Source organism: Rhizobium sp. AB2/73 (genome assembly GCF_020871915.1).
Lineage (GTDB): Bacteria > Pseudomonadota > Alphaproteobacteria > Rhizobiales > Rhizobiaceae > Rhizobium > Rhizobium dioscoreae.
Genome location: NZ_CP067072.1, coordinates 284,163 through 745,535 on the forward strand (window position 1 = coordinate 284,163; position 461,373 = coordinate 745,535).

At 59.8% G+C, this 461,373-nt stretch carries 408 protein-coding genes, 9 pseudogenes and 2 riboswitches (2 of these 419 running past the window's edge); of the genes and pseudogenes, 190 read left to right on the top strand and 227 right to left on the bottom strand.

Translation table 11 applies throughout. The features are described from left to right. The 4 genes from adhP to I8E17_RS21010 form a co-directional block, all read right to left on the bottom strand. A protein-coding gene (gene adhP, locus I8E17_RS20995; RefSeq protein WP_069614834.1) for an alcohol dehydrogenase AdhP crosses the window boundary here: on the bottom strand, positions 1–358 show its 5' portion. The gene continues 716 nt to the left of window position 1, outside the view; 358 of the gene's 1,074 nt are visible here — the first part of the coding sequence; it begins with the start codon at positions 356–358; its stop codon lies beyond the left edge, outside the window. Positions 359–453: 95 nt separating this feature from the next. Continuing rightward, a complete protein-coding gene (locus tag I8E17_RS21000) occupies positions 454–969 on the bottom strand; it encodes a GNAT family N-acetyltransferase (RefSeq protein ID WP_069614833.1) in 516 nt (171 codons plus the stop codon). A gap of 210 nt (positions 970–1,179) precedes the next feature. Then, a complete protein-coding gene (locus I8E17_RS21005; RefSeq protein ID WP_069614832.1) occupies positions 1,180–1,395 on the bottom strand; it encodes a hypothetical protein in 216 nt (71 codons plus the stop codon). Further along, the gene (locus I8E17_RS21010) at positions 1,392–2,576 is read right to left on the bottom strand and encodes an acetate/propionate family kinase (protein ID WP_069614831.1); all 1,185 of its coding nucleotides are present in this window, start codon (positions 2,574–2,576) and stop codon (positions 1,392–1,394) included. The genes I8E17_RS21005 and I8E17_RS21010 overlap by 4 nt, the downstream gene beginning before the upstream one ends. A 274-nt stretch (positions 2,577–2,850) precedes the next feature. Here I8E17_RS21010 and I8E17_RS21015 point away from each other — a divergent pair, with 274 nt between their 5' ends. Next, positions 2,851–3,684, top strand: a complete 834-nt coding sequence (locus I8E17_RS21015; protein ID WP_069614830.1) for a universal stress protein — start codon at positions 2,851–2,853, stop codon at positions 3,682–3,684. Between the two features lie 66 nt (positions 3,685–3,750). Next, positions 3,751–4,191 carry a hypothetical protein gene (locus I8E17_RS21020; protein ID WP_069614829.1) on the top strand — a complete coding sequence of 147 codons (441 nt, stop codon included), beginning with the start codon at positions 3,751–3,753 and terminating at the stop codon, positions 4,189–4,191. A 24-nt stretch (positions 4,192–4,215) separates the two neighbouring features. Here I8E17_RS21020 and I8E17_RS21025 read toward each other — a convergent pair whose 3' ends face one another. Continuing rightward, entirely contained in the window at positions 4,216–4,941 is a 726-nt protein-coding gene (locus tag I8E17_RS21025) for a response regulator (RefSeq protein WP_069614828.1), read from the bottom strand. A 142-nt stretch (positions 4,942–5,083) separates the two neighbouring features. Between I8E17_RS21025 and I8E17_RS21030 the strand changes: the two genes are divergently transcribed. Next, positions 5,084–5,842 (top strand): helix-turn-helix domain-containing protein, encoded by a 759-nt coding sequence (locus I8E17_RS21030; protein ID WP_083258284.1) that lies wholly within the window; start codon positions 5,084–5,086, stop codon positions 5,840–5,842. 21 nt (positions 5,843–5,863) lie between these two features. Then, positions 5,864–7,783, top strand: coding sequence for a PAS domain-containing sensor histidine kinase (locus tag I8E17_RS21035; protein ID WP_069614827.1), 1,920 nt, complete (start codon positions 5,864–5,866; stop codon positions 7,781–7,783). Positions 7,784–7,792: 9 nt separating this feature from the next. Here I8E17_RS21035 and hemN read toward each other — a convergent pair whose 3' ends face one another. The 12 genes from hemN to I8E17_RS21095 form a co-directional block, all read right to left on the bottom strand. Beyond that, positions 7,793–9,139, bottom strand: a complete 1,347-nt coding sequence (hemN, locus tag I8E17_RS21040; RefSeq protein WP_069614826.1) for an oxygen-independent coproporphyrinogen III oxidase — start codon at positions 9,137–9,139, stop codon at positions 7,793–7,795. A 79-nt stretch (positions 9,140–9,218) separates the two neighbouring features. Beyond that, positions 9,219–9,332: a cytochrome bd-I oxidase subunit CydX gene (gene cydX, locus I8E17_RS21045; protein ID WP_113343867.1), complete on the bottom strand. Its 114-nt coding sequence runs from the start codon at positions 9,330–9,332 to the stop codon at positions 9,219–9,221. An 18-nt stretch (positions 9,333–9,350) separates the two neighbouring features. Beyond that, on the bottom strand, positions 9,351–10,505 hold the full coding sequence (gene cydB / locus I8E17_RS21050; RefSeq protein WP_069615719.1) for a cytochrome d ubiquinol oxidase subunit II: 1,155 nt from the start codon (positions 10,503–10,505) through the stop codon (positions 9,351–9,353). 6 nt (positions 10,506–10,511) lie between these two features. Continuing rightward, on the bottom strand, positions 10,512–12,107 hold the full coding sequence (locus I8E17_RS21055; protein WP_112759676.1) for a cytochrome ubiquinol oxidase subunit I: 1,596 nt from the start codon (positions 12,105–12,107) through the stop codon (positions 10,512–10,514). A 79-nt stretch (positions 12,108–12,186) separates the two neighbouring features. Next, positions 12,187–13,875, bottom strand: a complete 1,689-nt coding sequence (gene cydC / locus I8E17_RS21060) for a thiol reductant ABC exporter subunit CydC (protein ID WP_229002176.1) — start codon at positions 13,873–13,875, stop codon at positions 12,187–12,189. Next, positions 13,872–15,632 carry a thiol reductant ABC exporter subunit CydD gene (gene cydD / locus I8E17_RS21065; RefSeq protein WP_069614728.1) on the bottom strand — a complete coding sequence of 587 codons (1,761 nt, stop codon included), beginning with the start codon at positions 15,630–15,632 and terminating at the stop codon, positions 13,872–13,874. Before cydD (I8E17_RS21065) ends, cydC (I8E17_RS21060) begins: the two co-directional genes overlap by 4 nt. Positions 15,633–16,086: 454 nt before the next feature. Continuing rightward, positions 16,087–16,788: a CBS domain-containing protein gene (locus I8E17_RS21070; protein ID WP_069614727.1), complete on the bottom strand. Its 702-nt coding sequence runs from the start codon at positions 16,786–16,788 to the stop codon at positions 16,087–16,089. 219 nt (positions 16,789–17,007) lie between these two features. Further along, positions 17,008–18,324, bottom strand: coding sequence for a divalent metal cation transporter (locus I8E17_RS21075; protein ID WP_069614726.1), 1,317 nt, complete (start codon positions 18,322–18,324; stop codon positions 17,008–17,010). Continuing rightward, a complete protein-coding gene (locus I8E17_RS21080; protein ID WP_069614725.1) occupies positions 18,321–19,025 on the bottom strand; it encodes a CBS domain-containing protein in 705 nt (234 codons plus the stop codon). Before I8E17_RS21080 ends, I8E17_RS21075 begins: the two co-directional genes overlap by 4 nt. Positions 19,026–19,116: 91 nt before the next feature. After that, the gene (locus I8E17_RS21085; protein ID WP_069614724.1) at positions 19,117–19,428 is read right to left on the bottom strand and encodes a hypothetical protein; all 312 of its coding nucleotides are present in this window, start codon (positions 19,426–19,428) and stop codon (positions 19,117–19,119) included. A 141-nt stretch (positions 19,429–19,569) separates the two neighbouring features. Beyond that, positions 19,570–21,504, bottom strand: coding sequence for a heavy metal translocating P-type ATPase (locus I8E17_RS21090; RefSeq protein ID WP_069614723.1), 1,935 nt, complete (start codon positions 21,502–21,504; stop codon positions 19,570–19,572). A 249-nt stretch (positions 21,505–21,753) separates the two neighbouring features. Beyond that, positions 21,754–22,140 (bottom strand): hypothetical protein, encoded by a 387-nt coding sequence (locus tag I8E17_RS21095; RefSeq protein WP_162751812.1) that lies wholly within the window; start codon positions 22,138–22,140, stop codon positions 21,754–21,756. Positions 22,141–22,191: 51 nt separating this feature from the next. On the opposite strand from I8E17_RS21095, the gene I8E17_RS21100 reads away from it, so the two are divergent. Genes I8E17_RS21100 through I8E17_RS21110 form a run of 3 tightly spaced genes read left to right on the top strand, consistent with a single transcriptional unit; the run spans position 22,192 to position 23,621 of the window. Next, a complete protein-coding gene (locus I8E17_RS21100) occupies positions 22,192–22,839 on the top strand; it encodes a BON domain-containing protein (RefSeq protein WP_069614721.1) in 648 nt (215 codons plus the stop codon). A 41-nt stretch (positions 22,840–22,880) separates the two neighbouring features. After that, entirely contained in the window at positions 22,881–23,180 is a 300-nt protein-coding gene (locus I8E17_RS21105; protein ID WP_069614720.1) for a hypothetical protein, read from the top strand. 12 nt (positions 23,181–23,192) lie between these two features. Next, complete coding sequence (locus I8E17_RS21110; RefSeq protein WP_069614719.1) at positions 23,193–23,621, top strand: universal stress protein; 429 nt, start codon at positions 23,193–23,195, stop codon at positions 23,619–23,621. 7 nt (positions 23,622–23,628) lie between these two features. On the opposite strand, the gene I8E17_RS21115 is transcribed toward I8E17_RS21110, so the two are convergent. Together I8E17_RS21115 and I8E17_RS21120 are read right to left on the bottom strand one after the other, a co-directional pair. Further along, positions 23,629–24,039, bottom strand: coding sequence for a hypothetical protein (locus I8E17_RS21115; RefSeq protein WP_069614718.1), 411 nt, complete (start codon positions 24,037–24,039; stop codon positions 23,629–23,631). Next, positions 24,032–24,250, bottom strand: coding sequence for a winged helix-turn-helix domain-containing protein (locus tag I8E17_RS21120; protein ID WP_229002177.1), 219 nt, complete (start codon positions 24,248–24,250; stop codon positions 24,032–24,034). The genes I8E17_RS21115 and I8E17_RS21120 overlap by 8 nt, the downstream gene beginning before the upstream one ends. Before the next feature lie 161 nt (positions 24,251–24,411). Between I8E17_RS21120 and I8E17_RS21125 the strand changes: the two genes are divergently transcribed. After that, the gene (locus tag I8E17_RS21125; protein ID WP_069614716.1) at positions 24,412–24,675 is read left to right on the top strand and encodes a DUF982 domain-containing protein; all 264 of its coding nucleotides are present in this window, start codon (positions 24,412–24,414) and stop codon (positions 24,673–24,675) included. Positions 24,676–24,833: 158 nt separating this feature from the next. After that, positions 24,834–25,025, top strand: coding sequence for a hypothetical protein (locus I8E17_RS21130; RefSeq protein ID WP_069614715.1), 192 nt, complete (start codon positions 24,834–24,836; stop codon positions 25,023–25,025). Between the two features lie 490 nt (positions 25,026–25,515). On the opposite strand, the gene I8E17_RS21135 is transcribed toward I8E17_RS21130, so the two are convergent. Both I8E17_RS21135 and I8E17_RS35300 read right to left on the bottom strand, forming a co-directional pair. Further along, positions 25,516–26,490: an ABC transporter transmembrane domain-containing protein gene (locus tag I8E17_RS21135; RefSeq protein WP_069614761.1), complete on the bottom strand. Its 975-nt coding sequence runs from the start codon at positions 26,488–26,490 to the stop codon at positions 25,516–25,518. A gap of 62 nt (positions 26,491–26,552) precedes the next feature. Next, a complete protein-coding gene (locus tag I8E17_RS35300) occupies positions 26,553–26,675 on the bottom strand; it encodes a hypothetical protein (protein ID WP_257714009.1) in 123 nt (40 codons plus the stop codon). Positions 26,676–26,929: 254 nt separating this feature from the next. Between I8E17_RS35300 and I8E17_RS21140 the strand changes: the two genes are divergently transcribed. Continuing rightward, a complete protein-coding gene (locus I8E17_RS21140; RefSeq protein WP_069614714.1) occupies positions 26,930–27,922 on the top strand; it encodes a zinc-dependent alcohol dehydrogenase family protein in 993 nt (330 codons plus the stop codon). A 38-nt stretch (positions 27,923–27,960) separates the two neighbouring features. Here the strand turns inward: I8E17_RS21140 and mgtA are convergent, their stop codons facing one another. Next, positions 27,961–30,444, bottom strand: a complete 2,484-nt coding sequence (mgtA, locus tag I8E17_RS21145; RefSeq protein ID WP_229002196.1) for a magnesium-translocating P-type ATPase — start codon at positions 30,442–30,444, stop codon at positions 27,961–27,963. Between the two features lie 376 nt (positions 30,445–30,820). Then, positions 30,821–31,813 carry a universal stress protein gene (locus tag I8E17_RS21150; protein WP_229002178.1) on the bottom strand — a complete coding sequence of 331 codons (993 nt, stop codon included), beginning with the start codon at positions 31,811–31,813 and terminating at the stop codon, positions 30,821–30,823. A gap of 114 nt (positions 31,814–31,927) precedes the next feature. Here I8E17_RS21150 and I8E17_RS21155 point away from each other — a divergent pair, with 114 nt between their 5' ends. Then, entirely contained in the window at positions 31,928–32,434 is a 507-nt protein-coding gene (locus tag I8E17_RS21155; protein WP_069614713.1) for an Hsp20/alpha crystallin family protein, read from the top strand. Positions 32,435–32,531: 97 nt separating this feature from the next. Here I8E17_RS21155 and I8E17_RS21160 read toward each other — a convergent pair whose 3' ends face one another. Beyond that, positions 32,532–33,179, bottom strand: a complete 648-nt coding sequence (locus I8E17_RS21160) for a BON domain-containing protein (protein ID WP_069614712.1) — start codon at positions 33,177–33,179, stop codon at positions 32,532–32,534. 326 nt (positions 33,180–33,505) lie between these two features. Then, positions 33,506–34,339 (bottom strand): universal stress protein, encoded by an 834-nt coding sequence (locus tag I8E17_RS21165; RefSeq protein ID WP_069614711.1) that lies wholly within the window; start codon positions 34,337–34,339, stop codon positions 33,506–33,508. A 126-nt stretch (positions 34,340–34,465) separates the two neighbouring features. On the opposite strand from I8E17_RS21165, the gene I8E17_RS21170 reads away from it, so the two are divergent. From I8E17_RS21170 to I8E17_RS21200, 7 genes are all read left to right on the top strand, one after another. After that, on the top strand, positions 34,466–36,067 hold the full coding sequence (locus tag I8E17_RS21170; protein ID WP_069614710.1) for an MBL fold metallo-hydrolase: 1,602 nt from the start codon (positions 34,466–34,468) through the stop codon (positions 36,065–36,067). An 18-nt stretch (positions 36,068–36,085) separates the two neighbouring features. Then, positions 36,086–36,445: a hypothetical protein gene (locus tag I8E17_RS21175; RefSeq protein WP_069614709.1), complete on the top strand. Its 360-nt coding sequence runs from the start codon at positions 36,086–36,088 to the stop codon at positions 36,443–36,445. Between the two features lie 1,140 nt (positions 36,446–37,585). Beyond that, complete coding sequence (locus I8E17_RS21180) at positions 37,586–38,620, top strand: HlyD family efflux transporter periplasmic adaptor subunit (RefSeq protein ID WP_069614707.1); 1,035 nt, start codon at positions 37,586–37,588, stop codon at positions 38,618–38,620. Continuing rightward, positions 38,617–41,334, top strand: coding sequence for a ribosome-associated ATPase/putative transporter RbbA (gene rbbA / locus I8E17_RS21185; protein ID WP_069614706.1), 2,718 nt, complete (start codon positions 38,617–38,619; stop codon positions 41,332–41,334). Before I8E17_RS21180 ends, rbbA begins: the two co-directional genes overlap by 4 nt. A gap of 1 nt (position 41,335) precedes the next feature. Next, entirely contained in the window at positions 41,336–42,457 is a 1,122-nt protein-coding gene (locus I8E17_RS21190) for an ABC transporter permease (RefSeq protein ID WP_069614705.1), read from the top strand. 72 nt (positions 42,458–42,529) lie between these two features. Beyond that, positions 42,530–43,789, top strand: coding sequence for an MgtC/SapB family protein (locus tag I8E17_RS21195; protein WP_307777815.1), 1,260 nt, complete (start codon positions 42,530–42,532; stop codon positions 43,787–43,789). A 205-nt stretch (positions 43,790–43,994) separates the two neighbouring features. Further along, on the top strand, positions 43,995–45,485 hold the full coding sequence (locus tag I8E17_RS21200; protein WP_069614703.1) for an acetyl-CoA hydrolase/transferase family protein: 1,491 nt from the start codon (positions 43,995–43,997) through the stop codon (positions 45,483–45,485). Between the two features lie 212 nt (positions 45,486–45,697). On the opposite strand, the gene arcC is transcribed toward I8E17_RS21200, so the two are convergent. From arcC to I8E17_RS21225, 5 genes and pseudogenes are all read right to left on the bottom strand, one after another. After that, positions 45,698–46,636 (bottom strand): carbamate kinase, encoded by a 939-nt coding sequence (arcC, locus tag I8E17_RS21205; protein ID WP_069614702.1) that lies wholly within the window; start codon positions 46,634–46,636, stop codon positions 45,698–45,700. 1 nt (position 46,637) lies between these two features. After that, positions 46,638–47,639, bottom strand: a pseudogene (argF, locus tag I8E17_RS21210) (ornithine carbamoyltransferase). Between the two features lie 17 nt (positions 47,640–47,656). After that, on the bottom strand, positions 47,657–48,874 hold the full coding sequence (locus tag I8E17_RS21215; RefSeq protein WP_069614700.1) for an arginine deiminase: 1,218 nt from the start codon (positions 48,872–48,874) through the stop codon (positions 47,657–47,659). Between the two features lie 14 nt (positions 48,875–48,888). Continuing rightward, positions 48,889–50,255 (bottom strand): annotated as a pseudogene (locus I8E17_RS21220) (basic amino acid/polyamine antiporter). A 266-nt stretch (positions 50,256–50,521) separates the two neighbouring features. Continuing rightward, a complete protein-coding gene (locus I8E17_RS21225; RefSeq protein WP_069614699.1) occupies positions 50,522–51,016 on the bottom strand; it encodes an NUDIX domain-containing protein in 495 nt (164 codons plus the stop codon). 171 nt (positions 51,017–51,187) lie between these two features. Here I8E17_RS21225 and I8E17_RS21230 point away from each other — a divergent pair. Further along, positions 51,188–51,679, top strand: a pseudogene (locus I8E17_RS21230) (DDE-type integrase/transposase/recombinase); the annotation flags it as partial. Positions 51,680–51,688: 9 nt separating this feature from the next. Here the strand turns inward: I8E17_RS21230 and I8E17_RS21235 are convergent. From I8E17_RS21235 to I8E17_RS21260, 6 genes are read right to left on the bottom strand one after another with little or no spacing between them, the layout of a single operon-like run. Beyond that, positions 51,689–52,945 carry an FAD-dependent oxidoreductase gene (locus I8E17_RS21235; protein WP_069614698.1) on the bottom strand — a complete coding sequence of 419 codons (1,257 nt, stop codon included), beginning with the start codon at positions 52,943–52,945 and terminating at the stop codon, positions 51,689–51,691. Between the two features lie 18 nt (positions 52,946–52,963). Then, positions 52,964–53,758: an amino acid ABC transporter ATP-binding protein gene (locus tag I8E17_RS21240; RefSeq protein ID WP_275950142.1), complete on the bottom strand. Its 795-nt coding sequence runs from the start codon at positions 53,756–53,758 to the stop codon at positions 52,964–52,966. Further along, complete coding sequence (locus I8E17_RS21245) at positions 53,755–54,411, bottom strand: amino acid ABC transporter permease (protein WP_069614697.1); 657 nt, start codon at positions 54,409–54,411, stop codon at positions 53,755–53,757. Before I8E17_RS21245 ends, I8E17_RS21240 begins: the two co-directional genes overlap by 4 nt. Further along, a complete protein-coding gene (locus tag I8E17_RS21250) occupies positions 54,411–55,124 on the bottom strand; it encodes an aspartate/glutamate racemase family protein (protein WP_069614696.1) in 714 nt (237 codons plus the stop codon). The genes I8E17_RS21245 and I8E17_RS21250 overlap by 1 nt, the downstream gene beginning before the upstream one ends. An 11-nt stretch (positions 55,125–55,135) precedes the next feature. Continuing rightward, positions 55,136–55,969, bottom strand: a complete 834-nt coding sequence (locus I8E17_RS21255) for a transporter substrate-binding domain-containing protein (protein ID WP_069614695.1) — start codon at positions 55,967–55,969, stop codon at positions 55,136–55,138. Between the two features lie 28 nt (positions 55,970–55,997). Beyond that, entirely contained in the window at positions 55,998–56,576 is a 579-nt protein-coding gene (locus I8E17_RS21260) for an Lrp/AsnC family transcriptional regulator (RefSeq protein ID WP_229002179.1), read from the bottom strand. On the opposite strand from I8E17_RS21260, the gene I8E17_RS21265 reads away from it, so the two are divergent. Continuing rightward, a complete protein-coding gene (locus I8E17_RS21265; protein ID WP_069614756.1) occupies positions 56,575–57,504 on the top strand; it encodes a LysR substrate-binding domain-containing protein in 930 nt (309 codons plus the stop codon). The two genes, I8E17_RS21260 and I8E17_RS21265, sit on opposite strands and share 2 nt — an antisense overlap. On the opposite strand, the gene I8E17_RS21270 is transcribed toward I8E17_RS21265, so the two are convergent. Both I8E17_RS21270 and I8E17_RS21275 read right to left on the bottom strand, forming a co-directional pair. Then, complete coding sequence (locus I8E17_RS21270) at positions 57,495–59,246, bottom strand: thiamine pyrophosphate-binding protein (protein WP_069614693.1); 1,752 nt, start codon at positions 59,244–59,246, stop codon at positions 57,495–57,497. The two genes, I8E17_RS21265 and I8E17_RS21270, sit on opposite strands and share 10 nt — an antisense overlap. Positions 59,247–59,433: 187 nt before the next feature. Further along, the gene (locus I8E17_RS21275; protein ID WP_069614692.1) at positions 59,434–60,516 is read right to left on the bottom strand and encodes a LacI family DNA-binding transcriptional regulator; all 1,083 of its coding nucleotides are present in this window, start codon (positions 60,514–60,516) and stop codon (positions 59,434–59,436) included. 187 nt (positions 60,517–60,703) lie between these two features. Between I8E17_RS21275 and I8E17_RS21280 the strand changes: the two genes are divergently transcribed. The 3 genes from I8E17_RS21280 (at position 60,704) to I8E17_RS21295 (ending at position 64,325) form a co-directional block, all read left to right on the top strand. Then, positions 60,704–61,531 carry an ABC transporter substrate-binding protein gene (locus I8E17_RS21280; RefSeq protein ID WP_069614691.1) on the top strand — a complete coding sequence of 276 codons (828 nt, stop codon included), beginning with the start codon at positions 60,704–60,706 and terminating at the stop codon, positions 61,529–61,531. 68 nt (positions 61,532–61,599) lie between these two features. Beyond that, entirely contained in the window at positions 61,600–63,129 is a 1,530-nt protein-coding gene (locus I8E17_RS35360; protein ID WP_069614690.1) for an amino acid ABC transporter permease/ATP-binding protein, read from the top strand. A gap of 68 nt (positions 63,130–63,197) precedes the next feature. Then, positions 63,198–64,325, top strand: coding sequence for an FAD-binding oxidoreductase (locus I8E17_RS21295; RefSeq protein WP_069614689.1), 1,128 nt, complete (start codon positions 63,198–63,200; stop codon positions 64,323–64,325). A 127-nt stretch (positions 64,326–64,452) separates the two neighbouring features. Here I8E17_RS21295 and I8E17_RS21300 read toward each other — a convergent pair whose 3' ends face one another. The 22 genes from I8E17_RS21300 to I8E17_RS21405 form a co-directional block, all read right to left on the bottom strand. Next, complete coding sequence (locus I8E17_RS21300; RefSeq protein ID WP_069614688.1) at positions 64,453–65,775, bottom strand: FAD-binding oxidoreductase; 1,323 nt, start codon at positions 65,773–65,775, stop codon at positions 64,453–64,455. A 9-nt stretch (positions 65,776–65,784) separates the two neighbouring features. Beyond that, entirely contained in the window at positions 65,785–66,684 is a 900-nt protein-coding gene (locus tag I8E17_RS21305) for an ABC transporter permease (protein ID WP_069614687.1), read from the bottom strand. Between the two features lie 10 nt (positions 66,685–66,694). After that, entirely contained in the window at positions 66,695–67,645 is a 951-nt protein-coding gene (locus I8E17_RS21310; protein WP_069614686.1) for an ABC transporter permease, read from the bottom strand. A gap of 78 nt (positions 67,646–67,723) precedes the next feature. After that, a complete protein-coding gene (locus I8E17_RS21315; protein WP_069614685.1) occupies positions 67,724–69,397 on the bottom strand; it encodes a peptide ABC transporter substrate-binding protein in 1,674 nt (557 codons plus the stop codon). Between the two features lie 88 nt (positions 69,398–69,485). Then, positions 69,486–70,817 (bottom strand): FAD-binding oxidoreductase, encoded by a 1,332-nt coding sequence (locus tag I8E17_RS21320; protein ID WP_069614684.1) that lies wholly within the window; start codon positions 70,815–70,817, stop codon positions 69,486–69,488. A 2-nt stretch (positions 70,818–70,819) separates the two neighbouring features. Further along, on the bottom strand, positions 70,820–71,518 hold the full coding sequence (locus I8E17_RS21325; protein ID WP_069614755.1) for an SDR family NAD(P)-dependent oxidoreductase: 699 nt from the start codon (positions 71,516–71,518) through the stop codon (positions 70,820–70,822). Positions 71,519–71,549: 31 nt separating this feature from the next. Continuing rightward, entirely contained in the window at positions 71,550–72,032 is a 483-nt protein-coding gene (locus I8E17_RS21330; RefSeq protein ID WP_069614683.1) for a MarR family winged helix-turn-helix transcriptional regulator, read from the bottom strand. Between the two features lie 285 nt (positions 72,033–72,317). Beyond that, a complete protein-coding gene (locus I8E17_RS21335) occupies positions 72,318–73,964 on the bottom strand; it encodes an ABC transporter ATP-binding protein (protein WP_069614682.1) in 1,647 nt (548 codons plus the stop codon). Between the two features lie 201 nt (positions 73,965–74,165). Beyond that, positions 74,166–75,077, bottom strand: a complete 912-nt coding sequence (locus I8E17_RS21340; RefSeq protein WP_069614681.1) for an ABC transporter permease — start codon at positions 75,075–75,077, stop codon at positions 74,166–74,168. Continuing rightward, positions 75,074–76,174: an ABC transporter permease gene (locus I8E17_RS21345; RefSeq protein WP_069614680.1), complete on the bottom strand. Its 1,101-nt coding sequence runs from the start codon at positions 76,172–76,174 to the stop codon at positions 75,074–75,076. The genes I8E17_RS21340 and I8E17_RS21345 overlap by 4 nt, the downstream gene beginning before the upstream one ends. Further along, positions 76,171–77,694 carry an ABC transporter ATP-binding protein gene (locus I8E17_RS21350; RefSeq protein WP_069614679.1) on the bottom strand — a complete coding sequence of 508 codons (1,524 nt, stop codon included), beginning with the start codon at positions 77,692–77,694 and terminating at the stop codon, positions 76,171–76,173. The genes I8E17_RS21345 and I8E17_RS21350 overlap by 4 nt, the downstream gene beginning before the upstream one ends. 6 nt (positions 77,695–77,700) lie before the next feature. Continuing rightward, positions 77,701–78,801, bottom strand: coding sequence for a BMP family ABC transporter substrate-binding protein (locus tag I8E17_RS21355; RefSeq protein WP_069614678.1), 1,101 nt, complete (start codon positions 78,799–78,801; stop codon positions 77,701–77,703). Positions 78,802–78,823: 22 nt separating this feature from the next. After that, positions 78,824–80,203 (bottom strand): amidohydrolase, encoded by a 1,380-nt coding sequence (locus I8E17_RS21360; protein WP_069614677.1) that lies wholly within the window; start codon positions 80,201–80,203, stop codon positions 78,824–78,826. Between the two features lie 4 nt (positions 80,204–80,207). Continuing rightward, complete coding sequence (locus tag I8E17_RS21365; RefSeq protein WP_069614676.1) at positions 80,208–80,864, bottom strand: glutathione S-transferase family protein; 657 nt, start codon at positions 80,862–80,864, stop codon at positions 80,208–80,210. Continuing rightward, positions 80,861–81,706 carry an aromatic ring-hydroxylating dioxygenase subunit alpha gene (locus tag I8E17_RS21370; RefSeq protein ID WP_069614754.1) on the bottom strand — a complete coding sequence of 282 codons (846 nt, stop codon included), beginning with the start codon at positions 81,704–81,706 and terminating at the stop codon, positions 80,861–80,863. Before I8E17_RS21370 ends, I8E17_RS21365 begins: the two co-directional genes overlap by 4 nt. Further along, positions 81,706–82,347, bottom strand: coding sequence for a Rieske 2Fe-2S domain-containing protein (locus I8E17_RS21375; RefSeq protein ID WP_069614675.1), 642 nt, complete (start codon positions 82,345–82,347; stop codon positions 81,706–81,708). The genes I8E17_RS21370 and I8E17_RS21375 overlap by 1 nt, the downstream gene beginning before the upstream one ends. A 138-nt stretch (positions 82,348–82,485) precedes the next feature. Then, the gene (locus tag I8E17_RS21380; RefSeq protein WP_113366330.1) at positions 82,486–82,770 is read right to left on the bottom strand and encodes an acylphosphatase; all 285 of its coding nucleotides are present in this window, start codon (positions 82,768–82,770) and stop codon (positions 82,486–82,488) included. A gap of 121 nt (positions 82,771–82,891) precedes the next feature. Further along, a complete protein-coding gene (locus tag I8E17_RS21385; RefSeq protein WP_069614673.1) occupies positions 82,892–84,406 on the bottom strand; it encodes an ABC transporter substrate-binding protein in 1,515 nt (504 codons plus the stop codon). Between the two features lie 19 nt (positions 84,407–84,425). Next, on the bottom strand, positions 84,426–86,129 hold the full coding sequence (locus I8E17_RS21390; protein ID WP_069614672.1) for an ABC transporter ATP-binding protein: 1,704 nt from the start codon (positions 86,127–86,129) through the stop codon (positions 84,426–84,428). Next, positions 86,126–86,977, bottom strand: coding sequence for an ABC transporter permease (locus I8E17_RS21395; protein ID WP_069614671.1), 852 nt, complete (start codon positions 86,975–86,977; stop codon positions 86,126–86,128). The genes I8E17_RS21390 and I8E17_RS21395 overlap by 4 nt, the downstream gene beginning before the upstream one ends. Beyond that, positions 86,974–87,912 carry an ABC transporter permease gene (locus tag I8E17_RS21400; RefSeq protein WP_113366329.1) on the bottom strand — a complete coding sequence of 313 codons (939 nt, stop codon included), beginning with the start codon at positions 87,910–87,912 and terminating at the stop codon, positions 86,974–86,976. Before I8E17_RS21400 ends, I8E17_RS21395 begins: the two co-directional genes overlap by 4 nt. A 51-nt stretch (positions 87,913–87,963) precedes the next feature. Then, positions 87,964–88,854, bottom strand: coding sequence for a proline iminopeptidase-family hydrolase (locus I8E17_RS21405; RefSeq protein ID WP_069614669.1), 891 nt, complete (start codon positions 88,852–88,854; stop codon positions 87,964–87,966). A 131-nt stretch (positions 88,855–88,985) separates the two neighbouring features. Here I8E17_RS21405 and I8E17_RS21410 point away from each other — a divergent pair, with 131 nt between their 5' ends. Both I8E17_RS21410 and I8E17_RS21415 read left to right on the top strand, forming a co-directional pair. Further along, a complete protein-coding gene (locus tag I8E17_RS21410) occupies positions 88,986–89,768 on the top strand; it encodes a LuxR family transcriptional regulator (RefSeq protein WP_069614668.1) in 783 nt (260 codons plus the stop codon). A 54-nt stretch (positions 89,769–89,822) separates the two neighbouring features. After that, positions 89,823–90,737 (top strand): proline iminopeptidase-family hydrolase, encoded by a 915-nt coding sequence (locus I8E17_RS21415; protein WP_069614667.1) that lies wholly within the window; start codon positions 89,823–89,825, stop codon positions 90,735–90,737. 93 nt (positions 90,738–90,830) lie between these two features. Here the strand turns inward: I8E17_RS21415 and I8E17_RS21420 are convergent, their stop codons facing one another. After that, positions 90,831–92,075 carry an amidohydrolase family protein gene (locus I8E17_RS21420; RefSeq protein ID WP_069614666.1) on the bottom strand — a complete coding sequence of 415 codons (1,245 nt, stop codon included), beginning with the start codon at positions 92,073–92,075 and terminating at the stop codon, positions 90,831–90,833. Beyond that, positions 92,072–93,646 (bottom strand): gamma-glutamyltransferase family protein, encoded by a 1,575-nt coding sequence (locus I8E17_RS21425; protein ID WP_069614753.1) that lies wholly within the window; start codon positions 93,644–93,646, stop codon positions 92,072–92,074. The genes I8E17_RS21420 and I8E17_RS21425 overlap by 4 nt, the downstream gene beginning before the upstream one ends. Before the next feature lie 549 nt (positions 93,647–94,195). On the opposite strand from I8E17_RS21425, the gene I8E17_RS21430 reads away from it, so the two are divergent. Next, positions 94,196–95,149 (top strand): NAD(P)-dependent oxidoreductase, encoded by a 954-nt coding sequence (locus I8E17_RS21430; protein ID WP_069614665.1) that lies wholly within the window; start codon positions 94,196–94,198, stop codon positions 95,147–95,149. A gap of 11 nt (positions 95,150–95,160) precedes the next feature. On the opposite strand, the gene I8E17_RS21435 is transcribed toward I8E17_RS21430, so the two are convergent. Continuing rightward, positions 95,161–96,381: a TIGR03862 family flavoprotein gene (locus I8E17_RS21435; protein WP_069614752.1), complete on the bottom strand. Its 1,221-nt coding sequence runs from the start codon at positions 96,379–96,381 to the stop codon at positions 95,161–95,163. A gap of 287 nt (positions 96,382–96,668) precedes the next feature. On the opposite strand from I8E17_RS21435, the gene I8E17_RS21440 reads away from it, so the two are divergent. From I8E17_RS21440 to I8E17_RS21455, 4 genes are all read left to right on the top strand, one after another. Beyond that, positions 96,669–97,376, top strand: coding sequence for a TetR/AcrR family transcriptional regulator (locus tag I8E17_RS21440; protein ID WP_083258280.1), 708 nt, complete (start codon positions 96,669–96,671; stop codon positions 97,374–97,376). A 129-nt stretch (positions 97,377–97,505) separates the two neighbouring features. After that, positions 97,506–98,663, top strand: a complete 1,158-nt coding sequence (locus I8E17_RS21445) for a Gfo/Idh/MocA family oxidoreductase (RefSeq protein ID WP_069614664.1) — start codon at positions 97,506–97,508, stop codon at positions 98,661–98,663. 12 nt (positions 98,664–98,675) lie between these two features. Further along, positions 98,676–99,851 (top strand): dihydrodipicolinate synthase family protein, encoded by a 1,176-nt coding sequence (locus tag I8E17_RS21450; RefSeq protein WP_069614663.1) that lies wholly within the window; start codon positions 98,676–98,678, stop codon positions 99,849–99,851. Positions 99,852–99,876: 25 nt separating this feature from the next. After that, positions 99,877–100,701, top strand: a complete 825-nt coding sequence (locus I8E17_RS21455) for a sugar phosphate isomerase/epimerase (protein ID WP_069614662.1) — start codon at positions 99,877–99,879, stop codon at positions 100,699–100,701. A gap of 86 nt (positions 100,702–100,787) precedes the next feature. Here I8E17_RS21455 and I8E17_RS21460 read toward each other — a convergent pair whose 3' ends face one another. After that, entirely contained in the window at positions 100,788–101,894 is a 1,107-nt protein-coding gene (locus I8E17_RS21460; RefSeq protein WP_069614661.1) for a branched-chain amino acid ABC transporter substrate-binding protein, read from the bottom strand. A 1-nt stretch (position 101,895) separates the two neighbouring features. Next, positions 101,896–102,273 (bottom strand): hypothetical protein, encoded by a 378-nt coding sequence (locus I8E17_RS21465; RefSeq protein ID WP_141720091.1) that lies wholly within the window; start codon positions 102,271–102,273, stop codon positions 101,896–101,898. Between the two features lie 15 nt (positions 102,274–102,288). On the opposite strand from I8E17_RS21465, the gene I8E17_RS21470 reads away from it, so the two are divergent. Beyond that, the gene (locus tag I8E17_RS21470) at positions 102,289–103,113 is read left to right on the top strand and encodes an aminoglycoside phosphotransferase family protein (RefSeq protein WP_069614660.1); all 825 of its coding nucleotides are present in this window, start codon (positions 102,289–102,291) and stop codon (positions 103,111–103,113) included. Here I8E17_RS21470 and I8E17_RS21475 read toward each other — a convergent pair. The 7 genes from I8E17_RS21475 to I8E17_RS21505 all read right to left on the bottom strand — a co-directional run bounded on the left by I8E17_RS21475 (position 103,110) and on the right by I8E17_RS21505 (position 110,313). Next, positions 103,110–104,495: an FGGY-family carbohydrate kinase gene (locus tag I8E17_RS21475; RefSeq protein ID WP_069614659.1), complete on the bottom strand. Its 1,386-nt coding sequence runs from the start codon at positions 104,493–104,495 to the stop codon at positions 103,110–103,112. The genes I8E17_RS21470 and I8E17_RS21475 overlap by 4 nt on opposite strands. Next, positions 104,492–104,818, bottom strand: coding sequence for an L-rhamnose mutarotase (gene rhaM / locus I8E17_RS21480; RefSeq protein WP_069614658.1), 327 nt, complete (start codon positions 104,816–104,818; stop codon positions 104,492–104,494). The genes I8E17_RS21475 and rhaM overlap by 4 nt, the downstream gene beginning before the upstream one ends. After that, positions 104,815–105,831 carry an ABC transporter permease gene (locus I8E17_RS21485; RefSeq protein ID WP_069614657.1) on the bottom strand — a complete coding sequence of 339 codons (1,017 nt, stop codon included), beginning with the start codon at positions 105,829–105,831 and terminating at the stop codon, positions 104,815–104,817. Before I8E17_RS21485 ends, rhaM begins: the two co-directional genes overlap by 4 nt. Continuing rightward, positions 105,828–106,832, bottom strand: coding sequence for an ABC transporter permease (locus I8E17_RS21490; RefSeq protein ID WP_069614656.1), 1,005 nt, complete (start codon positions 106,830–106,832; stop codon positions 105,828–105,830). The genes I8E17_RS21485 and I8E17_RS21490 overlap by 4 nt, the downstream gene beginning before the upstream one ends. A 10-nt stretch (positions 106,833–106,842) precedes the next feature. Beyond that, a complete protein-coding gene (locus I8E17_RS21495; RefSeq protein ID WP_069614750.1) occupies positions 106,843–108,378 on the bottom strand; it encodes a sugar ABC transporter ATP-binding protein in 1,536 nt (511 codons plus the stop codon). Between the two features lie 73 nt (positions 108,379–108,451). Next, on the bottom strand, positions 108,452–109,447 hold the full coding sequence (gene rhaS, locus I8E17_RS21500) for a rhamnose ABC transporter substrate-binding protein (RefSeq protein ID WP_069614655.1): 996 nt from the start codon (positions 109,445–109,447) through the stop codon (positions 108,452–108,454). Positions 109,448–109,500: 53 nt separating this feature from the next. Continuing rightward, the gene (locus I8E17_RS21505; RefSeq protein WP_113366326.1) at positions 109,501–110,313 is read right to left on the bottom strand and encodes a DeoR/GlpR family DNA-binding transcription regulator; all 813 of its coding nucleotides are present in this window, start codon (positions 110,311–110,313) and stop codon (positions 109,501–109,503) included. A gap of 207 nt (positions 110,314–110,520) precedes the next feature. Between I8E17_RS21505 and I8E17_RS21510 the strand changes: the two genes are divergently transcribed. Next, positions 110,521–112,617, top strand: coding sequence for a bifunctional rhamnulose-1-phosphate aldolase/short-chain dehydrogenase (locus tag I8E17_RS21510; RefSeq protein ID WP_069614653.1), 2,097 nt, complete (start codon positions 110,521–110,523; stop codon positions 112,615–112,617). Between the two features lie 220 nt (positions 112,618–112,837). Continuing rightward, positions 112,838–114,130, top strand: coding sequence for an L-rhamnose catabolism isomerase (rhaI, locus tag I8E17_RS21515; RefSeq protein ID WP_069614652.1), 1,293 nt, complete (start codon positions 112,838–112,840; stop codon positions 114,128–114,130). A gap of 42 nt (positions 114,131–114,172) precedes the next feature. Here rhaI and I8E17_RS21520 read toward each other — a convergent pair whose 3' ends face one another. Next, entirely contained in the window at positions 114,173–114,883 is a 711-nt protein-coding gene (locus tag I8E17_RS21520) for a YafY family protein (protein WP_113366325.1), read from the bottom strand. Positions 114,884–114,985: 102 nt separating this feature from the next. Between I8E17_RS21520 and I8E17_RS21525 the strand changes: the two genes are divergently transcribed. Next, positions 114,986–115,384 (top strand): VOC family protein, encoded by a 399-nt coding sequence (locus tag I8E17_RS21525; protein ID WP_069614650.1) that lies wholly within the window; start codon positions 114,986–114,988, stop codon positions 115,382–115,384. Positions 115,385–115,709: 325 nt separating this feature from the next. Then, on the top strand, positions 115,710–116,501 hold the full coding sequence (locus I8E17_RS21530) for an aldolase/citrate lyase family protein (RefSeq protein WP_069614649.1): 792 nt from the start codon (positions 115,710–115,712) through the stop codon (positions 116,499–116,501). 51 nt (positions 116,502–116,552) lie between these two features. On the opposite strand, the gene I8E17_RS21535 is transcribed toward I8E17_RS21530, so the two are convergent. Continuing rightward, positions 116,553–116,702, bottom strand: a complete 150-nt coding sequence (locus tag I8E17_RS21535) for a hypothetical protein (protein WP_015342612.1) — start codon at positions 116,700–116,702, stop codon at positions 116,553–116,555. Positions 116,703–116,933: 231 nt separating this feature from the next. Between I8E17_RS21535 and I8E17_RS21540 the strand changes: the two genes are divergently transcribed. The 7 genes from I8E17_RS21540 (at position 116,934) to I8E17_RS21570 (ending at position 124,770) form a co-directional block, all read left to right on the top strand. Further along, entirely contained in the window at positions 116,934–117,995 is a 1,062-nt protein-coding gene (locus tag I8E17_RS21540; RefSeq protein ID WP_229002198.1) for a LacI family transcriptional regulator, read from the top strand. A 245-nt stretch (positions 117,996–118,240) separates the two neighbouring features. Then, the gene (locus I8E17_RS21545) at positions 118,241–119,170 is read left to right on the top strand and encodes a sugar phosphate isomerase/epimerase family protein (RefSeq protein ID WP_069614647.1); all 930 of its coding nucleotides are present in this window, start codon (positions 118,241–118,243) and stop codon (positions 119,168–119,170) included. A gap of 10 nt (positions 119,171–119,180) precedes the next feature. Continuing rightward, positions 119,181–120,314, top strand: a complete 1,134-nt coding sequence (locus tag I8E17_RS21550) for a Gfo/Idh/MocA family oxidoreductase (RefSeq protein WP_069614646.1) — start codon at positions 119,181–119,183, stop codon at positions 120,312–120,314. A 198-nt stretch (positions 120,315–120,512) separates the two neighbouring features. After that, positions 120,513–121,760: an ABC transporter substrate-binding protein gene (locus tag I8E17_RS21555; RefSeq protein WP_083258275.1), complete on the top strand. Its 1,248-nt coding sequence runs from the start codon at positions 120,513–120,515 to the stop codon at positions 121,758–121,760. A 74-nt stretch (positions 121,761–121,834) separates the two neighbouring features. Further along, on the top strand, positions 121,835–122,773 hold the full coding sequence (locus I8E17_RS21560; RefSeq protein ID WP_083258274.1) for a sugar ABC transporter permease: 939 nt from the start codon (positions 121,835–121,837) through the stop codon (positions 122,771–122,773). Positions 122,774–122,802: 29 nt separating this feature from the next. Beyond that, positions 122,803–123,681, top strand: a complete 879-nt coding sequence (locus I8E17_RS21565; RefSeq protein WP_229002199.1) for a carbohydrate ABC transporter permease — start codon at positions 122,803–122,805, stop codon at positions 123,679–123,681. Positions 123,682–123,684: 3 nt separating this feature from the next. After that, positions 123,685–124,770 (top strand): ATP-binding cassette domain-containing protein, encoded by a 1,086-nt coding sequence (locus tag I8E17_RS21570; protein ID WP_069614644.1) that lies wholly within the window; start codon positions 123,685–123,687, stop codon positions 124,768–124,770. Between the two features lie 41 nt (positions 124,771–124,811). Here the strand turns inward: I8E17_RS21570 and I8E17_RS21575 are convergent, their stop codons facing one another. From I8E17_RS21575 to I8E17_RS21625, 11 genes are all read right to left on the bottom strand, one after another. Further along, a complete protein-coding gene (locus I8E17_RS21575; RefSeq protein ID WP_069614643.1) occupies positions 124,812–125,873 on the bottom strand; it encodes a class I SAM-dependent methyltransferase in 1,062 nt (353 codons plus the stop codon). Positions 125,874–126,058: 185 nt separating this feature from the next. Further along, positions 126,059–126,610, bottom strand: coding sequence for a glutathione peroxidase (locus tag I8E17_RS21580; RefSeq protein ID WP_069614642.1), 552 nt, complete (start codon positions 126,608–126,610; stop codon positions 126,059–126,061). Between the two features lie 79 nt (positions 126,611–126,689). Then, complete coding sequence (locus I8E17_RS21585; RefSeq protein WP_219511622.1) at positions 126,690–128,540, bottom strand: ABC transporter ATP-binding protein; 1,851 nt, start codon at positions 128,538–128,540, stop codon at positions 126,690–126,692. A gap of 50 nt (positions 128,541–128,590) precedes the next feature. Next, positions 128,591–129,349 (bottom strand): DUF1028 domain-containing protein, encoded by a 759-nt coding sequence (locus I8E17_RS21590; protein WP_069614640.1) that lies wholly within the window; start codon positions 129,347–129,349, stop codon positions 128,591–128,593. Positions 129,350–129,354: 5 nt separating this feature from the next. Then, positions 129,355–131,142, bottom strand: coding sequence for a gamma-glutamyltransferase family protein (locus I8E17_RS21595; protein ID WP_069614639.1), 1,788 nt, complete (start codon positions 131,140–131,142; stop codon positions 129,355–129,357). A gap of 23 nt (positions 131,143–131,165) precedes the next feature. Next, positions 131,166–132,044 (bottom strand): ABC transporter permease, encoded by an 879-nt coding sequence (locus I8E17_RS21600; protein ID WP_069614638.1) that lies wholly within the window; start codon positions 132,042–132,044, stop codon positions 131,166–131,168. Then, the gene (locus I8E17_RS21605; RefSeq protein ID WP_069614637.1) at positions 132,041–132,988 is read right to left on the bottom strand and encodes an ABC transporter permease; all 948 of its coding nucleotides are present in this window, start codon (positions 132,986–132,988) and stop codon (positions 132,041–132,043) included. Before I8E17_RS21605 ends, I8E17_RS21600 begins: the two co-directional genes overlap by 4 nt. Before the next feature lie 70 nt (positions 132,989–133,058). Continuing rightward, positions 133,059–134,567, bottom strand: a complete 1,509-nt coding sequence (locus I8E17_RS21610; protein ID WP_069614636.1) for an ABC transporter substrate-binding protein — start codon at positions 134,565–134,567, stop codon at positions 133,059–133,061. 83 nt (positions 134,568–134,650) lie between these two features. Continuing rightward, positions 134,651–135,388 (bottom strand): FadR/GntR family transcriptional regulator, encoded by a 738-nt coding sequence (locus I8E17_RS21615; protein ID WP_069614747.1) that lies wholly within the window; start codon positions 135,386–135,388, stop codon positions 134,651–134,653. 179 nt (positions 135,389–135,567) lie between these two features. Beyond that, positions 135,568–137,010 carry a M81 family metallopeptidase gene (locus tag I8E17_RS21620; RefSeq protein ID WP_069614635.1) on the bottom strand — a complete coding sequence of 481 codons (1,443 nt, stop codon included), beginning with the start codon at positions 137,008–137,010 and terminating at the stop codon, positions 135,568–135,570. 7 nt (positions 137,011–137,017) lie between these two features. Beyond that, positions 137,018–138,151: an ROK family protein gene (locus tag I8E17_RS21625; protein ID WP_069614634.1), complete on the bottom strand. Its 1,134-nt coding sequence runs from the start codon at positions 138,149–138,151 to the stop codon at positions 137,018–137,020. 379 nt (positions 138,152–138,530) lie between these two features. Between I8E17_RS21625 and I8E17_RS21630 the strand changes: the two genes are divergently transcribed. Then, entirely contained in the window at positions 138,531–140,030 is a 1,500-nt protein-coding gene (locus I8E17_RS21630; RefSeq protein ID WP_113366324.1) for an MDR family MFS transporter, read from the top strand. Between the two features lie 35 nt (positions 140,031–140,065). On the opposite strand, the gene I8E17_RS21635 is transcribed toward I8E17_RS21630, so the two are convergent. Beyond that, positions 140,066–140,860, bottom strand: coding sequence for a FadR/GntR family transcriptional regulator (locus I8E17_RS21635; RefSeq protein ID WP_069614632.1), 795 nt, complete (start codon positions 140,858–140,860; stop codon positions 140,066–140,068). Between the two features lie 169 nt (positions 140,861–141,029). Here I8E17_RS21635 and I8E17_RS35305 point away from each other — a divergent pair, with 169 nt between their 5' ends. From I8E17_RS35305 to I8E17_RS21650, 4 genes are all read left to right on the top strand, one after another. Then, the gene (locus tag I8E17_RS35305) at positions 141,030–141,161 is read left to right on the top strand and encodes a hypothetical protein (protein ID WP_257714008.1); all 132 of its coding nucleotides are present in this window, start codon (positions 141,030–141,032) and stop codon (positions 141,159–141,161) included. A 118-nt stretch (positions 141,162–141,279) separates the two neighbouring features. Further along, positions 141,280–142,734 (top strand): DHA2 family efflux MFS transporter permease subunit, encoded by a 1,455-nt coding sequence (locus I8E17_RS21640; RefSeq protein ID WP_069614746.1) that lies wholly within the window; start codon positions 141,280–141,282, stop codon positions 142,732–142,734. 418 nt (positions 142,735–143,152) lie between these two features. After that, positions 143,153–144,199 carry an NAD(P)-dependent alcohol dehydrogenase gene (locus I8E17_RS21645; RefSeq protein ID WP_069614631.1) on the top strand — a complete coding sequence of 349 codons (1,047 nt, stop codon included), beginning with the start codon at positions 143,153–143,155 and terminating at the stop codon, positions 144,197–144,199. A gap of 172 nt (positions 144,200–144,371) precedes the next feature. Beyond that, positions 144,372–146,114, top strand: coding sequence for a cation:proton antiporter (locus I8E17_RS21650; protein WP_069614630.1), 1,743 nt, complete (start codon positions 144,372–144,374; stop codon positions 146,112–146,114). Positions 146,115–146,129: 15 nt separating this feature from the next. On the opposite strand, the gene I8E17_RS21655 is transcribed toward I8E17_RS21650, so the two are convergent. Continuing rightward, the gene (locus I8E17_RS21655) at positions 146,130–147,041 is read right to left on the bottom strand and encodes an acetamidase/formamidase family protein (protein ID WP_069614629.1); all 912 of its coding nucleotides are present in this window, start codon (positions 147,039–147,041) and stop codon (positions 146,130–146,132) included. A gap of 141 nt (positions 147,042–147,182) precedes the next feature. Next, positions 147,183–148,133, bottom strand: a complete 951-nt coding sequence (locus tag I8E17_RS21660) for a GlxA family transcriptional regulator (RefSeq protein ID WP_069614628.1) — start codon at positions 148,131–148,133, stop codon at positions 147,183–147,185. A gap of 85 nt (positions 148,134–148,218) precedes the next feature. Between I8E17_RS21660 and I8E17_RS21665 the strand changes: the two genes are divergently transcribed. The 3 genes from I8E17_RS21665 to I8E17_RS21675 all read left to right on the top strand — a co-directional run bounded on the left by I8E17_RS21665 (position 148,219) and on the right by I8E17_RS21675 (position 151,355). After that, the gene (locus I8E17_RS21665) at positions 148,219–148,908 is read left to right on the top strand and encodes a DJ-1/PfpI family protein (protein ID WP_069614627.1); all 690 of its coding nucleotides are present in this window, start codon (positions 148,219–148,221) and stop codon (positions 148,906–148,908) included. A gap of 251 nt (positions 148,909–149,159) precedes the next feature. Then, on the top strand, positions 149,160–150,164 hold the full coding sequence (locus I8E17_RS21670; protein ID WP_069614745.1) for an alpha/beta hydrolase: 1,005 nt from the start codon (positions 149,160–149,162) through the stop codon (positions 150,162–150,164). A 357-nt stretch (positions 150,165–150,521) separates the two neighbouring features. After that, on the top strand, positions 150,522–151,355 hold the full coding sequence (locus tag I8E17_RS21675) for an alpha/beta hydrolase (RefSeq protein WP_112722301.1): 834 nt from the start codon (positions 150,522–150,524) through the stop codon (positions 151,353–151,355). A gap of 78 nt (positions 151,356–151,433) precedes the next feature. Here I8E17_RS21675 and I8E17_RS21680 read toward each other — a convergent pair whose 3' ends face one another. Further along, entirely contained in the window at positions 151,434–151,607 is a 174-nt protein-coding gene (locus I8E17_RS21680; protein ID WP_015342656.1) for a hypothetical protein, read from the bottom strand. A 350-nt stretch (positions 151,608–151,957) separates the two neighbouring features. Here I8E17_RS21680 and I8E17_RS21685 point away from each other — a divergent pair, with 350 nt between their 5' ends. The 4 genes and pseudogenes from I8E17_RS21685 to I8E17_RS21700 all read left to right on the top strand — a co-directional run bounded on the left by I8E17_RS21685 (position 151,958) and on the right by I8E17_RS21700 (position 153,137). Beyond that, positions 151,958–152,167 (top strand): cold-shock protein, encoded by a 210-nt coding sequence (locus I8E17_RS21685; protein WP_069614624.1) that lies wholly within the window; start codon positions 151,958–151,960, stop codon positions 152,165–152,167. 115 nt (positions 152,168–152,282) lie between these two features. After that, entirely contained in the window at positions 152,283–152,582 is a 300-nt protein-coding gene (locus I8E17_RS21690) for a cold-shock protein (protein WP_141720090.1), read from the top strand. Between the two features lie 35 nt (positions 152,583–152,617). Beyond that, positions 152,618–152,850 (top strand): annotated as a pseudogene (rpsU, locus tag I8E17_RS21695) (30S ribosomal protein S21). Between the two features lie 56 nt (positions 152,851–152,906). After that, positions 152,907–153,137, top strand: coding sequence for a hypothetical protein (locus tag I8E17_RS21700; protein WP_069614623.1), 231 nt, complete (start codon positions 152,907–152,909; stop codon positions 153,135–153,137). A 979-nt stretch (positions 153,138–154,116) separates the two neighbouring features. On the opposite strand, the gene I8E17_RS21705 is transcribed toward I8E17_RS21700, so the two are convergent. The 16 genes from I8E17_RS21705 to I8E17_RS21780 form a co-directional block, all read right to left on the bottom strand. After that, on the bottom strand, positions 154,117–154,623 hold the full coding sequence (locus I8E17_RS21705; protein ID WP_069614620.1) for a hypothetical protein: 507 nt from the start codon (positions 154,621–154,623) through the stop codon (positions 154,117–154,119). 62 nt (positions 154,624–154,685) lie between these two features. Continuing rightward, entirely contained in the window at positions 154,686–155,717 is a 1,032-nt protein-coding gene (locus I8E17_RS21710) for a CorA family divalent cation transporter (RefSeq protein ID WP_069614619.1), read from the bottom strand. A gap of 129 nt (positions 155,718–155,846) precedes the next feature. Continuing rightward, on the bottom strand, positions 155,847–158,504 hold the full coding sequence (locus I8E17_RS21715; RefSeq protein WP_069614618.1) for a nitrate reductase: 2,658 nt from the start codon (positions 158,502–158,504) through the stop codon (positions 155,847–155,849). Positions 158,505–158,723: 219 nt separating this feature from the next. Continuing rightward, positions 158,724–159,059 (bottom strand): nitrite reductase small subunit NirD, encoded by a 336-nt coding sequence (gene nirD / locus I8E17_RS21720; RefSeq protein ID WP_069614617.1) that lies wholly within the window; start codon positions 159,057–159,059, stop codon positions 158,724–158,726. Positions 159,060–159,063: 4 nt separating this feature from the next. Next, on the bottom strand, positions 159,064–161,514 hold the full coding sequence (nirB, locus tag I8E17_RS21725; protein ID WP_069614616.1) for a nitrite reductase large subunit NirB: 2,451 nt from the start codon (positions 161,512–161,514) through the stop codon (positions 159,064–159,066). A 4-nt stretch (positions 161,515–161,518) separates the two neighbouring features. Beyond that, entirely contained in the window at positions 161,519–162,316 is a 798-nt protein-coding gene (locus I8E17_RS21730; protein WP_069614615.1) for an ABC transporter ATP-binding protein, read from the bottom strand. A 10-nt stretch (positions 162,317–162,326) separates the two neighbouring features. Further along, positions 162,327–163,223 (bottom strand): nitrate ABC transporter permease, encoded by an 897-nt coding sequence (gene ntrB / locus I8E17_RS21735; RefSeq protein ID WP_069614614.1) that lies wholly within the window; start codon positions 163,221–163,223, stop codon positions 162,327–162,329. Between the two features lie 34 nt (positions 163,224–163,257). Beyond that, positions 163,258–164,556, bottom strand: coding sequence for a CmpA/NrtA family ABC transporter substrate-binding protein (locus I8E17_RS21740; RefSeq protein WP_069614613.1), 1,299 nt, complete (start codon positions 164,554–164,556; stop codon positions 163,258–163,260). A 369-nt stretch (positions 164,557–164,925) separates the two neighbouring features. Then, positions 164,926–166,224 carry a CmpA/NrtA family ABC transporter substrate-binding protein gene (locus I8E17_RS21745; protein WP_069614612.1) on the bottom strand — a complete coding sequence of 433 codons (1,299 nt, stop codon included), beginning with the start codon at positions 166,222–166,224 and terminating at the stop codon, positions 164,926–164,928. 55 nt (positions 166,225–166,279) lie between these two features. Further along, complete coding sequence (locus I8E17_RS21750; RefSeq protein ID WP_069614611.1) at positions 166,280–166,867, bottom strand: ANTAR domain-containing response regulator; 588 nt, start codon at positions 166,865–166,867, stop codon at positions 166,280–166,282. A 116-nt stretch (positions 166,868–166,983) separates the two neighbouring features. Beyond that, positions 166,984–168,036, bottom strand: a complete 1,053-nt coding sequence (locus I8E17_RS21755; protein WP_069614610.1) for a siderophore-interacting protein — start codon at positions 168,034–168,036, stop codon at positions 166,984–166,986. Further along, the gene (gene fhuB, locus I8E17_RS21760; RefSeq protein ID WP_069614609.1) at positions 168,033–170,024 is read right to left on the bottom strand and encodes a Fe(3+)-hydroxamate ABC transporter permease FhuB; all 1,992 of its coding nucleotides are present in this window, start codon (positions 170,022–170,024) and stop codon (positions 168,033–168,035) included. The genes I8E17_RS21755 and fhuB overlap by 4 nt, the downstream gene beginning before the upstream one ends. After that, the gene (locus tag I8E17_RS21765; protein WP_229002180.1) at positions 170,017–170,862 is read right to left on the bottom strand and encodes an ABC transporter substrate-binding protein; all 846 of its coding nucleotides are present in this window, start codon (positions 170,860–170,862) and stop codon (positions 170,017–170,019) included. Before I8E17_RS21765 ends, fhuB begins: the two co-directional genes overlap by 8 nt. Before the next feature lie 237 nt (positions 170,863–171,099). Further along, complete coding sequence (locus I8E17_RS21770; RefSeq protein ID WP_069614607.1) at positions 171,100–173,286, bottom strand: TonB-dependent siderophore receptor; 2,187 nt, start codon at positions 173,284–173,286, stop codon at positions 171,100–171,102. A 168-nt stretch (positions 173,287–173,454) separates the two neighbouring features. After that, complete coding sequence (locus I8E17_RS21775; protein ID WP_113366322.1) at positions 173,455–174,339, bottom strand: AraC family transcriptional regulator; 885 nt, start codon at positions 174,337–174,339, stop codon at positions 173,455–173,457. A gap of 205 nt (positions 174,340–174,544) precedes the next feature. Beyond that, entirely contained in the window at positions 174,545–175,183 is a 639-nt protein-coding gene (locus tag I8E17_RS21780; protein ID WP_069614605.1) for a hypothetical protein, read from the bottom strand. Between the two features lie 323 nt (positions 175,184–175,506). On the opposite strand from I8E17_RS21780, the gene htpG reads away from it, so the two are divergent. The 5 genes and pseudogenes from htpG (at position 175,507) to I8E17_RS21805 (ending at position 182,271) form a co-directional block, all read left to right on the top strand. Beyond that, positions 175,507–177,396, top strand: coding sequence for a molecular chaperone HtpG (gene htpG / locus I8E17_RS21785; protein WP_069614604.1), 1,890 nt, complete (start codon positions 175,507–175,509; stop codon positions 177,394–177,396). A gap of 273 nt (positions 177,397–177,669) precedes the next feature. Continuing rightward, a complete protein-coding gene (locus I8E17_RS21790; protein ID WP_069614603.1) occupies positions 177,670–178,443 on the top strand; it encodes a siderophore-interacting protein in 774 nt (257 codons plus the stop codon). Positions 178,444–178,777: 334 nt separating this feature from the next. Beyond that, the gene (locus tag I8E17_RS21795) at positions 178,778–180,517 is read left to right on the top strand and encodes a type I secretion system permease/ATPase (protein WP_069614602.1); all 1,740 of its coding nucleotides are present in this window, start codon (positions 178,778–178,780) and stop codon (positions 180,515–180,517) included. Further along, positions 180,514–181,824, top strand: a complete 1,311-nt coding sequence (locus tag I8E17_RS21800; RefSeq protein ID WP_069614601.1) for an HlyD family type I secretion periplasmic adaptor subunit — start codon at positions 180,514–180,516, stop codon at positions 181,822–181,824. The genes I8E17_RS21795 and I8E17_RS21800 overlap by 4 nt, the downstream gene beginning before the upstream one ends. A gap of 109 nt (positions 181,825–181,933) precedes the next feature. Next, a pseudogene (locus tag I8E17_RS21805) lies at positions 181,934–182,271 on the top strand (GFA family protein). A gap of 75 nt (positions 182,272–182,346) precedes the next feature. Here I8E17_RS21805 and I8E17_RS21810 read toward each other — a convergent pair. From I8E17_RS21810 to I8E17_RS21820, 3 genes are all read right to left on the bottom strand, one after another. Beyond that, complete coding sequence (locus I8E17_RS21810) at positions 182,347–183,783, bottom strand: family 16 glycosylhydrolase (RefSeq protein WP_069614600.1); 1,437 nt, start codon at positions 183,781–183,783, stop codon at positions 182,347–182,349. 209 nt (positions 183,784–183,992) lie between these two features. Further along, positions 183,993–184,988: an ABC transporter substrate-binding protein gene (locus I8E17_RS21815; RefSeq protein ID WP_113366321.1), complete on the bottom strand. Its 996-nt coding sequence runs from the start codon at positions 184,986–184,988 to the stop codon at positions 183,993–183,995. A gap of 302 nt (positions 184,989–185,290) precedes the next feature. Then, complete coding sequence (locus tag I8E17_RS21820) at positions 185,291–185,482, bottom strand: hypothetical protein (protein ID WP_069614598.1); 192 nt, start codon at positions 185,480–185,482, stop codon at positions 185,291–185,293. Positions 185,483–185,883: 401 nt separating this feature from the next. On the opposite strand from I8E17_RS21820, the gene I8E17_RS21825 reads away from it, so the two are divergent. Then, entirely contained in the window at positions 185,884–186,405 is a 522-nt protein-coding gene (locus tag I8E17_RS21825; RefSeq protein WP_069614597.1) for an invasion associated locus B family protein, read from the top strand. A gap of 94 nt (positions 186,406–186,499) precedes the next feature. Here I8E17_RS21825 and I8E17_RS21830 read toward each other — a convergent pair whose 3' ends face one another. Then, positions 186,500–187,384, bottom strand: a complete 885-nt coding sequence (locus tag I8E17_RS21830) for a GntR family transcriptional regulator (RefSeq protein WP_113366320.1) — start codon at positions 187,382–187,384, stop codon at positions 186,500–186,502. Positions 187,385–187,538: 154 nt separating this feature from the next. On the opposite strand from I8E17_RS21830, the gene I8E17_RS21835 reads away from it, so the two are divergent. The 9 genes and pseudogenes from I8E17_RS21835 to I8E17_RS21875 all read left to right on the top strand — a co-directional run bounded on the left by I8E17_RS21835 (position 187,539) and on the right by I8E17_RS21875 (position 193,299). Next, entirely contained in the window at positions 187,539–187,757 is a 219-nt protein-coding gene (locus I8E17_RS21835) for a hypothetical protein (RefSeq protein ID WP_069614595.1), read from the top strand. Positions 187,758–187,822: 65 nt separating this feature from the next. Next, on the top strand, positions 187,823–188,836 hold the full coding sequence (locus tag I8E17_RS21840; RefSeq protein ID WP_069614594.1) for a zinc-binding alcohol dehydrogenase family protein: 1,014 nt from the start codon (positions 187,823–187,825) through the stop codon (positions 188,834–188,836). Between the two features lie 14 nt (positions 188,837–188,850). Beyond that, the gene (locus tag I8E17_RS21845; RefSeq protein WP_113366335.1) at positions 188,851–189,636 is read left to right on the top strand and encodes an SDR family oxidoreductase; all 786 of its coding nucleotides are present in this window, start codon (positions 188,851–188,853) and stop codon (positions 189,634–189,636) included. Between the two features lie 26 nt (positions 189,637–189,662). Then, a pseudogene (locus tag I8E17_RS21850) lies at positions 189,663–189,857 on the top strand (RraA family protein); the annotation flags it as partial. Positions 189,858–189,897: 40 nt separating this feature from the next. Continuing rightward, positions 189,898–190,623, top strand: a pseudogene (locus I8E17_RS21855) (hydrolase); the annotation flags it as partial. A 469-nt stretch (positions 190,624–191,092) separates the two neighbouring features. After that, positions 191,093–191,653, top strand: coding sequence for an FMN reductase (gene msuE, locus I8E17_RS21860; RefSeq protein WP_219511619.1), 561 nt, complete (start codon positions 191,093–191,095; stop codon positions 191,651–191,653). Between the two features lie 59 nt (positions 191,654–191,712). Continuing rightward, positions 191,713–191,883 (top strand): hypothetical protein, encoded by a 171-nt coding sequence (locus I8E17_RS21865; protein ID WP_162750890.1) that lies wholly within the window; start codon positions 191,713–191,715, stop codon positions 191,881–191,883. Between the two features lie 63 nt (positions 191,884–191,946). Next, positions 191,947–192,531 carry an alpha/beta hydrolase gene (locus I8E17_RS21870; RefSeq protein WP_069614743.1) on the top strand — a complete coding sequence of 195 codons (585 nt, stop codon included), beginning with the start codon at positions 191,947–191,949 and terminating at the stop codon, positions 192,529–192,531. A 108-nt stretch (positions 192,532–192,639) separates the two neighbouring features. Continuing rightward, positions 192,640–193,299 carry a peroxiredoxin gene (locus tag I8E17_RS21875; protein WP_069614590.1) on the top strand — a complete coding sequence of 220 codons (660 nt, stop codon included), beginning with the start codon at positions 192,640–192,642 and terminating at the stop codon, positions 193,297–193,299. Between the two features lie 60 nt (positions 193,300–193,359). On the opposite strand, the gene I8E17_RS21880 is transcribed toward I8E17_RS21875, so the two are convergent. After that, positions 193,360–194,262, bottom strand: a complete 903-nt coding sequence (locus I8E17_RS21880) for a LysR family transcriptional regulator (protein WP_069614589.1) — start codon at positions 194,260–194,262, stop codon at positions 193,360–193,362. Between the two features lie 94 nt (positions 194,263–194,356). On the opposite strand from I8E17_RS21880, the gene I8E17_RS21885 reads away from it, so the two are divergent. Continuing rightward, a complete protein-coding gene (locus I8E17_RS21885; protein ID WP_069614588.1) occupies positions 194,357–195,391 on the top strand; it encodes an aldo/keto reductase in 1,035 nt (344 codons plus the stop codon). A gap of 59 nt (positions 195,392–195,450) precedes the next feature. On the opposite strand, the gene I8E17_RS21890 is transcribed toward I8E17_RS21885, so the two are convergent. Then, positions 195,451–196,482: an aldo/keto reductase gene (locus tag I8E17_RS21890; RefSeq protein WP_069614742.1), complete on the bottom strand. Its 1,032-nt coding sequence runs from the start codon at positions 196,480–196,482 to the stop codon at positions 195,451–195,453. 259 nt (positions 196,483–196,741) lie between these two features. Here I8E17_RS21890 and recX point away from each other — a divergent pair, with 259 nt between their 5' ends. Both recX and I8E17_RS21900 read left to right on the top strand, forming a co-directional pair. Further along, positions 196,742–197,278, top strand: a complete 537-nt coding sequence (gene recX / locus I8E17_RS21895; RefSeq protein WP_069614587.1) for a recombination regulator RecX — start codon at positions 196,742–196,744, stop codon at positions 197,276–197,278. Between the two features lie 61 nt (positions 197,279–197,339). Continuing rightward, positions 197,340–197,957: a DUF922 domain-containing protein gene (locus I8E17_RS21900; RefSeq protein WP_069614586.1), complete on the top strand. Its 618-nt coding sequence runs from the start codon at positions 197,340–197,342 to the stop codon at positions 197,955–197,957. A gap of 51 nt (positions 197,958–198,008) precedes the next feature. On the opposite strand, the gene I8E17_RS21905 is transcribed toward I8E17_RS21900, so the two are convergent. Genes I8E17_RS21905 through I8E17_RS21925 form a run of 5 tightly spaced genes read right to left on the bottom strand, consistent with a single transcriptional unit; the run spans position 198,009 to position 203,284 of the window. Continuing rightward, positions 198,009–198,734 (bottom strand): ribonuclease activity regulator RraA, encoded by a 726-nt coding sequence (locus I8E17_RS21905; protein WP_069614585.1) that lies wholly within the window; start codon positions 198,732–198,734, stop codon positions 198,009–198,011. A gap of 18 nt (positions 198,735–198,752) precedes the next feature. Further along, positions 198,753–200,489: an L-arabinonate dehydratase gene (araD, locus tag I8E17_RS21910; RefSeq protein ID WP_069614584.1), complete on the bottom strand. Its 1,737-nt coding sequence runs from the start codon at positions 200,487–200,489 to the stop codon at positions 198,753–198,755. Between the two features lie 55 nt (positions 200,490–200,544). Continuing rightward, positions 200,545–201,408 carry an ABC transporter permease gene (locus I8E17_RS21915; RefSeq protein WP_069614583.1) on the bottom strand — a complete coding sequence of 288 codons (864 nt, stop codon included), beginning with the start codon at positions 201,406–201,408 and terminating at the stop codon, positions 200,545–200,547. A 3-nt stretch (positions 201,409–201,411) separates the two neighbouring features. Next, complete coding sequence (locus I8E17_RS21920) at positions 201,412–202,227, bottom strand: ABC transporter ATP-binding protein (protein WP_113366318.1); 816 nt, start codon at positions 202,225–202,227, stop codon at positions 201,412–201,414. A 52-nt stretch (positions 202,228–202,279) separates the two neighbouring features. Continuing rightward, entirely contained in the window at positions 202,280–203,284 is a 1,005-nt protein-coding gene (locus I8E17_RS21925) for an ABC transporter substrate-binding protein (RefSeq protein ID WP_069614581.1), read from the bottom strand. 131 nt (positions 203,285–203,415) lie between these two features. Between I8E17_RS21925 and I8E17_RS21930 the strand changes: the two genes are divergently transcribed. The 5 genes from I8E17_RS21930 (at position 203,416) to nadC (ending at position 208,559) form a co-directional block, all read left to right on the top strand. After that, a complete protein-coding gene (locus I8E17_RS21930) occupies positions 203,416–204,108 on the top strand; it encodes a GntR family transcriptional regulator (RefSeq protein ID WP_069614580.1) in 693 nt (230 codons plus the stop codon). A gap of 109 nt (positions 204,109–204,217) precedes the next feature. Beyond that, a complete protein-coding gene (locus I8E17_RS21935) occupies positions 204,218–205,120 on the top strand; it encodes a hypothetical protein (protein ID WP_069614579.1) in 903 nt (300 codons plus the stop codon). Between the two features lie 70 nt (positions 205,121–205,190). After that, on the top strand, positions 205,191–206,162 hold the full coding sequence (nadA, locus tag I8E17_RS21940) for a quinolinate synthase NadA (RefSeq protein WP_069614578.1): 972 nt from the start codon (positions 205,191–205,193) through the stop codon (positions 206,160–206,162). Next, positions 206,159–207,700 carry an L-aspartate oxidase gene (locus I8E17_RS21945; RefSeq protein WP_069614577.1) on the top strand — a complete coding sequence of 514 codons (1,542 nt, stop codon included), beginning with the start codon at positions 206,159–206,161 and terminating at the stop codon, positions 207,698–207,700. The genes nadA and I8E17_RS21945 overlap by 4 nt, the downstream gene beginning before the upstream one ends. A gap of 1 nt (position 207,701) precedes the next feature. After that, positions 207,702–208,559 (top strand): carboxylating nicotinate-nucleotide diphosphorylase, encoded by an 858-nt coding sequence (gene nadC / locus I8E17_RS21950; protein WP_069614576.1) that lies wholly within the window; start codon positions 207,702–207,704, stop codon positions 208,557–208,559. A 72-nt stretch (positions 208,560–208,631) separates the two neighbouring features. On the opposite strand, the gene I8E17_RS21955 is transcribed toward nadC, so the two are convergent. From I8E17_RS21955 to I8E17_RS21970, 4 genes are all read right to left on the bottom strand, one after another. Continuing rightward, a complete protein-coding gene (locus I8E17_RS21955) occupies positions 208,632–209,045 on the bottom strand; it encodes a type II toxin-antitoxin system VapC family toxin (protein ID WP_069614575.1) in 414 nt (137 codons plus the stop codon). Next, positions 209,032–209,313, bottom strand: a complete 282-nt coding sequence (locus tag I8E17_RS21960) for a type II toxin-antitoxin system VapB family antitoxin (RefSeq protein WP_069614574.1) — start codon at positions 209,311–209,313, stop codon at positions 209,032–209,034. Before I8E17_RS21960 ends, I8E17_RS21955 begins: the two co-directional genes overlap by 14 nt. A gap of 145 nt (positions 209,314–209,458) precedes the next feature. Next, positions 209,459–210,235 carry an SDR family oxidoreductase gene (locus tag I8E17_RS21965; RefSeq protein WP_069614573.1) on the bottom strand — a complete coding sequence of 259 codons (777 nt, stop codon included), beginning with the start codon at positions 210,233–210,235 and terminating at the stop codon, positions 209,459–209,461. Positions 210,236–210,341: 106 nt separating this feature from the next. Then, positions 210,342–211,202: a MurR/RpiR family transcriptional regulator gene (locus I8E17_RS21970; protein WP_069614572.1), complete on the bottom strand. Its 861-nt coding sequence runs from the start codon at positions 211,200–211,202 to the stop codon at positions 210,342–210,344. Between the two features lie 227 nt (positions 211,203–211,429). Here I8E17_RS21970 and murA point away from each other — a divergent pair, with 227 nt between their 5' ends. The 13 genes from murA to I8E17_RS22035 all read left to right on the top strand — a co-directional run bounded on the left by murA (position 211,430) and on the right by I8E17_RS22035 (position 226,613). Further along, the gene (gene murA / locus I8E17_RS21975) at positions 211,430–212,686 is read left to right on the top strand and encodes a UDP-N-acetylglucosamine 1-carboxyvinyltransferase (RefSeq protein ID WP_069614571.1); all 1,257 of its coding nucleotides are present in this window, start codon (positions 211,430–211,432) and stop codon (positions 212,684–212,686) included. Then, the gene (locus I8E17_RS21980) at positions 212,683–213,579 is read left to right on the top strand and encodes an N-acetylglucosamine kinase (protein ID WP_069614570.1); all 897 of its coding nucleotides are present in this window, start codon (positions 212,683–212,685) and stop codon (positions 213,577–213,579) included. Before murA ends, I8E17_RS21980 begins: the two co-directional genes overlap by 4 nt. A gap of 98 nt (positions 213,580–213,677) precedes the next feature. Further along, the gene (locus I8E17_RS21985; RefSeq protein ID WP_069614569.1) at positions 213,678–213,929 is read left to right on the top strand and encodes a type II toxin-antitoxin system Phd/YefM family antitoxin; all 252 of its coding nucleotides are present in this window, start codon (positions 213,678–213,680) and stop codon (positions 213,927–213,929) included. Then, positions 213,926–214,375 (top strand): type II toxin-antitoxin system VapC family toxin, encoded by a 450-nt coding sequence (locus I8E17_RS21990; protein ID WP_069614568.1) that lies wholly within the window; start codon positions 213,926–213,928, stop codon positions 214,373–214,375. The genes I8E17_RS21985 and I8E17_RS21990 overlap by 4 nt, the downstream gene beginning before the upstream one ends. A 397-nt stretch (positions 214,376–214,772) precedes the next feature. Continuing rightward, positions 214,773–215,696 carry an N-acetylmuramic acid 6-phosphate etherase gene (gene murQ / locus I8E17_RS21995; RefSeq protein WP_069614567.1) on the top strand — a complete coding sequence of 308 codons (924 nt, stop codon included), beginning with the start codon at positions 214,773–214,775 and terminating at the stop codon, positions 215,694–215,696. A 155-nt stretch (positions 215,697–215,851) separates the two neighbouring features. Then, positions 215,852–217,297 carry an ABC transporter substrate-binding protein gene (locus I8E17_RS22000; protein WP_229002200.1) on the top strand — a complete coding sequence of 482 codons (1,446 nt, stop codon included), beginning with the start codon at positions 215,852–215,854 and terminating at the stop codon, positions 217,295–217,297. Between the two features lie 129 nt (positions 217,298–217,426). Further along, positions 217,427–218,386, top strand: a complete 960-nt coding sequence (locus I8E17_RS22005; protein ID WP_069614565.1) for an ABC transporter permease — start codon at positions 217,427–217,429, stop codon at positions 218,384–218,386. Next, positions 218,386–219,225, top strand: a complete 840-nt coding sequence (locus tag I8E17_RS22010; protein ID WP_069614564.1) for an ABC transporter permease — start codon at positions 218,386–218,388, stop codon at positions 219,223–219,225. Before I8E17_RS22005 ends, I8E17_RS22010 begins: the two co-directional genes overlap by 1 nt. Further along, complete coding sequence (locus tag I8E17_RS22015) at positions 219,222–220,961, top strand: ABC transporter ATP-binding protein (protein ID WP_069614563.1); 1,740 nt, start codon at positions 219,222–219,224, stop codon at positions 220,959–220,961. The genes I8E17_RS22010 and I8E17_RS22015 overlap by 4 nt, the downstream gene beginning before the upstream one ends. Positions 220,962–220,981: 20 nt before the next feature. After that, positions 220,982–222,001, top strand: a complete 1,020-nt coding sequence (locus I8E17_RS22020) for a serine hydrolase (protein WP_069614562.1) — start codon at positions 220,982–220,984, stop codon at positions 221,999–222,001. A 10-nt stretch (positions 222,002–222,011) separates the two neighbouring features. After that, the gene (locus I8E17_RS22025) at positions 222,012–223,127 is read left to right on the top strand and encodes an anhydro-N-acetylmuramic acid kinase (RefSeq protein ID WP_069614561.1); all 1,116 of its coding nucleotides are present in this window, start codon (positions 222,012–222,014) and stop codon (positions 223,125–223,127) included. Between the two features lie 106 nt (positions 223,128–223,233). Further along, positions 223,234–224,184, top strand: a complete 951-nt coding sequence (locus I8E17_RS22030; protein ID WP_069614560.1) for a lytic transglycosylase domain-containing protein — start codon at positions 223,234–223,236, stop codon at positions 224,182–224,184. A gap of 158 nt (positions 224,185–224,342) precedes the next feature. Further along, complete coding sequence (locus I8E17_RS22035; protein ID WP_113366334.1) at positions 224,343–226,613, top strand: FdhF/YdeP family oxidoreductase; 2,271 nt, start codon at positions 224,343–224,345, stop codon at positions 226,611–226,613. A 77-nt stretch (positions 226,614–226,690) separates the two neighbouring features. Here I8E17_RS22035 and ugpC (I8E17_RS22040) read toward each other — a convergent pair whose 3' ends face one another. From ugpC (I8E17_RS22040) to putA, 7 genes are all read right to left on the bottom strand, one after another. Beyond that, on the bottom strand, positions 226,691–227,764 hold the full coding sequence (gene ugpC / locus I8E17_RS22040) for a sn-glycerol-3-phosphate ABC transporter ATP-binding protein UgpC (RefSeq protein ID WP_069614559.1): 1,074 nt from the start codon (positions 227,762–227,764) through the stop codon (positions 226,691–226,693). 1 nt (position 227,765) lies between these two features. Continuing rightward, on the bottom strand, positions 227,766–229,697 hold the full coding sequence (locus tag I8E17_RS22045; RefSeq protein WP_219511616.1) for a glycoside hydrolase family 127 protein: 1,932 nt from the start codon (positions 229,695–229,697) through the stop codon (positions 227,766–227,768). A 24-nt stretch (positions 229,698–229,721) separates the two neighbouring features. Further along, positions 229,722–230,585: a carbohydrate ABC transporter permease gene (locus I8E17_RS22050; protein ID WP_069614557.1), complete on the bottom strand. Its 864-nt coding sequence runs from the start codon at positions 230,583–230,585 to the stop codon at positions 229,722–229,724. After that, the gene (locus I8E17_RS22055) at positions 230,582–231,499 is read right to left on the bottom strand and encodes a sugar ABC transporter permease (protein ID WP_069614556.1); all 918 of its coding nucleotides are present in this window, start codon (positions 231,497–231,499) and stop codon (positions 230,582–230,584) included. The genes I8E17_RS22050 and I8E17_RS22055 overlap by 4 nt, the downstream gene beginning before the upstream one ends. 67 nt (positions 231,500–231,566) lie before the next feature. Further along, positions 231,567–232,805, bottom strand: coding sequence for a sugar ABC transporter substrate-binding protein (locus I8E17_RS22060; protein WP_069614555.1), 1,239 nt, complete (start codon positions 232,803–232,805; stop codon positions 231,567–231,569). Between the two features lie 45 nt (positions 232,806–232,850). After that, positions 232,851–233,807, bottom strand: coding sequence for a LacI family DNA-binding transcriptional regulator (locus tag I8E17_RS22065; RefSeq protein ID WP_245300467.1), 957 nt, complete (start codon positions 233,805–233,807; stop codon positions 232,851–232,853). A gap of 293 nt (positions 233,808–234,100) precedes the next feature. Continuing rightward, on the bottom strand, positions 234,101–237,805 hold the full coding sequence (putA, locus tag I8E17_RS22070) for a trifunctional transcriptional regulator/proline dehydrogenase/L-glutamate gamma-semialdehyde dehydrogenase (RefSeq protein WP_069614553.1): 3,705 nt from the start codon (positions 237,803–237,805) through the stop codon (positions 234,101–234,103). Between the two features lie 185 nt (positions 237,806–237,990). Between putA and I8E17_RS22075 the strand changes: the two genes are divergently transcribed. Further along, positions 237,991–238,452 carry an Lrp/AsnC ligand binding domain-containing protein gene (locus I8E17_RS22075; protein WP_015342703.1) on the top strand — a complete coding sequence of 154 codons (462 nt, stop codon included), beginning with the start codon at positions 237,991–237,993 and terminating at the stop codon, positions 238,450–238,452. Positions 238,453–238,584: 132 nt separating this feature from the next. Continuing rightward, complete coding sequence (locus tag I8E17_RS22080) at positions 238,585–238,851, top strand: hypothetical protein (RefSeq protein ID WP_069614552.1); 267 nt, start codon at positions 238,585–238,587, stop codon at positions 238,849–238,851. A 46-nt stretch (positions 238,852–238,897) separates the two neighbouring features. Here I8E17_RS22080 and I8E17_RS22085 read toward each other — a convergent pair whose 3' ends face one another. Beyond that, complete coding sequence (locus I8E17_RS22085) at positions 238,898–239,101, bottom strand: 4-oxalocrotonate tautomerase (RefSeq protein WP_229002202.1); 204 nt, start codon at positions 239,099–239,101, stop codon at positions 238,898–238,900. A gap of 108 nt (positions 239,102–239,209) precedes the next feature. Between I8E17_RS22085 and I8E17_RS22090 the strand changes: the two genes are divergently transcribed. Both I8E17_RS22090 and I8E17_RS22095 read left to right on the top strand, forming a co-directional pair. Next, the gene (locus I8E17_RS22090) at positions 239,210–240,094 is read left to right on the top strand and encodes a LysR family transcriptional regulator (RefSeq protein ID WP_069614551.1); all 885 of its coding nucleotides are present in this window, start codon (positions 239,210–239,212) and stop codon (positions 240,092–240,094) included. Between the two features lie 53 nt (positions 240,095–240,147). Beyond that, positions 240,148–240,361, top strand: a pseudogene (locus I8E17_RS22095) (LacI family DNA-binding transcriptional regulator); the annotation flags it as partial. Between the two features lie 9 nt (positions 240,362–240,370). On the opposite strand, the gene I8E17_RS22100 reads toward I8E17_RS22095, so the two are convergent. Then, complete coding sequence (locus I8E17_RS22100) at positions 240,371–241,240, bottom strand: LysR substrate-binding domain-containing protein (protein ID WP_069614550.1); 870 nt, start codon at positions 241,238–241,240, stop codon at positions 240,371–240,373. A gap of 126 nt (positions 241,241–241,366) precedes the next feature. Here I8E17_RS22100 and I8E17_RS22105 point away from each other — a divergent pair, with 126 nt between their 5' ends. Then, positions 241,367–242,227, top strand: a complete 861-nt coding sequence (locus I8E17_RS22105) for a DUF1989 domain-containing protein (protein WP_069614549.1) — start codon at positions 241,367–241,369, stop codon at positions 242,225–242,227. Between the two features lie 102 nt (positions 242,228–242,329). On the opposite strand, the gene I8E17_RS22110 is transcribed toward I8E17_RS22105, so the two are convergent. From I8E17_RS22110 to I8E17_RS22140, 7 genes are all read right to left on the bottom strand, one after another. Further along, on the bottom strand, positions 242,330–242,674 hold the full coding sequence (locus tag I8E17_RS22110; RefSeq protein WP_069614548.1) for a hypothetical protein: 345 nt from the start codon (positions 242,672–242,674) through the stop codon (positions 242,330–242,332). Positions 242,675–242,835: 161 nt separating this feature from the next. Further along, positions 242,836–243,447 (bottom strand): thiamine phosphate synthase, encoded by a 612-nt coding sequence (locus I8E17_RS22115; protein WP_069614547.1) that lies wholly within the window; start codon positions 243,445–243,447, stop codon positions 242,836–242,838. Further along, positions 243,444–244,217 carry a thiazole synthase gene (locus I8E17_RS22120; protein ID WP_113366317.1) on the bottom strand — a complete coding sequence of 258 codons (774 nt, stop codon included), beginning with the start codon at positions 244,215–244,217 and terminating at the stop codon, positions 243,444–243,446. The genes I8E17_RS22115 and I8E17_RS22120 overlap by 4 nt, the downstream gene beginning before the upstream one ends. Before the next feature lie 2 nt (positions 244,218–244,219). Next, complete coding sequence (gene thiS, locus I8E17_RS22125) at positions 244,220–244,417, bottom strand: sulfur carrier protein ThiS (RefSeq protein ID WP_069614545.1); 198 nt, start codon at positions 244,415–244,417, stop codon at positions 244,220–244,222. Then, positions 244,408–245,385 (bottom strand): glycine oxidase ThiO, encoded by a 978-nt coding sequence (thiO, locus tag I8E17_RS22130; RefSeq protein WP_069614544.1) that lies wholly within the window; start codon positions 245,383–245,385, stop codon positions 244,408–244,410. Before thiO ends, thiS begins: the two co-directional genes overlap by 10 nt. A gap of 1 nt (position 245,386) precedes the next feature. Then, positions 245,387–247,213, bottom strand: coding sequence for a phosphomethylpyrimidine synthase ThiC (gene thiC / locus I8E17_RS22135; protein ID WP_069614740.1), 1,827 nt, complete (start codon positions 247,211–247,213; stop codon positions 245,387–245,389). Between the two features lie 92 nt (positions 247,214–247,305). After that, a riboswitch (TPP riboswitch) is annotated at positions 247,306–247,437 on the bottom strand. Positions 247,438–247,545: 108 nt separating this feature from the next. Continuing rightward, on the bottom strand, positions 247,546–247,842 hold the full coding sequence (locus tag I8E17_RS22140) for a hypothetical protein (protein WP_069614543.1): 297 nt from the start codon (positions 247,840–247,842) through the stop codon (positions 247,546–247,548). A 417-nt stretch (positions 247,843–248,259) separates the two neighbouring features. Between I8E17_RS22140 and I8E17_RS22145 the strand changes: the two genes are divergently transcribed. Then, on the top strand, positions 248,260–249,351 hold the full coding sequence (locus tag I8E17_RS22145) for a porin (RefSeq protein ID WP_069614542.1): 1,092 nt from the start codon (positions 248,260–248,262) through the stop codon (positions 249,349–249,351). Between the two features lie 230 nt (positions 249,352–249,581). Here I8E17_RS22145 and I8E17_RS22150 read toward each other — a convergent pair whose 3' ends face one another. Then, positions 249,582–250,160 carry a TetR family transcriptional regulator gene (locus I8E17_RS22150; RefSeq protein ID WP_229002181.1) on the bottom strand — a complete coding sequence of 193 codons (579 nt, stop codon included), beginning with the start codon at positions 250,158–250,160 and terminating at the stop codon, positions 249,582–249,584. Between the two features lie 728 nt (positions 250,161–250,888). Between I8E17_RS22150 and I8E17_RS22155 the strand changes: the two genes are divergently transcribed. The 5 genes from I8E17_RS22155 (at position 250,889) to I8E17_RS22175 (ending at position 255,171) form a co-directional block, all read left to right on the top strand. Further along, complete coding sequence (locus I8E17_RS22155) at positions 250,889–251,461, top strand: RNA polymerase sigma factor (protein ID WP_069614540.1); 573 nt, start codon at positions 250,889–250,891, stop codon at positions 251,459–251,461. Further along, positions 251,454–251,906, top strand: coding sequence for a hypothetical protein (locus I8E17_RS22160; RefSeq protein ID WP_069614539.1), 453 nt, complete (start codon positions 251,454–251,456; stop codon positions 251,904–251,906). Before I8E17_RS22155 ends, I8E17_RS22160 begins: the two co-directional genes overlap by 8 nt. After that, positions 251,903–252,352, top strand: a complete 450-nt coding sequence (locus tag I8E17_RS22165) for a periplasmic heavy metal sensor (RefSeq protein WP_069614538.1) — start codon at positions 251,903–251,905, stop codon at positions 252,350–252,352. The genes I8E17_RS22160 and I8E17_RS22165 overlap by 4 nt, the downstream gene beginning before the upstream one ends. A 75-nt stretch (positions 252,353–252,427) precedes the next feature. Further along, a complete protein-coding gene (locus I8E17_RS22170; RefSeq protein ID WP_113366333.1) occupies positions 252,428–253,948 on the top strand; it encodes a DUF1800 family protein in 1,521 nt (506 codons plus the stop codon). A gap of 2 nt (positions 253,949–253,950) precedes the next feature. Next, positions 253,951–255,171 carry a DUF1501 domain-containing protein gene (locus tag I8E17_RS22175; protein ID WP_069614537.1) on the top strand — a complete coding sequence of 407 codons (1,221 nt, stop codon included), beginning with the start codon at positions 253,951–253,953 and terminating at the stop codon, positions 255,169–255,171. Between the two features lie 40 nt (positions 255,172–255,211). Here I8E17_RS22175 and I8E17_RS22180 read toward each other — a convergent pair whose 3' ends face one another. Beyond that, positions 255,212–256,393, bottom strand: a complete 1,182-nt coding sequence (locus I8E17_RS22180; RefSeq protein WP_069614536.1) for an MFS transporter — start codon at positions 256,391–256,393, stop codon at positions 255,212–255,214. A gap of 190 nt (positions 256,394–256,583) precedes the next feature. Here I8E17_RS22180 and I8E17_RS22185 point away from each other — a divergent pair, with 190 nt between their 5' ends. Next, positions 256,584–257,297, top strand: a complete 714-nt coding sequence (locus I8E17_RS22185; RefSeq protein WP_069614535.1) for a FadR/GntR family transcriptional regulator — start codon at positions 256,584–256,586, stop codon at positions 257,295–257,297. On the opposite strand, the gene I8E17_RS22190 is transcribed toward I8E17_RS22185, so the two are convergent. Further along, positions 257,269–258,696, bottom strand: coding sequence for an aspartate ammonia-lyase (locus I8E17_RS22190; protein WP_069614534.1), 1,428 nt, complete (start codon positions 258,694–258,696; stop codon positions 257,269–257,271). The genes I8E17_RS22185 and I8E17_RS22190 overlap by 29 nt on opposite strands. 274 nt (positions 258,697–258,970) lie before the next feature. Here I8E17_RS22190 and I8E17_RS22195 point away from each other — a divergent pair, with 274 nt between their 5' ends. The 4 genes from I8E17_RS22195 to I8E17_RS22210 all read left to right on the top strand — a co-directional run bounded on the left by I8E17_RS22195 (position 258,971) and on the right by I8E17_RS22210 (position 262,213). After that, entirely contained in the window at positions 258,971–260,422 is a 1,452-nt protein-coding gene (locus I8E17_RS22195) for an amino acid permease (RefSeq protein ID WP_069614533.1), read from the top strand. Then, positions 260,419–261,378: an asparaginase gene (locus tag I8E17_RS22200; RefSeq protein WP_069614532.1), complete on the top strand. Its 960-nt coding sequence runs from the start codon at positions 260,419–260,421 to the stop codon at positions 261,376–261,378. Before I8E17_RS22195 ends, I8E17_RS22200 begins: the two co-directional genes overlap by 4 nt. Before the next feature lie 164 nt (positions 261,379–261,542). Then, positions 261,543–261,812, top strand: a complete 270-nt coding sequence (locus tag I8E17_RS22205; protein ID WP_069614531.1) for an antitoxin — start codon at positions 261,543–261,545, stop codon at positions 261,810–261,812. Then, on the top strand, positions 261,809–262,213 hold the full coding sequence (locus I8E17_RS22210) for a type II toxin-antitoxin system VapC family toxin (protein WP_069614530.1): 405 nt from the start codon (positions 261,809–261,811) through the stop codon (positions 262,211–262,213). The genes I8E17_RS22205 and I8E17_RS22210 overlap by 4 nt, the downstream gene beginning before the upstream one ends. Positions 262,214–262,269: 56 nt before the next feature. Here the strand turns inward: I8E17_RS22210 and I8E17_RS22215 are convergent, their stop codons facing one another. Further along, positions 262,270–262,515 (bottom strand): hypothetical protein, encoded by a 246-nt coding sequence (locus I8E17_RS22215; RefSeq protein WP_069614529.1) that lies wholly within the window; start codon positions 262,513–262,515, stop codon positions 262,270–262,272. Between the two features lie 26 nt (positions 262,516–262,541). Beyond that, complete coding sequence (aceA, locus tag I8E17_RS22220) at positions 262,542–263,831, bottom strand: isocitrate lyase (protein ID WP_069614528.1); 1,290 nt, start codon at positions 263,829–263,831, stop codon at positions 262,542–262,544. 205 nt (positions 263,832–264,036) lie between these two features. Here aceA and I8E17_RS22225 point away from each other — a divergent pair, with 205 nt between their 5' ends. Continuing rightward, the gene (locus I8E17_RS22225) at positions 264,037–265,449 is read left to right on the top strand and encodes an XRE family transcriptional regulator (RefSeq protein WP_069614527.1); all 1,413 of its coding nucleotides are present in this window, start codon (positions 264,037–264,039) and stop codon (positions 265,447–265,449) included. Positions 265,450–265,526: 77 nt separating this feature from the next. Here I8E17_RS22225 and I8E17_RS22230 read toward each other — a convergent pair whose 3' ends face one another. The 15 genes from I8E17_RS22230 to I8E17_RS22300 form a co-directional block, all read right to left on the bottom strand. Further along, entirely contained in the window at positions 265,527–267,248 is a 1,722-nt protein-coding gene (locus I8E17_RS22230) for an ABC transporter ATP-binding protein (protein WP_069614526.1), read from the bottom strand. Between the two features lie 309 nt (positions 267,249–267,557). Continuing rightward, positions 267,558–268,511, bottom strand: coding sequence for a sugar kinase (locus I8E17_RS22235; RefSeq protein WP_069614525.1), 954 nt, complete (start codon positions 268,509–268,511; stop codon positions 267,558–267,560). Continuing rightward, positions 268,508–269,566 (bottom strand): sn-glycerol-3-phosphate ABC transporter ATP-binding protein UgpC, encoded by a 1,059-nt coding sequence (ugpC, locus tag I8E17_RS22240; protein WP_069614524.1) that lies wholly within the window; start codon positions 269,564–269,566, stop codon positions 268,508–268,510. The genes I8E17_RS22235 and ugpC (I8E17_RS22240) overlap by 4 nt, the downstream gene beginning before the upstream one ends. 33 nt (positions 269,567–269,599) lie before the next feature. Then, a complete protein-coding gene (locus I8E17_RS22245) occupies positions 269,600–270,415 on the bottom strand; it encodes a carbohydrate ABC transporter permease (protein ID WP_069614523.1) in 816 nt (271 codons plus the stop codon). 1 nt (position 270,416) lies between these two features. Further along, positions 270,417–271,352, bottom strand: a complete 936-nt coding sequence (locus tag I8E17_RS22250; protein WP_069614738.1) for a sugar ABC transporter permease — start codon at positions 271,350–271,352, stop codon at positions 270,417–270,419. Continuing rightward, entirely contained in the window at positions 271,352–272,683 is a 1,332-nt protein-coding gene (locus I8E17_RS22255; protein ID WP_069614522.1) for a sugar ABC transporter substrate-binding protein, read from the bottom strand. Before I8E17_RS22255 ends, I8E17_RS22250 begins: the two co-directional genes overlap by 1 nt. 60 nt (positions 272,684–272,743) lie before the next feature. Next, entirely contained in the window at positions 272,744–273,403 is a 660-nt protein-coding gene (locus I8E17_RS22260) for a GntR family transcriptional regulator (RefSeq protein WP_069614521.1), read from the bottom strand. 21 nt (positions 273,404–273,424) lie between these two features. Further along, positions 273,425–274,309, bottom strand: a complete 885-nt coding sequence (locus I8E17_RS22265) for a dihydrodipicolinate synthase family protein (protein ID WP_069614520.1) — start codon at positions 274,307–274,309, stop codon at positions 273,425–273,427. A gap of 156 nt (positions 274,310–274,465) precedes the next feature. Further along, positions 274,466–275,758, bottom strand: a complete 1,293-nt coding sequence (locus I8E17_RS22270) for an amidohydrolase family protein (protein ID WP_069614519.1) — start codon at positions 275,756–275,758, stop codon at positions 274,466–274,468. A gap of 15 nt (positions 275,759–275,773) precedes the next feature. Beyond that, positions 275,774–276,715: an ABC transporter permease gene (locus I8E17_RS22275; RefSeq protein WP_069614518.1), complete on the bottom strand. Its 942-nt coding sequence runs from the start codon at positions 276,713–276,715 to the stop codon at positions 275,774–275,776. Further along, complete coding sequence (locus I8E17_RS22280; protein WP_069614517.1) at positions 276,712–277,761, bottom strand: ABC transporter permease; 1,050 nt, start codon at positions 277,759–277,761, stop codon at positions 276,712–276,714. Before I8E17_RS22280 ends, I8E17_RS22275 begins: the two co-directional genes overlap by 4 nt. After that, the gene (locus I8E17_RS22285) at positions 277,751–279,277 is read right to left on the bottom strand and encodes an ABC transporter ATP-binding protein (RefSeq protein ID WP_113366316.1); all 1,527 of its coding nucleotides are present in this window, start codon (positions 279,275–279,277) and stop codon (positions 277,751–277,753) included. The genes I8E17_RS22280 and I8E17_RS22285 overlap by 11 nt, the downstream gene beginning before the upstream one ends. Continuing rightward, positions 279,274–280,698: an amidase gene (locus tag I8E17_RS22290; RefSeq protein WP_069614515.1), complete on the bottom strand. Its 1,425-nt coding sequence runs from the start codon at positions 280,696–280,698 to the stop codon at positions 279,274–279,276. Before I8E17_RS22290 ends, I8E17_RS22285 begins: the two co-directional genes overlap by 4 nt. A gap of 15 nt (positions 280,699–280,713) precedes the next feature. Further along, the gene (locus I8E17_RS22295) at positions 280,714–281,700 is read right to left on the bottom strand and encodes a BMP family protein (protein WP_069614514.1); all 987 of its coding nucleotides are present in this window, start codon (positions 281,698–281,700) and stop codon (positions 280,714–280,716) included. A 198-nt stretch (positions 281,701–281,898) separates the two neighbouring features. Next, entirely contained in the window at positions 281,899–282,480 is a 582-nt protein-coding gene (locus tag I8E17_RS22300) for a TetR/AcrR family transcriptional regulator (protein WP_069614513.1), read from the bottom strand. A 69-nt stretch (positions 282,481–282,549) separates the two neighbouring features. On the opposite strand from I8E17_RS22300, the gene I8E17_RS22305 reads away from it, so the two are divergent. The 3 genes from I8E17_RS22305 to I8E17_RS22315 all read left to right on the top strand — a co-directional run bounded on the left by I8E17_RS22305 (position 282,550) and on the right by I8E17_RS22315 (position 284,772). Further along, positions 282,550–282,981: a VOC family protein gene (locus tag I8E17_RS22305; protein ID WP_069614512.1), complete on the top strand. Its 432-nt coding sequence runs from the start codon at positions 282,550–282,552 to the stop codon at positions 282,979–282,981. A gap of 116 nt (positions 282,982–283,097) precedes the next feature. After that, the gene (locus tag I8E17_RS22310; RefSeq protein ID WP_069614511.1) at positions 283,098–283,304 is read left to right on the top strand and encodes a KTSC domain-containing protein; all 207 of its coding nucleotides are present in this window, start codon (positions 283,098–283,100) and stop codon (positions 283,302–283,304) included. A 157-nt stretch (positions 283,305–283,461) separates the two neighbouring features. Further along, positions 283,462–284,772 (top strand): MFS transporter, encoded by a 1,311-nt coding sequence (locus I8E17_RS22315; protein WP_069614510.1) that lies wholly within the window; start codon positions 283,462–283,464, stop codon positions 284,770–284,772. Between the two features lie 84 nt (positions 284,773–284,856). On the opposite strand, the gene I8E17_RS22320 is transcribed toward I8E17_RS22315, so the two are convergent. The 5 genes from I8E17_RS22320 to I8E17_RS22340 form a co-directional block, all read right to left on the bottom strand. Beyond that, the gene (locus tag I8E17_RS22320) at positions 284,857–286,044 is read right to left on the bottom strand and encodes a galactarate dehydratase (protein ID WP_069614509.1); all 1,188 of its coding nucleotides are present in this window, start codon (positions 286,042–286,044) and stop codon (positions 284,857–284,859) included. 129 nt (positions 286,045–286,173) lie between these two features. Next, positions 286,174–287,895 (bottom strand): ABC transporter ATP-binding protein, encoded by a 1,722-nt coding sequence (locus I8E17_RS22325; protein ID WP_069614508.1) that lies wholly within the window; start codon positions 287,893–287,895, stop codon positions 286,174–286,176. Positions 287,896–287,902: 7 nt separating this feature from the next. Further along, positions 287,903–289,024: an ABC transporter permease gene (locus I8E17_RS22330; protein WP_069614507.1), complete on the bottom strand. Its 1,122-nt coding sequence runs from the start codon at positions 289,022–289,024 to the stop codon at positions 287,903–287,905. A gap of 9 nt (positions 289,025–289,033) precedes the next feature. Beyond that, positions 289,034–290,020, bottom strand: coding sequence for an ABC transporter permease (locus tag I8E17_RS22335; RefSeq protein ID WP_069614506.1), 987 nt, complete (start codon positions 290,018–290,020; stop codon positions 289,034–289,036). A gap of 86 nt (positions 290,021–290,106) precedes the next feature. Beyond that, complete coding sequence (locus I8E17_RS22340; protein WP_069614505.1) at positions 290,107–292,053, bottom strand: ABC transporter substrate-binding protein; 1,947 nt, start codon at positions 292,051–292,053, stop codon at positions 290,107–290,109. 212 nt (positions 292,054–292,265) lie between these two features. Here I8E17_RS22340 and I8E17_RS22345 point away from each other — a divergent pair, with 212 nt between their 5' ends. Together I8E17_RS22345 and I8E17_RS22350 are read left to right on the top strand one after the other, a co-directional pair. Next, the gene (locus I8E17_RS22345; RefSeq protein WP_069614737.1) at positions 292,266–292,979 is read left to right on the top strand and encodes a FadR/GntR family transcriptional regulator; all 714 of its coding nucleotides are present in this window, start codon (positions 292,266–292,268) and stop codon (positions 292,977–292,979) included. Positions 292,980–293,066: 87 nt separating this feature from the next. Beyond that, a complete protein-coding gene (locus tag I8E17_RS22350) occupies positions 293,067–293,987 on the top strand; it encodes a dihydrodipicolinate synthase family protein (protein WP_069614504.1) in 921 nt (306 codons plus the stop codon). Between the two features lie 181 nt (positions 293,988–294,168). On the opposite strand, the gene ampC is transcribed toward I8E17_RS22350, so the two are convergent. Both ampC and bla read right to left on the bottom strand, forming a co-directional pair. Further along, positions 294,169–295,362, bottom strand: coding sequence for a class C beta-lactamase (gene ampC / locus I8E17_RS22355; protein ID WP_083258279.1), 1,194 nt, complete (start codon positions 295,360–295,362; stop codon positions 294,169–294,171). A gap of 90 nt (positions 295,363–295,452) precedes the next feature. Beyond that, positions 295,453–296,346, bottom strand: coding sequence for a class A beta-lactamase (gene bla / locus I8E17_RS22360; RefSeq protein WP_083258272.1), 894 nt, complete (start codon positions 296,344–296,346; stop codon positions 295,453–295,455). Positions 296,347–296,516: 170 nt separating this feature from the next. Between bla and I8E17_RS22365 the strand changes: the two genes are divergently transcribed. Further along, complete coding sequence (locus tag I8E17_RS22365) at positions 296,517–297,395, top strand: LysR family transcriptional regulator (RefSeq protein ID WP_069614503.1); 879 nt, start codon at positions 296,517–296,519, stop codon at positions 297,393–297,395. A gap of 74 nt (positions 297,396–297,469) precedes the next feature. Here the strand turns inward: I8E17_RS22365 and I8E17_RS22370 are convergent, their stop codons facing one another. Beyond that, positions 297,470–298,969 (bottom strand): globin-coupled sensor protein, encoded by a 1,500-nt coding sequence (locus I8E17_RS22370; RefSeq protein ID WP_069614502.1) that lies wholly within the window; start codon positions 298,967–298,969, stop codon positions 297,470–297,472. A 331-nt stretch (positions 298,970–299,300) separates the two neighbouring features. Here I8E17_RS22370 and cml point away from each other — a divergent pair, with 331 nt between their 5' ends. Further along, positions 299,301–300,497 (top strand): CmlA/FloR family chloramphenicol efflux MFS transporter, encoded by a 1,197-nt coding sequence (cml, locus tag I8E17_RS22375; RefSeq protein WP_069614501.1) that lies wholly within the window; start codon positions 299,301–299,303, stop codon positions 300,495–300,497. Positions 300,498–300,647: 150 nt separating this feature from the next. On the opposite strand, the pseudogene I8E17_RS22380 reads toward cml, so the two are convergent. After that, a pseudogene (locus I8E17_RS22380) lies at positions 300,648–301,670 on the bottom strand (LLM class flavin-dependent oxidoreductase). 358 nt (positions 301,671–302,028) lie between these two features. Between I8E17_RS22380 and I8E17_RS22385 the strand changes: the two are divergent. The 8 genes from I8E17_RS22385 (at position 302,029) to I8E17_RS22420 (ending at position 311,259) form a co-directional block, all read left to right on the top strand. Then, complete coding sequence (locus I8E17_RS22385) at positions 302,029–302,529, top strand: invasion associated locus B family protein (RefSeq protein ID WP_069614499.1); 501 nt, start codon at positions 302,029–302,031, stop codon at positions 302,527–302,529. Between the two features lie 180 nt (positions 302,530–302,709). Then, on the top strand, positions 302,710–303,639 hold the full coding sequence (locus I8E17_RS22390) for an ArsR family transcriptional regulator (protein WP_069614498.1): 930 nt from the start codon (positions 302,710–302,712) through the stop codon (positions 303,637–303,639). A 218-nt stretch (positions 303,640–303,857) separates the two neighbouring features. Continuing rightward, positions 303,858–305,366 (top strand): alpha-N-arabinofuranosidase, encoded by a 1,509-nt coding sequence (locus I8E17_RS22395; RefSeq protein WP_069614497.1) that lies wholly within the window; start codon positions 303,858–303,860, stop codon positions 305,364–305,366. A gap of 197 nt (positions 305,367–305,563) precedes the next feature. Continuing rightward, the gene (locus I8E17_RS22400) at positions 305,564–307,465 is read left to right on the top strand and encodes an ABC transporter substrate-binding protein (protein WP_069614496.1); all 1,902 of its coding nucleotides are present in this window, start codon (positions 305,564–305,566) and stop codon (positions 307,463–307,465) included. 117 nt (positions 307,466–307,582) lie between these two features. Then, the gene (locus tag I8E17_RS22405; protein ID WP_069614495.1) at positions 307,583–308,587 is read left to right on the top strand and encodes an ABC transporter permease; all 1,005 of its coding nucleotides are present in this window, start codon (positions 307,583–307,585) and stop codon (positions 308,585–308,587) included. 3 nt (positions 308,588–308,590) lie between these two features. Further along, positions 308,591–309,448 (top strand): ABC transporter permease, encoded by an 858-nt coding sequence (locus I8E17_RS22410; RefSeq protein WP_069614494.1) that lies wholly within the window; start codon positions 308,591–308,593, stop codon positions 309,446–309,448. Between the two features lie 3 nt (positions 309,449–309,451). Further along, the gene (locus tag I8E17_RS22415; RefSeq protein ID WP_069614493.1) at positions 309,452–310,441 is read left to right on the top strand and encodes an ABC transporter ATP-binding protein; all 990 of its coding nucleotides are present in this window, start codon (positions 309,452–309,454) and stop codon (positions 310,439–310,441) included. After that, entirely contained in the window at positions 310,438–311,259 is an 822-nt protein-coding gene (locus I8E17_RS22420; RefSeq protein ID WP_069614492.1) for an ABC transporter ATP-binding protein, read from the top strand. Before I8E17_RS22415 ends, I8E17_RS22420 begins: the two co-directional genes overlap by 4 nt. Positions 311,260–311,268: 9 nt before the next feature. On the opposite strand, the gene I8E17_RS22425 is transcribed toward I8E17_RS22420, so the two are convergent. Next, complete coding sequence (locus tag I8E17_RS22425; RefSeq protein WP_069614491.1) at positions 311,269–311,700, bottom strand: Lrp/AsnC family transcriptional regulator; 432 nt, start codon at positions 311,698–311,700, stop codon at positions 311,269–311,271. Positions 311,701–311,838: 138 nt separating this feature from the next. Between I8E17_RS22425 and I8E17_RS22430 the strand changes: the two genes are divergently transcribed. Next, positions 311,839–312,942 (top strand): saccharopine dehydrogenase family protein, encoded by a 1,104-nt coding sequence (locus I8E17_RS22430; RefSeq protein WP_069614490.1) that lies wholly within the window; start codon positions 311,839–311,841, stop codon positions 312,940–312,942. Between the two features lie 84 nt (positions 312,943–313,026). Here the strand turns inward: I8E17_RS22430 and I8E17_RS22435 are convergent, their stop codons facing one another. The 4 genes from I8E17_RS22435 to I8E17_RS22450 all read right to left on the bottom strand — a co-directional run bounded on the left by I8E17_RS22435 (position 313,027) and on the right by I8E17_RS22450 (position 320,425). Then, positions 313,027–316,062: an FAD-binding and (Fe-S)-binding domain-containing protein gene (locus I8E17_RS22435; protein ID WP_069614489.1), complete on the bottom strand. Its 3,036-nt coding sequence runs from the start codon at positions 316,060–316,062 to the stop codon at positions 313,027–313,029. Between the two features lie 135 nt (positions 316,063–316,197). Next, positions 316,198–317,433, bottom strand: a complete 1,236-nt coding sequence (locus I8E17_RS22440) for a pyridoxal phosphate-dependent aminotransferase (RefSeq protein ID WP_069614488.1) — start codon at positions 317,431–317,433, stop codon at positions 316,198–316,200. A gap of 5 nt (positions 317,434–317,438) precedes the next feature. Further along, complete coding sequence (locus I8E17_RS22445; RefSeq protein WP_113366315.1) at positions 317,439–318,971, bottom strand: aldehyde dehydrogenase family protein; 1,533 nt, start codon at positions 318,969–318,971, stop codon at positions 317,439–317,441. Positions 318,972–319,030: 59 nt separating this feature from the next. After that, entirely contained in the window at positions 319,031–320,425 is a 1,395-nt protein-coding gene (locus I8E17_RS22450) for a VOC family protein (protein ID WP_069614486.1), read from the bottom strand. Positions 320,426–320,529: 104 nt separating this feature from the next. Here I8E17_RS22450 and I8E17_RS22455 point away from each other — a divergent pair, with 104 nt between their 5' ends. The 3 genes from I8E17_RS22455 (at position 320,530) to I8E17_RS22465 (ending at position 322,900) form a co-directional block, all read left to right on the top strand. Continuing rightward, positions 320,530–321,450, top strand: a complete 921-nt coding sequence (locus I8E17_RS22455) for a LysR family transcriptional regulator (protein ID WP_069614485.1) — start codon at positions 320,530–320,532, stop codon at positions 321,448–321,450. 183 nt (positions 321,451–321,633) lie between these two features. Beyond that, positions 321,634–322,203 (top strand): AAA family ATPase, encoded by a 570-nt coding sequence (locus I8E17_RS22460; protein ID WP_069614484.1) that lies wholly within the window; start codon positions 321,634–321,636, stop codon positions 322,201–322,203. Positions 322,204–322,318: 115 nt separating this feature from the next. Then, positions 322,319–322,900, top strand: a complete 582-nt coding sequence (locus I8E17_RS22465) for a nucleotidyltransferase family protein (protein ID WP_219511614.1) — start codon at positions 322,319–322,321, stop codon at positions 322,898–322,900. A gap of 39 nt (positions 322,901–322,939) precedes the next feature. On the opposite strand, the gene I8E17_RS22470 is transcribed toward I8E17_RS22465, so the two are convergent. Then, the gene (locus I8E17_RS22470; RefSeq protein ID WP_219511612.1) at positions 322,940–323,857 is read right to left on the bottom strand and encodes an ornithine cyclodeaminase family protein; all 918 of its coding nucleotides are present in this window, start codon (positions 323,855–323,857) and stop codon (positions 322,940–322,942) included. A gap of 37 nt (positions 323,858–323,894) precedes the next feature. Beyond that, positions 323,895–325,142 carry an argininosuccinate synthase gene (locus tag I8E17_RS22475; RefSeq protein WP_069614481.1) on the bottom strand — a complete coding sequence of 416 codons (1,248 nt, stop codon included), beginning with the start codon at positions 325,140–325,142 and terminating at the stop codon, positions 323,895–323,897. Between the two features lie 127 nt (positions 325,143–325,269). Here I8E17_RS22475 and I8E17_RS22480 point away from each other — a divergent pair, with 127 nt between their 5' ends. From I8E17_RS22480 to I8E17_RS22495, 4 genes are all read left to right on the top strand, one after another. Continuing rightward, positions 325,270–325,740, top strand: a complete 471-nt coding sequence (locus I8E17_RS22480; protein WP_069614480.1) for an Lrp/AsnC family transcriptional regulator — start codon at positions 325,270–325,272, stop codon at positions 325,738–325,740. Between the two features lie 129 nt (positions 325,741–325,869). Then, complete coding sequence (locus tag I8E17_RS22485) at positions 325,870–326,619, top strand: nucleotidyltransferase domain-containing protein (RefSeq protein ID WP_069614479.1); 750 nt, start codon at positions 325,870–325,872, stop codon at positions 326,617–326,619. A 124-nt stretch (positions 326,620–326,743) separates the two neighbouring features. After that, positions 326,744–327,835 (top strand): LLM class flavin-dependent oxidoreductase, encoded by a 1,092-nt coding sequence (locus tag I8E17_RS22490; protein ID WP_069614478.1) that lies wholly within the window; start codon positions 326,744–326,746, stop codon positions 327,833–327,835. Positions 327,836–328,255: 420 nt separating this feature from the next. Further along, a complete protein-coding gene (locus I8E17_RS22495) occupies positions 328,256–328,918 on the top strand; it encodes a hypothetical protein (RefSeq protein ID WP_069614477.1) in 663 nt (220 codons plus the stop codon). Positions 328,919–329,088: 170 nt separating this feature from the next. Here the strand turns inward: I8E17_RS22495 and I8E17_RS22500 are convergent, their stop codons facing one another. The 8 genes from I8E17_RS22500 to I8E17_RS22535 all read right to left on the bottom strand — a co-directional run bounded on the left by I8E17_RS22500 (position 329,089) and on the right by I8E17_RS22535 (position 336,831). Next, complete coding sequence (locus tag I8E17_RS22500; RefSeq protein ID WP_069614476.1) at positions 329,089–329,928, bottom strand: mechanosensitive ion channel domain-containing protein; 840 nt, start codon at positions 329,926–329,928, stop codon at positions 329,089–329,091. 121 nt (positions 329,929–330,049) lie between these two features. Next, entirely contained in the window at positions 330,050–331,519 is a 1,470-nt protein-coding gene (locus I8E17_RS22505) for a sensor domain-containing diguanylate cyclase (protein WP_229002182.1), read from the bottom strand. A 221-nt stretch (positions 331,520–331,740) separates the two neighbouring features. Continuing rightward, positions 331,741–332,190 (bottom strand): manganese-binding transcriptional regulator MntR, encoded by a 450-nt coding sequence (mntR, locus tag I8E17_RS22510; protein WP_069614474.1) that lies wholly within the window; start codon positions 332,188–332,190, stop codon positions 331,741–331,743. Positions 332,191–332,342: 152 nt separating this feature from the next. Beyond that, entirely contained in the window at positions 332,343–333,413 is a 1,071-nt protein-coding gene (locus I8E17_RS22515; RefSeq protein WP_069614473.1) for an LLM class flavin-dependent oxidoreductase, read from the bottom strand. A gap of 85 nt (positions 333,414–333,498) precedes the next feature. After that, entirely contained in the window at positions 333,499–334,353 is an 855-nt protein-coding gene (locus tag I8E17_RS22520; protein WP_069614472.1) for an ABC transporter permease subunit, read from the bottom strand. Beyond that, positions 334,350–335,138 carry an ABC transporter ATP-binding protein gene (locus tag I8E17_RS22525; protein ID WP_069614471.1) on the bottom strand — a complete coding sequence of 263 codons (789 nt, stop codon included), beginning with the start codon at positions 335,136–335,138 and terminating at the stop codon, positions 334,350–334,352. The genes I8E17_RS22520 and I8E17_RS22525 overlap by 4 nt, the downstream gene beginning before the upstream one ends. 55 nt (positions 335,139–335,193) lie before the next feature. After that, entirely contained in the window at positions 335,194–336,207 is a 1,014-nt protein-coding gene (gene tauA / locus I8E17_RS22530; protein ID WP_069614470.1) for a taurine ABC transporter substrate-binding protein, read from the bottom strand. 270 nt (positions 336,208–336,477) lie between these two features. Continuing rightward, positions 336,478–336,831, bottom strand: a complete 354-nt coding sequence (locus I8E17_RS22535) for a hypothetical protein (protein ID WP_069614469.1) — start codon at positions 336,829–336,831, stop codon at positions 336,478–336,480. 142 nt (positions 336,832–336,973) lie between these two features. Between I8E17_RS22535 and I8E17_RS22540 the strand changes: the two genes are divergently transcribed. The 3 genes from I8E17_RS22540 to I8E17_RS22550 are packed head-to-tail and all read left to right on the top strand — an operon-like array spanning position 336,974 to position 340,431. After that, on the top strand, positions 336,974–337,624 hold the full coding sequence (locus tag I8E17_RS22540; protein ID WP_069614468.1) for a UdgX family uracil-DNA binding protein: 651 nt from the start codon (positions 336,974–336,976) through the stop codon (positions 337,622–337,624). Positions 337,625–337,672: 48 nt separating this feature from the next. Next, positions 337,673–338,815 (top strand): HlyD family secretion protein, encoded by a 1,143-nt coding sequence (locus tag I8E17_RS22545; RefSeq protein ID WP_083258271.1) that lies wholly within the window; start codon positions 337,673–337,675, stop codon positions 338,813–338,815. A gap of 5 nt (positions 338,816–338,820) precedes the next feature. Further along, complete coding sequence (locus I8E17_RS22550; RefSeq protein WP_069614467.1) at positions 338,821–340,431, top strand: DHA2 family efflux MFS transporter permease subunit; 1,611 nt, start codon at positions 338,821–338,823, stop codon at positions 340,429–340,431. Positions 340,432–340,470: 39 nt separating this feature from the next. Here I8E17_RS22550 and I8E17_RS22555 read toward each other — a convergent pair whose 3' ends face one another. Further along, positions 340,471–340,680: a hypothetical protein gene (locus I8E17_RS22555; protein ID WP_229002183.1), complete on the bottom strand. Its 210-nt coding sequence runs from the start codon at positions 340,678–340,680 to the stop codon at positions 340,471–340,473. A 378-nt stretch (positions 340,681–341,058) separates the two neighbouring features. Between I8E17_RS22555 and I8E17_RS22560 the strand changes: the two genes are divergently transcribed. The 8 genes from I8E17_RS22560 to I8E17_RS22600 all read left to right on the top strand — a co-directional run bounded on the left by I8E17_RS22560 (position 341,059) and on the right by I8E17_RS22600 (position 350,122). Next, on the top strand, positions 341,059–342,051 hold the full coding sequence (locus tag I8E17_RS22560) for an LLM class flavin-dependent oxidoreductase (protein ID WP_069614733.1): 993 nt from the start codon (positions 341,059–341,061) through the stop codon (positions 342,049–342,051). Positions 342,052–342,075: 24 nt separating this feature from the next. After that, the gene (locus I8E17_RS22565; RefSeq protein ID WP_069614465.1) at positions 342,076–343,425 is read left to right on the top strand and encodes an LLM class flavin-dependent oxidoreductase; all 1,350 of its coding nucleotides are present in this window, start codon (positions 342,076–342,078) and stop codon (positions 343,423–343,425) included. Between the two features lie 15 nt (positions 343,426–343,440). Further along, positions 343,441–344,640, top strand: coding sequence for a M20 aminoacylase family protein (locus I8E17_RS22570; protein ID WP_069614464.1), 1,200 nt, complete (start codon positions 343,441–343,443; stop codon positions 344,638–344,640). Beyond that, complete coding sequence (locus I8E17_RS22575) at positions 344,637–345,197, top strand: GNAT family N-acetyltransferase (RefSeq protein WP_069614463.1); 561 nt, start codon at positions 344,637–344,639, stop codon at positions 345,195–345,197. The genes I8E17_RS22570 and I8E17_RS22575 overlap by 4 nt, the downstream gene beginning before the upstream one ends. A 39-nt stretch (positions 345,198–345,236) precedes the next feature. After that, positions 345,237–347,018, top strand: a complete 1,782-nt coding sequence (locus I8E17_RS35365; RefSeq protein WP_083258270.1) for an amino acid ABC transporter permease/ATP-binding protein — start codon at positions 345,237–345,239, stop codon at positions 347,016–347,018. A gap of 91 nt (positions 347,019–347,109) precedes the next feature. Next, the gene (locus tag I8E17_RS22590) at positions 347,110–348,054 is read left to right on the top strand and encodes an ABC transporter substrate-binding protein (RefSeq protein ID WP_113366314.1); all 945 of its coding nucleotides are present in this window, start codon (positions 347,110–347,112) and stop codon (positions 348,052–348,054) included. A gap of 103 nt (positions 348,055–348,157) precedes the next feature. Beyond that, positions 348,158–349,069: an ABC transporter substrate-binding protein gene (locus I8E17_RS22595; RefSeq protein WP_069614461.1), complete on the top strand. Its 912-nt coding sequence runs from the start codon at positions 348,158–348,160 to the stop codon at positions 349,067–349,069. 12 nt (positions 349,070–349,081) lie between these two features. Beyond that, the gene (locus I8E17_RS22600; RefSeq protein ID WP_069614460.1) at positions 349,082–350,122 is read left to right on the top strand and encodes an LLM class flavin-dependent oxidoreductase; all 1,041 of its coding nucleotides are present in this window, start codon (positions 349,082–349,084) and stop codon (positions 350,120–350,122) included. Positions 350,123–350,222: 100 nt separating this feature from the next. On the opposite strand, the gene I8E17_RS22605 is transcribed toward I8E17_RS22600, so the two are convergent. Genes I8E17_RS22605 through I8E17_RS22615 form a run of 3 tightly spaced genes read right to left on the bottom strand, consistent with a single transcriptional unit; the run spans position 350,223 to position 351,850 of the window. Next, positions 350,223–350,648, bottom strand: a complete 426-nt coding sequence (locus tag I8E17_RS22605) for a hypothetical protein (protein WP_219511610.1) — start codon at positions 350,646–350,648, stop codon at positions 350,223–350,225. A gap of 10 nt (positions 350,649–350,658) precedes the next feature. Continuing rightward, positions 350,659–351,036, bottom strand: a complete 378-nt coding sequence (locus tag I8E17_RS22610; RefSeq protein WP_229002184.1) for an FAD-dependent monooxygenase — start codon at positions 351,034–351,036, stop codon at positions 350,659–350,661. Beyond that, on the bottom strand, positions 350,999–351,850 hold the full coding sequence (locus tag I8E17_RS22615) for an NAD(P)-binding protein (RefSeq protein WP_229002185.1): 852 nt from the start codon (positions 351,848–351,850) through the stop codon (positions 350,999–351,001). The genes I8E17_RS22610 and I8E17_RS22615 overlap by 38 nt, the downstream gene beginning before the upstream one ends. A 118-nt stretch (positions 351,851–351,968) precedes the next feature. On the opposite strand from I8E17_RS22615, the gene I8E17_RS22620 reads away from it, so the two are divergent. Further along, entirely contained in the window at positions 351,969–352,763 is a 795-nt protein-coding gene (locus I8E17_RS22620; RefSeq protein WP_069614457.1) for a helix-turn-helix transcriptional regulator, read from the top strand. Between the two features lie 59 nt (positions 352,764–352,822). On the opposite strand, the gene I8E17_RS22625 is transcribed toward I8E17_RS22620, so the two are convergent. From I8E17_RS22625 to I8E17_RS22645, 5 genes are all read right to left on the bottom strand, one after another. After that, positions 352,823–355,165, bottom strand: coding sequence for a heavy metal translocating P-type ATPase (locus I8E17_RS22625; protein WP_069614456.1), 2,343 nt, complete (start codon positions 355,163–355,165; stop codon positions 352,823–352,825). Between the two features lie 176 nt (positions 355,166–355,341). Beyond that, positions 355,342–356,322, bottom strand: coding sequence for a zinc-binding dehydrogenase (locus tag I8E17_RS22630; RefSeq protein WP_069614455.1), 981 nt, complete (start codon positions 356,320–356,322; stop codon positions 355,342–355,344). 41 nt (positions 356,323–356,363) lie between these two features. Next, positions 356,364–356,966, bottom strand: a complete 603-nt coding sequence (locus I8E17_RS22635) for a TetR/AcrR family transcriptional regulator (protein WP_069614454.1) — start codon at positions 356,964–356,966, stop codon at positions 356,364–356,366. A 56-nt stretch (positions 356,967–357,022) separates the two neighbouring features. Then, complete coding sequence (locus I8E17_RS22640) at positions 357,023–358,279, bottom strand: arsenic transporter (protein ID WP_069614453.1); 1,257 nt, start codon at positions 358,277–358,279, stop codon at positions 357,023–357,025. 117 nt (positions 358,280–358,396) lie between these two features. After that, entirely contained in the window at positions 358,397–358,837 is a 441-nt protein-coding gene (locus I8E17_RS22645) for a universal stress protein (RefSeq protein ID WP_069614731.1), read from the bottom strand. Between the two features lie 825 nt (positions 358,838–359,662). Here I8E17_RS22645 and cydD (I8E17_RS22650) point away from each other — a divergent pair. The 22 genes from cydD (I8E17_RS22650) (at position 359,663) to I8E17_RS22755 (ending at position 384,413) form a co-directional block, all read left to right on the top strand. After that, the gene (gene cydD, locus I8E17_RS22650; protein WP_229002186.1) at positions 359,663–361,312 is read left to right on the top strand and encodes a thiol reductant ABC exporter subunit CydD; all 1,650 of its coding nucleotides are present in this window, start codon (positions 359,663–359,665) and stop codon (positions 361,310–361,312) included. Beyond that, complete coding sequence (gene cydC / locus I8E17_RS22655; RefSeq protein ID WP_219511608.1) at positions 361,309–363,000, top strand: thiol reductant ABC exporter subunit CydC; 1,692 nt, start codon at positions 361,309–361,311, stop codon at positions 362,998–363,000. The genes cydD (I8E17_RS22650) and cydC (I8E17_RS22655) overlap by 4 nt, the downstream gene beginning before the upstream one ends. 79 nt (positions 363,001–363,079) lie before the next feature. Beyond that, complete coding sequence (locus I8E17_RS22660; RefSeq protein ID WP_112759676.1) at positions 363,080–364,675, top strand: cytochrome ubiquinol oxidase subunit I; 1,596 nt, start codon at positions 363,080–363,082, stop codon at positions 364,673–364,675. A 6-nt stretch (positions 364,676–364,681) separates the two neighbouring features. After that, the gene (cydB, locus tag I8E17_RS22665; RefSeq protein WP_069615719.1) at positions 364,682–365,836 is read left to right on the top strand and encodes a cytochrome d ubiquinol oxidase subunit II; all 1,155 of its coding nucleotides are present in this window, start codon (positions 364,682–364,684) and stop codon (positions 365,834–365,836) included. Between the two features lie 18 nt (positions 365,837–365,854). Further along, positions 365,855–365,998 carry a cytochrome bd-I oxidase subunit CydX gene (cydX, locus tag I8E17_RS22670; RefSeq protein WP_219511606.1) on the top strand — a complete coding sequence of 48 codons (144 nt, stop codon included), beginning with the start codon at positions 365,855–365,857 and terminating at the stop codon, positions 365,996–365,998. A gap of 313 nt (positions 365,999–366,311) precedes the next feature. After that, positions 366,312–367,715, top strand: a complete 1,404-nt coding sequence (locus tag I8E17_RS22675; RefSeq protein ID WP_069615452.1) for a PLP-dependent aminotransferase family protein — start codon at positions 366,312–366,314, stop codon at positions 367,713–367,715. Positions 367,716–367,912: 197 nt separating this feature from the next. Beyond that, positions 367,913–368,317 carry a DUF983 domain-containing protein gene (locus tag I8E17_RS22680; RefSeq protein WP_069615453.1) on the top strand — a complete coding sequence of 135 codons (405 nt, stop codon included), beginning with the start codon at positions 367,913–367,915 and terminating at the stop codon, positions 368,315–368,317. Positions 368,318–368,454: 137 nt separating this feature from the next. Next, the gene (locus I8E17_RS22685; RefSeq protein WP_069615454.1) at positions 368,455–369,165 is read left to right on the top strand and encodes a FadR/GntR family transcriptional regulator; all 711 of its coding nucleotides are present in this window, start codon (positions 368,455–368,457) and stop codon (positions 369,163–369,165) included. A gap of 55 nt (positions 369,166–369,220) precedes the next feature. Continuing rightward, the gene (locus tag I8E17_RS22690) at positions 369,221–370,786 is read left to right on the top strand and encodes an ABC transporter substrate-binding protein (RefSeq protein WP_229002188.1); all 1,566 of its coding nucleotides are present in this window, start codon (positions 369,221–369,223) and stop codon (positions 370,784–370,786) included. A 57-nt stretch (positions 370,787–370,843) separates the two neighbouring features. Then, positions 370,844–371,803 (top strand): ABC transporter permease, encoded by a 960-nt coding sequence (locus I8E17_RS22695; protein WP_069615682.1) that lies wholly within the window; start codon positions 370,844–370,846, stop codon positions 371,801–371,803. A 3-nt stretch (positions 371,804–371,806) separates the two neighbouring features. Then, complete coding sequence (locus tag I8E17_RS22700; RefSeq protein WP_069615456.1) at positions 371,807–372,682, top strand: ABC transporter permease; 876 nt, start codon at positions 371,807–371,809, stop codon at positions 372,680–372,682. Positions 372,683–372,702: 20 nt separating this feature from the next. Beyond that, positions 372,703–373,617: a dihydrodipicolinate synthase family protein gene (locus I8E17_RS22705; RefSeq protein ID WP_069615457.1), complete on the top strand. Its 915-nt coding sequence runs from the start codon at positions 372,703–372,705 to the stop codon at positions 373,615–373,617. Positions 373,618–373,622: 5 nt separating this feature from the next. After that, complete coding sequence (locus tag I8E17_RS22710; protein ID WP_112724458.1) at positions 373,623–374,639, top strand: ABC transporter ATP-binding protein; 1,017 nt, start codon at positions 373,623–373,625, stop codon at positions 374,637–374,639. After that, entirely contained in the window at positions 374,640–375,593 is a 954-nt protein-coding gene (locus I8E17_RS22715) for an ABC transporter ATP-binding protein (RefSeq protein WP_069615459.1), read from the top strand. A 226-nt stretch (positions 375,594–375,819) separates the two neighbouring features. After that, positions 375,820–376,704 (top strand): AraC family transcriptional regulator, encoded by an 885-nt coding sequence (locus tag I8E17_RS22720; RefSeq protein WP_069615460.1) that lies wholly within the window; start codon positions 375,820–375,822, stop codon positions 376,702–376,704. Positions 376,705–376,906: 202 nt separating this feature from the next. Next, positions 376,907–377,992, top strand: coding sequence for a sugar ABC transporter substrate-binding protein (locus I8E17_RS22725; RefSeq protein ID WP_069615461.1), 1,086 nt, complete (start codon positions 376,907–376,909; stop codon positions 377,990–377,992). A gap of 85 nt (positions 377,993–378,077) precedes the next feature. Next, positions 378,078–378,899: an ATP-binding cassette domain-containing protein gene (locus I8E17_RS22730; RefSeq protein WP_069615462.1), complete on the top strand. Its 822-nt coding sequence runs from the start codon at positions 378,078–378,080 to the stop codon at positions 378,897–378,899. Further along, positions 378,896–380,146: an ABC transporter permease gene (locus tag I8E17_RS22735; protein ID WP_069615463.1), complete on the top strand. Its 1,251-nt coding sequence runs from the start codon at positions 378,896–378,898 to the stop codon at positions 380,144–380,146. Before I8E17_RS22730 ends, I8E17_RS22735 begins: the two co-directional genes overlap by 4 nt. A gap of 25 nt (positions 380,147–380,171) precedes the next feature. Then, complete coding sequence (locus I8E17_RS22740) at positions 380,172–380,900, top strand: SDR family oxidoreductase (protein WP_069615683.1); 729 nt, start codon at positions 380,172–380,174, stop codon at positions 380,898–380,900. Next, positions 380,900–382,531, top strand: coding sequence for an FGGY-family carbohydrate kinase (locus tag I8E17_RS22745; RefSeq protein WP_113367292.1), 1,632 nt, complete (start codon positions 380,900–380,902; stop codon positions 382,529–382,531). The genes I8E17_RS22740 and I8E17_RS22745 overlap by 1 nt, the downstream gene beginning before the upstream one ends. 133 nt (positions 382,532–382,664) lie before the next feature. Further along, positions 382,665–383,066, top strand: coding sequence for a cupin domain-containing protein (locus I8E17_RS22750; protein ID WP_069615684.1), 402 nt, complete (start codon positions 382,665–382,667; stop codon positions 383,064–383,066). Positions 383,067–383,492: 426 nt separating this feature from the next. Next, entirely contained in the window at positions 383,493–384,413 is a 921-nt protein-coding gene (locus I8E17_RS22755) for an alpha/beta hydrolase (protein WP_069615465.1), read from the top strand. A 1-nt stretch (position 384,414) separates the two neighbouring features. On the opposite strand, the gene I8E17_RS22760 is transcribed toward I8E17_RS22755, so the two are convergent. Next, positions 384,415–386,418 (bottom strand): CocE/NonD family hydrolase, encoded by a 2,004-nt coding sequence (locus tag I8E17_RS22760; RefSeq protein WP_069615466.1) that lies wholly within the window; start codon positions 386,416–386,418, stop codon positions 384,415–384,417. A gap of 21 nt (positions 386,419–386,439) precedes the next feature. Then, positions 386,440–388,017, bottom strand: coding sequence for an ABC transporter substrate-binding protein (locus I8E17_RS22765; RefSeq protein ID WP_069615467.1), 1,578 nt, complete (start codon positions 388,015–388,017; stop codon positions 386,440–386,442). 122 nt (positions 388,018–388,139) lie between these two features. Here I8E17_RS22765 and I8E17_RS22770 point away from each other — a divergent pair, with 122 nt between their 5' ends. Both I8E17_RS22770 and I8E17_RS22775 read left to right on the top strand, forming a co-directional pair. Beyond that, on the top strand, positions 388,140–388,925 hold the full coding sequence (locus tag I8E17_RS22770; RefSeq protein ID WP_069615468.1) for a helix-turn-helix transcriptional regulator: 786 nt from the start codon (positions 388,140–388,142) through the stop codon (positions 388,923–388,925). A 269-nt stretch (positions 388,926–389,194) separates the two neighbouring features. After that, the gene (locus tag I8E17_RS22775) at positions 389,195–390,220 is read left to right on the top strand and encodes a thioesterase domain-containing protein (RefSeq protein ID WP_229002139.1); all 1,026 of its coding nucleotides are present in this window, start codon (positions 389,195–389,197) and stop codon (positions 390,218–390,220) included. A 59-nt stretch (positions 390,221–390,279) separates the two neighbouring features. Here the strand turns inward: I8E17_RS22775 and I8E17_RS22780 are convergent, their stop codons facing one another. From I8E17_RS22780 to I8E17_RS22820, 9 genes are all read right to left on the bottom strand, one after another. Further along, entirely contained in the window at positions 390,280–391,911 is a 1,632-nt protein-coding gene (locus I8E17_RS22780) for an ABC transporter ATP-binding protein (RefSeq protein ID WP_069615470.1), read from the bottom strand. Then, positions 391,904–392,731, bottom strand: a complete 828-nt coding sequence (locus I8E17_RS22785; protein ID WP_069615471.1) for an ABC transporter permease — start codon at positions 392,729–392,731, stop codon at positions 391,904–391,906. The genes I8E17_RS22780 and I8E17_RS22785 overlap by 8 nt, the downstream gene beginning before the upstream one ends. Continuing rightward, positions 392,728–393,735 (bottom strand): ABC transporter permease, encoded by a 1,008-nt coding sequence (locus tag I8E17_RS22790; protein WP_069615472.1) that lies wholly within the window; start codon positions 393,733–393,735, stop codon positions 392,728–392,730. The genes I8E17_RS22785 and I8E17_RS22790 overlap by 4 nt, the downstream gene beginning before the upstream one ends. A gap of 197 nt (positions 393,736–393,932) precedes the next feature. Continuing rightward, on the bottom strand, positions 393,933–395,522 hold the full coding sequence (locus tag I8E17_RS22795; protein WP_069615473.1) for an ABC transporter substrate-binding protein: 1,590 nt from the start codon (positions 395,520–395,522) through the stop codon (positions 393,933–393,935). Between the two features lie 127 nt (positions 395,523–395,649). Next, positions 395,650–396,432, bottom strand: coding sequence for a carnitinyl-CoA dehydratase (locus tag I8E17_RS22800; RefSeq protein WP_069615474.1), 783 nt, complete (start codon positions 396,430–396,432; stop codon positions 395,650–395,652). Positions 396,433–396,438: 6 nt separating this feature from the next. Then, the gene (locus tag I8E17_RS22805) at positions 396,439–398,496 is read right to left on the bottom strand and encodes an acetate--CoA ligase family protein (RefSeq protein WP_069615475.1); all 2,058 of its coding nucleotides are present in this window, start codon (positions 398,494–398,496) and stop codon (positions 396,439–396,441) included. 4 nt (positions 398,497–398,500) lie between these two features. After that, complete coding sequence (locus tag I8E17_RS22810; RefSeq protein ID WP_069615476.1) at positions 398,501–399,661, bottom strand: acyl-CoA dehydrogenase family protein; 1,161 nt, start codon at positions 399,659–399,661, stop codon at positions 398,501–398,503. Positions 399,662–399,673: 12 nt separating this feature from the next. Continuing rightward, complete coding sequence (locus tag I8E17_RS22815; protein WP_069615477.1) at positions 399,674–401,164, bottom strand: carnitine 3-dehydrogenase; 1,491 nt, start codon at positions 401,162–401,164, stop codon at positions 399,674–399,676. A gap of 7 nt (positions 401,165–401,171) precedes the next feature. Beyond that, positions 401,172–402,074 (bottom strand): 3-keto-5-aminohexanoate cleavage protein, encoded by a 903-nt coding sequence (locus tag I8E17_RS22820; RefSeq protein ID WP_069615478.1) that lies wholly within the window; start codon positions 402,072–402,074, stop codon positions 401,172–401,174. A gap of 106 nt (positions 402,075–402,180) precedes the next feature. Between I8E17_RS22820 and I8E17_RS22825 the strand changes: the two genes are divergently transcribed. Then, positions 402,181–403,173, top strand: a complete 993-nt coding sequence (locus I8E17_RS22825) for a GlxA family transcriptional regulator (RefSeq protein ID WP_069615479.1) — start codon at positions 402,181–402,183, stop codon at positions 403,171–403,173. On the opposite strand, the gene I8E17_RS22830 is transcribed toward I8E17_RS22825, so the two are convergent. After that, positions 403,148–404,023 carry a LysR substrate-binding domain-containing protein gene (locus tag I8E17_RS22830; RefSeq protein ID WP_069615480.1) on the bottom strand — a complete coding sequence of 292 codons (876 nt, stop codon included), beginning with the start codon at positions 404,021–404,023 and terminating at the stop codon, positions 403,148–403,150. The genes I8E17_RS22825 and I8E17_RS22830 overlap by 26 nt on opposite strands. Positions 404,024–404,126: 103 nt before the next feature. Here I8E17_RS22830 and I8E17_RS22835 point away from each other — a divergent pair, with 103 nt between their 5' ends. From I8E17_RS22835 to I8E17_RS22845, 3 genes are all read left to right on the top strand, one after another. Then, on the top strand, positions 404,127–405,047 hold the full coding sequence (locus I8E17_RS22835) for a DMT family transporter (RefSeq protein ID WP_069615481.1): 921 nt from the start codon (positions 404,127–404,129) through the stop codon (positions 405,045–405,047). Between the two features lie 67 nt (positions 405,048–405,114). Beyond that, positions 405,115–407,157 (top strand): NADH:flavin oxidoreductase, encoded by a 2,043-nt coding sequence (locus I8E17_RS22840; RefSeq protein WP_069615482.1) that lies wholly within the window; start codon positions 405,115–405,117, stop codon positions 407,155–407,157. 213 nt (positions 407,158–407,370) lie between these two features. Next, positions 407,371–407,733, top strand: a complete 363-nt coding sequence (locus I8E17_RS22845; RefSeq protein ID WP_069615483.1) for a hypothetical protein — start codon at positions 407,371–407,373, stop codon at positions 407,731–407,733. A 23-nt stretch (positions 407,734–407,756) separates the two neighbouring features. Here I8E17_RS22845 and ugpC (I8E17_RS22850) read toward each other — a convergent pair whose 3' ends face one another. The 16 genes from ugpC (I8E17_RS22850) to oiaX form a co-directional block, all read right to left on the bottom strand. After that, a complete protein-coding gene (ugpC, locus tag I8E17_RS22850; protein ID WP_069615685.1) occupies positions 407,757–408,821 on the bottom strand; it encodes a sn-glycerol-3-phosphate ABC transporter ATP-binding protein UgpC in 1,065 nt (354 codons plus the stop codon). Positions 408,822–408,844: 23 nt separating this feature from the next. Next, the gene (locus I8E17_RS22855; protein WP_069615484.1) at positions 408,845–410,359 is read right to left on the bottom strand and encodes a DUF5060 domain-containing protein; all 1,515 of its coding nucleotides are present in this window, start codon (positions 410,357–410,359) and stop codon (positions 408,845–408,847) included. 38 nt (positions 410,360–410,397) lie between these two features. Further along, on the bottom strand, positions 410,398–411,285 hold the full coding sequence (locus tag I8E17_RS22860) for a carbohydrate ABC transporter permease (protein WP_069615485.1): 888 nt from the start codon (positions 411,283–411,285) through the stop codon (positions 410,398–410,400). Continuing rightward, a complete protein-coding gene (locus tag I8E17_RS22865; protein ID WP_069615486.1) occupies positions 411,282–412,181 on the bottom strand; it encodes a sugar ABC transporter permease in 900 nt (299 codons plus the stop codon). The genes I8E17_RS22860 and I8E17_RS22865 overlap by 4 nt, the downstream gene beginning before the upstream one ends. A gap of 96 nt (positions 412,182–412,277) precedes the next feature. Next, entirely contained in the window at positions 412,278–413,531 is a 1,254-nt protein-coding gene (locus tag I8E17_RS22870) for an extracellular solute-binding protein (RefSeq protein ID WP_069615487.1), read from the bottom strand. A 78-nt stretch (positions 413,532–413,609) separates the two neighbouring features. Further along, positions 413,610–414,257 (bottom strand): dihydroxyacetone kinase subunit DhaL, encoded by a 648-nt coding sequence (gene dhaL / locus I8E17_RS22875; RefSeq protein ID WP_069615488.1) that lies wholly within the window; start codon positions 414,255–414,257, stop codon positions 413,610–413,612. Continuing rightward, positions 414,254–415,273 carry a dihydroxyacetone kinase subunit DhaK gene (locus tag I8E17_RS22880; RefSeq protein ID WP_069615489.1) on the bottom strand — a complete coding sequence of 340 codons (1,020 nt, stop codon included), beginning with the start codon at positions 415,271–415,273 and terminating at the stop codon, positions 414,254–414,256. Before I8E17_RS22880 ends, dhaL begins: the two co-directional genes overlap by 4 nt. A gap of 59 nt (positions 415,274–415,332) precedes the next feature. Continuing rightward, a complete protein-coding gene (locus I8E17_RS22885) occupies positions 415,333–417,210 on the bottom strand; it encodes a hypothetical protein (RefSeq protein ID WP_069615490.1) in 1,878 nt (625 codons plus the stop codon). After that, positions 417,207–418,241 (bottom strand): Gfo/Idh/MocA family oxidoreductase, encoded by a 1,035-nt coding sequence (locus I8E17_RS22890; protein WP_069615491.1) that lies wholly within the window; start codon positions 418,239–418,241, stop codon positions 417,207–417,209. Before I8E17_RS22890 ends, I8E17_RS22885 begins: the two co-directional genes overlap by 4 nt. A gap of 1 nt (position 418,242) precedes the next feature. Then, positions 418,243–419,307 (bottom strand): ABC transporter permease, encoded by a 1,065-nt coding sequence (locus tag I8E17_RS22895; RefSeq protein WP_069615492.1) that lies wholly within the window; start codon positions 419,305–419,307, stop codon positions 418,243–418,245. Further along, the gene (locus I8E17_RS22900; protein WP_069615493.1) at positions 419,304–420,857 is read right to left on the bottom strand and encodes a sugar ABC transporter ATP-binding protein; all 1,554 of its coding nucleotides are present in this window, start codon (positions 420,855–420,857) and stop codon (positions 419,304–419,306) included. Before I8E17_RS22900 ends, I8E17_RS22895 begins: the two co-directional genes overlap by 4 nt. Next, positions 420,854–421,498: a DUF2291 domain-containing protein gene (locus I8E17_RS22905; RefSeq protein ID WP_069615494.1), complete on the bottom strand. Its 645-nt coding sequence runs from the start codon at positions 421,496–421,498 to the stop codon at positions 420,854–420,856. The genes I8E17_RS22900 and I8E17_RS22905 overlap by 4 nt, the downstream gene beginning before the upstream one ends. A gap of 74 nt (positions 421,499–421,572) precedes the next feature. Then, on the bottom strand, positions 421,573–422,526 hold the full coding sequence (locus I8E17_RS22910; protein ID WP_069615495.1) for a D-ribose ABC transporter substrate-binding protein: 954 nt from the start codon (positions 422,524–422,526) through the stop codon (positions 421,573–421,575). An 81-nt stretch (positions 422,527–422,607) separates the two neighbouring features. Beyond that, positions 422,608–423,435 (bottom strand): phosphogluconate dehydrogenase C-terminal domain-containing protein, encoded by an 828-nt coding sequence (locus tag I8E17_RS22915; RefSeq protein ID WP_069615496.1) that lies wholly within the window; start codon positions 423,433–423,435, stop codon positions 422,608–422,610. A gap of 90 nt (positions 423,436–423,525) precedes the next feature. Further along, a complete protein-coding gene (locus tag I8E17_RS22920) occupies positions 423,526–424,860 on the bottom strand; it encodes a four-carbon acid sugar kinase family protein (RefSeq protein WP_069615497.1) in 1,335 nt (444 codons plus the stop codon). A 5-nt stretch (positions 424,861–424,865) separates the two neighbouring features. After that, complete coding sequence (gene oiaX / locus I8E17_RS22925; protein WP_112724422.1) at positions 424,866–426,125, bottom strand: 3-oxo-isoapionate-4-phosphate decarboxylase OiaX; 1,260 nt, start codon at positions 426,123–426,125, stop codon at positions 424,866–424,868. Between the two features lie 185 nt (positions 426,126–426,310). Here oiaX and I8E17_RS22930 point away from each other — a divergent pair, with 185 nt between their 5' ends. The 3 genes from I8E17_RS22930 (at position 426,311) to I8E17_RS22940 (ending at position 428,405) form a co-directional block, all read left to right on the top strand. After that, positions 426,311–427,015, top strand: a complete 705-nt coding sequence (locus I8E17_RS22930) for a transcriptional regulator NanR (RefSeq protein WP_069615499.1) — start codon at positions 426,311–426,313, stop codon at positions 427,013–427,015. Positions 427,016–427,118: 103 nt separating this feature from the next. Then, positions 427,119–427,331 carry a hypothetical protein gene (locus I8E17_RS22935; RefSeq protein ID WP_069615500.1) on the top strand — a complete coding sequence of 71 codons (213 nt, stop codon included), beginning with the start codon at positions 427,119–427,121 and terminating at the stop codon, positions 427,329–427,331. A 201-nt stretch (positions 427,332–427,532) separates the two neighbouring features. Further along, the gene (locus tag I8E17_RS22940; RefSeq protein ID WP_069615501.1) at positions 427,533–428,405 is read left to right on the top strand and encodes an undecaprenyl-diphosphate phosphatase; all 873 of its coding nucleotides are present in this window, start codon (positions 427,533–427,535) and stop codon (positions 428,403–428,405) included. A gap of 77 nt (positions 428,406–428,482) precedes the next feature. Here the strand turns inward: I8E17_RS22940 and I8E17_RS22945 are convergent, their stop codons facing one another. The 4 genes from I8E17_RS22945 to thiM are packed head-to-tail and all read right to left on the bottom strand — an operon-like array spanning position 428,483 to position 431,497. Then, positions 428,483–429,247, bottom strand: a complete 765-nt coding sequence (locus I8E17_RS22945; RefSeq protein ID WP_069615502.1) for a 3-oxoacyl-ACP reductase — start codon at positions 429,245–429,247, stop codon at positions 428,483–428,485. Beyond that, positions 429,244–430,065: a bifunctional hydroxymethylpyrimidine kinase/phosphomethylpyrimidine kinase gene (gene thiD, locus I8E17_RS22950; RefSeq protein WP_069615503.1), complete on the bottom strand. Its 822-nt coding sequence runs from the start codon at positions 430,063–430,065 to the stop codon at positions 429,244–429,246. Before thiD ends, I8E17_RS22945 begins: the two co-directional genes overlap by 4 nt. Next, positions 430,062–430,697 carry a thiamine phosphate synthase gene (gene thiE / locus I8E17_RS22955; protein ID WP_069615504.1) on the bottom strand — a complete coding sequence of 212 codons (636 nt, stop codon included), beginning with the start codon at positions 430,695–430,697 and terminating at the stop codon, positions 430,062–430,064. The genes thiD and thiE overlap by 4 nt, the downstream gene beginning before the upstream one ends. After that, entirely contained in the window at positions 430,694–431,497 is an 804-nt protein-coding gene (gene thiM / locus I8E17_RS22960) for a hydroxyethylthiazole kinase (RefSeq protein ID WP_069615505.1), read from the bottom strand. Before thiM ends, thiE begins: the two co-directional genes overlap by 4 nt. Positions 431,498–431,548: 51 nt before the next feature. After that, a riboswitch (TPP riboswitch) is annotated at positions 431,549–431,645 on the bottom strand. Between the two features lie 228 nt (positions 431,646–431,873). On the opposite strand from thiM, the gene I8E17_RS22965 reads away from it, so the two are divergent. The 3 genes from I8E17_RS22965 (at position 431,874) to I8E17_RS22975 (ending at position 435,273) form a co-directional block, all read left to right on the top strand. Next, entirely contained in the window at positions 431,874–432,020 is a 147-nt protein-coding gene (locus I8E17_RS22965; protein WP_015342994.1) for a DUF1127 domain-containing protein, read from the top strand. 552 nt (positions 432,021–432,572) lie between these two features. Beyond that, positions 432,573–433,448 carry a glutathione-dependent disulfide-bond oxidoreductase gene (yghU, locus tag I8E17_RS22970; protein ID WP_069615506.1) on the top strand — a complete coding sequence of 292 codons (876 nt, stop codon included), beginning with the start codon at positions 432,573–432,575 and terminating at the stop codon, positions 433,446–433,448. 211 nt (positions 433,449–433,659) lie between these two features. Further along, entirely contained in the window at positions 433,660–435,273 is a 1,614-nt protein-coding gene (locus I8E17_RS22975) for a hypothetical protein (protein ID WP_069615686.1), read from the top strand. A 49-nt stretch (positions 435,274–435,322) separates the two neighbouring features. Here I8E17_RS22975 and I8E17_RS22980 read toward each other — a convergent pair whose 3' ends face one another. Beyond that, positions 435,323–436,699 (bottom strand): sigma-54 dependent transcriptional regulator, encoded by a 1,377-nt coding sequence (locus I8E17_RS22980; RefSeq protein WP_069615507.1) that lies wholly within the window; start codon positions 436,697–436,699, stop codon positions 435,323–435,325. Next, the gene (locus tag I8E17_RS22985) at positions 436,696–438,573 is read right to left on the bottom strand and encodes an ATP-binding protein (RefSeq protein ID WP_069615508.1); all 1,878 of its coding nucleotides are present in this window, start codon (positions 438,571–438,573) and stop codon (positions 436,696–436,698) included. The genes I8E17_RS22980 and I8E17_RS22985 overlap by 4 nt, the downstream gene beginning before the upstream one ends. Positions 438,574–438,791: 218 nt before the next feature. Here I8E17_RS22985 and I8E17_RS22990 point away from each other — a divergent pair, with 218 nt between their 5' ends. The 12 genes from I8E17_RS22990 (at position 438,792) to I8E17_RS23045 (ending at position 455,769) form a co-directional block, all read left to right on the top strand. Next, complete coding sequence (locus tag I8E17_RS22990) at positions 438,792–440,120, top strand: dicarboxylate/amino acid:cation symporter (RefSeq protein ID WP_112724414.1); 1,329 nt, start codon at positions 438,792–438,794, stop codon at positions 440,118–440,120. A gap of 294 nt (positions 440,121–440,414) precedes the next feature. After that, positions 440,415–440,948, top strand: coding sequence for an NUDIX hydrolase (locus I8E17_RS22995; protein ID WP_069615510.1), 534 nt, complete (start codon positions 440,415–440,417; stop codon positions 440,946–440,948). Positions 440,949–441,252: 304 nt separating this feature from the next. Further along, positions 441,253–441,498 carry a helix-turn-helix transcriptional regulator gene (locus I8E17_RS23000; RefSeq protein WP_069615511.1) on the top strand — a complete coding sequence of 82 codons (246 nt, stop codon included), beginning with the start codon at positions 441,253–441,255 and terminating at the stop codon, positions 441,496–441,498. A 700-nt stretch (positions 441,499–442,198) separates the two neighbouring features. After that, a protein-coding gene (locus I8E17_RS23005) for an IS3 family transposase (protein WP_219510925.1) occupies positions 442,199–443,418 on the top strand; the annotation gives its coding sequence in 2 pieces (ribosomal slippage) (positions 442,199–442,535 and positions 442,535–443,418; 1,221 coding nt in all). A gap of 93 nt (positions 443,419–443,511) precedes the next feature. Then, positions 443,512–443,856, top strand: a complete 345-nt coding sequence (locus I8E17_RS23010; protein ID WP_083258332.1) for a DUF982 domain-containing protein — start codon at positions 443,512–443,514, stop codon at positions 443,854–443,856. Between the two features lie 943 nt (positions 443,857–444,799). Next, positions 444,800–445,492 carry an outer membrane protein gene (locus I8E17_RS23015; RefSeq protein ID WP_069615688.1) on the top strand — a complete coding sequence of 231 codons (693 nt, stop codon included), beginning with the start codon at positions 444,800–444,802 and terminating at the stop codon, positions 445,490–445,492. A gap of 52 nt (positions 445,493–445,544) precedes the next feature. Further along, the gene (locus I8E17_RS23020; protein ID WP_069615512.1) at positions 445,545–446,735 is read left to right on the top strand and encodes a Hint domain-containing protein; all 1,191 of its coding nucleotides are present in this window, start codon (positions 445,545–445,547) and stop codon (positions 446,733–446,735) included. A 789-nt stretch (positions 446,736–447,524) separates the two neighbouring features. Continuing rightward, complete coding sequence (locus I8E17_RS23025) at positions 447,525–449,324, top strand: Hint domain-containing protein (RefSeq protein WP_069615513.1); 1,800 nt, start codon at positions 447,525–447,527, stop codon at positions 449,322–449,324. Between the two features lie 192 nt (positions 449,325–449,516). Further along, positions 449,517–451,667 (top strand): tetratricopeptide repeat protein, encoded by a 2,151-nt coding sequence (locus I8E17_RS23030; RefSeq protein WP_141720122.1) that lies wholly within the window; start codon positions 449,517–449,519, stop codon positions 451,665–451,667. A 93-nt stretch (positions 451,668–451,760) separates the two neighbouring features. Further along, a complete protein-coding gene (locus tag I8E17_RS23035; protein WP_083258333.1) occupies positions 451,761–452,723 on the top strand; it encodes an FkbM family methyltransferase in 963 nt (320 codons plus the stop codon). Positions 452,724–452,833: 110 nt separating this feature from the next. After that, positions 452,834–454,759, top strand: coding sequence for a hypothetical protein (locus tag I8E17_RS23040; RefSeq protein WP_141720123.1), 1,926 nt, complete (start codon positions 452,834–452,836; stop codon positions 454,757–454,759). A gap of 65 nt (positions 454,760–454,824) precedes the next feature. Next, positions 454,825–455,769 (top strand): class I SAM-dependent methyltransferase, encoded by a 945-nt coding sequence (locus I8E17_RS23045; protein ID WP_162750968.1) that lies wholly within the window; start codon positions 454,825–454,827, stop codon positions 455,767–455,769. A gap of 129 nt (positions 455,770–455,898) precedes the next feature. Here I8E17_RS23045 and I8E17_RS23050 read toward each other — a convergent pair whose 3' ends face one another. Both I8E17_RS23050 and I8E17_RS23055 read right to left on the bottom strand, forming a co-directional pair. Further along, entirely contained in the window at positions 455,899–457,122 is a 1,224-nt protein-coding gene (locus I8E17_RS23050) for a DUF4214 domain-containing protein (protein ID WP_083258334.1), read from the bottom strand. Further along, positions 457,109–458,320: a capsule biosynthesis protein gene (locus I8E17_RS23055; protein WP_069615689.1), complete on the bottom strand. Its 1,212-nt coding sequence runs from the start codon at positions 458,318–458,320 to the stop codon at positions 457,109–457,111. The genes I8E17_RS23050 and I8E17_RS23055 overlap by 14 nt, the downstream gene beginning before the upstream one ends. 164 nt (positions 458,321–458,484) lie before the next feature. Here I8E17_RS23055 and I8E17_RS23060 point away from each other — a divergent pair, with 164 nt between their 5' ends. Beyond that, a complete protein-coding gene (locus I8E17_RS23060; RefSeq protein ID WP_069615518.1) occupies positions 458,485–459,294 on the top strand; it encodes an ABC transporter permease in 810 nt (269 codons plus the stop codon). Between the two features lie 36 nt (positions 459,295–459,330). Here the strand turns inward: I8E17_RS23060 and I8E17_RS23065 are convergent, their stop codons facing one another. Further along, positions 459,331–460,131, bottom strand: a complete 801-nt coding sequence (locus tag I8E17_RS23065) for an FkbM family methyltransferase (RefSeq protein ID WP_229002140.1) — start codon at positions 460,129–460,131, stop codon at positions 459,331–459,333. On the opposite strand from I8E17_RS23065, the gene I8E17_RS23070 reads away from it, so the two are divergent. Next, the gene (locus I8E17_RS23070; protein ID WP_229002141.1) at positions 460,111–460,488 is read left to right on the top strand and encodes a hypothetical protein; all 378 of its coding nucleotides are present in this window, start codon (positions 460,111–460,113) and stop codon (positions 460,486–460,488) included. The two genes, I8E17_RS23065 and I8E17_RS23070, sit on opposite strands and share 21 nt — an antisense overlap. Here the strand turns inward: I8E17_RS23070 and I8E17_RS23075 are convergent. Beyond that, positions 460,434–461,373: the 3' portion of a glycosyltransferase family 1 protein gene (locus I8E17_RS23075; protein WP_229002142.1), read on the bottom strand. It continues 428 nt past the right edge of the window; 940 of the gene's 1,368 nt are visible here — the last part of the coding sequence; its start codon lies beyond the right edge, outside the window; its stop codon occupies positions 460,434–460,436. The genes I8E17_RS23070 and I8E17_RS23075 overlap by 55 nt on opposite strands.

A 461,373-nucleotide genomic window follows, 5' to 3' on the forward strand; every position in this document is an offset into this window, starting at 1 on the left:
AGCTATAGCCGGTATTGTGCTGATGGTCGCACAGGGTTTCCCATCCCGTCTCGCAATATTCGCATTTCAGACAGGTGTCATGCAGCCAGGCAATACCGACGCGATCCCCCTCCTTGAGATCGGTGACGCCAGCGCCGACAGCCGCGACTATGCCTGCTACCTCGTGTCCCGGCGTAAATGGAAGCGAGGGGCGGACGGGCCAATCGCCGTCGGCTGCATGCAGATCGGTATGGCAGACACCGCAGGCCTTGACCCTCACCAGGATCTTGCCTGGTTCGGGCCGTGGGACCGGCCTGTATTCGATCGACAAGGGCTTGCCAAATTCCGTGACAATGGCAGCCCGCATCATCTTGTCCATTTGGACCTCCTGTTGATATCGGCACTCGTGTGGTGATTAAGGTGGCCTATGCGCGGGGGCAGACGGTGATCCGAGGCATCATCGCCACGGCCTCCCTAGGCGACCAATGACTTCGATAGCAGCACAAGCCTTGGATCATCGGGATAGGGTTTGACCCTGAAGCCCATGTTCTGTTCGATCTCAACAGCGTCATAATTGTTTCTGTCTTCGATGGATTCGATGGTTTGCAGACCCCGGTTCTTGGCTTCCCGAACCATCAGGCTCAGAAGCTCCCAGCCGAGACCATGACCCTTGAGGTCGCTCCGCACGGAAATGGCGACTTCGGCTCGCTTCTTGTCCCGGTCGCAGGCGAGCACCGCGGTTGCGATCGGTGTCGCGGTATCCCTCGCGAAAGCAATATAGCTTTCCACGGCGCTATGATCGACGCCGATCAATTCCGCGATCTGCTTGCGGGAAACATGCTTGATCGCCGAGAAAAAACGGAAACGAAGATCCTGCGGGCTGACGTGATCGAAAAGCTCGGTGAGGAGTCCTTCGTCGCCATTTGTGGCCGGTCTGACCGAGACCCGCAAACCATCACGGGTCACTATATTCCACTGCTGTTCCGGCATGACCGCTTCTCCATTCGTGCGATATTTCGCTTGCTTGGACTGGTTGGTAATTGACGTTGATCTTAGATCTGCGAAGGAAGTCCGCATTGACGGGGATCAAATCCGCGAAGGTTCTGTCAAGAATAATGAGGGAACATTTTCAGGCGCCTCGCAGCATCTCGATCGCCTCGATAGCAAGATGATAGCGATCAAGTTAGCGAGCGTCCGCTCTCAACGGTTCGCGTAGCAGCGGATTGTCGAGGAGATAGATTGCCCGACCGAAAGATCATCGGCAGCGCGCCGATAGCGGTCGATGAGACGGAGCTCATTGGTGTCGAGCGAATGCGCAAGAAGGGCACTTGGCTGGTTTTCCATATCGCTACTCCAATTCGAAATAGTCAAATGCAGGCTATTCGATTGAAGCGGTGAGCCATCGATCTCGATCATTTGCTTGTCAGGAGCGAAAAGGCCTCGTCGGCAATGATCTGTTCCTCGTCGGTCGGAATGACGAAGGTTCTAATCTTGCTCGAAAAGGTGCTGATGATTGGGCCGTTGGCGATGTTTTTATCAAGGTCGCGATCCACTCCCAGCCATCGTAGGCGATCACAGACTGCGGCTCGGATCTCTGGCTGATGCTCTCCGATCCCGGCGGTGAAAATGAGGCCATCGAGGCCGCCGAGAGTTGCCGTCATGCGACCGATTTCCCCGGCTATGCGCAAGGTAAAAAGGTCTATCGCCTCGCGTGCCTCCCCGCGCATCTCTTTCAGGAGATCGCGGGTGTCGCCGCTGATCCCCGATATGCCGAGCAAGCCAGACCGATAATAGAGCATCTCTTCAAGGTTTCGAAGTGTCCTGCCACTCGTTCCGAGAAGGTACAGCAGAGCACCTGGGTCGAGGGTACCGCAGCGTGTCGCCATCGGAATACCGTCGAGCGTTGAAAATCCCATGCTGCAATCACGGCTTTCCCCATTGTCGAGGGCACATAGGCTGGCACCGTTACCGAGATGGGCAACTATGATCTTGCCAGCAGCAATCTCGGGAGCGCGACTGCGCAATTCGCCGATGATGAATTTGTAGGAGAGCCCGTGAAAGCCGTAGCGCTTAATGCCACGATCGTGCAAAGCCCTTGGTAGGGCAAATCGGCGAACCAGGTCGCTTTGGGTTGCATGGAAAGCCGTGTCGAAGGAAGCGGTTTGCTTGAGCATCGGTCGCAAATGTTTCACCGCGCGGATCACGCGGAGCGCCTGCGGCTGATGTAAAGGCGCGAGCGCCACCAACTTGTCCAATTCGCCGATGGTGGTCTCGTCGAGGATGACGGGGCCTGCGAATCGATCACCCCCATGAACCACGCGATGGCCCGCAAAGCGAACAGCCGACATGTCAAAATGCGCAGCCAGCGCCTCGAATACCTCCGCGACGACATCCCGCAGATCCTCTCCTCCCTCCGCGTGTAGCTGGACATCAAAGGATGCGGGTCCTTCGGTCAGATGAAAGGTGAGGGGTCTTCTGCCGAAATCCACCAGTCCTTTGCCAACGCGACGCGCACCGTGGACGTCGCACTGAAACAGACCGATCTTCAATGTCGAAGAGCCCATGTTGAATGTGAGAAGCAGGGTCGTGTCCGCCATGACTTTTCAATCTGTTCAAAAGTCCGCCTTTTCAAGAGCTTGCCGAAAGCAGTTGTCTACGGTGGACGCTCTATCAGAGATGTCCGCTGCGCATATCGTCCAGCGATTATCGTTTCTTTTGACACAAGTTGGCAGGGTTGGCTTTGACCCATGTCAAGCCGACGAATGCCCGCGATTTCTGTCCGCTCCCTCATCTTGACGAAGATCAAGGCGGACTTCCTTTGGTTGCTTAAGCTCGCCTCAATCGACCAACGTTCCAACAGGAGGTGTGACCATGCAAGCCAAGACTATCCTGAGCGTCATCGGAGTTGATCAAAACGACGATGACCTGCATTCCGCAATCGAATTGTGCCGGGCATCCAAGGCCCACCTGTCAGTGCTGGTGACGGCACTTGCTGCTCCGCCGATTGGCGGACATGGTGAAGTGATGTCCACAGTATGGCTCGAGGAGCGTGAGCGCCAGACGGAAGGTCTGCGCCGGAAGGTCGCTGCCGCCAATGCCATTCTCAAGGCTGATGATGTTTCGTTCGACGTGACCAGCCTCTTCACGGAATACGGATGGGCGGAGAATGAAATCGGACAACGGGCGCGTTATGTCGACCTGACGCTGATCGGCGGCGGATTTCTGGCCCAGGACGATATGCGGCAGGAAATTCTGAACGGAGCCCTGTTTCGGTCGCCGGCGCCGATCCTTCTTGTGCCCAAAGGGCATGCCGCTTCTCTTCGGCCGAAAACGGTTCTGGTTGCCTGGGACTCCCGCAACGAAGCAAGCATGGCCGTGCGAGCCACGATGGAGCAGCTGATCGCGGCCGATAGCGTGTGTGTCGCCATGGTCGATCCATCCGCGACCATCGGCAGCAACGGCGAAGAGCCTGGAGCCGACGTAGCGACCTTCCTCGCAAGACATGGGATCCGGGTCTCGGTGGATGTCTTGCCCAGCGGTGGTCGCGCTGTTGCGGACGTTCTACGTCAGCATGCGATCGACATCGGCGCCGAGCTGATTGTCATGGGTGCTTACGGGCATTCGCGGGTGCGTGAGTGGATCTTCGGAGGGACGACGCGCTCCATGCTCGAGCACACGCCTGTTCCATTGATGATGACACGCTGACGCCAATTGGCGCATGGCCCCGCCGACAGGCGGGGCCGATTGTTCTATTCTTGGAAAGGAAGAAGCATGGCTGGCACTTATGTTATTGCCGCGCTACGGCCGGATCAGATCGTGCAAGCCTATCCTCTTGTCCAGGCAGCAGTTCCAAACCTTGGTATGGCGGCATGGCGCCGGATGGCATCCGACGCCAACCGCCACGACGAAATCCTCGCCGCGGTCAACCCTCGAGGTTACATACAGGGCCTAAGCATCTACAGGCTCTGCGATCATCCCGCCGTCGGGCGACTGCTTGACGTCACCTTTCTGATTGTGGCGAGCACGGCCGATGAACGTGGCATTGCGCAAACCCTGTTTGCGAGCATTCGATCGCGGGCCAGGGAGCTCAAGTGCAACCAAATTAGATTCTGGAATCAAAATCCGGGCAATTGGGAGCAGATGCACAACGAAGAGCGAGTCTACCCATTGGATCACGGGCTTATGATGTTCTGCAACGAAAGGGATCCGTGAGGATTCGTTTGCCGCGACAGACTGTCATCGCTTGGCGGTGAAGACATAGCCTACACCGCGTATCGATTTGATCAACTGTGGATGCGTGGGGTTGGTCTCGATCTTCTTGCGCAGTCGCGCAATCTGGGCATCGATCGTTCGATCATAGACTTCCAGATTACGGCCGCGCGTCAGTTCCATCAGGAACTCGCGACTGAGGACCCGTCCGGCGTGGCGTGCGAATACAACCAGCATGTCGAATTCACCGGTGGTCAATTCGATTTCCTTTTTGTCCGGTGATAGAAGCTGCCGTTTGCCGATATCGAGCTGCCAGCCTTCAAAACCAATTATGTCCGTTGGCTCGTTTTCTCGAGCTTTCGTCATAGGCTGGCGGCGGCGAAGAATGGACTTCAGTCGAGCATGCACTTCCCTGAGATGAAAGGGCTTGGCGATATAGTCGTCGGCGCCGACTTCAATTCCGACGATTCTGTCGACCACATCGTCGCGACCGGTCAGCATGATGATCGGAATGTCCGACTGTGCGCGGATTTCGCGGGCAAGGTCCAATCCGTCCTCACCGCCGGGCAGGACCCAATCCAATAGAATGATATCAAAATTCGCTTGCTGCAGAGACGCCCGCATCTCAGGGCCGTTCGATGCCGCGCTAACAACATACCCTTCGTCCTCGAAGTAGCGTGTCAGCATCTGACGGATTCTGGGGTCGTCATCCACGACCAGAAGATGTTCACGCCGTTGCTGATCGATGGCCATTGCAAGGTTTCCAGTAAAGACGGGCTGCGACCTGTGACAATCCGTTACAAAATTGCACGATCTCTAACACGCGTGGCATTCGGCTGTCACTCGGAAGGCATCAATCTACCCGGCATCGGAACAACATTTGAGAGGGATTGTCATGTTGTCGGCAAATAGCGCTGAGCGGGCTCAGAGTTACAATGAGGTTGTTGCTGCCTTCGATGCCGAACCGGTCTGTCTTCAATCATTATTCTCGAAGCAACCACTGGAGCAATTGGATGCCGGCGCAACGTTGTTCTTCGAAGGCGACCAGTCAAAACATCTCTTTGAGCTGGTGGAGGGGGTTTTACGCATTTTCAAGATCATGGCGGATGGCAGGCGCGTCATCACAGGCTTCCTCTATCCTGGCGATCTTGTCGGCGTTTCGCTCAGAAATCACTATCTCTATAGCGCCGAAGCCGTAACCCCTGTCAGATTGCGCCGTTTCTCCCGGAGAGCCTTCGAGGATACGGTTGGCAGTTCGCCGGAACTGAGGCCGCAGCTCCTTGCCCGTCTTTGCGACGAAATGGCGGCGGCCCAGGATCAAATGGTGTTGCTGTCCTGCAAGAATGCCGAAGAGCGGCTTTGCAGCTTCTTGCTGCGGCAGCTACAGCGGAAACGAGAACAGGATCGCTCGTGCGGTGTCGTTGATCTTCCGATGACTCGTCTCGATATCGCCGACTATCTGGGCCTAACGATCGAAACGGTTTCCCGAACCATGACGAGGTTGACAAACAAGGGTATCGTCAGCCCTGTGGGTCGCCATTCCATCCGCGTTTTAAAAGCCAGGATGCTTGCACATCTGGCGGGAGAGGGTGATGAATGCGACGATCGCTATTCGCCCGTCATTTCCTTGGATAATGCCCGGCGGCGCCACTAACCGAATGCAAATGGAAATTCGATGAACGACCGGTCGTCAGGACAGCAAGCCACGGAAACGAGGTTGGACGAAATCGCCCAGATCCTCGATAGCGCGAATATTGTCGTGCACACCTTCGACGGAATCATCCGGAGGTGGACGTCGGGATGCGAGCGGCTCTACGGCTGGACCCAACAGGAGGCTATTGGCCAGGTGGTTCATGAGTTGCTGTCGACTATTTTCCCGGAGCCTATCGAGGAAATCCGCAGCAAGGTCGCACGGCAGATTGCCTGGCAGGGGGAGCTTGTGCATCTGCACAAGGATGGCAGGCCCATCGTCGTGACGAGCCGTTGGGTCGCGGCATCCTCTGCCGATCCAGACGAACACGTCATTGTTCAAACCAATAATGACATCAGTCACTTAAAACAGATTCAGGCGGATTTGGCCGAGCGTGAGGCTCATTTGCGGTCAATTCTCGCGACCGTCCCCGAATCGATGATTGTGATCGACGAGTTAGGAGTGATCGCGTCCTTCAGCACCGCCGCGGAAAAGCTGTTTGGATATTCGGCAGAGGACGTCCATGGAAAAAACGTTTCGATGCTGATGCCTTCGCCGGACCGCGAGGCCCATGATGGATATCTCTCGCACTATCTGACAACCGGCGAGCGCCGCATCATTGGTTATGGTCGCGTCGTCAGCGGGCAGCGCAAAGACGGCACGGTCTTTCCGATGGAATTGTCGGTTGGCGAGGCGGTCACCAACGGCAAGCGGATATTTACCGGCTTCATCCGGGATCTTACGAGCCGCCACAAGATCGAAGAGGAACTTCGACAATCACAGAAGATGGAAGCCATAGGCCAACTGACTGGCGGCCTCGCCCATGACTTCAACAATCTGCTGACCGTCATCAGCGGCAATCTGGAAATGATCGAGGCGCGACTGCAGGATACGAAGCTGCTGTCGCTGGTTTCCGAGGCACAGGCAGCGGCCGAGGACGGAGCCAGGCTGACCGCTCAACTTCTTGCCTTTGGCCGTCGCCAGCCCCTCAATCCCAAGCTTATGGACATCGGTAGGTTCGTATCCGGCTTTTCCGATCTCTTGCGCCGCACATTGGGCGAGGCGATCGAATTGCGAACCGTCATTACCGGTTCCGCGAACGAAGCACTCGTTGATGGCTCGCAATTGCAAAATGCTCTCCTCAACCTTGCAATCAATGCACGGGACGCGATGCCCCGCGGCGGGCTTTTATCGATCGAGATTTCCCGCCTGCGGCTCGATGCCGACTACGCACGCATGTATCCGGAGGTCCGGACCGGTGAATACGTGTTGATCGCGGTGACCGACACCGGTGTTGGCATGTCAAGCGAGACAAAGGAGCGTGCCTTCGAGCCGTTCTTTACGACGAAAGGGATGGGAGCTGGCACTGGGCTTGGCCTCAGCATGGTCTATGGCTTTGCCAAGCAGTCAGGTGGCCTTGTCCAGCTCTATAGCGAGATCGGCCAAGGGACGAGCGTCCGTATCTTCCTGCCTGCCCAAAAGGCACGAACGGAAATGGAGCCAGTTCATGCAGACGACAGGAAGCCTGACCTTATTCCAAAAGGCTTCGAGCGTATCCTCGTCGTGGAGGACGATGCTCGTGTTCGTCGCGTCACAGTCTCCCGTCTTCTCGACGCCGGATACAGTGTCATCGAGGCAAGCAATGGAACCGAGGCTCTCGCTCTTTTCCAGGAAAATCATGATATTGCACTGCTGTTTACCGATGTGGTGATGCCCGGCGGCATGGCTGGGGATGAACTCGCACATAAAATCCGGGCCATGCGCCCTGAAATCAAGGTGCTGTTCACATCAGGATATGCAGAGCCCACGATCGCCGGTCGCGAATTGGCGGAGGCTGGCAGTTGGTTGAAAAAACCCTACACCGCCCGCCAGCTCGCCGTCCGTCTGCGCGAGCTCCTTGATTGACTGTCTGCCTCACACGGCGGCGCTGTGGCGCGCCATGTCACGTGTCAGGTAGCGATCGAAGCGGGAGGCGATCGTGCGAATGAAAGGTTTTCCTTCCGGCTTCACCGAGAACGTATCTCCGTCGAAGGAAACCATAGCGCCTTCCAAAGCGGCAATTCCCGCCGCCTCGACGAGCAGCGAGTCGATCTCGGCTCCGAAAGCTCGCTTCAGATCGGAGATGGAGAAGGAGAAATTGCACATGAGGCTCTCGATCAACCTGCCGATGATGCGGTCGGTAGGCGAAAGTGCGAAGCCGCGCATGGTAGGAAGCTCGCCGGCTCTGACCTTGCGGATATAATCCGCTGCAGAAACTGTGTTCTGGACATAGCCTTGTGGCAGCCTACCGATCGAAGATGCTCCGAATCCGATCAGCGTCTCGGCATCGTCCGTCGTGTATCCCTGGAAATTGCGTCTCATCCTTCCATCGCTGGCCGCGGCGGCAAGATTGTCGTGCCGGTCGGCGAAATGATCGAGACCGAGTGCGATATAGCCGGCTTCCGCCAATTGAGTGGCACCATTGCTTGCCATGTCGAACCGCTCGGCCGGACCGGGAAGGGTATCTTGATCGATAAGGCTTTGGTGTTTTTTCACCCAGGGAACATGCGCATAGCCGAAGAGCGCGATACGATTTGGCCGCATGGACACCGCAAGATCGATCGTCCGTCGCAGCGTCTCCGTCGTCTGCAGCGGCAGACCGTAGAGAATATCGAGATTAATCGAGCCGATGCCGACGTTGCGCAAGGCTCCCACGACGGCTTGTGTCTGCTCGAAACTTTGTGGCCGATTGATTGCCCTTTGAACGTCGGGATCGAAATCCTGGACGCCGAGGCTCGCACGCGTGATGCCAAAGCGGTGCCAAGCTTCGAGTTTGTCATGGTCCGCATTGCGCGGGTCGATCTCGACGCTGATCTCACAATCCGCGTCAAGGTCGAAAGCACCGTCGAGTTTCGCACGAAGATTGTCGATGCCGTCAGGCTCGATCACGGTCGGTGAGCCGCCACCGAAATGAATGGCACTAATCCGTCGCCGATCGGAAAGGGCGGACGCGGTAAGCACGATCTCGTCCCCAAGCGCCTCGAGATAATCGGCAACGGGATCGTAGCGTCGTACCTGCTTGGTATGACAGCCGCAAAACCAGCAGAGCTGATCGCAAAAGGGCACATGCAAGTAGAGCGAAACGGGTTTATGCGGATCCGTCTCGCCAAGCCATCTGGCATAGCACGCGCCGTCAATGCCTTCGTGAAAATGCGGCGCCGTGGGATAGCTGGTGTAACGCGGCACGGGTTGAGCGTAGCGGGCAAGCGAGCTGGTGAACACGGGAGGGGTCTTTCAATAGATTGGGCAGAGGGATCGGTCGGCGGGCATGGGCCGGGCGACGTGCCCGGCCGCCGGGGCGCTATCCACGATTGTTCGTCTCGGTATTGTCATCCACGATTTCGTACCACATGGCGTTGAGGACAGCGAATGCTGCGGCGAGAGGGAAGCCGAGAAGCCAGGCAAAGTACCACATGCGAAATCTCCTTTCAGATCAGTAGGCGTGGCCGCCCTTGTCGTTGACCGTCGCCTCGTCAACCTTGCCCCACAGCACGCGATAGACCCATGCGGTGTAGGCAAGCACGATCGGCAGAAAGATGACGGCGACGACGAGCATGATGAAGAGCGTCAGATGACTGGACGAAGCGTCCCAGACCGTGAGGCTGGAGCGCGGATCAAGCGAGGACGGCAAGATGAAGGGAAACATCGACAGTCCGACCGTCGAGATGATGCCGAAGATGGCAAGCTTGCTGAACAGCAGCACGGTCACTTCACGCCGCCCGAGCATGGCAAGCAAGGCAGCCGCCGCGCCCAGGAATCCGAGAACCGGCGCGATCGTCATCCATGGATGGCTGCCATAATTGGCAAACCATGCGCCCGCGCTGTGTTCGACCGTCTTCAGAAGCGGATTGGACGGGCCTTCGACATCGATTGCGCTGGCGATGCGATAGCCGTCTATGCCGATCCAAAGGAACAGGCCGCCGAGCGCGAAGAGCACGATCACGACCAGAGCCGCCACCATGCCGAAGCGACGCGCGCGTTCGGCGACAACTCCATCTGTCTTCACGAGAAGCCAGGCGGCTCCGTGCATGACAAGCATGGCAACCGACAGCAGACCACAGAGGAGTGCATATGGATTCAGAAGCGCGAAGAAGGAGCCTTCGTAGAAGATGCGCATATCGCCGTCGAACCGGAACGGCACGCCCTGGAGCACGTTACCGACCGCCACGCCGAAGATCAGCGATGGAACGAAACCGCCAACGAACAAGGCCCAGTCCCAACCCGCCTTCCAGCCGGCGCCATTGCGCTTCGAGCGGTATTTGAACGCAACCGGCCGCAGGATCAGCGCCAACAGGATGGCGAACATGGCGAGATAGAAGCCGGAGAAGGACACGGCGTAAAGCGGCGGCCAGGCGGCGAAGATGGCGCCGCCGCCGAGGATCAGCCAGACCTGATTTCCCTCCCAGGTCGCGCCGATCGAATTGATGGCGATGCGCCGCTCCGTATCCGTCTTTGCGACGAAGGGAAGGAGCGTGCCGACGCCGAGGTCGAAGCCGTCGGTGACGGCAAAACCGATCAAAAGCACGCCGAGAAGCAGCCACCAGATGATGCGCAGGGTCTCATAATCGATCAATTCATGCAGGATCATGGCAGGTCACTCCGCAGCGGTAACGAGGTTTTCGGAAATCAGCTTGGCCTCCGGCTCGTCGTCCGCTTCGGGGCCATTGCGGATCGCCTTGATCATCAGCGTCATCTCGATGACGATGAGGACGGTGTAGAGCGCGGCAAAGCCGAGGATGGTGAGAAGCACCGTGCCGGCGCCAAGATTGGAGACGGCCGCAGCCGTTGGCAGCACGCCTTCGATGATCCATGGCTGACGGCCGAATTCCGCAACGACCCAGCCAAGTTCGATGGCGACCCAGGGCAGCGGAATGGCGAAGACCGCGATCCTCAGCAACAGCGGATAGCGATCCAGTTTCCGCCGAGCCGAGAGCCAGAAGAAGACCGTCGTCAGCAGGATGAAGAACATCCCAAGGCCGACCATGATGCGGAATGACCAGAAGAGCGTCGGCACATTCGGAATGGTGTCGCGGGCAGCTTGCGCGATCTGCTCTTCCGTCGCCTGGCGGGGATCGTCGACATAGCGCTTGAGCAGCAGTGCATAACCGAGCTCGTGGCCGATATCCTCGAAGGAGGTGCGCGCAGTGGCAACATCCTGCGGGACTTCGCCGGGCGTTGCCGGCTTGGCTGCGCGGATCTTCATCAGCGCGTCATAAGCCTTGATACCCTCGCGAATATGGTCCTTGGCCTGTTCCTCGAGCTTGTCGATGCCAGGGATTTCCGTCGTCAGCGACCGCGTCCCGATCAGGCCCATGGCCCAGGGAATGTGAATGGCATAATGGGTCTCGCGGGCCTCCTGATCCGGGAAGCCGAAGGCGGTGAAGGCGGCCGGCGCCGGTTCGGTCTCCCACATGGCTTCGATTGCCGCGAGCTTCATCTTCTGATGTTCGGTCGTCAGATAGCCGCTTTCATCGCCAAGCACGACGACCGAAAGCGCCGAAGCCAGGCCGAAGGATGCGGCAACCGTCATCGAACGCTTCGCAAGCTCGACGCTGCGGCCCTTCAGGAGATACCAGGCCGAGACACCAAGCACGAAGACCGAGGCGCAGACATAGCCGGCCGAGACGGTGTGAACGAACTTCGCCTGCGCCACCGGATTGAAGACGACATCGAAGAAACTGACGATCTCCATGCGCATGGTCTGCGGGTTGAGCGCCGAGCCTGCCGGGTTCTGCATCCAGCCATTGGCAATCAGGATCCACAGCGCCGAGAAGTTCGATCCCAGCGCCACCGCCCAGGTGGCGACCAGGTGGCCAACCTTCGACAGCTTGTCCCAGCCAAAAAAGAACAGACCGACGAAAGTCGCCTCCAGGAAGAAGGCCATCAACCCTTCGATCGCCAGCGGCGCGCCGAAAATATCGCCGACATAATAGCTGTAGTAGCTCCAGTTCATGCCGAACTGGAATTCCATCACGATGCCGGTTGCAACGCCGAGCACGAAGTTGATGCCGAAGAGCGTCCCCCAGAACTTCGTCATTTGCCGCCAGATCTGGCGGCCGGTCATGACATAGGTCGTCTCCATGATGGCAAGCAGCACGGAAAGGCCGAGCGTCAGCGGCACGAACAGAAAGTGATACAGCGCCGTCATGGCAAACTGCAGGCGCGACAGCGCCACGATATCGAGTTCCATAGTCTTTCTCCCACCCCCTACGGTGTGTCTGACAGGAATGCGACGCCATTCGACGCGTCGCGGGCATGTTGATTGCCCCTCAATCCGGCCGCAGCCGATCGAGAAGCATTTCGAATTCCGGTGTGCCGGCCACAGCCATGGCGACGATGCGGCCGTCGTCCAGAGCGACGATCCGGTCGGCGATCTCGGCTTCACGGCGAATATGCGTGGCGATCATCAGTGAACGGCCGCGGCTGCGGTCGGCGATGCGGTGCATGACATCACGTCCGGTGTCGCGGTCCAGGCCTTCCGTCGGCTCATCGAGAAGCCAGAGCGGCGTATCGCGCAACAGGAGCCTTGCGAGCGCCAGCCGGCGAAGCTGGCCGCCGGAGAGGCCGCTGCCGCCTTCGCCGAGGCGCGTGGAAAGGCCTTTGGGCAGGGCCTGTACGTCTGGCAGGAGGCCGGCATCCGCAAGCGCCGCGTAGAGCATCTCATCGTCCGCATCCGGGGCAGCAAGGCGCAAATTATCCCGCAGACTGTCTTGGAACAGCTCCGTGCGTTGGGTGAGCCTTGTCGCCGGAACGGTTTCGACCACGCCGCGTTCGATGGCGAGTTCGCCGGCTAGGATGGCAAGCAGGGTCGACTTTCCGGCTCCGCTTGGGCCTATCACCGCGAGATGCTTGCCCAGTGTCAGGGAAAGCGCGAGGTCTTCAAGCGAAGCCACCACCGCTGCGTCATACCGTGCGGATATGCCGGAGAGCCGAACGGCCAAGCCCGCCGGCGGCATCTGATGTGCGGGGGCCTGGGCAACTTGTTCCAGACGCGGTGAAATGCGACGGGCAGCAAGCATGGTGCGGCCGAGTTCGAGCGCCCCACGGCGCAGCGCTGCAAAGGGTTCGAGCGCTGCAAGGGCCACCAGCAGGCCGAGAGCGGCAACCGGCGCACCGATAAGGCCGCGTTCTGCCAGGGCGGTGACCGCCAGCAAAGTGCCGGACAGCAACGCGGCCGAGACGAAGCCGAAGCCGGCGACAACACCGCTTTCGATCCGGTTCAGCGTATTATCTGCCTCTCGCAAACGATAATCGGCGACAGCGAGCGCCGCGCGTTGTGCCTGCAATCTCCCGGCCATGAGGAGTTCGGTCTGTCCGGCGACGAGATCGATGGCACGCGAGCGCAGTGCTTCCATCGCGTGCGCCCGCCGCCGCGCCGGTTTCAGCGCCAGGCGTCCCGCAAGAGACGGAATGCCAAGACCGGCAGCGACAAGCCATAGGCCAACAAGCAGGCCGAACGGGACCGAAAGCAGCATCAGCGCGGTGCTGACCGCCAGGGCCGAGATGATGGCGACAACGGCCGGCACCAGAACGCGCAGATAGAGGGAATCGAGCGCATCGACATCATTCGTCAGCCGGAAAAGCAGCTTGGCAGGCCTGTGCATCAAAATCGTTGCCGCGCCGGGTGCGGCCCAACCGCGAAACAACCTCTCGCGCAAGGCGGCAAGAACGCCGAGGGTCGCATCATGGGTCGTCAGCCGCTCGCCGTAGCGCGCGCCAGTGCGAAGGATCGCCAACAGCCTGATGCCGGCAGACGGGGCAAAGACATCGAAGGTAATGGCCGTCGCCGTCAGGCCGGCAAGCGAAGTCGCTGTAATGAACCAACCCGAGAGCCCGAGCAGAGCGATGCCGGCAAGCACGGTGAGGGCCGACAGCAGCGCACCGAGCAACAATACGCGTCCCCGCGCCGCCAGGAAAAGCCGACAGATGGGATAAAGAGTGGAGAATGTCGACGTCATGCGGCTTCCTCCCGGACCGATGCGTCGATATGGATTACCCGACCCATTCTTGCGGCCAGAACGGGGTCATGTGTGGCGACAACGAGTGTCCGTCCGCGAGCAATTGCCAACAACGCATCGGTGACTTCACGTGCGGTTTCGGTGTCGAGATGCGCGGTCGGCTCGTCCGCGAGGATGATGTCAACATGCGGGGCCGCGGCGGCACGGGCAATCGCTAGTCGGAGGGCCTCGCCGCCGGACAGACCCGCCCCGCCTTCGCCGATGGATGTGGCGCCGCGCTGGGTTACAATTCGCCGTAGGTGGGCAAGGTCAATCGCTTGTTGTACCGCGTGCGGGCTGACTTCGGGGCGGCCGAGCGTGATGTTGCCGGTCATCGTGCCGGCAAAAATATGCGGCCGCTGCCCGATCCAGGCCATTCGCTGTCGGAGTGCGGACGCGGAAATATCATCAAGCCGCCGTCCGCCGACATGGATCGTGCCGCGCTCTGAACGAACAAGGCCGGCAATCAACGACAACATGGTCGTCTTGCCCGCACCGCTTTCTCCCACGAGAGCCACATGCTCACCGGCTGCGATCGCTAGGCTGAAATCATGGAAAACAGGCATTTGTTCGGGCCGGTGCCTGAAACGGAGCCGACCGACATTGATTGATGCCAACGTATGATCACGGCTGGTTTCCGCCACCCTTTCATCGCGCCGGCCCGGCAACGTCGTGCCAGCGCTGGATAGGGCGTCTAGAGCTTCCAGGGCTGCCTCTCCGGCCGCCCGGTCGTGCCAGACCGCCGACAGCTCTCTCAGAGGCTCGAAGAAGCTCGGAGCCAGCAGGAGAATGAACAGGCCCTGCGTCAGGCTCAATCTGCCGGACCACGTGCCGACATCGAGCGCGCCGAGCATATTGAAGCCGACATAGACGGCCATTGCGGCAACGCCCAGCGCGGCGAACAACTCGAGCACCGCGGAGGATAGGAAGGCGATCCTCAGCACCGCCATGGTACGCATCTTGAGCTGTTCTACATCGGCTCGCAGTCGCAAGGCGGTGCGGTCGACGGCGTCGAGCGCGCGAATAGTGGCAAGGCCGCGCAGCCTGTCGAGGAGAAAAGCATTGAGCCCGCCGGTCTCGGCCAGTTGCTTTTCGCTTGCGGCCTTGGCTCGCCACCCGATCAAGGCCATGAACACGGGAATCAGTGGTGCCGTAAGGAGCAGAACGAGGGCCGCTATCCAGGAGACCGACGCAACACAGATGAGGATGGCCGGTGGGATGACACTCGCTTTCAGCCGCGCCGGGTGGAAACGAGCAAGATAGGGCACGATGGCTTCAGCCTGCTCGGCGATCAGGCTGGCTGCAAAACCGGACGCTGGACGATCGCTGTCCAGTGGCGATCGGGCGGCGAGCGCCGCAACGGCAATCTCGCGCCGCCGGCTCAGTTCCGCGCGCGCGGCTCGAAAAGCCAAACATCCGCCCAAGGCATCCAGTCCGGCACGCAAGGCGCCAAGAAGAAAGACGAGCAGCGCCAGTACCGCCGTTGCCATCATGCTATGTGTGTCAGCGATCACGCCTATTCCACTGGCAAGCAAGGCTGCTTGAGGAATCCAGAGGAGTGACGCCAGCGTTTGCACGAGAGCGGCCAGCGACAATTTGGCGCGCATTGTTCTTGGCGACCCGTCTTTTGTGGAAGACGGTGGGATTGAGCTGTCGGTGCCGTCGGTCTCCGCCTCCCGTCTGACTTCCGATCCCGTATCGAAGAATGCCGTGGTCATCGTGCCTGCCTCTTGTCGATGGGGTTGGCGCTCATGCGCTTGCCGTCGAGCAAACGGCGCGCGTCTTCGCCGCCTCGACAAGCCCGAGATGAATGGATTGGACGAGAGGCGTAAGGCTCATGGTGATTTCCGTCGCTTCAGTACCTTTAGACAATTCTAAATGCACTTCATTCGGTGCGAGATTTTTGGGTTGATCCGGACCGTCTGCACGGTGAACTCGACGTTTAGTAACCTGCCCGTGACGCTTCAGCTTTGACCTAGGTCAACTTTGGGAAACTTTGAGAGACGGGTGTTGCCAGGCAGGGTCTCCGCCAGTGCGGGGAAACGTTTGGTCGTCACCAACAGCCGGTTTTGGCTGACTGAGGAATCCAGATGGCGGCCAAGGCGAGGCGTCGAGCCATTCGTTCGCCGCCCCTCCATGTCGTCTTTCTTGCGCCTGTAGAGATTACGTTGTTCAGACCGCCGGCATGGCAACGCCGAGATAGGGATCGATCCATGTGATCTGGTCGGTAACGGACTGGACGCCTGGCACGTTCTCCGCTGCCACCTTGGCGGCCAGTCGCTCTCTTTCGTCGAAGATGGTGCCGGACAATTCGACGACGCCGTTCTGAACACTGACTTTTATGAAGCCATTCTGGCTCCAGTTCTGATGGGACAGCTCGGCAATGACGGCCTCGGCGATCTGATCATCGCTGGCTCGGACCTTCTCCTTTGGCAGCATGTTGGCCAGCGCGCGCAAGAGGTCTGATCGGCAGGCCATTCCGATCACTTTGCCTTGTACGACGACGGGCAAGCGCTTGACCCCATGCTTTTCCATCAGGTCGACGGCAACGGCGAGCGTGGCATTGGGAGCAATAGTGACAACCTCTGACGTCATCACTTCTTCAACGCTGCGGCCATGCGAAAGAACATATTCATCAGCAAGCTTGCCGGGGCTGGTCAGAAACTCGAGCAGCCAGGATCGCTTGCGCTCCGTCTGCAATTCCGAGCGGCGAAGGAAATCGCCCTCGCTGACAATGCCGACAATATTTCCGCCGGCATCAACGACTGGAAGACCGCTGATGTGACGGTCGAGCATAATCGTCGCCGCATCCACAACGGATGTTTTGGGGCTTACGGTGATAGCTGGTGCGTTCATGATTTCTTGAATGAGCATGGTCTTCTCCGGCGATGGATTTGGTTTGCGGTGCCGATAGGGGTTGGATTGTTCCATGCCGACAAGGTTACAGAGCGCACGATTGCCACGCTTTGATCGACATCAAACAAGCGACGCTAATAGCGATCATGGGCAAGACGTCTTGTGCGACATTGAAGCGCCTGTTTGAGAGATACCCGACAACTTCGATTGGCCAAGGCTGGAGAGTCCACTAGAAGCCTACTGTGGAACGAGCATCATCACGGCTGCGACCGCCATCAAGGCGACCGTGGCCCAGCCGATGCATACGGCCCCTTTCCCGATAGTGTATGGGCCCATGATCTTGCGGTTTGCCGCCAACAGCAGAATGACGGCAATCAGCGGGACGGCGAGCAGACCATTGATCACAGCGCTCCAGAACAACGCGTTCATCGGGGTGATCGGCGAATACTGAATGATCAGCGCCAGCAGCACACTTATGGCGATCACGCCGTAAAAGCCCCGAGCGTCATTGGGACTGCGTTCCAGACCGAATTTCCATCCCATGGCCTCGGCAAGTGCATAGCCGGCGGAGCCCGCGAGAACGGGCACGCCGATGAGACCGACGCCTAGAATTCCGAGCGCGAAGATAAGCGCGGCAAAGGGTCCGGCCAGCGGCCGCAGCGCGCTTGCTGCTTGCGCGGCCGTGTCGATCTGCGTGATGCCGGCGACATTGAGCGTCACGGCGGTCGCCAATATGATGAAGAAAGCCGTGAGATTGGAGTAGAGCATGCCACTCCATGTATCCCAGCCAATACGACGAAGTTCCTTGGGGGCTGCCGCACTGTCTCTGGACAAAGGCACTGAACCGGGAGCGGCATTCATCTCCTCCACCTCTTCCGATGCCTGCCAGAAGAAGAGGTAAGGACTGATCGTCGTACCGAAGACGCCGATGACGACCGCGGCATAGGTCGACGTCGGAGTGATCCTTGGCCAAATCGTGCTCAAGGCGACTTGCTGCCAGTCGATGTGGACGGTGAAAAGGACCGCCGCATAGGCCAGGAGCGAAATTGTCAGCCACTTCAAGAACGCGACATAGCGGTGATATGGGATGAAGACCTGAAGCGCGAGCGTTCCGAAAACGAAGAACACTGTCATCAGGTGCCGGTTGAAGCCTGTCACCAGCTCCGCGACCTCGCCCATGGCGGCAACATCGGCGGCGATATTCAGAATATTGGCAATCAGAAGCGAGAAAACGACAGCATAGAGGACCATCGGTGGAAATGCGGTCTTTATGTTCGCCGCCAGGCCCTGCCCGGTCACACGACCGATCCTTGCGCACGTCGCCTGGACGACCGCCATCATCGGAAATGACACCGGCATGGTCCACAGCATGTTCAGACCGAATTGCGCTCCCGCTTGGGAGTACGTGGCGATGCCGCTCGGATCATCGTCGGCGACGCCGGTGATCAGGCCTGGACCCACACTCGCGAGTGGGTGCTCTCGCAGGCGAGCAAGGCGACCCGATAATCGCGATCGCCACGAGGATCGTCCAATGGTGACGAGTTCCTGACTCATTGGCCGCTATCTCGCGTCGTTGAAACGCTGACGGCGTCCGAAGGCAGGAGCGTTGTGCGATCGACATATCCATTGATTCCTCGAATTCCCTCAATAAGCGTTCGGATCGCCTTTTGTTGGATATTGGATTCGAGGATTCCCTGTACTTGTACCTGGCCGTCTTTGACGGCGACGTCGATCTTGTTGCCATCAATACCAAGATCCGCGGCCAGCCTGGTCTTGATGGCGAGCTTTATGGCGTCATCGCCCTTAGCGATGTGTCGACCAGGCGCGTCGATGATTAGATTGATCAAATCGCATCGACTGACGATACCAACAAGACGATGATTGCTAATGACCGGAACCCGCTTGATTTTGTGGGACAGCATCAGGTTGCCGATCCGCCCGACATCCGTCTCGGGGGTTACGCTGATAACCTCACGGTTCATCGCCTCGCCAACCGACCAGCCGTAGATTTGAATGTAACTGTTCAAACCATGCCGATCGTCTTGCTGTGGTACGTCTTTGGCCGACGACGCCCAATTGTCGCCGACGCGTCTCATGAGATCCCCTTCGGTCAGGATGCCGCAGACCTCGCCATTGTCGTCAATCACGGGAAGACCGCTGATGTCATTGGCGCGCAAGAGCAGCGCCGCGTTTCGGACGCTCATCGTTGGAGTGGTTGTGATGACATTCCGTGTCATGATGTCTTTGGCTTGCACGACGACTCTCCATCTTCACTTACGTTAGGGATTCCCGCTATAGTGACGCCCACGGAATCGCAGGCACGCCAGAAGCCGCTCGATGCCATCCTCAGGTATCGTTTCGGATTGATTCCAGAACGATCGCCTGCTCTTGGGCCGAGGCCAGCAATTCTTCCGCATATTCCTCAGCGGATTTCGTGTCGGTTCCGCACAGTCTGGCGTCATGGCATTTGCGATCGATGGCGTGCCGCATTGCTTTGATGAGATCCGCTCTCTCGCCCATATCGTGAAGACGTATCAGACGGGTGAGCGCCGTCTGCGCGATGAGTTCAAGAACCATCATGCGGCCTTCCACCTCGCCGAGGGAGGGAATGGCTTTAGAGGCTGCACCGCCCAGGCTGTCGCGTTTGGCTCTCAGCATTGGTTTGTTCCTTCATGGGTTTGGTTGCAGAAAGCAGTCTGCGGATATTCGCCGCCGCGGCATTGATCAGAATCAATGAGGGGAAGGATCTTCCCGACGAGACGCAGAGCGGCGTGGTGATGTGATCCGGCGATCTGTGCTTCAGGATAGTTGCGTCTTGGAGGCAGGTCTGGTCGCTATATTCGCGAACTGGCTGTATGGGCCGTCCTCCGATTTGAACGGGCCAAGGGCACGCAATGCATTCAGGATAACTCCGACATCGATGACTTCCTGAAGCAAAGCGCCGTGCAGCGGCGGTAAGTAGCCGAATGCTGCGGCGATCATGCCGGCAACTGAAAGACCAAGTCCCGCAACCACGCTCTGGCGGGCGATCGCAACGGTCCGGCGGGCGACAACCAGGGCGGCTGCCAAAGGGTCGAGCCGGTCCACGAGCAGTACGATGCTTGCCGCCTCCGAAGAGGCCGCCGCCCCGCGCGCGCCTAATGCAACACCTACGTCGGCTGCCGCAAGTGCCGGCGCATCGTTGACGCCGTCACCCACCATCATCACCGGACCAAAGCTTTTAGCCGCGATAACGGCCTCCACTTTTGAAGCCGGCGTCTGTTCGCCGAGCACCTGTTCGATGCCGAGGGTGTTGCCGACATGCGAGGCAACATCCAGGCGATCGCCGGAAGCAAGAACGATTTTCGCGATTCCGGCGCTGCGCAATCGCTGCAGAACGCTGATAGCCTCGGCGCGCACCGGATCGGCCATGATGATATTTCCCGCGACAACGCCGTCGATTGCGACTGTCACCGCCGCTTCACCGGATCGATGATGATCTTCAAGGTCTTGGGAAGTGCCCCGAAAACTTCGGCTTTTCACAAAGCGGCTACCACCGATCACGACGCGGCGTCCGTCGACCATCCCTTCAAGTCCCATTCCACCGACTTCCTCGACATTGGTCGGCGGCGAGAGCCGCAGATTGCGCTCCTGCGCTCCCGTGATCAAAGCGGCAGCCATGACGTGGCTCGATGCTTGATCCAAGGAGGCGGCAAGACGCAACAACTCGTCCTTATCGATCCAAGCGTTGCAGCCGACCGCCACGATTTGCGCCTTGCCGTGCGTGAGTGTGCCGGTCTTGTCGAGGACAGCAACCCTTACGCGGCTTAAGGCTTCAAGGGCGCCACCGTCTTTTACCAGGCAGCCTGTCGTGGCACAGCGCGATATACCCGCCATGAGCGCGACCGGTACGGCCAGGATAAGCGGGCAGGGCGTGGCGATGACGAGAACGGCAAGACCACGTCGCGGATCGTCGGACAGCAGCCAGGCCGTCAACGCTATCGCTACCGTCATGAGCAAAAATGCCAAGCCATAACGGTCCGCAAGGCGCGCCATCGGCGCCTTGCTTTTCTGTGCCGTCTCGACGAGGCGCACAACCGCGGCATATGTGCTTTCAGAGGCGGGGCGGAGTGCCCTGAGGGTAAAGACAGGACCTACCGATGCGCTGCCGCTTAGAACCTCTTCACCAGCCCGATGATCCACAGGGAGTGGCTCTCCCGTTAACGCAGACTCGTCAAGAATGGCGCGGGGAGACAGAAGAATACCATCGACGGGCAGCACCTCGCCTTGGCGGATCATGATGTGATCGCCAGCTACTATCTTCTCGATAGGAGTTGGTTCCAGCCGATCGCCAACATAACGAAATGCAGTTCGTGCCACTCGTCCCATCAGTAACGTCATCTCACGGGCAGCGCGGCCGGACGCATATCCCTCCAGCATCTGTCCACCTGCATACATCAGCGCGACGACGTTGGCTGCGAGGCTTTCGCCAAAGGAGAGGGCGAACGCCATTGACAGGGCGGCGACGATATCCAACCCGAAATCGCCGTGATGCAAGGAGCGGAAGGTCTGCAGCAACAACGCGCCCAGGATCGGCAAGGTGGCGACTGCCCAGACAAGGGAGGCAAGCGCGACGTTACCGATCAATACGAAGGTAAGGCCTGCCAAAAGCCCAGATGCCGCAATCAGCACCAACCATGATCCACTGGTTTTTCTCAGGAAAACTACCGTGCTGGTCACCCTGGAGAATGTCATGCTTGGCTCCGGTGGCTGAGTTTGTATCCGATATGACGTTGCACTCGATCGGCCGATTAGAACCGTTTCCATCGAACACACATTGATCCGCCTCAATGCGACCCGTACGAGAGATGCGAATTTTAAGAAACGTCGCGAATGGATCGCTTCTTCCGCTCCGCAATGCGATTCATGGTGTGTTCGTCAAATCTCGAGCGCATATTTAATCCGTCGCGAATAGTCGAGCGCACGTAGAACATGCGTGGCATTTCAATGCAGCTTGATGGCACTAATCCGGTGCATTTCGTGCAAATCGCCTTCCCGCGGGAGCACGTCATTTTCGATACCGTATTGGAGGAGTTCGTCACTGACATCGCGTGGATATGGATCCCATTCGCTTGTCTTCTTCTCCTGGTCAACATCCTCGTGCTGAATCGCGCTGAAGCCATTGAGCCAGGCGGCGGAGGAGGCACGGCAAATCGGGCCTTCCAGCATAGCCGCGCGACTGACGGAAACCGGGATGCCGGAGGATGTGCTGGCATTGGTGAGCGCGGTCAACGAGGCGCTTGATCGCTTGCAGGCGGGTTTTCTGTCACTTGAGCAGTTGGCCTTCTTTGGAATGGCCACCAGTTCCTTGACCTCGATCAATGCTGCCACCTTTGGCTAGTCCTATCCTTTTCCCGCTAACGGAATTTCAAGGAGACGGTCATGGACGACATTACTCTCAGACAGAATATTCTGGATGAACTGGAATTTGAGCCGAAAGTGGATGCGGCCGAAATTGGTGTGACCGCACGCGACGGCGTCATCACTCTCACCGGACATGTTGGCACATATGCGGAGAAGGACGCTGCCGAGAAAGCCGCGAGACGCGTTAAAGGCGTCCGCGCCATAGCCCAGGAAATAGACGTTCGAATCCTTGGCCCGCGGCGGACAGACGACGACGACATCGCCCGACGGGCAGTCAAGATATTGGACTGGAATATCTCCATTCCAAAGCAGATGGTGCAGATCCGCGTATGCAAGGGCGTCGTTACGCTGACCGGCGAGGTGGAATGGCAGTACCAAAAGAATGCCGCCGCCGCCGCTGTCAGGGATCTCGCCGGTGTCGTTGGCGTCTCCAATCTCATAGAGGTCGTTCCCGGCATCAGCGCCGATGACGTCAAGAAGCGCATCGAAAATGCACTGGAACGGGATGCGGAACTGGAGGCGCAGGCGATTCAGGTCGATGTCTCCGGCGGCAAGGTCACCCTGAAGGGCAAGGTCAGAACATGGTCCGAGCGGCGCGCGGCGGAACGTGCCGCATGGTCGGCACCGGGCGTCTGCGCGCTCGACGATCAGCTGGCCATAACCTGATCTGTCATCTCTGCCGATGACATAAGAGAGGATGCAAAATCATGAGCACGGATTGCACACGAACGGAAGAGGCGCTGCTTGCCGGTGCCGGATATCCACTCCCGCACCATCAGGACTGCGACTTTCGCCTCGACCGAACTGACAGCGATGAATGGGAAATTACGGTTGTGTCTTCCCGTGCTCAGGCATGGGTTCATGAAGAGTTCTGCAATCCTCTCGCCCAGTGTCTGAGTGACAGATTCAAGGTGGATGTGCTTAGCGCCGATCAGTTCCTGAAGCAGGTGCACGTCCTTGGCTTTCGAACCGAATTCATCGGCGCGGGCGGCAGGGATCTCTTTTGAAGGGGTGGAGCTATGTATAAGTCGATTGTCTGTGCGGTTGGCCTCGGCTCAAAGGAGAAAGCCGAGCATCTGGTACACATAGCTTCGCAGCTTCTCGATGCCGATGGAACCCTGCATGTCGCTCATACCGTCGAGCGCTTTCCCTCCCTTGTCCGCCAGGGGCCGGATGAGTGGGCGGTCTCCGTAATCGACGAGGCGGAGGAAAAGCTGTCGTTGCTTTGCAGGGAGCTTTCAACGCCGGCGCTTGTTCATGTCCGTACCGGCCGCGCCGCCGATACGATCCTGGCCATTGCCGCCGAAACAAAGGCCGATCTCATCATCGTGGCGGCCCATGCGACCGATATATTCGATAGGGTTTTCGGATCCACCGTCGATCACATTGTCCACCATGCAAAGTGCTCCGTTCACATTGACCGGATTCCAACTGGGCCGAAATCGTAAATCCGATCTATCCAGCACTCGGCTCAGTCGTCCGCGGTGACCGCCTGATTGTACAGGCATGGAACTGAGAATGGGTGTGGCGGCTGGTCACGGCGCTCGATATCAAGCCATGCAATTTGGTGTCAGGTCGTCCAATCAATGAAGTCGGGATGCGGGTGATGTAGAAGCCACCCTGGATGCCGTAACGGACGAGGTCGTGCGGTAACTTGTAGGGCGCTTCGTCATGGCGGCGTTCGAAACCCTTCGACAGCTTTCCGGTTTCACGTTCGATCATCAACGTCGCCAACTGCTCGTTGTCGAAATAATAATCGGCAAAGACGAGTGCGGCCTGCACAGTCATGGCCAGCGCTGCAAAGAGCGCGATGCGCAGCGTGATGATGCGGATCAGCGTTGGCGGACGAACAGATCGATCAACCATTTTGCCGCTTTTCCCGCAGCAGATAGCCAATGCCGCGTATTGTTTCGATGCTGATGGGCAAATCAAACGGGGCGAGGCGGCGGCGCAGGCGTGAGATCGCCAATTCCACGGCGTTGGTCGAGATATCGTCGCCAAATTCGGAGAGCTTGCTTTCGATCAATTGCTTGGGAGTGACCCGGCCCGCGTTGCGAATAAGCAGGCGGATACCCATGAAAGTTGTCATGCCGTGATGCCGTTACTGGCCCGTAACCTCAATTGAGGCATGTCAAAGTAGCCCTCCAAGTGCCTTGATAAACGTAGTATTCGCAACCTTTTCAGCGAAGTTTGCCTGTGCGGGTTGCCGATATTCTCGCGCCCGGGGGATCATGCGCTATGAAATGGCATACATCGCATCAGTTTCCTGCCCTGTGGCTCGTCGTGCGCTCCGGCGAGAGGTATCGGGTCATCAAGACCGTCCGGGATGCGGCAGTAACATTGATCTCGGATTGGCCGAGCGACGACGGCGAGGAATATGTCATGGCGATCAGGGCATGCCTTGATGCTCTGAACGACGTCATCCCCGCGGAAGCAGCCAGAGAGGCCCTTATCCGTGCCGCTGCGGAAGAGCGTATCCTGTATATTTCAGTCATCGGATGATGTTGGGTTCGCACGGGCATGCGCTCCCACCTCGGCTATTGATGTAGATCAAGGTCCAAAATCGCCAGAGAGCCTACCAATTGATCACGAATGCAAAGCGGACATTTTTGTTGTTCCCTTTGACTTCGGAACCGCAGATCCGTGACAAGGAGAAGAACATGCGTGTAGCTTTGCTGGCCGTCGCAATAGCCGGCGTTATCTTCGGTGCCTATGCTTACCAATCCAGCGGCTCCGACAAGTCAAAAGAACCAAGGCAGCAGTCGTCGACGAATACGGATAGCACAACCGCCAAACCTAAGCTCGGTTATCCAGATCCCTATATTCCCCCGACAAAGGGCAACGGCTTTTGAGTTATGGCGACAATCAGAGGATGAAATAATGTCGAGATGTAACCCGACCGTCGTGGTCAAACGTCGGCGCCCGCGTGCACCGCTATTGGCCTCCAGCCCATCGAAGACTTCGGGCTCTCTTGCAGCAGTCGGTTCTCCTTCGGATATGCAAAATCCGCCAACTCGCCGCGTACTGCATCTGCCTGCGGCTTCGTCCAATGTGCACGGATGAAAAATGCCGGTGGTTCTGACATCCGCGATCAGGCATGCTGTCGCTGCTCATCATTGAGTTTTCTCTCAATACCTATGCAAAGATGCTCCTGCGCGGTTGTCTCATACGTCTCAGCAAAGCTGGCCGGATGGACGATCCAGGATCACCACCGGCGCGAATGCCGTCGGCGGCACGATTGCCATTCGACGCGACAAATCGAAAGATAAAGTTTGCCGCTTTCCGCAATATCCCGACGCCGGTGGCCGAGATCGTCAGCGGAGCTTTACACATCTTCACATTTCAGGAGCGGGTCTCCAGGCAATGGGGAGGGCCTGGCAATTCACCCGCTGACGCGGTACCAATCTGGGCGGAGTTGTATATGAGGCCGTACTTAACCTGTGTCACGCGCAGATCGCGGTACCAGTTGACGAGATCGCCCCAAGGGTCGTTTATTTTTGAGAGACCAGACACGAAGGCGACGACTGTTCCGATTTCGGTCTTCCCGGTGACCACGAAATAGCCGCCCAGCGCGAAGATGCCTGCGTAACCCATTTGTGTCATCAGATTCATCATGAAATTCATCGTGAACTTGATTTTGTAAATGCTCATGTTGATCCGGAAGACATCTCCGATACGCGATGCCTGATGGCCGTCTGTGTCGATTGCGTGGCCCTTTTGGACGATGTCCTCGCTAACATTGCGCATGATGCTGATCTTTTTTCCGACGCGACGGTTGATCGCTGCCTGCATGATCGGGACGAAACCACTTTGCGGAAGGAAGATCGTGACGACGACGATCGTGATAAGTGGCTGCAGATAGACCAGATAGCCACAAACAGCCGTCAATATGCCGATCTGCAACAGAGGTTCCGAGATACTCGTGCCGACGAAGCCACCGACGGGTTCGGCTTCGGCCAGGATGATCGAGAGCTGGACACCTTCGCTGGTCATCATGGAGTCGCCTGTCTCCGATGTTCGCGATGCCTCGAATACTTGCAAACGCAGCCATCGGACGGCCGCTTCTCCGATCCAACTGCTGTAGATTTTCAGTACGAGTTTCACGGCTCCCTCGGTCACGGCCAAAAGGACGTATATCAACACCAGAAAGGCGATCGTTCGATAGGAGCCGTTCTCCGTTGCCGCATTCACGATCCGTCGCTGTACCTCCAGCGGAATGGTTCCCGCTGTAAAGAGCACGATGGATAGGATCGCGGTGGCCAGCTGATGCCATCCCGATGCCCGAAAAACGAAACCATATAGCGTTCGAGGAAGCATGATTTCCTTTGGGACCGGGCGCGATAGAGCAGCCTTCGGATGGCGAAATGTTTTCAGGATGGTCATCGCGTTGCCGACTTCTCAAGCGGCGTCTGTCGCCCGGTGCCGGTAATCGGCTTCACCCATAAAATGCCGATGATCGTGGCGATCATGACGATCAATATGATCAGCAATAGCTTTTGCACCGATGCCCTCCTGACGTGTCACACAAGTCGCCACGCCCTTGGACGTTTTCACGTTTTTGCTGCGCGCGCGTTGATTCGGGTCAAGGCCGAACCACCATTTGTGTGGAAGGAGAAGGGTGGTAAATAACACCGCTCGCCGAAGTGGTTCAGTTGGCGGAAAAGGTTGCTTGAAACGCAGATGGACGTGCCGTTTCCCGGCTTTTTCTTCCGACATTTAGCTTCGAAACGAGCCCCAATTTGGATGGGTTTCAGCCATGAAAGCTATGGTTCTTCAACAAATCGGGAAACCGCTCATATTTGTCGAACGTGATGATCCAAAGCCCGGCCCAGGCGAGCTGAGGATCAAGGTCGAGGCCTGTGCCGTCTGTCGAACTGATCTTCACGTCGTGGACGGTGATCTCGACAATCCAAAGCTCCCGCTCGTGCCGGGTCATGAGATCGTGGGTATTGTCGATGCCGTAGGCCCCGGGATCGAAATCGCCAGGCTCGGTCGCCGCGTCGGCGTCCCCTGGCTCGGTCATGCATGCGGAACATGTTCTTTCTGTCAAATGAAGGCTGAAAACCTATGTGACAGGCCGCAATTCACCGGCTACACGCGTGACGGCGGTTTCGCGACGCATGTTGTGGCCGACGCAGCCTTTGCATTCGATCTCGATGCGGACGCCGATCCAATATCCCTCGCGCCTCTTTTGTGTGCCGGATTGATTGGCTGGCGTTCGCTCGGGAAGGCCGGCGACGGCCAGCGCATCGGTCTTTTCGGCTTCGGAGCCGCCGCGCACATCCTGACCCAGATCTGCATCTGGCAAGGGCGCGACGTTTATGCGTTCACGCGCAGCGGCGACCGTGCGGCGCAGAAGTTTGCGCTGGAGCTTGGCGCGGTATGGGCCGGTTCGTCGGAAGAAAGCGCACCGGTTCCGCTCGACGCAGCCATCATCTTTGCACCGTCTGGCGATCTTGTGCCGATTGCGCTCAAGGCGGTTCGCAAGGGCGGATTGGTTGTGTGCGGCGGAATTCACATGAGCGACATACCGGCGATGCCTTACGCCGTTCTATGGGGGGAACGCGAGCTTGTCTCAGTGGCCAATTTGACACGTGCGGACGCAGCTGAGTTTTTCCCGATTGCCCGGATCGCCGGCGTGCGAACCCACACCACCGTCTATCCGCTCGCGAGGGCCAATGAGGCGCTCGCCGACCTGCGCGCCGGGCGTCTCGTCGGCGCAGCGGTATTGGTGCCCGAGGCAAGTTAGCTCGATATAAGCTGCCCTTGCCAATATTGCCGGCGCAGTCATCGCGGACGAAAATAGAAGCGTTTCACCAGCTCGAGCGCAGCCGCGTAAATCGCCGAGATTACGATCAGACCTCCCATCAACGGCGCGGGGAGCGGCGTGAAATCGAATATGCTCGCAGCCATTGGAATGTAAGGCAGGACAAGCGCAATGAGTATAATGACTACGGTCGAGCATAGGAGCAAAGGACCCGGCTTGTCTTTCCATGCCGTCATGGTCGTACGAACGATCAGCATGGTCGCAAGCTGTGTAATGAGCGACTCCACAAACCAAGCCGTGCGGAACTGGTTCGTTGATACATGCACGACGAAAAGCAGAAATCCGAATGTCGCGAAATCGAAAAGCGAACTGATCGGACCGAAGAAGATCATAAAGCGTTGGATGCTGCGGATGTCCCAGCGCCTTGGGTGCTGCACTTGCTGTCGATCAACCCGATCCGTGGCAATGGCCATGGCTGGAATGTCGGCAAGGAGGTTGTTAAGCAGAATTTGCTTGGCGAGCAGCGGTAGGAAGGGGAGGAACAGAGAGGCGATCGCCATGCTGATCATATTGCCGAAGTTCGCGCTGGTTGCGATCGATATGTATTTCATGGTGTTGGCGAAGGTTCGCCGACCGTCGTCTACACCGCGATTCAGCACATTGAGGTCCTGCTGCAACAGGACGAGATCCGCAGCCTCCCGGGCGACATCGACCGCACCCTCGACAGAAATGCCGACATCGGCCTCATGAAGGGCTGGAGCGTCATTGATGCCGTCACCCATATAGCCGACGACATGGCCGGAACGCCGCAGCGCTTTGATAATGAGCTCTTTTTGGTTGGGATCGATCTCGACAAACAGATCTGTCTTTGGCGCACGGGCAAACAGGGCATCACTGCTCATCGACGCCAGCTCCGCGCCGGTCAAAATTTGTTTCGTTTTCAGCCCGATCGTGTCAGCCAGATGTTTGACGACGTAGCGGTTGTCGCCGGATATGATCTTGATGCCGATGCCGCGATGTCTCAGCCCCGCCAGTGCGTTCTTGATGCCTGCCTTCGGCGGATCAAGAAACAATAGAAAGCCCTCGAGGCATAGCTCGCACTCGTCGTCCGTGTCATAAGATCTCTCGTCCTGGGTGAAACGCCTGGTGGCGATTGCGATTGCTCGAATGCCGTCCTCGCCCCATTTGCGATAACGCGCGTCGATGTCCGCACGCCACCGGTCATCAAGGGGCGCGATAGCATTGCCCGTCCTGACAGAGGTACAGACGGAAAGGATGTTGGCGACCGCGCCCTTGCAGACCATCATCGTACCTTGACCGACCTCACCAACGATGACCGACAACCGCTTGCGCATGAAATCGTATGGAATCTCGTCTTTCTTCACGAAGCCTTTCAGATCCGCGTCAGTCTCGCCGGATGCCAGTATGGCATCGTCGAGCGGGTTTTTGAGTCCGGCCTGCAACGAAGCATTCAAAACGGCGAGCAAGCGGACCCGTTGCGAGTGCATGCCGCCCGGATCGACGCAATCGTCGAGTTTTATAATGCCTTCCGTCAGTGTGCCGGTCTTGTCGGTACATAGAAGATTCATGCTGCCGAGATTTTCAATCGCGTCCAGCCGGCGAATTATGACGCCGCCAGCGGCCATGGCGTGGGCGCCGCGGGCGAGCGTCATACTGATAATCGCCGGCAAGAGCTCTGGAGTGAGCCCGACCGCCAGCGCCAGAGAAAATAGCAACGAGTCGATCAACGGCCGATGCAGCAGCAAGTTGGCAACAAAGACCGTAATGACGATCATCAACATGATCCGTGTCATCAGATAACCGAAGCGCCGTATGCCTCGCGAAAAATCCGTTTCGGGTATCTGTCTCGCGACTGCGCCGGCGATGGTCGCATATTCGGTGCGTGCACCCGTATCGACGGCGATAACAGTTGCCGTGCCGCTGCGAACGGATGTGCCCGTGAAGACGCAATTGGTCCTGGCGGCGATCGGGGCGTCGGGAGGACAGACGCCCGCCATCTTGCCAACCGGGAAGGTCTCGCCCGTCAGAGCGGCCTCACTGACGTTCAAGTCACGTGACGAAAGGATCATGCCATCGGCCGGCACAAGACTGCCGGCAGCAAGCTTGACGATATCCCCTGGGACGACGGTGCTTGCGGGGACAAGGGATTCCATCCCGCCCCTTACGACCGTCGCCGATAATGAAATGCTTTTCTTCAGCGCCTCCAGCGCCTTGGTTGCCCCGTATTCCTGAGAAAAGCCAAGCAAGCAACTCGCGAGGACAATGAGGCTTATGATGATGGCATCATGCATCTCCCCGACCAGCGAAGATACCGTCGCGGCAAAGATAAGAATGAGAACGAGGGGATTCAGAAATTGCCGCACCAAAATATGAAGTGCATTCGTGTGCGTCATCGCCACGACCGTGTTCGGACCGTAGCTTTTTAACCGCGAAATTGCCTCTTGAGGCGAAAGGCCTTTTGTCCGCGAGCCGAGATCATGCAGCAGAACGTCCCCGCTCTTCGACCAAAAAGGCGACGGCGACACCGTCGTATCTCGGTTTGAGGAAGCCGGTCTTTTAGGCGGAGCGTTCTTGGTGGTTTCGTCAATTTCAATAGCCATCGGCGGTCACCTCTGATGGCTTAATAGTCATTGCATACGGCGCGCGCCTTGACCTTTGTCAACAGGCGATCATCGGCCGGCAATCCGCCCGCTGAAGCCGTCATGCCGTGATTATCTACTGAGATGCGCCACCGCTGCGACGGTATGAGAAACGCGCTGATCGAAATGTAAAGATTGGCCTGAGCCGGAACGATAGATATCCGGCATCCGAAGTTCGGGGGCGGGGAGTAAACGTTGATATCAATCTTCCGCTGCTTGATCAGTGAGCAACAAGAACGGGCATTTCAAGATCGACCAGCAGTGATCGAGTGACCCCTCCAAGGGCAAATTCGCGAATTCGGGAGTGCCCGTAGGCTCCGGCGACAATCAGATCTGCGTGCAAGGCTCTCGCCGTCGATTGGATAGCGACGGCTACCTCTTCGCCATTTGCGCCGGCCACGATAATCTCCACATCCAAGCCGCTGTTGCGTAGCACCTCCGCGTATCGGGCCCGGCTCCTCTCATTCATTGAGCCATCATCGGTGATCGATATCAAAATGATCTTCGACGCGCCTTCCAGGAATAATCTGGCGCCTGTCAATGCTGTCGACAGCGGCGCGCTTCCATCCCATGCGATTGCCACCGTGTCGATCCGCCCGCACACGTGGTTCGCAGGGAACAGGACCAGAGGTCGGCCGCTTTCGAACAGAAGCTTCTCAAGCAATGGCATCATGGTCTCGGACGCCTCGATAATTGACAGGTCATAAGCACGCGAGATTTCTACCAGAGTCTCACGGATTTGCGGCTCTGATGCTTCGAATGCCTGAATAACGGCGCGTATGCCCGCGCCGTGGGCGTAGTCGCAGAATGCTTCGCTCAATGTGACACCGCTGTCGCGGCTGAAGCGTTTTGCCTCCGAGCCCAATCTTTCGATGTCGTCGACCCATGGGGACGATTGACCGACGAGCGGCATCTTGATCTGCGGGAGGCTGGCGATGAGATCCGCTTTTTGATGTCGCGCCAAGTCGATCGCGTTTTGAACGACGGAAAGCGAACTGGCTGTGGGATAGGTGATCAACGGCAGATGAAATTGCGGTTTCATGTCAGTCTCCTCCAAGGGGCGGCCGTAATGATCGCGTCGGCGCCCCGCCTTCGCCTTGATGAAGATCAAGGTGTCCGGCCCGCAGATGGCGCCGATCGATTTCATGATCGTCAAAATGACGATTCCAATCGCCTCGGACGCGCGATTGCACGTCATTTTGATGCTGATCAATGAACAGTCTCGCGACACCGTCTTTGATGACACCACGTCTTATAAAGACGGTTTGGAAAGGGGCCGAGGCAAAGTCGTCCTCCAATGGTCCCCGTAACGAAGAGGAGAAAAGATATGGCCGATATGGCAAGAAAGCTTCCTGTGAGCACGGAGAAGAAGACGGCGCCCGCTATGGAGCGCTGGGCGCCATTCGAGAGCCTGCGATCGGAAATTGATCGCGTCTTCAATGACTTTACTCCGGGTTTCTTCGACCGGACGTTTGCTCGTTTCCCGAATGCCTTCACGCGCGGCGTGCCGGCTGCTGACTTCATCGAGTCCGACAAGACCTATGAGCTCACAGTTGAGCTTCCGGGGATCGACGCGAAGGAGCTGGATCTGACGCTCGCGAACGGTATCCTGACGGTCAAAGGCGAAAAGCACGAACGCAAGGAGGAAAAGGAGAAGGAATACTATCTCAGCGAACGACGCTATGGGTCGTTCCAGCGCAGTCTCCAACTTCCCAACGGTGTCGATGCAGACAGTATCAACGCGTCCTTCGAAAATGGCGTATTGAAGGTCGTTTTACCGAAGACAGCCAATGCTCACAAGAACGACCGGAAAATTGCAATCAAGGCAGGCTAGCCCACAAACGCTCTACACTTGTCCGTCGCGGCTCAGCTGTAGGTTGCCAAGGGGGCCGGCGGCAGAAGAAGGGAGGGGCTCACCCCTCCCTTTGGCGTCAGCCGACATGGAGATGATTTTCAACAATGGCGACGCCGGGGACGGACCATGCGGCTTGCTCTGCCGCATGACGCTCGCTCCAGGCATGAACGTCGCCTTCAAGAACGACTTTGCTGTCGGCGACGCGAACTCTGATTCCGTCCGCCTCGATCTCAGCGTTCCGCCGTAGCGCCTGCTCGATCCGTTCCTTGATATCCGATGCGCCGACAAGTTGGCGGATGGTTAGGATATTCGTCACGCCAACAACGCCGCCAAGCTTTTTGACGGCATTTTCCGCCGCCATGCGCTGGAAGTGCCAGCGTACTTCGCCAGAGAGTGTTACCCACCCGCGCTGGACCTTGACGCCAATGGCGCCATCCGGCAACGCAGTGTCCCAGGTAATGATATCAAGTGCGCGAGCTGCGATTTCATCGTCGGCATGCCTTTTCTGCTCGGGCCAACGCACATCGATCTCATCGGCAATCGCCCGGACGCCTTTCACCCGCCGAGTAACTGCCTCCGCCGCCATTTTCTCGGCACAGCTCTTCACATGGCCAGATAGTGTCGCGACGCCATTCTGCACCGAAACGCCGATCGCGGCGGCGTCAATGCTAGGATCAAATTCCAGTTCGTCGAGAATATCCCGACGTATCTTCAGATCACTCATGATGTCCTCCTTGAAGACAATTGATCGAGGCTCGCGCCTCAAATCAAATCTCGTCAATCCGGCGTCCAGTGTCATTGCGTTGGGTCAAAGACGAAACCGTGTCTTGGCGAGCTCCGTCGGGTCGGTCGGGACCGGTGGGTAGACCCGGGGTCGTCTGGAACTGGGTCCCCTGGTGCGCGGATTCAGGGGCTATCAAGTTTCGTCTTCAGTCGATGGCTGACTGGCCGCGCTTGCTCTCTTATCGGGCTACCTGTTGATCATGCGACGTCTACAATGCCGGCAAGCATCAAGGAGGCATGCCAGGAAAACAGCATTGGCGCTTGCTGTCAGTGGGCAAGAAACAACGGTATGGCCGAGTCTTTCAGCATCGATCGTGTCACTCCACCGAACAGGCGTTCCTGCAAGCGTGGATGACTATAGGCTCCCATGACGATCATGTCGGCTGCGATGTCTGCTGCGTGTTGTCGCAACGTTTCATCGACCAATCGACCGCCGCTCGCAACGCAATCGACATCGACCTTGACTCCATGTCGCGTGAGGAAAGCAGCGATATCTGCGCCAGGCTCTTCGCCATTGACGGAGCGCGCAGCAAGGGGATCGACAAGCGTGACATGAACCGTTCCGGCGGCTTGCAAGAAGTCGATCGACTGGCGCGCGGCGCGCGCGGCCTCCTCGCCAGAGTCCCAGGCCAGCAAAATTGTTTTCGGCGGGAGCCGAACCATCTTGTCGCTCGGGGTGACAAGGACTGGTGTGGGCGACTGAAATAACGCCCCGTCGATCACTCTTCGCCGAAGTTCCTCGTTGCGGGCGGCCTCCGGACCGATGAGGACGAGATCGGCATAAAGAGCTCGCTCGGCTATATCATCGTCTGCCCAGGCAAATTCCGTGTAGATCTCCTGCACGTCATAGGAGGACGCGCTCCCGCTGAGCAGCGTTGTGATATCGGCCGCTTTTTCGGCCAATCTATCTATTTCACGTTGCTGCTCACCGAGCCTGATCGTGGAGAGAGCATCATATCCGGTGAGCGGAGGCGTGGCGCACATCGAAACCACCAATACGGTAAGATGGGCACCGTGCGTTTGGCAAAAGTCGACGGCGCCCTTCAGGTCATCCTTGAATTGATTGACGTCGAGGATACTCAAGACGGTTTTGATGGACATGGTCGGATCGCCTTTCCTGTTTGAAGGAAAGGACAGCAAACCTCACTTTCAACCTCATTTCCTTGATCTTCCGCAAAGCGAACCTGATCCGCCGCGCATAAGGTTGAATGCATGCGAGGGAACCAGATGACGGATTCAGTTTTACATTTCCACGGTGCGGCCGGATCGGTAACCGGCTCGTGCTTTGTCCTTGAGCACCGCGGCACCCGCACAATGGTCGATTGTGGCATGTTCCAGGGCTCCAAGACCGAGAAGGAACTAAATTACAGGCCGTTCCCATTCGATGCGTCTCTGATTGACGCCGTCATTCTGACCCATGCGCATATCGATCATTCGGGACTTATCCCGAAGCTGGTGAAAGCCGGTTTCGAAGGGCCGATCCACTGTACGCCGGCCACCTTGGATCTGTGCTCGATCATGCTGCAAGACTCCGGACATATTCAGGAATCAGAAGTCGAGCAGCTGAATCGCCGCTACCGGCATAGATCGCGCGACATGTTGCAACCCATTTACACCGCAGAAGACGCGCGCGCCGCGATGATGCAGTTTCGAGCGGTCGACTATAAAGAATGGCAGAGATTGGAGGGCGGACTTGGATTTCGGCTTTGGGACGCCGGACATCTGCTCGGTTCGGCTTCGGTCGAAATCGAGCTCGCGACCGAAAATGGCCCCATCCGCATACTGTTTTCCGGTGACGTTGGTCCGCAACACAAGCTTTTGGAGGCCCGGCCGGATGCTCCCAAGGATTTCGATTACGTCATCTGCGAAAGCACGTATGGGGATCGTGAACGAGACGAAGTTTCCGACGTTGCTCGCCGCGGGCAACTTCGCGAGATCCTTCTCAAGGCCTATCATCCCAACGGCGCTCTGCTGATTCCATCATTTGCGGTCGAACGCACACAGGAATTGGTTGCTGATATCAATGCGCTGATGGATGCTGGTGAGATATCCCGCTGTCCCATCATCATCGACTCTCCATTGGCTTCGCGCGCGACCGCAATCTTCAAGCAGCATGCGCATTCCATCCCTAACGGCGGCCTACTGATCAAAGCACTGAATGCCAAAAATGTACGCTTTACGGAAACGGCCGAGCAATCAAAAGCAATCGACCTCATTCGCGGCTTCCATATCATCATCGCTGCCAGCGGCATGTGTGAGGCCGGCCGCATTCGTCACCGTCTCAAGAACTGGCTTTGGCGCGATGAAGGCACGGTGTTGCTCGTCGGATTCCAGGCAGCCGGCACCCTCGGGAGAATTCTTGAAGACGGCGCGCGCACCGTAAAAATCCAGGGTGAGGAGATCATTGTCCGCGCGACTGTGCGATCACTGGATGCCTATAGCGGTCACGCCGACGCCAGCGAATTGAGAGCTTGGATAGGAGCCAGGGAGCCAATTCGCTCGGGGCTGTTTCTGGTTCATGGCGAGCCTGCCGCGCGCGACAGTCTGAAATCTCGTCTGTTGGTCGAGAAGCCGGAAGCGACCATTATCGTGCCATCGCTTGACGACAGCTACAGTCTGACGAAAACAGCAGCCGTACCGCTCGCACGCGGTACGCCGCCTCCGCGCCTAGCACCCCAGGATGTCGGCCATTCGGATTGGCATAATGATTATCAATCGATCGTCCTCGATCTCGAGGAGCGGTTGCGTCAAACCGCCGACCGGAAAGCGCGCGCCGTTATTCTTCGGCGCGTCAAAAGAGCTATTGAGGATGACGGGCGTTCAAGCTAGCCACAACGGAGTAAGACCATGCTGATGACGGATCGCGATTGCAGAAGGGGAGGGCAGCGATTTGCCATTCCGAGACTCGGAGAGGTCGAGGGCAAGCTCATCGCGTCGGAGATTGTCGCCTCAATTTGCCTGCATGAGCTTTCGGCCTATTCCGGCAGCAAGGGAATGCTCTCCATCAGAAATAGGATCAGACAAGCCCTTGATGCGCGCTGCACAAACGCAAGCCTTTGTCCCGAGGACACCGATGCGGCGGTAGTATATGCCTTGGAGCTACTTGATGCGGCAGCCGAAGTCGCGGGCAACCAGGCTGGTACCACCGCGAAGTCCGGTGGTTGCGAGACCGTCCGCCGATTGCGGCGCATAGCGAGCATGAAATGACAGCGCACGGCAGCAACCGGCCGGAATAAAGGCAGCGCGGCAAGCCCACGCGTTTCTCACATCGCGGTTTGCCGGTGTTCGCCTTGTTAAGCTACGCGGCGCTATTTGATTGCCGTGGGCGCTCGGGCCAGAGCGACCCAAGGGACGGATTCATCGCGAGCTTGACTTTCTTGATCGCAGGTGGGCTCAAGCGATGATCCAGCAACTTGAAGACATTCTGTGTTGCCTGCTCGACGCCTATGTCATTCAGCCTCACTGATCGCGTGCCTACGCTCGCAAGGAAAGCCATTCTATTTGAGCACGGTTGGGTGTGCTCAGGCCGCCAGTTTTCGTAGAATAATCCGCGGATCAATGGCGGCAGATGCGCTGAGAAGTCAGCCATCGCCTTCTGGCTCATTGAATCTCGAAGCGCGTGCAGGACGGAGCGCAGGCACTCATAGGCCTCATTCCGTTCACAATGGAGATATTCGGACAATTCTACGACCCATGTTTCGGCTTGGTGCGCAGAATCCGAGAAGGTCTGGGAAGGGATAAAGTTCATAATAAGCCTCCTTGATCGAGACTATCGTCACCGAATTCCCGATGATGCGCGTTGTCCTGGATCAACATCGCGGTTCTATTTGCATGGGATGTTGAGGCGACGTCTTGCCGGGCTTTGACGATCACAGAACTATCTCCCCCGAGTTGAACGGTCTCCATGGATTACTTATGAAGAGCGACCTTCGGCGTGATAGTCCCGCCACGGATCAGCGGGATACTCGTGGATGACGACCTCAATCTCGGTAAGTCCACCGTCCGTCTGTTCGATCACAGGGATGCCTCCGCCGCCCGTGCAGGTGGCGGTCACGCCGTGATCGACCAGTAGGGACGAAGCGGGACATGTCTATCAGGCCGAAAGAATGGCAGAGGGATGTGAGATCCCGTGGCCTTTTGCTGCGTCTGGCCAGCCGAAGTCTCTTCTCAAAGGACGGAAGATCTCCCTTCACGGATCGGATCGAACAATGAGTGACCGCGACGCTTGCACTGAGCAGATGATCTACATCAATGACGAGGAATCCCACCCGCGAATAATGAACGCAGCGCCTGAGTGGTTCGCCACGCCGGCAGCACCCATTCAGTTCGTTCTTCGGGAGCCGTTTCTTGCACAAATCCCATGTCCCTTTTCTTTTTGCCGTTGTTGCGATCCTGAGCCTGAATGCAGGAAGCCACGACGCCGTGGCGCGTGATGCAGCAACGTTGAGCGACCAGGTGCAAGAGCTCTGGAACAAGCTGCGCGGCAGCGAGCCGCTGCCCGGCATAGCGACGTCCAACGGCCGCATCGAGGCGCAACAGGTTCTGGTTTCCGCGAAATTCGCTGGCCGTGTCGCCGACGTTCTTGTCGAGGAGGGACAGATAGTCGATGCCGGCGCTGTCATTGCGCGGATGGACACGTCCGAGCTTGATGCGCAGCTTTCGGGCGCGGAGGCGGAAGTTCGGCGTTCCGAAACCGGCGTGGCAACTGCCGAGGCGACCATCGCGCAGCGTGGTAGCGAACTCACACTTGCGCGCCTGGAACTTGAACGAGCCTCCGATCTCAGTGCCACCGGCAGCGGTACGCGGCAACAACTCGACCTGCGTCGCAGCCAGCTCGCCGTTGCCGAGGCGGTCTCTCGTTCCGCGCTCGCAAGCCGCGATGAGGCTCAGGCTGGGCTGGACGCCGCCCGCGCCGAGGTTGCGCGCGTTCGCTCGCAGCTCGACGATGCGATCCTAAAGGCGCCTAGACGAGGGCGCGTGGAATATAAGTTGGTGCAGTCGGGCGAAGTGGTGGCAGCCGGTGCGCCGATCGCGACACTCCTGGATTTGACTGACGTCTATATGACCGTTTTTCTGCCAGCGAGGGCCGCTGGGCGCCTCGCTTTTGGTGATGAGGCGCGAATCATTCTCGATCCAGCGCCCGGTTATGTCGTACCTGCGACCATCTCCTTCGTTGCCGCGGAGGCGCAGTTCACGCCGAAAACGGTCGAGACAGAGGACGAGCGCGAGAAGCTGATGTTCCGCGTAAAGCTTCGTATCGCCTCCGGTTTGCTCAAGCAGTACGAAACGCGGGTGAAGACGGGGGTTCGCGGCGTGGGTTACGTGCGCACCGATCCTGCCGCTGCATGGCCGCCGCAACTCGCCGTGAAGTTACCCCAATGACGGGCGAAGTTATCAGCCTCGCCGGCGTTACGCATCGCTATGGGAAGAAAGTGGCACTCGACGGGGTCGATCTCGTTGTTCCGGCGGGCTGCATGGCAGGCGTGATTGGCCCGGACGGCGTTGGAAAGTCGACGCTGCTCGCGCTCGCTGCCGGGGTGACAAGGCAGCAACAGGGGAACATCCACGTCCTCGACGGCAATATGTCCGACGCGCATCAGCGCCGTCTCGCCAGTGCCCGCATTGCCTATATGCCCCAGGGTCTTGGCCGCAATCTCTATCCGACGCTGAGCGTTGCGGAAAATCTCGATTTCTTCGGTCGCCTCTTCGCGATGGATCGCAACGAGCGCCGGGAACACATGGACGAACTGCTCAAAATCACTGGGCTCGCTCCGTTTCGGGATCGCCCCGCCGGTGAGCTGTCAGGTGGCATGAAACAGAAACTCGGCATCTGTGCCGCTCTGAGCCATGATCCGGACATTCTTATTCTCGACGAACCGACGACGGGCATCGACCCGCTGTCGCGTCGGCAATTTTGGGAATTGATCGCACGCATGCGGGCGAGACGGCCGGGAATGAGCGTCATCGTTGCCACTGCTTACATGGAGGAAGCCGAACGTTTTGATTGGCTTGTCGCCATGTATGGCGGCCGGGTCATCGCGACGGGGAGCCCTGCTGAGATCAAGCGAAGCACGGGACAATCCTCCCTGGAGGGCGCCTTTGTTGCACTCTTGCCGGAGGAACTGCGTAGAGCCCATGCGCCGCTTCTCGGGGCCCCGCGCCCGGCGGGAGATGGTATCCCCGCCATAGAAGCTGAGGGACTTACCAGACGTTTTGGTGACTTCACGGCCGTCGATCACGTAAGCTTTCGCATCGAAAGGGGCGAGATTTTTGGCTTTCTCGGCTCGAATGGCAGCGGCAAAAGTACGACGATGAAGATGCTGACGGGTTTGCTTCCCGCAAGCGAAGGCGAGGCGCGCCTCTTCGGTCAACCGCTCAAGGCCTGGGATTTGGAAACGCGTCGCCGCGTCGGCTACATGTCTCAGGCATTTTCTCTTTATAGCGAACTCTCGGTCCGCCAGAACCTGGTGTTGCATGCACAGTTGTTCGGCCTTCAGGCCGAGCAGCTGACGGTTCGCATCAAGGAAATGCTTGCCGATTTCGAGCTGACACCCGTTGCTGATCGTCGCCCGGAGAGCCTGCCGCTCGGCATGCGACAGCGCCTGCAACTGGCGGCGGCGGTTATCCATCGCCCGGAGGTACTGATCCTGGACGAGCCGACATCCGGGGTCGATCCGGTCGCCCGCGACAGTTTCTGGCGTTCGCTCGTGAGCTTGTCACGCAAAGATGGGGTGACGATCTTTCTCTCCACGCATTTCATGAACGAAGCCGAACGTTGCGATCGTATTTCCATGATGCACGAGGGCAAGGTGCTCGCCGTCGGCAGTCCAGCGGAGTTGAAAAAGCAGCGTGGTCGCGAGGCGCTGGAGGATGTCTTCATCGACGTGCTCACCGAGGCGGGGATGGGACGGGACGACACGCCGCCAATCGCAACTGGGGCGAAGGCTGCCGACGTCTCGAAGCCGGGCATCTTCGACCTTCGCCGCTTATGGGCCTACGCATGGCGCGAGAACCTGGAAATACGCCGCGACCCCACGCGGTTGATCTTCGCATTTCTAGGTCCGGTAATCCTCCTCCTGGCCTTCGGCTACGGCATCTCCTTCGACGTGGAGCGGCTGCCCTTTGCTGTCTTCGATCAGGACCAATCGGTTCAGAGCAGGCAACTTCTGGAGAGCTTTCAGGGTTCGCGCTACTTTGATGAGCAACCGGCGGTGTCCTCCATCGATGACCTGGAGACCCGTCTTAAAAGCGGCGAGCTGAAGCTGGCGATCGAGATTCCGACCGATTTCGGCAGGGATCTGCTGCGTCAGACCCATCCGGAAGTCTCGGTCTGGCTGGATGGCGCCATGCCTTTCCGGGCGGAGACGGCGCGCGGCTATGTCTCAGGGCTTGCCACGAGCTACATGACGGATAACTCCGCCCGTCAAAGCGGTCGCGCCACATCCGCCTATCCCATTGAAATTGAAAGTCGTTTTCGTTACAATCAGGCTTTCAAAAGCGCCAATGCCATTGTGCCAAGTGTCATCGTGCTGATGCTGGTGCTCATTCCCGCCATCATGACCGCGCTTGGCGTCGTCAAGGAGAAAGAGACCGGATCCATCGCCAACTTCCAGTCGACGCCCGTCACGAAGATCGAATTCCTTCTTGGCAAGCAGTTGCCCTACGTCGCAATCGCGTTCCTGAGTTTCATTCTTCTTGTGCTGATGACTCGTTTTGTCTTCGCAGTGCCGGTCAAAGGCTCCCTCCTGACTTTTGCTGCCGGATCGCTGCTTTATGTTTTCGCGACGACCGGCTTCGGGCTGTTCATATCGAGCTTTGTCCGCAGTCAGGTCGCCGCCATTTTCGCGACAGCCATCATCGCCATTATCCCGGCGGTGAATTTTTCCGGACTGCTCGTCCCGGTCTCGTCCCTTTCAGGGGGCGGACGGCTCATGGGACTTGCCTTCCCATCGGCATGGTATCAGCCGGTCAGCGTCGGTGTCGTAGCAAAGGGGCTGGGTTTTGCCGATCTCTGGCCCGATATGTTGGTGATCGGCCTCTTTGGACTCGGGTTCATCGCGGCCGCGATCATTTCACTGCGAAAGAGGGGGGCGTGACATGGTTGCCCGCCTTTTCCGGATCCTTCGCCTCGGCATTAAGGAGCTCTACAGCCTCCAGGCCGATCCTGTCCTGGTCGTGCTGATCGTCTATACTTTTACCTTCGCCATCTATGCCGTGGCGACGGGCGCGAAATTCGAGGTTGAGAATGCTGCGGTGGCGATCGTCGATGAAGATCGTTCGATGCTGTCCGCACGATTGCGCGATGCCCTGCTACAGCCATTTTTCAAGCCTCCGGAACTGATCGACGCCGACGAGATCGATGCCGTGATGAACGCCGGCCGCTTCGTTTTTGTCGTCGAGATTCCACCAAAATTCGAGCAGGACGTGATCGCCCGGCGCCATCCATCGGTCCAGATTGATATCGACGCGACCGCGATGTCGCAGGCCGGCAATGGGGCCTCCTATATCCAGAATATCATCCTGCAGGAGGTGCTGACGGCAATGCCTGGAGCTGATCGGAAACAACCGATCAATCTGGTCGTACGGGCGAAATTCAACCCCAACCTCAAATCCGAATGGTTCACGGCCGTGATGCAGGTGATCAACAATATCACCATGCTCTCGGTTATCTTGACGGGCGCGGCACTGATCCGCGAGCGCGAACATGGAACGATCGAGCACCTGCTCGTCATGCCGGTCACCCCGATCGAAATCATGCTCGCGAAAATATGGGCGAATGGCCTCGTCATCGTCGTTGCTGCGATCTTCTCGCTTATCGTCGTCGTCGAGCGCCTGCTCGGTGTGCCCGTCGCTGGATCTGTGAGCCTCTTTGTAGCCGCGGCCGTCCTCTATCAGTTTTCGGTGACGTCACTCGGCATCTTGATTGCCACCGTTTCCACTTCGATGGCGCAGTTCGGACTGATTGTGATGCCGGTTCTTATCATCATGAACCTCTTGTCCGGAAGCACGACACCCATGGAGAGCATGCCCGGCTGGTTGCAGAATGTGATGCAGCTTTCGCCATCGACACATTTTGTCGCCTTATCCCAGGCCGTGCTTTATCGGGGAGCCGGATTTGCGATCATATGGCCGCAAATGCTGGCGCTCTTCGGCATCGGAGCGGCATTCTTTGCCACGGCTACGCTGCGTTTTCGCAAGTCGCTTCTCAGCGGTCAGTGAGGTGCCTCCCGGTGGAATTTGGTAGTCCAGATTGCTTGTGCATTCGCTCGTCACTATTGTCATGAAATGGATATGATCGAAGCGTTTCAGCGTCTCAGCCTCGCTCTTGCCATCGGTATTCTGGTCGGGGTTGAGCGCGGCTGGCAGGAGCGCGAGACGGAGCCCGGTAAAAGAACGGCCGGTATTCGCACCTTCGGCCTGTCCGGCTTTCTGGGCGGCTTGGCAGGTTTCCTGCAGGTCAAGCTCGGACCGATCCTGCCGGCCGCCGTTTTCGTTGTTTTCGGCATCGCATTCGTCGTCTTCAGCAGATATGAGGCCGAGCAGGAAGAAGACTACAGCGTCACCAGCGTCATAGCGGCTCTCGCCGTCTTCGTCCTCGGGGTCATAGCGACCGTTTCCGACATGACCGTCGCTGCGGCCGGAGGCGTCGCGGTGACTGCGTTGCTGGCTGCTCGCCATAGTCTGCATGGATTCCTGCGAAACCTGACCTGGCTGGAATTTAGAGCTGCACTCGTGCTGCTTGCCATGACACTCGTTGCGCTGCCCCTCCTTCCCGACAGAACAATCGATCCCTGGAATGCCATCAATCCATTCCAGCTATGGCTGCTGACAATCATGATTGCCGCCATCTCCTATGTCGGCTATCTGGCGGTCCGCATCGCCGGACCAAAACATGGAATCCTTTTTAGTGGCGCTGCAGGCGGGTTCATTTCGTCAACTGCTGTCACCTTGTCCTTTGCGCGTCTATCGTCCCGCAGCACTCAGGCGACCCACAGCCTCGCTGCCGGCGCGTCGATCGCCGGAGCAATGTCCATCGGACGGGCACTGGTCATCAGTGGCATATTGGCGCCTGTACTCGTTCCCAAGCTGGCTGTCGCGTTCGTTCCCGTCATTCTTGTCTTTCTTTCGGCGAGCTTCCTGATGCTCAGGGGAGCGAAGGCCGACGATAAGGCAACCGGCATCAATCCAGATAATCCGTTCGAATTGCTCACGGTTCTCCGTTTTGGAGCATTTCTCGGCGTCATAAGCTTCCTATCGAAACTCACGGTCGACCAGATCGGGTCATCGATGATCTTTGTCGTTGCGCTGCTTTCGGGACTTGCCGATCTTGATGCCATCACCCTGTCGACGGCACGCATGGCGGGCTCGGTGCTGACGACGGAGGTTGCGACGATAGCGATCTCTCTGGCCGCGGCCGCCAATCTGATAGTGAAGATGGTGCTGGCCATCATGTTCGGAAGTCGCGCCTACGCCACAGCATTGAGTGCGACAACGTTGATGGCGCTCGTCGTCGCCGTTGCTGCTTATTTCGGGTTTAGCACCTTGGCGTGACCGCGGCCGGGGGCCAGGACATAGCGATCCCCCATGAAATCATGGCCGGCACCCAGCTCGATTGACGGAAATCAATGCAGCATTGCGCACTCGGCTTAGAAGATGTCCCGACTTCTCGTCGCATTTACCCCGAAAGACCGAGATGCAGCGCATGTCGCAATCTCGGCTCTTGTTCCTGATATCCATGATCTGAGGAAGGATCGCCATGTTTCGCGGGCGCATAAGAAACAGGGAGCTGCTCGAACGCATTGTAAGCGCGGACGATGCCGCCCGGCTGATCAAGGACGGAATGACCATCGGCATGAGCGGTTTTACGCGCGCGGGCGAGGCAAAAGCCGTGCCCATGGCGCTTGCCAAGCGCGCCAAGGACGATCCGCTGAAGATCACGCTGATGACCGGTGCGTCACTGGGCAACAATCTCGATAAGGCCCTGGTCGAGGCGCACGTGCTTGCCCGTCGTATGCCTTTTCAGTCCGATCCGGTTCTGCGAAACGCGATCAATGCCGGCGAAGTCATGTTCATCGATCAGCATCTGTCCGAGACGGTGGAACTTCTTCGCAGCCGCCAGATCTCGCCGGTCGATATTGCCGTGATCGAGGCGACGGCCATCACCGAAGACGGCGGGATCATTCCGACAACATCGGTCGGCAATTCGGCAAGCTTCGCGATCCTAGCCGATAAGGTCATCGTCGAAATCAACCAGTCGCAGCCACAGGAGTTGGAGGGGCTGCACGATATCTATATCCCGACGCGCCGGCCAAGCCGCGAGGCAATTCCCGTCATGTCACCAGACAGCCGGATTGGCGTTCCTTTCATTCCGGTTCTCCCGGAGAAGATCGCCGCTGTTGTCGTCACGCAAAACAGCGATAGTTCTTCTACCATTCAGCCGCCGGATGCCGAAACGCGGGCGATTGCCGGGCATCTGGCTGAATTCCTGATGCATGAGGTCAAACTCGGACGCTTGAGCCAAAGCCTGCTGCCGCTTCAGGCCGGCATCGGCACGATCGCAAACGCCGTACTCCACGGTTTCATCGATACGCCGTTTCACGATCTGACCATGTATTCCGAGGTCCTTCAGGATTCGACCTTCGATCTGATCGACGCCGGAAAGCTCACATTTGCATCCGGTTCCTCAATGACCTTGTCCGCCGACATGTCTCGCAAGGTCATTCCAAATATCGCAGCATATAAATCGCGGCTGATCCTGCGCCCGCAGGAAATCAGCAATCATCCGGAAGTCATTCGTCGCCTTGGGATCATCGGAATCAACACCGCGTTGGAGTTCGACATCTACGGCAATGTCAATTCGACCCATGTCGGTGGAACACATATGATGAATGGTATTGGCGGCTCGGGCGATTTTGCCCGTAACGCCTACATGTCCATCTTCGTTACGAAATCGACGGCAAAGAACGGTGCGATTTCAAGGGTCGTGCCCATGGTCAGCCATGTGGACCATACCGAACACGACGTCGATATATTGGTGACCGAAACCGGGCTGGCTGACCTTCGCGGTCTTGCGCCGCGGGAACGCGCTACCACCATCATCGCCAATTGCGTCCATCCGGCCTATCGCGAAGCCTTGTCCGACTACCACAAAAGAGGCCTTGCGCGGGGCGGACAAACGCCGCACGTCATCGAAGAGGCACTCAAATGGCACAGCTCACTGCGCGAAATCGGTCGGATGCTGGCTTAGCTCGGATATCGAGGATCATTTAATCACGATCGGCCTCTGATGGACGCTCCCGACGGCATCTGTGTGCCAGAATGGAAACGTTCATCACTGTCCGGAGGAAGCCTCCAGACATGCCTGCGGAAACAGGAAGTTTTTGAAATCGGAGTGTCGACGCACGCGATATTGAACGTTGCTACGAGGGAGATCGAATCTCGCATACGGAATGAATCGGCTTACGCCTGCTGCCTATAGCAACCTTTTGCCGACAGACGCGGGTCAAGAAAGGTTCCTTTCTCGCCGCGGGCGATGGCGCCCGCGTCCTCCAGCCTGCCGATGCCGGCCGGTCTATCCATTTCCTTTGCGAACTGGATCGCGGCGGCGACCTTTGGCGCCATCGAGCCTGGTGGGAACCTCACGTCAGATAACATCTCCGGATCAATGCGACCCAAGCTTTGAGCCTTTGGTGTCCCGTAGTCCAGATAGACCGCATCGACATCTGTCAGAAGGAGCAACATGTCGGCATTCAGCTGCCTTGCCAGCAGCGCACTGGCGGCATCCTTGTCGATCACGGCTTCTATCCCGGTAAGTCTGCCATCAGCCTGCTCAATCACGGGGATGCCTCCGCCGCCGGTGCAAATGACGGTCACGCCGTGATTGACCAGCAAGGCGATGGTTTTTGCCTCGACGATTGCCAAGGGTTTTGGCGAGGCGACGACGCGCCGCCAGTTTTCACCGTCTGGCGCAACTCTCCAACCGCGCTCTCTGGCGAGCCGTCGCGCGGTTGCTGCATCGTAAACCGGCCCGATGAACTTCGTCGGATGTGAAAAGGCGGGGTCGGCCGCCTTCACCCGCGCCATGGTCAGCAAGGTTGCGATTGGATTGTTCTCCAGGAGATTTCCTAGCTCCTGTTCGATCATGTAGCCGATCATCCCCTCTGTTTCGGCGCCCAGAATATCCAAGGGGAAACCATTGCCGTTGGAGGCTTCCGCCTGCAGAGCAAGGAGCCCGACCTGGGGACCGTTGCCATGGGTGATGACCAAAGAGTGACCGGCATGAATGAGATCAGCCAAGGCGGCAACAGCGACCCGGATATTGGCGCGCTGATGTTCAGCGGTCATCGGCTCGCCGCGGCGCAGAAGTGCGTTCCCGCCGAGCGCAGCGACGATCAGCATGTCAGCCTCCAATCGTCGCGACGAGTAAGGCCTTGATCGTATGCATGCGATTTTCGGCCTGATCGAAAACAATGGAGGCATGAGACTCGAAAACCTCGTTCGTCACCTCCATGCAATCAATGCCATATTCCTTAGCGATGCGGGCGCCGACTTCCGTCTCGGTGTCGTGAAACGCTGGAAGACAATGCATGAATTTCGCATAGGGGTTTTCGGTCGCCTCGATCACCTGGGCGGTAACCCGGAATGGGGAAAGAAGCCCGATGCGCTCTTTCCAAGCCGATTCACTCTCGCCCATTGAAAGCCAGACGTCCGTATAGACAAAATCGACCCCCAGTACCCCTGAACCGACATGTTCCATCAAAGCAAACTTGCCGCCGCTCTTCCATGCCTCCGATTTCACATGATCGACAAACGCTTGGTCCGGCCACAGGGCCGTCGGCGAGACGAGGCGAAAATCGATCCCGACCTTGGCGGCGCCTAGCGCCAGCGACATCGCCACATTGTCGCGCCCGTCGCCGAGGAAGGCCACGACCATGTCAGACAGATGCTTGTGGGTGAATTCGCGCATGGTCATGAGATCGGCGAGAACTTGCGTCGGATGAGAAACGTCGGTCAGCCCATTATAGACCGGCACGCCGGAATAGGTTTTCAGCGTCTCGACTGCACTCTGCGCGAACCCGCGATATTCGATGGCGTCATAAATGCGGCCGAGAACGCGCGCAGTATCCTTCATCGATTCCTTGTGGCCGATATGGCTGCCGGTAGGACCCATGTAGGTGACGTGGGCGCCCTGGTCATAAGCTGCCACCTCGAACCCGGTTCGGGTGCGTGTCGAGTCCTTTTCGAAGATAAGTGCGATGTTCTTTCGCGTCAGGCGCGGCACTTCGTAACCGCCCAGTTTTGCGGCCTTGAGATCGGCGGCAAGGCGCAGCAGCTACCGAATCTCCTCGGCATCCAGATCATCGAGGGACAGAACGCTGCGACCATGAAGATTGATAGGCATGACAAGTTCCTTCGCAACTAAAGTGGGGCGCGAGCAATCGGGCACGTCATGCAATGACCGCCGCCGCGGCCACGGCTGAGTTCCGCCCCTTCGATGGTGATAACCTCGACACCTGCACGACGCAGCAGCGTATTGGTATAGACGTTGCGGTCGTAGGCGATGACAACGCCGGGCTCGATGGCGATCACATTGTTGCCGTCATCCCACTGCTCGCGCTCGGCTTCATAGCGGTCGCCGCCGGTCGCAACGACACGCAAGCTCTTCAATCCAAGCGCTTGCGCAACCACGTCGGTAAACGGAGATGTCTCCTCCCGGGTATCCACCGAACCTTCGGCATCGCCCGGCCGCAGCGAGAAACTCCGCAAGCGATCGACGACGGGAGGATACATGGTCGCCAGATCCCGGTCGCAGAAGGTGAAGACGGTATCGAGATGCATGAAGCTGCGATCGCGCGGCATAAGGGCCGCAATGACGCGTTTTGCGATACCGCTTGCAAAGAGACTTCGAGCAAGCGTGCCGACCGCCTGCGGAGTGCTGCGCTCACCCATGCCGACCAGGACGACACCATCACCAATCGGCATCACGTCACCACCTTCAAGACTGGTTCCGGTAACCGGGCTCTCGGGTGAGATGAATGTGAAGTCGGCTGCGTTGAACCGGGGATGAAAACGATAGATCGCCTCGACATTTGCAGCCTCTGGCCGCCGCGCCTGCCAATACATGGCATTGACCGAGACGCCACCATAGATCCAGCAGGAACTGTCACGGGTAAAGAGCTGGTTCGGCAGCGGTGGTAGCACGAAATCCTGCGGCGCCAGTGTCCGTCCAGTCAGCCCAAGCGGTTCAAATGGCAATTCGGCACGCGCGATGCCGCCGACGAGGCAGGTCGCCAGCTGATCCGCTGGCATCTCATTGAGCCAGCCGCGCAGTTCGTCGACCATGTCACGTCCGACAACCGCGGACTCGACCCGGCGATCGAGCAGCCAGCGGCGCGCCTTTGGCAAAGCCATCGTTTCCGTGAGCAATTCGCCCAATGACTGCACAATCACGCCGCGTTCGCGCAAAGCATCGACGAAGACGTCATGCTCCTGGCGTGCACGCTTGACCCAAAGCACGTCGTCGAAAAGCAGGGCCTTGCAATTGTCAGGTGTCAGGCGCCGAAGGCTCAGATCAGGGCGGTGAACCATGACTTCGCGGAGACGACCGACTTCCGAATGAACCCCGGGAACATTCATGACGCTGCTCCTTGTCAAAACGGGCTGACGAGGCCGGCCCACATTTCGTAGGCAGCAAGGAGGGCCACCGCCACAAGCGCGACGGCAAGCACGGCTTCGAATAGACGGAAGGGCCTTTGACCTGACTCTCGGCAGGCAAGAACATAGAAGAGAATGCCCGGCGCATAGAGGATCGCACACATGAACAGGTAGGCCGGGCCGGCCGCATAGACGAGCCATAACCCGTAAAACGTTGCCAGAAGGCCGACGAGCATCGGAGCGGTACGCTGTTCACCGGGTGCGTAGCCTTCGCCTGATATGGCAAGTTTCGCAGCATAGGCGCCCGAGAAGATGTAGGGCACGAGGATCGCGGTTGATGCGATGGAAACAACGCCTGATAGGTGCTGTGAGCAAAGAGCGTAACGACCAGGAACGCCTGGACAAGAAGATTGGTGATCAGCAGTGAAGCCCATGGGACGCCGCGGTCACTTTCCGAGGCGAGGAATTTCGGCATGGTCCCGTCCTTGGCCGCCGCGAAGGGAATCTCGGCTGCGAGAAGCGTCCAGCTCAGAAAGGCACCGATCACCGAGATGATAAGCGCGATATTGATGAGAGCCGCGCCCCAGGGGCCGACCACCGCCTCAAGTACCCCGGCCATGCTCGGATTTTTCAGCGCAGCAAGCGCAGGTTGGTTGAGGATGCCGAGCGAAAGAAGGGATACGAGTGCGTAGAATGCGAGGCAGGTGAAAAAACCGAGCACCGTTGCTGTCGCAATATCGCTCCGTCGCTCTGCCCTGGCCGAGAAGACGCTGGCACCTTCTATGCCGATGAACACCCAGAGGGTGACCAACATGGTGCTCTTGACCTGGGTGGTGATCGAGCCGAGGCTAGCATTGCCCAGACCGGTGAAATCGAGCGAGAAGACATTCAGCTTGAAGGCGACGACGCTGACCCCGACGAACAATGCAATCGGCGCGATCTTTGCGATGGTGACGATAAGATTCACGACCGCCGCCTGGCGGATGCCCGCAAGGACAAGCGTGTGGATCAACCACAGCAGGATGGACGCACCGAGCACCGCCTGCCAAGTGTTTCCATCGCCGAAGGACGGGAAGAAATAGGATAGGGCGCTGAAAACGATAACCGCATAGGATACATTGCCGATCCATGCGCTCAGCCAGTAGCCCCAGGCACTGTTGAAGCCAATAAATGGTCCGAAGCCGGCTTTTGCATAAGCATAGGGACCAGCGTTGAGGTTTGGTTTGCGAGTGGCGAGCGACTGATATACGAAGACCAGGGCCAGCATGCCAATCGCCGTAATCCCCCAGCCGATTGCGATGGCCAACGGGCCGGCGCCTGCCGCCATGTTCTGTGGCAAGCTGAAGACACCGGAGCCGATCATCGAACCGATGACCAACGCCGTTAATGAACCCAGTCGCAATTTCCCATTAACCGCGACCGGCTCGGTCGAGGTGACAAGTTTTATGCCGATCGAAGTCATGATCTTCTCCCAAGGATCGAAAATATCCATGGGAGACACTGGACACTGGGTGGCGGCGATAAACCTTGATCCTGGTCAAGTAAATTGTCATTTTTCGCGGATGTCGACGCCCTGTCGTTAGAATGTCAGCCGGCGATCTCGGAGTTCGCCACAGCTATGATACAGCATTACTTTTTGCCCGTCTGGTCGACGACGCGTTGCGCGGCTGCCATATGGAGCTCCTCCAGACGTTCCAGGAAGGGGGCCTGACCGCTGACGATCTTCTGGCGCGCCTCGGCCAGGGCGAACCACTCGGCACGATCGACTTCGGGGAATGCTTGCATGCGTCCGCTTCGCGGCGGCCACTCTATTTCGAACATATTGCTGCGCAGGCTGGAGGTGTCGAATTCCCCCTCCAGCGCAAAAGCAATGACATGCTTACCGCTCTTCTGGCGTAATTGGCCAAGCGGCTGCAGCTTGCCTTCAGGCACGTGCCCCGTTTCTTCGGCAAATTCCCGCCGGGCCGCGGCCTCAGCTTCCTCATCCTCCCTATACTCGCCCTTGGGAATGGACCACGCGCCCTCATCTCGCTTGTGCCAGAAGGGGCCGCCTGGGTGGACAAGCAGGATCAAAAAACCGCTTTCCGCCTCTTTATACATTAAGATGCCAGCGCTTTTCTTCATGGCTGATCATTTCCGCCAGCACGCGAGATTGGCCCTTATGCAGACTCGGATTTGTTGACAGCCAGAATCGCGTTCGAATGTGCGAATAAAGTGGTTAACCTCACCCAGACTATCCTGATCAGCACGATATTCACAGGCGTCCAACAAAGGTACGAACAACGGCAGAGAATTGTGCACGCGATGCTCGACGGTAACGGGCTGGTCCAGCACCGCAAGCGACGCCGCAACAGGGCACAGGGAACACCTCTCTCCCAACCTCGCCAGCCCAACGACCTGTGGTGCGCCGATTACAAGGGCGAGTTCATGCTCGCCGACAAGCGCTACTGCTATCCATTGACGATCACCGATTTCGCTAGCCGCTATCTCCTGGCTTGCGAGGCGCTGCACACGACGAAGGAGGCCTACGCCTTCACCGTTTTCGAGAGCGTCTTCAAGGAGTTCGGTCTGCCCAAGGCGATCGGAACCGATAATGGCGTGCCCTTCGCCAGCCCTAACGGCTTGTTCAATCTGTCGCGGTTGGCGGTCTGGTGGCTGAGGCTCGGCATCGACATCGAGCGCATCAAGCCAGGCAATCCGCAGCAGAACGGCCGCCACGAACGCATGCATCTCACACTCAAGCTGGAGACCACCAAGCCAGCCGACGCCAATTTCCTGCAGCAGCAGGGCGATTGGTCATTGCCCAAAGCGACTGGGTAGGAAAGGGCATGCGTTGTCGCTGATGCGACTTTCCAATGCGTCGAGTACCAGATCCGCCGTTTTGGGAGCCGCCGCGATGCCGACATGCCCGTGGCCGAATGCGGCGATCAGGCTGGGATGGCGTGACAGTGGGCCGATCACAGGAAGCCCGTCGGGCGTGGATGGCCGATGTCCCATCCAGAGGCGAAGGTGGGGTGTCTTGTCGGCAGCCAGATAGGGGTAACTCGCCAGAGCATGACGTTGCAGCACCTGCGCGCGCTTCCAATTCGGAGGCTTGTTCACGGTTGCAAGCTCGACCTGGCCGGAAAGGCGCAGGCCCATATTGGTCGGCGTATTGGCCATCCGGCCGGTACTCGGCATTACGGGAATTTCGAAGGGTGCCTGCCCTGATGTCACAGTCACATGATAGCCCCGTTCGCTCTGCATCGGAATGCGCACGCCGAGCGGGCGAAGCAGGCGGCCGGAATGTATGCCCGCGGCCACGACGATGCGGTCGGCAGATAGCGTCTCGCCACCCTCCAGCACCGCCTGCGGCATCACACCGTCGAGGATAGCTGTCACGGCGGACGGGTGGAATTGTACGCCCTTGCGTCGAGCGGCTTCCACGATGCCGGCTACATAGCTGCCGGTGTCGCGGCAATGGGCGCCGTTCACCACATGGATGGCGAAGCGATAGGGGGGGCCGAGAGCCGGAAGCCTTCTCCGGATTTCGGTCTCGTCCCACTCCACATATGCTACGCCGTTTTCCCGGCGCAGTTCCCAGCTCAGCGCTTCCGCCTCGAAGGAGGCCCGGTCGGGATAGGCGTAGAGCAGCCCTTTCTGAAGAACGAGCTGTTCCTGTCCGGTCTTTCGCGCGAGTTCCAGATGTCGCTCAGGGCCGTCATGCAGCAGGAAGTTCAGCAATTTCGCCGTCCGGCGTACGCGGGTCTTACTGGCACCAGCCCACAAGAACCGCAGGAGCCAAGGCGTCAGCTGCGGCAGCGACCTCCAATCGATCGTCAGCGGCCCGTTTCGATCGAGAAGGAAACCGGGGACCTTCCGCCACAGACCGGGCATGCTCATCGGTATGATCGACGCCGGGCTGATCCAGCCGCCATTGCCGTAGCTTGCTCCGGCTTCGCTGCCCGGGGCGTTGCCGTCGCAAAGCGCGACATCCCAGCCTGCTTCTGCCAATCTCAATGCCGCGGTGGCACCGATGATGCCAGCGCCAACAACGATTACCTTGCCTGTCATTGCCTTTTCGTCCTGCTCTCAGGAAAGTCCGCCATGGAAATGGCTGAGGAATTCTCGCGTTCTCGTCTCGCGAGGCTCGTTGATGACCTGGCGCGCATCACCCGACTCGACGACGAAGCCGTCCTGCATGAAGATGACCGTATCTGCGACATCGCGGGCAAAGGCCATCTCATGAGTGACGAGGATCATCGTCATGCCCTGCTCGGCTAGCTGACGAATGACCGCCAGAACTTCGCCGACCAGTGCAGGGTCGAGTGCCGAGGTGGCCTCATCAAACAGCATGACTTCCGGTTTCATGGCGAGCGCGCGCGCGATCGCCACGCGCTGCTTCTGCCCGCCCGAAAGCTGCTCCGGGCGCGCGTCGGCTTTCGCGACCAGGCCGACCTTGGCGAGAAGCTCCATCGCGACGGTTCGCGCGGAATTCCTGTCCTGCTTCAGCACGCTCACCGGCCCGACCATCACGTTGTCGATGACGCTCATATGCGGGAACAGATTGAAGTTCTGAAACACCATCCCGGTATTGGCACGGAAGGCCGCAAGGTCCCGGTCGCGCATGGCAACCCGGCCCGCGGAAAAATCCATTCGCCTACCGCCGATGGTAATGCAGCCCGCATCCGGCAATGACAGCAGATTGAGGCTGCGCAATAGGGTCGACTTTCCCGAGCCGCTTGGCCCGATCATCGCCACCACATGACCGCGCGGCACCGAAAGGTTGATGTCCTTCAAGACGTCCAGAGGACCGAAGGATTTCTTCAGGCCCACGACCTCGATCATCGGCTCTTCTGCGCCCATTCTCTCTACCTTGCCATTCATGCCTTACGACCCTCCAGCCAGTGCGCCAGGCGTGTCATGGGGAAGAGGACCGCCAGATAGACGAATGCAATCAAAGTGTAGGTTTCAAGCGGCCGGTAGGTGGCCGAGGTTACGAGCTGACCTTGATACAGCAGGTCGGGCACGGCGAGCACGGAGAGAAGCGAGGTGTTCTTGAGCTGCAGGACAGACTGGTTGACCAGCGGCGGCACCATGCGGCGCAACGCCTGCGGCAGAATGATCTTGGCCATCAACTGGCCTCGACGCATGCCGATCGCGCGGCCGGCATCCCATTGCCCGGCATCGATCGAGACGATGCCGCCCCGAATGATCTCCGCATAGAACGCGGCGCCGTACATGGTCAGCGTGATGAAGGCTGCCATCGCAGGGGAGATCTGAATTCCGACCAGCATGGGCAAGGCATAGTAACACCAGACCAATTGTACGAGCACGGGCGTACAGCGAAAGAGCTCCACAATCGTCATGATTGGAACGGTGACGATTTTCACACCCGAAAGCCGGGCAAGAGCGAAGAGCGTGCCGACAAGAATTCCGGAGACGATGGTCAGAACGGTAAAGCCGACCGTGTAGCTCAAGCCCTGAAGAAAAAGGCCGCGGTACTGCCAAAGGCTGGAAAAGTCCCATTGATATTGCATCACAGCGCGCTTTGTTCGGCCCGGCTGAAAGTCCGGGGAGAGGTTGATGTAAAAAGCCAGTCGCCCAATGTCAGGATGTCGAAGACGGGAAGGCGGAGAGCCGTCGCGATCGCCTGCGCAAAGGGTGGCATGTTGGTGCATTCCAGCACGATGGCGCCGACTGACGGATGTTCGGCGACGAGCTTGCGTGCAGCATCGACCACTTCGGCCTCCAGCGCCGCGTGATCGTATGTGGCAGAGCCTTCGATGAGCGCGTGAAATGCCCCGTTGGCGGGCACGCCGCGCACGGGCACGGATGGATCTGCTCCGCAGGCTTCGAACACCTCGGGAACGAGGCTGGCTGCGTCATAGGTTATCACGCCGGGGCGCAGGCCTGCGCCGAGCGCCATCTCGACCATGGGCAGCTGCATGAGACTGGAGGCAGCCACCGGCACGCCCAGCGCCTCGGCCAGCTTCCGTTGGTGTCGCGCCATGAAGCCGCAGGACGTGATAATCGCGCTGCAGCCCTCCGAGATCAGCTCCCGTCCGGCGGCGACGAAATCGTCGACGAGACCCTCGCCGCCCGCACGGACGACGAGGGAAACGGATGCACCGCGCACCCGACGGAACCGGACCGGAAAGCGCCATGATCCAGCATGGCCGACATCGCCGGGCGGGCGTTCGAACGTCGTATCCAGCATGATGATGCCCAAGGCACCCGAAGAGATGGGCATGGTCGTGCCTGTCAGAAGGTCAGGCTTGCAGGCAGTGTAGCCTTGTCGACACCCACGAGCGCGAGGCTATCGACAATCCAGCCCGAGACCTTGCCTTGTCCGCGGCGTTCCGCCAGCCAGGCATCGACATAGTCGCGGAATTCGCCATTCGGATCGCGGCGCACGCCGATCGTGGTCGGCTGGCTTCCGTGAGGGTCGGGAATGATGAGTTTGACGTTTGGAGCGAGGTGTTTCGTCGTCACGACGGCAAGGAGCGCGACCTGGATGATGGCGTCGGCGCGACCCGACTGAAGCGCCAGAATGGTCTCATCGGCAGATTTGAGCGCAACCAGCGTGCAGTTTGGCAGGTTCTTGCGAGCAAAGTTGTCCTGCGTCGAGCCGAGGTCGACGGCCACCCGCATCTCCGGTCTGTTCATTTCCTCCCACTTCGTCACCTCCAGATCCTTGCGAGCAACGAGTGTGAAGGTATTGTCCATCAGTGCCTTAGTGAAATCGACAACTTTGGCGCGCTCCGGATTGTTGCTGAGCCCGAACATGATATCGATCTTGTTGCTTTGGAGATCGATCACGGAGTTGCCCCAGGTCGTCTCGACCAGTTCCAGATTGACGCCGATATATTGCGCGAGGTCGTGTCCCATCGCGACGCAGAAACCTTCCCATTCTCCGGTTGCGAGATTCTTGTGATAGTAAGGCTCGGTGCCTGCAAACACGCCGATCCGCAGCGCCCCCCGCGCCCGGATCGCTTCGAGCGTCGGACCTTCGGTCGCTGCAAGAAGTGCGGAGGATGGAAGTAGCGCAGCAGCGCCTGCGAGCAGCACTGCCCTTCCGAAATCACGTCTGTTCATGGTCATATCCCAGTTGATTGCTCGTTCCCTATTGCGCCTTGCGGGCGATCAATGCGTTTTCGCGATTGATTTTGTTGGAAAGGACGACCGAATAGGTCACGCTTTCGATTTCTTCGATCCGCGCAAGCTCGTCGATGAGCGCTTCCAGATCTTCTAAAAAATTGACGTTCACGCGGCAGAGAATGTTGGCCGGGCCGCTGATCGCGTCGGCGGTCAGGATCTCGGGATAGCCGCGCAATACCGCAAACAGCCTTTGCGTCGCGCGCAGGGCGGTGGTGATGAAGATATAGGCTGAAACGCTTTGATCAATCTCGCGACGGCCCACGATCGCACGATAGCCAAGGATGACGCCGCGACGTTCCAGCCGCTCGATACGCTCCTGGACACTTGAGCGCGCGAGGCCGACACGTCGCGCCAGTTCACTGGCCGTTACGCGTGCGTTTTCCTCCAGGATGCTAAGCAGATTGCGGTCAATGCTGTCGCCGTAGTCCATGTCGTTCCCACTTTCTTTTGTAGGAAGACTGGGGCCAAATTTTCCCAAAGAAAAGCATTGAAAAATGGGTTCTTCATGACTTTTATTCATGATATTCAACAGGAGCTTCGTCATGCGCCGTTTTCTGCCATCCTTGAGCGCCCTGCATGCCTTCGATGCATCCGTGCGTCACTTGAGCTTTACCAAGGCAGCCGAGGACATGGGGATCACGCAGAGCGGCATCAGCCGGCAGATAAAAAACCTTGAGGATTTTCTTGGACTTACCCTGTTCGAGCGCGCCGGCCCGAAGCTGGTGCTGACGGAGGAGGGCGCGCGCTATTACGATGAGATTTCGCGCCTGCTCGACAAGTTGGAAGATGTCTCCATCGATGCTGTCCGCGGTCGAAAGGCGCAGAGCATGCTGAAGATCGGCTTTCCGCCGACATTGATGCGGCGCTGGGGTGCTGCGATGCTGACTGCCTTTGCAGCCGCGCATCCTCAAACATGGTTCGAGGTCTATCCCTGTCGTCACGATCTCGATTTCGCGGCATCCGAGCTGGATCTTGCGTTCGTTCGCGGTACGGGCAATTGGAGCGGGGCGCGCAGTCAGTTGCTCTTCGATGAGGAGTTGATCGTTGTGGGAGCGCCGAATCTGGTGCCATTGCAAGGCCTGCCAAATGACGAGGCGCTGCTGGAATACCCGCTGATCCAGAATTCCAGCCGGCCGAGCCTGTGGCTGCATTGGCTGCGGGGAGCAGGCGTGCACTACAAGAGCCGCATCTACGGTCCGCGTTTGCCGAACTTCGATATGATCCTCGAATGTGCCATCAGCGGCATGGGGCTGGCCGTCGTTCCCGAGCTCCATGTGCGCACCGAACTTGCCGCAGGAATTCTGAAGCCCGCCTTAAGCAGGCTCCAGACGTCGGGGGAAGGCTTTTATCTCTGTTTCCCCCAGGCGCGGATGAACTCGGCCAATGTGCGGATCTTCCGCGATTGGTTCGCCACCGAATTCACGCGCCGGCGGCAATTCCTGCCTCTGGCGTATCCCTTGGATCAAAAATAGGCCTTCTCCACCGGCTTTAGCTCGAGCGGATCCTCTCCCCGCTTCAATAGCCATGAATAGACCGGCGGTACCCGGTCTGCGATGGATTCGACATGAACGTCGATGAAGCACGGCCCATCGTCGTGAGCAAAGGCGGACGCCAACGCGGTATCGAGTTCCGAAGCCGTTTTGGCCGTCCATGCCTTGAGACCATAGGCCTCCGCGATTGCCTGACCGCGCGGCGCCAGAAAATCCACGCCGAAGCAATGATTATGGCCTTTGAGCCGGTGGAGGCCCTTGATCCAGCCGAATGTCCCGTTGTTGAAGAGGATAAGGATCGCCGGCACCTGCAGGCGCACCAGCGTTTCCAGTTCGCCGACCGTCATGCCGAACGATCCGTCACCGAAGAGGCCGATTGGCCTCTTCGATGGATCGGCCCGCCAGGCGCCGACTGTTGCGGGAAGCGCTGAACCGAGGCCACCAAAGGCACGTGGTATGGCAAAGCGGGTCTCGCGGTCATTGATTTTGAGGAAGCGCGTCATGTATGGGGTCGGCGTTCCTGCATCGGAGTAGATGAGCGCGGGCTTGCCGGAAGATTGCAAAGCTTGATTGAAAGCACGCACCGCGCGCTCGGGCCGCAACGGAACCCGCTCGTCGGAAAGCGCCTCCTCCGCATGCTCCCAAAAGACTTGCCGACGCCGGTTGAGCTCGCCGACCCAGGCTTCGTGCAATGCGGACTCGATACTTGCTTTCAGCTCCAGCAACTCCGTGAGGACAAGCAAGGCATCTCCCTGGATGGACAGCAGATTCTCGTAGTTGTTCGCCATGATCTCGGGCGAGATATCGATCTGCGCCAGGCGTTTATTGAGCGTGATCCGCGGAAAGGTCCAGCCGATGGTGACGACCGAACCGATGCGCGAGCCTACGAACAGCGTGAAATCGGAATGTTCAAGCGCCCAGTTCGCATGCGGATGATATCCGTTGTCGCCGATGACGCCGATTGCGAGGCGATGGTCGTCATCGATTGCACCCTGGCCAGTCATCGTCGTGCACATCGGCACATTGAATTTTTCGGCAAGCCGGGTGATCTCGTTGCCTGCACGGGCGCGGTTCACCCCACCTCCAGCCACGATCAGCGGTCGCTCGGCCCTGGAAAGAAGCTCCAGCAGCTCTTCGAGCTTCGAGCGCGGCGGCAGCGTGGGATAAGCAGGGAAGGTACGGCATTCCTCCTCGACATGCAGAGATATTTGCGTCAGGTCTATCTCGGCCAGCAGCATATCCTCGGGAATCTGCAGATGCACGGCGCCAGGTTTGCCTGAGCAGGCGACGCGAAAGGCGCGGCGGATGATTTCAGGCAGCTTTTCCGGCGTCTTTACCTGCACGGACAGCTTTGTGACCGGTTCGAACAGTTTCGCGCAATCCAATTCCGTCAGGACGCCGCGTCCTTCGCCGGGCAGTGGAATGTCGATGGTCAGCAGGATTACCGGCACCGACGATCCGTTCGATTCAGCAACCGGCGGCAAGGAATACATCGCGCCGGCGCCCGATGGGCATTCAAACACGCCGGGCTTGTTGGTGAACCGCCCGTAAGCATCCGCCATGAAGCCGGCAGAGCGCTCGTCGCGGGCCATCACATGCCGTATTTCGCCTTCGCGGTGCTGGAGTGCTTCATAGAGCGGCACATTGGTATCTCCGGGGACACCAAAGATCGTATCAACCCCGTATCCGATGAGCATGTCTACCAGAATGTCAGCACCGCGCATTCGTCTCTCCTGTATCTCGCTGTGCTGATCAGGATAATGAAGCAGAGGTTTGCCGGGGACCGGCAAACCGGCGGCTTGAAGCGGCAGTCGCCGGCAATCTGCCGGCTCTGTCCTTGAGATTGCATGGGGCTGGCGTGCACCAAGCGCATCGCGATCATATCCGCGCTGTGACTTACCAAGCGAGGCGTTATCGATTGCCGCCCTGAGGTGGTGAGGCGACCGATCCACGCTCGATCAGGCGTGTTTTGATGGCGGTTCTACCGACGGGCAGATCCTTGCCGTTCAGCCGCGAGATCAGGCGCTCGGCCGCCTTCTTTCCCATTTCGTAGACGGGCTGGTCGACGACGGTAATCGGCGGTGCCGTGACGGTCGTCCAGTCCGCATCAAGGAAGGAGATCATCGATATATCGCGCGGCATGGACAATCCCAGTTTTTGCAAGGTCTTGAAGACCCTGAGCCCGACGAGACTGTCCGACGCTATGATGGCGGTGGGAGGCGCCGCATCGTGCAGCAGGCTCTTGACGACCTCATCCGTCCTCGGCTGGTCGGTCGCGCCGAGCCGCACGTAATATAGCGCGTTCTCGATGCCCGCATCGGCCTGCTCCTTCAACATGCCATCCACCCGTTCGCGCACGGCGGAATTGGAAATGCTGCTGATATCGCCAAGGGGTTCGCTTCCGGCATCCATCGCCGATATATAGGCGATCCGTCTATGCCCCACGTCGAGAAGATGACGGGTGGCGATCACGGCGGCATCGAAATCATCGCCCGTCACGGCGTCGACGCCGAGCTCCGGAATGTTTCGGTCAAAGAGGACAAGAGGCACGCCGACGCGCCGTATGTCGTGAAGATGCTCCATCCGATCGCAGCGTGCCGGCGTCACGATCAATCCATCGACGCGCTTGCCGATGAGCAAGTCGACCGCCGACTTTTCCGCATCGAGTTCTTCGCCGGAATTGGCAATGATCACATTGAAGCCGGCCATGCGCGCGGCATCGCTGATGCCCCGGACGGCAAGGCTGAAGAAGGCATTTTCGATATCGCCGACCACGACCCCGATGATGCCGGATTTACCCGTCGTCATGCTGCGGGCAAGTTCGTTCGGCCGGTATTCGAGTGCGGCGGCAGCGGCAAGCACCTGCTCGCGAACCTTGTCGCTGACGACGCCATAGCCGCCGAGCACACGGGCAGCGGTCGCCTTCGAGACTTTAGCGACCCTGGCAACATCGGCGACGGTTACGGAGCGTTTCGAGGTGAGGGGCTCTTCCATGGGATGACGATTACAAGAGTTGTTGACGGGCGGTCAATCTGAAGTTAACAAATAGCGCTGAGACCGGTCTCTTTCTATATGATACCGGTCTCTTGTCCAGAAAATCTCTTGCTGCCGCAAGGAGTGGAGATGCGGACGCGCATGCATGAATGCCGATAAGAGCATCCTTCAGAGCGGAGAACGAACAATGAAATTATCCAGCATTTTCTCGGCCATCGCCGCGCCTCTGCGCGCTGGCGTGCTCGCCTATATCGTCGCGGCAAGCGTCGGCCCGGCGGTCGCCGCCGACAACCCCTATAACCTGATCGATCCGAACGTCATCAGCGTCGGCACGATGGGAGATTCCAAGCCCTACACCTTCACGACGGCCGATGGGCAATTCACCGGCTTCGATATCGAGCTCTTTCTGAACGTCGTTTCCCGCATGGGCTTTCCCAAGGACAAGGTGACGTTTACCGGCCAGGAGTTCTCGGCCTTACTGCCCTCCGTTGCCAACCAGCGTTTCGACGTCGCCGTTGCCGCAATCGGAACGACCGAAGCACGCAAGAAGACGGTCGATTTCTCCGATGGCTATCTCGCCGGCTATCTCTCGGTTCTGACATCGGATGCCTCGATGAAGGATGCAGCCGGGCTCAAGGGCAAGCGCCTCGGCGTCGTGCAGGGCACGCTGCAGGAGGTCTATGCCACGAAGAATTTCACCGGCACGGATCTCGTCAAATTTCCGGACAACAATTCTGCCGTGGCGGCGCTGAACAACGGCACCATCGACGCGCATTTCCTCGATTATGAAGCAGCCAAACAATATGGCGAGCGCTATCCGGCACTGAAGATTGCCGTGAATATACCATCCTTCGACGCACCGGCGGGCTTCGTCGTCCACAAGGGCAACGACGCCTTCCGGCTGGCGCTCAACAAGGCGCTGCACGAAGCGATGCAGGATGGCACCTGGAAGACGCTCTATGAGAAGTGGTTCCCCGGCTCGCCGATGCCCGATCAATATCTTCCCAAGAAGTAAGGCCGCGCCGCCGCCCGGCCTGCCGGGCGGCGGCATTAACCTGCCTCACGAACTTCATGGGGAATTGAATGGATTGGCTTGAAAATCTCCGTCGCAGCTTCCTCGATTGGGATGCGATGGCAGAAGTCCTGCCGAGCATGATCACGGTCGGACTGAAGAACACACTCATCTTGGCGGCAGCCTCCACCGTGCTCGGCGTCATCATCGGCATGGTGCTCGCCGTTATGGGCATTTCGCAGTCACGTTGGCTGCGCCTGCCGGCGCGCATCTATACCGATATTTTTCGCGGCCTGCCGGCGATCGTGACGATCCTCATCATTGGCCAGGGCTTTGCCCGCATCGGCCGCGAGATCTTCGGGCCGTCGCCTTTTCCGCTTGGCATCATCGCGCTCAGCCTGATCGCCGGCGCCTATATCGGCGAAATCTTTCGATCCGGCATTCAGAGCGTCGAGCGGGGGCAGATGGAAGCCTGCCGCGCGCTGAGCATGAGCTACGGACAGGGCATGCGGCTGATCGTCATTCCGCAAGGGGTCCGGCGTGTCCTGCCCGCCCTCGTCAACCAGTTCATAGGCAACGTCAAGGATTCGAGCCTCGTCTACTTCCTGGGGCTGCTGGCCTCTGAGCGCGAAATCTTTCGCGTCGGCCAGGATCAGGCCGTGGTGACGGGCAATCTCTCGCCTCTGCTGCTGGCCGGCATCTTCTATCTGGTCATCACCGTGCCGCTGACGCATCTCGTCAACTACATCGACGCGCGTTTGCGCCTTGGACGGCAGGGGCGCGGCTCCGGTGGCACGAGCGGCCTTGTTGAGGTCGGCGAACTGGAGGCTGCCTCGGGTACCGGGATGCCTACAGACGCCGCTACTCCGCGCTTCAAAGGTGGGGCCGTTCAAATCCGCGATCTCAGCATGTCCTATGGCGATCTCGAAGTGCTGAAAGGCATCGATCTCGACATAGCCAGAGGCACGGTGACCTGCATCATCGGGCCGTCGGGATCGGGCAAGTCGACGCTGCTCCGGTGCTTGAACAGGCTCGTTGAGCCGAAGCGCGGCGACATCGCGCTCGATGGCGAAAGCATCCTGTCCATGAAGCCGGAAAGCCTGCGCCGCCGCGTCGGCATGGTATTCCAGCACTTCAATCTCTTTCCCGATCACACCGCGCTTGAAAACGTCATGCTGTCGCTGACGAAGATCAAGAGGATGCCGAAAGCTGAGGCGCGGCGGATTGCCGAGACCCGCCTGGCGGAAGTGGGGCTTGGTGGCCGCAAGGACCATCGCCCAGCCGGTCTTTCCGGCGGCCAGCAGCAGCGCGTCGCCATTGCCCGGGCGCTCGCCATGGATCCGGAAGTCATCCTTTTCGACGAGGTCACGAGCGCGCTCGATCCGGAATTGGTGAAGGGGGTGCTCGACCTGATGGCCAATCTCGGGCGCCAGGGCATGACCATGGCAGTTGTTACTCACGAAATGGGATTTGCCCGCAGGGTCGCCGATCAGGTCGTCTTCATGGATGAAGGCCGCATCGTTGAAGCCGGCCCGCCGCAACAGATCTTCGACAATCCGCAAAGCGAACGGCTGAAACGCTTCCTCGCCGAGGTCCTCTGACAAAGGGGCCGGCGAGAAATCAGACGGCCCTTCGATCGTAACATTCCCTACTGACAAGGTTTTCCAACATGCATGCTCCCACTCGTTCTTCAAAAGTCGTCGTTGTCGGCGGCGGTATTTTCGGGGTTTCCACGGCCGTTCATCTGGCGCGACTAGGCATTCAGACAACGCTGATCAACGACGGCCCGCTGGCGAATGGCGCATCGGGCCGCTCGCTCGCCTGGCTCAATTCCGCAAGGCGCCGCTCCGATGCCTATCATCGGCTGCGTCTCGCCGGCATCGACCGCTATCGCACGCTTTCCGCACGATATCCGGACGCGGCATGGCTACGTTTCGACGGCGGCCTGACCTGGGATGCCGACGAAGCCGATAACGACATTGCCGCCGTCTTCGATTACGAGCGTGACCTTGGCTACCATGCCCAATTGCTGACGCCGGGCCAGATTGCGAAAGTGACGCCGGGCGTCAATGCAAGCGCCGTCACGCAGCAGGGCGCAATCTTCAATCCGGGCGAGGGGTGGGTCGATCTGCCGTCCCTGATCGGCGTTCTTGCCGAAGAGTTCCGGGCATTGGGCGGCGAAATCGTCACCGATGCCGGCCGGGCGACTATCAAGGTGGAGGATGGCTGCGCCCGTGGCGTCACGACTGCGAATGGCGCCCGTTGGGCCGCCGATGCCGTATTGTTGGCGGCCGGCGGCGAGGTGCCGGCGATCGTTGCGGAAGCCGGTCAGCATATTGGCGACGATACGCCGATCGCTCTCCTCGTTCGGACGAAGCCGGTCAGGCATCCCCTGAAGGCCGTGCTGAATACGCCAAGGGTTGCCATCAGGCCCACTCCTGACGGCGCCTTTGCGCTCGATTCAGCCTGGTCGGAAGAAGAGGTTATCGTAAAGGACGATGGCAGCTACGCAATCAAGCCTTCGACCCTTGAAGGGCTCCTGCAGGAAGCCTCAAAAGTGTTGGAAGGGAACCCGAAGCTCGAAATCGGCGACTACGGCGTTGGCCCCAAACCCATTCCGGGGGATGGCGAGCCGGTTTTCGGCGAATTGCAGGCCATACCGGGCTATTTCGTCGCCTTCAGCCATAGCGGTGCCACTCTCGGCCTGATCGCCGGCGAACTGCTTGCCGACGAGATCGCCACCGGCAAGCGTCATCCGCTTCTGGCCTCTTTCCGGCCGGAACGCTTCGCCAGATAGCTTGATCGGAACAGCAGCAGACAGGTTCAAGAGTGTCCGTGAGCGCACGCAAGCGGTCTTCACGGTCAAACCTGTCGCGCCTGCCGGCATTTCGGCCTTCTCCTGATATTGAGGATGTTGGCGGCGATCAGGCATGCGGCGGCAAGGGAACGCCCGCCAGTTTGGCCTTGATCCAATCCGAAACACGATAATAGCGCAGCGTCAGCTTCGGACCGTAATTCATATAGAAGGGAGCCGCCGAAAGCGGCTCCAGCTTCAGCGACAGGTCTTTTTCCGGCACACCTCTGGCCCATTCCGAGAGGATGCCGCCGAGCATGCTGCCTGTTGGCACGCCTCGGCCGGACAGGCCCGTCAGCGCCACGACGCCTGGCGCCAGATCGTAAAGGCGGGGGATGGTGCGGTATTGCATGTCCAGCTCGCCAAACCAGAAATATTCCCAGCGGATCTCCTGTTTGATCTGCGGATGCAGCCATTTCAGCCGGTCGCTCATGACCTGCCGCGTATAGTCCATGTCGCGGCCGCGCCGTCCCATCGGGAACATGGAGGCGACGATCCGGCCTTCGGCATTGTATTTGTAGACATAGATATCGCCACGTCCATCATGGATGGTGGTGTTGCGCGGCAGCACCGACAGCCGCTCGTCGTCGGAAAGCGGCTGGGTAGCGGCGACGAAGACCCTCTGGATCTTGAAGGTCCGATCGAGTTTCGGCCAGCCGCCGACGGTATAGGCGCCCGTCGCGAAGATCACCTTGTCGGCAATGACCTTCCCCTTCGGCGTGCTGACCGCCCAGCCGCCCGCCACGCGCTCGCAGCCGGTCACCGGCGAATCGGTGTGAATGACGCCGCCTTCCTGGATGACAGCACGTGCGAGACCACGAGAATAGCCGAGGGGATTAAGATGGCCGGCCTCTTCATGCAGCCAGCCGCCGTGAAAGCGCGGGCTGCCGGTGATCGCTGCAACTTCGTCCCTGCCGATGGCCCGCGTTTTCGCGCCGACAGCATTGTAGGTGCGAACCTTCTCCTCGATTGTCTTCATCAAGCCGGGGTAAAGCGCGCCCATGACATAGCCATTCCGCTGCCATTCGCATTGGATCTGGTACTGCCGGATCATGCTGGAGACACGGTCGTTGGCGCGCGTCTGCCGGGCGATCAATCGCTCGGCCCAGGGCTCGCCCAGCATGGAGCGCAGTTCCGGCAGGCTGTAATGGGTGAAAGTCGGCGTGCAGTGCCCGGCGTTACGGCCGGAGCCGCCGAAGCCGATTTCCTCCTTTTCGAGAAGCACGACGCTTGTGCCGCTCTTCGCAAGCTCAAGAGCGGTGGTCAGGCCCGTATAGCCGCCACCGACAATGCAGACATCGACCTTGATCGTGCCTTCCAGCTCCGCTGTATCGGGTGCGGGGGCCGCAGTGGCATACCACAGGGTTGTTTTGAACGGCGAAAATTTCGTCATCCTGCATCCTCAGTGCAGATCGCTGCGGGCATCGAGCGCATCGCGCAGGCCGTCGCCGATGAAGTTGAAGCTGGTGACGGCGAGCGTGATAGCGACGCCCGGGACGATGGCCAGCCATGGTGCGCTGGCGAGATATTGCTGGGCGCCGTTCAGCATATTGCCCCAGCTCGGGAGCGGCGGCTGGATACCATAGCCGAGGAAGCTGACATAGGCTTCGAGCAGGATGGCGCGGGCGACCGTCAGCGTAGCGGCGACGATGATCGGGCCGATCGCGTTCGGCAGCAGTTCGCGAAACATGATCCATCTGTTGGAGAGGCCGAGCATGCGCGCCGCGAGCACAAAATCGCGTTCGCGCAGCGATCGTACTTCCGCCTCGACGATGCGCGCGGTCTCCATCCAGCTCGTCACCGCGATGATGACGGTGATCATGAAGGGGCTCGGCTTGATGAAGGCGGCCAGCGCCAGCAGCAGGAAGATGCTGGGAAAGGACAGAAAGGCATCAACGAAGCGCATGAGCAATATCCCGATGCGCCCACCGTAATAGCCCGCCACCACGCCGATCACCGTGCCGATCAGTGTGCTGAGCACCATCGCGAAGAAGCCGACGAGGAGCGAAATCCGGCCCGCCATGAACAGGCGTGCGGCAACGTCGCGCCCAAGCGGGTCAGTGCCGAAAATATGGTAGCCGGCCGTAAAGGGCGGTGCGAAACGAGCACGCAGGTCGATATAAAGCTCGTCATAGGGAAGCAGTGACGGCCCGAGCAGGCAGGCAAGGACTATGAGCGTGATCATGGCCACGCCGAGGAGCGCGAGCCTGTGGCGAACGAAACGGCGCAAGGTCCGATTTTGCCACCAGCGCCAATGGGCGAATAATGATTGCGAAAGGGTTGCGGGGGAGGAGGAAGACATGGCGTTTCTCCTAACCAAGCCGGACGCGCGGATCGACGAAGGCGACGAGCAGATCCGCGAGCAGATTGCCGATCAGCACGAAGATTGCCGAGAACATCAGGAGGCCCATGACGACCGGATAGTCGCTGTAGCCAAGGCTATCGAGAAAAAGCCGGCCCATTCCCGGCCACGTGAAGACGGTCTCCGCCACTAGAGCACCGCCGAGAATGGTCGGCAATTGCAGGCCGGCGAGCGTGATCATCGGCAATAGCGCGTTGCCGACGACATGGCGCATCAGGACGCGCCGGGGCGAGAGGCCCTTGGCCCTGGCGGTGCGTACGAAATCCTGGTTGATGACCTCGAGCGTGGCTGTGCGCATGTAACGGCTCCAGACCGCGATGTTGACAAGCGCAAGCACGAGGCTCGGCATGATCAAGTGAATCGCATAGTCACCGAGCGAGCCGTTGCCGACTGTGTACATGTTGCCGGCCGGCAGCCATTTCAGCTTTAGCGAGAAGATATAGATGGCGACGAGACCGAACCAGAAGGTCGGTATCGACAGCGCCACCATGGCGCCGACGGTGGCGCTGTAATCGAAGATCGAATAGCGGCGGGTTGCCCCCTTGATGCCGATCCAGGTGCCGATCGCGATCGAGATCACCATCGATGTGCCCATCAGCAGCAGCGTGGCGAAGAGATGGCCGAAAATGATCGACAGTACCGGCTGGTTGTCGCGGTAGGAGCGGCCCCAGTCGCCCATCAGCAGATGCCTCAGCCAGTCGAGATATTGGATCGGCAGCGGCCGGTCGAGACCCATCTGGGCAGCGATCCTGTCGAGCGCTTCCTTGGTCATGCCTGGCGTCAGCGTATATTGCGACAGCGGACCGCCGGGAGCGAGGGTAAGGACGGCAAAGCCGATCATCGACACGAGGAGCAGCAGCACCAGGCTCTGCCACAGGCGGCTCAGGAGATAGCGCAACATGGCATTCGTCTCCGATGGTTGCGGAATGTGAAGCGATCAGCCCTTCGGCGCCTCGGCCGAAGGGCTGGAACGAGCAGCCTATGCCTTGGCCCAATACCAGGTGCCTACATTCCAGCTGTCGATGCGCACGTTGATGTTGGGAGTGACGTTTTCGACCCCCACTTTATGGCCGCGCACGGTCGCATACTGGAATAGCGGCAGGAAGGGCAGGTCGTGGCGCATGATCGCCTGGATCTTTTGGTAGACCTTCTTGCGTTCCTCCGGCACGAAGATCTGACCGCCTTCCGCCAGGAGCTTGTCGACCTCCGGATTGGCATATTGCCAGGAGTTCTGGCCGGCTCCGCCCTTGGCGGTAATCGCCGAGGAGCGGAAATAATCGGAGGTGTCGGGATCGGAGCCGGTCTGGAAGTTGATGCCGACGATGACGGAATCGAACTTCGACATTGTCCAATAATCGCCCCACATGACCGCCGGCGGCAGGTTGGAGATGGTGAGTTCCACGCCGATATCCTTGAACGTCTGCTGCATGAACTGCTGCACCTGTTCGCGGATATGATTGCCGGCGGTGGTGGAGTTGGTGAAGGAAAGCTTGACGCCGTCTTTCACGCGAATGCCGTCGGGACCGGGCTTCCAGCCGGCGTCATCAAGGATCTTCTTGGCCTTGTCGGTGCTGAATTCCTGCTTCGGCAGGTCCGGATTGTAATAGAAGGACTGCTGCGGGATGTAGCTCTCGGTCGGTGTCGGCAGGCCGTAGTAGAGCGCATCGATGATCGTCTGCTTGTCGATCGCGTAGTAGAGCGCCTCGCGCACCGCCGGGTCCTTGAATTGCGGCTTCTCCATGTTGAAGCCGACGGATTCGACCGTGGCGGCCGGAACGACGGCAACAGCCTTGCCATCTAGCCCCTTGGCCTCGTCATAGTGATCCGGGGTGATCCATTGCAGGCCGACGACGTCGATATCGCCGGTCTTGAACTGCGTATACAGCACCGTCAGGTCGGGAACATATTTGTAGACCAGGGTTTCGAGATAAGGGCCGGTACCGAAATAGTCGGTATTGGCCGCGAGCGTGATGTGATCGCCGGGGACGCGCTCGACCCATTTGAACGGGCCGGTGCCGATGGGGGCATTGTTGAAGGGGGCGGTGTTCTTGTCCTTCTCCGCACCAAGGATATGCTTTGGCACGATGAAGGTCATGGCGAGGATCGACGGGTAGGGCGCAAATGGCTTTTCCATCCGCCAGGTGATTTCCGTCGGCGAGACGACCGTCAGGTCGCGTACCAGTTCATGGCCGGTCTTGCGCCAGCTGCGGAAGTTCGGATCGACCATGAGTTCGAGGGTGAACTTGACGTCTTCGGCGGTAAACGGCGTGCCGTCATGCCACTTCACGCCATCGCGCAGCTTGATCTTCCAATGAAGGCCGTCAGCCGAGATGCCGCCGTTTTCGACCGTCGGGACTTCGGTTGCAAGCGAAGGGGAAAATTTGCCCTCTGGCGTGACAGTAAAGAGCGGATCGAAAACACTGAAATGGATGCCCTCATCGACTTCGATGTGGATCAGATGCGGATTGAAGACGGTCGGTTCCTGCGAGAAGCCGATGACAAGCTGGCCGGTCGGCTTGGCGGGCGGTGCCGCGAAAGCTTCGCCGCGACCGAGGATATTGGGCATGATCAGCCCGGAGGCGCCGAGCGCCATCATGGTCAACGCCTGGCGGCGGGTTGGTTTCAGGAGGATGGTGTCGTTTGCATCGGTCATGATCGTTCCCCTTTTTTGTTGGTAGGATTTCGGCTGCTTTTCTCTTTCGGCTCTTTCGTCTTTGTACTGTCTGCTTGGTTTGGAGAGGTCAGAAACCACTGATCAGTTCGATCTTCGAACCGTCGTGGAAGCGGGAAAAGCGGAAGTTCTTGCGATCCACCACTGGCGGCTTGCCGGTGACGATGTCGGCCATCAATCGTCCGGCCGCGGGCCCGATGCCGAAGCCATGGCCGGAAAAGCCGGTGGCGATATGAAAGCCCGGAATGCTGTCGATCGCATCGATCACCGGCACGGCATCCGGCGTCACGTCGATATAACCCGCCCAGCGCTGAGCGATCTCGGCCTTCTCGAAAACCGGAAAGGCTTTCTTGAGGTTGGCGAGCGCCGCATTCGAAAGCTTGGTGGAGGGTTTGGGGTCGAGGACGCGGCAATATTCGAAGGGGCTTGCCTCGTCCATCGCCCACCGATTGGGAATGCGCGCTTCGTCGAAGAACCGGCCGGAAACGCGGAAGTTCAGCGAGCGCCACTCCTTTTTCAGCGCCGGCAGGAACTTGCCGGCGTAGCGGAAGGAGCTCGGCACGATGTCCACGATGTTCTCATGGCCCGATGCGATGGTGTAGCCGCCATCCTGACGCTTGCGCAGCGCAAAGCCGCTCGCCCAGATGGCTTGCTCGGGACCGCCTTCCAGCGGCTTGGTGCGCAAGACGGAATTCATCACCTTCAACTGCGGCAGATCGAGCCCGAACATGCCGGCAAACAGACTTGACCAGGCGCCGCCGGCAAGCACGACGGCCTTGCAGGCGATGGGGCCGCGTTCGGTGATGACGCCGGAGACGCGGCCACCGGCTGTCTCGATGCCGCGCACGGCGCATTCGGTCAGAATGGAAGCTCCCTTGTTGCGGGCGGCCTCGGCAATGGCGGGGGCGGCTCGCTGCGGCTCGGCACGGCCGTCGGCGGCGGTAAAGAGCGCCCCCTTGAGCTCCATCTGCGTGCCGGGAAAGAGGTTCTTGAATTCGGCGCCGCTGATCATGCGGCTTTCCAGCTGGTAGCCTTCCAGATTGCGGTTCCAGCGCTCATGATCGGCATACTGCTTGTCATCCGCACAGGTGAAGATGATGCCCGCGCGCTTGTAGCCCGTGTCGCGGCCGGTACGTTTGTCGAGCGTGCTCCAGATGCGCAGGGCCTCGGCCATGAGCGGCACTTCGCGCGGATCGCGCCTGGAAATGCGCACCCAACCCCAGTTGCGGCTCGATTGCTCCTGGCCGATGCCACCCTTCTCGCAAAGCGCGACCCGCAGACCCCGTTCGGCAAGTTCCAGCGTCGTCGAGGTGCCGATGATGCCACCGCCGATGACGACGACGTCGACTTCCTTGGGCAGTTCCGCATCCCCGTGAACGGGAATAACATAGGGGCCGGGCATGGTCAGAAGGACTCCTCTAACTGGCAATTGACGGTAAATTCGGCAACGCTTGCCTCGTTCGGCAGCTCCATCAGCATGGAAATGATGCGGGCGAGATCGCGCGGATCGGTCATCTCGCTATCGGGCTTGCTCGTAAGCCCGCGCGCCATGTCGGTCGCGACGAAGCCGGGGCAGACGGCGGTAGCGCGGATGCCAAGCTCAAAGCCGGTGTGGCGTATGGCATGGGCCAGCGCGACCGCCGCGAATTTCGAGACGGCATAAAGGCCGGAATTCGCGGATTTCACCCGCTTTCCCGAAAGCGAAGCGACGACGATGACCCGGCCGCGACCGCTTGATGCAAGGGCGCTCCATGCGGATTTCGCAAGTCTTCGCGGTGCCTTGACGTTCACCTCGAGCAGACCGTCGAGGTCGGCATCATCGGCTTCGATCACGGTCTTCGCGATGCCAATGCCGGCATTGGCGACGACCGCATCGATACGCCCGAAGGTGCGAAACGTCTCTTCCACCCAGCGATCGGATGCGTCCGCATCGGTGGCATCATAGGCAAAGGCGCCGACGCGCGCAGGGTCCGCCCAGGCAGGCATTTCAGGGCGGCGCATGCCGAGCGAGAGCCGCCATCCCTTGGCGGCAAGTTCCTCGGCGAGTGCGGCGCCGATCCCCCGGCTGGCACCGGATATCATTGCGACCCGCTCCTCACTCATGCCCATGTCTGCTCTCCCATGGTTTGCCGGCTCACGATTGCGCGACGATGCGCCGGTAGGTCCGGCGCAGTATGTCGATCAGGAGCCTGTGTTCTTCGTCGGTGATGTCGGAAAAGAATTCGCGTGATTGCTTGGTGACGATGGCACGCACGCGTTTTGCCAGTTCGTGACCTTTTTCCGTGATGTAGAGTTCCTGCGCGCGGCTGTCGTCCGCCGACGTCTCGTGCGTGAGGAGATCATGTGCCTCCATCTGTTCGATCAGCCTGCCGGTCGCCGAGCGGTCTTTCAGGATGATTTGCGCGATGGTGGAAGGCCGGATTCCCGGATTGCCGTCGACCAGGAACAGGGTAGTGATCTTTCCCGTTCCGCGGGCGACGTCCAGACCCTCCAGCTTCTCGTCCAGATCGCGCGAGACGGCAAGATTGATGCTGCGGATATAAAAGCTCAGCGTATCCTCCAGGACGTCGATATCGATGTCCTTCACGGAAGTTGGCGGGGCCTTGGTCGGCGGCATGGCTCGGAACCTTTGAAAGGCAACGAAACACCGTTCCCGCCACCATCAATGCGTGGCAGGTTCATGATCGTCTGCGGCGGATCGTCGCTGGAAATTTCATGCTCATGAAAGGATAGATAGTGGATAAATGCAACTATTTTTTCGCCCAATCAGATAAAAATAATCGGTGCGGAAGACTGCCCGTTTCTCAGGCATCGATCGCCGCCCGCGCGTGCACGAATGGTGGCAATTAAGCAGAAGCGCGCCGCATTCGGCGCTGCTGCCATGCCTCGTTCGATGGACGTTTTAGCCGACGGCTTCCCAGTCGCTGCCGGGGATGGCAGCCAGCAGGCTTTGGGTATAGGCATGCGACGGCGCGCGGAAGATCCGCGAAGGCGGCCCACATTCGACGATCTCACCCTTGTACATGACGGCGACTTCGTCACAGATCTGGCTGGCGACGCGCAGATCGTGGGTAATGAAGATCATTGCGACCTTGGTATCCTGCTGGATTTCGGCAAGAAGCTTGAGAATTTGCGCCTGGATCGAGACGTCGAGAGCGGAAACTGCCTCGTCGGCCACCAACAGCACGGGGTCGAACATCAAGGCGCGAGCGATGCCGATGCGCTGGCGTTGGCCACCGGAGAATTCATGGGGAAAACGGTCAAAGGCACCTTCGTCGAGGCCGACGCGCTTGAGAAGACGCAGTGCCTTCGCCTTGGCCTCAGGCATCGACAGGCCGTGCGCTATCGGTCCAACGGTGAGAATGCGGCCGACCGTATGGCGCGGGTTCAGCGAGGCGAATGGGTCTTGAAAGATCATCTGTATATAAGGACGCAATGGCCGGAACTCGTCGTCTGACAACGGAGCGATATCGCGGCCATCGAAGAGAATCCGACCGCTGTCCGAGCTCAAAAGCTTCAACAGGACGCGGCCGAGCGAGGATTTTCCGGAGCCGGATTCACCGACCACTCCCAATGTGCGTCCCTTGCGGATCGAGAAGCTGACGTCGTTGACCGCCTGCACCGTCCGCGATTTCGACAGGAAGCCGCTTCCCGCTCGATAGGTCTTGTTGAGCTTATCGACTTCCAGCACCACGGGCGCTTCGGCAGTGGCTTCGCGGCCGGCGGTCGTCATGCGGGGAACGGCCGCGATAAGACGCTGCGTATAGGGATGAACAGGCGCATTCAGCACCTGCGCCGCCGGTCCCTGTTCGACAAGATGGCCCTTCTCCATGACGATCACCCTGTCGGCAATCTCGGCGACCACCCCGAAATCATGGGTGATGAACATGACGCTCATCTTCTTGCGCGCCTGTATCTTGCGGATCAATTCGAGGATCTGGGCCTGCGTCGTCACGTCCAATGCAGTGGTCGGCTCGTCGGCGATCAGCACATCCGGATCGAGCGCCAGCGCCATGGCGATCATCACGCGCTGCCGCTGCCCGCCGGACAGCCGGAAGGGATATTGATGCTGGAGAAGATCCGGATCTGGCAGGCCGACTTCGCCGAGCAGTTCCTTCACCTTCTGCCGCCGGTTTTCCGGCGTGCCGATCTTGTGAGCATCGAGAACCTCGATGATCTGATCGCCGATCGTCATCAGTGGATTGAGTGCCGAGAGCGGGTCCTGGAAAATGATCGAAACGGCTCGTCCCCTCAGGCTTCGAAGGGTGGCAGCGTCGGCGCTTACGAGGTCCGCGCCCTTGAAGCGGATCGTACCCGCCGTTACCCTTATGATGGATGGCAGCAGGCCCATGATCGCATTCGCGGTCACCGATTTCCCTGAACCGGATTCACCGATGATGCAAAGGATCTCGCCTTGCATTAGATCGAAGGTGATATCCTGCACCGCATGCACGCGTTCCATGTTCTTAGGGAGGCTGACCGTCAGACCGCGCACGGAAAGTACCGGCTCGTTCGGCAGGACTCTATCTTGAGTATCGGATGGGATCATGGAAGGCCTCCTTGCTCTGAACCAGCGAACACGCCCTCTCAGGGAGAGCTCACGAATTGCCTGAAGCAAGAAGAATGCCGGTATTGCTGTCAGTAAGGCAAGCGAAGGAAATTAATCGGCGGATTTTTGTCGTCCCCCCGCGCTTCAAGCGATCAATCGCTGCAACCTGCGGATATGGAAATCTCCGCCTATGCACATTTGCTATCGTTCAAACGGTTCGCCAAGTGAGGCGACACCGTTGAGCTTCAGGAGCCGGCGGTCTACGGAGATGATGCCAAGGACGATGATCGTCACGAGATAGGGCAGGCATGCGAGCAATTGCGAGGAAATTGCGAGCCCGCTGGCCTGCGCCGCAAGACCCATCAGCGACACCGCACCGAACAGGCAGGCGCCCAGGAAAATCCTGGATGTCAGCCAGGTTCCAAAGACAACAAGGGCAATGGCAATCCAGCCCCGCCCGGCGATCATGCCGTCCGCCCAGAGCGGCGTATAGATCGTGGAGGCGTAAGCGCCGGCAAAGCCTGCCATCATGCCGCCAAACGTAACTGCCGCGAAGCGGATCGAGACAATGGGATAGCCGATAGCATGAGCAGCTTTCGGATTTTCACCGACGGCGCGAAGGATAAGACCGACCTTGCCATAGGCAAACATCGCCCATATGCCGACCGTCACGACAAGCGAGATCCAGACGACGATATCCTGACTGAATAGGCCCCCGACGACTGGAATTTGTGAAAGCCCGGGAATTGCGATCTTTGGCAAGGTGGTGACGGTCAGGCTCTCGTAACTCTTGCCGAACAGTGCCGAGAGACCCTGACCGAGAATGCCGAGGGCAAGACCGGCAGCAACCTGGTTTGCGTTGAAGCCCAGTGTGATAGCGGCAAAAATCATGGAGAGGAGCGCACTTCCGAGACCGGCCGCAAGGAAGGCAAGAAGATGACCGCCGCCATGATAAACGACAATGAACGCGATGACGGCGCCCACGGCCATCAAGCCCTCTACGCCGAGGTTCAAGACGCCGGAGCGCTCGGCAACAAGCTCGCCCAGGGCTGCCAGCAGAAACGGAGTTGCGGCTGCCAGCATGCCGGCTAGAATGAACTCGACGGCGCTCATGATGCGCTCCGGATGGGCACGGGGCGCCAGACGATGCGATAACGCACGAAAGCCACCGCGATGAGATAGATGAGGAGCAGACTGCCCTGGAATACGCGGACGGCTGCAATCGGCAGATTGGCGGAGACCATGGCGTTATCGCCACCGATATAGAGCGCTGCCATGATGATCGCGGAGATGACGATGCCGATTGGATTGAGGCCGCCAAGATAGGCAACGATAATTGCCGCGTATCCATATCCGGTCGAGATCGAACGCTGCAGCTGGCCAAGCGGTCCGGCAACTTCAGCGGCGCCCGCAAGTCCGGCGGCCGCTCCGCCAATGATCAGCGACAGCCAGATTGCCCAGCTCTCCTTGAAACCGGAATAGCTTGCCGCCCGGGGAGCCAGTCCGCCGACCTGCAATTTATACCCGGCGAAGCTCTTCTGCATGAAGATCCACGCTGCGATCGACAGACCGGCAGCAAAGATAAGCGAGACATTGACGCGGGTTCCCTCGAACAGGATCGGCACCATTGCGTCGTACTGGAACATGACCGACTGCGGGAAATTGAAGCCGCCGGGATCTTTCCATGGGCCGAGAAGAAGATAGTTGAGCAATTGCGCGGCAACGAAGCTCAGCATCAATGAGACGAGGATTTCGTTGGCGTTGAGCCTGACGCGCCAGAAGGCGGTGAGAGACGCCCATAGAGCACCGCCGAGAGTGCCGAGCAGCAGCATTGCGGGCCATATCCATTGGCCCGTTGCCTGCGGCATCCAGACGGGTATCGCGGAGGCGAAGATTGCGCCAAGAATGAATTGGCCCTCAGCGCCGATATTGAAGACCTTCGCGCGAAAGCCGATTGCGAGACCCTGCGCAATCAGAAGCAGGGGCCCAGTCTTGAGCAATACTTCCGAGAAGGAGGCCCAGGAGACGAATGGTTCGATCAGCATGGCATAGATCACCGCCATCGGATCACGGCCCATCGCGACATAGAGGCCGAGATTGAGTGCGATGGTGACGATGAGGGCGATCGGCGGCGCGAGCAGCTTTGCGGCGAAGGAGGCTCGATCGCGACGGATCAAGCTGGGAAGGATTGCAGAAAAGGAACGGCTCATGCGAATGCCTTTTCGCCTTGGGGCTGTGCGCCGATCATGTATCGACCGATATCTTCAGCTTTTGTATCGCGGGTCACGAGTGGCGGGCTCAGCGTGCCGTGGTAAAGGACCTGAATGACGTCGCTAAGCTCGAACAATTCCTCGAGCTCTTCCGATATGACGAGAATTGCCATGCCTTGATTGCGCAGCTCGATCAGCCGCTTGCGAATGGCGGAAGCCGCGCCGACATCGACGCCCCAAGTTGGTTGCGCAAGAAACAGCAGTTTCGGGGCGAGCATGATTTCGCGGCCGACGATGAACTTCTGCAGGTTCCCCCCAGAAAGCGACCCGGCTTCAGCCTCCGGACCGCGCGTGCGCACGTCATAATCCCGGATGCACTCGCTTGCGAAATCCGTTGCCTTCGCTTTGTCGATGAGACCATGCTTGACGAGCTTCAAGGGATGGGCCGTCAGCAGACTATTGAGCGTTAAGGACATTTCGGGAACAGCGCCATGCCCGAGTCGATCCTCCGGGACAAAGGCAAAGCCAAGCTTCCGACGGCTGGCGGCGTCGAGGCTGCCGACATCCTGTCCCATCATAAAGATCTGATCGCGTTTGTCCCGGGGCAGGGGCGTTTCCCCCGAAATCAGGGCGGCAAGCTCCCTTTGCCCATTCCCGGAAATGCCGGCGATGCCCAGAATCTCGCCGCTGCGCACCGTCAGGCTGATGGTGGAGAGCGGCATGCCAAAGGGATCGTCCGGCCGGTAATCGAGGCCGATGATTTCCAGGCGCTTTTCACCCTCGGCCAAAGCCAAGGCTGGCATCGCTTCGGGCATGTCGCGGCCGATCATCATGCGGGCGAGATCATGGGCGTCGTGTTCGCGCGGATCCACATGTCCGGTCACGCGTCCGCCGCGCAGGATCGTAGCCCGGTTGCACAGGGATTGGATTTCTTCCAGCTTATGCGAGATGAAGAGGATCGACACGCCGCGATCGCGCAGCCGGCGCAGCGTGTTGAACAGCTTCTCGACGGCTTGCGGCGGCAGGACCGATGTCGGCTCGTCGAGGATCAGCAGCTTCGGATCGGTCATCAGGCACCGAATGATTTCCACCCGCTGCCGCTCGCCGACGGAGAGTTCGTGCACATGGGCGAGCGGATCGACTTCGAGACCGAATTCATCTCCCAGAGCGCGGATGCGCTGCGCAAGCTCGGCCCTGCCGCCGGAGACGATCAGGCGAATATTCTCGACTACCGTCAGGCTCTCGAACAGCGAGAAATGCTGAAAGACCATCCCGACGCCGGTGCGCCTCGCCTCCGCGGGAGAGGCAAGGTTCAAGGGCTTTCCATGCCAGGCAATGGTGCCTTCGTCCGGCTGTTCGACGCCGTAGATCAGCTTCATCAGCGTCGATTTGCCGGCGCCATTCTCTCCGAGGATGGCATGGATGGAGCCCGGCGCTACGTCCAGATCGATATGCTTGTTGGCATGGACCTGGCCGTAGCTTTTGGAGATGCCGCGCAGCGACAGCAGCGGAATGGTCATTTGGATTTACTTCGGCAAAGGCGTCTTCACACCTTTGACATGCCAGTCCATCGCGACGATCTGCGCATCCGTGAGTGTCGCGCCCGAAGCCGCGCCTTCGCTGCCATCGGCCTTGGTGATCGGACCGGTGAACGGCGAAAAGCCGCCGCTGGCGATCTTCGATTCGATTTCCTTGATCTTCGCCATGGTGTCGGCCGGAATTGCAGGGCTCCAGTCGACGACTTCGACAACCTTGTCCGCGACGCCGAGGAAAGCATTGGCACCCTTGAAGGTGCCCGCGAGATGGGCATCGACCGATGCCTTGAAGAAGGGCGACCAGTCGGTGGACACGCAGCCGAGATAGGTTTTCGGCGCATATTTCTTCATTGAGGAATTCAAGTTGAAGGCGTAGACGCCGGCTTCCTCGCAGGCTGAGATGACCGAGGGCGTATCCTGGGCGTTCGAGAAGATCACGTCGCAGCCCTGCGAAATCAATGCCTTGGCGGCCTCCTGCTCCTTGGCCGGATCGAACCAGGAATTGACCCAGACGACCGATACTTCGATATCCGGCTTAACCGCCTGTGCACCTAACGTGAAGGCGTTGATCGACGTGATCAATTCGGGAATGGCGAAGGCGGAGACGGAGCCGAGCTTGCCCGTCTTGGAAACGGCGGCCGCCGCCATGCCGAGCAGATACGTCCCCTGGAAATACTTGGCGGCGAAGGGCGAGAAGTTCGGGGCAACCTGGAAGCCGGAGGCATGCAGGACGGTCACCTTGGGATTGCGGCGGGCAATCTGAAGCGCGCCGTTCTGATAGCCGAACGAGCCGGCGATGAGGAAATGGTTCCCATCGGCGACCGTCTTGTTCATGATACGGTCGGCATCCGGGCCTTCGGCGATGTTCTCAATCACGGTGACCTTGACCTTGTCGCCATAGGCGGTCTTGATCGGATCGAGGCCGGCAGCCAGCGCATGGCCCCAGCCGACATCGCCGATCGGCGAGGGCACGACGAGCGTGATGCCGAGCGGTTCCCCGGCTGCAAAGGCGGAGCGGCCGGTAAAGGCCGTTGCGAGGCCTGCGACGGTCGCGCTCTTCATCAATGTTCTGCGGGTCAGATTCTTCTGCATCCCAGTTCCCCTTTTTGGCTTTTCAGAATTCTACTGTTGCAAGAGCAGCTTCGGCCGCCGCAAACAGCGCGGCCTCATCCAGTCCGGTGAATTCACCCTTTTGCCAGACGATGCGTCCGTTGATCATGGTCAGATCGGTGGGCATGCCGATCCCGACCTTGGCAATCAGGCTCAGCGGGTCATGCCGTGTGCCGACATAGTCCATCCGCCGCGTATCGATGGCGAAGAGATCGGCCGCCATACCCGGCGCGAGACGCCCGATATCCGTGCGCCCCAACAGGCTTGCGCCTCCGCTTGTCGCATATCGCAGGAAGTCGAGCGGGGCTGGAACGGCATGCGCGCGCGTCGACGCCATCAGACACTGCAGCATGTATGCGGAATGGATGCAGTGCATGAGATTCGAGTTGTCGTTCGATGCGGCTCCGTCGCAGCCGAGACCGATGCGCAGGCCGAAAGCGTGCATAGCCGGGATATCGGTCACTTCGGCGCCGACTAGGTAAACCGGCTCGGGGCAATGGGAAACGCCGGTGCCGCTTGCCGCAATCTTGCGCAATTCGTCATGCGTCAGTTCCCAGCAATGGGCGTAGAAGGTGTCGGGGCCGGCAAAGCCCAATTCGGCGCAGTAGTCGACCGTGCGCATGCCATGCCGCGCCTCGATGACTGGGCTTTCGCCTTCGCCGACATGGGTGTGCATCTGCACACCGCGATCGCGCGCCAGCGCGACCGATTCGACGAAGGTTTCGCGATAGCAATTGACCGGCTGGCAAGGCGCGACAACCACCTGGCGCATGCTGAAGGGGCTGGCATCGTGATAGCTATCGATCAGCCGCGCGCAGTCGGCAATGAATTCGTCGGTGGTTTCGAGCATGGCATCCGGGATCGTCGACCCCTCGGACTTCGGCAGGGTGTTGCCGCCACGGCCTGCGTGAAAGCGCATGCCTAAAAGTTCGGCTGCCTCGAACTGGCGATCGATCAGGCGCTTTCCGGCATGGCGGGGAAAGCAATATTGATGGTCGAAGGCGGTCGTGCATCCGTGCTTGATCATCTCGGCCATGGCGGTGACCGAAGAATGATAGAAGCAGTCTTCCGTCAGCCGTGAGAAGATCGGATAGATCCGGTCGAGCCATTCGATGACCGAAAGCTTGGTCCAGTCGAGGTCGGCACGATTGCGCACAAAGCACTGAAAGAAGTGGTGATGGGTGTTGACGAGCCCCGGATAGACGAACCAGCCGGATGCGTCCTGGACTGCCGTTCCTTCGGGTAGGCCGTTCAACGACAGATTTTCGCCAATCGCCTGGATCGCCGAGCCCTTGGTGAGCAGGTCGACGTTCCGGCGCACGCTCGGCCCATTGCCCTCATCGACGATAACTGCAGCGCAATTCTTCAGGAGATAACCGGTCATTCCATCATGCCTCTGCTGCCGGATGCGGATCGGGTTTCAACTCATGCAGGCGGTGAATGCCGGGCATCTCGATGAAACCGGGCAGGCTGCGGATGGCGCGCATCCAGAGGCGGATCAAGGGATAGGGATCAAGCGGGATGCCGCCGTCGGGCGCAAGCGCGACATAGGGAAAGCAGGCGATATCGGCGATCGTCGGCTCACTTGCCGCAAGAAACCGCATGCCGCGCTCGCGTTGTTCGAAGATGCCCGCTTCGAGCTCGCGCAGGGCAGCAATCCCTTGAGCCTGTAGAAGCTTGATATTGCCCGGGCGCAGAAGCATTTCGTGGAGCCGCGCGCCGCCAAGATTGGCGGTCAGACGATGCGAGAAGGAAAGCCATTGCTGCACGCGTGCCGCCTCCTGCGGCGAGCCCCGCCCCAGCCATTCCGGCGCAGCACTGGCAGCGAGGTAGGCAAGCATCGCCGAGGATTCGGTGAGCACGAGATCGCCATCTTCGAGGATCGGGATTGAGCCTGCCGGATTGAGTGCCAGAAGTTCCGGCCCGCGATGCTCCGCGCCGGGATGGAAGTCGACCGGCCGGATTTCGAGTTTGATGCCGAGGATCGCGGCCATCAGCCGGATCTTGTAGCAACTCGGCGATAGAACATAATCGTAGAGCTTCATTGTGCGACCAACTGTGCGCCGTAGGTATAGTTATGGCGCTTGAGCCATCGCCGGTAGGCGACCGAGGTGAGGTCCGCCCTTGTCGGAATTTCCATGCCGGGATCGAGCGGAAGAAGCGCGGGTATCTGGTTTTCGAGGATCGAACGATCCTGCAGGAAGATCGTCTGTTGAAAGTGGATGAGGTCCGTCATGGGCGTTTCATCATCGAAGAGCGCCATCCAGGGCCATACGTCGCATAAGTCTTCGGCAAGAGGCTGGACGAACAAGGTGATGACGTCCCATTCGCTGGGGCGCGGAGGGCACGTCTTGTAGAGCACGGAACAGGTCGGGGCCGGCACGCGGTACATATACTCTGTCGTAATGCCGCCAGTCGCGGATTTTGCAGCCTGCGGCTGGTAGAACTTCACCTGCGTTGCCCAGACTTCATCCACACCCTCGCGGATCTCGACCTTGTAATTTTCGACCTCCGTATGCGGTTCCGCACCGAGGATGTCGGTGTGAACGAAGGGAAAATGCGCGATGTCGAGAAAGTTCTCCACGGCGCGAAGCGGCGAGCAGCGCACGCGGACGACGCCGACATCGACGAAGCGCCGGCCCGGCTGATCGGCCTCAGGAATGGCAAAAAGTTCTTTCTTCGGGTTTCCGACGGAGGACCAGACATGGCCATACCGGATACGTATGGGAAGGGCTCTACCCTCGGCGGTCGTTACCCGCGCATTGCCATCCTGATCGCGCGCGACCTCGATCGCCTCGCCCATCAGCCAAGACTTGCTTCCCTTCTCGCTGAGCTGGCTGAAAAGGCCGACCGGATACCATTCATCGATCATTGCGCCGCCATTCATCATGCATTCTCCCTTTGGCGCTCTTCCGCGGCGCGGCGGATGGATTCGACAATCCTGGACGCCGCAACGCGGTCTGCCGGGCTGCGGTCCCTATCGATCAAGAGAAGAAGGAGCGTGTGTTTTCCCTGGGGTGCCAGCAGCAGCCCGATCCAGGGAAATCGAGGTAGGCGAACCAGCCCCCTTGCATCAGTCTTTGCCCCTGCCGCAGCCTCGATCTCCGCAAAACCCGTTTCCACGATCATCGATCGCAGCGGAATGAACTTGTCGAGCTGAGGAGGCGGTGCTGCCGGTTGTCCGACTGCCACCCATAGAACACCATCCGCTTCTTCCACTTGCTGGACGGCGACCCGGATGGTTTCTGGCGGAACGAGATCGGGATGGGCGGGAATGCGAATGCATGCGCCCGATGGCGAATAGCTCCATCCATGATAAATACAGGACAGTGCCTCGCCGCGAACGAAGCCGTGCGACAAGCTCATTCCGCGATGCGGGCAGCGATCGGATGATGCGGTTGCGCGACCCGACTGACTGCGCCATAGGGCGATCGGGCCAACCGATGTCCAGGCCGGCATGACGGTTCCTGGTGGCAGATCGGAGGAAAGGGCGACTGGCGCCCAGGATCCGGCCCCATCAAATGGCATGGTCTCAACTCTCTAATTTCACCAATGGCTTAACGCCGCTGGTCATAGGCAGGCACTGATGCCTGCATCCCCGTAGCGCTCAAAGACTTTGCATAAATAATTCGCATTGGCAACAATGATTAAATAAAAGGCAATAGATCAGGAATTCCTAAGATGCGATGTTTCCGGTCCAGTCATGACCCTGCGTTGAATCTCCTCGACCCAAACGTCGATCGGGCCGAGTGAGCAGCCCATTTCCAGCATGTCGATCAGTTCCACAGGTCCGGTGACCTCCAGTTCGATCCGGTCCGCACCGGAATGGAAGAATGTCTGCGAAAGTCCGAGCTTGTTGGCGTGACGCCGGATCCACGGGACGAATGAGGCTGTGTTAAGGTCGCCCAGTATTGTCATGCGCTCCCGAAATTCACCTTGCGGCACGTGCATTCGCCAATGATCCCTGCCTTGCATCAAGATGACAGAATAGCCGCTTCATGGGTTTGTGAAAGGGGTCATCTCCCAAAACAATGCTCCGCCGTCCCCGTGGGCAGCGGAGCTTGAGCCTGTGTCAATTCTTGACGGTGTCTTCCAGGAAGAAGCGGCCAAGCGGGTTTTGATGGAAATTATCGATATTCTTGCGCGCAACGTTGATATACGGGCTGTAATAGAGGTCGATCCAGTTGACGTCGTCCTTCGCCATCTTCTGCAGATCGATATACATCTGCTCGCGCTTCTTCGGATCCAGCTCCAGCCGCGCCTTGGCGACGAGATCCTTTACCGCATCATTCTTGTAGTTGGTCATGTAGTTGTTGTTGGAATCGTGGCCCAGAACGAATGTCGTCTTCTGATCCGGGTCGAGAATATCGTTGGTCCAGTAGTTGACGGAAATGTCGTAGTCGCCAGCGATGGTCATGTCCCACTCCTGGCTGGGGTCGACCTTTTGCAGGTCGGCAGTAATGCCGGCCTTGGCGAGTTGCTGCTGGACCAGCACGGCCGTCTGTTCATCCACTTCATCGCCGGCGCGAATGAGGTATTTTAACGTGAGATTGGAGACGCCGGCCGCCGAAAGCATCTGCTTGGCCTTTTCCGGATCGTAGGGGCGTTGCGGATTATCCGCATAGTAATACAAGGCGCCCTTGGGAATGTAGGAATTGGCGACGGTGCCCTGATGGAAGGTAACGGCGTCGACGATCGCCTTCTTGTCGATCGCCATGTCGAGAGCCTGGCGGACCTCCTTCCTGCCGAGGTCGCCATGGGCGTGGTTGATCAGCAGGTGATCCTCACGTGTGGAAGGATCGATCAGCACGTTGAGGTTTGGGTCCTTTTTCAGCTCTTCGACACGCGAGAACGGAACGAAAATGGCGGTATCGAGCTGGCCGGCCTGCACGTTCAGCATCCGGGTGTTGTCGTCCGGTACCGAGATCCATTCGACGCCGTCGAGTTTCACGCGGTCGGCCTGCCAGAAATTCGGGTTCTTCTTCAGGATGATGCGATCGCCGCGGCGCCATTCCTCGACGGAGAAGGCGCCTGAGGCGATCGGCTTTTCCGCATAGGCATCCGGTCCCATCGATTCCATCCCGGCCTTCGAGATGACCGATGCGTTCGGCAAGGCGAGCGTCGAAAGGAAAGGCGCTGAGGCGTGCTTGAGCTTGATCGTCAGCGTGTGCGGATCGGTCGCGACCGCCGTATCGATCACCTTATAGGAATCGCTCCAAAGCGAAGCCTTGTCGTCGCGTATGCGCAGCAGACTGAAGGCTGCGTCATCAGCCGTCAGCGGCGAGCCATCGGAAAATTTCGCATCGCGAATCTTGAAGACATAGGTCAAGCCGTCATCCGAGGTCGTCCAGCTTTCCGCGAGACCCGGCTCCAGCTTCGTGCCCGTCTTGTCGACGCGCACCAGCACGTCGTAAACGTTGGAGAACACCCAGTTGTCGATATTCTGCGCCGTCTTGATCGGATCGAACGTCGTCGAGTCCTCACGGCGGCCGATAGTCAGCACGCCGGCGGCTTCCGCATAGCTCGCGCTCAGCGTCAGGCCGGCGAGGATGGCGGCAAGCCCGATTGTCTTCCATTTGTTGGTCATGAATTCGTTCCCTTCGTTGTTATCGCATGCGTTTGGCTGATGGGGTCTGCCCGGCGGGTGCCGCGTCGCGCTCGCCATGCAAGGGCTTGTCCGGATCGATATCGGGAATGGCTGCGATGAGCGCTGCGGTATAGGCATGCTTCGGGCGAGAGAAGATCTCCTGCGAGCGGCCTTCCTCGACGATCCCGCCGCGATACATCACGACAGTCCGCTCACAGAGATTGCGCACAATGGCGAGATCGTGGGCGATGAATATCAGCGTCAGGTTCATCCGGCGCGTCAGTTCACGGAAGAGATCGATGATCTGCGCCTGGATGGTGACATCGAGCGCTGCCACGCATTCGTCGGCAATGATGAGCTTCGGATTGACTGCAAGTGCCCTTGCAATGCCGGCGCGCTGGCATTGGCCGCCGCTCATGCTGCGCGGCTTGCGGTCGGCGAATTCGCGTTCCAGGCCGACGAGATCGAGCAATTCGCCGATGCGAGCGTGTATATCGGCCTTTGCGACCTTGCCCTGGACTTTCAGTACCTCGGCAAGCGTCTGGCCGATCGTCAGGCGCGGGTTAAGCGCGTTGAACGGGTCCTGGAAGACCATGGCGGTTTCGCGCCGGAGCCTTGCGAGGCCGGCGCTCTTCTGCTGGGTCAGATCGACACCATCGAACGTGACGTGACCGGAGGAAATCGGGGTAAGGCCGAGAACGGCGCGCGCAAGCGTGCTCTTGCCGCTGCCGGATTCTCCGACGATGCCGATGGTTTCGCCCGGCATGACCTGCAGGCTGACGCCGGAAACGGCGCTGACCGTCTTTGCGTCGCTGCCCCTATAGAAACCGCCGCCGACCCTGAAGTCGACACGCAGGTCATCGATTTCGAGCAGCGGCTTGGCTGACGTTCTCGGCCGGGTTGGTTCCGGCTGCGCCGTTGCAGCTTCGTCGGGCAGGGAAGGGTGGCTGTTGATCAGATCGATCGTATACGGATTTTCAGGCCGGCTGAGGATCGTCCTTTTGGGACCCTGTTCGAGCAGCCGGCCATTGCGCATGACGGCGATCCTGTCGCAGGTCTGGGCGACGATGCCGAGATCATGGGTTATGAGGATGATCGAAAGCCCGCGCTTGTCGCGAATGTCGATCAGCAGCCGCAGGATCTGAGCCTGAATGGTGACGTCGAGCGCTGTCGTTGGCTCATCGGCGACAAGGAGCTTTGGATTGCAGGAGAGTGCGACGCCGATCATGGCGCGCTGCCGCATCCCGCCGGAAAACTCGTGCGGATAGCTGTCATACTGTCTTTTGGGATCGGGAAAGCCGACCTGCTCAAGGATTTCGGTCGCCGCTGCACGGGCCTCGCGCGCCTTGAGACCCTGATGGTAGCGGATGCCTTCGGCAATCTGGTCGCCGATGCGCATGACGGGATCGAGATGGCTTGTCGGATTCTGGAAGATCATGCCGATTTCGCCGCCGCGTACATCAAGCATCTCGGCATCGCTGATTTTCGTGAGTTCCCGTCCTTCAAGACGGATCGAGCCACTGTCGATCTTTAGAAGTGACGACGGCAAGAGCCGCACCAGCGAACGGCACAGGAGGCTCTTGCCCGAGCCGCTCTCGCCGACGAGGCCAAGGATCTCACCCTTGCCGAGATCGAGCGAAACGCCGTCGATCAGCGTGCGTGCACCACCGTCGAGGCGGGCCTTGACCACGAGGTCGCGGACGGAAAGGACGGGCGCGCTCATTCATGCACCCCCAGCAGTTCGCCGAGCGCATCGCCCAGCATGCTGAAGCCGAAGGCGAGGCAGACGATGGAAAGGCCGGGAAACAGCGTGATCCACCAGGCCGTCGTGATGAAGCTTTGGCCTTCCGCCACCATGACGCCCCATTCGGCAAGCGGCGGCTGAACGCCGAGGCCGAGATAGCTGACGGCCGCACCGCTTAGGAGCACGAGCACGGCATCCGACATGGAAAAGACGATCGAGCCGGCAATGGCGTTCGGCAGGAGGTGGCGGAACATGATCCTGGGTCGGCTGAAGCCGAGACTGACGGCGGCAACGGCATAGTCGCTGCTCTTCAGTACCAGCATCTGCGCGCGGATGAGACGTGCATAGGAGACCCAGCCGACCAGGGCCATGGCGATATAGAAGCTGCTGAGCCCCGGTCCCAGAATGGCGATGATCGACAGCATCAGCACCAGGAAGGGGAAGGCGAGGATGATATCGACGATGCGCATGAAGAGCGCATCGACAATGCCACCGAAGAAGCCGGCAATGGTGCCGACCGTCGTGCCGATCAGAAATGGGAAGAGCACGCCGATGACGGCGATCTGCAGGTCGATGCGCGCGCCCCAGACGACGCGCGAAAGAATGTCTCGTCCGAAATTGTCCGTGCCGAACGGATGCAGGAACGACGGCGCCTGCAGGCGCATGTCGGCATTCTGGAAGATCGGGTCATACGGCGCGACGATTGGCGCCAAGATTGCCAGAAGGAGGAAGAATAGAAGGATGCCGCCGCCGAGCGTCAGCGTCAGGTGCTTCCCCAAAAACCTGTTCCAGCCGAGGGAGGCGGTTGCTGTTGTGTCGATGGTCATAGCTTCACCCGAGGATCGACGGCGACCGTGACGATATCGGCGAGGAAATTGACCAACACTGTGGCGCAGGCAAACACCATCGCCACGCCCTGGACGACCATGTAGTCGCGCGAGAAGATGGCGCGCACCAACAACTGGCCCATGCCGGGCAGGGCAAAGACGCTCTCGACGACCACCGTGCCGCCGATCAGCCAGCCGATGTTGACCGCAAGCAGGTTGATCGTCGGCACCAGCGAGTTCGGCACGACATGCCGCCAGAAGACGATGCCTTCCGGCATGCCGCGGGCACGGGCCGCAGTCGCCACGTCCGACTTCAAGGATTCGATCATCGCTGCCCGCAGGCTGCGCGTCAGCACGGTCGAAAGCGACAGCGCGACCGTCAAGGCCGGCAGGATGAGATGGGCGATCTTCTCGCCGATCGTCGAGCCGTAGCCCGAGACCGGCAGGACGCCAAGTTGGACGCTGAACAGGATGATCAGCATCAGTCCCAGCCAGAAGGGCGGAAAGCCGATGCCGAAGGTCGAGACGACGCGCACGATATGGTCCGGTGCGCGGCCGACATTGCGTGCGGCAATCGCCGACATCGGCACCGCAATCAGGATCGACAGTATGACGCTCGAGACGACCAGCGCGACGGTCGGCTCGATCCGCGTCGAAATCAGCGGCAGCACGTCGATCTTGTAGAGGATCGATTTGCCCATTTCGCCATTGCCGAGATTCTTGATGAAATAGAAATATTGCAGCCACATCGGCTGATCGAGGCCGTATTGGGCGCGAATGCTGGCAAGCGCTGCCGGGGTGGCGCGCGTGCCGAGAATATTGCGCGCGGGATCGCCGGGAATGAGGCGGACCAGAACGAAGGTGATGACGCTGATGCCGAAGAGGACAGGCAGGAACTGCAGCGGTCGCGTCAATACGAATCTATAGCGATGCATGGCGGCGATCGCCCCCTTGTCGTCGGTGGGATTGGATCACCTTAGCTTGCATCAGCTTGCCCTATGCCGCGATAGGAAGTCGAGGAGTGCTGGATAGTAATCCCACGGGTTCTCATAGAAAGGCATGTGGCTGGCATTGGCGAAGACCTTGAGTTCGGCATCCTTCAAGGCAAGCTTCATCCGGAGCGCACAGGCCGGCGTCAACTCGTCATGTTCGCCCGCCGTGATCAGCACCGGCATGGCAAGTTGCGGAAGGTCCGGAATGCGGTTCCAGTCCTTGAGATTGCCGATATAGAGAAATTCGTTTGGTCCCTGCATCGTCTCGTAGGGACCCATGTTCCAATCGTCGAGCGAGCGGCGGACAGGTGCCGGCCATTCCGGCAGACGGCAGACATGGCGATAATTGAGGATGGTGACGGCGGCGAGATATTCGGGGTGATTATAGGTGCCCTGCGCCTCGTGCTTCTGCATCATGGCGACCGTTTCCGGGCCGAGTGCCGCGCGCAGCCGTTCCAGCTCGGAAATCAGATGCGGCATGTCGGCGACGGTATCTTCGAGGATCAGCGTCTTGAGGTTCTCGGGATAGGTCAGGGCATAGTCGATTGCCAGCCAGCCGCCCCAGGAGTGGCCGAGCATGTGGACCTTGCCGAGGCCGAGCGCCTTGCGGACGGTCTCGGTCTCCTCCACATAACGGCCAATGGTCCATAAACCCTTGTCGGTCGGGCGGTCTGAGGCGCCGGTGCCGAGCTGGTCGAAGGCGACGACTCTATACCCCTTGTCGACCAGGCAAGAGTGTGCCTCGCGCAGATAGTCGCAGGGCAGACCCGGACCGCCATTCAGGCAGAAAACCGTCTCGGGCCCGCTGCCAAAGCTGTAGGCGACCACCTTGTAGCCATCGACCCCGACGACATGCCGCGCCTCCGGCTCAATTTCACGCCACATTGACCACTCCGACGAAAGATTCTGCTTGCTCAATATTTGAGCATGGCTAAATTTTTACCTTAAACCGCGCTCGGCACCAGCTATAAGAAGTGATAGGTTGCGAGGTCGCAGGCACAGACGGGAACCGCTGCATGTTCGATCAAATCGGAACCATCAGGCGCCAATTCACGGCGCATCAGACGCTGGACGGCCGCATCGATCATATCTTCGAGAGCATGAAGGCAATCGGTTTCGAGGCTTTGATCTATGATTATTCGCCGGTGCCTTACGACCTAGACGGCAAGATCATGATCCCTTCGCTTTTGAAGCTAAGGAACATCTCCGACGACATGTATGAATACTGGTTCGATCGCGGTTATTTCCGCATCGATCCCGTGCAACAGGTGGCGCTACGGACTTCGGCGCCGTTCTTCTGGAATTACGATCCCAATGCCGATACGCTGATCAAGCGTTTCATGAGCGAGGATACGGTTCCCGTTGCGCGATATTTGAGCGAGCGTGACATGTCGACGGGTGTCACAGTGCCGGTGCACATGCCGCGCGGCGATTATGCGACGGTCACCGGAATTCGATTTGGTGCCAACAAGGAGTTCGAGCGTGACGCTCTGCGCTATATCGCCGATTTCAATCTGCTTGCGCATGTTTTTCATGAGACGGCCTATTCGCTCTTCGATACCGCAGCGCTGAGTGTCGGCAAGATCCGGCTGACGGAGCGCGAGAGGGAATGCCTGCGCTATTCCGCCGAGGGTTATTCCGCCAAGGAGATCTCGCGCATCATCGATCGCTCGGTGCCGACCGTCGTCATGCACTTGAATGCCGCGGCAAAGAAGCTCGGCGCCAAGAACCGCACCCAGGCGGTCGTCCGGGCCACGCATTATCGGCTGCTGGACGCGCAGCCACCCTATAACTTGTGATAGCTGCCGTACCCGTTTCGGCCGCGTTATGGTCTGGTCCATCGAAGCCTGGAGATGGAGAGACACGTGGCCGCAATCCCGACGCAGGAAGCCTTTCTGCCCTTTCGTGAATATCGGACGTGGTACCGCATCACCGGATCGCTCGATTCCGGCAAGCTGCCGCTCGTCATCGCCCATGGCGGGCCGGGTTGCACTCATGACTACGTCGACAGTTTCAAGGGCATTGCCGAAATCGATGGCCGCGCCGTCATCCACTACGATCAACTCGGCAATGGCAAGTCCACGCGCCTGCCTGATAAGGGTCCTGATTTCTGGACGCCGGCGCTGTTTCTCGATGAGCTGGATACGTTATTAAGGCATCTCGGCATTCAGGAGCGCTACGCTTTTCTCGGGCAGTCCTGGGGCGGCATGCTGGGCGCCGAACATGCGGTGCGTCGACCGAAGGGTCTGAAGGCACTGGTGATCGCCAATTCGCCGGCCAACATGCACACCTGGGTGGCGGAAGCGAACCGCCTTCGCGAGGAGCTGCCGCAGGAGGTGCAGGACACGCTGCTGAAGCACGAACGGGCCGGCACGATCACCGATCCGGAATATATCGCAGCTTCCCGCGTCTTCTACGATCGCCATGTCTGCCGCGTCGTGCCCTGGCCGGAGGAGGTTGCCCGCACCTTCGCCACCATGGACGAGGACAATACCGTCTACCGCAACATGAACGGTCCGACCGAGTTTCACGTCATCGGCACGATGAAGGATTGGACGATCGAAGACAGACTTCCCCTGATCGAGGCGCCGACCTTGCTGATCTCGGGCAAATATGACGAGGCGACGCCGCTTGTGGTCAGGCCTTATGTCGATGGCGTCAAAGGTTGCGAGTGGGTGCTCTTTGAAAATTCCAGCCATATGCCACATGTCGAAGAAAAGGATCTTTGCCTGAAGACGGTTTCAAGTTTCCTGGAGCGACATGACTGATCTTTCGGCCTTAACGGCGTGTCGAGTTGCGATGCCCGCCTCGCTTCTTCCGGCGTGGATCAACTCTGCTCGCTAATGGAATAGCGCAGTGTTCTAGATCGGTTTGTGGAGCATGGGGCGGCCGTTATCGAAGCTCTTGCGCCCCTTTTTCCAGCCGGCAATCACTCGGGCAATCTCGCGCACGGCCGCACCGGGGCCGGCACTGTCGAGGAGCACGATCGTCGCTTCGTCGCCGGCTTGCAGATATGTGCTGCCGTCGCGTTGGCCCGCTGTCATTCCGGTCACCATGTCGAAAACCAGGCTCATATCTTCGTCACGCGAAAGCTGGGCGATATTGGCGTAAAGATTGGCCATGCGAATGAGCGAGGCATCGCCATAGGGCGTGAAGGGATTGAGAATATTGTTGGTCGCGATTGAGGTGACGACTCCTCTTTCTGCAAGCAGATGGGCCGGCGCTACGCCACGCGGAACCAAGCGGTCTTGACCTCGGCCCATGAGAAACAGATCGGTTGCCGGAAGCACCGATAAAGCGATCCCTGCTTTTGCCAGGTCATCGGCAATAGCAAGAATCTGCGCCTGCCGCATGGCCGACAGATTAGTGACGTGGCCGATCGATACGCGACCCTGCCAGCCATGACGGAGCGTCGCGTCAATCACGTCGGGCAGATCGGTTCGATCCGGATCGAGACTGAAATCGAGATGAAAGTCCACCGCGACATTGTGCTTTACGGCAAGGGCAAAAATCATGTCCACGTGCCGGCCGGGGGAAGGATCTGTATAGGGGCAGCCACCCACCAGATCCGCACCATCGGCAAGTGCTGCGTCGAGCATGTCGTATGTTTCGGGTTCATTCGTGAGCCCGTCCTGGGCAAAGGCACAGATTTCAATATCGATCGCGAAGGCATAATCCCCCCGGATGCGCTTGATCGCTTCAAAGGAGCGGAAGCCCGCGCGCGGATCGATTTCAACGAAGGTGCGCATCCGCGTCGTGCCATGGGATATCGCTTTCTCCACGACGCGTGCGGCGCGCGAATAAACATCGGCTTCTTCGAAGCCTGCCTTCGCTTTGGCGACTTCCCGCACGGCCTCGGCAAGCGTTCCCTCGCAAACCGCGCAGCGGTCGAGAATGCAGGCCTTGTCGAGATGAATGTGGGTATCGACAAATCCGCCAAAGGCGAAGCTTCCCCCGCCGTCTACGTCCGATATTGCGTCACATCGAATGCGGGCTTCGATGGTTGAAATCCGGTCACCCCGCACGCCGATGTCGACGAAATCGCCATCTTCTACGACACGGACATTTCGAATGATGAGATCGAACGGTTGGCCGTTGGCGCTCACAGCAGGATCGCGCCTCCGTCGCTCCGCGGATCGTGCGCGCCGTCGATCGCCCCGTCTTCACCGATGCGGATCACGCCGGCTTGGCCCCCAAGTGGACTGAAGGCGTCGATGGTTGAGATCTCATGTCCCATGGCGGCGAGGACGGAAACCGTTTCGGCGCCAATATTTTCCTCGATCTTCAGGCTATCCCGACTGTCGGAAAATGTGCGGCCGAGCAAGAAGCGCGGGCGTGCGAGTGCCGCAGCGGGATCAAGGCCGTGATCGATCAGCAGGCTGAGCAGCAGCGACAGCGTCTGCGGCTGACCGTCCGCGCCCTGTGTGCCGTAGACCAGATGCGGACGTCCGTTCTTCAGCGCAAGACCTGGATTGAGCGTATAGAAAGGACGCTTTCCAGGCTGGATATAGTTGGGATTTACCGGATCGGTGCTGAAGGCCGCCCCTCTGTTTTGCCAGAGGAGGCCAGTGTCGCCGACCACTACGCCGCTGCCCCAGTCGAAATAGAGGCTTTGCAGCAGCGACGCACATCTTCCGTCTGCATCCACGGCGGCAAGCAGCGCCGTGTCGCCGTGTCGATAATCTTGTGGCCAAGGCAGGGCTCGTGCCGGATCGATCGCCGCAGCCTTGGCGGCAAGGCGCGTCGGATCGAGGAGGTATTTCGACACGTCCTCGGCGAAACGAGGGTCGGCGATCGCATGCCGATCGAGGAACGCCTGTTTCACGGCTTCGACCAGCGCATGATAATAGGCTGGACCGTCGGGCCGGAAATTCGCCATCGGCAAATGGTCGAGCACACCCATGATGCCGAGGGTGGTTATTCCTTGCGTCGGTGGGGGTGGAGCAAGAAGTATGGTGTCGCGATACGCCTGCTGGAGAGGAGCCGCGACATCAGTCCGCGTGGCAGCAAGATCTGCGGCCGAAAGAGGAGAGCCGGCCTCTGCAAGCCCGTTCGCAATTCGACGGGCGAGAGCCCCCTCATAGAATTCGCGGGTACCGTGACGCGCTATGGCTTTGAGCGTCTGCGCCAAAGCGGGCTGGTGCTGGATGCTGCCGGACCGGAAGAGCCCCGTGAAGCCCGGCCAGCCCTCCAGCTCATCGCGTCGGAATTCGTACCAGAAGGCTTGCGACCTGCTGACTTCGAAGCCGGCCTCCGCCAGTGCGATGGCGTCGTCGAGGAGGGCCGGCAATCGCTCCGTGCCGCCCCATGTGTCGGCGGAATAGGCAAGCACTTTCCCCCAACTATCCACGAGGCAGGCCGTCGTCAGTGTAGAGGCCGCGCCCCGCAAAGGTATGTCTCCACGCGGAATGGCCGCAGCCGCCTGCCCGATGCCGAGGAAAGTCTGTGCATTGCCTGTTTCGTCCGCCACCAGCCAGACAGCGTCCCCGCCCAGCCCGCAGAAATGGGGGTAGGTTACCGATAGAGCAGCTCCGGCCGCGACCAATGCCTCAATCGCATTGCCGCCGCGTCTGAGCACTTTTGCGCCTGCTTCGCTGGCCTGCCAATGCGGTGTCGCAATCATGGCATGGGACGATGGCGAATTGGTTTGAGCGGTCTGTCTGGCGGAGGGGGTCATGAAATCAGCGGTCGCACGGATGGCGATGATGTCTTGTTCGGCATTGGTAAATCCTGGCGGCATGGTCTGGAAAGCCAGACATGCAATCCCGATGCCATAAGGCGCCCCAGCTGGACGATCATGATTCAAGCCATTGTATCTATTCAGAATAAATCAGTTCCTTGTTGCCAAGGCTGCAAAGATGCCAAGGGCCGATCTTGCGTTCCTGCCTCAGCGAGTGCCCAGGAATTCGCATGTTCGTGTATGGGTGATGGAAAAAGTGGCGGTTCAGTCCCGATGCGGTCTGGAAGACGCCGCTGCCATTGAATGACGCGCTGGGCTGTCTGCGGGTGCTATCCGCAATCTCGATCGCAGCGCATTACACCATTGTCCACGCTAAAGTGATGCTCGGGATGCCTCCGTCACCGCCTCCTGCAATGAAGACGGTGGTGAATGACTTTTCAGCCACGAGAGGGATGACAAAGCCGTCCGCTCTCCTATTCTCACGGAGCAGATCATTTCTTTCATATCGGCAGCCGCCGATTTCGATCTTGACCTTGGGAGAACATCATGACGCGCACGGTGATTATCGGTGCAACGGGCCATATCGGCACCTATCTCGTGCCGCGGCTTGTGGAAGCAGGGCATGAGGTCGTGGCGATCAGCCGCGGCCACGCCAAACCCTATTCGCCGAACAAAGCGTGGAATGATGTGGAGATGCAGGCGATGGATCGCTCCGCCATGGAGAAGGAGGGCAGCTTCGGTCCAGCCATTCGCGCCTTGAAACCGGATATCGTCATCGACATGATCTGCTTCACGCTCGATAGCGCAAGGCATCTGACCGAGGCGCTCACCGATCATGTCGGCCATTTCCTGCATACGGGTACGATCTGGACGCATGGATTTTCGACCGTGGTTCCGACGCCGGAAGAGGCGCCGAAGCGGCCCTTCGGCGACTATGGCACCCAGAAGGCGGCGATTGAAGCGCATCTGCTCGAGGAGGCGCGGCGCAGGGGATTTCCCGCTACCCTGATCCATCCCGGCCATATTGTCGGTCCAGGCTGGGAGCCTCTCAACCCGGCCGGGCATTTCAACCTGTCGGCATTTTCGACATTGGCGCGCGGTGAAACCCTCGTCCTGCCGAATTTCGGCTTGGAGACGGTCCACCACGTTCATGCTGACGATGTCGCGCAAATGTTCATGGGCGCTATCGCCAATTGGCAGGCCTCGACAGGCGAGGCTTTCCATGCGGTTTCAGCCGGTGCGCTAACGCTCAGAGGCTATGCCGAAGCGATGTCGCGCTGGTTCGGACATGAACCTAAGCTGGAATTTCTGCCCTATGAGGCATGGGCCGAAGGCCAGCCGGCGGAAGATGCGCAGGCGACCTGGGAGCACATTGCCAGAAGCCCGAATTGCTCGATTGCGAAGGCCGAGAGGCTGCTTGGATACCGGCCGCGCTATACGTCGCTGCAGGCCGTTCAGGAGGCGGTTGCCTGGCTGATGGAGAATGGTCGGATCGGTTGAAAGGCCAGTTTTTAAGCCTGGTCAGTGGTTTTGAGCCAGGCATCCATGCCTTTTGCTGCCGCATGACCAGTTGCAAAGCAGGCCGTCAGAAGATAGCCGCCGGTCGGCGCTTCCCAATCGATCATCTCTCCGGCCGCGAACAGGCCGGGAAGTTTCTTCAGCATGTATCTCTCGTCGAGCTCATCCCAGCGAATGCCGCCGGCAGACGAGATGGCTTCGGCAATGGGCCTTGGTCTCAGCAACGGAATCGGCAGAGCTTTGATCCGGCGGGCAAGCGCTTCCGGATGCGAGAGAACTGCGGGCTCGGCAAGCTCGCGCAAAAGGCCTGCCTTGACGCCCTCGATGCCGGCGCCCTTGCGCAGGCGATTGGAGAAGCTGGCCTTTGGGTCTTGCCGCGTCAGATCGCGCGCCAAGCGCACCTCATCGCGTCCCGGGGCCAGATCGACGACGAGCGAGGCCTCACCCTTTTTTGCCAACCGGTCGCGCAGCGAAGCGGCATGCGCGTAGACCAGACTGCCCTCGATCCCTGTTTTCGAGATGACGAATTCGCCGGGAAAAGTCCCGGCTTCCGATGTTGCCGTCACGGCTTTGAGGGGTTCGCCGGCAAAGCGCTCGCTGAAGGTCGCACTCCAGGTGACATCGAAACCGCAATTGGCCGGCTGCAAGGCGGCGGTATCGATCCCTTTATCGCGAAGCCAGCTGACCCATGCCGCATCCGATCCGAGCCGGGCATAGCTTGCCCCGCCGAGTGCCAGCAAAACGACGTCATGACGCACGAGCTCGCGCCCGTTCGGTGTTTCGAAGACTAGACTGTCGTCCTCGAAGCCGCACCAGCGATGCCGCGTCATGATGCTGACATTACCCGCCTGCAGCCTGGCCAGCCAGGCACGCAGCAGCGGCGAGGCCTTCATGACTTTCGGGAAGACGCGGCCGGACGAGCCGATGAAGGTTTCCGTTCCCAGGCCTTTTGCCCAGGCTCTGATCTCGTCAGGTTGGAAATCGTCAAGCGCTGCGCGCAATCGGGACGAAGCCGCGCCGAAGCGGGTGGCAAAGACATCGTAATCTTCCGAATGCGTGATGTTGAGACCGGATTTTCCGGCCAGCAGAAACTTGCGCGCGACCGTCGGCATGGCGTCGTAGATCACGACGCGATGGCCAAGCCGCGATAAGGTCTCTGCCGCCATCAACCCGGCAGGGCCGCCGCCAATGATTGCGATTTGTGTTTTTGTCATGCTCACCCGGTGCCGCTTGCTATTGTTCTCTAAGGCCGGATAGGAACCGAACGCAAGATCGTCGCCAGCCCAGTCCAATCTCACTGTCGTTCAGACGGGTTACGGCAGCGCCGGAAATCCCACGTTTCCTCTCGTATCCTTTGCCATATCCACGTTTAAATCGATATAACCATATGGTTACTATTGCTTCTGATTCACCGGGGGCTGTCAACTTATGCGATGATCGGTTACTTATCGGCGTGAGGGTGGGCCGCATAAGCCCCCACGAAATGCCGCCGGGAGCCATGATGTCAGAAGCCAAGACCGTGAAGCGCAGCGCAAGGAATGCAGGCCTTGCGAATGCAGAGAAAGCCCCCTCGCGCGCAGCTTCGGAACGGCCCCGTCTCAGGGATGCGGAACGCACCAGCAAGGCTATTCTGGCTGCCGCGACCAAGGAATTTGCCGAGCGCGGCTATGGCGGCGCCCGCGTCGATGCCATCGCCGAACGGGCGAAAATCAATAAGCGGATGCTCTATCACTATTTCGGCGGCAAGGATGCGCTCTACGTCGCCGTTCTCGAAGGCAGTTATATCGCCATCCGTTCGGCGGAAGCTCGGCTCGACCTCTCACATCGCTCCCCTGCGGACGGCTTGCGGGAGCTCGTCGTCTTCACCTGGCAATATTTTCTGGATCACCCTGAATTCCTGGGAATCCTCAGCACGGAAAACATGCATAAGGCCCGCTTCCTGAAGCGTTCGGCGCGCATTTTCGAGCTGCACTCGCCGCTGGTCTCCGAAATCTCCGGCCTGCTCGATCGTGGCGCGGCCGCGGGCGTATTCCGCGGCGGCTGCGATCCGGTGAAAATCTATATGAGCATTGCGGCCCTCGGCTCGTTCTTCCTGACGAACCGTTGGACGCTCTCGACGATCTTCCGTCGCAATCTCTCGGACAAGAGCGAAATCGACGCCTGGGGGGAGCATATCGTCGACGTGATTTTCGCCTATCTGCGTCCCTGAAATCTCCCGCGCAACAGGCCCGGCAACGATAGACGATTGCCGCTGCGGCCATTGACGATGGCCGTTGACAGTATGGCTTTGCCATGTCAGTTATGTAACTATATAGTTATTTACGGGAGGAAGAAACTCATGGCAACGAAGCCGATCGGCATCATCATGCACGGCATTACCGGCCGCATGGGCTATAACCAGCATCTCGTGCGTTCGATCCTGGCGATCCGCGAACAGGGCGGCGTTCTTCTATCGAACGGCGATAGGCTGATGCCGGAGCCGCTGCTTGTCGGACGCAATGCCGAAAAGATCGAGGCGATTGCCCGCAAGCACGGTCTGTCCAAGACGACGACCGATCTCGAGGCCGCTCTTGCCGATCCCAGCAATACGATCTTCTTCGATGCCGGTTCGACGCAGATGCGCGTCGAGCTTCTTGAGAAGGCGATTGCGGCCGGCAAGCATGTCTATTGCGAGAAGCCGATCTCGGAGACGCTGGAGGAGGCGCTCTCGGTTGCGGCTTCGGCAGAGCGTCGCGGCGTCAAGAACGGTGTCGTCCAGGACAAGCTCTTCCTGCCTGGGCTGCGCAAGATCGCCATGCTGCGCGATAGCGGCTTCTTCGGCAAGATCCTCTCCGTGCGCGGTGAGTTCGGTTACTGGGTCTTCGAAGGCGATTGGGGCGTGAAGGCACAGCGCCCCTCCTGGAACTACCGCAAAAAAGACGGCGGCGGCATGATCCTCGATATGCTGCCGCATTGGCGTTATGTGCTCGACAATCTCTTCGGCGAGGTGAAATCGGTCAGCTGCCTTGGCGCCACGCATATTCCAAGCCGCGTCGACGAGAACGGCAACACCTATGTCGCCGATGCCGACGATGCCGCCTATGCAACCTTCGAGCTCGAAGGCGGCGTTATCGCGCATATCAACTCCTCCTGGGCAGTCAGGGTTCGCCGCGACGATCTCGTCACCTTCCAGGTCGACGGCACTCATGGCTCGGCCGTCTGCGGGCTGATGCGTTGCTGGACACAGCATCGCGTCAACACGCCGAAGCCGGTGTGGAACCCGGATCAGCCGCAGCCGATCAATTTCTTCGACACCTGGGAAGAGGTGCCGGACACACAGGCCTTCGACAATGGCTTCAAGGCGCAATGGGAGCAGTTCCTGTGCCATGTGGCCGAGGACGCGCCGTGGAAGTTCACACTTCGCGAGGGCGCCAAGGGCGTGCAGCTGGCGGAGCTGGCACAGAAGAGCTGGGCGGAACGTCGCTGGGTCGACGTTCCCTCCCTTTCGGCCCGCTAGGAGGCTGGCCTCATGGAGAGAAGCCTTCACCTGCCAAGGGCAGACGGCACGATCGCCGTCTTTACCCCCGCCAACGATCCGCTGATCGCGCCTGTGAAGCCGGCGGGCGGTCATCATTTCAATCGTGTCGCCTATGCCGCCGCGCATGTTGTCGTAGATGCGCTTGCCGACAACGATCCCTGGCTTGACCGCAACATCGACTGGGAGCGCACCATCGCCTTCCGCGAATATCTCTGGGGCCTCGGTCTCGGCGTCGCGGAAGCGATGGATACCGCGCAGCGCGGCATGGGGCTCGACTGGGCCGGAGCGAAAGAACTGATCGCGCATGCGCAGTCGGCGGCTCGCGGTCGGCCGGATGCCGTGATCGCCTATGGCGCCGGCACCGATCATCTGCAGCCCCGTCCCGATGTCACGATCGATGATGTCATCCGCGCCTATGAGGAACAGATCGCCTATGTGGAAGGGCAGGGTGGTCGCGTCATTTTGATGGCCAGCCGGGCACTTGCCGCCGCCGCAAAGAGTCCGGACGATTACGTTCGGGTCTATGACCGCATTCTTGGACAGGTCAAAGAGCCTGTCATCATTCACTGGCTTGGCTCAATGTTCGATCCGGCCCTGGCGGGCTATTGGGGCTCTGCCGATGATATGCAGGCCATGGAGACCGCGACCGCGATCATCAATCAGAATGCGGCCAAGGTCGATGGCGTGAAGATTTCGCTGCTTTCGGCGGAGAAAGAAATCGTCATGCGCCGCCGGCTCGATCCGTCGGTCAAGATGTATACCGGCGACGATTTCAACTACGCAGAACTGATCGCCGGTGACGAGCAGGGTTACTCGCATGCCCTGCTCGGCATCTTCGATGCCATCGCGCCGGCCGCGAGTGCGGCCCTTGCGAAGCTTGCCCGGAACGATCTCGACGCCTTCCACGCGATCCTGGCGCCGACCGTCCCGCTATCGCGCCATATCTTCAAGGCGCCGACGCGCTTCTACAAGACTGGCGTCGTGTTCCTCGCCTATCTCAACGGCTTCCAGGACCATTTCCAGATGCTCGGCGGCCAGCAGAGCGCCCGCTCGATCCAGCATCTTTCGGAGCTGTTCCGTCTGGCGGACACGGCGCGCGTACTGCGTGATCCGGATCTCGCAGTCTATCGCATGAAAGCAATCCTTGCCACCATCGGCATCGACTAGCGGATAGGAATGGGGGAGGATCACGATGGCCGTAGAGGGTCTGTCCATCAACCTGGCGACGGTGCGCCAGCAATATGACATGCGCCAGGCGGTCGAAGCCTGCCTGAAGCAGGATATCGTCGCGATTGCGCCCTGGCGCGATCAGGTGCACAAGATCGGGCTTTCGGAGGCTGCTCGCATCGTCGCCGACAACAAGCTCAAGGTGACCGGGCTTTGCCGCGGCGGCATGTTTCCCGCGGCAAGCGCCGAGGGTAGGGCGGCTGCAATCGACGACAACAAGCGGGCGATCGACGAAGCGGCGGCGCTGAATGCCGATTGCCTCGTTCTCGTCGTCGGCGGCTTGCCGGAGGGATCGAGGGATATCACTCAGGCCCGCGAGATGGTGGCGGACGGTATCGCGGCGATCCTGCCGCATGCGCGCAGCGCCGGCGTTCCGATCGCGATTGAGCCGCTGCATCCTATGTACGCGGCTGACCGCGCCTGCGTGAACACGCTGGAGCAGGCGCTCGACATCTGCGATTTCCTGGGCGAAGGCATCGGCGTCGCGATCGATGTCTACCACGTCTGGTGGGACCCGAAGCTTTATCAGCAGATCGCGCGTGCTGGCGCCGATGGCCGCATCCTGGCGCATCATATCTGCGATTGGCTGGTGCCGACCACGGACCTGCTGCTCGATCGCGGCATGATGGGCGACGGCGTCATCGACTTGAAGCGCATCCGCGCCGAGATTGAAAAGGCCGGCTTTTTCGGCCTGCAGGAAGTCGAAATCTTCTCTCAGAACAATTGGTGGAAGCGACCGGGCGAGGAGGTTCTCTCCACCTGCATCGAGCGTTTCCGTAGCGTCTGCTGATTTGCGGCGGCTGAGGCAGCATCGCCAATAAAAAAGCCGGACCACCAATTGGCCCGGCTCCTATTTCAAACCATCGACGTAACGGCTTACTCGGCCGAAACGATCTTGCCGCCTTCCCACTTGTAGAGCGAGAAGCTCTGCGAGGTCAGGTCGCCGGTTTCGCCGTAGGTGACCTTGCCGATGGCGGTGTCGATCGGTTCGCCCTTCTTCAGAGCGGTACCGACTGCTTCGGCATCATCTGCCTTGCCGGCCTTCTCGATGCCGGCCTTCAACACCTGCACGGCAGCATAGGCGTTCAGCGTGAAGGCTTCGGCCGGGATGTTGCGTGCCTTGAGGGCGGTAACGGCGCTCTGCGAATCCGGGTTCTTCAGCGCGTCAGACGCGTTGGTGAAGAGCGTGCCGGCAGCCGAATCGTTGGCGATCGCCCAATATTCGGTATTGGAAAGGCCGTCGCCGCCGATGATCTGCGCCTTGACGGAGATGTCGTGCAGCTGGCGGGCCAGCAGACCTGCTTCCGGATGATAGCCGCCGAAATAGATCACTTCGACGCCAGCCTGCTTCAACTTCGTCGTCAGCGCGCTGTAATCCTTTTCGCCCGGGGTCAGCGAGTCGTTGACGACTTCGGTGATACCGCCCTTGTTGATCGCTGCCTTGAAGGCGTCCGCCAGGCCCTTGCCGTAGGCGCCCTTGTCGTTGAGGATGGCGATCTTCTTGTCCTTGAAGTTCTTCACGACATATTCGCCGGCGACGACGGCCTGCTGGTCATCTCGGCCGCAGGTGCGGAAGATGTTCGTGAGACCGCGATTGGTCAGGTCCGGAGCGGTTGCGGTCGGCGTGACCATCAGGATGCCGTTTTCGGCCAGCGCGTCCGAAACCGGAATGGCAACACCCGAAGTGACCGGGCCGACGACGAAGCGGATGCTGTCGCCGACAAAGCCGTTGGCGACGGATACGCCCTGCTTCGGATCGCCGGCATCGTCGCCGAGCTTCAGGACGAGCTTCTGGCCGAGAACGCCGCCGCTCTTGTTGATTTCGTCGATAGCGGTCTGCGCGCCATTCTTGACCTGCTCGCCGTAAGCTGCGACCGGGCCGGTCAGCGGCGCGATGAGGCCGATGGTGATGTCCGCATGTGCGAGAGGTGCGAAGGCCAGCGAAGCGACGAAGGTCGCGGCCGTCAATGTCTTCAGACTCATGTTAGCTCTCCTTGGATGGGCGCGGCAGCACCCTTTGAACCCGCCCGCAATCGCCTGTCTCGACGCGCAAACTGCCGTGAGGCGTTCTTTTTAAAGAGACAAAGCTGATATCGAAGCCGATGATCGCCTTCGGACATTTTTTGATCTCGAAAGCGCTCATGAGGGTATTTTGTGTAGGAATATTGCGACGATTCCGCAAGAAAATAACCGTCGCGAAGACAATTTTAGCGTTTTTTCGAAAATTTTGACGAGGGATGGTTGTTGCCTGCTTGCCGCGAGGATCGAGGTCATATGGCAGGAAGGTTAGGTGAGACGGGAGGTGGAAATCTACAGACCGCTGATCCACATAAGCCGCAGCGCCGGTCGCAACGCATGCCAAGGAGACTGATCTCGCGTGAATGAGAGTAACGATTTCAAAGTCTATTTTGACCTCTGGCGGCTGATTCCCGACGGTACGCCGATCGTGACGCATTCCAGCCGGCTTTTTCCCGTGCGTCGTGATGGCGAGCCGGCGATGCTGAAGATCGCCGACGCGCCGGAGGAGAAATCAGGGGCTGAGCTTATGGTCCGGTGGAATGGCATTGGTGCTGCGCGCGTTCTTGAACATCAGGACGATGCTATCCTGCTCGAACGGGCGACGGGCACCCGCTCACTTTCCGAGATGGCAAGGAATGGCGAGGACGACGAGGCAAGCCGGATCATCTGCAAGGCCGTCGCCGGGCTCCACGCCTCGCGCGCCGGCGCCTTGCCGCAATTGATACCGCTTGTCCACCGGTTTCGTTCGCTGGAAACCATGGCTCACTGTGAAGGCGGTGTCTTCGTCCAGTCCGCAGTTGTCGCCCGCGCGCTGTTGTCGAAGCCCCGCGATGTCGTAGCGCTGCATGGCGACATTCATCACGGCAATATCCTCGATTTCGCGGAGCGCGGCTGGCTCGCGATCGATCCTAAGGGCCTGGTGGGCGAGCGCGGCTTTGATTACGCCAATCTCTTCTGCAATCCCGATAATGCAGTCGCCACATCTCCCGGCCGTCTTGCCCGGCAAGTGACGATCGCTGCCGAGGCGGCGGGAATGGAGCGCGGACGCCTGTTGCGATGGATCATTGCCTGGGCCGGCCTTTCGGCAAGCTGGTTGATCGAAGATGGCGAGGATGAACATGTCGAACCAACGCTGCGCGTCGCCGAAATCGCGGCGGCGGAGCTCGCCAGAACCGAAGGCTAGGAGATCAGGGCCTCGCGCCAGGACTGCCGATAGCGCGCCAACCCGGGCAGTTCGGTGCGAATAGGCGGGTTGCCTGTCGCACCGATGGTTCTGATCCCCGCCAGCAAGGCGGCACCCTGGCTGGTGCCCGTCGAGCCTGCTAGTGCGATGACATCCGTGCTCGTCATGGCGGAGAGGGCGATGAGGTAGGCGCGATTGAACGCAAAGGGACCTTCGACGAAGATCGGTCCTTTAGCGCCGATCAGACCGAGGCAGGCTTCCGTCATCAGCGCGAGATAGAGGCTGACGGCTGCAAGCCGTTCGGCCTTGCTCACGGAGGTATCCCCGATCCAGCGTCGCGTCCGCCCGGGAAAGGGTCCCGATCCGTCAACGACGTTGGGTAAAAGCATGAGGCCCTTGACGATTGCCGGTTCCAATGCGGCCTCGATTGCTTCACTGGACACAGCGCCGATTTCCGCTGCCAGAATCTCGAACTCGCGGCCACCCATGAAGCGGGAAGACGGCACGGCGCGGCCATAGGCATCGATATTGGCAAGGGTATCGCGGGCGGGATCGAGATGGCCGAGATCGCCGCCGACGCCGAAACTAATCACCCAGGTTCCCGTCGAGACGACGGCAAAAGGCGCTTCATTCTCGACCAGATGCGGTAGCAGCGAGGCGTTGGAATCATGAATGCCGCAATAGACGGGCACCGACTTTGTCAGTCCGATCTCTTCGCTGAGTGTCGGCAACACCGGGCCGAGGGCGTCGAATGCCGAGCGCACGGGCGCCATCAGCGTGCGGATGCCGAGCCTGTCGACGAGCGACGAATAGGTTCCAGCCGTCGGGTTCCAGAGATCGGTATGGCAGCCAAGAGACGTCACCTCGTTGGCGGCAACGCCGGTCAGGCGAAACGCCCAATATTGCGGATAGGTCAGAATCGTCGCGACGCGAGCGAAATCAGCCGGGAAGGCGCTTTGCTGATAGTGGATCTGCGCGCCGACATTCAGGCCACCGGATAGCCGCGGCGAAAAGGTTTCGGCAAAAGCCGGGCGCACTTGCGCATAGTCATCCTGAACGGCTTGGGGATAGATGTGTTCGTAATCGAGAACCGGCAAGGCAAGATCGCCTCCGGCGTCCAACAAAACCGCCGAAGCACCGTGCGTCGTGATTGATATGGCATCGAAGCCGGGCGTGGCTGCAAAGCCCTTCAGCGCGTCGATGATGAAGCGCCATAGGCTTTCGATATCGTAATGCGGATAAGGCCCCGACTTCAGAACGCTGTTTGCAGTTCTGACGGCGGCGATCTCGGCACCGGTCCCGGCGTCCAGCACAACAACCTTGGCGTTGGTCTTGCCGATGTCGATCACGGCGATGTGGCGGTAGGCTGTCTCGCTGTTCATGGCAGATGGAAGACCGTGACGAGATCGCTTTGGATGGGCGAGTTATCGGGATTGGTCGCCATGATGTCGGCCATATGCGCCCACCATTTCTTCATGACGGGATGTTCGGGCAGGCTCGCCATGGTGTGATCTTTCGGCCGGGTCAGCACCCCGAAAAGCGTATTCGTCTCGCGATCGAGATGGATGGAATAGTCGCTGACACCGGTCTGATGCAGCAGATCCACCAGCTCGGGCCAGATTTCATCATGCCTCTTGCGGTATTCCGCTTCCATGCCTGGATTGAGCGTCATCTTGAAGGCGTGGCGTTCGAGAGCAGCGGTCATTTGGAGCTCATGGTCCTGATGCGCTTTGCCACGATCGGCAGCGCGATGGTGATGATGAGGAGGAGGCCGATGAAAATCGACATGACAATGCCGGGAACATTCAGCAGGCCAAGGCCGAAGGTGACCAAGCCCATGACGAAAGCGGCGATGACGACGCCGCCGATCGTCCCCGAGCCGCCGAGGATCGATACGCCGCCGAGCACGACCATGGTGACCACCTCCAGCTCCCATCCCAGCGCGATCGAGGGGCGCGTCGAGCCGAGGCGCGAGGTGAGGCAGACGGCGGCGATACCGCTCATGATGCCGGTCAGGAGAAACAGGATGAATTTGATCCGCTCGACTGGAATGCCCGAGAAGCGCGCGGCGAAATCATTGTTGCCGATGGTATAGACCTGCCGGCCGAAATTCGTCGCATGCAGCAGGATGGCAAAGGCGATCGCCAGCGCGATGAAGAGCACGAATTCGAACGAGAAGACCCAGACGACATAGCCTTGGCCGAAATAGGCGAAACTATCCGGATAGTTGCCATAGGCCTGGTCGCCCAGCACAATATAGGAGATGCCGCGAAACAGGCTCATCGTGCCAATGGTGACGACGATCGACGGCAGCTTCAGCACGGAAACGAGGAAGCCGTTGAAGATGCCGCAGACGAGGCCGACGCCGATACCGATCGCGACGAGGCCGGGCGTGTCGACGCCCAGTTGCGCGGCAGCGCCCATCGCCGTCGACGCCAGCGCGATGATGGCCGCGACCGAGAGGTCGATTTCGCCAGCAATCACCAGCAGCGCCATGGCAAAGGCGATCATCGCCTTTTCGGTAAAGTTGAAGGTCGCGTCCGAGAGATTGAAGGGATCGAGAAAATAGGGCGAGGCCAGCGAATTGAAGATGAAGATCGCGACCGCGACGCCGAAGAGCAGCGTTTCCCAGCTTGCCATGACGCGCTTGAAGGGCGTGCCGAGGCGATCAGGAATGGCGCGCTTTTCCGCGGTTGCCGCTTGCGAACCGTTGCTCATGCGTGTGCTCCCTGGCTGACGGTGTCCCTCGCGGCCTGGTCGCGCAGGATGATGCGGCCGCGGTTGCGTTCGCGCCGGGCGTTGAAGACGACTGCAAGGATGATGACGGTTCCCGAGATCGCCATTTGCGTGAACGGCGAGATGCCGATGACCGGAAGCGCGTTCTTGATGACGCCGAGGAAGAGGGCGCCCAAGACCGCGCCGGCGACAGAACCAACACCACCGGCGATCGATATGCCGCCGATGACGCAGGCGGCCACGCTATCAAGTTCGAAGCCGTTGGCGATATCGACATAGGCGACGGCATAGCGCGAAACCCAAAGGTAGCCGCTCAGCCCCGCGAGCGCGCCGGAGAGGACGAAGGCGAGGAAGCGCGTCCAGCCGACATCGATACCGGCGTAAACCGCTGCCACCGGATTCCCGCCGCTCGCATAGGCCGAGCGGCCGAACTGCGTATAGCGCAGCACCAGATACATCATCAGAACGATGGCGATGCCGATCCAGGCAAGCACAGGCAGGCCGAGAAGCGGCGTGCGCGGCACGTTCAGGAAAATCGGCGTGAACTGGTGCGCATTGACCCAGGCGCCGCCCGACAGCACGAAGGCCATGCCGCGATAGATCGTCAGAGTGCCGAGCGTGACGACGATCGGCGGGATTTCCAAAGCCCAGACGAGATAGCCGTTGATGGCGCCGAGAACCGCACCCATCAGGATCGCCGTGATGACGAGGGCGATCAGCGGAATATCGGGATAGGCGGCGTTCAGCATCGCGACCGCCATGCCCGTCAGCGCCAGATTGGCGGCGACGGAGAGATCGATCGATTTCGTCAGGATGACGGTCATCTGGGCAAGCGCCAGGATGATGAGGATCGAGGTGTCGTTGAAGATATTGGCGAGATTGGCGGGCTCGGCAAAGCCGGCCGCGCGTGTCGCGAAGCCGGCGATCATCACGACGATGATAATGGCGAGCAGAGTTTCGCGCTTTTTGAGGATGCGTGGCATCCCGTCCTCCCTATGCATTTCCAGTGGCGGCGCGCACCAAGATTTCCGGCGTCAGCCCCTCGCGCTCGAAAAGGCCAGCGGACAGGCCCTCCTTCATGACCAGCACGCGATCCGACATGCCGAGGATCTCGGGCAGTTCGGAGGAGATCATGATGATGCTGAGACCTTCGGCCGCCAGCTCGCTGATGAAGCCGTGGACGGCGGCCTTCGAGCCGATATCGATCCCTTTGGTGGGCTCGTCGAGAATGATGATCTTCGGCTGCGTCGCAAGCCACTTGCCGATAACCACCTTCTGCTGGTTGCCGCCGGAGAGCGTTCCAACCGGCACCGAAAGAGCGGCTGCGCGCAGATCGAGCCGTTCGGCATATTTGCGCGCGAGAGCGAATTCGTTGGCTGCCTTCAGGAAGCCCTTGCGCGACGTGCGCCCGAGGGAAGGCAGCGACATGTTCTGATAGATTGGCATCGGCAGCGCCAGGCCGTGGCGGCCACGCTCCTCCGGCACATAGACGATGCCGGCTGCTATCGCGTCCTGCGGCGAACGCACCTGGATTTCTCGACCATCAAGCGTCAAACGCCCGGAAAGCGGTTTGGTGATGCCGAAGAGCGATTGGCAAAGCTCGGATCGCCCGGCACCGATCAGGCCGTAGACGCCAAGAATTTCGCCGCGCCGTAGCTTGAAGGAAATATCGCGGAACTCGGTGCGGTGACAGTATTTGTCGACTTCGAGAACGGTGTCGCCGATTGTCACGGGCATTTTCGGGAAGGCGTCCTTGACGTCGCGGCCGACCATCATGCGAACGATCTCGTCCTGGGGCGTCGACTTCAATTCGCCGTGGCCCACGGCGCGGCCGTCACGGAAGACGACGAAATTGTCGGCGATCTCGTAGAGTTCGTCGAACTTGTGGCTGATGAAGAGGATGGCCTTGCCCTTGGCTTTCAAGCCTTCGACGATGCGGAAGAGATCGTCGATCTCCTTGCGGGAAAGGGCGGCGGTGGGCTCGTCCATGATGACGATGCGGGCCTCGATCGACAAGGCGCGCGCGATTGCCACAAGATGGCGCTGCGCGATGGAGAGGTCCTTCAATCGGGTCGTGGGATCGATCGCACTTTCCAGAGATTGCAGAAGCTCTTTCGATCGGCTGTTCATCCTCTTCCAGTCAATGGTGCGCCAGGATGTGCGCGGCGCATGGCCGAGGAAGATGTTTTCGGCAACAGTCAGCTCGTCGAAGAGTACGGTTTCCTGATGAATGGCGGTGACGCCGGCATCGATGGCCGCCTGCGCATTCGCAAAGGCCGTCGGCTTGCCATCGACGAGGATCTCGCCCTCATTCGGGCGGTAGATTCCCGTAAGAATCTTGACGAGTGTCGATTTGCCCGCGCCGTTCTCACCGATCAGGGCGGTCACCTTGCCGGGATAGAGCGAAATGCTGACGCCATCCAGCGCCTTGACGCCGGGAAAGATCTGGGAAATGCCGCGCATTTCCAGAATGGCCTGATTGTTCGCGGCTGGTGCGTCCGCGATGGAGCGTTGAAGGACTGTGGTCATCAGCAATGTACCGGATCAATGAAACCAGGTCCGGCGGCTGACGCCGCCGGAGAGTTGCGAGTTCGATTTTCGATCAGAAAACCTTGGAGAACTGATCGATGTTCGAAGCGTTGTAGACGAAGGGATCGGCCATGGCGGCTTCGCCGTTTTCGCCAACCTTGATCTTGCCCATGCGGCCAGCATTGATCTCGCTGCCGGGCTTGCCGTCGGTCTCACCCTTGACCAGGCGATAGGCGATCTGCGTTGCGGAATAGCCGAGATCGATCGGATTCCAGATCGCAAATTCCTTAGTCGCGCCGGACTTGATGGCGCCGGCCATTTCGGACGGCAGGCCGAGACCTGTCACGTAGACCTGGCCGATCTTGCCGGCATCCTTGACGGCCTGCGAAGCAGCGAGCACGCCGACCGTCGTCGGAGCGACGATGACCTTGACTTCCGGATGCGAGGTCAGGAGGCCCTGGGCTTCACGATAGCTCTTGTCCGAGAGGTCGTCGCCATAGACTGTTGTCACGAGATTGAGGCCTGGGAAATCCTTCAGCTGCTTCTTCATCTCGCCGATCCAGATGTTCTGGTTGGTCGAGGTGGTCGTTGCCGAAAGAATGGCGAAGTTGCCCTTGCCGCCGTCGAGGTGATCCTTGGCGAGCGTCAGGCACATTTTGCCGATCAGTTCGTTGGACGAGGGGTTCAGCTGCAGGATGCGACCGGCCTTTGCGACGCCGGAATCCCAGGAGATCACCTTGATGCCGCGCTGTGTGGCCTTCTTCAGGGCAGGCACGACGGCATCGGGATCGTTCGCTGAAATTGCGATGGCATCGACGCCCTGCGCGATCAGCGAGTTGATCACTTCGATCTGGCCTTCGGCCGTGGTCGAGGTCGGGCCGGTGTAGATCACCTGCACGCCGCCGAGATCCTTTGCGGCTTCCTGTGCGCCCTTGTTGGCGGCTTCAAAGAAGCCGTTGCCCAGCGACTTCACCACGAGACCGATCTTGATGTCTTTTGCACTGGCCGCGCTGGCGAAAAGCGTTGCGGCGAGCGCGACGCCGATCGCCAGTTTCTTTGCAATATTCATGTCACTTCCTCCCAAAGTTAATAGGCATGCTCACCCCACCTGAGCCGCGCGTCTCATGCGACCGACGGGGAATCTTCCTCCTCGGCCTCAGCCGAAACATTTGCAATAATGAGCGAAATGCCCGCATCCTCGATCATGCGCACGGTTTCGGCGGTAACACCGTCATCGGTAATGATGGTCGAGACCTGCTCGAGCGGGCAAAGGATCAGGCTGGAGCGCTGGCGGAATTTGCTTGAATCCACCATGACGACGAGTTCGTCAGCCTGGCGCATGAGCTTCTGCTCGCTCTGGATGACCAGCGCGTCGGCTTCCATGACGCCGAGCGGACCGACGCCCTGCGCGCCGATGAACATGCGCTGCGCATAGAAATTGCGGATTGTATCGTTGTCGAAGGGCGAGAGGATCAGGCTTTGTTCGCGATAGATCGCGCCGCCCGGCACCGTCACCGTGTTCTTCGAATGCTTGACCAGGTGTTCGGCGATCGCGAAGGAATTGGTCATCACCTGCAGCCGGAAGGCCGAGATATAGTGAACCAGTTGGAATGTGGTCGTGCCGCCATTGATGATGATGGCGTCGCCGGGATTGCAGAGTTCGGCGGCCTTGCGCGCAATTGCGCGTTTCCTATCGATGTTGACGGCTTCGGATACACGAAACGGCCGCGCGGCCAGATTGCCGAGTTGAGGCGGGTGGATGGATTCCGCGCCGCCACGCACACGCCTGATCTTTCCCTGTACGTGCAGGGCAGCGATATCACGGCGTATCGTCGCTTCCGAAGCCTCGGTCAGCTCGGAAATATCCTGAATCGTCACGACGGACTTTTCCTGTACGGCGCTCAGAATAATGCGATGGCGTTCGCGTTCGTGCATTGGCTCCTCCTTGTCGGCGGTTATTTCGCAAATATGACAATGTGTCAATCATAAACGATCATAAACTTTCATAGTGCATCGCAACATTATCGAATTTGATCGTTTTCGATTGACAAGGCGACTATACGTGAGCGATACCCTGCTCACAAAGGGCGGTTCCATCATGATCCGATCTGCCCGAAAGACTTGATTTCAAGGGAGGATTACATGGCGGCTGGCGTTCAGCTTCTGGAAAACCGTTGGGATGATGCATATGCTGATGGGCTCGATGAGCCCGGCAAGCTGCTTTATCGGTCGAATCTGCTCGGTGCCGATAAGCGTATCACCAACTATGGCGGCGGCAACACGTCGGCCAAGGTCATGGAAACCGATCCGCTCTCCGGCGAGAAGGTTAAGGTGCTCTGGGTCAAAGGCTCTGGCGGCGATGTCGGCACCATCAGGCTCGATGGTTTCGCCACGCTTTATCAGGACAAGCTGGACAGCCTGAAGAACATCTATCAGGGCGTTGCCGACGAGGACCGCATGGTCGGCTTCCTGCCGCATTGCACTTTCAACCTCAACGCCCGCGCCGCTTCGATCGATACGCCGCTGCATGGCTTCGTGCCGTTCACCCATGTCGACCACATGCATCCGGATGCCATCATCGCCATCGCTGCCTCAAAGAATTCGCGCGAACTGACACGCGAAATCTTCGGCGACGAGATCGGCTGGCTGCCCTGGCGCCGTCCCGGCTTCCAACTCGGCCTCGATCTCGAAGCCTTCGTCAAGGCGCATCCGAATGCCAAGGGCGTTGTTCTCGAAAGCCATGGCCTCTTCACCTGGGCCAACGACGCCAAGGAATGCTACGAGCTGACGCTCGCGATCATCAACAAGGCGATCGAATGGTTCGCCGCCAAGACCGAAGGCAAGACGATTTTCGGCGGTGCGGTCACTGAGAGCCTGCCGCAGGCGCAGCGCCGTGCGATCGCCGCCCGGCTGATGCCGGAAATCCGCGGCCGCATCGGCAAGGCGGAGCGTAAGCTCGGCCATTTCGACGACCAGGATGCCGTGCTCGAATTCGTCAATTCGAAGAACCTTCGCCCGCTCGGCGCGCTCGGCACGAGCTGCCCGGATCACTTCCTGCGCACCAAGATCCGCCCGTTGATCGTCGATCTCGATCCGGCCAAGCCCGATGTCGATGCCGTCATCGCCGGTCTCGACAAAACATTGGAAGATTACCGCGCCGATTACGCGCGCTATTACAATGATTGCAAGCATGACAATTCGCCTGCCATGCGCGATCCGAACCCGGTGATCTTTCTCGTGCCCGGTGTCGGCATGCTGTCCTTTGCCCGCGACAAGGCGACTGCCCGTATTGCTGGCGAGTTCTACGTCAACGCCATCAACGTCATGCGTGGCGCCTCCACGGTTTCCGAATATCAGGGCCTGCCTGAGCAGGAAGCCTTCGATATCGAATATTGGCTGCTGGAAGAGGCAAAACTGCAGCGTATGCCGAAGCCGAAAAGCCTCGCCGGCCGCGTTGCCTTCGTGACCGGCGGTGCCGGTGGCATCGGTCGCGCCACGGCGGCGCGCCTGGTCGGCGAGGGCGCCTGCGTCGTTTTGGCTGATATCGACCAGGCGGCGCTGGAGAGCACACAAGCCGATTTTGCCAAGAGATACGGTGCGGATGCGGTGCGCAGCGTCAAGCTCGACGTGACGAAGGAGGATGCCGTTATATCCTCCTTCGCTGAGGCTTGCGTCGAATTCGGCGGTATCGACATTCTGGTCTCGAATGCCGGCATTGCTTCGTCCGCGCCGATCGAGAGCACCGAACTTTCAATGTGGAACCGCAATATCGATATCCTTGCGACCGGTTATTTCCTCGTCTCGCGCGAAGCCTTCCGGCTGTTCCGCCGCCAGAACCTCGGCGGCAACGTCGTCTTCGTCGCGTCGAAGAACGGCCTTGCATCCTCGCCGAATGCCGCCGCCTACTGCACGGCAAAGGCTGCCGAGATTCATCTCGCCCGCTGCCTGGCTCTGGAAGGTGCGGAAGCTGGCATTCGTGTGAACACGGTCAATCCCGACGCCGTGCTGCGCGGCTCGAAGATCTGGAACGGCGAGTGGCGCGAGCAGCGCGCTGCTTCCTCGAAGATCGAGGTGGACGAGCTGGAGGAACACTACCGCAAGCGCTCGATGCTGAAGCTCAACGTCTTCCCAGAGGACATTGCCGAGGCGATCTACTTCCTGGCATCGGACCTTTCCGCCAAGTCGACGGGCAATATCATCAACGTCGACGCCGGTAACGCGCAGAGCTTTACTCGGTAGTTGGCCGCACTTCCTTCTCCCCAGCGGGGAGAGGTGGCCCAAAGGGCCGGATGAGGGGGCGCGGCAGACGCAGTTCTATCTTTCGCTCACGCTCAAGATGGTCGTCGCTCCGCTTCTTGCCCCCTCATCTGCCCGTTGGGTATCTTCTCCCCGCGGGGGAGAAGAGGGAATAAGCTGATCGAGACGCCGATATTTCGAATGACGTACATGGGAGGAAAGAATGGCCGAATACAGGATCGCGCCCGATCTGGTCGCCGCAGAAAACGACAAGCGCGCCGCCGCATTGAAATCCGATTATGAGGCGCTGGGCGCCACGCTCGCCCGCCGCGGCGTCGATATCGAAGCCGTTACAAAAAAAGTTTCGGAATTCTTCGTCGCGGTCCCATCCTGGGGCGTCGGAACCGGCGGCACGCGCTTCGCCCGTTTCCCCGGAACTGGCGAGCCACGCGGCATCTTCGACAAGCTCGACGATTGCGCTGTCATTCAGCAGCTGACGCGGGCAACACCAAGGGTTTCGCTGCATATTCCCTGGGACAAGGCGGATGCGAAGGAATTGAAGGCGAAAGGCGATGCACTCGGCCTCGGCTTCGACGCCATGAATTCCAACACTTTCTCCGATGCACCCGGCCAGGCTCATTCCTACAAGTTCGGTTCGCTCAGCCATGTCGATGCGGCAACACGCGCCCAGGCCGTCGAGCACAACATCGAGTGCATCGAGATCGGCAAGGCGATCGGCTCGAAGGCGCTGACGGTATGGATCGGCGACGGCTCGAACTTCCCTGGCCAGACCAATTTCACCAAGGCTTTCGAGCGCTATCTCGCTGCCATGGCCGATATCTACAAGGCACTCCCGGACGACTGGCGGCTGTTTTCCGAGCACAAGATGTATGAGCCGGCCTTCTATTCGACTGTCGTGCAGGACTGGGGCACCAACTACCTGATCGCGCAGACGCTCGGCCCCAAGGCGCATTGCCTTGTCGATCTTGGCCATCACGCGCCGAATACGAACATTGAAATGATCGTCGCGCGCCTGATCCAGTTCGGCAAGCTCGGCGGTTTCCACTTCAACGATTCGAAATACGGCGACGACGATCTCGATGCCGGTGCCATCGAGCCCTACCGCCTGTTCCTCGTCTTTAACGAACTGGTCGATGCGGAACGGCGTGGGGTCAACGACTTCAATCCGGCGCATATGATCGATCAGTCGCATAACGTGACCGACCCGATCGAAAGCCTGATTTCCAGCGCCAACGAGATCCGCCGCGCCTACGCGCAGGCGCTGATCGTCGATCGCGACGCACTTAGCGAATATCAGGACGCGAACGACGCGCTGATGGCATCGGAAACGCTGAAGCGTGCCTATCGTGCTGACGTCGAGCCGATCCTGGCCGAAGCTCGCCGTCGTGCAGGCGGCGCGATCGACCCGGTCGCGACCTATAGGACGAGCGGTTATCGCCGCAAGGTTGCCGCCGAGCGGCCAGTCTCTGTCGCCGGCGGCGGCGGGATCATCTGAGATTATCTGGTGCCGGCACAAAATGGCGCCGGCACCAGATGCCTATCGCGCTTGCCCTGATTGCTGGAGTTCGGCCTCTCGCCAGGCGGACCAGCGACGCCGCAATTCGCCTGGTCGCAGGCCATAGTTTTCGTCGAGCACCTCGACCGCGAGAATTCGCTCCGTGCGGAAATGGCGGAAGCCTCCACGTAGCTCGCACCACGCCACCAGAATGCGGCTCGTGTCGGAATAACCAAGGATGACGGGCCAGACGATCCTTGTGCTTTCCGCGCTCGCATCGGACCGATAACGCAGGCGAAGTTTTCGTCCTTCGCGGATTGCCGCCCGCAGCATTGGCAGGTCGATGTTTTCCTCTTCGGATTCCTGAAGAAGCGGTTTGGCGCCGACGCTCGGCTCGAGGATGAAGGGGCGCAGGTGCTCGGGCACGATGGCAGTGATCTTGGCAACCACATCGCGTGCGGCATTGGCAAGGGTTTTGTCGGCACGGCTTGCAACCCATTGCGCTCCGAGGACGACAGCCTCGATCTCCTCCGGTGTCAGCATCAACGGCGGCATTTCGTAGCCGGGCGAGAGAAGATATCCGAAGCCGGCCTCACCCTCGATCGGAACGCGCTGGCTCATCAGATCGGCGACGTCGCGATAGATCGTGCGCTTGGAGACTTCGAGCTCATCCGCCAGCGCGGCAGCGGTCACCGGCCGGCTCGACCGGCGCAATATCTGTATGATCTGAAACAAACGGTCGGCGCGACGCATTCCTGCTGACTCCTGCTGCCAGTATGGTGGCAACAGCCTTATGCAACAAGAGCCTTCGAGCCGCCAACGATATGTTTGGTCGGCGGTTTGAAGGAGTATGTGATGAAACTGGCATCCACGCGTCTGATCGCTTCAGACATCAGCAAAATGGTCGTTTTTTATGAAATGGTCACGGGTCAGGCAGCGGAGTGGCTAGCGCCGGTCTTTGCCGAGATCGTCACTCCCGCGGCAACGCTTGCGATCGGAAGCGTCGAGACCGTCGCCCTATTCAAGGAGGGCAGCGCCGAGCCTTGCGCCAATCGCTCTATCATCATCGAATTCCAGGTTGACGATGTCGATGCCGAATTCGCGAGGTTGAAGGACATGGTGGACGTCGTGCACGAACCGAAGCTGATGCCATGGGGCAACCGGGCAGGGCAAATCCGCGATCCCGAGGGTACGCTCATCAGCCTCTACACGCCTGTTACGGACTTTGCGAAGCAGCGTTTTGCCGGGCGTTGAGCGGTACCGCCGAAGTCTTGTGATCGGGCGATGCCGTCTGCCTGGCGGTATCGCTCGCCCTAAGTTACGCCTTGATCGCCTGGTGAGCGCTAACCGATCCGGATAGCTGCAAATTTGTCATGGTCCTCTGGCAGATTGAAATCATCTTCCTGCACGGTAACCGACCAAGGTCGAAGCGAGCTCTGTCCATTTGCATCAGTCGCATGTGCACTTTCGAGTGGTCCGACAATGAGAATTGGGTATTGTCGCTTGCAACGGCTCGCCGTGATTTGGCGTCGAGACGGGTAAAAGACAGAGTGCTGCTGTTGATAGGTGAGGAAAGACGATGACGACTGATATGAACGGTTTTGCCGGACGGCTTAAACGCCGCGAGAATGGCGGCATGATCTCCGGCTGGGTCGGCATACCCGATCCGATGCTCGTCAATCATCTGGCGCAGGAAGACTTCGACACGATCGTGCTCGATATGCAGCATGGCATGTGGAACATGGAGTCTGCCGCCAACGGGATCGCCTATGTGCGCCTGGCCGGCAAGCCGGCGATTGCCCGCATTCCGGTCGGAGATTTTGCCTCTGCCTCGCGCCTTCTCGATGCGGGCGCCTCCGCCATCATCGCGCCGATGATCAATTCTGCCGATGATGCGCGCGCCTTGGTGCAAGCGACGAAATATCCGCCGCTCGGTGAGCGGAGCTGGGGGCCATCGCTGGCACTCAATCATTTCGGCCTGCCAGCTGAAGATTATCTGCAGAGCGCCAATAGCCTGACCGCTACCATCGCCATGGTGGAAACCCGCATGGCACTCGATGCGATCGACGAGATTCTCGCAGTCGACGGCATTGACGGCATCTTTGTCGGCCCGTCCGATCTTTCGATCGCCCTTTCGAACGGCGCCCGGCTTGCGCCCGATAGCGCCGCGATCGATCAGGCGCTTGCAACCGTGCTGGCACGCTGCCGCGCCCATGGCAAGGTGATCTGCGCTTTTGGCGGCGATGGCGCCCGCGCCGGGGAATACCTGAAGCTTGGCCTCGATCTGGTTATCGCCGGCACGGAAACGGCGCAGCTGCGCGCCGGCGCCCGCACGGCCATTCAGGCTGCGCGAAAAGGCGCTGATTCATAATCGACTGGGATAAAAGCTGCCCGAGGTATCCCACGGGCAGCGGTGGTTGCGCTAGTTCACCAGCTTTACATAGCAGGGCCGATAGGTTTCCGTACCGCAGCCGCCTCCGACGGCTTGTGCCGGCGTGATTGTGTTTTGGATGGCGATTGCCGCGAGCGCGACGGCGATGATTGTCAAAACAGTTTTGGTATATTTGTCCATGAGTTTCCCCTAATAATAGAATGATTAACGATATGCATCTTAAAATTGCCTTTCTGAATGCCGGCTGAATACAGATGCTCAAGGTTGTGCCCCGATGTCGGGTGATACTATCGGATAACAGCCAAACACGACCTTCCCGCTTGTCGACTTTGATCGCAGCCTGCGCTTGCATCGTCACCCGCCTGCGGGCATTCTCGCCCTGACATGGCGGAGCGGAATGATTTGTCGAAGGTGCAGGGATTGGCGGCGGGGCGCGGCTTGCGTCGCGAAGTAGGTCAGCGCGTGACCTTGCGGACCGTTGCTACGGCTCTCGGTCTTTCGGTCACGACGGTCAGCCGTGCCCTCAAGGAAGGCCCAGAGGTCAATCGCGAGACCATCGAATTGGTCAAGCGCGTTGCGGGCGAGCTTGGCTATCGTCCCAACCTCGGCGGCATCAATCTGCGCACCGGCAAAACCCACGCCATCGGCATCGTGCTGCCTTTCGGGCGTGAGGGCGAGATGAACATTGTCGTTGCCTCGCTGATCGAAGGCGCTTCGCGCTATATGAAGTCGCGAGGGTACCGAACGACAATCGTCCCGCAGCTCCAGGCAGATGATCCGCTCGCGACGGTGCGCGATATCGTCGAGGAGGGATCGGTCGACGGCATCATCATCACGCATACGACACCACAGGACGATCGCGTTAAATACCTGCTTGAAGCCGGCATGCCTTTTGTCACCTTCGGGCGGACGGAGCTCTTGAGCGTTCATCCGAGCATCGATCTCGATCATGAAGTGATCGGCGCAGAGGCTGCGCGTCTTCTGCTTGATGCCGGCCATCATATGCCGCTGCTGATCGCGCCCAACCAGCAATTCACCTACAGCCTGCAATTCGTAAGAGGGTGGCGCAGGACTTTTGCCGAGTATCATCTCGATGTGCCTGATGATGGCATCCATTTCACTACGGCGACACCCGACAATGGTCGGGAGATGGCAAAGCACATAGCAGCGCAGAATCCCGCAGCGACCGCCGCTTTCGTTGCCAGCGAGGAGGCAGCTCTCGGTTTCCTCGCTGGCCTGCGCGATGCCGGGCGGCAGGCCGGCAGGGATTTCGCGCTGATTACCTATGGCGGCACCGCCCTGCCAGATTTCTTCAACCCGCCTTTGAGTACCTTTCACTATTCGAACCATGCCATAGGCGAGCGATTGGCGGCCTTCCTGCATCGGGCAATCGCCGGCGAAAATCCGGCCGATCTGCGCGAAATCGTCCGAGCCGCCTTTGTCGATCATCAAAGCCAGTCACGTCACGCTTGAAAAATATTGCTGCTTGCAGGATGAGCAGGCGGCGAGAAGACATTCGTAACGTTACGAATTTGCAGATTGAACAATATTGAAATGATAATCGGCCGGAAAATTGCTGATTGACAGTCTTTCTCTTTTGCCTAATCGTAACGTTACGAATTGTCGATTTCCGAGCGAGGAGGCTCATCGGCAAGGCACATTGTTCAGGCGTGGAGGCCTTGTCGCGAGCGGCTTCACGCATTGCAAGGGAGGATGACGTGAGCGACGGATCGCTTTTTTTCGGATCACCTATTTGGACCTTCAATTGGAACCCGCCGTATCAGGCGCCGTTGCGGCGGCTCGCTGCGACAGGCTGCAAGGGATTTGAGCTCACCGCCTGGTCGGTGGACATGTTGAGCTACTACACGCCCGAAACCATCCGCGAGTTGAAGCAGATTGCTGATGGAGAGGGGCTGGTGCTCACCAACTTCTTCTTCAATCTACCCTTCAGCCGCGCCGCAAATGCTGCCGTTTCGACAGTCGACCTGGATGGCTACCAGCGCGGCATGGAAGTCGCGGCCGCGATCGGCACGCCGATCGTCACCAGCATGACACCCTATCCGTTTCAGTCCGAGGTCAGGCCGATCCTGCAGCGCCCGATCTCGCAAGAGTGGGGCGCGGCGGTCGAACCGCAATGGGATTGGACGGGTGAATATGAAGCCGTGGTCGAGGGTTTCATCCGGGCGTGCGAGGTTGCCGCCGGCGCGGGTCTCAAGGTCGCGATCGAGCCGCATCCGTATCGCTGGGTCAGCTCCGGTCAGGGCATGCTGCGGCTGATCGAGCGCACCGGTGCCGCCAATCTCGGCCTGAACTTCGACCCGAGCCATCTCTTTCCGGCCGGCGACATGCCGCATTACGTCGTGCTGGCGCTCGGCGATCGGATCTTCAACACGCATTTTTCCGATAATGAAGGGCACACCAACGCCCATTGGCGCCCGGGACGCGGCAAGATCGATTGGAAGGCGATTTTCGCGGCACTCAAGACCATCGGCTATTCCGGCCCGATCACGCTGGAGCTGGAAGACGCGCCGGGTGCATCGCATTGGACCCATTTCCGCGAAGCGACGACGGAATTCGATGACGAGATGCGCCGTGGGATGAGCTATCTGCGCGCCGCCGCCGCCGAACTCGATATCACCATTTCCTAGAGGCAAGCCAATGAGCAACGAACCCATGAAAGTCGGCATTGTCGGCGCCGGCAATATCAGCGCCACCTATGTTGCGACCCTGCATATGTTTGATTTCATTCGCGTGAAGTCTGTCTACGATCTTTATCACGAGCCTGCCCGCAAGCTCGCCGAGCAGTTCGGCATCGAGGCCGTTGCGCTCGATGCGATGCTTTCCGATCCGGAAATCGGTCTCATCATCAACCTGACGACGCCGGTCTCGCATTATGCCATCAGCAAGAAAGCGCTGCTTGCTGGCAAGCATGTCTATTCGGAGAAGCCGCTTGGCGTTTCTATGGCCGAGGCGGAGGAGTTGATGGCCATCGCGCGGGCAGGAGACCTGCGGCTCGGTTGCGCTCCCGACACATTTCTCGGCGGCGGTCACCAGTTGACGCGCCGCTTGCTCGATGAAGGGCGCATCGGCAAGACGAATTCGGCCACCGCCATGCTGCTGTTGCCGGGTCATGAGCATTGGCATCCCAACCCAGCCTTCTTCTACGGCCGCGGCGGCGGGCCGATGCTCGATGTCGGTCCGTACTACGTGACGAACCTCATCGCCTTGCTCGGCCCCGTGCGTGAGGTCTTTGGCACTGCGAAGATTACCCGCATCGAACGCACGGTGAAGACCGATCCGCGTCGCGGCGAGACGATCAAGGTACTGGTGCCGACCCATCTGACGGGCGTTATGGAGTTCCATAGCGGTGCGACCGTCACCATTGCCACCAGCTTCGATGTCATCAAGCACAAGCACAATCAGATCGAGCTTTACGGCTCGGAAGGTACTATGGTGACGCCGGATCCGAACAATTTCAGCGGCAAGGTCGAGATATTTCGCGATGGCGATGATGCGTGGAGGGAGATCCCCGTCGATCACCCCTATACGGAAGGTGTGCCAGGTCATCTCGGTCTGCGCGGATTGGGCGCGGCGGAGATGGTGGATTCCCTTCGCTCGGGACGCCAGCATCGGGTATCGTCGGAACTGGCTTTCCACGCCCTTGAGGTGATGACGGCATTCGAGCGTTCGGCGCAATCGCGTTCTGTGGTTGCAATCCACAGTGGTTGCGGTCGGCCCGATCCAATACCGCGCGCAATAAATGAGGGACGTTTCTCATTGAGTGCGCTATAGAGTTGGGAAAATGCGGTCCTTTTGGACTGCGGGCTTGACGAAGGGGCAATGCCTGAGTGAAGCATTGCTCACTTGCTGCGGGGAACGGAGGCCCTGCCGCACAGTTTTGGAGGATCAGGAGATTCGGCATCCGGTGTCTGGAGACGGCGGCGGCTGAGGAAAGGCGTTTGAAGAACGCCCTCAAAGGAGGAGGAACGCATGCGCAAATTGATGATGGCATTGGTCGGCGCCACGGCGCTGGTCGCGGCGAGCGTGACCGGCGCTCTGGCCGAAGGCAAGAAGGCCGAAGTTCTGCATTGGTGGACTTCGGGCGGTGAAGCCGCAGCCGTGAAGGAGCTGGCCAAGGCCTTCAACGCTGCGGGCGGCGAATGGGTGGATACCGCAATTGCCGGCTCCGGCTCGACTGCTCGTCCGATCGGCATCAACCGCATCATCGGCGGCAATCCGCCGACGGCCATGCAGTTCAACACCGGCACGCAGATGAACGAACTGGCTCAGCAGGGCCTGCTGCGGCCGCTCGACGATCTCGCCAAGGAGCAGGATTGGAAATCGGTTCTGACACCGTCTTTCTATCAGGCCATCCAGTTCCAGGATCATATCTATGGCGCTCCCATCAACGACCACGGCCAGAACTGGGTCTTCTATTCCAAGGCCGTCTTCACCAAGGCCGGCGTGACGGAAGAGCCGAAGACCTGGGATGAAATGTTTGCCGCGCTCGACAAGATCAAGGCTGCCGGCCTGATCCCGGTTGCCGTCGGCGGTCAACCCTGGCAGCTGCAGTCGATGTTCAACGCCATCCTGCTCGGCGAGGGCGGGAAGGATCTCTATGCCAAGGTCTGGAAGGATCTCGACACGGATGCCGTCAAGTCCGACAAGTTCAAGCATGTGGCGGAAGTCTTCGCCAAGCTCCGCAACTATCAGGACCCTGGCAGCCCGAACCGCGACTGGAACGTCGCGACCGGCATGCTGATCGACGGCAAGGCCGGCATCCAGTTCATGGGCGACTGGGCCAAGGGTGAATTCATCCATGCCGGCCTCGTCGCCGACAAGGATTTCGGCTGCATCCTAGGACCTGGCGAATCCAACTTCATGATGGGCGGCGACATCTTCGTCTTCCCCGTTCTCAAGGATAAGACGGCGACCGACGCCCAGACCCTGCTCGCTACCGTCATCATGTCGAAGGAAGGCCAGCTTGCCTTCAACTCCAAGAAGGGTTCGGTACCTGTGCGTCTCGACGTCGATACGTCGAAGCTCGACGCTTGCGCCCAGAAAGGCCTGAACGCACTCAAGGATCCGAGCCGCCAGATCCTGGCGCCCGATGTGCTGACTCCTCAGGATATCGTCCAGACCGAAGGCGATCTCATTGCTCAATACTGGACCACGCCCAGCATGACGGCGGACCAGTTCGCCACGCAGTTTGCGCAGGTCATCGAACAGGCCAAGTAAGCTTCGATCGACATCCATGCGGCGGCAGGTGAGCCTGCCGCCGGTTTCCATGAATGCTGAGGAGGAGCGCGCCCATGAGCAGTCCAAATACGACCGCCACTGCCGCAAAGGCGGCTGTCGCACCTGCGAGCGTAAGCCGCAGGAGGATACATTTTTCGCCCTACGTGGCCCTGTTTCCGGCCTTCGCCATCGTGCTTCTCGCCTATGTCGTCACGGTCGTCTGGAACATCTGGATATCGTTCACGGACAGCAAGGTGCTGCCGGTCAACATTTTCGTCGGTACCAAGCAGTATGAGCGGTTGTTTTCGACGGCGCGCTGGCTGCTGTCGCTGCAGAACGTCCTCGTCTTCGGCATTCTCTTCATTGCCGGCTGTCTGATCCTCGGTTTTCTTCTCGCCGTCGCGCTTGATCAGAAGGTTCGTTTCGAAAATACGTTCCGAACGATATTCCTCTATCCCTTTGCCATGTCCTTCATCGTGACCGGGCTGGTCTGGCAGTGGATCATGAATCCGACACTCGGCCTGCAGAAGGTTGCCGACAGTGTCGGCTTCACCTGGTTCCGCTTCGACTGGATTGTCCAGAGCGATCTCGCGCTCTACGTCATCGTGCTTGCCGGTGTCTGGCAATCTTCCGGCCTCGTCATGGCGATCATGCTCGCGGGCCTGCGCGGCGTCGACCGGGAATTATGGAAGGCGACGCGCATCGACGGCATACCGAGCTGGCGCGTTTATCTGCATATCGTCATCCCGATTCTGAGACCGACCATCATCACCGCCAGCGTTCTTCTGGCGATTGCGGTTGTGAGGGTTTACGAACTGGTTCTGGCGACGACCGGCGGCGGTCCGGGTATCGCGACCGAGGTGCCTGGGAAATTCATCATGGATTATCTCTTCGGGCGCGGCAATATCGGCCTCGCAACCGGAGCATCGACCGTGATGTTCATCACGGTGGTCATCCTGGTGACGCCCTGGCTCTATTATGAATATTTCCGTGAAAAGCCGAGGGGGAACTGATGACGACGCCATCTTCCGTCACTGGTGCCATGCAGGGTCCGACCGGCCGCAAGCCGCAGCATCTGACCCCAGGACGCATCGGCCTTTATCTCTTTCTTGTCATCGCGGCCCTGTTCTTCCTGCTGCCGCTTTATGTGATGCTTGTCACCTCATTCAAATCCATGCCGGAGATCCGTCAGGGCAATATCTTCGCCTTTCCGCAAATGTGGACGGCGGATGCCTGGATACAGGCGTGGAGCACGGCCTGCACCGGACTTGAATGCGGCGGCATCAGCGTCGGCTTCTGGAATTCGGTGAAGATCCTGATCCCGAGCATGATTTTGTCGATCCTGATCTCGTCGCTGACCGGCTATGCGCTATCCTTCTGGCGGGTCAAAGGGGCAAACGTGCTCTTTGCCATCCTGCTGCTCGGCGCCTTCATACCATACCAGGTGTTCATCTATCCGCTGGTTCTGATCTATCGCGACGTGGGCATCTATTCGACGCTGCCCTGCATCATCATCACCCACACGGTCTTCGGTCTGCCGGTGCTGACGCTGCTTTTCCGCAACTATTATTCGAGCCTGCCGATGGAGCTCTTCAAGGCAGCTCGCATCGACGGCGCCGGGCTGTGGCAGATATTCTTCCGGCTGATGATCCCGATGTCGATCCCGATCCTGGTGGTCGCGGCGATCCTGCAGGTGACCGGCATCTGGAACGACTTCCTCTTCGGTGTCGTCTTCGCCGGCCGGGAAAACTTCCCCATGACCGTGCAGCTCAACAACATCGTCAACTCGACCCAGGGTGAGAAGCTCTACAACGTCAACATGGCGGCGACCATCCTCACCGCGCTGGTTCCGTTGATCGTCTATTTCGGCTCGGGCCGCTGGTTCGTGCGCGGTATCACCGCCGGCGCAGTCAAGGGATAGTCCATGGCCAATGTTTCCATTCGCGAACTTGCAATCGATTTCGGCAGCGTCAGCGTCCTGAAATCGCTCAACCTCGAGATACAATCCGGCGAGTTCATCGTACTCCTCGGCCCCTCCGGCTGCGGCAAGTCGACCTTACTCAACGCCATTGCTGGGCTGACCGATATCACCGACGGCCAGATCTGGATCGGCGACAGGAACGTCACCTGGGAGGAACCGAAGGACCGCGGCATCGGCATGGTGTTCCAGTCCTATGCGCTTTATCCGACGATGACCGTCGAAGGAAATCTCTCCTTCGGGCTGCGCATTGCCGGCATGGCGAAGGAGGAGATTGCCCAGCGTGTCGACCGCGCCGTGCAGATCCTGCAGATCGACCCCTTGCGCAAACGGCGACCGGGGGAGCTTTCCGGCGGCCAGCGCCAGCGTGTCGCCATCGGCCGTGCGCTGGTGCGTGACGTCGACGTCTTCCTGTTCGACGAGCCGCTCTCCAACCTTGACGCCAAGCTCAGAACCGAGCTGCGTGTCGAGCTGAAGCGCCTGCATAGCGGCCTCGGCTCCACCATGATCTACGTGACGCATGACCAGATCGAGGCGCTGACGCTCGCCGATCGCATCGCCGTCATGAGCGGCGGCGTCATCCAGCAATTCGCCACGCCGAAGGAGATCTATCGCCGTCCGGTCAATCGCTTCGTGGCAGGCTTCGTCGGCTCGCCATCGATGAACTTCCTGTCGGGGCAGGTGGCGAGCAATGGCGGCATGCCGGCGTTCATATTGCCGGATGGCCGCGCGATCGACCTCAACGGCTACGAGTTTTCCGGCACGCCCGGCGAGGGCCGCAAGGCGACGCTTGGCGTTCGGCCCGAGCAAATGCAGTTCCAGCCCGCGAGCGGGCGGGCTGCCAGCCTGCCGGCAACCTTCACCATCGTCGAGCCCATGGGCTCGGACAATCTGATCTGGGGTCAGGTCGGCAGCGAGACGCTGTCGGTGCGTATCGATGCCGATGAGGATGTCGCACTCGACACCGAGCAACCGGTTTATTTCCAGCCGGCGCTCGCGTCGCTGTTCGGGGAAGACGGGCAGCGTCTATAAGATGCGATGCCGCGCGTTGGACGAAGCGTGCGGCATAATCTTCATGCCCTGACTTCGAAGATCATGTTGAACGGCGTTTCAGTCGCCTTGCGGAAATGCGAATAACCCGCATCCATGGCAACCTTGCGCAGTTTCAGCTCGCCAGCCTGCGCGCCCAGACCCAGCCCGACCTCCTGCGACAGCGAGGCTGGCGTGCAGATCATCGTTGAAGCCCCGTAGTAGACGCGGCCGACCGGGTTGAGATTGTCCTTCAGGCAATCATGGGCGAAGGGCTCGACGATCATCCAGGTGCCGTCATCGGCGAGGGTTTCCTTAATATGTTTGCCGGCACCGACGGGATCGCCCATGTCATGCAGGCAATCGAACATCGCCACAAGGTCGTAGTCGGCAGCCGGGAAGTCCTTGGCGGTCGCCTGTTCGAACGTGATACGGCCCGCAACGCCCGCTTCCTGCGCCGCAGCTTTCGCCCGTTCGATGGACGGGAGATGGTAGTCGAAGCCGAAGAAAGTCGAGTTCGGATAGGCTTCTGCCATCAGGATGGTCGAGGCGCCGTGGCCGCAGCCGACATCGGCGACGATCGCGCCGGCCTCGAGCTTTTCCTGCACGCCGTCGAGCGCCGGTATCCATTCCGAAACGAGATGGCTGTTGTAGCCCGTTCGGAAGAAACGTTCCGTGCCGCGAAACAGGCAGGCGCTGTGTTCATGCCAACCAAGGCCGCTGCCGGTCTTGAAGGCGTTGACGACCTTCGGCTCGTCGATCCACATGGATTGAACGACATCGAAAGCGCCCGCGAAGAAGGCAGGGCTGTTTTCCTCCGCAAATACCATTGCCTGTTCCGGCGTCAGGTAGAAACGCTCGGTCTTATCATCATAACTGACATAGTCGGCTGCTGCCTGAGCTGACAGCCATTCGCGCACATAGCGTTCTTTCACACCGACTTTGTCGGCCAAATCCGACGAAGTCCTTGGCGTTCCGTCAGCCATGGCCTTGAACAGGCCCAAATGGTCTCCGAGCGTTACCAAGACACCTGAGACCGCCGCGCCGAGATCGCCGACCAAGCGCCCGACAAGGGTATCGAGTTTCTGCATATCAGGTTCGCGCATGACATCCTCCCATCAGAATTGATGCAGCGTTCCGTCACGATGTATTCGGATAGGGAAAGATACTCCCAGGCTGGAGGGCAGGCAATTACGCCATCCGGCTGAACACGCCAGGCCCTCGCTCTGAAAAGTAGCGCAACCTATTGATGTAATGTGTTATTTTGGAAGTCCAAAAGAGAGCTCACGCCTCAGCTGGCGCGCGCCAGCTCCTTTTCCAGAACCGAGAGCAGGCGCGGATCGTCGGCGGTTACGTCGGGCGCAAAGCGGGCGGCAACCTTGCCGTCGCGGCCAATCAGGAATTTCTCGAAGTTCCAGACGATGCCGCCATTGTCGCCGGTGTGCAGGCCACGATCGGCGAGGCGGGCACGCATCGGACCGTCGCCGATCGTCTCGACGCCGGATGCGATCAGGTTGTCGTATAGCGGATGACGCTCGTCGCCAGTCACCGCGATCTTGGAGAACATCGGGAATTGCACGTCGTAGGTCAGCGTGCAGAAGTCCAAAATCTCTTTGTCGGTGCCTGGCTCCTGGCCCTTGAAATCATTGGCCGGGAAGCCGGCGATAACAAGACCTTCGCCGCGCTTTTCCTCATAGAGCTTTTCCAGCCCTTCGTACTGTACCGTCAGGCCGCATTTGGACGCGACATTGACGACCATGATGACCTTGCCGCGATAGTCGGCAAGCGTCGTATCGCTGCCGTCGATCCTCTTTACCGGAATATCGAGCACGCTATCGGTCATATCATTCACTCCAGATGAGATGGAAAACAGGATGCCGATATTTGCCCGGAATTCGGTGGCGTCAAGGTCAGAATGCGCCTCAGGCAGCCTCTTCCATTCGAACCAGATGGCCCTGCGAGACTTCGCGGTAGTGCCGCGCGGGTGGCTGATAGCCGACGGGGCGCACCGGGCTCTTCAATTCGTCGACGGCGAGGTTGCGCCGGATGTCGCGCCGTGATGGATCCGGCACCGGGACGGCCGCCATCAGCTTCCTCGTGTAGGGATGCTGTGGATTCTCGAAAACCGACGCGCGCGGGCCGATCTCGACGATCTCGCCGAGATACATGACCGCGACGCGATGGCTGACGCGCTCGACCACGGCCATGTCGTGTGAGATGAAGAGATAGGAGAGTTTGAGGCTCTGCTGCAGATCCATCAGCAGATTGCAAACCTGCGCCTTGATCGACACGTCGAGCGCCGACACGCTTTCGTCCGCGACAATCACTTTCGGATCAAGGGCGAGCGCGCGGGCAATACAGATGCGCTGGCGCTGTCCGCCCGAGAATTCATGCGGATAACGGCTCATCATGTCGGCTTTCAGCCCGACCCGCTCCAGAAGATCGGCGGCCTTTTCCCGGGCTTCGGAGCGTGTGCCCAAGCGATGCTCGATGAAGGGTTCGGCAACCGCAGCGCCGACCGTCATGCGCGGATTGAGGCTCGCGAACGGGTCCTGGAAGATCATCTGGATGCTGCGGCGCATCCGGCGCAGATCGAGCGTATTGAGCTTCATCACGTCATAGCCGTCGAGGCGAACCTCGCCGGATTTGGGATTGATGAGGCGCATGATGGAGCGCCCCGTCGTCGACTTACCGCAGCCGGATTCGCCGACCAGCGACAGCGTTTCCCCTTGTGCAAGATCGAAGGAGACGTTCTCGACCGCATGGATCGAGCCCGTCGGGCGGGCCAGCAGGCCGCCGCGAAGATCGAAGCGCGTGACGAGGTTCTTCACCTCGAGCACCGGTGTCTTGCCGTGATCGACGGTATCCGCGAGCGCCTTCGGTTCGCTGCGCTCGCCGGTGCTTGCGTCGACGACCGGGAAGCGCAATGGCTGCGGCTGATCTTTCATGGAACCGAGGCGCGGCACGGCTGACAGCAGGGCGCGGGTGTAAGGATGCTGGCCGCGATGAAAGATATCGTCGGTCTTGCCGGTCTCCACCGCTTCGCCGCGATACATGACGATGGTGCGGTCGGAGATTTCGGCGACGACGCCCATGTCGTGGGTGATGAAGAGGACGGACATGCCTTCCTCTTCCTGCAGCACCTTGATGAGATCGAGGATCTGGCCCTGGATTGTCACGTCGAGCGCCGTCGTCGGTTCGTCGGCGATCAGGAGTTTCGGGCGACTGGCAAGCGCCATCGCGATCATCACGCGCTGGCGCATGCCGCCGGAAAACTGGTGCGGATATTCGTCGAAGCGCGAGGACGCGTTGGGGATGCGCACTTTTTCCAGAAGGCGGATCGTTTCCGCCTTCGCTTCAGCCTTGGAAATATTGCCATGGCAGGTCAGCGCCTCGGAAATCTGCCGGCCGATGGTGAAGATCGGATTGAGTGAAGTCATCGGCTCCTGGAAGATCATTGCGACGTCCTTGCCGCGCACCTTGCGCATCTCGGCCTCCGGCAATGCCAGGAGATCGCGGCCGTTGAGCCTGACTTCGCCCTCGATGCGACTGCTGGCCCTGGCGAGCAGCCGCATGATCGAAAGCGACGTCACGCTCTTGCCGGAACCGCTTTCGCCGACGATGGCGACCGTCTCTCCCGGCATGACATCGAAGGAAATGTCCTTCACGACCTTGCGCCACTCGCCATCGACGAGAAACGACGTGGTGAGATTGGAGATGGAAAGAACAGGCTGGGTGGCTGGATTGGTCATCTGCGCTGCAACGGTCGGCATGAAGTTCCCTTTTATGATTTTACCATTGGTCAGGCTTCAACTGAGTTTACTCACGATGGGACTGCTATCGTGGCACGGGAGGCTGAAGGGCGACCTTCGGCAATCCTCTTGGCCTCGAGCGCGGCAATCTTTTCGTCGATCTCGCGGCGGTCGGTCATCCCGCTGGGGTTCTGCCGCGTCGGCATGGTTTCTGCGACATGCAAATAGCGTTCCTGCGCAACCGCGTAGAGCCGCTCGAGTTCGGTCAGCGGATCGGCGCTGTCGTCGACTCGGATGTTCAACCAAGCGTAATCCTGGTCACGGTGAATGACGAGTGCTGCCGATTGCTTGCCACGCTTATCCCCGCCTGCATCTTCGCCCGCTCGCATGGCTTCGAGCAACCGCTCCGCAAGCGGTTTGCCTGCGGCCTTCTTGAAGGTCGCAAGCGTTTCCGCAATCACCTGCGGTCCAGCCAGCATGTTGCCGGCCACCGATACATTGTCGTCGACCAGATGCCCCGCCCAATCGATACACCTGGCGCCGGTAAAGGCGGCATTGTTGCCCTTGTTGTCGATCAGGTGAAACTGCCGCTGCTCGCGGCCTTCGTCGCGGGCGCTCAGCGTTTCCAGAATTTCATGGGGCGCATGACCGGATGCCAGCATCGCAAGTCCGTCGATGCCGTAAAGCGGGCTGGCAAAGGCCTGCGTCGCAACCGCGCCGATGCCGCCGCGAATATGCGGCACGATGCTGCCGACGGCAAAGAAGCGCGTGGCGGCGGCGATGGCGAGATTTCCGGTTTCAGGTTCTCGGGCAACGATCGACCAGGTCACCGGCTCTATCTCCCAACGGCGTAGGCTTGCATCAAACGAGGTGTTGCCGCTGCGCGCAAGAGGCCATCGGCGTCGCGCCGTGCGGCGGTCAGCCGACCCACGGTCCACTCCGGTGCGACGGTCAGCTGGTGGCCCTTCTTGCGGAGCGTATCGAGCACGTCAGCGTCGAAATTCGCCTCCGCCGTCAGGCCGCCCGGTTCGCGGGTGCGCGGATAGAAGGAGCTCGGGAAATGCGTGCTGTGGAACAGCGGTTTATCGATCGCTTCCTGCAAGTTCAGCCCATGATGGACATAGCGCAGGAAGAAGGACAGCTGCCACTGCTCCTGCTGATCGCCGCCGGGCGTGCCGAAGGCCAGCGTCGGGCGTCCCTCATGCAGTGCCATTGTCGGGGTCAGCGTCGTGCGCGGCCGCTTGCCTGGTGCCAGCGAGGAGGGCAGGCCCGGCCGCAGCCAGAACATCTGAGCGCGAGAATTGAGGCAGAAGCCGAGGCCTGGAATGATCGGCGAGGATTGCAGCCAGCCGCCCGATGGCGTGACCGAGACCATGTTGCCTTCGCGGTCGATGACATCGATATGCACGGTATCGCCGCGCTTTTCGGTGAGATGCGACATTGTCGGCTCATAGACCGCGCCGCTCTTGGCTTCCGGCGCATCGAGCATCTGCATGGTGAGATCATACTGGCTTTCAAAACCGGACAGCTTGCCGGGGCGCAGGGCAAGCGATGCCTCGGACGAAATCAGCCGGCGGCGCTCGCCGGCATAGGCGTCCGACAGCAGGGTTTCGAGCGGTACGCGCGTGAAATTGGGGTCGCCGTAATAGACCTCGCGATCGGCAAAGGCGAGCTTCATCGCTTCTGTGACCGTATGGACGAAATCGGCGCCGGTGGGGTCCATGCCGGCGAGATCGAAACCCTTGAGCAGCGACAGCGTCTGGAGGAAGACGGGGCCTTGACCCCAGGGGCCGATTTTGGCGACCGTCCAGCCGTGATAATCATAGGTCAGTGGCGCCTCGACCGTCGCGCGCCAGTTGGCCAGGTCGTCGGCGGTCAGCACGCCCTTGTGGCGCCCGCCGCTTGCATCCATAACCTCCGTCTTGCTGACATAGCTGTCGATGGCTTCTGCGACGAAGCCGCGGTAATAGGCATCGCGTGCGGCTTCGATCTGCGCTTCGCGATCGCTCTTGCTTTCCGCCTCGGCAACGACCCGCTTCCAGGTTTCGGCAAGAACCGGGTTCCTGAAATTGGACCAGGGTTCGGGGGCGGCACCGCCAGGAAGCCAGGTCTCGTAGGAGGTCGGCCATTCCTTGCGGTAGAAATCGGCAAGACCTGCGATGGTGGCGGAGACGCGCGGCAGGACGGGATGGCCTTTCTCCGCATAATGGATCGCCGGTTCCAGCACGTCGCGGACGGTCAGCTGCCCATAATCGCGCAGCATCAGCATCCAGCCGTCGAAGGCGCCGGGGATGACGGTGGCGAGCAGGCCATCGCCGGGGATGAGTTTCAGCCCCTCGCGCGTGTAATGCTCGATCGTCGCGCCGGCCGGTGCCGAGCCCTGGGCACAGATGACCTCGACCTTGTCCTTCTTCTTCGAATAGAGGATGGCTGGCATGTCGCCGCCCGGCCCGCAGAGATGCGGTTCGACGATCTGCAGCACGAAGCCTGTCGCAACGGCCGCGTCGAAGGCGTTGCCGCCCTTTTCGAGAATGCTAATGCCGACGGCGGATGCGATCCAGTGCGTCGACGTGACGACGCCGAAGGTGCCGAGGATTTCAGGGCGGGTGGTGAATGCGGTCATTGGGGGCATCCTTTTGAGTTTATTCATGCTTCGCGCGGGTCGAGCGCATCGCGCAGGCCGTCGCCGAGGAGATTGAAGCCGATCACGACGAGAAAAATGGCGGCGCCCGGCCACATGGCCATCCAGGGCGCCTGTTCGAGATAGTTCTTGGCGACATTGAGCATCGAGCCCCAGCTAGGGGCGGGCGGCTGCTGGCCGAGGCCTAGGAAGGACAGGCTCGCCTCGGCGATGATGGCGGTCGCGATGGTGAGTGTTGCCTGCACGAGGATCGGAGCGAAGACGTTGGGCAGGATATAGCGGGAGATGATGCTGAAATGGGTGAGACCGATAGAGCGGGCGCCCTCGACATAATCCTCGGTCTTGACCGCCAGCACCTGGCCGCGCGTCAACCGCACGAAGACCGGCGTTGCGGACAATCCGATCGCGATCATCGCATTGGTGAGGCTCGGGCCGAGGAAGGCGGCAAGCGCAATGGCGGTAATCAGGAACGGCATCGCCAGGAAGGCCTCGGTGATGCGCGAGATGATCTGGTCTATCCAGCCGCCATAGTAGCCCGAGATGAGACCGAAGGGCACGCCGATCGCGACCGCGATGGCAACCGAGAAGACGCCGGCCATCAGCGATGCCCGCGCCCCCCAAATCATTCGGGAGAGAATGTCCCGGCCGAGATCGTCGGTGCCGAGCCAATGGGCGGACGATGGCGCCTTGCGGATTGCCGACCAGCTGGTTGCGACCGGATCCGGGATCGGCAGGAGCGCTGCAAGCGCGGCAAGTGCGGTAAAGAAAAGAATGATGGCAAGCCCGACCAAGGCCCCCTTGTTGGCCCTCAGCTTCCGCCAAGCCCGATTGGGAGCGCGCTTGGCGGAAGGGGTTGCCGCGGCCGCCTGAACGATGGTGCTCATAGGGCTGCCCTCATGCGCGGATTGAGAAGGACATAGAGAATATCGGCAATAAGGTTCATGGCGATGAAACCTATGGCCGTGCAAAGCACCACGCCCTGGACGACGGCGTAATCCCGGTTGAAGACGGCGTCGACGATCAACTTGCCGAAGCCGGGGATGGTGAAGATTTGCTCGGTCAGAACGGCCCCGGCCAGGAGCTCCCCGAACAGCAGAGCGCTGACGGTGACGACAGGCAGGATGGCGTTGCGGAAGCTGTGCTGCAGCACGACGGCCGTTTCCGGCAGGCCCTTGGCGCGAGCAGTGCGGATATAGTCGGCGCTGAGTACGCTCAGCATCGACGAGCGCGTGTGGCGCATCAAGGTGGCAGCAAGCGCATTGCCGAGCACGAAGGATGGCATCAGCATCGTCTGGATCGAGCGCCACGGATCTTCGAAGAAGGGTTGGTATCCCGACGCCGGCAGCCAATGCAGCTTCACCGAGACCAGCAGGATCAGCATGATGCCGAGCCAGAAATTCGGCACGGACAAGCCGCACAAGGCGACGATGTTGGCGAGAAAATCGACGAAGCTATTCTTCTTCACCGCCGCCAATATGCCCATGGGAATGCCGATGGCGAAGGCGAAGATCATCGACATGACGGCGAGCTGAATGGTGACCGGCAGCTTTTCGGCAACGAGCGTCAGCACCGGTTGGTTGGTGCGCAGTGAAACGCCGAGATCGCCCTTGGCGACCCCCTGCAGCCAGTAGCCATATTGGTAGATCACAGGGTCGTTCAGGCGATATTTCTCGCGCAACAGCTCCAGCACCTGGGGATCGCGCTCCTCGCCCGCCATGGCAAGCACCGGATCGCCGGGCAGAAGCTTCTGCAGCGAGAAGACGAAGATCGAAATGATCAGAAGCGTCGGTATGGCGACGAGCAGCCTCTTTCCGATATAGCTATACATGGGCAGATCCTTGCCGCGATGTCGAATGTGAAAGCGCCATCCGGAAAGAAGCCCGCATGGCGCTCATAGCTCAGCCGCCTTTCTTCACGCCTACGAGGCGGATCATGCCGTCCGGGGAGGGCACGAAGCCGGATACCTTCTTGTTGTAGGCCCAGATCCAGGCCTGATGCCCGAGAAAGATGATCGGCAGATCCTGGCTGAGGATTGCCTCGGCCGCATCGTATTTCTGCTTGCGTACGGCGTTGTCCTGGGACTGGCGCGCTTCAAGCAGCAGCTTGTCGACCTCCGGATTGCTGTATTTGGAATCGTTAAGGCCGGCGCCTGTCGTCACGAATTGCTGGATGTTGCCGTCCGGATCGGAGCGGCCGGACCAGTCGGATCGGCTGAGCTGGTAGCTGCCGCTCGACTGCGCGTCGAGGAGGGTCGCGAATTCGGTCGTCTTCAGCGTCACGTCGAAGCCGGCTTCGGCAACCATCGACTGGATGATCTGCATCATCTGCATCGAAACCGGATTGTTGGCGACTGCGAGCTCGACCGGGATGCGGTCGAAACCGGCTTCCTTGACGAGAGCCTTAGCCTTGTCGACATCGCGAGCGGGCACCGGAATATCCTTGTCGAACCAGGGGCTGTTCGGTGCAAAAGGCTGATTGCCGGCAAGCCCGGTCCCATCGAAGACGATCTGCATGGCGGCTTCGCGGTCGATTGCCAGCGAGAAGGCCTGGCGCAGGCGCTTGTCCTTGCCCATCGGATTGTCGGCGCGAGCGCCGTTGCCGACATTGGCGTAGACGCCGAGCCAGCCGGTGCCGACGGCATCGGCATAGACGAGATTGGGATCGCTCTTGACCGTGCCGGCATCGGAGGCGGCGACACGCTCGATCATGTCGAGATCGCCGGAGCGCAGGTTTGCAAGGCGCACCGTCGTGTCGGGGATCGGCAGATAGGTCACCTTATCGATGAAGATGTTGTCCTTGTTCCAGTAATCCTGGAATTTCTCCAGCACGATGCGGTCCTGCTGCACGCGCTCGACGAATTTGAATGGGCCGGAGCAGACGGGATGGTCGCCGAATTTGGCACCGGCCGCCTTTGCAGCCGTTGGCGAAACCATCATGCCGGAGCGATCGGAAAGCTGGGCAAGCAGCGTGACGTCAGGCGCCTTCAGGGTGAAGGTGGCTTCGTATTCGCCTGATGCTTCGACCTTGGCGACAGAGGAAAGCTCGCTCTTGCGGCGTGATTCCGGCATGGTCTGATAGCGCTGGATATTGTCGACAACAGCTTGCGCATTGAACGGCGTGCCATCCTGGAATTTCACGCCCTGGCGCAGCTCCATGACGAGCTGCTTGCCATCGGCGGACCATTTCCAGGATGTGGCGAGCTGCGGCACGAACTTCAGGTCCGGTGTCACGTCGACGAGCTTATCGCAGAGCGCGGTATAGACGATGCGGCCGACGAAGGTGCGGGATTGCGCAGGGTCCAGCGTATCGGCATCGTCCTGCAGGCCTATCTTGAGCTCGACGGCGAAAGACGGCAGCGCGATCAGGGCGCCGGCGGCAAGCGATGCCACGAATTTGGCGATCTTCATTTCGTTCTCCTGTTTATCGTTTTCGTTCTTTGCAGTTTCGACCGGTTTCCTCTCCGGTCGTGGCGGGCAGGCCGGCTTTTGGGTCAGCCCACCTCCTCGGTCAGTGGCTCCTCAGCTTGCTGCGCATCCAGCGACGTGATGCGGATAAGGCTTTCCTGCAGCATCAGCAGATGTTCGCGCATGGCTTCGGCCGCCTTCATCGGGTTGCGTACAGCAATCGCGTCGATGATCGTCCTGTGCTGGGCGTAGGAGACCGGGCGGGTCTTGTTGACGCTGCGGGCCAATTCGCGAATGGTTTGCCAGGCTTCGTCCTGGCGGACATGGTTGATGACGTCGAAAATGGTCAAAAAGAACTGGTTGCCGGCGCTTTGCGCGATCAGCCGATGCAACGCGCCATCCCAGAGTTCGCGGCTGTCGGCATCGTCGCTGGCGGTGATTTTCTTTGCCAGTTCGTACATGCGGTCGATGTCGTCGGGCTTGGCGCGCATGGCGGCAAGCTGGGCGAGTTGCGGCTCGATACGCAGGCGAACTTCCATGACTTCCATCAGATCGGTGCCAGCGACGAGCGTGCTGACATGCTGGCTCCAATCGTCCGGGCGCTGCCCGACATAGGTTCCGGACCCCTGGCGCCGCCAGACGCGGCCTTCCGCCTCCAGCACCTCGAGCGCCCGCCGGATCGCGCGCCTGCTAACGCCTAGGTTCTCCGATAGAGCCCGCTCCGTCGGCAGTTTTCCATCCGCCGGGAGATCGGCCGAATTCAAGAGCCCGCGGAGCCTTTCCAGGGCATGAACCGAATTTTCCGGAAGGCTGTTGATTGCCATATTGAAAGGTGAACCAATTTTGAATTGGTCCAATAGAAGTTCAACTCGGTCGTCTCGTCAAGCGCTTTTTTGTGCAATTTCGGCAATGCACAATGTTTGTGCGCAATGCAGAAAGGCGACCCGCAAAGACGAGTCGCCTCTTAAGATGATGCCGCTCTTGCGGTTTTGTGACTCGAGCTTCAGCGACCGATGGCACGCGCCGAAATGGCTGTCTCGGGCGTAAAGTCGAAATCCTTGTCGAAAGGATAGGTCGGCTTGGTCTTGCGCAGGCGCGGCAGGCGTTCGACAAACTGGTCGACGACTCCCGGGGAGAGAGCCATCAAGTTCGGGTTGGCGATCGGCGCCAGTTCCGGCGAAAGATAGCCGGATTTGACGACGATGATCTTTGCCTTGCGCGGATCAAGGCCGAGGCGGGTGAAATCGGCGATATTATGATAGGGGCGGCGCTTGGCCGACAGCACGAGATCGATGCCGCCGATGGAGACGACGGCCTGTCTGTCGCTGGCTTCCGCAGTGTCCAGCAGGTACTTGATCGTAAAATTGCCCTTGACCGGTTTGCTGCCCTTGGTGTCGAGCGATGCGCCTACGGAGAGATCGAGAGTGGCGCCGATGCCAGCGGTATAGCATGCTTCCGTAGCAGTCTTGTCGGCGATGCCGGCGAAGATGACGCCTTCTGCACCCTTGGCAATCAGTTCCGCCAGCACATCGGCGCGGTCGCCGACACCGCCGCCCGTCGGGTTATCGCCGGATTCCGCCAGAACCACGGGCGCGGTCGTGCTGGCGATTGCCTTCGCGACGCATTCCTCGATCGAGCCGGTCTCCGAGCCGAAAACGAACTCCTTGCGAACGTCCCAATAGGCCTGCGCCAGTCGTTTCGCCTCGCGTTCGAGTACGCTGCGATCCGTGCCGGTCATGATGGCGGCGGCCGTTGCGCGCGGCTCATCGGCCCAGACATAGCCGACCATGAGCGATGTATCCCAGACACCTTCGATGGCGTCGATGCCAGGCAGCATGTCGTAGAGGCTCTTGGCCGGTTCATCGACGGTACTGGTGCGTTCACCCGGCAGGACCACGGGGATCGGCGCCCAGAGCAGGATCGGCTTTACGCCGGTCTTCAGGCTTTCCGTCAGCATCTTGACGGCGCGGCGCATGGTCTCCTCGACATCTATATGCGGCGCGGTGCGATAGGTGGAGTACATGTCGAGCGCATCGATGATGCGCTGGGTGACATTGCCGTGCAGGTCGTAGCTTGCCGAGACCATGCAATCCTCGCCGACGACGGCGCGAGCCGCACTGATCCAGTCACCCTCGGCGTCTTCCATGCCTTCGACATACATGGCGCCGTGCATGGCGAGATAGAGCCCATCCAGCGGCAGCAGGGCCTTCAGCCCTTCCAGAAACTCCGCCTTGAAGGCTTCGTATGTATGACGGGCGACCGGGCCGCCGGCGATCGCTCTGGCATGGATGGTTGGCAGGAATTCGCCGTCATAATCCCCAAGGAAGGCGAAGTAGGGCGAGGCAGTCAGCTCCGCGCCGCGCAGAACGCGAAAATCCTTCTCTTCGTTCAGGACGGGATTGTAGGTGCTGCATTCGATGTGAATGCCTCCAACGGCAATGCGCATGGGAACCTCAATAGGGGTTGGGACCAATCAGGAAATTATGGGCGGCAATGCTGGCAGCGCCCCGCGCCCAGACATCGCCATCGACACGCTGCGTGCGGATCGGCGTCTGGCCGGCATAGCGCGGCAATACGTTCGCCTCGACGGCCTGCCGCATGACGGTGCCGAAGAGGCGATCAAACCGGCCTTCGACATGGGTAATCAGGATCAGGCCGGGATCGTTGAACTGGATGAGATGCGCGATCGCAAGCCCAAGTGCGCTGCCGGCGCGATGCAGGATGCGGATTGCGGTGGCATTGCCGAGTGATGCCTCCGTCTCCAAGTCGTCGAGGGATTGACAGGCGAGACCTTCCGCCTTTGCCATTTCCTTGATCGCCTTCAGCGAGGCCACGGTATCGAGACAGCCGCGCTTGCCGCAGCGGCAGGGCGCACCATTGGACTCGATCGTGCAATGAGCGATTTCGCCGGCGCCGCCATGATTGCCGCGGTAGAGCTTGCCGCCGACGAAATGGGCGCACCCGATGCCGTCATCGAAGGAAACGACGCTGAAATTCTGCACGTCACGGGCGCCGCCGAACAGCTTTTCGCTGACGGCGACCGCCTTGGCGTCGTTTTCGATAAAAGTGGCGATGCCGGTTTTCTGCCTGATGATACCGGCAAGCGGTACATCCTGCCAGCCGAGTAAAGTGGATTTGACGCAACTCGCCTGCTTTTCATCGACGAAACCGGGGAGCGCAATACCAAGACCTGAAAGCTTTCGTCCGGCATCTCTACGTTCGGAAAGCAATTTTGGCAGCGTGTCGGCGATCATCGCGGCGATGACGTCAGGATCGCGCGACAGTGGCATCGTCTGACGTGCGACGATATTGCCGTTGAAATCGCAGAGAACCAGCGGCGCCGGGTCTTCGAGGAGCGAGATGCCGCCGAAGAAGGCGCCTTCCGGATGCAGGTCCAGCAGGATCGAGGGGCGGCCCTGTCCGTAGATCGTTTCCGTTTCCCGCAAGACGCCGAGGGAAATCAGATCGCGCGCAATCCCGCTCATCGCAGCCTTGCTCAGCCCCATGGAGGCTGCCAGAACCGTGCGGCTGGAAGGGCCTGATTGGCTGATGACCCGTAAAAGCTGCTGCTGCGAGGATGTTAGCAATTCGACGTTCCGCCCGGATTTGCTTGTTTTGCCGAGAATAAGTTCAGAAAATAAACAAAGCAACCCTATTTGGTTTCGTTGCGGATCTAACCATGCCGCGGCGCAATGGATCGGAAGAACGCACCGATTGCTCGACCTGCTTTGTGAAAGGCGGCAGTCCAGGCGCCGTCTTCCGGCGGTTTCACAAAGCATGTTCGCGTTTAAATGGTTGACATCGACCTGCATCACTATGCAAAGCTTATCATAACGATTCAGCCGGCGCTCGCCCGCAATCGTCTCGTCCCTAGACTTTGATCCCACAAGCTAAGCGCTCGACCATGGCCGTTATCGCGGCATGTGCATGTTTCGATCCCGGGTGCAGCAGTCAGAAAGGAATGCCATGTCCAGCACGGTCGATCGTTCAAGACGCCCGTTGGTCATCGTCTCGATCATGCTTGCGACCTTCATGGTCGCCATCGAAGCGACCATCGTTGCGACCGCCATGCCGCGCATCGTCGGTCAGCTCGGCGGCTTCACCTATTATAGCTGGGTCTTCTCCGCCTTTCTGCTGGCGCAATCGACCACCACCGTCATCTATGGCAAGCTCTCCGATATTTTCGGCCGCAAGCCGATGCTGATCGGCGGCATCATCATCTTTCTCATAGGCTCGACGCTCGCCGGTTTCGCCTGGTCGATGGCGTCCCTTATCGTCTTCAGGCTGCTGCAGGGCCTCGGCGCGGGTGCCATTCAGCCTGTGACCATGACCGTCGTCGGCGATCTCTACAAGCTCGAAGAGCGCGCCAAGGTGCAGGGCGCGCTCGCCAGCGTCTGGGCGATCTCCGCCGTCATCGGCCCGCTTGCCGGCGGCATCATCGTCGACAATCTCTCCTGGGCCTGGATTTTCTGGATCAACCTGCCGCTTGGCGTGCTCGCCATCGCCGGGTTCATCCTCTTCCTGCACGAGTCGGTTATGCCGCGCGAGGCGAAGATCGATTATCTCGGCACGATTCTGTTTTCGATATCGATCGTGTCGCTTCTCGTCATCCTGACGGAAACCGATGCGGGCTTCGCCGTTCTCTGTCCCCTGGCGATCGTCTTTATCGTTACCGGCATTCTGTTCCTGCGGCAGGAGAGGCGAGCGCCGGAGCCGATCATTTCGATCGCTCTCTGGAGCCGGCGGCTGATTGCCACCAGCAATGCCGCGACGCTGCTTGCGGGTATGGCGCTGATCGGCCTGACGACCGTTCTGCCGATCTATGTTCAGGGTGTTCTTGGTCGTTCGCCGCTAGAGGCAGGCTTTACGCTGACAATGCTGATCGTCGGCTGGCCACTGGCCGTGATGCTGGCGAGCCGGTTCTTCCGCGCCTTCGGCATCCGCAACACCCTGCGCGCCGGCAGTCTCATGTTTCCCTTCGGGTCACTTTTCCTGCTGTTCCTGACGCCGGAGAGCAGCCCGATGATTGCCGGCATCGGCTCGTTCCTGATGGGCTTCGGCATGGGTCTCATCAGCCTGACGAGCGTCGTGCTGGTGCAGGAAAGCGTGGAGTGGTCGATGCGTGGCAGCGCCACCGCCTCGATCATCTTCTCGCGCAGCCTCGGCAACACGCTTGGCGCAACCGCGCTCGGCGCGATCATGAATGTCGGCATCGCCCATTATGGCAACGGCGAGCTCGCAACCAGGCTGCACGATATCCTCAATCAGCCCAGCGGCCTTTCCGATCTTGTCACCGATCCCGCGATCAGAAGCGTCTTCGATGCGGCTCTGCACTGGAGCTTCTGGGGTGTCGTCATCGTCGCTCTGACGACCTGCGTGACCATCTGGCTGATCCCGGTCACCCGAGACGCCGGCCGTGGGTCGTCGGCACCCAAGGCGGATGCTCAGGAAGCCATGACTCATTAGCGCAAGGCCAGGGCGGTCGGGCAGGGCTTGATCTGTCAGAAGCCGTAGTCGCGCGCGAGCCAGGCGTCCAGCAGGTTTCGCGATGCCCTGATTGCGGCGTCCGTATCCTGCGCTACGATGGCGTCGAGGATCGCCTTGTGGAGGGGCAGGGCGCGCTTTTGCCCTTCGGCGATATCCTCATGGCCGGAAAGCGTGCGATTGGCGTAGATTCCGACGGCGATGAGATCGATCAGCTGCGCATAGATCATATTGTGCGTGGCGGCGAAGATCGCCGTATGAAAGCGCAGATCGGCATCGGCATTGCTGTTGACGTCGCCGATGGTGGACGCCATCTCTTCGTAGGCGGAACTGATCGCGGCAATGTCGCTCTCGGTGCGGCGCAGTGCTGCGCGTGCCGTCGCCTCCGGCTCGAGTGCCAATCGCAGGTCTTTGATCGATCGCATGATTTCGACCGACGGGCCGGTCTCGTAGTACCAGACCATGACATCCGTATCGAGATGATGCCAGTTGGAGCGTTCCTTGACGCGCGTGCCGACGCGGGTCTTGATCTCGACCAGTCCCTTGCCGGCCAGGCACTTCATCGCTTCGCGAATGACCGTGCGGCTGATGCCGAATTGTTCGACCAAATCGGGCTCGTTTGGCAGCGTTGCGCCGACTGGATAGTCTCCGCCGACGATGCGGCGGCCGAGCTCGTGGACGAAATAGCCGAAGACGCCGCGCCGCGGGATCGTACCGTATTTTCGCACAAAGGCATCGAAGGGCGACTGCGTTACGATCAGTTTCGACTCCGGGGTAGCCCTGGAGGTTATTGCGTCCTGGCCATGTTTCATTATGCGGGACTCTCGTTCCTTTTTGATGCACCGTTCGTGAGAACAATCACCAGCCTACGTCGATTTGCGAGGCTTCTTGCTGGTATCTCGGCCAGTCTGGGCTGTTCCATATTGATGTTGTATCGATCCCATTGTTCTTCCCGCGGCATTTTCCAGTGGAAACCCTAGCATGTCTTACGCATGCATGCCTACTGGCACCGAGTTGATCGATCTGTTCACCAATTTGAAGATGCTGATGCGTTTCGCCCCGAGCCTCTATCGGGGATCGGCCGCGGTGATCAAATTGCGCACCATCCGTTAAGCGAAACGTGATCGCTTAATCGATTGATGGGACGATTTCGACTATCGTAAACGTTACCGAACCGGTTAAATGCAGGCGGGATGCGAGGCGGATTCGGAGTTGCAGATCCATGAATGACATGTCCACGCCTGGGCAAAGGGAGGATGCGCAGGAAGCGGGCTCGCGCTCGCTGTTGATTGCATTGCTGGTGGCCGGTGCCTTCTTCATGGAAAATCTCGACGGTACGGTCATCGCGACCGCCTTGCCGCAGATGGCCGTTTCGTTCGGTGCTCGCCCGGTCGACCTCAATATAGGCATGAGTGCCTATCTTCTGACCCTCGGCGTCTTCATTCCGATCAGCGGCTGGATCAGCGACCGCTTCGGTGCGCGTCTGGTCTTCACGACCGCCGTCGTTATTTTCACGCTCGCCTCCGTTCTCTGCGGCTTTGCCAATGGGGTCGGCTCCTTCGTTGCCATGCGCATTCTGCAAGGCATCGGCGGGGCGATGATGGTGCCGGTGGGCCGGCTTGTCGTCTTGAACAATACACCGAAGGACAAGCTGATCTCGGCCATTGCGACGATCACCTGGCCGGCGCTGGTGGCGCCGATCCTCGGGCCGCCGCTCGGCGGCTTTATCACCGACCATGCGAGCTGGCGCTGGATCTTCTTCCTTAACCTGCCGCTTGGCATTCTGGCCTTCATCTTCGCGCTCATGCTCATTCCGGAGACGAAAAGCGCGGCGCGCCCGCCTTTCGACTGGATCGGCTTCGTCGTCAGCGGCATCGGACTTGCCGGCCTCATGTATGGGCTGGAATTGATCGGGCGCCCCGATCCCGTCTGGCTGGAAGCCTGGACCTATGTGATCGTCGGCTTTGTCCTGCTGGCGATCGCCGTTTTCCATTTTCTCCGCACGGAGCATCCGCTCATCGATCTCTCGGGGCTGAAGCTGCCGACGTTCGCCATAACCATCTCAGGCGGATCGCTGTTCCGCACCGCCATCGGCGCGGTGCCCTTCCTGCTGCCGCTGATGTTCCAGGTCGGCTTCGGGCTCAGCGCCTTTCATGCCGGCATGCTGACGCTCGCCGTTTTTGCCGGCAATCTGGCGATGAAGCCGGCAACGACGCCCATCCTGCGCCGCTTCGGCTTCAAGCCGGTGCTGATCGTCAATGGTCTTCTGAATGCCGTCTTCATCGCTGCCTGTGCGCTGTTTTCGCCCGACACGCCACTCTGGTTCATCGTGCCGGTACTGTTCATTGGCGGCATGTGCCGGTCGATGCATTTTACCGCACTGAATACAATCGCTTTCGCAGATATCCCGCCCGGACAGATGACCGGTGCCAATACGCTGTTCAGCACCGTCTTTCAGCTTACGATGGGCATGGGCATTGCGGTCGGCGCGATCGGCATTCGCATCGGCCAGGCAATCAGTGTGCCATTGGGCGTCGACGGTGTCGTTGCCATCGAGTTTCGTCTGGCCTTCGTGCTGCTCGGCATCATCGCGCTTCTGACCGTGCTGGATTGCTTGCCGCTTGACCGCAAGGCAGGCGACAACGTCGCGCGCAAGCCAAAGCAGAACACGAGGAAGGCGGCTTAGCGATGTCTTTGAGAAGAAGTTAGTAGGGATATTGGATGATATTATAATGCAGCAATATCGCTGGAATCGCCATCAGGATGATTAGAACTATTGCGACGCTTGCAGCTCGCATCATCTTCCTCCGGCGGGCGTGCTGACCGGTCCAATCATATACTGTCATAATGAGCCCTCCTTCTCATTAGTGATTAGAAAGACAAGAAATAGAACGTCAGTCAATATCGGCAATAGCGAGCTAAATAATAAGAGTTATCTAATATTTGGAAGGCGAAACATACCTCGATGGCTGAAGAGAGCCGTCGAACTTCATCTGCAAGAGCCTAAAGATCGTTTTATGATGCCGGCTCACACGATATAACGGACAAGGATTTCGTCCCTGTGTCAGCGGGACGCCGGCTGCTTTGGAAAAGAGGAAAAGGCAATGAGCAAGATGCGCGCCCTGGTTTTGGAACGTCAGCATGAACTGGCGATCCGTGATATCGATCTACCCCAGGAGGTCGGGCCGGGCCAGGTGAAGATCAAGATTCATACGGTCGGTGTCTGCGGGTCGGATGTGCACTATTACACGCACGGCAAGATCGGCCCCTTCATCGTCAACGAGCCGATGGTGCTCGGGCACGAAGCGGCGGGAACGGTAGTCGAAGTCGGCGCAGGTGTGACGCATCTGAAGGTCGGTGACCGGGTCTGCATGGAGCCAGGCATTCCCGATGCCAATTCCAAAGCGAGCCGTCTCGGCATGTACAATGTCGATCCTGCGGTCACTTTCTGGGCGACGCCCCCGATCCATGGGGTGCTGACGCCATTCGTCGTGCATCCGGCCAACTACACCTTCAAGCTGCCTGACAATGTCAGCTTTGCGGAAGGGGCGATGGTCGAGCCTTTCGCCGTCGGTATGCAGGCGGCCACCAAGGCGCGCATCACGCCCGGCGATACCGCCGTCGTGCTTGGTGCCGGTCCGATCGGCATCATGGTTGCGGTTGCAGCCCTTGCCGGTGGTTGCGCACGGGCGATCGTCGCCGATCTCGCCCAGCCGAAGCTCGATATCGCCGCGCAGTATCAAGGCGTCATTCCGGTCAATATCCGCGAGAAGAACCTGGTCGAGGAAGTCGATCGCCTGACCGATGGCTGGGGTGCGGATGTTATTTTCGAATGCTCGGGCTCGCCGAAGGCCTGGGAGACGGTCATGGCGCTGCCGCGTCCTGGCGGCGTCATCGTAGCCGTCGGCTTGCCGGTCAATCCGGTCGGCTTCGATGTTTCCACGGCGTCGACCAAGGAGATCCGCATCGAAACGGTCTTCCGCTATGCGCATCAGTATGAGCGCTCGATCGCGCTGATCGCGTCCGGGCGCGTCGATCTCAAGCCCCTGATCTCCGAGACATTCGACTTCGAGGACTCGATCAAGGCTTTCGATCGCGCCGTCGAAGCCCGTCCGACCGACGTCAAATTGCAGATCGTCCTCGACCAATAGTCGCTCGCTGTCCCATCGCCTTGCCTCAAGTCTTCTTCTGGCTTCACGCACTGGCAAGGCGATGTTTTCCCTTAGGTTTCATATCTCCCGTAGACGGCCTGGCAAAAGCGATGCTAGGTAGCCTTTCACAGAGGGAAACAGGCTTTGACGCCGTGAAACGGGAAGGACCGCCGTGCCGCACGACGTTGCATTGATCGCATTGATTGCCGCCGGCTTCGTGTTCGCGGCCATTTTCGGCTATCTGGCCGACAGGCTGCATTTGCCGCCGCTGGTCGGCTATCTGGTGGCCGGCGTCATCATAGGCTCGTCCACGCCGGGTTTTGTTGCCGACGTTTCCCTGGCATCGCAGTTGGCCGAGATCGGCGTCATCCTTCTGATGTTCGGCGTCGGTCTGCATTTCTCGGCCGCCGACTTGTTGGCCGTGCGCGGCGTCGCCATTCCCGGCGCCATCGGTCAGATTGCAATCGCGACGCTGCTCGGCGTAGGCTTGACGTCGCTATGGGGCTGGAGTGTCGGCGCCGGTGTGGTCTTCGGCCTCAGCCTTGCGGTTGCCAGTACGGTCGTGCTTTTGAAGGCGCTGGAAGAGCGCAATCTCGTGAGTTCGACGAATGGCCGCGTCGCCGTCGGCTGGCTGATCGTCGAAGATCTGGCCATGGTGCTTGCGCTCGTGCTCTTGCCGGCCTTTGCCGGTATTCTGGGCGGTCATGCGGATGCCGGCGGCCATGCCGCTTCTGGCTCGATCTGGCTGACGATCGGCATGACACTGCTCAAGGTCGCAGCCTTTGCAGCTGTTGCGATCTTCATCGGCCCGCGTGTGGTGCCATGGCTTCTGACTTCGGTTGCGCGTACCGGTTCGCGTGAACTGTTCACGCTGTCGGTTCTGGCGATCGCGCTCGGTATCGCCTTCGGTGCGGCAGAAATCTTCGGTGTGTCCTTTGCGCTCGGCGCCTTCTTTGCCGGCCTTGTGATGAGTGAATCCCATCTCAGCCACAGGGCGGCGGCCGACTCCCTGCCATTGCAGAACGCCTTTTCGGTTCTGTTCTTTGTGTCCGTCGGGATGCTCTTCGATCCGACCGTTCTGATCCGCGAACCGCTGATGATTATTGGCGTGCTTGCCCTGATCATGCTCGGCAAGGCATTGATCGCCTTCTGTGTCGTGCTACTGCTGCGCTATCCCGCCAGCATCGGTTTTGCTGTTGCGGCCGGCCTTGCGCAGATCGGCGAATTCTCCTTCATTCTCGCGGGGCTCGGCGTCTCGCTTGGATTGCTGACGCGGGAAGGGCAGGATCTCATTCTCGCCGGTGCGATCCTGTCGATCACGCTCAATCCGCTGGCTTTCTACGCCACGGAAAAGCTGGAAAACTGGGCCTTTGCGCGCTGGCCGTTACTGGCGAACAAATATGGCATGGCCAAGCAGGAGGCTCTTCGCCGCCAGCTGGCCGTCATCAACAAGCAGCGCGAGGAGCGGGATCGCCAGCATCATCTCGAGATCGAGCAGCTCATCGAAACCTTCCCGATGTTCGCCGAACTTGATGATAACGAGCATGAGGAACTTCTGCTGCTCTTCCGCCCGAGATCGGCGTCGCCCGGCGACCGGGTGATCAGAACCGGCGATCGCGGCGACAGCATGTTCTTCATCGCTTCCGGTGCGGTCGAGGTGCAGCTGGAGAATGACGAGATCCGGCTCGGCGCGGGCGCCTTCTTCGGTGAAATGGCGCTGCTGACGGGGGCACGCCGCACGGCCGATGTCGTTGCCGTCGATTTCTGTCAGCTCTTCGTGCTGGATCGCCGAGACTTCAATCTGTTCATGTCGCGCCATCCACAGCTGCGTGCCGCCGTCAGCCGCATGGCGCGGGAGCGGCAGGAAAGCAACGTGTCGCGCCAGCGGCGCGACCTTTCGCAGGATGCCAGCTGATATCAGGCTGATGTTTTATCGGCGTTTCAGCCAGCTTTTCGAAACACGGCAGGCCATGGTGTAGGCAGGGTCGAAGACGTTGCCGACATCATAGCGCACGACCTGACCGAGCAGGTGGCTGGCTGCGGTCTTGTCGAGACCATAATCGGAGCCGAGCCAGCGCAGCATCTCGCTGGTGGCATGCTGCAGGGCCTGATCGAGCGGCCGGGCATTGCCGATGGTGAAAATATCCTCCGCCGTCTCGCCGCGCGGCCAGATGATCGTCCTTTTCTTTTCGACGCTGAGGCGCACCGTAACTTCGAAAGTGGTCTCGATCCCAGTGCCGACGATCTCGCCGTCTCCTTGTACTGCATGGCAATCGCCGAGGAAAAAGAGCGCGCCAGGGGTCGAAACCGGAAACCAGATGGTCGTGCCAGGACCCAGCAGCCGATAATCCATGTTGCCACCGAATTCGCCGCTGGTGGCGGTCGATATGGCTTGACCGAGAGACGGCGCAACCCCGAAGCAGCCGATCATCGGAGCCAGCGGCAGGGTAAGGGTTTCGAGACCCGCCACCGGTTCGACCAATCGCGCCGTCAAATTCTGGCGGTCGATCTGCCAGATGACCTTCTCGCGTGCCGGTAGCGCCCGGACATCCTGCGGATCGACGACATTGGCGGCGACCACGCTGCCGGTGAAACCCGTATCGCGCGTCGGCACCATTGCGACGATCTCAACCTTGAGAGAATCTCCCGGCTCAGCGCCCTCGACGAAGATCGGCCCGTTCATCGGATTGGGGCCGGATATCTGGCGGACATCATGCTTGTCGTAGCCGGCGGCATCGAGCGTTTCGGTAACAACCGTATCGCCATCGGCAACATGCAAGGCCGGGGGCAGCGAGCCGATGACATTGTGATAATGGGTAGGGGCGAAACGGTGTATTGCCATTTTGCTTAAGCCTCGTGTGGAATCCGGTCGCGTCAGCCTATGACGACTCCGAACCTCTGGGAAAGAGCGCAACGACCATATTTACGCATAAAGGCCACTTCGTTTGGTGTGCGGGTAAATGCCTGCCGCCGCAGACAGGCCTCAAGCAAAATGATCGCGAAATGCCTGCGGCGTCGTCCCGAATTTCCGCATGAAGTTGCGTCGCATGGTCTCTTCCGATGTGAAGCCGCAGCGTATGCGTACCTGATGCACGCTCAGGCCTTCCTCCAGAAGGCGGCGGGCTGCCTCGATGCGGATTTCCTCCACGGCGCGTGCAGGCGTGCGCCCAGTTGCCTTCAAATAATGGCGCGAGAAGCTGCGTGCGCTCATATTGGCCTGCTCGGCAAGCGTAGGCAGTGAAAGATCGGCGCGCAGATTGTCCATGATCCAGCCATGCAGACGGTCGAAGCGTTCGCCGCCCTCCTGAAGTCTCAGCGCCGCGCTGAACTGCGCCTGGCCGCCGGGACGCTTGAGGAAGACGACGAGTTCGCGAGCCACGGAAAGCGCCAGCGGGCGGCCGAGATCGGCTTCAACCAAAGCAAGCGAGAGATCGATGCCGGCAGTCACGCCGGCGGAACTCCAGATCTGCCCGTCCTGGACGAAGATCGGATCGGGCTCAAGCTTCACTTGCGGGAAGCGCTTTGCAAATTCTTCGCAACGATTCCAATGGGTCGCTGCCCGCCGCCCGTCCAGAAGACCGGCTTCCGCGAGCAGAAAGGCGCCGCTGCAGACCGAGGCTATCCGTCGGGCATTCGCGGCTCGCCGGCGCACCCATTCGATCAGGTCGAGGTTCTCGCAGGCTTTGTTGACGCCCCAACCGCCGGCGATGATCAAGGTGTCGAGCGGTGTATCGATATTGCCGAGCGGGGCGGTCATGAGGGCGAGACCCGAGCTCGTTTGCGTCTGCGGATTTTCCGCGACCACGATGGCCTCGTATGGTTTCGGCCGATCGAGCTCATGCGCCGCCTCGTTGGCGCTGGTGAAAACCTGCAGCGGACCGGTAATGTCGAGCAACTGGGCATTGTCGAACGCGAGAATTTCGATGCGGCGCATGATTGGCAAGAAATGACGGTGGTTTGGCAAATATGCCAGATCGTTGTCGCATAGGTTTGGAAAAGTCAATCATCGGAGACATGTCATGACCATTCGCTTCGGCCTGCTTGCCTTTCCCGGCGTCCAGCAACTCGATCTGACCGCACCTTATGAGGTATTCGCCTCGATGGATGATGCGGAGGTGCATCTGGTGTGGAAGGACACGTCACCCGTCGTATCGGCAACGAAGCTGGTGCTGCGGCCGACGACGACGTTTGCCGAATGCCCGCCGTTCGATGTGATCTGCGTGCCCGGCGGTATCGGCGTCAATGCATTGCTCGAGGATATGGCCGTCCTGAGCTTCATCCGGGAACAGGCGACCCGAGCGCGCTTCGTAACATCGGTGTGCACCGGTTCTCTCGTCCTTGGAGCGGCCGGCCTGCTCAAGGGCAAAAAGGCCACAACGCATTGGAATGCGCTTGATTTCCTCGAGAGTTTCGGAGCCGTTGTCACGCCGGGGCGCGTGGTGCGGGATGGCAATCTCTTCACCGCAGGCGGTGTGACCGCCGGCATCGATTTCGGACTGACGATTGCTGCCGCCTTGTGCGGTCGCGAGGACGCCGAAGCGATCCAACTGTCGCTGGAATACGCGCCAGAGCCGCCATTTCATTCCGGATTGCCCGAGAAGGCCAGCGCTGAGGTGTTGGCGAGAACCAGGCAACGCCTTGCCGGCTCGAGAATGGCGCGGCAGGAGATCGTCGCTCGCCTCACGGCGGCCAGACATGAGCCTGGATGAACATCGGCTTGTCCACCAGTACTGTCATCTCGATCAAACGGAGCACCGATAGGGGAGCGATCAGCGGTTGATCGTGTCGAGGCAATGACGGGCAGTGGATGAATGGAAATTCCAGTCTCAGGTCGCCCATCATACTTGACACAAATAGCTTTTCTGCGACCGTGGCATCACAATAGCGTCCACGGCCTTGCGGGGAAAAGGCTTATTTGATGAACGCGTTCCGACCGTTGCGCTGCATTTTCCGTTTCGTCATGACAGTGACCGTTCTGATATGTGCAGGCCTGGGGTCGATATCGCACGCTGCGGCCGCCGAGACATCCGAGATCGCTCCGCAGACAAAGGCTTCGAGCGAGCAGATCGAGAAGCTGATCGGCACCTTGCGTGACAGCGGCGCGGTGTCCGGAGCCGACCTGTTGCAACGCCGCTCCGGTTTCGAAAAGCTCATGGCATCGACGCCAGGCCCGGCGCGTGTCCAGATACGTCATGTCGACGCCAACGGGGTGGATGGCGATCTGATTTGGCCGGCACGATTGCATCATCCGATCGGGCGACGTGCCATCCTTTATCTGCATGGCGGCGGGTTCTATAGCGGCTCCCTTCGCACGCACGCCAACATAGCGGGTTCGCTCGCCAAAGCCGCCTCGGCTGATGTGCTGTTGATCGATTATCGCCTGGCGCCCGAAAATCGCTTTCCCGCGCAGAAGGACGATGCCATTGCGGCCTATCGCTGGCTTCTGACATCGGGATACAAGGCCGGCAACATCGTTATCGTGGGCGAGTCGGTTGGCGCAACTCTGGCCATCGAAGTTATCTTGAACCAGCTTAGGCTAAGCGGTCCGCTTCCCGCTGCCGTGGTCGCGATGAGCCCGATTACCGATTTCGCTGCAACGGGCGCTTCGCTGGCCGCCAACGCCACGAGCGATCCGTTCATGAACAAGGCCGAGTTGACCCTTATCCACGATGCGTTCGCGCGTGATCGCCCTCTCGCCGATCCCGATATATCGCCGCTCTATGGCAATGTCTCCGGGTTTCCTCCGCTGCTGATCCAGGTCGGCGCTCGCGAGGTGCTACTTGATGACGCCTCGCGGTTCGCAGACAAAGTACGCCAGGCGGGTGGCAATGTGAGCTTGGAAGTCTGGCCGGGGATGATCCATCAATGGCAGATTTTCCCGTTCTGGCTCGATGATGCAAGGAAATCGAACGAACGTGTCGCGCAGTTCGCGATTGCGCATTTTGTCGATAAGCCCATGCAATAATCATCATGAGCATTTAAGCAGCCCCTGATTTCGAAACTCTCGTTTGAAAGACCGACGTGACTTCGCAGGTTACGCAAAGTCAAATCACGGTCTTTCAATTATTTATCGCAATAAACAATCGCCAGATAATTTTTATATGGACACGGCAGTCGAAAAGCGTTACGCATATAGATGTCGCGATAATAAATCGCACGATAAATTTAAGCGGAGATTGAAATGAGCCAGTCTATCCCTCAAGCTACTCGTCGGGGCGTTATGACAGCCGGGCTGGGCCTTGCCGCTGCTGCAGCTGCCAGCCCCTTCGCTCAACCTGCACAAGCCTCTACAAAGCAATCAACTTCGAAAGGTAAGGACACAATGAGCAGCAGCACGATCACCACCAAAGACGGCACCCAGATCTTCTATAAGGATTGGGGAACGGGCCAGCCGATCGTCTTCCATCACGGATGGCCCCTGAGCTCCGACGATTGGGACGCCCAGATGCTATTCTTCCTTCATCAGGGCTACCGCGTCATTGCACACGACCGCCGCGGCCATGGCCGCTCCAGCCAGACGGCGACCGGAAATGAAATGGATACCTACGCCGCCGATGTGGCGGCTCTTGCCGAGCATCTCGATCTCAAGGGTGCCATCCATGTCGGCCATTCGACAGGCGGCGGCGAAGTTGCGCGCTATGTCGCCCAGTATGGCGGCCATGGCCGCGTCTCGAAGGCCGTACTGATCGGCGCCGTACCGCCGATCATGGTCAAGTCCGACAAGAATCCCGGCGGCCTGCCGCTCGAAGTCTTTGATGGCTTCCGTGCAGCGCTTGCTGCCAACCGCGCTCAGTTCTTCCGCGATATTCCGACGGGGCCGTTCTACGGTTTCAATCGTCCCGGGGCAGCTGTTTCGCAGGGCGTTATCGATAATTGGTGGCGCCAGGGCATGATGGGCGGCACCAAGGCCCATTACGATTGCATCAAGGCCTTTTCGGAAACGGACTTCACCGAAGACTTGAAGAAGATCGAAGTCCCGACCCTCGTCATGCATGGCGACGACGACCAGATCGTGCCGATCGCCGATTCCGCTGAGCTCTCCATCAAGCTTCTGAAGAAGGGCACGCTGAAAGTCTATAAGGGCTTCCCGCACGGTATGGCCACCACGCATGCGGACGTGATCAATGCTGACCTGCTCGCCTTCTTCAAGGCCTAAGCATTAAAATGGTCATGCGCCCGCCAAAAAGGCGGGCGCTTCGCAGCCTGCCGGGTGCTGGTTACCACCCTCACCATTTCAGCTGTCGAGTTTCAACGAGAGCTGAACGGCGCGGGGCAAGGGCGGTAGCGGCCGGCTGATTTCAACGCGGCGCGTCCATGTGGCGCGCCGTTCCTGTTCGCGCTCCCGAAGGGCCTTCGAAACAGCGACAAAGGTCATTGCACGTTCGATGACTTGTTCTGCCTTGGTCATGGAAATCTCCATTTGTTCACTATATGTTCTCATATAGCGGTCTGAAAGTCAAGCAAGACAGCGTTCGGGCCGCAGCCGCCGATAGGCACAGCGGCATTCCAATGAAAACGCTAACCGGCGATCCTAATTCCCTTGTAATTTATGGGTGATGTTCGGCCAAACTCATCAACCAGAAAATGTAGCCTTGCCTTTGCCCTATTTCATGCCTATGTTCACGTTGTCGATCTTGCTTGATGATCTTTGTTTGCCCGGAAGCGTGGCGCGAATTTTCTTTCAATTTCGGTTTGTAATACTGCCGAAAACGGTTTTCGGCGGAACGAAATCCCATGTCTAATTGAAAGGAAACCGCTATGAATTCAGGAACAGTAAAATGGTTCAATAGCGCCAAGGGCTTCGGCTTCATTCAGCCTGAAGATGGCGCAACCGATGTGTTCGTTCACATTTCCGCTGTTGAGCGCGCGGGTATGAATGCTCTCGCAGAGGGTCAGAAGATCAGCTACGAGCTGGTGCGCGATCGTAAGACCGGCAAGAGTTCCGCTGATAATCTGAGAGCAATCTAATTGTCACTCATCTTGCTGACCACGGATGTACTGGCAGCAATGATTTGATTGACGGAGAAGGTCGGGTTATGGCCCGGCCTTTTATATTTCTGCGACCCATCTGCAAGGGGATGCGATGAGCAGAATGAAATATTCAGTTGGAGACATCGTGGCCCTGAAGGCTGATCTCACCCGGCTGAAAGCGGCTCCGAGACTATGTCGGATCATGAATACACTGCCCTCAGATTTCGACGAGATCCATTATCAAGTGCGCTTTTTGGACGAGAATTTCGAGCGGCGCATCTTGTCGACCGAAATCGAGAAATTGAGCACGGATCCAGCTGCCGATCAGCAAGGATCAATTCCTTCTAAACAGGAGTCATGGCTCAAACCTCTCGCGATAGGTGGCAAAGGCAAGCATTCCGTTAAGACATAAAGCATCACAGAAACACGCCCGGTAAAGAGTATGTTTTGCAAGTTTTTGTAAGAGATAACGATATTGATCAAGCTTTGCGCGTGCTCAAGAAGAAGATGATCCGAGATGGTGTATTCCGCGAGATAAAGATGCGCTCGGCCTATATAAAGCCATCCGAGCGTCGTGCTCTGGAAAAGGCGCAAGAGCAATTCGGCGGCAGCGCAAGTTGCTGCGAAAAAAGATGCAAGGGGTGGTTTGCTGCCCAAAAGTCATCGCAGCAGGGGCCTAAGTCGTTAATGTCTGGGTATTCAATCCCCATTCGGTACTCCGCAGGAAGGAGCGATCATGTCAGCTACCAAGGAACAGTTCTTTAGGAAGACCGCGTCTCTCGGCAATGATAAAGCCACGATTACCGACAATGCGGCAAAGACCATTGTCGCGGCAGAGAACTCCGCACGGGAAAAGAAAACGGAGGCTTTACGAGCCCTTCGCCTGCAACGAGAAGCAATGGTGGAACCGAAGGCAGAAAAATCGGTCAAAGCACGGAAAAAGCCTATAGGGCGTGGTAAAGCATGAACTTGCTTTTGTTTATCCCGCGCGATGAATAATACGCGGAAAATTCGGCTGCGGAAGCCGACAGTGATAGTCTAAAGCCCCAATCGCTCTCGTCGCTCGACATCTTTGACGTTGAGAATGGTGCAATAAGCCTTCGCCTCTTTCTCAGTCAGAATACTCAAGATCCAATGTGTAGGCTGAGCAGCTCTTCCTGTGAAAATATCGTACACAGTCCAAGTGCGGTCACGCTCCTGGCGAACCGCGTATCTGAGCGTAACCCTCGACATGTGCCACCTATGAAGGATGGCGGCGGAACGATTTCCGTGTCGCATCGATCGGCTTCAATCTATCAGTTATCCGATGTCCCGAGAAGCTGAATGAATGGCTGTGCTTCCGTTTCGCGAAAATTCATTTTATCCACGCGATCAAAACGACGCCTCTATAGAAATAAATTTTTAAGCGCTTGATTTCTACGAAATAATGAACTATGTAAGCGAAATGGCATTGCTGGTGAGCATCAATCAAATTTGGAGGCTCGCAATGTCTTAGTCGCTTTCCCCTTCTGACCACGGATGTACTGGCATTGGTGTGAAGGCGATGTCGGGAAGGTCGGCGCGATTTCGCTCCGGCCTTTTTTGTTGCCGGCTGCTCAAGGAGGCAACATGAGTGCATATAGGATCAACCGGCAAAACAAGCCTTTGTCCAAAGCCGAGAAGGCTGCGATTGTCACGAATGAATCTGCGTGGACCATCATTCACAACGAAGAGGCCGCGCGTGAAAGCAAGACTGAGCGGCTTCGCAGGGAAAGGCTGGCCAAGGAAAGGTCTGAGCCATTGATTGAGAAGCCAGTGGGTAAGCGGCCCCGCAGAAGCAGAGGCTGACCGATCGCCAAAATCCAATTCGACACGCATCTGTCATGCCGACAGATCTGATCTCGACGAATGTCGGGCCGACGACCGGCTTTGGTTGACGAAGAAGCAACGGGCTTTCGTTTTCAGCCTCATTGGCGATGCAGATTGATTTCGCTGGTTACGACCGATTTGCCGGAGCTCAGATCCTTGTCGATGGTCCGGAGCGTCAGCTGGCCGTCGCCCTGCCTGCGAATGGTCATACTGGCATCGCGATCGCCGTTGACGAGACGTGCCCAGCGCACCGCCAGATTGATGATATCGCCCTGCCTGCTGCCCGACAGCTGCGATATCGCACCGGAAGGACCGGTGTAGGTACCTGAGTATCTGTTTCCGCGCGCCGTGAGCTGGGCCAAGATCGCGCGGCTGATGATGAGAAGGCCGCGGCAGTTTCCCCTCATCGAAATCGAGGAACCCGGTGCGCTGATGGTGAATCTGCAGAATACATTGATCGGCGCGTCGCCGATCTTTCGAAGCACCTTGCCGGTTCCCGTCCAGCTGCCGTTCAGCGGCTTCAAAAATCCGATTTCATCGGCGGCGACAGGTGTCACCAGGCAAACAGCGGCAAGGAGGGCAAGAAGGCACGCTTGATAACGCATGATATCAATCCCTTCGTCACACTAACTAGGAACGCCGCAGGCTATGCTCGGTTCCCAGGCAGTCAGAGCCAGCTGATGCGCTTCAGAATATAGAGGGTGATGATGGAGGTGACGGCGACCAATACGACGATAATGATGAAGGCCCAGGTATCGTTGACGCCTGGAATGCCGCCGACATTCATGCCGAACAGGCCGGCAACGACGCTCGGCGGCAGCAGCAACGCGGCAAGCGCCGCAAGCCTGTTGGAGTTGCGGGCGATGCGCTCGCTGATGACAGTCGAAAGGTCATCGTGCAGGATGCCTGTCCGGTCGCGGATTGCATCCAGGTACTCGATGCAGCGCATCAGCTTGTCGATCACCTCACGCATGCGAAGCTTGTCGCGTTCGGCAAGCCAGGGAGCGTCGTCATGTTCGATGCGATTGAGGGCATCGCGTTGCGGCGAAAGATAGCGTCTTAGTTGCACGGCGCGTCTGCGAAGCAGCTTCAGTCGCTCGCGGACTTCGGCGGCCTCGCCATGGAAGATCAGCTCATCCAGCTCGTCAACTTCCTCATCCATCTGATCAAGAACGGGCTCCAGGTCCCTCACGAGCTTGTCGCTGACGAGGGCAAGCAGTTCGCCGGTGCGCTTCGGCCCCTTGCCCTTTTCGAGCGCCTGGCGAATGTCGCGAAGGGCGGTGATGTAATGGCCGCTGTCGCGAAGCGTCACGACGCGGTTCTCGTCCACCCAGGCATGCAGGGGAACGAGATCCAGATCCTCGACCGCCATATCCGCCGCGTCGGGCGGCGCAGCGCAGACGCCGCGAAGAATGATCAGCAGTCCGTCGTCAACCGGCTCGACACGGGGACGCGATTCATCCTCGAGCAGCGCGTCGGCGACGAGCGGATCGAAACCGCCATTTCGTGTTATCCAAGCGGCCGCTGCATCATGGTCACGCTCGAGATGAACCCAGAGAATTCCGTCTGCCGGCTTCCAACTCTGCAGGTCGGCGGCACCGATCTCGCGACAGCTGCCATTGCCGTCGAGAAGGACGGCGAAGCGTATGCCCGGCTCGGCGCCGTAGCTAAGTTGAACCTTCCGGCCCTCGATCTCCATCCGCTCCCGTGCTCCCCCGAGTGTAAAAGGAAAGCGAAATCATGCAGCTATTTTCAATAGTTCTAGCACTGGGAACGTTAAGGTGAAACTGCAGTTTAACGCGAATGATCGGTTATGATGCCAGACCGTTCATTCTGCCGCCGCGGCAAGACAGCTATCGATGATGGTGCGGATTTCGGCGCGGCAGGAGCCGCAATTGGTTCCGGCATTAAGCTCCTTGCCGACGGCTTCGACACTGCGACAGCCGCCGCGAATAGCCGCGACGATTTGATTGACGCCGACGCTGAAGCAGGAGCAGACCGTCGCACCGGCATCAATCGTATCGGCTCCCGGCCTGCCTGCGATCAGCGCAAACCGCTTGTGGAGATTGCCGTGCGATGCCGAAAGCTGGGTGATCGCCCAGTTTCGAGCCACGGCTACAGGCTGCCGCGCGACGAAGAGAGCGGCAAGCAGCCGTTCGCCATCGAAGAATGCAAGGCGCAGGTCTCCGGAGGCCCGATCGGCATAGCCGAGCGGCTCGAGATCCGCAGGTATATCGAATGTCGCGCGACACCAGCCGACCCAGTCGTCCGGTACCAGATCGAACGCAAGTTCCGTCCGCCATCCGCCATCCGCTTTGGCGAGCGCCCAATAGGCACTGTCGAGACCGCGCGGCTTTGCTGAGGAGACTGCGAAGCAATAATGCGAGGCCTGGAAGCGGCGAGCGCGGACTGCGACATTCTTCGACGCGGGCTGGCCGGAAATTGGGTCCGTAAGGGGAGCGACCACGGCATCGATGCGGGCTTTGGCGGCGAAGCCGTCGTTCCAGTGCATCGGCACGAAGAGACTGCCGCGCGCCTGCCGCTCTGTCACCAAGGCGCGGACGATCACCTTGCCATGCGAGCTCTCGATCTCCACTAGGCCCGCTTCGGCAACGCCGATTTCGATTGCGTCGCGTGGATGAATCTCGACAAAAGGCTCGGCGATGTGGCCAGACAGGCGGGCGCTCTTGCCGGTCCGTGTCATCGTATGCCAGTGATCGCGAACGCGTCCGGTATTGAGCGTTAGGGGGAAGCGGCTGTCTGTTCGGTCGGTTGCCGGCGGCTCTATGGCGACGAAGCGCGCCTTGCGATCGGGATGATAGAAACCACCATTCGCAAAGAAGCGGGTGATCCGTGGTGCCGCCCCGGCTGGCTGTGGCCATTGGAACGGCGTGAGCGCGTCGTATTCTTCTGTGGCGATCGCTTGATAAGCGCCGATGTCGAAGTCACGGCTTCCCTCGTTTTCGAAACCGGAAAGGCCTGCATGTTCGGCGAAGATCTCCGCATTTGTGCGAAAGGAGAAGGCTTGCGAAAATCCCATGCGGCGGCCGATTTCGGCCATTTGCCACCAGTCGGGCATGGCTTCGCCGGGCGCTGCGAGAAACTGGCGCTGCCTCGAAATCCGCCGTTCGGAATTGGTGACGGTGCCGTCCTTTTCGCCCCAGCCGAGCGAGGGTAGCAGCACATGCGCGTGCCGCGTCGTATCCGTCTCGCGCAGGATGTCGGAGACGACGACGAAGGGGCAGGCCTTGATGGCCGCCTCGACGGCATCAGCGTCCGGCATGGAGACGACGGGGTTGGTCGCCATGATCCACAACGCCTTGATACGGCCGTCGGCGACGGCGCGAAACATGTCGACCGCCTTCAATCCCGGCTTTCCGGCAATCCGCGGCGACTGCCAGAAGCGTTGAACGCGGTCGCGATCCCCGGCACTCTCGATCGCCATGTGAGCGGCAAGCATGTTGGCGAGGCCGCCGACCTCGCGGCCGCCCATGGCATTCGGCTGGCCGGTCAGTGAGAAGGGTCCCATGCCGGGCCGGCCGATGCGGCCGGTCGCGAGGTGACAGTTGATGATGGCGTTGACCTTATCGGTGCCGGATGAGGATTGGTTGACACCCTGGCTGTAGCAGGTAACGACCTTCTCGGTCTGCGCAAACAGCCGGTAGAAATCGCGAAGCTGCATGGCGGGCAGGCCGGTCAGCTCAAGCACACGGTTGAACGACAGGGCGCCGGCGGCTGCAAAGGCTTCGGCAAAGCCGCCGGTATGCTCTGCAATATAATTCTGATCGATGGTGTTGCTTGTGATCAGATGCTCGAACAGACCCAGGAAAAGGGCAACGTCGCCATCCGGCCGGATCGCCAGATGCAGATCGGCGATATCGCAGGTCATGGTCCGGCGCGGATCGATGACGACGATCTTCATCGTCGGCCGTGCCGCCTTTGCCGCCGCCAGCCGCTGGTAGATGACCGGATGGCACCAGGCGAGATTGGAGCCGGTGAGGATGACGAGGTCGGCAAGCTCGAGATCCTCGTAGGTGCCAGGCACCGTATCCGAACCGAAGGCGCGGCGATGACCGGCGACCGAGGATGACATGCAGAGCCGCGAATTCGTGTCGATATTGCCCGAGCCGATGAAGCCCTTCATCAGCTTGTTGGCGACGTAATAATCCTCCGTCAGCAGCTGGCCGGAGACGTAGAAGCCAACGGAATCAGGTCCATGCTCGGCAATCGTCTCACTGAGGCGTCTCGCGACCAGATCAAGCGCCTCGTCCCAGCTTGCCCTCTGGCCGGCAATTTCCGGATGGAGCAGACGGCCGTCGAGATCGATAGTTTCGCCGAGCGCCGAGCCCTTCGAGCATAGCCGTCCGAAGTTGGAGGGGTGGTCGGGATCGCCTTTGACGGAGACCTTGCCGTCGTCATCGACCCTGGCAATGACACCGCAGCCGACGCCGCAATAGGGGCAGGTGGTTTTGGTTTCAATGGACATGGATGGGGTCCATGAAACTCAAAGGACGTGGCGAAAGACCCCCCTCTGTCAGCTTTGCTGACATCTCCCCCACAAGGGGGGAGATCAGTGGGAGCGTGAGATTGCCTCCGCGCTGCGAAAATGATGGCTCCGCTTGCAGGAGCACCATATGATCTCCCCCTTTGTGGGGGAGATGTCCCGAAGGGACAGAGGGGGGTATTCTCCCGCGCATCGTCATCCTCACTCCGCCGCCATCATCAGGCTTTCGAGCGCGATGAAGAGCGCCCCATCCTCGTTTCGGACCGGAATAGTCCGCACTTCGCCCTGATCGGCGCCAAGCGCCTTGCCGGTTTCGAGCGAGATCACCCAGTTGTGCAGCGGACAGGTCACGGCTTTACCGTGAACGATGCCCTGGGAGAGAGGCCCGCCTTTGTGCGGGCAATGATCCTCGATGGCGAAGACCTCGTTTTCGGCCGTGCGGAACACGGCGATCTTGCCCTGCGGGGTTTTCACGCAGCGTGCGCCGCGAGGCGGGATGTCGGAGATGTCGCCAATTTCGATCCAGTTCATATTCATCTCCTCACTCGGCGGCCTGCGGGAAGCCGACCGTCGCCATCGGCTTGAACTCATGTTTGTCCTTGCCGGAGACGCGCTCCGACCAGGGATCGACCTGGGCGAACTTCTGGCTGAAAACAAAGCGCTCGTAATAAGCCTTGCGCTTTTCGGCATCACCCATGATCTGGCGGCGGATCTCGTCGAGGCCGATGCGCTTGGCCCATTTGTAGATGCGCTCGAGATAGCGGGCCTGCTCGCGATACATCTGTGTCAGCGCCACGATATGCTCCAGCGCCTCATCCTCGGTCTTGACGAGGCCCAGAACTTCCGTGCCCTTGATGTCGAGGCCGGCGGCACCGGCGAAATGGATTTCGAAGCCGCTGTCGACGCAGATGACGCCGACATCCTTGCAGGTCGCCTCGGCGCAATTGCGCGGACAACCGGAGACGGCCATCTTCACCTTCGCCGGCGTCCATGAGCCCCACATGAATTTCTCGATGCGGATGCCGAGACCGGTCGAATCCTGCGTGCCGAAGCGGCACCAGTCGGAGCCGACGCAGGTCTTCACCGTGCGCAGGCCCTTGGCATAGGCTTGCCCCGAGATGAAGCCAGCCTTGCCGAGATCGGCCCAGACGGCGGGCAGATCCTCCTTCTGCACGCCGAGAAGGTCGATACGCTGGCCGCCGGTCACTTTCACCATCGGGATCTCGAACTTGTCGACGACGTCGGCAATCGCGCGCAGCTCGTTCGAGCTGGTGACGCCGCCCCACATGCGTGGCACCACGGAATAGGTGCCGTCCTTCTGGATGTTGGCATGCACGCGTTCATTGATGAAGCGCGACTGGTAGTCATCGGCATATTCGTCCGGCCAGTCGCAGACGAGGTAGTAGTTCAGGGCCGGGCGGCACTTGGCGCAGCCGCAGGAGGTCTTCCATTCAAGCTCCTGCATAACGGCAGGAATGGTCTTCAATCCCTTGGCTTTTATGAGCCTTCTGACATCGTCGTGGCCGAGCTCGGTGCAGGTGCACATTGGCTGCACGGCGGCGGGGTTGTAGCTGTCACCAAGCGTGATCGACATCAATTGTTCGACAAGGCCCGTGCAGGATCCGCAGGAGGCCGAAGCCTTCGTGTGGGCGCGCACGTCGTCGAGCGATGTCAGGCCCTTGGCCGTGATGGTCGAGGTGATCTTGCCCTTGCAGACGCCGTTGCAGCCGCAGATTTCCGCATCATCCGGCAAGGCTGCAACGGCCGCCATAGGGTCCAGCGGCGATCCTCCCTGGTAGGCCTGGCCGAAGATCAGGGTATCGCGCATCTCAGAGATATCCACCGCCTTCTTCTTCAGGTCGTTGAACCAGGCGCCGTCGGTCGTCTCGCCGTAAAGCACGGTGCCGATGATCCTGTTGTCTTTCAGCACGAGACGCTTGTAGACCCCGGCCGCCGCGTCGCGCAGAACGATCTCTTCGCGGTCGTCGCCATCGGCGAAGTCGCCGAGCGAGAACAGGTCGATGCCCGTCACTTTGAGCTTCGTCGGCGTGTCCGAGTGCACGAAGGCGGCGCTCGTATCGCCGGCCAGATGCGAGGCGGCCACACGCGCCATCTCGTAGAGCGGGGCGACGAGGCCATAGACCGTGCCGCCGACTTCGGCGCATTCGCCGAGCGCCATGATCGAGCCATCCGAGGTCTGCATGCCGTCATCGACGACGATGCCGCGGTTGACGGCGATGCCGGCCTCTTTGGCAAGGCCGACATTGGGACGAATGCCGACGGCCATGACGACGAGCGTGGCCGGGATCACCCGTCCATCGTCGAGTTCGATCCCTTCGACCTTGCCGTCGCCGATGATCGCCTTGGTATTGGCCTTGGTGATGACCTTGATGCCGCGCTCCTCGACGGCCTTTTGCAGGAGATAGCCGGCGGCGGGATCGAGCTGACGTTCCATCAGCGTCGGCTGCACATGGAGAACGGTGACATCCATACCACGCAGGCTGAGACCGGCGGCGGCTTCGAGACCGAGCAAGCCGCCGCCGATGACAACGGCCTTTTCGCGTGACTGAGCCGCAAGCAGCATGGCCTGCACGTCGTCCAGATCACGATAGGTGATGACACCGCGAAGATTGTTGCCTGGAACGGGGATGATGAAGGGAACGGAGCCTGTCGCGATGACAAGCTTGTCGTAGCTCTCCGTCACGCCGTGATCGGAGGTGACCGTCTTTGCCGCCCGGTCGATGGCGACGATCTTATGCCCCTTGTAGAGGGTGATGCCGTGCTTGATGTACCAGCCGTCGCCGTGGATGATGATCTGCTCGAAGTCCTTTTCGCCGGAGAGAACCGGCGACAGCATGATGCGGTCGTAATTGACGCGCGGCTCGGCGTTGAAGATCGTGACCTGATAGCGATCCGGCGCTTTTTCCAATAGGTGCTCCAGCATGCGCCCCGGCGCCATGCCATTGCCGATGATGACGAGTTTCTGGGTCATGGTATCACTCCGCGGCTTCAACGAAGCGGTGGCGTTCGTAGAGGAACTTCAGCACGGCCTCGCGGCATTTGAGGTAGGTTCTGTCGGACGCAAGCTCGATGCGGTTGCGCGGCCGCGGGATCGGCACTTCAAGGATATCGCCGATATGAGCGGCCGGGCCGTTGGTCATCATGACGATGCGGTCGGACAAGAGTACCGCCTCGTCGACGTCATGGGTGATCATCACCATGGTGCTGCCGAGGCGGGCATGGATTTCCATGACGGCATCCTGCAGATGGGCGCGGGTGAGGGCGTCCAGCGCCCCGAAGGGCTCGTCGAGCAACAGGATTTTGGGCTCCATCGCGAGTGCGCGGGCAATGCCGACACGCTGCTTCATGCCCCCCGATATTTCCGAGGGACGCTTGTCCTTGGCATGTGCCATCTGCACAAGATCGAGGTTGCGCATGACCCAGTCATGGCGCTCGGCCTTCGTCTTCGTGCCGCGAAACACCTTCGAGACGGCGAGATTGACGTTCTCGTACACGCTGAGCCAGGGCAGCAGGCTATGGTTCTGGAAGACCACGGCCCGATCCGGACCCGGTGAGTTCACCTCGCGGTTCTCAAGCAGCACCGCGCCGGCGGAGACCGGCGTCAGGCCGGCAATGAGGTTCAAAAGGGTCGACTTGCCGCAGCCGGAATGGCCGATGATCGACACGAACTCACCCTTGTCGATGACGAGTTCGATGCCCTTCAGAACTTCGGCGCGCTGGCCGCCGCGGTCGAAATATTTGTCGATATGATCGAGCTTCAGATAGGCGTTCATCCTGTTCTCCTCAATTGCCGGTCATGCCGCGGGTCACGACGCCGCCAAGGCCTGCGACCAGACGGTCGAGGACGAAGCCGGTGATGCCGATGTAGGCGAGTGCGACGATGATGTCGGGCAGGCGCGAGGAGTTCCACGCGTCCCAGATGAAGAAGCCGATGCCGACACCGCCGGTCAGCATCTCGGCGGCAACGATTGCAAGCCAGGAAAGCCCTGCACCGATGCGCAGTCCGGTGAAGATGTAGGGAGCGGCCGCCGGCACCATGATGCGGAAGAAGAATTCGATCTGGTTCAGCCGCAGCACCTTGGCGACGTTGCGATAATCCTGTGGAATGTTGCGAACGCCGACCGCCGTGTTGATGATAACAGGCCAGATGGAGGTGATGAAGATCACGAAAATCGCCGAGGGATTGGAGTTCTGAAAGGCCGCGAGCGACAGCGGCAACCATGCCAGCGGCGGCACGGTACGCAGCACCTGGAAGATCGGATCGAGCCCACGCATCGCCCAGACCGATTGTCCGATCACCGCACCGATCAGCACGCCGGCAACGGCGGCAAGGCCGAAGCCATAGGCGACGCGCTGCAGCGAGACGAGCACGCGCCACGCAAGCCCGATATCCTGCGGTCCGTTATAGAAAAAGGGGTAGACGATGAGGTCGTAACTGTCCTGCCAGACCTGGGAAGGCGGCGGCAGGCTGGCGCCCGGCTGCTCACAGAGCAGTTGCCAGATAGCGAGCAGAAGCACCAGGACTACCAGGGGCGGCAGGACGCTACGCAAGACCGAGACAGCGATACGATCCGGATTGATGCGCCGAGCCGGGCGGGCCGCCAATGTCACGACATCGCTCTTTGCGGGAGCAGGTGCTTGCGCAACGGCAGCTTGCTGTTTACGGGCGGTTACGGACATTGAACGAATCCTTTTTGGAAGAAAGTGCCGAGCATCATGACGCCACCTTGATCGAGAGGCTTTCGAGGTAGGCAGCGGGATTTTCAGGATCGAAAACCTTGCCGTCGAAGAAGGTTTCCTTGCCGCGAGAGGTCGATGCCGGAATGTCCGATGCCGCAACGCCGAGATCCTTGGCGGCATCGCGCCAGATGTCCTGGCGGTTCACCTGACCGACCAGCGTCTTGATATCGGTATCGGGCGCGAACTTGCCCCAGCGGATGTTCTCGGCGATGAACCAGGCGTCGTGGCTCTGATAGGGATAGGAAACGCCGCCCTTCCAGAACTTCATGTAAAAATCGGTACCTTTGGCGATCCGGCCGTTGCCGTAGTTGATGTCGCCCTTGAGGCGGCCGAGCACGTCCTTGGGCGGCACGTTGAACCATTGCCGCTTGCCGAGAATGGCCGCCATCTCCTCCTTGTTGTCCATGCTGTCGCACCATTGCTGTGCTTCCATGACCGCCATCAGCAGGGCCTTGGCCGCATTCGGATTCTTTTCGATCCAGTCGGCGCGCATGCCGAGCGCTTTTTCCGGATGGCCTTTCCAGATCTCGCCGGTCGTACAGGCGGTGAAGCCGATCCCCTGATTGACGAGCTGCTCGTTCCAGGGCTCGCCGACACAGAAGACGTCCATATTGCCGACCTTCATGTTCGCCACCATCTGCGGCGGCGGTACGACGATGGTCGAGACGTCCTTGTCGGGATGGATGCCGCCGGCCGCCAGCCAATAGCGGATCCAAAGATCATGCGTGCCGCCGGGGAAGGTCATGGCCGCCTTGATCTCCTTGCCCGCGGCTCTTTTCGCGTCGAAGGCGGCTTTCAGCTTGGATGCGTCAAGCTGCACACCGGTTTCCGCATATTCCTTTGCAACCGAAATGCCCTGGCTGTCGTAATTGAGGCGGGCGAGGATCGCCATCGGCACGGGTTGGTTGTTCTGCGTCACCTTGCCCGTGTGCATGAGGTAGGGGAGCGGCGAGAGGATGTGGGCGCCGTCGATGCCGTTTGCCGCCCCGCCGAGCACGAGATTGTCGCGGGTTGCACCCCAGGACGCCTGCTTGGCCACATCGACGTTGGAAAGGCCATGCTTTTCGAACAGGCCTTTTTCCTTGGCAATCACCAGCGGTGCGGCATCCGTCAGCGCGATGTAACCAAGTTTCACATCCGACACTTCAGGTCCGGCGGTTGCTGCAAAGGCGCCGGAGGGGAAAGCGGTCCTGACAGCGCCGATCAGGGCTGCCGTGGCGGATGTCTTCAAAAGGTTTCGGCGCGTAATACCACCGGAAAGGATCTTCTTCACTTGCAGTTTCCCCTTGTTTTGCTCGTGACGCGTGGATTTTGGACATAAAAAAACGCCGCTCGGTTGATGCAGCCCGGGACAGGAAAGGAATCCTCGGGGCAAGAACCTTGCGACGTCGATGTCTTTGCGAGCGCGTTTTCCGCGCATTGCGTGCTTCGATCGCCGTTGATCGAAGCGAAATTAAATAAGCAAGTCGCGTGCCAGTTTTTCACGGCGCGATCACGGCATTGTAATTGCTCGATTATTCAGGGATATGGTTCGAAGATGCGCTGTGCGGGCAGTTGCGATTTCTGCAAATATTTTCAGCGAATGCCGCTCGCCCGGCTTTTGATCCTGCGCTTATTCTGTGCAGCGCAGCATACTTGGAGGCTAGATGTCGTCGCTCAAAGACTGCATTGCGCTTGTCTTTTTCACGGCAAATTCGGCGACATAGGCGGCGATTTCCGCTGGATCGAAAATATGGCCGTCCATGAAGCGGTCGCCATCCCTGCCGCCCTCGATACGGATATCGGCATCATCGGGCGACGCCTCGCTGCCGAGTGCCAGCCGATAGAGATCGGAACGGTAGGCCGAGGCTGCCATCTTCATGTTCTGCTCGGAAAATGCGCTTTGCCCCCAGCGTATCATCTGGCTGAAGATCCAAAGCGCCTGGCTCGGGCGCGGATAGTTGGCAAAGCCGCCATGGAAACTGAAATACCTGTCTATAACGCGGCGATGGCCTCTGGCATCAAGGTTGAATTCGCCTGCCAGCACATGGCGGATGATGTGCACAGGTGCCGCAATATAGCGCTGATCGGCAAGCGCTTCGGCAAGTGAATCGTGATTTTCCGGCCGATCACACCAGCGCGCTGCTGCGTCCAGCGCGACGATAAGGCGCGACACGGTTTCCGGATGGCTTTCGGCCCATTCCGGGCGCATGCCGATCACCTTTTCGGGTGCGGAGGGCCAGATATCCTGCTTGGCTGCGACGATGCGGCCGACGCCTCGTTCGGATGCGACCATGTTCCAGGGTGCGCCGACGCAGAAGCCATCGATTGCGCCGGCGGCGAGCGCATCGGATGTGAGGGGCGGGGGCACGACGACGAGCTTCACGTCCCGGTCCGGATCGATGCCGCCGGCGGCCAGCCAATAGCGGAATTCGTAATTATGCGACGAGAAGGGATAGGTCATGCCAAGCGTCGGCGGCTGCTCCCCGCGCGCCTTCATGGTGTCGACCACCTTCGCAAGCGCCTGCGAATTTTCCAGTGCGCTTGCCTGATCGGACAGGCCTGTTTCTTCGCACATGCGGTCGAACAGCCGCGTCGATAGCGTGATGGCATTGCCGCCGCAGCCGAGAGAGAATGGCGTAATCGTGGGCGAGGGGTTCGAGCCGAGCCCAAGCATCGCCGCGACCGGCATCGGCGAGAGCATATGGGCGATGTCGAACTGGCGAAAGGCAAGACGGTCGCGGACATTGGCCCAGGAGACGTCCTTGACGAGATCGAGGGCGATCCCCTCCTTGCGGGCGAAACCGAATTCCGCCGCCGCAATCAGGACAGAAGCATCGACGAGCGGGATGAAGCCGGCGCGCAGTGTGCGCGGCCCTTCGCCGGTAATCCGGGCAGGCGCCGAAGGATTGCTGTCGCCTGCCTGTTGGGCTTTGGCGGAACGGGTTGCTTGCGCTCTCATATTCACTCCGATGCCTCCCCTCTCAAGGCGACGGACAAGATGGGGCTCGGTACGCTCACATCAGCAACCCCGCTGCCGTCACAACGCTTTGCGCGATCTCGGACATCTTCTTCTTCTCGTTCATGGCCGTCTGTCGCAGCAGCGCGAAGGCTTCCTCTTCCGAAAGGCCGCGCATCTTCATCAAGATTCCCTTGGCCCGCTCGACGATCTTGCGCTCTTCAAGCGCAGACTTGGCGTCCGCCAGTTCCCGCTGTAGCCGGCTGAAGGCATTGAAGCGGCTGACGGCCATATCGAGGATCGGCTTGACCCGTTCCTTCTTGAGGCCGTCGACGATATAGGCTGATACACCGGCCTCGACAGCCGCTTCGATCGAGGCGGTGTCGGAACGATCGACAAACATGGCGATCGGCCGCCCTACCGTCCGCGTCAGCTGAAACAGATGCTCCATCATGTCGCGGTTTGGATTTTCGAGATCGATGATGATGACGTCGGGACGTAGCGTCTCGATCGTGCGTGCGACGCCCTGCACTTCGTGGATGACCGTCACCCGCGCATGACCAGCCTCCCGCAGCCCCTCTTCGATGATCGAGGCGCGGATCGTGTTTTCATCGATCACAAGAATGGTCAGATCGAGACGGCTCATTGCATCTTTATGACGCAATGCAACAAAGCGAACAAGTGCTGTTCGCTGAAATATTGTGCGATTCTAAAAATAGCCTAAATATTAGGCTATTTTGGCCTGTTCTGGCTATTTCCTCATCAACGCTGCCAATAGGCCGCGATGCTGAAGGTGCCGGGATCCCTGGCGATCTCGCTCTTGACGAAAGCGCGAACGGCACGTGCCTGCTTCTGTTCGCAGGCGACCCAGACAAAGGTTTCCGGATCGGCCGCAGGCACGATGTCGCGCAGGATGCGTTCAAGACTATCCGTCGTCCCGGCAGCGGCACCGTTGCGATGCAGCCAGGTGACGTCCATCGATGCGCTTGATGTCAGCGGCTGTTCTTCTTGTTTGTCGGCGACCTCAAGAAGGATCCGCAACTCGGCATCGGCAGGCACGGAGGCTGCAATGCGGGCGATGGCCGGCAGCGCGGTTTCGTCGCCAGCAAGAATGAGCTTGCGCGCTGCTGGCACGCCGCCGCCGCCGGGGCCGATCAGGCCGGCAGGATCGCCGGGGCGAGCAGTCAACGCCCAGGTCGCTCCCGGCACATCGTCGCCTTCATGTACGACGAAATCGATATTCATCTCGCCGCGGTCAAGATTGATGCTACGGATCGTATAGGCGCGGATAGTCAGCGCATCATTGCCCTTCGGCCAATGGAGGCGGCCGTCCGGCTCCGTATGCGGCCAGACCGGCTCGCGGCCTTTCGGCGGAATAAGCAGGCGCGCATGCAGGCCGCCCTCGACGAAATGCCTGGCATCATCGGTCGCGACGACGACGCGGCGCATGTGCGGAGTGATGTCGTAGGCATCGACGACCCTGATTTCGCGGAAGTTCGGTATGGCTGATGGTTGCGGGCCGTCGGCCCAATCGAGGACGAGCGTGTTGCTTGTGGAGAGTTCGAACAGGTTTTCGGCGACCATGCTGCGGATCGTGAAGAGCATGGCTGCCGTCGGGCAACGTAGCTTGATGTCTAGACGATCATTGCTGACGGCGATGTCGGCGCTGCCGATGACGGTATCGAGGCGGGCTCCGGCCTCGCTTCGCGTGATGGTGACATGTTCGGCAAAACGCGCGCAGAACTGATCCAGCAATTGACCGGCATCCTTGTGGGTCGCCACGCCGGAAGCGGTGAAATCCCTTGCATGCATCATTTTTTCGTCTCCTTGCGGGTCAGGAACCAGATGAGATAGGGCCCGCCGATCAGCGCCGCGAACAGACCGACGGGAACCTCATAGGGAAAGATCACAATGCGCGACAGCCAGTCGGCCAGCACGAGCAGCATGGCGCCAAGCAGCAAGCTCGCGCCCAACTGTTTGAGGGTGCTACGAAAGCCTACGAGGCGCCCAAGATGCGGTGCGATCAGCCCCGTCAGGCTGAGCGGGCCGACGAGGAAAGAGGGGATCGCAGTCAAGATGGCCGCAAGAACCGCCAGAGTGAGGCGGCTTGCCGCAACCGAGAGGCCGACGGAGCGCGAAACATCGCCGCCGAGCGGCAGCACATCCAACCATCGCCTCAGGATCGGCAGGATCGGAACGAGAAGCACAAGCGAAATGGCGCCGGTCCAGGCTTCGAAGGAGCCGGCCCGATTGGTGGAGCCCGACAGCCAGGTCAACAGGAGATAGGCGCGCAGATCGCCGCGTGAGAGAACGACAGTGACGATTGCCATGCAGAGGGCGCCAATGGCGACGCCCGAAAGCAGCAGTCGCTCGGGGTCGAAGCCGCCGCGCGCGCTGAATGCCATCATGGCGAGGAATGCAATCAGCGCGCCGATCGTCATTGCGGTGATCGTGACGACGGGCGAGGGGAATGCAAAGAGAAAGAGTGCAATCGTCAGGCCCGCACCGCCGCCGGCGCTCACTCCCAGGATCTCGGGGCTTGCGAGCGGATTGGCGGTGAGGCGCTGCATGATGAAGCCGGCTGCGGCGAGCATCGCGCCGGCAGTTGCAGCAACGACGGTGCGCGGCAGGCGGAAAGGCAGAAGTTCCCGAAACTGGCTGCCGATCGCCACATGCCAGCCATCGAAGCTGCGCCCGACCGATAGAACAAAAAGGGTGAGGAAAACGAAGCCGAGCGCGAGCAAAGCGAGTGCTCGTCCCTGTGCTGCAATAGTCCGCCGCGTCCGAGGACCGTCATCGGCGCGCAGCGCTTTGCCGGAATGCAGGCGCCGCAGAAGCAGCAATAGGAGGGGGCCGCCAAGGAGCGCGGTCGCTGCTCCCGTCGGGGCAAGGTCGGTGAACCCCGGCGAGAGGAGCTGCACCAGGCAATCCGTCAGGAACAGCAAGCCGGCGCCGGCGATAGGGGCGGCGATCAGCAGCTGCCGGGTGCGCCGCGCGCCGCAGAATCTGGCGATGTGAGGTGCGGCAAGCCCAAGAAAGCCGACGATGCCGACCTGTGCCGTCACCGAAGCTGCCAGCCAGACGGCAAGCGCCAGAATGGCGAGGCGCATGCTGTGCAATGCAAGGCCGAGGTTCTTGGCGCTGCTGTCGTCCAGGCTCATCACCGTCAGAGGACGGACCAGTACCAATGCGGCTGTAAAGCCGACGACCAGGCGCGGCGCAAGCGTGATGACGCCATCCCAGTTTTGCTGGTTCAGCGCGCCGGCGCCCCAGATGAAGACGGACATGGCATATTCGCCGCGCGCGAGAATGATGGTGACGCTAAGTGCGGTTGCAACCAGCGTCACCATCATGCCGCATAGCGCCACCGTCACCGGGTCGAGACCACGCCTCCAGCTCAATGCCAGAACGATCAGAACCGCAGCAAACCCGCCGACAAAGGCAGAGATCTCCCGCGGCAGGCCAATCAGCAAGGGAAAGAGCCCGACGGCGATCGTCATCGCCAGCTGCGACCCGGCGGCGATCCCGAGCGTCGAGGCGTCGGCAATCGGATTGCGCAAGACTCTTTGCAGCAAGGCGCCCGAAAGGCCGAGAGCTGCACCGGCTATGATTGCGATAGCCGAGCGCGGCAGCAGGCTGTCGATGAGCAAGATATGGTTGAGTGCGGCTGCCTCGCGTACATCAGCGGCAAGCTGCGGCCGCAGCAAGAGCAGAGCTGCAAAAGCAAGGATGCAGATAGCGGCGAGCAGAGCACCGTTGCGTGCCAGCGATTTGCCTTGGGCAATTGCAGGCCGATCAACCATTCCATGCACGGTTGAGCCCTCCTGCAAGGAGATCGGCGAAGCGTTCTGCCGCCGGCAGCGCACCATAGGGATTGATCGAGCCGAGCATGAGGACACGACCTTGCCGTACCGGCGGAAGCGCATTCCAGAATGCGCTTTGCTGGAGTTCCGCCAGAGCTTCGGCCGGATGCGGCGGGATGAGGACGATCCATGCATCCGGCATGGCGGCTAGCCGTTCGATGCCAACCGGTGCGGTTGCTGAATAACTCGTCAAATCCGGCCAGGCATTAGTCAGGCCGGTGCGGGTGAGAACTTCCCCGAACATGCTATCGGAGCCGAAGACGCGAAAGTGCCTGGCGTCGCCCAGATTGATCGGCAGGATCGGCCGGTGATCGCCCTTGCTGAAACTGACGCGATAGGCTTTGAGTTTTTCGCGCATCGCATCGACGAGGGTGCGACCCGTCATAAGTCCAAGCCGCTCGCCGATTGCAAGGGTTGCCTGTTCCGAAAGCTGGTAAGGGCTGGCTCCGGGTTGATAAATGGCGTGGCTCTCGACCGGTGCGATCAGCCGCATGCGATCGTCGGCCCAGGTATAGAAATTGGAATTGAAGATCAGATTTGGCCGGGATGCATAAAGGACTTCGAAGTTCGGCGTGCCGCGCAGCCCGAGATCGGCAACGCCCGCGGGAATGGCCGAGGTCACGGTAACGTCGCGGAATTGCAGTAATTCGGTGCCGGCAACCACATTTGCGCCGATCGCCAGCAGGGTTTCCAGAATGGCCCAATCGAGCGTCGCCACACGCGGGTTCGCCGCGGCGCGCGCCGGCGTCAGGCCGGTGATCGCGCTTGCGCCTGCCATCGCAATGAACTGTCTTCGAGACAGCTTATGAGTGTTTCCTGCTGTCATTGGAAATAGCTGACAAGGCTGCAGCACTGTGACTGGGTAAGCATCCCTGCGTCGGCGCGGTAAATTCGCAGCCACTGCGTCGTCATGCGTAAGCGTTGCCTTCGGTTTGAAACGAGTTCGAGGATTGCCTTGCGGCAATCCCCGGTTCCTTGCCATGATCGAAAATAAAAGTATACCTTAATTCTCAACTTACCACTTCTTGCTGAGCTTGAAGGTGATGGTTCTCGCTTCGCCGTAGCCGCAGACATTCTCGCCGGCGCAACCCGAGACATATTCCTTGTCGAACAGGTTCGAGACGTTGAGCGCCGCACCCCAGCCCTTCTTCTCGTAGCGAATGCCCGCATCGACGAGCGTTGCCGAGGGTACGCGCAGCGTATTGGCCTGGTCTGCCCAGGACTTGCCCTGGTAGCGCACGCCGGCGCCGATGCTGAGCCCTTCGAGCGCATCGCTCGTGAAGGCATAGTCGAGCCAGAGGGATGCGGTGGAATTCGGCACCAGATAGGGCGAGTTGCCGATGATGGAGGAGTCTAGGTCCTTGGTGATCGTCAGATCCGTGTAGGAATAGGAGCCGAGGAGCTTCCAATTATCATCCAGATTGACCTTGCCTTCAAATTCCACACCGCGCGAGCGGACCTCGCCGACCTGGCGCTGCAGGAAGGTGACCGGATCGGTCAGCGCCATGTTCTTGCGGTTAATCTGGAAGATGGACGCCGTGAACAGGCCGTCGATGAAGTCGGGCTCATACTTGATGCCGGCCTCGTATTGCTCGCCCTTTTCCGGGGTCAGGCCGCCGCCGCTGACACTGGTGCCGATCAGAGGATTGAAGAAGGTGCCGGCGCTGACATAGGGCGTGATGCCGTTGGAAAACTCGTAGGCGAGGCCCGCACGGCCGCTTGGCGCTGATGCGTTCGACTTGTAACTTGTGCCGACCTTCGAGTCGGAATTGGTGTCGACGAAGTCGTAACGGCCGTTGAGCGTGACCAGCCAGCCCTCGCCGAAGCGTATCTGGTCCTGCGTGTAGATACCGAGTTGCTGCTGCGTCATGACCTGATTGAGGTAGACGAAGTTGCTCCCCTGCGGCGTGCCATAGACAGGGTTGGTGGCGCTGATCGGATTGGAGCCACAGCACGCCTGGATCTGGTCGAGGCGGTAGATCGAATAGTCCGTGCCGATCAGGAAATCATGACTGATCGGGCCGGTGTCAAACTTGTTTTCCGCGCGCGTATCGACGGAGAACGTATCGACCTTCGAGCGCTCGAAGAAGCCGATGCGGTTCAGCATGTAGTTGGGGTCGTCATAACCAGGGCTGAGCGGATTGCCGTCGACATAGCCGTTCAGATAGGGGCCTTCCTCGCGCTTGTAGAGATGGCCGTAACGCGCGTTCTGTGACACGGTCCAGCCGCCGTCGAAATCGTGCGAGAATTCGTAGCCCAGCATCTGCTGGGCATATTTGAGATTGTCGATGCTTCGCTCGCCATAGAAGGCATCGCGCTTGATCTTACCGAAGGGCGCATCGACAACGGTGCCGACATAGGGGAAGAAGCCGTTGCCGCTATGGATTTCATCCAGGCCGCTCAGCATGCCGAAGACGGTCAGCTTTGTGGACTCATCGGGTGAGATGGTGACCTGCGGCATGATGAAGCCGCGCAGGTCGTGGGTGCCATCGCTATAGGTGTCGCCGCCGGCGATCTTGCCGGTCAGGCGGTAGCGATAGACGCCGTCGGCCGAAAGCTTGTCGGAAAAGTCGAAGCCGAAGAAGGCATTGCCGAGATTGTTGATGCCGATCTCGGTCGAATATTGAGGAGTGTCCGTTGGCTCCTTGCGAACCATGTTGACGAGGCCGCCCGGATTGGCGCCGCCATAAAGCACGGAGGAAGGCCCCTTCAGCACTTCGACGCGCTCGAGCATATAGGGATCGATCTGGAAGCCACCGAAGCCGTAGCTATAGAGCGTCAGCCCATTCATGAAGACGCCGCTCTGCGTCGCGTCGAAGCCGCGAATGTAGAACCAGTCGGTATCGCCATCATTGCCGAAGGGCTGCGCGGTGACGCCGGGCGTATAACGCAGAACCTCATCCACCTTGTTGGTAATGCCGCGATCCTGCATTTCCTGCTGGCCGATGACGGAGACCGATTGCGGTACCTCGGTGATTGGCGTGTCGGATTTGGAGCCTGCCGTGGTCTTCCTGGCGACATAGCCCTTGACCGGCGCGGTACCGTTGTCTTCACTCTTCTGTTGCGCACCCTGAATAACCAAAGGCTGCAACTCCGTCGGCGTTTCCTGTGCCATGACCTTGGAGCCCGCCAGCAGCGCGATAATGGCTGCGCCCGTCGCCATGAGCCGCACTCGTGATACGTCCTGCTTCAATCCCTGCATTTCCGTCAATTGTCCCGAATTCTTGCGCCCGCTCAGCCCGGTGGCCGATCCCTCGATAAGGTGAGCAGTTAACTCATATTTACAGGCGCGGCTTGTCTGTCCCGGGGGAAATTGAATGTTTTTGGGCAATTCTCCGCAAGACGTACAATTGCTCGCGGGCTGTGGTTTTCAGGCAAGCCTGCTGCGCTTCCAGCTGGCAGGCGCAGCGCCGACATTCTTGCGGAAGACGCGGGTGAAATGCGCCTGATCGGCAAAGCCGGTTTCGACGGCAACGGTTGTCAGCGGCATCTCGCTGTTCAGGAGCAGATGCTTGGCCTTTTCGAGTCTGGCCTGCGTTTGCCATTGATGCGGCGGCAGACCCGTCGACGCCTTGAAGGCGTGGCTGAAATGCGACTGCGAGAGGCCGGTCAGTTCAGCCAGTTCTTCCAGCCGGATGGCGCGCGTGCAATTCTCTTCGATATAGTCGACCGCGCGCCGCAGCTGCCAGGTAGCGAGACCGCTGCGCTTGCGCGGCCGGGTGCCGCGCAGTTGCAGCACATTGATCACCAACGAAAGTGTCAGGCCGTCGCCATAGAGATCGTGCAGCGGCTCCGGGTTTTCACACTCGGCCGCGATCAGCTCGGCAAGCGCCATCATGCGCGGGTCGTTGAAATGCAGCTGCGGACGGTCGAGCCGCGCCGGGTCGATATGTTGCATCAGGCGCTGGCTGATGATCTCGGCGTCGAAATGAATATCGAGGTGGCGGACGAACTCGACGCCTGCCATGTCGACCCAGAGCTCCATGCCAGCGGGAATGTAGGAGATGCGTCCGCTATGGTAATTCTGTAGCCGGCCTTGTGCGCTTGGCGACGGGCGAACATTGGTCGTGCCCGAGCCGCGCTGCTCCAACAGGATGAAAAGCCGCGGGTCTCTCGCGACATAGTACCCGCCGGCCTGCGCCGCGCAATTAACGTTCCAGATGTCGGCAACCATGCCGTTCCAGTGGCGGCGATGCATACCGCCGATGACTGAAAAGCCTCCGATCTTGTTCTGCATTCTTGGCTGAAACGTCATTTGCTGCTTCCGGCGTCGCTTCTGCGCATTAATCCTTCAAATTAAACTCAAGTTATTATAACAACACTGCCCGGATAGCAATCCGCATGGTCGCGAGGGCGGTTGCCATGCAAAAAGATCTCTACCCGCGTCTCCAAATGCAAACGGGATGCCCTTTCGAGCATCCCGCCTTTGAGATCGATACTGCTGACTTAGGTTCTGTATCCTAGAACAGACCTGCCAATCTCACCGTTTTTGTATCGGGCTGAAACGAAGCCTGGATCACGTTGGACGGCTGATGGCTGGGAGATGGCTGGGGCGCAATGGCATGTGCCGGCCGGGTAGCCGGGCTCTGAGCCGGGCCGCAGCTTCCGGAGCTCGTTTTCTCGACCCGAGGCTTGCCGCTGCCGGAGCTGAAATACTCCACGGTTTGCGTGCAGGTGCCCTTGCCCGATGTCGTCGAGATGACCGTATATCCTTTCACGCCTGCGGGGAGCTTCGACAGATCGATCTTCATGAGATTATCCGAGCCATCCGGCCACGGCGCGAAAAGACGGGGATCATTCATCAGGGCTGCGGCCTCGCGATCCATGGCAGCCGAGATACGCTCTATGTCGGCGAAGGGCGAGATGTCGTCGAATGGAGAAAAGCCCGCCATCGACGCCGGATCGTCCCGGAAGGTAATCGTCGGTGGCTGAGCGCCGCTGTAGCGGATCAATTCCAGCGAGCCGTCCGGCAGGCGAACTGTCATTTGGTGCGTATTGGCGGATTGCTCAATCTTCTGCTGAGCGACAGCCTGGCTCGCCAATCCTGTGGCTATGATAAGGCCGGCGCTGATGAGAAATGCATTGCGGAGGGTTAGCACGATGATCTCCTTTGCGTTGAGAGCATGTCGGATCGGCTCCCGCTTGAATGGCTTGGAGCGCCGATCGATGCGACCCTTTCGATCTTGGTCTCGCCTCTGCCAAATTTATGGCAGCCACTGCGGCGCCGTGCCGCAGTCGGGCCGCACTGATGTCAATCCTGCGTGATAAGCTTGTGACAGAAGCGTCGCGTGAACGCTTCTGCACGCGAAAGCGGGCCTATTCGCTCGTTTTGAGCTCTGTGGGACAACGCAAGCTTGAAATTTCCCTCGTCTTCCGCCACCTGTGCGGCGCGACTTTTTTATTCCCAGGAGACTAGACGCTTATGACGACCACCACCGCAGAAAATACCGCCGAGAGCCACGTTTTCGAGGCCGACGTTGCCCGCCTTCTGCATATGATGGTTCACTCGGTTTATTCGGACAAGGATGTCTTCCTGCGCGAGCTGATCTCGAACGCGGCCGATGCCTGCGAGAAGCTGCGCTACGAAGCGATTGCCCATCCCGGCCTGCTTGCCAATGATCCCGACAGCCGCATCCTGCTGACGCTCGATGCCGATGGCGGCAAGCTCGTCGTCGAGGATAACGGCATCGGCATGAGCCGCGACGAGATGATCGAGGCGCTCGGCACAATTGCCCGCTCGGGCACGCGCGCCTTCATGGAGCGTATCGAGGCCAACAAGCAAGGCGAGGGTGCGCAGCTCATCGGCCAGTTCGGGGTCGGCTTCTATTCCTGCTTCATGGTGGCCGACCGCGTCGACGTCATCTCGCGCCGCGCCGGTGCGGAGGATGCCTGGCTCTGGTCTTCCGATGGAAAGGGCGGCTACAGCGTTGCGCCTGTTGACGTCAGCGAGGCGCCGGCGCGCGGCACCCGCATCACGCTGCATCTGATGGAAGATGCCAAGAGCTATGCCTCGCGCTGGAGCGTCGAGCGCATCGTCAAGGAACAGTCCGGTCATGTGCCGGTGCCGATCAAGATCGCCGAAAAGCCCGGCGAGGAAGCGACGCAGCTGACCGACGGCACCGCGCTCTGGACGAAATCGAAGAACGACATTACGGCCGAGGAATATACCGATTTCTATCGCGGCGTTTCCGGTCAGTATGACGAGCCGGCGCTGACGGTGCATTTCCGCGCCGAGGGTCGCCATGAATATTCGGCGCTTGCCTTCGTGCCGGGCTCGCAGCCCTTCGATCTTTTCGATCCGGACCGCAAGGGCCGCATGAAGCTCTATGTGAAGCGCGTCTTCATCACCGATGAAGCCGAATTGCTGCCGCGCTATCTCCGCTTCGTGCGCGGCCTCGTCGACACGTCGGACCTGCCGCTCAACGTCTCGCGCGAGATGATCCAGGAAAGCCCGATCCTGACGGCGATCCGCAAGGGCGTGACCAATCGCATCATCACGGCGATCGAGAAGCAGGCGGAGAGCGATCACGACGCCTTTCTGAAGATCTGGGAGAATTTTGGCAGCCTCATCAAGGAAGGCCTCTACGAGGACTTCGAGCGTCGTTCTCAGCTTCTGGCGCTTTCGCGCTTCCGCACCACCACTTCGGGCGACGGCTATCGCTCGCTTGCCGACTACATCAAGGATGCCAAGGAGGGCCAGCAGTCGATCTACTATCTCGTCGGCGGCAGCCTCGAGCAGCTGAAGGCGTCGCCGCAGCTTGAGGGCTTCCGTGCCCGCGGCATCGAAGTCCTGCTGCTGACCGATTCCGTCGACAGCTTCTGGGTGACCAATGCTCCGGAATTTGAGGGCAAGAGCTTCAAGTCAATCACGCAAGGCTCTGCTGATCTCGCCCAATTCAAGAAGCAGGACGAAGACAAGCCGGAAAGCGAAAGCGCGCCCGCCGAAGTCCAGGCCTTCCTCGACTATGCTAAGCAGAAGCTGGCCGATGAGGTCTCCGATGTCCGTGCATCCGATCGTCTGATCGAAAGCGCCGTTTGCCTCGTCGCCTCCGAGCAGGGCTATGACCGCCAGCTTGAAAAGATCCTGCAGGGCGCCGGCCGCCTGCAGTCTGGCGCCAAGCCGATCCTTGAGATCAATATGGATCACCCGGTCGTCAAGGCGATTGCCGCCAAGGCGGATGCGCCGTCCCTGCGTGACGATGCGGCTTTCCTGCTGCTCGATCAGGCTCGGGTTCTGGACGGCGACAAGCCTGCCGATCCGCGTGCTTTTGCCGAGCGGCTGGCGCGTTTGATGGAAAAGGCACTGCAGTAATCAATCGGTCGGCACGGCTCTAAAAGGCTGTGCCGACCTGCTCGGCAGAGCTTGCGTCCGCGTGAGCGTTTGATGCAAAAACTTTTCTAAAATTATCATCTTTTCATTGCGCGAGGAAACGTCCTCTTTTATAGAAGACATGCACACTGGCCGGATCGCTTGGCCACGTAAGCGTTAACGTCACTCAACGCGTATGATCGAACGGCTCTGCGGCTTCGGTCTGCGCGACTGTGTCCTGCGGATCGAGAATCGAGGCGCCTCGAAAGGACACCAATGGATACCCCCCATAATTCCAACCCGGCCATCTCCACTCCGAAGATCGAGCGCGTGCGCCATGAACTGAAGCGGCGCACTCTGACTGTAACGGCCATCGACAGGATCACGCCCGGCATGCTGCGCATTCGGCTGGCCGGCGAAGATCTCGCCGATTTTGTAAGCCTTGCGCCCGACGACCACATCAAGGTGATGGTTCCGGGCGCCGGCGAAGAGATGGAGCGGCGTGACTATACGCCTCGCCAATACGACACAGACGCGCGGACACTCGTCCTCGATTTTGCCGTCCATGAGGCGGGCCCTGCCACGCAATGGGCGCTCGACGCTCGCGTCGGCGACAGGCTGGAGATCGGCGGTCCCCGCGGCTCGGCCGTTGTGTCCGCAGATATCGAGAACTGGCTGCTCATCGGCGACGAGACGGCGCTGCCGGCCATCGGCCGCCGGATTGAGGAGGCACGTGCGGGAACGCATATAACGGCGATAGCCGCGGTTGCCGATGCTCATGAACATCAGTCATTTCAAACCGATGCGCAGCTGGATATGCGTTGGGCATATCGGCCTCTTTCGGACGCGGCGGATCCGTCCTCGCTTCTGAAGATATTGCAGTCGATCGATGTGGTGCCCGGCACGTTCGTCTGGATCGCCGCCGAAGCCTCCGTCACGCGCGCTTTGCGCACCTACCTCGTCGAAGACCGCGGCTATCCGCTGAGCTGGATCAAGGCGTCCGGCTATTGGGTCAAGGGCAAGGCGGACGCGACGGAGAAATTCGATTGAACGCGGGACGCAGGCGGCAAGATGCCGCCCGCTCATCCTAATATGATAGGTCAGGCATCTTGCCGGAACAGGCTGCTGCCCCATTTCATGGCGCAATTGTCCCGCAAGTGGACAAGGCGTTCCGCGATAAGGTTGGGTTCACCGAAACTGCATTCTGGATAGATTTCGACTTCCTAAATTGCAAGGGATCGCCGAAGGTTATGCTTGAAGCGGGAATGGTGGCAAAGCCATAGGCGATCGCTTTGCAGGTCCATGCACCGAGCGGGAGGCGGTGCTTTGGGCGTCATGTAAATCCCTGCCGTACGCGACGGCCAATGTTGAGGATCGACGCAAGGTGCTTGCCGTCCCGAAAGACCCGCCGCAGACATTCGTCGCATTGATGTTGTCGGCGCTTCGCAAGGCCTTCATCGGCATCGCTCTGGCGAGCGCGGCCATCAATGTGCTGGCGCTGACCGGCTCCTTCTTCATGCTGCAGGTCTATGATCGGGTCATTCCGAGCCATAGCCTGCCGACGCTGTCCGGTCTCGTCATCATCGTCGTGACCCTCTATCTTTTTCAGGGCGTAATCGAATTACTGCGCTCCATGCTGCTTGTGCGCATCGGCATGTCGCTCGACGAGCGTTTAAACAGGAAGGTCTTCGGCGCGCTTCTGTTCCTGCCGAGCAAAAAACAGACGTCGGACGATGGGCTGCAATCGGTGCGTGATCTCGAGCAGATCCGCTCCTTCCTTTCCGGTAGCGGTTCGGCGGCGCTTTTCGATCTGCCATGGGTGCCGTTCTATCTGATCCTTTGCTTTCTGTTCCACTTCTGGATCGGCTTTACGGCTTTTTGCGGCGCCTTGTTGCTCGTCGGCATTACCGTGGCTGCCGAAATGCTGTCGCGTCGCCCGGCGCTGGAGGCGGCCAAGTCTTCGGCAGCACGCCTCGGCTTTGCTCAGGCTGCGCGGCGGAACTGGGAGGCTGCCATTGCCATGGGGTTTTCCAGCCGCCTCACCGATAAATGGGCTGTCATGAATGAGGATTATCTCAGTCACCAGGCGATAGCGAGCACCCGTGTCGGCGCGCTGACCATCGCCGCCAAGATTGCACGCATGATGCTGCAATCCGGTGTCCTTGCCGTCGGCGCGATCCTCGTCATTCGCCAGGAAGCGACGGGAGGTATCATCATTGCCAGCTCGATCCTGGTGACGCGGGCGCTGGCGCCCGTCGAGCTTGCGATCGGCCAATGGAAGGGTTTTGTGGCTGCACGCCAGGGCTGGACGCGGCTTGCCGCGCTCCTCGACGCCGCGCCGCCCGAGAAGCAGGCTTTCGCCTTGCCCGGACCATCGCGGGAACTCAGCGTCGAGAATATCACCGTGACGTCGCCCGGCAGCCGCGATCTCATCCTGCGCAATGTCTCGTTCAAGATATCGGCGGGAACCATACTCGGCGTCATCGGCCCGAGCGCATCGGGCAAGTCTTCGCTGGCACGTGCAATTGCCGGCTTGTGGCCGGTTGCAATCGGCTCCGTGCGGCTCGATCGCGCCGCTCTTTCGCAATGGGATACCGATGAGCTTGGGCAGCATATCGGCTATCTGCCGCAGGATGTGGACCTCTTCGACGGCACGATCGCCGAGAATATTTCGCGTTTTGCCGAGGACACGCGAACCGAGTCGATCATTGCGGCGGCGAAAGCGGCGGGTGTCTACGACATGATCGTCAAACTCCCGGATGGCTTCGATACCAAGATCGGCGAAGGCGGATCGCGCCTTTCGGCCGGGCAAAGGCAGCGTATCGCCCTGGCGAGGGCGCTTTACGGCGATCCCTTTCTGGTGCTTCTCGACGAGCCGAATTCCAATCTGGATGCGGAAGGCGAAGCGGCACTGACGGCGGCGCTTGCACGCGTGAAGGAGAGGGGTGGCATTGCGATCGTCATTGCCCACCGGCCAAGCGCTCTTGCCGCCGCCGATACGGTCATGATCGTTGCCGGCGGCCAGGTCCAGGCATTCGGGCCAAAGAAGGACATCCTCGGTCCGTCGCCCAAGCAGCTCGGAACGACGCATCTGACCATCGCCGGTGGGGAGACACACGGATGATCGGCAAGGCCTCGTCATCGAACGAACGAATGATCCGCCGCCTGTCGCTGTTGGTGATAGCCGCCATTCTGGTGTTGTTCGGCGTCATGGGCGGCCTTGCCGCCGCAACGAAGATTTCCGGCGCGGTCGTCACCTCCGGCACGCTTGTCGTCGACAGCTATGTAAAGCCGGTAAAGCATTTGAAGGGCGGGATCGCCCGTGCGATCCTGGTGAAGAATGGCGATCATGTCGCCGCCGGCCAGGTGCTCGTCCGGCTGGACGACACCCAGACCAGAGCCAACCTCTCGATCATCCGCAAACGGCTCAACGAACTTTCTGCCCGCACGGCGCGTCTGGCAGCGGAGCGCGACGGCCGGCAGGATATCGACTTTCCGGCCGATCTGCTCTCGTTTGCCGAAGATGCTGATGTGGCAGCTATCCTGGCAGGCGAGCGTCGGCTCTTTCGCGATCGCCAGATATCGCGCGACGGGCAGAAATCGCAGCTTCACGAGCGCATTCAGCAGCTCAGGCAGGAGATTGACGGTCTCGTCGCCCAGGAAGAGGGCAAGCGGCGGGAAATCGCGCTCATCGCCAAGGAGCTCGGCAGCCTCCAAGGCCTGCTCGATCAGGGCATCATTTCGGCGACGAAGGTCTACTCGTTGCAGCGGGAAAGCGCATCGCTGAACGGCGATCTCGGAAACCTCGTCTCGTCCGTCGCCCAGACCAAAGGCAAGATTGCGGAAACCGAGCTGCAAATCCTGCAGATCGATGCCGACCGCAGTTCGGAAGTATCCGAGCAATTGCGCCAGGCGGAAAGCGATAGCGGCCAGTTTGCCGAACGCCTTATCGCCGCCGAGGACGATCTGAAGCGGATCGATATCAAGGCGCCGCAGGCGGGGATCGTCGACCAGCTAAGCGTCCATGCCGAAGGGGCCGTCATTTCGCCGGCAGAGGCGATCCTGCAGATCGTTCCGGACAAGGACGCGCTGGTGGCAGAGCTGAAACTCGCGCCCCAGGATATCGATCAGATTACGGTAGGGCAGGCGGTATCCCTGCGTTTTCCTGCGTTCAATCAGCAGATCACGCCGGAATTGAGCGGGCAGGTCGATACCATTTCCGCGGATCTGGCGACGGATCAGCGTTCGGGCCAAAGCTATTATGTCGTGCGAGCAAAGGTGGCGAAGCCGGAATGGGATCGGCTGGGGCAGCTTACGCCGCTGCCCGGCATGCCTGTGGAGGCCTTTCTGCAAACGGGCCAACGAAGCGTTCTTGCCTATCTGACAAAGCCGATGACCGACCAGATCAGGCGGGCGTTCAAAGAGGATTAGGCATATAGGTGCATCGGCTTGTGATGTGCGGGAGCGCAATTGCTTGCAGCGATCAATTGCGCAGCGGTCGATGCAAGAGCTTCATCGCCTGATTTTTGAGGAGGGTAGCATGGATCGATACAAGGGCGGTTGCCTATGCGGCGAGGTCCGATTTGTGGCATCGGGTCGGCCTTTGCCATTGTCTCGATATTCCCCGAGCAGTCGGTCAAGATCGACGGCGAAGCACGGGATTATGCAGGGCGCTTCTTCTGTCCCCGCTGCGGCTCGTCCGTTTTTTCGCGCACCGGGGATGAAATCGAGATAAATCTGGGCTCCATGGATGCTCCCGACCAGCTAAAGCCCACTTACGATCTATGGACCATCCGCCGCGAATCGTGGTTGCCGCCTTTTCCGCTCGAGAAGCGATACGCACGCGATCGCGAGAGTACCAGCCGCTTCGAGGAATAGCTCCGATGACGGTTGGTTTCGGCCGGATCAATCCGTCCGAAGCACCTGTTTTGACGCACTGATCGTTCGATGCGGTCAGATGTGCCAGTCCGTCGTGTGGGCGGATTGCGTCGAAGCGGCAAGCTGGGCGGCATGATCATCCAGGGAATAGGCTTTGATATAGTCGATCTTCATCTCCGACCCATTCGGGAGACCGTCCGTCGGCGTACCTGCCACGCCGCCGACGGCGAGATCGACCAGCATGTACATCGGCCCGTGCATATCGGCCGGCGTATCGGCATGGGCAACGGCAACGTCGTCGAAATACCAGACGATCTGATCCTTGTCCCAGAGCACGCCGTAATTGTGGAAGCCATCGGTGCTTGGCACTTCCACTGGAATAGAGGTCTTCGTGTGCTCGCCGGTGGCATTCGAATGAACCGTCACATTGACGGTGGTCGGGTTTTGTCCGCGCATTTCCACCACGTCGAGTTCCGGTGGCCATGAACCATCCTCCGGCAGCAGCCAGAAAGCGGGCCAGACGCCCTGGTTATGCGGCATCTCCGCCCGCATCTCGAAATAGCCGTAGGTCTGCGAGAAGGTCGAGTGAGTGGTCAGAATGCCTGAAGTATAATCATGGTTCTCGACGATCGATTTCAGCGCGTCCGGCGTCTGTTTCGCCGTAATCGTCAGAATGCCGTCAGAGACGGAAAAGGGGTTGGCGGATGCGGTCGGTGCATAAGAAGGATTGATGTACCACTGCAGTTCATCATTCAGGCTGCTGCCTTTGTCGGGCGCCCAGGAATATTTCGCATCCCAGGTGCCCTGCGTCCCCTCATGCAGCGAAAGCGTATTGAAATCGTCCGAAAAAGTCTGAGTGAGCGACGATCTGTCGAGCCCGAGCTGAAACTGGTCTTCATGCAGGTCGGAGATGGTCTTGTTGGCGAAGACCAGGCTTTCGCCATTGCCGAGATCGAGCCGGATGTTGGCACCTTCCTGCGTGGAATGGCTGACGACCTGATCGAACGACGTCAGGCCATACTGATTGAGCCTGACCTTGTCGTCATCGCTGAAATCGGTGATGAGATCGCTGCCGTTGCCCTTGCTGATGATGAAAGTATCGGCGCCGCCGCCGCCCGTCAGCACGTCGTTGCCGGCACCGCCATCGATGGTCTGGCTGCCGCTGCCGCCGGTGATGATGTTGTCGGCGTCATTGCCGTAGGCATGGCGATTATTGCCCGTGACCGTGAGATTTTCGAAATTTTCGGGCAGCGTATAATCCATCCAGGTATTGATGGTATCCACGCCGGCGTTGGATGCCTCATAGGCGTGATTGATGCTGGAATAGAGATAGTAGATATCGTCGCCGGTGCCGCCCATCATCGTCACATTGACGGAGGCGTCACCCCACATGGAATCGTTGCCGGCAGTGCCGTAAAGCACGGGGCCAGAGCCGGTGGCGGAAAAGAACCCTGTCGACGTATCGCTATAGTAAAGTGGCTGTCCAAGGGCATTCAAAACTGAATTGGGCATGAGAATCCTCTTCCTTCGTGCCGGACGACCTCCTCCATCGAGCTAATATTTCTCCCCGCTCATATGCATCAAATAGCGTGCATTGTTTTTCTGCCCACCCCCGACGGCAAGTTTTTTCGCCAAGCTGTCCAAAAGTGCGGGCTGGAGCATTCGCGCTCATGGCTATGAGGTCGGGACGCAGTGGTTCACCGCGTCCCCGAAGCCAGAATTTAGAGCGCGGCCTTTACCTTGGCAGCGACATCCGGGCTTACCCATGTCGTCCAGATGTCTTCATGGTTTTTCAGGAAGTATCGGGCGGTGTCTTCGTTGGTGCCCTGATTGTCCGTCTGCCATGCAAGAATGCTGTTGACGAGATCGTTCGTCCATTTCCGTTTCTTCAGATAGTCCATCGCGACGCCGGCGTGATCGGCAAACTTCTTGGTGACGACGGTGTAGACTTCCGAGACGGGATAGGAATTGACCTTTGGATTGGCGCAATCGATGACCGAGGTGCATGCGTCCCATTCGGCCTTGTCGTGGGGTACGCCGAAGGAAAGGCGCACCATTGGATACTTACCGAGGATAGCAGTCGGCGACCAATAATAGCCAAGCCAGCCCGTCCTCTTTTCGAAGGCATTGGCGATGGTGCCGTCAAGAGCGGCGGCAGAGCCGGTCTCGACGATTTCAAAGCCCTTCTTCTCGCCATCGAGCGCCCGGAAGAGATTGCCGAGCGACGCCTGGCATTGCCAGCCGGGCGGGCAATTGTAGATGACGCCCTTTTTCGGATCGTCCGGCGCGGGGAAAAGTTCCGGTTGCTCCAGCGCCTGCTGGACGGTCTTGATATCGGGATGGGCGTTGGCGAGGAATTTCGGAATCCACCAGCCATCCTGGCCGCCATCGGAAAGAATGCCGGCAGCGATGACCAACCGTCCCTCGGAAACCGCCTGATCCAGCGGCGTGCGAACCGCATTGATCCAAAGTTCCGGCGCAATGTCCGGTTGGCCCTTCTCGTTCATCGAAGTAAATGTCGGCAACGTGTCGCCCGTGAGGAGTTCGACCGAGCAGCCATAGCCTTCCTGGAGGATGATCTTGTCGACATTTGCCGCAACGCCGGCCGACGCCCAGTTCATTTCGGCGATGGAGACCGAACCGCAATCGGCATGCGCGGTGCCGGCAAAGGTATAAAGTGCCGCAGCGAAGACGGCGGCAGCTATAGGCTTCTTCATGTAAGACCTCCAGGTCCTGATGTTGCTGTTGTCGAAGGAATGTCGCGGGTGAAGCCGTTGATCTTTTCCTTCGCTCTTGCGATGCCCCGGTAGCGCAACGGCCACGCAGAGGCAAATCCGGACAGTCAAAGCCGTCCGGGCGCGTCCGTGCCGAGGTTTTCGCGCTAAAAGGCCTGATCGTAACATGGTTGGCCTCATTCTTTACGTCTCCTTGCCGCCGGCAAAATAGCCGGTTCCGGCCTAACTACCGCTGGCGCGCTACCCTTGAGAGCATCACGCCGTCAACCTGCTCGGTATCAGCTTCACAATATCTGCCAGAACGGACCGGAGCCGAGGCTGCTGACGTTGCCGCCGGGATCGTTAGCGGCCAGCATTTCGCCGGAAAAGCCGCTGCCGATGATCCTGCCGTCACCGGGGCGGCGAGAGAGATTGTCAACGCGTCCTTTCTGGGAGCCGTCATTCAAATGACCGCCGGCCAGCCTCGCTCCGTTCATGAGCGGCTTTTTCAATATCGTTCAAACCTGTTTTGTCTGTAATCTCTATTTTCAATATAAGTGATATTGAAGTAACAATTAATAATACAATTAAAAGAGATATTTTTGAATCATAAATTCTATGTCTAATCTACAAAAATACCGTACTAATGCTGACGCCGGTTATGGAAATTGAACGTGATGGAAGTGTAATTCTTATCGCTACATAAATTCTATGATGCAATGGCGTAAAATTGACGCTATTGTTATCGAAATAACCTCGGGTTTTGAGGGCCGAGAGGTAAGGTGGGGCGCATAATGTTGCGGGGAGAGGAGATGAATGGGATGGCGTTGTTCGCGCTCATAAGGCGTGCCGATAGGCGCTTGCCCATATCGGCAAATCCACCGAGCGGAGGATTGTGATGGCTGGCCGGACTACCATCGCCGCCGGTTCAGGCACATTGCAGGAGCGTTACGGCGACTGGACGCTTACCATCGTCAATCAGGGAACTGCCGATCAAGCGCGGCCACATTATGCGATTTCCTATACGCTGTATGATCTGCAGACAAACGCGCCAGTGCTTTCGATCGAACTTACTCCCGACGGCGGAAGCCTGAGGGGTATACTGGCGCTGCCGCTGGGGCTGCATCTGCGGAGCGGGCGGTTGCCGCGCGGTGACGAAGCTGCTTTGGGTCTGGCTCAGCCGCTCGGTGCGGCTTCTTCGCCCGGCTGTCCGGTCGAGCTGAAGCTCGATGCACCCGTGATTGCCAACCTGCGGCGACGGCGTAGCCTCCGCGTGATGCTGGCGGCGACCGATACGGGTCGCGATGTGAGCTGCGTCATTTCGCTCAATGGATTTGCCGAGGCTCTCAGCCGCGCGCTCTCCATTGTCGATCCCTACGCAGCAAGAGCCCACATCAGGTCGGGCTTGACCCTTCAGTAGCAAGTCGGATTTCGGGCAGGGTTGTCCGTGCGATTGGCCGTGCCGCCAACCGCACGCATTTCCTTCGCTCCGGCGGTATGCTCGAATTCCGATGTCAAGTTTCCCGGCTAATGCTTGCAAGCAATGTCCGCCGCGCCTCGCTTAGATGTGCCGTGCAGGTCTGGCTAATTTTCCTTTGGTCCCTTGAGAGAATCGCATCGATATAAGCCAGATGCTGATAGAGAGCCGCTTCGTTGCGAATGCGCTCGTCTTTCTTGTTCCATTGATAATGGTAGAAGAAAATCAGCGAGATGACGTGGTAGAATTCGGTGACGAAGCGATTGCTGGAAGCGCTGTTGATCAAGCGATGCAATTGCTCGTCAAGGAGCGAGAACCGGTGATAATCGGTCTCGATCGTCTCCAGCAGCTTGAGATGCTCGGTGCGCAGTCTGCGCAGCGCATTCCAGCTCGGGTCGCCGTCATCGAGTTCCGCAAAGCGCATGACGGACCGCATTTCGAAAATTTCGCGGATATCGGAAAGCTCGTTGGCGAATTCCAGGGTCATGCCGCGGAAGACCCATTTGCCGCCGGCTTCGCGCTCCATCAGGCCAAAATGCCGGAAGCTCTGCAGAAACTCGCGGATCGTCGTCGTCGATACGCCGAATTGCCGCGCGAGCTGAAGCGCATTGATTGCCTGGCCGGGACCGCTATCGGATTGGAGTATCCAGGTCAGGAAGGCGCGCTCGACGATCAATGTCGGCGGGATGGTCTCCGCTTCGGCATAGAGCTCGGATGGTTCTGCCAGCCGCAGCACTATCCTGTCCCTGGATAGAAGGCCGCTCTCCATCGCGGCCGCCAGGCACTTGCGGACCGTCGTTGTGCTGGTGCCGAGGGTTCGGCCGATCTCGCGTTCCGAGCCAAGAGGGTGGCCGTGACCGACCGATTGTACGTGGCGCAGGAACTCGTTGAACTGCCGCTTGAAGAGGTTTTCAGAACGCATGCCGATTTGGTTTCGTTGGTTTTTTAAACAAAAAATACCACTTTAAATCGATCGCCTCAACCGTGTAGATTCCGCCTCAAGCTAAGGAGGATAGCTCGGGAATGAGACCAGCATATCTCGTTGCTCATTGGCGCTGCCGGGAAGATGGCGTCGCATGAGCTACACTTTTGATTTCGAGGGCCTGCTTCCCTATTGGGATCAGTTTGCGGAAGGCGTCTGGCTGACGATTGCGCCTTCGGTGGCGGCAACTATCGTGGGGTTTGTGCTGGGCACGTTCCGTGCGATCGCACGGACCAGCGGCTCGGCGACGCTGAAGACAATCGCCGGCGCCTATGGCGTCGACCTGCCGGCCGATATAGCCACCCTGAACTGATCTGTTTTCAGCGAACCGGGCACAAGCGTCCGGTTCACACCCCCAAACCGGAAAGGTATTGTCACATGAAAGCCCTGTTGATCGAAAATGAAGGTGTCAGCCGTTTCACCGATGTCGCCCGCCCGCAGCTCGGAGAAGGCGATGTCCGTATCGCCGTCCGCCATGTCGGCATCTGCGGGAGTGATCTCAACACGTTTCGAGGCCTCAACCCGCTGGTGGAGCTGCCGCGCATCCCAGGGCACGAAATCGGTGGCGAGATCATCGAGACAGGGGCGGGCGTTTCGTCCGCCTTTCAACCAGGGCGGCGCGTCATCGTTCTTCCCTATACCAGTTGCGGTACTTGCTCTTCCTGCCGCAAGGGTCGCGTGAATGCTTGTCGCTACAACCGCACGCTTGGCGTCCAGCAGGATGGCGGGCTTGCCGAAGAGATCGTTCTTCCCGCGGAGAAGGTGATTCTGAACGACACGCTCGATCCTCGCTTTCTTGCTTTGGTCGAGCCGCTGTCGGTCGGCTTCCATGCGGTGGCGCGCGGCCGCGTTTCGTCGAGTGATCGCATCGTCGTGCTGGGCTGCGGCATGATTGGCATGGGTGTGGTCATCGGAGCCGTTGCGCGCGGAGCCGAGGTGATTGCCGTCGATCTCAGTCCGGAAAAGACCGCGCTGGCACAACGCTTCGGAGCGCGCCACGCAATCGATGCCGGCACGGAAGATGTCGGTGCGCGCATTGTCGAATTGACTGATGATCAGGGCGTCGATGTGGCCTTCGAGGCGGTCGGTCTTCCGGAAACCTTTCGCCAGGCGATCGATCTTGCCGGCTTTTGCGGGCGCGTCGTCTATGTCGGCTACGCCAAGGCTCCCGTTACCTATCAGACACAAATGTTCAATCTCAAGGAGTTGGATATCATGGGGTCGCGCAACGCGACGAGGTCCGATTTCGATGCGGTGATCGCTTATCTGGAGACGATCGGCGACCGCGCCGCCTCGCTCATTTCCAAGATCATACCCTTCGCCGAGGCCGAAGGTGCATTGCCCTTTTGGGACAAGAACCGTGACGTTTTGAAGGTCATTGTCGAAAGATGAATACGCAAGCATCCATGAAATCTCCAACAGCGCTTCCCGACTGGCATGGTGCGTTCCGGCTGGACGGGCAGCGCGCGCTGGTGACCGGCGGAGGCAGCGGACTGGGCCTTGCGATCGCGCGTTGCCTCGCCGCCTCCGGCGCTGAGGTGGTGCTGGCTGGCCGCAGGTCGGATCTCCTTGAGGATGCTGCGGCGTCGATTGGCTCGCTGGCGAAAGCCGCACAGCTCGATCTTCGTGATATTGCTTCGATCAAAACTTTCGCGACCGGTGTCGAGGAGACGCACGGCCCGGTCGATATCGTCGTCAACAATGCCGGGAATACGGTGAAGAAGCCGTTCGAGGAATCCGATATTGCCGACTTTGACGAAGTCATGGACGTCCATGTTCGCGGCGCGCTGGAACTGACCCGGCAATTTCTGCCTGGTCAGATCGCGAGAGGAAGCGGCTGCGTTCTCTTCACAGCGTCCATGACATCCTTCATCGGCCAGCCGTTGGTGATGGGCTATACGACGGCGAAGACGGCGCTGACGGGTGCCGTGCGCGGGCTTTCGGCCGAATTCGCCGGCCGAGGTATCCGTGTCAATGCCGTGGCGTCCGGCTGGATCGATACGGACCTGTTTCAAAAGGCTACGGCCAACGACCCGGCTCGCCGCGCCAAAATCATGGGCCGCATCCAGATGAACCGCCTCGGCTCAGCCGAGGAAATCGGCTGGACATGCGCTTTTCTCGCATCGCCTGCCGCCGGCTATATTACCGGGCAGACCATCATCGTAGACGGCGGCGCCGTCATCGGCTTCTAGAAATTGCAATCAGGAAGGGGTTCCCGATGGATACCACAGCAACCTGTTCAACCGATGCCGATCTGTTCCGCGTGTTGAAGGCCGAGCTCTTTACCGCTGTCGTCGGCGATATTCTTGATACGCTCGGCCATTGTCGACAGTTCCTGCCCGCCGGCATCAAGCCTTTGCGCGACGACATGAAAATCGCCGGCCGCGCAATGCCGGTGCTTGAGGCCGATGTCTTCTCGGACGGGAAGGGCTCTTTTGGCCCGCTCGCTGGCCGGTGCTACCTGCATTTTCGAGGAAACCGGTGAGCTCATTGGCTGCGAGGAGATCATGGCCGATCGCGCGGTCACGCCCGAACTTGCCGAAGAGCTTCGTGCGGCGGTTGCCAAGGCGGCACGCTACTATGCCACACTCGGCTGCGGCAGCTTTGCACCGGGCAATGCCGATGGCGGGCTGACGACGATCGAAGAGAAATCGATGGGCGCCTACGCCAAGTCGGGGGCATCGCCGATCTCCGGCCTGATCAAGCCCGGTGATATTCCGCCGCGCGGCGGTCTTTATCTGATGGACGTGGTGCCTGACGGCGAAGTGCGGTTCGGCTTCCCGAATATTTCCGAGAATGCCGAAATTGTCGAGATGATAGCGTCCGGCTGTCACATGGTGTTCTTTGTCACCGGCCGCGGCTCGGTCTCAGGCTCGGCAATCTCGCCGGTGATCAAGATCTGCGCCAATCCGGATACCTATCGCCGGCTGGAGGAAGACATGGATGTCGATGCTGGCCGTATCCTCGAGGGACGAGCAAGTCTTGATGAGGTCGGCCGGGAAATCGTCACGCTTCTGCAGGACGTCGCCGGCGGCAAACCGACAAAGTCGGAAAGCCTCGGCCATCAGGAGTTCATCCTGACCTACAAGTCTTTTGAGCCGATCGGGCCGGCATGTCTGCCGGCGCCCTTGGTCGTAGGCGGTCACATCGCGATCTGGAATGCTCCTGGCCTGGGGTGACGCCGAATGCGGAAAAGGCGAGGCCTTATCTGATAGAAGAAGATCATCTGTTTTTTGATTGAGTTTCTTTAGAGCGGCGCAGACCAACATCCGTCGCAAGACGAGCCTTGGCCACGCGACTGAAAAGACGGACCCAGCCCCATTATCGGTGTACCGGAGAAACCGGCTTTTTCGACAATCTGGGAAAGAAATGAACCGCTTCTTTGCGGCAACGCCTCCTGCCTGCTTCGTCAGGACAACGCATCCCGTTCCAGCCATCATTTGGCGTACGCGGCACTTTTCAAAGACGCAAGCTTGTCGTCCTATCCTTCAGCCGGGTGGCATTTTGCGCCCTGTCCAGCTGACTCCAACGTAGAAAGAGATTTTCCAATTCCCATGTCTTCCGAGATCGCTGTTTCTTTTAATCTACTATTTTAATGGACAATATTTGCATTATCGAAAATGCATGCGATCTTCGGAAGGGATGAGAATGAGTGCGCCCAAACTCGTCGGCATTGCCGGCAGCTTCAACAGGCCGTCGAAGACCTACGCGCTGGTCCAGACCGTCGCGGATTTGGCAATCGAGCGATATGGTTTCTCAAGCAAGGTCTATGATCTGCACGATGTTGGTGCGTCCCTTGGCGCCGCTCAGTTACGCAAGGAGCTCGACGACCGGGCGAAAGGCGTAATTGACGATATCGTCTCATCGGATGCGCTGATTATCGGTTCGCCGACGTTCAAGGGATCCTATCCCGGGCTGTTCAAGCATCTGATCGATCTTATCGATCCACACGAGCTGCGCGCCAAGCCGATCATCATCACCGCGACCGGCGGCGGAGACAGGCACGCGCTGATGGTGGAACATCAGCTGCGGCCGCTCTTCGGCTTCTTCATGGCACACACCCTGCCAACCGCTGTCTATGCGTCTGATCGTGATTTTGCCGACTACAAGGTCTCTTCGGAACCGCTGGCCAACCGGATCAATGAAGTGGTCGGTGAGCTCTCGGCTTTCTTCCCGCATTCGGTAAGGTTGCTGGCTGCGGCCGAATGATCCGCTGATGGACAAATGCCTTCGACCGCCTCGGATCTATCAACCAAATGGAGGGTTACATGAAATGGAATGTCATTAGCCGCCTGAAGACGATTTTCGCTGGGCGCACGTTGCGGGATGCGGATGGACGCATCCAGTCGGTTGATCGGCCCGAGTCCGTCGAGCGAGAGCTCTCCGCGCGCGACTACGAGATCTACTATTGGTGTACATCCCCTGCGCCTTGGCATTGAAGGGAGATGTGCTTTTGATGTCCTGTCGCAAGCTTTGTGTTCGATCTTTCTCGTGAGGCTTACATGACCAGAGTACTGATTGTGCCTGGCCTTTTCGGCTCGGGCGAGGGGCATTGGCAGCGCTATTGGCTGCAGGATCATCGCGACGTTCGGCTTGTCGAGCAGGATGACTGGGACTTTCCCAATCTCGGCAGTTGGATGGAGAAATTGGAAGCCGCGCTGGAAGAGGCCGGTGAAGCCTATATCGTCGCCCACAGCCTGGGCTGCGTGTTGACGGCGAGACTGGCTGGCCGCGAAGCTGCGCGAAGGGTCAAAGGCGCGCTGCTCGTCGCGCCATGTGATATTCCGGTGACGGAAGCCCTGCATGCCGGTCATCTGTCCTTCGGCACCATGCCGACCGACACGCTGCCATTTCCCAGCATGACGGTCGGGAGCCTGAACGACATCTATATGAGCCTCGACCGGCTCGGCATGTTCGCACGGCTCTGGAATTCGGACGTCCGCAATATCGGTCTTGCGGGGCATATCAATGTAGCGAGCGGTTTCGGGCGCTGGGCAAGCGGTTACGGCTTCCTTGAAATGCTGAAGGCGCGTAGCAGGCATCGCAGGCTGCACGGGTTTTCAGCGGCAATCGCGGCATCCATTTAAAAGAAGGGCTTTTCATATCGGACATTCGACGCCATTGTGCGGCGGATTTTTCTTCTCGTTCCCTGGCCGTCACAAATGCGGGCCGGGGCAGGTTTTGGAGGTGAGACAATGAGTTTGCGCATCAACGACATCGCGCCGGATTTTACGGCCGAGACGACGCAGGGCGAGATTAAGTTCCATGACTGGATCGGTAATGGCTGGGCCGTGCTCTTCTCGCATCCGAAGAACTTCACGCCGGTCTGCACGACGGAACTCGGCGCCATGGCTGGCCTGGAAGGCGAATTCCGCAAGCGCGGCGTCAAGATCATCGGCATCTCGGTCGATCCAGTCGAGAGCCATGGTCGCTGGAAGAACGATATCAAGACGGCGACCGGTTTCGATGTCGACTATCCGCTGATCGGCGACAAGGACCTGAAGGTTGCCAAGCTCTATGACATGCTGCCGGCAGGTGCCGGCGAGAGCTCGGAAGGCCGCACGCCGGCCGACAATGCCACGGTCCGTTCCGTTTTCGTCATCGGCCCCGACAAGAAGATCAAGCTGATCCTCACCTATCCGATGACGACAGGCCGCAACTTCGGCGAAATCCTGCGCGCGATCGACTCGATCCAGCTGACATCCAAGCATCAGGTGGCGACCCCGGCAAACTGGCAGCAGGGCGAAGATGTCATCATCACCGCCGCTGTCTCCAACGAAGACGCCATCACCCGCTTCGGCTCGTTCGACACGGTATTGCCCTATCTGCGCAAGACCCGCCAGCCATCAGCCTGATCGGCGTGGTGACTGAGAGTTTTAGCTGATACGATGCGGCCCTCACGGCCGCTTCGCTTTTTACAGGTGAACATTCTCGCGCAAAAAATCCAGCAAGGCCCGCACGCGCGCTGGCAGGGGGCCGCCTTGGCCGATATAGACGGCGTGGAATTCCTCGATATCGCCGGAATTGAACTCTTCCAGCAGGGGCTTTAACCGCCCGGCCGCGATATCCGATTTGACGGTGAAGGCGGCAAGCCGCGCCAGGCCGGCACCGGCAAGCGCCAGATGCCGCATAGCCTCTCCATCGCCCACCTGCAGGCTACGTGCGGCGGGGATTGTCGCAACCTCGCCATTATCAAGCAAGGGCCAGCCTTCGACCGAGCGGGAATAGGCAAAGCCGATGCGGCAATGTTTTGCCAATTCCGCGGCGGAGTGAGGCGTTCCATGCCTGCGTAGATAGTCCGGCGAGGCGACGATGATATTTCGTGTCGCTCCAAGTTTGCGGGCCGTGAGGCTGGAACTCTTCAGCGGCCCGGCGCGGATGGCGACGTCGGCGCGCTCCTCCATCAGGTCGATGACCCGGTCCGTATGGAAGATCTCCAGCAAGACATTAGGATGAAGCGCCATGAAGCCCGGAATGAGCGGAGCCAGCACATGATTGCCGAAGGAGCCGCTGGTGTTGATGCGGATATGGCCGGCTACCTGCTCTCCCGCCGATGCGTGACGTTCGGCTTCGGCAATATCGGCAAGAATGGCGACGCTACGTTCGAAGAAGGCACATCCCTCTGGGGTAAGCTGCAGCCGTCGCGTCGAGCGATGGATAAGACGCGCACCGAGGCGCTTTTCAAGTCTCGTGACGAGCTTGCTGACGGCTGAAGGCGTCATGCGGCAGGCCCTGGCAGCCGCGGTGAAGCCGCCGAGTTCCACGGCGCGCACGAAGACTTCCATTTCCCCGGAACGATTGATCTCTTGGCGGCTCATGATGAATTAAAATCATAAATCAGTTTCTTTCCGGCAATCTATATCATCTTCATCCGAGCGTCTATCTGTCTGAAGAACCAATAGGAGACAGACCATGGAATACAGAAATCTCGGTGCTTCCGGCATACGCGTTCCGGTTCTCAGTTTCGGCGCCGGCACCTTTGCAGGCAGCGGGCCACTCTTCAGCGCCTGGGGCTCGACGGATGCGGCGGAAGCGCGCCGGCTCGTCGATATCTGCCTGGAGGCGGGCGTCAATCTCTTCGATACGGCAGACGTCTATTCGGCAGGCGCATCGGAGGAGGTGCTGGGTCAAGCGATCCGGGGCAGGCGGGACGCCGTGCTGATCTCGACGAAGACAGCTTTGCCGATGGGCGATGGACCGGCCGATTGGGGCAGCTCGCGTTCGCGCCTGATCAGATCGGTCGACGCTGCCTTGCGCCGGCTCGGGACAGATTACATCGATCTTTTGCAATTGCACGCCTTCGATGCCTCGACGCCGCTTGAGGAAACGCTTTCCACTCTTGATGGCCTCATGAAGGCAGGAAAGATCCGCTACATCGGAGCGTCCAACTTCGCCGGCTGGGAACTGATGAAATCGCTCGCGATCTCCGACAAGTACGGCTACGCCCGCCATGTCGCCCATCAGGTCTATTATTCGCTCGCCGGTCGCGATTACGAATGGGAGCTGATGCCACTCGCTGCGGATCAGAATGTCGGCGCCCTCGTCTGGAGCCCGTTGGCGTGGGGCAGACTGACAGGCAAGATCCGCCGCGGCCAGCCATTGCCGGAAAAGAGCCGCTTGCATGAGACCGCGTCATTCGGCCCGCCTGTTGATGACGAGAGGCTGTTCGATATCGTCGATGTACTGGATGAGATCGCCGGCGAGACCGGAAAGAGCGTGCCGCAGATCGCGATCAACTGGCTCCTGACCCGGCCGACGGTCGCAAGCGTGATCATCGGCGCGCGCAACGAAGAGCAGCTGCGGCAGAATCTCGGTGCGGTCGGCTGGACGCTGTCGAAAGAGCAGATCGAAAGGCTGGATAAGGTCAGTGAGGTGACGGCGCCCTATCCCTATTTTCCCTATCGGCGTCAGGAAGGCTTCGCCAGACTGAACCCGCCTCTCGTTTGACGTGGCAGGCGACCCCGAGCGGCGGCGAAGCAGGAAAATGCTTCGCCGCCGGATGTCACTTAACGGCCACCCTCGATCTTGCGATGGCGCTGGTTCCGGCCGCTTTCGCCGTAAGGATAGGCGGCGGGTTGCGGCGCGCTGACCTCGTTCAGTCGATCCATCTCCGCCTCCGACAGCGTCAGCTTGGCGGCGCCAAGATTGTCGGCAAGCTGCTCGGGCGTGCGAGCGCCGAGAATGACTGACGTTACCGCCGGGCGTGCTGCCGTCCAGGCAAGCGCTACCTGTGCCATGGTCACATCTCGCGCCTTCGCGATCTCCTCGACAGCGGCAATGATTGCCCAGGTGCGCTCCTGTGCGTTGCGTGGGGCAAAGGATTCGCTGCCGCGGTTGGGGTTCTCGCCAAGCCGCGTGGCGCCGGTCGGCATTTCGTCGCGCCTGTATTTGCCAGTCAGCCAGCCGCCGCCGAGCGGCGACCAGGGAAGCAGGCCCATGCCGGCATCGAGGCAGGCATCGACGATCTCAAGCTCGATATCGCGAACAAGCAGATTGTATTGCGGCTGCAGCGTCACCGGCCGCGTATAGCCCTGTGCCTTGGCGATCTCGACAGCCTTGGCGACATGCCAGCCTACGTAATTGGAGAAGCCATAATAGCCGATCTTGCCGGCACGTACGGCATCATCAAGAAAGCGAAGTGTCTCTTCGATAGGCGTCAAGGCGTCCCAGGCATGCATCTGATAGAGATCGATATGCTCGATGCCCAGTCGGCGTAGGGAGTCATCGAGCGCTTGGTTCAGATGACGGCGGGACAGACCGAGATCGTTCGGACCGTTGCCCATCGGAAAGCGGCCCTTGGTGGCAATCACGGCCTGGCGCGCTTCCGTCGGACGAGCCTTCAGCCAGCGTCCGATGATCTCTTCCGACTTGCCTGCACTATAGACATCGGCGGTGTCGATGAAATTGCCGCCCCATGCGAAATAATCGTCGAGAAGTTTATGTGATGCGGCCTCGTCTGCTTCCGCGCCGAAAGTCATGGTGCCAAGGCAATAGGCCGTGACAACGGCCCCGCTTGGACCGAGCTTGCGATAATCCATTCCTGCCTCCTCTGAACGGAGCGCCGGCACCCGATCGGCAAAGCTGTCGGGAAAGCCGCAGGCTCCGTGATCCATAGCAATGTGGTGCTTGAGACGGCCTCCACCGTCGATGGGGTTCGACGCTCGGCATTTTACCGCCTTGGCCGCAAAATGAGCATAACCAATCATCCCATGATTACCAAGCGCATTCGTTGCCTGAGTGGCCGCGCTTGCGTAAAATTCTCCGTGATGATTCTTCTCTCGCCGAATGCTTCCCTTCATGGATGAAACGCCGACAAGCCGCATGCTTTCCTGGGCACGCAACTCCACCATCTATCGTCTCGAGCGCCGGATGATGACGGAAAAGCAGCTGTTCGACGTGATCACCAAGAAAGCCAAGCAGAAGTTCGAGGATATCAGCGACGCACAGATCAAGGCGCTTGCCGACTTTGCGGTCAAATTTGCCTACGAACTCAAGGTGCTCGATGACGTCGCCTTCGCCGAGATCAGCACGCGCTCGGCCGTTCGTTCCGGCAAATCGAAGAAAGCCATCGCCTTTAAGCTCTCGTCCAAAGGCATTGCTGGCGAAACGGTCGTTGCGGCGGTGGAGGAGGTCGACGATATCCATTCCGCTGTCATCTTTGCCAGGAAGCGTGGTTTCGGCCCGTTCCGGCGCGGCGATCTCGACGAGAAGCGCAAGGCAAAGGAACTATCCGCCTTCGCCCGCAACGGTTTCAGCATCGCAGTCGGCAAAAGGGTCTTCGAGATGGAGCGAGAGGATGCCGAGGAACTGTTGTTGTCGGCCCCGGCATTCTGAAGATCGATGCTCATTGAAATAGCTGAGGTCACCCGCTAGCTTTGCCGCGCTTGAGTGGGGCATGCAGGGGACGTTCGTGAAAGCAGACATTCGATTACTGGTAGCGGTGACATGCATTGCCTCTTTGCCGATGGCCGCCCATGCCGAGTGGCAGGCGGTGGAGACGACCAAGACATATGCGATTACCGGAACATCGGGGCGCGAGCTCTACGATTCCATCGGCGAGCGCGGTCCATTGCTCGGACCGAAGGTCAGGGCGATTGCGCATACCGATTTCAAGCTGACCTGGACGCGGAAATATGAGCTGCAGCCGGACGGCGCCTGCAAGATCACGGTCAACATCCCGAAGCTGACCATCACCTACACCTTGCCGAAACCCTCGGCGAAACTGCCTGTTTCGACCCGCAAAAGCTGGCAGAAATTCATTGCCGGGGTCGAAGCCCACGAGCGCGTGCATGGCGGCTTCATCAAGGACATGGTCAAGGAGATCGAAGCCATGAGCGTCGGCTTTTCCGTGCCCGACGATCCGAAATGCAGCAAAATCCGCGTGGAACTGACGAAGCGGCTTGGTGAGATTTCCAACAGGGAACGGCAGCGCAACAGCGATTTCGATAGGGTCGAATTCAGCGATGGCGGCAATCTCCAGCAGCTCGTTCTGAAGCTGGTCAAGGAAGAGTAATTAAGAGCACCGCAGCCGGACGTATCCGCCGGCTGCGTGACCTATGTGGTCTTATCGACCCTTCCGCTTCCGCCATTCGGCGAATTTGAGTTTTGGCGCGTCGCTGGTTGCCGGGTAGAGGCCGATGATGGTCGCGCCGTTCATCACTTCTTCCGTGACGAAATCCTCATAGGCCGTCATTTCGACGGTTTCATCGGCGATTTCGTCAGCGAGATGCGCCGGAATGACAATGACGCCCTCATTGTCGCCGACGAGAACGTCGCCGGGGAAAACCGCGACATCGCCGCAGCCGATCGGGCCATTGATTTCGATCGCCTGATGCAGCGTCAGGTTCGTTGGAGCGGACGGGCGGTGGTGATAGGAGGGAATATCGAGGGCGGCGATTTCCGGGCTGTCGCGGAAGCCGCCATCGGTGACGACGCCGGCCACGCCACGCACCTGCAGCCGCGAGACCAGGATGGAACCGGCCGAAGCGGCACGCGCATCCTTTCGGCTATCCATGATCAGCACAAAACCGGGCGGGCATTGCTCGACCGCAGCCCGTTGCGGATGCTCGGGGTTGCGGAAGACTTCGAGCGTGTTCAGGTCCTCGCGCGCCGGAATATAGCGCAGCGTAAAGGCCTGGCCGACCATGTTCGCCTTCTTCGGCGAAAGCGGCCGCACATCCTGAATGAACTGGTTGCGCAGGCCGCGCCGGAAAAGCGCGGTGGCGATTGTCGGTGTTGCGACGCCCATCAGCTTGTCGCGTGTCTCGTTGCTCAGCACATAACTGCTCATGCGATATATCCTTCGTGATCAATAGATATCGGGTTCGCCCGGCGTCGGGCCAAAACTTGTTTCCAGGAAATCGAAATCACAGCCGGTATCGGCCTGAGCGACATGGCGCGAGAACATCCAGCCATAGCCGCGGCCGAATTTTTCCGCCGGCTTGACCCAGGCGTCGCGACGGCGCTGCAGCTCGTCCTCGTCGACAAGCATGTCGATGCGCCGCGCCTCGAGATCGAGGCGGACGATATCGCCGTTGCGCAAAAGGGCCAGCGGTCCACCGACATGCGATTCCGGCGAGACGTGCAGAATGCAGGCGCCGTAGCTCGTGCCACTCATGCGGGCATCGGAGAGGCGGAGCATATCCCTGTGCCCTTTCTTCAGAAGCGCCTTCGGGATCGGCAGCATGCCCCATTCGGGCATGCCGGGACCGCCTTGCGGGCCGGCACCGCGCAGCACCATGACGTGATCGGGCGTGATGTCCAGATCCTCGTTGTCGACGGCCGCCTTCATCTCCGGATAGCTGTCGAAGACGAGTGCCGGACCCTGATGCTTGTGAAAGCGCGGATCGCAGGCGGCCGGCTTGATGACGGCGCCGGTCGGTGCAAGGTTGCCCTTCAGCACCGCAAGCGACCCCTCATGATAGACAGGATTGTCGAGCGAGCGGATCACGTCATCATTGTAGCATTTCGCCCCCTCCAGCGTTTCGCCGAGGGTGACGCCGGAGACTGTCAGCGCCGAAAGGTCGAGCTTCGGGGAGAGCTTCGCCATCAGCGCGCGCAGGCCGCCGGCATAATAGAAATCCTCCATCAGATAGGTCTTGCCGGTGGGCCTGATATTGGCAAGCACCGGCGTCTTCCGCCCGGCTTTGTCAAGATCGTCGAGCGAGAGATTGACGCCGGCGCGGCGTGCCATCGCGATCAGATGCACGACAGCATTGGTGGAACAGCCTGTCGCCATCGCCACCGCCACGGCATTGTTGACGGCGGCCTGCGTGACGATCTTTGAGGGGATCAGATCTTCCCAAACCATCTCGACGATACGTCGACCGACAGCTGATGACATGCGGATATGGTTGGCGTCTGGTGCGGGGATCGAGCTGGCGCCGGGCAGGGTCAGGCCCAGTGCTTCGGCGATTGCCGTCATCGTGCTCGCCGTGCCCATGGTCATGCAGTGACCGTAGGAGCGGGCAATACCGGCCTCGACATCGACCCATTCCTTCTCCGAGATGGTGCCGGCGCGGCGCTCGTCCCAGAATTTCCAGGCGTCGGATCCGGATCCTAGATACTCGCCGCGATAATTGCCGCGCAGCATCGGGCCGGCCGGGAGGTAGATCATCGGCAATCCCATGGAGAGCGCGCCCATGACGAGGCCGGGCGTGGTCTTGTCGCAGCCGCCCATCAGCACGGCGCCGTCGACTGGGTGCGAGCGCAAAAGCTCTTCCGCTTCCATCGCCAGCATGTTGCGATAGAGCATGGTCGTCGGCTTCACATAACTTTCCGACAGCGACAGCGCCGGCAACTCCAGCGGAAAACCGCCGGCCTGCAGTATGCCGCGCTTCACATCCTCGACGCGATGCTTGAAATGGGCATGGCACGGATTGGCATCGGACCAGGTGTTGAGGATGGCGATGACGGGCTTATCGGTCCATTCTTCGGGCGCATAGCCCATCTGCATGGTGCGCGAGCGATGCCCCGAGCTTCTGAGATCATCAGGCGCAAACCATCTGGCGCTGCGCAAGTCTTGGGGCTTCTTCCTGCTGTTCATTGTATTGACGCCTTGTATTCGAATGTTGGTCGAAGGGATAAATCCGTGCGCTGCATCATTCCTTCATGCCCCATTTTAGCAGGGTGCGCCGCTCGATGGTCTGGAAGACCAGGTTTTCGACAATAAGCCCGATGACGATCACAGTCAGCAGGCCGGCAAAGACCGCGGGGATGTCGAGAAGATTGCGGTTTTCGAAGATGAACCAGCCGAGGCCGCCCTGGCCGGAGGAGACGCCGAAGACGAGTTCGGCGGCGATCAGCGTGCGCCAGGAAAAGGCCCAGCCGATTTTCAGGCCGGTCAGGATCGACGGAAAGGCGGCGGGGATCAGGATGCGGAAGACATAGGATAGCCCCGTCAGTCCGTAATTGGCACCGACCATGCGCAGAGTGCGCGAGACCCCGAGAAAACCGGCATGCGTGTTGAGCGCGACAGCCCATAGGACGGAGTGGATAAGCACGAAGACGAGGCTTGCTGGACCGAGGCCGAACCAGATGAGCGCGAGCGGCAAGAGCGAGATGGCCGGCAGCGGATTGAACATCGCCGTCATGGTTTCCAGGAAATCGGTGCCGATGCGGGTGTTGATCGCAACGACCGTCAGGACGGCGGCGAGCACCGTTCCCGAGACGTAGCCTGTCACCAGTATCTTCAGCGTGGTCCAGATGCGGGCCGGCAGCACACCGTCGGCAAACCGGTCGTAAAGCGCGGTCAGCGTGTCGCTCAGCGTCGGAAACAGCAGCGGATTGTCTAGATGCCGGGCATAGGCCTCCCATATGACGGCGAGGACAACGATCAGCAATGACTTGCGGAAAAGACCCGACTGCCAGAGGAGCTCGATCGTGCCGAGCTTTTGTTCGACGGCTGCGATATGGCCGGCCGTTTCCGGTGACTGCGGCGCAAGGATAATCTGCGGTACGCTCATGGATTACTCCCTGTGCCCCTGTTCGGCAAACAGCATGTGATGAATTTCCTGCTCCAGTTTTGCGGCGGCTGTGGGGTCGTCGCGGACGGCCTCCACATCGCGCACCTCGGCCTTGACCCGACCGGGATGCGGCGACAGCAGCAGGATGCGGTTGGAGATCTTGATCGCCTCGGCGATCGAATGGGTGACGAAGATGACGGTAAAGCGCGTATCCTCCCAGAGCTGCAGAAGCTCGTCCTGCATCTGCCGACGGGTGAGGGCATCGAGCGCGGCGAAAGGCTCGTCCATCAGCAGGATATCGGGCTGCATCGCCATGCCGCGGGCAATCGCGACACGCTGTTTCATGCCGCCGGACAGCATGTGCGGATAGGTATCGACCGCGCGTGTGAGCTTGACCTTGTCGATATAATCGCGGGCGATCGCCTCAGCTTCGCTACGCGGCAGGCGGCGGGCTGTCGTCAATGGGAACATGACGTTTTCCAACACTGTCTTCCAGGGGAGCAACTGGTCGAATTCCTGAAAGACCATCATGCGGTCGGCGCCTGGTTTCTTGACCGGTTGCCCCTTGATTTCAATCCGGCCCGCCGTCGGTGTCATATAGCCGCCGATCGCCTTCAGCAGCGTTGATTTTCCACAGCCCGAGGGGCCGAGGAGGACGAAGCGATCGGACTTGGCGACGGAGAAGCTGACATTTTCCGTCGCGGTGATCAGCAGGTTCGGCGTCTTGTAGCGAAGCGTCACCCTGTCGACATTCAGAAGCGGTGTCGCGGTCATTGTTTCCGTCATCGGCATGTCAGTACGCGTTTTTGCCTGAAGCATGGGCCTTCTCCGTGAGCTGGCTTGAAAGCGGCATTCGCGCCGCCCGTAGGCATCAGTTGCCATTGAGATCGGCGGCTTCCGGCAGGTAATAGTCGGTCCAGGCCTTGGGCATGGTCTTCAGCGTACCGATTTTGTGGAGGTGCGCCGCGAACTTCATCGTTCCCTGCGGATCCATGCGGAACTCCATCATGTGCGGCTCGTTCAGGATCGCCATCAGGTCCTCGACGCTGGTCTTGTCGCCGCTGACGGTCTTGTAGGCTTCCACCGCCGATTTCGGATCCTTCTTGATGAAGTCGATCGCTTCAGCCGTCGCCTCGCGCACCGCCTTGATGATCGTCGGGTTGGCGCTTGCAAACTGCGTCGTCGTGAAGAATGTGCCCTGGGTCAGCTCGCCGCCGATAATGTCGCGGGAATCGATGACCTTGTGAACGCCCGGCTGCTTCAATTCCAGATATTGGAAGGGTGGGGCGGAGAAGTGGTTCTTGACCTCATGGGTCTGGTTGGCGAGCGCTGCCATCGCGTCGGGGTGACCGAGCTGCACCGTATTGGCGTCGAACTTGTGCACCTGGTCGTCGCCATACATTTGCGCGGCGGCCATCTGCAGCAGAATTGCCTGCGTGGAGACGCCGACCGTGGGTACCGCGATCTTGTCGCCGGCCTGAATATCCTTCAACGACTGGATACGCGGGTCGCGCGAAACCATGATGACCGGCTGGGCCGAATTGGTAACGATGCCCTTGACCTTGCCTCGGGTGCGGTCCCAAAGCAGCAGGAGATTGCCGGTGCCGGTGTTGACGATGTCGACATTGCCGGACAGCAGCGCGTCGGTCTGCGCGCCGCCTCCGCTGAAGGTCCGCCATTCCACCTTGACGCCCTGTAGGCCGTCTGCGGCCGCATGCTTCTCGATCAGCTTCTGCGTCTCCATCACATGGCTGGCGAGATAGAGAATGCCGGGCTGGCGCGTGATCGAAAGATCCGTCTTTTCGGCTGCTCCGGCTGAAAAGCTGCCCGCAATCACCATGCCGACCGCAGTCAGACAGCGAAGAAATCCTCTCATTTGCTCCTCCCCGATTTATCCAACCTTTGAGAAATGAGGTTGGCGCCGGCTCACTAAAGCACTAATGTATCAGTGCATCAAGCCCTGAATTGTGTTTAATGAGTAGACGCTCTTGCCCAGAAAGGCCGCCAGTGAAGCTCAATCCGAAAGAATTTGCCCTCGATCGCTCCCGCCAGGTCGCGCCTCAGATTCTCGAGATCCTGCGATCGCGCATTCTTTCGATGAGCCTGCCGCCAACGACGGTCTTGTCGCGCATCTCGCTGCAAAGCGAATTCAATGTCAGCCAGACTCCTGTGCGCGATGCCCTGATCCGGCTTGAGGAGGAGGGGCTTGTGGAGGTCTATCCGCAATATGCGACTGTCGTTGCGAGGATCGATATCCGCAACGCGACGGAGGCGCATTTTCTGCGATTGTCGATCGAACTGGAGGCTGTCCGCAGGCTGGCTGCGGATTCGCCTGCGGAAACCGCAGCAATCCTCGAAGGCATCCTGGCTCGCCAGAAACATGTGGCGTCACAGGAAACCTATGATCTCTTCGACATGCTCGACAAGGATTTCCATCGCGTTCTCTACGAGCGGGCCGGCATTCTCGGCCTCTGGTCCACGGTTCGGCGCCAAAGCGTGCATCTCGACCGGCTGCGCATGCTCAACCTGCCCATGCCGGGCAAGCTCGAGCAGATCATTGTCGATCATCAAGCCGTGGTCGATGCTATCAGCTCGGCCGATGCGGAGGCCGCCGTCGCCGCTTTGCGCCGGCATCTGTCAGGCACCTTGTCGATTGTCGATCTCATTTGCGAGCAATATCCGGATTATGTGAGCCGTTAGCCTATCGGCTTTTCGGACCGATGTGAGGTGTGGAGCGCGCCGACCCGCGGATTGGCTTATGCCTCGCTTCATGCGACAAAGTCGCAGGGAAACAATTCATGGAGTTTGCTTGACCATCGGGCTTGCGCATGCCGAGTTGATCGCGGTTTTGACGGCCGTCACGGGCGGCGATCCAAGGGTGATGACTGTTCGGTCGGGCGATGCCTTGCCATCCGGTCCGTTCGAGCTTGGTCATCGCACGCTGCAAAGCGGGTTGCGTGAATGGGTTCAGGAGCAGACGGCCCATCCCGTTGGCTATCTGGAGCAGCTTTATACCTTTGCCGACCGCGACCGAAACAACGAAATTCTCGGCGGCCGCACGATTTCGATCAGCTATCTCGGGCTCGTGCGCGAACAGGCAGCCCCTGGCGGCGGGATGCCGGGCTGGCACGGCTGGTACGAATATCTTCCCTGGGAGGATCATCGAGATGGCCGGCCGCCGATCCTCGACGATATCATCGCTCGGCTTACATCCTGGATCGAGGAGGACTCAACGCGCAGCAGCCAGCGCCGTCGGCGGGCCGACTTCGACTTCGGGCTGAATGGTGCGGCGTGGAACGAGGATCTTGTCCTGCAGCGTTATGAACTGCTCTATGAGGCGCGTCTCGTCGCCGAGGCGGGCTGCGATCTCAGGCACAATTTCGGTCGGCCGATGTTTGCCGATCATCGCCGCATCCTTGCGACGGGCATGGCGCGGCTCAGGGCCAAGATCAAATATCGACCTGTCGTCTTCGAACTCATGCCCGAGAATTTTACGCTGCTGCAATTGCAGAAGACGGTTGAGGCGCTGGCCGGCCTGACGCTGCACAAGCAGAATTTCCGCCGGCTGATCGAGCAGCAGGAGCTGGTCGAGGAGACCGGCGGTACGGAAAGCGAAACCGGCGGCCGTCCCGCAAAGCTCTTCCGCTTCCGCCGCGCCATCCTTGATGAACGCGAATTTGCCGGAACCAAATTACCGCTCTCCCGCAATTGACATATACTCATTTCGAGAATATCTATTTGTGCATGATATGCTCAAAATGAGTATAATTTAGGAGCCGGCCATGAATCTTCCCATATCCGCATCCTCCCTCTACGAGCGGGTTAGTCGCGTCATTCCCAAAGCTGAATGGCTGATGTTCCAGGAGGATGTCGAGGCGATCCTGGAACTGAAGCGACGGCACAATGCCGTCATTCTCGCGCACAATTATCAGACCCCGGAAATCTTCCATGGAGTGGCTGATATCGTCGGAGACAGTCTCGCGCTTGCCCGTAAGGCGGTCGAGGTGGACGCCGACATCATTGTCCTTGCCGGCGTGCACTTTATGGCCGAGACCGCGAAGTTGTTGAACCCGGAAAAGACGGTTCTGATCCCCGACATGGAGGCCGGTTGCTCCCTCGCGGAATCGATCACGCCGGAAGATATCGCGCTGCTGCGTCAGGCCCACCCCGGCGTTCCGGTCGTAACCTACGTCAATACGTCGGCAGCCGTGAAGGCTGCTTCCGATATCTGCTGCACTTCGGGCAATGCCAGGCAAGTAGTGGAATCGCTCGGCGTGCCGAAGGTGCTGATGCTGCCGGACGAATATCTGGCGCGTAACGTGGCGCGCGAAACCAATGTCGAGCTCATCGCCTGGCATGGGCATTGCGAGGTTCACGAACTCTTCACAGCGGACGATATCCGCCAGCTTCGCGAGAATTATCCCGGCGTGACCGTACTGGCCCATCCGGAATGCCCGCCCGATGTCGTCGAAGCAGCCGATTTCGCCGGCTCGACTGCCGTCATGTCCGACTATGTCGGCAAGAAACGCCCGTCGCGTGTGGTGCTGCTCACCGAATGTTCGATGAGCGACAATGTCGCCGTGCATCATCCGGATGTCGAATTCATCCGGCCCTGCAATCTTTGCCCGCACATGAAGCGCATCACGCTTGGCAATATTCGCAAGGCCCTGGAAGAGGGACGGCATGAGGTGACGGTCGACCCGGCAATCGCCGCAGACGCCCGTCGGGCGGTTGAAAGGATGCTGGCGATATGAGCGAGATTCGTGAAGACTTGAGCGGCCGCATCGTTATCGTCGGCAGCGGCCTCGCCGGATTGATGACGGCGCTGACGCTGGCTCCCGAACCAACCGTGATTATTACCCGCGCCTTGATAGGCGCGGAGACCTCAAGCGCCTGGGCGCAAGGTGGCATCGCCGCCAGCATAGGCGAGGGCGACAGCGCGGCCCTGCATCTCGCCGACACGCTTGCCGCCGGCGACGGGCTCTGCGACGCGAAAGTGGCGGCAAGGATCGTTGCCGAAGCTCCTGCGGCCATCGCGGCGCTGGAGCGCTTTGGCGTCGAGTTCGACCGCAACGATGCCGGTGAATTGTCCCTCGGTCTCGAAGCTGCACATTCGCTTCGGCGTATCGTGCATTCCAAGGGCGATGGGTCGGGGGCCGCCATCGTCCGTGCGCTTGCCGAGGCGGTCGCCCGCACGCCGTCGATTACGGTGCTTGAGGGCTATCAGGCGCAGAGGCTGCTGCTGGACGAGGATCGCGTCGCCGGCCTTTTGTGTCTGACCAGCAAGGGTAACGTCGCCTTGCCGTCCTCTCGTATCGTCCTTGCCACGGGCGGCATCGGCGGCCTCTTCGATGCCACGACCAATCCGGTCGGCAATTTCGGGCAGGGGATTGCGCTTGCGGCACGGGCCGGGGCACGGCTTGCCGATATGGAGTTCGTGCAATTCCATCCAACGGCGCTCGATAGTCGCAGGCGTCCGCTGGCGCTTGTCAGCGAAGCGGTTCGGGGCGAAGGCGCGCTTCTCGTCAATGAGAGTGGCGAGCGCTTCATGGCCGGTGTCGAAGGTGCCGAGCTTGCGCCGCGCGATGTGGTCGCACGCGCGATCAGCGCGGAAATCGCCCGCGGCGGCCGAGTCTTCCTCGATGCGCGAGGCGCGCTCGGCAATCATTTTGCCGCGCGCTTTCCAGTTATCGAGGCACTTTGCCACGAGGCAGGTGTTGATCCGGCGAGCGATCTCATCCCGGTGCGTCCGGCCGTTCACTACCACATGGGCGGCGTTGCGACCGACGAGAACGGCCGCAGTTCGGTTCCCGGCCTATGGGTGGTGGGCGAGGCGGCTTCTACCGGTCTGCACGGCGCCAACCGCCTTGCCAGCAATTCCCTGCTGGAGGCCGCGGTTATGGGCATGCGGGCGGCGCGCGATATCGCCGGCACGGATGCATGCCCCGCAAGATTGCAGAAGCAACGTCCCGAGACATTTGCGCCAGACCTGACGTTCGTCCGGCCGATCGTATCGCGGCACCTCGGCGTGCTGCGCAATGCGGGCGCCGTTCATGGCGCCATCGCAGCACTCCTGCCGCTTTGCGAGAGCGAAGGTCCGGCGACAGACCCCGCGCTGGTGGCCCTGCTGATCGCTGTTTTCGCAAATCTCAGGACAGAATCGCGCGGCGCCCATGCCCGCACGGATTTTCCGCTGAAACTGCAGCACGCGCAGCGCCGCACGATGTATCTCAACGACGCCCTTGATATCGCCCGGTCCGTCGTTCCCTATTCCATGGCAAGGAGTGCCTGACATGACGCTTGCTCCCCTCCCACGCCTGATCGTCGAGCCGCTGGTGCGTAATGCATTGGTCGAAGATCTTGGCCTCGCCGGCGACGTCACATCTACGGCCGTTATCCCGGCGGAGCATCGGTCTCGTGTCGCTATGGTAACGCGCCAGGCGGGCGTTGTGGCAGGCCTGGATGCCTCCGAGCTGGCCTTCCAGCTGGTCGATCCCACAATCGTCATGACCCGGCACGTGCCCGACGGTAGGAAGGTGGAAGCAGGCGAGGTCATCGCGACGATCGAAGGGCCATCCCGCGGCCTGCTGACGGCGGAACGCACCGCGCTCAACTTCCTCGGCCATCTCTCGGGTATTGCCTCCGTGACCGGCAGCATCGTCGAGGCGATCGCCGGCACGAAGGCGTCGATCGTCTGCACGCGCAAGACGACGCCGGGCCTTCGGGCGCTGGAAAAATACGCCGTGCGCGCCGGCGGCGGCATGAACCATCGCTTCGCGCTCTATGACGCGGTATTGATCAAGGACAATCACGTCGCCATTGCCGGAGGCATCACTGAAGCCATTCGCCGCGCTAAGGCGGGCGTCGGTCATATGGTCAAAATCGAGGTCGAAGTGGATACGCTGGAGCAGCTTCGCGAAGCGATGCAGGAGGGCGTCGACGCCGTGTTGCTCGACAACATGACGCCGGATCAGCTGCGCGAGGCGGTGGATATCGTCGGCGGCCGGGCGATCACCGAAGCCTCGGGCCTCATCACGCCGGCGACGGCTTCCGCAATCGCCGCCACCGGCGTCGATCTCATCTCCGTCGGCTGGCTGACTCACAGTGCGCCGACCCTCGATATCGGGCTGGACTGGAAGACACAAGCCTGAGGTAGGGCGAGTTCCGCATTTTGGAGGGCCGGCAACGCGAGGTTGCCGGCCCTCCAGCTTTCAGTCGGTCATTTACTTCGTCAATGCGGATCGCACGTCGATCAACGCAAAATCATCTCCGACGTAGAGCAGAGGGGCTGAATGTCGTTTGGCAAGAGCATAGGCGAAGCAATCACCGAAATTCAGGCCGCCTCGCGTGCCGAAACCCTTGCCGTATTCCACACGGGCCTTCATCGCGGCTCGCGCGAGATTTTCGTCTATCGAGGCAATCTCGATGCGGAATTCGGTTAAAAACTCATCCAGATCGGCAATCGCTTCATGCCGGTCTCCCTCTTTGATTCTGCCCGCCATGACTGTTCCGGCCTCGAGGTAATTCACAGCCGATATGAGACGCTGAGCGTCCCTCTGAAGGGCCATCATGCAGTCTGGAGCTTCCGCCTCCTCGAACATGATCGCAATGATGGCAGACGCATCAACGATCATCATCGGGGAAATCGAGGTCTTCAGCTGTGTCGCCGACTGCTTCATCCCATTCCTGTTTCGTGACGGGCCGGCGGTCGTAGCGACTGGCGCGGCCGCGAACGAAATCTTTCATGCGGGCAATATAGTCGCCCTGCGCCTCCTGCTCGGCACGCAGCCGTTCAAGCCGCTCGCGCATGGCCTGGGTAATGGCGTCGGTCATGGTTTCGCCGGTCAGGCGGGATAATTCCCGCGCCAGCCGATCCGCTTCTTCGGTCTTGATGCTCAATGCCATGGCCGCAATCTTTCTAGATGAGTGATCTAGATAGCACGTCTATATTGCTTCTTCGATGAAAAAGGGTCCCGATCAAGTTAGGCCGGTCAACACATAAGCCAAATCAACTCCTTGATTCTGATGCGGCCAAGTCTCTGCTCAGTTTTCACACCACGACCGGCACCTGCGCGCCGTCCATGCTGATCACGACGCCCGTCACATAGCTCGCTTTGGCAGAGCTCAGGAAAGCAACGACATTGGCAATGTCGGCGGGGTCTGCCATGCGGCCGATCGGAATACGCTTCAGCGCATCGGCTAGCGCTTCCTTCTCGGTCGAGCCGGAAGCCTTCGCGGCTGCTTTGAGGCCCTCGGCAACGCGATCCGTCTCGGTGAGGCCGGGATTGAGGCCGACGACACGCACACCTTTACCCGCATAGGCGTTGGCAAGTCCGACGCTTGCAAGCATCAGGGCGGCATTGGCGGAACCGCCCGCCAAGTGGACGGGCGAGGCGATCTTGCCGCCATTGCCGATGATATTGATGACGGCACCCGTGCCGCGCGCGCCCATGCGCTTGATAACGGGATCGATCACATTGATGTAGGCAAAGTATTTCGCATCCATCGCGGCACGCCAGATGGCGGGCGTCAACTCATCCGCCGGTGTGCGCGCCGCAGCGCCCGCGCTGTTGACGAGGATATCGATCGGGCCGATGTCGGACTCGACCTTGTTCACCACCGCAAGTGCCTGCTCGTCGGAGATCAGGTCGGCGGTATAGCCGCGCGCACCAGGAAGACGGGAAAGCGCGGCATCGATATTCGACTGTGAGCGTGAGCAGATCGCAACTCTTGCGCCCTCCTGCAGGAAGAGTTCAGCACAGGCGAAGCCGATGCCCTTGGAGCCGCCCGTGATCAGAACGACTTTATCCTTAAGGCCGAGGTCCATGGAATGTCTCCGGAATGATTTGCTTGGATCGCCAAGCTACGTCCCGAAATCACCACCGTACAGGGTCGCGGTCGTCACAGCTTGGTTACCTTACCGGGTCGCAATCTTACGAAAGACGCTTCGCCTTCAGCACGGAAACGGCCGTCTCGCTATTATGGACGTAGTCGTTGGCGTCAGGCTGACGCTGCATCAGCAGAATGAACAGCAGGTCGGTCAGCATCAGCTGCGCGTCGCGCGCGGTGATGGCCGAGGAGCGGACGCGATCCTCGTCACCGACGGTGTGCAGGCAGATATCGGCGACGCGGGCAAGCGGGTTGTCTTGCAGCCCGGTGACGGCAATGACGGTCGCCCGGCGCTGGCTTGCCAGCTCCGCAATCCGCAGCGTCTCGATACTGGCGCCGGAATAGGACAGCGCGAAGAGCAGGTCGTCAGGCCCAAGCGTCGATGCATTGGCCATCTGCACATGGCTGTCGCTGTCATGCAGCACATTGCGGCCGAGCTTCATCAGCTTGTAGGAAAAGTCGCGCGCGACCAGCGACGAGGCGCCGACACCTGCCAGATGGATGCGCCGGGCATCATGAAGCGCCTCGAGCGCCTTTTCGATATCGGCTTCGTTGTTGACGGAAATAGTCTGCTGCATGGCCTGCATCTTGCTGCCGAGCAGCTTCTGCAGGATCGTGAGATAGCCGTCGCCCACTTCGATCGTGCCGTGGATCATGCCGGCCGGCGCCTGCCATTCCTGCGCCTTGGCCTCGCTGACGGCGAGCTTCAGCTCTTGATAGCCGGCATAGCCGAGCTTCTGGCTGAATTTCACGACGCTCGACTGGCTGCGGCCCGTTTCAACAGCAAGTGCTGCGGAAGAAAGGCGCAGCATCTGGTCGGGATTGTCAATGATGAACTGGCCGATCTGACGATCGGCGGGGGCCATGGTTTCGAGCTGCGCGCTGATTTTCTTTAAGATCGACATTTGTCCCTTCGAGCCGTCAAGGCCGCTTTGCCCACCCGCACGAGCGCACCAAAAATAGCATCCGGTTCAAGCTCGGCAATCTCGCTTCGTGCGATCGGACGTTATCACAGCGGATTGGAATAAAAAATTCCAAATCTGGTTGACACTCTGGAATGGCCGATTAGTCTTTGGGGGAAACGCGTGAAGGACTCGTGGGGTCCTTGCCTTTTCCTCGACGGATTTTCATCATGGACAGACTTCGCATCTCCGGCGGCAAAAGGTTGCAGGGTGCGGTGACCATCGCCGGCGCCAAGAATGCCGCGCTGCCGCAGATCGCCGCAGCGCTTTTGAGCGCATATCCGCTCGAACTAACGAACCTGCCCGCTGTCAGCGACGTCGAGAATATGCTCGGCGTTATTGCGCTGCACGGCGCCAAGATCACACGCGGGCCGCACGGCACAACGATCGATGCGAGCGAGATCGTCTCGAAAGAGACCTCATACGATACGGTCAGGCGCATGCGGGCGACCGTTCTTGTGCTGGCGCCGCTGCTTGCCCGCTTCGGCCATGCGCGCGTTTCGCTTCCCGGTGGCTGCGCCATCGGCGCCCGGCCTGTCGATATGCATATCAAGGCACTGGCGACTTTGGGCGCCGATATCGCGATCGAAAGCGGCCTGATCGTCGCCTCGGCACCGAATGGGCTGAAGGGCGCGCGGATCGTGCTGAGCTCGCCATCGGTCGGTGCAACGGAGACGGCCATGATGGCTGCCTGCGCGGCCAAGGGCGAAACCGAGATCCTGAATGCTGCCCGTGAGCCGGAGGTGGCTGATCTCGCGGCCTGTCTTTGCGCCATGGGTGCGCGGATCGAAGGGGCGGGGACCCATCGCATCCTCATCGATGGTGACACCGATTGGCGGCCCGCCAGGCATCACGGCATCCCCGACCGTATAGAGGCCGGCACCTATGCCGTGGCGGCGGCGATCACCGGCGGCCAGCTCGAGCTCATTCATGCCAGGCTGGAAAATCTGGCCTCGGTCGTCCAGGCACTCGAAGCCATGGGTGTCAGCGTCTGGCCGAGCGATCGCGGTCTGGTCGTCTCCAGGGATGGCCCATTAAAGGGGGCCGATATCACCACGGAACCCTATCCCGGCTTTCCGACGGACCTGCAGGCACAATTCATGGCTCTCGCCTGCTGTGCCGAAGGTGCGACGCTGATCCGCGAGACGGTATTCGAAAACCGCTTCATGCATGTACCGGAGCTGACGCGCCTTGGCGCCAACATCACCCTGCAGGGCACGACTGCTTTGGTGCGTGGTGGAGCTCCGCTCAAGGGTGCGCAGGTGATGGCGACGGATCTCCGAGCCTCCGTGTCCCTCGTCTTGGCCGCCCTGGTGTCCAAGGGTGAAACCATCGTCAATCGCGTCTATCATCTTGATCGCGGCTATGAGCAGCTTGATCGCAAATTGCGTCTCTGCGGTGCCGATATCGAACGGCTGACGTCATGACTACCGCATCGGAAGAGGCTCCCTATTTCCTCGGCATCGATGGCGGCGGTACCGGCTGCCGGGCGCGTATTGAGGATGCGGAAGGCACGGTTTTAGGACAGGGATTGTCCGGGCCGGCAACGACCCGGTTAGGGATTGACGAAGCGTGGGCATCGATTTCGCGTGCCTTCAATGCCGCTATCGAGGAGGCGGGGCTGAGTGCCTCCGATCTTGGGCGCATCCACGTCGGCGTCGGGCTGGCGGGCATCGGCCGCAAGGGCGCACTTGATGCCCTGAAGGCGATAGAACATCCCTTTGCCAGTATCGATTTCATCAGCGACGGCGAGGGCGCCTGCCTTGGCGCGCATTCCGGTCGCGATGGTGCCATTGTCATTGCCGGCACGGGCTCGATCGGTCTCGGCCTCGTCGAAGGACGGCAATTGCGGGTCGGCGGCTATGGTTTTCCGATCTCGGATGAAGGCAGCGGTGCCTATCTCGGGCTGAAGGCCGTGCAGCTTGCGCTGCGTGCGCATGACGGTCGCGAACAGAAGACGGCGCTGCTGGCCGAAATCATGCAGCGCTTCCAGAATAATCCCATGGAGGCCGTCGCCTGGATGGACCGGGCATCGGCGACGGACTATGCGGCCCTTGCACCGATGGTCCTGCGACATGCCGATCAGGGCGATGCTGCCGCGCGGCGGATCGTGCAAAGCGCGGCCGGCCATATCGATACGCTGGTTCGCACCCTGTTCGAAAAAGGTGCACCGCGCGTCTGCCTGCTCGGCGGTCTCGCAAGCCCGCTCGAACCCTGGCTCTCGCCCGATGTACGCCGCCGATTGAAGCCCAGCGATGGTGACGCGGTATCCGGCGCGATCATTTTGGCAAGACGAGCTGTTTGCGGTCGTAGTGAATGATTGCGGGTATACAATAAACGCCTTTCTCTTTCCCCTTGATTCCATTGACGGCAGGTCCTATTTTGACTATATATGGTCATTTTCGATTGAGGGCCGTGATGTCAACAATTAGCGTAGCAGAAGCAAAGGCAGGCTTTGCCAAGCTGGTCGATGAAGCCGCCAACGGTGATTTTGTCACCATTACGCGCCACGGGAAGGCCGCTGCCGTACTTGTGTCGGTCGAAGCGGCAGAGGCCGCAAAGAAGGCTTTGGAAAAGCCAAAGCCGAATTTTGGGGATTTCCTGCTCACCTTTCCCGGTGGTGTCGATCTGGATCGAAACTCGTCAAAAATGAGGGACGTTGATCTGTGACAGGGTACCTGCTCGATACGAATATTATCAGCAGGTTTGCACCGGATAAGGTGCCGCCCTCCGATGCCATCCGGATCTGGTTCCACAGTCAGGGCGAAGCCGATGCGCTCTTTCTGTCGGCCATGTCTGTATCGGAGATCGAAAAGGGAATACGCTCTCTTCATCGCCGTGGCGGGACTGAGCGAGCCAAGCGTCTCTCTGACTGGCTCGATTTTATCACGGACAGTTTCAGTGATCGTATCCTACCCATGGATACGGTGGTTGCGCGGATCGCCGGTGCTCTGGAAGACGACGCCCTGAGCAAGGGTCACAATCCTGGCCTCGGCGACATTATCATTGCAGCGACGGCGCGGGCTTATGACCTGACCGTCATCACCGAGAACTTGCGGCACTTCCAGCCGCTCGACGTATCGGCTGATCTTCCGATGGTTTTCAGATCGGAATGATCGCTATCTCCATAATGAATAGCAACCAGCGCGATGACGGCGACGTCTACGATTAAGCTGACCGATCTGGAGCCGCAGCGCTAGCTGACGCAGTCGGCTAATTACACATGCCGCTGTGTGCTGCCTCGCATAATCGCGGGGGGTGAATTTGCGTGGCAAAAGTGGAATATTTTATTCCTTTGTCGATTGACGAAAGGAATAATCGGACATAGTGTTAACCAAGGTAAACAGGGAGTGGGCAGGAAGCGAAGCCGAAAAAGGCCGTCCGAGCCCAGGCTGAAATTTGATCGGCCGTCTGACTGAAAGCCGACCCTTGCTGCGGTGTGTTCGATATTAAAGTGATCGAACTTGCCACTGCGAGCTATTGATATCGAAGCGTTATTTCGCGAGCAGGCCCATGACAGAACAGACATTGATATCCGAACTGGAACAATTGGTTTCCGAAGGGCGCAATCCGAATACGATGCATATCGATCTCTTGCCGACTTTCGATATCCTGCGCGAAATCAATTATGAGGATCAGACGGTGCCTCTCGCCGTCGAGAAGGTGATCCCGGCGATCGCCGCCGCGGTCAATCAGATCGTCGCCGCCTTCCACAAGGGCGCACGGCTGATCTATATGGGGGCCGGCACCAGCGGCCGTCTCGGCGTTCTCGATGCCTCCGAATGCCCGCCGACCTTCAGCGTGCCGCCGGATATGGTCATCGGGTTGATTGCGGGCGGCCCGGATGCGCTGCGCCGTTCGATCGAAGGCGCGGAGGACGATCCAGTACAGGGGCGTCAGGCGCTGGAAGAGATCAAACTCACCAAGGATGATGTGGTCGTCGGCATCGCCGTCAGCGGCCGCACACCATATGTGATCGGCGGCCTGAACTATGCCAAGAGCATTGGCGCTTTCACGGTCGCATTATCCTGCAATCCCAATTCCATCATCGCGGGCATCGCTGATCTGGCGATCTCGCCTGTTGTCGGTCCGGAAATCCTGACTGGCTCGACCCGTCTGAAATCCGGCACGGCCCAGAAGCTCATTCTCAACATGCTGACGACGGCGAGCATGATCCGCATCGGCAAGAGCTATCAGAACCTGATGGTCGACGTCAGCGCCAGCAACAAGAAGCTGGTGGCACGCGCCTCGCGCATCGTCATGCAGGCGACCGGCTGTACGCAGCAGGAAGCGCGCCGCGTGCTCGATCTGACCGGCAATGACGTCAAGCTTGCCATTCTCATGGAAATTACAGGGATGGGCATTGAAGAAGCCCGCACGGCATTGCAAAACGCTGATGGATTCCTGCGCAAGGCCATAAATGCCAGGACTGCTTGAAACACCTGTCGCGACTAATCACGACGGCAATCAATGGCCAAAATCGGCCGGGGACATTTAAAAAATTTGGAGGACTGAAAGTGGAAGGGATTTTTGGAAAGAAGCTGATTTCAGGCGTGGCGCTGGCCGTGGGGATCGGTCTGGCGGCGGTTGCGATGCCTGTGGAGGCAGCGACGTTGCGCATGGCATGGTCGCAGGACGCAACCGGTCTCGATCCGCATAAGCAGACCGCCTTCTCCTCCATCCGCCTCCTGGAGCTGATCTATGAGCCGCTGGTTCGCCTGGACGGCAATCTGCAGATTGTGCCCGGTGTCGCTGAAAGCTGGCATTTCTCGCCCGACGGCAAGCAGCTGACCTTCAAGCTCAACGCAAAGGCCAAATTCCAGAACGGCGCAGCCCTCACGTCGGCCGACGTCAAGGCTTCCTTCCAGCGCATTCTCGATCAGGCGACCGGTGCCGTCGCCCGCGCGAACTTCCTGTCGATCGCAAGTATCGATACGCCCGATGCCACAACCGTCGTCTTCAACCTGTCGCAGCCCGACGTTCCGCTTCTGACGGCCATGACGAGCCTCAACGCTGCCATCGTGCCGGCAAGCGAGATTTCCGCTGGCACCATCGGTACCAAGGCGATCGGTTCCGGGCCCTTCAAGCTCGACAGCTGGGTTCCGAACGCCAAGGAAGTCTTGAGCGCCAATAAGGATTGGGCAGGCGGCGCCACCGGCGTCGATGGCATCAATATCAGCGTGCTGCCCGATGAAACTGCGATCCTTGCTTCCCTGCGCACCGGTCAGATCGATTTCGCGCTTCTGAACGATCCGCTCGTCGCAACGCTGGTGCCGAAGGAGCCGAAGCTGCAGCTCACCCGCACGCCGGTGCTCTCATACAACGTTCTGCAGCTCAATCCCTCGCGCAAGCCGATGGATCAGCAGGCCGTGCGCCAGGCGATCTCCTGCGCCATCGACCGCAAGGATGTGATGGATACGGCAGCTCTCGGGGAGGGTAAAGTGACCGGGCCGCTGACGATGCCGCTTTATGCGACCGATCCCAGCAAGCTCTTCTGCTATACGCGCGATGTTGCCAAGGCGAAGAAGCTGATGGCCGATGCCGGCTTTGCCAACGGCTTTTCGGCGACTGTGATCGCCGCAACCGGCGAGCCGCCGACGGCCACGGCCGAAGCGCAGGTCATTCAGTCGCAGCTCGCCGAAATCGGCATCAAGCTCGATATCAAGGTGATGGAACTCAACGTCTACGTCGACACCTGGCTGAAGGGCAATTTCGACATGGCCGTGGCACTTAATGGCGGCAGTGCCGACCCCTATTCAATGTATAACCGTTACTGGACCAAGACCGGCAACCTGCAGAAGGTCGCCAACTATATCGATGATACGCTGGACAGCCTGATGCAGAAGGGCCGCGCCGAAACCGATCCGGCCAAGCGCAAGGAGATTTTCGCCGAATTCGAAAAGCACCTTGCCGAAGTCTCGCCGTGGATTTGGCTCTACACGGCCTATGGCTACACGGCCGAGCAAAAGAACGTGGAAGGCTTCGTGCCGACGCCGACCGGCTCGCTGTTCGGTCTAAGCAAGGTTTCGATCAAGTAACGACAATCGGAAGCTAGGACGTTTCCCTTTCAAACGGCGTCATGGAAGTGCTCTATCTCTTTGTTTTTACGCAATTTCAGCCGTAAATTCACGTCTTGGTTCAGCTGAAATTGTTCTAGAGGAATTATAATGTCGTATCTGACGCGCCGGTTGATGACATTCCCGCTGATCATGCTGGGCGTATCCATCTTCGTCTTTGTCGCCATCCGGCTGGTACCGGGCGATGCGATTACGGCGATGCTCGGAACCAATGCGGGTCTGCTGACGCCGGAGCAGCGAGAGGCTCTTGCCGCCTATTTCGGCATCGACCAGTCCTGGCCAATTCAATACTGGCATTGGCTGCTCGGTGTATTCCAGGGCAATCTCGGCATTTCCGTCACCTATGGCAAGCCGGTGCTCGACATCATCCTGGAACGCTTTCCGCTGACGCTCGAGCTTGCGCTGCTCTCCATGGTGATCGCGCTTGCCATCGGCCTGCCGGCAGGCGTCTTTGCCGCCACGCGCAATGAAAAGCTGTCCGATCTTGCCGTGCGCATCGTCGCCATGATCGGGCAGTCCACGCCGAACTTCGTTCTCGGGCTTCTGCTGATCTATGCCTTGTCGGCGGGATTTGGCGTGTTGCCGACCATGGGCGCCTTCACACCTCTTTGGGAGAACCCGCTCGAAAACCTCGGCCAGATGATCCTGCCCGCGCTGACGCTCGGATTTGCTTTCGCCGCATCGGTGACGCGCGTGGTGCGCTCGGCGATGCTCGATGTCCTGAGCGACGATTATGTCCGCACCGCCCGCAGCCGTGGCGTGCCGGCGCGCGGCGTCATCTGGCGGCATGCTTTGCCGAATGCATTGATCCCGGTGGTGACCCTGAGCGGCGTGGAGTTTGGCTATCTGCTCGGCGGTGCTGTCCTGGTCGAGCAGATCTATGCCCTGCCCGGGCTGGGGCGCATGGTACTCGATGCCATTCTGCAGCGCGATTATGCGCTGGTGCAGGGAAGCGTACTGTTCATTGCCTTCAACTTCATGATCGTCAATCTGCTTGTCGATCTCGCCTATGTCGCGCTCGATCCGCGCGTTCGGTTGGGAGAGGGCTGATGCGTATCGTCAAAGCCGTCTTCGGACATATGAGCGGCCGGATCGGCGGTATCATCGTCCTCATCTATATCCTGCTTGCCATTCTCGGCACGCTCGGTGTCACACCGCACGATCCTCTGACGCAGAACAGGATCGACCGCCTGCACGCCCCGAGCCTCACCTATTGGATGGGCACGGACCTCTTCGGCCGCGATGTCGCGAGCCGCCTGATGCACGGCGTCGGCGAATCCTTCACAGTCGCCTTCTTTTCCGTCGCCGTTGCTACCCTGATCGGCGCCGCGCTTGGCTTGACCGCCGCCTGGTCGGGCAAACGCTGGGATGGCGTCATCATGCGTACCATGGATGTGCTTCTCGCTTTCCCTGCGATCCTGCTAGCGTTGCTCATCATCGCCATCGTTGGCCCCGGTACCTGGACCAGCGTTGCCGCAATCGCGATCGTCTACACGCCGATCTTCACCCGCGTCGTGCGCGGCCCGGCTCTTTCCTTGAAAGGACGCGATTTCGTCGATGCCGCCCGCACCTTCGGCAGCAGCCGTTCTTACATCCTAACGCGGCATCTTCTGCTCAATCTCGTCGCACCCTTGACCGTGCAGGTGACGCTGGCGCTCGCCTGGTCGCTGCTGACAGAAGCGGGTCTCAGTTTCCTCGGCTTGGGTACGCAGCCGCCAGCCTCCTCGCTTGGGCTGATGCTGAGCGACGGTCGCAATCTTATGGAAACGGCACCCTGGCTGCTGATCTTCCCCGGCGTGACCATCATGATCTCCATCCTCGGCTTCAATCTCCTTGGCGATGCCCTGCGCGATATCCTTGATCCGAAGATGCGGAGGGCGACGGTATGACACCGCTTCTTTCCGTCTCTGATCTCAGCGTCGGCTTCGGACGCAACCCGGAGACCAAGCCCATCGTTCGCGGCGTCAGCTTCGATCTTGATGCCGGCGAGACGCTGGCAATCGTCGGCGAAAGCGGCTCCGGCAAGTCGGTCACCGCACTTTCGATCAATCGTCTCGTCGATTTCGGCGGTGGCCGCATCACCGGCGGCTCGATTCGGCTCAAGCGTGCCGACAACAGCATTCTCGATCTCACCAAGGCGAGCGAAGCGGAACTGACGAAGATCCGTGGTGCCGAAATCGGCATGATCTTCCAGGAGCCGATGACCTCCCTCAACCCCGTCCTGACCATAGGTACGCAGATCGAGGAATCCTTCCGGCTGCATCGCGGTCTGACCGGCAGGCAGGCGAAAGCGGCGGCCAAGGACGCCCTGGATCGCGTGCGCATTCCCGATGCCGCGCGGCGCTTGACCTATTGCCCGAACCAGCTTTCCGGAGGCATGCTGCAGCGCGTGATGATCGCTACAGCGCTTGCCTGCAATCCACGTCTTCTGATTGCCGATGAGCCGACGACGGCGCTCGATGTCACCGTGCAGGCGCAGATCATGGCGCTCCTTGCCGAATTGAAGCGCGAAACCGGCATGTCTATGATCTTCATCACGCATGATATCGGCCTCGTTGCCGGCATTGCCGACAAGGTGATGGCGATGCAGGCGGGCCAGGCGGTTGAGCAGGGCGAGCTTAATCAGATCCTCGATCATCCCGAACATCCCTATACCCGGCATCTGCTACATTCCGTCCCGCATTTCGCCTCCGGACAGGCCGCGCGAAACGATTTCCATCGTGACGCGGCTGCGTCCAAGCCCGCACTGGAGGTAGAGGGGCTGACCGTCCGTTTTCCGGTCAAGGGCGGCCTCCTTCGGCGGTCGAGCGGCGCCGTTCACGCCGTCGAAGGCGTTGGTTTTGACCTGATGCCGGGCGAGACGCTGGCAATCGTCGGCGAGAGCGGATCGGGTAAATCCACCACAGCCCGCGCCATCCTCGGATTGGTGAAATCGACCCGTGGCACCTTTGCGACGAATAGCGGCAAGGCGACGGATCGCACCAGCGCGGTGCAAATGGTTTTCCAGAACCCATACGCTTCGCTCAATCCGAGACTGCGCATCGATAGCATTCTTGCCGAACCGGTGATCGCCGCGGGCGCGCGGGTTTCTGCCGGAACCCGCGAGCGTATGGTCATGCTGCTCAAGCGCGTGGGCTTGCCGGAAAATGCCCTGGAGCGCTATCCGCACGAATTTTCCGGCGGCCAGCGTCAGCGGCTTTGCATCGCGCGTGCCCTGATGCTCAATCCATCCGTGCTGGTGCTTGACGAAGCAGTTTCGGCGCTTGACGTTTCCGTTCAGGCGCAGGTTCTCGAATTGCTGATCGAACTTCAGCGCGAATACGGGCTCGCCTATCTGTTCATCTCGCACGACATGGCTGTCGTGGAGCGCATCGCCCATCGCATCGCAGTGATCTATGCCGGGCAAATCGTCGAGATCGGCGATGCCGCCTCGGTCTTGTCGGAACCCAAGCATTCCTATACCAGGCGGTTGATCGCGGCGGTTCCGACGGTAGCGCGGCGCAGGGAAAACTTCACGCTCGACACCCGCCAGGTTCCGTCCCTGGTGCGCCCCTTGGGCTTCGAACCGGCCGTTCCCGAGTGGCGCCGCTTTGCGCCGGATCACATCGCGCTGGCAGAAGCCTGAGCGGGCTGGGGAGAGGCGAGATGGCAGCAGGGGGGAGCATGCAGTTTCAGGAGCGTTTCGATCGGGCCTTCGCGCCGATCGAGCAGTGGGTTGCGGCGGCGCGCATCCCCGGCGGTGTGCTTGGCATGGTCGATCTCGACGGCATCAGGCAGGTCCGCGCCGTCGGTTCGGCACAGAAGGTGCCCGATGTCAGGCCGATGCTTCCAAATACCTGGTTCGACCTTGCGTCGCTCACCAAGGTCATCTTCACTACACCGCGCATTCTGGCCCTGGCCGAGGCCGGCACGATCGACCTCGATGCTCCCTTGATCGAACTCCTGCCCGATCTGCGCCAATATAGTGCCGAGGCCTGGGAGCGAAAGGTGACGTTCCGCCAATGCCTCGGCCATCAGACGCCGTTTCCGGCGGTCGAGCCTATCTACACCTATGGCCGCGACCCAGAGCTTCTGCGCGCCTTCATCCTGCAGCGCGAATGGCGCGCTGGGCCGCCTGTCTATTCCGACATCAACTTCATTCTGCTTGGCCTCGCGCTGGAGCGGCTGAATGGGAAGACGATCCGCGCCATGGATCCGGGGCCGGGATTTGCCTTCTCCGCGTTGCCGGAATTGGCTGCTGCGACGGAAGACTGCACCTGGCGTCACCGCGTTCTGTCGGGCGAGGTCCATGACGACAATTGTTCGGCATTGCAGGGCGCCGGTCATGCCGGCTTGTTCGGAACGGCGGACGCCATCCTGGATTTTGCCAGGGGCTTGCTTGACGGCAGCGGCGCACCGGCCCGTTCGATCACCCTGATGCGAACACCGCTTTCGGCAACGCGGACCCATGGCTGGGAACGGCCCCATGACGGATGGCATGGCGGTGCTCTCTGCTCGCCCGGGACGATCGGCCATACGGGGTTTACCGGCGTAGCCCTCTGGGTCGACTTCGACAAGGGTCGAGCCTGGACCCTCCTTACCAACCGCATCCATCCGACGCGCCACTTCGACAGCGGCATACTGACGCTTCGTCAGGCCGTCAGCGATCTCGTCAACGCAGCATAGGAGCTTCACTATGGAACCAATCTGGGCAGTCGGCCTGATGACCGGAACCGTCCTCGACGGCAATATCGATGTCGCCATGCTGAAGACGGACGGTGAGCGCGTCGAGGAGTTCGGCCCCTATGTTCTGGCTCCCTATCCCAGCTGGATTCGGGAACTGCTGGAAGAGACGCTGCGGCAGGCGCGCGCATGGAATTTCGAAGGACCTGAACCGGCGATCTTCAAGGCGGCCGAGGAAGCCTTGACGCGAGCCCAGTCGGAGGCGGTGAGGGAACTCGTGGAAAGCAACGGCATGACGATGGCCGATATCGGCGTCGTCGGCTTCCATGGCCAGACCGTCTTGCATCGCGCGCCGCAGAAAGACCGGCTGGGACAGACGCGCCAGCTGGGTGATGGCGAGCTGATGCGCTCCATTCTCGGCACCAAGATCGCCTATGATTTCCGCTCGGCCGACATGCGCGCCGGCGGGCAGGGCGCGCCGCTTGCTGCTGCCTACCATACCGCGCTGCTGCGTGGGGCGGGTGCAGCGGGAGAGGCGGCTATTCTCAATCTCGGCGGCGTTGCCAATGTCACCTGGTGGGATGGAGAGGGCAATTTCGTTGCCTTCGATACCGGTCCTGCCAATGCGCCGCTCAATGATTTCATCAAGTCCCGCGGGCTCGGCGAAATGGACCGCGACGGCGCGCTTGGAGCTGCCGGCAAGGTCGATGAGGCACGGCTCGAGCGGCTGTTGCAGCACCCCTATATGACTGCACCCTATCCGAAATCGCTGGATCGTTTCGACTTCGGCGCCGCCATGGCGGATGGCCTCAGCCCGGAAGATGGCGCCGCCACGCTTTCGGCCTTCACGGCAAGCGCCGTCGGCAAGGCGCTGGACCTGCTGCCGCGCAGGCCCACCAAGGTCGTCGTCAGCGGCGGCGGCCGGCACAATCCGACGATCATGTCGATGCTGAAAAGCCGGGCCGGTGTCGAGCCGATCTTTGCCGAGGATCTCGGCTGGCGCGGCGATGCTGTCGAGGCCGAATGCTTTGCCTTTCTCGCCGTACGCGTTCTGCGTGGCCTGCCGATCAGCTTTCCCGGCACGACGGGCGTGCCGGCGCCGATGCGCGGCGGACGCCTTGCGGAGTAACAGCCTGCGCGTTGGCTGTCGCGCGAGAGGTTTTCGCTTCCGTCCATCGATGATATGAAGAGGCCGCGAATTTGCGATCGGTTGGTCTCGGACGGATATCGCGTAAATGGCAGGCAGGCATTACCGGGCAGGCTTCTTCGGCATCATCGTCGCTTTTGCGATCGCATTTTCCATTAACGGTTTTGCTTTCAGACCCGCGAGAGCTCAACCGGAATGGACTGTCGCACCACCTGACTGCATTTCGGGCCCGCTGACGACGGAGACGGGCCAAACGCTGTGCCTGCACAAGGACAGCTACAATCGTGATCTGTGCACGGCCATAGAGTATTTCGCTCACGCCAACCATCTGCCGCCGGATTATCTCGCACGGCTCGTCTGGCGCGAAAGCCTGTTTCGCTCGGATGCCGTCAGTCCCAAAGGCGCGCGCGGTATCGCGCAGTTCATGCCGGGAACGGCGAAGCTGCGCGGCGTGCGCGACAGCTACGATGCGCTCGAAGCGCTCGGCAAGGCTGCAACCTATCTCGATGAATTGCGGGACCGCTTCGGCAATCTCGGGCTTGCGGCGGCTGCTTATAATGCCGGCGAGGCAGGCCTTGCCAATTTCCTGAATTCGGGCGGGCTTCCCTATGAGACGCGCAACTATGTGAGCGCGATCACCGCCCACAGTGTCGAAGAATGGCGCGATGATCCGCCCGATATAGCAGCCCCCGTGCTGGATAAGAGCAAGCCGTTTGTCGATTCCTGCGTCGCCCTTGCTCAGAGCCGGCGCCTGAAACCCATTCCCTTGGAGCAGGAGCGGCCGTGGGCGCCCTGGGGTGCGCAATTGGCCGAGCATTTTCAGCTGGATGCCGCTCGCCGTCTGTTTACCGCAAATATCCGGAAGCTACCGTCACCGCTGAATTTGGAGAAGCCGTTGATCGTGCGGCAGCGCAATGCCGACTTCGGTCGCCGGGTCCGTTATGCGGCGCGCATTCCGCGGCAAACGCGGGAGGAAGCGGATGCCGTTTGCACGCAGGTCCGGCAGCAGGGCGGCAGTTGCCTGGTTTTTAAGAACTGAGTTTGAGGCGCGTCAATACCTGCGTCATTTGCGGCCGGCGCGTATCGATTGTTTTGTCAAGTGCCTATTGGTAGCGCTTTACTCTCTCCTGCCGCCCGCTTATTCGTTAGAGATCGGCATTTGGGAGGAAGCCGTTTGGGTAGCCAAAGGAGCGTATGATGGCGCAGAAGCGTGAAGTCCCCGGTATCCGTCCCTATAATAGCCCAGCTGGCGGTTGGGGAGCCCTGAAGGCAACCGCCAAGGCGGTTCGCGACCAAATGGATGTTACGGAAGCGCCCGGCCTACTGCTGCGCACCAACAAGCCTACGGGCTTCGATTGCCCGGGTTGCGCATGGCCCGACAAGGAACACACCTCCACCTTCCAGTTCTGTGAAAACGGCGCCAAGGCCGTCACCTGGGAAGCGACGAACAAGCGCGTGACGCCGGAATTCTTCGCCGAACATACGGTCAGCGAGCTGCTGACCTGGAGCGACTACGAGCTGGAAAATGCCGGCCGTCTCACGCATCCGATGGTCTACGACCACGCATCCGATACCTACCGGCCGATTGCCTGGGAAGACGCCTTTGCCCGCATCGGCGAGGTCATGCGAAGCCAGCCCGATCCGGATATGGTCGAGTTCTACACATCTGGCCGTGCCTCCAACGAAGCGGCCTTCCTCTTCCAGATCTTTGCCCGTGAATATGGCACCAACAATTTCCCCGATTGCTCGAACATGTGCCATGAGGCGACCAGCGTCGGCCTGCCGCAATCGATCGGCATCGGTAAGGGCACCGTCTCGCTCGATGACTTCGACGAATGCGATCTGATCATCTCCATGGGGCACAATCCCGGCACAAATCATCCGCGCATGATGGGCACGCTGCACGAATGTTCGCGCCGTGGCGTGCCGATCATCGTGTTCAACCCGCTGAAGGAGCGGGCGCTGGAGCGCTTTGCCGACCCGCAGGATCCGATCGAGATGGGAACCTTCAGCTCGACCCGCATCGCCTCGTCCTATTACCAGGTGAAGATCGGCGGCGACGCGGCCGCGCTCAAGGGAATCATGAAAGCGGTTCTGGCGCTGGCCGAAACCTCTCCTGACGTTCTCGATCACGCCTTCATTGCCGAACACACCACCGGCTTCGAAGCCCTTGTTGCCGATATCAACCAGACGGAGTGGACCGATATCGAGCGGGTCGCCGGTCTTGCCCGCGCCGATCTGGAGCGGGTGGCGGAGATCTATGCCAAGTCGAAGGCCACGATCGTCGCCTACGGCATGGGCATCACCCAGCATGCCAAAGGGACGGCGAATGTGCAGCAGATCGCCAATCTTCTGCTGCTGCGGGGCAATTTCGGCAGGCCCGGTGCCGGCATCTGCCCGCTGCGCGGCCATTCCAACGTGCAGGGCAATCGCACCGTCGGGATCACCGAGAAGCCGACGCCCGCATTGATCGAGGGCATCGAACGCGCCTTTGGCTTCACCGCGCCGGCTCATCATGGTCACGATGCCGTCGCCGCCATGCAGGCTATGGCGGAGGGACGCTCCAAGGTGCTGATCTGCCTCGGCGGCAATTTCTCGATCGCGCTTCCCGATCCGGAACTCTGCGCGCAGGCCATGCGCAAGCTCGATCTCGCCGTTCATATGAATACCAAGCTCAATTGCTCCAATCTGCTTATTGGCAAGGAATCCTTCCTGTTCCCTGTGCTGGGCCGCACTGAGCAAGACGTTCAGGCAACCGGCGCGCAATCGGTGACGATCGAAGATTCAATGTCGATGGTACATGCGTCGCGCGGACGGCTGAAACCGGCCTCCGACCAGCTGCGTTCGGAACCTGCGATCGTCGCGGGAATAGCGCAGGCGACCCTGCCGAACAGCAAGGTCGCCTGGATGGAGCTCATCACCGACTACGATCTGATCCGCGACAAGATCGAAATCGTCTATCCGGATTTCGCCGACTATAACGAGCGCATCCGCGTGCCGGGTGGCTTTCGCCTGCCGATCGGGCCAACCGAGCGCGTCTGGAAGACGCCGTCCGGCAAGGCGGAATTCAAGCTGTTTTCCGGTCTCAACGAAGATATCTCGCTTTCGGATGGAACTATCCTCAAGCTCGCTACGATCCGCAGCCACGACCAGTACAATACGACGATCTATGGTCTCGACGACCGCTATCGCGGCGTCTTCGGGCGCCGCGACATCCTGTTCATGAACGACAAGGATCTGAAAGCAAATGGCCTGGAGCACGGCGATCTCGTCGAGATCGAGACGGCATTGCCATCCGGCGGCAAACGGCTCTTGAAGCTGACGGCGATTTCCTACGATATTTCCGAGGGCTCCGTCGCTGCCTATTACCCGGAGGCAAATTGCCTGATCCCGATCGACTACCAGGACAAGGAAAGCGGCACGCCGTCGTATAAGTCCGTTCCGGTGCGGGTCAGCAAGGCGGCTTGAACCTCCCACAGACATTCAACCATCAGCGGCTGTCTCAATGGCAGCCCGATGAGTTGGCGGATTAAATAGACGAGATTCTACCGCAGCCGTCCACCCTGCTTGTCGAAATAGCGCCGGCGTTCGGGCGGGCAATGCAGATGGAGCATGTCGCCGCGCTCGATTTCCGGCCCGTCGCGATATTCGGCGATGATCGCCTGGCCGTCCTCTGTCTGGCAGTAGAGATAGCGTGTGCCGCCCAGATATTCGGTGACGTCGACCGTCACCCGCACGGCATCGTCGGCATTTGACGCGACGACGAAATGTTCGGGGCGCATGCCAAGAAGGATCTTTTCTCCCGCCGATGGCTTGGACTGTGAAAGATCGACCTTGATGCTGTCGTTTCCGACCTTTGCCATCCCGTCATCGGACCATGTCGCTTCGATCATGTTCATCCTTGGCGAGCCGATGAAGCCGGCCACGAAACGGTTGGCCGGATCTTCATAGACCTCGCGCGGACTGCCCACCTGCTCGATCCGGCCGTCCCTCAGCACGACGATCTTGTCGGCGAGCGTCATGGCCTCGGTCTGGTCATGGGTGACATAGATCATGGTGTTGCCGAGTTCCCGGTGAAGCCGGGCAATTTCGATGCGCATGGAGACGCGCAGTTCCGCGTCGAGGTTGGAGAGCGGCTCGTCGAAGAGAAAGACATCCGGTTCGCGAACGATAGCCCGGCCGATGGCGACACGCTGGCGCTGGCCGCCGGAAAGCTGTCCCGGCCGCCGGTCCAATAGATGGTCGATCTTGAGGATCGCGGCGGCGGAGCGCACGCGTCTTTCGATTTCGGATGCATCGGTCCGCGCCATTTTCAGCCCGAAGCCGAGATTGTCGCGAACGCTCATATGTGGATAGAGCGCATAGGACTGGAAGACCATGGCGATACCGCGCTCGGACGGATCGAGATCGGTGACATCCCGGCCCTTGATGGCGATCTCGCCGTCGGTCACTTCCTCCAGCCCGGCAATCATGCGCAGCAGCGTGGACTTGCCACAGCCGGACGGGCCGACGAAGACGACGAAAGCGCCTTCCGGTATGTCGAGATCGATGCCATGAATGACCTCCAGCCCGCCGAAGCTCTTGCGGACGCCAGTCAGGCGCATGCCGTTCTTCGTCATATCAGGCTCCGCGCTGCAGCTGATCGGCGCGGATCCAGACCAGCATCTCGCCGGGATCGCGATTATCCCAGAGATGGTAGGGGACGAAACGCGCGGTGGAGGTGGTCCTTTTCGGGGGTGTCGTCCGATAGAGATCGGAGCCCCAGTCTGCCTCATCGCGCATGACCGAAACATCGAGCGCGACTGCGCCCTCTAGTGCCGCTATTTCCGTTGTCTTGGCGGAGGCCGGATCGCTGGAAAAGGAGATGCCATTGAGATCGTAACCATTGTCGGTGGTTTCGACGCAATAGACGAGCGGACCCCGCACCAGGGCCGCGCGTCCGGCGTCCTGGCGGACTTTCGGATTGGCAAACAGCGTGCGCGGCATCAGCGGGAGGGTGAGGTCGACGCTGTCGCCCGCCTTCCACTCGCGCTCGATACGGGCATAGCCATCGACGGTGATCGTTGCCAGATCGATCGATGCACCATTGATAGCAAGCGTCGCGCCCTCGGCCCATTCGGGGATGCGCAGCGATAGTGCGAATTTGGCATTGCGATCGGGATTGACCTCGAAGCGGACTGCGCCGTCCCATGGATAGCGCGTCGTCTGGGAAAGCTGCACAGTCAGGCCATCGGCGAGGGGGACGCGGGCCCTGCTCTCGCCGTAGAGATGAACGGCGATCTCGTTGTCGGCGGCGGCATACATGTAGGAGCCGACGGAGGCGAGCAGGCGCGCGATATTGGGCGGGCAGCAAGGGCAATGGTGCCAGATCCAGCGGTGATGCTTGCCGGCGCTCTCCAGCGGATTTTCGTAGAAAAAGGTCTTGCCGTCCTGTGATAGCCCGGCCATCGCACCATTATAGAGCGCCACTTCCATGATGTCGGCATAGCGGCGGTTCGGTCCGCGGCCGAGCATGCGGTTGGCCCAGAAGACCAAACCGACGGAGGCGCAGGTCTCGGCATAGGCGCTCTCGTTCGGCAGATCGTAATAGTCGGTGAAGCCCTCATTGGAGGCTGCAGGCCCGATGCCGCCGGTCACATACATCTGCTTGGTCGTCAGGTCGTCCCAGAGCGTCTCGAGGGCCGAGGTCAGCGTATCGTCGTTATATTCCGTGGCGATATCGGCCATGCCGGAATAGAGGTACATGGCGCGCACCGCATGGCCGACGACTTTCGTCTGTTGGCGCACCGGCAGATGCGACTGGCTGTATTCGTAGGTCTTCTGCACGAAATTCTTCGGGTCGCGGCCGTCGCGAAGCGCTTCCTCGGTGAAGAAATGCGGTTCCTGGCCACGCTCGTCGATGAAGTATTTGGCGAGATCGAGATATTTCTTTTCGCCGGTGACGCGGCCGAGCTTGACGAGCGCTAGCTCCACCTCTTCATGGCCGCAATAGCCGCGCAGCTGGCCTTCGCCATGCCCGAAAACGGTAATCATGTAATCGGCAAAGCGGCTCATGATATCGAGCAGCTTGCGCTTGCCTGTCGCCTGGTAATAAGCGACGGCCGCCTCGATCAGATGGCCGGCGCAATAGAGTTCGTGATGATCGCGCAAATTGGTCCAGCGGCGGCCCGGCTGGACGCGCTGGAACCAGGCGTTCAGATAGCCGTCCTCCTGCTGCAGCTTTTCATACATGTCGATGATGGCATCCGCGCGCGCTTCCAGTTCGGCATTGGGACGGCGATAGAGGGAATAGGCGATGGTCTCGATCGACTTGCCGAGATCGCTGTCCCAGAACATCTGCGTCGAGCCCGACCAGGTCTGCAAGGGAATAACGATACCGGGGCTTGGCTGGCTGACGTCGATGGCCTTGATCATCCCAGCCTCGACGCAGCGGTCGAGCAGCGTTGCTGCGGTGGAATTGCAGATGGCATCCTGGCGAGCACCGAACAGTCCTCCGAGTTCGACATTCGGAACGGGGAGGGGGCGAAACTGGCGGCTTTCTTTGTCAGACATGGCTTTGATCCGTTGTTGAAAGGTTTATTTCACCGCGCCGGCCATCAGCCCGCGCATGTAGTAGCGTTGCAGAAGCAGAAAGACGATGACGCAGGGGATGGTCATGACGGCGATACCGGCCTGGACCGCGCCCCAGTTGACCGCGCCGAGGCGACCGGTCCGAACGGCGATCATCAGCACCGGCAGGGTGAATTTCTCGTTGCTCGACAGGAGCACCAGGGCGGCCAGGAACTCGTTCCAGGCGTTAAGGAAGGCGAAGATCGCAACGGTTGCGACACCCGGCAGCACCAGCGGAAAGAGAACGCGGAAAAGAAGCTTCAGATCGCGCGCGCCATCGATGCGCGCCGCCTCCTCGATTTCCTTCGGTACGGCGTCAAAGGCATTGCGCATCATGAAGACCGAAAAGGGAAGCTGCAGCGTCACATAGACGAGCGTCAGCCCGATCAGGGAATTGTTGAGGCCGAGCCTTGCCAGGATGATGAAGAGCGGCGTCAGGATCGACTGGAAAGGGATCATCAGCGTCGCGATGATCAGGATGAAGAGCGCGCCCTTGAAGGGGAAATGATAGCGCGAGAAGCCGTAACCCGCGAGCAGGCTGACGATGACGGTCAGAAGCACCGTTGCAACCGAGACGAAGAGCGAATTCAGCGTATGCTGGACAACCCCGGCGCCGAAGCCATCGAGCGAGCGATAGGCGTCGAAGCTGAAGCCGGTCGTCGGCCATGGCGGCAAGGGCGGAAGGCTGGCTTCGGTTCCATGCCGGAATGACGACAGCAGCGCGATCGCAAAAGGTGCGAAGAAGAAGATGACAATGACGACGCCGATACCGTGATAGCCGATGCCATGCAAGAGTTTGCGCCTTGCGCGGCGTTCCTTACCGGTGGTCATGGCTTGTCCTCCCCGACGCGCAGCAGCCAAAGCTGGACGATGCTGATCAGCACCAGGATGACGAGAAGCGCGATCGAGAGCGCCGCGCCGTAGCCGAGATTGAAGGACACGAAAGACTGGTTGAAGATATAGTAGACGACAGAAATCATGCGGTTCTGCGGGCCGCCTGATGTCATGATGTAGAACTGGTCGAAGGCAAGCACCGAGCCGGTGATGGATATGATCAGCGCGAGCGCTATCGTGCGGCGCATCAGCGGCAGGGTCAGATACCGGAAGCGCTGCCAGCGCTTCGCGCCATCAATACGGGCCGCCTCGGTCAGCTCGGAGGGGATTGCCTGCAGGCCGGTCAACAGAATGATCATGGTGAAGCCGGCGATTTTCCAGACCACCATGACGATGATGGTTGCGAAGGCCATGTCGAAATCGGCAAGCAGGTTCGGTCTCTTGTCGACAAGACCGAGTGCCAGCGCGACCGGCGCGAAAAAGCCGGCGTCGACATTGGCAAGCCAGACCCAGAGCAGCGAAGCCGTTGCAAGCCCCACGACGACCGGAAGGAAGATGATCGTCCGATAGAAGCCGACGAACGGCCGGTGCTTTTCGACGAAGAAGGCGAGCGGGAAAGCGACTGCGAAGATCGCGATGGTGACGATGACGGTGTAATAGGCGGTGAAGCGCAGCGCTGCCATGAAGCGCATGTCGGAAAACATACGGATGTAATTGCCAAAGCCGATCCAGCGGGGATTGCCGAGCAATGGCCAGTTGTGAAAGCTCATCCATACGGTGAAGATCACGGGCAGCACGAAGAAGACGATGACGAGCGCCATGGCCGGGGCGATATAGGCAAACCCGTGCCAGCCGGCATGCCTTCGCCGCTTTCGCGGACGCGCGGTTGCGATAGCTCCAGGGCCAGCCATGGAATGCTCCCGATATTGCGATGGAGGGACCGGGGAGTGTCGAAGCTCCCCGGCGTTCACGGGTCGATTATTGCTGGGCGTTGTCGATGATCGACTGCATTTCCGATTGGGCATTGGAGAATGCGCCATCCACATCGCCTCCGAAGATGGCTGCGTTGGTGAAGCCCGCCCAGGGACCGTTGGCGCTGTTGATCAGATCATTGAATTGCAGCGTATAGGGCGTCTTGGCGACGGAGATCGCCTTCAGCCCAACCTGCATTCGCGGATCGAGACCCTGCAGCACCTGGTCGGCGATATCACCGCGTGTCGGCAGGCTGCCGTATTTCGCCAAGATCTTCTGTCCCTCGAGCGAATAGGTGTATTCGAGAAATTTCTTCACGGCATCGAGCTTCTTCGTGCCCTTGGAGATGACGAAATTATCGCCGCCGGCAAAAGAGGACGGCTTGCCGTCGACGCCGGGGATCAGCGTCACGCCGAAGTGGATATCGGGATATTGCGTGATCAGCGTACCGATCGAAAAGGCGCCGATGCTCTGCTGGCCGATCTTGCCGTTGCTTATGCTGAGGAAGTTGGCGCCGGTGTCGCTTGCGGCACCGGCCGGCACCAGATCCTTCTTGACCATATTGCGGTAGATGTCGACCGCCTTGCGCATCTGCGGCGTGTCGAGCGTCGCCTTCTTGCCGTCTTCCGAGAGAATGTCGGCGCCGGCACCCCAGACAAGCGGCGTAAAGGTGAAAATCATGCACCCGCCGCAGCCGCCGCCGGAGAAGTAGAAGCCGTAGGTATCACCGCCGAGCGCGCGGATCTTTTCGGCATTGCTGGTGATCTCGTCCCAGCTGGTCGGCGCCTTTTCAGGGTCGAGGCCGGCCTTTTTGTAGAGATCCTTGTTCCACGCAAAGACCGAGGTCTCGACGGAGAGCGGCAGGCCATAGACGTGGCCGTCATAGGTGCCGAGCTTCACATGCGATGGCGACAGAGAATTGAAATAGGGCAGGCTCTTGGCCCAGTCCGTCAGATCCTCGAGCTGGCCGGCGGCAGCGAAGGCCGGTGTATAGATGAGGTCCATCGACAGGGCGTCGGGCGCCTGGCCGCCGGCAATGGCGGTCGCATATTTCTGCACGAGTTCGGCAAAAGGCACTTCGGTCAGCGTGACCTTGTCCTCATGGCCGGCATTATAGGCCTCGACGACCTTCTTGAAGGAATCGCCGATACCGCTTCGCACCCACATGGAGATATTTTCGGCGGATGCGGCGGACGCAAGCATTAGGGATATAAGGCCGGTTGCGGCCAGAAATCGCTTCATCATGTTCTCCTCCCATGGGGCTACTCCCATCAGCCCCTTTTCCTTTGATCAACGACCGGGGCTTGCCCCGCATGATTGCCGCACGATAAGCTCGCAGGGCAAAGTTCTGATGCCAGGTTCGACGTTGCGTCCTTCCGCAAGCGCGAGAACCGTCAGCCCGGCCTCACGGCCAAGGGCTTTAAGATTCATATCGACCGTCGTCAGCGGCGGCCGGGTCTGGGCGGCGACGATCTCCCAATTGTCGAAACCGACCACCGAGACATCCTCCGGCACTCGCACGCCCCGCTCTCGAAGCGCATCGACCACCGCGCGCGCGATCTGGTCGTTGCCGCAGAAGATCGCATCCGGCTTTGCTCCGGCCGCGCTCCAGAGCTGTGCGACGGCGTCGTGTCCCCAGGCCTCGGACCACGTGCCGTACATGACCGGCAGCCCGTCTCCGGCGAGATCGCGATAGGCCCTGGCGCGCTCACGTACCGAGACGAAGCTTTCAGGACCGGTCACATGGGCGATCCGGCGTCGGCCGAGCCCCTGCAACCATTCGACAGCAAGGGCAGCCCCCTGATAGTCATCGGCGCAGAAGGTGACGCTTCCCGGAGCTCCCTCGGTGAAGGCATAGATGACCGGAACCGGCAGATTGGACAGATCCACCGGCAGGCGGCGGTCGATCCGCTTTCCCGAGGCGATGATACCATCCACATGCTTGTCCAACATCGCGTCCACATGAACCTTTCCAAGCGCCGGATCGTCCTCGATCGTACAAAGAAAGACCGAGACGCCGTGATCGACGAGTGCCTCCGTGATGCCGGCCATGACCGGCAGCGTGAAGCGACCGTATGTATCATTTGTCAGAAGACCGATCGTGAACGTGCGATTGCTGAGCAACCCCTTGGCCAAGGCATTCGGACGGAAGCCGATGTCGGCGGCAGCGCGCTTGACCCTTTCGCGGGTCTCGTCGCCCATGCGGCCGGTATTGTTCAAGGCCTTGGATGCCGTTGAAATGCTCACGCCTGCAGCCGCCGCAACGTCGTGAATCGTTGCGCGTCCGCTTTTCGCACGCTGATTTTCCAGATGTCTTCTCCCAGTCAGTTTTAATGAGAAAAGCTTTTCTCAGGACGGAAGTCAATATGAGAAAAGCTTTTCTCAAAATTTTCTGCACGGAAGAGAAGGAGGTGCGGAAGCTGGATGACGGCGCCTTAGCGAATTTGCAGATCACTGCAGAATGTGCGCCATGAAAACGAAGCGGCGGCTCAGACCCTGCGGGTCCCAGCCGCCGTTTAAGTTCTAGATTGTTGTTAGTTTTAGCCGATTGTCATCAGGCTGGCATTGCCGCCGGCCGCCGCGGTGTTGATCGACGTCGTCACTTCCTCGAGTAGCCAGTTGAGGCAATAGGCCTCGGGGTTCTTGGCAATTTCCTCGCTCGATGCAGCTTGTGTGAGAACCAGCGGGCCGGGGATAGCCGCGATCGTCTTGATCGCCTGCTGGACGCGCGCAGCATCACCTTCGATGAGCGCGCCGGCGAAAGGTCCATCGGCCGCCCAGTCTTTCGTCCAGGAGATGCGGCTTGCGACCTGTACCGGCAAGCCATGTAGTTCACCCTGCAGGCCCGATGCAGCATCGATGACGATTGAATTGCCTGTCGCAAGTGCTGCGGCGATTTGGACATGCAAGCCAAGTGCTGTCTGCGGAGTGAGCAGGAGTCTCCCTCGCGGATGCAGCGCATAGAGGTTCAGCTCGCCAACCGGGCCTTGCAGTTCAGTGTTGAAACCGAGCGACGACTGGGCGGCGACGGCGCGCGCCTGTCTGGCCGCATCCGCAGCGCCCTTGCTTTCGAGCCAGGCGATGAACTGCTGCGCAGCCGGGTCGGCCTGCACGGAGGCATCGCGCAACGGTTCGGTCGGGGAGGCGACAAGGCGGCGCAGATACATTGGGCCGCCCGCCTTCGGACCCGTGCCGGAGAGGCCGCGGCCGCCAAAGGGCTGGACGCCGACGACGGCGCCGATGATGTTGCGGTTGACGTAGAGATTGCCGGCGCGAACACGCTCCGTGACATGGGCGATCGTATCGTCAAGCCGGGTATGCAGGCCGAAGGTCAGGCCGTAGCCGGACGCATTGATATCGGCGATCAGCTTGTCCAGGTTCTTGCGTTGATAGCGCATGATGTGAAGGACCGGGCCGAACACCTCGCGCGTCAGATCGCTCAGCTTCTTCAGCTCGATGATTGTGGGAGCAACGAACGTGCCCTTCTCGGCGCTTTCGGGAAGATCGAGCTGTTCGACATTGCAGCCGAGCTTGCGCATGCGTTCGATATGCCCGTCGATGCGGCGCTTGGCGTTGTCGTCGATGACGGGGCCGATATCGACCGCGAGCCGATCGGTCCTGCCGACCGAGAGTTCGCGAAGAGCGCCGCGCAGCATGGTCAGCGTGCGATCAGCGACTTCCTCCTGCAGGCAGAGGACGCGCAGGGCCGAGCAACGCTGGCCGGCGCTGTCGAAGGCCGAGGCGATGACATCGCCGACGACCTGTTCGGCAAGGGCCGAAGAGTCGACGATCATGCCGTTCTGTCCGCCGGTTTCGGCGATCAGCGGGATCGGCTTGCCGAATTTGGAAAGCCGTTCGGCCAGCTGAGCCTGGATCAGGCGGGCAACTTCCGTCGAGCCGGTGAACATGACGCCGGCGGTTTCTGGAGCGCCGACGAGGGCGGCACCCATTTGTCCCCCGCCCGGTACAAATTGCAGAACATCGCGCGGAATGCCGGCCTCATGCAGGATGTGAACACCTTGGGCTGCGATCAGCGGTGTATTGCCTGCGGGTTTGGCGACGACCGGATTGCCGGCGACCAGTGCGGCCGCGACCTGGCCGGTAAAGATCGCCAGCGGGAAGTTCCATGGGCTGATGCAGACGACGGGGCCGAGGGGCATGCTCTCCGGCTTCAGTACTTGACGTGCCTGAGCTGCGTAATAGCGGAGGAAATCGATCGCTTCCCGGATTTCGCCAACGGCATTTGCGGCCGATTTGCCGGCCTCGCGAATGGTCAGGCCGACGAGAACAGGCATCTCGCTCTGCATGAGATCGGCGGCGCGCTCAAGGATGGCGGCACGCTCAGCGGGGCTCACAGCAGCCCAACGCTCCACTGCGGCGGCGGCAAGCCGCATGACGTCGGGTGCATCTTGCGGCTCGAGCTCGGTGACATGGCCGACGACATCGCCATGATCGGCGGGGTTGAGGACGGCGCGAGCCGTGCCACGCTCGGAGCAGTCGGCAAGGAGCGGTTCGGCGATCCAATCTCTGGCTGCCGAGGCTTGCAGCTGCGCGGAGAGCTCGGTGAGCGCCGCTTCATTGGAGAGATCGACGCCGGCGGAATTCCGTCGCGCGCCGCCGAACAGATCGGCCGGGAGAACGATCTTGTCGTGCCGTGCGCCGACTACGGTCATGCCGCGCACGATCTGGACGGGATCGGCAATCAGCTCGGAAACGGGCACGGCCGGGTCGGCGATCTTATTGACGAAAGAGGAGTTGGCGCCGTTCTCGAGCAGGCGCCGGACGAGATAGGCGAGCAGTGTTTCATGGGTGCCGACCGGCGCATAGATCCGGCAGGGGCGATTGAGATTTTCAGCGCCAACCACCTCTTCGTAGAGCGGCTCGCCCATGCCGTGCAGGCACTGGAACTCGTATTTGCCGACAGCAAAGTCGTCCCCGGCCATATGGTAGATGGTGGCCAGGCTCTGCGCATTATGGGTGGCGAACTGCGGGAACACGACGTCGGTCGCTGCCAGCAGCTTCCCGGCGCAGGCGATATAGGAAACGTCTGTATAGATCTTGCGTGTATAGACCGGAAAGCCTTCCAGGCCGTCGAGCTGCGCGCGCTTGATCTCCGCGTCCCAATAGGCGCCCTTGACGAGGCGGACCATGAGGCGGTGCCCCGAGCGGCGGGCGAGATCGATAATGAAATCGAGGACGAAGGGGCAGCGCTTGCCGTATGCCTGCACGACGAAGCCAATACCATCCCAGCCGGACAGATCCGGATCGAGGCACAGTTCTTCCAGCAGGTCGAGCGATAGCTCCAGCCGGTCAGCCTCTTCGGCGTCGATGTTGAGCCCGATGTTGTAGCCCTTGGCAAGCAGCGCCAGCGCCTTCACCTTCGGCAGAAGTTCGCCCATGACTCTGTCTGCCTGCGAGCGCGAATAGCGCGGATGCAGCGCGGAGAGCTTGATGGAGATGCCTGGGCCTTCATAGATGCCGCGGCCTGCCGAGGCCTTGCCGATCGCATGGATGGCGTTTTCATAGTCGCGATAGTAGCGCTCGGCATCGGCATGCGTCGTCGCGGCTTCGCCGAGCATGTCGTAGGAATAGCGGAAGCCCTTCGCTTCGAGCGCACGTGCACGCTTCAACGCTTCGTCGATGGTCTCGCCGGTGACGAACTGTTCGCCCATCATGCGCATGGCCATGTCGACGCCGCGGCGGATGACGGGCTCGCCGGCGCGGGCGATCAGCTTTGTCAACGCGGCGGAAAGCCCGCTTTCGTTGACTGTCGATGTCAGCTTACCGGTGACGACCAGTCCCCAGGTCGCGGCATTGACGAACATCGAGCGGCCGCCGCCGATATGCGACTTCCAGTCGCCGCCGGCGATCTTGTCGCGGATCAGCGCGTCGCGCGTCGCCGTGTCGGGAATGCGCAACAGCGCCTCGGCAAGGCACATCAGCGCGACGCCTTCCTGACTGGAGAGGGAGTATTCCTGCACCAACCCCTCGACACCGTCGCCCTTGTGCTTGGCGCGCAACGCTTCGATCAGTTTCCTGGCCGTCTTCTTTGCCGCTTCGCGCGTCGTGTCCGGCAGGGTCGCCGCTTCGACGAGGTACGGCAGGCATTCGGTCTCGGAGCGTCTGTAGGCGGCAGTGATCGCCTGGCGAAGCGGGCTCTGCTCGCGAATGGGCGGTGCGAAATGGGAAAATGGGGCGGCGTCTGGAGCTGGTTCTTCAGTTGCAAGCTTGGCAGAGACAGTCATGATAAACTCAAGGTGCAAGGGGCCTAATGGTTTGAGCTGAGGTCAGCGATATCGCCACGCTCAGCTGTCCCATTGCTTCGACGAGAACATACTTCATTGCAAAAAAGCGTTCCGCCTTGAAACTGCGGCTTTCCAGTCATATTGAACTTCAATAGCGCTTATTTCAAACAGGAATGCCTGCGAGAATGACCAAATCCAGTGAAATTGACCAGTTCGACCAAAAGATCCTCGATGCATTGGTCGAGGATGGCCGCATGTCGATCACGGAGCTTTCAGAGCGGGTCGGCCTTTCCAAGACTCCTTGCCAGGCACGTCTCAAGAAACTGATCGATTCCGGCTATATCGACGGCTTCAAGGCCATCCTCAATCCGATCAAGCTTGGCCTTGATCACGTCGCCTTTGCCGAAGTGAAGCTCACGGACACCCGTGAGGAGGCCTTGCTCAGCTTCAACAATGCCATCAAGAAAATCAAGGAAATCGAAGAGTGCCACATGATCGCCGGCCGCTTCGATTATCTCCTGAAGGTCCGGACCTCAGATATTCGCCGTTACCGCATCGTTCTCGGCGAAAAAATTTCCAGCCTGCCTTTCGTGGCAAGCACTTCGACCAATGTGGTGATGCAATCTGTCAAGGAAAACTGGTCGTAATTCCGCTTCCTGCTCCATCAGCCGGGTGAGGGTTCGCCGCTCTATTCATCTTGCCGGCTAAACAATGACCTAGATTTCGCCATTCGAATCGGATCATTGCGAGGCTGCTAAAATAAGTAGGATGGAGTACGCATGGAGACCAGTGCAGGCGACCGCGACCTTGTCGAGGTCATGAAGCGGTACTTTGCGGTGAAGGCCGAAGTCGAGGAAATAAAGCTCCGCCTGGAGGCGGCAAGGCGAGAAAGCGGCGAAGAGATCGATGCATTCTACAATCCGCGCAGCAATCTGAGCCACGCCGCCGATATTATCCGTTCGCATGTTCTCAAGCAGGAAATGGCGCGTCTGATGGAGTGGGCCGAAGCCTGGGGGCGGCAGAGCCTCACGCCGGATGTGGCCTGACGGTCGCATACGGACCGCCAGGCTTCGATCGTGAAATCGGATTGTTTCAGCTATCCGATTTCAGTTTGCCCGCCGTAGCCCAGGATTCCTTCGAAATCTCGGTGATGATGATTTCCACCGATTCCGGTGGGCAGGCGAGCGTTTCGACGGCGGCTTTGGTCGCCTCGCGAACGAAAGCGCGCTTCTGGTCTTGTGTGCGGCCGGGATGCATTTCCAAGCGGAGGATTGGCATGGCAACTCCTTGATAGATTATTGAATAGGTTCTGCCTGATGTCAGGCACCGCGGACTATCTTGCAAAACCAGCTGGCGATAAATACGCTCCTATTTGCTTCATTCCGAACCTATAGGTATGCAATCATGGACAAGTTGGCCGGCATGGCGATGTTCGTCAGAGTGGTCGAGCAGGGCAGCTTTGCCGCCGCCGCCGACATAAGCCGGGTGTCGCCAGCCATGGTCGCCAAGCATATCAGGACGATCGAACAGCGGCTTGGCGCACGCCTGCTTCACCGCACCACGCGCCGTCACCAGCTGACCGAGGTCGGCAGGCTCTATTACGAGCGCTGCAAGACGGTGCTGGCGGAGGTGGAGCTTGCCGAGCAATCGGCCTCCGAACTGCAATCGGCGCCGCGTGGGCGCCTGCGGCTCGTCGCCCCCGTCAGTTTCGGGACGCAAAGCCTCGTGCCGGCGCTTGTCGACTATCTGCATGAGAATCTTGAAGTCAGCGTCGATCTGGCGCTCGACAATAATCCGCATGATCTGATCCGCGAAGGCTACGAACTCGGCATCCATATCGGCGATCTGACGGACACCAATCTCGTGGCGCGTCCGTTAAAACCCTATCGGCGTGTTCTCGCGGCATCGCCGGATTATCTGGATCGCTGCGGCAGGCCGCAAAGCCCTGAGGACCTTGCCAATCATATGTGCCTCGGCCATTCCTACTGGCGTCTACAGGGGCGCTGGCATCTCGTCGGCCCGGATGGGGAAACGCGCGAGATCGCCATCAAGGGCAGGTTCACCACCAATCAGGGCGGTGCTCTGCGCGTTGCCGCTCTGCATGGAGCCGGCATTGTGCTGCAGCCGGAACTGCTTTTGGCGGCCGATCTCGATGCAGGCCGGCTTGAGGCGGTCCTGCCCCTATGGTCGTATCAGCCGACACCCATGCACCTTGTCTATGCGCCGGACCGGCGCCCGACGGCCATGCTGCGCAGCGTTATCGATTTTCTCGTCGCTCGCTTCGGTTGACATTGCCACCTCTTTTATCCACCACAAATCCATGATCAGATCTGATCATCGGGTTGGAAAATGAGGTAAGCGTCGCCAAGGTTACGTTGAAGGATGTGGCGGCGGACGCGGGTGTGGGAGCCGCCACTCGAGCGTGCGCTCAACGGCCGCGGCAATGTGCTGCCTGAGACGGCGGAAAAGATATTCATCGCCGCAAAGCGGCTCGGCTACCGCACGCTGCCTGCCGGCACCAGGCAAGGTTTGGTGCGCATCGAAGTCGTACTGCTAACTTGGCGCCTAAGCGATTGCGGCGCTGGCAGCAATCAGCCAGTCGCGAAATGTTTCAGCATCCTTCGAAAGACGGTCGGCTTCAATCAGCCAGTACGACTTATCGGTATCCAACGCCGTATCGAACAGGGCAACCAGCGTCCCATTGTCCAATTCTTCTGCAATCAAGGCCGTAGGGCAGAGGCCCACACCTTGGCCGCCGATGACGGACCCGATCATCAAGCCGAAATCGGCAAAGATCGGGCCAGGTTTAGAAGGCTGGTGGATGCCTTCAAGGGCGAACCAGCGTGTCCAGGCGACCGTCGTTTCATCGTGCAGGAGGTCGAGATTAAGGAGATCGGCTGGCTTTCTGATCGGTCCGCGACGGCGCTCATACTCTCTCGAACAGGTTGGCCGCGTTTCGGCGGGCAATAGGGAAACCGCGTTGACCGCTGGCCTTGGTCCATGGCGGATCAACAGATCGGCGTTTGCCGCCTCCGGCGTCCTCGCATCGAGCGCGTAGACGATATTGACCTGAATTTCAGGGTATTCCTTCTTGAATACCTGCAATCGCGGTATCAGCCAACGGGTGGCAACGGAAGCGATACAGGCCACGCTGACCGGCCTGTTATTTCCGGCAAGCCGCAGCTGCCGGGCGGCGATATCGATATGTCCAAGGCTGCTTGCCACGGCTGCCCCGAAATCACGGCCGGCTATGGTCGCCGTGACGCCACGGGCATGGCGCGTAAACAGCTTGACGCCGAGCCATTCCTCCAGGCTGCGCACGTGCTGGCTGACACCTGCGGCCGTGAGATTGAGCTCAGTGGCCGCTTTGGCGAAGCTTTCGTGACGAATGGCCGCTTCGAAGGCACGAAGGGAGGCAAGCGGAACATGTTGCATCAGTTAAGGCTAAGTAAAACTTGGTCAAAGCGCAAGGATAATCGCTGTTGCACAGGCGCCTTGTATTCGTAGAGTGACGCCAAAACGAATGTCTTCCTGTCAGATCGGTGAGGAATGAAAGCCGCCATGAACAGTATTTTCGATATGCCCGCGCCCGCCGATGCCGAAGAGCGGCGTGGCAAGCCACCCGTCGTCGTCTATCCGAACGGCACGCTACCGCCCGCTGACATGGATGTGCTGCGATCGGCAAGGCAAACCATGACCAAGATGGCCGAAATCGTCGTCCCTCCCCGCGAGGGCGGCAGTTTTCGCGTGCCGAAGGGACATTTCTTTCGGATCGTCAGCGTGGAGGGAGCGCAGGTCGGCGATCTCAATCTGTGGAATGCCGCCGATCTCTCCGAGCGCTTCTTCAGCGGCAAGACGCGAGCTTTGCACGCCACTCATGTCGGTGTCGGCGATCGGCTGTGGAGCACATTGCCCTATCTGCGGCCGATGGCAACGATCACGCATGATACGCTTGGCTGGTATGGCTGGGATGCGGATGGAGCCGGCATTCACGATGTCATCGGCACGCGCTGCGATCCCTATACGAACCGGCTGCTGAAGGGTGACGATTATCACCATTGCTGCCATTCGAACCTGTCGCGCGCGCTCGCCAGGGAAATGAACATCTCTGCCCAGGAGGCGGAGTTCCACGTTCACGACGTGCTGAACGTGTTCATGTGTACGGGCTTTACGCGTGACACCCATCAGTATTTCATGAAGGCGAGCCCCGTGCGGCCGGGCGACTTCATCGAGTTCTTCGCGGAGATCGATCTGCTCGGCGCGCTCTCAGCCTGTCCTGGCGGTGACTGCGGCAGCGAGCATTCGAGCGATACGGTGCCCTGCTATCCGTTGCTCGTCGAAATCTGGCGACCCGAACCTGAAAGCCTTGCTGGGCGAATATACCCGGAGCGTAACCCCTATCCGAGGACGCACGGCCTATAATTCGCCAGCCTCAAACAGTTTTGCCGGCGGTTTTGGCCGCCGGCAAACCCAAATCATCCATGAAACGATGCATCCATTCAGGGCAGATGCATTGCTTCTCGCTTAGTTACAAACGCGAATGCGCTCGTAGTGCCAGCCATAGTCATACTCGTTCTGGACGCGGCGATCCTCGTACCAGCATCTCGGCGGCGGGGGGGCGACTTCGTAAACCGGGCCTCTATTGGCAAGGGCGCCGCCGACAAGCAGGCCACCAAGGAGACCGGCAGCAACACCGCCGGCGATCGCGCCGCCATTGCTATGGTGGTGATGGCGGCGCCAATCATCATGGCCGCGCCAGTCGCCGCGATGGCCGTCGTAATACTGCGCCTGTGCGCTGCTGACGGGCGCCAATGCGCCGCCTACGACCGTAGCGGCCAGCAAAACCGTTAGAACCGTCTTCTTTATCATGACCACCTCCAAAGCAGCCTTTGTGCTCAGCGAATACGCGAGTCATCTAATTAACGCCTTCAGCATGATTATGTTCAGCTGAATATTCAATGAATGGCCCGTTCATCGGGCACTAGCGGCTGAAAGTAGCCCCTTGCATGGGCTCCTGAGGCGCGAACTTGTCAATTTAGAGGCAGCCACCGCGTCGCCGCCACCCATTCGCGCGTTCGCGATTCGGGGTCAGGATTGCGGGTGATATCTGTTACGACCGCGGCGATATCGGCGCCGTGCCCGAATACGCCCGCAAGCCGTTCGACCGTCAAGCCGCCGATCGCGACAAGCGGCCGATTACCGATGCGAGCCTTCCACTCCCCGATCCGCTCAAGGCCCTGTGGCGCCCACGGCATGGCCTTGAGCACGGTCGGATAGATCGGCCCAAGCGCTATATAATCGGGTTCGGCAGCAAGCGCCGTCTCCAGTTCCGCCTCATCATGCGTCGAAAGCCCCAGCTTCAATCCGGCATTCCGTATGGCGGAGAGATCGGCGGAAGCGAGATCCTCCTGGCCGAGATGGATGAAATCGCAGCGCTCCTCGATCGCGAGCCGCCAATAATCGTTGATGATCAGCTGGCATCCATGCGCGGCACAAATTGCCATCGATTGGCGAATTTCGGCGCGAAGCTCTGCCTCGGTGCGGTCCTTGATTCGCAACTGCACCAGTTTGACGCCGAGCGGCACCAGCCTCTCTATCCAGGCGGCACTATCGACAATGAGGTAGAAGGGATCGAGCCTCACGAGAAAACCGCCTTTCCGATGACGGGTGTCGATGGCACGGCCATGTCGCGCGGCTCCAGCATGCCGGCGCCAAATGCCTGCCTGCCGGCATCGATTGCCTTGGCGAAGGCTTCCGCCATCACGGCCGGATCGCCAGCCCCGGCAACCGCTGTATTCAGCAGCACGGCATCAAAGCCCAGCTCCATGACGGTCGCCGCATGCGACGGCCTGCCGATGCCGGCGTCCACGATCAGCGGCACCTCGGGAAAATGTGCCCGCATCGAGCGCAGGGCGGAGAGGTTGAGTGGTCCCGCCGCCGTCCCGATTGGCGCACACCAGGGCATCAGCACCTTGCATCCAGCTTCCAGCAGCCGCTCGGCGACGACAAGATCGTCCGTTGTATAGGGAAAGACCTCGAATCCCTCGCCGGTGAGGATTTTTGCCGCTTCCACCAGCACGAAGACGTCGGGCTGCAGCGTATCGTGGTTGCCGATCACCTCGAGCTTGATCCAGTTGGTCCGAAAAACCTCGCGTGCCATTTTCGCCGTTAGCACCGCTTCGGATACACCGTGGCAGCCTGCGGTATTGGGAAGAACGCGAACGCCGAGTTCGCGAATCATCTCGAAGAATGCACCGCCGTTGCGCCCGCCTGCCGTTTCCCTGCGCAGCGACACGGTGACGACCTCGGTTTGCGAACGTTTGACGGCTTCCGCCAGTACGGCCGGGGAGGGGTAGCGCGCGGTGCCGAGAAGAAGGCGCGATGCGATTTGGGTTCCGTAGAGTTCAAGCATGGTCAGCCTCCTTGCATGGGAGTGAGAATTTCGATCCTGTCGTCGTCGGTTAGGGTATGGTCATCGCGCTCGTCGCTATGGACGAGCTCGCCGTTGACGGCGGTTGCCAGCCATTCCCCCTCATATTCGAGCGCAGTGAGAAGCTGCGAGAGCGTGGTAGCTTCGACAATCCGGGCTTCGCCATTGATGATCAGGCGCATTGGCGGCTCCTTTCGTTGTGTCCGGAAAAGACGAGATCGGCTGCTTCTTCGGCCATCGCCGGCGCCAGCAGGAAGCCGTGACGATAAAGGCCGTTGATGAAGATGGTCCCTCCCTCGCGCGTTACGCGGGGAAGATTGTCAGGAAATGCAGGTCGGATGCCGGCGTCTGTTTCGATCACGGCGGCTTCGGCAAATGCCGGGTGCAGCGCATAGGCTGCATTCAGGAGCTCCATCAGCGAACGGGCGCTGATCGGCCCTTTGAAATCGGTCTCGATCATCGTCGCGCCGACCATGAACAGGCCGTTGCCGCGCGGCACGATATAGACGGGAAAACGCGGATGCAGCAGGCGGACGGGGCGCGAAAGCGAGACCTCGTCGCTTTGCAGATAGAGCATTTCGCCGCGCACGCCGCGCAAATCGCGGATGCGGCCGATGCTGGCAGCCCCCGTACAGTCGACGATGTCGGAGAAGCTATCGTCATCCAGGTGCCTGTCGACAAAGGTGACGCCTTTTGCAGATAGATCGGCCTTCAATGATTGCAGGATCTCGCGGGGATCGAGATGCGCTTCCTGCGGAAAGAGCAGGCCCTGGCGGAACTGGCCGATAAGCGAAGGCTCAAGGGCGGCGATTTCGTCTTCGCCCACCCAGCGATGGTCGGTCGTGCGGCTGGCGAATCGCTTCAGCTCGTTTTGATCGCGGTTCGGTGCGACGACGAGCGTTCCGTTGCGGACGACCTTGCCCGGCAGAATCGCGTCCCATCGATCGGCGGAATCGCGGCCGAGCCTCAGCACAGCCTCATCGGCACTTTCCCGCTCGCACCATGGCGCCAGCATGCCGCCGGCAAGCCAGGAGGCGGCGCGATGAAAATTCCGGCTTGGATCCGAGATCGTGACCTCTGCTCCGCGCCGGATCAGCTCGTGAGCGACTGTGAGGCCGGCAACGCCGGCCCCTTTGATGAGGATGCGCATCTCACTCGGCCGGCTGAGCAGGGGCTTCGACCGGCATATAGAGATCGCCGCCCTCCCGATATTTCGCCGCCATCGCTTCCAGCCCTTCCTTCTGTGCCTCCGCGCGGATGTCGTGCGAAATCCGCATCGAGCAGAATTTCGGGCCGCACATCGAGCAGAAATGCGCGACCTTGTGAGCCTCCTTCGGCAAGGTTTCGTCGTGGAAGCTGCGGGCGGTATCCGGATCGAGCGAGAGGTTGAACTGGTCCTCCCAGCGGAACTCGAATCTTGCACGCGACAATGCATCGTCGCGGACCTGAGCGGCCGGATGACCCTTGGCGAGGTCGGCCGCATGGGCCGCGATCTTGTAGGTGATGACGCCGGTCTTGACGTCGTTGCGGTCGGGCAGGCCGAGATGCTCCTTCGGGGTGACGTAGCAGAGCATCGCCGTGCCGAACCAGCCGATCATCGCAGCGCCGATCCCCGAGGTGATGTGATCGTAGCCCGGTGCGATATCCGTCGTCAGCGGCCCAAGCGTGTAGAAGGGCGCCTCGCCGCAGACGGCGAGCTGCTTGTCCATGTTCTCCTTGATCTTGTGCATCGGCACATGGCCGGGACCTTCGATCATCACCTGGCAGTCTTTTGCCCAGGCGATCTTCGTCAGTTCGCCGAGCGTTTCGAGCTCGGCAAACTGCGCGGCATCGTTGGCATCGGCGATCGAACCGGGCCGCAGGCCATCGCCGAGCGAGAAGGAGACGTCATAGGCGCGGCAGATGTCGCAGATTTCCTCGAAATGCTCGTAGAGGAAGCTCTCCTTGTGGTGATGGAGACACCACTTGGCCATGATCGAGCCGCCGCGGGAGACAATGCCGGTGACGCGGTTGACGGTCAGTGGGATGTAGTGCAGCCGCACGCCAGCATGGATGGTGAAATAGTCGACGCCCTGTTCGGCCTGCTCGATCAGCGTGTCGCGATAGATCTCCCAGGTCAGTTCCTCCGCTATGCCGCCGACCTTTTCCAGCGCCTGATAGAGCGGCACCGTGCCGATCGGCAGCGGCGAATTGCGGATGATCCATTCACGGATATTGTGAATGTTGCGGCCGGTTGAAAGATCCATGACGGTATCGGCACCCCAGCGCGCGGCCCAGACCATCTTCTCGACTTCCTCCGCCATGGAGGAGGTGACTGCGGAATTGCCGATATTGGCGTTGATCTTCACCAGGAAATTCCGGCCGATGATCATCGGCTCGCTTTCGGGATGATTGATGTTGGCCGGAATGATCGCTCGGCCGCTCGCAACTTCCCGGCGAACGAATTCAGGCGTGACGTGATCGGGAATATGCGCGCCGAAGCTCTCGCCGTCACGGATCAGCGCTTCGGCCTTGGCCTTGCGGCCGAGGTTCTCGCGGATGGCGATGAATTCCATTTCCGGGGTGATGATGCCGGCGCGCGCATAGGCAAGCTGGGTGACGGCCTTGCCATTCAGGGCGCGCAGCGGCTGGCGCTTGGCCGGAAATTCCGGTGTTAGCCGTTCGCCGGTGACGAAACCGTTGTCTTCGGGACGCACATGGCGGCCCTCATAAGCCTCGACATCGCCGCGGGCGAGCACCCAGTCGCGGCGCAACTGCGGAAGGCCCTCTTCGATGCGGATATCTGCGCCTTCGACAGTATAGGGGCCGGACGAATCGTAGACGATAACTGGCGGCTCGCCCGATGTCGGATGGACGCTGATTTCGCGCATCGGCACGCGGATATCGGCATGGATCTCCCCGGTGATATGGATTTTCCGAGAGGCCGGCAGCGGGCCGGTGGTGACGGTCGGAGTGAGGTTCTTTGCGGCAATGTTCATGGTGTGAGGCTCCAAGTTGCAGTTGGAGACCCAGTCAATCAGCCGGAATGATGAAAAGACGCCGGCATGGAATCCAGGCGGGAATCCGAAGCCATCGAGCGCTTGCACCGTCCCTACGCCAGTATGAACTGGATCAGGTTCAACGGGTCACTGCGCCACAGGAGGCAAAGCCTCATTGTCCAGCAGTATCTCAGCCCCTTGCCGGGACCCCCCTGGTGAATGTCAAAAGGCTATGCCTTACTCTCGTCCTCTGTCAACCCCGTCAGCGACGGTCGCATTTTCGGGAGATTGACCATTGCCGCCCCCGTCGAATTGCAATTTTATCGCGCAGATCATCGTGCGGACTTGCCGCGCCTTAGTAACGTGGTGTCGTATTGCCGACGAAGCGATGGGGGCCGGTATGGGACAGCTTGCTCGCGGTATCGAGCCAGATAAATCAGCGCGTCATTGCCGAGCGGAGCCAGCGTCAGCCGTACGCCCGCCTGCGCTTCCGTCTGCATCAGCGAAAAAATGGATTGCATGATCTTTTGCTCAAGCCGACCGGTCATTGTGCCGTGGAATTCGCGATGGCCATATATGGCCATATCATGACCAGATTGGGTTGCATGGTCGTCATCGACCACCGACATCGCGCTGCCCTAAATGCGGTGACGGCCCTGACTGGCAGGCGTTCTTGTGAACAGGGATATCCTTGTGATCCCTGCCGGGTACCGCCCTGGCCTGCGGTCGCGAGTTGCATTTAAGCAACAGAGGCCAAGACTAACGCCCCGGCGCCCTTCATATAATTGACAAACATACGGGCTGTTTGTAAATCCAATGCAGGACATAAGTTGTCTTACGGTCGAGCAATCGGCCGGATCGGTAGAGGCATTTCAAAACCTTTTACCGCGGGGGTAATCATGAAGGTTCGAGGGGACTCAAGCCAACATCAGGTGCGTATTTGCCGGGCTGCCCGGTCGTGTTTAGACCAAACCGATCCCCAGGGCAGTGTTCCAGTTCTGCGCTCGCGGTAAAGTAGAAATGCATAATACAACCAGGAGTTTAAAATGAACATCAAGAGCCTTCTTCTCGGCTCCGCTGCTGCTCTGGCAGCAGTATCCGGTGCCCACGCAGCAGACGCGATCGTCGCCGCTGAGCCGGAGCCGCTGGAATACGTTCGCATCTGCGACGCATACGGTGCTGGCTACTTCTTCATTCCGGGCACGGAAACCTGCCTCAAGATCGGCGGCCGTGTCCGTACCGAAGGCGAATGGTACGATGCCTATAACCCGAACAGCAAGAACGGCACTCTCTGGCATACCCGCGCCGAGCTGAGCGTCGACACTGCGACCGACACCGAGTACGGCCCGCTGAAGACCAACACGGTCATCCGTTGGGACTGGAACGACGGCAACTCGACCTCCACCAAGCTGCTGTTCGCCAACATCAGCCTCGGCGGCTTCCTGGTCGGTAAGGCCGATTCGCAGTATAACTACTACATCGGTTACGCCGGCGACGTCATCAACGACGACGTGATCTATGACGGCCCGTACGAACTCAACCAGTTGACCTACACCTACGATGCCGGCAACGGCTTCACGGCTGTCGTCTCGGTTGAAGACTCGAATTCCAGCGGTTCCGACGCCTCCTACGGCTCAAGCTGGTGGTCTGACGACAAGGGCAACCACTACGCTCCCGACGTCGTTGCCGGTGCCGGCTTCAAGTCTGGTGCATGGGGCTTCAAGGTCGTCGGCGGTTATGACTCCATCGTCGAAGAAGGCGCCATCAAGGCTCGTGTCGACGCCGACTTCGGTACCTTCTCGGCCTTCTTGATGGGCGGCTGGAACACGGACGGCGACAAGCTGAACAAGTACGCCGGCACCAACCTCGATCGTTCGGCTTGCCCTGTTAACGATGAATCGAAGTGCGGCTGGGGTGACTGGGCTGTTTGGGGCGGCGTTGGCGTTCCGATCAACGAAAAGCTGAAGTGGAACCTCCAGCTCGCCTACACCGACTCGAAGATCTTTGCCGCCACGACGAACGTCAAGTGGAACCCGGTCAAGAACCTGCTCATCGAGCCGGAAGTCTCCTACACCAACTTCGATTCTGTGAACCAGGATCAGTGGGCTGGTATCCTGCGCTTCGAGCGTAGCTTCTAATGTTGAATTACCCGGCTTAGCGCCGGGTATGAGAAGCCTGACGTTCCAATCCGTCAGGCTTCTTCCATCGATCGGTTGACCTCCGATCAAAGCAAAGGATCTGGCTTTCCCTCCGGATCCTTTTTTGCGTTTGGACGTGAAAAAACTTCTTGACCCGTCTCGGAGCCTCCGAACCGTCATCATTCCCTGTCTACTCGCAAGGTAAATTCGCTGCGCGCTTTGCGGAATCTCTACATCGCTGTAACTGCCAGCTTTGGCGTCTGAGCAAGCGGGAACCAGGTCTTCAGCACCATCTTTATGAACATCTGCCCGCACGGGACCAGTTCGAAACTGCCCCGATCGAGTGTCCATTCGGTGATCAGACCGCCGATGACCGCCGTCAGTGCGGAAGCGGCCGTATCCGGTGTCCAGGGGGCCGGAAGTTTCGTCTTTTCATCCATAAGGGTGAATATACGTTCGAAATTTTCGTGCATGTCGTGCCGGAACGAACTCGCCCGGCTCGTGGTGCCGTCGCAAAACGCCATGTCGAGATGCATCATAACTTTTAGCATGCTGCGCTTGCGCGGGTCGCTGTGAATGTCGTCAAATATCGCGGCTATGGTATCGGCGACGAGATCAAGTGGATTGGGCGGCAGTTCCTTCGACATCCGCTCCGCCAGATCCTTGAACGGTTGCTGGGCCTCGTCGCGGATTGCAAACATCAGCCCTTGCTTGTTCTTGAAATGCCAGTGCACTGCCCCCCGCGTGACACCGGCGGCTACGGCGATCTCTTCCAGGCTGACATTCTCGTAGCCTTTGTCGAGGAACAAAGCCTTTGCAGACTGCAAAATCTCACTCCTCGTTTCCGCCGCCTCCTCCTTAGTTCGCCTCATTCACCTCTCCACAGAAACCGATTTTCAAGCTGTGCCCCTCTTCTTGATATTCTTCCATCATGCCGTTCGGTGCTGGAGCCCATATACCAGCGATGCTCAACAAGATGGAGGGATTTTCTATCCTCAAAAATTGAGTAAGGAAATCGCAACAGAATATATCCTGTCAAGCGCTATAAGCCACACGCAAGTTTCCGTGAGCAGTTTCCCCATGTTGTGAGGTGAAAATAGGAAAGTGCGAACGCTGATATAGCCATGCGGCGGGTCTGGCCGCCATATTGGAAAGCCGTGCTCGCACATTGGCAAGACTCGGAAACAAGCGATCTGCTGCCGCTCCGATCCAGCTTGAGCTCTCATCTGTCTTCTTGCAAGCTGACAGTAGTCCAAGTGCGAATTGTTGAAACCCTCACCGTCTGGCAAGTCGGCTCGTCTATACGACCATTTATGAATGGTCTTTCATCGTGGAAAGAAAAGTCGAAAATTCCTGGCATTAAGAGCGACGGATTTCCTTAAGCGCCGCGTTCAACTCCCGTGAACCCGCATTTGACGTCGAAGGATGATACACTGACCGAGATGCTGCGATCCAAGTGGTTTTATTTGCCGGCCGAGAGTCCAAAGGTCCCGTGCCATGGCGGTATCGCAGGAAATTGGAGTGGTAGCGATTGTCGATGAAGTGGGATCGCGCGCCCAAGAGTGGCGACCCTGATGAGGGCCTGCTCGGTCGCATCGCTGCGGGCGATGTTCCGGCGATGCGGATGATGATAACACGGCAGTTGCCGCGCATCGTTGCCGTTGCAACCCGCATGCTTGGTGATGCGACCGAGGCCGAGGATGTAGCGCAGGAAACATTCCTGCGCGTCTGGCGCAATGCGGGCGGCTGGCGCCAGGGCAATGCCCGCTTCAGCACCTGGGTGCACCGCGTAGCGACCAACCTTTGTTATGATCGCCTGCGGCGTCGCAAGGACGTTCTTGCCGAGCATCCACCCGATGTCGAGTATGAAGGGCCGGCGCCGGATGCGGGCTTGATGAGCGATGACGATCCGTCCAGGCGCGTGGAACGGGCCATGCAGATGATCGCGCCCAGGCAGCGTGAAGCGATCATTCTGGTCTACTATCAGGCGCTGTCGAATGCCGAGGCAGCTGAGATCATGGACGTCAGCGTCGACGCACTGGAAAGCCTGCTTGCGCGTGGAAGGCGCTCCTTGCAGGCGCTTTTGTTGAAGGATGAGGGCGATGGTTGAGAATGTCGCGGGTCCGATGAATGCCGATCGCTTTGAAGCGCTGACCGCGGCCTATGGCGGCGATATCGGCCGATGGCCGCAGGCTGAGCGGGCGGCCGCTCGGGATTTTGCCAAGAGCCCCGCAGCGGCCGAAAGGCTTGCGCGCGCGGCCGATCTGGATGCGTTGCTCGACACCTACGTCGTCAAGCCTCGCCATGCCGGCCTTGAAGAGCGAATTCTCGCAAAGCTCGTTCGCCGCCTGACGATAAGAAACTGGTTCCGCTTCGGCTCGGCCGGCATCGGCCTCGTGGGGGTCGGCATAGCCGGCGCGCTTGCCGGCAGCATCGCCATCGCCGTCCTGGCCCCGAGCTTGACGTCCGATACCTCAGTCGTCTCCGACGGAACCGCGACCATGTTCGGCGATATAGGGCCGGACGCGGGTGCAGCACAGCAGGACAGCCAATGACGGAACGCAGCTTTCGAATAGTGGTCATTTTTCTTTTGGTGCTGAATACGTTCCTGGTCGGAGCATTGGCCGGCGGTGGGCTGACCTGGATACGCAAGACGCAGGCGCGGGCCGGAATGATGCCGCTCGCCGGCGAGCAATTGCCTTCGACGCAGAAGAAGGCTCTGCGCGCCGCGCTCAACGAAGCCCGCAAGGACGAACGTCAGATCATTCTCGAGGCACAACAGGCCAAGGTCGACGCCGCCTCCATTCTTGGGCAGCCGACGCTGGATAAAGAGGCGCTCTCGGCCGCGCTGGCGAGGGCGCGCGATGCCGATATCGCCTTGAGGGCGAAGCTGGAGCAGCGTGCCGTCGATTTTGCGGCAGGACTTTCCTACGACGAGCGTCGGGCGCTGGCGGAAAGCCTGGTCCGCCGCAGCATGCCTAAAGCCGCTGCCACAAAATGATCATACTTGCCGAGCGACGGATCGAAACCAGGTCTGCGTTAAAGGAGCATGTTTGATGCAGGAGTTGGCAAGGCCATGGCCCAGCAGTCCAATGATGTTTCTGCCGCGCTCGCTCTTTCGCGCTTTGGGCTAGGAGCGGACCACAACGGCACCGCGTCGATCGCATCGGATCCGCGCGGCGCGTTGCTGGAAGAAATCACCGAGCGCTTCGTCCCGGTTCCGGTCGGGCCGCAGCTGCAATCGACGGCCGATCTTCTCGTTTCTCTCTACGCATTCCAGGAACAGCGCAAGGAGGCCAGACAGCAGGCCGCAGCCGCTGTCGCCGCCGTGCCGCAGGACAAGCAGATGCAAGGCCCGCAGCCGCCGCTACAGCCTTCCGGCGCCACGGCAGGGCAGCCGAACAATCAGGTCCAGCCGAGTAACCAGGCCATGGCGGCTGTCATCGGCAAGGCAGTCGAGAAGTTGGAAAAGCCCGCAATGCCCTACCTTCCGCAGCAGGTCCTGCTGGCCGAAGTGGATGCCCGCTTCAACGGCACCATCCGGCAGCCACTGATTGGCTTTGGCGAGCGGCTTGCCATGTTCTGGGCAAACCATTTCGCTGTCGCCGTGTCGAAGAGCGAGGAGGTGCATATGGTTGCCGGCGCTTTCGAGCGCGAGGCGATCCGGCCGCATGTCTTCGGGCGCTTCGCCGACATGCTGCTCGCTGTCGAGACCCATCCGGCTATGCTCGGTTATCTCGATAACCAGCAATCGATCGGGCCGAACTCCAAGGCCAATGCCAACAAGAAACGTGGTCTCAATGAAAACCTTGCCCGGGAAACGCTGGAGCTCCACACGCTTGGTGTCAACGGCGGCTACACGCAGGCCGACGTGACGACGCTTGCCAAGATCATCACAGGCTGGACGGTGGCGCGCGCCGAGGGCAAGCTCGGGACACCCGGCACCTTCGTCTTCAATGCCGGTGCCCACGAGCCCGGCGATCAGACGCTGCTCGGTCTCACCTATGCCGACAATGGCGTGGGGCAGGGACGCGAAGCGCTGCGCGATCTCGCCCGCCATCCGGCAACAGCGCAGCATATCGCCACCAAGCTCGTCCGGCATTTCGTCGCCGATACGCCGCCACCAGGGCTTGTGCAAACCGTTGCGGCGACCTTCAGCAAGACGGATGGCGATCTTTCCGCCGTCTATCGGGCGCTCGTAAGCTCCGAAGACGCATGGAATCCGACATTGTCGAAGGTTCGCTCGCCGTTGGAATTCATGACCGCGCTCTTGCGGGCAAGCGGCGAGACGCCGAAGCCGAATGTCATCCTCGGCGCCTTGACCGCGATGGGGCAGCCCTTCTGGGCGCCGGCCGGCCCCAACGGCTTTGCCGATACCGTCGATGTCTGGGCCTCCAGCGAGAGCCTCAGCATGCGCATGGATGTCGCCAATATGATCGCCAATGCGGTGCCGCCTCAGGTCGATCCCCGCAGTTTCGTGTCCGACAGCCTGGGGCCGCTTCTTTCGAATGAAACGCTGCAGGCGGTATCGCGAGCGGAAACCCGCAAGCAGGGCCTGATGATCGCTTATCTTTCCCCCGAATTTCAAAGGCGCTGACCATGACCTGCGAACTCATGACCCCCACCCGTCGTGCCGTGCTTGGCGCTTCCGGCGCCCTGTTTGCCTGGGCCTTCATCCCGCGCTTCGCTCTCGCTGCCGGCGGACGGGACCCGCGCTTTATCACCATTATCCTGCGCGGTGCGCTTGATGGTCTGACGGCTGTCCCACCCGTTGGCGATCCTGATTATCAGGCCCTGCGGCAGTCGATCGCCATGACGACGAGCGGCCCTGAGGCGGCTCTTCCGCTCGACAGCTTCTTTGCGCTGCATCCGTCGATGCCGAATTTCAATCGGCTCTATCGCGCGGGACAGGCCGCCGTCGTCCATGCCAGTGCGACGCCCTATCGCGACCGGTCGCATTTCGACGGGCAGGACGTGCTTGAGTCCGGGTATGAAATGCCGGGCCGCGTCGCATCCGGCTGGCTCAACCGGATGCTGGAAGGCCTGCCGAAGGGTGACAAGGTTTCACCGGGAGCTTCGGAGATTCGAGGTCTCTCGGTCGGCGCCAATGCACCGCTCGTCATTCGCGGCAAGGCGCCGGTACTCGGCTGGTCGCCATCAACCCTCCAGCCTGTCAGCGACGACCTGCCGCCGCGGCTGATGGATCTCTACAACCACACCGACCCGCTCTTTGCGAAAATCCTTGCTGAAGGCATTTCAACCGGCAAGATCGCCGCCGGCCTCGATGTCAAGGCGAAGGGAGGTCCCGGCGATCCCACCGGCATGGAACAGATGGCGAGAGGGGCCGCGCGCCTGCTGGCTCAAGACGATGGCCCGCGCGTTGCAGCACTGGCTTTCGAAGGATGGGATACTCATGCCGGAGAGGTCGATCGGCTGAACAAGCTGCTCGTCGGACTCGATAATTCGTTTGCCGCCTTCCAGCAGGAGCTTGGTCCGGCCTGGAAAGATACGGCCATTCTGGTCGCAACCGAATTCGGCCGCACCGCGCAGGTGAATGGCACCCAGGGCACCGACCACGGCACCGGAACGGCCGCCTTCCTCGCCGGCGGCGCGATCAAGGGCGGCCGTGTGATCGCCGACTGGCCCGGTCTTAAACAGGCGCAATTGCGCGACGGCCGCGACCTTGCCGCCACAACGGATCTGCGCGCTGTGGTCAAGGGGATCGCGGTTGATCTGCTTGGTGCATCGCCGACCCTATTGACGCGCGATGTCTTCCCGGGCTCCGATCATGTCTTGCCGATGAAGGGGCTGATCGTGTGACCGGTGCGCCGGCGGCCGGCGTTAAGGGCGCCAATAGAAATTACGTGAGGGCCGCATTGGGAGGAACGGCGCCGCTGCGCCTTTCGCGCGCGGCGGAGAGGATGGCAACCACGCAGGCCAAGGCAAGCGTGATCGCGCCAAGCACCGGCAAGCTGCGATAGCCATAGCCGCTCTCAAGCAGCGCCGCACCGACGCTTGCCGCGATCGCAATGCCGATGTTGAACCCGGAAGGAATGAGCGAGGAAGCAAGGCCAGGTGCATCGGCGGTCCACATCAGGATGCGGGCCTGGATAGGGGTGCCGATTGCAAAATTAAGCGCGCCCCAAACGAAGATCGCCACGCTCATCGGCAAGGGGTAGGGGCTGACCAGGTAGAGAATGACGAGTATCGCGGACTGGATGGCAAGCATCGCGATAAGCGAGGGCATCAGCTTCCAGTCCGACAGCCTGCCGCCGATCACAACCCCCAATGTCGCTCCGACGCCATTGAGCAGGAGAATCCAGGGAATGAGCATGGCATCAAGGCCCGTTACTTCGCGCAGGAGCGGCGTTATGTAGGTGAACGGCACCATCTGGCCGATCATCAGGGCGAGCATCATGATGAGGGACGTCCAGACCTGCTGACGGCCGAGAACGCGCACTTCGCCGCTCAAATGGCCAGATTGCTGAGATTCTGTTTTCGTCTGCGGGATCAAGACCCATATTGCGACCAATGCGAGGACACCGACCAAGGTCATCGCCCAAAACGTCATCCGCCATCCCCAAAGCCCACCGATGGCCGCGCCCAGAGGAACGCCGACTATATTGGAGACCGTCAGGCCTGCAAGGATCACGGAGACTGCACGCCCTCGAAACGCTTGCGGCACGAGGCCGACGGCAACCACCATGGCAATGCCGAAATAGGCGCCGTGGGCGACGGCAGTCGCAACACGGAAGAGGAGCATGGCGGCGAAGTCAGGTGCAAGCGCGCAAGCGATCTGGCCCAGGCAAAAGGCGATCGTCAGAGCGATCAGAATGGTTCGGCGCGAAATCTGTCGTGTCGCCATGGTCAGGAGCGGCCCGCCGAGTGCAATCCCCAGCGCATAGCCGGAAACCAGATAGCCGGCAAAGGGGATCGAGACACCCAGACCCTGAGCTACGTCCGGAAGGATGCCGGCGATGACAAACTCGGTCGTGCCGAAAGCAAACGCAGCCAGAAACAAGGCGAAGAGGGGTAAGGGCACGTCCAGCTCCGATATAAAGGAATAAGGATTTCTTTATATCGGCAAGGGGGATACATCAAGCACGAGTTATCGTCGGTGACATTCTCCACATAACCCCAGTCCTTTCGGCGGGCTTTCAGCCGGAGAGACATGCACCAATTCGGGGCGCGATCGCTTGACAAGCGTAGAATGTTTGTGAAGTTTGGCTGTTATGAGTGAGGTGGCTGATTGGTTATCTTATACAAGTCCGATCAGTCGGAAAAACGCTGCCGAGGCAGTGTTTGAGGATATTCGTTCGGCAATAACATCGGGACGGTTGGCGGTCGGGACACGGCTGCCCGCCGAGTCGCAGCTTGCGACGCGTTATGGTGTCAGCCGTCCGATCATACGCGAAGCGCTCCGCTCGCTTCAGACGCTCGGCCTCACCCAGACGCGCACCGGCAGCGGCACCTACGTTCTGACCTCCACTCCCGGTCCGGAGCTCCGTTATGGCGGTTATTCCGCCCGCGACCTCATCGAGGCGCGTCCGTTCATCGAGGTCCCGGCCGCAGGCTGGGCGGCGCTACGGCGTACGGAGCAGCAGCTGGCGCGCCTGCTTGAACTGTGTGATGAGATGGATCGAGAAGAAGACCCGTTGAAGTGGGTGACTCTGGACTCGGAATTCCATTCCATGATTGCCGAATCCTCTGGAAATGCCGTCTTTTCCAAGATCGTTTCCGACGCCCGCGACGCACTGATGCGTCAATCGGAGCTGGTCAACATGATGGCGCAGCGTCGCGTGGCCTCGAACGTCGAGCACCGCCGCATCGTCGAGGCGATTGCGGCGGCGTCGGAGGAGGAGGCGATCGCGGCGATGGAAGCCCATCTCGGTCAGGTCAAGCGCGTGGTGACCACGATTATTGGCGAGGGGCAACAGTCTCATTGAGAGCGACCGGCAGGTTGGCGAGCCGTTCCGGCCGTAGCGCCTCGAAAAGCTCTTCCGCTGTCAGATATCCATGATCCAGCACGATTTCCGGCACTGTGCGTCCTGTTGCCAGCGCCTCGCGGGCAACCTTGGTCGCCGCCTGGTAGCCGATCAAAGGATTGAGCGCTGTCGCAAGGCCGATCGATTCCTGCAGGCGTTGTGCCATGAGAGCCGGATTGGCGGTAATGCCATTGACGCAGCGCTCGGCAAGGATATGGCAGGCCGCGGTCAGATGCATGATGCTCTCCGACAGCGAGCGCACGATGATCGGCTCGAAGGCGTTGAGCTGCAGTTGGCCTGCTTCCGCCGCCATGGTCACGGTAATGTCGTTGCCGATGACGGAGAACGCCACCTGGTTGACCATTTCCGGGATCACCGGATTGACCTTGCCGGGCATGATGCTCGAACCCGCCTGCATGGCCGGCAGCGTGATCTCGCCGATGCCGGCGCGAGGCCCGGAAGAGAGCAGGCGCAGGTCGTTGCAGGTCTTGGATAGCTTGACCGCAACACGCTTCAAAACGCCGGAAAGATGGACGAAGGCGCCAGGGTCCTGCGTTGCTTCGATGAGGTCGCTTGCGGTAACCAGCGGGCGGGCCGTCAGTCGGGCGAGATGGGAGCAGGCAAGGGCAGCATAGCCGACAGGCGCATTGAGGCCGGTGCCGATGGCGGTGGCGCCGAGATTGACCTCATGCAGGAGGGCGGCCGATTCGATGAGGCGGGATCGATCTTCCCCGAGCATGACGGCAAAGGTCCTGAATTCTTGGCCGAGCGTCATCGGCACGGCATCCTGTAGCTGCGTGCGGCCGATCTTCAGAATGCCGTCGAATTCCTTGGCCTTGCGTTCGAAAGCTTCCTGCAGCGTCTCCATTGCCGCCGCCAGATTGTCGATCGCTTCGATTAGCGCGACATTGACGGCTGTCGGATAAGCGTCGTTGGTGGATTGGCTGAGATTGACGTGGTCGTTCGGATGAAGGTGGACATAGTCACCTTTAGCATGGCCGAGCAGTTCGAGCGCGCGGTTGGCGATGACCTCATTGGCGTTCATATTGGTGGAAGTGCCGGCGCCGCCTTGAATTACGTCGACGACGAACTGGTCGTGAAGCTCGCCGGCGCGGATTTCGCGGCAGGCGCGCACGATGACGTCGAGCCTTTCCTTGCTGAGCAAGCCAAGTTCGTGATTGGCAAGAGCCGCTGCTTCCTTGACGAAGGCGAGGCCTCGAATGAGATGTGCATAGCGGCCGATCGGCGTTCCCGTGACTTGGAAATTCTCAACCGCTCTTGCGGTGTGTACCCCCCAATAAACCTCAGCCGGAATATCCTTTTCGCCCAGCAGGTCATACTCGCTTCGCGTCTTGACCACATTGTCCTCCTATGGTCGAAATCAAGCCGTATCTGTCAAGCTGTATGACAGATTTTGAAATCTGTTATCCGTTCGCTCCTGCCACGTCAATAAGTGCTGCCCGGCTTGACCTTCGGCCTTTTCTATGTCTAAGAGAAAATCTGTCATACAGCATTACAGCATGACCGGCGATCCCAAGGCTTGATCGGCGGCCAGATTAAGGCAGCGGCATCCGGTCGGGTGCGAAATCAGCACCCCGGATCCGCCCATGGACAAACGGCTCGAGGGAGGAGCAATGTCAGTCGAACCTATTCAGAATATTCCGGCGGATCGCCGGCCGCCGGTCAATGAGGATCTTGGCTACCACAAGGCGTTGAAGCCACGGCAGATCCAGATGATCGCCATTGGCGGCGCGATCGGCACCGGTCTCTTCCTCGGTGCGGGCGGACGCCTTGCCGCAGCCGGGCCAGCGCTCATCTTCGTCTACGCGCTCTGCGGCTTCTTTGCCTTCTTGGTGCTGCGCGCGCTTGGCGAACTGATTATGCACCGCCCGAGCTCCGGCTCTTTCGTTTCCTATGCTCGCGAGTTCTACGGTGAGAAGATGGCCTTTGCCGTTGGCTGGATGTACTGGCTGAACTGGGCCATGACCTCGGTTGCCGATGTCACGGCCGTCGCCCTCTACATGAACTTCTTCAAGCATTACGTGCCCTGGCTTGCGGGCATCGATCAATGGGTCTTCGCGCTGATCGCGCTGATGGTCGTGCTGGCCATGAATCTTCTGTCGGTGAAGGTCTTCGGCGAGCTTGAATTCTGGTTCAGTCTGGTGAAGGTTCTGGCGCTGGTCAGCTTCCTCGTCATCGGCATCTATTTCGTCGTTTCGGGCACGCCGATCGCCGGTCATTCGGCTGGTTTCAGCATCATCAGCGACAGTGGCGGTTTCTTCCCCAACGGCATCTTGCCGGCCTTCGTCATCATACAAGGCGTAGTCTTCGCCTACGCATCGATCGAGCTGATCGGCACGACCGCCGGCGAAACCGAAGATCCACGGAAAGTGATGCCGGGTGCGATCCGCACGGTAGTCGCCCGTCTGCTGATCTTCTATGTCGGCTCGGTCCTTCTCCTGTCGCTCCTTCTGCCCTACACGGCCTACAAAGCAGGCGAGAGCCCCTTCGTCACCTTCTTCGGGACGATCGGAATCCAAGGCGCCGATATCATCATGAACCTCGTCGTGCTGACGGCCGTGCTGTCCTCGCTCAATGCCGGCCTCTACTCCACCGGCCGCATCCTGCATTCGATGGCCGTCTCCGGCTCAGCGCCGGCAGCGCTCGCCAAGATGAACAAGGCTGGCGTACCCTATGTCGGCATTGCCGTGACGGCCGTCGTGACCGTCATCGGCGTGGCGCTGAACGCCGTCGTTCCGTCGGCCGCTTTCGAGATTGCCCTCAATATCTCGGCGCTCGGCATCATTTCGGCTTGGGGCGTAATCGTATTGTGCCAGTTGAAGCTCTGGAAGCTCTCCAAGCGCGGCGAAATGGCCCGCCCGGATTTCCGTATGTTCGGCGCGCCCTATACCGGTATCCTGACGCTCGTCTTCCTCTTTGCGGTGCTGGTGCTGATGGCACTCGACTATCCGGTCGGCACATGGACGATCGCCTCACTGATCCTGATCGCGCCGGCTCTTGTGATTGGCTGGTATCTGTTGCGGGATCGGATCTATCGGCTGGCAGCCGAGCGGGGCCAGTCGTGACGGCAGGGCAAGTCAATCCGCTGGTGGCAGTCATTGCCACCGGCGGCACCATTGCGAGCGAGCGCACCGATAGCGGCGCCAGCATACCGTCGCTGACGGGAGAGAGCCTGCTGGCACTGCTCCCGGACATGCCTGTCGATCTCAGACCCATCGAGCTGATGGCAAAGGATTCGGCGAGCTTGACGCTCGCCGACATGCAGGAGATCAGCGACAAGGTCGGCGAACTGCTTGCCGATGACGCCATCAACGGGATCGTCATTCTGCATGGCACGGATGCTATGGAAGAGACCGCGCTGCTCGTCCATCTTCAGCACGGCCTGAACAAGCCCGTCGTATTTACCGGCGCGCAATTTACCGCAGACCATCCCAAGGCCGACGGGCCGGCCAACCTTGCTGCTGCCGTTGCTGCCGCTACCGATCCGGTCAATGCAGAGCGTGGCGTCCTCGTCTGCTTCGGCGGCCGGTTGTTGCCGGCCTGGGGCCTCTATAAACACTCTTCGGATATCGCTGATGCGTTCCGTCAATCGCGGCCGCTCGAAAATCCACCAAGCCCGCGGCTTACGGCGAGGCTTAGCAACATCCGCGTCGATGTCGTGGCGATCTATCCGGGGTGCGATTCGGTGCATGTGGATGCGAGTCTCAGGGCCGACGCACACGGCATCGTGCTTGCGGCACTGGGGTCGGGCAACGCCAATCCGCGTCTGGTTGAAGCCATCAGACGCTGTGCCGGCGTCGGCGTGCCGGTTGTGGTTTCCAGCCGCGTACCGGACGGATTGCTTATTTCAAGCTATGGCGGCGGCGGTGGCGGGCATGACCTTGCCGAGGCCGGGGCAATTCATTCATCCACACTGCGCCCTGGCCAGGCGAGAATCCTGTTGGCAGCCCTGGTTGCCTCCGGCGCCGCACATGAGGTCATCGTGCTGGCATTCTCAGACTTCGCAGACGTGAAGTCCTGAGCAAGGGTTTCAGGCGGAATAAGATCAACGACTAAATGCGGTTCTCGGGCGAGCTAGCAAGTCTTGTCCGTGGAAAAGCGATCTTGTGTCATTGGATTCAACGGGCTTGAAACCAGGTCTGTTATCTTGCATATACATATGGATATGCAGCTAGGGAGGTTAGCATGCGCCATCTCCGACATAACGAACCTAGCCCACCACGAGAAGCCAAGCTGTTTCGCAACAACAAGAGCCAGGCCGTACGCATCCCGGCTGACTTCGAACTTCCTGGCGATCGGGTGATGATCCACCGGGAAGGAGACCGGCTTATTATCGAGCCGGTGCGCCGCAAGAGCTTGCTTGACGTTTTGGCAAGTTTGGAGCCTCTCGGACCAGAGGATCAATTTCCCGATATAGATGATACTCTGCTGCCAGCGAAAGAAATCGAGCTTTGAGTAAGCTCTACATGCTGGATACCAACATCGTATCCGAGCTTGCCCGAAACCCACAGGGTATCGTTGCCAGGCGTATCGCCGATGTCGGGCCAGATGCAATTTGCGTCAGCATTATTACGGCCGCAGAATTGCGCTATGGCTGCGCTAAAAAGGGATCGCCGAAATTGCTGGCACAGATCGAGGCTATCCTGGGAAGCATACCGGTACTCGCGCTCGATGTTCCTGCCGATGCCGAATACGGAGCCATCAGGGCCGAGCTGGAAGTTGCCGGCAAACCCATCGGCCCAAACGACCTGTTGATTGCTGCCCATGCTCATGCGCTGGAGGCGGTCCTGGTAACAGCTAATATCGGCGAGTTTAAGCGCGTCCGCGATCTCCGTGTCGAAAACTGGCTGGATTGAGTGTCGGGCCGGCCGTTAATGACGGCGCGGCCCGAACATCGTTGCATCTATCTTCGTCAAGCCTGATGCGCAGCCTTGGCGACGACGACGGGGATTAACAGATCGCCCCAGTTGCCGTTGCCGCCATGGTGGCGCGCCGAGCGGACGAGCTCGACCGAAACGCCGGCCTCGACCGCATTCATCACGGCCTGGTTGAGGCGATGCAGCTCATTGGCCAGCATGCGGATGACCGCCTGCTGATCGGCATTCATGGTGAGAGATTGCTCCTCGGCCCTCTCGCGAACGCGTGCTATCGATGCCATGTCATTCTCCTCCTAAGATCCTGATATCACTCTGCTGCCGGTTTGAACTGGGCATGCTCCGTCGATCCATGCATGGCGGTGGTGGACGACTGGCCGCCTGTGATCGCCAGAGAAACGGCATCGAAATAGCCGGTGCCCACTTCGCGCTGATGCTTGGTGGCGGTATAGCCATTGGCCTCGGCTGCAAATTCCGCCTGCTGTAGCTCGGAATAGGCGGCCATCTGTCGAGCCTTGTAGCCGCGGGCGAGCTCGAACATGCCGAAATTCAGCTGGTGGAAGCCGGCAAGCGTGATGAACTGGAACTTGTAGCCCATGGCGCCTAGTTCGCGCTGGAACCTGGCGATCGTCGCGTCATCCAGGTTCTTCTTCCAGTTGAAGGACGGCGAGCAATTGTAAGCCAGCAGCTTGCCGGGATGAACCCTATGCACGCCTTCGGCAAATTTACGCGCCTGCTCCAGATCCGGCTTCGACGTCTCGCACCAGATGAGATCGCAATGCGGCGCATAGGCGACGGCGCGGGCGATGCAGGGTTCGATGCCGTTCCTGACCTGATAGAAGCCTTCGACCGTGCGGCCGGCGTCGTAATCGACGAAGGGCTGGTCGCGCTCATCGATGTCCGAGGTCAGAAGCTTGGCGGCCTCCGCGTCGGTACGCGCGACCACGAGGGTCGGCACGCCCATGACGTCGGCGGCAAGCCGTGCCGCGTTGAGATTGCGGATATGAGCCGCCGTCGGAATGAGGACCTTGCCGCCGAGATGGCCGCATTTCTTCTCCGACGCCAGCTGATCCTCGAAGTGGACGCCCGCAGCCCCCGCCTCGATATAGGCCTTCATGATCTCGAAGGCATTGAGGGGCCCACCGAAGCCCGCTTCGGCGTCGGCGACGATCGGTGCAAACCATGTGTCGACGGAGAGGCCCTTGCCTTCCGCGGTCTCGATCTGGTCGGCCCTTTGCAGGGTGCGGTTGATGCGCTTGGCCAACTCCGGGCCTGCATTCGCGGGGTAGAGCGATTGATCGGGGTACATGGCCGAGGCCGTATTGGCGTCGGCGGCAACCTGCCATCCTGAGAGATAGATCGCCTTCAGGCCGGCACGAACCATCTGCATGGCCTGATTGCCCGAGAGCGCACCGAGCGCATTGACGAAACCCTCCTCGTGGATGAGCTGCCAGAGGCGGTTCGCACCCATCTCGGCCAGTGAATGACGGATGCTGACCGATCCGCGCAGCCGCTCCACATCCGCGACCTTGTAGGGGCGCTCGATGCCGTCGAAACGCCCGGTGGGTGCGCTGGGAACCAGTTTGTAAAAATCTGTCATGCTATTCTCCCGATACTTCCTCTTGATCCTTCGATCGATCTCCGCTGCACGACTATCTTTACAATATCGATGCTGCAAGGGCGAGGAAAACTCGAAAATGCCTTTAGATAAAAGGGTTATGATGTGTTACTGTTGACATCAGTCTTCGGTAAAATTGTAAATCTTGTAAAATTTGCTGATGAGAGCTTTGTAAAAGGTATGACACATGGTTGAGCGCAAGATCTTTGCAGGTCCGAAGGTTCGGCGCATTCGCATGGGCCTCGGTCTGACACAGACGACGATGGCGCAGGCGCTCGATATCTCGCCATCCTATCTCAACCTCATCGAGCGCAACCAACGGCCGCTGACCGTGCAACTGCTATTGAAGCTGTCGGCGGTCTATAAGGTTGACCTCGACGAGCTGCAGGGCGGAGAGGCGGGCAGTGCAGGGCAATTGCGTGAAGTCTTTGCCGATCCACTGCTGTCAGGCGAGATCCCTGGGGATCAGGAGCTGATCGAGCTCGCCGAGGCCGCGCCGAATGCGGCAAACGGCATGATCCGGCTTTATCGCGCCTATCGCGAGCAGGCCGCAAGATTGTCCGATCTCGCCGAGCTTCTAGGCCGCGAGGGCCGGGCTGCCGAGGTCGCCGGACCGCGACTGCCGCTCGACGAGGTTCACGATCGCCTGCAGTCGCGTCCGAATTTCTTTGCCCGCATCGAAGATGCTGCGGAAGTCTTCCATGAACGCCTGTCGCCCGGCGATGACCTAGCGGGCGCATTGAAGGCATGGCTAAAGGCCGAGCATGGCATCGCGGTGCGCCTGCTGCCAGTGCATGCCATGCCTGGTTTGCGTCGTCGCTACGACCGGCATTCGATGCGGCTTTTCCTGTCGGAGCGTCTTTCGCCCTTCGATCAGATCCGGGAGATTGCGACTGAAGTCTCTCTTTTGGCCCTGCGTCAAGAGATCGCCGCCGAACTCGATGCTCTAGCGCTTTCGACACCTGAGGCCAATCGCATCGCCCGTTTCGAGCTGGCGCGCTACGCTTCCCATGCGCTTCTGATGCCGTATGGCGCCTATCTCTCGGCAGCACAGCGACTGCATTATGATATCGATGGTCTGAGTGCCCGTTTCGGCGTTTCTTACGAGCAGGCCGCCACGCGGCTGACCAGCCTGCAGCGCCCCGGCGCATCCGGCATTCCGTTTTTCCTGACTGAGATCGACAATGCCGGCCATCGTCTGCGCAAGGCTGGCGCCCAAGGCTTTCCACAGGCCCGTTTCGGCGGCGCCTGTCCGAAGCTCAATATCCATGCCGCTTTCACTCAGCCCGGACAAATATTGGTGGACGCCGCCCAAATGCCCGACGGCGCCGGCTTTCTGACCATATCGCGAACGATCGAGGGGCCGCGGGCCGATTTCGGCGAAAGGGTGCGCCGCACCGCACTTCTGATCGGCTGCGATATCGCCCATCGCGACGAGGTGGTCTATGGGAAGGTGCTGGGTAGCAATCAGGTCATGATCGGTCCTGTCTGCCGCCTATGCGAACGGCAGGGCTGTCTGGCGAGAGCCGAACCGCCGGTCACGCGCCCGCTTGGCCTCGATGAAATGGCGGCCGGTCTGAGTGTGTTCGATTTTCAGTGATTGCATTGATTATCACTGGTTAAAAGAAGGCCGGGCCGTCGAGCCCGGCTCCTGCTTTTTTGATGTTTCAGCCAAAATCAGGCATAAAGCCCGAACTGTGCATCATATAGCCGCGCATAAGCGCCGCGCCGGGCGAGCAGTTCGTCATGCGATCCCTCTTCGACAATGCCCTTGTCGCCCATAACGATGATGCGGTCGGCATTGCGGATGGTCGACAGTCGATGAGCGACGACCAGTGTCGTGCGTCCCTTCGCAAGCTCGAGCAGTGCCTGCTGGATGGCGTATTCGGTGGCTGTATCGAGCGCCGAGGTGGCCTCGTCAAGGATGAGGATCGGCGGGTCTTTCAAGAAGATGCGGGCGATCGCAAGGCGCTGTTTCTGTCCGCCCGAAAGCTTGACGCCGCGCTCGCCTGTCGGTGTATCGAGGCCGGCGGGCAGGGAGCGGACGAATTCCTCAAGCGAGGCGCGCCGCAGCGCCTTCATGATCTCCTCGTCGGTGGCGCCGAGCTTTCCATAGGCGATGTTCTCGCGAATGGTCGAGCCGAACAGGAAGACATCCTGCTGCACGATGCCGATCTGGCTGCGTAGCGAGGCCTGCGTCATATCGCGAATGTCGGTGTCGTCGATGGTAATGCTGCCAGCCGTCACATCGTAGAAGCGTGGCAGCAATGAGCAGAGCGTTGTCTTGCCGGTGCCGGAGGCGCCGACGAAGGCCACCGTCTCGCCCGATGCGATAGTCAGGTTCAGATCCTTGAAGATCGTCGCCTGATCGGAATAGCCGAAGGCGACGCCCTTGTAGGCGATATCGCCATTCAGGTGACCGATCGCGACAGCATTCGGCCGATCGGCAAGATCCGGTTCCGTGTCGATCAATGACAGGAAGCGTTTGAAGCCGGCAATACCCTTGGGATAGGTCTCGATGACCGATGTGATCTTGTCGATCGGCCGGAAGAACACGTTGATGAGTAGCAGGAAGCTAACGAAACCGCCATAGCTCAGTTCCCCCGATATGACGAACCAGGTTCCGGCCATCATGACAATCAGCTGCACCAGGCGCGTGCTGAAATAGCTGATCGCGATGCTCGCCGTCATATAGGCGTAGCCGTCGAGCTTGGTTGCCTTGTAATCTTCGTTGTCGCTGGCAAACAGCTGGCTCTCGTATCGTTCATTGGCGAAAGCCTTGACCACACGGATGCCACCGACTGTTTCCTGCATGCGCGTGTTGAAGTTGCCGACCTTGCCGAACAGGCTGCGCGAATTCAGCGTCATTTTCGAGCCGTAGCGGCTGACGAGCCACGTCATGAACGGCACGATGGTCGTCGTCAGCAGCGCGAGCTTCCAATGGACGCTGAACATCAGCAGGAAGGCCCCGACGAAGGTCATGATCGCGATGAACAGGTCCTCGGGGCCATGGTGGGCGATCTCGCCCACTTCCTCGAGATCCTTGGTGACGTGGGTAATCAGATGGCCGGTGCGGTTGTTGTCGAAATAGCGGAAGGAAAGCTTCTGGATATGATCGAAGGCCTGACGGCGCATGTCGGATTCGATCGAGATGCCGAGCGCATGGCCCCAATAGTTGACGATCGCCGAAAGGCCGGTCGCCACCATGTAGACGAGGAGGAGCAGCACCGCCGTCGTAAAGATCAGGCTCCAGTCGCGGCTTGGAAGCAGTTCATCGACAAAAAGCTTGACCGCCAACGGAAAACCAAGCTCCAGCAGGCCGGCAAGCACGGCGCAGCCGAAATCCAGGAAAAACAGCGTCTTGTAACGCGCGTAATAAGAAACGAAACGACGAAGCATGAATGCCCTCCATGGGCACTGAAGAGGATATGGGAGACAAGAACGGACTGAGCGGCAGCCCGAATTCGGCATCGCCGTTCAGCGTCAATTGATGCCGAAATTTCTCATCTGGCGATCCTCCTGCTTCGGTCGCGCGTTTGGTATAGCCGACGCATGCAGGCATGTCACCCCCATAAAGGAGGGGCGACGACCGTTGCAGATGGCCTGCCGTACCGAGGTAGAAAACGTCGCTTAGGACGAATAGCGGCTGCAGATAAATGCATGTAGGGTCATGAAGCCGCTGCAGGTTTCGATGGCACCGTCATGTCGTCAGAGCCCATGAAGCAGCCCGGAACGTCTGATCACATCGATACGCCTCGGCGCACCGGTACGCCCTCCGAAGAATTCGCATTTGATCGCCGCGGCGATGGAGGAGAAGCGGATGGCATCTTCGGCCGCCATGCCCTCGGCAATCGCAAGAGCGAAGGCGCCGTGGAAGATATCTCCGGCGGCAAGCGTATCGACGGCCTTGATGGATATGGTCGGGCAGTGCTCGACCTTGCCGGTATCATCATTGAACCAGTGGCTGCCGGCTGCACCCGCCGTCACGCAGATAAAGGCATGGTCGAACTGCTGTTTAAGACGCCGCGCCATCTCGGGCACATCGTTTGTTCCCGCGATACGCTGTGCGGCCGGCTCCGAAAAGATGATGTGGGTCGCTTCCGGCGCCAGCTCCTCGATGACGCCGTCAGGAGCCACGTCGCCGTCAAGAATGGCCGGCCTGCCCATGGCTCTGGCAGCTTTGAGCACCTGCAGTGCCAGCGCCGGCCAGCGAACGTCCACCAGCACAGCATCGAAGGCGGCGATCTCGTCGGCCGAGAATGCCCTGACGGTGTGGTGCAGCTTCGGATCGTAGAAGGGAACGATCAGTCTTTCGCCATCGTCATCCACCAGGATCGTCGAGACGGCAGAGCGTGCGCCCTCTACCCGCGACATGCCGCCGACATCGATGCCGGCGGCATCCAGATCGCGGATAATGCGCTCGCCGGTATCGTCGTCGCCGACGGCACCCCACAGGCTTGCCTTGCCGTCGAGCCGTATGACGGCATAGGCAGCGCTGGAGGCCATGCCTTCCGCAATCTGCAGCATGTCGTAAGGCAAAACCTTTCCCTGACCCTGCGGAAGGGTGCGGACGCGAAAGAGCGTATCGAGAACCGCCGCGCCGACGCATAGAACATGCCTTGGCCGGCCGGCCGGTGGATCGAAGATCGATGGAGCGCTCAAAGCCGCTTTCCGCTCGCCTTGTCGAACAGATGGATGCTGGCCGGGTCGATCGCGATTCCGATCGTGTCGCCGAAGCGGATGTTCAGCCGCTCGCGGAACAGGCAGGAGATTTCCTCGCCGCCGCAATCGAGCCTGGCATAGATCTCGGAACCTGTGCCTTCGACGATGCCGACCCGGGCCGATAAGTCACCGGTCGCCGCGCGGATGTGTTCGGGCCGGATGCCGTAGACGAGCGGACGTCCACCGTGCTCAGCAATGGGAAAGCCTTCCGGCAAGGGCAGGATCAGGCCCTTGTCGCTGCGGAAGACGCCTTCCTCGATCCTGCCGTCGATGAAGTTCATCGAGGGGGAGCCGATGAAGCCGGCGACGAACAGATTGGCTGGTCGGTCATAGAGATCGAGCGGCGCGCCGACCTGCTCGATAAGGCCACCATGCAGCACGACAATCTTGTCGGCCATGGTCATCGCCTCGACCTGGTCATGCGTCACGTAGATCGTCGTCGTGCCGATGCGCTGATGCATGGATTTGATCTCGCCGCGCATCTGGACGCGCAGCTTTGCATCGAGATTGGAGAGCGGTTCGTCGAATAGAAAGACCTGAGGATCGCGGACCAGTGCACGGCCCATGGCGACGCGCTGGCGCTGGCCGCCGGAAAGCTGGCGAGGCAAGCGATCCAGCAGATTTTCGAGGCCGAGGATGGCGGCCGCCTTCTGTACCTTGGCGGCGATTTCGGAAGCCTCTGCCTTTTTCAGCTTTAGCGCAAAGCCCATGTTTTCGGCGACCGACATATGCGGATAGAGCGCGTAGTTCTGGAAGACCATTGCGATATCGCGGTCGCGCGCCGGCAGATGGCTGACTTCGCGCCGACCGATGTGGATCTCGCCGCCGCTCACCTCTTCGAGCCCGGCGATCATGCGCAGCAGCGTGGACTTGCCGCAGCCTGAAGGGCCGACGAGGACGACGAATTCGCCATCGGCGATATCGACGCTGATGTCATGAATGACCTTTACCTGGCCGTAGCGCTTCTGGATGCCCTGTATATTGACGGGTGCCATGAATGTGATCCTATCCAAAAGATAAAGGCTGCGTCACTTGACGGCGCCGGCCGTCAGACCGGCGATGATCTGTCGTTGTGCGAACATTGTCAGCACGAGAACCGGTAGCGTCACGATCAAGGCAGCCGCTGCAAGCGGCCCCCAGCTCACCTGTTCGAAGGAGAGCATGTTATAGACGGCCACCGGCAACGTGCGGGTCTCGCGGCTCGCAAGCACGATGCCGAAGACGAAATTGTTCCATGAAAAGATCACCGAGAGAATGAAGGCGACGACGATGCCGGGCCGGGCGATCGGCAGGGCGACGAGCCGGAAGACCTGCCACGGTGTCGCGCCGTCGATGCTAGCGGCCTCCTCTAGTTCCATCGGGGTCGTTTCGAAATAGCCGATCATGATCCAGACGACGATCGGCACGGTGACGACGAGATGGATGATGATCTGCGGCCAGAGCGTTCCCAGCAGATTGAGCCATTGGAACAGCAGGAACAGCGGGATGAGGAAGGATAGGCCGGGCGTCATGCGGGCGATCATGATGACGACGGCAGATTTCTCAGCCTTCAACCGCGCGATACCATAGCCAGCCGGCACGCCGATGATGAGAGCGAGCAGGGTCGCTGCGCCAGTCACAAGAATGGAGTTCCAGAAATAGAGAAAGAAGTTATTTTCCTGGAAGACATTGACGTAGTTCGTCCAGGCGAAACGATCCGGAATAAGAATCGGCGGATAGGCGCCGTTGTCGATCTCGTATTTCAGGGACAGCGAGATCATCCAGAGGAAGAACAGAATAACGGGCGAGACGATGACCAGGGCCACGAAGAATAGGCCGATACGGTTGAGTGTCGAACGCTTCATCTCAATGTCCCTCCGCGTCGGTCCATTTCGTCCGCTGCCGCATCATCAGGAGGATAAAGGAAAGCGCGACGATGAGGATGAAGAACATCACAGCCATGGCCGAGCCATAGCCGATGTCGTAATAGGAAAAGGCAGTGTTGTAGAGGTAGATGTTGATTGTTTCGGATGCCGTTCCCGGACCACCCTGCGTCATCGCATAGATGATGTCGAAGCTCTTGATCGCGTCGATACCGCGGATGATGACGGCGATCATCAGGAAAGGCGAAATCATCGGCAGTGTCAGATAGCGGAACTTCTGCCAGGCATTCGCACCGTCGATTTCGGCGCTTTCATAGGGTTCGCGCGGCACCGAGGCAAGACCGCCGAGCACGATCAGCATGACCAGCGGCGTCCATTGCCATACCTCAACGAGGACAAGCGAGGGGATGACGCTCGCTTGATTGTAGATCCACTCCTGCGGTCCGATACCCACAAGCGAGAGCAGGTAATTGAGGACGCCGAGCTGCGGGTGAAACATCATGGTCCAAACGAGCGCCACCGCGACGGGAGTTGCCATCATCGGCATGACGAAGATGCCGCGCAGGAATCCGCGCAGAGGAAAGTTTGCATCGAAGATCAGTGCCGCCAGCGTTCCGAAGATCAAGGGGCCGACGACGGAGAGCACGGTATAGAGAACCGTGTGCCAAAGGGATTCCCAAAATCGCACGTCGGTCGCCAGCCGGACATAGTTGTCCCAGCCGACGAAACTCTGCGATTGACCGAGCGTCCACTTGTTCACGCTCATCCAGAGGGTGAAGACCCAGGGGAAGACGATGACAGCGGCAATGACGATCAATGCAGGAATGACAAAGGGCCAGTAGTTGGTAGCAAGCCGTTGCGGCTTGCTCCTTCCTTTGGTTGCCTTCGCGGCGGTATCTTCAATGCTCACGGAAGCCATCATCCCTCGCTTCGTGCCAGAACCGGCTCGAACTGGGCGGTTGCCGTTTTCAGCTCGGCTGCCGGATCGGCGCCGCCGATCATGTTCGTCAGCGCGACGCCATAGATGTCGCGGAACTCCGTGACGGGGATGATCACGGGCAGGGCAAGCTGCGAGACCTTGGCGGAGCCGGCGACGGCATCCAGCCAGGCGCCTGGCATCTTCACACCCTCGCGCACCTTCTGGTCTTCCAGAATGGACTGACGGAAGGGGACGCCGGCACCGGCTTGCAGCAGGCGCGCGCCCATGTCGTGCGAGATCGCCCATTGGCAGAAGAGATAGGCGGCTTCCTTTTTCTGGCTGGCGGCGGTGACGCCGATGCCGTCACCGAATGTTGCGGCAGCCTGCGCATTCGGTCCCTTCGGCATGACGCCGTAGCCGACCTGGCCGACGACCCGGGACTTTTCCGGATTTTCGATCGGCGGTGCGAAGCCGACGCCGTCGAGCCACATGCCGATCTTGCCCTGCAGGAAGGCCGATTGCGCTTCCGCCCAGTTGAAGCCGGAAACGCCGGGGGGTGCGGTTTTCGTCATCAGGCGCTGATAGAGCTTCGCGGCATCCACAGCCCCTTGCGATTGCGTCTGCAGCTTGCCGTCGGCCGAAAGCGGCGTTGTACCCTCGCCGAGCATGAAAGCCGTCCAGACCGGCGTGTTGGCATTCTTCAGACCGCGGGCGACGAAACCGTAAGTATTGGTCGATTTGTCGGTCAGTGCCTCCGCGGCCTTGACCATGTCCTCGAAGGTTTCCGGATAGGCGAGGCCTTTCTTTTCGAACAGGGTCTTGTTCCAATAGACGATCCAGTAATCGACCGAGAACGGCAGCGAGCGCATCGCGCCACTGGCATCCTTGGCGAACTTCAGGCCTGCTTCCGCGAAATCGCCCTCCGTCAGCGACGGGTCGGTGAGCGAAGGGTCCTTCATGAAGCCGCTGATATCGGCGAGCCAGCCGCCCTTTTCGAACTGGCGCTTCTGAACGTGATAGCTCAGATGCACGACGTCGAAGCTCGGCTTGCCGGAGCTGAGCTCGATCGTGGTCTTCTGGCGCTGCTGCTGCTCGGGCGTCGCTTCCGCGTTGACCTTGATGCCGGTCAGCGCCTCGAACTCGCTCAGATATTTGAGGATCGTTTCGCTGCGCGGACTCTTGACGAGATTGACTTCGAGCGTCGTGCCGGAAAACCGCTTCCAGTCGACGGCTGCCGAGGCGGTGCGGACGCCCAGAAGGCTTGCCGCGCCGAGTGCAGCCGTGCCGGCCATGAAGCCGCGACGTGTCGGATTGAAAAGTGACGATGACATGCTGTTCCTCCTCCTTTAGCCGAAAATCTCCTCATTCGCGGCCCGTTATTCAAAGCTGTTTTACATCTTCAATGCGCGATCTCGCGCTCCACCAATATGGGCGACCAGCGCGGTAACCGCCTCTTCGACGGATCGCCGCTCGATGGCCTCAAGCACTTTCAGATGCTCTTCCATGACCGGCCCGACATGGCCGTTGATGCGGAACCTGTCCTGGCTGATCAGTCGCATCTTGATCGAATTGACACGATAGGCGTTCGAGATGATCGTGTTGCCGAGCGCATCGATGAAGGCATCATGCATGCCCCAGTCCACCGATTGCGCGCGAAGCTCCAGCTCCGGGGAATTGTCGCCGGAGCGGATGGCATCGGCGATATCGCGATGATCCTTCAGAAGCTTGGCAATCGTCTCGTCCGATGCTGAATGGGTAAACAGCGCAACGGCTTCCTTCTCCAGAAAAAGACGAAGCTGAAAAGCTTCGCGGATCAGGTCCAGATCGATATGGGCGATCTGCAATCCGCGCTGCGGGACCGTCTTGATCAAGCCTTCCGCTTCCAGACGCGGGATCAATTCGCGGATCGCGCCGAGCGTCAGTCCCGTCAGCTCGACCAGCCGCCGCTGCGAGATGAATTGCCCGGGACGAACGTCGCGCGCCAAGAGATGGCGCGTGAAGCTCTCATAGGCTTTCTCTCTCAACGTCGTCTGTTCGCCTGGTCCGTCCATCGGCAGCTCCGGATTGTTCGGTTAGGCTGCCTTGGCGCAAAACAAGGCGCCGAAGGCAGCAAAGAGCGTGTCGGAATCTTGGCTGTTCAATGTCACGAGCGGCGGCCGCACGGCAAGCCAGCTATCGTCCTCCGCCAACCGGGCGAGAATAGCCTTGATCGAAGGGATGACCGGATAGTTCAGCAGCTGTTCGACGAAACGCTCGACATTGGCGTCGTCGATGCCTTTTTCCGCCATGGCCTGCACTTCGCGAGGAAGAAGATTTGCCATGCCGGAGATTGCTCCCTGACCGCCGAGCCGAACGCCGCGGGCAAGATGCCGCTCATCGCCGATCAGAATGATGAGATCGCCATGCGTCTTCAGCAGTTCCTCGGTATAGGGCCAGTCACCGGAGGAGTCCTTGACGCCGACAACGACGTCCGGAAATGCCGTGCGCAGGCGGTCAACGAGGGAAATGGAGAGCGGCACCATCGTTACCGACGGAATATTATAGACGATCACGTCGCGGGCATGCGTGCCTAGCATGGTGAAAACGGCCGCGAACCATTTGAAGAGGCCATCGTCGCTGACGTTCTTGAAGTAGGAGGGTGGGGCAAGGAGAATGTTGCGGACACCCTGTGCCAACACTTGTCCAGCCTGTGCTGCCGCATCTTCTGCGGCATCGACGAGCACGCCCATGACGATCTGCTTCGGCGCAATGCCGGCGGCGAGCATGGCGGCCAAAACCTGCTGGCGCTCCTGCATGCCGATCGAAGCGCCTTCGCCCGTGGTGCCGAACAGGGTGACGCTTTTGCAGCCATTGGCAAGGCAATGTTTCGCCTGCTCGATCACGCCCGGGATTGCAATCTCGCCATCCGCGTCGAAAGGTGTTGCCAGCGCGGCCGACAGGCCAAAATTCTCACTCATCCGATCCTCCCGATCTTATGGGATCAGTGTGTAGCATGCTGACATGTTAGTTGTAAAGCGAAGTTCATATCAGTCGCCTATATGTGACTACACTGACGTCGAATTGGCAGCGGTAGCAGTTGATGGAATTTTATGGAGCCTCGGCCCCGGCCGCTGTCAGCGCCTTACAGGCACGTAATCGAGCCCGCCATCGATTTGTGAAGGCCGGCCATCGAGAAAAAGCTCGCCGATGCGCGGCGCGGAGCGGGCAATGACCTTGCCGCGCCTAATGACGGCGAGACGATTGGGTTTCAGGCGCAGTGCTTCCAGAGTGTCGACAGCCTGCAGCACGACGAAATCGGCATTGCAGCCCTTTTCCAGGCCATAGCCTTCAAGGCCGAGCGTCTTGGCGGAGTTGACGGTGAGTGCGTCGAAGATCTTCTTCTTGTCTTCGATGCCGGCCATTTGCGCGACGTGGATCGCCATGTGGCCGACCTCAAGCATGTCGCCGGAGCCCATCGAATACCAGGGGTCCATCACGCAATCATGGCCGAAGGAGACGTTAAGCCCGGCATCCATCAGTTCGCGCACGCGCGTCATGCCGCGGCGCTTCGGATACGTGTCGTGCCGGCCTTGCAGCATGATGTTGATGAGCGGGTTAGGGATAACATTGATCTTCGCCTCTGCCATCAGCGGGATGAGCTTGGAGACGTAGTAATTGTCCATCGAATGCATCGAGGTCAGGTGCGAGCCGGCAACGCGGCCCTGCAGCCCAAAGCGGACCGTCTCTGCCGCCAGCGTTTCGATGTGACGCGACATCGGGTCGTCGGTTTCGTCGCAATGCATGTCGACGGGAAGACCGCGATCGGCGGCGATCCTGCAGAGCGCCTCGACCGAGGCTCTGCCCTCATCCATCGTGCGCTCGAAATGCGGAATGCCGCCAACGATATCGACGCCCATGTCGAGCGCGCGCGAGAGGGAAGCGACGCCGTCCTTGGCCCGATAGTATCCATCCTGTGGGAAAGCGACGAGCTGCAGATCGATATAAGGCTTGACCTTGTCCTTCACCTCCAGAAGCGCCTCGGCCGTCACCAGCTTGGGATCGGAGGTGTCCACATGGCTGCGGATGAACAGCAGTCCTTGCGTGACGGCGAGATCGCAGTAGCGCAGCGCACGCTCGACAAGCTCCTCCTTCGTCACGATCGGGCGCAGCTCGCCCCAAAGCGCGATACCCTCCAACAGCGTGCCGGATATATTCATGCGCGGCAGGCCGAGCGAAAGCGTGGCATCCATATGGAAATGCGGGTCGACGAAGGGCGGGCTCACCAGCCGGTCGGTCGCATCGATCTCTTCCTTCGCCTCCGCCGCGATTGAGGCGTCGGTTGCTGCGATTTTGCCATCCTTGACGGCGATATCGATGCCTGTGCGGCCATCTGGCAGATTGGCATTGCGAATGATCAGATCGAACATGAACGGCTCCTCGGATTATCTTTCGCCACGGCGATAGGCTTGCATCAGCGCCTGCGGCACGCGGGCGCGCCTGCTCATGACGGCTAGGGCAACGATGGACAGGATATAGGGCGTCATCAGGAAGAGCTGATAGGGCACGCCCTGCACCGCGGTTTGCAGGCGCAATTGGAATGCATCGAAGAAGGCGAAGAGCAGGGCACCGAACAGCGCCCGGCCCGGCCGCCAGGACGAAAAGACGACGAGCGCGATGCAGATCCAGCCGCGTCCCTGCACCATCGTCGGAAAGAAGCTGTTGAAGGCGGAAAGCGTCAGGAAAGCGCCGCCCATGCCCATCAGGGCACTGCCGGCGATGATGGCGCCATAGCGGATCCTCATCGGGTTGAGACCCTGGGCCTCGGCCGCATGCGGATTTTCGCCGGTCATGCGGATCGCAAGCCCGACCGGAGTGCGGAAGATGAGGTAGGCCATGACCAGCGCCACCAGGATCGCGAGATAGGTCGGTGCGGTCTGCGTGAAGAGAGCGGGGCCGATGAAGGGCAGGGTGGAAAGCCCGGGAATGGCGATCGGCTGAAACGGTGTGATGGTTGGCGGCGTCCCGGCGACGGGAACGATCAGCCGGAAGACGTAGTAACTGAAGCTGGATGCGAAAAGCGTCACGCCGAGGCCGGAAACATGCTGCGACAGGCCAAGCGTCACCGTCAGGGCCGAATGCAAAAGCCCGAAAATGCCGCCGGCAATCGCCGCGATGAGAAGGCCGGTCCACAGATCGGCACCGTGATAGACGGAGAGCCAGCCGATCATCGCGCCAAAGGTCATGATGCCCTCGATGCCGAGATTAAGAACGCCGGCCCGCTCGCAAAGAAGCGCGCCGAGCGTGCCGAAGATCAAGGGTGTCGCAATCCGCAACACGGCAGCCCAAAGCCCGGCCGATGCGATGATGTCGAACAGCGTGTTCATCGGCGGATCCTGTACTGCGTGAAGAACAAGGCGATCAGCATCGTCAGCAGCGACAGGGCCACCGTGACGTCGGCGATATAGGTGGGGATGCCGAGACTGCGGCTCATGCCGTCGGCGCCGACAAACATGGTGGCGGTAAAGATCGCCGCAAGAACGACGCCAAGCGGGTTGAGGTTTGCTAGCATGGCGACGACGATGCCGGCATAGCCGAAGCCAGGGGACAGATCGGTCGTGACGTAACCTTTGACACCCATGACTTCGATGGCGCCTGCAAGGCCGGCAAGCCCGCCCGAAAGACAGGCGACCTTGACGAGGGTCGAACCGAGACGAACGCCGGCAAAAGCGGCGCCCGAGGGATTGAGGCCCGCTGCCCGCGACTGCATGCCGAAAACGGTACGCGACTGAACGAAATAGACGATTGCCGCAATGATGATCGCAATTGCAAAACCGATATGAAGGCGCGATCGCGCAATCAGCTTCGGCAGCATGGCGTGATCCCCAAGTGCCTGGGATTGTGGCCAGCCAAATGCCGTCGGGTCCTTCAGCACGCCGTCGATCAGCATGGAGACGAAGAGAATGGCGATGAAATTCAGGATAAGGCTGGTGACGACTTCGTCGACGGAAAAGCGCAGCCGCAGCCATAGTGGCAGGAGGATCAGGACCATGCCGGCAATGGCGCCGATCACCATCAAGAGCGGGATAAGGATCGGGCCGGGCAGGTCGGCGAGCATTTTCGACCCGAAGGCCGCAACGGCAATGGCGCCGAAATAGAATTGTCCCTCGGCGCCGATATTCCACAGACGGGCGCGAAAGGCGACCGCGGCGGCGAGACCTGTTAGTATCAACGGTGTGGCGCGCGTCAACGTCTCCGTAGCTGAAAGCCGAGAGCCGAATGCGCCAAGCAGAATCCGCCGATAGGCTTCGAGGACCGGTGCGCCGGCAATCGCGATCAGTATGCCGGCGAGTGCAAGGGCTGCGATGACCGAAAGCACAGGAGCGAGGATCATCATAGACAGTGGACGGTGCTCGCGCCGTTCAAATCGCATGATCGACCCCACTCTTTTCTTTCCATTCTCCCGCCATCATCAGTCCCAGCAGGCGCGCATCGGCCTTATCGGCATCGATAGGCGCCGAAAGGCGTCCGCCGACGATTGCCTGGATGCGATCGGCCAATGCAATGACCTCGTCTAGGTCCTCCGAGATCAAGAGAACGGCAGTGCCCTGTCGGCGCGCTTCCAGAATGCGTCCGTGAACGGCGGCCACTGCACCTTCGTCCAGCCCGCGCGCTGGCTGGGCGGCTATCAGGATTCGTGGTCGCTCATGGAGATTGCGACCGAGGATCAGCTTCTGCATATTGCCGCCCGATAATAGCCGGGTGCGTGTCGCAGCATTGCCGCCGCGCACGTCGAATGCCTCGATGATCTCCTGCGCAAAGGCCATGCCGGCACCTTTGTCGACCAGACCATGCTTCGAATAGGAAGGCAGGCGCTCGAGCACGGCATTCTCCCAGATCGCCATTTCGCCGATGGCACCATCACGGTTTCGGTCTTCCGGAATGCGCCCGATGCCAGCCTCGATAATCGCGGCAACGTCGAGATCGCCGACGGGCTTGCCGAACAGAAGAAGCTCGCCGGATGAGCGATTCGACGTGCCGGACAGGATTTGTCCCAAGGTCGCCTGACCATTGCCCGATACGCCAATGATCCCCAGAACTTCGCCGGCCCGGACATGGAAGCTGATATTTTTCAACCGTTCGACGCCACCGGTCTTGACGATGATATCGCGAGCTTCGAGCACGATGTCGCCCGGCGTCGACGCTTCGCGGGTCGGGCGTGTGACTCGATGTCCGACCATCAGTTCCGCAAGCTCGGCCTTGCTGGTCTGAGATGCCTGTCTTTCGGCCGCGACCTTGCCGCCGCGCAGGACGACGATGCGATCGGCCGTCGCCATGACTTCATCGAGCTTGTGCGAGATGAAGATCAAGGACAGGCCTTGTGCGGCCATCTGTTTCAGCGTCGAAAAGAGCTTTTCTGCCTCGATCTGAGTGAGAACGGCGGTCGGCTCGTCGAGGATCAGGATGCGCGCATCGTTGTAGAGCGCTTTCAGGATTTCCACCCGCTGCTGTTCGCCGACCGAGAGATCGCCGAGGCGGGCATCCGGATCGACTTTCAAACCGAAGCGTTCGGCAATCGCCAGAAGTTTGTTGCGGGCCGCTGCCGTTTGGGACTTGAGCGACCAAAGTGCCTCCGTGCCCGTCATGATGTTTTCCAGCACAGTCAGGTTCGGCGCGAGCGAGAAATGCTGATGCACCATGCCGACGCCGGCCCGGATCGCCGCGCGCGGCTTGCCCTGCGGCAATTCCGCATTGTCGATCAGGATGCGACCGGCATCGGGCACATAGTGCCCGAAGAGGATGCTCATCAGTGTCGTCTTGCCGGCGCCGTTCTCGCCGAGCAGGGCAACGATCTCACCCTTTGCTAGAGACAGCGAGATATTGTCATTGGCAATCGTGCTGCCGAAGCGTTTGCTGACACCTTCGATGGAAAGGACAGGGATGGTCATGCCGGAAAGCCTGCAATCGGGTAGCGATGCTGCCAACGTTGCTCAGCCTCGAGCGCGGATGCAAGCTGCAGCAACAGCTTATCCTCACCCATGGGGGCCATCAGTTGGACCGGCAGCGGCAATCCTTCCGCATCCTCGCCGAAGGGAAGTGTGATGGCCGGAAAACCGGAAATATTGGCGAGCGCGGCAAGAGGGGCGAAGGATGTCATGCGCTCGAGGTGCAATTGAGTGTCCGAATGATCCGTCGGAAAGGACCCGATGGGTGGCGGTGCCGAAGCGAGCATCGGCATGACGATGACGTCGAGCCTGTCGAAGATTTCCCACAGAATGCGGCTAGCCTTCACGGCGCCATTGAGGGAGCTCCAAAGGACTGTTGCCGGCATGGCGCGTCCGCGCATGATGAAGGCTTGCGTCATCGTCTCGGTGAGACGCGTGTCCAGTTCGAGATCGTCAATCAGGTGGGCGATATTGACGGAAATGATATCACCAAAAGCGCGTGCGCTCGCTTGAACGGCGCTTTCCATCTCATCCCAACGGATGGATATCAGCTCGTTTCCCCGGCTTTCGAGGAAACTGGCCGCTGCTTCCACCGCTTGGGCCCGATCCTGTTCGATTGCGTAACGCTGGCCGGTGTCTGCAAGGAGTCCAATGCGAAGCTTACCCGTCTTGGGCGCGGATTGAGTGATATCCGCGAACGGTCCTCGTGTTCGACCTCGCACGGCATCGAAAATCCGTGCGGTATCGCGTACCGAGCGGGTGACTGCGAGTTCGCTGGCGACCCCGCCGAGATGATTGCCGAAGGAGGGGCCGGCGGGCACGGCGCCGCGAGTCGGTTTCAGCCCGACAAGGCCGCAACAGGCGGCCGGCACGCGGATCGAGCCGCCCGCGTCCGTCGCGTGCGCGATCGCCACGATGCCGGCGGCAACTGCGGCCGCGGCACCGCCCGAAGAGCCGCCGGCCGTTCTGCCTTGGTCCAGGGGATTTCGGCAGATCGGACCGATTGCGGGCTCTGAAGTGAGGGAAAAACCGAATTCCGGACTGGTGGTCAAGCCGAAGGCGCAGAGACCGGCATCGCGAAAACGCTCTGCCAAATCGCTGTCCGCGCCTTGACCCGTGCGGGCGAAGAGGCGCGAGCCTGCCGTCACCGGCAGTCCCGGGAAGGGGCCGCCGAGATCCTTGGCAACCGTCGGCACGCCTGAGAACGGCCGCAACGCAAAACGCTCCGGATGCTGCGAGGCTTCCTTATCCATGGCGTGCGCTGCCGCAAGCCCGGCTTCAGGATTGACATAGGTAATGGCTCCAAGCTCATCTTTCATGGCGCAGGCGGCAAGCGCCGCCTGCATGGCATCCACACAGGTAAGCTTGCCGGACTTGATCGCGCCGGCCAGCTCCGTGGCGTCAGTGAATGACGGTCTGGTCATGATCGAGCCGAAGGATTACTTCGGCTGATCCGCTATCTTCGGCACTTCGAAGCTGCCGGCCTTGATGTCGGCGCGGACCTTCTCCATCGCAGCTTCGGCCTCTGCTGGTGCTGTGCCCTTCACATAGACGATGTCGCTGCCGCCTTCCTTCATCAGACCGTAGGCCGTGTAGTTGCGGCCGACGGGCTTGCCGGCGGCGACGTCGGCGATCGCCGCATTGAGAATGGGGCGGAAGTACCACATGGCATTGGCGAAAACGGTGCCGGGATAGCGCGGCGTGTAATCGATCAGCGATCCCACCGATTTGATATGCCGCTCCTTGGCGGCATCAGCCGTACCGATGCGCTCACCGAAGAGCACGTCGGCACCGGCGTCGATCTGCGCGAGACCGGCTTCACGCGCCTTCGGCGGGTCGAAGAAGGTGCCGATGAAGGAGACGAGGTGCTTGCAATCGGGATTGACCGCTTTGACGCCCGCGGCAAAGGCATTGATCAGCATGTTGACTTCGGGAATCGGGATGGCGCCGACGGAGCCGACGACGTTCGACTTGGTCATCTTGCCCGCCAGCATACCGGCGAGATAGGCGCCATCATAGTTCCAGGTGCCGAAGACGCCGAAATTGCTCCCGGCAGCCTCGCCGCTGGACCCGAGAACGAAAGCCGTATCCGGGTAGTCGGCAGCAACCTGGCGTGCTTCCTTCTCTACAGCATAGGCCTCGCCGATGATCAGCTTGTTGCCCTGTTCGGCATATTCGCGCATGGCACGCGGATAGTCCGTGCCCGAAACGCCTTCGGAAAAGACATATTCGATAACGCCTTCCTTGGCGGCATCCTGGAGCGCCTTGTGAAGACAGGAGTTCCACGCGTTTTCGACCGGCGAGGCGTGAATGCCTGCGACCTTGAGCGGCGCTGCGGCGCGGGCGACTGGCGCAAGAGCGCTGACGCCGAGCGCGATGCCGGATGCGATGACAGCGCGGCGTGACAGTATGATTTCATTGGTCATTTTTAAGTTCCCCTGCTTTTTGATCATTTGGTAAAAACCATAGGAGGGGGCTAAAAAAGTGTCAAGCAATTGGCGTGCTCAATTAATATGCGGGAGCGCTCGAAATCTGCTCGTCGCTGATAGAATTAGATAACCCGAGCGGGTATTCAATTGTTTTTCGCGCGACCACCGTTCGTGGTCTAGCGAGCAAGCATAATGTCAACCTGCAATACGGTCGATCATATGTGCAATCGCTGCGCGATAGCGATCCGCATCACCCCCCGCATCGATGGCGAGGGCGGCGCGATCGAAGGCCGCTGAGAGAATGTCGGCGAGGGCCTCAACGGCGATATCCGACCCCTGCCCACGACTGAGCGCTGCTTCCAGACCATGTTTCAGTGTAAGGGTGGTGGTTTCCTCATCCAGCTGCTTCATATCGACAAAACCAAGCACAGTCGGTCCTTCAATCAGCAGAAGTCGCGTGCGGCCGACAACCCGCATTGCATCGAGATAGGCGTTGCTGCCGGCGATCAGGGCGGCGCGGGGCGCAAGATGATCAGGGGTTGCCTTTTCTATGGCGCGGGTCACCGCCAGAGCTTCCTCTGTGACAACTGCGCGAAACAGCGCACGCTTGTCCTCGAAATGATGATAGAGCGCGCCGCGGGTGATGCCGGCGGCGGCCACGATCTCCGGCGTCGAGGTCTCGGCATAGCCCTTTTCCACGAACAGGGCGCGGGCAGCCGCGATGAGTGCAGCCTTGGTCTTTTCGGTTCTCTCGCGGTTGGAGCGCGGATCTTGCATGCATGCAGCCTGTATGTTATTCGAAATAATACAGACAGATTGTATGTCTTTTACGGGAGGAAGTGAAGCATGAAGGTAACGAGCTACTATCCGGTAATCATGACTGAGCGCGTCGAGGAGACCGCTGCCTTTTACGTGAAGCATTTCGGCTTCCAGGAGAGTTTCACCAGTGATTGGTACGTCCATCTACAGTCGGCTGAGGACAGCGCTGTCAATCTCGCCATTCTGAATGGGCAGCATGAGACGATTCCGCCGCAGGGGCGTGGTAAGGTCGCAGGCTTATTGCTCAACTTTGAAGTAGATGATGTCGATGCCGTTTATGCGCGCTTGCGGGCGGCCGGCCTGCCGATTCTGCTTGCCGTCCGCAACGAGGATTTCGGTCAGCGTCATTTCATCACGTCCGATCCGAACGGCGTCTTGATCGACATCATCAAGCCGGTACCGCCAAGTGCGGAGTTCGCATCTCTCTATGCCGAGCATGCACTTCCGCAGAATCGTTAAGGTGCTGGGCGCAATCGATAAAATCGCGCGATGCGACTCTATCTTTGATTAACTAGGTCGCTTCACCCAATATTTCGGTTTTCATGCGATAAAACGGGCCAGAGGTAAGGTGACCCATGCAAGAGCTCCCGGTTTCGTCAAAAATCATCAAATCAGTCTATTTCCGCCCGGATGACGGACGGCTTTATATCCGCTTCAAGAACGGCGAGGAACGTCAATTCACCGGCGTTCCGCAGAAGGTGGCGATCGCCATGGTGAAAGCGCCGTCGCCCGGCCAGCACTATATCGAGCATATCCGCACCCAGTTCGAACGAGTCGCTTGAAGTGAGAGCCGCCGGCTGATCGGCGTCCTCGCTTTGAAGGAGCCAGCTCGTTCGTTTTCCATCACGAAGTAGAACGAGCTTTATGTCTCGGCGCATTGATAAACACTAAGTTGCGCTATCTATGTCACTCATAACCACCTTTCAGGGAGGAAGATGCGTGATTGATGAGAAGCAGCTTATTTCCAAGATCACCTGGAGGCTTATGCCCTTTTTGGGCATCCTCTATCTGATCGCCTATATCGATCGCCAGAATGTCAGTTACGCCAAGCTTGAGATGGTCGATGCGCTCGGCATGAGCGAGTACGCCTATGGCCTTGGCGCGTCGCTGTTCTTCATCGGCTATTTCATCTTCGAGGTGCCGAGTAATCTGCTTCTGGACAGGTTCGGAGCCAGCAGGTGGTTTGCACGCATTCTGATCTCCTGGGGCGCAGTTACGGTCGCGCTTGCCTATACGCAGAATGCGACCATGTTCTATATTCTTCGCTTCCTGCTGGGCGCTTGCGAGGCCGGGTTCTTTCCAGGCGTACTCTATCTGCTGACCCTTTGGTATCCTTCGGCCTATCGCGGCACGATGGTCGGACTTTTCATGATCTTCAGCGCTTTCGCCAATGCGATCGGCGCGCCGCTTGGTGGCGTGCTGCTGGACTTGAACGGCCTTTATGGTATTGCCGGCTGGCAATGGGTCTTCCTGGTGACCGGTATCCCAGCCATTATTGCCGGCTTCATCACCCTGTTTTACCTGCCGGATCTGCCATCCAAAGCGACGTTCCTCGACAACACGGAAAAGAACTGGCTGAAGGACCGGCTCGCGGTGGAAAATTCCGGGATGGAGCAGAACGCCGCCGACGGCTTTAAGGCTCTCGTCAATCCGCGCGTGCTGTTGATGGCGCTTTGCTATATCGGTTTCCCGCTCGCCGCCTATGGCCTCAGCTACTGGCTGCCGACGATCGTCAAGAATTTCGGCGTCAGCAACACGACGAACGGTTTCCTGAACATCATCCCGTGGATTCTCGTCGCCATCGCTCTTTATGCCGTGCCGCGTGCAGCGGACAAGGCGGAGTCCAAGACGCCCTATATCGTCATTCCCGCGCTGGTCGGCGCCGTAAGCCTGGTGTTATCCGCCGTTATTCCCGACCATACGCTGCAGTTTGTTTTCCTCTCCATTGCGGCGGCTGGCATCTTCGCGGGTCAGCCAGTGTTCTGGAGCTTGCCGTCGCGCTTCCTACAGGGAGCGGGTGCGGCAGCAGGCCTTGCTGCCATCAATTCAGTCGGCAATCTCGGCGGCTTCATCGCTCAAAACGTCGTGCCCTGGATCAAGGATTCCACGGGAAGCACGATCGCGCCGATGTTCTTCTTGGCCGCCTGCCTTCTGATTGCGGTGCTGTTGGTCCTTGTGATCGGACGCATGATACCGCGCACACCCCGGCCGGAAGATTTTGGCAATCCGAACGCAGCCCGCGTGAAATGATTGCGCTCATGCTTGCAAAGGCAGCCGCCAAATGAGAGGGGCGGCCCGACGGCCGCCCCAATTTTTCAGGTGCTGATATCAAGCTCACGCAAAGGCGTAGGAACCATCCGGGCGTTTGGGCACGCGCCGCTGCCAATGGATATAACCTTCCTCTTCCATGGCCTTTTCGTCCATCTCGACGCCCCAGCCGGGCCGATCGGGTCTAAGCTCGAGATAACCGTCCCTCGGCAGATAGGGGTCGACGACATAGCGGGTTTCGCCTTGTCGCTGTTCGACTTCGTTGCCGCCATAGACGTAGGCCTGACCCTTCGGCAGCCGGTATTCGAGTATCCGAAAGTTCTGTGCGGCGGCCGAAAAATGCACGTTGACGGCGGTCGCGAGCGGCCCCATCGGATTGTGCGGAGCTATTCCGACGAAATGCGCTTCGGCGATCGTCGCGATGCGCCGCATCTCGCTGATGCCGCCGACGACGCAGATGTCGGGCTGGATCAGGTCGGCGCCCTTGACCTGCAGCAGGCGCAGGAACTCGTTGCGATTATAGAGGGACTCGCCGGTCGCCAGCACGCAATTGAGGCCCTGTTTCAGCTCGCCCCACATCTCGATGTTTTCGGGCCGGAGCGGCTCTTCATAGAAAAGCGGGTCATAAGGAGCCAGCGCATTGCCGAGCTGGCGGGCGGCGACCGGCTCGAAGATTTTCGCATGGGCGTCGAAGGCGATCTCGTAGTCGTCGCGCACGGTCTCGCGCAGCGAACGGAAATAGTCGGCCGATGCCTTGACGACATTGCCCCAGCGATGGGCGTGCATGTCGATGCGCCATGGGCTGAGTTTGAAGGCGGAAAAGCCCCATTCGGCGTTCAGACGGTCGAGCTCATCGCGCGCAGCCGGCGCATCCGGTGCGGTGTAGACGCCGGCATAGACCTTGATGCGATCGCGCACCGCGCCGCCGAGCAGCTTGTAGACCGGAACATTGAGGGCTTTGGCCGAGAGATCCCAGAGGCAGTGATCGAGCGCGGAAATCGCCGAAAGCCCAAGCGCGCCCGGCGGGAAGCGGCTCTGCTGGATCAGCAGGTTGACGAGATAGTCGATCCGGCTTGGATCCTGACCGGCGAGGAAACCGTAGAGATAGTCGAGAATCGGCGGCAGTGCCAAATCGGGGCCGTGATTGTAGCACTCGCCCCAGCCCGTCAATCCATCGTCCGTATCCAGCGCCACGATGACGCGCGGGCGATCCTTATCGCGGGTCACGAATACCCGCATGCGGTCGATCTTCATCTTCTCTTCCTTCTATCGATTGACATGAATGCGGCATGGGAGCTGCCGCAGGTGGGGAAATCGTTGCGCGCATCGCGGCGAAGCCTGGCTCGTGGAAAATGGGCATTGCGGCGTTGTCGAGGGAAGGCATCAAGCCGCGCTCCCGTTCTTCACGGTTTCGGGCTCGACATAGCGGAACCGCCGCGAGCGATCCCTGTCGCGAGGGTCGGGGCGCGGGATCGCCGAAATCAGCGCCTGCGTATAGGCATGTTCGGGTGCATTGCAGACCTTGTCGGCATCGCCGACCTCGACGAGGCGCCCTTTATACATGACGCCGACGCGGTCGCACATGTAGCGGATGACGCCGATATCATGACTGATGAAGATATAAGCGAGGCCAAGTTCGTCCTGCAGGCGCATGAGGAGATCAAGCACCTGCGAGCGGACGGAAACATCGAGGGCCGAGGTCGCCTCGTCGGCGACGATCACGCGGGGATTGAGGGTAATGGCGCGGGCAATGCCGATGCGCTGGCGCTGGCCGCCTGAGAAGGCATGCGGATAGCGCTCGCGCGCCCTCGGATCGAGACCGACTTGTTCCATCAGATGGCAGACGCGCTCGTCGAGTGCCCGGCCCCTGGCGATGCCGTTGACGAGCAATGGCTCACCGATGATCTGCGAGACCGTCATGCGCGGATTGAGCGAGCCGAATGGGTCCTGGAACACCATGCGCAGCTCGCGGCGCGCTGCCGCAAGGGCCGCCCCCTTGGCGCTTGCGAGATCGGTGACGTCGCCATCGGCGCGGCGATAGAGAATTTCGCCTGCACTCGGATCGATAAGGCGCATGATCGAGCGGCCCATCGTCGTCTTGCCCGATCCGCTCTCGCCGACGATCCCAAGCGTTTCGCGCGGCAGAAGCGAGATCGAGACGTCGTTGAGAGCACGAACCTCGCCGAAGGCCATCGATACGTTGCGCAGTTCAAGGATCGGAGCAGCGGTCTTGTCGAGCGGCGGTCGTGCCAGCCGGATTTCGGCCTTCCTCTCGAGCTTCAGCACCGAGCCGATCAGCATGCGGGTATAATCGTCCTTCGGCGCATGGAAGATCTGCTCGACCGGACCGTATTCCCTGACGACGCCATTGTGCATGACGAGCACGTCGTCGGCGATCTGCGCGACCACGCCCATGTCGTGGGTGATGAACAGCACCGCCATGCCATTGCCTTTCTGCAGCCGGGCAATGAGGTCGAGGATTTCAGCCTGCGTCGTGACATCAAGTGCCGTCGTCGGCTCGTCGGCGATCAGAAGCTGCGGCTTGCAGGCAAGCGCCATGGCGATCATGGCACGCTGACGCATGCCGCCCGAATATTGAAAAGCGTAGCGGTCAATCGCCTTTTCGGGCGAGGGGATTTCCACCTGTTTCAAAAGCGAGATCGCCTCGGCGCGTGCCTCGGTCTTGCTCATCCTCGTATGGAGGCGGAGCGCCTCCATGATTTGATCGCCGACCGTGTGGACCGGCGAGAGCGATGCCATCGGCTCCTGAAAGATCATGGCAATGTCGCGCCCGCGGATCGATCTGATCTGCCGCCCGCGCGGATTGAGTCTGACGAGATCGACCGAACTGCCGCCAGCACCGTTGAGAATGATCGAGCCGCCGGTGATGCGGCCGGGGGCATCGACGATCTGCAGGATCGAGCGTGCGGTAACGGATTTGCCCGAGCCGCTCTCGCCGACGACGCAGAGCGTCTTTCCGGGTTCGATCGCAAAGGAGAGATTGTCGACCGCGCGGAAAATACCCGTTCGCAAGGGGAAGTCGACGGTGAGATTCTTGACCTGCAGCAACGGGCGGGAGGTGTTCATGGAAACGATATCGGTCATGCCCGCCTCATTTGTTGTAGGGATCGGCCGCGTCGCGCAGGCCATCGCCGAGAAGGTTCAGGGCCATGACGGCGATGACGACGGCGACACCCGGTAGAAAGAGCCATGGTGCGGTTGCGATCGAGCGGATGTTCTGCGCCTCGCGCAACAGCACGCCCCAGGAAATCGTCGGCGGCTGCAGGCCAAGCCCCAGGAAGGAGAGGGACGTCTCGGCTAGGATCATCGCCGGCACGGCAAGCGTGATCGAGGCGATGATGTGGCTGGCGAAGCTCGGCAGCATATGGCGGAAGATGATGCGCCCTTCGCTGGCGCCGTCGAGCCTGGCCGCGGAGACGAACTCTTCCGTGCGCAGTGACAGGAAACGGCCGCGCACGACGCGGGCAAGCTGCGCCCAGCCGGTCAAGGACAGGATGATCGTGATCATCATATATTGCAGCGCCGCCGGCCAGCCCTGCGGCAGGGCCGCCGCCATGGCAAGCCAGATCGGAATGGTAGGCAGCGACAGGACGAAATCGATCAGGCGCTGGATTAAGAAGTCGAGCTTTCCGCCGTAATAACCTGAAATTCCTCCCAGAACGATACCAAGCAGAAGCGAGAAGAACACGCCGACGAGGCCGATCGACAGCGAAATCTGCGCACCTTGGACGGTGCGGCTGAAGACGTCACGGCCGATCCGATCCGCGCCGAACAGCAAAAGTGGTGTCGTCTTGTCCGAGGAGGCCAGCAGGTGAATGTTGCTCGTGAAGAGGCCGAGTACGGAATATTCGTAGCCGCGACCGAACAGGCTGATTGAGACGCGCTTGGTCGTGTCTTCCTTGAAGATCGGCGCAAGCGTTTCCGGATCGCGTGTGAGCTTTAGCGGATAGTAGTGCAGCCCGAAGGAAAAGCCGTTGTCCGTATCGAAGAAATGCACCTTCTGTGGCGGGTGAAAGGTTGCGCGTGCATTCTGCTGATTGGGGTCATTGATGGCAAAGAAGCCGGGCGCGACCGCGACGATATACATCAATATGGTGACGACGAGGGCGACCATGGCAAGCTTGTGGCGGCGGAAAGCCCACCAGATCAGTTGCCATTGCGAGGCGACGGCGTTTCGGTCGGGGCGCAGATTTGTGACGGCGAGATCGGCCATGGGCTGCTCCTATTCCAACCGGATGCGGGGATCGACGAGGGCAAGCAGAATGTCACTGATGAGTGACCCGATCAGCGTCAGCGCGCAGATCAGCAGCACGAAGGCACCGGCCAGATACATGTCCTGCGCCATCAGCGCCTGCAGCAGCAATGGCGCCGCCGTTGGCAGGTTGAGAACGATCGCGACGACGACTGAGCCCGAAATGAGATTGGGCAGCAGCCATGCGATGGTGGAGATGAACGGATTGAGCGCTATGCGCAGCGGATACTTGACCAGCAGCCGGAACTCGGAGAGGCCTTTCGCGCGCGCCGTCGTCACATAGGGTTTCGGCAGCTCATCGAGCATATTGGCGCGCATGACGCGGATGAGGCTTGCGGTAGAAGAAACGGCAAGGATGACGACCGGCAGCCACAAATGCGAGAGCAGATCCACCATCTTGGCGATGCTCCAGGGGGCCGTCTCGAATTCGGTGGAGAACAGACCGCCGACATCCTGGCCGAACTCGACGGCTGCGACATACATCAGCACCAGCGCCAGTAGGAAGGAGGGGATGGCAAGCCCGAGAAAGGTGAAGGCGGTAAAGAAATAATCGCCGATCGAATATTTCTTGACGGCGGAATAGACGCCGATCGGCAGCGCGATCGCCCAGGTCGCTATCAGCGCTGCAAGCGCCAGAATGAGCGTCAGCGCCATGCGCTCCCAAATCAGGCCCGAGACCGGTTGCTGCCATTCGAACGAAATACCGAAATCGCCGCGCGAAAGAATGCCCCACATCCATTTCAGATATTGGATGAGCATCGGCTGATCGAGGCTGAAGCGTTCGCGCAATTGCGCAGCTGTGTTCTGATCGACCACTTCATTCGAAGAGGCGAGCGTGGCGATATAGGTCGTCACATAGTCGCCGGGAGGCAGCTGGATCAGCACGAAGGCCAGGAAGCTGATGGCGAAAAGGGATGGGATCATCCACAAGAGGCGTTTACCGATGAAGACCAGCATGGCTGTTTCTCGCAATGAGTGCTGCCGCGGGCAGCTCCGCATCAAGGAAAGCGCCGCCCGTGCAAGGCGGCGCTTGATCGGCGTAATCAACTGGTGAAGAAGAATTGCTGCGGCATGGCCGGTCCCGGATTGGGCCAGGACCAGCTGTCCGGCTGCTTTTCCGGAACATTGTGCAGGTTATTGCGGATGATGCCGAAGCCGCCGACGGCAAGGCAAAGTCCAACGGTTTCAAATTCTTCGGCGGCGATGTCGAAGATCTGCTTCATGACGGCGCCGCGCTTGTCGAGATCGGCCGTCGAGCGTGCCTCGTCGAAAAGCTTCATGCGCTTCTTTTGGCTCTCCGGCGGCTCCTCGCCCTGTTTGCCGTTCGACGTATACCAGACCGACCATGGAATGGCGTAGCGCGAACCCTGCGGGTGGAAAGCGAAGAAATCGCGCGGATCGAGCATCGGATCGAGGCCGCCAGGCCCCGGCCAGACCTGGGCATCATGGGCATTGTCGTCGCCGCGGGTGTAGTAGAGCGCACGCTCGATCGTATTGACCTTCATGTCGACGCCGATCTGGGCCCAATGCGCCTTCACCAGTTCGAGGGCATCGACCAGATCGGGATAGAGGGTCGGTATGACGTCGACGGCGAAGAAGACTTTCTGGCCGTCCGGCCTCAGGCGGAAGCCGTTTGCATCCTTCTTGCCGTAGCCGGCCTCATCGAGCATGGCTCCGGCCTTGTCCGGATCGTAGTTGGTGAATTGACGGGCATATTTTTCATTGTACCAGGGATGCTCCGGTCGCGGCCCGGCCTGGTATCCCTCGCTCTGACCGAAATAGACGATGTCGATTATTTCCTGTCGATTGATCCCGAGCGAGAGCGCCTGCCGGACCGACTTGTCGGCAAACATCTTGCGCATGGCCGGATCTTTATGGGTGATGTTGAAGTAGATCTGGCATTGCTGCGAGGTGGAAGGGACGAGAGTTAAAAGGCGATAGTCGCCCTTCTTCATGTTCTGCGAGAGCGTCGGCTTATTGGCGAGCACGCTGATATGGCGCTCCTGAATATCGATCTTGCCGGAAATGACGTTCAGCATCAGCGATTCCACATCCTGCGAGATGCCGAAATTGATCTCGTCGACATAGGGAAGCTGGTTGCCCGAGGTATCGACCTGCCAGAAGTATGGGTTGCGGGTCATGACAACACGGGTTGCGCCGCCGGTATAGGGTTCCTTGACGACCCAGGGATCGAGCGTCGGCTTGTCCGGATTGCCCCAGCGTGAGGGGATTTCGATGTCGCCGCAGCGGGCGCGGAAGAGTTCGGGCCAACTGCTGACGCCGGCCTTCTTCGCATCCTCCGCGACGTTCGGATTGTATTTGGGCAAGAACTGGCTGCAATAGTGCTTCGGAAACAGCGTTGGATGCTGGCCGAGCGGGGTTGCGAGATTTTCCAGATAAAGCGCGTTCGGAGCGGCAAAGGTGAATTTCACCGTATAGTCGTCAATCTTCGTGACATCCACCGCCTTGCCGGCAACGGAGAGCTGAGCGGGCGTCGCGCTATAGAGATCGGTATTCTTGACGCAGTCTTCGATTGCAAAAACGACGTCATCCGCCGTGAATGGCTGACCGTCGGACCAGCGTGCGCCTTGAATGAGATAGAAGGTGAACTGCGAGGCGTCGGCATTGACGTCCCAGCGCGCGGCGAGGTTCGGCAGGACCTGCGTGAATTCGAGATTCCAGCGCACCAGACTCTGGTTGCCCACCATACGCAGAATGCCGTTGTGGTCGGACGAGCCTCGCAGGCCGCGCCGTAAGGTGCCGCCATAGGTCCCGACTTTCTCATAAGGGGTGACGACCATCGGCTTTTTCGGCAGCCGGTCGGCCAGTGGCGGCAGCTTGCCATCCTTGACGAGCGCAGCCAGGGCGGGTGCCTCACCGCCTGCATCGGCAGCGTTGACACGACCGGCCAGAGACAGGGCTGCCATGCCCGCCATGCCGCCGAGGACGGCGCGCCTGCTCACGCCGCGGGACAATATTTCATCGCGCATCGAATCCCTCCCGTTTTGATTTCGGCCGGGCTTTGCCTCGACCGATGCGACAGGCTCCCGTCCCGTCGCCATGCACCCCTCAGGCGCAGCGTCGAGACCATATTACGTTCTCAGATAATTACAAGAGTTGACAGATTTTTACAGATTTAGTAGCCCTGTCGCGCAGGAAATGCGTTATGGCTGTCGCCGGCCAGCATTCATGAAGGACGATGATGAAACTCTCTGTCGCCAACGATTCCGGTGCGGGCGCGACGCGCTTCGGCGACATCATCTATGAGAGAATCGTCGCCATGATTGCGGACGGAACCTTTCCGGTGAATGAGCGGCTGCCGGCGGAAGCCAAGCTCGCGGACATGTTCGGCGCGTCACGACCCGTCGTGCGCGACGCCCTGGAGAGGCTGCGCGCCGACAGCCTCATCGTGTCCCGCAAGGGGTCGGGTTCCTATGTGAGGCAAAGGCCGGATTCCTCGGTCCTGAAAATGGTGCCCGTAGGGTCGCTTGCCGATGTCCAGCGCTTTTTCGAATTTCGCGCCGGGCTCGAGGCCGAGGCCGCCGAGCTTGCGGCGCGCAACTGGCAGGCTGATGACAAGGAACGGATCACTGCAGCGCTTCAAAAGATCGAACAATGTCTTCGCGAGGGCCGGCTTGGCGCGGAAGAGGATCAGGAGCTACACGACGCCATTGCGATCGCGACCGGCAATCAGTTCCATATCACCGTCCGCGAATTGTTCCGGCCGCATTTTGCTATCGGTCATTCCGTGACCCGCAGCCTCAGCCTCAAGCGCACGCCCGAGCAGATCCGCAGTGTTCAGGATGAGCATGCCGTCATCGTGCAGGCGATTTTCGCGCGGCAGGAGACTGAGGCTCACGATGCCATGAAGCGACATATCTTGAATGCACGCGCCCGTATGTTCCAGGGCGTATAGGGAATTGGATGGGCGAAGGCGAGGTGATGACTTCTTTACGCCTCGTCGTTTGTGTCCCGATGAATGATAAAGGGTAAGGGTAGGAAGATGAGTATTGAAACCATGCGGCAGGTGCTGACGGGCGTCTCCGGTGTTCCGGTCACAGCCTATGATGGGAGTGGCGAAGTGGAACCGCGCGTAACCGCTCAGGTCTATCAGCGGGTAGCGGCTGCCGGGATTCATAACATCGTCGCAGCGGGCAATACGGGCGAATTCTATGCACTTACTCCGGGAGAGATCCGCCAAGTTCACGAAGCTGCGATTAAGGGTGTTGACGGCAAGGCCCCGGTGACAGCGGCGATCGGCCGTTCATTGCGCGAGGCGATCCAGATGGCGAAGGATGCTGCCTCGATCGGTGCCTCCGCCGTCATGTCGCATCAACCGGTGGATCCGTTCGCCGCACCCGGCTCGCAGATCGACTATTTTCGCGATCTAGCGGAGGCCTCGCCGCTCCCGCTCGTTGCCTATGTCCGTGCCGAAGGCTTCAGCGTCGACGACATGGTCCGTCTGGCCGGTCACGGCAACATTGCCGGCATCAAGTTCGCGACAACGGATCTGATGCTGCTTTCACGGGCGATAGCAGCTTCCGATCCGAACGGCGCGCTGTTCGTCTGCGGTCTCGCTGAGAGCTGGGCCCCGACATTCGCCGCCGCCGGCGCAAGGGGCTTCACCTCGGGCCTCGTCAATGTTGCTCCGAAACTGTCGCTTGCTGTGCATGCGGCTTTGGAGAAGGGCGATTTTGCCGCTGCCCGCGCCATCGTCAACAAGCTCGAGCCCTTCGAACGCATGCGCACCAAGTTTCGCAACGGAACAAACGTCACCGTCGTCAAGGAGGCCGTCACCTTTTCCGGCCTGAAGGTTGGCCCTGTTCGCGTTCCCGGCGTGCCGCAGCTCGATGTGAAGGATCGCGAGGAGCTTTTTGCCTTGTTGCGCAATTGGCAGGAAGCAGGCGAATTTGCCACCGCCTGACGCCGCGGTATCCGGCGATCGCGACCTGTTCACGAACTGAACTTAGCGTTCTATGGGATATCGTCATAAAATGTGTCAGCGGCTTGGCGAATGGCACTGTGTGAAATGATACCGGCCGACCCGTCAGCTTTTGCCGGGGTCGGCCGTTCGTTGGAGCGGGCCAAGCCTTAGAGCCCGGTCTCTACTTTGCCTCCTTCGATCCCGCCGGATTTTCGACGGCAGTCAGGATCTTGTAGACCGACGAAACGCGTGCAGGGATCGGAAAATTCTTGTTTGCCAGCAGAACGATGCCGATCTGCCGAGCCGGTATGAAGGCTGCGTATGCGCCAAAGCCATTCGTTGAGCCTGTCTTATTGAGAAGGACATCCTTGCGTGGCTGTTGAGGCGGGTTGAGCCGGGTGATCTTGTGGGGCTCAAGCGCCATGTCGGACGAATTGCCGGCAAGCAGCCGGGCAAGCGTCGTTGGATAGGCATAGATTTCCCAGCCGAGCGCCTGCGTCGTGTTGTCGACGCGGTAATAGCCGACATGCGTCGCATCGATTGCCTGCCGAAGTGTGGCGTCGAGCTTTGCTTCACCCATATTGGCCTCGAGAAAGGCAAGCATGTCGGAGCCTGTAGTCTTGATGCCATAGGCCTGCGTGTCGAAGACGCCGCCATTGACGCGGATCGGCTTGCCCTGCTTCGAATAGCCATAGGCATAGTTGCTCATCTCAGCCGGTGGAACGCGGATATAGGTGTGGCTGAGGTTGAGGCCGGAAAGAATTTTATCCCGCATCAGCCCGTCGAACGGCTCGCCCATTGCCTGCGCCGCCAGATAACCGAACAGGCCGATGCTGGGATTGGAGTATTGCCTGTAGGTTCCGGGCGCAAAGGAAGGATGCCAGTTGCGATAATAGGCAACCATCTTGTCCTGATCCGTTACCCCATTGGGAAACTGCAGAGGCAGACCTCCGGCCGAATATGTGGCGAGATCGAGGAGGCTGATCTTGTCGAAGCCGGTACCTGCAAGCTCCGGCATATATTTTGTCGCCTTGTCGGAGAAGGAGAGCTTTCCGCTGATCTGGGCGTAGGAGCCAAGGGCTGCCGTAAAGGTCTTGCTGATGGAGCCGAGCTCGAAGATCGTGTCGTTTGTTACCTTCTGGCCGCTCTCTTTCGAGGCGACGCCGTAATTGAAGATGTAGCGCTTGCCCTTGACGGTAATCGCAATCGCCATGCCCGGTACGTCGTTATCCTTCATGAGCGGACGAATGATCTCGTTGACAGCTCGCTCCAGCTGCTCTGGGTCATTGACTTCGGTGGCGTGGGCACCGACCCCATAGAAAAGGCAGCCTGCGATAATACCGAGCTTCTGCAAAGAATTGGCACGTATATTCAAGATGATATCCTCAGTGTGATGATCGACGATGCAAGATCGCACGGTCGAAAAGGAAGCGATGATTGGCGGCTGTTATCCGGGCGTATGAACTCAGATCGCTGCGGCGATGCGGCCGATTTCGGCAATGATGGCGTTGCGTTCGTCAGCTGCGATGGTGGGGATCTCGCAATAGGCCGTTACGATGATAGGGGCGCGCTTCGATGGCCATAGCACCGCGATGTCGTTGGCATTGCCGTATTTGTCACCGTTTGTTCCGGTCTTGTCGCCCACCAGCCAATCCTTCGGAAGGCCGGCGCGCAGTCGGGTGTCTCCCGTCTTGTTGGCGATCAGCCAGGCGGCCAGTTGCGATCGCGAGGCGGCTGTCAGTATATCGGTGAACAGAAAGCGACGCAGGTTTTCCAGCATCGCCGAAGCTGTCGTCGTGTCACGCTCATCGGTCGGAGTGTCATGATAATTCAGCGTGGGCTCGGTGCGGTCGAGGCGGGTGATCTCGTCGCCTATGCTGCGGCAGAAAGTCGTAATTGCCTCCGGCCCGCCAAAGCTCGCGAGCAACAGATTGGCCGCGGTATTGTCGCTGAGCGTCACGGCTGCCGCACAAAGTTCGCCAACCGTCATGCCATTGTCTCCGGCGTTGGGTTTGGTCGCCGGAGAATAGTCGATGAGATCGCTCTTCTTGTAATGAATGCGCCGGTCGAGCTTCTCATCGCCCTTGTCGACACGGGCAAGCACCAGAGCTGCGGCCAATGCCTTGAAGGTGCTGCACATCAGGATGCGCTCGCCGGCGCGATGCTCGATGCGCCTGCCGCTTGCCATGTCGAGAATGCTGACGCAGATGCGGCCCGGATGCTTGCTTTCGAGTGCGGCAAGCTGCGCCTCGCCCGTATTATCGTCTGCAGTATGTCCAACCGCGCTAAGCCCCGCCAGAACAGGCAGCGCAAGCAAGCTGCCGGCAAGGCTTTGCCGGCGCGACAATAAGATCGTCATCACGTTTCCACTTCGATTGATGTTGAGCAAAGAGGTGCGTATCGGGTCTTCGAGACCTCATTAGGACCCTGCAAATCACCTTGCGAGGCAGACTATGGCTCTGCTTTCTGCCCTAGACAAACGATCAATTCTGAGCTTAGACATGAGAAAAACTTGGCCTTAGAACACAAATGGACATCTCCCAGCTGCCACTGAACGCGCTGCGCGTCTTTGAGGCCTCGGCGCGGCACTGCAGCTTCACACGGGCTGGTCTCGAACTCCGCGTGACGCAGACGGCGATTAGCCACCAGGTCAAGGCGCTGGAAGACGTGCTGGGAGTAACCCTTTTTAAGCGCCTGCCCCGTGGCCTTGCGCTGACCGATGAGGGGCATGCGCTGCTACCGGTGCTGACGGACGCCTTCCGACGGATGAGCGCCACGCTCAGTCAACTGGAAGAGGGGAATTTTGCCGAAATCCTCACCGTCGGCGTCGTCGGCACCTTTGCCATAGGCTGGCTTTTGCCGCGCCTCGCTCGCTTCAAGGCGCAGCACCCGCATGTCGATCTGCGCCTGAAGACCAACAACAATCGCGCCGATATGGTGCTCGACGGACTGGATTTCTTTCTGCGCTTCGGTGACGGCGCCTGGCATGGAACGGAAGCGATCCATCTGATGGATGCGCCGCTCTCCCCAGTCTGCACGCCCGATATCGGGGCGCGATTGCGCAAGCCCGCCGATCTTGCCGATGTCGAGCTGTTGCGATCGTATCGGGTGGACGAATGGTCGCTCTGGTTCAGGGTGGCGGGTCTGCCCCCGCCGCATCTTCGCGGCTGGATGTTCGATTCGTCGCTGACGCTCGTGGAGGCGGCTGCGCGAGGCGTTGGCGTCGCGCTCGTGCCCGTCGCGATGTTTTCCCATGACATCGAGGCCGGCAGGATCATGCAGCCATTCCAGATCACGGCGATGACCGGCAGCTACTGGCTGACGCGACTGAAATCGCGGGCGGAAACGGCATCCATGAAGATGTTTCGCCAATGGCTTCTGGCGGAAATCGAGGAGATGCCGGGCTAAATGTGCGGCAAAACGGCCCCGAACCATTGGCCGAAGCCATCTCATTGAAAGTGCTAACGATGTTGTCGGCCGCGTCAGCTCGCGATTTTCAGCCTGACGGCTCCGGTCCGCGTTCCCGAACGCACCGTTTTGAACCGTCCGACCAGACCGGCGAGTTCGTTGCTGATATCGGCGAGGTGCCGCGTCGAGGCATTCGTCTCTTCCATGAGCGCGACATTCTGCTGGGTCATCTGGTCCATGTTGCGGACCGCGGAGTTGATCTCGCTGATGCCAACGGCCTGTTCCTGCGTCGAGCGGGCAATGGCGCCGACATTCCGGTCGATGGAAGCGACCTGATTGCCGATCAAGGCCAGTGCCTCGCCGGTCCGGTTGACCAGCTCGACGCCGCGCCGCACGTCATTTGACGACCTGTCGATCAGATCCTTGATTTCCTTTGCCGCCGTTGCCGAGCGCTGCGCCAGTTCGCGGACTTCCTGCGCGACGACAGCGAAGCCCTTGCCCTGTTCTCCGGCTCTGGCGGCCTCGACGCCGGCGTTCAACGCCAGAAGGTTCGTCTGGAAGGCAATGTCGTCGATGACGGAGATGATGTCGGTCATCTTGCGCGACGAGGTTTCGATATCGCCCATGGCGGACACGGCCTGCTGTACGACCTCGCGCGAGCGTTCCGCCTCCGAGGCGGATTCCTTGACGATTGCCTGTACCTCGCGCGTCCGCTCGGCGGTCTGTTCCGAAATCGTGGCGATCTGGTCGATGGCAGCGGCACTTTCCTCGAGTGCGGAGGCCTGCTGTTCCGTGCGCCTTGCCATGTTGTCAGCGGCAGACGAGATCGAACCGGCTTCGTCGCGAACGCGCGTCACTGAATCTTCGATACGATGCATCGCAGTGCCGAGGGATGCAAGCGACTCGTTGTAATTGCTCTTCAAAACCTCGAATTCGGCCGAGAGGGCTTCTGTGATATCAGCAGTCAGGTCGCCGTTCGCAAGGCCGTTCAGCGCTATGCCGAGTGCATCAAGCGCGCGTTCCTGCTCGCGCTGTGCGGCAGCCCGTTCGGCTTCGGCGCGGTCGCGCTCATCGGCGAGCACCTGCAGATAAACCGAAATGCCGTAATCCATGTCGACAAGGGCAGCCTTGATGATCGCCGACAGGCGCCGTGACAAGGCTTGTTCATGCTTGCGCTGCATGAAGCCACTGAGCTGCTGCGCGACGATCGATCGCACCATCCCTTCGAGGATCAAGGCGTAGCCGCCAATATACCAGCGCGGCTCGAGACCGAGGCGGGCATGCGTCCTGCCTACCGCCGAGACCGCTTCGACATAATCGGGTCCGTATTGGCCTGACGCGATCGTCTTCCAATGGTCCTGCTGCTTGGATCTGGCGTGGTGCACATGCTGCTGCGACGAAAAGAATTTCGACATTGCCGGATGTTTGGTGATCTTCTCGTAAAAGGTGTTGAGAGAGTCTTTGACGGCCGATTCGATAGTCGGCTGCAACTCCGCGAGAGCCTGCCTGGCATCCTGTCCCAGTCCAACAAAGTCGAGCCGATCGTTCAACTCGTCCATTTTCGATGCGCGCATAGTCTGCTCCGATAAAGAAATTACAAGCAGTTAGGACATGCGCATGGTTAAAAATTCATTAGAAGCGCGGGTCTTTTCGCGGTCTGATTGTCGCAGCTCTGTAGAATCAGGTTGTGACTGCCGTTGCAACGTGATTGCTCGTCTTGCCGGCATCTGCTACAGGCAGGTGAACATCACATATATCGCTACGGAGCAATCGGCATGGGGAACTCCAAGTCAGCAGATAGATAAGCCGCAACAGCTTTTTGTTGTTGCGGCGTGCTGTCGAACTCATTCCCATTGATGCCAGTGGCAGGCGCCGCCCGATCTCTCTTTCGAGCGGAATTTTCTCATGTCTGACATACGCCCGTCCTGGGCTTACCCGCTGCCGGCGGCACTGCTGCTGATGGCGCCTTTTGATATCCTCGCTTCACTGGCCATGGATATCTACCTTCCTGTCGTGCCGTCGATGCCCGGCATTCTCAACACGACGCCCGCGGTGATCCAGCTGACGCTGAGCCTCTATATGATCATGCTGGGTCTCGGACAGGTCGTGTTCGGCCCTCTTTCGGATCGCATCGGTCGCCGCCCGGTCCTGCTTTCCGGTGCGCTTGTGTTTGCCGCGTCATCCTTTGGCGCAGCTCTTGCGTGGAGCGCGCCCATCTTCGTGCTATGCCGCCTGCTGCAGGCCATAGGCGCGTCGGCAGCCTTGGTCGCGACCTTCGCGACTGTGCGGGATGTCTACGGCAATCGTCCTGAACAGGCCATCATCTATGCCACATTCGGCTCGATCTTGTCCTTCGTGCCGGCCCTTGGACCGATAGCCGGTGCGATGATCGCCGACCGGTTCGGATGGCGTGCCATCTTCACGGTGCTCGCGATGCTGACGCTTCTTGCAAGTCTCCATGCTATCGTGAAATGGCACGAAACGTGCCCCGAGGGCGCCGCCGGTCCACGCCGTTCCATATGGCCGATCTTTAAAAGCCGATCGTTCTGGACCTATACGCTGGCCTTTAGCGCGGGCATGGGCACATTCTTCGTGTTCTTCTCGACCGCTCCGCGCGTGCTGATCGGCCGGGCCGGTTATTCCGAACTCGGTTTCAGCATCGCATTTGCGACGGTCGCCGTCGTGATGATCATCACGGCACGCTTTGCGCGATTGTTTGTGGAAAAATGGGGCGTTGCGGGCTGTGCTGAACGGGGTATGGGACTGCTTCTTATCGGTGCGGCAGCTCTTGTTCTCGGTCAGCTCTATGGGACGCCGTCCTTCGCAAGCTTCGTGCTTCCGATGTGGATCATGGCGGTCGGCATCGTTTTTACGGGATCGGTAACGGCAAATGGGGCGCTGGCGGAGTTCGGCGATATCGCCGGATCGGCCGTGGCGTTCTATTTCTGCATTCAAAGTCTGATCGTAAGTCTTATCGGGACTCTGGCCGTCACAGCGCTGGATGGCGATAGTGCATGGCCTCTGATCGCCTTCGCCACGCTGATGGCGTTGCTGGTGCTGGCAGCGCTTCATCTGTTGCGGCGTCACAATGCCCTGGCTTGATTTGCCGAGCCCTGCGCCGCTCATGATGTAAAATCTGGAACGACCGCCCGCTAAAGCTGGCTTTCGCGGGCGGTCAATTTCGTTTCTTCCATTTTCTGCCTCACCCCACCCCGCCTGTCGGCGGATGTACCTTCGCCATTCGCAGCCGTCCTAGCGCCATCCTAATGCCGGTGCGACATGCGTCAGGATGGACTCGATGACATGGGCGTTATAGTCGACCCCGAGCTGGTTCGGCACGGTCAAGAGCAGCGTGTCTGCCGCGGCGATGGCTTCGTCCTTTGCCAACTGTTCGATCAGCACATCCGGCTCTGCGGCATAGCTGCGGCCGAAGATGGCGCGCGTCTTTTCATCGATGAAGCCGATCTTGTCTGCATCCTGGCCGCTGCTGCCGAAATAGGCGCGGTCGAGATCATTCACCAGCGCGAAGATGCTGCGGCTAACAGAGACCCGCGGCTCACGCTTGTGTCCGGTCTCTTTTCAGGCCTCGCGATAGAGCCTGATCTGGTCTGCCTGCTGGACGTGGAAGGGCAGGCCGCTTTCGTCGTCCTTCAGCGTCGAGCTCTGCAGGTTCATGCCGAGCTTTGCCGCCCATACGGCCGTGGCGTTGGAGCCGGCACCCCACCAGATCCGCTCGCGCAGGCCTTCGGAGTAGGGTTCCAGGCGCAGCAGGCCAGGCGGGTTGGGGAACATGGGTCGGGGGTTGGGCTGTGCGAAGCCTTCGCCGCGCAGCAGATCGAGCAGCACTTCCGTATGCCTGCGGCCCATGTCAGCGTCGCTCTCGCCCTCCATCGGCGCATAACCGAAGTGGCGCCATCCATCGATCACCTGTTCAGGCGAGCCGCGGCTGATGCCAAGCTGCAGCCGGCCACCGGCGATAAGATCGGCAGCGCCCGCATCCTCGGCCATGTAGAACGGGTTTTCATAGCGCATATCGATGACGGCGGTGCCTGTTTCGATGTGGCTTGTCCTGGCGCCGACAGCTGCCAGCAGCGGGAAGGGCGATGCGAGCTGGCGAGCGAAATGATGCACGCGAAAATAAGCGCCGTCCGCGCCCAGCTGTTCTGCCGCGACGGCAAGGTCGATCGATTGCAGCAGTGTGTCGGCTGCCGAGCGTGTCTGCGATTGCGGCGACGGCGTCCAGTGGCCGAAGGAAAGGAAACCGATCTTCTTCATGGTGCTATCCTATTATAATCCGGTGAGTACAGCCGATTGCGCGTTATACATTTCCATGCAAAAACCTGCGCGTCCAAGGCGCCGCTCGCTTGCATCTTCATGGCAGGGCTCGCAAAGCCGTAGGTTCAGACGGCTATATGTGCATGGATGCAGCGGATGGAACAGCGCAAATTGTGAACTGATCGTCAATGCCGACGAGGTTGTGTTCTTCCCACATATGGTTTCCTCAGCCCTTCCTAACATGAACAAACTTTAACGAAGACGTTAACAATCGGATAACGCACCGCACCGAAACTGCCGCGCGTGTGAGTGCATCTCTCGCTTTCAATATCCTTGAAACAAGAAATGGCAGGAAACTATGTTTGCAAGAAATTTCGCCCCCGCTCTGGTCTTCGTCGCATTCGGCGCCGGTATCGCGCATGCGGAAGTGCCCGTTCGTATCGATCAATTCGATCATTGGGGTGCATATTCTTATAAGTCCGGCGACAGCGTCAGTTGCTATGTTTTATCGAGACCGGTTGCGCAACAGCCCGCCAGTGTCGATCATGGCGACAATTTCTTCATCGTCTCGCGCCTGTCTCCCGGTGACAAACTGGTTCCGGAAGCCGCAATGGGCTATGACCTGAAAGACGGTGCGCAGATGACGGCGACGGTTGGCGACAAGACATTCCCGATGTTTACAAAAGACCGGCACGGCTGGGTAAGGAACGAGGCGCAGGAGCCGACCATGGTCAACGCCATGAAAGGCGGCGCGCAGCTGCAGCTGCAGGCAACCTCGAAACGAGGCACTGAGACGAGCTATTCCTACTCTCTTTCCGGCATTACAGCCGCGTTGAAGCGAATAGAGACTTGCCGGTGAGGCCGGCGACGTTCGAGGATCTATCCGCGGTCTTATTGCAGCGGGTTGTGTAGCGGACAAGCGGATTGGCGTCTTCTCATCCGCGGAGAAGGCGCCAGTCGGGGCTTTCGAACTGATATCTCTTGTGAAATCAAAAATCCTGATATAAATGAGACCTGTTGATGGGGAATTCAGGATTCAATGAAGCGCGGCTTTCTGACAATTTATGCGGGTGAGAATGCTGCCGTCTTCAGGGCGCTTTCGGCGCCGGCGCGCGTCGACATGCTGAAGCTGCTTTGCGCCCGAGGCTCACTGAATGTCAACGAGATCGCCCGGGAACTGGATCTGCCGCAATCGACTGTCGCGACGGGCATCATGATCCTGGAGGAGGCCGGTCTTGTCGAAACCAAGGCTGCGAAAGCGCGAAAAGGCTACCAAAAGATCTGCACCGCGCTTTATGACGAAATCCTGCTGAGCTTCGAGGACCAGGCCTTCAAGCATGATGAGGATGTGATCGAAGTCGCCATGCCAATCGGTCTCTACACGAGTTGCGAGACGCATGCGCCTTGTGGCCTGTGCTCGACCGAGGGCGTCATCGGTCTGCTCGATGTTCCCGATTATTTCCTCGACCCGCAACGCATGCAGGCCGGCCTTCTCTGGTTTGGCCGCGGCCATGTCGAATATAAATTCCCCAACAATGCCAAGATCTTGAACAGGAATGTCAATGCCATCGAATTCTCGATGGAGCTCTCATCCGAAGTGCCCGGCACCAATCCGGATTGGCCCTCCGACATCACCGTTTGGATCAACGGCGTTGCCGTTGGCACATGGACCTCTCCCGGCGATTACGGCGACAAGCGCGGAGCCTTCACGCCAAGCTGGTGGAAGCTGGAAGGTTCTCAATACGGCAAGCTCAAGACCTGGCGAATCTCCAAGAAGGGCACGTTCATCGACGGGGTCGCCTCTTCCGATGTGACGATCGATGACCTCGCCATCAGTCAGCATTCCTCGATCCGTCTGCGGATCGGTATCGCCGACGATGCGCGCAACACCGGTGGCATCAATATCTTCGGCCGCGGTTTCGGCAATTATGGCCGCGATATCTTAATGCGCATCGATTTGGCGCAATAGTATCTTACTTTATGATACATAGCATATTGTCGAAGTTGAATTCCGATAAGTCATATTTTTTATAAATTACTGATTTCACGGAGGATTTTGTCATTCAGTGCGCGCCGCCCCTGTGGTTTCTGCGATATTTTCCGCCCCGAATACGTTGACGGCCTTCCAAAATTGTATCAAGATCAAGGTATAAGAACGAAATATCTGATATATATGGGAGGAAGGCCGTGAAGGCGCATGTGATCGTCCATCGTGATTTCCGAATTGCCGACATCGATGATCGGCTTTACAGCTCTTTTTTGGAGCATCTGGGTCGGGCGATCTATGGCGGCATCTACGAGCCGGGCCACCCGACGGCCGACGAGCACGGTTTTCGCAAGGATGTGATTGAGCTTGTGCGCGAGCTCAACTCGCCTTATTGCCGTTATCCGGGGGGTAATTTCGTCTCAGCCTATAATTGGGAAGATGGCGTTGGCCCCCGTTCTGAGCGGCCGGTGCGCCTCGATCTTGCCTGGCGGACGCGCGAGAGCAATCAGATCGGCGTCAATGAATTCGTGGATTGGTGCAAGAAGGCCAATACCAAGCCGATGCTTGCCGTCAACCTCGGCTCGCGCGGGCTGGATGCGGCGCGAAACTTCCTTGAATATTGCAATCATCCGAGCGGCACATACTGGTCGGACCTGCGGCGCAAGCACGGCTGGGCTGATCCGCATGGGGTGAAGCTCTGGTGCCTGGGCAATGAGATGGATGGTCCCTGGCAGGTCGGTCACAAGTCTGCCTATGAATATGGCCGCCTGGCCGACGAGACCGCCAAGGCCATGCGCGGCTTCGATAAATCGCTTGAACTCGTCGTCTGCGGCTCATCCAATTCCGACATGAAGACCTATCCCGATTGGGAAGCGCAGGTTCTGGACCAGTGCTATGACAGCGCCGATCATATCTCGCTGCATATGTATTTCGCTAATCGTGAGAAGAATACGCTGAACTATCTCGCCAAGGCCGAGAAGCTCGATCGCTATATCGTCACCATCGGCGGCGTCATCGACTATATCAAGGCGAAGAAGCGCTCGAAGAAGACGATCGGCATTTCCTTCGACGAATGGAACGTCTGGTATCACTCCAACCAGCAGGACAAGGACATCCTTGCCAGAAACGAATGGCCGGACGCGCCGCATCTACTGGAGGATATCTACAATTTCGAGGATGTGCTGCAGGTCGGCGGCATTCTCAATACCTTCATTCGCCGTTCCGACCGCGTGCGCATTGCCTGTATCGCCCAGCTCGTCAACGTCATCGCCCCGATCATGACGGAGGACGGAGGCCCGGCATGGCGGCAGACGATCTACTATCCGCTCTATTTCGCCTCGAAATATGGCCGCGGCTACGCGCTGCGCCTGGTCACCGACGGCCCCACCTATGACAGCGACGAGGCCGATGACGTGCCCTATCTCGATGTGTCGGCCGTCCACGACGAGGTCGGAAAGATGGTTACGCTCTTTGCCGTTAACCGCCATCCCGACAGCGCGCTTGATCTCGACACGCGCCTCGAAGGCTTTGCCGGAGCCCGTGTCGCCGAACAGCATGAAATGGTTCACAGCGATTTGCAGGCGACCAACACGGCAGCGCATCCGAACGCGGTCGTCCCAACCAATACGGGCGACGCCAAGATCGAGGATGGACGGCTTCGCGCGACACTGAAGCCGCTATCCTACACGGTGATCCGGCTCGCGGTGTGATGACGCCTTGCTGCTGGGGCGAATGCACCCGGCACTGAAAGCGGTCTGATGGTCGCGAGGAGGCGGCTGAGGACCCATTGCAGGCCCGGGCGGCCCGTACGTTGGTTTGAGCGGCCGGCCGGGAAAAAGGGGTGAAATCGCGGTCTGCTCACTATCGCTTGAGTGTGCCGCGCAGTCGATAAAAATGGGAGGAGATCATGAAGCAGTGGAAGAAGCTTGCCTTCGGCGTCGCGCTGGCCACGTTCGGCCTCATCGCGGCAGCCAAGGCTCAGGACTATACCGCCTTGCCTCGCAAGGAGACCTTGATCGTCGAAAACCCTGAAGGAACGATCAAGAATCCGGGCTGGTTCAACATCTGGGTCAATGGTGGCGGCGGCGTTTCGACCGGCCTCCAGCAGCTGACGATGGACACGCTCTGGTACATCGATCCGGAGAAAGGCCTGGGCGGGTCGGCCTGGGACAACTCACTTGCATCCGACAAGCCGCAATATAATGACGATTTCACCCAGATGACGGTGAAACTGCGCAAGGGCCTCTATTGGAGCGACGGCGTGGAATTTACCGCCGATGACGTTGTCTACACCGTCAAGACCCAGATGGACCATCCGGGCATGAACTGGAGCGCGGCCTTCTCGGTCCAGGTTGCAAGTGTCGAGGCGCCGGATCCTTATACGGTCGTCTTCAAGCTGAAGAAGCCGAATTCGCGTTTCCACGCCATCTTCACCGTTCGCTGGAATGGCGCCTGGATCATGCCCAAGCATATCTTCGAAAAGGTGGCCGATCCCGTTCGTTATGATAATGCCAATCCCGTCTCGCTCGGTGCCTACAAGCTGAAGGCCTATGATCCGCAGGGCAAATGGTACACCTGGGAGAAGCGTGACGACTGGCAGCGCACGTCGCTTGGCCGTTTTGGCGAGCCGGCCCCGAAATATGTCACCTATGTCGATCCAGGTCCGCCGGATAAGCGCACGATCGCGCAGCTCGAGCACAATCTCGATATCATTCACGACAACACGCCGGAAGGCATGTTCACGCTGAAGGAGAAATCGAAGACGGTCGAAAGCTGGTTCCCCGGCTTCCCCTTCGCCCATCCGGATCCGACGCTGCCCGCCGTGATCTTTAACAATCAGGACCCGCTGTTCCAGAATCCAGATGTCCGTTGGGCTCTTGCACTTCTTATCGATATCAAGGCCGTCGATATGGCGAGCTATCGCGGCGCCGCCACGCTCTCCGCACTCGGCGTTCCGCCGACGGCGGTCGCCATGACGGATTATCAGGCGCCGATGCAGGATTGGCTGAAGAATTTCGAGATCGATACCGGCAAGCGCAAGATCAAGCCATACGATCCGACGATCGGTCAGCAGATTGCCGATATCCTGCGCAAGCAGCCAAAGTACAAGGATCAGATCCCGACGGATCCAGCTGCCATCAGTGCCGCCTTCGGCTATGGCTGGTGGAAGCCCGATCCGCAGGCCGCTGGCGAGCTATTGGAAAAGGCCGGCTTCAAGAAGGTGGGCGGCAAATGGATGACGCCTGACGGGCAGCCGTTCAAGATCCGTCTGACGGTCGAAGGCGACACTCGCTCCGTCTTTACCCGTGCGGGCACTCTGATCGCGCAGCAATGGGCAGCCTTCGGGATCGATTCCAAAGCTGCTCCATCCACCAGCGTCTGGCAGGCGGGATTGCAGCCCGGCAACTATCAGGTTGCGATTGCGTGGAGCGTCGAGACTTGGGGCGGCGATCCCGATCTGTCCTTCTTCCTCGACAGCTGGCATTCGCAGTTTGTCGCCAAGAAGGGTGAAAACCAGGCACCGCGCAACTGGCAGCGCTGGTCCAATCCGGATCTCGACAAGATCATCGAAAACATCCGCCGCATCAGCGCCGATGATCCGAAGGGCATCGAACTTGGCAAGGACTATCTGAAGCTGGTTGCGCAGCAGATGCCGACCATTCCGCTGATGTCCTATAACGTCTTCACTTCAATGGATACGACCTATTGGAAAGGCTATCCGACCATTGCCGACCCCTATACGGACCCCGTTCCCAATTGGGCGAACTCCCGGTTGATGATGGTCAAGCTGAAGCCGGCCCAGCCCTGATTTCTCCCGACCCTGATGCGGCAATCGCCGCATCAGGCACCTTTCGCCGGACACTAGGCAGGTCCGGCGAATCTTTTGAATTGATGATGAAGCGCAAGCAGCGAGGAAGACGGCGGCATGACGTCCTATCCAGTTTTCGTATTGAGACGATTTGGCCAATTCCTGCTCGTTGTCTTCCTCGGCATTTCCGCGACGTTCTTCATTACTCACATGACGCCGATCGATCCTGTCGAGGAAAGCATCGGGACCATCCAGCAGATGGGACAATCCGATCCCCGCGCTGTCGAGTTGATGCGTCAGTCGTTACGTGAGCTTTATGGCCTCGAGGGCTCCATCTGGCAGCAATATCTACATTTCTGGGGGCGTCTTGCGACCGGTGATCTCGGGCCGTCGCTGTCGGCATTTCCTACGCCGGTTTCCGACATCATCGCGAGGGCGCTGCCCTGGACGATCGGCCTGATGACGGTTTCCGTTATCCTCACCTTCATTCTCGGTAACATGGTCGGCGCGCTCGCAGGATATTATCGCAAGAGCGCGGTGCTGAAGGCTGTCAGCCTGGTTTTCATCGCCATGCAGCCGATCCCTTATTACATCCTCGCCTTCGTTCTCATCATTCTCTTCGGCTATGTCTGGCCGATTCTGCCGATCAATGGCGGCTATGAGATGAACACCAACCTCAATCTCTCCGTTGCGCTGGTGCTCGATATTCTCCGCCACTCCATCCTGCCGGCGCTGTCGCTGATCCTCGTCGGGACTGGCGGCTGGCTGATTGGCATGCGGGCGCTGGTCTCCAATATCATCACCGAGGATTATGTTGTTTTCGCCGAGCTCGGCGGCGTGCCGAAGCGCAAGATCCTGCGCTCCTACATCGCCCGCAATGCCATGGTGCCGCAATTTACGGGCCTTGCCATGTCCCTTGGCGCCGTCTTCAACGGCACGGTCATCACTGAAATCGTCTTCGGCTATCCCGGTATCGGCAATCTCCTGATTTCGGCCGTGCACGCGGGCGATTACAGCCTCGTCTTGGGGCTTAGCGCGCTGTCGATCGTCGGTGTCGCCGCTGCCGTCTTCATCATCGACATATTGGGTCCGCTGATCGACCCGCGCATAAAGGTGGAGTAGGCCATGCTGACGATCGTTCGCGACCTCGCACGCCAGAATATGGAATTCCTTTGCGGCCTTCTGCTGCTTGCCGTCATCGTCGGGCTGGTGATCCTGTCCTATTTCTCGCCCTATGGCCCGGCCGATCTTTATCTGCTGCCGCCCGACATGCCGCCGGATGGGCAATACTGGCTGGGCACGACATCGCGTGGTCAGGATGTCTTCTGGCAGCTCACGACAGCGCTTCGCAACACACTCTATTTCGGCATCGGCGTCGCCATTCTCTCGCGCATCATCTCGCTTGTCGTGGGGCTGGTGGCAGGCTATGCCGGAGGTGCCGTCGATCGCGTGCTGATGGCGATCAATGACAGCATCATGGTCATTCCGCAGTTTCCGCTGCTGATCCTTTTCTACTTCGTACTTAAGGATGAAATGACCTGGACGGTGCTCATCGTGGTCATGGCCTCGCTCGGCTGGTCCTACGATGCGCGCCTGATCCGCTCGGTGGCGATCAGCCTGAAGACGCGGCCTTTCACCACGCAGAGCGTCTATTCCGGCATGAGCATGCGCAAGATCCTCGTCGAAGAACATCTGCCCTATGTACTGCCGATTGTCTTCGCCACGACGATGAACAATATGATCTGGTCGATCGGCATGGAGATCACGCTTGCAGTGCTCGGCTTTACCGATATCGAGACGCCGACCATGGGCATGATGATCTACTGGGCCAATGCGCATTCGGCGCTGATTGCCGGAACATGGTGGTGGGTTGCCGCGCCGGTTGCCGCCATCGTGGTGCTGTTTATGGCGCTCTTCCTGCTGTCGATGTCGATGAATGAATATAACGACCCCCGCAGTCGTTTGAACCGGATGGGAGGCTGAGGGATGGAGGCTGTCGTCGAGGTCAACAACCTCAAGGCCTATTACCGGGCCTTCCTTTACGGCGTCGATCGCGAGGTGCGGGCGGTTGACGATGTCAGCCTGTCGATCGGCCGCGGCGAGATCTATGGCGTTGCCGGTGAATCGAGCAGCGGCAAGACGACGCTGATCAAGACCATTGCCGGCGCCATTCGGCCGCCGCTGCGTGTCGTCTCGGGTGCCGTCAAATTCCATTTCAACAATGGGACTCAAGACATCTACGCCATGACGGCGGAGCAGCGGGCATCGCTTCGCTGGCGGCATCTCTCCTACATCATGCAGGGATCGATGAACGTGCTCAATCCCGTGCGCCGCATCCGGCACTCCTTCACGGATTTTGCCTTCCGCCACATGAAAGCCGATCGCAACACCTTCTTCGATCGGGTTGGTGCTCACCTTCAGCGGCTGAAGCTCGATGCGAATCTTCTCGACGCCTATCCGCATGAATTATCGGGTGGCATGCGCCAGCGCATGACGATCGCGCTTGCGACCATCCTGACGCCTGAATTCATCATTGCCGATGAGCCGACGACCGCGCTCGATGTCATCGTCCAGCGCGACGTGCTGCAGATGATCCGGGAAATACAGCGCGAGATGGGCTCGTCCTTCCTGTTTGTGACCCACGATATGGGCGTTCACGCCGCGGTCTCGGATCGTATCGGTATCGTCTATGCCGGCCGGCTGGTGGAGGAGGCACCGACGCGCAAGCTTTTTCACCTGCCGCTTCATCCTTATACGCAGCATCTTGTCGCAAGCCTGCCGCGGATTGGTGATGCCTCGACGCGCCCCTCGCTCGAGGGCAGGCCGCCCAATCTTGCCATGCCGCCGGAGGGATGCCGTTTTCATCCGCGCTGCCCGAAGCGCATGGACATTTGCAGCCGCGAAGTGCCGCCTATGGTGAACGTCGAGCCGGACCGGCGTGTCGCCTGCTTCGCAGTGACGGGAGGGGCGCGATGAGCGATCTTCTTTCACTCTCGCATGTCAACAAGATCTATCGCCAAGGGGGCATGCTCAGCCGTCGTCATATCACGGCGGTTCGCGATGTCAGTCTGAATCTCGGAGAGGAGCCGGAAATCCTTTCGATCGTCGGCGAGTCGGGCTCTGGCAAATCCACCATCGCGTCGATGATCCTCGGCCAGACGGCGCCGACATCCGGCAGCCTGAATTTTCGCGGCAGAGCCGTCGCCATTCATGGCCGGTCCGAGCGGCGCGCCTTCATGCGGGAGGTGCAACCGGTCCTTCAGAATCCGTTCGAAGCGTTCAACCCACTCAAGAGGGTCGATCGATATCTTTTTGAAACGGCAAGGAATTTCGCGCCGATGGGTCCAAAGCCAAGCCGAGCCGATGTCGAGCGTATTGCCGATGAGGCGCTTGCCCACATCGGCCTGACACTTGCCGAGGTAAAGGGACGGTTTCCGCATGAGCTTTCGGGCGGCCAGCTGCAGCGCACCGCCATTGCCCGCGCGCTCATACCGCAACCGCGTCTGCTGGTGGCCGATGAGCCGGTTTCGATGGTCGATGCTTCGCTGAGAATGGCGATCGTCAATCTTTTCGGTCAGCTGAAGAAGGAGCTGGGGCTGTCGATCATCTACATCACCCATGATCTGGCGACCGCCTACTATATCAGCGATCGCATCATCATCATGAAGAAGGGCGAGATCGTCGAGCAGGGCGGCGCGCGTGCCGTTCTCGACAATCCGCAGCATCCCTATTCGCAGGCTTTGAAGGAAGCGGTCTTGTCTACCACGCCCGAGATGGAGCCGGCGCTTGGCTGAACCTTGTTTTTAGCGCGAGATTCGCGTCGAAAGGATGATGGACGACAAGGTGCGTTCGACGCCATCGATCGTGCCGATGCCGTCGATCAGCTGATCCAGCTGGGAGATCGAGGGGGCTGCGATGATGGCGATCAGATCGAACGTGCCGCTGACGGAATGAAGCGTCGTTACCTCCGGAATGGCATGCAGCGCTGCGGTCACGGCTGACAGCGCTTTCGGTGCGATCGTGATCAGCACATGCGCCCGAATGAGGCCCGAAAGATAGGTCTCCGACAGCCTCACGCCATAGCCTGAAATGACGCCCTCCCGCTCCAGCCGTTCGAGTCTGGCCTGAACGGTGGTGCGCGACAGCGACAGCTTTTTGGCGAGAGTCGCGACAGGCATTCGGGCATTCTGGCCGAGCAAGGCGATCAGTTCGCGGTCCTTATCGGTGACCTGCATGGTGCCTCCTGCATTTTGCAGATTCTATTCGTCAAATTGTATAGATTTGTACAACGAAATGCATTTTTCGTCGCTATGAATCGTTCAGTTCCTACCTACACTTATAAAAATCTTATCAATGAAATGCAGGGGATTCATATGAAAGACATAGTGGTCATCGGCGCAGGCAAGATCGGTGGGGCGATCGCTCTGATGCTGGCCGAAACGGGCGATTACACGGTCGTTGTCGCCGACCGCAGCCAGGAACAGCTCGACAAGATCGATCGTCACCCTGCGATTTCCACCGCCGCCGTCGATATTGCCGACCGCGCTGGGCTGGTCGGCGTTCTGAAGGGCAAGTTCGCCGTTCTGTCGGCAGCACCGTTCCATCTTACAGGCTTCGTCGCGGAAGCCGCGCTTGAGGCTGGCGTGCATTATCTCGACCTCACCGAAGACGTCGCGACGACCAAGAAGGTCGAGGAACTGGCTCAGGGAGCAAATACCGCCTTCATCCCGCAATGCGGGCTTGCGCCGGGCTTCATCTCGATCGTCGCCAACGATCTCGCCAAGCGCTTCGACAGCCTCGACAGCGTGCGCATGCGCGTCGGCGCGCTGCCGCAATATCCCTCCAACGCTCTCAACTACAATCTGACCTGGAGCACGGATGGCCTGATCAACGAATATATCGAGCCATGCGAAGCGATCGTCGAAGGCAAGCTTGTCACCGTGCCGGCCATGGAAGAGCGCGAAGAATTCTCGCTCGACGGCGTCACCTATGAGGCCTTCAACACGTCAGGTGGCCTCGGTACGCTCGCCAAGACGCTGGCTGGCCGCGTGCGGACGATGAACTACCGCACCATCCGCTATCCCGGCCATCAGGCCATCATCAAGGCGCTGCTCAACGACCTCAACCTCAAGAACCGCCGCGATGTGCTGAAGGATCTCTTCGAGAACGCGCTGCCCGCCACCATGCAGGACGTGGTCGTCGTTTTCGTCACCGTCTGTGGTTGGCGCGAGGGCCGCTACATGCAGGAAACCTATGCCAACAAGGTCTATGCAGGCATCGTTGCCGGCAAGAAGATGAGCGCCATCCAGATCACCACGGCCGCCGGCATTACCACCGTGCTTGATCTTCTCGCTCAGGGCAAGCTGCCCTCCAAGGGCTTCGTTTGCCAGGAAGAAATCGATCTCGGCGATTTCCTCGCCAATCGCTTCGGACAGGTTTACAGCCTTGAGAAAATCAGGATGAAAGAAGCCGTCTAAGCGGCTATTCCTGTTGCTGTTTTTGAAATGTGGCGCCCTCGGGCGCCACATGTGTTTTAGCCCTTGGAAACGGCGCCGCAGAGGTTAACCGATCAGTCGTTCGAGGATCTCGACGGGATGCGGGATGGCTTGATGGTCGATCTTGGCGACCTGCGAGCGACAGGAAAAGCCGGTGGCCATAGCAATCGTCTGATTGCCGTTCTCGGCGATCCTGTCCTGCCAGCTCATCGCATAGAGCTTTTCCGAGATGGCGCGATTGCGCACCTCGTGGCCGAAAGTGCCGGCCATGCCGCAGCAGCCGACATCGGGCATATCGAGCTTGATTCCCAATTTCCCGAAGAGCACGGACCATTGCTTGAGGGCAGCCGGAGCGTTCGTTTTCTCCGTGCAATGGGCAAGCAGCGTGAAACGCTCTTGCGGTGAAGTCTGCGCCGGCGGCAATCGGTCGAGGTTTGCGGCGAGCCACTCCTGAAGCAGCAGCACCGACGCCTGCAGCTTAGCGGATGGCAGGGCTGCATATTCGCTGCGATAGGTCAGCGTCATCGATGGGTCGATGCCGACAAGTGGGATGCCTATCCGAGAGATGCGATCAAGATAATCTCGCGATTTCGTCGCCGCCTTCTCGAAGCGGCCGAGATAGCCATGGACATGCAGGGCCTTGCCGTTGCTCAGTGACATAGCGAGCCACGGCTTGAAATCCATTTTCAGGGCGAGCTTGAGCGCTGCGATAACGACGGCTGGATCGAAATGGGTGGAGAAGACATCGGCAACGATGACGACCGCTTGGGTGCGTTCATCTGCGGAGAGCTTTCCCAACCGTTCAGGAGTAGCAACCTGCACGTTGAGACGAGCCGCTTCCCGTTCGAGCGATATTGCAGGCATGGCCGGAAGCGCGGTGAGACCGGCAAACCGCATCAAGGTCTGTCCGACCGCTGAACCGGTGAGCAGATTGTAGCCCGGCTTAAAACGCGCCATCAGCGGCAGGGTCGTCTCGATGGCAGCGACGATTGGGTCCTTGAAGGGCCTAACGTATCGGCCGTAATAAAGCTCCAGGAATTTCGAACGGAAGGCCGGGACGCTGACCTTGACGGGACATTGGCCGGCGCAAGCCTTGCAGGCGAGACAGGTATCCATCGCCGCCCGCACCTCATGGGAAAAGTCGTCGCGATTGGCCGGATTGAGCGAGTTGACCGTCCGCAGCGCGAGACTGGCGAAAGAGTTTGCGCGGCGTTGCGCTTCCGCCTCCCGCCGCGGATCGATCTGCCGCTCCGCCAACAGACGCAGCCATTCGCGCATCAGCGCCGCGCGGCCCTTCGGCGAATAGCGCCGGTCGCCCGTCGCCTTGAAGGATGGGCACATCGGGCTTGTCGCTTCGAAATCGAAACAGGCGCCGTTGCCGTTGCAATAGGCTGCATTGTCGAAGGCGGCTCGGATGTCGTTGCCGATGACGCGATCAAAGTCACCGCGCAGTGATACATCGTCGATCTTCAGCAATGGTCTAGATGCGCCGGATGCTATCTTGCCGGGGTTGAGGCGATCGCCTGGGTCGAACGCGCGCTTAATGTCCTGCAAGCTCGGATAAAGCTCGCCAAAATATTCAGGGACATATTCCGAGCGAACGCCCTTGCCATGTTCGCCCCAGAGCACCCCGCCATATTTGCGGGTAAGCGCAACGACGCCGTCGCTGATCTTGCGGACAAGCGGTTGATGGTCGGCGCGGGTGAGATCGAGCGCGGGGCGCACGTGCAGCACGCCGGCATCGACATGGCCGAACATGCCGTAATCCAGCCCCTCGGCATCGAGAAGGGCACGGAATTCCCTTATATAGGCGGCCAGATGCTCAGGTGGAACGGCGGTGTCCTCTACGAAGGGCACCGGCCGCACCGGCCCCTCGACATTGCCAAGCAGACCGACGGCGCGCTTGCGCATCGACCAGATCGCCTCGACCTCTGCCTTTTCGCGAGCGATCGTATAGCCCTTGTGGCGAGCTGAGGAGCCGTCATCAAGGGCGGCGGTCACGTCCGCCAGCTTGCGTTCCAACTCGTCGCTATCGTCGGCCAGCACCTCGACGATATTGATGCCGTTGCCGGCGCCAGATGCATCCTCGGGGAAGAAGCGGGCGATGCCACTCCAGACGATGTCACCCTTGGCGAGACCCAGCACCTTTTCATCAACTGTCTCGACCGAGGCAACGTTCAGCGCCACCAGCCGTCGCGCATCCTCCAGCGCCGTGTTGAAATCATCATAGCGGATGTTGATGAGGGCCGATTGCGCCGGAATCGGCAGCACGTTGAGTTCGGCTTCGGCGATCATGACAAGCGTGCCTTCAGAACCGCACAGCACCGCGTTGAGATCGAAGCGGCCGTCCTCGCGCCAGATATGGGCGAGATCGTAGCCGGTCATGTAGCGGTTGAGCTTGGGGAAGGTCGCCGCGATCAGCTCGCTTTTGTCCCGGGCGATTGCATCAACGACGCGGTGAATTTCGCCGATACGATCGTCACGCGCCTTGATCTCGTCCAGCTTGCTATTGCCAAGCGGACGCGACCACCAGTCGCTGCCATCGGAAAGCACCACGCGAAGGCCGAGAACGTGGTTGCTGGTCTTGCCGTAGAGACAGGAGCCCTGGCCGCAGGCATCGGTGGAGATCATGCCGCCGATGGTGGCGCGGTTGGAGGTGGAAAGCTCAGGCGCGAAGAATAGCCCGTATGGTTTCAGCGCCTTGTTGAGCTGATCCTTGACGACACCGGCCTCGACACGGGCGATCTTTCGAACCGGATCGATCCCCAGGATGCGGTTCATATGTCGGGAGCAGTCGACGACGATGCCCGAGGTCAGGGATTGTCCGTTCGTTCCGGTGCCGCCGCCGCGCGGGGCGATGACAAGATCGGAAAAGGCAGGTTCGGATATGGCTTTGGCGATGATTTTCAGATCATCCGCGCCGCGCGGATAGAGAATTGCCGTCGGCTTGACCTGATAGATGGAATTGTCGGTCGAGGCGACCGCCCTGGCACCGTGATCCGTTTCGATGTCGCCGCTGAAGTCGAGTGCCGACAGCCGACGGGTGAAGGCGCCGGTCTGATGTAGCGAACTGTCTTTCGCCGAAACGAGGCGTGGTATCATGATGCGAAGACTTCCGGCGTTTTACGCGGTGATTGAAGCATTCCCGCTTTTAAACAGAATTACGGGAATGCTCTATCTCTTTGTTTTCACGCAGTTCCGGATGGACAACCGTTTTGTGCGTCGGTCGCAGCTGCTCTAGCGCCGGAGCGCCGCGCAGGCCCTTTCGATACGATCGAGGGCTTCGATAAGATCGGTTTCCGACGTCGCATAGGAAATGCGGAAATAGGGCGACAATCCGAAGGCTGAGCCGGGCACGACAGCGACATGGGCTTCATCGAGCAAATAGGCGCAGAAATCCGCATCCGTCTCGATCATCTTTCCGGATGATGTCGTCGTTCCAAGCACGCCGGCGCAGCCGGAGAATGTGTAGAAGGCACCTTCCGGCATCTGGCAATCCAGGCCATCGATGGCGTTCAGCCTGTTCACGACGAGATCGCGTCGGCGCTGGAAGCTTGCCTTGCGACCCTCGAGAAAATCCTGCGGGCCAGTCAGCGCAGCGACGGCCGCCGCCTGGCTGACGGAAGAAGGGCAGGAGGTCGCCTGGCTCTGGATAACGGCCATGGCCTTGATGAGAGCCTTGGGGCCGCCCGCATAGCCGATGCGCCAGCCGGTCATGGCATAGGCCTTGGAAACGCCGTTGACCGTCAGCGTTCGGCTCTTGAGACGTGGTTCGATGGCGACGGGCGTGGTGAACTCAAAGCCCTGATAGACGATATGCTCGTACATATCGTCGACCATCAGCCAGACATGCGGATGACGCTGCAGCACCTCGATCAGCGGCAGATAATCGGCCCTGGAGTAGGCGGCGCCCGATGGGTTCGATGGCGAATTGAGCAGCAGCCAGCGCGTCTTGGGCGTGATCGCCTGTTCGAGCTGATCAGCCTTCAGGCGAAAACCGGCCTTGGCATCGCAGGGGATCAGAACCGGCACGCCGCCGCAGATCTCGACGATATCGGAATAGGAGGTCCAATAGGGCGTCGGGATGACAACCTCGTCGCCCGGATCGATCGATGCCATAAAAGCGTTGAATAGGATCTGTTTTGCGCCCGTCGCTACGGTGATTTCGTCGAGCGCGTAGTCGATGCCGTTCTCACGTTTGAATTTTCCGGCGATCGCCCTCTTCAGCTCCGGCGTGCCGTCGAGCGCGGTATATTTCGTTTCGCCACGATCGATGGCTGCCTTGGCCGCTTCCTTCACATTGTCGGGCGTGTCGAAATCCGGTTCGCCTGCACCGAGAATGATGACAGGCAAGCCTTCCCGCTTCATGGCATTGGCGCGCGCACCGATCTGAAGAATGGTGGAAACGCCGATGGAGGCGATCCGCGGAGCGGGCTTGAAGCCCGCCTCTTCGATTTTCGTGGCGATCGTCATGGAGTTTACTCGATGTCGAAGGAGACACCCTGCGCCAGCGGCAGGGCCTTGGAGTAGTTCACCGTGTTGGTCGCCCGGCGCATATAGGCCTTCCAGGCGTCCGAGCCGGACTCGCGACCGCCGCCGGTTTCCTTCTCGCCGCCGAATGCGCCGCCGATTTCAGCGCCTGATGTGCCGATATTGACGTTGGCGATGCCGCAATCGGAGCCGTCAGCTGCGAGGAAACGCTCGGATTCCTGCATGTCGCGCGTGAAGATCGAGGACGACAGGCCGGCGGCAACGGCATTGTGCTCATCGATGACGGCGTCGAAATCCTCATAGGGCATGACGTAGAGGATCGGCGCGAAGGTTTCTTCCATGACCGGGCCTGCCTGCCGTGGCATTTCCACAAGCGCCGGCTTTGCATAATAGCCGTCCGCATGGCCGACATCGACGCGCTCGCCACCGGTGACGGAGCCGCCATGGGCCTTCGCCTCGGCAATCGCCTTCTGCATGCTGTCGAATGCGGCCTTGTCGATCAGCGGGCCGACGAGCGCGGAGGAGTGCAGGGGATCTCCGACCGATACGCTCTGATAGGCCTTCTTCAGCCGCGGGACCAGCTGGTCGTAGACGCTTTTGTGGACGAAGAGGCGGCGCAGCGTCGTGCAGCGCTGGCCGGCCGTGCCCATGGCGCCGAAGGCGATGGCGCGCAGTGCCATGTCGAGATCGGCCGAGGGGCAGACGATGCCGGCATTGTTGCCGCCAAGTTCGAGAATGGCGCGGGCAAAGCGCTTGGCAAGCCGCGGCCCGACTTCACGACCCATGCGGGTCGAGCCGGTTGCCGAAACGAGCGGCACCTTCGGATGGTCGACTAGGATTTCACCGATGGCACGATCGCCGATCAGAACCTGCGACAGGCCCTCCGGCGCGTCGCCGAAGCGGGCAAGAGCGCGGTCGAGGATAGCCTGCGAGGCAAGAGCGGTCAGCGGTGTCTTTTCCGAGGGTTTCCAGACGACGGCATCGCCGCAGATCAGCGCCAGCGCCGCGTTCCAAGACCAGACTGCGACCGGGAAGTTGAAGGCGGAGATGATGCCGACGACGCCGAGCGGATGCCAGGTTTCCATCATGCGATGGCCCGGACGTTCGGTCGCAATCGTCAGGCCGTACAGCTGGCGGGAAAGGCCGACGGCGAAATCGCAGATGTCGATCATTTCCTGGACTTCGCCGAGGCCCTCGGAGCGGATCTTGCCGGCTTCGATGGAAACCAGACGGCCGAGATCGTCCTTGGCAGAGCGCAGCTCTTCGCCGAGCAGGCGCACCAGCTCGCCGCGCTTCGGGGCCGGCACGAGGCGCCAGGCGCGGAATGCGGCATGCGCCTTCTCGATTTTTTTCGCCGCTTCATCGGCCGAAACCGTCTTGAGGCTGCCGATCTTCTCGCCGGTGACCGGGGAGTAGGAGGGCATGTCGCCCTCAGTATAAAGCGCCTTGTCGACGCCGAGCTTTTCGAGAATGGCGGCAGCTTCGGCTGCAACGGAAGGGGTCTTGGCTGCGATGTTCATCTCATGAAACTCCACTTGTCTTGATCCGGGTGGCGAGCGGCTGTTATCGCCGCATCACTTCACTCGGCGGCGTCTTGTTTGGAAAGGGCTCGCAGGCAAGCATCGATCGATGCCTGTTCGATGCCGGCGTAATGGTCGAATTCGTTCAGCACCTTCGTGCCGAGATCGGCTTCGAAGCGCTGCTGGTTCGGGCTGGCGACGAATTCCTGCTGCGCGCCATCGCCGAGATTGGACTGGAAGATGCCGGCCGCGCTGACGGGAAGGAAATCTTCGTAGACGATCGGATCAAACTGCACGAAGCCCTGGTCGATCAGTGCTTCGATATCTCCGTGGCTCCTTGCAGCGGTCTTGCCCTTGGCCGTCAGCGAATAGGTGAAGTAGCCGAGACCTTCAGCGCGGATTGCCGCCCAGTTATCCGGGAATTCGGCAAAGCTCTCCGCAAGCGCTGCCTCATAGTCGCGGGCGTTCGATCCATCGGCTGCGGGGCGCACGATCTTGCGGGAGTCGTCTAACAGCTTGTCGTAAAGCGCGCGGCCCTTCGGCGTCAGCGCAATGCCGCGTTGCTCGATCTCGCCGAAGCGGGCGGTGTGCGAGCCTGCTTCCCAGATGCCGTCGGCGTTGCGGAATGAGACAGGTTCCTCGAGCGCCTTGAACGAGGTCTGGCGCAGCAGGATCGGGCAGGAGCGCGTCGGCGGTCCTTCGACGACGGCCTTCGGTGCGATATCGTAATCCGGCATCAGCGCCTGCACCTGGTCGATATCCAGCGTACGCGGGGTTAGATGATTGATGTGCGGGCCCTTGAACGACACGACATCGGCAATCAGGCGATGGGCGTCGTGAAGCCGATGATACATGCCGGCATCGACATTGGCGTTGTCATGCCAGCGGAAGGTCTCCAGCACCTCGTCAACGAACTGGCTGGCATCGGCCATGCTCAGGCCGCCTTCGCGCTCTGCCTTTTCGGTGAGCGCGACGGCACCTTCCGTGAAAATCTGGCGCTTCGCGAGAATGTCTGCGGCCGCCTTGCGAAGATCTTCATCGGCAATCAGATCGAGCCGCAGCAGGGAGGTGAAAACGCGGAAGGGATTGCGCTTCAGTTCCGCATCACCGATCGGCCGAAATGCGGTCGAATGAACCGGCACGCCGGCGGTCGAAAGGTCGTAATAGCCGACCGGATACATGCCCATGACGGCGAAGACGCGAGCCATCATCGCAAGCTCCGCTGCGGTGCCGAGCCGGATGGCGCCGTGACGCTCCTCGGAGATGCGATCGAGATAATCCGTCGCCTCCAGCCGCTCCTTCAGCTTGGGGTTTACCGCCAGCGTTTCGCCGTTGACGCGGGCAACCAGCTCCATCAGCGTGCCGTAGGCGGGAACTTCTTTGCGATACATCGCCGACATGGCGGCTGAAAAAGCGCTGCGAATATCGCTGGTCGAGACGTGATCAGGCTTCATGTGCGATCTCTTCCTGAAAGACTATGTCATTCCTATCCAGCAGAATATCTCTTGTTAGGCGGCCGATGTTGTGAGAGAGAATTCTAACTTGATGCGAAAATGGAATGATCATGCGTCGACGCCTCATCCCTGACATCGTCAATCTTCAGGCATTCGAATGCGCTGCGCGCCATCAGAATTTCTCGCGTGCCGCCGAAGAACTCAATCTGACGCAAAGCGCCGTCAGCCGCCAGATCAGCGATCTCGAGCAGCAGACGGGCCTGAAGCTGTTCGAGCGTGTCCGCCAACGCGTCGTGCTCTCCGAGGCCGGACTTCGGCTGTTGCCGGAGGTGAAGGACCTGCTCTTGCGTTCGGAGCGGCTGATGATCGGTGCCGTCGCCGCCGGCCAGATGAAACTATCGCTGAAGGTTGCGACCTTGCCGACCTTCGGCACACGCTGGCTGGTGCCGCGCCTCGGCCGATTTCTTGATAAACATCGCGATGTCGCCGTCACGGTGGAATCTCGCTCCAAGCCCTTCAATTTTGAGGAGGATAATTTCGATCTGGCCATTCACTACGGCCTGCCGGCATGGGCGGGCGCTGTCGCGACCTTTCTCTGCAACGAGACCGTGCTGCCCGTTGCCAGCCGCGAGCTTGCCGGACGTCTGGGTCTGATCTCGCCGGACGAGCTGGCGAGAGCCCCGCTGCTGCATCTGACGACACGCCCGAAGCTCTGGGCGCAATGGTTCGACCTGCAGGATCTGCCGACGGAGAATGCCTATCCCGGCGCGCGCTTCGACCAGTTTTCCATGATCATCGCAGCCGCTATCGCCGGGCTTGGCGTGGCGCTCCTGCCGACCTATCTGGTCGAGGATGAGCTCAAGGCCGGCACGCTTCTGCCGCTGTTTAATCTGCCGATGCCGACCGAGAATAGCTATTACGTGGTCATGCCGGAAAAGAAGCAGACGAACGAGACGGCGACATTATTTCAGGATTGGCTGCTGAGTGAGGTGGCACCGCAATCGCAAGTGGTGCCGCCGCGCTGATTTGCGTCTGCTGATGCGAGGCGAAAAAATCGTCGCAAATAAGCCAATCTGAATGGATTTGAATCGCTGAGCGTTCAAGACAATTTTTCATTTGGAGTGCCTGGACATCCGGCCGGGCCGGAGTGCCCTGCTGATAGAATAGTGTCGCGCGACTTAGACATCCGCGTCGGACGGGAGGAATCTTTGCCAAACTATGTTTTGCTGCCCGAAGCTGCTGCACTACTTGCCGGCGCCAGCAGGGTGCTTGTCATCGGCTGCTCCGGGGGCGGCAAGACGACCTATTCCCAGAAGATTGCGACTACATTCGATTTGGAGTTTCAATCGCTGGATCGGGACGTCCGATGGCTGCCCGGTTGGAAAGAGCGCGAAAAGGGTGAGCAACGGTCGATTATCGTCGAGCTGGCGCGACGGGAGAGGTGGGTCATGGACGGCAGCGGCGCATCCACTTTTGATCTGAGATTGCCGCGCACCGATCTCGTCCTTTGGGTTCGAGTGCCGAGGCATGTCGCATTATTTGGTCTGGCGAAGAGGGTTTCACGGCATTATGGAACAGTTCGCCCTGCAATGGCCGAAGGTTGCCCTGAACCGCTGCCAGATAGGGCTTTCCTCTCCTATATCTGGAATTTCGAGAGGAAATATGCGCCTCTGTTCGTTCGAAGTATCGACCTGTATGGACCGCAAGTGCCGGTCGTCCTTTTGAATTCGCACGGCGAAATGGACCGGCTGCTAAGGCTTGCGCGCAACAGCGGCTGAGGGGTAGCGCCAATGCGCTGGCCAAGTCTACAGTAACGGCCGAGAATCATGCTTGAATGCAGAAGGCAGGGCCATGGACCATGGCCGCAAGGTCGTTTCCAGTCGGGTGGGAGGAATGACGACAAGCGAACAGGCGGAACTGGAGGATATAGTCTTCCGAAGTCCATTGCTCGGATCGCTTCTCCGGCGCTGGGATGAGATTGCGCTGCCAGATTGCTGGCTGGTGGCAGGAGCCATTGCCCAGACCGTTTGGAACCATGCCTTCGGGTTGCCCCTGTCTCATGGGATCAATGACCTCGACATCGTTTATTTCGATGCCGATGATCTGTCTGAACAAGCGGAGGCCAGTCATGCCGCACGGGTCCGCGGGATGTTTCCCGATTTGCCGGTCTGGATCGATGTGAAGAACGAAGCCCGGGTTCATTGCTGGTACGAAGCGAAGTTCGGATACGCGATCCCGCCTTACAAATCGACCCTGGACGCCATCACCACTTTTCCGACCACTGCAACCGCCATGGGATTGCGCTCCAATAGTCACCGTTGTCTGGATTATTGTGCTCCGTTCGGTCTTTCCGATCTGCTGAATGGCGTCGTGCGCCCCAATAAGAAGCAGATCACGCAGGCGATCTACGAGCAGAAAGTCAATCGCTGGATTGCAGTCTGGCCGAGGCTGACGGTCGTAGGCTGGGACGGCTGAGGCGTATCGAGGCTCAGCCACGCGATTTCCGAGCGAATGTCAGATCATGTCGAATATGGCGGATGCTACGACGACTTCCGTACCCACGAGGCCGACCGAACAGAAGAGCGTCGTGTCGAGAGGCGATGTTCTGCCGGCCACATGACCGGCGACTATGGCAGCAAGATCAAGCATTCGCTCTTCGTAGGCGGTTCCGGAAAGAAAAAATGGAGATGCATAGGCGCGCGTTTGCTCAGGAGAATCCGTGGCGATGATGCTGGCCATGTTCGCGATGTCCAGGCCGAGTTCATGTCCCTTGAGCGTCTTCGGGCCGATCGTATTGATGTGGACGCCGGCTTTTAAATCCGAAGCATCGATCACCGGCACGTCGCTGCTTGTTGCGCATAACACGATATCGGCATCCGCAACGGCTTCTGCGGCGCTTGTAACCGGTTCAATGGCAATGCGGAGTTGCAATTGCATCTCCTCAGCGAAGGCGGCGCAGTTTCTTGGGTTTCGGCTGAAGACGCGGGCAGCGCTTATGTCGCGAACGGCGGCAGCGGCAATGAGCTGCGTTCGCGCCTGAGTACCGCTGCCAATGATGCCGACCGTGCGGGCGGTCGCAGCGCTGAGGTGACGGATGGCTATGCCTCCTATTGCCCCTGTCCTGATCTGGCCGAGCCGTTCGCCCAGGATGATCCCTCGAAGTTCAGCGGTATCGGCACGCCAAACAGCGACCACTTGTGAATGCTGCTCGCCGGCAAAGGTCTCGTAGGCGCGAAAGCCGGCAAGCGGCCGCTCGCCATCGATGCCGCCGACGGTAAACACGATGTCTCCACGATCGGGAAAGGAGACGTGATGGCGGGGTGGGGACACCAGCTTGCCGGCGGCCTTGGCCCGGAAGGCTGCTTCCAGGGCATCGATTGCCCCACGCATGATTGCGGCAGGGCATAAATCCTCGTCTTTCAATATCTTCATTGCGGATGGACCTCGTTAAGCCAGCCATTCTGCAACCTCAAGCGCAGTCCAGGTCAATAGCAGGCGCAGCCATCCTGGCGTTTCGCATTGCCCAGCTCTTCAGGCGCAAGCCATTGAGTTTGATGAAGCCCTCGGCGTCATGGTGGTCGTATGCTCCGGAGCTTTCCTCGAAGGTAACGAGGTCGGTCGAGTAAAGCGAGGCCGGCGAGGCGCGCGCTATCACGCTGGCCGAGCCCTTGTAGAGCCTGAGTGTCACTTCGCCGCTGATATGGATTTGGCTCCGATCGATCAATGCCTGCAACATTTCCCGCTCGGAAGAATACCAAAATCCGTTGTAGATCAGCGCAGCGTAGCGTGGCATGATCTCGTCCTTCAAATGTGCAGCGACGCGGTCAAGCGTGATGGATTCGATCCCGCGATGGGCAGCGAGCAGAATCGTGCCACCAGGCGTTTCGTAAACGCCGCGCGACTTCATCCCGACGAAGCGGTTCTCGACGAGATCGATCCTGCCGATCCCATGCCTGCCGCCCAATTCGTTGAGCTTTGTCAGCAGTGCCGCTGGTGTCATCGCTTCGCCGTTCAGGGAGACCGCATCGCCCTTTTCAAAGCCGACGACGACGATTTCCGGCGCGTTTGGTGCCTCCAGAGGATCGACGGTGCGCTGATAGATATAGGATGGCGCGATTTCAGCCGGGTCTTCCAAGACCTTGCCCTCGGTGGAGGTGTGCAGGAGATTCGCGTCGGTCGAAAAGGGAGCCTCGCCGCGCTTATCCTTCGGCACGGGAATTTGATGCGCTTCGGCATATTCGATCAGCTGGGTGCGCGATCGGATGGTCCACTCGCGCCATGGCGCGATGATTTTGATCGACGGGTCGAGCGCATTGGCCGCCAGTTCGAAGCGCACCTGATCATTGCCCTTGCCTGTGGAGCCGTGGGCAATGGCATCGGCACCCACCTCGCGTGCGATATTGATGAGATGCTTGGCGATCAGGGGGCGGGCGATGGAGGAGCCGAGGAGATATTGCCCCTCATAGAGCGCGTTTGCCCGGAACATCGGGAAGACGAAATCCCGAACGAATTCCTCGCGGACATCCTCGATCCTGATATCTGTCGCGCCCAATTGCTCGGCCTTTCGGCGGGCGGGCTCAAGCTCCTCACCTTGGCCAACGTCGGCGGTAAAGGTCACGACTTCGCAGTCGTAGGTTTGCTGCAGCCATTTCAGGATGATGGATGTGTCCAGTCCTCCCGAATAGGCGAGCACGACTTTCTTGAGCTTTTTCGACATCGGCTTCCGTCTCCATGTTGACGGCTGGAACGATAGGCCAATCCTCGCGCAATGAGCTTGCGAAGAGTTCAATAACATGAGAAATTTTGGCATATTATGCTACATAAAAGGCAGTGGGAGCTATATTGTGTCACCGAATCTGGACCAGATCGACCGGCGTATCCTCGGGGTGCTGCAGCGCGACGGACGCATTTCCAATGTGGATCTCGCGAGGCAAGTGGGGCTCTCGCCGTCACCCTGTCTTCGCCGCGTGCGATTGCTGGAGGATGCAGGCATCATCGATCGCTATGTGGCCGTTCTCGACCCGGCAAAGGTGGGTGCGGGCCTCACCGTGTTTGCCCGCGTCTGGTTCAAGACGCAGGATGCGCAAGTCACCCTTCAATTTGCGGAGGCGGTCAGGCGGTTTCCTGAAGTCATGGAATGTTATCTGACGACGGGCGAATGCGATGCCATCCTGCGTATCGTCACGGCTGATCTGCACAGCTATTGGCGGTTTCAGGCTGACCACTTGACGCGCATCCCGAGCGTATTGAACGTCAAGACCGATGTGCCGATGGAAACGCTGAAGCGAAGCTTCGAGTTGCCTTTGGCCTCGTAGCATTGCAGCCAGCTGTCGGCCAATTATGGCGGCGGCGAAGTGCCGCTCAGCTTGCGCAGCCGGTTCCCGTCTGCTCGCACCCTGGCGGGCATATCGAACCCGCAAGTCAATTGATGTTTGGAGAGCGAAATGAGCATATTCGAAACGGCGATGCAGGCGACACGCCCGGTTCTCGCCAGCCGTTTTCCGGGCTATTCCTTTGCCTTTGCCTCAGGGTCGATCATACGAGGCGAGGGAAGAAAGGGCTCCGACATCGATCTGGTCGTGGTCTTCGATCAGCTCGAAACCGCTTGGCGCGAGACCTTTATCGAGGGCGACTTTCCGTTCGAAGCGTTTGTTCACGACCCGGAGACACTCAGCTGGTTTTTCGAGAACGATATTGCGCGTGGCTATCCCGCTATCATTCATATGGTTGCGACAGGCCAGATCCTCGGGCCAAATCCTGACAAGGGGCAGGTCTGGAAGGACTATGCTACCGGCATCCTCCATAACGGCCCACCGAAGTTGAAAGGCGAGAAGCTGAATGCTTTGAAATATCAAATCACCGACCTTCTCGATGATTTGCGTGGGGAGCGGGCAGCCCCGGAGGTACGCGCGATTGCCGCGCAACTCTATCAGCCTTTGGCCGACCTTATGTTGCTGGGACGAGGAAGATGGTCGGGCAGGGGCAAATGGATTCCCCGCCTGCTTCGTGAGGTGGATCGGGACCTGGCCGATAGCTTCGACGATGTCTTCGGGCGTGCTTCAGCCGGAGAAGTGGAGGCATTGTGCTGTCTCACACGTAGCGAACTGGACCGGCATGGCGGACCGTTTTTCGCCGGAGACAAGCGCATCGCGTCGCAACAGGCGAGACGCGAGAGCCTTGTGCCCCGTGATTGATTATTATGCGCTGATCGAAAAATTTTAAGCTTGAAATTCTTCATCGTGACGCTAACACATTCCTATCGGGTCGCTGCGGATTTTGCAGGATAGACGCGAGGTGAACTCGGGGGGAGGAGGCGCCATGAAGATGCATCCGCTGAAGGGGCCGAACAGGCTGAAGCTCGGTGTTTTCTCGACCAATGCGGATGGTGGGCTTGCCATCACCGACGTGCCGGAGCGCTGGACGGCAGGCTGGCAGGATAATCTGACCGCAGCACAGATCGCCGACCGGGCGGGGCTCGAATTCTTTCTGCCGATTGCCCGCTGGCGCGGTTTTGGCGGCAAGAACCGCGTGCGCGAGTGGTCCTTCGAGACCTTCACCTGGGCTGCTGCGCTCTCGGCCGCGACCGATCAGATCGGCCTTTTCATGACGGTGCACGTGCCGCTCGTCCATCCTCTTTATGCTGCCAAGTCGCTTGCGACGGTCGATCATATCAGCCAGGGGCGGGCGGGGCTTAACATCGTCTGTGGCTGGAATCCGAAGGAATTCGGCATGTTCGGGGTGCCACTGGTTGAAAAAGGCTACGACCAAGCCGCCGAATGGCTCGAAGTTGTCGAAAGGCTCTACGCCTCCGATGAGCCGATCGACTATGAGGGCAGCTACTATAATCTGAAAGAAGCCGTCAGCCGTCCCGCAAGCCTGCAGGCGCCACGGCCGGTGACGATGAATGCGGCCTTCGGCGGCCCCGGCCGAGACTTTGCCGCGGCGCATTGCGACTATCTCTTCACCACCTTCACCGAGATCGATGACGCCGGAAAGCATGTGACTGACATCGCTGCACGGGCGGAAGGCAAAGGCAGGCAGGTCGGCGTTTATACCGTCTGTCACGTCGTCTGCCGCGAGACACAGACGGAGGCAGAAGACTATTACACCCGTTATGCCGTGACCATGGCCGATCAGGCTGCCGTCGATCAGCACATGGCCGGCAAGAAGGAGTTCTCGCAGTCCCATGATCGCGAGTCCTATGACCGCTACCGCCAGCGTTTTGCCGGTGGAGCAGGCAGCTATCCGCTGATCGGCACGCCGCAGCGCATTGCCGAAGAGATGATCGCCATTGCCGAGCAAGGCTATGCCGGCATAGCCTTGTCCTTCGTCAACTATACGCAGGAACTGCCCTATTTCTGCGATCGGGTGCTTCCGATTCTGGCGAAGGCTGGGCTCCGGGCGGCGTGAACCACACCGGTTCGATGCCTCGCGCCGCGTCCGCTCGCGGGAATGTGATCATCCTTCAATGATGACTTGGCTATCCGGCAAGGGCTGATTTTCCAGGCCGTTTGCGGTGACGTCGCTTTCATGCTGCGGCGTCGCAAGTGCGACATGTGTGCAACGCAGCAAAAAACGTGACGTCAAGGGGTTTACAAGCATGACCCCGGATGGGATTCTTTTAGGCGAAGGGTGCTGCTTGATTGGAAGCTGCGTCATTCCCTTCAATCGGATGCCGTAAATCTTGGCTCCGATGCGCCGCTATCTTGCTGGTGCTTAAACCGAACAAAATCAATCCGAAGCCGGCATGCGGGTGTTTCCGTGTCCGGCTGTTGCCTTGGTGCGCCCTGAACATCACGAGGTCGGGGTAAAGAGAATGCGGGCTTTAACATGGGCTTCAAGTCAAAACGCGTCCTTCGCGGCGTTCTTGGTCTTCTTGCGAGTGCCAGCTTGCCGCAGGTCACCAAAGCCAGCGATCTGATGATCTGGTCGCCGGTCAAGGTCGCGCCCAGAACATACAAGACTACCCTCGGTTTCCGGCTGCCGATGGCTTGGGATGTCAGCGCTGGCATGGATCTAGGACTTGGCAGCGCGGCCACCGGCGCCATCCTGCGCAGCAGCAGCTTGGCGACCCTGTGGGGCACGGCAATCGACGATCACAAGCGCTTTTCGACCACATGGCGCCGCGAGGTGTCATTGAGGGTCGATGCGCTCAACAGCACCGGAACGCTTTGCCTCGAACGCTCGCGAAGCTGGACGGTGTCGGAAAACCTGGACATGAGCACTTCGAGGTCGCTGAACGTAAATTACGCGGGCACGCGGAATGCGGCAAACTCCATTACCGCGACACAAGCCGTTAGCGTTGCCGTTCCCCGGACAGGAACTTCGATTTCCGCGATCGGCAATCTGAAGGACGTCGGCAGCGTCTTTTCCAGCACGGTCTCGTTTCGGCAGCCTTTGGCGCCGAACCTCAATTTCTCGGCCTCCTTCGCCGATCCGCAGACCCTGACGCCGGCTGGTAATGTGCGGCTGGACTACCGTATCAAATGGTAGATTCACGGGTTTCTAGTTCGGCCCTTTCCTATCGCGGCAGGGAACAAATGGCTCTCGCGGAAGTTTAGAACGGGCAGGACATCGATCTTGCCCGAGGTGTTATGACCTCGCGAAGCCTGCCGCTGGTTCGACTCCCTGCCGGCGGCAGGCTTAGCGTTCGAGCAGTGACCTCAGTTGGCGGGCCCTGTCGCCTCCGTCGGCGATTTGATCGTTATGTCGGGCTCGGCAAGCCTGGCCTTGAGCTTCGAGACCACATCGTGCCGGACATCGGACCACGACGTGGTGATTGCCCAATATTCGATGTTGAGCACGGCTTGGTCGACGGCCAATTCGTCGAGAAAAATCTTCGGTGCCGGTGTGGTCTTGATGCGTTGATCCGCTTTCAGGATGTCGAGAATCGTTTTGCGGGCAAGATCGATGTCAATTTTCTCACCCATGGTAACGGACAATTGCTGGCGGCGGTCCGGCTCGCGGCTGTGGTTGATGATGGGCGTGTTCCAGAGCGTCGAGTTCGGTGCCATCAGATAAAGGCCGTCCGCCGTCCTCATCTCCGTCGCGAAGAGCCCGATTTCCTTGATGTAGCCTTTGACGTTCGTCGTCTCGATATATTCGCCGACCCGGAATGGCCGTAGGATCAGCAGCATGATGCCGGCGGCGATATTTTGAAGCGTGCCTTGCAATGCCAGGCCGATCGCCAGGCCGGCAGCACCGAGAGCGGCGATGATGGAGGCTGTCTGAACGCCGAACTGACCAAGGACGGTGATGAAGACAAGGATGAGCAAGCTGTAGTGCAGGACATTCTGGAAGAAGCTCGCGAGCGTTTCGTCTATGCCGTGAATGCGCGAGATGACGCGGTAGGCCGAACGGCTCATAATGCCCGCAAGAAGCCAGCCACCGATCAGAAGAATGATCGCGCCGAGAAGCGAAAATCCATATTGAACCGCGAGCGCCGAGGCCTGGTCGAGTGCCGTGCGAGTGGCGAAGACGATATTAGTCGTTTGATCGTCCATGTCAAAACTCCATCTTTCCCAGAGAGCCAATTGAGAAGTCGCGTTTTTTGTTCCTGGCAATCAGGCGCATGAAACCCAAAGGTTTCAATGGATTATGCGGGTCGGTCTCTATGCGGGAGCGTCAGGCGCCGTGCTTTGCCTGATGCGGGCCTATGGTGGCAGCTGCGGCGTAGTGAGCCTTCTTCTGCTCGTACATGCCGAGATCCGCGCGCTTGATCATGGCTTCCATGGTTTCGCCGGGCAGGCTCGTGGCAATGCCGATAGAGACGCTGAGCGGCGCGCTGGAATAGAACTGATTGTTGATCTTCAGCAGTTCGTTGATCGTCTCGACCATCGCGGCAGCCGCGATTTCATCGGCGCCTGGCATGAGAACCGCAAATTCGTCGCCCCCGATACGGGCGGCATGGTTCGGCAGGGAGACGACGCTGTTCAGCACCTCGCCCATACGGCGCAGCAGAGCATCGCCAGCATCGTGGCCGCTCTCGTCATTGGACTCCTTGAGTCCGTTCAGATCGAGAATGATGGCCGATACCGGCCGAAGCGATTTGCGCTCCAGCCTGTTGAGCTCCTCCATATAGAAGGCGCGGTTGAAAAGCCGGGTGAGCACATCGTGCTTGCCGAGATATTCGAGATAGGCTTCCGCCTTCTTGCGCGCGGTAATGTCGGTGAGTGCCACCTGCACCAGCGACCAGTCTTCCTCGTAACCGGGAAAAACCGAAAACTGCAGGAGGACGTGACGCTCCGATCCGTCGAGCGCGTAGTTCAGCACTTCACGCTGATGGAAGAGGCGGCCGTTCCACAATTCGACTAATTGCCCGCGGAAATGCTTCTCCATATCATCGCGGAACACTTCGTCGATCCGCTGATGCAGGGTCTGGCGGTCCGGTGCACAGAAGAGATCGAGCGTTGCCTGATTGACGTCGAGCACACTGATCTCGCTCATGCATTGCTGGACGAACTCCGGATGCACATCGAGAAATACCTGAAAGTCGACGATGCCTCGGTGGCGGATATCATCGAGCAGGATCTTGATGCGGCTAAAATCCTCGACCCACAGGGAAACCGGCGAATGCTCGAACATGCCCTCGGCATAGCGGCGCTGCCGTTCTTCCTGCCGTCTCGCCTCCTCGCGGGCCGTCACGTCTTCCGTCGTCAGCAGCAGCCGGCTCCACGAAGTCTCGTGGCCCGGCAGGATGACGCCGCGTAACTGGATGTCGAGCCTTTTGCCGCCGAGGGAGTAGTTGATTGCGGTGCCGGAAAACTCGGTCTTGCCTTCCCAGAGCGCCACCAGCTCATTCACATGGCTTTGCAGCATCTCGTCGCGGAAGACCCGCGAAAGGCTTTCGACAAGCGTCTCGAAGGATGGCGCCTCGAAGAGCTCCAGCGTCCTGGTATTGACGGCAAGAAGCTTGATCCTTTGCGAGCAGGATGCGACGCGCTGCACGTCGGCTAACAGATAGGAACGCAGGTCCGTCACGCCTTCCGCACGCCAGACTTCGAACTGCTCCTTGACGCCGCTGAAATCCTCCAGCCACATGGCGACGGGGGCAAGGTCGAAAACGGTGCTGCTGAAGTCCTGGGCGTTCATCATGATTCCCTGCGCCGGCAGTAAAAGTCAGTATGCGAAATAAAAGGCCGGCAGTTCGCCAAGTTCTGCTTAGCGAGCATTCGTAAACCTTGTGTTGATATCAGGTAGCGGGTCAAGCCGGACAATCACTGTCCGCTTCTTTTCAACTCATTCTTGTCAAAACTGTGCCCCAAATGGCTCTCTGGCGCGATCGCTATCGGATTGATCCGATGTATTGGGGGCAGTCATGTCTTCAAAAAACGCTCGAAGGCTTCGAGGGTCTTTTCGCTGACATGGTGTTCGATGCCCTCGGCATCATTCCTTGCCGTATCAGGGTCGACGCCGAGGCGGCAAAGAACGGCCTCGACGATCTCATGGCGCCGGCGGGTTGCCACGGCCAGGCGGTGCCCTTCTTCAGTCAGGAACACGCCACGATAGGGGCGCTGCGTGATCAGGTTTTCCTCCGCGAGCCGCTTGAGCATTTTTGCAACCGTCGGCTGCGTTACTCCCAGTCTTTGCGCAATATCGGTCTGGCGCGCTTCGCCAGCATGCTCTATCAGATCGGCGATGAGCTCGACGTAATCCTCCATCAATTCCGTACGTCGATCGTCGCGGCTTTTCTGAAAGGCCTCGGCATGCGTCTCGATCTCGGTCGAAGAAAGACGGCTTTCCGGGGCGGCAGGCAATTTTGTCAAGGCGGCTCATCTCCCTCTTGATTAAGAGTCGTGTAATGATGTTTAGCCTCGACTATAAATAATTCAAAGAGGTTATGAAACCCCGGCGGCCGATCCCGGCCAGCCGTGAAATCGAAATTCCCGTGTCTCAACTGGCTCGTCGCGCCACGCCTTCAGGCGCTCAACAGCGGCAGCAGTTGCTCACCTTGCCGCTTTATTTCCGAGAGGTATGGTGTGTCCGAAAGAACGAAATGCGTAATGCCGAGGTCGCGGTACTTGCGCAGGGAGCGGGCGACATCCTCTGGCGAGCCGACCAGCCAGGTTGTGCCGGCACCGCCGCCGCCGAACTTGCCCGGGGCGGTATAGAGATTGTCGTCAAGCACGTCGCCGCGCGCTGCGAGATCGAACAGTCGTTTCTGGCCCACTGCGATCGATTGCCGATGATCATTCCAGCCGACGCCCTTATTCTCAGCCATCTCCGCGACTTTCGCCTCGGCATCGGTCCAGGCCTGCTCCGTCGTGTCGCGCACCAGCGTCGTAATGCGCAGCCCGAATTCCAGTGGCGGCAGATCGCGATCAAGATCTCTGCTGAATGCCTTAAGCCGGCTTATTCGCTCAGCAATGTCGGCGAGTGGCTCGCCCCAGAAAAGCTGAACATCTGCCTCCGTGGCGGAAACGCGTTCTGCAGCATCCGAAGCGCCGCCGAAATAGAGCCTGGGATGCAGACGTTCACCGCGCGGCTTGATGCGCGGCGCAGCCGTGGATTCGCTGACGCGAAAGTGTTCTCCCTCATAGGTGACATTCTCTTCGGTCCAGAGCCTGCGGGTGAGCCGCATGAATTCCTTGGTGCGGCCATAGCGGTGGGCTTGATCGCCCTCGCTGTCGCCATAGGCGGCAAGATTGTCCTTGCCGGAAACGATGTTGATGCGCACCCGGCCGCTGCTCAGCTGATCCAGCGTGGCAGCAGCGGAGGCGAAGTGTGCCGGGTGCCAGTAGCCGGGGCGGATTGCGATGAGCGGCTCGAAGCTGGTGGTGCGCGCAGCAAGTGCGGCCGCGACGGTGAAGGTGTCGGGTCGGCCCCAGCCGGTGCCGATCAATGCGCCCTTCCAGCCGTGATCTTCGAGTGCCTTTGCATGGCTCGTGAGCGTTTCCAGGCTGTTGTGGTTCTCGACTGCGGAATCGCCACGATGGCCCGGCTTGACGTCGTTGGGGATGTACCAGAGAAATTCGCTGCTATCGCTCATGCCTGTGCCTGTCGGTCTGTCTGTATTGATATGGGATTTGTGGTGGGCAGAGCCGTTATCAATGCTCGGCTCACCTCCCTTGCGTCTAAAGCTTGCCTTTCCAAGGGACGAGCACGGCTTCGAGAATGCGGACGGCGGTCGAGAAGGCGAAGGCGCAGACCGCAATGATGCCGATTCCGACGAAGACGACGTCGGTGGCAAGGAACTGCGATGCCGACATGATCATGAAGCCAATGCCGCGGGTCGAAGCGATGAGTTCGGCCGCCACCAGCGTTCCCCAGCCGATACCGAAAGCGATCCGGATACCGGTCAGGATTTCCGGCAGGGCCGAAGGCAGAACGACGTTGAAGAAAAGCTGCAGCCGGTTCGCGCCGAGAGACCGTGCGGCATTGACCCGCTCCAGCGGCAGCGAACGGACACCGGCTTGGGCGGACAGGCAAATCGGCGCGAACATGGCGAGCACGAGAAGGGTGATCTTCGAGGTCTCGCCGATCCCAAGCCATATGATCATCAGCGGCAGATAGGAAAGGGGCGGCAGCGGCCAATAGAATTCGATCGGCGTATCTAAAATTCCCTTTGCCCAGCGGTTGAGCCCCATCAGCAGACCGACGGGAATGCCAACCCCGATCGCGATGGCTGCGGCGACGACGATGCGGAACAGGCTTGCCAATATATGTTCGGAAAGCGAGGCCCCGGCATATCCGTCGCGATAGACGACGCCGATCTGCGTCAGCACTTCATCGGGGCGAGGCAGGAAGAGGTGTGACACCAGACCGAGCTTTGCGACGAGCCACCACAATGCGAGGCAGACGATCGCAGTCGAGATGCTGATGGCAATGGTGGGTTTCTCGCCGACGCCGAAACTCGGGATGCGAACCAGCTTCGGTTGCGCTTCCCTTTGAGGAACGGTAATCGGGCGCGTTTCAATGATGTCACTCATGCCACGCTCCTGATGTTGTCGGCGCTGTGGAGAATAGCGCGAATTTCTTCCCGAAGGCTGCTGAATTCAGGCGACGAGACGATCGCCTTCGTATCGCCGCTGGCGGCAAACCGATGTACGAAATCGAGTTCGAAACGCGCAACGACACGCCCGGGCCTCGGAGACATGACGAGAACCTCCGTTCCGAGAAAAAGCGCCTCCTCGATTGAGTGGGTAATGAAGAAAATGCGCTTGTCGGTTCTGGCCCAGATGGAAACCAGCAGCTCCTGCATCTGCTCGCGCGTCAGGCTGTCGAGAGCGCCGAATGGTTCGTCCATCAGCAGGATATCCGGCTCGGTGGCAAGTGCCCGGGCAATGCCGACGCGCTGGCGCATGCCGCCCGACAGTTCGTAGGGCAGGGCATTGGCAAAGTCGGTCAAGCCGACAAGCCGCAGCAGTTCCGATGCGCGATCCCGGCGTTCCCGTTTGCCCAGTCCGGCAAATTGCAGGCCGAGAGCCACATTGTCGATCACGGATTTCCATGGCAGCAGCGAATCCTTCTGGAAGACGACACCGCGATCGGCACCAGGACCGGAAACAGGCCTTCCATCGAGCGTGATCTTCCCCTCCGACAACGGCAGGAAGCCGGCGATGGCATTGAGCAGGGTGGATTTGCCGCAGCCGGACGCACCGAGCGCTACGACGATGCCCCGCTCCGGAATGTTGAAGGAAACGCGGTCAAGCGCATGAACGGTTCTGCCGTCACGCGCTGCAAAGAAGACGCTTGCATGGTCGACTTGAAGCATAAGCTCTCTCGATGTTGCGACGCCGGCGCGACAAGCGCGCCGACGCCAAGGAGGATCAGTTACTTGCGCTGACGAGCGCGTCGGAAGTGACGAATGCGCCGTAGTTCGGCAGAACCTCGGAGACTTTTCCCTGGCTCTTCAGGAAGGCTGCCGTGTCCTTGAGGATTTTTGCCGCGCCGGACTGATCGCCGCCACCGAGCCAGGCGGCCGATGCCTGCACGTCGGGCGTCAGCAGAGTGAGGTTCTTGAGCGCTGCCGCCTGCTGCTCTGCCGTGCCGCCCAGAAGCTTGGCGAGCGCCTTGGCGTTGTCGCTGTCCGGTCCCCAGGCAGCCTTGTCGGCGGCGAACGAGGCGTAGTATTTGTTGATCACCGAGGCATAGGCCTTCAGGAATTGCGGATTGTCTGCTGCGAATTTCGAGGTTGCGACCCAGGCGGAAAATGTCGGAGCGCCCTTGTCGGCGACGTCCTTGGATGTCACCAGCACCTTGCCGTTCTTCTTCAGCTCGGTGAGCGCCGGATCCCAGACGAAGCCGCCGTCGATATCGCCGCGATTGTAGCTTGCGACGATTTCAGGCTGCGGGACAGCAAAGACCTGTACGTCCTTTTCGCTCAGGCCAAGGGACTTGATGAGGGCGAGCAGCTGATAGTGGTCAGTGGAAACGGGTGCCGCCGCGAGTTTCTTGCCCTTCAGATCGGCGAGTGTGTTGATGCCCGAGCCATTGCGCACCACCAGAGCTTCATCGACGCCCGAGATGGACGAGAGGTAAAAGGCCTTCACCTCGAGTCCGCGTGAAGCAGCAGCGGCAAACGGGCTTGAGCCGACATAACCGATCTGGACATCGCCGGATGCGATGGCTGCGAAGATCTCCGCTCCGGAATTGAACTTGCGGAAGTCGATCTCATAGCCCGTCTCCTTTGCGAAATCGCCATTGGCGATCGCGACAGAGGAGGGAAGGGCATCCGTCTGATAGGCGACGACGACCTTCTTGTCGGCAGCGGCCGCGCCGGCCGCCATGGAAATGCTGGCGAGACCCAAGACGGCCGCAGCGATCAGTGTGTTGAATTTCATGACTAGTCCCCTTGGCCGGATCAGATTTTCCGGCGGCTCCCTGAATGGAATGGACAGAGCCTAGCCAAATCGGGGGCAGGATCGATAGAAATAGCAAACTATTTTTATAGACTATAATAGGAATTGTTTGTCTAAATGGACGAAGACGACAAGGTTAGCATCTTTCCGGCGGAGCGAAGCCGACATGGATATCGACGTTCAGGAACGCGTCAAAATCCTGAACTCTGCTCGAGAGCGGTCATTCCCATAGCAAAGCGAAAGCCTGCCGGCCTAACTGGTGCTTTCGCGCTCGTTGAGATCGATCTGGCCTTTTTCCGCCAGAATCGGCAGGGCGATATTATGCTGCGCCTCATTCATTTCCTGCACCGTGACGAGCGTTCCACCTCGTTCGAGGGCGGCTGCATAGGCGGCACGCTGCTCCTCGTGAAAGAAGATGCCCGTCAACGCATCCAGAAAGCCCATGTGATCGGTCGGTGAGGTATCTGGCCGGTTGCCCGGTGTCATGGTGATTGCGTCCTTCGGGATACCGGCTTCCATCAACGCCTCGGCTGCAGCTTCCGCGTCATATTCGTCGTCGAAAAATGCGGTCAATGCAAAGGAGCCGGTTTTTCGTTCGCTATTCATGGCGGGTTCTCCGTTCTCGTGGTCTCATTGTCTTAACGAGCACCAGGGGAGGGGGTTCCCACGTGATGAGCATCCCGCATGGAACAAACAGAAGGACGATTAGTTGATCGTCATAGAATCTGGAACCATAGCGAGCCCCCCAATGCTCGATAGATTTCCTTCGGCCGGCGCAGGCCCATCGCTCAGCTATGAGCATGCCGATGCAGAGACACTTGATGAGCTGCATGAGGATGCTCGATCCTGCACACGGTGCGATCTCTATCGCAACGCCACTCATCTGGTGTTCGGCGAAGGGCCGGCCCGGGCAGACATCGTGCTGGTCGGCGAACAACCGGGCGACAAGGAGGATGTGGCCGGCAGGCCTTTTGTCGGACCGGCCGGCCGGCTTCTTGATGAATGCCTTGAGGAAGCAGGCGTGGATCGGGACCGTTGTTATGTCACCAACGCCGTGAAGCATTTCAAATATCAGATGCGCGGCAAGAAGCGATTGCATGCCAGGCCCAATGCCGGCGAGGTGCAGCGCTGTGCCTGGTGGCTGGGAGCAGAACTCGAATTGCTAAAGCCGAAACTGGTCGTCGCACTTGGGGCGACGGCCGTATCCTCGCTGCTCGGCTCTAAAGTCAGGGTCATGCGCGACCGCGGCCAGATCCTGCATCCGTCGGGAAAACTCGATGTTCTGGTGACCATTCATCCCTCGGCGCTCCTGCGGATCAGGGAGGCGGATGAGAGGGAAAAGAACAAGCTCACCTTCATTCGGGATCTCAAAAAGATCCGGAGTTTTCTGCGGCACTGACCATTTTCTCCAGACACAACCCGCAGAACAGCAAGCAAAGGTCATGTTATGGCTGACAATCAACCTAATATTGCGGAAACCAAGCCGGATCGGCTGAAAGAGCAGCCTGTTGATGACGCCGGCCGCGAAAATGATGCACCGGCTGAAAAGCGCGCATCCTTCATTCGCCGTCATCCCCTCTCCATTCTGCTCGGCATCGTCGTGTTGCTCGCACTGATCGTAGCCGCATGGTTCGTCTGGAAGATATATTTCTATCCCTATGAGTCGACGGATGATGCCTTTGTCGATGCGCGCAGCTTTTCGGTTGCTGCCAAAGTATCCGGCTATGTTGCCGAGGTTCCGGTGACCGATAACCAGTCCGTCAAAGCCGGCGATGTCATCTTGAGGATCGATCCGCGTGACTATCAGATCGCGCTCGATCAGGCGAACGGGCAGGTAGAGGTGGCAAAGGCGTCGGTCGACAGCGCCGGCGCGCAGATCGAGGCGGCGAGCGCCGCCGTCGACGTCGCCAGGGCGCAACAGAATTCCGCCACCGCCGCTCTGCAATTTGCACAGCAGGAATCCAATCGGCAGCAGCAACTGGTCAAGACCGGCTCCGGCAGCGTGCAGGCCGTGCAACAGGCTACGGCAACCCTGCAGCAGGATCAGGCAAGCCTTGCCCAGATGCAGGCGAATATTACCTCGGCGCTGAAGAACAAAGCCGTTGCCGAAGCGCAGAAATCCAGTGCGCTCGCAAGCCTCAAGCAGGCGCAGGCACAGGCCGAAGAAGCGCAGCAGAACCTTAGTTACACGACGATCACGGCGGCTCAGCCGGGGCGCATCGTACGCCTTACCGGCGCCAAGGGGCAGTATGTCGAAGCAGGGCAGGCGATCTCGACATTCGTTCCCGACGAGGTCTGGATCACGGCGAACTTCAAGGAGACGCAGCTCACCGACATGCGGCCAGGCCAGCCGGTGGACATCACGATCGATGCCTATCCCAATCACACGCTCCACGGAAAGGTGGCCTCGGTTCAGCCGGGCTCTGGCACTGCCTTTTCGCTGTTGCCAGCAGAAAACGCGACCGGCAATTACGTTAAGGTCACGCAGCGCGTGCCGGTCAAGATCATCGTCGACAGATGGCCCGATGATGTTGCAATCGGCCCCGGCATGTCCGTGGTGCCGACAGTGACGGTACGCCCGAGGAGCTGAGCGAGATGAGCGGTGCAGGCACAGCGGCGGGTGGAAGAGAAGAATCATCCGCGCAAGTCACGAATCCCTGGCTGATTGCCATCGTAGTGTCGCTGGCAACCTTCATGGAAGTGCTCGACACCACGATTGCCAACGTGGCGCTGCGCTACATTTCAGGCGGCCTCGCCGTCAGCTCCGACGAAGCCTCCTGGGTGGTCACGACCTATCTCGTTTCCAACGCCATCGTGCTGGTTGCCAGCAGCTATTTCGCCGAACGGTTCGGACGCCGTCGGTTCTATCTCCTGTGCCTGGTGACATTCACGATCGCTTCCGTTCTGTGCGGTCTATCGTGGAATCTCCAGGCGCTGTTGATTTTCCGCGTTATACAGGGTTTTGCCGGCGGCGGCATGGTGCCGACCTCGCAGGCGATCCTTGCCGATGCCTTCCCGCCAGCAAAACGTGGTCAGGCTTTTGCGCTCTTCGGTGTCGCCGTGGTCGTCGCGCCGGTCATCGGACCGACCTTGGGCGGTTATCTCTCCGACAACCTCTCCTGGCACTGGTGCTTCCTCATCAATGGTCCCGTCGGCATATTCGCCTTCGTGCTCGTCTATGTGCTGTTGAAGGAGACTCCGAAGACGAGGAATATGCGCGAGGAATTCCGCCGGAAGGGAGTGCGTTTCGATCTCATCGGCTTTCTGCTGGTGGCAACCTTTCTCGGCTCCCTGGAACTCATCCTGGATCGGGGGCAGACCGATGACTGGTTCGGCTCCGACTTCATCATCGTCATGGTCGTCATATGCGTTCTCGCCTTCCTGGCAGCAATTCCGTGGGTTCTGACGAAGGCTGACCCGATCATCGACGGATGGCTGCTCGGCACCCGGCAATTCGGTTCCTGTTTCATCGTGATGATGGCAACCGGCGCAATCCTGATCGCGACGACGCAGTTCATCCCCGAGGTCGTGCAGCAGAACTACGGATATACGGCGACCTGGGCGGGGCTCGCACTTTCGCCAGGCGGGCTTGTGACCATGGTCATGATGTTCGTTGCCGGCCGGGTGAATTCCTTGGTTCAGCCGAAGTATCTGATCGCCATCGGTGCGGCGATCATTGCGATGTCCATGTGGCAGCTGACGCGGCTCTATCCCGGTCTGAACTTCAGCTTTTTCGTCTGGTCTCGTCTCTATATCGGGCTTGGTCTGCCGCTGATCTTCATTCCCATCACCTCTGCCTCCTACTACGGTTTGAGGCCTGAACAGACCAATCAGGCGTCGGCCATGATCAATGCTGCGCGCAACATTGGCGGCTCCATCGGCGTTTGTATCGCGTCAAATGTCCTGGCGCATCGCGAGCAGTGGCACCAGAGCCGCCTGGTGGAGCATGTCACGCCTCCCTCACCGGCCTATCAGGAGACGCTGCGAACTATGACGCGTTATTTTGCCGAGAAAGGTGCAACCATGGCGGATGCCCAGGCGCAGGCGACGGCCTGGATGGGGCAGCAGGTGCAGACCCAGGCGAGCTTCCTCGCCTATATCGATGTATTCCATGTGCTGATGCTGGTCGTGCTCTGCGCCATTCCGCTTGCGCTGATCCTGAGCAATGTCGATCTCAAGGAGGGTGGCGGCGGCGGCATGCATTGAGTACCGCAACGATCGATCCTCCCGCAGTTGGGGGGCTCGTTAAGTCATTCGCCGCAACAGTGCGATGAGGGCGTCGGTGTTGTCATGGGTCTCAAGCGAGAGCAAATGCTTGTCCGCGAGCTCAGCAATCGCCAAGGCGACTTCACGTTCCGACCATCCCGCCAGGGTCGCGGCACTCAGCAACTCTCGAAAAGCGGCTTGCAGCGCGTCCTGGCAGCGGATGTCCCGGTCGGGATCATCATCGGTCACGAATGGTCGTGCGATATCGGGCATAGATGAAAGGTGAACTGATTTGCCGGTTTTGGCAATCTATTGCGTTCAATCGCTCTCGATTGCGCCCTCTTTGCGTCGTGAGAGGCGTAACAGCCGGTCAAAATGATCGGTGATCCACGGGTTTTTGCGGCTCGACGCTGTGCTCTCCTCTGAGCAGGCGTAGTCTCAACAGGCGCTCGATCCTGTCATTGGAACCTGCAGCGGCACCCATCGATGCCGCTGTCGGTCGCTGCTGATTTTTTCCGCATCCGGGGAAAGAAAAGGAAAGCTGTTTCTTAAATAACTTAAAATCTATGTTTTTTATAGACTATAGCGCTTCATGATCGGCATCGGGCGCAAACATGGATGAACGGCATGACTTATCTTCTCAGTCTTCTTGACAAGAGCCCGATCGAACAGGGGCTTGGCGCCACCGATGCGCTCGGCGCCACGGCTCGCTTGGCCATCCGGGCCGAGGAACTCGGCTATCATCGCTTCTGGGTCGCCGAGCATCACAATATGGCGAACCTCGCAAGTTCGGCTCCGGAAGTCCTGATCGCTCATCTTCTTGCCCGGACTTCGAGGATCCGTGTCGGTTCCGGCGGCGTCATGCTGCAGCATTACAGCGCCTATAAGGTCGCAGAAACCTTCAATCTCCTGGCGTCGCTGGCGCCGGGACGCGTTGATCTCGGTGTCGGCAAGGCGCCGGGTGGGTTTCCGCTCTCGACGCGCGCATTGCAGCGGGCCTTCGATCCCGAAAAGAAGCCTGACTTTGCCGAGCAGCTTTCCGACATCAACACCTATCTCGCGGCCGACCCTCATTCCGATGGCGCGCTGGCGACACCGTTTCCGCCGCGCGCGCCGGAGCGCTTCCTTCTCGGCGCCAGTGTCGATAGCGCGAAGCTCGCCGCGGAGAAGGGCTGGCGGCTGGTGTTTGCCGGCCATCTGAACGGCGATCCGGAAAACCTGCAGAAGACCTTCGAAGCCTATAGCCATGCCAGCGGCGGCAAGGTGCCGATCCTGGCGCTCGCAGCCTTTGCTGCGGAAAGCGAAGCCCATGCCCGAGAGCGCGTCGGTCAACTGCGCATCGTCAAGCTCTTCCTGCCCAATGGCCAGAGCGTCAATGTCGGCACGCAGGAGCAGGCGGCAGAGTTTGCGCGTCAGGCGGGCTTCTCGGAGTTCCGGACCGAAGAGAAGGCGCCGAGCGTATTGCATGGCACGGCGGCGCAGATTCGCGGCGAGCTCGACGCGCTCCACCGTCGCTACGGCGTCGAGGAGTTCGTGCTCGACACCCCGGCGCTGACCGCGGCCGAACGCCTCAACTCCATAGAATTGCTCGCCAAAGAGCGCCTTTCCCTCGTTGCCTGAACGGCCTGTCCCAGGAGGATCATCATGGCTCAAAAACACGTTACCTTCGGTATCATGCTGCAAGGCCCGGGCGGCCACATGAATGCCTGGAAGCATCCGAGCGTTCCGGCCGATGCCAGCACCAATCTGAACTTCTTCGTCAAGACGGCCCGCAAGGCCGAAGAGGCCGGCATCGCCTTCGCTTTCGTCGCGGACGGACTCTATATCAACGAGCAGTCGATCCCGCATTTCCTCAATCGCTTCGAGCCGCTGACCATTCTGTCGGCACTTGCCGCTTTTACGACGAAGCTCGGCCTGGTGGGCACGGTTTCGACCTCTTACAGCGATCCCTTTACCATCGCCCGGCAATTTGCCTCGCTCGATCTCATCAGCGGCGGCCGCGCCGGCTGGAACGCCGTGACGTCTCCGCTCGAAGGCTCTGGCCGCAACTATAGCCGCGAACATCCCGAGCACGAGCTGCGATACGAGATCGCCGATGAGTATCTCGATGCGATCAAGGGGCTATGGGACTCCTGGGATGACGATGCCTTCGTGCGCGACCGTGAGACCGGCGTCTACGCCGACAAATCCAAGCTGCATCGCCTGAACCACAAGGGTCGGTTCTTCCGCATCGAAGGCCCCCTCAATATCGGCCGCTCCAAGCAGGGGCAGCCGGTGGTATTCCAGGCGGGCGCCTCCGATTCCGGTATCCGGCTCGCGGGCAAACATGCCGATGCCGTCTTCACCAATGGCGGACCGCTGGAAGATGCGAAGACCTTCTACAAGCAGGTGAAGCAGAGCGCAATCGCGCATGGCCGCAATGCCGCAGATGTCGGCATCTTCCCAGGCATCGGGCCGATCGTCGGCGCGACACAGGAGGAGGCGGAAGCCAAGTACCAGGCGATCCGCAATCTCGTCACCATCGAGGAGGCATTGGCCTATCTCGGCCGCTTCTTCGATCACCACGATTTCAGCGCCTATCCCCTGGATGAGCCGTTTCCCGATCTCGGCGATATCGGCCGCAACAACTTCCGCGCGACGACGGATCGCATCAAGAAGACCGCGCGGGAGAAGGGGCTCACCTTGCGCGAAGTGGCGCTCGATGCTGCCACGCCGCGAACCTCCTTTATCGGCACGGCCGAGCACATCGCCAATGAGATCATCCGCTGGGTGAATGAAGAAGGCGCGGATGGCTTCATCCTCGGTTTCCCTGTCATCGGCGAAGGCTTCGACGATTTCTCCAGGCATGTTCTGCCAATCCTGACGGAGCGCGGCTATTTCGATCCGGCGTTGAAGGGGGAGACGCTGCGAGATCATCTGGGCTTGCCGTATCGCGAGAGCCGTTACGCGACAGAGGCTCCGAACATTGCACCCGCAAAGGCCATCGGCGCCTGAGCCAGGACGATCATCATGAACGCCATCATCAAGCCCGCTTCGGTCACCGATCAAATCGAAACAGGGATTGCCGCCTACCTGGACGAGATCATCGCGCTGAGACATGACCTGCATCAATATCCCGAACTCGCCTTTCAGGAGCACCGCACATCCAAGAAGGTCGCTTCGTTGCTTGCCGACTGGGGTTACGAGGTAGCAACGGGCATAGCCGGGACCGGCGTGGTCGCAACCCTTAAGCGGGGCGATGGGCAGCGCAGCCTCGGCATTCGTGCCGATATGGATGCGCTGCCCATTGAAGAAGCAACCGGACTTGACTATGCCAGCAGCAATCCCGGCGTCATGCACGCCTGCGGCCACGACGGACATACGTCGATCCTGCTCGCTGCTGCTCGTTACCTTGCAGAAAGCGCCAATTTAAGCGGCACGCTGCGGTTGATCTTTCAGCCGGCTGAGGAGATTGGCGCCGGCGCGCGCAAGATGCTGTTGGAAGGACTTTTCGATCGGTTTCCGGTCGATGCGGTCTTCGGACTGCACAATTGGCCCGGTGTCCCGACCGGTCAATTCGGCTTCGTGACCGGACCGGCAATGGCCTCCGTCGACAAGGCGGTCATCAACATCGTCGGAAAGGGCGGGCATGGTGCCGAGCCGCATCGTGCGGTCGATCCGGTGCTGGCTTCAGCCTCATTCATTACGGCCCTGCAAAGCGTCGTCTCGCGCAATATCGATCCTCAGGAAATGGCGGTCGCAACGGTCGGCTCCATTCATGCCGGTTCGGCTTCGAACGTCATCCCGGAAAGCGTGGAGATGAAGCTGACCATGCGCGCCTACAATGAGACCGTCCGAACCAGATTGCAGGAGCGGATTCCAGCGCTCGCGCGCGCGCAGGCGGAGAGCTTCGGCGCTGTGGCTGAAGTCGATTACCGTCTCGGTTTTCCTGCACTCGTCAATCATGCCGAAGAGACAGAATTCGCCCGCAATGTCGCCTTGCAGGCGCTTGGAAGTGCTGCCGTCGAGGCGGATTTCCGGCCGCGGACTGCGAGCGAAGACTTTGCCTTCCTGCTGCAGGCCAAGCCCGGGAGCTACCTCTTCGTCGGCAATGGCGACAGCGCACCGCTGCATAGCGCCCGCTACGATTTCAACGACGCCATCATCGCGCCGGCAGCCCGCTACTGGGTGCGGCTCGCCGAAGCTTTCCTCGCGAATGACAACGGGTGACGAACGACATGAGCGACACGTTTCTTTATACGACCACATTGGACCCGCGCGCCAAGCCGCTGATCGACGAGCTGATCCATGAATACGACAGCCGCTACGGCAACTATTTCAATGCGGAAGGGGCGGTTGCCGAACTCAACCGCTATCCGCCGGAGGCCTTCGCGCCGCCGCATGGCAATTTTCTGCTCCTACTCCGAAACGGGGAGACGATCGGCGGCGGCGCTTTCAAGCACTATGACGACCAAACCGCCGAATTCAAACGGATTTGGACGCGGCACGATCTTCGTCGTCAGGGATTGGCGCGCAGGCTTCTGGTCGAACTGGAGGCGCAGGCGGCGCGGCAGGGCTATAGTCGCATCTACCTGACCACCGGCTTTCGCCAACCCGAGGCGGTCGGTCTTTATCTCAACAACGGCTACACAGCCCTGTTCGATACCTCCGTCGATCCGGAAGTCTACAAGAGCCTGCCTTTCGAGAAGGATATCAGCCATTTGGCTCTGGCCTATATCGCCGAAGCCTCGGGCTCGCAGCAGCGCCTGGCAGCCGCCGGCCGGTAACGCATGGCGGATCAACGACAATCATAAGGGGTAAGCATCATGGCGCTGACAACGGATTTTGCGGGTGTCGATCGAGATACTGGAGCCGCCGAGACGAAGACTGACTATTCGCGTTACCGCATCGTGCCCGCGAGGCACCCTGGACGTACGGCGGGTACGATATTTGCCGCACTCGTCATAGCGGTCGTCCTTTATTCCACCTTCACCAATCCGCGCTGGGGCTGGGGTGTCTTCGCCGAGTGGTTCTTCGCGGAGCCGGTGCTGGTTGGCCTTGGCAGGACGTTGCTGCTGACGGCGCTTGCGGCGGTGTCGGGTTCCATCCTCGGAACGGCGTTGGCGCTGGCGCGCGTATCGAAGTCGCCGCTGCTTGCGAGCCTCTCCTGGGGCTATATCTGGCTGTTGCGTTCGATCCCGATGATCGTGCTGCTGCTGGTTCTCAACAATCTCGGCTATCTATATGAAACTATTACCATAGGCGTTCCGTTCACCGACAAGGTCCTGTTCGATTATCCGACCACACAGCTGCTGACGCCGTTTGCCGCGGCTTTTCTTGGCCTGACGCTGAACCAATCCGCTTTCTTTGCTGAAATCGTGCGTGGCGGCATTCTGTCGGTCGATCAAGGTCAGCTGGAAGCGGCTGCATCCCTCGGCCTGTCTCGCCGCCGCCAGGCGTTCCGCATCGTCCTGCCGCAGGCGATGCGCTCCATCCTGCCCACGGGGTTCAACGAGATCATCGGCCTCGCCAAGAGCACCTCCATGGTCTACGTGCTCGCCCTGCCGGAACTCTTCTACACGGTACAGGTCATCTATCGCCGAAATCTGGAAGTCATTCCGCTCCTGATGGTGGCGACCGTCTGGTATCTCGTCATCATGACGGTGCTGTCGATCGCACAGCATTATATCGAGCGCTATTTCTCCAAGGGTGCGGTGCGCAATCCGACGCCCTTGCCATTCCAGGCATTCTTCAAACGTTTCCAGCGACCGCTGCCTGCCGCCGCGCCAGACACCAGATCGGACCCCGGGGCACTCGCCGCTTTTCGGAGCGTGACGGATCTTCGTGCCAGGGGTGGTGCCGTGCGCATCCACGGCATTTCGAAGAGCTTCGGCACGCTGAAGGTCCTGGACGATGTCGAGCTCAGCCTGCCGGCAGGCAGCGTCACAGCCATTATCGGCCCGTCGGGCTCGGGAAAATCGACGCTGCTGCGCGCCATCAATCATCTGGAACGCGTCGACAGCGGCTTCATTTCCGTCGACGGCGAGCTTGTCGGTTACACACAGAAGGGCGAGGTGCTCTATGAGCTCAAGGAAAAGGACATTCTGAAGCGCCGGACCGACATCGGCATGGTCTTTCAGAACTTTAACTTGTTCCCGCATCTCACTGTTTTAGAAAACATTATCGAGGCACCGATCCAAGTGCGCGGGGTGAGCCGCGACGAAGCGACGGCCTTCGCGCAGGAGCTTCTCGCCCGGGTCGGGCTCAGCGACAAGGTCGATGCCTATCCCCGCCAGCTCTCCGGCGGCCAGCAACAGCGTGTCGCCATAGCCCGCGCGCTGGCGCTGCGGCCGAAGGTTCTTCTCTTCGACGAGCCGACCTCTGCACTCGATCCAGAGCTAGTCGGCGAAGTGCTCGATGTTATCAAGGAGCTTGCGCGTACCGGCACGACGCTCGTCATCGTCACCCACGAGATCGGCTTTGCGCGCGAGGTCGCTGATAGCGTCGTCTTTATGGAAGGCGGCCACGTTATTGAGGTCGGCCCACCACAGATCCTCAACGATGCGAGACATCCGCGTACGCGCGCTTTCCTCGCCAAGGTTCTCTAGCAGCCGCAGGCAGGCATTCGACGCTCTGACGTAGCGGCGTCCCGATCATTGCAACAATGAAGACAACTTATAATTGAAAAGGAGAAGGGAAATGGCATTCATTGAGAGAGCAAAATATCTCGTTGCCGGCGTGCTGACGGTGGCAGCGATGAGTGGGACGCCGACGATTGCGGCCGAAAAATTCAACCTGAGCCCGGATACCTCAAATCGCGTTCGCGCCGAGAAGGACGAGGCAGCAATCAAGGCGATTGCGCCGGGCTTCAAGTTCGTCAATCCCGGCAAGTTCACGGTCGCGATCAACCCATGGGATCCGCCGATCGCCACCTATGCGACCGACGCCAAGACTGTCGTAGGCGCTGATCCGGATATCGCACAACTGCTTGCCGACTCCCTCGGCCTGCAGCTCGAGCTGGTACCGGTCGCCTGGGAGGATTGGCCGCTCGGCGTCTCCTCCGGGAAATATGATGCCGTCATTTCCAACGTGACGGTCACGGAAGAGCGCAAGCTGAAGTTCGATTTTTCCACCTATCGCAGGGACGTGCTCGGCTTCTATGTGAAGGCCGACAGCAGGATCACCTCGATCAAGGAACCGAAGGATGTCGCGGGTCTCAAGGTGATCACCGGCGCCAGTACCAATCAGGAGAAGATCATTCTGGAATGGGACCGGCAGAATGTGGCAGCCGGCCTGAAACCCATCGAAGTGCAGTATTACGACGACCGGGCCGCCGCCGATCTGGCCTTGCAGTCCGGCCGCGCCGATGTCGAATTCAATCCGAATGCGACACAGGCCTATAAGGCCGCCATCAACGGCACGAGGAAGCTTGTGGGAACCGTCTCGGGCGGTTGGCCGCTGACGGCCGAAATCGCCGTGACGACGAAAAAAGGCGCTGGCCTTGCCGACGCCGTCACCCTCGCGCTCAACGATCTGATCAAGGATGGCAAGTATGGCGAAGCGCTTAAGCGCTGGAGCCTCACAGCCGAAGCGGTCGATCAATCCAAGACCAACCCTGCGGGCCTGCCGAAGAGCGGTTCGTAATGTTGGTCGGGCGAACCGGCGTCAGTGGGCTCACGCCGGTCCGCTCCCATCCATCTCAAATGGAGATACAGGTTCCGTGACTATCCGCATTACTTTCAAAACTATGATGGCAGCCGCCGTGGCGCTTGCCTTGACCGGTCTCGCTCCGGCAATGGCAGCCGAAGATTTCGATCTGAGCCCGGAACAGCCGGGACGTCTTCACGCGGCGAAAAACGAAGCGGCGATTGCCGCTATTCCGAAGGATTTCAGGTTCGTTACACCAGGCACATTCACCGTGGCGGTCGCGCCAGGCGGCCCGCCGCTGGCGACCTATGCGACGGACGCCAAGACTGTCGTCGGTGCCGATCCCGATTATGCCTATGCCGTCGCCGATGCGCTCGGACTGAAGCTCGAGCTTGTCCCGGTCGCCTGGATCGACTGGCCGCTCGGGCTGACCTCGGGCAAGTACGATGCCGTGATCTCCAATGTCGGCGTCACCGAGCAGCGCAAGGAGAAGTTCGATTTCTCCACCTATCGACAGGGCCTGCACGGTTTCTTCGTCGGGAACGACAGCAAGATCACTAGTATCAAGGAGCCGAAGGATGCTGCCGGCCTGCGCATCATCGTCGGTGCCGGCACCAATCAGGAGCGCATCCTGCTGAAATGGAGCGATGAGGATGTCAAAGTCGGTCTGAAGCCGATCGAGCTGCAATATTACGACGATGAGGCGGCGAGCCTTCTGGCCCTCCGTTCGGGCCGCGCCGATGTCATCGTGCAGCCGCACGCCCAGCTGGTCTACATTGCCGCTCGCGACAAGAACATCAAGCGCGTGGGCACGCTGAGTGCCGGCTGGCCGGATCGTTCCGATGTCGCGATCACCACGCGCAAGGGCAGTGGTCTTGCGACGGCGCTTACCGTCGCAACGAATGGACTGATCAAGGATGGCACCTACGCCAAGATCCTCGACCATTGGCATCTTGCCGAAGAAGCCTTGCCGAAATCGGAAACCAATCCGCCGGGCCTGCCGAAATTTTGAGGAGACAGCCGCATGAGCCGCCAAGCCCCATCGATCAGCCATATCGGCTTTCTCACGCCTGGCAATTATCCGGATGAGGATCCGCTAGCCGGCCTGGAACAGACCCTGCAATTGCTCGAATACGGAGAGCAGAGGGGTTTCAACAGCGCCTGGGTTCGCCAGCGGCATTTGGAGCCCGGTATCTCCTCAGCGAGTGCCTTTCTGGCGGCTGCAACGCAGCGCACGCGACATATCGAGCTAGGCACCGCGGTCATTCCCATCGGCTACGAAAGTCCGTATCGGCTTGCCGAGGACCTGGCGACCGTGGATGTGCTGTCGCGTGGACGATTGAACATCGGCCTCAGTGCAGGCCGGCCGCTGCATGCGGATCTGATCGGGCCGCTTGCCTTCGACGGCGATTGGGAGAGCCACGATTTCTCCCATCAGAGGGTGCTGCGCTTTGCCGACAATCTGAGGGGCGCCTATCTCGGCAATCAGGATACAGTCATCAAGACGCCATTCGGTCCGCAGCGTCCGCGGCTTCAGCCCTATGCGAAGGGGCTGATCGATCGCATCTGGTATGGCGGCGGCTCGTTGCGGTCCGCCGAGTGGGCCGGCCGCAACGGCTTTAATCTGCTGATCGGCAACGTCACCACGGGCGAGCAGACCGACGATTTCTTCGTTGCACAATCGCGTCAGCTGGAAACCTATCGCGCGTCCGGCGGTGATGCGAGGCGGGTGGCGCTCGGCCGGGTCATTGTGCCCTTCGACAGCGCGGATGCGATTACCCGCAAACGCTACACCGACTATGCCGCCGGCCGCTATGAGCGCACGCTTACGCCTCAGGGCGAACGACGCACGCTTTTCGCCCGCGATGTCGTCGGCTCATCGGATGAGATACTGGAGCGCCTGCGCAAGGACCCTATCCTGCCCCATGTGAGCGAATTCCGGCTGGAGCTGCCCTATGAGTTCCACGATGAGGAATATAGGCAGATCATCCATGACTTCGTGACGCTGATCGCTCCGGAGCTTGGCTGGAAGGAGACCGCGCTTCTGCGTCGATCCGCATCCTGAGGGCTACGGCCGCCCCACATCCGCAATGCCGGATCGACGGGTTCTACGCCCGTCCGATCCGGTTCGCTTCTGTCCTGAAGAGCTTGGGCTACAGCCTCGGTCAGCAGGCGAGAGAGGTCGCGGCGTCCGTTCCTTCGAGAATTCGCTCAGCAAGAAGCAGCGCTTCCTCCCGAGACGCGACGATTTCCATTCTTATGCCGAATGCCTTCGTTGCAAGGCTCGTCTGCAGCTGCATGGCGGCACGCTTGATTGCGCTTGCCTCAATGCCGATGACTGCCTTGCAAACGGCAGCAAGCGCCGTCTTGTTCTTCTTCAGCCAAATGCCGCGGGCCTTGCGATCCTCGTGCTCTTCGGTGTGTTCGTCGCCTTCCATGATCACGACGAAAGGCATCGAGAGAGCGAGCAGGGCGTCCATCTCCCGCTCCCATTGTTTCGAATAACCTGGCTGGATAGCCAGAGCGGATTGGCGCACGATCGGCCAAAGGGAAACGTCGTGAAAGGTGAAGTTGGTTGTATCGATTGTCATATCGGTCTCCTCAGGCGATCTTATCGGTCACGGCGGCAAACAGCATCTCGGCGCCGCGTTGCGACGACGCGATGGCGCAAGCCGCTCGCTCGCGCATATCGGTCTCGTAGTCCAGCAGGGCCGTGCAGGTGGTCTTAGTCTCCTTTCCGGCTTCGGCCAGGATCTGCGCCAGCATGCGGGCATCTTCGAGGGCAGTGTTGGCGCCGAGGCCGCCGGCAGGGCTCATCGCGTGGATTGCATCGCCCAGAAGCGTGATGGCACCGAACGGCCAAAGGGCGTCGGGGCGCCCGCTTCTGACGGGAAGCGCTGCCACCGCTTCGGCCTTGCTCCGGCTGATGATCCGCTTCAATTCAGGATGCCAGCCGCGCATGGCGGTTCTTAGCAACACAGGCAGATCCTGGGTATGGTCGTACGTTTCCAGTCCCAGCCTTTGGGGGGGGGCCGATCAGCGCCCAGTAGAGATAATCGGTGACCGGCGTCAGCTTGCAATCGGGCGCGAGACTGGCGGCAAGGTTCGGGAAGTGATCGCCGAACCGCATGAGATCGAAGATTGCCGTGCACCCATCGGCAAAGATCACGGTCGTTCCGTCTCCAAGCAGATCGGCAGCATCGCTCAGCGGTATTTCGCTCTTGCCGTAGACACACATGGAGCCCGTGTCCACCGGCTCGGCATAGGGTGCCAACTGGCGTCGTACCTGCGAGTTCACACCATCGGCACCGACGAGCAGGCTGCAGGAAACCGAGGCGGCACCTTCGAAATACACCTCGACACGCCCGTCATCCATGCGGCGATACCGCGTAAGCGCATGGCCGAAATGAACGTGATCCTCGATCCCCGACAACAGGATTTCGCGAAGGGTGAGGCGATTGACACTCAGATCGCCGTCGTCATCATTTTCGCCGGTATCCCAGCTCATCGGCGTACGGCCGGTAACGGGCAGAAGCTGAGGGGTCAGGAAGCACGCGGATCGAGGGCTCGTCGAGGCGGTCGCTCGAAAGAGGTCAAACAGAGCGGTCGGCAGGCATGACGCCAGCGCTTGTTGTCCGCTTTTGTCGATACGGATGCGATAACCTTGCAAGCGGCTATCGGCGGCCGGATCGCGCTCGTAGACATCAAAACGGATGCCGGTGCGCTTCAATCCCTGAGCGAGGCACAGGCCTCCAAGGCCAGCGCCGATGATGACGACATGAAAGTCCTGCATGGGCCTTCTATTCCATTCGCTATTCGACTTCGATTTTGTCAGGGAAGAATAGCGTGCCACGAGCGGGACGTGGTAACGACATTCGGACTATAAATGTTGCGAAACGGCCAAACGGAACATGGGCATCGAAGATATTGGCGAGCGTCTCGACGGGCCACCGCTCATCGCCTTCTGGGGATCGGATGAACCGGGCAGCGCTTTCCGCCTGGGCACTCAGGAATATGATTGGCACGCGCATGGCCGCGGGCAGCTTTTCTGCATCGAAAGCGGACTCGTCCGTGTCGATACGCCAGACGGCTCCTGGCTCTTGCCGCCGCAGCGTGCGGGCTGGATTCCGTCAGGTGTCATGCACAAAGCGGCGATCAACGGCGTGCTGAGCGGCTGGGGTATCCTGCTGACACCGGACGCCAGCGCCGGATTGCCATCGACACCCTGTGTCCTGAGCGTGAGTGAGGTTTTGCGGGCATTGGTGCGTCGCGCGGCGACATGGCACTGGGAGGAAAAGCTCTCACCGCAGCAGCGTCGTCTGGCAGCCGTTTTGCTGGACGAGGTTCGGGCCGCACCACGCGAAAGCCTGCATTTGCCTATGCCGGCGGACCGGCGCGCTTTGCGCATCGCGGAAGCCGTACTGCAGGAACCGGCCAGCGAGGAGACCCTTCATGCGCTGGCGCTGCGGGCGGGAGTATCCGAACGATCGGCCAGGCGGCTGTTCAATGCCGAAACTGGCATGTCGTTTGCCAATTGGCGACAGCAGGCGCGCTTGCTGCTTGCGCTTGAATATCTAAGTGCGGGCAAGCCGATCGCCGAGGTGGCGGACAGCCTGGGATATGCGAGCGCCAGCAGTTTCACCGCCATGTTCAGAAGGGCATTCGGCCTGTCGCCGCGTCGCTATCTCTCCGTTCGGAAAACTTGATTCGCGCTTGAACGACAACAGGAAAAGGCGCCGACCTGTCGATCGGCGCCCATAGATGCCTAGGCGGCTACCCGGCGAGGCCGAAGCGCGAGCAAGCGCAGCGCATTCATGGTCACCAGTACGGTTGCGCCGGTATCGGCGAGGATCGCCGGCCAAAGTCCGGTGATGCCGACGATCGTGGTGACCAGGAACACACCCTTGAGGCCGAGTGCGATGGTGATGTTCTGGCCGATATTGCTCATCGTCCGTTTGGAAAGATCGATCATCTCGATGACATCTCCGACGCGGCCATGCAGCACGGCGGCATCCGCGGTTTCCAGCGCAACGTCGGTGCCGCCACCCATGGCGATCCCGACATCGGCTGCTGCGAGTGCAGGCGCGTCGTTGATGCCGTCGCCAACCTTGGCGACGTGAAAGCCTTGCCGCTTCAGATCGCCGACGATCCGCTGCTTGTCTTCGGGCAGCAATTGCGCGCGAACCTCTATGCCGAGCGTCTTGCCGATCGCCTCAGCCGTGCGCTGATTGTCGCCCGTCAGCATGATCGTCTTGATGCCCGCATCGGCAAGAGCCTTAAGGCCTGCGGCCGTATCGGCTCGCGGTTCGTCGCGCATGGCGAGCAGGCCGGCTGCCGCACCCTCGGCAACGATGATGGAAACCGTCTTTCCTTCATCGTTGAGTGCGGCGATCCGGGCAGACTGCTCCGAGGTCAATGAAGCGCGGTCGGCGGCGGCCTGCGGCGATCCGAGGAAAACATTCACACCATCGACCGTGCCGCTGACGCCCTTGCCGCCGATCGCCTTGGCGTCGATGACCTGAGGGATATCCGTTCCGGCTTCAGCCGCGCGGTCGAGGATGGCGCGGGCGAGCGGGTGGCTGGAGCCGGTTTCGAGCGCGGCTGCCAGCCGCAGCACGTCCGTATCGCTCATGCCGAGGCCGACGATATCGGTGACCTTGGGTTTGCCTTCAGTCAGCGTGCCGGTCTTATCGAAGGCAATAGCGGTGACCTTGCCGATGTTCTCAAGTACGGCGCCACCCTTCAGCAACAGGCCGCGGCGAGCGCCTGAAGACAGTGACGCCGCGATTGCCGCAGGCGTCGAGATGACGAGGGCGCAGGGGCAACCGATCAGCAGGATCGCCAGACCCTTATAGACCCACTCGCTCCAGCTGCTGCCCAGGAATAAAGGTGGAATGATGGCGACGAGCGCGCCGACAACGACGACACCCGGCGTGTAGTAGCGGGAGAAGCGATCGATGAAACGCTCCGTCGGAGCCTTCGATTCCTGTGCTTCCTCGACCAGCTTGACGACGCGGGCGATGGTGTTGTCGGATGCTGCCGCAGTTACGCGGACGCGCAGGGCGGCATCACCGTTGACCGTGCCGGCAAAGACGGTTGCATCCACCCCCTTGCGCACCGGCGTGCTTTCGCCTGTGACCGGCGCCTCATCAATAGCGCTTTCGCCGGAGAGGATCACGCCGTCGGCTGGTATGCGGTCGCCCGGACGAATCAGGATGATGGCGCCGACAGCAAGGCTTTCGGCTTGCACTTCGCGGGCCTTGCCATTCTCTTCAAGGAGAGCGGTCTTGGGCACCAGATCCGTCAGGGACTGAATGCTGGCGCGCGCCTTGCTGGCAGCGACACCTTCCAGCAATTCACCGATCAGGAAGAGGAAGACGACGGCAGCGGCTTCTTCGCTGGCACCGATGATGACGGCGCCAACGGCCGCGATCGTCATCAGCATCTCGATCGAGAACGGTGTTCCCATCTTTGCGGCCATGAAGGCGCGCCGGGCGATCGGCACTAAGCCGACCAGCATGGCGGCAGTGAAGATCCACATGTCCCATGCCGGTATCAGCTTGCCGATACCCCAGGCGGCGGCGAGCGCCACGCCGCTTGCGATCGTCAGGCGACCCTTGGCGGATTTCCACCATGGTCCCGTGGTCGATCCATGATCGTGACCGTGAAGACCGGCGACCGAGGCATCATGCTCATCCGAAGCGTGGCTGTGAGCGGCATGATCATGTCGATGTCCGGCGGCGCCATGATCATGTTTGCCGTGATCGTGGTCATCATCATGCCCCGCATGGTCGTGGCGATCGGACTTGTGCGTATGATGATCGTGCCCGCAGCCGCAGGCATGGTCGATCTCTTCGACCTTTGGTGCGGCGGCATTGCCTTGCGGCAGCGGGAAAACTTTATAGCCCAGACCCGTGACCCGCTTCGCGATGTTGGGCAGCAAGTCCGGATCGCTCTGATGCTTGACCGTCATGGTGCCTGCGGTGACCGAGACGGAAACATCCTCGACACCTTGCAGCCGGCGAACGGCCGTGTCGATTTTCGCAGCGCATGAAGCGCAATCCATACCCTCTACGCGATAGCGGCTGTGTTGTGTTGTCGACGTCATGTTTCGGTTCCAGATTTTCTACTGGAACCATCGGTACATCCTCTAGCAACTAGAGGGACAAGAGCAATTCTGCGAATTTTTGCGCAATCATTCGCAGGCGCTGCAATCGGTCTAGTCATATACCGTAAAGCCGCCAGCTCCCTGCGGCGGCTGCTTACGGCATGGCACAGGGAGACCTATAGTAGTTTCAGCAGGACCTTGCCGGTCTTGCCGGGCGCCAGCGAGGATTTTACAGCTTCCGCGATCTCCGCAATGTCATAGGCGGCTTCCACCGGCAGCTTGACCTCGCCTGAGGCGACGCGCGTGATCAATTCGCTGATCAGCCTCCGCCGCTCTTCCGCCGGCATGGCGGCGCTGACCTTGATGCCCCAGAAGCCCTTGATCGTGAGCTGTTTGAAGATGACGGCCCTCGAGGCGATCTGCATCGGCTTGCCGGCCGCAGTACCGAAGGAAACCAACAGGCCGTTTTCGCCCAGCAGGTCTGCCAGGTCGTTGCTTGCAACACCACCGACGGAATCGACTGCGGCGCGGATCGGTGCATCGCCGACCATGGCGCGCACCGTCGCCTTCCAATCTGGTGCGGCGGTCGAGACGGCATTGCCGATGCCGAATGCAGATAGCTCATCGATACCGCCGTCGCGGCGAACGAGATTGATCATGTGTATGCCACGGCTGTGTGCCAGCATGGCCAGGGTCTTGCCGACAGCACCATTCGCAGCATTCTGGATGATCCAGTCGCCGCGCTCGACATTGAGGGATTCCAGAAGCGAAATGGCGCTGAACGGCATGGCGATCAGCTGTGCTGCGGCTTCGTCGGAGATTACGTCCGGTACCGGAACGAGGCTTGCCGCCGGCGCCGTGAATTGCTCTGCCCAGGTGCCATGGACGCCGGCTGCAACGACCCGTTTGCCGATCAGTGTCTTGTCGACACCTGCTCCCACGGCATCGACGAAGCCAACCGCTTCGCTGCCGCCGATGGCAGGCAAAACCGGCTTGTAGCCATAGGCGCCGCGCACGGTCCAGAGGTCGTGATTGTGGATGGGGGAGAGAATGGTGCGAATGCGCACGTCTCCTGCGGCGGGCTCCGGCATGGGCATGTCGGCCAGATAAAGGACCGCAGCCGGATCGCCGAAGACATCGTGGATGGCACTGCGCATTGTATTTTCCTTGCGTGTTGACATGCTGGTCCTGCTTTGGATCAAAGGCTGCCGGGGGCCGAAAGGGCTTGTTCGGTGGCAAGCATGGCCTGGTCGAGCGGTGTCCTGTCTTTTCCGAGCTTGGCCAGGATCGCTGCCCCGAGCCAAAGGCTATAGAGCGAACGAGCCGTCTTTTCCGGGATGCAGGATGGTGAAATCGAACCGTCCTCGCGCCCCTCGGTGATTGTTTTGGTGAGGCGGCGAATGAGATCCTCGACACCGCCGAGCAGGATCACGCGCATACTGTCTGAAAGATCGGAGATTTCGGCAGCAAGCTTTACCACCAGGCACCGATCGGCGAGGCTGGCTGTATTGCCATCGGAAAGCCATGCATCCCAATAATGCATCAGGCGCTGGCGGCCATTGCCCTTCCAGCCGAAGAGCGCGTCGAGCCGTTCGGCATAATCGGAGCAATATTGCTTCAGCAGGGCGCAGCCGAAGGCCTCCTTGGATGCGAAATAATAATAGAACGAGCCTTTCGGCACGGCGCTCTGTTCGAGCAACTCCTTCAGGCCTACGCCTCCGAAACCCTTGCGCAGCACCAGTTCCCGCCCGATTGCGAGAATATGGCTCCGAGTCAGCTCTGATTTCTTCTTCGTCATCATGAGCGGTCCGTAACAAATAATCGACCGGTCGTCTATAAACCCGATGTTGTTCGCGGTCAGATCAGTGCGAGGGCCGCAAGCGAGAGGATCAAAGCCGGAAACATCACGAGAGCGCCGATCCTCAGGAAAGCCAGTGCTCCCATGTGGAGCCCTTCGCGGCGAAGAGCGGCAAGCCAGAGAATGGTGGCGAGCGACCCGGTGACGGAGAGGTTGGGCCCGAGATCGACGCCGATCAGCACCGCGCCGGCAATGGAATCAGGAACATGGGCGGCCTGCACGGCGCTGCCGGCGAAAAGACCGGCCGGCAGATTGTTGACCAGGTTGGAGACGATGGCAACGGAAAGCCCGGCAGCCCCGACCGCCTGTGTCTGCGACTGAGCCGCCAGAAGTGCCAGCTTTTCAGAGAGAAGAGCGGTGAGGCCCGTGTGATTAACTGCCTCGACGATCACGAAAAGGCCCGCAACCAGAGGTATCACGCTCCAGCTTATGCCACGAACCGTTTCCAGCGGATTTTGCCGGGTGAGGGCGAGAACGATGACGGTCGTAAGCAGGCCCGCGACAAATGTCGGGATGCCGAGATCGAAATTCATCGCCGACGCCGCGATCAGAATGAGGGCGGTGACCACGAGACCCCATCCTGCCAGCTTGGCGCTGTGGGAAAGGGCGGGTTGTCCGACATCGCGGGCGATCGTGTCTTCCGCCAATGCATGTCGCTGCGTCCAATAGAGACAGGCGAAGGTGACGATGATCGAGATGATTGATGGCAGCAGGAAAGTCTGCATCCAGCGCGACAGGGGTGGCATCTCGCCGCCGGCGAAGATGACCAGATTGGCCGGATTGGAGATCGGCAGCACGAAGCTCGCGGCATTGGCGATGAAGGCGCAGACCAGCAGATATGGCATGGGGTCCTTCACCCGCGCCGCACGGCAGGCTGCGTAAACGGCCGGCGTAAGCACAACGGCGGTTGCGTCATTCGACAGGAATACCGTCACGACCACGCCGACGACATAGACGAGCACGAACAGCCGGCGGGGAGAGCCCTTGGCATGCGAAGTGGCGATCGCCGCCACCCAATCGAAGAGCCCTTCGCGCCGTGCGAGCTCCGACAACAGCATCATGCCGATCAGGAAGAGATAGACATCAAACCCTTTGGAAATGCCTGTCCATACATCGCTTGGGCCGATGAGCCGCAGTGTAACGAGAAGTGCTGCGCCGAGCACCGCCCAGATCGCTTCCGGCCATCGGAATGGGCGTGTGACAACACCGAGGGCCGTCAGGCCGGCGATGCTCCAGGTTATGGCGGATTCGGTCATTCAGCTCGTCTTGGATTTGAGGTCGGAGCGGCTATGTAGCATCCCTGCCGGGCTGCGCAAACCGTAACCACGCCAATTTCGATAGAATCCGGCATGACGGACTGCTCTGAGAGAGCGCTATGCCTTCCTTGCTATATCGTCATGTGATTTGTCAGCTCGCTCGACAAGGACGGAACATTCCGCATGGCGGATGACATATTCGACAGTTGAACCGAATATGCGATCGATAATATCGGAGGTATGCGTTGCAAGAATGATCAGGTCGGCCTTCTTCTCCTTGGCGACGGTCAGCAGCGTCTTCGATGCCGTGCCCATGCGTACGTCGACGGAGGCGGTGATGCCGAGACGCCTGCACAGAGCATCGAGCTTTTCCTCAGCCTCCGTGATCACCGAAACAGCCCAATCGTCCGGGCTTTCGCTTCCGGAGGGAAAACGCTCGATAACATGCGCGACGGTCAATTCGCCGCCTGGGGATAAAAGTGCTTGAGACGTCCGCAACAGGCGTTCGGCGCGCTCGCGCGAGCCCAGCCCAATTGCGCAAATGATCTTGTCATACATTCCATTCTCCCAAAACGTCTCGGCCCGAAGCAGTTCTTCGGTCTCGCTTGCAATCTTTCCGGTTAAACTTGCCCGGACAAGCAAACGCGTACCCAGCACATCGATAATGACAGCATCCGTCAAGTCTCGTTGCCAGCATGATGCAAACCATACATATCTGCGGGCCTTCGGCCGATGACTGCTCATCTCGGAGTCGGCGCGGTCTTTTCGATCGGGTGATTCGCCAGCCTGGCGTGAAGTTTAGCGCAATAGAGGTCAAATGGTCGCGGTTTTCATCTCCGATCGCATAGCGAGCGGCCGTGGATTCGCGCTTCCCGAAATAGACGTCAGAATCGGGAAAATTGGCGCGGTGCAAACAGTTTAGCCGCCTGACGATGGAGTGCTACTATCGCTACAACCTAGAAATATCATGGGCTTCTGCGTCAATCTGACATGGCTGTGGCGAAGCCCTGCGACATCCTGCACGCTTTTGCGCAGTGCACAAACTGCCTTAGAACCATGTCGCGAACAGCTTGCTATGAGATCAACCCATCGGCGAGACGGGTGCTGCTATTCTTGTCGCTGACAAGAGGCAGAAAGCCGGTCATATTGGGCCTCCGATATCGTCGATTGCGGCAAGTGCGTTCTGGGTTCGACGAAAGATTGATGGTCTGCAATGCAGTTCATTCGATCTTTATTGGTCCGCGAACCCTCCTTGATGACACTGACTGGAAAGGACGGGCTCACGTGACAGCCTCCTCCGCCACCGATGGAATGTTGGAAAGACGCAAGGTTGCGAACCCTGCGTCGCAGAGTTCGATTAACGACAAGGCGGCGAGAGAGCCGATGGCCGCAAAGTGTCCTGGCCTCCGCCTTGCATCGGCGCTGCTCTGCCTGTCTTCTCTCGGATGGATCGGTCAGGCGGCGATGCTTGCTGTAGGTGTCGGTGCGATCAGCGATGGTGGCGGTGTCGGCGAGGTCGCGGTTCCGGCCGCCGTAGTTGCGGGTATCGGCGTCCTGCGGGCATTCCTGGATGCGGCGGGCGGGCGCCTCGCATTTGTCGCTGCGCGCCGGGAACTGAGCGCGCAGCGTGCGGCCGCAACTGCAGCTCTTGCGGCATGTTCCCCCCTCGACAGCGGCAGGCCGGCCTCCGGTTTGGCGGCAAGTGTGCTGGGTGAGCAGGCGGAAGCGGTCGTTCCTTATCTCGCGCGCTTCCGTCCGGCCCGCATGAGAGCGAGCCTTGTGCCGCTGGTCATGCTCCTCTGTATCCTGCCGATTTCCTGGCTGGCGGCGCTGATCCTCACGCTTTGCGCGCCGCTCATTCCGATTTTCATGGCGTTGATCGGCTGGCGCGCCAAGGTCGCCAGCGAGAGGCAGCTCGCCGAAACCGGCGGCATCAATGCCTTCCTGCTCGATCGTCTTCGCGGCCTCGCGACCATTCGCGCGCTCGATGCCGTCGACCTCACGGCCGGGCGCCTGCGCGCCGATGCGGACTCGTTGCGGCTGCGTACCATGGCTGTGTTGAGGATCGCATTTCTGTCTTCGGCGGTGCTCGAATTCTTCGCCGCGCTCGGTGTTGCTGCGACGGCCGTTTATGTCGGCTTCAGCCTCTTGGGCTCGATTGAAATCGGGATCTGGGATGGGCGTCTCACATTGACACAGGGCCTCTTCATTCTGCTGCTCGCGCCTGCTTTCTTCGAGCCGTTGCGGGAGCTCTCAGCCGTTTGGCACGATCGCGCCACTGGCGAGGCAGCACTTTCGGCATTGAAAGAGCTGGCACCATCGCGCCAAACCATTCTCGGCGGCGCCGAATTGCAATCGTCCACGCCGACAAGCCAAGCCTCCGTCGAGATCGAAGCGCTGGTCTTCCGCCATACGCCGGGACGAGACGCGGCAATCGATCATTTCGATCTCTCCATCGGGGCCGGGGAGCATGTGGCGCTCTGGGGTGCCAGCGGCTCGGGCAAGACCGCACTTCTGTCGCTGATTGCTGGCCTTGCGCGACACGAGGGCGGCATCATCAGGATCGGCGGCATCCCGCTACGTGACGATACCGCGGATGCATTGCGGCATCGAATGGCGTGGATCGGGCAATCGCCTCATATCTTTGCGGGCAGCGTCATGCGTAATATTGCCGTGGGGCGCGGTGGTATCGATGCTTCCGCCGTTGCTTCGGCTCTGGAAAGTGCGGCTCTCGATCGGGTCTTTACCTCGGAGCGGATAGCTGCGGTCGGCGAGGGAGGGCTCGGTCTTTCCGGCGGCGAGGCGCTGAGGCTGATGCTTGCGCGGATGATAGTTGATGAGCGAGCCGATATCATCCTGGCGGACGAGCCGACCGCCCATCTTGACGCGCGGACTGCGGCCACAGTCACGGATACCCTGCTCGCGCTCGCCAAGAGCCGTATCCTGATCGTCGCCACGCACGATCCCGTGCTTGCCGCGCGAATGGATCGCATCGTCCGGCTCGATGAGCGGGTACGAAGGGTAACGGCATGAGGACGTCCCTCAAGATCCTCCTGCCGTTGGTCAAGCTGTTCTGGGTCGAGCGTGGCGTGCGCCTCGCTCTCGGCGCCGGCTTGTCCGTACTGGCCATGCTTGCCGGCGGTGGGTTGCTGGGGTTGTCCGGCTGGTTCATCACCGCCTCGGCCTTTGCCGGGATGACGGTCGCGAGTGCCGCGGTTTTCGACGTGTTTATGCCGTCGGCCGGCATACGCCTGCTCGCCATCGGCCGGACGGCTGCCCGATATGGCGAGCGGCTTGTCACGCATGATGCGACCCTCAGGGTTCTTGCCGCCTTGCGCGAGAGGTTGTTTCGCGGCTGGGCGGAGCCTTCCGCGGCCGCGGTCATGATCCGCCGGCCGGCAAAGCTGCTGTTCCGCCTGACGAATGATGTCGATGCGCTCGATTCCCTCTATCTACGCATGCTTGTGCCGGCCGTTGTCGCCATTCTTGCCGCTATTGCGGTAACGATAGCGCTCTGTTTCATCGATCCATCGTTCGGCGCCATGGCGGGCCTTTGGCTTGCCGCGCTCTGTCTTGGTCTTTCTATTGTCGCGGCGCGTCTGGCGCTGAAGCCAGGGCGTCGCCGCGCCCACGCGATGGAAGCGTTGCGTGCCCGGGTTGTCGATCTTGTCGCCGGTCAGACCGATCTGGCAATGGCTGGACAGCTGCAGGCACAACAGGCGGCGATCGTCGAAGCGGATCAGCGATTGGCGAAGGCTGACAGCGCCTTGAATAGGATCGACAGTGGCGTCGCAGCCGGCTTTTCACTTGGCTCGACATTCCTGTTGACGATGACGCTGCTTGTGGTTGCCTTCTTTGCCAAGCAGGGCGCGATTGGTGCGCCTGCCGCAGCCTTCGCGCTGCTCATCGCCTTTGCTGCCACGGAACCTTTTGCGGCTCTTAGACGAGGGGCGCTCGAACTCGGACGAACCCTGCTGGCTGCAAGGCGCATTGCACCTCGATTGAGTTCGGCCGCCGCTTCCATGCCGCGGGTTGAACCGGTTGCCGGCTACGCCTTTCAGCTCGGCGCCGCCGGCGCCGGACATGAGGGAGCTCTCCGCCCGGTCCTGAACGATCTGTCTCTGTCGCTGCCGGTCGGCGAGCGGCTGGCGGTCGTGGGTGAAAGCGGCGTCGGCAAGTCGACACTGCTGGCCCTGCTGGCAGGCGAGATCGCCGCGACGAGCGGCACGGTGGCTCGTCAAGCTGCTGCGACGCTAACGCAGCGCAGCGACGTATTCCGAGACACGGTGCGAGACAACCTGAAGCTGGCAGCGCCTCACGCGGATGACGACCGGCTGCGCGATGCTCTCGCAACGGCTGGCTTGCTCGACGACATCGACGCACTCCCTCATGGCCTTTCCACTCGCCTCGGCGAAGGCGGCAGCGGCCTCTCCGGCGGCCAGCTTCGCCGGCTGGCGCTCGCAAGGCTCCTGTTGCGCGATACGCCGCTCTGGCTTCTCGATGAGCCGACGGAAGGCCTGGACCGCGAAACCGGACGTGATGTCATGCACCGCATCGCCGACCGCAGCCGCGGCCGTTCACTGATGATCGCCACGCATATTCGCCGTGAAGCCGAGATCGCCGACCGGATCGTCGCTCTGGACGACGGCCGCATCGTCGCCATGGCTGTGGCCGGCACACCGGAATTCGAAATGCTTCTCGATCGGCTGCGGCCGGATTGAGGGGCAATCAACATGCCCGCGACGCGTCGAATGGCGTCGCATTCCTGTCAGACACACCGTAGGGGGTGGGAGAAAGACTATGGAACTCGATATCGTGGCGCTGTCGCGCCTGCAGTTTGCCATGACGGCGCTGTATCACTTTCTGTTCGTGCCGCTGACGCTCGGCCTTTCCGTGCTGCTTGCCATCATGGAGACGACCTATGTCATGACCGGCCGCCAGATCTGGCGGCAAATGACGAAGTTCTGGGGGACGCTCTTCGGCATCAACTTCGTGCTCGGCGTTGCAACCGGCATCGTGATGGAATTCCAGTTCGGCATGAACTGGAGCTACTACAGCTATTATGTCGGCGATATTTTCGGCGCGCCGCTGGCGATCGAAGGGTTGATGGCCTTCTTCCTGGAGGCGACTTTCGTCGGTCTGTTCTTTTTTGGCTGGGACAAGCTGTCGAAGGTTGGCCACCTGGTCGCCACCTGGGCGGTGGCGCTGGGATCGAACTTCTCGGCGCTGTGGATCCTGATTGCCAATGGCTGGATGCAGAACCCGGCAGGCTCGGCGCTCAACCCGCAGACCATGCGCATGGAGATCGTCAGTTTCTTCGATGTCGTCTTCAATCCGGTGGCGCAGGCGAAGTTCGTTCACACCGTCTCGGCCGGCTATGTCTGCGCCTCGGTCTTCGTGCTTGGTGTCTCGGCCTGGTATCTCCTGAAGGGCCGCAGCGTCGAGCTTGCGAAGCGTTCGATGACGGTTGCCGCATCCTTCGGCCTGGCTTCGGCGCTTTCGGTCGTCGTGCTTGGCGATGAAAGCGGCTATCTGACGACCGAACATCAGAAGATGAAGCTCGCGGCAATCGAAGCCATGTGGGAGACCGAACCGGCGCCGGCCGCCTTCACCGCCTTCGGCTTCCCGGATCAGGAGGCCCGCGAGACCCATTATGCCATTCACATTCCCTGGGCCATGGGCCTGATCGGGACGCGGTCGCTGACGACGGAAATCCCTGGCATCGACAAGCTCGAGGAACAGGCCAAGGACCATATTCGCGAGGGTATCAAGGCTTATGACGCGCTGATGAAGATCCGCGCAGCCAAGCCGGCAACGCCCGGCGAAGTCCCGCAGGATGTTGCCACTGCGCGCACCTCCTTCGAGGATATCGGCCACGAGCTCGGTTATGCACTGCTGCTCAAGCGCTATGTCGACGATCCCCGCCAGGCGACGGAAGAGCAGATCGCGCAAGCTGCCCGCGACACCATTCCGAATGTGCCGACGCTCTTCTGGTCATTCCGCATCATGGTCGGCCTTGGGATGTTCTTCATCCTGCTGACGACGGTCTTCTTCTGGCTCTCGGCTCGGCGGAAACTGGATCGCTATCCGCTGTTGCTGAGGATCGCGGTCTTCGCCATTCCGCTGCCCTGGGTCGCCATCGAACTTGGCTGGGTCGTTGCGGAATTCGGCCGTCAGCCATGGATCATCGAAGGCGTGCTGCCAACGGCTGCGGCCGTCTCCAATCTTGGCGCCGGCACGGTGCTTCTCACCATCCTCGGCTTTGCCGCGCTCTACACCGTCCTCATCGTCATCGAGATGACGCTGATGATCAAGGCGATCCGCAATGGCCCCGAAGCGGACGACGAGCCGGAGGCCAAGCTGATTTCCGAAAACCTCGTTACCGCTGCGGAGTGACCTGCCATGATCCTGCATGAATTGATCGATTATGAGACCCTGCGCATCATCTGGTGGCTGCTTCTCGGCGTGCTTTTGATCGGTTTTGCCGTCACCGACGGCTTCGACCTCGGCGTCGGCACGCTCCTTCCCTTCGTCGCAAAGACGGATACGGAGCGGCGCATCGCCATCAATTCGATCGGCGCGACCTGGGAGGGAAATCAGGTCTGGCTGATCCTCGGCGGCGGCGCCATCTTCGCCGCCTGGCCGCCGCTTTACGCCGTGTCCTTCTCCGGCTTCTATCTCGCCATGTTCGCCATCCTGTTGGCGCTGATCCTGCGGCCGGTTGCGTTCAAATACCGCTCGAAGCGCAATGGCGCCGGCTGGAAGGCGGGTTGGGACTGGGCCTTGTTCGTTGGCGGTTTCGTTCCATCGCTGATCTTCGGCGTGGCGGTCGGTAACGTGCTCCAGGGCGTGCCGTTCCGGTTCGACGGCGATATGCGCATCTTCTACGAAGGCTCCTTCTTCGCGCTTCTGAATCCATATGCACTCCTCTGTGGTCTGCTGTCGGTTGCCATGCTTGTCATGCACGGAGCCGCCTGGCTTCTCGTGAAGACAGATGGAGTTGTCGCCGAACGCGCGCGTCGCTTCGGCATGGTGGCGGCTCTGGTCGTGATCGTGCTCTTCGCGCTCGGCGGCCTGTTCCTTTGGATCGGCATAGACGGCTATCGCATCGCCAGCGCAATCGATGTCGAAGGCCCGTCCAATCCGCTTCTGAAGACGGTCGAACACAGCGCGGGCGCATGGTTTGCCAATTATGGCAGCCATCCATGGATGACGATCGCGCCGGTTCTCGGATTCCTGGGCGCGGCGGCTGCCTTGCTTGCCATGCTCGGGCGGCGTGAAGTGACCGTGCTGCTGTTCAGCAAGCTTGCCATCTTCGGCATCATCTCGACGGTCGGACTGTCGATGTTTCCCTTCATCTTGCCGTCCTCGCTTGATCCGCGCTCCAGCCTCACGGTCTGGGACGCTTCGTCCAGTCATCTGACGCTCTTCATCATGCTCGTCGTCGCCGTCATCTTTCTGCCGATCGTGCTTGCCTACACCGCATGGGTCTATCGCGTGCTGTGGGGCAAGGTTGACGAGGCGACGGTCAACGACAAGGGCGGCCACGCCTACTGATCTGAAAGGAGATTTCGCATGTGGTACTTTGCCTGGCTTCTCGGCTTCCCTCTCGCCGCAGCATTCGCTGTCCTCAACGCCATGTGGTACGAAATCGTGGATGATCAAGCGAAAGCGAAAGCCGCGTTCACTCAGGAAAATGAGCGAGCGTCCCATCCTTGATGGAACTTTGCCATATGATCGGCACGCCGGACCAAAACCGGCGTGCCGCGCTCGCAAGAGCGAATGGCGATAACCGGAATATAGGTTCCGGGATTTATGACTGCCGAGTTGGTCAAACAGCTTTATCATGCCGTCAATTACGGGAGCATCGGCTGGTTCAAGGCATTCATGGCTCCAAAATATTGGGATATTTGGTTTTCTTAGAGATGAAAAACGGGCTGGATAGCTCCACATAGCGGGAATTGTATGCAATGATATGCCATCAATGCCGGCCGGAGTTTCAGCTCAGGTCCGGTCTCGTGCGGAGCATGAAATGAAAGACTGGCATCCCGATCTCAGCCGCTCCTCCAGCCCCCGCTACATTGCCATAGCCGAGTTGATCGAGATGGATTTGCGCAGCGGCGTTCTTGCCGCCGGGGACAGGTTGCCGCCGCAACGTGCGCTTGCCAAGCGTCTCAGCATCGATTTTACGACCGTTGCGCGCGGCTATGTCGAGGCGCAGAAGCGTGGGCTTGTGGATTCCCATGTCGGACGCGGGACGTTCGTAACCGGCAGGCAGGAGAGGGAGCGCCGAAGTTTTGCTCTCGACGCCGATTCCGATCCGCGTCGTGCCTCCGCGATCGACTTTTCGATGAATCTCCCGCCGGAACCGAGCGATCCCGATCTTCTGGCCCGCATGCGGGAGGGCATGTCGGCCGTAGCGGTCGATCTTATTCCCTTGCTGCGGTATCAGGGATTTGGCGGACTGGCTGTGGACAAGGAGGCCGCCGCAATCTGGCTCAGCCGCCGGGGCCTTACCCCGACACAGGAGCGCATCTTCATAACACCCGGCGCGCACCCAGCCTTGCTGGCGATCTTTGGCCTCTTGGCCAAGCCAGGCGAAACCGTTCTTTCGGAAAATATCACCTATCCCGGCATGCGTTCGATTGCGGCGCAGCTCCGGCTCAATCTCTCGGGCCTGGCGATGGATGACGAAGGTGTGTTGCCGGAAGCTTTTGAAGAAAGCTGCGAGCGCCTGCGACCGAAGGCGCTTTACCTCAACCCGACACTGCAAAATCCGACGACGCTGACGATTCCGCAGGCGCGGCGCGAAGCGATTGCCGCGATTGCCCGCAAATATCGTGTCCCGATCATCGAGGACGATGCCTATGGCTTCATTCCGCTGGGTGCGCCAGCGCCAATGGCTGCAATCGCCCCGGATCTGACCTGGCATGTCGGTGGATTGGCGAAGTGCATCGGTGCGGGATTGCGTCTGGCCTTCGTCGTGGCGCCGGATACCCGGTCGATATGGCCCTTCGTGAGTGCGATGCGAAGCAACAATGTCATGGCGTCGCCGCTGAACATGGCGCTTGCGACGCGCTGGATCGAAGACGGCACTGCCGATGGTATTCTGCGTTTCATTCGCACGGAGGCCGCCGCCCGCCAGGAGATGGTTGCTGACATATTGCCATCAGGCAGCTATCGGGCTGACCCCATCAGCTTTAACATCTGGCTGCCGCTCGGTAACGGCTGGACGCGTGCCACCTTCGGCAGCCATATGCGCAATGCGGGTATCGGCGTTGTCGCAAGCGACGCATTCACGGTAGACGGCGTGGCACCTGAGGCCGTGCGCGTTTGTCTCGGTGGCCCAATAGGCCGCGAGGCCTTGAAGGGTGCCTTAAGTTTCATGGCGCATGCGCTACAGGGACCGCCGGAATTGGCCGCCTCCTTCTTCTAGCCTTCTGGCGCGATATCGCTATTGAAGGGAGCGGCGCAGGCTCCTTACCGCGTCTATTCTCTTCATTTTCCGAAATTGCCACTGCGTCATTCTGCCGAATGGACGTAGAGAATGCATTCATTATATTTACAATGAATGCATGCAATCTAATTATTGATTGCTTTGCCTTGGAAAATTGATTCAGGAGTGATGCTGTCATGGATGCCGATTATCCCCCGCTGAGCCCACTGCAGGCCGGCCTTCGTTGTCGTTGCCCGCGTTGCGGGCAGGGGCGTTTGTTCGATGGATTCTTGACCCTTCGCAAGCAATGCGAAGCGTGTGGTCTCGACTATTCCTTCGCGGATCCCGCCGATGGGCCGGCTTTCTTTGTCATCTGCTTTGCCTGCATCCCGAGCGTCCTTCTCGGTGTCTGGCTGGAGGTGGCGTTCTCGGCGCCGGTGTGGGTGCAGTTCCTGGTGACTGGCCCCTTCATGCTGGCGACTTGCATTCCGCCATTGCGACCGTTGAAGGGATGGCTGGTGGCGAGCCAATACTTCTACAAGGCCGAGGAAGGCAAGCTCGCGCGCCTGCCGCCGACGGATGCGCCTCGCGTCACAAATTGATATCTGCTGCCGAAGGGCGAAGCAAAGGCTGGCCGATCCGGTGGCTATGAGAGGATCATCCGAGATCTGCCTATCCTCTTGACGGATATCCTACAAGTCAATAACTTGCGCGCCATGTCCCGAGGAGCTTGGGTGTCATGGTGGGAAAAGTCATTCAGCCTTTGACGCGCGCACCGTTGCTGCATGTCTCCGTGCAGGAGAGTTTGCGCAGCTATATTGCCGATAACGGTCTCGAGGCGGGCACGATGCTGCCCGCGGAGGGGGAGCTCGCGGCGCAATTGGGTGTCAGCCGCAATTCTCTGCGCGAAGGCATCAAGGCACTGGAATCTCTCGGTGTATTGGAGACGCGCCGTGGCATCGGCATATTCGTCAAGGCATTCTCCTTCGCGCCGCTGCTCGACAATCTCGCCTACGGGCTCGGCGATGCGCTGCGGCACATGGAGGAAGTGCTGGAAATCCGCCGCACCCTCGAAGTGGGCCTGATCGGCAAGACGCTCGACATGATCGGGCCGGAGGATCTGGCGGAACTGCGTGCCACTACCGACCGTATGCGCGCTCACGCCGAACGCGGCGAACCTTTTGCCGAAGACGATCAGCTCTTTCATCGCCTGCTGTTTCGCTGCCAGGGCAACGAGACCTTCGTTCGGCTGATCGATGTCTTCTGGCTCGCCTTCTACAAGGCGTCACGCTTCTTCGATCTGGACGATGTCGATCCCATGGCCACCTGGCGTGACCATGAGGCAATCGTCGATGCGCTGGAATCCAGAAATCTCAAGGAGGTGCGCATGCGCCTCGACCGTCATTACGAGGGAATTTCGCAGGTGATCGCCAACAACAAGAAGAAGTAGCGATCGCAACCATGGGAGGAGGATCATCATGAGGAAAGTTTTTCATCTGCCGGCAATGACGTTGGCAGCTTTGCTGTCGGCCGCTGCGATGCCCGTCTTGGGTGGCCTGGCCGCACCTGCCGCCGCCGCGACCATGTCCGGGGGCTTCGATGTCGGCCCAGGCGGCTTCCAGGGCAACTTCAATCCGCTGGCGGCAACCGCCGGTCTCACCTGGCTCAGCACCTACTTTGAGCCGCTGGTCAGCTACGATGAAAAGCTGCAGAAGATCGTCGGTGTGCTTGCGTCCTCTTATGAGGTGAGCCCGGATCAGTTGACCTATACGTTCAAGCTTGCCGATGCCAAGTGGCATGACGGCAAGCCTTTTACGGCCAAGGACGCCAAATTCACCATCGATCTTGCGGCCAATGCCAAGACCGGCTCGATCTTTGCCGCCCGTTTTAAACTCCTGTCATCCGTCGAGACGCCTGACGATCATACCCTCGTTATCAAACTTTCCGCACCCTCCGCGAGCCTGCTCGATACGCTGGCCAAGATCATGGTGCTGCCTGAGCATGCGCTTGCCGCCGTGCCCGTCGATCAGCTTGCGAAGAGCACTTGGTGGTCGACCTCGCCGATTGGGACGGGGCCGTTCAAATTCATCAAATATGTGCAGGATCAATATGTCGAACTCGCCGCCAATCCCGACTATCGCGGCGGCAAGCCCGTTCTCGATCGGCTGATCAACCGCTATTTCGCTAATCCGGCTGCGGCGATCTCGGCGCTGCGGGCAGGCGAGATTCAGTTTACCTATGTCGATTCCAACGATGTGCCGACCTTCAAGGACGACAAGTCCTTCAAGATCATCGAGGGCGATTCCTTCGTCGTCAATTATCTTGGTTTCAACCAGGATTCGCCACTGTGGAAGGATCTTCGCGTCCGGCAGGCCGTCATGTACGCCATTAATCGCGATGCGATCATCAAAAGTCTCTATGGCGGCGCGGCAAAGCCCGCCAATTGCGCTTATGTCGCCAATCAGCTGGTTCCGGGCGGCATCGAAGCCTATCCCTATGATCCGGCCAAGGCCAAACAATTGCTCGACGAGGCCGGCTGGGACAAGATCAATGGCAGCAAGCCGATAACCTTGCTGACCTATTACAACACGCCGCTTGCGACGAACGTATTGGCGGCCGTGCAGGCCATGCTGGCGCAGGTCGGCATCAATGTCGTGCCGCGCGCCGTCGATGCGCCGACCTATAATGGAATCGTGCTGAACCCAAATGCCGACGTATCGCAATTCCAGCTCGTCTATGCCGGCCTTCAGAACGGACCCGATCCAAGCAACATCAACACCGGGCTCAACGAAAAGCAGATCCCGCCGGCGGGCGCCAATGTGGTGCGCGCACGCATGCCCGATCTGACCAAGGCGCTCGATGCGGCGATTGCCGAAACGGACGCCGGCAAGCGTGATCAGCGCTACCAGGATGTCTGCAAGGTCATGAACAAGGATCTGCCCTGGGCAACCATGTGGGTGGCGAACCGCTATGGCGTGGTTTCGTCCAAGGTGAAGGATTTCATCTGGACGCCGGCGCCCGGCGGCGGGCCATACATCGCGCATCCCGAAGCGTGGAAGCTCTCAAACTAGGTTTTGAGCCGGCTGCAGGCTCTGTGGCTGGCGCCTTCCTCGAAACGCAGGTTCGATATGCTTCACTATGGTCTCAGGCGTCTTGTAATCGGCATCGGCATGCTCGTTGCCTTGAGCATGCTGGTCTTTGTGTTGCTGCGGTTGACGCCTGGCGATCCGATCGATGCCTATATCGACCCGAGCACGCCTTTATCTCCCGCTGCGATGGCCGATTTGCGTGAGCGCCTCGGGCTGGATCGGCCGCTGCCGCTGCAATATGTCGGCTGGCTGCTGCAGGCGCTGCAAGGCAATCTCGGCTATTCGGTCAAGCGGCTGGATCAGCCTGTCTTGACGCTGGTTCTGTCTCGCATCGGTCCGACGGTGCTGCTGATGGGCTCGGCCCTGATCATGGCGATCGTCGCCGGCATTGCCGCAGGCGTCATCGGTGCCGTCAAGCGCAATTCGGTCACGGATATCTCGCTCTCCGTGCTGGCGCTTGCCGGCATATCGAGCCCTGCCTTTCTGAGCGCGCTTCTTGGTCTTTATATCTTTGCCGTGCGTCTCGGCTGGCTGCCCTCGGGCGGCATGCTGACGCCCGGCGAGGACTTTTCCATCGGCGACCTGTTTTGGCATCTTATCCTGCCGGCTTCGCTTCTGGCGATCGCGCAAGCCGCGCTCATCATGCGCTATATGCGCGCTTCGCTGCTGGAGGTCCTCAATCAGGATTATGTGCGCACCGCGCGGGCCAAGGGCGTGTTCGAATTCTGGGTGATCGTCAAGCATGCCCTGCGCAATGCGCTCCTGCCTGTCGTAACCGTCATCGGCTCGACCATAGGTCTTGCCATCGGCGGTGCGATCTTCGTCGAAAGTGTCTTCAACTGGCCGGGCATGGGGCTGCTTCTCGTCGATGCGGTCACGTCGCGCGACTATCCCGTCATCATGGGGGCGACGCTCGTCATCGGCGCCTGCGTCATCATCGTCAACCTGCTGACCGATCTCGCCTACGCGGTGATCGATCCCCGTATCAAGGTGGGTTGAGCGATGCTGGCGCGAACCGAACGACCAAGCCATGGTCCGCTTGCCCGGGCATTCGATCGCTTCCGCCTGAATGGTGCGGCCCTTTTCGGCGTTTGCATTGCCGTGCCGCTGCTGCTGCTGATCGTCACCTATCCGCTTTGGTGGCGGTTCCAGCCCAACGACATCGATCTCCTGGCCATGAACGCGCCGCCCAATGCGACGCACTGGTTCGGAACGGACGGCGTCGGGCGCGATGTCTTTGCCAGAGTGCTCGAAGGCGGCCGTATATCGCTGATGGTCGCGGCAGGTTCCACAATCATTTCGGCGATTATCGGTTTTCTGTTCGGCTTCGTGTCTGCCTTTGCCGGCCGCTGGGCGGATGCGCTCAGCATGCGCTTCGTCGATCTGGTCATGACCTTGCCGCCGGTGATCTTCCTGCTGGTGCTGGCCTCCATCACCGGCACGGGTATCTTGCCGACGATAGCAGTCATATCGCTTCTGTCCTGGCCGCTGCTGGCCCGCATGGTGCGTTCCAGGCTGCTGGAACTGCGCGAACGCGATTTCGTCACCGCTGCGCGCGGCATGGGGGCAGGGCTGCCGCATCTGCTATTGCGCCACGGCATGCCGAACTGCATCGATATTCTGGTGGTCTACGCCACGACGCAGGTCGCCAATGCGATCCTCTTGGAAGCCGGGCTTTCCTTTCTCGGGCTCGGCATTGCACCGCCCGCGGCGAGCTGGGGCAATATGCTGAATGCGGCCCGCTCCACTGCCGTTCTCGAACAATATCCGTGGCAATGGCTGTTTCCCGGCGCAGCTCTGGTGCTTGCCGTCCTTGCCATCAATTTCATCGGCGACGGGCTGAGGGATGCCTTCGATCCGCGCGCCGAGCTTCATTGAACCCAGGAAAGAAAGAGACAATGAGTAAATTCAAGGGCGTGGTGCCTCCCGTTGTAACGCCGCTGAACGACGATTTCACGGTGGATTACGCATCCTATACGAGGGTGCTGGAGCATCTGATCGATGGCGGCTGCCACGGCGTCTTCGTGCTGGGCTCCACCAGCGAAGTCGTCTTCCACGACGAAAAGACACGGCGGGAGATTATCGAGCATTCCGCCAAGGTCGTGAACGGGCGGGTGCCGCTGCTGGTCGGTGTCATCGACCCCACGACAGACCGCGTGATCGCCCATTCGAAAATCGCCAAGGCGGCCGGCGCCGACGCCGTCGTCGTCACCGCTCCCTTTTACACGGTAACCAGCCAGTCGGAGATCTTGGACCATTTCCGCTATATTCGGGATGCCGTCGATGTACCGCTCGTCGCCTATGACATCCCGGTCTGCGTGCATGTGAAGCTGCAGCGCCAGACCGTGGTGACGCTCGCCAAGGAAGGGACCATCATCGGGCTAAAGGATTCCAGCGGCGACGACGGCAATTTCCGCTATGCGCTGCTCGATCTTGCCGATCACAAGGATATCTTCCTGATGACGGGCTCCGAAATCGTCGTCGACAATGCGCTTCTCATGGGCGCGCATGGCGTGGTGCCCGGCATCGCCAATGTCGATCCGCATGGCTATGTGCGGCTATGGGATGCCGCGCAGCGCGGCGACTGGGCTGCGGCGCGGCGCGAGCAGGAAAGGCTTTGCCGTCTGTTCGAGATCGTCGGGGTCGCGCAGGGGCGCGTCAGCGGCGGTGCGGCTGGCATCGGCGCCTTCAAGGCAGCGATGAAAAGCCTCGGCATCATCGATACCGCTATCATGCCCCGCCCGCGCGCGGCACTGAATGCGGAGGAAACGGCCAGGATCGATGCGATCTTGAAGAATACGGGGCTGCGGTAGGTATGATAGCGCCGGCTGCCCAGCCCGTTCTCGATATCAGGGGGCTCAGGACCGTCTTCCGCACCCGCGGCGGCGAGTTGACTGCTGTCAGAGATATCGACCTGACCATCGACGCGGGCGAGACGCTGGCGCTGGTCGGCGAGTCCGGTTCGGGCAAGTCGGTGACGAGCCTTTCCGTGATGCGGCTTCTGACGCGCAATGTCGGGAAGATCGCAGCTGGCAGCATCCGGTTGCGGGATAGGCAAGGCATCGTCAGCGATCTCGCCACGCTGGATGATTGGCGGATGCGTGAGATCCGCGGTGGCGCTATCGGCATGGTATTCCAGGAGCCGATGTCGAGCCTCAATCCGGTGCTGACAATCGGCGATCAGATTGCCGAGCCGATCCGCATTCATCGGCGGGCAGATCGTGCCGCCGCGATGCGTGAGGCGATCGCGCTGCTGGAAAGCGTCGGAATTCCCGATGCGCAACGCCGCGTCAGGCAATATCCGCATGAACTATCCGGCGGCATGCGGCAGCGCGCGACCATTGCCATGGCGCTTGCCTGCGATCCTGTGCTGCTGATCGCAGACGAGCCGACGACGGCGCTCGACGTCACGATACAGGCGCAGATCCTCGATCTCCTCCAGCGGCTGCAGCGTGAGCGCGGCATGGCGATCCTCTTCGTCACGCATAACCTCGGTGTGGTGGCAGAGATCGCCGATCGGGTCGCCGTCATGTATGCTGGCCGGATCGTCGAGGAAGGGCCGACGGAAGCGGTGTTCCGCAATCCGAGGCATCCCTATACGCGCGGCCTTTTGGCCTCCATGCCGCGGCTCGGCGAGGCAACACGGATGCGGCAGGCAGGCGAGCCGCTATACGCTATTCCCGGTGTCGTGCCGAGCCTGACGCGAATGCCATCCGGCTGCGCTTTCGCGCCGCGTTGCGCCAACGCGATCCAGGCTTGCGGCGCGGCGGTGCCGCCTCTCGATGCCGTCGACGCAAGCCATGCGAGCCGCTGCATCCGCTGGCGGGAGATTTAGATGACCGAAGCGCTTGTCTCCGTTCGTGATCTTGCCAAGGATTATGTGTCCCGCGGTGCAAGGCTTTCCATCCTTCGTGATATCTCCTTCGACATCGGGAGAGGCGAAGTGGTAGGTCTCGTCGGAGAATCCGGCAGCGGCAAGACGACGATCGGCAGGTCCATCCTGCGATTGATCGAGCCATCGGCGGGCAGCGTCCGCTTCGACGGTACGGAAGTGACCCGGCTCGGCGTTGGCGATCTGAGGCGCATGCGGCCGCGCATGCAGTATATTTTTCAGGATCCCTTCGCGAGTCTATCGCCGCGCATGACCATCGGCGAGATCCTGACCGAGGGGCTGAAGATCCAGCGCATCGGCAGCCGTATCGATCGGCTGGATCGCGCGCGGGCGGCGCTTGAACAGGTGGATTTGCCGGCGGACGCGATCAATCGCTATGCCCATGAATTCTCAGGCGGGCAGCGCCAGCGGATCGGTATTGCGCGCGCACTTGCGCTCGGGCCGGAATTTCTGATCGCCGACGAACCCGTCTCGGCACTGGATGTCTCCATTCAGGCGCAGGTCATCAATCTGCTGCGCGGCCTCCAGCAGCGCCTCGCGCTTACCATGCTGTTCATCTCCCATGATCTTGCCGTTGTCGAATATCTCTGCGATCGCGTCATTGTGCTTTATCTCGGGCGGATCATGGAGATTGCTGCAAGCGCTGATCTGTATGCCCGGCCACGCCACCCCTATACCCGCGCGCTGCTCTCGGCCATTCCCTCACCGGACCCGGACAGTAGGCGCGACCGGCAAATCCTGAAGGGGGATATTCCGAGCCCGGCAAATCCGCCGAGTGGCTGCGTCTTCCGCACGCGCTGTCCCTTCGCGCTCGAGGCCTGCGCGACGACGGTTCCGCAATTGCGGGAGATTGCGCCGGGGCAGTTGAAGGCCTGTATTCGCGACGATCTCGATTGATCCGGCTTTCGGGCTGATGCGGGTCTCGCGAGGCGGCTGGCAATGCCGCACTGCACATTTGACCAAACGGGCCACCCTTGATGTCAAAAAAGTATCGGTTGGGCGTACAAGGCGTAGTAGCGGCAGGCGCTTATGAGAGGTAGATTTACCACATAGAAGACGCGATGGCCTCTGGGAGGAGGCGCCGTACCCGTGGCAACGCGGACGGACGAAAGGAGGTTTGCCGATGAATCCCGATTTGGAAGTGGTCGCGATCGGCAGCGGAGAATCCTTCAAAGCGTGGGAGCACGGCTATCCCTACCGCACGGTTCGCTGGCATTTCCATCCCGAATATGAAATCCACCATGTCGTCGCGACAACGGGTCAATATTTCATCGGCGACTTCATAGGCGAGTTCGAGCCGGGCAATCTGGTGCTGACAGGGCCGAACCTGCCGCACAATTGGGTGAGTGACGTGCCCACCGGCGTTACCTTGCCGTTGCGCTGCCGCGTGCTGCAATTTTCCGAATCCTTCTTTGCCGATGCGAGCAAGGTCTTCCCCGAGTTGTCGGTTTGCGCCGGCATTCTGGAAACAAGCCGCCGCGGTGCGCTCTTCACGCCTGAAACGGCGGCCATCGTCGGTCCGATCCTCGGCGAGCTGGTCGAGGCGTCGGGCATCCGCCGCATCGAGCTCTTCATGAATATTCTCGACGCCATGAGCCGCGCTGAAGGCACGCGCACGCTTGCCAGCGCGGGTTATCAACCGGATCCCTCCGGCTTCATGTCGGCGGGCGTCAATCAGGCGCTGGCTTACATCAATGCGCACCTCACCGAGCCGTTCAGCGAGTGTGATCTGGCCGAATTGACCGGCCAGAGCCCGAGCGCCTTTTCGCGCAGCTTTCGCCGCCACACCGGCATGGCGCTGGTTCAGTACGTCAATCGTCTGCGTATCAACTTCGCCTGCCATCTGCTCATGAGCAAGGCCGAGATGACGATCACCGACATCTGCTTTGCGGCAGGCTTCAACAATATCTCGAACTTCAATCGGCGTTTTCTGGATCAGAAGGGCATGGCACCCTCCCGGTTCAGGTCGCTATTGGCACAGCATGCACGCGCGGTGGAGGCCGCCTAACACACGGGAGGACAGGGAGGAGAGACAAAATTCAGGGCGAGCGAACGGAAAGGCGTCTTTGCCGTCCGAAGGAGAAAGTTTGTCCGAAATTACCGCTGCGTCGGTCTGAGATCGCCTTAGGCGACGCATCAACAAGAGCATCGCGTGCCGACAGCCGCGATGATCGAGGGAAATCATTACCATTTGGAACGGAGAAATTCCAATGAACCATTTCGCACTGAAAATTGCCGGCATAGCCGTGCTTGCGGCCGGTCTTCTGGCCGGCACTTCCGCCTTCGCGCAGTCGGCCAAAGTGACGGACGCGACCGTCGCCTTCCTGATGCCCGACCAGAGCTCGACGCGCTATGAGGAGCACGATTTCCCTGGTTTCCAGGCCGAGATGAAGAAGCTCTGCGCCGGTTGCAAGGTCATTTACCAGAACGCCAATGGCGATGCCTCGCGTCAGCAGCAGCAGTTCAATTCGGCGATCTCGCAGGGTGCGAAGGCTATCGTACTCGACCCGGTGGACTCGACCGCCGCCGCCTCATTGGTGAAGCTCGCGCAGAGCCAGGGCGTGCGTGTCATTGCCTATGACCGCCCGATCCCGTCGGCGGCTGCCGACTATTATGTCTCCTTCAACAATGAAGAGATCGGCAAAATGATCGCCAAGTCGCTGGTCGATCATCTGAAGGCGAAGGGCGTGAAGGCTGGCGATGGCGGCCTTCTTGAGATTAATGGCTCGCCGACGGATGCTGCCGCCGGCCTCATCAAGAAGGGCATTCATGCCGGTCTCGCCGACGGCGGCTATCCGGTGCTGGCCGAATTTGACACGCCGGAATGGGCGCCGCCGAAGGCGCAGCAATGGGCAAGCGGCCAAATCACCCGCTTCGGCAAGAAGATCCTCGGTGTCGTCGCGGCCAATGACGGCACCGGTGGCGCAGCCGTCGCTGCCTTCAAGGCCGCCGGCTACGATCCGGTGCCGCCGGTCACGGGCAATGATGCGACCATCGCTGGCCTGCAGCTCATCATTTCGGGCGATCAGTATAATACAATCTCCAAGCCGAGCGAGATCGTGGCGGCTGCTGCCGCCAATGTTGCGATCGAGCTGCTCTCCGGCGAGACGCCGAAGGCCGACACGAAGCTCTTCGACACGCCGACCAAGCTCTTCACGCCCGCGTTGGTCACGCAAGAAAATCTAAAGGCCGAGATCATCGACAAGACGGTCAACGGCAAGCCGATCCAGACACCGGCACAGCTCTGCAACGACCGCTACGCCGATGGCTGCAAGAAACTCGGTATCGGCAGCTAAGCGCTGCTCCTCCCAGTCTCCGGCCGCTTCGGCGGCCGGAGGCAAACGCATCCGATAGCATTTCAACCCGAGAAGGTGGCGAGTCATGAGTGACGCTTCCGATCATAGAGCCCCGTCCGGCGAGCTTGTGCTCAGCCTCAAAGGGATCTCCAAACACTTCGGCGCCGTCTCGGCACTGGCGGATATCAACCTCGATGTGCATGCCGGTGAAGTGGTGGCGCTTGTCGGCGACAATGGCGCGGGCAAATCGACGCTCGTCAAGGTTCTGGCCGGCGTCCATCAGCCGAGTTCAGGCACCATCACATTTCGGGGCAAGCAGGTGACGCTCAGCGATCCCGCAACGGCACTTGATCTCGGTATCGCCACGGTCTTTCAGGATCTGGCGCTTTGCGAAAATCTCGATGTCGTTGCGAACATCTTTCTCGGCCGGGAGCTGAGCCCGATGAAGCTCGACGAAACCGCCATGGAGGTTCGCGCCTGGACGCTGCTGAATGAGCTCGCGGCACGCATCCCGAGCGTGCGCATCCCGATCGCTTCGCTTTCCGGCGGTCAGCGGCAGACGGTGGCGATCGCCCGTTCGCTGCTGCTTGAGCCGAAACTCATCATGCTCGACGAGCCCACCGCAGCACTCGGCGTCGCACAAACCGCCGAAGTGCTGAACCTCATCGAGCGTGTCCGCGAAAAGGGGCTCGGCGTCATCATGATCAGTCACAATATGGAGGATGTGCGCGCCGTTGCCGACCGAATCGTCGTGCTACGCCTCGGGCGCAACAACGGCATCTTCTATCCAGATGCCTCGAACCAGGAACTCGTCAGCGCCATTACCGGAGCCACGGAAAACGCCGTGTCGCGCCGGGCAGGGCGACGTCAGGCCCAGCAGGAATTGAGAGAGGGGGGCCAGCCATGAGCCAGGACAGCAAGCAATCGACCATGCTGCTAGACCGCAGCGACGTCCGCGTCAACCATGATACCGGGCTTGCAGCCACCATCCGCTCCTCGATCGACAAGGTGCGTTCCGGCGATCTCGGCTCGCTGCCCGTCGTCGTCGGCCTCGTCATCATCTGGACGGTGTTCGGCACGCTCAACCCGACCTTCCTATCCAGCAACAACCTCGCCAACCTGCTGTTCGACGCCTCGACCGTCGGCATCATCTCGCTCGGCATCGTCTGCGTGCTGATGGTCGGCGAGATTGACCTTTCCGTCGGCTCGATCAGCGGCTTTGCCTCGGCCATGGTTGGCATGCTCTGGGTCAATGAAGGCTGGCCGGTGGCCTTGGCGATCCTGGCGGCGCTTATTGTCGGTGGCGTGATTGGCGTGATCTATGCTGTGCTGTTCAACCGGCTGGGCATGCCGAGCTTCGTTGCCACATTGGCAGGTCTTCTCGCCGTGCTCGGCATGCAGCTCTATCTGCTTGGCGCCACCGGCTCGATCAATCTGCCCTATGGCTCGGCGATCGTGAATTTCGGCCAGCTCCTCGTCATTCCCCGACCGCTTGCGTATCTCTTCGCGCTTATTCCGGGTGTGGTTCTGCTGGCGACCGGCTTGGGCACTGTGCGGCGACGCAGGCAGGCGAACCTCTCCGCGCCCTCCGTCGGCGGCCTGCTGGCGAAGGCGGCTGTGATCACCGTGGCCCTGGAATTCGTGGCCTTCTACCTCAATCAGGATCGCGGCATTCCCTGGATGTTCGCCCTGTTCGTGGTGCTTGTTATCGTCATGGATTACGCCCTGACGCGCACGCAATGGGGCCGGTCGATGTCCGCCGTCGGCGGCAATCGCGAGGCAGCGCGCCGGGCCGGCATCAATGTCCGGCGCATCTATACCAGCGCCTTCGTTCTCTGCGCCATGTTCGCGGCCCTTGGTGGTGTGCTGGCGGCGGCACGTCTCGCCTCAGCCAGCCAGCAGGCAGGCACCGGCGACGTCAATCTGAATGCGATCGCGGCGGCTGTCATCGGCGGCACCAGCCTCTTCGGCGGTCGCGGCAGCGCCTATTCGGCCCTGCTCGGCATCATCGTCATCCAGTCGATCGCCAGTGGCCTCACCATGCTCGATCTGTCGTCGGCGCTTCGCTACATGATCACAGGCGCAGTTCTTGCCATTGCCGTCATCGTCGACTCGCTCGCCCGTCGTTCCCGTGCCTCGCATGGGCGCGGCTGATTTCTTCAAGAAGGTAAGGATTGTTATGAGACAGGATTTTGCCGGCAAGGTCGCCGCCATCACCGGGGCTGCCTCTGGAATTGGCCTGGAATGCGCCAAATCGCTATTGAAAGAGGGCGCCAGCGTCGCCCTCGTCGACCGGGCCGAAGACAGCCTGAAAAGCCTTTGCGCCGAATTGGGGCCGAACGCCTTTCCCGTCGTCGTCGACCTTCTGAACCCCGAGAGCGTGGCGACGATGATGCCGCAGATTCTTGGCAAGTTCGGCAAGCTTGATATCTTCCATGCCAATGCTGGCGCTTATATCGGCGGCGAGGTGGCGGAAGGCGACCCCGATTCCTGGGACCGGATGCTGGATCTGAATATCAACGCGGCCTTCCGCTCGGTTCGAATGGTGTTGCCGCATATGATCGAACGCAAGACCGGCGATATCATCATGACGAGCTCGATCGCCGGTCTGGTGCCGGTGGTCTGGGAGCCGATCTACACGGCCTCCAAGCATGCCGTTCAGGCCTTTACGCATACGGTTCGGCGTCAGGTCGCCAAGCACGGCATCCGTGTCGGCGCCGTGGCGCCGGGGCCGGTGGTGACGGCGCTGATCAGCGACTGGCCGCAGGCAAAGCTTGACGAGGCGATTGCCGCGGGCGGCCTCATGGAGGCAACGGAAGTGGCGGAAGCGGTGCTCTTCATGCTATCGAGACCGCGGAACATCGTAATCCGGGATCTGGTGATCCTGCCTTTGAGTACGGATCTCTGATGACAGCACCCTATTTCATCGGCATCGATGTCGGCACCGGCAGTGCCCGGGCCGGGATTTTCGACGCGCATGGTCATCTGCTCAGTGCCGCCAAGCGGCCGATCACCATCTGGCACAAGGCCGGCAGCATCGTCGAGCAGTCGAGCGAGCAGATATGGAGAGCAGTCTGCGACAGCGTCAAAGAGGCTGTCGCAACGGCGGAGATCGCAGCCGGTGATGTCGCCGGTATCGGCTTCGATGCGACATGCTCGCTGGTCGCCGTCAAGGCGGATGGCCAGCCGGTGGCTGTAGGGCCATCCGGCGATGCCAGTCGCAACATCATCGTCTGGATGGATCATCGGGCGGCCGGCGAGGCGGCGGAGATCAATTCCGGCAATCATGCCGTGCTGCGCTATGTCGGCGGCCGCATCTCGCCCGAGATGGAGACGCCGAAGCTCCTGTGGCTGAAGCGAAACCTGCCGCAATCCTTCGCGGCTACGGATCATTTCTTTGATCTCGCCGACTATCTGACCTGGCGCGCGACCGGCTCGCTGCAGAGATCCGTGTGCACGGTGACATGCAAATGGACCTATCTCGCTCACGAGAAGCGCTGGGATTCGCAATATTTCAAGGATATCGGTCTTGGTGAGCTGGCCGACGAAGGCTTTGTGCGGATCGGCACCGAGATCGTCGAGCCGGGTACGGCACTTGGTGGCGGCTTGAACGACGTTGCCGCCGGCGATCTTGGCCTCGCCGTTGGTACGCCGGTCGGCGCATCGCTGATCGATGCCCATGCGGGTGGCGTTGGCACGCTCGGCGGGCAGGGACCGGACGGCAAAGCCGATGTCAGGCACAGGCTCGCCTATATCTTCGGCACCTCTGCCTGCTCGATGGCGTCGAGTGATGACGCTGTCTTCGTCGATGGCGTTTGGGGACCCTATTATTCAGCCATGGTGCCTGGCCTCTGGTTGACCGAAGGCGGTCAATCCGCGGCAGGGGCGGCGATCGATCATCTCGTTACCATGCATCCGGCAAGTGGTGAGGCGCGTGCCAGGGCCGAAGCGGAAGACTTGTCGCTCGTCGCCTGGCTTGACCGGCAGGCCATGAAGGCGGTCAAGGATGCGTCCGACGCGGTGAAGCTCGCGCTGTCCATCCAAGTCGTGCCCGAATTCCTCGGCAATCGCTCACCCTATGCCGATCCAGACGCCCGCGCCGTCATCTCCGGCCTCGGGCTGGAAACCGGTATCGATAATCTTGTCGCGCTCTACGTCGCCGGCCTTTGCGGCATCGGCTATGGCCTCAAGCAGTTGCTCGAAAGGCTGGCGCAGGACGGGATTGCCTGCGATCTCATCATCGCCAGCGGCGGAGCTGCCCAAAGCGGCCTTGTGCGCCAGCTTCTGGCGGATACGACCGGCAGACCTGTCGCTGTCGCCGATACGGAGGAGCCCGTTCTTCTTGGTGCGGCCATGCTCGGCGCCACAGCCGGCGGCCATTGCGGCTCGCTTGTGGGAGCCATGGCTGCCATGTCGCGGCTGGCGAATAGGTTCGAGCCGGCTGATGGTACCATCAGGGCGTTGCATGAACGGCGTTACGAAGCTTTCGAGCTGCTGCAATCGGCAGATCGCAGCATCCGTAGCTTGATGGCGTCGTAGGTCTGGCGGAACGACATTTATCGCTCCAATTCATAAGTCTATACGACGATGGCCCTCTACCGCTTTGTCAATTGCAGGCTAGATTGTCCTCATGCAGCGGAGCCGTCACGGCTCATCGCGGGAAAGGATGGTCATCATGGATATCACGAGGAACGGTGCGCAGCCCTCCGGCAAAGGCCCTTCGGACTGGTTCACCGGTACAGTCCGGATCGACCCGGTCTTTGTGGCTAATGATGCGCGGCGCGCCGCAGCGAGCAGCGTCACGTTTGAACCTGGTGCGAGGACGGCATGGCATACCCACCCGCGCGGCCAGACCTTGATCGTCACCGCCGGCCTGGGTCTCGTTCAGCGCGAAGGCGGCCCGGTCGAGGAGATCCGCCCAGGCGACGTCGTCTGGTTCGAACCGAATGAGAAGCACTGGCACGGTGCTTCGCCGACGACAGCCATGACCCATATCGCCATTCAGGAACACCTTGACGGCAAGGTGGTGGACTGGCTGGAGCATGTGACGGACGAGCAATATCACGCAAGGTGAAGGTCCAACCCGCGGTCGGGCCAGCACCGAGCGGATCCTCCCTCGCAGGCAATCAACTCTTGCCATAAGTCAGCCTCACGAGGTCAATATAGATGGAACCCTGCCGCTTCCACGGCACGTCCTAACGATCGAATGCCCCGCGACGTAACTGGCCTCGCGATGGCAGCAATACGGATGGAGAAACATCATGCTTCGGCTTGTGATTGGCGCGGCACTCGCGCTTGCAGCGTTGACTTGGTCCAACGCGCAATGCATGCAGATGCCGACGGGCTTTTCCTTGCCATCAAGCAGCGTATTTGCAGCTGATTGACCCTCGCAGCTTTCGGTAAAGATGTCGCCATCGCGGCGGTGCTGGCCGTAGGCAGAGAAGTGTTCGGTTGCATCGCCGCGTAGTGTCGATGCAGTGGCACGAATCGAGGATATCCGATGACCTCTGTTGAGCGTCCCATGCCGAGCGAAGCCGGCATCCTGCAGTTCATGGAGATCTGTGATTCCTTCTACCCGCCGGATGCGGTAACGGCCTCCATCGCACAGCAGCGCCAATGGTATGACGCGCTTTGCGCTCGTTTCGATCACCCCTTGCCGGAGGGCATGCTGACTGCGGATGATCTCGTATCCGGAACGATTCCCGTCAGGCGTTACAGGCCCGCCAACATCCGTACGACAACGATACTCCTCTATCTCCATGGCGGCGGTTTCGTCGTCGGTTCGCTCGATAGCCATCATGCGATCTGCGCCGAGGTCGCCGATCATGCCGGCGCCGAGCTGGTCTCGGTCGATTACCGGCTGGCGCCGGAATATCGCTGGCCGGCACAGACGGATGATTGTTTCAGCGTTCTCAAGCAACTGCTCGCCGAGAAGAAGTCAGTCGTGCTGATCGGCGACAGTGCCGGCGGCAATCTCGCAGCCGGGCTGGCGGTGCGCGCGCAAGCCGAAGGGCTTTCGGGCATCGTCGGTCAGATCCTGATCTATCCCGCACTCGGCGGCGATCTCGTCTCCGGCTCCTATGAGGAAATGGCCAATGCCCCGGGCCTGACGACGGCCGATGTTGCCTATTACCGCACAGTTCTGCAGGCGCCGGAAGGCAATCCGGTGGCAGGGCCGCTTGCTTTGGCGTCCGTGGCCGGCCTTCCGCCCGCGTTCATCACCGTCGCTCATTATGATCCGCTGCGCGACGATGGACGCAATTATGCGGCGCGTCTCGCGCAGGCAGGGATCGAGGTCTGGTTCCGTGAGGAGCCGCAGATGGTGCATGCCTGGCTGCGGGCACGGCATATGAGCGAAGGCGCTCGGGCCGGCTTTGCCGCCATCTGCGCGGCGGCAAGCCGGTTTGCCGGATCGCGCTGAACTACATCAGGTCGCGGGCGATACGTTTTTCCTCGAAGGTCTTCCGGAAGATTTCGGTCTCGCCCTCATAGGCAACGACCGAGGCGGTGATTACCCAGTCCTTTGCCGTGCAGGATATGGACGACGTTGCCACGGTGCGGACGAACCAGCCGGGGCGGCTCATGTCGCAGGTCCATGTCGAGATGCCTGTCATCGATAGCGGATCGTCCGGCGTGATCGACCAGACTTCTTCGCGCAGCTGCCGTGTGGAAAGTCCGGTACCGGGATGTTCGGAAAGGCCGGTGTCCTCATGAATTTCATAGCGGGTGACGCCGGCCGAGAGATCACGCACCACCTGCCGCTTCGTCGAGCCTGGTGCATGTTCGATATATTTCGGCAGCGGATCGGGATTGTCGGGCTGCTTGATGTCAATAATCTCATGCGCACCGAGTTTGGGCAAAGCAAGGCCGATGGAGGCGATATCGATCGTCAGGCCCAGATCTTCCGGTGACGGCAGCACCATCGGCCAATAGGCTGTCGACAGCGACAGGCGGATGCGGTGCCCCTTGCGGAAACGATAGCCGCAGGCATCGAGCGTCACTGTCACTCTGACCTGCTGACCCTTGATCAGCGGCTCCGGCGCGGCATTGCCGTTACGATGGGCGAGATTGAGCACGCCGAAAGAGACGCGGGTCGCGGTGCCGTCCGGGTGGATGTCGACGAGCCTTGCGCAGAGATTGGCGGTTTCGGCATCGCATCTGAGCGTCAAGGTGACGATGGGGCGGCCGAGATAGTCGTGATCCTCGACCAGCGGCGCCGTTTGAAAGGTCAGCGACCCGGCATCATCGACGCGCTGATCGATTGCCATTTCCGCATCCGGCTTCAGAGTAAACCATTCGCCCGACGCCGTGCCCGTATCGAGCGGTGAGCGCAGATAGACGGGATGTTCCGGCGCATGCGGGATCGGCATGCCTTCCATCAGCGTGCCGAATTGTTCGACATAGAAGCACTGCATCTCCGGCTGCTTCCATTCTTGCTTCGCGATCCAGAAACCGGGGTCGAAGTCGCGGCGTTTGGCGGGTTTTATGGCGTCAAGAATATAGGCGCGCACCGATGGCATGGTCTCGGCGCCGTTGCGTTCGCCGCGCAGCCAGTGGTTCCACCAGGCGATGGCCTCTCCGTGGAAATCGACCCGCGGCTTCGGCCAGGCGAAATGCGGATATTTGTGGACCCATGGACCGATCAGCGCCTTCGCCTTATCCCCGAGGCCTTCGATCGCCAGCAGTGGCGTATTGCGATAACCGTCAGCCCAGCCGGCGATGACGATGGCGGGGATATCGAAGCCTGCAAAATCTTCGCAGATGGAGCCATGCCGCCAGAAGTCGTCGCGGCGCTGATGCTGGAGCCATTCTTCCATGAAGAAGGGTTCCTGTTCCAGGCGCTCCAGCCACATATCGCGCCAGTCGTCGCCAACTATGGCCGGGTCGGGCGAGCGCGATTGATAGCCGAGCATGGTCGCCGCCCAGGAGAGCTGGGCGGAGAGATGGCAGCCGTTCTTGTAGTGGATATCGTCATTATAGCGATCGACGGTGGAGGCGATCGAAATCACCGCTTTCAGCGCCGGGGGCTTCAGGGCTGCGACCTGCAGGCAGTTGAATCCGCCCCAGGAAATGCCCATCATGCCGACCGAGCCGTTCGACCATGGCTGCGCCGCGATCCAGGCGATCAGCTCGCAGGCATTGGCAAGCTCGAGCTCTGTATATTCGCCATCGATGACGCCGCTGGATTCGCCGGAGCCTCTTATATCGACACGCACGCCGGCAATCCCGGCTGCGGCAAAGATCGGGTAGGTAGATTCATCACGCGGGCTTGTTCCGTCGCGCTTGCGGTAGGGCAGGAACTCGAAAACGGCAGGCACGGGATCGCTCTCCGCCCCTTCCGGCATCCATATGCGCGCGGCAAGCCGCGTTCCGTCCTGCAGGGTGATCCACTGATTTTCGATGGTCGTGAAGCTGCGGTCTGACATGGTCATATATCCCGAAGAGGCTTAGGCATTAAACCATACGCGGCTGCCGATGTAGCCATTCGACATATCGTTGCCGATATCGTCGACGTATCCCTTCAGCGTCTTCGAAGATGCCATGATGTAGTCGTTGAAGACGGGCAAAATCAGGCCACCATCGTCGCGCACCATCACTGCCAGCTGTCGGTAAAGCACCTTGCGTTTGGCTTCATCGAGCTCGGATCGCGCCTGCAGCACCAACTTGTCGAAGTCGGGGCGCTTGAAGCGCGTATCGTTCCACTCGGCGGTTGACAGATAGGAGGTGGAGTAGCGCGAATCCTGCGTCGGACGACCGCCCCAGAAGGAGGCGCAGAAGGGCTGCTTATTCCAGACATTGGTCCAGTAGCCGTCTTCCGGTTCGCGCTTGACGTCGATCGTGATGCCGGCCTTGCGTGCGCTTTGTTGGAACAGGATCGCCGCATCCACGGCGCCCGGAAAGGCTGCGTCTGACGTCAGCAGCTGAACGGGGCGATCGAGGCCTGATTTCTTGAAGTGGAAGGCGGCCTTGTCTGGATCATAAGGGCGCTGTTCGATATCGGTCGGGGCAAGCGCGTAGTTGGAATTGACTGGATAGTCGTTGCCGATCGTCCCGTAGCCGCCCAGAACCTTGTCGAGGATCGACTGGCGGTCGATGGCATATTTCAGCGCAAGCCGCAGATCGGCGTTGTCGAAGGGCGCCGTGTCGCAATGCATCAGGAAGCAGTAGAAGCCCTTGCCGGCATTGCGGACGATCTCGACGGCCGGTGCCCGCTGCAGCATCGGCACGGTCTTCGGGTCGACATTGTTGACGAAATGAACCTGACCGGAGGCGAGCGCTGCAATGCGGGCGGTGTTGTCGTTGATGACGAGGATTTCGACGCTATCGACGAAGCCCCGGTCGGAGCGCCAATCCCCAGGGTTCTTCTCGAAGGTGGCGCGAACGCCCGGCTCGAAGCTTTTCAGAATGTAAGGGCCTGTACCGATAGCCGCTGCCGGCTTTTCGACGCCACCCTTAGGCTGGATGATCAGGTGGTAATCGGTGAGAAGGAGAGGCAGATCCGCATTGCCTTCCGAAAGCGTGAGGACGAGATCGCCCGCCTTTTCTTCGATGCCTTTAATTGAGGCCATAAGCCCAAGAGCACCCGACTGCGAATTTTTGTCCGCATGCCGCTTCAATGTCGCAACGATGTCGGCAACCGTCATCTTGCTGCCGTCGTGAAACTGCACGTCATTCCTGATCTTGAACGTCCAGACGGATGCATCCGCTGATGGTGTCCAGGAAGTTGCCAGCGACGGCAAGGGCGCGCCGGTCTTAGGGTCGGATTCGACGAGTGTGTCGCCCCAAAGGCGGCCAACGACGAACAAGACGGAGGCGCTATAGGTCGCAGGATCGAGCGCATCACTGGTGGCGCCGCCCTTGAGGCCGAGTTTCAGATGACCACCGCGCTTCGCTGCCTGTGCGCGGGCATCGCGCGGCATCAGGAGGCCGGAGGTGAGGGCAGGCAAAGCGCCCAGCGCGACGGCACCGCCCAGGAAGTGGCGGCGGCCGATGCTCAAAGAAGATTGATCCTTTTCATGGGTCATGACAGTTCCCTCGTTTGCATTTTGTAGGTGGGAGCGTAGAGGTCAGGCTGCTTCACGCAATTTCGCGACTTGACGCATCTTTAAGCGAGTTTACGCTAGCAGTCTTGAATACGGAGCTGCCGATGCCTCATTTGGTCGAGAACCTAAAAATTGCCTGCGCAACCCAACGCTCCATTTCGCATCTGTGCCGTGCAATCGATATCAACCGGCAACAATTCAACCGATATATCAACGGCCAGACGAGGCCCTCTGCCCATAATCTGGCGCGCATCGCCGATTATTTCGATCTTGATGCAGCGGACTTTGGCCTCGCTCCGAAGCTATTTCGCGAACGTCTTCGCAAACCTGCCCTCGGCGTCAAGGAAGGTTCCGATCTCCTCAAAGCGTTTCCCGGAAACCTGATCGCGCTCAGGCGTCACATCGGCTATTTCCAGACCTATCATCGTTCGCCGTCCTGGCCCGGAATGGTTGTGTGTTCGTGCAGCCGTCTGATCGAGCAGGGTGGGTTGATGCACGTCAAGTCGATGGAACGTCTGCGCGATCCTGGAAACGGCATTCAGCAATTCTCGAAATACGTAGGTTTGGCGGCGTTTTATCGAAACCGTATCTTCGTCACGGAGCGTGTGGTAGGTTCGAATTCCATGTTGTCGCAGACGATACTCCTGCCCTTCGATGAGCACCAGCGCGTCTATCTGCGCGGAACGACAATGGGTGTCTCCTGGCGAAGGGAAAACCTCCCCTATGCCTCGCGGATGATCTGGCGCCATGTCGGCACCGAGCCGGACCTTCGTGAACTTCTGTCGCGCTGCGGACCGCTGCCGCTGTCATCGCGCCAGTTGCCGCCGACGGTACGCTCTTTCCTCGCCGATCCATCCGCAGAAGTCTATGCGGTACCGGCCGAGTATTGAAAACCACGATTGTCCGGTTCGCCTGCTCATGGCCGTCAGGTCGGGGATGATGCAGCTGGTCAATGGAGAGAGCCTTCAAATGCAATAAAAAGTTGTGCCTTACAGAATATATTAAGGGTCGCTTTATAAGATTGCAGCCTATCTTAATGTCGGTGGCGCATGCTTGAACATTCGGGGGCGGTTAGATGCTTTTCTCTGCGAGAACGGATGCAGATCCCAGTGCGTGTGCCTATGTCAGCGATCTGCTTCGCCAAGAAGCAAAGATTAATTTGGACGACGAAGCCGACATTCCCGATGCCGTTTCAGTCAACCGGGTCTTGAATTTCATCAAGCGCTTGTGGAGCGAAACCGGGGAGGAGCTGGATGTCAATGTCTTCTATCGCCATCGCACCCTCGATGCCCTCGGCCTTGCAATTTCCAATCACGAAGACCTCTCGGTCTCTCCGAAAATCATAGAGCTCCGTGGCGGGGAGGGCGCGGCGCCATTGCTGCTATTTGCCGGCGGAGCAAGCTGCTTCCTGGAAATGCAGCAATTGATCAAGGAAATCCGCTTTCCAGGGCCGATTCTTGGCGTTGCGTTGACGCCCTTCAATCGCGATCGTCGACATCCGGCAACGGTGGAAGACGAGGTCCAAAGCACGCTGAGAGCGCTGCAGGCAGCAGGGATCAGCGAGCCATATCGATTGGTCGGTTATTCGTTTGGCGGTGTTTTTGCCTTGGAGCTTGCCCGCGTCCTGAGAGCGCAGGGGCAGAAGATTGCATTCCTCGGCATGCTTGATACCCCGTTTGGCGAGCAGGAGTGGCCGCTGATGACCTGGGGCAGGTTCATGTGGCAACGCTGGAGGCGCGCCCGAACCAGAAAGAAGAACCTGCGGAAAACCGATTCTCAGCCACGCCGTCAAGTATCGGCTCAGGCCAGCAGGTCGGTTATCGGGCGACGAGAACTCCTCGCAAAAAAACTGAAGCCCCTTTCTTTCCGCTACGCCGATCCGCATTCGGCCTATTATCCGGAGCTGGCACCGCAATGGATGGGCGAATATCCGCCGCTCTATGATGCGGCTGCCAGACAACTCCTGCGTATGAAGGGTCTTTATAAACCGGGCCGTTATGACGGCGAGCTGACCTTCTACCGCAGCCTGCAAGGCTCACCGGTCGATTGTGATCCCAAGACCATATGGGGGCGCTTTCTCACGCATGCGAACTGGGTCGATGTTGCCGGCAACCACCAGAGTATGATTATCGGCCGCAACGCCGGTACGCTCGCTCGCGAACTCAGCGCGCGCCTTGCGCGCTGAGCTTTCCATTGGGATGAAATCGAGCCAGGCTGCGCTGTTGGACTAAAGATCCCGAACCTTCAATTTCCGGCGCTCTCCATCTTCCGCGTCGTCAGCACGCGCTCCAGCCAGCCGATCTCCATTTCCGGAACGGATTTCAGCAGCAAGTCTGTGTAGTCGTCGAAGGGCGGCGACAGCGCTTGCGATTTCGGGCCGAAGCGAACGAGCTTGCCGCGATGCATCACCGCAACGCTATCGGCGATGGCGCGCACGATGGCGATGTCATGGGTGATGAAGACGTAGGAGAGATGCGACTCTTCCTGCAGCTTCAGGAGCAGTTTCAGAATGCCTTCGGCAACCAGCGGATCGAGCGCCGAGGTCGGCTCGTCGCAGAGTATGAGTTCCGGTTTGGCCGCGAGCGCACGTGCGATGGCGACACGCTGTTTCTGGCCGCCCGACAGCTCGGCCGGATAGCGGTCGATGAAACCGTTGCTCATCTCGATCTGATCGAGCAGTTCTTTCACACGTGCGGTCTTGGCCGCGCCATGCAGGCCATCGTAGAAAGTCAGTGGACGGCCGATGATATCGCGCACGGTCTGACGCGGGTTCATTGCGGTATCCGCCATCTGGTAGATCAGCTGGATACGCCGCAGCTCCTGGCGCGAGCGGTCTTTCAAGGCAGGCGTCAGCGGCTTGCCGTCAAAGGAAATCCGCCCGTCGCTCGGCGGCAGCAGGCCGGTAATCACGCGCGCAAGCGTCGATTTTCCGGAACCGGACTCGCCGACCACTGCCAAAGTTTGGCCTTTGGGAACGTGTAGAGAAACATCGTGCAATACTTTGAAACCATTCGAATATTGCGCGCTGATATTTTCCACTTTCAAAAGCGCGCTCGTCTGATCGGCGGCTTCTGCACGTATCTCCTGGCGGACGTTGACAAGGGCGCGGGTATAGTCCTGCCGCGGCTCCTCGATGATCTGCTGGACGCTGCCATATTCCACCGTCTTGCCGTGCCTCAGCACCATGATGTCGTCGGAAATCTGGGCGACGACGGCGAGGTCATGGGTGATATAGAGGGCGGCGGTATGCGTCTCCTCAATGGCGTGCTTGATCGCTGCCAGCACATCGATCTGCGTGGTGACATCAAGCGCGGTTGTCGGTTCGTCGAAGACGATCAATTCCGGATTGGAGCAGAGCGCCATGGCGGTCATGGCGCGCTGCAGCTGGCCGCCGGAAACCTGATGCGGATAGCGGTCCCCGAAGGTTTCCGGATTGGGAAGGCCAAGCACGCGGAAGAGATAGAGCGCCCGCTTCCTTGCCTCCTCCTTCGTCATCAGGCCATGTTTCACCGTTGCTTCGATGACCTGATCGCCCAGCCGATGCGCCGGATTGAAGGCGGCCGCTGCCGATTGCGCGACGTAGCAGACCCGGGCGCCACGGATCCGTCGGATGCCGGATTTGCCGAGCGGCAGGATGTCGGTGCCGTCGAGCAACACCTGGCCGCCGGTGATTTCGGCGCCACCACGGCCATAGGCGAGGGCGGAAAGGCCGATGGTGGACTTCCCGGCGCCGGACTCGCCGATCAGGCCGAGCACCTTGCCTTTCTGCAAGTCGAAGGAAACGCCATCGACGATGGTGACGCGTTTTGGCGGCTCGCCCGGCGGGTAGCTGGTTGCCTCGATCTTGAGATTACGGACGGAAAGAAGCTCAGGCATCGCCACGCCCTCCCTTGAGGCTGGAGGTGCGCCTTAGGAGCCAGTCGACCACCAGATTGACACAGATTGCGAGTGCCGCAATAGCGGAGCCCGGCACGAGCGCGGCGGAGATGCCGAAGATGATGCCATCCTTATTGTCCTTGACCATGCCGCCCCAGTCGGCTGCCGGCGGCTGGATGCCCAAGCCGAGGAAGGAGAGGGTGGAGAGAAACAGGATCGAAAAGGCGAAGCGCAGACCGAATTCCGCCAATAGCGGCGATAGCGTATTCGGCAAGATCTCGCGAAAGATGATCCAGATCTTGCCTTCGCCGCGCAGCTTGGCGGCTTCGACGAATTCCATGACCGCGACGTCGAGCGCCACGGCGCGGCCGAGGCGGTAGACGCGGGTGGAATCGAGGATCGCCATGACGAGGATCAGCACAATCAGGTTCTGCGGCAGGACGGCGAGCACCACGAGCGCGAAGATCAGCGTCGGGATCGACATCATCAGGTCGTTGAAGCGCGAAAAGACCGTGTCGATCCATCCGCGCGAGACGGCGGCGGTGAAGCTGAGGATGATGCCGAGCGAGAAGGAAATGATCGTTGCCGCCAGTGCGACGAAGAGCGTCGTGCGGGTGCCGTAGATCAGACGCGACAGGATATCGCGGCCGAGATTGTCGAGACCGAAAAAATATTGCGCATCGGCCGGCTGCCAGACGTTGCCGACAACTTCCGTCTCGCCGAAAGGGGCGATCCAGGGCGCGAAGATCGCGCAGATAAAGGCGATCAGAATACCTGTGATGCCGACCCAGGCGGTGATGGGAATATCTCTCAATCTCATCGCGGATGCCTCAGACGCGGGTTGGCGATGATGGCGAGAATGTCGGCCGTCATGTTGAGGAAGATGTAGACGGCGGCGAAGATCAGGCCGCAGGCTTGGACGACAGGCATATCCCGCACCGTCACCGCATCGACCATATACTGGCCCATGCCCGGATAGACGAAGACAACCTCGACGACGACGACGCCGACGATAAGATAGGCGAGGTTCAGCGCGATCACATTGATGATCGGTGCCAGCGCATTGGGGGCGGCGTGCTTGACGATGGCGCGGAAGGCGGAGAGCCCCTTCAGTTCCGCCGTTTCCATATAGGCCGAAGACATGACGGAGAGAATGGCCGCCCGCGTCATGCGCATCATGTGAGCGAGTACGACAAGGACCAGAGTTGCGGTCGGAAGCGCGATTGCTTTCAGCCGGTCGATGAAGCCCATACCGTCGAAAACCGTGGCCGGAAAGGTCGCGATACCGAATTTGACGGAGAAGAACATGATGAGGAGATAGCCGATGAAGAATTCCGGCAGGGAGATCGCCGCCAGCGAAATGACATTGATGATCTTATCAGGCATGCGGTTGCGGAAATGGACGGCGAGCATGCCCAGGCACACGGCGAGAGGCACCGAAATCAACGCCGCAAAGCCGGCTAGAAACAGCGAATTGCCGAGCCGCTTGCCTATTTGCTCGCCAACTGAATTCTTGCTGGCCCAGGAGGTGCCGAAATCGCCTTTGACGGCATTGCCGAGCCATTCGACATAGCGGGTGACAACCGGCCGGTTGAGGCCAAGCTCTTCGCGGATATTCGCGACCGCCTGCGGCGTTGCCGACTGGCCGAGATAAGTGGTGGCGAAATCGCCGGGCAGGGCTTCGAGCCCGCCGAAGATCAGGACCGAGACGGCAAACAGCAAAATGATGCTGAGCACGCAACGCTCGATAATGAGGGATAGCAGCGGAAAACGCTGCTTGAACCTCAGCCCGGGCAGAACGGTGCCGGGAGGTGAATTGGACATGGCCGATGCCTCGCACTGAGAGCGGTTCCATGTTTTACAGGAATCGCTGTGCCGCTCTCTCTTGTTGTTTTACGCAATTTCGAATGGAAAACAGCTGCGCATTTTCCTGAAATTGCCTGAAACGTCGGGAGGACCGCGAAAAGCTTTCGCGGTCCCGGCTGCGTTGGGGATGAGGGCGTTCTCGCCCGCTTCAGGCATCAAGCGTCCAGCCAGACGCGGGTCGCGACATAGCCGTTCGACATGTCGTTGCCGATATCGTGGACATAGCCCTTCACCTGCTTGGTGGAGGCATTCACGAAGTCGTTGAACATCGGCAGGATGACGCCGCCTTCGTCGCGCACCATCATTGCCATGGCGCGATAGAGCTCCTTGCGCTTGGCTTCGTCCAGTTCGGAGCGGGCCTGAAGCAGGAGTTTGTCGAAGTCGGGGCGCTTGAACCGCGTGTCGTTCCAGTCCGCCGTCGAGAGATAGGCGGTGGAATACATCTGGTCCTGCGTCGGCCGCCCGCCCCAGTAGGAGGTGGAGAAGGGCTGGACGTTCCAGACGTTCGTCCAGTATCCGTCGCCCGGCTCGCGCTTGACCTCGATATTGATCCCCGCCTTCTTGCAGCTTTCCTGATAGAGAACTGCGGCATCGACGGCGCCGGGGAAGGCGACTTCCGACGTGCGCAGCAGCACGGAACCGCTATGGCCAGACTTCTTGTAATGGAAGGCGGCCTTATCGGGATCATATTTGCGCTGCTCGATGCCTTCGGGGAAGAGCGCATAGGTACCGTTGATCGGGAAATCGTTGCCGACCTTGCCGTAGCCGCCAAGAATCTTCTTGACCATGGTTTCGCGGTCCATGGCGTATTTCAGTGCCAGGCGCAGGTCGTTGTTGTCGAAGGGCGCCTTGTCGCAATGCATGATGAAGACGTAATGGCCGCGGCCGGCGGTGGCCAGTATCTCGACGTTCGGCGCGCGCTTCAGAAGATCCACCGTCTTCGGATCGACACGGTTGATGTAGTGAACCTGACCGGACGAAAGCGCCGCGATACGCGCTGTCGCATCGTTCATGCAGATGATCTCGACTGAATCGACGAATCCGCGGTCCGTGCGCCAGTCGTCCTTGTTGCGCTCGAAGGTGGCGCGCACACCCGGCTCGAAGCTGATCTGCTTGTAAGGGCCGGTACCGATCGAGGCGAGGGGATCGTCGTAACCGCCATTCGGCTGGATAACGAGGTGATAGTCGGTCAACAGCAACGGCAAGTCGGCGTTGCCTTCGGTCAAGGTCAAAACGAGGTTGTCGCCATCGGCCTTGATCTCCTTGATCGACTTCACGACGCCGAGCGCGCCCGACTCCGATTTCGCATCCGTATGGCGCTTGAGCGTGGCGACGACGTCATCGATCGTCAGGTCCTTGCCGTTGTGGAATTTGACGCCCTTGCGGATCTTGAAGGTCCAGGTGGCGGCATCCTTCGACGGCTCCCAGGATTCAGCGAGCGAGGGAACGGCGGCACCTGTCAGCGGGTGAGATTCCACCAGCATGTCGCCCCAGCAGCGGCCGATGCAGAACATGACCTGGGACAGGAATTTCGCCGGATCCTTGGAATCGGTTGCAGCGCCGCCTTCAAGGCCAAGTTTCAGATGGCCGCCGCGCTTCGGTTCGGCTGCCATTGCGCTTTCGGTAAAGAGTTTGTCGGCGAGCGTCAAAGTCACGCCCGCGGCCATCGCGCGTCCCATGAATTCACGGCGGCTAAGCCCGCCGGCGGTAACGCGGCTGGTCAGATATTTCGTATAATCGTTCATTCCCCTGTTCCTTCTTCTTGCCGTGTTGACAAAGCTCCCAAGCAAGCCACTTCAGGTCACGGTTCCTCTTCCGCCTGAAGCCTGTCGCCCGCGAGCATGCGGGAAATTCTGCGGTTGCTGCCGCCTCCTACCTTCCTTTCCAGATGGGGGCTCGCTTCTCTGCGAAAGCCCGTGCGCCTTCCAATTGATCTTCGCTCGAATAGAGGATGTCGACGGTTGAAAACTGCCGTTTGGTGATCTTGTTCATGGCAGTCTGAAACGTCGAACCCTCCGCCTCACGAACGATTTCCTTGATCGCTGCGTAGACGAGCGGCGGACCGCTTGCGAGCAGGCGGGCGAGCTCCCACGCCCTGTCCATCAGCTTGTCGGCCATGACAATCTCGTTGACGAAACCCCAGCGATGGGCTTCCTCGACATTGAGCCAGCGGCCGGTCAGCAGCATATCCATCGCGATATGATAGGGGATGCGCTTCGGAAGCTTAATCGACGCCGCATCGGCGACGGTGCCGGAGCGGATCTCGGGCAAAGCGAAGGTCGCGTGCGGCGCGGCGATGATGAGATCGGTTGACAGAGCGATCTCTAGCCCGCCGCCGCAACAAATGCCGTTGACGGCGCAGATGATCGGCTTGTTGAGATCACGCAATTCCTGCATGCCCCCGAAACCGCCGACGCCATAATCCCCGTCGACAGCATCGCCGGCGGCGGCCGCTTTCAAATCCCAGCCCGCGGAAAAGAATTTCTCACCGGCGCCGGTGACGATGGCGATGCGCAGATCCGGGTTGTCGCGGAAGTCGCGAAAGATCAGCCCCATCTTGCGGCTGGTCGCGAGATCGATGGAGTTCGCCTTGGGCCGGTCGATGATGACCTCGAGGATGCCGTCTTCGGAGCGGGTTCGAATGGGGTCTTGCAACTTCCGCTACCTCCTTTGCCGAATGAGAGCATCCGCGGCAATGACGCCCCGAGATTCTGCTAGAACCATCAATGGATTAATGTCTAGTTCTTCAAGCTTTGCAGCGTTCGTTACGACATATTCTGCCGCTGATAGGACGGCGTCAGCAACGATTTCGAGGCTGCTGCCTGCATTGCCGCGATAGCCTTCAATCAGTTTCCGAACCTTCAGCCGCGAAATCCGCTCGAGAACCTCGGCTTTCGTCACGGGGAGTGGCAAAACGACGGAATCCTCAAGCATTTCCACGAGAATTCCGCCCGCGCCAACGGTTAATGTCAGGCCAACGACCGGATCGCGGACGGCGCCAACGATCAGCTCCGCGATAGGGCGATCGATCATCTGTTCGATGAGGAAGCCGTGCGCAACAGAGGCCATGCCTTCGGCCGCGTCTCTGACGGCATTCCTATCCCATAGGTTGAGCTTGACCGCGCCGACGTCGGACTTGTGTTCGACACCGAGCGCCTTGAGCACGACTGGAAAGCCGAGTTGTTCCGCGCAATCGGCCGCCTCGCCTGGCGTGGATGCAGTCTTGCCGCGCGGGACGGCAAGGCCCGCTGCCGCAAGTTCCGCCTTGGCGGCAGCTTCGCTCAGGGTTTCGAACTCGCCTTCGGTGATGAAGACGTTGAGGAGCGGCAATGGCTGCGGCCTATTCCAGGCCTTGGCGATACCGCCGGCGATATCTGCAGCCACCAGCGTCTCGGTGATGCCGCAAAACGGCACGATCCCAGCTTCGATCAACTCCTCGGCAATCGTTTCCGGCATGTTTTCCGGCAGGGTCGCCAGAATGCCTGCGCGCGCGCCCGTCTGTTTCGCTGCCGCTGCAACCGCCGCAACAGTAATCATCCAGTCGGCGCCATCACAACGATCCCCGCGCGGGAAGTCGAGAACAAGCAGATTGAGGGCATAGTCGCCCGCGAACATGGCGCTGAAAGCCTCCGTTTGCCGGCCCAGATCGCCCCAGACGAATGTGTGGTAGTCGAGCGGATTGGAAAGCGTCACCATCGGGCCGAGGGTCGCGCGCAGGGCTGGCAATTGTTTGGCTTTCAACGCTCGAAATTCGACATTCCTGCCGACAGCGGCATCGGCCATCAGTGACGCCTCGCCGCCCGAACAGCTCATCGAGGAGATGGCATTGCTTTCGAGGGGGCCCGCGACATGTAGTAGTTTCAGCGTCTCGATGAGCTCCGGCAGCGTTGCGACACGACCGATGCCAAGACGCTCGAGAACGGCGTCGGCCACCGCATCGCTGCCGGCAAGCGAGGCCGTATGCGAGACGGTGGCGCGTTGAGCCTGTTCGGATTTGCCGACTTTCAGTGCGACGACGGGCTTCTTCAACTCTCGGGCGCGCATGGCGAGGGCTTCCAGTGCCCTTATATCGCCGAAGCCTTCGATATGCAGGCCGACGGCCGTGACACGCGGATCTTCAAGGACCGCTCGGGCAAGGTCCGACAGCCCGGTCTGTGCCTGGTTGCCCGCCGTCATCAGATAGCTGATGGGCAGGCCGCGCCTCTGCATGCTGAGATTGATGGCGATATTGGAGGATTGCGTGAGGATCGCCACGCCGCGCTCGGTTCTGACAATGCCATGCTGATCCGGCCAGAGCAGGGCGCCGTCCAGTCCGTTGATCATGCCATAGCAGTTCGGCCCGACGATCGGCGTGGCGCCGGCAGCTTCGACGAGCGCGCGCTGCAGATCCGCCCCGTCAGTGAGTTCCGCCACGGCTTCGCTGAAGCCGGAGGCATAGCAGACGGCGCCGCCGGCGCCTCTGGCGGAAAGTTCCCTCACGATATCGACGGTAAGCGTCCGGTTCACGCCAATGAAAGCGGCGTCCGGCGCGTCAGGCAGGTCGGCGACCGAGCGATAGCAGCGGCGGCCAAGGACGCTTTCCTGTGTCGGATGCACCGGCCAGATTTCGCCGGTAAAGCCCATGCGATCGCATTGCTCGATGACGCGTCGTGCTTCTCTGCCGCCGAAGACGGCGATCGTTCTGGGTCGGATCAGGCGATCGAGCGAGCACTGGGTCACGGGCTCATGCTCCGAACGGCCGAAGCAGGTCGCGGCTGATGATGTGCCGCTGGATTTCAGACGTGCCATCCCAGATGCGCTCGACGCGGGCGTCGCGCCAGAAACGGGCGAGCGGCAGGTCGTCCATCAGGCCCATGCCGCCAAAGATCTGGATTGCCTCGTCGGTGACGCGGGCAAGCATTTCCGAGGCGTAGAGCTTGGCCGAGGCAATCTCGCGGTTGGCCGGAATGCCGGCATCGAGCTTCCAGGCGGCCGACAGTGTGAGCAGATCGGCTGCGTCGATCTCGGTGATCATGTCGGCGAGCTTGAAGGACACGCCCTGATTGGCGCCGATCGGCTTGCCGAATTGCTTGCGCTCGGCCGCATAGGGCAGGGCGAGTTCAAAAGTGCGGCGTGCCCGGCCCACACAGGTGGCGGCAACCGTCAGGCGGGTCCCGTAGAGCCACTGATTGGCAAGATCGAAGCCCCGATGCACCTCGCCGAGCACCTGCGACTTCGGCAGGCGGCAGTCGGTGAAGTTCAGGATGCAGTTGTGATAGCCGCGATGGGAAACCGAGTCATAGCCTTTTAGGATGTCGAAGCCTGGCGTGCCGCGATCGACCAGGAAGGCCGTGATCTTCTTCTTGACGCCTCGATGGGTATCCTCCTCGCCGGTGGCGGCAAAGACGATGACGAAATCGGCGACATCGGCGTGCGAGATGAAATGTTTCGTGCCGTTGAGCACGAAATCGTCACCATCCTGCCTTGCTGCGCATTTCATGCCGCGCATGTCGGAGCCGGCGTCCGGCTCGGTGATCGCGAGTGCATCGACCCTTTCCCCGCGCACCGCCGGCAAGAGGTAGCGCTCGCGCTGCTCGCCCTCGCAGGCCATCAGGATGCCGGATGGGCGTCCGAAGAAGACCGTAAGTCCCATCGAGCCGCGGCCGAGCTCACGTTCAACGAGCGTGAAGGTGACGTGATCGAGCCCCGCGCCGCCGACCTCCTCCGGGAAATTGCAGGCATAGAAGCCCAGCTCGATGCATTTGCGCTTGATTTCCAACCCAAGATCGGGCGGCACGAAGCCAGTGCGCTCGACCTCGTTTTCGTGCGGATAGATCTCCGTCTCCACGAAGTCGCTGACCGTCTTGACGATCATCTCCTGTTCTTCGCTGAGCCCGAAATTCACGATCGCTTCCTCCTAGCGTTTTTGTCCCACATGACGGCCGACTCCCTCCGGCGCGGCCAAAGCTGCGTGCGCTGCAGTAATAGGCCTCAGCTTCGCCAGCACCTCCTCCGGTGCGGCAACGGCTTTGCCTGCTTTCGCGTCGACATGCAGCAGCATTTGTTCCGCCGTAGCGATTATTTCGCCGCTGGCGCTGTTATGCAGTGCATGAAAAACATGTAGCCGCTTTTCGTCGGATGCGAGGATCTGCGCCGTCGAATGGATGGCCTGTCCGAGCTTGGCTTCGCCGAGATGGCGGATATGGGTCTCTACCGTGTAATAGCTGTGGCCGCGTTCGACATAATCGAGATCGACGCCGATCAGGCGCAACAGCGCATCCGACGTATCGCCGAATACCTGCAGGTAGCGATGCTCGGTCATATGGCCGTTATAGTCGACCCATGCCGGGCTGACCTTGGTATCGATCAGGCGCAGCGGCTTTGTAATGTCCAGCCCCTGCTTCTCTCCGCCACCTGCGGCCCAAAGCTGCTGTTCGAAATCCTTCAACAGCTTGCCGGCGCCCCAGCCCTTGCCGCCATGGCTTCCCTTTAAGCTCTGAAGGATGCCGACGAGGTTCTCGTCGCGGATGCGCTCGAGTTCGCGGATCGACAGACCGTCGGCCTGGTCGTCCGACTGCTGGCCGATCTTTTCGACAAGCGCGTCGTCGAGATCGACGACGTCCATCAGCTTCGTCCAGTTCCACTGCAGTGCAGGGCCGAACTGCGCGAGGAAGTGCCGCATACCAGCTTCGCCGCCGGCGATGCGATAGGTCTGGAACAGTCCCATCTGCGCCCAGCGCAGACCGAAGGAATAGCGGATCACATCGTCCAGCGTCTCGACGGTGCAGATATCGTCCTTGATCAGCCACAAGGCCTCGCGCCAGAGCGCTTCCAGCAGGCGGTCGCCGACGAAAGCCTCGATCTCTTTGGCGATATGCACACCCTTCATGCCGATGCGCGGCAGGCGGTCCATCGCCGCCTTGATCGTCGCTGCACTGGTCTTTTCGCCACCGACGATTTCGACGAGCGGCAGCAGATAGACGGGATTATAGGGGTGAGCGACGAACAGGCGCTCAGGATGACGCATGTCGCGTTGCAGGTCGGTCGGTAGCAGCCCCGAAGTGGATGAGCCGATCAAGGCATCGGGCTTTGCGGCCGCATCGATCTGCGTCAGTACATTGCGCTTGAGATCCAGCCGCTCGGGCACGCTTTCCTGGATCCAGTCGGCGCCCTCGACAGCTGCTTGCAGCGTTTCCTTGAACGCAAGCTTGCCGCGCGGCGGAAGCGGTGCACCGGTCAGCATCGCATAGGCCTTTTCGGCATTGGCCAGAACTTCGCCGACGATGCGGGTCGCCTCCGGATGGGGGTCGTAGACATCCACATCAATGCCTGCCAGCAGGAAGCGGGCGATCCATCCGCCGCCTATCACGCCGCCGCCGATACAGGCCGCCTTGTTGATCTTGGTCATCGGGGCCTCAGCGCTTCGTCAGTTTCAGCTTCTTGCGGACATCTTCAGGGCCGATGATGCGCGCACCCATGCCTTCGACCACCTGTACCGCTTTTTCGACGAGCTGCGCGTTGGTCGCGAGCATGCCCTTGCCGGCATAGAGATTGTCTTCCAGCCCGACACGGACATTGCCGCCGGCAAGGATCGCTGCCGCCGGGTAGGCCATGGCGTTGCGACCAATGGAAAAGGCCGAGAAGGTCCAGCTTCTGGGAACGTTATTGACCATCGCCATAAAGGTGTTGAGGTCATCGGGCGCCCCCCAGGGGATGCCCATGCAGAGCTGGATGAGGACCGGATCCTCGATCAAGCCCTCCTCGGCAAGCTGCTTGGCGAACCAGAGATGACCTGTATCGAAGGCCTCGATCTCGGGGCGCACGCCGAGATCGGTCATCTTCTTCGCCATGGCACGCAGCATAGAGGGCGTGTTGGTCATGACATAATCGCCAAGATTGAAGTTCATCGTGCCGCAATCCAGCGTGCAGATTTCGGGCAGGCACTCGGCAACGTGGCTGACGCGCTCGGTGGCGCCGGCCATGTCGGTGCCCCTGGCATTCAGGGGCAGGGGACTTTCGACATCACCGAAAATCAGGTCGCCGCCCATGCCGGCGGTCAAGTTCAGCACGACATCGACATCGGCGGAACGGATGCGGTCCGTGACTTCCCTATAAAGTTCGTTGCGGCGGCTGGCAGCGCCCGTTTCCGGATCGCGGACATGGCAGTGAACCACTGCCGCCCCAGCCTTGGCGGCGTCGATCGCCGATTCCGCGATCTGCTTGGGAGTGATCGGAACATGGCCGGATTTGGAAACCGTATCGCCGGCGCCGGTCACGGCACAGGTGATGAAGACATCACGATTCATCGCAAGAGGCATTTTTGTTCTCCCTCGTATTGAGGACATTACGAGCCATGACGTGCCTTCATGCTTTGCATTATCGGAAGCATTCGATACAGTTTCGGAACATTCGAAGGAATGCGCCATGCTGACACCGGCAAACGAGACACTCGATATCGACCTCCTGATCCTTCCGGAGACGAACCTGATCCTGATCGCATCGGTGATCGAACCGTTACGCGGGGCCAACCGCATTTCCGGGGCGGAACTTTATCGCTGGCGCCTCTTCACCCCGGATGGTTCGCCTGCGGAAACGACGAGCCTTATTCCGGTGCCTGCGTATTCTGGCTTTCGTTTCAGCTCGGATACCGCACCACTTTTCGTGCTCGCCAGCTACAATTGGCGACGCAACGCTACGCAGGCGCTGAAAATGCAATTGTCACAAGCCGCGCGCCATCGCTCGATGGTTGCCGGCATCGAGTCCGGGACCTGGCTACTTGCCGAGGCGAGCCTGCTCGACAATGTCTCCGCTGCCGTTCACTGGGAGGATTACGACGATTTCGCGCTCGCCTATCCGCAAGTGCGCGCGGTCAAGGACCGCTTCGTCATCGACGGCAAGCGGATCACCACGGCGGGCTCCCTGCCGACCGTCGATCTCATGCTCGAGATCATTCGGCGACGGCAAGGCTATTCATTGGCACTCGAGGTCAGCCGCCTGTTCATCTACGAGCCGGCGAGCACACAAGGTGCCGCGGAGCTTTCACCATCGACGGCCGGTCTGCGGATGCGCGATCCGCGCGTGGCTCAGGCGATCCGCCTGATGGAGGACCATATCGAGCAGCCGCTGGTGCTGACGCGTCTCGCCCGCCGCATCGGCATCAGCGCGCGCCATCTGCAGGCGCTCTTCCAGGAGAGCATCGGCGCGCCGCCGCATGTGCATTACCTGGCCTTGAGGCTCAATGCGGCGCGGCGCAAGGTCATCGAGACAAAAGCCTCCTTTGCCGAGATCGCAGCCATGACAGGCTTCAATTCGGCATCGGCTTTTTCGCGTAGCTATCGTGCCAGCTTTTCCGAAAGCCCATCCGGCACGCGCCGAAGGCTGCGCCGGCGCGTTACGACTGCAGCAGAGCCGACATAGGACGAAAGGCGTCGCGCACCATTTCGGCCAGTTCCCGGATTGCTTCGCTCGAATGATAGGGATTTCGTCGAAGCACGACGCGTGATGAATCGACAGGCGGGAAACCGTCGTCGCTCGTCAGTTCGCGGCAACCGTTCGGAATGTTGCTGCGCGACAGCGTGGTCACGGCAAGCCCGGCGGAGACGGCGTTCTTCAAGCCCGAGCTCGTGTCGGCGATGAAGGCGACCCTATAGGCGCGGCCCTGCTGCTCCAGCGACCGCAAGGCGAAATCGCGTGCCCAAGTCGAATTGCGATAGGTAGCGACAGGCAGCGGCACGGCATCATGCAGGCGATGCACCATGGATGTCACCCAGACTGTCGGGTCGATGCAGAGAACCTCGCCCTTGTTCTGGTTGCTCCAATCGAAGACGACGGCGAGGTCCAGTTCGTCCTTTTCCAGCGCGGCCAGATTATGCGCTGTGTAATCGCATGAAACGGTAACTTCGACGGCCGGGTGCCTGATAGCGAAGGCGGCCAGTGCCGCCGGCAGCACAGTCTGGCTATATTCCTCCGGAATCCCTATCCGGACCGGGCCGTCGAGCGGTTTGGTGCGAATATTTGCTGCCGCCTCGTTCAGAAGCTCGATCACGCGCTGCGCGTAGGGAAGCAATTGGGTGCCTGCCCGGGTGAGGACGGCCCCCCGGGCACTTCTTTCGAAGAGCGTTTCGCCGATCGTATCCTCGAGTCGCTTGATCTGGGCGCTGACGGCTGATTGCGTGCGGCCGATCCTTTGAGCGGCGGTGGAAAAATTGGACGTCTCGCTGATGACGAGGAAGGTCCGCAAAAGGTCGCTCTCAATGGGTTCACGCATTGGGGTCACAAATATTTCTGATAGCTACTATCTCTACTATTCGTTTGCCTGATGTCAAATATCGGCGCACACAGGGGCGTTCCTTCGTTCCTCGAGTCCATACATGACATTCCAGTTCCCGGCCCGCTCCGCTTTTGCCAGCGAATATGAGAGGGGCGTTATACTTGTGGCGACAGCGATGCTTGCGTGGAGCTGCAGCGGTATCTATGCGCGCCTGCTGACCACGGACATATGGACCGCGATCGCCTGGCGTTCGCTGTTCGGCGGCTTGTTTCTGCTGGTTCCCAGCTTTTTCCTCGAAGGTGGGTTTTCCAGGCGGCAATGGGCATCGATCTTTCATCCAGCCGGGCTGGCGATGCTGGCCTGCCAGACCATCAGCCAGGCCTGCTTCATCGGCGCGCTTTACACCACCACGGTTGCGAATGTGACCATGATCTATGCGACGGCGCCGTTCATTGCCGCTTTCCTCAGCTGGACCATGCTCAAGGAGCGGGTCGCGAAGCGCACATTGGTGGCCGGCGGTATCTGCCTTATCGGCGTTGCTGTTATCGTTGCCTCGTCGATCGGCGGTGGTACAGGTGTCGGCGATCTGCTGGCGCTCGGCATGACTGTTACCTTCGCCCTCATCATCGTCATCCCGCGCATGGACCCGAGTATCCCGATCCTGCCGTCGAGCGTCGTCAGCGGGCTCCTGACATTCGTGGTCTTTGTGCCTTTTGCCTCGACAAGCTCGGTGGACGTTCACAACTGGCTTCTGCTCGCCGCATTCGGGGCGACGAATTTTGCGCTGGCTTTCGTCCTTTTCCTGTTCGGATCAAGAAAGATGCCGGCAGCCGACGCCGCTCTCATCAGTTCGATGGAAATCGTGCTGACGCCGTTCTGGGTCTGGCTCTTCTTCTCGGAGATGCCGCCGGGTGCCACTTTTATCGGCGGAGCGATCATCTTCGCGACGATCGTCTGGCATACCGCGATCGATCTGCGGCATAGCCGCCGTCGTCGTGGGGCACCCATCAATGGGCTATAGCCATAACCTCTCGTCTCAGCAAAGATAGCGGCTCGAGCCTCGACCGCATAAAAGCGATGAAAGCGACATGACCTCCAACGATCCCTTGCTCCAGCCCTATCAGCTCAAGCACCTGACGCTGAAGAACCGCATCATGTCGACGGCGCATGAGCCGGCCTATTCGGAAGGCGGCATGCCGACGGATCGTTACAGGCTCTATCATCGCGAAAAGGCAAAGGGCGGCATCGCACTGACGATGACGGCGGGCTCGGCAATTGTCTCGGCGGATTCGCCGCCGGCCTTCGGCAACCTCCATGCCTATCGCGATGAAATCGTACCCTGGCTGAAGAAGCTTGCCGATGACTGTCATGAGTTCGGCGCGGCCGTCATGATCCAGCTGACCCACCTCGGCCGCCGCACAGGCTGGAACAAGGGCGACTGGCTGCCGGTATTGGCGCCATCGCCGATCCGCGAGCCGGCCCATCGCGCCTTTCCGAAGGCGGCAGAAGACTGGGATATCGAACGGATCATTGAGGACTTTGCCGCGGCGGCGCAACGCATGCAGGCCGCCGGGCTAGACGGTATCGAGATCGAGGCCTATGGCCATCTGACCGACGGTTTCTGGTCACCGGCAACGAACCGGCGAGACGATGAATTCGGCGGCTCCCTAGAAAACCGCATGCGGTTCTCGATGATGGTGACGGAGGCCATTCGCAAGGCGGTCGGCCCGGATTTCATCGTCGGCATGCGCATGGTGGCTGACGAGGACTGGGAAAAGGGGCTTTCTCGTGAAGAAGGCGTCGAGATCGCCAGGCTGCTGGTGGCCTCCGGCAACATCGATTTCCTCAATATCATTCGCGGCCATATCGATAGCGACGCGGCGCTTAATAATGTCATTCCGATCCAAGGGATGGCGTCGGCACCGCATCTCGATTTTGCCGGCGAGGTGAGGGCGGCGACGAAGTTCCCAGTCTTCCACGCCGCCCGCATCGGCGATGTCGCCACCGCGCGTCATGCAATCGCGGAAGGCAAGCTCGATATGGTTGGCATGACGCGCGCTCATATCGCCGACCCGCACATCGTCAACAAGATAATGTCCGGGCAGGAGGCCAATATCCGCCCCTGCGTCGGCGCGACCTACTGTCTCGACCGCATCTATGAGGGCGGCGAGGCGCTCTGTATTCACAATGCGGCCACCGGCCGCGAGGCCGAAATGCCGCATCGCATCGAGCGCGCAGCGGCGTCGCGCAAGGCTGTTGTCATTGGCGCCGGGCCTGCAGGCCTGGAAGCGGCGCGCGTGCTTGCCGAGCGCGGCCATAAGGTCGACGTGCTGGAGGCGAGCAGCAAGGCCGGGGGGCAGGTGAACCTGCTCACGCGCAATCCACGCCGCAAGGAGATGATCGGCATCATTGATTGGCGACTGGCTGAGCTGGAGCGGTTGGGCGTCACGATCCACTACGACGTCTATGCGGGAGCCGATGAAGTCCTGGCGTTCGAGCCCGATCTCGTCGTCGTGGCGACGGGCGGTATCGCACAATCTCCGGAGCTGGAGAGCGGCGACAGCCTTGTGACCTCCTCCTGGGACATTTTGGCCGGCGCGGTGAAGGCCGAGGGTCAGGTCCTGCTCTATGACGACAATGGCGGACATCCGGGCATGTCGGCGGCCGAAGTTATCGCCAATGGCGGCGCCGAACTGGAACTCGTCTCGCCGGAGCGCTTCTTTGCGCCGGAGATGGGCGGCATGAACCATGTGCCCTATGCCAAGACCTTCGCCGAGAAGAATGTCCGAGTCACCATCAATACCAGGCTGAAATCGGTGCGGCGCGACGGCAATGCACTCGTCGCCGTCCTCGGGTCGGATTTCTCGGAGGAGACGCAATGGGAACGCAGAGTGTCACAGGTGGTCGTCGAGCACGGTACCGTCGCGAATGATGAACTTTACCTCGAGCTGAAGCCCTTATCGCGTAACTTGGGCGCGGTCGATTATCCTGCATTGATCGCCCGCCGCTCGCCGCTGCCCGCCAAGAACGAAGCCGCTACCTTCGATTTGATCCGCATCGGTGACGCGATTGCGAGCCGTAATATCCACGCGGCAATTTACGACGCGCTGCGCTATTGCTCGCTTCTGTGAGCCGGCGGGGATTGCCGACTTTAGCGGGGTAACATCAGACATTTGCGCGGTTTGGCAATAAATTCGTTATCTCAGCGAGATATCATGAATGTCTCGAGTGATAAGTGATGTTCCGCAGCCGCCTTAATTTTGAAACAAAATGTAACAAGTTATAACACCCTGTTACCGGCCGAATCATTATATTCAGGCATGTGAGTGAACGAGAGGTGTTTGATGCTGGCTACCCATGCGCCGTCCCCTTCGCGGACCGATGTGCTGATCTGTCTGGATAATCAACAAATTGCCTCGCGCATCAGTTCGCTTCTATCACAACAGGGATTGACGGTCGCAGCCATACCGACAGCCGGCCTTCAGGAGTGGTTCGATCCAACCGGTTGTCATCTGGTGGTGACGCATACCGCGATGATCGGAGACGTGCGGATGCGGCTGAACTTGCCGGTCGTCAATATCGAGACTTTCATATTCGAGCGCCCTGATCATGTGACCGAGGGGGCTGCGCGGCAGTTCGATGGCGACGCCTTCGTCAAGCGCATTTTTTCCGTTATGAACGGTACGCAAAGGCGCGCGGCTGAGTGACTTACGTCAGCGGTTGCTGTCCCCTATAGTCGCTGCTGGCTGGCCTTGTCGAAGAAATGCAGGTTCGGCGTCTTGAGCGAGATCTGAATTGTCTGGCCCGGCACGAGTTCGGCGCGTTCGCGCATCACCCAGGTCAATTCCTTGCCTTCGAGGTCAAGCGCGATATGCGTTTCCGATCCTGTCGGTTCGACGACGGTCACGGTTGCGGTAACGCCGGCCTCCGTGGCAAACGAGATATCTTCCGGACGTATGCCGAGAACGACCTCCCGACCCTCCGATTGAGCTGGAGCGCTGGCGAGCTGAATGCTCGTGCCGGTCGTAAGCATCAAGGCCGGGGAAGCTCCACCCGTGATCCTGCCTTCGAGAAAATTCATGGCCGGAGAGCCGAGGAAGCCGGCGACAAAGACATTTCTTGGCCGATCGTAAAGTTCCAGTGGCGAGCCGACCTGTTCGACCTTTCCGCCCTGTAGCACCACGATCTTGTCGGCCATGGTCATGGCCTCGATCTGATCGTGGGTCACGTAGACGATGGTCGTTTTCAGGCGCTGATGCAGCGCCTTGATCTCGGCCCGCATCTTGACGCGCAGCTTGGCGTCGAGATTGGAAAGCGGTTCATCGAACAGGAAGACTTTCGGATCGCGCACGATGGCGCGGCCCATCGCGACGCGCTGGCGCTGGCCGCCGGAAAGCTGGGCTGGCTTGCGATCCAATAGTGGTTGCAGGCCAAGTATCTTGGCGGCCTCGCCGACCTTCTCGTCAATTTCGGCACGCTTTGCGCCGGCGAGCTGCAGCGCGAAGCCCATGTTCTGCGCCACCGTCATTTGCGGATAGAGCGCGTAATTCTGGAACACCATGGCGATATCGCGATCTTTCGGCGGCAGGTCGTTGACGATCCGGCCGCCGATCGAGATTTCACCGCCGGTGATGTCTTCCAGCCCGGCGATCATGCGCAGCAATGTTGATTTGCCGCAGCCCGAGGGGCCGACGAGAATGACGAATTCGCCGTCCGAGATTTCCACATCGACGCCATGGATAATGTTTACAGCGCCGTAGGATTTCCTGGCGTTCTTGATGGTCAATCCGGACATGAGATTCTTTCCCTGAAGATCGATCAATGCTTCTTGCGGATGCGGAGCGCCTGGTATGGCTTGCCCGGCAGTTCCACGCCGAAGGCGGCGTCCGCCTTGCCGCCGCGCACGATCGCGCCGTGGCGCGTCGGATGCGGGATCGGCGCTTCCACCTTTTTCGCCGGCGTGACGGTCATCTCCCATGTGTCGATGATATCGACGTCATAGTCGGTTCCGTCCTTCGGCAGACCGGTGGACCAGATGACCGGTTGATGTTCACCGAGATAGATGTAGCTGACATCACCGTCCCTGGCGCCGGAAACGCGCGTCCACGGCCATTCGCCGTAGGAAGACATCGGTTCCAGACCGTTGACGACATCCTGCTCCAACAGATCGCGCAGGAATCCGATGCGCTTCCAGGCTTCCCCGCGCAGCTCGCCGCCTTTTGCCCACCATATGAGATCCTCCGGATGCGAATAGGTCTCACCGTGGCCGGCATAGCCGCCGCGCGTCACCGTGATCCAGAAACGATGCACCAGCTCCTGTGCCGTCAGGTTGCCCCAGGACTGGATGATATTGCCTTCATATTCCGGCTCGTCGTTGACGACAGGCTTGCCATAAGCCTCGCGCCATTCCTGCGTGCGCTTCACGTCCCAGTTCTGGATGCAGGTATGCGTGACCCACGGTTTGCGATGATCGAAGTTCATCGTCGGCTCGCCGTTGTGGATCGACTTCAGATGGCCGTAGGGATCGTTCTCTTCGAGAATGTGGAAATAGCGGTCCCACTGCTGCAACGGCTTAGTGTCGAGAAGGAAGTCGTACTCGTTGGCAAGCGCCCACCAGACATTGCGATAAGCGGCAAGCCGCGCCGCGAGATAGGCGACGTAGCGGAAATCCTGTTCGGCAGTCATGTCGGCATAGCCCCAACGGTCATAGGGGTGGAATATGATGATATCGGCTTCGATGCCGAGATCGCAAAGGGCTGCGACCTGGCTCTCAAAATGGCGAAAGAGAACGGGGTTCGGCCGATCGAAGTCTTGCCTGCCGTCCGCGCCCTTTTCAAAGCAGGCATAAAGCGGCTCGTTGACGTTGTAGGGGTAGTCCTTGGGGAACACGCCCATGCGGATCTTGTTGAAGCGCGATTTCTTCAGCGTCTCGAGCGTCTGCGCCTGCATGTCGAGTGGCTGGTGCGTCCAGGCATAGCAGGTCGTGCCGAAGGACAGGAACGGCTTGCCATCGGCATAGGCGAAGTGGAACTTGTTGCGGACGTGCACGGGGCCGTGGTTGCCTTCCGACGGCTTGGTGGCAACGAAAGAGCCGGTCTTGCCGTCCAGTTCCGATGTCTTCGAGCGTGTGCGGAACGACCAATCGCCCTCATTGTCAGGCATGAAGCGAACGCGATAGACGCCGTCGCCATCATAGAAGCCGGGCACGCGGACCTCGCGGCTGTGCTGGCTGAAGACGGCATCGAATGCCACATCGAGATAGGGATTACCGCTCGAAGGGCCGTTGAAGGCGACTTCGAACACTCCCCATTTTTCGACGGACGCGTTGGACATGATATTCTCCTCGGAAAATGTGTGGATGGTCCGACCGCTCAGCCCTTGACCGCACCGGAGGTGAGGCCGGAGACGAAGTAGCGCTGGAAGATCAGATAAACGATGGTGGCCGGCAGCACGGTCATGACGATCGCCGCGTTCAACTGTCCGTAATCATTGGAAAACTGACCCTGGAAGGACATGAGCCCAAGCGGCAGCGTCCACATATGCTGATCCTGCAGCAGCACGAGCGCCATGGCGAACTCATTCCACGTGGAAACGAAATCCAGGATCAGCAGCGCAGCGAGGACTGGCAGACAGACAGGCAGGAATATCCGGCGGAAGATAGTAAAATGGCTGGCGCCGTCGATCAGGGCGGCTTCCGACAATTCCTTCGGGATGCCTTTGAAGAAGCCGTGCAGAATGAAGACCTGATAGGGCACGCCGAAAGCGATATAGGGCAGGATCACGCCGGGATAGGTGTCGATCAGGCCAAGCGAATTGACCAGCGTGAACAGCGGTGCCAGCATGACCTGAAACGGGATCATCGTGCCGAAGACGACGAGGAGCAGCAGCAACTTGCTGAGCCTTAACTTGATCTTGGCAAATGCATAGGCCGCCATCGCCGAGAGGATGAGACCGAGCGGCACCTTGATCACGGTGATGATGGTGCTGTTCAGGAAGGCGCTGGCGAAGTTGCCGCGGCCCCAGGCGCTCGAATAATTCTCGAAAGCCGGATCGAGCGGCGGCATGAAGGCGCCGGTCGATGTCACATCAGCCTGTGTTTTCAGCGAGGTGAAGACGATGAAGATGAAAGGCGCGAGCCAGATCGCAGCGACCACCAGCAGCGCGATCCATAGGCCGATCAGAACGGGATCGCGCTTGCGCTTTGCCGGTGCAATCGTTTCGAAGTCGTCCGACGTGGATGTGACCGATGCTGCCGTCATTGTTCGACCTCCTCATGCTTTTGCGTCCAGCGCAGGTAGGGAATGACGACAACGATGGTGATGAGCAGCAGGACGACCGAGATCGCGGCACCGCGGCCGAAATCGAAGATCTGCATGGCCTGCGTGAAAGCCCAAAGCGCCAGCATCTGCGTCGATTGCGCCGGCCCGCCGCCCGTCAGGCCATACACGATGTCGAAGGCTTTCAGCGACGAGATGACCGAGAGCACCAACACGATGGTCAGCGTCGTGCGCAGCGCGGGCAGGGTGACGTAGCGGAAGATGTTCCAACGCCCGGCGCCGTCGATGCGCGCGGCTTCGACCAGTGTCTGCGAGACATTTTGCAGGCCGGCGAGAAACAAGACCATGGAAAAGCCGACGGATTGCCAGAGATAGGCGACGAAAACCGAATAGAGCGCGATATCCTTGTCGCCGAGCCAGTCCTGAATCCAGGCCTGCAGGCCCATGGAAGTCAGGATTTCGGTGAAGAGACCGAAGAAGGGATCGTACATCCACTTCCACATGGTCGCGACTGCGATCGGCGCGATGATGACGGGCAGATAGAAGATGGCGCGGAAGGTATTGCGGGCAAAGAGTTTCTGGTTGAGGCTCAGCGCCAGCAGCAGCCCGACCATGGGCGGAAAGATCACGCACATGATCGTCCAGATCACCGTATTGCGGAAGGCGACCCAGAAGACGGGGTCCTGCGTGAAGATATATTGATAGTTCGCCAGACCGACGAAGGGGCGCTGCGGATCGAGGCCGTTCCATTTCTGGAAGCTCAGCACCACCACGTTCAGCATCGGGTAAAGCGCGAAAATCGCGTAGATCAGCATGGCCGGCGCAAGCAGGATCACTGCCTGGACGCGGGGATCATGTGTTCGGTTGCGGAATGACATTTCTGATTGCTCCCGGCGGCCGCTGACGCGTGGGCATAAGGGTGAGTGAGGCCGTTCGCCGCGATGACGATCGGCGTGGCGGCCTCTCTCGATTAATCAGGTGCGACCGGCGATGAAGGTCTGTAGCTGCTTGGCGGCATCGGCCGGCTGGATATTGCCGGAGGCGACATCGTTGATTACCCGGAAATATTCGGTGGTGACGTCGAGCGGGAAGGCCTGGTCGCCATTCATGTAGACCTTGCTGTAGGTCTTGAAGATCTCAAGCCACTTCGCCTCCAGCGGCTTCTGGTCGGTGTACTGGACATTCTTGTTGACCGAGATCGAGCTGATCTGGCCGACGAGATCCTGCTGCACCTTCGTCGACAGGAAATAGTCGAGGAACTTTGCCGCAAGATCCGGGCTCTTGCTCTTTGTGCTGATGTAATTGTACTCGGCAAAGCCATAGAGGCGATTGGTGTTCGTCGGGAACGGCACGACACCGTAATCGTCGAGATTGACTTTACTGCCGCTCAGCTGGCTGACCAGCCAGTCGCCTTCGAGCATCATCGCAGCACGGCCGGCGACGAACAGCGTATAGGATTGCTGGTTGCTGATGCCCATGAAAGGCTTCAGCGTATAATCCTTCGTCCACTTGGCGAATTCGGTGAAGGCATCGGTTGCGCAGGGCTCCTTGGTCCAGTCGGCCTTCATGGCCATCAGGGCGTCATGCTTGTCGGCGCCGCACTTGGTTTCGAGCAGCACGTCCATCAGGCGCATGACGTGCCAGTTGACTGAGCCGCCGAAGGTGAAGGCCGGAATGCCAGCAGCCTTGAGCTTGTCGGCTGCGGCTAGCAGCTCTTCATAGGTTTTCGGCTCCCCGGTGATACCAGCCTTCTGGAAGAGCTTCTTGTTGTAGTAGATCGCTTCGCCTTTGAAGGTGAAGGGAACACCGTGCTTGCCGCCTGGATAGAGATCGGCAAAGGCGGCGGCGGACGGGAGCAGCTCGTCGTTCCACTTGTACTGGGTGTAGTATTTGTCGAGCGGTAGCGAGAGGCCTGCCTTCACATATTCGCCGCCGAGGCCAAGGCCGGCCCAGCTGAAATAGATGTCCGGGCCTTTGCTGGAGCCTGCGGCCACGCGAAGGGCGGTCTTGTGTTCATCGACGCCGCGTTGGACGATTTCGACATGGGTGCCGGGATTGGCTGCCTCGAAGTCTTTCGCTACCTTCTTCAGCGCGCCGTTTGCCGCCCCATTGTCGAAGTTTAGCGTCCACAGCGTCAGGTCTTCCGCGGCAACATTGGTTGCCGAAAAGGCCGCCGCTGCCATAGCAGCAGCGCCGAACCAACGCGCATATTTGAAGTTGCCAGCCATCTCCCGTCCTCCTCTGAGCAAAGCTGAGGGCGGTTTTGACAAATCGTTGTCAACATGTCAACTGGTATGATGAGCTTATCAGCGGCATCGCATGAAGTGATCGTGAAAAGAGGCTATGATGACGACCGCCGACGCCGCGCCGGGGTCCATATGTCCCAAGGCTCGATCGCCCAGGCGCGACGACCGGCCCTTTGCCGCGACCATATTCTTGGTTGCTTCTGCGCCCGCTTCGCCCGCTTCAAGGGCGGCGGCCAAGCAATCGGCAAGTGAAAGCCCTCGATCTCGGGCCGCGCGGCAGGCCGTTGCAGCGGGTGCCCAAGCATCCACCATGGTCTTTTCGCCGACCTCCGCCTTGCCCCGATCCTGAATGCCCTTGGCGAAAGCTGCGAATATTTCGACCATATCATCGTCGCTCAATGACGCCTTTCCCTTGGCGACCGCGCCTGCGCGCATGAGTGCCGTTGCATAGAGCGGTCCGGACGAGGCGCCCACCGCATTAAGGAAGGACTTTGCGGCCGTGTTGAAGACCAGCGTCGGGTCGGATGTCGATGATTCCAGCTCCGAAACCGCTTTCGCCGCGGCGGCGAAGCCGAGCTCCATGGCGATGCCGTGGTCGGCGTCGCCGATCACGCCGTCCAGTTCGCAGAGACGGTCCTTCTCGCGGGCCATCGCGTCGGCGATCCGCACAAAAAGCGACTTCAGCTCTTCTGTTCCGATTATGCTCATGACAGCGCCTCGCCAGAGCGGAACATGGCGCAATCGCAGGGGTGATCGATGAGCCGCTGCAATTCGTCATCGAGATGCATGAGGGTGATCGAGGCGCCGGCCATTTCGAGCGACGTGCAATAGTTGCCGACCAGCGACAGGTGAATGACGATGCCGGCATCGTCGAGCATGGCTTTGACCTTGCGCATCATGATGTAGAGCTCCATCAGCGGCGTCGAGCCCAGTGAATTGACGAGCACGGCGACCCGGTCGCCGCGCGCCGGCTTCATCTCATCGAGAATTTTGCCGACGAGTTCGCTCGTCACCTCGTCCGCCGACCGCATCGGCCCGCGTGCGACGCCCGGCTCGCCATGAATGCCCATGCCGACCTCCATCTCGTCGGCGCCGATTTCGAAGTTCGGCTTGCGTGTCTGCGGCAGCGAACAAGGCGAAAGCGCGACGCCCATCGTATAAGTGCGTTCATTCGCCCAGCGCGCCACCCGTTCGACGTCGTCGAAACCGTACATCAGATCGCAGGCGGCACCGGCTGCCTTGAAGATGAAGACGTTGCCGGCAACTCCGCGACGGCGCTCCTTCTGATCGACCGGCGCAGAAGCGATGTCATCCGTCGTCAGAACTGTACGCACCTCGATATCGTCCATGGCAAGCATTTCCGCCGCCATATCGAAATTCATGACGTCTCCGGCATAGTTGCCGTACATGAACAGCACGCCGGCACCGCCATCGACAGCCTTGGCACATTCGATGATCGGATCGGGTGGCGGCGAGGCGAAAACATTGCCGATGGCGGCGGCATCGGCCAGTCCCTTGCCGACGAAGCCGAGAAATGTCGGCTCGTGTCCGGATCCGCCGCCGATGACCAGGCCAACCTTGCCGGCCCGTGGACCATGCTTTGCCACGATCGAGCGCGGCGATCCCTCGACAGCGCGCAGATGGCGTGGATGAGCCGCCAAGATGCCGGCCAGCATCTCATCGACGGCGGCGGCACCCTCGTTGATCAATTTCTTCGTCTTCACGCCGAGACTCCCAAATCATTGTGATCGTTGGGACTAACTTGCGCGTCTGCGAATGAAGGTCAATCCATCAAAGTCGTGGAAGCGGTGCTATAGGCATCAAGCGTGAGCCTCGTATTTCCAGGCTGCTCCAGCAGGCGGAACCTTCCCAGCTGGATCTGTTGCGAGGCGGGTGTGATGTTGACCAAATGGAGTTGTCGAGCCGCTCCAGGCTGCGCCGTAATGAAGGCGAGCACTGAGGTCTGATCGGACGACAGGCACTCCTGCCAATGGCTGCCGGCGAGGCGAGCCAAGGCAGAGACGACGTTAAAAAGCGGTCGTGTGGCTCCTGTTGCCGACGGCTCTTTTTCTCCGGCGATCAGGCCAAAAGGCCCGGTCAGCGCCGAAAGCGTCAGGCATTCCAATCCGGCATCGAGGACGCGGATGGCATAGCCGAGTGCAAAGGCCTCGCCGAAGCGGGCATTGTGCCGCGGATCGGTGTTCCCCATGGCAATGCGAGCGCCATAGGTATTGTCCATGGTCCGGCTGCCGTAGGGATTCTGCCGCATCGGTATGGTCGAGGGACCGATACGGTAAGGCTTGTCGCCGTAGATAGCGCGTACGGAACGCGTGATGAAGGGCAGCGCTTCCAGCGTCTGCATGACGCTCAGATCGTCAGCCGCATGCACGATGGGATTGGTGCAATGTGTAATGAAATCGAGACTGCCGGCGGGCACTCGCTTGCGATTGAGTTCGGTGAAATAGCTCAGCATGCCGCCGCCCATACGCACATCGGGAAAGGCGGCGTGCGCGGCGGCATAGACTTCCTCAAGAGGCGGGCATTCGGGCCATTTGCTGCCCGGCGGCGTCGATTGCCGGTCCACGGAAGGCGAGATCATGATTGCATCGGGCTTGAAGCCGACCGCTCGCATCCAGCCTGCTATTTGCTGTGCTTCGGCAAGCGGCGCCTGGCGGCAGGGCAATGCGATTTCCAGCGTCGACTTGCCGGCATGGAGTGCGGTGACGGCTGCGAAGCGTTTGAAGGCATCAGCGCCATGGCCGGCATCGGGATCGAAGTGAAACAGCAGTTCCTGCGGGGCAATTTCGTCTAAGCGCTCGCGCGCAGCCAGCGTCGCATCTGCTTCCTCCGGCGTAATGACAAGGCCGATGGACGGCATGGTACCGGATTTTGTCCCCGCGCTTAGGGTGATCGCGGCATCCGAAGTATGGCAAAAAGAGGGTGGAGAACGCCGCTTATCCCCGATGGTCAGAACGATACGTTGCCGTATCGGCTCGCTGGCCGGAATGCGATAGGGCCAAGGCAGGGCAAGCGGGCGAACGTAGGTCTTGTAGGAAGCATCGGACCAGTTGCGCTGATCTTCCATCTCGAAGGTATCGCCTTCCATCCGGCACTCAGCTGTTACGTTCGCCATCACGCCATGCGTAATCGCCCGCATATCCTTGAAGGGCTGCCAGGGTTCGATGAGATCGGGGAAATGCGTGCTCTCGCGGCTGCCATCGACATGCTCGACCGATACCGGTGTACCGGCAATACCCACGATCGGGTGCAGGATACAGAAGCCGCAGCGGTTGGTTTCGAAGCCGGTCGTCGAGAGGGCTATTGCCTCGAAGGTCAGGGCTTCATCGGCCTCAGCTGTTATCCGCACCTCAATCGCAAGTTCGGTATTCTCAGGGCCTTTGCAACGCGCAACATAGCTGACGAAAAAGCCATCCTGATGCTGATTGATCCGCAGATCGTCGATATCGGGTGAATAGGTGCCCCAATCGCAATCGCGAATCAGATATGAAACGGCCCGCAAGACTTCGATGCCGTCGTAACGAATGGCCCGGAGATTGCCGTCCTTAAAATCGACGTCAAGCCTGCCCGCTGTCAGTCGCACTGGCGGCGTTTCGAGCTCGCGCGTGCCGTAAAGCTGAAACGGATCGATCTCGGTCTTCATCGCAGCATCGCTCCGATATCGACGGATTTCCCGTTGGCGGCACTCTCATAGGCGGCTTCGACCAGCGCCAGGGTCTTGAGATTGTCAGCGCCCGACGTCGAGGTTTCGCCTCCGTCGGCAAGGCGGTCGGTCCAATGCTGCTGAATTGCGAGCACGCTTTCTTGGATGTTGTGCCAAGGGCGCGAAGCCCAAGGCAGAAGCCGCGGCGACGCATCCGTGACGCTCACGCCATCTGGGCCGTTGACCTCAAGGCGATAGCTTTGCGTGAGGCGTATGGTGCCTCGCGTGCCGTCGAGCTCGATCAGCGTTTCAGGGAATGGCTCGGTCGCAAGCTTGGAGGCATAGCTGACATCGACGATCGAGGTCGCGCCATTCTCGTGGTCGAGCAGGATGGTGGCGACATCCTCGCCCTTGATCTTCGGATTGACGCGTTTGGTGCGGGCCGTCAGTGAAGAAACGTCGCCGAGGATGAAGCGAGCGATGTCGAGCGTATGAATACCGAGATCCTCGATGATAAACCGTTCGCCTTCAGCCAAGTAAGGCTGGCCCGAAAACACGTCGTAGCCGGAGCGAAAGGAGAAGCGTCCCCAGAAGGGCTCGCCGATCACGCCCGATTGCAGAGCAGTCTTCACGGCCTGAATGGGTGTCTGCCAGCGGAAGTTCTCATGCACCATCAGCGGCACGCCGGCTTGCGCACAGGCCTCGACCATCGCCTTGGCGTCGCTCAACGTCTTTGCAAAAGGCTTCTGGCAGATCGCCGGGATCTTATGCGAGACAGCCATTTCCACCAGGGCGCGGTGGCTTTGCACCGTCGTTGCTATATCGACGAAATCAAAACCGCCATCGGCAAACATCGCGGCCGCATCCGTGTAGCGACGCTCGATGCCGAACTGGTCGCCGACGAGCTTAAGCCGCTCCGGGTCGCGGTCGCAGATCGCTGCGATGCTGGCGCCTTCGACGTCTTGCCACGCATGCATCTGATTGATCGCGAAGAAGCCGCAACCGATCAATGCGCCCTTGAGTTCTGCCATCTCAGCCTGCCTTTGCCATTTGCATGAGAGTTACGCGCTGCTGGAGTCGCCGCTGCGCCTGATCCACGACGACAGCGATGATGATGACAAATCCCTTGATCACCATCTGCCAGAAGGATGAGACGCCCATCATCACGAGGCCGTCCGAAAGGATGCCGATGACGAAGGCGCCGATGATCGTGCCGCCTATGGTGCCGCGGCCGCCCGACATGGAGGTGCCGCCGAGCACCGCTGCCGCGATCGCGTTCAGCTCGAAGCTTTCGCCGGTTGCCGGATGCGCCGCCATCAGCTCCGACGATATGACGATGCCGACGATGGCGGCGCAGAGCCCCGAGAACATGTAGACGAAAATCTTGACCACATCGACGCGGATGCCGGACATGCGCGCGGCGCGCTCGTTTCCGCCGACGGCGAAGATGTGCCGGCCGATCGGCGTCGAGCGGGCGACATAGGCGGCGAGTAGCGCCAGCACGATCAGGATCCAGATGGAAACGGGCAGACCAAGCACACGGCCTGCGCCGAAGACATCGAAGCCTGTCGTATCGTATTCCGGCCGGCCCACCAGGTTCGGGAAGGTTTGTCCGTCGGACGACAGGAGCGCGAGACCGCGGGCGATATAGAGCGTTCCGAGCGTGGCGATGAAGGGTGCGACGTTGAGCTTGGTGATGAGCAGGCCATTGATGAGCCCGATCAGCAGCCCGACGGCCAGTGTGATGAGAATGATCTCGTAAATGTTGAAGTAAACGGTATAGCCGATCGGCAGTTCGACGCCGTTCAGGATGAGGGCGCCCGCCACCATGCCGCAAAGGCCGACGATCGAGCCTACCGATAGATCGATCCCGCCGGTGACGATAACAAAGGTCATGCCCATGGCGAGAAAGGCGTTGAGCGCGACATGCTTTGACATCAGGATGATGTTGGCGGTCGAGGTGAAGTTCGGTGCAAAGATCGCAAAGAAGATGACGACGGCAAACAGCGCGATGAAGGTCCTGAGCTTCATCAGCGTCAAGAGAACGGAGCCGTTCGAGCGATTGGTCGCAAAGGCGGAGGACGTGTCTGCGGTCATGACGCGAGTTTCCCTGTATGTCCGTGTCCCTTGGCGGATGCCGCGATGATGGCCTCTTCCGTCGCTTCGCTTCGGTCGAGAACGGTCACGAGCTTGCCGTTGCTGAGCACTGCGATGCGGTCCGAAAGTGCCATGACCTCTTCAAGGTCCGATGTTGAAAACAAGATTGCCAGACCCTTGCCGGCGAGCCTGCGCATGGTGCGGAAGACGTCGGCCTTGGCGCCGACATCGATGCCGCGGCTCGGCTCATCCATCAAAAGCACCTTCGGATCGGTCATCAGCGCTTTGCCGATGACGACCTTCTGCTGATTGCCGCCGGACATGGAGGTGACCTCGAAATCCGGATTGGGCGCCTTGATCGAGAGATCGCGGATCATGTCGCGGATAGCGTTCTTTTCGGCACCCGGATCGATATGGAAAAACAGTCGGGCGAAGCGGCTGAGGCTCGCAAGCGTCAAATTGCTGGCGATGGACAGGACCTGCACCAGTCCCTCGCGCTGACGGTCCTCGGGGATCAACGCCAGGCCTTGCCGGATGCGCCTAGTGGTGTCGCGGGCGCGAACCTCGACCCCATCGATATAAATCCGTCCGGTCGAATGCATATGCCGGCCCATTACACATTCGAAGAATTCGCTGCGTCCGGCACCCATCAGGCCGTAGATGCCGAGGATTTCGCCGGCGCGCACCGACAGCGAGACATGATCGACGGCAAGGCCGCCGGTGCGTCGCGGCAGGCTGATCTCCTCGGCGCGGAAGGCTTCCTTGCCGATCGCATGGCCGCCGTCCCTGGCGAAGTCCTTGGCATCCGATCCGATCATCGAGCGGACGATCCATTTCGTATCGATATCGCGAACCATCGCCTGACCGGTGATCTGCCCGTCGCGCAGCACGGTGATGTAGTCGCCGATCCGCATCAGCTCTTCGAGCCGGTGCGAGATATAGACGATCGCGACGCCTTGTGCCTTCAGTTCCGCAATGACCTTGAACAGAATGTCGACCTCAGCCGCAGATAGCGCCGATGTCGGCTCGTCCATGATGAGGATGCGGGCGTCAAGCGATATGGCCTTGGCGATCTCGACGAGCTGCTGCTGCCCGATCGGCAGATCCTCCACGATAGTTTCGGCGCCTATGCCGGCATCGAGCCGATCCAGAAACGCGTTGGCCCTTTCGATCTGTGCCTTATGATCGATACCAAAGATGCCGCGGGTGATTTCGCGCGTGGCAAAGATGTTCTCGGCCACTGTCATGTTGGCAAAGAGATTGAGCTCCTGGAAGATCATGCCGATTCCGCGCGTCTGTGCGTCGGCCGGGCTGCCGAAGGAGACTTCCTCGCCTTCGAGCAGGATGCGGCCCGAGGTCGGCTGTTCGACGCCGGCGATGATTTTCATCAGGGTAGACTTGCCGGCACCGTTTTCGCCGACGAGCACATTGACCGCGCCGCGGTGCAGCTCGAGGTTGGCGTGCCTGACGGCGACGATGCCGGAATAGACCTTGGAAACGTCCTCCAGGCGCAGGATGATGTCGTTGCTTGGGGTTCCGCTCATGGTCATTGCCCCAACGTCAAGGCTGAAGGCGTGATCAGGGGAAGCTGGCCGGACGGGGGCAGCGGAAACGCGCCCGTTACGGTGATCGTCTTTCCAATCAGCTCGTTGCGAGGCAGAGCTGCCAGAAAGGACGAGTTTGCCTTCTCGTTGAAGGCTTTGCCGAATTGAGCCCACTCGATCTGGTTCCTGAATTCGTTGAAGTCCAGGAAATCCAGCGCGTCGCGTAGCGCCGTGCCTCGGACCGCAGGGCCGATCTGCACCTTCGCGTCCGGCTTGCCGTCGCCATCCACATCGACGTCGAGGGTTCCAGCGCGAGAGGCTGTGTCGGCAGCCACGATCTTGCCGCTCAGTTTGACGGCATAAGTCCACGGCGATGAAGCCTGTTTTCGCGGGTTTCCGTATTTCGCGCCGGCATCATCCGGATTGGCGGTTATGGCCTGCAGCACCGTCTTGATGTCGCCCGCGCGCTTCTCAATAGCGGGCAGTGCCTGGGGTTGCCAGATCGCCTCCACCTTGGCTGCGGGGTCGAAGGCACTCTTTGCCGCCGCTGCCGCCTTCTCCTCGGGCGTCGGCGTCTTGATAATCTTGCAGCCGGGCAATACCGCCGCCAAAACAAGGGCCACGAGCGCGCCTCTGGTCCTCAACATGCAATGCACCTCGATCTCGCAGGAAAGACATCGGGAGAGCGCGGTTCCGCGCCCTCCCACTTAGTGGTCCGCCATCAGTTCTTCAGTGCGAAGGTTTCGAGCTTGTCGGCGTTGTCGGCATTGATGAGGACGCAATCCATCAATTGTTTCTCATCCTTCGGCGCCGTCTTGTTCTTGATATAGGCGTCGGCCTGTTCGACAGCCTTCTGGGCCTGGGCGTAAGCCGGCTGCATGACCGTCGCCTTGATGCCGCCCGCCTTGATGGAGTCGCGTACATCGTTCGAGCCATCAAAGCCAACGACGATCACATCCTTGCGGCCGGCGGCCTGTAGGGCGGCAATTGCGCCCATAGCCATGGTGTCGTTGCCCGAGATCACGCCCTTGATGTCAGGATTTGCCTGGAGGATGGTTTCCATCTTGGCATAGGCTTCGGTCTGGCTCCAGTTCGCCGACTGCTTGGCGACCAGCTTCAGGTCGGGATAGTCGTCAATGACGTCGTGATAACCCTGCGAGCGGATACCGGCATTGGTATCGGCTTCGCGGCCGACGAGTTCGGCATAGTTGCCTTTCTCGCCCATCAGCTTGACGAATTCCTGCGCGCCGAGCTGTGCGCCTTGGTAATTATTGGAAACGATCTGAGCGACAGCAATGCCGGTAACGTTAATTTCGCGGTCGATGAGGAAGGAGGGGATCCCCGCATCCTTCGCCTTCTTCAGGGCAGCGACCGTCGCATCCGCACCGGCATTGTCGAGGATGATGGCCTTGGCGCCACGCCCAATCGCCGTGTCGATGACTTCCGATTGCTTGTTGGCGTCATCGTCGTGCGTCATGACGAGCGTGTCGTAGCCCAGTTCCTTCGCCTTGGCTTCGGCGCCGACGGCCTCTGCCTTGAAGAACGGGTTGTCGAAGGCTGGTGTGATGATCGCGATCAGATCGGCCGCGAAGGCCGGCATCGCCGTGCCCAGCGCCAGTGCAGTGGTAAAGGCTGCTAGTGTCAGTCTGCGTGTCAGTCTGCGTGTCAGTTTCATGGTCTCCTCCCAGTTATGAAACAGGCCCTGTTCCCGGCAGGGCAGCAAGGGGAGGGCATCGCCCTCCCCGGGGGACGTCGATCAGGTGATGCGACGGATGCTTTCCGCGATCTCCTGCGGCTCGAAAACCTTCTTCCAGTCGTCGCGCATGAGGGCAGGAATGCCGAATTCGATCGCCTTGTTGCAGGCGTCGGAGAACACGCCGTCGACTTCCTTGAAGATGACGGCGCCGAGCACGTTCATGTGGCCGAGTAGGAAGTCGCGGGCGGCTTCCGCGGGAACGCCGCGGGCGACACACTCATCCATAGCCTGGCGCATGACGACGAGCAGCGAGGCGCAGACCGTTTCCGAAAGACCCGGCTCCAGCATCGCCATCTGCTCGACGGTGACCCGGTGCGAACGCATGACGGGCGCCCAGATGACCTTGGCGATTTCCTCGCCGAGGGCATACGCGCTTTCCGGTCCCTGCATCAGCGCTGAAACGATATGCTGCTTGGCAAAGAGGCCGCCGAAATGGTCCTTCTTTGCTTGCATGTCGGTTTCGTCGTTGAAAATCGGCGGGTGGCAGGGATGGGTGACGAAATAGGTGAGGTCCTCGCGCTGCGGCAGATGGCCTGCAAAGGGGGCGGCGGCGTCGAGCGCGACAACCATCGTGCCGGGCTTCAGCTTATCGACGATGCCGGTGGCAACCTTGCCGATCGCGGTATCCGGTACTGCAAGGATCACGACCTCTGCGCCATCCAGCGCGGCATCGACGGGGATGCAATCAATGGAAAGGTCATTCTTCAGGCGGGCCTTGCCGGCATCGCTGACCTCGACATGGCGCACATCGAAGGGCGAGCCTTTCAGGTTTTTGGCGAGCCGGTAGCCCATTTTGCCGCCGGCGCCGAAAAGAGCAATTGCAGTCATCTTAGTACCTCGTTCACTTCCAATGTGTGGTATCGCAAGTGGTATGATGAGTCAATGAGTATGCCAACATCATGCCGAAGAATGCCGCAGCTATGATCCCCTGCCATCGCGGATCTGCGCGAAGTAATCGTCGGTGCCGACCTGCCCGCCTTTCAGCGCGATCTGCAGGCCATTGGTGGGCGCGTAGCTGCCGTGCGCCGTGCACAGCGGCGAGCCGGGTGTTTGCGGTAATGGGAGAAGCGTCGTCAGGGCCTCGACGCGCACTTCCTTGAGCGCGTGGCTCGACGTGTCGCCGCCGGCAATGACGGCGCGACCGAGATTTTCCTGCTCGATCAACCGTCGCAGGATCGTGCCGAGAGCCTGCCCCAAGCGATGCCGGGCGCCAGGAATGCGGTCGATATCGCCGCCGCGATCGGCGGAGGGGCCGAGTGCCGTGTGGAGAATGACGCTGCGTCCGGCCTTGAGGCTGGCCACGCCCGCGGTGACCGCGGCGTCCAGCGCCTGCTCGCCATTTTCGCCAACAAGCGCCAAGGGATCGAGATCGATGCCGTCAAAACCATCGGCTGCGGCGCAGCGGATTTGCCGTTCGGTCGTCGGCGATACGCTGCCGGAGACGACCGCGAGGCGGTCGACCTTGCCGGGAGAAGCAAACTCCGGCTTTTTTCCGATCAAACCTTCGTTGCGCCAGGCATTGAGAAGTGCATATTCGACACCGGACGAGCCTGCGACAAAAGCATTGCCTTTGCCTGCAAGGCGCCACAGCTGATGTGCCGCGGCAGCCTGGGTTTCCGGGCTGTCGACATCAAGCAGCAGGATACCCTCCTTGCCTCCCGCCAGAGCATCGAGCCGCGCGTCGGCATCGGCTGCCTGGATCGTGATGAGATCGGCGAGGCTGACGGGGAGGGACGTCTGCCTGCTCAGATGCACGGCCAGATCGGCCTCATCCATCGGCGTAACCGGATGCCGGCTCATGACCGGATGCCGGTCGATGCGGAAGACTTCGCCTTGATAGGCAGCGAAAAGGTGGCCGAAAGCGGTGTAGCGTTTCAGCTGCGGCGCTCCGACCACAACGGGCACGACGGTTTGCGCAAAGAGCGCTTTGCCGATCTCGATCGCCTTGCCGATACTGCCGATGACGGGACTGGAATCGAAGGTCGAGCAGACCTTGTAATGGCATATCGCGGCATCGAGGCTCTTTAGCCATTCGATTGCGGGCGTCAGATGCTCATCCATCCATTGCGGCGTTTCGCTGCGGCTGGTGCCGGCGATGCCGATGGCGCGGCAATCCTTGAACCGCTCCAGCATGGCTTCACCTGGAATGCCGAGGAAGAGAGCCGTCGGCACGCCATTTGAGGCAAGCGCCTCCATGACGTCGGTGGAGCCGGTGAAATCGTCGCCGTAATAGCTGAGAAGAAGGTTGGACATTGCTGTTAGGCGTCCTTGCCGTCACTGAATTTTGCGATCGAGGCGGCAAGTTCCGGATGATCCTTCGCATAGTCGGCAAGCGGTATGTCCGAAACCGCTGCCTGCCAGGCCTGCTGGATGGCGCGAACGCCGGCCGCCGGTCCGAAGGGATGGCTGACGATGCCGCCGCCGCAGAGATAGAGAAGGTCCGTCGTCCGGCCGGTGCGCTGGTAGGTTTCGGGCGCCTGGCCGCCCCATTGACCGGAGCCGGCGACAGGAAGCGGACAGTCGGATGGGTCGAAAAGCGGCGTGCTGATGGCCTTGAAGGATTCGACGAAGCTATCGTCCGGTTCCCAATATTTGACCCTGATGCCGTTGATCTGGAACTGGTCGACGCCGAGCAGGCGCCAGAACTGCTGGTACACTTTGAAATCCAGGCCGGCGCCGGGATGGCGCGTCAGCACATCCCAACCATTGCGATGCGCATGCAGGACGAGGCCGGAGCGCTTGCGCAGGAAGCTCATGCCGCCGAACCCGATAGAGTTTATGTTGACGACGGCGCAATTGCCGCCGGCCTTCAGCACGAGATCGTGGTTGCGCATCATCTCATCGGGATCGGCATGCGAAATGCCGAAGGCATACATGACCTTCTTGCCCGTCTTCTGCTCGTGATCGAGGATCAACGGCATGATGGCTTCGACGCGCTCTTTCAGCGGCGAATAGGCCGGGCTCATCAGCTTCTCGTCATCCTTGATGAAATCGACGCCCGAGCCGATCAGCTCGCCGACAAGCGCGGCCGTTTCCTCTGGCCGAAGACCGAGCGCGGGCTTGACGATCGTGCCGATGATCGGGCGACCGCTGACTCCGGTCAGACGCAAGCTGCCGGCAACCCCGAATTGCGGGCCGGGATGGGCATCACGGAAGGCCTCTGGCAGCTTCATATCGACGATACGGATGCCGGTCATGCCCTTGATCGAGAAGACGCCACCGATCGCGATCGTCATCAGCGCCGCAAGATCGGTGCCGATGGCATCCAGCGGGAAGGCGATATCGACATCGGCGCGGTGGATCGGGCCATGGCCCTCGGCCACCTCCGGCCAGGTTGGACGATCGGTGTAGGCAAGGGGGCGGATCTCTAGGACACGCGCGGCCACACGCGCCTTGAGCTCTTCCGTCTCGCCCGGCACGGCGACGAAGGTGCCTGTCGACTGATCGCTGGCGATCTTGCGAGCCATCGCCTCGATGCTGCCGGGTGTTTCGATACGGTAGGTGATGGTGATGGTCATGAGTGGATGAATGCTCCTCTCGCCGACGATTTTCGCGTGGCGCAAACTGGTGATCTGGTATAATGAGTATTCCAACTTCTGCAACGATTTTTTTGTCCGGTTGCAGATAAGGCGACTCGTATGGGCTTCCGCCATGGCGGCCAAAAATGCATAAGGGAGGAAAAGCTTTGGGAAAGCGGGATTCCATGAGCCAGCCAGTCGAACAAATTGTACGTCGAAAGTTATCCGATGAAGTATTCGACCGATTGGAACGGTTGATCACGTCGGGAGAGCTGAAGCCTGGCGATGAGATGCCGTCCGAGCGTGTTCTCATGGAACGCTTCGGTGTCGGGCGTCCGGCAATCCGGGAAGCCATGCAGGCACTTGCCAATATGGGGCTGGTCAACATTTCCCACGGCGAGCGTGCCAAGGTGCTTCAGTTGACGGCGAAGTCGATCTTCCGGCAGGTCGACCTCACCGCAAAGATCATGTTGTCGCAATCCTCCGATTCGCTCGAACAGCTGAAGAGTGCACGCATTTTCTTCGAGCGCGGCATGGCCCGCGAGGCGGCCCAGCGTGCAAGCAAGAAAGATGTCGCCGATCTCAATGAGATCATCGAGCGGCAGCGCGCGTCCCTCGGACATGCCGAGGACTTCATTTCTGCCGATATGCAGTTCCACACGCGCATCGCTCAGATTTCCGGCAATCCGATCTTCGCGGCTGTCAGCGAAGCGATGCTCGCATGGCTGAAAGCCTATCACACCGACATGCTGATCTGGACAGGCAAGGAAAAGTTCACCCTGGTCGAACATGAGGAAATCCTTGCGCGCCTGGCTGAAAACGATGCAGATGGCGCCGAGCAGGCAATGCTCAAGCATCTGGAAAGATCGCGCGCGCTCTACACAAAATGAACATCCGTTCTCGCTCCCGCACCGGCACGGCGCCTGGATGCCCCCTGTCGTAATTCCTCCCAAATCCCTATGGAATTATTGGTACTCAAATGAGGTGTGCGTGATGATTGATTTCTTTCAGCGAAACATGGCGCTCTTCCTAGCCGCTCTGATGACAGCAGTGGCCGTAACACTTTACAATCTGAGCTGCCTTCTGCTCAGGCATCATCATGCGCTGCTGCACAATTTGCATCATGCGGCAGGCGCCCTCGTCCTTCTTGCCGGCTTCTACACCATGATCCGCTACATGCAGTCCTTGCCGGATGATGAAGGCTAGAAAGACGCCAAACTCCGAAATTCGAACCGGCAATTTCAGATAGAGTTCAGCCTGCGCGGCTATATCCTCACCCTGTCCCGATGCGAAATCGGCGACGCGCTAACCAAGTGTTGCCAATTTCAAACCGGGAACCAGTTTCACAGCTAGTTCGTCGCACCACTCCGGTGCAAAGCCCCCATGAAAAACTGAGGATATCAAATCGTGGCTGATGTTTGTACGCAAGGCGTGGATACGGGCTTTGTCGCCCTGGGTTATGCCAAGATCGCAATTCTGGGCGTCGTGCAGGGATTGACCGAGCTGCTGCCGGTTTCGTCCACTGCCCATATGCGCCTGGTGCCGGCCTTGCTTGGCTGGCAGGACCCAGGTTCTGCCTTCTCGGCTACGATGCAGCTAGCAGCACTCGCCGCGATCGTCTCCTATTTCTGGAGCGACGTTCGCCACGTTACCTTCGGGTCGCTCGATGCCATCAGGCAAAGGGACTGGGGCTCTCCTTCCATTCGGCTTGCGATCGCCATCGTGATCGCGACCGTACCGATCGTGATCGCCGGTCTGCTGCTGTCATCCTCCCTGAATGCCTGTGGCGCCTCGCTCCGCAGCCTTTGGGTGATCGGTATCGCCTGCCTGGTCATGGGCCTGCTGTTGGCGATTGCGGAACTCTATAGCCGCCATCGGAAAGACATCGAGCAGATGACGCTGATCGATGCTCTGTTCGTCGGCATCACGCAGGTCGGTGCGCTTGTCCCCGGCGTTTCTCGCTCTGGTTCGACGCTGACCGGCGCGCTCTTCCTCGGATTGAAGCGCGAGGAAGCCGCACGATTCTCCTTCCTGCTCGGCTTGCCTGCCATTGCGCTTGCCGGCTTGAAGGAACTATATGAGCTACATAGGGCGCATATTCCGATGGAAGCCTGGTCGGTACTGCTCGTCGGGCTGATCGTCGGCAGCATATCCTCCTTCATCACCATCTGGGGGCTGATGCGCTTCCTGGAGCGCTTTTCGACCTGGCCTTTCGTCATCTACCGCATCCTGCTCGGCGCCGTCATCCTCTTTGGCGTGCTGACCATGGGCTGGGCCTGACTGGACTGATTTAGCGAGCTGCAGAGTTCAAAAGCGGCGCTGCTCTCGAGGGCAGCGCCTTTTTCGTTGCGGAGCGACTATCCGAAGACCAGGCCGCCATCGACGATCAGGTTCTGTCCGGTAACGGCCCGTGCCCAGGGGCTTGCAAAGAAAAGAACCGCATCGGCAACCTCGTGGGGCGTGGTGACGCGGCGCAGCGGCGTATTCGCGGCAATGATATCGAACACGGCTTCTGGGGTGGCGCTGCTCGCATCCGTCGTGCGCAGAAGGCCGCCGGAGACCATGTTGACGGTGATCCCCAACGGGCCGAGTTCGGCGGCAGCCGTGCGGGTCAGCGACAGCAATGCTGCCTTGGCGGCAGTATAGTCATGATAGGGTACCACCGGGTTCTGGAAAAGGTTGGTGCCGATCGTCACGATTCTTCCAAAGCCTGCCTGCGCCATCGCCGGCCGTGCAGCCTGTATCAGGTTCAACGCGCCCTGCAGCGCGGTTTCCAGCTGCCTGGTCATCTCGGTCCAGCTCAAGGCATCCAGCTTGGAACGCGCGTCACCGTTGAAGCTGAAATCAGCCAGCGCATTGTGGATGATGGTCGTCGGCGCGCCGAAATGCTCGGTCACCTCGAAGACGAGCCGCTTGGTGTCTTCGAGGTCGCGAATATCGGCTTGAAAGGCCTTGGCATGATCGCCGAGCTTTGCTGCGAGCGCCTCTGCGGTCTTGCGGCTGGCGCGATAGTTGACCGCCACCGTCGCACCTTCCCGGGCGAAGGCCGTCGCTATGGCAGCACCGAGGCCGCGTCCCGCACCGGAAACGATGACAATCTGATCTTTGAGTGACAGGCTCATTTCTCTGCTCCTTGTCTGTTTGGCCAGAGCGCATGGAAATGCTGCACAGGTCCATGGCCGCTTCCGACGGAAAGTTGACCTGCGGCAGCAACCGCGGCGGCGAGATAATTCTTGCCAACGGCGACAGCTTCGGGAAGCGACAGGCCCTTGGCGATCTCTGCCGCGATAGCGCTGGAGAGCGTGCAGCCCGTTCCATGCGTATTCTTGGTCGGCAGCCGCTCCGCCTCGAACCAGGTCACATGATCGCCGCTTGCGAGCACATCCGGGCTTTCATCCCCTTCGAGATGACCACCCTTGACGAGGACAGCCGAAGGTCCGAGCGCTGCGAGTGCACGCGCCTGACGCGCCATGTCTTCGCGGTCTTTCGCCTCCGCGTCATGCAACAGCGCAGCCGCCTCGGGCAGGTTCGGTGTAATGACGGTCGCCAGCGGCAGCAGCCGCGTGGTCAGCACGTCAACGGCATCGGCGGCGAGCAGGGCAGCGCCACCCTTGGCGATCATGACCGGGTCGAGGACGACGGGTGCATCGCGATGTCGCGCCAGAATGTCCGCGACGGCACTGGCGATGGCGGCATTGGCGATCATGCCGATCTTGACGGCGTCCACACGGATGTCGGCAAAGATCGCATTGATCTGGTCTGCCACGAAATGAGGGGGCACGGGATGAACGCCGGAGACGCCTTGCGTGTTTTGCGCGGTCAAGGCAGTCAGCGCTGCCATTCCATAAACGCCACGGGCGGAGAAAGCCTTCAGGTCGGCTTGAATGCCAGCGCCGCCGGAGGGATCGGAGCCGGCGATGGATAAGACATTGCGGATCATTGGCGAGCCTCCTTGATGGCGTTCGCGATGACAGTTGTCGCGGCTTGCGGGTCCGGTTGGCCGCATATGGCTGAGACGACCGCGAGACCATCGGCACCGGCTGAGTAAACGCTCGCGGCATGCTCTGCCTTGAGGCCGCCGATCGCGACTGACGGAACGAGGCATAGCCTGACGACGCGAGCAAGCCCGTCGAAGCCGATCGGCTGCTTGTGATCGGGCTTGGTGGGCGTGGCAAAGACCGGGCCGATCCCGGCATAGTCGACGATGCCGCGATCTATGGAGGAAGCGAGAGCTTCCGTTTCCACCGAGAGGCCGAGGATCATGTCTGGCCCGATCAGCCGGCGTGCTTCGGCGGCATTCATATCTTCCTGTCCGATGTGGAGGCCATCGGCGCCGATGGCGATGGCAGCCTCGACATTGTCGTTGACGATCAGCCGGACATTTGTTCCGTGCAGGATTTGCTTGAGGGCGCGGCCCGTCTCAATCATGGCGGCTGTCGGTGCATGCTTGTCGCGCAGCTGTACGATGGTGGCGCCGCCGGCAATGGCTGCGCGGGTGGTTTCAATCATACCGAGGTTGGCACACAGCACCGGGTCGAGGACGAGATAGAGCGAGAGATCGAAGTCTTTCATGCCGCCGATATCCCTGCATTGCGATCCAGCACTTCCGGGCTAAGGCCGGCGAGGGCGTCAAGGAAACGCCAGGAAAAGGAGCCTGGCCCGTCTGCAGCCGTTCCGGCCTGTTCGCCGGCGGCGGCAAAGACCGCGAGCGCCGCAACGGTCGCATCGAATGGATCATCCGGCGTTGCTGCAGCAAAGGCGCCGATAAGGCAGGTCAACGAGCAGCCGAGGGCCGTCACCTGCGGCATGAATGACGACCCGCCGGCGATGCGCTTTGCCCTCCGCCCGTCGGTCACGAAATCCGTAACGCCGGTAACTGCAACGACGCAGCCATGCTTTCCCGCCAATTGCCGGGCGGAATCTTCCGCCTGCTCGACGGTGTCGCGGCTATCGACGCCCTGGCCGCGGCTCGTGCCGCCGGCAAGCGCGATGATCTCGGACGCATTGCCGCGAACGATCGCGGGCCGCAGCTCCAGCAATTGGGCTACCGCCTTGCGACGAAACGCAGTCGCATAATGAGCGACGGGGTCGAGGACCCAGGGCTTGCCCGCCTCGCTTGCCGCCTGCGCTGCCTTCAGCATGCCCGCAAGCCAGCCGGACGAGAGCGTGCCGATATTGATCGTCAGCGCGCCGGAGATCGCGGCAAACTCGCCGGCCTCCTCTTCGGCATGTACCATTGCCGGCGATGCCCCGGCGGCAAGCATCACATTGGCCGCGATATTCATGGCGACGAAATTGGTGATGCATTGCACCAGCGGAGGGTTAGCCCGCATGGTGCGAAGCAGATTGCCTGCAGTTGTCTGGTCTTGCATATCGCCCCTTTCAGGCGGGCGAGACGCACAGGGACGACGTGCTGGTGCTTTACGAGGTCCCGAGCGACTCCCTCCGCCAGCATGATCTGGTTCAGGTTCGAAGGGTGCTTCTCAGCCCGCCGAATGGCGGACGCCCCTGTCTCTCATCTCTCTTCTTTTCGCAGACAATGACGGCGCTGTCACCAGCAAATCACAAAAGCCATGCTGGCGAGTGAGATCGCTGGCTTTCTCGGCGACCCATGCAATCGATGCATAGGTGGAGTGATCCCTTAGCTCTGCAAAAACCTGTGGGCTTCGACTATATATTTCTCATCGAAGCGACGGGAGCGCCAAGCACGGCCGCTCAGCTTCGAAAGCCCAAGGAAAGGGGATCATCATGAACGTAGCACGCTCTTTCAATAACTGGCGCAAGTATCGTCAGACGGTCGCCGAACTGGGCCGTATGTCCACGCGCGAACTGCATGACCTGGGTATCGATCGCGGCGAAATCCGCAATGTTGCCCGCGCAGCGATCGCTCGCTAACGGCCGCACCGGCTCCTTATAAAGCTGAATTATGCCAGCGCCTGTTCCCTTGAGCAGGCGCTTTTGCTTTATGGACATGACCGTTTCATTTCGCCGCGCTTGCTGAAGATTGCATCAATTTAGCTCTCTGCTTTTCGCATGGCGCATAACTGCCTTGCAAAGAAATGCCTATGAACTGAGCAAAAGACTGCTATGTTCTTCTCATCGAAGCGATGCATCTCCTCCCGCATCCCTTCGCTTGGCAGACGTCCTTATCCTCCTCCCAGGGACGCCTGCAAGAATAGCGGAACTCCTCCTCCCATCCGCTGTTCGGTTCTTGTAAAAAGCCTGCCGCTCCTCCTCCCGCGGCAGGCTTTTTCGTTTCATGGACCTCCAGAAGATTGGCAATGATCTAACTCGGTCGAGAAGCTTGCCGCAGGTGGCAGGAGCGCTTCCGCATTAAACAGTGCGCATTCTCCTCTCGCAAAAATGAAGAGCGGCCCCTATGTGCGACTTATGTAGCGCGCTACATCGAAGATCGCCCAAATTCGATTCCCGAAAAGGAGGATGCCCATGACCGGCTCTGCCGAATATACGCCGCCGAAAATCTGGACCTGGAACAAGGCCAATGGCGGCCAGTTCGCCAATATCAATCGCCCGATTGCCGGCCCGACTCACGAGAAAGAACTGCCGGTGGGACGTCATCCCCTTCAGCTCTATTCGCTTGGAACGCCGAATGGCGTCAAGGTCACGATCATGCTCGAAGAGCTGCTGGCACTTGGTCACAGCGGCGCGGAATATGATGCCTGGCTGATCAAGATCGGCGAGGGCGATCAGTTCGGCAGCGGTTTCGTCGATGTCAATCCGAACTCGAAGATCCCCGCCCTGCTCGACCGCAGCGGCCCGAAGCCGGTCCGCGTTTTCGAATCGGGCTCGATCCTGGTGTATCTCGCCGAGAAATTCGGCGCCTTCCTGCCGAGCGAGCAGCCGGCGCGTGCCGAATGCCTTTCCTGGCTGTTCTGGCAGATGGGAAGCGCCCCCTATCTCGGCGGCGGCTTTGGTCATTTCTACGCCTATGCGCCGACGAAGATCGAATATGCGATCGACCGCTTTGCCATGGAGGTGAAGCGTCAGCTCGACGTGCTCGATCGTCGGCTGGCCGAAAGCGAATATATCGCCGGCAGCGACTATACGATCGCCGATATCGCCATTTGGCCGTGGTACGGCGGCTTGGTCAAAGGCTGGCAATATGGCGCAGCCGAGTTCCTGCAGGTGCAGGATTACAAGAATGTTCAGCGCTGGGCAGAGCAAATCTACGCGCGTCCTACCGTCAAGCGCGGCCGCATGGTCAACCGCATGTCGGGCGATCCGTCCGAGCAGCTGCGTGAGCGCCACGATGCCAGCGACTTCGAGACGAAGACGCAGGATAAGCTGGAAGCTGCCGGCTGATAGGCAGATTTGCGCGTTATTTCTTTGGACCGCGGTCTCCGGATCGCGGTTTTTTTATTGGCTTTGCCGGCGATCTTAATGGGGCGACCAAGTCAGCCTCGCTCCATCTTGTCGGGTCTAATGTCTCGCTGCCGAGGCTTTGTCGCCCGGCAGAAAACGCAAGGCGCTCCTGCAATGCGTTTTACCGATGACGCAAAAGGACTACTTCTCCATGCAGCAAGTTGCTGACGATAATGCCCTGGATAACAATGTCATCGCAGGCGCGTCGTCGCGGCAATCGAGTGGGGAAAGAGAGGCGCTTTTGAAGTGCCTGGTGTCCGGCGGCGACGAGCGACTGGATTGCGATGTCGTCAGCGGCCTCAATATGTACGGTTACGGCCCGGCACCTCGTCCGAGCGACCTCGCTTTTGGCTCTTCCACCGCATCGACCATTTCCGCCGCTGCCTTTGCCGAAGTCGAAAGCTACTACGCCGATCTGGTCCGCGAAATGGAAACCGGATCGGCGGCAGCCATCTATGAGCGTGAAATTGGACGAGTACGTCGAGATCTCCTGCGGCTGCTCGGTCTCAACCAGGTCGCCGGACAACCGCATATCAACGCGATCCTGGCCACGTCAGGCACGGACATCCACCTTTTTTCGGCCGCGCTGTTGGCGAGCGAGGATGAACGCACGCTGATGACCATCACACTGATGGGGAACGAGACAGGCAGCGGCGTCATGACGGCGTCGTCGGGGCGGCATTTCATGAACCGCGTCAGCAGCGATCGCGCCGTCGCCAAGGGTGAGGAATTGCGGGCGGGCGACGCGACGCGCAACGCCACCATTGCTGTGCGCAACAAGGATGGCTCTCTTCGCACCGAGAGCGAAGTGGAGGGGGAGTTGCGCGGCCTCATCGAGCTTGCCCGCGCAGCCGGCCTCAGATGCCTGCTCGTGGTAACGGATGTCTCGAAGACCAGCCTGCTGGCGCCGAGTCTCGAAACCGTTCTGCGTCTGAAGGAACGCTTCGGCATGGTGCTGGACATCATGATCGATGCCTGCCAGTTTCGCCTGTCGGCGGCGACGATCCGCGCCTATCTCGCCCATGGCTTCATGATCGCGCTCACGGGTTCGAAATTCCTTGCCGGACCGATTTTCAGCGGGGCGCTTCTCTGCCCGCCACAAATGTCGGAACGCTTCAAATCGTGCGTACTGCCGGCGGCCTTGGCGGATTATTGCGGAAAGGCAGAGTGGCCGGAGGGCTGGGCCGCTCGCGATATCTTGCCGGATAGCGCCAATTTCGGCCTGCTGCTACGCTGGAAAGCCGCGCTGTTCGAACTCGGACGTTTTCTGGATATTCCTGAAGATCGCGTGGTCGTCGTTTTGTCGGCCTTTGCCGACGCCGTCTCTGATCGTCTTGCGAACGATCCGGCTTTTGAACCGTTGCAGAGCCGGCCATTGGATCGACGCGAACTGTGGGGCGCATCATCGGCTCTTCGCTGGGACGAGATTCCCTCGATATTTTCGTTCTACCTGCGCAATTGCACGGATGGCGCGATGCTGAGTGCGACGGAAATGGCGGCGATCTACAAGGAGCTGGCCATCGACGGTGATGGGGTTGCGTCCGTGCGTCTCGGGCAGCCCGTTCGCTGCGCCGATTTTGGTGATGTACCGGCAAGTGCCCTTAGAATTTGTTTGAGCGCCCCGCTGGTCGTGGCTGCTTCCAAGAGCGATGAAGCGCTTGCGACCGTGATCGTGCAAGCGATGCTGGTTCTGGATCGCACCGCCGAGGCAGCGGCTCGACTAAGCGCCGGTTCCAACACCAGGGAGATGCGCCGCAGCGCCTGAAGTTCACACGAGACGGCTTCAGCTGGCGCTGCCACTATTTCACAGCGCATCACGAACCTCGGCGCTCGTCCCCGTCAAAACCAGCGAAATCGCCTCTGACGATGCCGTGCCGCTGGAGCTTGTCATAGAAGGTCTTCCTGGGAATGCCGAGCGCTTCGATGGTGCGGCGCACATCGCCATTGTTCTGCGACAGGGTTTCGCGGATGAGTTCGGCTTCGTAACGTTCTACTCGAACCGGCAACGGCAAACCTTCGTCCGCCGCCGGCACCTCGTCGGATTTTGCGGTTGTTGCCGATTCGAGGCCGAGCACGAAGCGCTCGGCAAAATGCGAGAGTTCGCGAACGTTGCCCGGCCAGTCGTGCTGCTGCAGATGGCGGCGCACTGCTGTCGATAGGGCCGGCACCTCGCGCTTGAAGCGGCGGGCGGCGCGATCGGCAAAATGGCCAAAGAGCAGGGGGATGTCATCGCGCCGTTCACGCAGTGGCGGAATGGAAAGTGTGACGACATTGAGACGGTAATAGAGATCCTCGCGAAAATCGCCGCGTTGGCGAGGATCGGCGAGATCGACCTTCGCCGCTGCCACGACGCGAAGATCGACAGGGCGGACTTCGTTGGTGCCGAGCGGCGTCACCTCGCGCATCTCAAGCACGCGCAGCATCTGCACCTGGATCGCCGGTGGCATGCTTTCGATCTCGTCGAGAAACAGGGTGCCGGAGCTGGAATGCTCGATGCGCCCAACGCGCCTCTTCTGCGCGCCGGTAAAAGCGCCTGGCTCATGGCCGAACAGCTCGCTCTCGATCACGGTTTCGGGCAGGGCACCGCAGTTCAGCGCAACGAAATTGCCCTTCGCGCGCCGGCTCCAGCGATGCAGCAGACTCGCCACCACTTCCTTGCCGCTGCCGGTCTCGCCCGTGACAAGCACATCGACATCCGTATCGGCGATCTGCCGCAGCGTATAGCGTAGCCGCTCGATGGCGGGTGTCTGGCCAATCAGGGGCAGATCGCCTTGCGCCTGCTCCGCCGCTTGCCGCAATGCCCTATTCTCCAGGATGAGCCTTCGTTTCTCAGCCGCGCGTCGCACGCTTTGCACCAGCCGATCCGTGGCGAAAGGCTTCGCGATGAAATCATAGGCGCCGTCCTGGATCGCCTGCACCGCCATCGGAATATCGCCATGACCCGTCATGAGAATGACCGGCAGGTCGGCGTCGAGCGTCTTGATGCGGGCAAAGAGCTGCTGTCCATCCATCTGCGGCATGCGGATATCGGAGACGACGACACCCGCAAAATCGGCATCGAGAACAAGAAGCGCTTCGCCCGCGGCAGAGAAGGCCGATACAGCGAAACCAGCCAATTCCAGCGTCTGTTTCGTCGCCCTCAACAGATCCTTGTCGTCGTCGATGAGGAAAACGGGGGAACTCTCGCTCATGATGTGGCCTTGCGCAAATGGACGGTGAAACGTGTGCCGTTACCGTTGCTCTCGACATCGATTCGGCCGCCATAGTCGACGACGATATCTTTTGAAATGACGAGACCAAGGCCGAGGCCCTTTTCCTTGGACGTATTGAAGGGGGCAAAAAGTGATTCGAGGATCACCGCCGGAATGCCGGGACCGTTGTCAGAAACCACGACCTCGACTTCCTCCGAAGTTTCATGCACCGACACCTCCACCTTGGCCTGATCGCGGCCTTCCAGGGCTTCCAGAGCATTTTGAAAGAGGTTGATCAGCACTTGTTCCAGCCGGATGCGCGTGCCGACAACACCGAGCCCCGTTGGGGGCAACTCGATCTTCAACGCATCCAGGCGGCCGGCAAAGCGGCTCCTCAGCAGAACCACGGCTCCTTCGATTACGCTTCTGAGGTCGACCGGCTCCGGTGCGGTCCTTCCCTTGCGGGCGAAGGCTTTCAGTTCTTCGGTGATCGTGCCGATACGCTCGGTCAGCGCCGCGATCGCAGAAAGGTTTTCCTTCACCGGCTCTGTCTGCTGCCGATCAAGGAAGACATTGGCATTCTCCGCGTAGGCGCGGATCGTCGCGACCGGCTGGTTGATTTCGTGGGCGACGCCGGCGGCGACCTGCCCCAGGATGGCAAGGCGATTGGCCTGCACGAGATCCTGCTGCACGCCTTGCAGCTTGGCTTCCGTCGCACGGTGGTCGGCAATTTCAGCCTCCAGCCGGTCGCGGGCCCGGCTGAGATCCTCCGTGCGCTCAAGAACCCGGCGTTCCAGCTCCTCACGTGCGATCCTGCTGACGGCGATCTGCATGGCGGAAACATCGCGGCGGCGCAGCAGGAAAGCGGCGAATGCGAGGATCGGCAGAAGGACGGTCAAGGTAAGGAAGCGCGTCTCGCGCACGGACGAGGCGATCGCCTGATCGGTCGGGATCAAGTAGCCAAGCTGCCAGGGTGTCGATGGAACGGCGACCGTCAGCCGCAAATATTCCGCAGCGCTGCTTCCAGGCAAAATGGCGCGCACGATGGTTGCATCCGGACCGACTTTTTCGGCATGGCTGACCGGAAGGGGCGAAAGCGGTGCCGCACCGAACTGCAGGCTTTTTCGAATGGCGTCGGCTTCCTCGCGCGCAAGAGGGGTGGTCGTCATGAAGCGCCATGAGGGCAGGCTGGTGATGAGCACGACACCGCGTTCGTCGGTCACGTAAGCGGGGCGACCGGTCTCGCTCCAGTCGGCCTCCAGCTGATCGAACTCCATCTTCACCACAACGACACCAAGCGCAGAGCCGACATCGCCGACGCGTCGGGAAATGTAGAGACCGGGACGGTTGCTGACCGTGCCGAGCGCATAATGCTCGGCAGTTCCGGCTTCCATGGCTTTGCGGAAGTAGTCACGGAAGGAATAGTCGTTCCCAACGAAGCTCAGCGGCTCGCGCCAGTTGCTGGAGGCCATCGCAACGCCGTCCTTGCCGGTGACGTAGAGGACGGATGCGCTGGTGCCGGTGACGAGACTTTCGAGCTTGCGATCCAGAGCGACGACATCGTCGATGTGCTTGTCGGCGAGCGCATCTCGCACCTGCTGATCATCGGCCAGCAGTAACGGCAAAGCGCGCGGACGTTCGAGGACCGCGCGCAGCAGGGCAACCTTGAGGTTCGCATCCGTGTGCCCCTGCCTCTGCAGCGTTTCTATTGCCGAGAGCCGTCCATAGAAATTCGCGCCGTAAAGGCCAGCCGCAATGATGGCCGCACTTAGAAACGCGAACACGAACCAGACCCGGCGGGAGCGCCGGCCCAGTTGCTCGGGCGTTGGAAATCGTTCGTTGGCCGGGCGCTGCAGCATTGCCGTATTGTGCATGATTTCGCGCGCACCGCAATTCGATCTGTGCGGATAGTCGCACACAACAATGGTCTTGGATCAGCGGCGAAAATTAAAACTTAACAAAAGCAATGCGTTAAGATCAAGGCGCGCATCTGGCACGGTCATTGCAACAGGAGACGAAACAGTCGGAGGCTGTTGAATTCTAGTCGTCGCCCGGAGGGCCGAGAGATCGGTTGGGCTTAACGGAGGACATCATGATTGCTCCCATCGCTGCCGCGGAAACGCGCGCCAAGGTTCCTTTTTACCGGCACCTCTATGTGCAGGTTCTCACCGCCATCGCCGCCGGCATTCTGCTTGGTCACTATTATCCGCAGCTCGGCACATCGTTGCAGCCGCTCGGCGACGCCTTCATCAAGCTGGTGCGCATGGTCATCGCGCCCGTCATCTTTCTGACGGTCACGACCGGCATCGCCGGCATGTCGGACCTGAAGAAATTCGGCCGTGTCGTCGGCAAGTCGTTCATCTACTTCCTGACCTTCTCGACCTTGGCGCTGATCGTCGGTCTCATCGTTGCCAACGTCGTGCAGCCGGGCGCAGGCATGCACATCAATCCGGCGACGCTGGATACCAAGGCCGTCAACAACTATGCGGCGCAGGCCCATGATGCGTCGGTCGTCGGCTTCCTGATGAACATTATTCCGGATACGATCGTTGGCGCTTTCGCCAAGGGCGATATTCTCCAGGTGCTGTTCTTCTCGGTCGTCTTCGGCATTGCGCTTGGCGCTGCCGGCGAACGCGGCCGCCCGGTGACGGATTTCCTCCAGGCACTGACCACGCCGATCTTCCGCATGGTTGCCCTGCTGATGAAGTTTGCTCCCATCGGTGCCTTCGGCGCCATGGCCTTCACTATAGGCAAGTATGGTATCGGCACGATCGCCAATCTGGCCTTCCTGATCGGCACCTTTTACGCCACCTCGCTGCTGTTCGTTCTCGTCGTGCTCGGGGCCGTCGCCCGCTATAACGGCTTCTCGATCCTGGCGCTGATCCGCTATATCAAGGAAGAGCTGCTGCTGGTGCTCGGCACCTCGTCGTCTGAAGCCGCATTGCCGGGCCTGATGAACAAGATGGAGCGAGCAGGCTGCAAGCGCTCCGTGGTCGGCCTCGTCATCCCGACGGGCTATTCCTTCAATCTCGACGGCACCAATATTTATATGACACTGGCGGCATTGTTTATCGCCCAGGCAACCGATACGCCGTTGTCGCTGGGGGATCAGGTCCTGCTGCTGCTGGTGGCGATGCTGAGCTCCAAGGGTGCCGCCGGAATCACCGGTGCGGGCTTCATCACGCTTGCCGCCACCCTTGCCGTCGTGCCTTCGGTTCCGATCGCCGGCATGGCGCTGATCCTCGGCATCGACCGATTCATGTCGGAGTGCCGCGCTTTGACCAATTTCGTCGGCAATGCGGTAGCCACGGTCGTTGTTGCCCGCTGGGAAAACGAACTCGACCAAACCAAGTTTGCCGCCGCCATGGCGGGGCAATTGAGCGAAGAAATCGAGGTGCCTGCCCTGCAGGCAGCCGAATAAACTTCGCATGTCCTCCCAAGGATGAAACGGCCCTTTCGGGGGCCGTTTTTCGGTTCCGTGCCGTTCGATCACAGTTTCGTGTAGCACTCTCGGATGGCTGATCCTTCCGCATCATCAACAGCCGCCTTCATAAAACTGTCACCGCAGCGGCTCACAGCATCATACGGACAGTTGTGAATTTCGACGAAACCCAAGCGAGCAGGAGAGCAGCGTGTCACAGACGATTTTTGTGAGCGCGAGCCGGCCAGTTTCGAGGGGCGGGTGCGTCGATCAACCGTGTCGCGAGTAGCGCACATGGCTTTCTCACTTTCAGCGCAGCAAAAAGCCTTGCAACGGTCGGAGAGCTTTCTGTCCGAACTTGCCGCTCATGCGGACGAGTTGCTGCACCGCCAGGTCCATGAGCAATATGCGGCCATTTGCTACAGGAAGGTGCCCGAAGACGACGATGCCGAGATGCTCGTCGTCACAAGCCGGGAAAGCGGCCGATGGGTCGTTCCCAAGGGCTGGCCGATCAAGGGCAAGAAGCCGCATGAGGTTGCCGCCATTGAAGCTTATGAAGAAGCCGGCGTGCGCGGCAAGGTGAAGAAAAAGCCCTTTGGCTATTTTACCTATCTGAAGCAGCTTGCCGACGGTAGCCGCGTTCCCTGCATTGTCCAACTGCATCTGCTGGAGGTCGACCAAACGCTCCAGGACTTTCCGGAGCGAGGCCAGCGCTGCGTCGAATGGGTTTCCTTCATCGAGGCAGCCAATCGTGTGCGTGAACCGGAACTCAAGGGGCTCCTGCTTGAGGCCGGGCGGAAGGTGCGCAAGGCAAAAGGCAAGAAATGATCTTCATGGTCAAAGGGTGACGTTTACAGCAGGCCAGGCGGCGACCATCCTACAGGGCGGCGCGCAGCACGCTCATTCCACCGTAACCGTGACGTGTTGTCGCTATCACAGAATATTAAATCGCGACATTAGCCGAGAGCCAGACGATTGGCAGCTATGCGCTTCCGTGCTTGCCCTCGCCGCATTGATGCCTATATTGACGCAGCGTTCGGCCGTGTCTGTTTAGGTCGATGTGCCTCATGGCTGCAATAGCTGCCTTCACCCGGCAACGAATTGGCCGGCGGACGTTGGAAGGAGAAATTTCATGTCCATTACTCCGAATAATATCGATAGTTCAAAGGTTTCGATGGTTCCTCATGGCGAGATTGCTGCTGCTGTGCGGCAGGCGCGTGAAGCCATCGGTTACACGATTGACGACCTCTCGGAGACCTGTGGTCTGACCAGTGAGGAGATCACGGAAATCGAGGCTGGTGCCGAGGCCGATCCGGCGAAACTTCGCCGCATTGCCACCGCATTGCAGGTTCCGCCATCGACTTTCTTCATCGTCTGAACAGGCGGCGCACTTCGGTGCGCCCCTTCAATTTGGCGGCTCGCATTTCGCCATTGGCTTCCCACGCCGATCATCGCAATCGAAGAGCGTATCATCTCGCTTTAGCAGGCACACGGGCTTGCAATGCTTCCGGCACCGAAAGCTGCCGGAATGGCAATCGCAGATGGATGTGCGACATTTGAAGATACCTATGCAGCTATAGAGGTAGGTGTGACTGCCGCATCGAAGAGATGCAGCTTCCATCACAGGACCATCCGTCGGCCTTTTAAGCGAAAATTTCCATATTTATACATTGAAAATAAGCCAATATCGTCTGGTTTTGTGAGTATTTTCGCTTTCCGTTGTCGCGATACTGGTCAAATTCGTTTCAAAGTTTTAATCTATACCGGTCAATTGTGTTTATTAGTAGTACTTTTGCCGATGCAACATACCGCTGCTATGCAGTGGGATAGGTTTGATGGCATTTATCGGGACAGATCGGCATGGGGCGGAATGATAAGAGTTTTGGCGCCGACCTCGATAACGGTGCACAGTTTATTAATTCGGTCCCTGATGATGTTTTCACTCCTCAAACGAACGTAGGTAGCCACCTGGCCTCGCCGCCGGAACCGCAGGCGGGAGAGGGGAGGCTGAATTAGCCCCCGAAAGGCCCGGACATGCTCCCCCACTTAGCTAAGTGGGTAGGAGTAATGTTGGTAATATGACTGGTAGCAATTTTAAGATGGAAGTTCTCTCCGGGCCGGAACGTCGGCGGCGCTGGAGCACGGCAGAGAAGCTGGCGATCATTCAAGAGACCTACGAGGCGGACGCAACGGTGAGCATCGTCGCGCGTCGGCACGGCATCCAGCCGAACCAGTTGTTCGCCTGGCGCAAGCTGGCATCCCAGGGAGCACTGACGGCGACGGCCGCCGAAGAGGAGGTCGTTCCGGCATCCGAATACCGGGCGCTTCAGGCCCAGGTTAAGGAGTTGCAACGCCTGCTGGGCAAGAAGACGATGGAGAGCGAAATCCTCAAGGAAGCCCTCGAAATCGCCGGTGGCCCAAAAAAACGGATGTTGCGCTCGATCTCTCTGCCGAGAGGGATTTTGGAATGAAGACCATCTGCGAAACCTTGGGTGTCGCCCGCTCGAATATCGCTGCGCGTGCCACGGGTTCCCCTTCCAGAGCCAGAGGACGGCCGCCACTCCCGGATCGGGAGCTGGTGGAAGAAATCAGGGCCGTCATCGCCGACATGCCCACCTACGGCTATCGGCGGGTCCATGCCATCCTGCGCCGGAATGCCCGCGAACAGGGGCGTTCGTGGCCCAACGCCAAGCGCGTCTATCGGGTCATGAAGCTGCACAACCTGCTTCTGGTGCGCCACACCGGAGCGGTCGATGATCGCCGCCACGATGGTCAGGTCGCTGTCGAACGCTCCAACATCCGATGGTGCTCGGACGGCTTCGAGATCGGCTGCGACAACAAGGAGAAGGTCCGTGTCGCCTTCGCCCTCGACTGCTGCGACCGTGAGGCAATCGCCCATGTCGCCACCACGGAGGGCATCAAGAGCCAGGACGTGCAGGACCTCGTGATCACCGCCGTCGAGAACCGCTTCGGTCGCATCAACATGTTGTCCGAGCCCATCGAATGGCTCACCGACAACGGTTCGTGCTTCGTCGCCAGGGATACCGCATCCTTGCTCCGCGACATCGGCATGGAGCCGTGCACGACGCCCGTGCGCAGCCCGCAATCGAACGGCATGGCCGAGGCCTTCGTCAAAACCTTCAAGCGCGACTACGTCGCGGTGAACCCCACCCCGGATGCCGAAACCGTCATCGCGCAACTGCCGCTCTGGTTCGAGCACTACAACAATCTTCACCCGCACAGTGCTTTAGGATATCAATCACCGCGCGAGTTCATCAGCTCGCAATCTCAAACCTGAGCATGTCCGGTCTTTTGGGGGCAACTCCAGAGGCTGAACCGGGCGCCGGACGAAAAAGACAAGCTCACGGCCCTGGATAGGATTGCTCGGGATATGACCTTGCTGGCCACGCTGGTGACGAGGCGCCGGCATGCAAAATCCGAAAACGCCGCCGATCAAGATCAATCAACATCATTTGACGCCTCGGATGAGCCCGCAGAGCTGGCATTCGCGCCGCTCGGAATTGCAGCGCAGAATGGGGACGAGATTCACTCCATCAATTCGATCGCACAGGCCATCGAATATCTGACGACGAAATGGCCGATACGCTACGGCGATGCGTTTGAAGAAGCATTGCAGGCCTGCGTCGACGGCGTCAAAGGCAGAGTTTCACCCGAACAGGTTCGCTCTGCCTTCCTCAAGGCGGCTGACGCCGCCCGCATGCGTGTAATTCCCTGAGGCGATTAAAACCTGTCGGTTTGTTTGAGTTTGCAGCCATGCGAACAAGCAGGCGTCCTGGAGCATGCCGGGATAAAAGCAACTAACTGGCGAGTTGTGCTTGTTGCAAGCAAGGAGGCCCGACCGCTGCTTGAAGCAAGGCAACCAGGCCTCCCGACCATCGCAAATTGGCGGTTGCGATAGTTCCAAAGATGTGGCTTGTCGCCGCTACATCGTCCATACGGAAAGCGGCGCGGGAGGTCTGATTGCGCCCGGCGTCGGAAAGTCGATTTCATAGTAAGCCAATGCCTAATACCATCAGGCCGAATGTTTCGGAATGCTACAGCGGCAACATGATCGCTCTGCCTGTCTTCCTGGGCGCTGTAGTGGAGATTGACACACCAAATATTTGCAGGCCGTGATTTGCCAGCACGCTCTTCATCGTTTGTCCGTTCATAGGGAGAGGAGTTGGGCGCAGTTGGGGGACCTGACGTTCCTTCTAGGGGTCCGCCCCGTCAGGCCTCCCAGCGCAGCAGATGAATATCTGCGGTAGCGATAAAAACTCGCAGAACGGCGTCCTGCCTGTCTATATCGAAAGCGACACATCACACCCGATTGCGTCACCCGGAAGCCGCCGCGGCCGGAGGCCTTTGCGAACGAAGCGAAATTGCCGCGCTTGGTTTCATACATTCTGCGTCCGCGGCAGACGCGAAGCCATCCATCTCATTCTGGTTATATTGTTTTTGCCGCCGCGATTCCGACATTTTGCGGTGCGTCAAAGTATAGAATCAATATTCTCTCAATACATATTGCGACAAAACTATACAAATAAAGCTTGTATCTCACAAATATTTATTAGTGACTGCGTATTTACAGTTATAATCACGTCTATATTATGGCCTCAACGTGAACTTTCGCAAGTTACATGTTGAATCTCGTGAATTCCTTCGAGGAGAATTTTCGAATGCGCAAGTTTTTGGGGACTACGGTTTTCTTGTTGGCGACGGTTGCGGGAAGTACCGTCTATGCAGCAGATCTCGCAACTTCCACACCGCCTCAAGCTCCCGTCGAGGCGGCGCCGGTATTTTCGTGGACCGGTTTCTATGTCGGTGTGAATGCCGGCGGCGGTTTCGGAGGCAACGACGATGTCGGGTTCCATTCCTTCGGAAGCTATCTTGGCAGATTTGGCAAGCTTGAGGGGTCCGGTTTCCTCGGAGGTGGCCAGATCGGCTACAACTACCAGTTCGACCCCAATTGGGTAGTCGGCCTCGAAGCCGATTTTCAGGGTGCTGACATCAGCGACTCCTTCCGAAACGGCACCGCAAGTGCATCTTCCAAGATCGACTGGTTCGGCACTGTCCGCCCCCGCATCGGTTACGCCTATGACAACACTTTGTTCTACGGCACCGGCGGTCTCGCCTATGGGCACGTTGACTACAAGGGTGCCTTGGGCGGCGTAAGCTTTGACGATGACAAGACCAAGGCCGGCTGGACCATAGGTGCCGGCGTCGAACATGCCTTTACCGACCATGTGACGGCAAAACTCGAATATCAGTATGTCGATTTTGGCAGCAGCAACGTGGGCGGGGATGCGCTCAACTCCAAAGCGAGCCTCGATTTCCATGCCGTCCGAGTGGGTCTGAACTACAAATTCTGATCCAGTTTTGCCTTGAAAGACAATACGTTAATCTGTCGGAGAGGGTAATAACATGGCTTTGATTGGCATCAACCTAATCAACAATGGCACGACTACGATTGATAGTAGCAATGCCGGCACTTCCTCGGATAGCATCCAGCTCAATCTGGTTGCCAACGGTACGGTGATTGTTGACGGCGTTGATGTCGATATTAGCAGTATCGTCGGCATCGGCGGGGCTTCAAATACAACGATCAAAGCAGTTCGTGGTGCGAATGTGACGATCAATGCCGGCCTCGCCAATGTCGGGGCCGCTTCGACCTATACTTATGCGATAGGTACCGATTCGAGTATTACGGCGGATGTGGGCCTGCTTACTGTCGATCTTTTGAACGGGGCTACTGTGGATTTTGCCGATGCAAAGGGTAGTGGGCTGTTCGCCTACGATCCAGGCGGCATCAATTTGAGCCTCTCGACTCCGCCGAACGTCGTAAACGTTCAATCGGGAGACAGGATCGAGGTAGTAGGCTCGAACGTTGTCTCTCAAACAGGGAATACCGTCACCTTCTTCGGCGGTCTCTTGAACGCGGTACCGTTCGGCTCCTATACCATACCCATGGGTGTCACCTACACCTACGATGCCAACGCAGACAGCCTGACTTTTACGAGCTGCTTTCTGCGCGGCACACTCATCCGCACACCCGAGGGAGATACTCCGGTCGAGGATTTACGGGCCGGCGATCTCGTGGTTACCCACAAAGGCGTTGCGGAAATCAGATGGGTCGGACGGCGCCGGATTGATCCGAAGGCGATCGATAAGCCACGTGATACCCTTCCGGTTCGCATACAGGCGGGCGCCCTTGCCGAAAACGTCCCTTCCCGGGATCTTTACGTTTCGCCCGACCGTTGCATGTTTCTGGAGGAATCGTTGATTCCAGCAAAGTTCCTCCTCAACGGTACCACGATCACGCAGGAGACGACTTTGGTGCCGTTCGAGTATTACCATATCGAACTCGAACAGCACTCGATCATTCTTGCCGAAGGCGCAAAGACCGAGACATATCTCGCTCTCGGTGGTCGTATGTCCTTCCTTGAGCCCGGCGTACTGCGGTTTGGTTCCTTTGCAAGTACAGCAACGCGCACCTGGAACGACTGGTGCTATCCGCCAGTCTATGCCGGCAGAGTGCTCCAGCAAGCCCGTATGTCGATTGAAAGGCGGGCGGCGGAAATGGGCTATCGCGTCCGCGAAGCTGAAGCATCCTGAGAGAAGAATAACACCGCCATAAGACGGTGCTATTTCGTCCTATTTACTAAATGGAGATCGGGTTAACGGACGAGCTTCGATCAAGAGCCGTCGGTTGGTCTAAAAAACACGCAGATTTTTCTCCATCCTGCGTCCTTCCCATTTTGAGTATCGGCCGTTTGGCCAGTAAGACTCGCTTATCTGTTGTTTTTACAAGGGGATACTCATCAAATTCGCCATCGGTTTGGCGGTATGGATGCCTGTCGATCTTACGGCCTATAACGCTCTCCCCGGGTGCCCCGATGGTGCGCGGGTCAGGGTTGGCGAAGTAATCGAGCATTGCTGCAGAGCCTAAGCATCTCGTGGCGGTAGCCGATTTCAATCCGAGCGAAACCACACTCTCAAACCTTAAAGTCTTCTCAAGAACAGCTGGCGAACGACCCATCGGCAGCGTTTAGATGAAAAGCGAGGTAACCCGAGTCTTCGTGCCCGACGAACGCTGCAACTATCTGACAGCGCGTGTGATTCCGCTTTGAAAGTCAACTACGCTTCGGCGAGAACAGAAAATATCTTTATTAGACTATGATTAAAGAGATTTTGTCGCGTTTTATACTGCCGTGACGGGATTGGTGTGGCGGGGGTGGGATCGCCTGGACAAGAGTGCCGATGGTCTTTGCATGCTCTGGAGTTCCTCGCGCTGCGGCGTCGGTAAGGAGATGTGCGAAGGGCGAACCGAAGCTCCATCGTCCTACGCGATGAGGGTCAGCATAGACTAGTTCTGAACTCGTTTACTTTAACGGAGCAAGAAACATGGCGGAAGGCAATTATAGTGCCACCACTGCGAGTGGCGTACAGTATAATCTGACCTATGACCCTGGCGTACTTGGGGTAGGTGCAAACTATGATCTCACCATCACCAACCCGGATCTTACGACGACGACGGTAAACAATATCGCGCCGGGCAATGTTGCGACGCCGGTTAATGGCACCAGTTCGCTGTCTATCCTCTCGGTCCTTGGGAACACCAACTATGTGGTGGCCCCCGGCGCGACGGCAACCGTCAACATTACCGCTGCGCTATTGGGTTCGTCCACGGTCTATGTGGGCGGCGACGCTACCATCAATTCTGGTATTAGCTTGCTGAGCGGCATGACCGTTATTGTTGACGGCGGCACCGCCACCGCTGCCGGCGGCTCGGTCCTCGGAGCGCTGAGCGGCTTGACCGTCGATATCGAGAATGGCGGCTCGTTCACCAACGGAGCGGCGTTGATAAGCGCGCTGAACGGCACGACCATCAACTTCGGAGCCGGTGGGGGCACCTTCATCGCGAACGCCGGTGGGGCGGTTCTCGATCTTTCGTCGACGACCATCAATAGTTTCGATGCCGCGACGGACAAGATTGAATTCCAGGGGCTGGCCGGATCGGTGGATCACTACACCATCACATCGAGCGGCGGCTCCCAGACGATCAGCCTTTTCGACAGCAGCAACAATCCGCTCGGAAATGTCAGCGTTGCCGGTACCAGTTTTACGACCGGCACTTTCATCGCCGGCCAGGCGGGTCCGCTGACAATCACTGCGAATGGTGCGGCGATAGACATTACTCCGGTGGCGACGCCCTGCTTCGTTTCCGGAACGCTTATCCTTACCGCGCGCGGCGAGGTCGCCGTCGAAGATCTGAGGGTTGGCGACCTGGCGATCACGGCGACCGGCGAAGCCCGTCCGATCATTTGGATCGGCAGCAGACGGGTCGAACGGCCGGTGCGCAATGAGTGGCCGGTCCGGGTTCGTGCCGGCGCGTTCGGCGATAACATGCCCGCTCGCGATCTGCTGCTGTCAGGCGGCCATGCGGTCTGCGTGGACTTGATGGGCGAAGTGTTTGTGCCGGTCGGCGAGCTGGCCAACGGCGCGACGATCGTCCGCGAGGAGTGGCCCGAGGTCACATATTGGCACGTGGAACTGGAAAGCCATGATGTGCTGATGGCCGAGGGCATGGGCTGCGAGAGCTACATGGAAGTGGGCAATCGCGCTTTCTTCGGCAGGGCTTATGGCCGCCTTGTCGAGGTCGACGCCGCTCAGCGTGTGGCCGAGAGCCTGACCCGTTATGCCCGCCCCTTCGTCGACCGTGGTGTCCTCGTCGAGGCGATCCGCGAGCGGTTGATCGCGCGGGCGGAGGCACTCGGCTGGAGCCGGGCTGCGGATATGGACCTGCATATGCTCGTCGACGGCAAACGCGTGGAGGGGCAGATCGACGGCGACCTCGCCCGGTTCATCTTCCCGGCTTCCGCAAAGACGGCGAGCCTGGTGTCGCGGACCTTCTCTCCTGGTCGGGAAGTCCGTGCGCTTGGTGTGCGGTTCGAAAGCCTGCGCATCCTTGACGGCCTCAAGACGGATTGCGACGTCGCCTTGAACGGCCTCGTCGGTCTGCATCCCGAAGAGATTGCTGCGGGTTGCAACTGGGCTTGGACCAATGGTCATCTCGCGCTGCCCGCCACGCTCTGGGCGGATTGCAAGGGTCACGTGATCCTGCGCCTGACGGGCTACGTCGAAGCCGGTCAGCCCTGGGTGGCGCCGGAAGAAAAGGTCGTCGCGGGGCTCCGCGCCGCTTGAGGAAAGCCCACCTTTCGGCGGTCCGCCTTTGGGCCGCCGACAGAGTGAGGAGCTGTTCAGCAGCCGGAGGCGGATGGGATCGACCTATCCGTCTCCGGCAAGAACCGGCGGAGTTGCGAGCGCCGACAAACCATCGCCGAAATCCCCTTGGCCATCGCGATCAACCTGACCCAACAAACCGGGCGAGATTTCATGAACATTTTCCGCAGCAAGGAAGAAATGAGAAACGTCGTCAGCGAGGCAGACGTCGCGCGGGATTCGAGATTGTGGCAGAAAGCGGCCGACCTCTATGATGAGCATTTGCAGACCAATCCCGAGGACACGGGGATTTGGGTTCAGGCGGGCAACTGCCTCAAGGAAGCGGGTGACTACCGCGAGGCAGCCAAGCGCTACCAGAAAGCCCTCGAGCTCAATCCGGATGATTCCGATATTCACCTGCAGCGCGGGCACTTGCTGAAGCTCACCGGACGCATGGGCGAAGCAATCGAAAGCTACAAGCGCTCGGTGGAATGCAACCCCGGCAACCACGACGCCGTCATCGAACTCGTGGCAGCGGGCGCCGCTGGCGACGTCTTCTCAGATTTCAGCGCCGAGAGCGAAAAAGCGGTAAAGACCATCTGGCTCGACGTCACCGACCTCATGGAATATGCTCAGCACAATAAGAGCCTGAGCGGAATTCAACGCGTCGTCGCCAATCTGGTCCTTCATATCGAGTCCGGTATTTTCGGAGATTACCGCGTTATCCCGGTGATCCCGGAGTATGATCGCCATCGTATTCTCGCCGCGAGCCCGGCGGCACTTGCGACGCTTGTTCGCCAGTTCGATGTCCCGATTGTCGATCGCAGCATGGTCGATAAGGCAATTGCCGCCGTGTTCGACGCGCGCTTCGAAGTTTGGCCCACGCAGGATGATATATTCGTCGTTGCGGGCGCTTTCTGGATCTATCCGCATTACGATGTCATGCGGAAGCTTCGTGAAAAGGGCATGCGCTTCTGCGTATTCATTCATGATCTCATTCAGATCCGGAATCCGGAATATGTCCAGCAGGCTGCCGTCGACAAGTTTCAAAGACAGCTGATCGATGTATTGTCGGTTTGCGATTTCGTTCTGGCGAATTCGGAGTTCGTCGCATCCGAAATCAGAGCCTATTTCAAGGAGCGTCTCAACTTCGAGCTGCCCGTCAAGGCAATTCCGCTCGCAACGGAGCTGCGGAAGACGCAGAAGAAGACGAGGATTCTCAATACCAACATCCTCGGCATGGCAGAGGAGGAATATGTCCTCTGTGTTGCAACGATCGAGGTTCGCAAGAATCATATGTACCAGATCCGCATCTGGGAACGTCTGATCCGCGAACTGGGCGAGAAGGCACCGAAACTCGTCTGGGTGGGCAAATGGGGTTGGCAGATCGACGAATTGCGCCACCATCTGGCCACTCACGGCTATGTCGGGGACTGGCTCTATATTTTCAACGACATTTCGGACGACGAGCTGGAATATCTATACCGGCATTCGCTGTTTACGACCTATACAAGCTTTGCCGAAGGCTTTGGCCTGCCCATTGGCGAGAGCCTGAATTACGGCAAGCCCTGCATCGCCTCCAACGCCACCTCGATGCCCGAAGTTGGAGGGCATTTCGTGCGTTACATCAATCCTTACAACATCGAGGACGGTTACAACATCTTCAAGCAGGTCATTGTCGATCGCAACGATCTGGCCGACTGGCAGCGCGATATCGAGCAGAATTTCGTGCCGAAATCGTGGGATGCGTTCTGCTCCGAGCTGTTCTCGACGGCGATCGACATGAGCGTCGAGCTGGGAGAGCAGCCCGGCCGTTTGAATTGCCGCCTGCCTCGCAGCGAGATCATCGAAGGCGGCGACACGGCGCTATTGCGGATTGCCGCCGAAGGTCGGCGGATCGTCACCTTTCGCGCAGCACGTGACTCTGGCTGGTTCGCCATGGAGGATTGGGGTGTCTGGGCAAGCCAGCGCCGCTCCCGGCTTGTGTTCGATAGCGAACTCGCCGAGGGCCAGAAAGTGCGTATCTACCTGGAGGTGATGTGCCCGCCTGGCAGCCAGAACATTGTTTTGATCACCGATGCCGGGGGGGAAACGTCTTCCTTCCAGTTGATCGACCGGCCGACCTACATTTCGTTCGAAGGTGTTGTCGGACCGCAGGGGAGGGTGACGGTCAATCTGCTGACGAGGGGCAGGTTCGCCGATACCGGCGCTCGGTCATGCCATCTCGGGCTTTCAGCCGTGGCGTACTGCGACGGGGCGGCCCCACTGGAACGAGTGGGTTTGTTGGAGAAAGTCATGCTCCAATCGCAGCTAGGCCGAAACTGATTGAAGCCGTCCCGTTAGGCGGCTTGGCCCGCCTCAAAATGTAATTTTGATCAATTCGATTCCCGAGATCAGTGCTGTGAGTGGAGGTTGTTTATGGATGGAAGTTTAGAAACGATATGTCAGTTCCTGTATGGGAACGATATTCCTCCATCTCATAAAGATCATATTAGGCGACATGGTATTTCGGATGGAGAACTATCTTATTCAAAAATTCGCTCTGTTATAGGTGTTTTTGATCGTCAGAGCTTAAACACACCGATCATTGTCAGATTTGGACCAGAGGATATTTTCTACGCTGATCTTGGATCATTTAGCTTGGCGGTAGACAATGCGGACAGGGCAGTCGGCCTTTCGATACTGCATTCAGGTATATATGAGCCTCATGTCACTGCCTTTTGTAAGTCAGTGATCAAGGAGGGAATGCATGTCGTCGATATTGGTGCAAACATCGGGTATTTTACGCTGTTGTCCTCAAGGCTCGTTGGACCATCGGGTTCCGTGACAGCAATAGAGCCGAATTCCGAAAATAGTCGCTTGATACTGTTGAGCATCGAGCGAAACGGAATTGACAATGTAAAGCTTCTGCCTGTCGCACTATCCAGCGCCGAAGGGGCTGCCTATTTCTCTACGCATGTGGGTTCCAATGGCGGGTTGCTGCCGGAAACTTCCGCTGTTTTAAGCAGTCCTTATTGTACGGTGGTGCCGGTTTTTCGTCTGGATCAGCTGGTCCAAAAGCGCATCGATTTCATCAAGGTTGACGTAGAGGGCGCAGAGTCCAAGGTTTTTGACGGCGCTTGGCCTCTTATAGAGCGCGATCGGCCCATCATATCGACGGAGTTCTCGCCGGAGATGCTTCAGCGCATATCTGGGGTGGATCCGCTGAGCTATTTAAAGAGGTTTACAGATATTGGTTATCACATTGGTCTTCTTGATCGAGCGGACCCGACGGGCGCACCGAAGGACATAGGAGACCCTGGCCTGTTTTTACAGAACTATGGGGCGAATACTCGCCTTGAAGATCTGGCGCTGATCCCCCGTGAGCGGCTTTCAAACTGAAATATAACTATTGAGAATTTCCTCCGTTGGGAGTTCTAGCGTGCATTTGGCAAGTGGCAAGAGATGAGGCGAAGCGGCGTCGTCTCCATAAGTCGGTGAGGACTGTAAAAATGCCAATTTCCAAGGACGACGTGAGCTACGGCTATCGCTATCTCTTGGGCAGGTTGCCAGAAAACAACGACCGTACTGCCGGACAATTTTTGCTGCTCGCATGGGCACTTCTGGTGTTCAGTTTCAGTACGGGTGCCTGGGCGCAAAGCGCCAGCACGGTCCAAACAAACGCTGCGTTACAATCGACGTCCATTTCGGGACTGGCTGTGGGAACGACCATTGTCCGTAGCGGGTTTTACGCCGCCGGTGACGGCGGCGCGGCTACATACACCTTGTCGGCATCCAACTGCACCGGCCCAGATAACGGCGCGAAGGTCCAACCATCAAGCGGGACAGGGTGTTGGATGCTGCAGCCTAGCACAATAACGGACATCCGCATTTGGGGCGCACAAAACAACAACTCGACAGATATTGGCCAATATGTCCAGAAAGCCTACGACGCAAATGTTGGTTGCATCTTTATCCCGGCGGGAATTTGGTTATGGTCCTCTGCAGTAACAATGTCGGCGCAGACCCCTTGCTTCCGCGGAGCAGGCTGGAATGAGGCGGTTTCAGCGGGATCATTGAGCAGCACAAATATGCTTGGTACGTGGATTCACCGCTCTAGCACTTCGTTCACCCCCGCCACAATAAGTGGACTTGCTGGCCAAGGAGGTACGCCCTCCTTTTCTTATATAGCGTTCTATGACGATCAGCCAACGATTGGTACTGGTCCCTGGACCCCAAACGCCTATCCATATTTCTTCGTACTTAACAATAATGGCCGGGTCGATTTTGATAATATCATGTTCTATAATACAACGCATTGCATCAGTGTCTTTAATTCTGCGCGCGGTCACATCACAAATATTTATGGCCAGCCCCAGGGAACGTGTCTTTCCTTTGATCACATGCATGATATTTCGACGCTTAAAGATATCCAGTTTTGGCCTTTCTGGTCAGGGGCTTCCGTCGTCGCGGCGTTCGACCAGACTGTTGATCCGATTGTCTACGCGCGATCCGATTCACCTTTTATAGACGACATTTTTACCTTGTCTTATCATAGTGCCCTAGCCTTTACCCAATCGAACGAAGGTACCACGACGGGTGCCCAGATCGGTTCTGTGTCCGCTGACGCCACGTTATACGGCATTTGGATTAAGCCCGACGCGACAGGCGTGCAATTACAGATCGCCAATCTTCGCGGGTCGGGCCAGGCATTTCCCGGAACCGGAAGTCAGCCTGGTTCAGGCACCTATCGGGATTCTGGGACAAGTACGCAGGTATCGATCGGAAATATAGATTGCTTCTACGCTGGCGGTAGCTGCATCTCTGTATTGGGCAGCGGAAGCCTGCAATTTGGTAACGGAGTCCTTTGGAACTACAACAACGACAATAATGGGTCGGCCGCTATTGATGCCGGAGCTTCCGGCTTTATTTCAGGCGCAAATCCACCAAGTATAGCCAATGTCACACATCCAGCACCTGTAATTCCCACAACATCCGCCGGCGGCATTTATGAGCTGCGCGGCGTAAGACAGTATTGGACTCCGGGAGTGGTCGGGAGCGGCGAGAGCGGCACGGTAACGTATAGCTCGCGTGTTGGGACGTTCTGGTATGATGGCTCTCAGGTGACGATTACCTTTTACATAAACGGTACTACCTCCAGCGGCCTCTCAGGTTCTCTCTTTATCAATGGTCTGCCGTTTACGGACAATGAGCTACCAGACCAGCACGCGTTCTGCACCATTTCCAGTATGGCGGGAATTACGCTCAGTCCCTCGTTTACTATTCTATCTGGGGTTGTAGTCAGTGGCTTAAATCAAATATTGCTTGTCCAAAGTGGCAGTGGCCAGGCGACAATACCGGCCCCGACGACGATTGTGACGGGCGGTTCCGGCTCCTTCGTACTTGGAGGATCATGTACGTTCGCATCAGGGCAATAAGAAGAACAACGAACAACGACCGTCGCGGCTTGTGCACCAAGAAATATCACTTAAGGACCAGAGAAATGCCAATTTCTAAGGACGACGTGAGCTATGGCTATCGCTATCTCTTAGGCAGGTTGCCAGAAAACAACGATGTTATAGAAATTTATCGCCAGGCATTCGAAGACGTTGAATTATTCCGCCAGCATCTGATGGAGTCTCCCGAGTATAAATTAAAGAATCCGATAGCGGTCACTAAATCTTTTCTGGCCCATACTCCGCCCTCCGATATTGAAACCACCATGGACGATCCCACTCTTAAACAGGTGGTATCCAAGACGGCATCCTATTGGTCAGAAATTGGTGCTCAGGCGCCACATTGGTCTGTGTTGTCTTTGGATAAATATGTGCCGGATCAATTGGAACAAAATCTGGTTGAATTTTATGAAAGCGGTGTCGGAGATTTGTACTTGGTTTGCGACCTGCTCCGTAGAATGAACCGATCGCCAAATGACTTCAAAACTATCCTTGAATTTGGTTGCGGTGTGGGGCGTGCGACGGCTGCGCTGGCTACGGCCTTCAAGCATGTTATCGCGCTGGACATCTCAGCCCCTCATATTGAATTGGCGAAAAAGCATATTGCATCTTCGGGCGCCAATAATGTCGAGTTTATCCAAGTCACAGCTGAGAATGTCATGCCAGGGCGCGGCTTCGATCTTTGGTATTCCCGGCTGGTGCTGCAACACAATCCGCCGCCGGTTACACTGTCTATCCTAGAGAGGGCGTTTTCCGGATTGCCGCCTCACGGAGTCGCGATCGTACACGTTAGGACACATGAAGATGGTTACAGCTTCAAAGTAGCAGACTATCTCAAGGGTGGTTTCAAACTCGATATGGAGATGCACTCCACGCCGCAACATTCCATCTTGGAGCTGGCCGATAGAACTGGCTGCCGGTTATTCGAGTTGCATGAAGAGCCTGGCCATATCGACAATGTTACCAGCATCTTTGTTTTCGTGAAGAAATAACTCCCGCATACGCCGAAGGCCGCCTTGAGAAGTGTGCGGCAAAGTAGCTGACTGTGAGTACGAACATCTATACGCAATTCCGGACGGAAAACCGCCATACACTTTCCCGGAATTGCTGTAAGACTTGGATCAGAAAAACGCCGGATTGCGCCATACCTGATCACCATCCGCAACAAGCATCGGATCTCCGTGCGGATCGTCCCTGGTCTTCGCGGCAACAATGCCTTCGCAAACCCAGCCATGCTTGGGAAACAAGCTGATAAGGCGCCGATCCAAGTCAGCGGAATGCGTGCCAATGAATACGCGCTTCACCTGCTTCGTCACCACATCGATATGGCGTTCAAAGAGGTCGCCTTCGGCACCTTGAATATCGCAATGGATGAGATCAATGGTCCCTTTGCCGTCTAGGACCGTTGCTAGACTATAACATGCGACTTCTTCAATTTCCGCGATAAGGCCGCTATGATGCCTCAGGAATGTCCCGAATGCATCGCCATCGTTGCCTTCGCCAGAAAAGGCAGCGGCGGCGCCATAGACATGCCCGGCCTGCGCTGCCCGAGGGAACCTGGCTATCCCGTCCTCAACGCCGATGACCCCATGAATAACGTCGGCATCGCTATCCGGGATGGAGTTTTCACGAAAAGAATGGTGAATGTAATCGATATGACCACGATCCCCTTCGATCGGGATCACATGAGCGCTTAAGCCTTTCTGTTTGGCGGCCGCATAGCCGATCGCCGACCAAGGTGCCCATCCGGCACCGAGCTCAATCATGCTGAATCGCTCCCGAGCGTCGAGAACTGAGCGCAATACCGCGATCCATTCCAGGGCGGCCCCATGAAAATTACCGGGAAACGGAAATGATTCAACCAGTCCGGAATGGCTTGCAAGACCGACATGGTTCACGTTGGAAACACAACCGAGAAAGTTGGTCACAAAGCCTGCTCGGCCCGGACCCTCATACTTTCTGAATTGCCGAAATACATCCATTGCCTCTCTTCCGGAGGAGCCATATGTGTGAATGTATCCATGTATGGTCTTGAATTCATCAGACGTGCTGATTTGCCGTATAAGATCTTCATATGAAATTGAGTTCTTCTCCAACAACTCGAGATAAGAACTCATGCCGTTCTTGTCAGGATCTCTTCCTAGAAGACCTTTATATGCTGCGATGATGACGTCCTTTGCATCGCTTGTTTTCGATTGCTCTTCGATCACGATGTGCTCCATTTCCGTTTCTATGCGATAGTGAACTTCAATAAACGCACTGATTGCAAAAAAGACGATGCGATACGTCGAACTGCGATTACACAACCCTCTCAGGGCACTGATATCGAGGTCAGCCGCTTTCATGATCCCTGATGGCGGTGACCATGAGCCAGCCCAGCAGATAGCAAAGGCTCAGGGACAGGAAAACGACCGTAACGTTCTTCAGCGCATAAGGCATCTCTGCCTCGTCTGGCATCTGCGGCGGAACGACGACCTCAAGATAGAGCTGTTGGCGGCGGGCATCGGCTCGGGCTGCTTCGAGCGCATCGAGCGCGGCAACGAGCGCCTTGTTGGAAAACTCCCGCATCAGGACGAGACTTTCGTAATCTGCAATTCTGGGCGCGACGGATTTGTCGGATCCGACCATTTTTGCTCGCTCATTCTCGATCTGCTGCTCCAGTGCCGCGACCTGGCTCGTCAGAAAGGGAATGGAGTTACTGTCCGGCGCAGTCTTGCGCGTCTCTGCAAGGCGTGCCCGTGTATTGGCGAGAGCGGACGTCAGATTGCTGATGAGATCGATCATCGACATGGAGCTGGCATTCGGATCGACCATCAGCTCCTTGTTTCTGAAGTTTGTTATGTTTCTTTGGGCATCTATGACCCGCTGCTGCGCCTGCTGCACCTCGCCATCGGCAAAGCGAACCGCATCGCCGCGGGCGCGATTGTTGAGCCGGTCAAGAAGATCGCCGCCAAGTGCCAGCAATGAGGCGTTCATATCCGCGGCATCCTGCGCGTGAAAGGCTGTCGTCCGCAGGACGGTGATGCCTGTGGTGTCGTTGTGAATGACAGACACCCGGCTCGAATAGTAATTAAAGAGCTGTTCCTCGCTGTTGTTTTCCCAGAAGCGGGGAAAGCGCGTCAGCCAGTCCGCCTGCGGACTGCCAAAAATAGCACGTACGGGAAGCTTTTCGGCAAGTTCCTTCAGCGCCTGGCGGGAGCGGATATATTCCTGCACGGAAAAAGTATCGTCCTGCGAGCGCGTTATCCCGCTGTTCTGCAGCAGAGAACCGAAAACATTGGAGGATGGCGGCGCGGCCATGCGGACGACGAAAGAGGATTCGGACACATAGATTGGAGCGGCGATGAATGCGTAATAGGCGCTGACCGCCAGGGTAGGGGCAACAACCGCCAGCAGATAAACGCTTAGACGGCCGTAACGCTTGCGACGCTTTCGGGCCTTTGCAGGTCCGGCAATCGAAGTTGCAATCATGCGGTGGAAAGGCTGCCGGCGCTGATCTGCATCGACTTTCTTGTTTTGGGTCTCGGGGTTAATCAGAGCCATGACCATGCCCTTTCTGGTGGTCGTCTGTCGTTGCATATCCGCGAGCGGACGTCACGGACGCTAATTGTCCGAGCCCGGCGCAATGAAGATTGAGCGGTTGCCCTTCGCCGGTATCGTTGACCGACCGTCCGATGGAGACGGGGTAGCGACCAGGAGGGCTTCGGATGCATCAGGTATCTGCAAACGCGCGCGGAGGGTCGCAGTTCATTGACGGGTTGAAGATTCAGGGGCGCGTCCTTGGTGCGCTGATCATGCGCGAAATGCTCATACGCTACGGGCGGGAAAACATCGGCTTCCTGTGGCTTGCGCTGGAACCGATGATCCTGACCACGGGTGTCATGATCATGTGGACGCTGCTCAATCATGAGGCGCACGGATTGACCGTCGCGGCTTTCGTTTTGAGCGGCTACATGCCGCTGACGCTCTGGCGCCACATAACCGGTCACGCAGTGTCTTGTCTGCGTCAAAATCTGCCCTTGATGTACCATCGCCAGATCCGCCTGGCTGACGCCATAATTGCCCGTGCGCTTCTGGAGACTGCCGGCACGACCGCCGCTCTCATCGTCGTCTACACGGTTGCGCGTTTGGCCAACATCATTCCGCCCTATCAGGATCTCGGCCTGGTGCTGGCGGGCTGGCTGTTCATGGCCTGGCTCTCTTTCGCGGTGGCGCTCATCTTTGCCGCCGGTTCGGAACGGTTCGAGTTTGTTGAGAAGCTGGTGCCGCCGTTTCAATATCTCACATTGCCGATCTGCGGCATGTTCTTCATGGTGGCCTGGCTTCCCAGTGGCGCCCAGAAGCTGGCGCTCTATGTCCCTCTCGTTCATTGCTTCGAGCTTTTTCGTGCCGGTGTCTTTGGCGATTCCGTGCAAACTTTCTATGACATTGATTACCTCGCGAAGTGCTGCCTGTTTACGACGGCTGCCGGCCTCTTCCTGATCAACGTGGCACGCCATCACATCAAGTTCGAATGACGCCGCTGCGGTCGCGCTAACGTTGGGCATAGTTCGTCACCTGGTACTGGAATTCCAAGGAGCGTAGCAGCGTTGTAACTCGAGGTGCTGAAGCCGCCGGTTGACGTCCTCGGCACGATCTTCATGAACGGCAAATATGTTCGCTGCGGTGCCGGCCGGAAAGTTCGAGTTGAATTCTTCGGATGTCGCCATTCGCATCAGCCGATGCTCGGACGTTGTCCAGATGTGGTAGCCGAAATCTGCGAGCTGGCGGTGGATCGCGCCTGGAGCGGTTTTGGAGACAATGGAGAGCATATCGTGGTTGATCTCCATCAATAGAGAAGGCTTACATGTGGCGATGGTTCTTTGCGCCCCCTTCAGAAACAAGCCTTCCGCTCCCTGTATGTCGACTTTTATGACATCAGGCCGCAGATTGCCGATAACACGATCCAGTGTTTCGACCTTGGTCTTGCGATCGACCTTGACTTCAGCGCGGGCAGTAATCAGTCGCGTGGCTCCCGCGTTGACTGTTTCCCCCGCGTCATCAAGGGGTAATTCTCCCGGAGCATCCGCGAGAGCGAGCTGGTGAACGCTGACTCGGTCTCCAAGTCCGTTCTCCACGATCGATCGATTGAACAACTCGCAGAGCTTCGGTAGAGGCTCAAAGGCGAGAACCGTTCCTCTAAATGGGGAATGATGGGCTGCGACAGAGAGGGAATAGTACCCCACATTGCCGCCGACATCGATGAATTGCCCGTTATCGGGCACGATGGCTTTCACGAGCTCGATGTCGAACTTCTCATACTCACCGTTCATGATGCCGAAGGAAATATGATATTGGCGAAGGTCCAGATACAATTTGAAATTGTATGCGGTTTCAAAAAGGACGACGATCGACCTCGGCACGAAATTGTGAAACAGCAATTCGCGATGACGTTGGTGGAATTCGTTGGAAGTCAGAAAACGTCTGCGATGGACGTCCAGCGGCAGGTCGGTGATTTGCAGGAGATGATTGCCGATGACATTTCGCTCATCGTCGTTGATCGGACGGCCGAGAATGAATTTGTAGCAATTCTCGATGTCGTAAAAGCTTGTCACGTCGCCGCTCCCGCGTCTTGCCGACGAACTTTGTTATTATGTTGCGCCAGCACCGCCGCCTCTCACTGCAAAATCGCCGAGGTAGGGAATCTCTCGATACGCCGCGAAGCGCGTTGAGCAGCATGGCGTCGTGGCGAAAAATCTGCCTCAATCAGCGCCTCCAGATCATCGAAATGCGTATCCCACCCGCTTGATGACCCGGGCTTCATTCGGCGTTGCGGCGAGGCGGCAATCATGTCCAGCGCGGCTCTCCAGCTCAGCCCGTCTAGAGGGTCCAGAAAGATGGCGGGCTGTCCGGCGGCAGCCTCGCGATGGGCGCTGATGTTGGAGGCGATGACCGGCGTGCCGAGCGCGATAGCCTCGGCGACAGGCATGCCATATCCCTCCGTGAAGGAAGGCGCGAGAAGGGCGGCCGCGCCCGCCACCAGCCGCGCCAAGGCAGCATCCTCCAGCCCCGGCACTTCGATGACGAGGCCGGGCAGGGCAGGGCATCGCTCCAGCATTGCCAGGATGTGGCTGTTTTCCCATCCCCTTTTGCCGACGATGACCAGCCGTGGCGCCTTCGGCCCGTCGCGCTCGGCCAGATATTGCCACAGGTGCAGCAACAACATGTGGTTCTTGCGCGGTTCGATCGTTCCGAGCGTCACGAAATATGGCTGCTGTGGTCGCGGCATCTCCGATGACGGCGACAGGAAGCATTGTTCGACACCGGGAGGCAGCACGGCGATAGAGGGCAGCTTTCGATTGCTTTCCTGGGCAAAGGTGCGCAAGGCGCGCGCCGTTACCTGGGAGTTGCAAAGCACCAGCGATGCGTGTTTCAGCACCGTCTCCATCCTGCGGCGATGCCGCTCCGGCTCCTCCGGTCTGACGAATTCCGGATGCGATAGCGGAATGAGATCATGGACGTAGAAGACGCCGTTTCTGCCGGCTTCTCGAAGCCAGGAGAACGCCGATGTCCGCTCCAGCCGGCTGTGTGATACGTGGACGAAAGACGCCCTGTCC

Excerpts from the sequence above, each read along its gene's own strand:
- I8E17_RS21000 (WP_069614833.1), bottom strand. The coding sequence starts at position 969 with ATGCCGGAACAGCAGTGGAATATAGTGACCCGTGATGGTTTGCGGGTC.
- I8E17_RS21005 (WP_069614832.1), bottom strand. The coding sequence starts at position 1,395 with ATGATCGAGATCGATGGCTCACCGCTTCAATCGAATAGCCTGCATTTG.
- I8E17_RS21010 (WP_069614831.1), bottom strand. The coding sequence starts at position 2,576 with ATGGCGGACACGACCCTGCTTCTCACATTCAACATGGGCTCTTCGACA.
- I8E17_RS21015 (WP_069614830.1), top strand. The coding sequence starts at position 2,851 with ATGCAAGCCAAGACTATCCTGAGCGTCATCGGAGTTGATCAAAACGAC.
- I8E17_RS21020 (WP_069614829.1), top strand. The coding sequence starts at position 3,751 with ATGGCTGGCACTTATGTTATTGCCGCGCTACGGCCGGATCAGATCGTG.
- I8E17_RS21025 (WP_069614828.1), bottom strand. The coding sequence starts at position 4,941 with ATGGCCATCGATCAGCAACGGCGTGAACATCTTCTGGTCGTGGATGAC.
- I8E17_RS21030 (WP_083258284.1), top strand. The coding sequence starts at position 5,084 with ATGTTGTCGGCAAATAGCGCTGAGCGGGCTCAGAGTTACAATGAGGTT.
- I8E17_RS21035 (WP_069614827.1), top strand. The coding sequence starts at position 5,864 with ATGAACGACCGGTCGTCAGGACAGCAAGCCACGGAAACGAGGTTGGAC.
- cydX (WP_113343867.1), bottom strand. The coding sequence starts at position 9,332 with ATGTGGTACTTTGCCTGGCTTCTCGGCTTCCCTCTCGCCGCAGCATTC.
- cydB (WP_069615719.1), bottom strand. The coding sequence starts at position 10,505 with ATGATCCTGCATGAATTGATCGATTATGAGACCCTGCGCATCATCTGG.
- I8E17_RS21055 (WP_112759676.1), bottom strand. The coding sequence starts at position 12,107 with ATGGAACTCGATATCGTGGCGCTGTCGCGCCTGCAGTTTGCCATGACG.
- cydC (WP_229002176.1), bottom strand. The coding sequence starts at position 13,875 with ATGACGTCGACATTCTCCACTCTTTATCCCATCTGTCGGCTTTTCCTG.
- cydD (WP_069614728.1), bottom strand. The coding sequence starts at position 15,632 with ATGACCACGGCATTCTTCGATACGGGATCGGAAGTCAGACGGGAGGCG.
- I8E17_RS21070 (WP_069614727.1), bottom strand. The coding sequence starts at position 16,788 with ATGCTCATTCAAGAAATCATGAACGCACCAGCTATCACCGTAAGCCCC.
- I8E17_RS21075 (WP_069614726.1), bottom strand. The coding sequence starts at position 18,324 with ATGAGTCAGGAACTCGTCACCATTGGACGATCCTCGTGGCGATCGCGA.
- I8E17_RS21085 (WP_069614724.1), bottom strand. The coding sequence starts at position 19,428 with ATGCTGAGAGCCAAACGCGACAGCCTGGGCGGTGCAGCCTCTAAAGCC.
- I8E17_RS21090 (WP_069614723.1), bottom strand. The coding sequence starts at position 21,504 with ATGACATTCTCCAGGGTGACCAGCACGGTAGTTTTCCTGAGAAAAACC.
- I8E17_RS21100 (WP_069614721.1), top strand. The coding sequence starts at position 22,192 with ATGGACGACATTACTCTCAGACAGAATATTCTGGATGAACTGGAATTT.
- I8E17_RS21105 (WP_069614720.1), top strand. The coding sequence starts at position 22,881 with ATGAGCACGGATTGCACACGAACGGAAGAGGCGCTGCTTGCCGGTGCC.
- I8E17_RS21110 (WP_069614719.1), top strand. The coding sequence starts at position 23,193 with ATGTATAAGTCGATTGTCTGTGCGGTTGGCCTCGGCTCAAAGGAGAAA.
- I8E17_RS21115 (WP_069614718.1), bottom strand. The coding sequence starts at position 24,039 with ATGGTTGATCGATCTGTTCGTCCGCCAACGCTGATCCGCATCATCACG.
- I8E17_RS21120 (WP_229002177.1), bottom strand. The coding sequence starts at position 24,250 with ATGGGTATCCGCCTGCTTATTCGCAACGCGGGCCGGGTCACTCCCAAG.
- I8E17_RS21125 (WP_069614716.1), top strand. The coding sequence starts at position 24,412 with ATGAAATGGCATACATCGCATCAGTTTCCTGCCCTGTGGCTCGTCGTG.
- I8E17_RS21130 (WP_069614715.1), top strand. The coding sequence starts at position 24,834 with ATGCGTGTAGCTTTGCTGGCCGTCGCAATAGCCGGCGTTATCTTCGGT.
- I8E17_RS21135 (WP_069614761.1), bottom strand. The coding sequence starts at position 26,490 with ATGCTTCCTCGAACGCTATATGGTTTCGTTTTTCGGGCATCGGGATGG.
- I8E17_RS21140 (WP_069614714.1), top strand. The coding sequence starts at position 26,930 with ATGAAAGCTATGGTTCTTCAACAAATCGGGAAACCGCTCATATTTGTC.
- I8E17_RS21155 (WP_069614713.1), top strand. The coding sequence starts at position 31,928 with ATGGCCGATATGGCAAGAAAGCTTCCTGTGAGCACGGAGAAGAAGACG.
- I8E17_RS21160 (WP_069614712.1), bottom strand. The coding sequence starts at position 33,179 with ATGAGTGATCTGAAGATACGTCGGGATATTCTCGACGAACTGGAATTT.
- I8E17_RS21165 (WP_069614711.1), bottom strand. The coding sequence starts at position 34,339 with ATGTCCATCAAAACCGTCTTGAGTATCCTCGACGTCAATCAATTCAAG.
- I8E17_RS21170 (WP_069614710.1), top strand. The coding sequence starts at position 34,466 with ATGACGGATTCAGTTTTACATTTCCACGGTGCGGCCGGATCGGTAACC.
- I8E17_RS21175 (WP_069614709.1), top strand. The coding sequence starts at position 36,086 with ATGCTGATGACGGATCGCGATTGCAGAAGGGGAGGGCAGCGATTTGCC.
- rbbA (WP_069614706.1), top strand. The coding sequence starts at position 38,617 with ATGACGGGCGAAGTTATCAGCCTCGCCGGCGTTACGCATCGCTATGGG.
- I8E17_RS21190 (WP_069614705.1), top strand. The coding sequence starts at position 41,336 with ATGGTTGCCCGCCTTTTCCGGATCCTTCGCCTCGGCATTAAGGAGCTC.
- I8E17_RS21195 (WP_307777815.1), top strand. The coding sequence starts at position 42,530 with ATGATCGAAGCGTTTCAGCGTCTCAGCCTCGCTCTTGCCATCGGTATT.
- I8E17_RS21200 (WP_069614703.1), top strand. The coding sequence starts at position 43,995 with ATGTTTCGCGGGCGCATAAGAAACAGGGAGCTGCTCGAACGCATTGTA.
- arcC (WP_069614702.1), bottom strand. The coding sequence starts at position 46,636 with ATGCTGATCGTCGCTGCGCTCGGCGGGAACGCACTTCTGCGCCGCGGC.
- I8E17_RS21215 (WP_069614700.1), bottom strand. The coding sequence starts at position 48,874 with ATGAATGTTCCCGGGGTTCATTCGGAAGTCGGTCGTCTCCGCGAAGTC.
- I8E17_RS21225 (WP_069614699.1), bottom strand. The coding sequence starts at position 51,016 with ATGAAGAAAAGCGCTGGCATCTTAATGTATAAAGAGGCGGAAAGCGGT.
- I8E17_RS21235 (WP_069614698.1), bottom strand. The coding sequence starts at position 52,945 with ATGACAGGCAAGGTAATCGTTGTTGGCGCTGGCATCATCGGTGCCACC.
- I8E17_RS21240 (WP_275950142.1), bottom strand. The coding sequence starts at position 53,758 with ATGAATGGCAAGGTAGAGAGAATGGGCGCAGAAGAGCCGATGATCGAG.
- I8E17_RS21245 (WP_069614697.1), bottom strand. The coding sequence starts at position 54,411 with ATGCAATATCAATGGGACTTTTCCAGCCTTTGGCAGTACCGCGGCCTT.
- I8E17_RS21250 (WP_069614696.1), bottom strand. The coding sequence starts at position 55,124 with ATGCCCATCTCTTCGGGTGCCTTGGGCATCATCATGCTGGATACGACG.
- I8E17_RS21255 (WP_069614695.1), bottom strand. The coding sequence starts at position 55,969 with ATGAACAGACGTGATTTCGGAAGGGCAGTGCTGCTCGCAGGCGCTGCT.
- I8E17_RS21265 (WP_069614756.1), top strand. The coding sequence starts at position 56,575 with ATGCGCCGTTTTCTGCCATCCTTGAGCGCCCTGCATGCCTTCGATGCA.
- I8E17_RS21260 (WP_229002179.1), bottom strand. The coding sequence starts at position 56,576 with ATGACGAAGCTCCTGTTGAATATCATGAATAAAAGTCATGAAGAACCC.
- I8E17_RS21270 (WP_069614693.1), bottom strand. The coding sequence starts at position 59,246 with ATGCGCGGTGCTGACATTCTGGTAGACATGCTCATCGGATACGGGGTT.
- I8E17_RS21275 (WP_069614692.1), bottom strand. The coding sequence starts at position 60,516 with ATGGAAGAGCCCCTCACCTCGAAACGCTCCGTAACCGTCGCCGATGTT.
- I8E17_RS21280 (WP_069614691.1), top strand. The coding sequence starts at position 60,704 with ATGAAATTATCCAGCATTTTCTCGGCCATCGCCGCGCCTCTGCGCGCT.
- I8E17_RS35360 (WP_069614690.1), top strand. The coding sequence starts at position 61,600 with ATGGATTGGCTTGAAAATCTCCGTCGCAGCTTCCTCGATTGGGATGCG.
- I8E17_RS21295 (WP_069614689.1), top strand. The coding sequence starts at position 63,198 with ATGCATGCTCCCACTCGTTCTTCAAAAGTCGTCGTTGTCGGCGGCGGT.
- I8E17_RS21300 (WP_069614688.1), bottom strand. The coding sequence starts at position 65,775 with ATGACGAAATTTTCGCCGTTCAAAACAACCCTGTGGTATGCCACTGCG.
- I8E17_RS21305 (WP_069614687.1), bottom strand. The coding sequence starts at position 66,684 with ATGTCTTCCTCCTCCCCCGCAACCCTTTCGCAATCATTATTCGCCCAT.
- I8E17_RS21310 (WP_069614686.1), bottom strand. The coding sequence starts at position 67,645 with ATGTTGCGCTATCTCCTGAGCCGCCTGTGGCAGAGCCTGGTGCTGCTG.
- I8E17_RS21315 (WP_069614685.1), bottom strand. The coding sequence starts at position 69,397 with ATGACCGATGCAAACGACACCATCCTCCTGAAACCAACCCGCCGCCAG.
- I8E17_RS21320 (WP_069614684.1), bottom strand. The coding sequence starts at position 70,817 with ATGCCCGGCCCCTATGTTATTCCCGTTCACGGGGATGCGGAACTGCCC.
- I8E17_RS21325 (WP_069614755.1), bottom strand. The coding sequence starts at position 71,518 with ATGAGTGAGGAGCGGGTCGCAATGATATCCGGTGCCAGCCGGGGGATC.
- I8E17_RS21330 (WP_069614683.1), bottom strand. The coding sequence starts at position 72,032 with ATGCCGCCGACCAAGGCCCCGCCAACTTCCGTGAAGGACATCGATATC.
- I8E17_RS21335 (WP_069614682.1), bottom strand. The coding sequence starts at position 73,964 with ATGATCCCATCCGATACTCAAGATAGAGTCCTGCCGAACGAGCCGGTA.
- I8E17_RS21340 (WP_069614681.1), bottom strand. The coding sequence starts at position 75,077 with ATGAGCGCCGTCGAGTTCATTCTAGCCGGCATGCTGGCAGCCGCAACT.
- I8E17_RS21345 (WP_069614680.1), bottom strand. The coding sequence starts at position 76,174 with ATGAGCCGTTCCTTTTCTGCAATCCTTCCCAGCTTGATCCGTCGCGAT.
- I8E17_RS21350 (WP_069614679.1), bottom strand. The coding sequence starts at position 77,694 with ATGACCATTCCGCTGCTGTCGCTGCGCGGCATCTCCAAAAGCTACGGC.
- I8E17_RS21355 (WP_069614678.1), bottom strand. The coding sequence starts at position 78,801 with ATGCAGAAGAATCTGACCCGCAGAACATTGATGAAGAGCGCGACCGTC.
- I8E17_RS21360 (WP_069614677.1), bottom strand. The coding sequence starts at position 80,203 with ATGACCGGTTATCTCCTGAAGAATTGCGCTGCAGTTATCGTCGATGAG.
- I8E17_RS21365 (WP_069614676.1), bottom strand. The coding sequence starts at position 80,864 with ATGAAGCTCTACGATTATGTTCTATCGCCGAGTTGCTACAAGATCCGG.
- I8E17_RS21370 (WP_069614754.1), bottom strand. The coding sequence starts at position 81,706 with ATGAATGGCGGCGCAATGATCGATGAATGGTATCCGGTCGGCCTTTTC.
- I8E17_RS21375 (WP_069614675.1), bottom strand. The coding sequence starts at position 82,347 with ATGCCATTTGATGGGGCCGGATCCTGGGCGCCAGTCGCCCTTTCCTCC.
- I8E17_RS21380 (WP_113366330.1), bottom strand. The coding sequence starts at position 82,770 with ATGCACGTGCCGCAAGGTGAATTTCGGGAGCGCATGACAATACTGGGC.
- I8E17_RS21385 (WP_069614673.1), bottom strand. The coding sequence starts at position 84,406 with ATGACCAACAAATGGAAGACAATCGGGCTTGCCGCCATCCTCGCCGGC.
- I8E17_RS21390 (WP_069614672.1), bottom strand. The coding sequence starts at position 86,129 with ATGAGCGCGCCCGTCCTTTCCGTCCGCGACCTCGTGGTCAAGGCCCGC.
- I8E17_RS21395 (WP_069614671.1), bottom strand. The coding sequence starts at position 86,977 with ATGACCATCGACACAACAGCAACCGCCTCCCTCGGCTGGAACAGGTTT.
- I8E17_RS21400 (WP_113366329.1), bottom strand. The coding sequence starts at position 87,912 with ATGCATCGCTATAGATTCGTATTGACGCGACCGCTGCAGTTCCTGCCT.
- I8E17_RS21405 (WP_069614669.1), bottom strand. The coding sequence starts at position 88,854 with ATGTGGCGTGAAATTGAGCCGGAGGCGCGGCATGTCGTCGGGGTCGAT.
- I8E17_RS21410 (WP_069614668.1), top strand. The coding sequence starts at position 88,986 with ATGTTCGATCAAATCGGAACCATCAGGCGCCAATTCACGGCGCATCAG.
- I8E17_RS21415 (WP_069614667.1), top strand. The coding sequence starts at position 89,823 with ATGGAGAGACACGTGGCCGCAATCCCGACGCAGGAAGCCTTTCTGCCC.
- I8E17_RS21425 (WP_069614753.1), bottom strand. The coding sequence starts at position 93,646 with ATGACCCCCTCCGCCAGACAGACCGCTCAAACCAATTCGCCATCGTCC.
- I8E17_RS21430 (WP_069614665.1), top strand. The coding sequence starts at position 94,196 with ATGACGCGCACGGTGATTATCGGTGCAACGGGCCATATCGGCACCTAT.
- I8E17_RS21435 (WP_069614752.1), bottom strand. The coding sequence starts at position 96,381 with ATGACAAAAACACAAATCGCAATCATTGGCGGCGGCCCTGCCGGGTTG.
- I8E17_RS21440 (WP_083258280.1), top strand. The coding sequence starts at position 96,669 with ATGTCAGAAGCCAAGACCGTGAAGCGCAGCGCAAGGAATGCAGGCCTT.
- I8E17_RS21445 (WP_069614664.1), top strand. The coding sequence starts at position 97,506 with ATGGCAACGAAGCCGATCGGCATCATCATGCACGGCATTACCGGCCGC.
- I8E17_RS21450 (WP_069614663.1), top strand. The coding sequence starts at position 98,676 with ATGGAGAGAAGCCTTCACCTGCCAAGGGCAGACGGCACGATCGCCGTC.
- I8E17_RS21455 (WP_069614662.1), top strand. The coding sequence starts at position 99,877 with ATGGCCGTAGAGGGTCTGTCCATCAACCTGGCGACGGTGCGCCAGCAA.
- I8E17_RS21460 (WP_069614661.1), bottom strand. The coding sequence starts at position 101,894 with ATGAGTCTGAAGACATTGACGGCCGCGACCTTCGTCGCTTCGCTGGCC.
- I8E17_RS21475 (WP_069614659.1), bottom strand. The coding sequence starts at position 104,495 with ATGAACAGCGAGACAGCCTACCGCCACATCGCCGTGATCGACATCGGC.
- rhaM (WP_069614658.1), bottom strand. The coding sequence starts at position 104,818 with ATGACCGCTGCTCTCGAACGCCACGCCTTCAAGATGACGCTCAATCCA.
- I8E17_RS21485 (WP_069614657.1), bottom strand. The coding sequence starts at position 105,831 with ATGAGCAACGGTTCGCAAGCGGCAACCGCGGAAAAGCGCGCCATTCCT.
- I8E17_RS21490 (WP_069614656.1), bottom strand. The coding sequence starts at position 106,832 with ATGCCACGCATCCTCAAAAAGCGCGAAACTCTGCTCGCCATTATCATC.
- I8E17_RS21495 (WP_069614750.1), bottom strand. The coding sequence starts at position 108,378 with ATGACCACAGTCCTTCAACGCTCCATCGCGGACGCACCAGCCGCGAAC.
- rhaS (WP_069614655.1), bottom strand. The coding sequence starts at position 109,447 with ATGAATATTGCAAAGAAACTGGCGATCGGCGTCGCGCTCGCCGCAACG.
- I8E17_RS21505 (WP_113366326.1), bottom strand. The coding sequence starts at position 110,313 with ATGCACGAACGCGAACGCCATCGCATTATTCTGAGCGCCGTACAGGAA.
- I8E17_RS21510 (WP_069614653.1), top strand. The coding sequence starts at position 110,521 with ATGGCGGCTGGCGTTCAGCTTCTGGAAAACCGTTGGGATGATGCATAT.
- rhaI (WP_069614652.1), top strand. The coding sequence starts at position 112,838 with ATGGCCGAATACAGGATCGCGCCCGATCTGGTCGCCGCAGAAAACGAC.
- I8E17_RS21520 (WP_113366325.1), bottom strand. The coding sequence starts at position 114,883 with ATGCGTCGCGCCGACCGTTTGTTTCAGATCATACAGATATTGCGCCGG.
- I8E17_RS21525 (WP_069614650.1), top strand. The coding sequence starts at position 114,986 with ATGAAACTGGCATCCACGCGTCTGATCGCTTCAGACATCAGCAAAATG.
- I8E17_RS21530 (WP_069614649.1), top strand. The coding sequence starts at position 115,710 with ATGACGACTGATATGAACGGTTTTGCCGGACGGCTTAAACGCCGCGAG.
- I8E17_RS21535 (WP_015342612.1), bottom strand. The coding sequence starts at position 116,702 with ATGGACAAATATACCAAAACTGTTTTGACAATCATCGCCGTCGCGCTC.
- I8E17_RS21550 (WP_069614646.1), top strand. The coding sequence starts at position 119,181 with ATGAGCAACGAACCCATGAAAGTCGGCATTGTCGGCGCCGGCAATATC.
- I8E17_RS21555 (WP_083258275.1), top strand. The coding sequence starts at position 120,513 with ATGCGCAAATTGATGATGGCATTGGTCGGCGCCACGGCGCTGGTCGCG.
- I8E17_RS21560 (WP_083258274.1), top strand. The coding sequence starts at position 121,835 with ATGAGCAGTCCAAATACGACCGCCACTGCCGCAAAGGCGGCTGTCGCA.
- I8E17_RS21565 (WP_229002199.1), top strand. The coding sequence starts at position 122,803 with ATGCAGGGTCCGACCGGCCGCAAGCCGCAGCATCTGACCCCAGGACGC.
- I8E17_RS21570 (WP_069614644.1), top strand. The coding sequence starts at position 123,685 with ATGGCCAATGTTTCCATTCGCGAACTTGCAATCGATTTCGGCAGCGTC.
- I8E17_RS21575 (WP_069614643.1), bottom strand. The coding sequence starts at position 125,873 with ATGCGCGAACCTGATATGCAGAAACTCGATACCCTTGTCGGGCGCTTG.
- I8E17_RS21580 (WP_069614642.1), bottom strand. The coding sequence starts at position 126,610 with ATGACCGATAGCGTGCTCGATATTCCGGTAAAGAGGATCGACGGCAGC.
- I8E17_RS21585 (WP_219511622.1), bottom strand. The coding sequence starts at position 128,540 with ATGCCGACCGTTGCAGCGCAGATGACCAATCCAGCCACCCAGCCTGTT.
- I8E17_RS21595 (WP_069614639.1), bottom strand. The coding sequence starts at position 131,142 with ATGACCGCATTCACCACCCGCCCTGAAATCCTCGGCACCTTCGGCGTC.
- I8E17_RS21600 (WP_069614638.1), bottom strand. The coding sequence starts at position 132,044 with ATGAGCACCATCGTTCAGGCGGCCGCGGCAACCCCTTCCGCCAAGCGC.
- I8E17_RS21605 (WP_069614637.1), bottom strand. The coding sequence starts at position 132,988 with ATGTATAGCTATATCGGAAAGAGGCTGCTCGTCGCCATACCGACGCTT.
- I8E17_RS21610 (WP_069614636.1), bottom strand. The coding sequence starts at position 134,567 with ATGAAGATCGCCAAATTCGTGGCATCGCTTGCCGCCGGCGCCCTGATC.
- I8E17_RS21615 (WP_069614747.1), bottom strand. The coding sequence starts at position 135,388 with ATGGCAATCAACAGCCTTCCGGAAAATTCGGTTCATGCCCTGGAAAGG.
- I8E17_RS21620 (WP_069614635.1), bottom strand. The coding sequence starts at position 137,010 with ATGCGCATTGCCGTTGGAGGCATTCACATCGAATGCAGCACCTACAAT.
- I8E17_RS21630 (WP_113366324.1), top strand. The coding sequence starts at position 138,531 with ATGTCCAGCACGGTCGATCGTTCAAGACGCCCGTTGGTCATCGTCTCG.
- I8E17_RS21635 (WP_069614632.1), bottom strand. The coding sequence starts at position 140,860 with ATGAAACATGGCCAGGACGCAATAACCTCCAGGGCTACCCCGGAGTCG.
- I8E17_RS35305 (WP_257714008.1), top strand. The coding sequence starts at position 141,030 with ATGTCTTACGCATGCATGCCTACTGGCACCGAGTTGATCGATCTGTTC.
- I8E17_RS21640 (WP_069614746.1), top strand. The coding sequence starts at position 141,280 with ATGTCCACGCCTGGGCAAAGGGAGGATGCGCAGGAAGCGGGCTCGCGC.
- I8E17_RS21645 (WP_069614631.1), top strand. The coding sequence starts at position 143,153 with ATGAGCAAGATGCGCGCCCTGGTTTTGGAACGTCAGCATGAACTGGCG.
- I8E17_RS21655 (WP_069614629.1), bottom strand. The coding sequence starts at position 147,041 with ATGGCAATACACCGTTTCGCCCCTACCCATTATCACAATGTCATCGGC.
- I8E17_RS21660 (WP_069614628.1), bottom strand. The coding sequence starts at position 148,133 with ATGCGCCGCATCGAAATTCTCGCGTTCGACAATGCCCAGTTGCTCGAC.
- I8E17_RS21665 (WP_069614627.1), top strand. The coding sequence starts at position 148,219 with ATGACCATTCGCTTCGGCCTGCTTGCCTTTCCCGGCGTCCAGCAACTC.
- I8E17_RS21670 (WP_069614745.1), top strand. The coding sequence starts at position 149,160 with ATGACAGTGACCGTTCTGATATGTGCAGGCCTGGGGTCGATATCGCAC.
- I8E17_RS21675 (WP_112722301.1), top strand. The coding sequence starts at position 150,522 with ATGAGCAGCAGCACGATCACCACCAAAGACGGCACCCAGATCTTCTAT.
- I8E17_RS21680 (WP_015342656.1), bottom strand. The coding sequence starts at position 151,607 with ATGACCAAGGCAGAACAAGTCATCGAACGTGCAATGACCTTTGTCGCT.
- I8E17_RS21685 (WP_069614624.1), top strand. The coding sequence starts at position 151,958 with ATGAATTCAGGAACAGTAAAATGGTTCAATAGCGCCAAGGGCTTCGGC.
- I8E17_RS21690 (WP_141720090.1), top strand. The coding sequence starts at position 152,283 with ATGAGCAGAATGAAATATTCAGTTGGAGACATCGTGGCCCTGAAGGCT.
- I8E17_RS21700 (WP_069614623.1), top strand. The coding sequence starts at position 152,907 with ATGTCAGCTACCAAGGAACAGTTCTTTAGGAAGACCGCGTCTCTCGGC.
- I8E17_RS21705 (WP_069614620.1), bottom strand. The coding sequence starts at position 154,623 with ATGCGTTATCAAGCGTGCCTTCTTGCCCTCCTTGCCGCTGTTTGCCTG.
- I8E17_RS21710 (WP_069614619.1), bottom strand. The coding sequence starts at position 155,717 with ATGGAGATCGAGGGCCGGAAGGTTCAACTTAGCTACGGCGCCGAGCCG.
- I8E17_RS21715 (WP_069614618.1), bottom strand. The coding sequence starts at position 158,504 with ATGTCCATTGAAACCAAAACCACCTGCCCCTATTGCGGCGTCGGCTGC.
- nirD (WP_069614617.1), bottom strand. The coding sequence starts at position 159,059 with ATGAATATGAACTGGATCGAAATTGGCGACATCTCCGACATCCCGCCT.
- nirB (WP_069614616.1), bottom strand. The coding sequence starts at position 161,514 with ATGACCCAGAAACTCGTCATCATCGGCAATGGCATGGCGCCGGGGCGC.
- I8E17_RS21730 (WP_069614615.1), bottom strand. The coding sequence starts at position 162,316 with ATGAACGCCTATCTGAAGCTCGATCATATCGACAAATATTTCGACCGC.
- ntrB (WP_069614614.1), bottom strand. The coding sequence starts at position 163,223 with ATGTCCGTAACCGCCCGTAAACAGCAAGCTGCCGTTGCGCAAGCACCT.
- I8E17_RS21745 (WP_069614612.1), bottom strand. The coding sequence starts at position 166,224 with ATGAGAGCGCAAGCAACCCGTTCCGCCAAAGCCCAACAGGCAGGCGAC.
- I8E17_RS21750 (WP_069614611.1), bottom strand. The coding sequence starts at position 166,867 with ATGAGCCGTCTCGATCTGACCATTCTTGTGATCGATGAAAACACGATC.
- I8E17_RS21755 (WP_069614610.1), bottom strand. The coding sequence starts at position 168,036 with ATGATGCATGCAAGGGATTTCACCGCTTCCGGCGTGGCGACCCACAAG.
- fhuB (WP_069614609.1), bottom strand. The coding sequence starts at position 170,024 with ATGGTTGATCGGCCTGCAATTGCCCAAGGCAAATCGCTGGCACGCAAC.
- I8E17_RS21765 (WP_229002180.1), bottom strand. The coding sequence starts at position 170,862 with ATGGCAGGCGCAAGCGCGATCACCGGCCTGACGCCGGCGCGCGCCGCG.
- I8E17_RS21770 (WP_069614607.1), bottom strand. The coding sequence starts at position 173,286 with ATGCAGGGATTGAAGCAGGACGTATCACGAGTGCGGCTCATGGCGACG.
- I8E17_RS21775 (WP_113366322.1), bottom strand. The coding sequence starts at position 174,339 with ATGACGTTTCAGCCAAGAATGCAGAACAAGATCGGAGGCTTTTCAGTC.
- htpG (WP_069614604.1), top strand. The coding sequence starts at position 175,507 with ATGACGACCACCACCGCAGAAAATACCGCCGAGAGCCACGTTTTCGAG.
- I8E17_RS21790 (WP_069614603.1), top strand. The coding sequence starts at position 177,670 with ATGGATACCCCCCATAATTCCAACCCGGCCATCTCCACTCCGAAGATC.
- I8E17_RS21800 (WP_069614601.1), top strand. The coding sequence starts at position 180,514 with ATGATCGGCAAGGCCTCGTCATCGAACGAACGAATGATCCGCCGCCTG.
- I8E17_RS21810 (WP_069614600.1), bottom strand. The coding sequence starts at position 183,783 with ATGCCCAATTCAGTTTTGAATGCCCTTGGACAGCCACTTTACTATAGC.
- I8E17_RS21815 (WP_113366321.1), bottom strand. The coding sequence starts at position 184,988 with ATGAAGAAGCCTATAGCTGCCGCCGTCTTCGCTGCGGCACTTTATACC.
- I8E17_RS21820 (WP_069614598.1), bottom strand. The coding sequence starts at position 185,482 with ATGAACGGAGCGAGGCTGGCCGGCGGTCATTTGAATGACGGCTCCCAG.
- I8E17_RS21825 (WP_069614597.1), top strand. The coding sequence starts at position 185,884 with ATGGCTGGCCGGACTACCATCGCCGCCGGTTCAGGCACATTGCAGGAG.
- I8E17_RS21830 (WP_113366320.1), bottom strand. The coding sequence starts at position 187,384 with ATGCGTTCTGAAAACCTCTTCAAGCGGCAGTTCAACGAGTTCCTGCGC.
- I8E17_RS21835 (WP_069614595.1), top strand. The coding sequence starts at position 187,539 with ATGAGCTACACTTTTGATTTCGAGGGCCTGCTTCCCTATTGGGATCAG.
- I8E17_RS21840 (WP_069614594.1), top strand. The coding sequence starts at position 187,823 with ATGAAAGCCCTGTTGATCGAAAATGAAGGTGTCAGCCGTTTCACCGAT.
- I8E17_RS21845 (WP_113366335.1), top strand. The coding sequence starts at position 188,851 with ATGAAATCTCCAACAGCGCTTCCCGACTGGCATGGTGCGTTCCGGCTG.
- msuE (WP_219511619.1), top strand. The coding sequence starts at position 191,093 with ATGAGTGCGCCCAAACTCGTCGGCATTGCCGGCAGCTTCAACAGGCCG.
- I8E17_RS21865 (WP_162750890.1), top strand. The coding sequence starts at position 191,713 with ATGAAATGGAATGTCATTAGCCGCCTGAAGACGATTTTCGCTGGGCGC.
- I8E17_RS21870 (WP_069614743.1), top strand. The coding sequence starts at position 191,947 with ATGACCAGAGTACTGATTGTGCCTGGCCTTTTCGGCTCGGGCGAGGGG.
- I8E17_RS21875 (WP_069614590.1), top strand. The coding sequence starts at position 192,640 with ATGAGTTTGCGCATCAACGACATCGCGCCGGATTTTACGGCCGAGACG.
- I8E17_RS21880 (WP_069614589.1), bottom strand. The coding sequence starts at position 194,262 with ATGAGCCGCCAAGAGATCAATCGTTCCGGGGAAATGGAAGTCTTCGTG.
- I8E17_RS21885 (WP_069614588.1), top strand. The coding sequence starts at position 194,357 with ATGGAATACAGAAATCTCGGTGCTTCCGGCATACGCGTTCCGGTTCTC.
- I8E17_RS21890 (WP_069614742.1), bottom strand. The coding sequence starts at position 196,482 with ATGGATTATCGCAAGCTCGGTCCAAGCGGGGCCGTTGTCACGGCCTAT.
- recX (WP_069614587.1), top strand. The coding sequence starts at position 196,742 with ATGGATGAAACGCCGACAAGCCGCATGCTTTCCTGGGCACGCAACTCC.
- I8E17_RS21900 (WP_069614586.1), top strand. The coding sequence starts at position 197,340 with ATGCAGGGGACGTTCGTGAAAGCAGACATTCGATTACTGGTAGCGGTG.
- I8E17_RS21905 (WP_069614585.1), bottom strand. The coding sequence starts at position 198,734 with ATGAGCAGTTATGTGCTGAGCAACGAGACACGCGACAAGCTGATGGGC.
- araD (WP_069614584.1), bottom strand. The coding sequence starts at position 200,489 with ATGAACAGCAGGAAGAAGCCCCAAGACTTGCGCAGCGCCAGATGGTTT.
- I8E17_RS21915 (WP_069614583.1), bottom strand. The coding sequence starts at position 201,408 with ATGAGCGTACCGCAGATTATCCTTGCGCCGCAGTCACCGGAAACGGCC.
- I8E17_RS21920 (WP_113366318.1), bottom strand. The coding sequence starts at position 202,227 with ATGCTTCAGGCAAAAACGCGTACTGACATGCCGATGACGGAAACAATG.
- I8E17_RS21925 (WP_069614581.1), bottom strand. The coding sequence starts at position 203,284 with ATGAGAGGATTTCTTCGCTGTCTGACTGCGGTCGGCATGGTGATTGCG.
- nadA (WP_069614578.1), top strand. The coding sequence starts at position 205,191 with ATGAATCTTCCCATATCCGCATCCTCCCTCTACGAGCGGGTTAGTCGC.
- I8E17_RS21945 (WP_069614577.1), top strand. The coding sequence starts at position 206,159 with ATGAGCGAGATTCGTGAAGACTTGAGCGGCCGCATCGTTATCGTCGGC.
- nadC (WP_069614576.1), top strand. The coding sequence starts at position 207,702 with ATGACGCTTGCTCCCCTCCCACGCCTGATCGTCGAGCCGCTGGTGCGT.
- I8E17_RS21955 (WP_069614575.1), bottom strand. The coding sequence starts at position 209,045 with ATGATGATCGTTGATGCGTCTGCCATCATTGCGATCATGTTCGAGGAG.
- I8E17_RS21960 (WP_069614574.1), bottom strand. The coding sequence starts at position 209,313 with ATGGCATTGAGCATCAAGACCGAAGAAGCGGATCGGCTGGCGCGGGAA.
- I8E17_RS21965 (WP_069614573.1), bottom strand. The coding sequence starts at position 210,235 with ATGGACCTCGGCCTTAAGGATAAAGTCGTTCTGATCACGGGCGGCTCC.
- I8E17_RS21970 (WP_069614572.1), bottom strand. The coding sequence starts at position 211,202 with ATGTCGATCTTAAAGAAAATCAGCGCGCAGCTCGAAACCATGGCCCCC.
- murA (WP_069614571.1), top strand. The coding sequence starts at position 211,430 with ATGGACAGACTTCGCATCTCCGGCGGCAAAAGGTTGCAGGGTGCGGTG.
- I8E17_RS21980 (WP_069614570.1), top strand. The coding sequence starts at position 212,683 with ATGACTACCGCATCGGAAGAGGCTCCCTATTTCCTCGGCATCGATGGC.
- I8E17_RS21985 (WP_069614569.1), top strand. The coding sequence starts at position 213,678 with ATGTCAACAATTAGCGTAGCAGAAGCAAAGGCAGGCTTTGCCAAGCTG.
- murQ (WP_069614567.1), top strand. The coding sequence starts at position 214,773 with ATGACAGAACAGACATTGATATCCGAACTGGAACAATTGGTTTCCGAA.
- I8E17_RS22000 (WP_229002200.1), top strand. The coding sequence starts at position 215,852 with ATGCCTGTGGAGGCAGCGACGTTGCGCATGGCATGGTCGCAGGACGCA.
- I8E17_RS22005 (WP_069614565.1), top strand. The coding sequence starts at position 217,427 with ATGTCGTATCTGACGCGCCGGTTGATGACATTCCCGCTGATCATGCTG.
- I8E17_RS22010 (WP_069614564.1), top strand. The coding sequence starts at position 218,386 with ATGCGTATCGTCAAAGCCGTCTTCGGACATATGAGCGGCCGGATCGGC.
- I8E17_RS22015 (WP_069614563.1), top strand. The coding sequence starts at position 219,222 with ATGACACCGCTTCTTTCCGTCTCTGATCTCAGCGTCGGCTTCGGACGC.
- I8E17_RS22020 (WP_069614562.1), top strand. The coding sequence starts at position 220,982 with ATGGCAGCAGGGGGGAGCATGCAGTTTCAGGAGCGTTTCGATCGGGCC.
- I8E17_RS22025 (WP_069614561.1), top strand. The coding sequence starts at position 222,012 with ATGGAACCAATCTGGGCAGTCGGCCTGATGACCGGAACCGTCCTCGAC.
- I8E17_RS22030 (WP_069614560.1), top strand. The coding sequence starts at position 223,234 with ATGGCAGGCAGGCATTACCGGGCAGGCTTCTTCGGCATCATCGTCGCT.
- I8E17_RS22035 (WP_113366334.1), top strand. The coding sequence starts at position 224,343 with ATGGCGCAGAAGCGTGAAGTCCCCGGTATCCGTCCCTATAATAGCCCA.
- ugpC (WP_069614559.1), bottom strand. The coding sequence starts at position 227,764 with ATGACGAAGAACGGCATGCGCCTGACTGGCGTCCGCAAGAGCTTCGGC.
- I8E17_RS22045 (WP_219511616.1), bottom strand. The coding sequence starts at position 229,697 with ATGTCTGACAAAGAAAGCCGCCAGTTTCGCCCCCTCCCCGTTCCGAAT.
- I8E17_RS22050 (WP_069614557.1), bottom strand. The coding sequence starts at position 230,585 with ATGACCACCGGTAAGGAACGCCGCGCAAGGCGCAAACTCTTGCATGGC.
- I8E17_RS22055 (WP_069614556.1), bottom strand. The coding sequence starts at position 231,499 with ATGGCTGGCCCTGGAGCTATCGCAACCGCGCGTCCGCGAAAGCGGCGA.
- I8E17_RS22060 (WP_069614555.1), bottom strand. The coding sequence starts at position 232,805 with ATGATGAAGCGATTTCTGGCCGCAACCGGCCTTATATCCCTAATGCTT.
- putA (WP_069614553.1), bottom strand. The coding sequence starts at position 237,805 with ATGACTGTCTCTGCCAAGCTTGCAACTGAAGAACCAGCTCCAGACGCC.
- I8E17_RS22075 (WP_015342703.1), top strand. The coding sequence starts at position 237,991 with ATGACCAAATCCAGTGAAATTGACCAGTTCGACCAAAAGATCCTCGAT.
- I8E17_RS22080 (WP_069614552.1), top strand. The coding sequence starts at position 238,585 with ATGGAGACCAGTGCAGGCGACCGCGACCTTGTCGAGGTCATGAAGCGG.
- I8E17_RS22090 (WP_069614551.1), top strand. The coding sequence starts at position 239,210 with ATGGACAAGTTGGCCGGCATGGCGATGTTCGTCAGAGTGGTCGAGCAG.
- I8E17_RS22100 (WP_069614550.1), bottom strand. The coding sequence starts at position 241,240 with ATGCAACATGTTCCGCTTGCCTCCCTTCGTGCCTTCGAAGCGGCCATT.
- I8E17_RS22105 (WP_069614549.1), top strand. The coding sequence starts at position 241,367 with ATGAACAGTATTTTCGATATGCCCGCGCCCGCCGATGCCGAAGAGCGG.
- I8E17_RS22110 (WP_069614548.1), bottom strand. The coding sequence starts at position 242,674 with ATGATAAAGAAGACGGTTCTAACGGTTTTGCTGGCCGCTACGGTCGTA.
- I8E17_RS22120 (WP_113366317.1), bottom strand. The coding sequence starts at position 244,217 with ATGCTTGAACTCTACGGAACCCAAATCGCATCGCGCCTTCTTCTCGGC.
- thiS (WP_069614545.1), bottom strand. The coding sequence starts at position 244,417 with ATGCGCCTGATCATCAATGGCGAAGCCCGGATTGTCGAAGCTACCACG.
- thiO (WP_069614544.1), bottom strand. The coding sequence starts at position 245,385 with ATGCGCATCCTCATCAAAGGGGCCGGCGTTGCCGGCCTCACAGTCGCT.
- thiC (WP_069614740.1), bottom strand. The coding sequence starts at position 247,213 with ATGAACATTGCCGCAAAGAACCTCACTCCGACCGTCACCACCGGCCCG.
- I8E17_RS22140 (WP_069614543.1), bottom strand. The coding sequence starts at position 247,842 with ATGTCGGTGGTCGATGACGACCATGCAACCCAATCTGGTCATGATATG.
- I8E17_RS22145 (WP_069614542.1), top strand. The coding sequence starts at position 248,260 with ATGAACATCAAGAGCCTTCTTCTCGGCTCCGCTGCTGCTCTGGCAGCA.
- I8E17_RS22155 (WP_069614540.1), top strand. The coding sequence starts at position 250,889 with ATGAAGTGGGATCGCGCGCCCAAGAGTGGCGACCCTGATGAGGGCCTG.
- I8E17_RS22160 (WP_069614539.1), top strand. The coding sequence starts at position 251,454 with ATGGTTGAGAATGTCGCGGGTCCGATGAATGCCGATCGCTTTGAAGCG.
- I8E17_RS22165 (WP_069614538.1), top strand. The coding sequence starts at position 251,903 with ATGACGGAACGCAGCTTTCGAATAGTGGTCATTTTTCTTTTGGTGCTG.
- I8E17_RS22170 (WP_113366333.1), top strand. The coding sequence starts at position 252,428 with ATGGCCCAGCAGTCCAATGATGTTTCTGCCGCGCTCGCTCTTTCGCGC.
- I8E17_RS22175 (WP_069614537.1), top strand. The coding sequence starts at position 253,951 with ATGACCTGCGAACTCATGACCCCCACCCGTCGTGCCGTGCTTGGCGCT.
- I8E17_RS22185 (WP_069614535.1), top strand. The coding sequence starts at position 256,584 with ATGAGTGAGGTGGCTGATTGGTTATCTTATACAAGTCCGATCAGTCGG.
- I8E17_RS22195 (WP_069614533.1), top strand. The coding sequence starts at position 258,971 with ATGTCAGTCGAACCTATTCAGAATATTCCGGCGGATCGCCGGCCGCCG.
- I8E17_RS22205 (WP_069614531.1), top strand. The coding sequence starts at position 261,543 with ATGCGCCATCTCCGACATAACGAACCTAGCCCACCACGAGAAGCCAAG.
- I8E17_RS22215 (WP_069614529.1), bottom strand. The coding sequence starts at position 262,515 with ATGGCATCGATAGCACGCGTTCGCGAGAGGGCCGAGGAGCAATCTCTC.
- aceA (WP_069614528.1), bottom strand. The coding sequence starts at position 263,831 with ATGACAGATTTTTACAAACTGGTTCCCAGCGCACCCACCGGGCGTTTC.
- I8E17_RS22225 (WP_069614527.1), top strand. The coding sequence starts at position 264,037 with ATGGTTGAGCGCAAGATCTTTGCAGGTCCGAAGGTTCGGCGCATTCGC.
- I8E17_RS22230 (WP_069614526.1), bottom strand. The coding sequence starts at position 267,248 with ATGCTTCGTCGTTTCGTTTCTTATTACGCGCGTTACAAGACGCTGTTT.
- ugpC (WP_069614524.1), bottom strand. The coding sequence starts at position 269,566 with ATGGCACCCGTCAATATACAGGGCATCCAGAAGCGCTACGGCCAGGTA.
- I8E17_RS22245 (WP_069614523.1), bottom strand. The coding sequence starts at position 270,415 with ATGAAGCGTTCGACACTCAACCGTATCGGCCTATTCTTCGTGGCCCTG.
- I8E17_RS22250 (WP_069614738.1), bottom strand. The coding sequence starts at position 271,352 with ATGGCTTCCGTGAGCATTGAAGATACCGCCGCGAAGGCAACCAAAGGA.
- I8E17_RS22255 (WP_069614522.1), bottom strand. The coding sequence starts at position 272,683 with ATGTCATCGTCACTTTTCAATCCGACACGTCGCGGCTTCATGGCCGGC.
- I8E17_RS22260 (WP_069614521.1), bottom strand. The coding sequence starts at position 273,403 with ATGGACGGACCAGGCGAACAGACGACGTTGAGAGAGAAAGCCTATGAG.
- I8E17_RS22265 (WP_069614520.1), bottom strand. The coding sequence starts at position 274,309 with ATGAGTGAGAATTTTGGCCTGTCGGCCGCGCTGGCAACACCTTTCGAC.
- I8E17_RS22270 (WP_069614519.1), bottom strand. The coding sequence starts at position 275,758 with ATGTTCGATCTGATCATTCGCAATGCCAATCTGCCAGATGGCCGCACA.
- I8E17_RS22275 (WP_069614518.1), bottom strand. The coding sequence starts at position 276,715 with ATGAACACGCTGTTCGACATCATCGCATCGGCCGGGCTTTGGGCTGCC.
- I8E17_RS22280 (WP_069614517.1), bottom strand. The coding sequence starts at position 277,761 with ATGCGATTTGAACGGCGCGAGCACCGTCCACTGTCTATGATGATCCTC.
- I8E17_RS22285 (WP_113366316.1), bottom strand. The coding sequence starts at position 279,277 with ATGACCATCCCTGTCCTTTCCATCGAAGGTGTCAGCAAACGCTTCGGC.
- I8E17_RS22290 (WP_069614515.1), bottom strand. The coding sequence starts at position 280,698 with ATGACCAGACCGTCATTCACTGACGCCACGGAGCTGGCCGGCGCGATC.
- I8E17_RS22295 (WP_069614514.1), bottom strand. The coding sequence starts at position 281,700 with ATGACCAATGAAATCATACTGTCACGCCGCGCTGTCATCGCATCCGGC.
- I8E17_RS22300 (WP_069614513.1), bottom strand. The coding sequence starts at position 282,480 with ATGCAAGATCCGCGCTCCAACCGCGAGAGAACCGAAAAGACCAAGGCT.
- I8E17_RS22305 (WP_069614512.1), top strand. The coding sequence starts at position 282,550 with ATGAAGGTAACGAGCTACTATCCGGTAATCATGACTGAGCGCGTCGAG.
- I8E17_RS22310 (WP_069614511.1), top strand. The coding sequence starts at position 283,098 with ATGCAAGAGCTCCCGGTTTCGTCAAAAATCATCAAATCAGTCTATTTC.
- I8E17_RS22320 (WP_069614509.1), bottom strand. The coding sequence starts at position 286,044 with ATGAAGATCGACCGCATGCGGGTATTCGTGACCCGCGATAAGGATCGC.
- I8E17_RS22325 (WP_069614508.1), bottom strand. The coding sequence starts at position 287,895 with ATGACCGATATCGTTTCCATGAACACCTCCCGCCCGTTGCTGCAGGTC.
- I8E17_RS22330 (WP_069614507.1), bottom strand. The coding sequence starts at position 289,024 with ATGGCCGATCTCGCCGTCACAAATCTGCGCCCCGACCGAAACGCCGTC.
- I8E17_RS22335 (WP_069614506.1), bottom strand. The coding sequence starts at position 290,020 with ATGCTGGTCTTCATCGGTAAACGCCTCTTGTGGATGATCCCATCCCTT.
- I8E17_RS22340 (WP_069614505.1), bottom strand. The coding sequence starts at position 292,053 with ATGCGCGATGAAATATTGTCCCGCGGCGTGAGCAGGCGCGCCGTCCTC.
- I8E17_RS22345 (WP_069614737.1), top strand. The coding sequence starts at position 292,266 with ATGAAACTCTCTGTCGCCAACGATTCCGGTGCGGGCGCGACGCGCTTC.
- I8E17_RS22350 (WP_069614504.1), top strand. The coding sequence starts at position 293,067 with ATGAGTATTGAAACCATGCGGCAGGTGCTGACGGGCGTCTCCGGTGTT.
- bla (WP_083258272.1), bottom strand. The coding sequence starts at position 296,346 with ATGACGATCTTATTGTCGCGCCGGCAAAGCCTTGCCGGCAGCTTGCTT.
- I8E17_RS22365 (WP_069614503.1), top strand. The coding sequence starts at position 296,517 with ATGGACATCTCCCAGCTGCCACTGAACGCGCTGCGCGTCTTTGAGGCC.
- I8E17_RS22370 (WP_069614502.1), bottom strand. The coding sequence starts at position 298,969 with ATGCGCGCATCGAAAATGGACGAGTTGAACGATCGGCTCGACTTTGTT.
- cml (WP_069614501.1), top strand. The coding sequence starts at position 299,301 with ATGTCTGACATACGCCCGTCCTGGGCTTACCCGCTGCCGGCGGCACTG.
- I8E17_RS22385 (WP_069614499.1), top strand. The coding sequence starts at position 302,029 with ATGTTTGCAAGAAATTTCGCCCCCGCTCTGGTCTTCGTCGCATTCGGC.
- I8E17_RS22390 (WP_069614498.1), top strand. The coding sequence starts at position 302,710 with ATGAAGCGCGGCTTTCTGACAATTTATGCGGGTGAGAATGCTGCCGTC.
- I8E17_RS22400 (WP_069614496.1), top strand. The coding sequence starts at position 305,564 with ATGAAGCAGTGGAAGAAGCTTGCCTTCGGCGTCGCGCTGGCCACGTTC.
- I8E17_RS22405 (WP_069614495.1), top strand. The coding sequence starts at position 307,583 with ATGACGTCCTATCCAGTTTTCGTATTGAGACGATTTGGCCAATTCCTG.
- I8E17_RS22410 (WP_069614494.1), top strand. The coding sequence starts at position 308,591 with ATGCTGACGATCGTTCGCGACCTCGCACGCCAGAATATGGAATTCCTT.
- I8E17_RS22415 (WP_069614493.1), top strand. The coding sequence starts at position 309,452 with ATGGAGGCTGTCGTCGAGGTCAACAACCTCAAGGCCTATTACCGGGCC.
- I8E17_RS22420 (WP_069614492.1), top strand. The coding sequence starts at position 310,438 with ATGAGCGATCTTCTTTCACTCTCGCATGTCAACAAGATCTATCGCCAA.
- I8E17_RS22425 (WP_069614491.1), bottom strand. The coding sequence starts at position 311,700 with ATGCAGGTCACCGATAAGGACCGCGAACTGATCGCCTTGCTCGGCCAG.
- I8E17_RS22430 (WP_069614490.1), top strand. The coding sequence starts at position 311,839 with ATGAAAGACATAGTGGTCATCGGCGCAGGCAAGATCGGTGGGGCGATC.
- I8E17_RS22435 (WP_069614489.1), bottom strand. The coding sequence starts at position 316,062 with ATGATACCACGCCTCGTTTCGGCGAAAGACAGTTCGCTACATCAGACC.
- I8E17_RS22440 (WP_069614488.1), bottom strand. The coding sequence starts at position 317,433 with ATGACGATCGCCACGAAAATCGAAGAGGCGGGCTTCAAGCCCGCTCCG.
- I8E17_RS22445 (WP_113366315.1), bottom strand. The coding sequence starts at position 318,971 with ATGAACATCGCAGCCAAGACCCCTTCCGTTGCAGCCGAAGCTGCCGCC.
- I8E17_RS22450 (WP_069614486.1), bottom strand. The coding sequence starts at position 320,425 with ATGAAGCCTGATCACGTCTCGACCAGCGATATTCGCAGCGCTTTTTCA.
- I8E17_RS22455 (WP_069614485.1), top strand. The coding sequence starts at position 320,530 with ATGATCATGCGTCGACGCCTCATCCCTGACATCGTCAATCTTCAGGCA.
- I8E17_RS22465 (WP_219511614.1), top strand. The coding sequence starts at position 322,319 with ATGACGACAAGCGAACAGGCGGAACTGGAGGATATAGTCTTCCGAAGT.
- I8E17_RS22470 (WP_219511612.1), bottom strand. The coding sequence starts at position 323,857 with ATGAAGATATTGAAAGACGAGGATTTATGCCCTGCCGCAATCATGCGT.
- I8E17_RS22475 (WP_069614481.1), bottom strand. The coding sequence starts at position 325,142 with ATGTCGAAAAAGCTCAAGAAAGTCGTGCTCGCCTATTCGGGAGGACTG.
- I8E17_RS22485 (WP_069614479.1), top strand. The coding sequence starts at position 325,870 with ATGAGCATATTCGAAACGGCGATGCAGGCGACACGCCCGGTTCTCGCC.
- I8E17_RS22490 (WP_069614478.1), top strand. The coding sequence starts at position 326,744 with ATGAAGATGCATCCGCTGAAGGGGCCGAACAGGCTGAAGCTCGGTGTT.
- I8E17_RS22495 (WP_069614477.1), top strand. The coding sequence starts at position 328,256 with ATGGGCTTCAAGTCAAAACGCGTCCTTCGCGGCGTTCTTGGTCTTCTT.
- I8E17_RS22500 (WP_069614476.1), bottom strand. The coding sequence starts at position 329,928 with ATGGACGATCAAACGACTAATATCGTCTTCGCCACTCGCACGGCACTC.
- I8E17_RS22505 (WP_229002182.1), bottom strand. The coding sequence starts at position 331,519 with ATGATGAACGCCCAGGACTTCAGCAGCACCGTTTTCGACCTTGCCCCC.
- I8E17_RS22515 (WP_069614473.1), bottom strand. The coding sequence starts at position 333,413 with ATGAGCGATAGCAGCGAATTTCTCTGGTACATCCCCAACGACGTCAAG.
- I8E17_RS22520 (WP_069614472.1), bottom strand. The coding sequence starts at position 334,353 with ATGAGTGACATCATTGAAACGCGCCCGATTACCGTTCCTCAAAGGGAA.
- I8E17_RS22525 (WP_069614471.1), bottom strand. The coding sequence starts at position 335,138 with ATGCTTCAAGTCGACCATGCAAGCGTCTTCTTTGCAGCGCGTGACGGC.
- tauA (WP_069614470.1), bottom strand. The coding sequence starts at position 336,207 with ATGAAATTCAACACACTGATCGCTGCGGCCGTCTTGGGTCTCGCCAGC.
- I8E17_RS22535 (WP_069614469.1), bottom strand. The coding sequence starts at position 336,831 with ATGAATAGCGAACGAAAAACCGGCTCCTTTGCATTGACCGCATTTTTC.
- I8E17_RS22540 (WP_069614468.1), top strand. The coding sequence starts at position 336,974 with ATGCTCGATAGATTTCCTTCGGCCGGCGCAGGCCCATCGCTCAGCTAT.
- I8E17_RS22545 (WP_083258271.1), top strand. The coding sequence starts at position 337,673 with ATGGCTGACAATCAACCTAATATTGCGGAAACCAAGCCGGATCGGCTG.
- I8E17_RS22550 (WP_069614467.1), top strand. The coding sequence starts at position 338,821 with ATGAGCGGTGCAGGCACAGCGGCGGGTGGAAGAGAAGAATCATCCGCG.
- I8E17_RS22560 (WP_069614733.1), top strand. The coding sequence starts at position 341,059 with ATGACTTATCTTCTCAGTCTTCTTGACAAGAGCCCGATCGAACAGGGG.
- I8E17_RS22565 (WP_069614465.1), top strand. The coding sequence starts at position 342,076 with ATGGCTCAAAAACACGTTACCTTCGGTATCATGCTGCAAGGCCCGGGC.
- I8E17_RS22570 (WP_069614464.1), top strand. The coding sequence starts at position 343,441 with ATGAACGCCATCATCAAGCCCGCTTCGGTCACCGATCAAATCGAAACA.
- I8E17_RS35365 (WP_083258270.1), top strand. The coding sequence starts at position 345,237 with ATGGCGCTGACAACGGATTTTGCGGGTGTCGATCGAGATACTGGAGCC.
- I8E17_RS22590 (WP_113366314.1), top strand. The coding sequence starts at position 347,110 with ATGGCATTCATTGAGAGAGCAAAATATCTCGTTGCCGGCGTGCTGACG.
- I8E17_RS22595 (WP_069614461.1), top strand. The coding sequence starts at position 348,158 with ATGATGGCAGCCGCCGTGGCGCTTGCCTTGACCGGTCTCGCTCCGGCA.
- I8E17_RS22600 (WP_069614460.1), top strand. The coding sequence starts at position 349,082 with ATGAGCCGCCAAGCCCCATCGATCAGCCATATCGGCTTTCTCACGCCT.
- I8E17_RS22605 (WP_219511610.1), bottom strand. The coding sequence starts at position 350,648 with ATGACAATCGATACAACCAACTTCACCTTTCACGACGTTTCCCTTTGG.
- I8E17_RS22615 (WP_229002185.1), bottom strand. The coding sequence starts at position 351,850 with ATGCAGGACTTTCATGTCGTCATCATCGGCGCTGGCCTTGGAGGCCTG.
- I8E17_RS22620 (WP_069614457.1), top strand. The coding sequence starts at position 351,969 with ATGGGCATCGAAGATATTGGCGAGCGTCTCGACGGGCCACCGCTCATC.
- I8E17_RS22625 (WP_069614456.1), bottom strand. The coding sequence starts at position 355,165 with ATGACGTCGACAACACAACACAGCCGCTATCGCGTAGAGGGTATGGAT.
- I8E17_RS22630 (WP_069614455.1), bottom strand. The coding sequence starts at position 356,322 with ATGCGCAGTGCCATCCACGATGTCTTCGGCGATCCGGCTGCGGTCCTT.
- I8E17_RS22635 (WP_069614454.1), bottom strand. The coding sequence starts at position 356,966 with ATGATGACGAAGAAGAAATCAGAGCTGACTCGGAGCCATATTCTCGCA.
- I8E17_RS22640 (WP_069614453.1), bottom strand. The coding sequence starts at position 358,279 with ATGACCGAATCCGCCATAACCTGGAGCATCGCCGGCCTGACGGCCCTC.
- I8E17_RS22645 (WP_069614731.1), bottom strand. The coding sequence starts at position 358,837 with ATGTATGACAAGATCATTTGCGCAATTGGGCTGGGCTCGCGCGAGCGC.
- cydD (WP_229002186.1), top strand. The coding sequence starts at position 359,663 with ATGGCCGCAAAGTGTCCTGGCCTCCGCCTTGCATCGGCGCTGCTCTGC.
- cydC (WP_219511608.1), top strand. The coding sequence starts at position 361,309 with ATGAGGACGTCCCTCAAGATCCTCCTGCCGTTGGTCAAGCTGTTCTGG.
- I8E17_RS22660 (WP_112759676.1), top strand. The coding sequence starts at position 363,080 with ATGGAACTCGATATCGTGGCGCTGTCGCGCCTGCAGTTTGCCATGACG.
- cydB (WP_069615719.1), top strand. The coding sequence starts at position 364,682 with ATGATCCTGCATGAATTGATCGATTATGAGACCCTGCGCATCATCTGG.
- cydX (WP_219511606.1), top strand. The coding sequence starts at position 365,855 with ATGTGGTACTTTGCCTGGCTTCTCGGCTTCCCTCTCGCCGCAGCATTC.
- I8E17_RS22675 (WP_069615452.1), top strand. The coding sequence starts at position 366,312 with ATGAAAGACTGGCATCCCGATCTCAGCCGCTCCTCCAGCCCCCGCTAC.
- I8E17_RS22680 (WP_069615453.1), top strand. The coding sequence starts at position 367,913 with ATGGATGCCGATTATCCCCCGCTGAGCCCACTGCAGGCCGGCCTTCGT.
- I8E17_RS22685 (WP_069615454.1), top strand. The coding sequence starts at position 368,455 with ATGGTGGGAAAAGTCATTCAGCCTTTGACGCGCGCACCGTTGCTGCAT.
- I8E17_RS22690 (WP_229002188.1), top strand. The coding sequence starts at position 369,221 with ATGACGTTGGCAGCTTTGCTGTCGGCCGCTGCGATGCCCGTCTTGGGT.
- I8E17_RS22695 (WP_069615682.1), top strand. The coding sequence starts at position 370,844 with ATGCTTCACTATGGTCTCAGGCGTCTTGTAATCGGCATCGGCATGCTC.
- I8E17_RS22700 (WP_069615456.1), top strand. The coding sequence starts at position 371,807 with ATGCTGGCGCGAACCGAACGACCAAGCCATGGTCCGCTTGCCCGGGCA.
- I8E17_RS22705 (WP_069615457.1), top strand. The coding sequence starts at position 372,703 with ATGAGTAAATTCAAGGGCGTGGTGCCTCCCGTTGTAACGCCGCTGAAC.
- I8E17_RS22715 (WP_069615459.1), top strand. The coding sequence starts at position 374,640 with ATGACCGAAGCGCTTGTCTCCGTTCGTGATCTTGCCAAGGATTATGTG.
- I8E17_RS22720 (WP_069615460.1), top strand. The coding sequence starts at position 375,820 with ATGAATCCCGATTTGGAAGTGGTCGCGATCGGCAGCGGAGAATCCTTC.
- I8E17_RS22725 (WP_069615461.1), top strand. The coding sequence starts at position 376,907 with ATGAACCATTTCGCACTGAAAATTGCCGGCATAGCCGTGCTTGCGGCC.
- I8E17_RS22730 (WP_069615462.1), top strand. The coding sequence starts at position 378,078 with ATGAGTGACGCTTCCGATCATAGAGCCCCGTCCGGCGAGCTTGTGCTC.
- I8E17_RS22735 (WP_069615463.1), top strand. The coding sequence starts at position 378,896 with ATGAGCCAGGACAGCAAGCAATCGACCATGCTGCTAGACCGCAGCGAC.
- I8E17_RS22740 (WP_069615683.1), top strand. The coding sequence starts at position 380,172 with ATGAGACAGGATTTTGCCGGCAAGGTCGCCGCCATCACCGGGGCTGCC.
- I8E17_RS22745 (WP_113367292.1), top strand. The coding sequence starts at position 380,900 with ATGACAGCACCCTATTTCATCGGCATCGATGTCGGCACCGGCAGTGCC.
- I8E17_RS22755 (WP_069615465.1), top strand. The coding sequence starts at position 383,493 with ATGACCTCTGTTGAGCGTCCCATGCCGAGCGAAGCCGGCATCCTGCAG.
- I8E17_RS22760 (WP_069615466.1), bottom strand. The coding sequence starts at position 386,418 with ATGTCAGACCGCAGCTTCACGACCATCGAAAATCAGTGGATCACCCTG.
- I8E17_RS22765 (WP_069615467.1), bottom strand. The coding sequence starts at position 388,017 with ATGACCCATGAAAAGGATCAATCTTCTTTGAGCATCGGCCGCCGCCAC.
- I8E17_RS22770 (WP_069615468.1), top strand. The coding sequence starts at position 388,140 with ATGCCTCATTTGGTCGAGAACCTAAAAATTGCCTGCGCAACCCAACGC.
- I8E17_RS22780 (WP_069615470.1), bottom strand. The coding sequence starts at position 391,911 with ATGCCTGAGCTTCTTTCCGTCCGTAATCTCAAGATCGAGGCAACCAGC.
- I8E17_RS22785 (WP_069615471.1), bottom strand. The coding sequence starts at position 392,731 with ATGAGATTGAGAGATATTCCCATCACCGCCTGGGTCGGCATCACAGGT.
- I8E17_RS22790 (WP_069615472.1), bottom strand. The coding sequence starts at position 393,735 with ATGTCCAATTCACCTCCCGGCACCGTTCTGCCCGGGCTGAGGTTCAAG.
- I8E17_RS22795 (WP_069615473.1), bottom strand. The coding sequence starts at position 395,522 with ATGAACGATTATACGAAATATCTGACCAGCCGCGTTACCGCCGGCGGG.
- I8E17_RS22815 (WP_069615477.1), bottom strand. The coding sequence starts at position 401,164 with ATGACCAAGATCAACAAGGCGGCCTGTATCGGCGGCGGCGTGATAGGC.
- I8E17_RS22820 (WP_069615478.1), bottom strand. The coding sequence starts at position 402,074 with ATGCCTCTTGCGATGAATCGTGATGTCTTCATCACCTGTGCCGTGACC.
- I8E17_RS22825 (WP_069615479.1), top strand. The coding sequence starts at position 402,181 with ATGCTGACACCGGCAAACGAGACACTCGATATCGACCTCCTGATCCTT.
- I8E17_RS22830 (WP_069615480.1), bottom strand. The coding sequence starts at position 404,023 with ATGCGTGAACCCATTGAGAGCGACCTTTTGCGGACCTTCCTCGTCATC.
- I8E17_RS22835 (WP_069615481.1), top strand. The coding sequence starts at position 404,127 with ATGACATTCCAGTTCCCGGCCCGCTCCGCTTTTGCCAGCGAATATGAG.
- I8E17_RS22840 (WP_069615482.1), top strand. The coding sequence starts at position 405,115 with ATGACCTCCAACGATCCCTTGCTCCAGCCCTATCAGCTCAAGCACCTG.
- I8E17_RS22845 (WP_069615483.1), top strand. The coding sequence starts at position 407,371 with ATGCTGGCTACCCATGCGCCGTCCCCTTCGCGGACCGATGTGCTGATC.
- ugpC (WP_069615685.1), bottom strand. The coding sequence starts at position 408,821 with ATGTCCGGATTGACCATCAAGAACGCCAGGAAATCCTACGGCGCTGTA.
- I8E17_RS22855 (WP_069615484.1), bottom strand. The coding sequence starts at position 410,359 with ATGTCCAACGCGTCCGTCGAAAAATGGGGAGTGTTCGAAGTCGCCTTC.
- I8E17_RS22860 (WP_069615485.1), bottom strand. The coding sequence starts at position 411,285 with ATGACGGCAGCATCGGTCACATCCACGTCGGACGACTTCGAAACGATT.
- I8E17_RS22865 (WP_069615486.1), bottom strand. The coding sequence starts at position 412,181 with ATGTCATTCCGCAACCGAACACATGATCCCCGCGTCCAGGCAGTGATC.
- I8E17_RS22870 (WP_069615487.1), bottom strand. The coding sequence starts at position 413,531 with ATGGCTGGCAACTTCAAATATGCGCGTTGGTTCGGCGCTGCTGCTATG.
- dhaL (WP_069615488.1), bottom strand. The coding sequence starts at position 414,257 with ATGAGCATAATCGGAACAGAAGAGCTGAAGTCGCTTTTTGTGCGGATC.
- I8E17_RS22885 (WP_069615490.1), bottom strand. The coding sequence starts at position 417,210 with ATGAAGACCGAGATCGATCCGTTTCAGCTTTACGGCACGCGCGAGCTC.
- I8E17_RS22890 (WP_069615491.1), bottom strand. The coding sequence starts at position 418,241 with ATGGCAGAACTCAAGGGCGCATTGATCGGTTGCGGCTTCTTCGCGATC.
- I8E17_RS22895 (WP_069615492.1), bottom strand. The coding sequence starts at position 419,307 with ATGACCGCAGACACGTCCTCCGCCTTTGCGACCAATCGCTCGAACGGC.
- I8E17_RS22900 (WP_069615493.1), bottom strand. The coding sequence starts at position 420,857 with ATGACCATGAGCGGAACCCCAAGCAACGACATCATCCTGCGCCTGGAG.
- I8E17_RS22905 (WP_069615494.1), bottom strand. The coding sequence starts at position 421,498 with ATGTTGAGGACCAGAGGCGCGCTCGTGGCCCTTGTTTTGGCGGCGGTA.
- I8E17_RS22910 (WP_069615495.1), bottom strand. The coding sequence starts at position 422,526 with ATGAAACTGACACGCAGACTGACACGCAGACTGACACTAGCAGCCTTT.
- I8E17_RS22915 (WP_069615496.1), bottom strand. The coding sequence starts at position 423,435 with ATGACTGCAATTGCTCTTTTCGGCGCCGGCGGCAAAATGGGCTACCGG.
- I8E17_RS22920 (WP_069615497.1), bottom strand. The coding sequence starts at position 424,860 with ATGTCCAACCTTCTTCTCAGCTATTACGGCGACGATTTCACCGGCTCC.
- oiaX (WP_112724422.1), bottom strand. The coding sequence starts at position 426,125 with ATGACCATCACCATCACCTACCGTATCGAAACACCCGGCAGCATCGAG.
- I8E17_RS22930 (WP_069615499.1), top strand. The coding sequence starts at position 426,311 with ATGAGCCAGCCAGTCGAACAAATTGTACGTCGAAAGTTATCCGATGAA.
- I8E17_RS22935 (WP_069615500.1), top strand. The coding sequence starts at position 427,119 with ATGATTGATTTCTTTCAGCGAAACATGGCGCTCTTCCTAGCCGCTCTG.
- I8E17_RS22945 (WP_069615502.1), bottom strand. The coding sequence starts at position 429,247 with ATGAGCCTGTCACTCAAAGATCAGATTGTCATCGTTTCCGGTGCGGGA.
- thiD (WP_069615503.1), bottom strand. The coding sequence starts at position 430,065 with ATGATCCGCAATGTCTTATCCATCGCCGGCTCCGATCCCTCCGGCGGC.
- thiE (WP_069615504.1), bottom strand. The coding sequence starts at position 430,697 with ATGAAAGACTTCGATCTCTCGCTCTATCTCGTCCTCGACCCGGTGCTG.
- thiM (WP_069615505.1), bottom strand. The coding sequence starts at position 431,497 with ATGCAAGACCAGACAACTGCAGGCAATCTGCTTCGCACCATGCGGGCT.
- I8E17_RS22965 (WP_015342994.1), top strand. The coding sequence starts at position 431,874 with ATGAACGTAGCACGCTCTTTCAATAACTGGCGCAAGTATCGTCAGACG.
- yghU (WP_069615506.1), top strand. The coding sequence starts at position 432,573 with ATGACCGGCTCTGCCGAATATACGCCGCCGAAAATCTGGACCTGGAAC.
- I8E17_RS22975 (WP_069615686.1), top strand. The coding sequence starts at position 433,660 with ATGCAGCAAGTTGCTGACGATAATGCCCTGGATAACAATGTCATCGCA.
- I8E17_RS22980 (WP_069615507.1), bottom strand. The coding sequence starts at position 436,699 with ATGAGCGAGAGTTCCCCCGTTTTCCTCATCGACGACGACAAGGATCTG.
- I8E17_RS22985 (WP_069615508.1), bottom strand. The coding sequence starts at position 438,573 with ATGCACAATACGGCAATGCTGCAGCGCCCGGCCAACGAACGATTTCCA.
- I8E17_RS22990 (WP_112724414.1), top strand. The coding sequence starts at position 438,792 with ATGATTGCTCCCATCGCTGCCGCGGAAACGCGCGCCAAGGTTCCTTTT.
- I8E17_RS22995 (WP_069615510.1), top strand. The coding sequence starts at position 440,415 with ATGGCTTTCTCACTTTCAGCGCAGCAAAAAGCCTTGCAACGGTCGGAG.
- I8E17_RS23000 (WP_069615511.1), top strand. The coding sequence starts at position 441,253 with ATGTCCATTACTCCGAATAATATCGATAGTTCAAAGGTTTCGATGGTT.
- I8E17_RS23010 (WP_083258332.1), top strand. The coding sequence starts at position 443,512 with ATGACCTTGCTGGCCACGCTGGTGACGAGGCGCCGGCATGCAAAATCC.
- I8E17_RS23015 (WP_069615688.1), top strand. The coding sequence starts at position 444,800 with ATGCGCAAGTTTTTGGGGACTACGGTTTTCTTGTTGGCGACGGTTGCG.
- I8E17_RS23020 (WP_069615512.1), top strand. The coding sequence starts at position 445,545 with ATGGCTTTGATTGGCATCAACCTAATCAACAATGGCACGACTACGATT.
- I8E17_RS23025 (WP_069615513.1), top strand. The coding sequence starts at position 447,525 with ATGGCGGAAGGCAATTATAGTGCCACCACTGCGAGTGGCGTACAGTAT.
- I8E17_RS23030 (WP_141720122.1), top strand. The coding sequence starts at position 449,517 with ATGAACATTTTCCGCAGCAAGGAAGAAATGAGAAACGTCGTCAGCGAG.
- I8E17_RS23035 (WP_083258333.1), top strand. The coding sequence starts at position 451,761 with ATGGATGGAAGTTTAGAAACGATATGTCAGTTCCTGTATGGGAACGAT.
- I8E17_RS23040 (WP_141720123.1), top strand. The coding sequence starts at position 452,834 with ATGCCAATTTCCAAGGACGACGTGAGCTACGGCTATCGCTATCTCTTG.
- I8E17_RS23045 (WP_162750968.1), top strand. The coding sequence starts at position 454,825 with ATGCCAATTTCTAAGGACGACGTGAGCTATGGCTATCGCTATCTCTTA.
- I8E17_RS23050 (WP_083258334.1), bottom strand. The coding sequence starts at position 457,122 with ATGAAAGCGGCTGACCTCGATATCAGTGCCCTGAGAGGGTTGTGTAAT.
- I8E17_RS23055 (WP_069615689.1), bottom strand. The coding sequence starts at position 458,320 with ATGGCTCTGATTAACCCCGAGACCCAAAACAAGAAAGTCGATGCAGAT.
- I8E17_RS23060 (WP_069615518.1), top strand. The coding sequence starts at position 458,485 with ATGCATCAGGTATCTGCAAACGCGCGCGGAGGGTCGCAGTTCATTGAC.